Annotated in this window: 368 protein-coding genes, 13 tRNA genes, 1 other RNA gene and 4 pseudogenes; 250 read left to right on the top strand and 136 right to left on the bottom strand. The window is 67.2% G+C overall.

What is annotated here, in order from left to right; translation table 11 throughout:
• Positions 1–353 (top strand): annotated as a pseudogene (locus NQV17_RS09980) (aspartate aminotransferase family protein); the annotation flags it as partial.
• An 18-nt stretch (positions 354–371) separates the two neighbouring features.
• Here NQV17_RS09980 and cysC read toward each other — a convergent pair.
• The 3 genes from cysC to NQV17_RS09965 form a co-directional block, all read right to left on the bottom strand.
• Positions 372–911, bottom strand: coding sequence for an adenylyl-sulfate kinase (gene cysC, locus NQV17_RS09975; protein WP_257771841.1), 540 nt, complete (start codon positions 909–911; stop codon positions 372–374).
• Between the two features lie 275 nt (positions 912–1,186).
• Positions 1,187–1,261, bottom strand: a tRNA-Val gene (locus tag NQV17_RS09970).
• 83 nt (positions 1,262–1,344) lie between these two features.
• Positions 1,345–1,827, bottom strand: coding sequence for an Lrp/AsnC family transcriptional regulator (locus NQV17_RS09965; RefSeq protein WP_257771839.1), 483 nt, complete (start codon positions 1,825–1,827; stop codon positions 1,345–1,347).
• Positions 1,828–2,018: 191 nt separating this feature from the next.
• Here NQV17_RS09965 and NQV17_RS09960 point away from each other — a divergent pair, with 191 nt between their 5' ends.
• From NQV17_RS09960 to NQV17_RS09945, 4 genes are all read left to right on the top strand, one after another.
• Positions 2,019–3,233 carry an amino acid aminotransferase gene (locus NQV17_RS09960; RefSeq protein ID WP_257771837.1) on the top strand — a complete coding sequence of 405 codons (1,215 nt, stop codon included), beginning with the start codon at positions 2,019–2,021 and terminating at the stop codon, positions 3,231–3,233.
• A 30-nt stretch (positions 3,234–3,263) separates the two neighbouring features.
• Complete coding sequence (locus NQV17_RS09955; protein ID WP_257771835.1) at positions 3,264–3,650, top strand: RidA family protein; 387 nt, start codon at positions 3,264–3,266, stop codon at positions 3,648–3,650.
• Between the two features lie 94 nt (positions 3,651–3,744).
• Positions 3,745–4,815 carry a porin gene (locus tag NQV17_RS09950; RefSeq protein ID WP_374692686.1) on the top strand — a complete coding sequence of 357 codons (1,071 nt, stop codon included), beginning with the start codon at positions 3,745–3,747 and terminating at the stop codon, positions 4,813–4,815.
• 92 nt (positions 4,816–4,907) lie between these two features.
• Positions 4,908–6,326: an amino acid permease gene (locus tag NQV17_RS09945; protein WP_257771831.1), complete on the top strand. Its 1,419-nt coding sequence runs from the start codon at positions 4,908–4,910 to the stop codon at positions 6,324–6,326.
• Positions 6,327–6,362: 36 nt separating this feature from the next.
• Here NQV17_RS09945 and NQV17_RS09940 read toward each other — a convergent pair whose 3' ends face one another.
• Complete coding sequence (locus tag NQV17_RS09940) at positions 6,363–7,265, bottom strand: LysR family transcriptional regulator (RefSeq protein WP_124522172.1); 903 nt, start codon at positions 7,263–7,265, stop codon at positions 6,363–6,365.
• 173 nt (positions 7,266–7,438) lie between these two features.
• On the opposite strand from NQV17_RS09940, the gene NQV17_RS09935 reads away from it, so the two are divergent.
• From NQV17_RS09935 to NQV17_RS09925, 3 genes are all read left to right on the top strand, one after another.
• Positions 7,439–9,193: an acyl-CoA dehydrogenase family protein gene (locus NQV17_RS09935; RefSeq protein WP_257771827.1), complete on the top strand. Its 1,755-nt coding sequence runs from the start codon at positions 7,439–7,441 to the stop codon at positions 9,191–9,193.
• Positions 9,190–10,401 (top strand): CaiB/BaiF CoA-transferase family protein, encoded by a 1,212-nt coding sequence (locus NQV17_RS09930; protein ID WP_257771825.1) that lies wholly within the window; start codon positions 9,190–9,192, stop codon positions 10,399–10,401. The genes NQV17_RS09935 and NQV17_RS09930 overlap by 4 nt, the downstream gene beginning before the upstream one ends.
• A 190-nt stretch (positions 10,402–10,591) precedes the next feature.
• On the top strand, positions 10,592–12,004 hold the full coding sequence (locus NQV17_RS09925; RefSeq protein ID WP_257771823.1) for an MFS transporter: 1,413 nt from the start codon (positions 10,592–10,594) through the stop codon (positions 12,002–12,004).
• A 261-nt stretch (positions 12,005–12,265) separates the two neighbouring features.
• On the opposite strand, the gene NQV17_RS09920 is transcribed toward NQV17_RS09925, so the two are convergent.
• Together NQV17_RS09920 and argA are read right to left on the bottom strand one after the other, a co-directional pair.
• The gene (locus tag NQV17_RS09920; RefSeq protein WP_006478357.1) at positions 12,266–12,541 is read right to left on the bottom strand and encodes an oxidative damage protection protein; all 276 of its coding nucleotides are present in this window, start codon (positions 12,539–12,541) and stop codon (positions 12,266–12,268) included.
• 49 nt (positions 12,542–12,590) lie between these two features.
• Positions 12,591–13,970 carry an amino-acid N-acetyltransferase gene (gene argA / locus NQV17_RS09915; protein WP_044847668.1) on the bottom strand — a complete coding sequence of 460 codons (1,380 nt, stop codon included), beginning with the start codon at positions 13,968–13,970 and terminating at the stop codon, positions 12,591–12,593.
• 23 nt (positions 13,971–13,993) lie between these two features.
• Between argA and hrpA the strand changes: the two genes are divergently transcribed.
• The 5 genes from hrpA (at position 13,994) to NQV17_RS09890 (ending at position 22,111) form a co-directional block, all read left to right on the top strand.
• On the top strand, positions 13,994–18,199 hold the full coding sequence (gene hrpA / locus NQV17_RS09910; protein WP_257771819.1) for an ATP-dependent RNA helicase HrpA: 4,206 nt from the start codon (positions 13,994–13,996) through the stop codon (positions 18,197–18,199).
• A gap of 180 nt (positions 18,200–18,379) precedes the next feature.
• Positions 18,380–19,369 (top strand): beta-propeller fold lactonase family protein, encoded by a 990-nt coding sequence (locus tag NQV17_RS09905; RefSeq protein WP_257771817.1) that lies wholly within the window; start codon positions 18,380–18,382, stop codon positions 19,367–19,369.
• A gap of 16 nt (positions 19,370–19,385) precedes the next feature.
• On the top strand, positions 19,386–20,360 hold the full coding sequence (locus NQV17_RS09900) for a sterol desaturase family protein (RefSeq protein WP_044847671.1): 975 nt from the start codon (positions 19,386–19,388) through the stop codon (positions 20,358–20,360).
• Between the two features lie 111 nt (positions 20,361–20,471).
• Positions 20,472–21,299: an EI24 domain-containing protein gene (locus tag NQV17_RS09895; protein WP_257771814.1), complete on the top strand. Its 828-nt coding sequence runs from the start codon at positions 20,472–20,474 to the stop codon at positions 21,297–21,299.
• Positions 21,296–22,111 carry a molybdopterin-binding protein gene (locus tag NQV17_RS09890; protein ID WP_257771812.1) on the top strand — a complete coding sequence of 272 codons (816 nt, stop codon included), beginning with the start codon at positions 21,296–21,298 and terminating at the stop codon, positions 22,109–22,111. The genes NQV17_RS09895 and NQV17_RS09890 overlap by 4 nt, the downstream gene beginning before the upstream one ends.
• A gap of 147 nt (positions 22,112–22,258) precedes the next feature.
• Here the strand turns inward: NQV17_RS09890 and NQV17_RS09885 are convergent, their stop codons facing one another.
• Positions 22,259–22,723 (bottom strand): rhodanese-like domain-containing protein, encoded by a 465-nt coding sequence (locus tag NQV17_RS09885; RefSeq protein WP_044849104.1) that lies wholly within the window; start codon positions 22,721–22,723, stop codon positions 22,259–22,261.
• A 405-nt stretch (positions 22,724–23,128) separates the two neighbouring features.
• Between NQV17_RS09885 and glnA the strand changes: the two genes are divergently transcribed.
• From glnA to NQV17_RS09865, 4 genes are all read left to right on the top strand, one after another.
• Positions 23,129–24,544, top strand: coding sequence for a type I glutamate--ammonia ligase (glnA, locus tag NQV17_RS09880; RefSeq protein WP_017331833.1), 1,416 nt, complete (start codon positions 23,129–23,131; stop codon positions 24,542–24,544).
• A gap of 161 nt (positions 24,545–24,705) precedes the next feature.
• Complete coding sequence (gene glnL, locus NQV17_RS09875; protein ID WP_257771809.1) at positions 24,706–25,848, top strand: nitrogen regulation protein NR(II); 1,143 nt, start codon at positions 24,706–24,708, stop codon at positions 25,846–25,848.
• A gap of 46 nt (positions 25,849–25,894) precedes the next feature.
• The gene (ntrC, locus tag NQV17_RS09870) at positions 25,895–27,418 is read left to right on the top strand and encodes a nitrogen regulation protein NR(I) (protein WP_257771807.1); all 1,524 of its coding nucleotides are present in this window, start codon (positions 25,895–25,897) and stop codon (positions 27,416–27,418) included.
• Between the two features lie 80 nt (positions 27,419–27,498).
• A complete protein-coding gene (locus tag NQV17_RS09865; protein ID WP_257771805.1) occupies positions 27,499–29,622 on the top strand; it encodes a prolyl oligopeptidase family protein in 2,124 nt (707 codons plus the stop codon).
• 25 nt (positions 29,623–29,647) lie between these two features.
• Here NQV17_RS09865 and xth read toward each other — a convergent pair whose 3' ends face one another.
• A complete protein-coding gene (xth, locus tag NQV17_RS09860; protein ID WP_257771803.1) occupies positions 29,648–30,424 on the bottom strand; it encodes an exodeoxyribonuclease III in 777 nt (258 codons plus the stop codon).
• 186 nt (positions 30,425–30,610) lie between these two features.
• Here xth and NQV17_RS09855 point away from each other — a divergent pair.
• Positions 30,611–30,687: transfer RNA gene (locus NQV17_RS09855), tRNA-Met, on the top strand.
• An 83-nt stretch (positions 30,688–30,770) separates the two neighbouring features.
• On the opposite strand, the gene NQV17_RS09850 is transcribed toward NQV17_RS09855, so the two are convergent.
• Positions 30,771–31,463, bottom strand: a complete 693-nt coding sequence (locus NQV17_RS09850) for an aspartate/glutamate racemase family protein (RefSeq protein ID WP_044849110.1) — start codon at positions 31,461–31,463, stop codon at positions 30,771–30,773.
• Between the two features lie 216 nt (positions 31,464–31,679).
• Here NQV17_RS09850 and dinB point away from each other — a divergent pair, with 216 nt between their 5' ends.
• The gene (gene dinB, locus NQV17_RS09845) at positions 31,680–33,086 is read left to right on the top strand and encodes a DNA polymerase IV (RefSeq protein WP_257771800.1); all 1,407 of its coding nucleotides are present in this window, start codon (positions 31,680–31,682) and stop codon (positions 33,084–33,086) included.
• Between the two features lie 60 nt (positions 33,087–33,146).
• On the opposite strand, the gene NQV17_RS09840 is transcribed toward dinB, so the two are convergent.
• From NQV17_RS09840 to fixL, 4 genes are all read right to left on the bottom strand, one after another.
• A complete protein-coding gene (locus NQV17_RS09840; RefSeq protein WP_257771798.1) occupies positions 33,147–35,234 on the bottom strand; it encodes a M3 family metallopeptidase in 2,088 nt (695 codons plus the stop codon).
• A 284-nt stretch (positions 35,235–35,518) separates the two neighbouring features.
• On the bottom strand, positions 35,519–36,376 hold the full coding sequence (gene folD, locus NQV17_RS09835; protein WP_044849112.1) for a bifunctional methylenetetrahydrofolate dehydrogenase/methenyltetrahydrofolate cyclohydrolase FolD: 858 nt from the start codon (positions 36,374–36,376) through the stop codon (positions 35,519–35,521).
• 236 nt (positions 36,377–36,612) lie between these two features.
• Entirely contained in the window at positions 36,613–37,251 is a 639-nt protein-coding gene (fixJ, locus tag NQV17_RS09830) for an oxygen response regulator transcription factor FixJ (protein WP_006493245.1), read from the bottom strand.
• Positions 37,248–39,764 (bottom strand): oxygen sensor histidine kinase FixL, encoded by a 2,517-nt coding sequence (gene fixL, locus NQV17_RS09825; protein WP_044849250.1) that lies wholly within the window; start codon positions 39,762–39,764, stop codon positions 37,248–37,250. Before fixL ends, fixJ begins: the two co-directional genes overlap by 4 nt.
• A 270-nt stretch (positions 39,765–40,034) precedes the next feature.
• On the opposite strand from fixL, the gene aceE reads away from it, so the two are divergent.
• The 3 genes from aceE to lpdA all read left to right on the top strand — a co-directional run bounded on the left by aceE (position 40,035) and on the right by lpdA (position 46,502).
• Positions 40,035–42,731, top strand: a complete 2,697-nt coding sequence (aceE, locus tag NQV17_RS09820) for a pyruvate dehydrogenase (acetyl-transferring), homodimeric type (protein WP_044849249.1) — start codon at positions 40,035–40,037, stop codon at positions 42,729–42,731.
• Positions 42,732–42,801: 70 nt separating this feature from the next.
• Positions 42,802–44,457, top strand: coding sequence for a dihydrolipoyllysine-residue acetyltransferase (aceF, locus tag NQV17_RS09815; RefSeq protein WP_257771795.1), 1,656 nt, complete (start codon positions 42,802–42,804; stop codon positions 44,455–44,457).
• Between the two features lie 275 nt (positions 44,458–44,732).
• A complete protein-coding gene (lpdA, locus tag NQV17_RS09810; protein WP_257771793.1) occupies positions 44,733–46,502 on the top strand; it encodes a dihydrolipoyl dehydrogenase in 1,770 nt (589 codons plus the stop codon).
• 197 nt (positions 46,503–46,699) lie between these two features.
• Here lpdA and NQV17_RS09805 read toward each other — a convergent pair whose 3' ends face one another.
• Complete coding sequence (locus NQV17_RS09805) at positions 46,700–47,266, bottom strand: phasin family protein (protein ID WP_044848197.1); 567 nt, start codon at positions 47,264–47,266, stop codon at positions 46,700–46,702.
• Between the two features lie 655 nt (positions 47,267–47,921).
• Here NQV17_RS09805 and pbpG point away from each other — a divergent pair.
• A complete protein-coding gene (gene pbpG / locus NQV17_RS09800) occupies positions 47,922–49,073 on the top strand; it encodes a D-alanyl-D-alanine endopeptidase (protein ID WP_044848196.1) in 1,152 nt (383 codons plus the stop codon).
• A 100-nt stretch (positions 49,074–49,173) separates the two neighbouring features.
• Here the strand turns inward: pbpG and NQV17_RS09795 are convergent, their stop codons facing one another.
• Positions 49,174–49,983 (bottom strand): IclR family transcriptional regulator, encoded by an 810-nt coding sequence (locus tag NQV17_RS09795; protein WP_124488314.1) that lies wholly within the window; start codon positions 49,981–49,983, stop codon positions 49,174–49,176.
• Between the two features lie 182 nt (positions 49,984–50,165).
• Between NQV17_RS09795 and NQV17_RS09790 the strand changes: the two genes are divergently transcribed.
• The 12 genes from NQV17_RS09790 (at position 50,166) to iscX (ending at position 59,312) form a co-directional block, all read left to right on the top strand.
• Positions 50,166–50,888: a (Fe-S)-binding protein gene (locus tag NQV17_RS09790; protein ID WP_044848195.1), complete on the top strand. Its 723-nt coding sequence runs from the start codon at positions 50,166–50,168 to the stop codon at positions 50,886–50,888.
• Positions 50,889–50,923: 35 nt separating this feature from the next.
• On the top strand, positions 50,924–52,336 hold the full coding sequence (locus NQV17_RS09785) for a lactate utilization protein B (protein WP_257771788.1): 1,413 nt from the start codon (positions 50,924–50,926) through the stop codon (positions 52,334–52,336).
• 127 nt (positions 52,337–52,463) lie between these two features.
• Positions 52,464–52,691: a hypothetical protein gene (locus tag NQV17_RS09780; RefSeq protein WP_257771786.1), complete on the top strand. Its 228-nt coding sequence runs from the start codon at positions 52,464–52,466 to the stop codon at positions 52,689–52,691.
• Between the two features lie 101 nt (positions 52,692–52,792).
• A complete protein-coding gene (locus tag NQV17_RS09775; RefSeq protein WP_257771784.1) occupies positions 52,793–53,275 on the top strand; it encodes a low molecular weight protein-tyrosine-phosphatase in 483 nt (160 codons plus the stop codon).
• A 117-nt stretch (positions 53,276–53,392) separates the two neighbouring features.
• Complete coding sequence (gene iscR / locus NQV17_RS09770) at positions 53,393–53,932, top strand: Fe-S cluster assembly transcriptional regulator IscR (protein ID WP_006760276.1); 540 nt, start codon at positions 53,393–53,395, stop codon at positions 53,930–53,932.
• A gap of 63 nt (positions 53,933–53,995) precedes the next feature.
• On the top strand, positions 53,996–55,219 hold the full coding sequence (locus NQV17_RS09765) for an IscS subfamily cysteine desulfurase (protein ID WP_044848191.1): 1,224 nt from the start codon (positions 53,996–53,998) through the stop codon (positions 55,217–55,219).
• A 68-nt stretch (positions 55,220–55,287) separates the two neighbouring features.
• Complete coding sequence (gene iscU / locus NQV17_RS09760; RefSeq protein WP_009691729.1) at positions 55,288–55,695, top strand: Fe-S cluster assembly scaffold IscU; 408 nt, start codon at positions 55,288–55,290, stop codon at positions 55,693–55,695.
• 64 nt (positions 55,696–55,759) lie between these two features.
• Positions 55,760–56,083 (top strand): iron-sulfur cluster assembly protein IscA, encoded by a 324-nt coding sequence (iscA, locus tag NQV17_RS09755; RefSeq protein WP_011885413.1) that lies wholly within the window; start codon positions 55,760–55,762, stop codon positions 56,081–56,083.
• 94 nt (positions 56,084–56,177) lie between these two features.
• Positions 56,178–56,705 carry a Fe-S protein assembly co-chaperone HscB gene (gene hscB / locus NQV17_RS09750; RefSeq protein ID WP_044848201.1) on the top strand — a complete coding sequence of 176 codons (528 nt, stop codon included), beginning with the start codon at positions 56,178–56,180 and terminating at the stop codon, positions 56,703–56,705.
• Positions 56,706–56,759: 54 nt separating this feature from the next.
• Entirely contained in the window at positions 56,760–58,628 is a 1,869-nt protein-coding gene (hscA, locus tag NQV17_RS09745; RefSeq protein WP_257771778.1) for a Fe-S protein assembly chaperone HscA, read from the top strand.
• An 88-nt stretch (positions 58,629–58,716) separates the two neighbouring features.
• The gene (gene fdx / locus NQV17_RS09740; RefSeq protein WP_040144570.1) at positions 58,717–59,058 is read left to right on the top strand and encodes an ISC system 2Fe-2S type ferredoxin; all 342 of its coding nucleotides are present in this window, start codon (positions 58,717–58,719) and stop codon (positions 59,056–59,058) included.
• Positions 59,059–59,102: 44 nt separating this feature from the next.
• On the top strand, positions 59,103–59,312 hold the full coding sequence (gene iscX / locus NQV17_RS09735) for a Fe-S cluster assembly protein IscX (protein WP_040144569.1): 210 nt from the start codon (positions 59,103–59,105) through the stop codon (positions 59,310–59,312).
• A 126-nt stretch (positions 59,313–59,438) separates the two neighbouring features.
• Here the strand turns inward: iscX and NQV17_RS09730 are convergent, their stop codons facing one another.
• The 5 genes from NQV17_RS09730 to NQV17_RS09710 all read right to left on the bottom strand — a co-directional run bounded on the left by NQV17_RS09730 (position 59,439) and on the right by NQV17_RS09710 (position 66,215).
• Positions 59,439–60,194, bottom strand: coding sequence for a glycine zipper 2TM domain-containing protein (locus NQV17_RS09730; protein ID WP_257771773.1), 756 nt, complete (start codon positions 60,192–60,194; stop codon positions 59,439–59,441).
• A gap of 346 nt (positions 60,195–60,540) precedes the next feature.
• A complete protein-coding gene (lysS, locus tag NQV17_RS09725; protein WP_044848186.1) occupies positions 60,541–62,067 on the bottom strand; it encodes a lysine--tRNA ligase in 1,527 nt (508 codons plus the stop codon).
• Positions 62,068–62,142: 75 nt separating this feature from the next.
• Positions 62,143–63,247, bottom strand: a protein-coding gene (gene prfB, locus NQV17_RS09720) for a peptide chain release factor 2 (RefSeq protein ID WP_124488306.1) whose coding sequence is annotated in 2 segments (ribosomal slippage) — positions 62,143–63,165 and positions 63,167–63,247 — 1,104 coding nt in all. Because the reading frame shifts where the segments join, the coding sequence is not laid out codon by codon here.
• Positions 63,248–63,430: 183 nt separating this feature from the next.
• Positions 63,431–65,128, bottom strand: a complete 1,698-nt coding sequence (gene recJ / locus NQV17_RS09715) for a single-stranded-DNA-specific exonuclease RecJ (protein ID WP_257771770.1) — start codon at positions 65,126–65,128, stop codon at positions 63,431–63,433.
• A 10-nt stretch (positions 65,129–65,138) separates the two neighbouring features.
• Positions 65,139–66,215: a regulator gene (locus NQV17_RS09710; protein ID WP_257771768.1), complete on the bottom strand. Its 1,077-nt coding sequence runs from the start codon at positions 66,213–66,215 to the stop codon at positions 65,139–65,141.
• A gap of 1,053 nt (positions 66,216–67,268) precedes the next feature.
• Here NQV17_RS09710 and NQV17_RS09705 point away from each other — a divergent pair.
• From NQV17_RS09705 to NQV17_RS09680, 6 genes are all read left to right on the top strand, one after another.
• Complete coding sequence (locus NQV17_RS09705; RefSeq protein WP_257771766.1) at positions 67,269–68,375, top strand: hypothetical protein; 1,107 nt, start codon at positions 67,269–67,271, stop codon at positions 68,373–68,375.
• 58 nt (positions 68,376–68,433) lie between these two features.
• Positions 68,434–68,907, top strand: coding sequence for a hypothetical protein (locus tag NQV17_RS09700; protein ID WP_257771764.1), 474 nt, complete (start codon positions 68,434–68,436; stop codon positions 68,905–68,907).
• Positions 68,908–69,216: 309 nt separating this feature from the next.
• On the top strand, positions 69,217–69,381 hold the full coding sequence (locus tag NQV17_RS09695) for a hypothetical protein (protein WP_257771762.1): 165 nt from the start codon (positions 69,217–69,219) through the stop codon (positions 69,379–69,381).
• Positions 69,382–69,743: 362 nt separating this feature from the next.
• Positions 69,744–69,959, top strand: a complete 216-nt coding sequence (locus NQV17_RS09690) for a hypothetical protein (protein ID WP_257771760.1) — start codon at positions 69,744–69,746, stop codon at positions 69,957–69,959.
• A 1,552-nt stretch (positions 69,960–71,511) separates the two neighbouring features.
• Positions 71,512–74,283, top strand: a complete 2,772-nt coding sequence (locus NQV17_RS09685) for a phage tail tape measure C-terminal domain-containing protein (protein ID WP_257771758.1) — start codon at positions 71,512–71,514, stop codon at positions 74,281–74,283.
• Between the two features lie 105 nt (positions 74,284–74,388).
• Positions 74,389–75,138 carry a hypothetical protein gene (locus tag NQV17_RS09680; RefSeq protein ID WP_257771756.1) on the top strand — a complete coding sequence of 250 codons (750 nt, stop codon included), beginning with the start codon at positions 74,389–74,391 and terminating at the stop codon, positions 75,136–75,138.
• Positions 75,139–75,192: 54 nt separating this feature from the next.
• Here the strand turns inward: NQV17_RS09680 and NQV17_RS09675 are convergent, their stop codons facing one another.
• Positions 75,193–75,642, bottom strand: a complete 450-nt coding sequence (locus tag NQV17_RS09675) for a hypothetical protein (RefSeq protein WP_257771755.1) — start codon at positions 75,640–75,642, stop codon at positions 75,193–75,195.
• 136 nt (positions 75,643–75,778) lie between these two features.
• Positions 75,779–77,203 carry a site-specific integrase gene (locus NQV17_RS09670; RefSeq protein WP_257771753.1) on the bottom strand — a complete coding sequence of 475 codons (1,425 nt, stop codon included), beginning with the start codon at positions 77,201–77,203 and terminating at the stop codon, positions 75,779–75,781.
• A gap of 247 nt (positions 77,204–77,450) precedes the next feature.
• Here NQV17_RS09670 and NQV17_RS09665 point away from each other — a divergent pair, with 247 nt between their 5' ends.
• From NQV17_RS09665 to ftsB, 9 genes are all read left to right on the top strand, one after another.
• Entirely contained in the window at positions 77,451–78,704 is a 1,254-nt protein-coding gene (locus NQV17_RS09665) for a lipoprotein-releasing ABC transporter permease subunit (protein ID WP_044848183.1), read from the top strand.
• On the top strand, positions 78,697–79,455 hold the full coding sequence (gene lolD / locus NQV17_RS09660) for a lipoprotein-releasing ABC transporter ATP-binding protein LolD (protein WP_374692685.1): 759 nt from the start codon (positions 78,697–78,699) through the stop codon (positions 79,453–79,455). Before NQV17_RS09665 ends, lolD begins: the two co-directional genes overlap by 8 nt.
• A 64-nt stretch (positions 79,456–79,519) precedes the next feature.
• Positions 79,520–80,308 carry a TatD family hydrolase gene (locus NQV17_RS09655; RefSeq protein ID WP_257771748.1) on the top strand — a complete coding sequence of 263 codons (789 nt, stop codon included), beginning with the start codon at positions 79,520–79,522 and terminating at the stop codon, positions 80,306–80,308.
• Positions 80,309–80,365: 57 nt separating this feature from the next.
• The gene (locus NQV17_RS09650; RefSeq protein ID WP_257771746.1) at positions 80,366–82,873 is read left to right on the top strand and encodes a DNA internalization-related competence protein ComEC/Rec2; all 2,508 of its coding nucleotides are present in this window, start codon (positions 80,366–80,368) and stop codon (positions 82,871–82,873) included.
• Positions 82,874–83,105: 232 nt separating this feature from the next.
• Entirely contained in the window at positions 83,106–83,951 is an 846-nt protein-coding gene (locus NQV17_RS09645) for an alpha/beta fold hydrolase (protein WP_044848179.1), read from the top strand.
• Between the two features lie 175 nt (positions 83,952–84,126).
• Positions 84,127–85,785, top strand: coding sequence for a CTP synthase (locus NQV17_RS09640; protein ID WP_257771743.1), 1,659 nt, complete (start codon positions 84,127–84,129; stop codon positions 85,783–85,785).
• On the top strand, positions 85,782–86,636 hold the full coding sequence (kdsA, locus tag NQV17_RS09635; protein WP_257771741.1) for a 3-deoxy-8-phosphooctulonate synthase: 855 nt from the start codon (positions 85,782–85,784) through the stop codon (positions 86,634–86,636). The genes NQV17_RS09640 and kdsA overlap by 4 nt, the downstream gene beginning before the upstream one ends.
• A 106-nt stretch (positions 86,637–86,742) precedes the next feature.
• Positions 86,743–88,026, top strand: a complete 1,284-nt coding sequence (gene eno, locus NQV17_RS09630) for a phosphopyruvate hydratase (RefSeq protein WP_011885396.1) — start codon at positions 86,743–86,745, stop codon at positions 88,024–88,026.
• Between the two features lie 82 nt (positions 88,027–88,108).
• Entirely contained in the window at positions 88,109–88,534 is a 426-nt protein-coding gene (gene ftsB / locus NQV17_RS09625) for a cell division protein FtsB (protein WP_044848176.1), read from the top strand.
• Between the two features lie 94 nt (positions 88,535–88,628).
• Here ftsB and NQV17_RS09620 read toward each other — a convergent pair whose 3' ends face one another.
• The 3 genes from NQV17_RS09620 to NQV17_RS09610 form a co-directional block, all read right to left on the bottom strand.
• Positions 88,629–88,988 carry a hypothetical protein gene (locus NQV17_RS09620; RefSeq protein ID WP_257771736.1) on the bottom strand — a complete coding sequence of 120 codons (360 nt, stop codon included), beginning with the start codon at positions 88,986–88,988 and terminating at the stop codon, positions 88,629–88,631.
• 136 nt (positions 88,989–89,124) lie between these two features.
• Positions 89,125–90,075: an Hsp33 family molecular chaperone HslO gene (gene hslO, locus NQV17_RS09615; RefSeq protein WP_257771734.1), complete on the bottom strand. Its 951-nt coding sequence runs from the start codon at positions 90,073–90,075 to the stop codon at positions 89,125–89,127.
• A gap of 25 nt (positions 90,076–90,100) precedes the next feature.
• Positions 90,101–90,625 carry a gamma carbonic anhydrase family protein gene (locus tag NQV17_RS09610; protein WP_057925213.1) on the bottom strand — a complete coding sequence of 175 codons (525 nt, stop codon included), beginning with the start codon at positions 90,623–90,625 and terminating at the stop codon, positions 90,101–90,103.
• Positions 90,626–90,769: 144 nt separating this feature from the next.
• Here NQV17_RS09610 and NQV17_RS09605 point away from each other — a divergent pair, with 144 nt between their 5' ends.
• The 11 genes from NQV17_RS09605 (at position 90,770) to NQV17_RS09555 (ending at position 100,180) form a co-directional block, all read left to right on the top strand.
• Positions 90,770–91,627, top strand: coding sequence for a ferritin-like domain-containing protein (locus NQV17_RS09605; RefSeq protein ID WP_257771730.1), 858 nt, complete (start codon positions 90,770–90,772; stop codon positions 91,625–91,627).
• 210 nt (positions 91,628–91,837) lie between these two features.
• On the top strand, positions 91,838–92,728 hold the full coding sequence (locus NQV17_RS09600; protein ID WP_257771728.1) for an alpha/beta fold hydrolase: 891 nt from the start codon (positions 91,838–91,840) through the stop codon (positions 92,726–92,728).
• Positions 92,729–92,810: 82 nt separating this feature from the next.
• Positions 92,811–93,641, top strand: coding sequence for a 3',5'-nucleoside bisphosphate phosphatase (locus tag NQV17_RS09595; RefSeq protein WP_124488296.1), 831 nt, complete (start codon positions 92,811–92,813; stop codon positions 93,639–93,641).
• Positions 93,642–93,720: 79 nt separating this feature from the next.
• Positions 93,721–94,353, top strand: coding sequence for an L-threonylcarbamoyladenylate synthase (locus NQV17_RS09590; protein WP_257771725.1), 633 nt, complete (start codon positions 93,721–93,723; stop codon positions 94,351–94,353).
• Between the two features lie 45 nt (positions 94,354–94,398).
• Entirely contained in the window at positions 94,399–95,061 is a 663-nt protein-coding gene (locus NQV17_RS09585; RefSeq protein ID WP_257771723.1) for a site-2 protease family protein, read from the top strand.
• Between the two features lie 8 nt (positions 95,062–95,069).
• Positions 95,070–96,272, top strand: a complete 1,203-nt coding sequence (locus tag NQV17_RS09580) for a tryptophan--tRNA ligase (RefSeq protein ID WP_257771721.1) — start codon at positions 95,070–95,072, stop codon at positions 96,270–96,272.
• Between the two features lie 9 nt (positions 96,273–96,281).
• On the top strand, positions 96,282–96,884 hold the full coding sequence (locus tag NQV17_RS09575; RefSeq protein WP_257771719.1) for a bifunctional 2-polyprenyl-6-hydroxyphenol methylase/3-demethylubiquinol 3-O-methyltransferase UbiG: 603 nt from the start codon (positions 96,282–96,284) through the stop codon (positions 96,882–96,884).
• A 47-nt stretch (positions 96,885–96,931) separates the two neighbouring features.
• Entirely contained in the window at positions 96,932–97,837 is a 906-nt protein-coding gene (gene dapA, locus NQV17_RS09570; RefSeq protein WP_044847991.1) for a 4-hydroxy-tetrahydrodipicolinate synthase, read from the top strand.
• Positions 97,838–97,948: 111 nt separating this feature from the next.
• On the top strand, positions 97,949–99,094 hold the full coding sequence (bamC, locus tag NQV17_RS09565; protein ID WP_044847990.1) for an outer membrane protein assembly factor BamC: 1,146 nt from the start codon (positions 97,949–97,951) through the stop codon (positions 99,092–99,094).
• A 4-nt stretch (positions 99,095–99,098) separates the two neighbouring features.
• Positions 99,099–99,875, top strand: a complete 777-nt coding sequence (locus tag NQV17_RS09560; protein ID WP_124488293.1) for an MBL fold metallo-hydrolase — start codon at positions 99,099–99,101, stop codon at positions 99,873–99,875.
• 122 nt (positions 99,876–99,997) lie between these two features.
• Positions 99,998–100,180 carry a hypothetical protein gene (locus NQV17_RS09555; RefSeq protein WP_185500420.1) on the top strand — a complete coding sequence of 61 codons (183 nt, stop codon included), beginning with the start codon at positions 99,998–100,000 and terminating at the stop codon, positions 100,178–100,180.
• A 20-nt stretch (positions 100,181–100,200) separates the two neighbouring features.
• On the opposite strand, the gene NQV17_RS38030 is transcribed toward NQV17_RS09555, so the two are convergent.
• Positions 100,201–100,446, bottom strand: a complete 246-nt coding sequence (locus tag NQV17_RS38030) for a hypothetical protein (RefSeq protein WP_011657350.1) — start codon at positions 100,444–100,446, stop codon at positions 100,201–100,203.
• Between the two features lie 54 nt (positions 100,447–100,500).
• Positions 100,501–101,721 (bottom strand): cupin domain-containing protein, encoded by a 1,221-nt coding sequence (locus tag NQV17_RS09550; RefSeq protein WP_257771714.1) that lies wholly within the window; start codon positions 101,719–101,721, stop codon positions 100,501–100,503.
• A 32-nt stretch (positions 101,722–101,753) separates the two neighbouring features.
• Here NQV17_RS09550 and NQV17_RS09545 point away from each other — a divergent pair, with 32 nt between their 5' ends.
• Entirely contained in the window at positions 101,754–102,296 is a 543-nt protein-coding gene (locus NQV17_RS09545) for a peptidylprolyl isomerase (RefSeq protein WP_044847987.1), read from the top strand.
• On the opposite strand, the gene NQV17_RS09540 is transcribed toward NQV17_RS09545, so the two are convergent.
• From NQV17_RS09540 to NQV17_RS09520, 5 genes are all read right to left on the bottom strand, one after another.
• A complete protein-coding gene (locus tag NQV17_RS09540) occupies positions 102,276–103,550 on the bottom strand; it encodes a hypothetical protein (RefSeq protein WP_257771711.1) in 1,275 nt (424 codons plus the stop codon). The genes NQV17_RS09545 and NQV17_RS09540 overlap by 21 nt on opposite strands.
• Positions 103,531–106,188 (bottom strand): DNA mismatch repair protein MutS, encoded by a 2,658-nt coding sequence (gene mutS, locus NQV17_RS09535; RefSeq protein WP_257771709.1) that lies wholly within the window; start codon positions 106,186–106,188, stop codon positions 103,531–103,533. The genes NQV17_RS09540 and mutS overlap by 20 nt, the downstream gene beginning before the upstream one ends.
• A gap of 335 nt (positions 106,189–106,523) precedes the next feature.
• Complete coding sequence (locus NQV17_RS09530) at positions 106,524–107,429, bottom strand: AraC family transcriptional regulator (RefSeq protein WP_257771707.1); 906 nt, start codon at positions 107,427–107,429, stop codon at positions 106,524–106,526.
• 211 nt (positions 107,430–107,640) lie between these two features.
• Positions 107,641–109,263, bottom strand: coding sequence for an NAD(P)/FAD-dependent oxidoreductase (locus NQV17_RS09525; RefSeq protein WP_257771705.1), 1,623 nt, complete (start codon positions 109,261–109,263; stop codon positions 107,641–107,643).
• A 66-nt stretch (positions 109,264–109,329) separates the two neighbouring features.
• Positions 109,330–110,133, bottom strand: coding sequence for an inositol monophosphatase family protein (locus tag NQV17_RS09520; RefSeq protein WP_257771703.1), 804 nt, complete (start codon positions 110,131–110,133; stop codon positions 109,330–109,332).
• Between NQV17_RS09520 and NQV17_RS09515 the strand changes: the two genes are divergently transcribed.
• The 3 genes from NQV17_RS09515 (at position 110,132) to cysE (ending at position 112,336) form a co-directional block, all read left to right on the top strand.
• Positions 110,132–110,395 carry a hypothetical protein gene (locus NQV17_RS09515; protein WP_257771701.1) on the top strand — a complete coding sequence of 88 codons (264 nt, stop codon included), beginning with the start codon at positions 110,132–110,134 and terminating at the stop codon, positions 110,393–110,395. The genes NQV17_RS09520 and NQV17_RS09515 overlap by 2 nt on opposite strands.
• Before the next feature lie 18 nt (positions 110,396–110,413).
• A complete protein-coding gene (locus tag NQV17_RS09510) occupies positions 110,414–111,238 on the top strand; it encodes an RNA methyltransferase (protein WP_257771699.1) in 825 nt (274 codons plus the stop codon).
• 324 nt (positions 111,239–111,562) lie between these two features.
• Positions 111,563–112,336 carry a serine O-acetyltransferase gene (gene cysE, locus NQV17_RS09505; RefSeq protein ID WP_044847978.1) on the top strand — a complete coding sequence of 258 codons (774 nt, stop codon included), beginning with the start codon at positions 111,563–111,565 and terminating at the stop codon, positions 112,334–112,336.
• A 48-nt stretch (positions 112,337–112,384) separates the two neighbouring features.
• On the opposite strand, the gene NQV17_RS09500 is transcribed toward cysE, so the two are convergent.
• The 4 genes from NQV17_RS09500 to NQV17_RS09485 all read right to left on the bottom strand — a co-directional run bounded on the left by NQV17_RS09500 (position 112,385) and on the right by NQV17_RS09485 (position 115,129).
• Entirely contained in the window at positions 112,385–113,185 is an 801-nt protein-coding gene (locus tag NQV17_RS09500; protein ID WP_257771696.1) for a UDP-2,3-diacylglucosamine diphosphatase, read from the bottom strand.
• A gap of 26 nt (positions 113,186–113,211) precedes the next feature.
• Positions 113,212–113,703 carry a peptidylprolyl isomerase gene (locus NQV17_RS09495; protein ID WP_006483987.1) on the bottom strand — a complete coding sequence of 164 codons (492 nt, stop codon included), beginning with the start codon at positions 113,701–113,703 and terminating at the stop codon, positions 113,212–113,214.
• Between the two features lie 88 nt (positions 113,704–113,791).
• Positions 113,792–114,367: a peptidylprolyl isomerase gene (locus NQV17_RS09490; protein ID WP_012364186.1), complete on the bottom strand. Its 576-nt coding sequence runs from the start codon at positions 114,365–114,367 to the stop codon at positions 113,792–113,794.
• Between the two features lie 39 nt (positions 114,368–114,406).
• The gene (locus NQV17_RS09485; protein ID WP_257771693.1) at positions 114,407–115,129 is read right to left on the bottom strand and encodes a tetratricopeptide repeat protein; all 723 of its coding nucleotides are present in this window, start codon (positions 115,127–115,129) and stop codon (positions 114,407–114,409) included.
• Between the two features lie 234 nt (positions 115,130–115,363).
• Between NQV17_RS09485 and cysS the strand changes: the two genes are divergently transcribed.
• The 18 genes from cysS (at position 115,364) to NQV17_RS09395 (ending at position 137,163) form a co-directional block, all read left to right on the top strand.
• Complete coding sequence (gene cysS / locus NQV17_RS09480) at positions 115,364–116,761, top strand: cysteine--tRNA ligase (RefSeq protein WP_257771691.1); 1,398 nt, start codon at positions 115,364–115,366, stop codon at positions 116,759–116,761.
• A gap of 43 nt (positions 116,762–116,804) precedes the next feature.
• Positions 116,805–117,674: a DNA-3-methyladenine glycosylase gene (locus tag NQV17_RS09475; protein WP_257771689.1), complete on the top strand. Its 870-nt coding sequence runs from the start codon at positions 116,805–116,807 to the stop codon at positions 117,672–117,674.
• A gap of 99 nt (positions 117,675–117,773) precedes the next feature.
• Positions 117,774–118,745 carry an acetyl-CoA carboxylase carboxyltransferase subunit alpha gene (locus NQV17_RS09470; protein ID WP_006478433.1) on the top strand — a complete coding sequence of 324 codons (972 nt, stop codon included), beginning with the start codon at positions 117,774–117,776 and terminating at the stop codon, positions 118,743–118,745.
• A gap of 43 nt (positions 118,746–118,788) precedes the next feature.
• The gene (gene tilS / locus NQV17_RS09465; protein WP_257771686.1) at positions 118,789–120,195 is read left to right on the top strand and encodes a tRNA lysidine(34) synthetase TilS; all 1,407 of its coding nucleotides are present in this window, start codon (positions 118,789–118,791) and stop codon (positions 120,193–120,195) included.
• 342 nt (positions 120,196–120,537) lie between these two features.
• A complete protein-coding gene (locus NQV17_RS09460) occupies positions 120,538–121,791 on the top strand; it encodes an aspartate kinase (RefSeq protein ID WP_257771683.1) in 1,254 nt (417 codons plus the stop codon).
• Between the two features lie 111 nt (positions 121,792–121,902).
• Positions 121,903–121,996: transfer RNA gene (locus NQV17_RS09455), tRNA-Ser, on the top strand.
• Positions 121,997–122,181: 185 nt separating this feature from the next.
• Positions 122,182–123,555: a hypothetical protein gene (locus tag NQV17_RS09450; protein WP_257771681.1), complete on the top strand. Its 1,374-nt coding sequence runs from the start codon at positions 122,182–122,184 to the stop codon at positions 123,553–123,555.
• A gap of 449 nt (positions 123,556–124,004) precedes the next feature.
• Entirely contained in the window at positions 124,005–125,531 is a 1,527-nt protein-coding gene (locus NQV17_RS09445; protein WP_257771679.1) for an NADH-quinone oxidoreductase subunit M, read from the top strand.
• Between the two features lie 323 nt (positions 125,532–125,854).
• Positions 125,855–126,742: a ubiquinol oxidase subunit II gene (cyoA, locus tag NQV17_RS09440; RefSeq protein ID WP_044847970.1), complete on the top strand. Its 888-nt coding sequence runs from the start codon at positions 125,855–125,857 to the stop codon at positions 126,740–126,742.
• A gap of 3 nt (positions 126,743–126,745) precedes the next feature.
• Entirely contained in the window at positions 126,746–128,752 is a 2,007-nt protein-coding gene (gene cyoB / locus NQV17_RS09435; protein ID WP_257771676.1) for a cytochrome o ubiquinol oxidase subunit I, read from the top strand.
• Entirely contained in the window at positions 128,752–129,360 is a 609-nt protein-coding gene (gene cyoC / locus NQV17_RS09430) for a cytochrome o ubiquinol oxidase subunit III (RefSeq protein ID WP_044847968.1), read from the top strand. Before cyoB ends, cyoC begins: the two co-directional genes overlap by 1 nt.
• Positions 129,361–129,693 carry a cytochrome o ubiquinol oxidase subunit IV gene (cyoD, locus tag NQV17_RS09425; RefSeq protein WP_011352504.1) on the top strand — a complete coding sequence of 111 codons (333 nt, stop codon included), beginning with the start codon at positions 129,361–129,363 and terminating at the stop codon, positions 129,691–129,693.
• Positions 129,694–130,016: 323 nt separating this feature from the next.
• A complete protein-coding gene (locus NQV17_RS09420) occupies positions 130,017–130,373 on the top strand; it encodes a hypothetical protein (protein ID WP_257771852.1) in 357 nt (118 codons plus the stop codon).
• A gap of 215 nt (positions 130,374–130,588) precedes the next feature.
• Complete coding sequence (locus NQV17_RS09415; RefSeq protein ID WP_257771672.1) at positions 130,589–132,472, top strand: extracellular solute-binding protein; 1,884 nt, start codon at positions 130,589–130,591, stop codon at positions 132,470–132,472.
• A gap of 52 nt (positions 132,473–132,524) precedes the next feature.
• Positions 132,525–133,568, top strand: a complete 1,044-nt coding sequence (locus NQV17_RS09410; protein ID WP_124488275.1) for a microcin C ABC transporter permease YejB — start codon at positions 132,525–132,527, stop codon at positions 133,566–133,568.
• A 75-nt stretch (positions 133,569–133,643) separates the two neighbouring features.
• Complete coding sequence (locus NQV17_RS09405) at positions 133,644–134,741, top strand: ABC transporter permease (protein ID WP_257771669.1); 1,098 nt, start codon at positions 133,644–133,646, stop codon at positions 134,739–134,741.
• Positions 134,738–136,360, top strand: coding sequence for an ABC transporter ATP-binding protein (locus tag NQV17_RS09400; protein ID WP_257771667.1), 1,623 nt, complete (start codon positions 134,738–134,740; stop codon positions 136,358–136,360). Before NQV17_RS09405 ends, NQV17_RS09400 begins: the two co-directional genes overlap by 4 nt.
• Before the next feature lie 128 nt (positions 136,361–136,488).
• Positions 136,489–137,163: a C40 family peptidase gene (locus NQV17_RS09395; protein WP_257771665.1), complete on the top strand. Its 675-nt coding sequence runs from the start codon at positions 136,489–136,491 to the stop codon at positions 137,161–137,163.
• A gap of 171 nt (positions 137,164–137,334) precedes the next feature.
• Here NQV17_RS09395 and NQV17_RS09390 read toward each other — a convergent pair whose 3' ends face one another.
• Positions 137,335–138,261 (bottom strand): patatin-like phospholipase family protein, encoded by a 927-nt coding sequence (locus NQV17_RS09390; protein WP_257771663.1) that lies wholly within the window; start codon positions 138,259–138,261, stop codon positions 137,335–137,337.
• A 280-nt stretch (positions 138,262–138,541) separates the two neighbouring features.
• Here NQV17_RS09390 and gltX point away from each other — a divergent pair, with 280 nt between their 5' ends.
• From gltX to NQV17_RS09345, 9 genes are all read left to right on the top strand, one after another.
• Entirely contained in the window at positions 138,542–139,951 is a 1,410-nt protein-coding gene (gene gltX, locus NQV17_RS09385; RefSeq protein ID WP_124488272.1) for a glutamate--tRNA ligase, read from the top strand.
• A 129-nt stretch (positions 139,952–140,080) separates the two neighbouring features.
• Positions 140,081–140,156 (top strand) — tRNA-Ala (locus NQV17_RS09380).
• 141 nt (positions 140,157–140,297) lie between these two features.
• Positions 140,298–140,373: transfer RNA gene (locus NQV17_RS09375), tRNA-Glu, on the top strand.
• Positions 140,374–140,453: 80 nt separating this feature from the next.
• Positions 140,454–140,530 (top strand) — tRNA-Asp (locus NQV17_RS09370).
• Positions 140,531–140,593: 63 nt separating this feature from the next.
• Positions 140,594–140,669, top strand: a tRNA-Glu gene (locus tag NQV17_RS09365).
• Positions 140,670–140,752: 83 nt separating this feature from the next.
• Positions 140,753–140,829, top strand: a tRNA-Asp gene (locus NQV17_RS09360).
• A gap of 65 nt (positions 140,830–140,894) precedes the next feature.
• Positions 140,895–140,970: transfer RNA gene (locus tag NQV17_RS09355), tRNA-Glu, on the top strand.
• A gap of 73 nt (positions 140,971–141,043) precedes the next feature.
• Positions 141,044–141,120, top strand: a tRNA-Asp gene (locus NQV17_RS09350).
• Between the two features lie 315 nt (positions 141,121–141,435).
• Complete coding sequence (locus NQV17_RS09345) at positions 141,436–141,900, top strand: GNAT family N-acetyltransferase (protein ID WP_014896698.1); 465 nt, start codon at positions 141,436–141,438, stop codon at positions 141,898–141,900.
• Positions 141,901–141,940: 40 nt separating this feature from the next.
• On the opposite strand, the gene NQV17_RS09340 is transcribed toward NQV17_RS09345, so the two are convergent.
• A complete protein-coding gene (locus tag NQV17_RS09340) occupies positions 141,941–142,828 on the bottom strand; it encodes a helix-turn-helix domain-containing protein (protein WP_257771660.1) in 888 nt (295 codons plus the stop codon).
• 302 nt (positions 142,829–143,130) lie between these two features.
• Between NQV17_RS09340 and NQV17_RS09335 the strand changes: the two genes are divergently transcribed.
• A complete protein-coding gene (locus tag NQV17_RS09335) occupies positions 143,131–143,556 on the top strand; it encodes a gamma-glutamylcyclotransferase (RefSeq protein ID WP_257771658.1) in 426 nt (141 codons plus the stop codon).
• 106 nt (positions 143,557–143,662) lie between these two features.
• Here the strand turns inward: NQV17_RS09335 and aceB are convergent, their stop codons facing one another.
• Positions 143,663–145,255, bottom strand: a complete 1,593-nt coding sequence (aceB, locus tag NQV17_RS09330) for a malate synthase A (RefSeq protein ID WP_257771656.1) — start codon at positions 145,253–145,255, stop codon at positions 143,663–143,665.
• Between the two features lie 67 nt (positions 145,256–145,322).
• Positions 145,323–146,084 carry a haloacid dehalogenase type II gene (locus tag NQV17_RS09325; RefSeq protein ID WP_044847958.1) on the bottom strand — a complete coding sequence of 254 codons (762 nt, stop codon included), beginning with the start codon at positions 146,082–146,084 and terminating at the stop codon, positions 145,323–145,325.
• Positions 146,085–146,238: 154 nt separating this feature from the next.
• Between NQV17_RS09325 and NQV17_RS09320 the strand changes: the two genes are divergently transcribed.
• Complete coding sequence (locus NQV17_RS09320; RefSeq protein WP_257771653.1) at positions 146,239–147,144, top strand: LysR family transcriptional regulator; 906 nt, start codon at positions 146,239–146,241, stop codon at positions 147,142–147,144.
• Positions 147,145–147,318: 174 nt separating this feature from the next.
• Positions 147,319–147,753 (top strand): universal stress protein, encoded by a 435-nt coding sequence (locus NQV17_RS09315; RefSeq protein ID WP_059459679.1) that lies wholly within the window; start codon positions 147,319–147,321, stop codon positions 147,751–147,753.
• A gap of 229 nt (positions 147,754–147,982) precedes the next feature.
• Here NQV17_RS09315 and aceA read toward each other — a convergent pair whose 3' ends face one another.
• From aceA to NQV17_RS09300, 3 genes are all read right to left on the bottom strand, one after another.
• Positions 147,983–149,290 carry an isocitrate lyase gene (gene aceA / locus NQV17_RS09310; RefSeq protein ID WP_257771649.1) on the bottom strand — a complete coding sequence of 436 codons (1,308 nt, stop codon included), beginning with the start codon at positions 149,288–149,290 and terminating at the stop codon, positions 147,983–147,985.
• A gap of 380 nt (positions 149,291–149,670) precedes the next feature.
• Positions 149,671–151,212 (bottom strand): DEAD/DEAH box helicase, encoded by a 1,542-nt coding sequence (locus NQV17_RS09305; protein ID WP_044847955.1) that lies wholly within the window; start codon positions 151,210–151,212, stop codon positions 149,671–149,673.
• A 357-nt stretch (positions 151,213–151,569) separates the two neighbouring features.
• Positions 151,570–151,839 carry an acyl-CoA-binding protein gene (locus NQV17_RS09300; protein ID WP_044847954.1) on the bottom strand — a complete coding sequence of 90 codons (270 nt, stop codon included), beginning with the start codon at positions 151,837–151,839 and terminating at the stop codon, positions 151,570–151,572.
• A 147-nt stretch (positions 151,840–151,986) separates the two neighbouring features.
• On the opposite strand from NQV17_RS09300, the gene tsaB reads away from it, so the two are divergent.
• From tsaB to NQV17_RS09280, 4 genes are read left to right on the top strand one after another with little or no spacing between them, the layout of a single operon-like run.
• Positions 151,987–152,754, top strand: coding sequence for a tRNA (adenosine(37)-N6)-threonylcarbamoyltransferase complex dimerization subunit type 1 TsaB (gene tsaB, locus NQV17_RS09295; RefSeq protein WP_257771645.1), 768 nt, complete (start codon positions 151,987–151,989; stop codon positions 152,752–152,754).
• Positions 152,751–153,251 carry a ribosomal protein S18-alanine N-acetyltransferase gene (rimI, locus tag NQV17_RS09290; protein ID WP_044847952.1) on the top strand — a complete coding sequence of 167 codons (501 nt, stop codon included), beginning with the start codon at positions 152,751–152,753 and terminating at the stop codon, positions 153,249–153,251. The genes tsaB and rimI overlap by 4 nt, the downstream gene beginning before the upstream one ends.
• Positions 153,238–154,314, top strand: coding sequence for a uracil-DNA glycosylase family protein (locus tag NQV17_RS09285; protein ID WP_257771642.1), 1,077 nt, complete (start codon positions 153,238–153,240; stop codon positions 154,312–154,314). Before rimI ends, NQV17_RS09285 begins: the two co-directional genes overlap by 14 nt.
• Positions 154,311–155,273 carry a DUF1853 family protein gene (locus NQV17_RS09280; RefSeq protein WP_257771640.1) on the top strand — a complete coding sequence of 321 codons (963 nt, stop codon included), beginning with the start codon at positions 154,311–154,313 and terminating at the stop codon, positions 155,271–155,273. Before NQV17_RS09285 ends, NQV17_RS09280 begins: the two co-directional genes overlap by 4 nt.
• Before the next feature lie 18 nt (positions 155,274–155,291).
• Here the strand turns inward: NQV17_RS09280 and thiD are convergent, their stop codons facing one another.
• Together thiD and lplT are read right to left on the bottom strand one after the other, a co-directional pair.
• Positions 155,292–156,101, bottom strand: a complete 810-nt coding sequence (gene thiD, locus NQV17_RS09275; protein ID WP_257771638.1) for a bifunctional hydroxymethylpyrimidine kinase/phosphomethylpyrimidine kinase — start codon at positions 156,099–156,101, stop codon at positions 155,292–155,294.
• Between the two features lie 58 nt (positions 156,102–156,159).
• Positions 156,160–157,467 (bottom strand): lysophospholipid transporter LplT, encoded by a 1,308-nt coding sequence (gene lplT / locus NQV17_RS09270; protein WP_044847948.1) that lies wholly within the window; start codon positions 157,465–157,467, stop codon positions 156,160–156,162.
• 218 nt (positions 157,468–157,685) lie between these two features.
• On the opposite strand from lplT, the gene alr reads away from it, so the two are divergent.
• The 3 genes from alr to NQV17_RS09255 all read left to right on the top strand — a co-directional run bounded on the left by alr (position 157,686) and on the right by NQV17_RS09255 (position 160,560).
• Positions 157,686–158,756, top strand: coding sequence for an alanine racemase (alr, locus tag NQV17_RS09265; RefSeq protein ID WP_044847947.1), 1,071 nt, complete (start codon positions 157,686–157,688; stop codon positions 158,754–158,756).
• Between the two features lie 11 nt (positions 158,757–158,767).
• The gene (gene radA / locus NQV17_RS09260) at positions 158,768–160,144 is read left to right on the top strand and encodes a DNA repair protein RadA (RefSeq protein WP_044847946.1); all 1,377 of its coding nucleotides are present in this window, start codon (positions 158,768–158,770) and stop codon (positions 160,142–160,144) included.
• A gap of 149 nt (positions 160,145–160,293) precedes the next feature.
• A complete protein-coding gene (locus NQV17_RS09255; RefSeq protein ID WP_044847945.1) occupies positions 160,294–160,560 on the top strand; it encodes a DUF2866 domain-containing protein in 267 nt (88 codons plus the stop codon).
• 203 nt (positions 160,561–160,763) lie between these two features.
• Here NQV17_RS09255 and NQV17_RS09250 read toward each other — a convergent pair whose 3' ends face one another.
• Positions 160,764–162,695 (bottom strand): ATP-binding cassette domain-containing protein, encoded by a 1,932-nt coding sequence (locus NQV17_RS09250; RefSeq protein ID WP_257771632.1) that lies wholly within the window; start codon positions 162,693–162,695, stop codon positions 160,764–160,766.
• A 136-nt stretch (positions 162,696–162,831) separates the two neighbouring features.
• Between NQV17_RS09250 and NQV17_RS09245 the strand changes: the two genes are divergently transcribed.
• Positions 162,832–163,311 carry a glutathione peroxidase gene (locus NQV17_RS09245; protein WP_257771630.1) on the top strand — a complete coding sequence of 160 codons (480 nt, stop codon included), beginning with the start codon at positions 162,832–162,834 and terminating at the stop codon, positions 163,309–163,311.
• 106 nt (positions 163,312–163,417) lie between these two features.
• Here the strand turns inward: NQV17_RS09245 and cls are convergent, their stop codons facing one another.
• The 6 genes from cls to dapC all read right to left on the bottom strand — a co-directional run bounded on the left by cls (position 163,418) and on the right by dapC (position 169,591).
• Entirely contained in the window at positions 163,418–164,857 is a 1,440-nt protein-coding gene (cls, locus tag NQV17_RS09240; RefSeq protein ID WP_257771628.1) for a cardiolipin synthase, read from the bottom strand.
• Positions 164,858–164,970: 113 nt separating this feature from the next.
• Entirely contained in the window at positions 164,971–165,879 is a 909-nt protein-coding gene (gene prmB / locus NQV17_RS09235) for a 50S ribosomal protein L3 N(5)-glutamine methyltransferase (RefSeq protein ID WP_124519992.1), read from the bottom strand.
• A gap of 11 nt (positions 165,880–165,890) precedes the next feature.
• Entirely contained in the window at positions 165,891–167,030 is a 1,140-nt protein-coding gene (dapE, locus tag NQV17_RS09230) for a succinyl-diaminopimelate desuccinylase (RefSeq protein ID WP_044847940.1), read from the bottom strand.
• An 87-nt stretch (positions 167,031–167,117) separates the two neighbouring features.
• A complete protein-coding gene (locus NQV17_RS09225) occupies positions 167,118–167,486 on the bottom strand; it encodes an ArsC family reductase (RefSeq protein WP_121859337.1) in 369 nt (122 codons plus the stop codon).
• Positions 167,486–168,313, bottom strand: coding sequence for a 2,3,4,5-tetrahydropyridine-2,6-dicarboxylate N-succinyltransferase (gene dapD / locus NQV17_RS09220; RefSeq protein WP_006478479.1), 828 nt, complete (start codon positions 168,311–168,313; stop codon positions 167,486–167,488). Before dapD ends, NQV17_RS09225 begins: the two co-directional genes overlap by 1 nt.
• A 45-nt stretch (positions 168,314–168,358) precedes the next feature.
• Positions 168,359–169,591 carry a succinyldiaminopimelate transaminase gene (dapC, locus tag NQV17_RS09215; RefSeq protein WP_257771621.1) on the bottom strand — a complete coding sequence of 411 codons (1,233 nt, stop codon included), beginning with the start codon at positions 169,589–169,591 and terminating at the stop codon, positions 168,359–168,361.
• A gap of 167 nt (positions 169,592–169,758) precedes the next feature.
• Here dapC and NQV17_RS09210 point away from each other — a divergent pair, with 167 nt between their 5' ends.
• The 5 genes from NQV17_RS09210 to def all read left to right on the top strand — a co-directional run bounded on the left by NQV17_RS09210 (position 169,759) and on the right by def (position 178,516).
• Positions 169,759–170,700, top strand: coding sequence for a DMT family transporter (locus tag NQV17_RS09210; RefSeq protein WP_044847937.1), 942 nt, complete (start codon positions 169,759–169,761; stop codon positions 170,698–170,700).
• Between the two features lie 141 nt (positions 170,701–170,841).
• Complete coding sequence (gene smc, locus NQV17_RS09205) at positions 170,842–174,354, top strand: chromosome segregation protein SMC (RefSeq protein WP_044847936.1); 3,513 nt, start codon at positions 170,842–170,844, stop codon at positions 174,352–174,354.
• Positions 174,355–174,439: 85 nt separating this feature from the next.
• Positions 174,440–175,735 (top strand): cell division protein ZipA C-terminal FtsZ-binding domain-containing protein, encoded by a 1,296-nt coding sequence (locus NQV17_RS09200; RefSeq protein ID WP_257771617.1) that lies wholly within the window; start codon positions 174,440–174,442, stop codon positions 175,733–175,735.
• Positions 175,736–175,910: 175 nt separating this feature from the next.
• Entirely contained in the window at positions 175,911–177,986 is a 2,076-nt protein-coding gene (gene ligA / locus NQV17_RS09195; RefSeq protein ID WP_257771615.1) for an NAD-dependent DNA ligase LigA, read from the top strand.
• Positions 177,983–178,516: a peptide deformylase gene (def, locus tag NQV17_RS09190; RefSeq protein WP_257771613.1), complete on the top strand. Its 534-nt coding sequence runs from the start codon at positions 177,983–177,985 to the stop codon at positions 178,514–178,516. The genes ligA and def overlap by 4 nt, the downstream gene beginning before the upstream one ends.
• A gap of 108 nt (positions 178,517–178,624) precedes the next feature.
• Here def and NQV17_RS09185 read toward each other — a convergent pair whose 3' ends face one another.
• From NQV17_RS09185 to map, 3 genes are read right to left on the bottom strand one after another with little or no spacing between them, the layout of a single operon-like run.
• Complete coding sequence (locus NQV17_RS09185) at positions 178,625–180,487, bottom strand: pseudouridine synthase (protein WP_257771611.1); 1,863 nt, start codon at positions 180,485–180,487, stop codon at positions 178,625–178,627.
• Between the two features lie 16 nt (positions 180,488–180,503).
• The gene (locus NQV17_RS09180) at positions 180,504–183,080 is read right to left on the bottom strand and encodes a [protein-PII] uridylyltransferase (protein ID WP_257771609.1); all 2,577 of its coding nucleotides are present in this window, start codon (positions 183,078–183,080) and stop codon (positions 180,504–180,506) included.
• A 54-nt stretch (positions 183,081–183,134) separates the two neighbouring features.
• Positions 183,135–183,950: a type I methionyl aminopeptidase gene (gene map, locus NQV17_RS09175; RefSeq protein WP_021159103.1), complete on the bottom strand. Its 816-nt coding sequence runs from the start codon at positions 183,948–183,950 to the stop codon at positions 183,135–183,137.
• Between the two features lie 368 nt (positions 183,951–184,318).
• On the opposite strand from map, the gene rpsB reads away from it, so the two are divergent.
• From rpsB to NQV17_RS09095, 16 genes are all read left to right on the top strand, one after another.
• Entirely contained in the window at positions 184,319–185,059 is a 741-nt protein-coding gene (gene rpsB / locus NQV17_RS09170) for a 30S ribosomal protein S2 (RefSeq protein WP_006483818.1), read from the top strand.
• A 162-nt stretch (positions 185,060–185,221) separates the two neighbouring features.
• Positions 185,222–186,103: a translation elongation factor Ts gene (gene tsf, locus NQV17_RS09165; RefSeq protein WP_034188848.1), complete on the top strand. Its 882-nt coding sequence runs from the start codon at positions 185,222–185,224 to the stop codon at positions 186,101–186,103.
• Positions 186,104–186,259: 156 nt separating this feature from the next.
• Positions 186,260–186,973 carry a UMP kinase gene (pyrH, locus tag NQV17_RS09160; protein ID WP_011885142.1) on the top strand — a complete coding sequence of 238 codons (714 nt, stop codon included), beginning with the start codon at positions 186,260–186,262 and terminating at the stop codon, positions 186,971–186,973.
• Positions 186,974–187,075: 102 nt separating this feature from the next.
• Positions 187,076–187,636 (top strand): ribosome recycling factor, encoded by a 561-nt coding sequence (gene frr, locus NQV17_RS09155; protein ID WP_006752152.1) that lies wholly within the window; start codon positions 187,076–187,078, stop codon positions 187,634–187,636.
• Between the two features lie 49 nt (positions 187,637–187,685).
• Positions 187,686–188,468, top strand: a complete 783-nt coding sequence (gene uppS / locus NQV17_RS09150) for a polyprenyl diphosphate synthase (RefSeq protein WP_044843774.1) — start codon at positions 187,686–187,688, stop codon at positions 188,466–188,468.
• The gene (locus NQV17_RS09145; protein WP_257771597.1) at positions 188,462–189,283 is read left to right on the top strand and encodes a phosphatidate cytidylyltransferase; all 822 of its coding nucleotides are present in this window, start codon (positions 188,462–188,464) and stop codon (positions 189,281–189,283) included. Before uppS ends, NQV17_RS09145 begins: the two co-directional genes overlap by 7 nt.
• A gap of 15 nt (positions 189,284–189,298) precedes the next feature.
• Positions 189,299–190,495 (top strand): 1-deoxy-D-xylulose-5-phosphate reductoisomerase, encoded by a 1,197-nt coding sequence (locus tag NQV17_RS09140; RefSeq protein ID WP_257771595.1) that lies wholly within the window; start codon positions 189,299–189,301, stop codon positions 190,493–190,495.
• 11 nt (positions 190,496–190,506) lie between these two features.
• Positions 190,507–191,880, top strand: coding sequence for an RIP metalloprotease RseP (gene rseP / locus NQV17_RS09135; protein WP_257771593.1), 1,374 nt, complete (start codon positions 190,507–190,509; stop codon positions 191,878–191,880).
• Positions 191,881–191,944: 64 nt separating this feature from the next.
• Positions 191,945–194,251: an outer membrane protein assembly factor BamA gene (bamA, locus tag NQV17_RS09130; RefSeq protein ID WP_044843770.1), complete on the top strand. Its 2,307-nt coding sequence runs from the start codon at positions 191,945–191,947 to the stop codon at positions 194,249–194,251.
• Positions 194,252–194,315: 64 nt separating this feature from the next.
• Positions 194,316–194,813: an OmpH family outer membrane protein gene (locus tag NQV17_RS09125; RefSeq protein ID WP_040144479.1), complete on the top strand. Its 498-nt coding sequence runs from the start codon at positions 194,316–194,318 to the stop codon at positions 194,811–194,813.
• 16 nt (positions 194,814–194,829) lie between these two features.
• Complete coding sequence (lpxD, locus tag NQV17_RS09120) at positions 194,830–195,909, top strand: UDP-3-O-(3-hydroxymyristoyl)glucosamine N-acyltransferase (RefSeq protein WP_257771588.1); 1,080 nt, start codon at positions 194,830–194,832, stop codon at positions 195,907–195,909.
• A gap of 130 nt (positions 195,910–196,039) precedes the next feature.
• On the top strand, positions 196,040–196,507 hold the full coding sequence (gene fabZ, locus NQV17_RS09115; protein WP_006402657.1) for a 3-hydroxyacyl-ACP dehydratase FabZ: 468 nt from the start codon (positions 196,040–196,042) through the stop codon (positions 196,505–196,507).
• A gap of 67 nt (positions 196,508–196,574) precedes the next feature.
• Positions 196,575–197,363 carry an acyl-ACP--UDP-N-acetylglucosamine O-acyltransferase gene (gene lpxA / locus NQV17_RS09110; protein ID WP_044843768.1) on the top strand — a complete coding sequence of 263 codons (789 nt, stop codon included), beginning with the start codon at positions 196,575–196,577 and terminating at the stop codon, positions 197,361–197,363.
• 3 nt (positions 197,364–197,366) lie between these two features.
• Positions 197,367–198,536: a lipid-A-disaccharide synthase gene (lpxB, locus tag NQV17_RS09105; protein ID WP_124486191.1), complete on the top strand. Its 1,170-nt coding sequence runs from the start codon at positions 197,367–197,369 to the stop codon at positions 198,534–198,536.
• Entirely contained in the window at positions 198,533–199,177 is a 645-nt protein-coding gene (gene rnhB, locus NQV17_RS09100; RefSeq protein ID WP_257771580.1) for a ribonuclease HII, read from the top strand. The genes lpxB and rnhB overlap by 4 nt, the downstream gene beginning before the upstream one ends.
• Positions 199,174–199,956, top strand: coding sequence for an RNA methyltransferase (locus NQV17_RS09095; RefSeq protein ID WP_257771578.1), 783 nt, complete (start codon positions 199,174–199,176; stop codon positions 199,954–199,956). The genes rnhB and NQV17_RS09095 overlap by 4 nt, the downstream gene beginning before the upstream one ends.
• A gap of 121 nt (positions 199,957–200,077) precedes the next feature.
• On the opposite strand, the gene NQV17_RS09090 is transcribed toward NQV17_RS09095, so the two are convergent.
• Positions 200,078–200,893 (bottom strand): pyruvate, water dikinase regulatory protein, encoded by an 816-nt coding sequence (locus NQV17_RS09090; RefSeq protein ID WP_044843764.1) that lies wholly within the window; start codon positions 200,891–200,893, stop codon positions 200,078–200,080.
• Between the two features lie 374 nt (positions 200,894–201,267).
• Between NQV17_RS09090 and ppsA the strand changes: the two genes are divergently transcribed.
• The 3 genes from ppsA (at position 201,268) to NQV17_RS09075 (ending at position 205,279) form a co-directional block, all read left to right on the top strand.
• On the top strand, positions 201,268–203,667 hold the full coding sequence (gene ppsA, locus NQV17_RS09085) for a phosphoenolpyruvate synthase (RefSeq protein WP_044843763.1): 2,400 nt from the start codon (positions 201,268–201,270) through the stop codon (positions 203,665–203,667).
• 208 nt (positions 203,668–203,875) lie between these two features.
• The gene (locus NQV17_RS09080; RefSeq protein ID WP_257771573.1) at positions 203,876–204,310 is read left to right on the top strand and encodes an NfeD family protein; all 435 of its coding nucleotides are present in this window, start codon (positions 203,876–203,878) and stop codon (positions 204,308–204,310) included.
• A gap of 33 nt (positions 204,311–204,343) precedes the next feature.
• Complete coding sequence (locus NQV17_RS09075; RefSeq protein ID WP_257771571.1) at positions 204,344–205,279, top strand: SPFH domain-containing protein; 936 nt, start codon at positions 204,344–204,346, stop codon at positions 205,277–205,279.
• A gap of 314 nt (positions 205,280–205,593) precedes the next feature.
• On the opposite strand, the gene smpB is transcribed toward NQV17_RS09075, so the two are convergent.
• Positions 205,594–206,040 carry an SsrA-binding protein SmpB gene (gene smpB / locus NQV17_RS09070; protein ID WP_050012888.1) on the bottom strand — a complete coding sequence of 149 codons (447 nt, stop codon included), beginning with the start codon at positions 206,038–206,040 and terminating at the stop codon, positions 205,594–205,596.
• Positions 206,041–206,138: 98 nt separating this feature from the next.
• Here smpB and NQV17_RS09065 point away from each other — a divergent pair, with 98 nt between their 5' ends.
• Both NQV17_RS09065 and NQV17_RS09060 read left to right on the top strand, forming a co-directional pair.
• Positions 206,139–206,576 (top strand): type II toxin-antitoxin system RatA family toxin, encoded by a 438-nt coding sequence (locus tag NQV17_RS09065; protein ID WP_044843759.1) that lies wholly within the window; start codon positions 206,139–206,141, stop codon positions 206,574–206,576.
• A 4-nt stretch (positions 206,577–206,580) separates the two neighbouring features.
• Complete coding sequence (locus NQV17_RS09060; RefSeq protein WP_257771568.1) at positions 206,581–206,904, top strand: RnfH family protein; 324 nt, start codon at positions 206,581–206,583, stop codon at positions 206,902–206,904.
• Positions 206,905–206,967: 63 nt separating this feature from the next.
• Here the strand turns inward: NQV17_RS09060 and NQV17_RS09055 are convergent, their stop codons facing one another.
• The 3 genes from NQV17_RS09055 to NQV17_RS09045 form a co-directional block, all read right to left on the bottom strand.
• Entirely contained in the window at positions 206,968–207,951 is a 984-nt protein-coding gene (locus tag NQV17_RS09055) for a DMT family transporter (protein ID WP_257771566.1), read from the bottom strand.
• 187 nt (positions 207,952–208,138) lie between these two features.
• Positions 208,139–208,822 carry a glutaminyl-peptide cyclotransferase gene (locus NQV17_RS09050; RefSeq protein ID WP_257771564.1) on the bottom strand — a complete coding sequence of 228 codons (684 nt, stop codon included), beginning with the start codon at positions 208,820–208,822 and terminating at the stop codon, positions 208,139–208,141.
• A gap of 30 nt (positions 208,823–208,852) precedes the next feature.
• Positions 208,853–210,073 carry a helix-turn-helix domain-containing protein gene (locus NQV17_RS09045; protein WP_257771562.1) on the bottom strand — a complete coding sequence of 407 codons (1,221 nt, stop codon included), beginning with the start codon at positions 210,071–210,073 and terminating at the stop codon, positions 208,853–208,855.
• 113 nt (positions 210,074–210,186) lie between these two features.
• On the opposite strand from NQV17_RS09045, the gene NQV17_RS09040 reads away from it, so the two are divergent.
• The 5 genes from NQV17_RS09040 (at position 210,187) to guaA (ending at position 215,897) form a co-directional block, all read left to right on the top strand.
• The gene (locus tag NQV17_RS09040) at positions 210,187–210,951 is read left to right on the top strand and encodes a DUF899 domain-containing protein (protein WP_257771560.1); all 765 of its coding nucleotides are present in this window, start codon (positions 210,187–210,189) and stop codon (positions 210,949–210,951) included.
• 30 nt (positions 210,952–210,981) lie between these two features.
• The gene (locus NQV17_RS09035; RefSeq protein WP_257771558.1) at positions 210,982–211,809 is read left to right on the top strand and encodes a DUF2182 domain-containing protein; all 828 of its coding nucleotides are present in this window, start codon (positions 210,982–210,984) and stop codon (positions 211,807–211,809) included.
• Positions 211,810–212,085: 276 nt separating this feature from the next.
• Positions 212,086–213,546, top strand: a complete 1,461-nt coding sequence (gene guaB, locus NQV17_RS09030; RefSeq protein ID WP_059464274.1) for an IMP dehydrogenase — start codon at positions 212,086–212,088, stop codon at positions 213,544–213,546.
• Positions 213,547–213,552: 6 nt separating this feature from the next.
• Positions 213,553–214,170, top strand: a complete 618-nt coding sequence (locus tag NQV17_RS09025; RefSeq protein WP_257771555.1) for a hypothetical protein — start codon at positions 213,553–213,555, stop codon at positions 214,168–214,170.
• 107 nt (positions 214,171–214,277) lie between these two features.
• A complete protein-coding gene (gene guaA, locus NQV17_RS09020) occupies positions 214,278–215,897 on the top strand; it encodes a glutamine-hydrolyzing GMP synthase (RefSeq protein WP_257771553.1) in 1,620 nt (539 codons plus the stop codon).
• Between the two features lie 226 nt (positions 215,898–216,123).
• Here guaA and NQV17_RS09015 read toward each other — a convergent pair whose 3' ends face one another.
• The gene (locus NQV17_RS09015; RefSeq protein WP_257771550.1) at positions 216,124–216,789 is read right to left on the bottom strand and encodes a DJ-1/PfpI family protein; all 666 of its coding nucleotides are present in this window, start codon (positions 216,787–216,789) and stop codon (positions 216,124–216,126) included.
• Between the two features lie 96 nt (positions 216,790–216,885).
• Between NQV17_RS09015 and NQV17_RS09010 the strand changes: the two genes are divergently transcribed.
• Positions 216,886–217,440, top strand: a complete 555-nt coding sequence (locus NQV17_RS09010) for a TetR/AcrR family transcriptional regulator (RefSeq protein ID WP_257771548.1) — start codon at positions 216,886–216,888, stop codon at positions 217,438–217,440.
• A gap of 136 nt (positions 217,441–217,576) precedes the next feature.
• Here NQV17_RS09010 and NQV17_RS09005 read toward each other — a convergent pair.
• The 6 genes and pseudogenes from NQV17_RS09005 to NQV17_RS08980 form a co-directional block, all read right to left on the bottom strand.
• Positions 217,577–217,887: pseudogene (locus NQV17_RS09005) on the bottom strand (acetyltransferase); the annotation flags it as partial.
• Positions 217,888–218,229, bottom strand: coding sequence for a gamma-butyrobetaine hydroxylase-like domain-containing protein (locus tag NQV17_RS09000; protein ID WP_257771546.1), 342 nt, complete (start codon positions 218,227–218,229; stop codon positions 217,888–217,890).
• Positions 218,226–219,188, bottom strand: coding sequence for a HEAT repeat domain-containing protein (locus tag NQV17_RS08995; protein ID WP_257771544.1), 963 nt, complete (start codon positions 219,186–219,188; stop codon positions 218,226–218,228). Before NQV17_RS08995 ends, NQV17_RS09000 begins: the two co-directional genes overlap by 4 nt.
• 38 nt (positions 219,189–219,226) lie before the next feature.
• Positions 219,227–219,472 carry a ferredoxin family protein gene (locus NQV17_RS08990; RefSeq protein WP_006755644.1) on the bottom strand — a complete coding sequence of 82 codons (246 nt, stop codon included), beginning with the start codon at positions 219,470–219,472 and terminating at the stop codon, positions 219,227–219,229.
• A gap of 17 nt (positions 219,473–219,489) precedes the next feature.
• Complete coding sequence (locus NQV17_RS08985; protein WP_257771541.1) at positions 219,490–221,229, bottom strand: fumarate reductase/succinate dehydrogenase flavoprotein subunit; 1,740 nt, start codon at positions 221,227–221,229, stop codon at positions 219,490–219,492.
• A complete protein-coding gene (locus NQV17_RS08980) occupies positions 221,226–221,996 on the bottom strand; it encodes a GntR family transcriptional regulator (protein ID WP_257771539.1) in 771 nt (256 codons plus the stop codon). The genes NQV17_RS08985 and NQV17_RS08980 overlap by 4 nt, the downstream gene beginning before the upstream one ends.
• A 334-nt stretch (positions 221,997–222,330) precedes the next feature.
• Between NQV17_RS08980 and NQV17_RS08975 the strand changes: the two genes are divergently transcribed.
• From NQV17_RS08975 to NQV17_RS08925, 11 genes are all read left to right on the top strand, one after another.
• A complete protein-coding gene (locus NQV17_RS08975) occupies positions 222,331–222,732 on the top strand; it encodes a DnaJ family domain-containing protein (RefSeq protein WP_044843744.1) in 402 nt (133 codons plus the stop codon).
• On the top strand, positions 222,729–223,310 hold the full coding sequence (gene tadA, locus NQV17_RS08970; RefSeq protein WP_052664610.1) for a tRNA adenosine(34) deaminase TadA: 582 nt from the start codon (positions 222,729–222,731) through the stop codon (positions 223,308–223,310). The genes NQV17_RS08975 and tadA overlap by 4 nt, the downstream gene beginning before the upstream one ends.
• Before the next feature lie 107 nt (positions 223,311–223,417).
• A complete protein-coding gene (ldcA, locus tag NQV17_RS08965; protein WP_044843743.1) occupies positions 223,418–224,356 on the top strand; it encodes a muramoyltetrapeptide carboxypeptidase in 939 nt (312 codons plus the stop codon).
• Between the two features lie 308 nt (positions 224,357–224,664).
• The gene (locus NQV17_RS08960) at positions 224,665–225,369 is read left to right on the top strand and encodes a GntR family transcriptional regulator (protein WP_044843742.1); all 705 of its coding nucleotides are present in this window, start codon (positions 224,665–224,667) and stop codon (positions 225,367–225,369) included.
• Positions 225,370–225,518: 149 nt separating this feature from the next.
• Entirely contained in the window at positions 225,519–227,003 is a 1,485-nt protein-coding gene (locus NQV17_RS08955) for an NCS1 family nucleobase:cation symporter-1 (protein WP_257771533.1), read from the top strand.
• Between the two features lie 10 nt (positions 227,004–227,013).
• Positions 227,014–227,850, top strand: a complete 837-nt coding sequence (locus tag NQV17_RS08950; RefSeq protein WP_257771530.1) for an aspartate/glutamate racemase family protein — start codon at positions 227,014–227,016, stop codon at positions 227,848–227,850.
• 150 nt (positions 227,851–228,000) lie between these two features.
• Positions 228,001–228,954 (top strand): allantoinase PuuE, encoded by a 954-nt coding sequence (gene puuE / locus NQV17_RS08945; RefSeq protein ID WP_257771528.1) that lies wholly within the window; start codon positions 228,001–228,003, stop codon positions 228,952–228,954.
• The gene (gene uraD, locus NQV17_RS08940; RefSeq protein WP_044843738.1) at positions 228,951–229,472 is read left to right on the top strand and encodes a 2-oxo-4-hydroxy-4-carboxy-5-ureidoimidazoline decarboxylase; all 522 of its coding nucleotides are present in this window, start codon (positions 228,951–228,953) and stop codon (positions 229,470–229,472) included. The genes puuE and uraD overlap by 4 nt, the downstream gene beginning before the upstream one ends.
• A 62-nt stretch (positions 229,473–229,534) precedes the next feature.
• Positions 229,535–230,548, top strand: coding sequence for an allantoicase (gene alc / locus NQV17_RS08935; protein WP_257771526.1), 1,014 nt, complete (start codon positions 229,535–229,537; stop codon positions 230,546–230,548).
• Positions 230,545–231,057: an ureidoglycolate lyase gene (locus NQV17_RS08930; protein WP_257771524.1), complete on the top strand. Its 513-nt coding sequence runs from the start codon at positions 230,545–230,547 to the stop codon at positions 231,055–231,057. The genes alc and NQV17_RS08930 overlap by 4 nt, the downstream gene beginning before the upstream one ends.
• 316 nt (positions 231,058–231,373) lie before the next feature.
• Entirely contained in the window at positions 231,374–231,784 is a 411-nt protein-coding gene (locus NQV17_RS08925) for an ACT domain-containing protein (protein ID WP_257771522.1), read from the top strand.
• 97 nt (positions 231,785–231,881) lie between these two features.
• Here the strand turns inward: NQV17_RS08925 and NQV17_RS08920 are convergent, their stop codons facing one another.
• Both NQV17_RS08920 and uraH read right to left on the bottom strand, forming a co-directional pair.
• Entirely contained in the window at positions 231,882–233,075 is a 1,194-nt protein-coding gene (locus NQV17_RS08920; protein ID WP_257771520.1) for a urate hydroxylase PuuD, read from the bottom strand.
• Positions 233,076–233,128: 53 nt separating this feature from the next.
• Positions 233,129–233,482 (bottom strand): hydroxyisourate hydrolase, encoded by a 354-nt coding sequence (gene uraH, locus NQV17_RS08915; protein WP_011657188.1) that lies wholly within the window; start codon positions 233,480–233,482, stop codon positions 233,129–233,131.
• Between the two features lie 493 nt (positions 233,483–233,975).
• Here uraH and NQV17_RS08910 point away from each other — a divergent pair, with 493 nt between their 5' ends.
• Positions 233,976–235,394, top strand: a complete 1,419-nt coding sequence (locus NQV17_RS08910) for an 8-oxoguanine deaminase (protein ID WP_044843733.1) — start codon at positions 233,976–233,978, stop codon at positions 235,392–235,394.
• Between the two features lie 157 nt (positions 235,395–235,551).
• Here the strand turns inward: NQV17_RS08910 and NQV17_RS08905 are convergent, their stop codons facing one another.
• Both NQV17_RS08905 and NQV17_RS08900 read right to left on the bottom strand, forming a co-directional pair.
• Entirely contained in the window at positions 235,552–236,481 is a 930-nt protein-coding gene (locus NQV17_RS08905; protein ID WP_006762467.1) for a LysR substrate-binding domain-containing protein, read from the bottom strand.
• 254 nt (positions 236,482–236,735) lie between these two features.
• Entirely contained in the window at positions 236,736–236,945 is a 210-nt protein-coding gene (locus NQV17_RS08900) for a dodecin (RefSeq protein ID WP_006755984.1), read from the bottom strand.
• A 135-nt stretch (positions 236,946–237,080) separates the two neighbouring features.
• Here NQV17_RS08900 and NQV17_RS08895 point away from each other — a divergent pair, with 135 nt between their 5' ends.
• Complete coding sequence (locus NQV17_RS08895; protein WP_257771849.1) at positions 237,081–237,974, top strand: NAD(P)-dependent oxidoreductase; 894 nt, start codon at positions 237,081–237,083, stop codon at positions 237,972–237,974.
• A 76-nt stretch (positions 237,975–238,050) separates the two neighbouring features.
• On the opposite strand, the gene NQV17_RS08890 is transcribed toward NQV17_RS08895, so the two are convergent.
• The 4 genes from NQV17_RS08890 to NQV17_RS08875 all read right to left on the bottom strand — a co-directional run bounded on the left by NQV17_RS08890 (position 238,051) and on the right by NQV17_RS08875 (position 241,478).
• A complete protein-coding gene (locus NQV17_RS08890; protein WP_185500383.1) occupies positions 238,051–238,497 on the bottom strand; it encodes a hypothetical protein in 447 nt (148 codons plus the stop codon).
• Positions 238,498–238,857: 360 nt separating this feature from the next.
• Entirely contained in the window at positions 238,858–239,289 is a 432-nt protein-coding gene (gene mscL / locus NQV17_RS08885) for a large conductance mechanosensitive channel protein MscL (protein WP_257771513.1), read from the bottom strand.
• 226 nt (positions 239,290–239,515) lie between these two features.
• A complete protein-coding gene (locus NQV17_RS08880) occupies positions 239,516–240,715 on the bottom strand; it encodes a lipopolysaccharide assembly protein LapB (RefSeq protein ID WP_257771511.1) in 1,200 nt (399 codons plus the stop codon).
• An 82-nt stretch (positions 240,716–240,797) separates the two neighbouring features.
• Positions 240,798–241,478, bottom strand: a complete 681-nt coding sequence (locus tag NQV17_RS08875; protein WP_044843730.1) for a PspA/IM30 family protein — start codon at positions 241,476–241,478, stop codon at positions 240,798–240,800.
• A 437-nt stretch (positions 241,479–241,915) separates the two neighbouring features.
• Between NQV17_RS08875 and NQV17_RS08870 the strand changes: the two genes are divergently transcribed.
• Complete coding sequence (locus tag NQV17_RS08870; protein ID WP_257771507.1) at positions 241,916–244,435, top strand: penicillin-binding protein 1A; 2,520 nt, start codon at positions 241,916–241,918, stop codon at positions 244,433–244,435.
• 92 nt (positions 244,436–244,527) lie between these two features.
• Here NQV17_RS08870 and NQV17_RS08865 read toward each other — a convergent pair whose 3' ends face one another.
• From NQV17_RS08865 to mfd, 4 genes are all read right to left on the bottom strand, one after another.
• Positions 244,528–245,055 (bottom strand): DUF3574 domain-containing protein, encoded by a 528-nt coding sequence (locus NQV17_RS08865; RefSeq protein WP_257771847.1) that lies wholly within the window; start codon positions 245,053–245,055, stop codon positions 244,528–244,530.
• Between the two features lie 76 nt (positions 245,056–245,131).
• The gene (locus tag NQV17_RS08860; RefSeq protein WP_257771505.1) at positions 245,132–246,151 is read right to left on the bottom strand and encodes a threonine/serine dehydratase; all 1,020 of its coding nucleotides are present in this window, start codon (positions 246,149–246,151) and stop codon (positions 245,132–245,134) included.
• A gap of 59 nt (positions 246,152–246,210) precedes the next feature.
• Positions 246,211–247,431 (bottom strand): acetylornithine deacetylase, encoded by a 1,221-nt coding sequence (argE, locus tag NQV17_RS08855; RefSeq protein ID WP_257771503.1) that lies wholly within the window; start codon positions 247,429–247,431, stop codon positions 246,211–246,213.
• A 96-nt stretch (positions 247,432–247,527) separates the two neighbouring features.
• Complete coding sequence (gene mfd / locus NQV17_RS08850) at positions 247,528–250,998, bottom strand: transcription-repair coupling factor (RefSeq protein ID WP_257771501.1); 3,471 nt, start codon at positions 250,996–250,998, stop codon at positions 247,528–247,530.
• Positions 250,999–251,106: 108 nt separating this feature from the next.
• Between mfd and ispD the strand changes: the two genes are divergently transcribed.
• Together ispD and ispF are read left to right on the top strand one after the other, a co-directional pair.
• Positions 251,107–251,817 (top strand): 2-C-methyl-D-erythritol 4-phosphate cytidylyltransferase, encoded by a 711-nt coding sequence (ispD, locus tag NQV17_RS08845; protein ID WP_044843724.1) that lies wholly within the window; start codon positions 251,107–251,109, stop codon positions 251,815–251,817.
• A gap of 29 nt (positions 251,818–251,846) precedes the next feature.
• A complete protein-coding gene (ispF, locus tag NQV17_RS08840) occupies positions 251,847–252,332 on the top strand; it encodes a 2-C-methyl-D-erythritol 2,4-cyclodiphosphate synthase (RefSeq protein WP_044843723.1) in 486 nt (161 codons plus the stop codon).
• Between the two features lie 126 nt (positions 252,333–252,458).
• Here the strand turns inward: ispF and NQV17_RS08835 are convergent, their stop codons facing one another.
• The 4 genes from NQV17_RS08835 to ompR form a co-directional block, all read right to left on the bottom strand.
• On the bottom strand, positions 252,459–252,986 hold the full coding sequence (locus NQV17_RS08835; protein WP_044843722.1) for a carboxymuconolactone decarboxylase family protein: 528 nt from the start codon (positions 252,984–252,986) through the stop codon (positions 252,459–252,461).
• Between the two features lie 76 nt (positions 252,987–253,062).
• Entirely contained in the window at positions 253,063–253,611 is a 549-nt protein-coding gene (locus NQV17_RS08830) for a peroxiredoxin (protein WP_006478563.1), read from the bottom strand.
• 189 nt (positions 253,612–253,800) lie between these two features.
• Positions 253,801–255,162, bottom strand: coding sequence for an ATP-binding protein (locus tag NQV17_RS08825; RefSeq protein WP_044843721.1), 1,362 nt, complete (start codon positions 255,160–255,162; stop codon positions 253,801–253,803).
• Positions 255,163–255,202: 40 nt separating this feature from the next.
• Entirely contained in the window at positions 255,203–255,937 is a 735-nt protein-coding gene (gene ompR, locus NQV17_RS08820) for a two-component system response regulator OmpR (protein ID WP_004192636.1), read from the bottom strand.
• Between the two features lie 258 nt (positions 255,938–256,195).
• On the opposite strand from ompR, the gene NQV17_RS08815 reads away from it, so the two are divergent.
• The 3 genes from NQV17_RS08815 (at position 256,196) to NQV17_RS08805 (ending at position 259,385) form a co-directional block, all read left to right on the top strand.
• Complete coding sequence (locus NQV17_RS08815; protein ID WP_124666474.1) at positions 256,196–256,474, top strand: hypothetical protein; 279 nt, start codon at positions 256,196–256,198, stop codon at positions 256,472–256,474.
• 120 nt (positions 256,475–256,594) lie between these two features.
• Complete coding sequence (locus NQV17_RS08810; protein ID WP_257771496.1) at positions 256,595–258,097, top strand: DUF1800 family protein; 1,503 nt, start codon at positions 256,595–256,597, stop codon at positions 258,095–258,097.
• 67 nt (positions 258,098–258,164) lie between these two features.
• Complete coding sequence (locus tag NQV17_RS08805; protein WP_257771494.1) at positions 258,165–259,385, top strand: DUF1501 domain-containing protein; 1,221 nt, start codon at positions 258,165–258,167, stop codon at positions 259,383–259,385.
• Positions 259,386–259,409: 24 nt separating this feature from the next.
• Here NQV17_RS08805 and hpnD read toward each other — a convergent pair whose 3' ends face one another.
• Positions 259,410–260,243 carry a presqualene diphosphate synthase HpnD gene (gene hpnD / locus NQV17_RS08800; protein WP_257771492.1) on the bottom strand — a complete coding sequence of 278 codons (834 nt, stop codon included), beginning with the start codon at positions 260,241–260,243 and terminating at the stop codon, positions 259,410–259,412.
• A gap of 244 nt (positions 260,244–260,487) precedes the next feature.
• Here hpnD and NQV17_RS08795 point away from each other — a divergent pair.
• A tRNA-Leu gene (locus tag NQV17_RS08795) sits at positions 260,488–260,574 on the top strand.
• Positions 260,575–260,660: 86 nt separating this feature from the next.
• On the opposite strand, the gene NQV17_RS08790 is transcribed toward NQV17_RS08795, so the two are convergent.
• The 4 genes from NQV17_RS08790 to NQV17_RS08775 form a co-directional block, all read right to left on the bottom strand.
• Positions 260,661–260,891 (bottom strand): hypothetical protein, encoded by a 231-nt coding sequence (locus NQV17_RS08790; RefSeq protein ID WP_044843684.1) that lies wholly within the window; start codon positions 260,889–260,891, stop codon positions 260,661–260,663.
• A gap of 97 nt (positions 260,892–260,988) precedes the next feature.
• The gene (locus NQV17_RS08785) at positions 260,989–262,098 is read right to left on the bottom strand and encodes a class II histone deacetylase (protein WP_257771489.1); all 1,110 of its coding nucleotides are present in this window, start codon (positions 262,096–262,098) and stop codon (positions 260,989–260,991) included.
• 16 nt (positions 262,099–262,114) lie between these two features.
• Positions 262,115–263,335, bottom strand: coding sequence for an MFS transporter (locus NQV17_RS08780; RefSeq protein WP_257771487.1), 1,221 nt, complete (start codon positions 263,333–263,335; stop codon positions 262,115–262,117).
• 22 nt (positions 263,336–263,357) lie between these two features.
• Positions 263,358–264,404 (bottom strand): porin, encoded by a 1,047-nt coding sequence (locus NQV17_RS08775; protein ID WP_257771485.1) that lies wholly within the window; start codon positions 264,402–264,404, stop codon positions 263,358–263,360.
• A 302-nt stretch (positions 264,405–264,706) separates the two neighbouring features.
• Between NQV17_RS08775 and NQV17_RS08770 the strand changes: the two genes are divergently transcribed.
• The gene (locus NQV17_RS08770; protein ID WP_257771483.1) at positions 264,707–265,852 is read left to right on the top strand and encodes a helix-turn-helix transcriptional regulator; all 1,146 of its coding nucleotides are present in this window, start codon (positions 264,707–264,709) and stop codon (positions 265,850–265,852) included.
• 101 nt (positions 265,853–265,953) lie between these two features.
• Positions 265,954–266,952 (top strand): 2-dehydropantoate 2-reductase, encoded by a 999-nt coding sequence (locus NQV17_RS08765; RefSeq protein ID WP_257771481.1) that lies wholly within the window; start codon positions 265,954–265,956, stop codon positions 266,950–266,952.
• A gap of 229 nt (positions 266,953–267,181) precedes the next feature.
• On the opposite strand, the gene NQV17_RS08760 is transcribed toward NQV17_RS08765, so the two are convergent.
• On the bottom strand, positions 267,182–267,631 hold the full coding sequence (locus NQV17_RS08760; protein ID WP_044843678.1) for a MarR family winged helix-turn-helix transcriptional regulator: 450 nt from the start codon (positions 267,629–267,631) through the stop codon (positions 267,182–267,184).
• A gap of 62 nt (positions 267,632–267,693) precedes the next feature.
• Positions 267,694–268,839, bottom strand: a complete 1,146-nt coding sequence (locus NQV17_RS08755) for a glycerate kinase (RefSeq protein ID WP_124570165.1) — start codon at positions 268,837–268,839, stop codon at positions 267,694–267,696.
• A 387-nt stretch (positions 268,840–269,226) separates the two neighbouring features.
• Here NQV17_RS08755 and tig point away from each other — a divergent pair, with 387 nt between their 5' ends.
• From tig to NQV17_RS08720, 7 genes are all read left to right on the top strand, one after another.
• Positions 269,227–270,573 carry a trigger factor gene (tig, locus tag NQV17_RS08750; protein ID WP_044843676.1) on the top strand — a complete coding sequence of 449 codons (1,347 nt, stop codon included), beginning with the start codon at positions 269,227–269,229 and terminating at the stop codon, positions 270,571–270,573.
• Between the two features lie 140 nt (positions 270,574–270,713).
• On the top strand, positions 270,714–271,367 hold the full coding sequence (gene clpP, locus NQV17_RS08745; protein ID WP_006496351.1) for an ATP-dependent Clp endopeptidase proteolytic subunit ClpP: 654 nt from the start codon (positions 270,714–270,716) through the stop codon (positions 271,365–271,367).
• Positions 271,368–271,531: 164 nt separating this feature from the next.
• Complete coding sequence (gene clpX / locus NQV17_RS08740) at positions 271,532–272,803, top strand: ATP-dependent Clp protease ATP-binding subunit ClpX (RefSeq protein WP_006754177.1); 1,272 nt, start codon at positions 271,532–271,534, stop codon at positions 272,801–272,803.
• Between the two features lie 197 nt (positions 272,804–273,000).
• On the top strand, positions 273,001–275,424 hold the full coding sequence (gene lon, locus NQV17_RS08735; protein WP_044843675.1) for an endopeptidase La: 2,424 nt from the start codon (positions 273,001–273,003) through the stop codon (positions 275,422–275,424).
• A gap of 205 nt (positions 275,425–275,629) precedes the next feature.
• Positions 275,630–275,705 (top strand) — tRNA-Val (locus tag NQV17_RS08730).
• Between the two features lie 23 nt (positions 275,706–275,728).
• Positions 275,729–275,805: transfer RNA gene (locus NQV17_RS08725), tRNA-Asp, on the top strand.
• A 137-nt stretch (positions 275,806–275,942) separates the two neighbouring features.
• On the top strand, positions 275,943–277,877 hold the full coding sequence (locus tag NQV17_RS08720) for a SurA N-terminal domain-containing protein (RefSeq protein ID WP_257771473.1): 1,935 nt from the start codon (positions 275,943–275,945) through the stop codon (positions 277,875–277,877).
• 112 nt (positions 277,878–277,989) lie between these two features.
• Here NQV17_RS08720 and NQV17_RS08715 read toward each other — a convergent pair whose 3' ends face one another.
• Positions 277,990–278,664 carry an arylesterase gene (locus NQV17_RS08715; protein ID WP_257771471.1) on the bottom strand — a complete coding sequence of 225 codons (675 nt, stop codon included), beginning with the start codon at positions 278,662–278,664 and terminating at the stop codon, positions 277,990–277,992.
• Here NQV17_RS08715 and NQV17_RS08710 point away from each other — a divergent pair.
• Complete coding sequence (locus tag NQV17_RS08710; protein WP_257771469.1) at positions 278,663–279,364, top strand: ABC transporter ATP-binding protein; 702 nt, start codon at positions 278,663–278,665, stop codon at positions 279,362–279,364. The genes NQV17_RS08715 and NQV17_RS08710 overlap by 2 nt on opposite strands.
• Positions 279,365–279,445: 81 nt before the next feature.
• Here the strand turns inward: NQV17_RS08710 and pgi are convergent, their stop codons facing one another.
• From pgi to NQV17_RS08695, 3 genes are all read right to left on the bottom strand, one after another.
• Positions 279,446–281,068 (bottom strand): glucose-6-phosphate isomerase, encoded by a 1,623-nt coding sequence (pgi, locus tag NQV17_RS08705; RefSeq protein ID WP_257771467.1) that lies wholly within the window; start codon positions 281,066–281,068, stop codon positions 279,446–279,448.
• A 112-nt stretch (positions 281,069–281,180) separates the two neighbouring features.
• Positions 281,181–282,725, bottom strand: coding sequence for an NAD(P)H-hydrate dehydratase (locus NQV17_RS08700; protein ID WP_257771465.1), 1,545 nt, complete (start codon positions 282,723–282,725; stop codon positions 281,181–281,183).
• Between the two features lie 50 nt (positions 282,726–282,775).
• Positions 282,776–284,077, bottom strand: a complete 1,302-nt coding sequence (locus NQV17_RS08695) for an FAD-dependent oxidoreductase (protein WP_257771463.1) — start codon at positions 284,075–284,077, stop codon at positions 282,776–282,778.
• A 342-nt stretch (positions 284,078–284,419) separates the two neighbouring features.
• Here NQV17_RS08695 and purL point away from each other — a divergent pair, with 342 nt between their 5' ends.
• Both purL and NQV17_RS08685 read left to right on the top strand, forming a co-directional pair.
• Positions 284,420–288,484: a phosphoribosylformylglycinamidine synthase gene (purL, locus tag NQV17_RS08690; RefSeq protein WP_257771461.1), complete on the top strand. Its 4,065-nt coding sequence runs from the start codon at positions 284,420–284,422 to the stop codon at positions 288,482–288,484.
• Complete coding sequence (locus NQV17_RS08685; protein WP_257771458.1) at positions 288,484–289,026, top strand: GNAT family N-acetyltransferase; 543 nt, start codon at positions 288,484–288,486, stop codon at positions 289,024–289,026. Before purL ends, NQV17_RS08685 begins: the two co-directional genes overlap by 1 nt.
• Positions 289,027–289,254: 228 nt before the next feature.
• Here NQV17_RS08685 and NQV17_RS08680 read toward each other — a convergent pair whose 3' ends face one another.
• The 5 genes from NQV17_RS08680 to NQV17_RS08660 form a co-directional block, all read right to left on the bottom strand.
• Positions 289,255–290,037: a peptidylprolyl isomerase gene (locus NQV17_RS08680; RefSeq protein WP_044843666.1), complete on the bottom strand. Its 783-nt coding sequence runs from the start codon at positions 290,035–290,037 to the stop codon at positions 289,255–289,257.
• An 18-nt stretch (positions 290,038–290,055) separates the two neighbouring features.
• On the bottom strand, positions 290,056–290,364 hold the full coding sequence (locus tag NQV17_RS08675) for a BolA family transcriptional regulator (RefSeq protein ID WP_257771455.1): 309 nt from the start codon (positions 290,362–290,364) through the stop codon (positions 290,056–290,058).
• A 1-nt stretch (position 290,365) separates the two neighbouring features.
• Complete coding sequence (locus tag NQV17_RS08670) at positions 290,366–290,896, bottom strand: septation protein A (protein ID WP_257771453.1); 531 nt, start codon at positions 290,894–290,896, stop codon at positions 290,366–290,368.
• A gap of 124 nt (positions 290,897–291,020) precedes the next feature.
• On the bottom strand, positions 291,021–291,452 hold the full coding sequence (gene msrB / locus NQV17_RS08665) for a peptide-methionine (R)-S-oxide reductase MsrB (RefSeq protein WP_059529717.1): 432 nt from the start codon (positions 291,450–291,452) through the stop codon (positions 291,021–291,023).
• A gap of 38 nt (positions 291,453–291,490) precedes the next feature.
• On the bottom strand, positions 291,491–293,059 hold the full coding sequence (locus tag NQV17_RS08660; RefSeq protein WP_257771449.1) for a YdiU family protein: 1,569 nt from the start codon (positions 293,057–293,059) through the stop codon (positions 291,491–291,493).
• A 164-nt stretch (positions 293,060–293,223) separates the two neighbouring features.
• Here NQV17_RS08660 and NQV17_RS08655 point away from each other — a divergent pair, with 164 nt between their 5' ends.
• The 5 genes from NQV17_RS08655 to NQV17_RS08635 all read left to right on the top strand — a co-directional run bounded on the left by NQV17_RS08655 (position 293,224) and on the right by NQV17_RS08635 (position 300,761).
• Positions 293,224–294,867: a 3-(methylthio)propionyl-CoA ligase gene (locus NQV17_RS08655; protein WP_257771447.1), complete on the top strand. Its 1,644-nt coding sequence runs from the start codon at positions 293,224–293,226 to the stop codon at positions 294,865–294,867.
• Positions 294,868–295,050: 183 nt separating this feature from the next.
• On the top strand, positions 295,051–297,135 hold the full coding sequence (locus NQV17_RS08650) for a 3-hydroxyacyl-CoA dehydrogenase NAD-binding domain-containing protein (RefSeq protein ID WP_257771445.1): 2,085 nt from the start codon (positions 295,051–295,053) through the stop codon (positions 297,133–297,135).
• A 43-nt stretch (positions 297,136–297,178) separates the two neighbouring features.
• Positions 297,179–297,811 carry a bifunctional nicotinamidase/pyrazinamidase gene (gene pncA / locus NQV17_RS08645; RefSeq protein ID WP_257771444.1) on the top strand — a complete coding sequence of 211 codons (633 nt, stop codon included), beginning with the start codon at positions 297,179–297,181 and terminating at the stop codon, positions 297,809–297,811.
• A gap of 52 nt (positions 297,812–297,863) precedes the next feature.
• On the top strand, positions 297,864–299,042 hold the full coding sequence (locus tag NQV17_RS08640) for an acetyl-CoA C-acyltransferase (protein WP_257771443.1): 1,179 nt from the start codon (positions 297,864–297,866) through the stop codon (positions 299,040–299,042).
• A 318-nt stretch (positions 299,043–299,360) separates the two neighbouring features.
• Entirely contained in the window at positions 299,361–300,761 is a 1,401-nt protein-coding gene (locus NQV17_RS08635; protein WP_257771441.1) for a sensor domain-containing diguanylate cyclase, read from the top strand.
• A gap of 133 nt (positions 300,762–300,894) precedes the next feature.
• Here NQV17_RS08635 and NQV17_RS08630 read toward each other — a convergent pair.
• Positions 300,895–303,004, bottom strand: a pseudogene (locus NQV17_RS08630) (hypothetical protein).
• Here NQV17_RS08630 and NQV17_RS08625 point away from each other — a divergent pair.
• The 6 genes from NQV17_RS08625 (at position 302,928) to NQV17_RS08600 (ending at position 307,932) form a co-directional block, all read left to right on the top strand.
• Positions 302,928–303,167, top strand: a complete 240-nt coding sequence (locus NQV17_RS08625; RefSeq protein WP_257771854.1) for a hypothetical protein — start codon at positions 302,928–302,930, stop codon at positions 303,165–303,167. The pseudogene NQV17_RS08630 and the gene NQV17_RS08625 sit on opposite strands and share 77 nt — an antisense overlap.
• A gap of 892 nt (positions 303,168–304,059) precedes the next feature.
• Positions 304,060–305,181 carry a sensor histidine kinase gene (locus tag NQV17_RS08620; protein WP_257771439.1) on the top strand — a complete coding sequence of 374 codons (1,122 nt, stop codon included), beginning with the start codon at positions 304,060–304,062 and terminating at the stop codon, positions 305,179–305,181.
• A gap of 400 nt (positions 305,182–305,581) precedes the next feature.
• Positions 305,582–305,896 (top strand): Dabb family protein, encoded by a 315-nt coding sequence (locus tag NQV17_RS08615; RefSeq protein ID WP_121858954.1) that lies wholly within the window; start codon positions 305,582–305,584, stop codon positions 305,894–305,896.
• Positions 305,893–306,372 (top strand): PaaI family thioesterase, encoded by a 480-nt coding sequence (locus NQV17_RS08610; RefSeq protein ID WP_124570151.1) that lies wholly within the window; start codon positions 305,893–305,895, stop codon positions 306,370–306,372. The genes NQV17_RS08615 and NQV17_RS08610 overlap by 4 nt, the downstream gene beginning before the upstream one ends.
• Positions 306,373–306,497: 125 nt before the next feature.
• Positions 306,498–307,457 (top strand): alpha/beta hydrolase, encoded by a 960-nt coding sequence (locus tag NQV17_RS08605; protein WP_257771434.1) that lies wholly within the window; start codon positions 306,498–306,500, stop codon positions 307,455–307,457.
• A gap of 34 nt (positions 307,458–307,491) precedes the next feature.
• Positions 307,492–307,932, top strand: a complete 441-nt coding sequence (locus NQV17_RS08600; protein ID WP_044843655.1) for a GNAT family N-acetyltransferase — start codon at positions 307,492–307,494, stop codon at positions 307,930–307,932.
• A 28-nt stretch (positions 307,933–307,960) separates the two neighbouring features.
• On the opposite strand, the gene NQV17_RS08595 is transcribed toward NQV17_RS08600, so the two are convergent.
• Both NQV17_RS08595 and NQV17_RS08590 read right to left on the bottom strand, forming a co-directional pair.
• A complete protein-coding gene (locus NQV17_RS08595; RefSeq protein ID WP_124520189.1) occupies positions 307,961–308,806 on the bottom strand; it encodes an NRDE family protein in 846 nt (281 codons plus the stop codon).
• A 76-nt stretch (positions 308,807–308,882) separates the two neighbouring features.
• On the bottom strand, positions 308,883–309,917 hold the full coding sequence (locus tag NQV17_RS08590; RefSeq protein WP_044843653.1) for a folate-binding protein YgfZ: 1,035 nt from the start codon (positions 309,915–309,917) through the stop codon (positions 308,883–308,885).
• 77 nt (positions 309,918–309,994) lie between these two features.
• On the opposite strand from NQV17_RS08590, the gene mltG reads away from it, so the two are divergent.
• The 9 genes from mltG (at position 309,995) to NQV17_RS08545 (ending at position 318,600) form a co-directional block, all read left to right on the top strand.
• The gene (gene mltG / locus NQV17_RS08585) at positions 309,995–311,014 is read left to right on the top strand and encodes an endolytic transglycosylase MltG (RefSeq protein WP_257771429.1); all 1,020 of its coding nucleotides are present in this window, start codon (positions 309,995–309,997) and stop codon (positions 311,012–311,014) included.
• On the top strand, positions 311,014–311,634 hold the full coding sequence (tmk, locus tag NQV17_RS08580; RefSeq protein ID WP_044843651.1) for a dTMP kinase: 621 nt from the start codon (positions 311,014–311,016) through the stop codon (positions 311,632–311,634). Before mltG ends, tmk begins: the two co-directional genes overlap by 1 nt.
• Positions 311,635–311,653: 19 nt before the next feature.
• Positions 311,654–312,682 carry a DNA polymerase III subunit delta' gene (locus tag NQV17_RS08575; protein WP_044843650.1) on the top strand — a complete coding sequence of 343 codons (1,029 nt, stop codon included), beginning with the start codon at positions 311,654–311,656 and terminating at the stop codon, positions 312,680–312,682.
• 79 nt (positions 312,683–312,761) lie between these two features.
• Positions 312,762–313,541, top strand: a complete 780-nt coding sequence (locus NQV17_RS08570) for a TatD family hydrolase (protein ID WP_044843649.1) — start codon at positions 312,762–312,764, stop codon at positions 313,539–313,541.
• 43 nt (positions 313,542–313,584) lie between these two features.
• On the top strand, positions 313,585–314,295 hold the full coding sequence (locus tag NQV17_RS08565; RefSeq protein ID WP_257771426.1) for an ankyrin repeat domain-containing protein: 711 nt from the start codon (positions 313,585–313,587) through the stop codon (positions 314,293–314,295).
• 119 nt (positions 314,296–314,414) lie between these two features.
• Positions 314,415–314,771, top strand: coding sequence for a Rap1a/Tai family immunity protein (locus NQV17_RS08560; protein ID WP_044843647.1), 357 nt, complete (start codon positions 314,415–314,417; stop codon positions 314,769–314,771).
• A 94-nt stretch (positions 314,772–314,865) separates the two neighbouring features.
• Positions 314,866–316,038: a mechanosensitive ion channel family protein gene (locus NQV17_RS08555; protein WP_044843646.1), complete on the top strand. Its 1,173-nt coding sequence runs from the start codon at positions 314,866–314,868 to the stop codon at positions 316,036–316,038.
• Between the two features lie 31 nt (positions 316,039–316,069).
• On the top strand, positions 316,070–317,248 hold the full coding sequence (locus NQV17_RS08550) for an AAA family ATPase (protein WP_257771423.1): 1,179 nt from the start codon (positions 316,070–316,072) through the stop codon (positions 317,246–317,248).
• A 287-nt stretch (positions 317,249–317,535) separates the two neighbouring features.
• Complete coding sequence (locus NQV17_RS08545) at positions 317,536–318,600, top strand: glycosyltransferase family 4 protein (protein WP_257771421.1); 1,065 nt, start codon at positions 317,536–317,538, stop codon at positions 318,598–318,600.
• Between the two features lie 101 nt (positions 318,601–318,701).
• Here the strand turns inward: NQV17_RS08545 and NQV17_RS08540 are convergent, their stop codons facing one another.
• The 3 genes from NQV17_RS08540 to NQV17_RS08530 all read right to left on the bottom strand — a co-directional run bounded on the left by NQV17_RS08540 (position 318,702) and on the right by NQV17_RS08530 (position 320,594).
• Positions 318,702–319,289: a YSC84-related protein gene (locus NQV17_RS08540; protein WP_257771419.1), complete on the bottom strand. Its 588-nt coding sequence runs from the start codon at positions 319,287–319,289 to the stop codon at positions 318,702–318,704.
• A gap of 234 nt (positions 319,290–319,523) precedes the next feature.
• Positions 319,524–319,982, bottom strand: a complete 459-nt coding sequence (locus NQV17_RS08535; protein WP_257771417.1) for a hypothetical protein — start codon at positions 319,980–319,982, stop codon at positions 319,524–319,526.
• A 321-nt stretch (positions 319,983–320,303) separates the two neighbouring features.
• Positions 320,304–320,594, bottom strand: coding sequence for a PsiF family protein (locus NQV17_RS08530; RefSeq protein ID WP_044843641.1), 291 nt, complete (start codon positions 320,592–320,594; stop codon positions 320,304–320,306).
• Between the two features lie 263 nt (positions 320,595–320,857).
• Here NQV17_RS08530 and NQV17_RS08525 point away from each other — a divergent pair, with 263 nt between their 5' ends.
• A complete protein-coding gene (locus NQV17_RS08525; RefSeq protein WP_257771414.1) occupies positions 320,858–321,880 on the top strand; it encodes an asparaginase in 1,023 nt (340 codons plus the stop codon).
• Positions 321,881–321,998: 118 nt separating this feature from the next.
• Here NQV17_RS08525 and lysM read toward each other — a convergent pair whose 3' ends face one another.
• The 4 genes from lysM to gcl form a co-directional block, all read right to left on the bottom strand.
• The gene (lysM, locus tag NQV17_RS08520; RefSeq protein ID WP_124570146.1) at positions 321,999–322,469 is read right to left on the bottom strand and encodes a peptidoglycan-binding protein LysM; all 471 of its coding nucleotides are present in this window, start codon (positions 322,467–322,469) and stop codon (positions 321,999–322,001) included.
• Between the two features lie 460 nt (positions 322,470–322,929).
• A complete protein-coding gene (locus tag NQV17_RS08515) occupies positions 322,930–323,823 on the bottom strand; it encodes a 2-hydroxy-3-oxopropionate reductase (RefSeq protein ID WP_124486267.1) in 894 nt (297 codons plus the stop codon).
• Between the two features lie 39 nt (positions 323,824–323,862).
• Positions 323,863–324,672 (bottom strand): hydroxypyruvate isomerase, encoded by an 810-nt coding sequence (hyi, locus tag NQV17_RS08510; protein WP_257771409.1) that lies wholly within the window; start codon positions 324,670–324,672, stop codon positions 323,863–323,865.
• A gap of 44 nt (positions 324,673–324,716) precedes the next feature.
• Positions 324,717–326,492 carry a glyoxylate carboligase gene (gcl, locus tag NQV17_RS08505; RefSeq protein ID WP_044843636.1) on the bottom strand — a complete coding sequence of 592 codons (1,776 nt, stop codon included), beginning with the start codon at positions 326,490–326,492 and terminating at the stop codon, positions 324,717–324,719.
• A gap of 171 nt (positions 326,493–326,663) precedes the next feature.
• Between gcl and NQV17_RS08500 the strand changes: the two genes are divergently transcribed.
• From NQV17_RS08500 to NQV17_RS08455, 10 genes are all read left to right on the top strand, one after another.
• Entirely contained in the window at positions 326,664–327,575 is a 912-nt protein-coding gene (locus NQV17_RS08500) for a LysR family transcriptional regulator (protein WP_124520202.1), read from the top strand.
• A 161-nt stretch (positions 327,576–327,736) separates the two neighbouring features.
• Positions 327,737–328,378, top strand: coding sequence for an RNA polymerase sigma factor (locus tag NQV17_RS08495; protein ID WP_044843634.1), 642 nt, complete (start codon positions 327,737–327,739; stop codon positions 328,376–328,378).
• Positions 328,368–329,276, top strand: coding sequence for an anti-sigma factor (locus NQV17_RS08490; RefSeq protein ID WP_257771403.1), 909 nt, complete (start codon positions 328,368–328,370; stop codon positions 329,274–329,276). The genes NQV17_RS08495 and NQV17_RS08490 overlap by 11 nt, the downstream gene beginning before the upstream one ends.
• Before the next feature lie 241 nt (positions 329,277–329,517).
• Positions 329,518–329,892, top strand: a complete 375-nt coding sequence (gene rpsF, locus NQV17_RS08485; protein WP_006755436.1) for a 30S ribosomal protein S6 — start codon at positions 329,518–329,520, stop codon at positions 329,890–329,892.
• A gap of 40 nt (positions 329,893–329,932) precedes the next feature.
• Entirely contained in the window at positions 329,933–330,232 is a 300-nt protein-coding gene (gene priB / locus NQV17_RS08480; RefSeq protein WP_006486250.1) for a primosomal replication protein N, read from the top strand.
• A gap of 4 nt (positions 330,233–330,236) precedes the next feature.
• Entirely contained in the window at positions 330,237–330,512 is a 276-nt protein-coding gene (gene rpsR, locus NQV17_RS08475; protein WP_004193360.1) for a 30S ribosomal protein S18, read from the top strand.
• A 27-nt stretch (positions 330,513–330,539) separates the two neighbouring features.
• Positions 330,540–330,992: a 50S ribosomal protein L9 gene (gene rplI / locus NQV17_RS08470; protein ID WP_059449913.1), complete on the top strand. Its 453-nt coding sequence runs from the start codon at positions 330,540–330,542 to the stop codon at positions 330,990–330,992.
• A 135-nt stretch (positions 330,993–331,127) separates the two neighbouring features.
• On the top strand, positions 331,128–332,510 hold the full coding sequence (locus tag NQV17_RS08465) for a replicative DNA helicase (RefSeq protein ID WP_044847233.1): 1,383 nt from the start codon (positions 331,128–331,130) through the stop codon (positions 332,508–332,510).
• Between the two features lie 146 nt (positions 332,511–332,656).
• Positions 332,657–333,283: a DUF47 domain-containing protein gene (locus NQV17_RS08460; protein WP_044847234.1), complete on the top strand. Its 627-nt coding sequence runs from the start codon at positions 332,657–332,659 to the stop codon at positions 333,281–333,283.
• Between the two features lie 10 nt (positions 333,284–333,293).
• The gene (locus NQV17_RS08455) at positions 333,294–334,304 is read left to right on the top strand and encodes an inorganic phosphate transporter (protein ID WP_044847235.1); all 1,011 of its coding nucleotides are present in this window, start codon (positions 333,294–333,296) and stop codon (positions 334,302–334,304) included.
• Positions 334,305–334,425: 121 nt separating this feature from the next.
• On the opposite strand, the gene NQV17_RS08450 is transcribed toward NQV17_RS08455, so the two are convergent.
• Both NQV17_RS08450 and NQV17_RS08445 read right to left on the bottom strand, forming a co-directional pair.
• Positions 334,426–335,481, bottom strand: a complete 1,056-nt coding sequence (locus NQV17_RS08450) for a C40 family peptidase (protein WP_257771393.1) — start codon at positions 335,479–335,481, stop codon at positions 334,426–334,428.
• A 238-nt stretch (positions 335,482–335,719) separates the two neighbouring features.
• Positions 335,720–337,531 (bottom strand): PhoH family protein, encoded by a 1,812-nt coding sequence (locus NQV17_RS08445; protein WP_257771391.1) that lies wholly within the window; start codon positions 337,529–337,531, stop codon positions 335,720–335,722.
• Here NQV17_RS08445 and NQV17_RS37925 point away from each other — a divergent pair.
• A pseudogene (locus tag NQV17_RS37925) lies at positions 337,481–337,674 on the top strand (hypothetical protein). The gene NQV17_RS08445 and the pseudogene NQV17_RS37925 overlap by 51 nt on opposite strands.
• Positions 337,675–337,866: 192 nt before the next feature.
• On the opposite strand, the gene NQV17_RS08440 reads toward NQV17_RS37925, so the two are convergent.
• From NQV17_RS08440 to NQV17_RS08400, 9 genes are all read right to left on the bottom strand, one after another.
• Positions 337,867–338,328, bottom strand: a complete 462-nt coding sequence (locus NQV17_RS08440; protein ID WP_174930911.1) for a peroxiredoxin — start codon at positions 338,326–338,328, stop codon at positions 337,867–337,869.
• A gap of 108 nt (positions 338,329–338,436) precedes the next feature.
• Entirely contained in the window at positions 338,437–339,333 is an 897-nt protein-coding gene (locus NQV17_RS08435; protein ID WP_124486273.1) for a polysaccharide deacetylase family protein, read from the bottom strand.
• 12 nt (positions 339,334–339,345) lie between these two features.
• Positions 339,346–340,401, bottom strand: a complete 1,056-nt coding sequence (locus NQV17_RS08430; protein WP_052664794.1) for a bifunctional UDP-4-keto-pentose/UDP-xylose synthase — start codon at positions 340,399–340,401, stop codon at positions 339,346–339,348.
• Positions 340,398–341,345, bottom strand: a complete 948-nt coding sequence (locus NQV17_RS08425) for a formyltransferase (protein WP_257771382.1) — start codon at positions 341,343–341,345, stop codon at positions 340,398–340,400. The genes NQV17_RS08430 and NQV17_RS08425 overlap by 4 nt, the downstream gene beginning before the upstream one ends.
• On the bottom strand, positions 341,342–342,379 hold the full coding sequence (locus NQV17_RS08420) for a glycosyltransferase (protein ID WP_257771380.1): 1,038 nt from the start codon (positions 342,377–342,379) through the stop codon (positions 341,342–341,344). Before NQV17_RS08420 ends, NQV17_RS08425 begins: the two co-directional genes overlap by 4 nt.
• A gap of 6 nt (positions 342,380–342,385) precedes the next feature.
• Complete coding sequence (locus NQV17_RS08415) at positions 342,386–343,537, bottom strand: DegT/DnrJ/EryC1/StrS aminotransferase family protein (protein WP_044847241.1); 1,152 nt, start codon at positions 343,535–343,537, stop codon at positions 342,386–342,388.
• Between the two features lie 139 nt (positions 343,538–343,676).
• Positions 343,677–344,048, bottom strand: a complete 372-nt coding sequence (locus NQV17_RS08410; RefSeq protein ID WP_044847242.1) for an EamA family transporter — start codon at positions 344,046–344,048, stop codon at positions 343,677–343,679.
• Positions 344,049–344,061: 13 nt separating this feature from the next.
• A complete protein-coding gene (locus NQV17_RS08405; RefSeq protein ID WP_257771377.1) occupies positions 344,062–345,738 on the bottom strand; it encodes a glycosyltransferase family 39 protein in 1,677 nt (558 codons plus the stop codon).
• 135 nt (positions 345,739–345,873) lie between these two features.
• On the bottom strand, positions 345,874–346,248 hold the full coding sequence (locus NQV17_RS08400) for an Mth938-like domain-containing protein (RefSeq protein WP_006754746.1): 375 nt from the start codon (positions 346,246–346,248) through the stop codon (positions 345,874–345,876).
• Between the two features lie 315 nt (positions 346,249–346,563).
• Between NQV17_RS08400 and NQV17_RS08395 the strand changes: the two genes are divergently transcribed.
• The 6 genes from NQV17_RS08395 to NQV17_RS08370 all read left to right on the top strand — a co-directional run bounded on the left by NQV17_RS08395 (position 346,564) and on the right by NQV17_RS08370 (position 353,001).
• The gene (locus tag NQV17_RS08395) at positions 346,564–347,802 is read left to right on the top strand and encodes a pyridoxal phosphate-dependent aminotransferase (RefSeq protein ID WP_257771374.1); all 1,239 of its coding nucleotides are present in this window, start codon (positions 346,564–346,566) and stop codon (positions 347,800–347,802) included.
• Positions 347,803–347,856: 54 nt separating this feature from the next.
• Complete coding sequence (locus NQV17_RS08390) at positions 347,857–349,185, top strand: homoserine dehydrogenase (protein ID WP_257771372.1); 1,329 nt, start codon at positions 347,857–347,859, stop codon at positions 349,183–349,185.
• A 14-nt stretch (positions 349,186–349,199) separates the two neighbouring features.
• On the top strand, positions 349,200–350,651 hold the full coding sequence (gene thrC, locus NQV17_RS08385; protein WP_257771370.1) for a threonine synthase: 1,452 nt from the start codon (positions 349,200–349,202) through the stop codon (positions 350,649–350,651).
• 289 nt (positions 350,652–350,940) lie between these two features.
• Positions 350,941–352,188, top strand: a complete 1,248-nt coding sequence (gene glp, locus NQV17_RS08380) for a gephyrin-like molybdotransferase Glp (RefSeq protein WP_257771368.1) — start codon at positions 350,941–350,943, stop codon at positions 352,186–352,188.
• 19 nt (positions 352,189–352,207) lie between these two features.
• On the top strand, positions 352,208–352,465 hold the full coding sequence (gene moaD, locus NQV17_RS08375; protein WP_006758354.1) for a molybdopterin converting factor subunit 1: 258 nt from the start codon (positions 352,208–352,210) through the stop codon (positions 352,463–352,465).
• A 59-nt stretch (positions 352,466–352,524) separates the two neighbouring features.
• Positions 352,525–353,001: a molybdenum cofactor biosynthesis protein MoaE gene (locus NQV17_RS08370; protein WP_124486280.1), complete on the top strand. Its 477-nt coding sequence runs from the start codon at positions 352,525–352,527 to the stop codon at positions 352,999–353,001.
• 69 nt (positions 353,002–353,070) lie between these two features.
• Here the strand turns inward: NQV17_RS08370 and NQV17_RS08365 are convergent, their stop codons facing one another.
• Complete coding sequence (locus NQV17_RS08365; RefSeq protein ID WP_257771364.1) at positions 353,071–353,631, bottom strand: group III truncated hemoglobin; 561 nt, start codon at positions 353,629–353,631, stop codon at positions 353,071–353,073.
• Between the two features lie 265 nt (positions 353,632–353,896).
• On the opposite strand from NQV17_RS08365, the gene NQV17_RS08360 reads away from it, so the two are divergent.
• Positions 353,897–354,415: an Rrf2 family transcriptional regulator gene (locus tag NQV17_RS08360; protein WP_257771362.1), complete on the top strand. Its 519-nt coding sequence runs from the start codon at positions 353,897–353,899 to the stop codon at positions 354,413–354,415.
• Positions 354,416–354,571: 156 nt separating this feature from the next.
• Complete coding sequence (gene clpB, locus NQV17_RS08355) at positions 354,572–357,169, top strand: ATP-dependent chaperone ClpB (protein ID WP_257771360.1); 2,598 nt, start codon at positions 354,572–354,574, stop codon at positions 357,167–357,169.
• A 121-nt stretch (positions 357,170–357,290) separates the two neighbouring features.
• Here the strand turns inward: clpB and NQV17_RS08350 are convergent, their stop codons facing one another.
• Both NQV17_RS08350 and NQV17_RS08345 read right to left on the bottom strand, forming a co-directional pair.
• Complete coding sequence (locus NQV17_RS08350) at positions 357,291–357,722, bottom strand: YidB family protein (protein ID WP_124486282.1); 432 nt, start codon at positions 357,720–357,722, stop codon at positions 357,291–357,293.
• 88 nt (positions 357,723–357,810) lie between these two features.
• Positions 357,811–358,434 carry a helix-hairpin-helix domain-containing protein gene (locus NQV17_RS08345; protein WP_257771357.1) on the bottom strand — a complete coding sequence of 208 codons (624 nt, stop codon included), beginning with the start codon at positions 358,432–358,434 and terminating at the stop codon, positions 357,811–357,813.
• 286 nt (positions 358,435–358,720) lie between these two features.
• On the opposite strand from NQV17_RS08345, the gene NQV17_RS08340 reads away from it, so the two are divergent.
• Both NQV17_RS08340 and NQV17_RS08335 read left to right on the top strand, forming a co-directional pair.
• Entirely contained in the window at positions 358,721–359,182 is a 462-nt protein-coding gene (locus NQV17_RS08340; protein ID WP_257771354.1) for a MerR family transcriptional regulator, read from the top strand.
• On the top strand, positions 359,166–359,600 hold the full coding sequence (locus NQV17_RS08335; protein WP_257771351.1) for a carboxymuconolactone decarboxylase family protein: 435 nt from the start codon (positions 359,166–359,168) through the stop codon (positions 359,598–359,600). The genes NQV17_RS08340 and NQV17_RS08335 overlap by 17 nt, the downstream gene beginning before the upstream one ends.
• 46 nt (positions 359,601–359,646) lie before the next feature.
• Here the strand turns inward: NQV17_RS08335 and NQV17_RS08330 are convergent, their stop codons facing one another.
• Entirely contained in the window at positions 359,647–361,578 is a 1,932-nt protein-coding gene (locus NQV17_RS08330; protein ID WP_257771349.1) for a sigma-54-dependent Fis family transcriptional regulator, read from the bottom strand.
• Positions 361,579–362,101: 523 nt separating this feature from the next.
• Here NQV17_RS08330 and NQV17_RS08325 point away from each other — a divergent pair.
• The 6 genes from NQV17_RS08325 (at position 362,102) to lipA (ending at position 367,528) form a co-directional block, all read left to right on the top strand.
• A complete protein-coding gene (locus NQV17_RS08325) occupies positions 362,102–363,160 on the top strand; it encodes an ATP-NAD kinase family protein (RefSeq protein WP_257771347.1) in 1,059 nt (352 codons plus the stop codon).
• On the top strand, positions 363,148–363,300 hold the full coding sequence (locus NQV17_RS08320) for a hypothetical protein (RefSeq protein WP_257771345.1): 153 nt from the start codon (positions 363,148–363,150) through the stop codon (positions 363,298–363,300). The genes NQV17_RS08325 and NQV17_RS08320 overlap by 13 nt, the downstream gene beginning before the upstream one ends.
• Positions 363,301–363,381: 81 nt before the next feature.
• Positions 363,382–364,365 carry a thiamine pyrophosphate-dependent dehydrogenase E1 component subunit alpha gene (locus NQV17_RS08315; protein ID WP_044847260.1) on the top strand — a complete coding sequence of 328 codons (984 nt, stop codon included), beginning with the start codon at positions 363,382–363,384 and terminating at the stop codon, positions 364,363–364,365.
• 70 nt (positions 364,366–364,435) lie between these two features.
• Entirely contained in the window at positions 364,436–365,440 is a 1,005-nt protein-coding gene (locus tag NQV17_RS08310) for an alpha-ketoacid dehydrogenase subunit beta (protein ID WP_044847261.1), read from the top strand.
• A gap of 4 nt (positions 365,441–365,444) precedes the next feature.
• Positions 365,445–366,560 (top strand): acetoin dehydrogenase dihydrolipoyllysine-residue acetyltransferase subunit, encoded by a 1,116-nt coding sequence (locus NQV17_RS08305; protein WP_257771342.1) that lies wholly within the window; start codon positions 365,445–365,447, stop codon positions 366,558–366,560.
• A gap of 2 nt (positions 366,561–366,562) precedes the next feature.
• Positions 366,563–367,528 (top strand): lipoyl synthase, encoded by a 966-nt coding sequence (gene lipA / locus NQV17_RS08300; RefSeq protein WP_257771338.1) that lies wholly within the window; start codon positions 366,563–366,565, stop codon positions 367,526–367,528.
• Here lipA and NQV17_RS08295 read toward each other — a convergent pair.
• From NQV17_RS08295 to trxA, 8 genes are all read right to left on the bottom strand, one after another.
• The gene (locus NQV17_RS08295) at positions 367,525–368,898 is read right to left on the bottom strand and encodes an MATE family efflux transporter (RefSeq protein WP_257771336.1); all 1,374 of its coding nucleotides are present in this window, start codon (positions 368,896–368,898) and stop codon (positions 367,525–367,527) included. The two genes, lipA and NQV17_RS08295, sit on opposite strands and share 4 nt — an antisense overlap.
• A gap of 2 nt (positions 368,899–368,900) precedes the next feature.
• Positions 368,901–370,658 (bottom strand): glycosyltransferase family 39 protein, encoded by a 1,758-nt coding sequence (locus tag NQV17_RS08290; RefSeq protein WP_257771334.1) that lies wholly within the window; start codon positions 370,656–370,658, stop codon positions 368,901–368,903.
• A 224-nt stretch (positions 370,659–370,882) separates the two neighbouring features.
• Positions 370,883–371,146: a type B 50S ribosomal protein L31 gene (locus NQV17_RS08285; RefSeq protein ID WP_040144297.1), complete on the bottom strand. Its 264-nt coding sequence runs from the start codon at positions 371,144–371,146 to the stop codon at positions 370,883–370,885.
• Between the two features lie 160 nt (positions 371,147–371,306).
• Positions 371,307–372,137 (bottom strand): zinc-dependent peptidase, encoded by an 831-nt coding sequence (locus tag NQV17_RS08280; protein ID WP_257771330.1) that lies wholly within the window; start codon positions 372,135–372,137, stop codon positions 371,307–371,309.
• A gap of 38 nt (positions 372,138–372,175) precedes the next feature.
• Positions 372,176–373,732 carry an MFS transporter gene (locus NQV17_RS08275; RefSeq protein WP_257771328.1) on the bottom strand — a complete coding sequence of 519 codons (1,557 nt, stop codon included), beginning with the start codon at positions 373,730–373,732 and terminating at the stop codon, positions 372,176–372,178.
• Positions 373,729–374,229: a MerR family transcriptional regulator gene (locus NQV17_RS08270; RefSeq protein WP_257771326.1), complete on the bottom strand. Its 501-nt coding sequence runs from the start codon at positions 374,227–374,229 to the stop codon at positions 373,729–373,731. Before NQV17_RS08270 ends, NQV17_RS08275 begins: the two co-directional genes overlap by 4 nt.
• 133 nt (positions 374,230–374,362) lie before the next feature.
• Complete coding sequence (rho, locus tag NQV17_RS08265) at positions 374,363–375,625, bottom strand: transcription termination factor Rho (protein ID WP_006478662.1); 1,263 nt, start codon at positions 375,623–375,625, stop codon at positions 374,363–374,365.
• A gap of 195 nt (positions 375,626–375,820) precedes the next feature.
• Complete coding sequence (gene trxA, locus NQV17_RS08260; RefSeq protein ID WP_006402348.1) at positions 375,821–376,147, bottom strand: thioredoxin TrxA; 327 nt, start codon at positions 376,145–376,147, stop codon at positions 375,821–375,823.
• A gap of 425 nt (positions 376,148–376,572) precedes the next feature.
• Between trxA and ffs the strand changes: the two genes are divergently transcribed.
• The 10 genes from ffs (at position 376,573) to NQV17_RS08210 (ending at position 386,146) form a co-directional block, all read left to right on the top strand.
• Positions 376,573–376,671, top strand: an RNA gene (gene ffs / locus NQV17_RS08255) — signal recognition particle sRNA small type.
• 127 nt (positions 376,672–376,798) lie between these two features.
• A complete protein-coding gene (locus NQV17_RS08250) occupies positions 376,799–379,174 on the top strand; it encodes a DNA polymerase III subunit gamma/tau (RefSeq protein ID WP_257771322.1) in 2,376 nt (791 codons plus the stop codon).
• 94 nt (positions 379,175–379,268) lie between these two features.
• A complete protein-coding gene (locus NQV17_RS08245; protein ID WP_006755698.1) occupies positions 379,269–379,595 on the top strand; it encodes a YbaB/EbfC family nucleoid-associated protein in 327 nt (108 codons plus the stop codon).
• 31 nt (positions 379,596–379,626) lie between these two features.
• Positions 379,627–380,223 carry a recombination mediator RecR gene (gene recR / locus NQV17_RS08240; protein WP_044847271.1) on the top strand — a complete coding sequence of 199 codons (597 nt, stop codon included), beginning with the start codon at positions 379,627–379,629 and terminating at the stop codon, positions 380,221–380,223.
• Between the two features lie 48 nt (positions 380,224–380,271).
• On the top strand, positions 380,272–381,477 hold the full coding sequence (locus NQV17_RS08235; RefSeq protein ID WP_257771317.1) for a CaiB/BaiF CoA-transferase family protein: 1,206 nt from the start codon (positions 380,272–380,274) through the stop codon (positions 381,475–381,477).
• Between the two features lie 217 nt (positions 381,478–381,694).
• Complete coding sequence (gene surE / locus NQV17_RS08230) at positions 381,695–382,456, top strand: 5'/3'-nucleotidase SurE (protein WP_124486298.1); 762 nt, start codon at positions 381,695–381,697, stop codon at positions 382,454–382,456.
• A complete protein-coding gene (locus NQV17_RS08225) occupies positions 382,453–383,382 on the top strand; it encodes a protein-L-isoaspartate(D-aspartate) O-methyltransferase (RefSeq protein ID WP_257771313.1) in 930 nt (309 codons plus the stop codon). Before surE ends, NQV17_RS08225 begins: the two co-directional genes overlap by 4 nt.
• Before the next feature lie 5 nt (positions 383,383–383,387).
• On the top strand, positions 383,388–384,269 hold the full coding sequence (locus tag NQV17_RS08220; RefSeq protein WP_044848976.1) for a peptidoglycan DD-metalloendopeptidase family protein: 882 nt from the start codon (positions 383,388–383,390) through the stop codon (positions 384,267–384,269).
• Positions 384,270–384,280: 11 nt separating this feature from the next.
• Positions 384,281–385,366, top strand: coding sequence for an RNA polymerase sigma factor RpoS (rpoS, locus tag NQV17_RS08215; protein ID WP_257771311.1), 1,086 nt, complete (start codon positions 384,281–384,283; stop codon positions 385,364–385,366).
• Between the two features lie 3 nt (positions 385,367–385,369).
• Positions 385,370–386,146 carry a 3'-5' exonuclease gene (locus NQV17_RS08210; protein ID WP_044848977.1) on the top strand — a complete coding sequence of 259 codons (777 nt, stop codon included), beginning with the start codon at positions 385,370–385,372 and terminating at the stop codon, positions 386,144–386,146.
• Positions 386,147–386,173: 27 nt separating this feature from the next.
• Here NQV17_RS08210 and NQV17_RS08205 read toward each other — a convergent pair whose 3' ends face one another.
• Positions 386,174–387,034: an endonuclease/exonuclease/phosphatase family protein gene (locus NQV17_RS08205; RefSeq protein ID WP_257771308.1), complete on the bottom strand. Its 861-nt coding sequence runs from the start codon at positions 387,032–387,034 to the stop codon at positions 386,174–386,176.
• A 228-nt stretch (positions 387,035–387,262) separates the two neighbouring features.
• Between NQV17_RS08205 and rlmD the strand changes: the two genes are divergently transcribed.
• Positions 387,263–388,660, top strand: a complete 1,398-nt coding sequence (rlmD, locus tag NQV17_RS08200; protein WP_257771306.1) for a 23S rRNA (uracil(1939)-C(5))-methyltransferase RlmD — start codon at positions 387,263–387,265, stop codon at positions 388,658–388,660.
• A gap of 63 nt (positions 388,661–388,723) precedes the next feature.
• Here the strand turns inward: rlmD and NQV17_RS08195 are convergent, their stop codons facing one another.
• Positions 388,724–389,422, bottom strand: a complete 699-nt coding sequence (locus NQV17_RS08195) for a Bax inhibitor-1/YccA family protein (protein WP_006761414.1) — start codon at positions 389,420–389,422, stop codon at positions 388,724–388,726.
• A gap of 251 nt (positions 389,423–389,673) precedes the next feature.
• Between NQV17_RS08195 and ndk the strand changes: the two genes are divergently transcribed.
• From ndk to NQV17_RS08110, 17 genes are all read left to right on the top strand, one after another.
• On the top strand, positions 389,674–390,099 hold the full coding sequence (gene ndk / locus NQV17_RS08190) for a nucleoside-diphosphate kinase (RefSeq protein ID WP_011352265.1): 426 nt from the start codon (positions 389,674–389,676) through the stop codon (positions 390,097–390,099).
• Between the two features lie 55 nt (positions 390,100–390,154).
• Entirely contained in the window at positions 390,155–391,294 is a 1,140-nt protein-coding gene (gene rlmN, locus NQV17_RS08185; RefSeq protein WP_044848980.1) for a 23S rRNA (adenine(2503)-C(2))-methyltransferase RlmN, read from the top strand.
• A 163-nt stretch (positions 391,295–391,457) separates the two neighbouring features.
• Complete coding sequence (locus NQV17_RS08180; RefSeq protein WP_257771301.1) at positions 391,458–392,477, top strand: helix-turn-helix domain-containing protein; 1,020 nt, start codon at positions 391,458–391,460, stop codon at positions 392,475–392,477.
• Between the two features lie 106 nt (positions 392,478–392,583).
• Complete coding sequence (ispG, locus tag NQV17_RS08175; protein ID WP_006483314.1) at positions 392,584–393,888, top strand: flavodoxin-dependent (E)-4-hydroxy-3-methylbut-2-enyl-diphosphate synthase; 1,305 nt, start codon at positions 392,584–392,586, stop codon at positions 393,886–393,888.
• A 21-nt stretch (positions 393,889–393,909) separates the two neighbouring features.
• Positions 393,910–395,250, top strand: coding sequence for a histidine--tRNA ligase (hisS, locus tag NQV17_RS08170; RefSeq protein WP_044848982.1), 1,341 nt, complete (start codon positions 393,910–393,912; stop codon positions 395,248–395,250).
• A gap of 55 nt (positions 395,251–395,305) precedes the next feature.
• Positions 395,306–395,935 carry a tetratricopeptide repeat protein gene (locus NQV17_RS08165; RefSeq protein WP_257771298.1) on the top strand — a complete coding sequence of 210 codons (630 nt, stop codon included), beginning with the start codon at positions 395,306–395,308 and terminating at the stop codon, positions 395,933–395,935.
• Positions 395,936–395,975: 40 nt separating this feature from the next.
• Positions 395,976–397,121 carry an outer membrane protein assembly factor BamB gene (bamB, locus tag NQV17_RS08160; protein ID WP_257771296.1) on the top strand — a complete coding sequence of 382 codons (1,146 nt, stop codon included), beginning with the start codon at positions 395,976–395,978 and terminating at the stop codon, positions 397,119–397,121.
• Between the two features lie 247 nt (positions 397,122–397,368).
• A complete protein-coding gene (gene der, locus NQV17_RS08155; RefSeq protein WP_044848985.1) occupies positions 397,369–398,706 on the top strand; it encodes a ribosome biogenesis GTPase Der in 1,338 nt (445 codons plus the stop codon).
• A gap of 141 nt (positions 398,707–398,847) precedes the next feature.
• Positions 398,848–399,087, top strand: a complete 240-nt coding sequence (gene hfq / locus NQV17_RS08150; protein ID WP_006399927.1) for an RNA chaperone Hfq — start codon at positions 398,848–398,850, stop codon at positions 399,085–399,087.
• A 72-nt stretch (positions 399,088–399,159) separates the two neighbouring features.
• Positions 399,160–400,335: a GTPase HflX gene (hflX, locus tag NQV17_RS08145; RefSeq protein ID WP_257771843.1), complete on the top strand. Its 1,176-nt coding sequence runs from the start codon at positions 399,160–399,162 to the stop codon at positions 400,333–400,335.
• Positions 400,336–400,382: 47 nt separating this feature from the next.
• On the top strand, positions 400,383–401,741 hold the full coding sequence (gene hflK / locus NQV17_RS08140) for an FtsH protease activity modulator HflK (RefSeq protein ID WP_257771292.1): 1,359 nt from the start codon (positions 400,383–400,385) through the stop codon (positions 401,739–401,741).
• Positions 401,742–401,756: 15 nt separating this feature from the next.
• Positions 401,757–402,656: a protease modulator HflC gene (gene hflC / locus NQV17_RS08135; protein WP_257771290.1), complete on the top strand. Its 900-nt coding sequence runs from the start codon at positions 401,757–401,759 to the stop codon at positions 402,654–402,656.
• Between the two features lie 36 nt (positions 402,657–402,692).
• Positions 402,693–402,884: a DUF2065 domain-containing protein gene (locus NQV17_RS08130; RefSeq protein ID WP_009687995.1), complete on the top strand. Its 192-nt coding sequence runs from the start codon at positions 402,693–402,695 to the stop codon at positions 402,882–402,884.
• A 101-nt stretch (positions 402,885–402,985) separates the two neighbouring features.
• Positions 402,986–404,134: an ATP phosphoribosyltransferase regulatory subunit gene (locus NQV17_RS08125; protein WP_257771287.1), complete on the top strand. Its 1,149-nt coding sequence runs from the start codon at positions 402,986–402,988 to the stop codon at positions 404,132–404,134.
• 113 nt (positions 404,135–404,247) lie between these two features.
• A complete protein-coding gene (locus NQV17_RS08120; protein WP_257771285.1) occupies positions 404,248–405,594 on the top strand; it encodes an adenylosuccinate synthase in 1,347 nt (448 codons plus the stop codon).
• Positions 405,595–405,602: 8 nt separating this feature from the next.
• Entirely contained in the window at positions 405,603–406,199 is a 597-nt protein-coding gene (locus NQV17_RS08115) for a phosphoribosyltransferase (protein WP_257771283.1), read from the top strand.
• A 272-nt stretch (positions 406,200–406,471) separates the two neighbouring features.
• The gene (locus tag NQV17_RS08110) at positions 406,472–408,385 is read left to right on the top strand and encodes a potassium transporter Kup (RefSeq protein ID WP_257771281.1); all 1,914 of its coding nucleotides are present in this window, start codon (positions 406,472–406,474) and stop codon (positions 408,383–408,385) included.
• A gap of 116 nt (positions 408,386–408,501) precedes the next feature.
• Here NQV17_RS08110 and NQV17_RS08105 read toward each other — a convergent pair whose 3' ends face one another.
• Positions 408,502–410,829, bottom strand: a complete 2,328-nt coding sequence (locus tag NQV17_RS08105) for a Tex family protein (RefSeq protein WP_257771279.1) — start codon at positions 410,827–410,829, stop codon at positions 408,502–408,504.
• A gap of 158 nt (positions 410,830–410,987) precedes the next feature.
• On the opposite strand from NQV17_RS08105, the gene NQV17_RS08100 reads away from it, so the two are divergent.
• The 3 genes from NQV17_RS08100 (at position 410,988) to NQV17_RS08090 (ending at position 414,332) form a co-directional block, all read left to right on the top strand.
• Entirely contained in the window at positions 410,988–411,740 is a 753-nt protein-coding gene (locus tag NQV17_RS08100) for a hypothetical protein (protein ID WP_257771277.1), read from the top strand.
• Between the two features lie 77 nt (positions 411,741–411,817).
• A complete protein-coding gene (locus NQV17_RS08095) occupies positions 411,818–412,033 on the top strand; it encodes a YdcH family protein (RefSeq protein WP_006755091.1) in 216 nt (71 codons plus the stop codon).
• A 55-nt stretch (positions 412,034–412,088) separates the two neighbouring features.
• Positions 412,089–414,332, top strand: coding sequence for an ATP-dependent DNA helicase (locus NQV17_RS08090; RefSeq protein ID WP_257771275.1), 2,244 nt, complete (start codon positions 412,089–412,091; stop codon positions 414,330–414,332).
• Between the two features lie 81 nt (positions 414,333–414,413).
• Here NQV17_RS08090 and NQV17_RS08085 read toward each other — a convergent pair whose 3' ends face one another.
• Positions 414,414–415,238 carry an outer membrane protein assembly factor BamD gene (locus tag NQV17_RS08085; RefSeq protein ID WP_044848889.1) on the bottom strand — a complete coding sequence of 275 codons (825 nt, stop codon included), beginning with the start codon at positions 415,236–415,238 and terminating at the stop codon, positions 414,414–414,416.
• A 41-nt stretch (positions 415,239–415,279) separates the two neighbouring features.
• On the opposite strand from NQV17_RS08085, the gene NQV17_RS08080 reads away from it, so the two are divergent.
• The 4 genes from NQV17_RS08080 to phaC all read left to right on the top strand — a co-directional run bounded on the left by NQV17_RS08080 (position 415,280) and on the right by phaC (position 419,605).
• On the top strand, positions 415,280–416,500 hold the full coding sequence (locus NQV17_RS08080; protein ID WP_124486310.1) for an RluA family pseudouridine synthase: 1,221 nt from the start codon (positions 415,280–415,282) through the stop codon (positions 416,498–416,500).
• Positions 416,501–416,506: 6 nt separating this feature from the next.
• On the top strand, positions 416,507–417,346 hold the full coding sequence (gene pgeF, locus NQV17_RS08075) for a peptidoglycan editing factor PgeF (protein WP_044848891.1): 840 nt from the start codon (positions 416,507–416,509) through the stop codon (positions 417,344–417,346).
• Between the two features lie 3 nt (positions 417,347–417,349).
• The gene (locus tag NQV17_RS08070) at positions 417,350–417,598 is read left to right on the top strand and encodes a hypothetical protein (RefSeq protein ID WP_257771261.1); all 249 of its coding nucleotides are present in this window, start codon (positions 417,350–417,352) and stop codon (positions 417,596–417,598) included.
• 132 nt (positions 417,599–417,730) lie between these two features.
• Positions 417,731–419,605, top strand: coding sequence for a class I poly(R)-hydroxyalkanoic acid synthase (gene phaC, locus NQV17_RS08065; RefSeq protein WP_257771259.1), 1,875 nt, complete (start codon positions 417,731–417,733; stop codon positions 419,603–419,605).
• The last annotated feature ends 98 nt before the right edge of the window (positions 419,606–419,703 follow it).

Raw genomic sequence — 419,703 nt, 5'->3', positions numbered from 1 at the left:
CCGAGGGAATCGTCGAGCGCGTGAAGCACGACATCGGGCCGTACTTCCAGCATCGGCTGCGCGAAGCGCTCGGCGATCATCCGATCGTCGGCGAGATCGCGGGGGCGGGGCTGGTCGCGGGCGTACAGCTCGCGCGCGATCGCGCGGGGCGCGAGCGGTTCGATGGGAGTGTCGATATCGGCACGATCTGCCGCGACTTCTGCTTCAACGGCAACCTGATCATGCGCGCAACCGGCGACCGGATGCTGCTGTCGCCGCCGCTCGTGATCCGGGAGGCCGAGGTCGACGAGATCGTCGACAAGGCGAAGCGCGCGTTCGACGCGACGGCGGAACGGGTCGGGCGGGTGAGGTGAGCGAACGCGGCGCTTCGGTCAGGCGTAGGCGAAGCGCTGTTGATCGAACTCGATGATGCGCGCGACACACGCGGAGACGGACATCGTTCCGGTCTCGACAACGAGATCGGGCGCGACGGGTGCCTCATAGGGATCGGAGATGCCGGTGAACTGGCGCGTCTGGCCGGTCATGGCCTTCGCGTACAGGCATTTCGGATCGCGCGCGGAGCAGGTCTCGATATCGGTCTTCAAATAGATTTCGACGAAGCGCTCGTCACCGATGGTCTCCCGGGCCAGTTGCCGGTCGGCTGCATACGGGGAAATCAGCGCGACGATCACCATGATCCCCTGATTGTTCATCAGCTTCGCGATTTCGGCGGTACGTCGGCAGTTTTCGGCCCGGTCGTCGCGCCGGAATCCGAGATCGTGCGAGACGCCCGAGCGCAGTTCGTCGCCGTCGAGAATGCAGACCGGAATGTCGTGCGTGCGCAGGTATGCGGCGATCTCGCGTGAGAGCGTGGACTTGCCGGCGCCACTCAGGCCGGTCAACCACAGGGTATGTGAATTCGGCAATGTCATGATGTGTCGCGACGGCGTGAACCAGCCGCAATGCGCGTGCCGGATTCCGTTCGTCTTCTTGATGGTGGGAAGCCGGTGCCGCTCGGCCGGCTGTCATGGTGGTCGATTCTAGTCAGCCGCTATTCGTACACCGTTACCAATTCGTTACCGATTATTACGTACTGGCCGATGGCGCGCGTCGGTATCACGCGATTATCTCTTGGACGTGTGCATTACGAGTGCGGCGCGCAAAACGAAAAGGGCCTGCGTCGTGAGACGCAGGCCCTTGAATTCTTTGGTGGGCGGTACTGGGATCGAACCAGTGACCCCTGCCGTGTGAAGGCAGTGCTCTACCGCTGAGCTAACCGCCCAAAGAAGCTGAAATTATGTCAGAGCTTTTCGGGTTCGTAAAGCACTTTCTTCAAATATTTTTCAGGCCGGTGCAAAAGGTGCGTCAGCCGGCCGTCGACGGCTCGACGAGATCGAGAATCGAGCCGTCGCGCTTGAGCGTCGCGAGCACGATGCTCGAATTGATCGACATCACGCCCGTCGCGCGATGCAGCCGGTTGATCACGAAGTCCGAGTAGTGGTCGAGGTCGCGCGCCCGCACCGTCAGCACGTAGTTCGAGCCGCCCGTCACGATCTGCGCGGCGATGACTTCCGGCCACTGCTGGATCGCCTCCACGAAGCGGTCGTGCCATTCGGGCTCGTCCGGTCGCATCGACACGTGCACGAGCGCCTCGAATGCGACGCCGACCTTCTTCGGCTCGATCGTGCAGCGGTAGCCGGAAATGGCGCCGCGTTCCTCGAGCAGCTTCACGCGCCGCAGGCACGCCGACGGCGACAGCGCGACCGCGTTCGCGAGGTCCTGATTGCTGATGCGTCCGTCCCGCTCGAGGTGCCGGAGGATCCGCATGTCGGTTCGATCCAGGTGCATTTCGCAGAATTCCGTCAATTTTTAGATGGTAGGCGCAGACTCTACTGCAATCGGCGAGATTCGTCATCGAAAAGTGAAGCTCATTCTATTTCGTCCTCGATAACATGCGCCCCATGCCTCGACCGCACGGCCTGACATGCCGTCACGCCGCCGGCCGTATCGCCGCCTTCAACCCCGACCGTCATTCCGCCATGTACGAACACATTCCCGCCTATCCGGGCGATCCGATCCTGTCGCTGTTCCAGGCGTTCCAGCAGGATGCCCATCCGCACAAGGTCAACCTCAGCATCGGCCTCTATTACGACGACGCGGGCCGCATCCCCGTGCTGGAGAGCACGCGTCTCGCGGCCGAGCGCCTGCGCGAAGCCGGCGCGCCGCATACGTATCTGCCGATGGAAGGGCTCGCCGCGTATCGGGAGGGCGTGCAGCGCCTCGTGTTCGGCGCCGGCTGCACGGCGCTCGCGCAAGGACGCATCGCGACGCTGCAGACGCTCGGCGGCTCGGGCGCGCTGCGGCTCGGCGCGGAATTCGTGAAGCGCTATTTCCCCGACAGCGCGATCTGGATCAGCGATCCGACGTGGGACAACCATCGCGTGATCTTCGCGGCGGCCGGCCTCGACGTGCACACGTATCCGTACTACGACGCAGCGCGCAACGATCTGCGCGTCGACGCGATGCTCGCGGCGCTCGACGCGCTGCCCGCGCGCAGCATCGTGCTGCTGCAGCCGTGCTGCCACAACCCGACGGGCCTCGACCTCGACCGCGACGCATGGCGCGCGGTGATCGACGTGCTCGCGCGCCGCGGGCTGATTCCGTTCCTCGACATGGCGTACCAGGGCTTCGGCGACGGTCTCGACGACGACGCATGGGCCGTGCGCGCGATCGTCGAAGCCGGGCTGCCGGCGATCGTCAGCAACTCGTTCTCGAAGAATTTCTCGCTGTATGGCGAGCGCGTCGGCGGCCTGTCGATCGTCTGCGCGAGCGCGGGCGAAGCGGCGACGGTGCTGAGCCAGCTGCAGGCCGGCGTGCGCCGCACCTACTCGAGCCCGCCGCTGTTCGGCGCGCAACTCGTGTCGGCGGTGCTGAACGACGACGTCCTGCGTGCGTGCTGGGAAGACGAGGTGGCCCAGGTGCGCACGCGCATCAAGCGCATGCGCGGCGCGCTGAAGGCGCGGCTCGACGCGCGCTTGGCCGGGCCCGCGTTCGACGCGCTCGTCACGCAGCGCGGCATGTTCAGCTATACGGGCATCGCCGCGGCCGACGTGGACCGGCTGCGCGCGTCGCACGGCGTCTACCTGCTGCGTTCGGGCCGCATGTGCATCGCGGGCCTGAACGACGCGAACGTCGAGCACGTCGCGTACGCGATCGCCGACGTGCTCGGCGGTACGTCGCGCCAGGCTGCCTGAGCGGCCGATCCCGAACCGAAGGAGGATACGATGGCAGACACGATCCCGGTCGACTTGCCGCAACTCTCGCAGCCATTCTCGTGGGCGACCCGCGCGGGCGGGCTGATGTTTACCGGCCACGGCCCGGTCGATGCGTCCGGCGCGATCGCAGGCGACACGATGACGGGGCAGGCGCGCCTCACGCTCGGCAATCTCGCGAAGGCCGTCGCGGCGGCCGGCGCGACGATGGACGACGTCGCGCAGGTGCTCGTCTACCTGTCCGACGTGAAGGCGATGCCCGAATTCGACGCCGAATACCGGCGCCACTTTCGCGAACCGTACCCGAACCGCACGTGCGTGGGCGTGCAGGGCTTCGCGCACCCGGACATGCGCGTCGAACTCGTCGCGTACGTCGCGTTGCCGGCGGCACGCGGCTAGAAAGCACGCAACTCGGCGCGGATTGCAGTACCCACGATTACCGACATACCCCAACCAGCACACATCGATAATTCAGACAAGGATGGAGACGAAGATGAGGAGCATCAATCGATTCGCACTACCGACGATCGCCGGCCTGCTCGCCGCGAGCGGCGCGATGGCGCAGAGCAGCGTGACGCTGTACGGCATCGTCGACCAGAGCATTCGCTACACGACGCATGCGAATGCGTCGAACGACGCGAGCGTGCAGATGACCAACGGTGCGATCACCAACAGCCGCTGGGGCCTGAAGGGCAGCGAAGCGCTCGGCGGCGGGCTGACGGCGATCTTCCGGCTCGAGAGCGGCTTCGAGCCGCAGAACGGGCAGCTCGACGGCGCGCTGTTCGGCCGCTACGCGTATGTCGGCCTGGCGAGCGACTGGGGTACCGTGAAGCTCGGCCGGCAGGCGACCGAGGCATTCAACCTGTTCGGCGATCTCGATCCGCTCACGGTCGGCAACTACACGGCCAACATGTGGCCGTACTTCCTCACGCAGGGCCGCGCGAGCAACGTGGTCAGCTACGACGGCACGTTCGGCGGGCTGAACGTCGGCGCGAGCTACGGCTTCGGCGGCGTCGCGGGCAGCCTCGGCGCGAATGCGTACTGGGGCACGCGCGTGTCGTACACGCTCGGCGGGCTGATGGTCGGCGCGACCTACCAGCAGGTGCGCGACCTGACGAGCCGCGCGCAGCAGGCGTGGGGCGCGGGCGCACGCTACGCGTTCGGCGCGGCGACGCTGTACGCGGGCTATCTCGGCGGCATCGACCGCACCGGCATGCTCGACCGGCAATTGCTGAACGCGCCGGGCCGCGACGTGACCTACGGTGCGTTCGCCGACAATCCGCGCCGCGACGCGATCTTCTATACCGGCGCGAGCGTGCAGGTCACGCCGGCAGTATCGGTGACGGGCGTCGCGTACTACGACGACATCCGCAACGTCAACGGCATCGCCGGTAACGGTGGAAAACGCTACACGGGCGTGCTCGAGGCCGAGTACGCGCTGTCGAAGGCGACGCAGGTCTACGCGACGGTCGACTACAACCGGGTGACCGGCGGCGCGTTCACCGAAATGCCCGGACGCGGCAACCAGACGGGTATCGCAGCCGGCTTGCGCCACCTGTTCTGAGCATGCGGCGCGCGGTGGCCGGTGCGGTCCGGCACCGGTCCGTGCGCCGTCGACGTTTCGGCCGGACACACGCTTTCGAACGAGGTCATTCGATGCAACCTGAAGGGCAATTCCAGCACATCGCGGCGCGCGAGCAGGGTCTGCGCCGCACACTTTCCGCACGGCAGATGGCGATGATCGCGATCGGCGGTGCGATCGGCACCGGTCTCTTTCTCGGCAGCGGGTTCGCGATCGGCTTCGCGGGCCCGAGCGTGCTCGTCAGCTACGCGATCGGCGCGTTCATCTCGCTGTTGCTGATGGGCTGTCTTGCGGAGATGACGGTCGCGCATCCGACCTCCGGGTCGTTCGGCGCATACGCCGAACATTACGTGAGCCCGTGGGCCGGGTTCCTCGTGCGCTATGCGTACTGGGCGTGCATCGTGCTCGCGGTGGGCACCGAAGTCACCGCGATCGCGCTGTACATGAAGTACTGGTTCCCGGGCGTGCCGGGCTGGCTGTGGATCGTCGGCTTCTCGGCGCTGCTCGTGTTCGTCAACGCGCGCAGCGTCGACGTGTTCGGCGCGGTCGAATACGGCTTCTCGGTCGTGAAGATCGCGGCGATCGTCGGCTTCATCGTGCTCGGCGCGTACGTCGTGTTCGGCAATCCGGCACTGGTCGGCGACGGTGCGGCCCGCGCGGGCTTCCACCATTACACCGGGCACGGCGGCTTTTTCCCGAAGGGCATGTGGGGGATGTGGGTCGCGGTGATCGTGTCGATCTTCAGCTACCTGAGCATCGAGATGATCGCGGTCGCGGCGGGCGAGGCGGAAGATCCCGAGCGCGCGGTGACGCGCGCGTTCCGCTCGACGATCGTGCGGCTCGTGCTGTTCTACCTCGTCACGCTCGCGCTGATGCTCGCGATCGTGCCGTGGACGGCGGCGGGGCGCGACGAGAGCCCGTTCGTGAAGGTGATGGAGGCGATCCACCTGCCGGGCGCGGCCGGGCTGATCAACTTCGTCGTGCTGATCGCCGCGCTGTCCGCGATGAACAGCCAGCTCTACATCACGACGCGGATGATGTTCAGCCTGTCGCGCGCGGGTTATGCGCCGAAGGCGCTCGGCGAGGTCGACGCGCGCGGCGTGCCGTTCGGCGCGCTGCTGCTGTCGACGCTCGGCATCGCGCTCGCGACGGTCCTGAGCGTGCTGTACCCGGACGCGTCGTTCACGATCATGATGGCGGTGTCGATGTTCGGCGCGTTGTTCACGTGGATGATGATCTTCGTCACGCATTATTGCTTCCGGCGGCGTCGCGCGGCGCTCGGCCTGCCGGCGCCCGCGTTCCGGATGCACGGCTTTCCGCTGCTGACGCTGCTCGGCGCGGCGCTGATGCTCGCGGTGATGGTGACGACCTACTTCACGGCCGAATTCCACATGACGCTGATCTTCGGCATTCCGTTCCTGATCGCGCTGTCCGTCGTGTACGCGGTGTGGTACCGGCGCGCGCAGCCGGTGCTGCAGCCGGAAGCGAAGTAACGGGGCAGTGCCGGCGCGAAATGCCGGCGCGCCGGCTCAGCCCGCGAGCGCGGGCAGCGCGTCGATCGATGCGCGCACGTAGTCGGCGAAGCGCAGCGCGACCGGTTCGGCGGTGCCGCTGCGCTTCAGTTCGAGCGTGCGCGATTCGAGCGACGCATCCTTCAGCGGCCGGAACGCGAGCCGGTCGCTCTTCACCTGCTGCAGCACGCGCGGCACCAGCGCGATGCCCATTCCGAACTCGATCATCGACAGGATCGTCTGCCACAGCCGCGCCTCGTGACGGATCAGCGGGCTGAATCCCGCGTTCACGCATTGCGCGATGATCAGGTCGTGATAGTGCGGCGCCGCGTCGCGCGGAAACAGGATGAACGGTTCCTCGGCCAGCGTGGCGAGCGCGACCTGACGGCGCCGCGCGAGCGGATGCGCGGCCGGCAGGCAGCAGACGAACGGTTCCGCGTAGACGGGCGCCGATTCGACCTCGGGCGGGCAGTGGCCCCAGTGCGCGTAGCCGAGATCGATCTGGCCGCGCTGGATCGCCTGCACCTGCGCCTGCGTGTTCATCTCGCTCAGCACGATCTCGACGCCCGGGTAATCGGCCTCGAAGCGCCGCACCGCATCGGGCAGCCCGCGATAAAGCATCGAATGGACGAAGCCGATCCGCAGCCGGCCCGCGAGGCCGGACGCCGAGCGTACCGTGAGCCGCTCGGCCTCGGCCGCCTGCAGCAGCAGCCGGCGCGCTTCGCCGAGCAGCACCGCGCCCGCGTTGGTCAGCGCGACCGTCTTGTTGGTGCGCGAAAAGAGCTGCACGCCGAGCGCGTCCTCGAACTTGCGGATGTCGAAGCTCAAGGCCGGCTGCGAGATGAACAGGCGCTTCGCCGCGCGCCCGAAATGCAGTTCCTCGGCGACCGCCACGAAGTAGCGCAACTGCCTCAGTTCCATGCTGTCTCCTTCCCGCATCGGCATCGATAAGCACTGTCTATCGTACCGGATAAATCCTGTATTGGACGCTTATCGATCGCGCGCCTAGGCTCTGTTGAACGCCGGGCACCAGCCGGCCGCGCCGCCGCGGCGCGGGCACCGGCCGGTAGCCGGGCCATCCTGGAGACGCATGCATGAACGACACCGCTCGCACGCCGGACACCGGCGCGGCCAACAACATCCCCGATAGCCGGGGCATCAATTTCTTCACGGCCGATCCCGATCTCGGCGCGTTGCTGAAACTGCATCTCGGTGACGCGCGCTACGCGGAACTCGAACCGCAGCTGCACGCGCTCGGCGCGCGCGTGTCGGGCGAGCTCGACGCATGGGCGTCGCGCGCGGACAAGCATCCGCCCGTGCTCGAACACCGCAACCGGCGCGGCGAAGCCGTGCAGCGGATCGACAAGGATCCCGCGTACGTCGCGCTCGAACGCGTCGCGTATGCGGAACTCGGGCTCGCGTCGCTGAGCCACCAGCCCGACGCGGTCGCGCCGCTCGTCAAGTACGCGTTGACGTTCCTGTTCGTGCAGGCCGAATTCGGGCTGTGCTGCCCGGTCAGCATGACCGATTCGCTGACGCGCACGCTGCGTCGCTTCGGCGACCCGGCACTCGTCGAGCGCTATCTGCCGATGCTCGCATCGCGCGATTTCGACACGCTGTTCCAGGGCGCGATGTTCATGACCGAGCAGGCGGCCGGCTCCGACGTCGCGCGCATCGCGACGCGCGCGGTGCGCGAAGCCGACGCGCAGGGCGAGGCGGTGTGGCGCCTCTTCGGCGACAAGTGGTTCTGCTCGAACGCGGACGCAGACCTGGCGATGGTGCTCGCGCGGCCCGACGGCGCGCCGGACGGCATCAAGGGGCTCGCCTTGTTCCTGCTGCCGAAGACGCTGCCGGACGGCACGCGCAACCGCTACCGGATCGTGCGGCTGAAGGACAAGCTCGGCAGCCGTTCGATGGCGAGCGGCGAGATCGCGCTCGAAGGCGCGCAGGCATACCTGATCGGCGAGATCGGCCGCGGCTTTCACCAGATGGCCGACATGATCAACATGTCGCGGCTGTCGAACGGCGTGCGCGCGGCGGGCCTGATGCGGCGTGCGCTGAACGAGTCGCTGCACGTGGCCGCCCACCGCGCCGCATTCGGCCGCAAGCTGATCGAGATGCCGCTGATGCAGCGCCAGCTGATGAAGATGCTGCTGCCCGCCGAGGCCGCGCGCGCGATGTTCATGCAGATCGCGCTGCTGCTGCCGCAGGCGGATGCGGGCGACGAGCAGGCCGCGCGCTGCGTGCGCATCCTGACGCCGCTGATCAAGTTCCGCGCGTGCCGCGACGCACGCCGTGTGACGGGCGACGCGATGGAGGTGCGCGGCGGCACCGGCTACATCGAGGAATGGAGCGATGCGCGCCTCGTGCGCGATGCGCATCTCGGCTCGATCTGGGAAGGCACCAGCAACATCGTCGCGCTCGACGTCGCGCGCGCCGCGCAGCGCGAGCAGGCGCTCGATGCGCTGCGCACGTTCCTCGCCGACCGGCTCGGCGCGGCGCCGCTGCCCGACGCGAGCCGCGCGGCACTGCGGCGCATTCTCGCGCGCGCGTGCGATGCGCTCGCCCGGGTCGCGGCGGAAGGCGACGACGCGCGCGTGCGGCAGGCCGCGTCGGCGCTGTACTACGCGAGCGCGGCCGTGCTGATGGCATGCGAGGGCGCGCGGCTCGCGCCCGATTACCGGCGCCTCGCGCTCGCGCACCTGATCGTGCGTCACAAGCTGTTGCCGGTCGATCCGCTCGCGTCGGCGTCGCGCGACGACGAGGTAGCGGCGTTCGATGCGTTGCTGCGCGGCACGCCGGTACCGCTCGACATGGCGCTCGACCTGCTGCCGGAGGTCGAACGATGAGCACGACGAAAGCGACCCGCGGCGCACTTGACGGCCTGAAGGTCGTCGACCTGAGCCGCGTGCTCGGCGGCCCGTACTGCACGCAGGCACTCGCCGACCACGGCGCGACGGTGATCAAGATCGAGCCGCCCGACGGCGACGAGACGCGCGGCTGGGGCCCGCCGTTCCTCGGCGACACCGCGTGGTACTTCATGGGCGTGAACCGCAACAAGGAGGGCGTCGCGCTCGACCTGTCCCGCGACGAAGGGCGCGCGATCCTGTGGCGCCTGCTCGAGAGCGCCGACGTGCTCGTCGAGAACTTCAAGCCCGGCACGCTCGCGCGCTGGGGCATGGACTACGCGCGCGACCTGCAGCCGCGTTTCCCGCGCCTGATCCACTGCGCGGTGACGGGCTTCGGCGACGACGGCCCGCTCGGCGGGCTGCCCGGCTACGACGCGGTGATCCAGGCGATGGCCGGGCTGATGAGCGTGAACGGCGAGCGCGACGGCGACGCGACGCGCATCGGGCTGCCGATCGTCGACATGGTCACCGGACTCAACGCGCTGACCGGCATCCTGCTCGCGCTCGCGGAGCGCGAGCAGAGCGGGCAGGGCCAGTCGATCGACATCGCGCTGTACGACTGCGGCGTGTCGCTGCTGCATCCGCACCTGCCGAACTTCTTCGGCTCGGGGCGCGTGCCCGAGCGCAGCGGCAACGCGCACCCGAACATCGCGCCGTACGACAGCTATCGCACGGCCACCGTGCCGATCTTCCTCGCGGTCGGCAACGACCGGCAGTTCGCGCGGCTCGTCGCGCATCTCGGCGCGCCGGCGCTGGCCGGCGATCCGCGCTTCGTCGACAACCGCAGCCGCTGCGCGCACCGGCCCGAACTGAAGGCCGAACTCGAGGCACGGCTCACCGCGCATCCGTGCGAGCCGCTCGCGCGCGACCTGATGGCGGCGGGCGTGCCGTGCGGGCCGGTGCGCACGGTCGCCGACGTTGCGCGCGATCCGCATGCGCTGCATCGCGAGTTGTTCGTCGAGATCGGCGCGTATCGCGGCACCGCATCGCCGGTGAAGCTGTCGCGCACGCCGGCGACCTATCGTTCGCCGCCGCCCGCGCTCGGCCGCGACACGCGCGCGGTGCTCGACCGCCTCGGCGTCGATCCCGCGCTCCAGCAGCAGCTGCTCGACGCGGGCGTGCTGAAGGTCGCGCCGGACCCGACGTGACCGGACGAGTGGCCCTGCAGGTGCGCGACCTGGACCGACAGATCGCGACGTAAAGCGACATAGGGCGGCGTAAAGCAGCCCCGCGTCGAGCAATCGCTCGTAACGCAACCCCGCCAGCCGGCGGCGCAAGGCCGGCCATTCGGCAACGCGCGCGACAGTCGCGCCGCCGATCACAAACATGGAGACATCGATGAGCCGTCCGCAATCCCCGTCCGCCGCGCAGCCGCGGCCCGGCCGTGCCGCCCTCGCGGCGTTCGTCGGCACCACGATCGAGTGGTACGACTTCTACATCTACGGCACCGCCGCCGCGCTCGTGTTCGGCAAGGTGTTCTTTTCGAGCACGATGAATCCCGGCGTCGCGACGCTGCTCGCGTTCGTCACGTTCTGGGCCGGCTTCGCCGCGCGGCCGCTCGGCGGCATCGTGTTCGGGCATCTCGGCGATCGCGTCGGCCGCAAGACCGCGCTCGTGATCACGCTGGTGATGATGGGGCTTGCCACGACCGGCATCGGCCTGTTGCCCGGCTATGCGTCGATCGGCGTGTGGGCGCCCGCGGGCCTCGTCGTGCTGCGCGTGCTGCAGGGCATCGCGGTAGGCGGCGAGTGGGGCGGCGCGGTGCTGATCGCGAGCGAGAACGCGCCGAAGCATCGCAGCATCCTGTATGCGGCGTTCGCGCAGCAGGGTTCGCCCACCGGCAACCTGCTCGCCACCGCTGCCTTCTTCGCGCTGAGCGCGCTGCCGACGCTGTCGTTCCTGATGTGGGGCTGGCGCATTCCGTTCCTGCTGTCGGCGGTGCTCGTGATCATCGGGATGGTGATCCGGCTGCGGCTCGAGGAATCGATCGACATGCAGCGCGTGCTCGCGCGCAAGCGCACGGTGAAGCTGCCGTTGCGCGACGTCGTGCGCGACCACTGGCCGGTCGTGCTGCTCGCGGCCGGCACGCTGCCGGTGATCAACGTCACGTATTTCCGCAGCACGTTCGCGCTGTCGTGGGCGACCAAGGAGCTCGGTTATGCGCAGGGCACGTTCCTCGGCATCCTGTCGATCTCGCTCGTCGTGCAGTTCCTGATGCAGCCGGTCGGCGCGTGGTTCGTGTCGAAGGTCGACATGCGGCGCGCGATGTGCTGGATCCTGATTCCGGAGATCGTGCTGATGCCGGTGATGTTCCATGCGCTCGCGACGCGTTCGTACTGGGTCGCCGTCGCGGGCATGTGCATCTCGACGATTCCGTCGGCGATGTTCTACGGTGCGGTCGGCGGCGTGCTCGCGCGCGTGTTTCCGGCCAACATCCGCTATACGGGCCTGTCGCTCGCGTACCAGCTGAGCGCGCTCGTCGTCGGCGGCGGCACGCCGGTGCTCGCGCAGGCGATCCTGAACGCGACCGGCAGCATCGTCGGCGTCGCGATCGCGTCGGGGTTGTACGCGCTCGTGTCGCTCGCGTGCATGCTCGCGCTGCTGAATCGCACCGGCTACCGCGCGGACGAGCTGTCGACGGCCGAGCGCAGCGACGCGGCCGAGTGGGGCGCCGAAAGTGCGAGCGCTGAAAGTCCGGCCGGCGAGACCGCCCAGCCAGGCGAGCGCGGCGCGTTGAAACCGGCGGGGTGAGACGGGGAGGCCGGCGTGATTCGGCACGCTGGCGATTCGGTAATTCGGTAACTCGGTGAGGCGGTAATGCGGTGACGCGATAATTCGCCGCTCCGGCGGCATCGCGCGCCGGACGGATCGCGCGCCGCACGGCCTCGACTCACGCCAAAAATCTCGCGTCCCAAAAGCAAACGGCACCGTGCGATCCACGGTGCCGTTTGCCTGGCGGTTGCTTCACGTCGCGACGAGGCCGGCACGGCCGGCCATCGCGCTGCGCGGTGCTTAGCCTTCCGTCGGCGGCACGTAGCCGGACGCCTGGTCGGCGCCGTCGCCGAAGAAATACTTCTCGGTCTGCTTCATCAGGTACTGGCGCGCGCGCGGGTCGGCCATGTTCAGGCGGTTCTCGTTGATCAGCATCGTCTGCTGCTTGAGCCAGCCTTGCCACGCTTCCTTCGACACGCTTTCGTAGATGCGCTTGCCGAGTTCGCCCGGCAGCGGCGGGAAATCGAGACCCTCGGCTTCCTTGCCGAGCTTCGCGCATTGGATCATTCGAGCCATCGTGTACTTCTCCTGTAATCGGTCTGGGGGAGGGCAGTCGTGCCTGTGCTCAGAGCTGCTTCATCAGCACGAGCGACTTGCGCTGCCAGTTGTAGAGTTTGCGGCGGTCTTCCGGCAGGTCGTCGACGCTGACCTTGACGAAGCCGCGCTTGAGGAACCAGTGCTCGGTGCGCGTCGTGAGCACGAAGATGTGCGTGAGGCCGCGCGCCCGGGCGCGCTGCTCGATGCGCTTGAGCAGGCGTTCGCCGTCGCCCGAGCCCTGCGCTTCCGGCGCGACCGTCAGGCACGCCATCTCGCCGATCTTTTCCTGCTGGTACGGATACAGCGCCGCGCAGCCGAACAGCACGCCATCGTGCTCGATCACCGAGAAGTGGTCGATGTCGCGTTCGATCTGGTGGCGGCCGCGCCGCACCAGCGTGCCGTCCGACTCGAGCGGCTCGATCAGCGACAGGATGCCGCCGACGTCGTCCGGCGTCGCTTCGCGCAGGCTCTCGAGGTTCTCGTACGAGATCATCGTGCCGACGCCGTCGTGCAGGAACAGTTCGAGCAGCATGCTGCCGTCGAGCGACTGCGGAATCAGGTGGGCCCGGGTCACGCCGCCGCGGCACGCGCGGATCGAGTGCTTCAGGAAGAACGCGTCGTCGCCCTGGATGTTGCCCGAATCGAGCAGCTCGGCGGCCGCGTCGAGCGACATTTCGCGGATCAGCCCGCCTTCGTCGTCGACGATGCCGGGCGCTTCGGTCAGGAAGATGATCTTGTCGGCGCGCAGCGCGATCGCGGCGGCCGATGCGACGTCTTCCATCGACAGGTTGAACGCCTCGCCGGTCGGCGAGAAGCCGAGCGGCGACAGCAGCACGAGCTTGCGGCTCGCGAGCGAATGACGGATCGATTCGGCGTCGATCTTGCGCACGATGCCCGTGTGCGCGAAATCGACCCCGTCGAGAATCCCCACCGGCCGCGCGGTCACGAAGTTGCCGGACACGACGCTGATGTGCGCGTGCGCCATCGGCGAGTTCGGCAGACCCTGGCTGATCGCGGCCTCGATGTCGAGACGCACTTCGCCGGCCGCTTCCTTCGCGGATTCGAGCGCGCGCGCATCGGTGATGCGCAGCCCGTGCGAAAACTCGGATTCGACACCATGCAGGCTCAGCTGCTCCTCGACCTGCGGCCGCGAGCCGTGCACCAGCACGATCTGGATGCCCATCGCCTGCAGGAGCGCGATGTCGGACACGAGCGCGTTCAGCAGGCCCTGCTGTACCACCTCGCCGCCGAACCCCACGACGAACGTGCTGTTGCGGAACTTGTGGATATAGGGCGCGACGGAACGCATCCAGTCGACGAACTGCGCGTGGCTGGCGGCCGAATCGTCGGCGGCCGGCGGCGTCGCGGCGCCGGTCTGGGCGGGAGGGAGGTCGGTTTGGGAATTCATGGGCGGGATTATAATGCGCCCCCATGTCGAATGTACCTAAAAGTCCCGCGCCGACGCGGGCCAAAGCGCCGTCGGCGACGCACCCGGATGGTGCGGCCGATGCGCGTCAGCAGCAGGGCCAGCCGCCGCGCCAGCAGCAGGAAAAGCCGGCGGGCAAGCCGGCCCACGCGCCGCGCGGCGACGAACGGCGTGGCGATACGCGCCAGCCGTCCGCGAAGGGCGCACCGCAGGCCGCCGGCGAGCGCGCTCCGCGCCGTGAGCGTGCGCCGCGCGCCACCGTCGCGCCGAATCCCGTTCCGCCGATCACTTACCCCGAAAGCCTGCCGGTGTCGGGCAAGCGCGACGAAATCGCGCGCGCGATCGCCGGTCATCAGGTTGTCATCGTCTGCGGCGAGACGGGTTCGGGCAAGACCACGCAGCTGCCGAAGATCTGCCTCGATCTCGGCCGCGGCCTCGGCGCCGGCGGCACGGGCCTGATCGGCCATACGCAGCCGCGGCGCCTGGCCGCATCGTCGACCGGCCGCCGGATCGCCGAGGAACTCGGCACGCCGTTCGGCGAGGTGGTCGGCTACAAGGTGCGCTTCACCGACAATCTCGCGCCGGGCGCGTCCGTCAAGCTGATGACGGACGGCATCCTGCTCGCCGAGACGCAGACCGATCCGCTGCTGAAGGCGTACGACACGCTGATCATCGACGAGGCGCACGAGCGCAGCCTGAACATCGACTTCCTGCTCGGCTACCTGAAGGAAATCCTGCCGCGGCGGCCCGACCTGAAGCTGATCGTCACGTCCGCGACGATCGACGCCGATCGCTTCGCGCGCCATTTCGGCACCGACGAGCGCCCGGCGCCCGTGATCGAGGTGAGCGGGCGGCTGTACCCGGTCGAGATGCGCTACCGGCCGGTGGCCGAGGACCGCCCGGCGGTCAAGAATGCCGAAGGCACCGGCGGGCGCGACCGCGTGAAGACCGCGCGCGAGGCCGAGCGCGACCTGATGGACGCGATCGTCGACGCGGTCGACGAGCTGTGCCGCGAAGGCCCCGGCGACGTGCTGGTGTTCCTGCCCGGCGAGCGCGAGATCCGCGAGGCGGCCGAGGCGCTGCGCAAGCACCATCCGCCGCACACCGAGATCCTGCCGCTGTTCGCGCGGCTGTCGGCGTCCGACCAGGACAAGGTGTTCAAGGCGTCGAACGCGCGCCGCATCGTGCTCGCGACCAACGTGGCCGAAACCTCGCTGACGGTGCCGGGCATCCGCTACGTCGTCGACACCGGGCTCGCGCGCGTGAAGCGCTATTCGTACCGGAACAAGGTCGAGCAGCTGCAGGTCGAGTCGATCTCGCAGGCCGCGGCGAACCAGCGCGCGGGCCGCTGCGGCCGGGTGGCCGACGGCGTCTGCATCCGCTTGTACGAGGAAAGCGACTACCAGGCGCGCGCGCGCTTCACCGATCCGGAAATCCTGCGCTCGTCGCTCGCGTCGGTGATCCTGCGGATGAAATCGCTGCACCTGACGGCGATCGAATCGTTCCCGTTCCTCGAGCCGCCGCCCGGCCGCGCGATCGCGGATGGCTACCAGTTGCTCAATGAACTCGGCGCGGTCGACGACGACAACGCGCTGACGCCGCTCGGCCGCGAACTCGCGCGGCTGCCGCTCGATCCGCGCGTCGGCCGGATGATTCTCGCCGCGCGCGACCAGCAGTCGCTGCGCGAGGTGCTGATCATCGCGAGCGCGCTGTCCGTGCAGGACCCGCGCGACCGGCCGATCGAAGCGCAGGAGCAGGCCGACCAGGCGCACCGCCGGTTCGCCGACGAGCGTTCCGAATTCCTGCAGTGGCTGAAGATCTGGGCGTGGTTCGAAGAGGCCGTCGCACACAAGAAGTCGAACCGCCAGCTGATCGACGCGTGCCGGCAGAATTTCCTGTCGCACCTGCGGCTGCGCGAATGGCGCGACGTCCATTCGCAGCTGCTGACGGTCGTGCGCGAACACGGCTGGCGCCTCAACGAGGTCGAGGCGACCTACGAGCAGGTGCATCTGGCCCTGTTGACGGGCCTGCTCGGCAACCTCGGCATGAAGGCCGACGACGATCCGCACTACCTCGGCGCGCGCGGCATCAAGTTCTATCTGTGGCCGGGCTCCGCGCTCGCGAAGAAGGCCGGCCGCTGGGTGATGGCGGCCGAACTCGTCGAGACGAGCCGGCTGTACGCGCGCTGCCTGGCGAAGATCGAGCCGGAGTGGGTCGAGAAGATCGGCGCGCACCTGCTGAAGAAATCGCTGTCGGAGCCGCATTGGGAAAAGCGTCCCGCGCAGGTCAGCGCGTTCGAGCGCGCGACGCTGTACGGGCTGCCGATCTACCACCGCCGGCGCGTCGCGTTCGGCAAGCAGGACCCGGCGCGGGCGCGCGAGCTGTTCATCCGCGGCGCGCTGGTCGAAGGCGAATTCGACACGAAGCTGCCGTTCTTCGCGCACAACCGCAAGCTGCTCGCCGACATCGAGCAGCTCGAGCACAAGTCGCGCCGCCAGGACGTGCTGGTCGACGACGAGCTGATCTACGCGTACTACGACCAGGCGATCCCGGAAGGAATTCACACGGGCGTCGCGTTCGAGCGCTGGTATCGGGACGAAGTGAAGAAGGGCGGCCAGGCGGAGGACAAGCAGCGCCTGCTGTACCTGTCGCGCGACGACCTGATGCGCCACGAGGCGGCCGGCGTCACGACCGAGCTGTTTCCGAAGCGCGCGACGATGGCCGGCGTCGAGATGGCGCTGACCTACCACTTCGAGCCCGGCACGCCGCGCGACGGCGTGACGCTCGCGGTGCCGCTCTATGCGCTGAACCAGGTCGACGCGCGCCGCTGCGAATGGCTCGTGCCGGGGATGCTGAAGGAAAAGGTGCAGCTGCTGCTGAAGTCGCTGCCGCAGAAGCTGCGCCGGCATTGCGTGCCGCTGCCCGAGTACGCGGCCGGCTTCGTCGAGCGCACGGGCCGCGAGCGCTTCGGCGCGGGCGGCCTCGTCGAGGCGCTGATCGCCGACGTGCGCGGCGAGACGCAGGTCGCGATGAAGACGGCCGACTTCAAGCTCGAGACGCTGCCCGCGCACCTGTTCATGAACTTCAAGGTGATCGACGAGCACGGCCGCCAGCTCGCGATGGGGCGCAATCTCGCGCAACTGCGCCAGGAACTCGGCGCGCAGGCGCAGCAGCAGTTCCAGAAGATCGCGGCGGCGTCGACGATCGCGCCCGGCGGCGAAGCCGGCGCGGACGACGCGGGCGCCACGCCGGCGCCGGCCGCCACGGCGGGTTCCGCAGCTTCGGCGGCGAAGGGCGGCAAGCCGGGCAAGGGCGTCGCACCGAACACGGCCGCCCCGGCGGAAGCCGGCGCGACCGCGCTGTACGAGAACCTGACGACGTGGAACTTCGGCAAGCTCCCCGAGCTGCTGGAGATCCGCCGGCGCGGCCAGACGCTGTACGGCTATCCGGCGCTCGTCGATCGCGGCACGCATTGCGACGTCGAGGTGTTCGACTCGCCGGAGGAGGCCGCGCGGATCCACCGGGCCGGCTTGCGGCGGCTGTTCGCGCTGCAGCTGAAGGAGCCGATCAAGTTCCTCGAAAAGAACTTGCCGGGGCTGCGCGAGATGGCGATGCAGTACATGTCGCTCGGCACGCAGGACGAGCTGCGCGACCAGCTGATCGACACGGCGCTCGACCGCGCGTGCCTGCAGGATCCGCTGCCCGACGACGACGCGAGCTTCCACGCGCGCCGCGACGAAGGCCGCAGCCGACTGAACCTGCTCGCGCAGGAGATCGCGCGGCTCGTCGGGCAGATCCTCGCCGAGTACGCGGGGCTCGCGAAGAAGCTCGCGCAGGCGAAGCCGTTCGCGCAGGCCCACGCGGATCTGCAGCAGCAGCTCGCCGCGCTGGTCGGCAAGCGCTTCGTGATCGACACGCCTTACGTGCAGCTTGCACACTTCCCGCGCTACCTGAAAGGCATCGCGCTGCGGATCGACAAGCTGAAGGCCGACCCGGCGCGCGACGCGAAGCAGTCCGGCGAGCTGCTGCCGCTCGTCCAGCAGTACCAGCGCGCGGTGTCGCAGCGCGGCGGCGTCGCCGACCCGCGGCTCGCGGAATTCCGCTGGCTGCTGGAGGAACTGCGCATTTCGCTGTTCGCGCAGGAACTGCGCACGCCGATGCCTGTCTCTGTCAAGCGTCTGCACAAGGTCTGGGAGTCGATGCAGCGCTAGCGCAACGGCGGTTTTCCGGGCCCGCACCGGCGGCCGGCCCGGCCGGCCGCGCGGCGCCTGCCGCGGCGGGCCGCACGGCGGCCGCGGCCGTGCGTCGAAGTGGCGCAGAGCCGACTCTCGTCAACCGGCAGGGCCGGTCGAGCGTTTTACAATGACTGCTGTTCCACGACGTGAGTCTTCATGCGCACTTTCCTTTCCTTCGGCCGCACGCTTGCGCTGGCCGCCGCCGTGCTGGCGCCCGCCGCGCACGCGAATGACGTGATCATCCTCAATTCGGCCGAAGCGACGCTTTCCCTGATCGATCAGCAGACTCGCCAGGTCGTCGGCACGATGCCGACCGGCAAGGAGCCGCACCACCTGATGGCGACGCCGGACAATTCGTCGCTGATCGTCGCGAATTCAGTCTCGAACAGCCTGATGTTCGTCGATCCGAAGACGGGCAAGCTGCAGCGCACGGTCGAAGGCATCGAGGATCCGTACCAGCTCGGCTTCTCGCCCGACAACAAGTGGTTCGTGTCGACCGGGCTGCGCCTCGACCGACTCGACATCTACAGCTACGACGGCCGCGACCTGCATCTCGTCAAGCGCTTGCCGCTCGCGGTGATGCCGAGCCACATCGCGTTCACGAAGGACAGCAAGACCGTGCTCGTGTCGCTGCAGGTGTCCGGCGAGATCGCGGCGGTCGACCTCGCGACGCAGACGGTCAAGTGGAAGATGCCGGTCGGCAACGTGCCGGCGGGCCTGTGGATGACGCCGGACGACAAATACCTGCTGGTCGGCATGACGGGCGCCGATTACGTCGCGGTCGTCGACTGGCGCAATCAGAAGGTCGTGAAGACCATCCAGACCGGCAAGGGCGCGCACAACTTCCGCTCGCTCGCCGACGGCACGCACGTCGCGATCACGAACCGGGTCGCGAACACGATCAGCATCATCGACGAGAACACGCTCACCAAGGTCGGCGACATCACCGGCCTGCTGCCGGGCCCGGACGACATGGAGCTGTCCGCCGACAAGAAGACGCTGTGGGTGACGTTCCGCTTCGCGAAGAAGGTCGGGATCATCGACCTGGCGTCGCGCAAGCTGGTGCAGACGATCTCCGTCGGCCGTTCGCCGCACGGCATCTACTTCTACGACCGCGCGCCGTGGAAGGCTGCGAACGGCGCGTGACGGGCGGAGGCGGACGATGCTGCACCTGATCGATGCGTTCGTGTCGGACATCCAGACCTGGCTGTACGTCGACGTCGTGCAGCCGCTCCTCTTCAAGTTCAACCTGATGGACTATGACGAGGACACCTACGACGCGCTGTACTGGGTGATCATCGGCGCGCTCCAGATGGTGCTGATGTTCGCGCTGCTGCGCCCGCTCGAGGCGCTCGCGCCCGTCGAGCGCTGGAAGAACCGCCGCGCGGTGCGGGTCGACGTGATCTATACCGCGATCTCGAAGCTCGGCATCTACACGCTGTTCTTCTTCTTCGCGCTGCAGCCGGTGTTCGACCGCTTCCAGGCGTGGCTGCGCCTGCACGGCGTTGCGAACGTCAATCTCGACTATCTGTGGCCGGGCGTGACCTCGCGGCCGATCGTCGCGTTCGCGATCTACCTCGTCGTGCTCGACTTCGCCGGCTACTGGTATCACCGCTGGCAGCACAAGTTCGGCATCTGGTGGGAGCTGCACGCGGTGCATCACAGCCAGCGGCAGATGTCGTTGTGGTGCGACGACCGCAACCACCTGCTCGACAACGTGCTGCAATCGTGTTTCTTCGCGGCGATCGCGCTCGTGATCGGCGTGACGCCGTCACAGTTCGTCGTGCTGACCGCGGTCACGAACTTCGTGCAGAGCATCCAGCATACGAATGCGCGGCTGTCGTTCGGCTGGCTCGGCGAGCGTCTGCTCGTGAGCCCGACCTTCCACCGGCGCCACCACGCGGTCGGCTACGGCCACGAAGGCACCAAGTACGGCTGCAACTTCGGCGTGCTGTTCCCGTGGTGGGACATGATGTTCGGCACGGCGTCGTGGAACCGCACGGTCGAGCCGACCGGCATCCGCGAGCAGGTCGAAGGCGTGTCCTACGGCGAAGGCTTCTGGGCGCAGCACGGCCTCGCGTTCGTGCGGATCTTCCGGCGCCTCGTTCCCGCGAAGCGCGGCGCGGCGTCGGCCTGAGCGCGTCACTTCCCCGTTGAACGGCTTTCCCGCACGGCCCGCATGCGCTTTGGCGCATGCGGGCCGTGTGGTTTATCCTTTTCCCGTTTTTCATCGTCGATACAGGTTCGCATGAACGACTTGCTGCGCTCCTTCGTCCGGGCGTTCGCCAGCGCGCTGCACCCGCGCATGCTGTGGCTCACCCTGATGCCGTTCGTCGTCTCCGCGCTGCTGTGGGGCGTCGTGCTGTGGTTCTCGTGGCAGACGCTGATCGACGCCACGCGCGGCGCGCTCGACGGCTTCATGCTGACCGCCGCGCTGTACCGCGCGTTCGACGCGCTCGGGATGTCGCAGCTGCATGCGGTCGTCGCGCCGTTCGTCGTCGTGTCGCTCGCGATTCCGCTGATCGTGCTGACCGTGCTGCTGCTGATCGCGACGATCTCGATGCCGGTCGTGATCAGGCACCTGTCGAACCGGCAGTTCGCCGCGCTGGAGGCGAAGCGGGGCGGCACGTTCTTCGGCAGCGTGTTCAATTCGCTCGGCGCGGCGATCGTGGGCGTCGTGCTGCTCGTCGTCACGATTCCGCTGTGGCTGATCCCGCCGTTCTTCGCGCTGTTGCCACCGGTGATCTGGGGCTGGCTCACGTACCGCGTGATGACCTACGACGCGCTCGCGCAGCACGCGAGCCGCGACGAACGCCGCGCGCTCGTGCGCCAGCATCGCTGGCCGCTGATCGGCATCGGCGTCGCGACCGGGCTGCTCGGCACCGTGCCGACCTTCGTGTGGGTGTCGTCGGTCTGGATGATGGTGCTGTTTCCGTTCGTGGCGGCGGCCATGATCTGGGTTTACGCTTTCATCCTCGTCTTCTCGGCGCTGTGGTTCGGGCACTATTGCCTGCGCGCGCTGGACGACCTGCGTGCGAGTTCGCGCGCCACCGCAATCGACATGGGGCAGGCATGAGCATCGGCATCATCATCATCGGCGACGAAATCCTTTCGGGCCGCCGGCAGGACAAGCATCTGGCGAAGGTCATCGAACTGCTCGGCGCGCGCGGCCTCGCGCTCGACTGGGCCGAATACGTCGGCGACGATCCGGCGCGGATCACCGCGACGCTCGCGCGCGCGATCGCGTCGGGCGACATCGTGTTCTCCACGGGCGGGATCGGCGCGACGCCGGACGACCACACGCGCCAGTGCGCGGCCGCCGCGCTCGGCGTGCCGCTCGCGCTGCATCCGGAAGCGAAGGCGCTGATCTCGGAGCGCATTCGCGAGACGCACACCGATGCGGCCACGCCGGTCGACTTCGAATCGCCGGAAAACCAGCATCGCTTCAACATGGGCGTGTTCCCGGCGGGCGCGACGATCATCCCGAATGGCTATAACCGGATTCCCGGTTTCTCGGTCGGCGATCTCCATTTCGTGCCGGGCTTCCCGGTGATGGCGTGGCCGATGATCGAATGGGTGCTCGACACGAAATACGAGCATCTGCATCACGCGACGCCGCACGCGGAGCGCTCGCTGTACGTGTTCGAACTGCCGGAGTCGACGCTCACGCCGCTGATGGAGAAGATCGAGCGCGATTTCCCGAGCGTGCGCGTGTTCAGCCTGCCGAGCGTCGGCGATGCCGAGCGCGGCGGGATCTACGCGCGCCGGCATATCGACCTCGGCGTGAAGGGCGAGCCGGAGGCGGTCGCGGCCGCGTTCGTGAAGCTGCGCGAAGGCGTGCACCTGCTCGGCGGCGACGTGGTCGAACCGGAGGCGCCGCGCGCCTGAAGGCCTGAAGGCCGCGCGCGTCGATCGCGCATGCGGGCCGTTGAACGGCCCCGCAAAAACCACGGGCCGCGCAACGCGGCCCGTCATCGGGATGTCATCGCCCGGCTCGACGATGTGGCAGTCGGGCGCGCCTGGGCTGATGCGCCGTCAGGCGCCGATCCACGGCAGTTTCCGGAAGCACCAGCCGTCGACCGTCTTGCGGTGGCCTTCGGCATCCTTGCCGCCCTCGAAGCCTTCGAGCAGGTCGAAGGCCTTCGTGAAGCCGGCCTGCGTCGACGCGACCGCGGCGAGCTTCGAGCGCGCGGCGCTGCGGCACAGGAACAGGATCGGCGTATCGGCCGGGAGGGCCGCTTTCAGTTGATCGATGAATTCGGCGTTCGGCACGCCGCCCGGATAGCGCGTCCATTCGAGGTGCAGGTACTGGCCGTCGCCGACGAGCGGGCGGCCGATCCAGTCGAGCTCGGCGCGGGTGCGCACGTCGACGAGGCGTGCCGACGGGTCGAGCTGCAGCAGCTCGAACGCCTCGGCCGGCAGCAGGGCGCCGGCATAGTTGAGCGCGCCTTGGGCGCGGCGTTCTTCGGCCTTCGCGTAAAGCTGGTCGAGCGTACTCATGGCAGGAGGTCTCCGTATCGGTCAAACGAACATTCTAGCGCGGCGGCGCCGCGCGGATGTCCGCGTGCCCGGTGGCGCATGCACCGCCCACGCGCTCACCAAAAGAGTGCAGAATGGCATGAATGCACCAGAATGATTCAGTGTCGCCGTCGCTTCATCAAGATTGCACCGTTGCGGTGCGGATGCGCCGCCGCCGGTGCGGCGCTCGGCCCCGGAATCGCGCAGCCGGGCCCCGCTACGGCGCGGGTCGGCGTGATTCGCGTCGGTTTTGCGATGGTTGGCACGGAAGCTGCTATATAGAATTCGGTCGACCCGGGGCACGCTGCGCCAAAGCCAGACTCCGGGCAGCTCGATAAACGAGGCGGTTCCCAGTCCGCCGGAATTGTTCAATCAGGAGAAGAGGTTATGAGTAAAACCGTCGCCGACGTCATGCAGCTCGTGAAGGACGAGGACGTCAAGTTTGTCGATTTCCGCTTCACGGATACGCGCGGCAAGGAACAGCACGTGTCGGTGCCGGTTTCGGCGTTTGACGAAGACAAGTTCGAAAGCGGCCATGCATTCGACGGCTCGTCGATCGCCGGCTGGAAGGGCATCGAGGCGTCGGACATGCTGCTCATGCCGGACCCGAGTGCCGCATTCGTCGACCCGTTCTATGAAGAGTCGACCCTCGTGCTGACCTGCGACGTGGTCGAGCCGGCCGACGGCAAGGGCTACGAGCGCGATCCGCGTTCGCTCGCGAAGCGCGGCGAAGCGTACCTGAAGAGCACGGGCATCGGCGACACCGCGTACTTCGGTCCGGAACCGGAATTCTTCATTTTCGACTCGGTCCAGTGGAACACGGACATGTCGGGCTGCTTCGTGAAGATCAACTCGGAAGAAGCACCGTGGTCGGCTGGCAAGGAATTCGAAGGCGGCAACACGGGCCACCGTCCGGGCACGAAGGGCGGCTACTTCCCGGTCGCACCGGTCGACACGTTCCAGGACATGCGTTCGGAAATGTGCCTGCTGCTCGAACAGCTCGGCATCCCGGTCGAAGTGCACCACCACGAAGTGGCGGGCCAGGGCCAGAACGAAATCGGCACGAAGTTCTCGACGCTCGTGCAGCGCGCCGACTGGACGCAATGGTCGAAGTACATCATCCACAACGTCGCGCACTCGTACGGCAAGACGGCGACCTTCATGCCGAAGCCGGTGGTCGGCGACAACGGTTCGGGCATGCACGTTCACCAGTCGATCTGGAAGGACGGCCAGAACCTGTTCGCGGGTAACGGCTACGCGGGCCTGTCGGAACTGGCGCTGTTCTACATCGGCGGCATCATCAAGCACGCCCGTGCGCTGAACGCGATCACGAACCCGACGACGAACTCGTACAAGCGTCTGGTCCCGCACTTCGAGGCACCGGTCAAGCTCGCGTACTCGGCACGCAACCGTTCGGCATCGATCCGCATTCCGCACGTGTCGAACCCGAAGGGCCGCCGTATCGAAACGCGCTTCCCGGATCCGATGGCGAACCCGTACCTGTGCTTCACGGCGCTGATGATGGCCGGCCTCGACGGGATCCAGAACAAGATCCATCCGGGCGAAGCCGCGGACAAGAACCTGTACGACCTGCCGCCGGAAGAGGACGCAAAGATCCCGACCGTCTGCGCAGGCCTCGACCAGGCACTGGAAGCGCTCGACAAGGATCGCGAGTTCCTGACGCGCGGTGGCGTGTTCACCGACGGCATGATCGATGCGTACCTCGCGCTGAAGGAGCAGGAGCTGGCGAAGTTCCGCATGACGACGCATCCGATCGAGTTCGAGATGTACTACTCGCTGTAATCGGCGATGGCGCTTCGATTCAGCGCCGTCATGCCGGTTCGTTCCCGTCGCGCGGCCTGCGGCGGGAACCGCGGAGTCTGAAGGGGGACGGCGTCCAGCCGTCCCTTTTTTGTTCCGAAAATTTCCAATTTCCGACCCGGTAACGCGCGACGACACGCACGATGGCTCTGAAGAATCTCATCAAGGCGAAGACGGGGCAGCCCGAGCGACTGACGGAAGACGAGCGGCTCGCGCGCTCGGGCCTGCTTGCGGGGCTGGAAGCGCTGCCGACGGCCGTGATCGTGCTCGACCGCAAGACGCTGCGGGTCGCGTTCGCGAATCCGTCCGCGGAGGCGATGCTCGACATCTCGCGCCGGCAGCTCGCACAGCGGCCGTGGGGCGAGATTTTCCCGAATGCGAACGAACTCGCGTCGACGATCACCGCGATCGGCCAGGAGCGCTTTCACGCGACGCATCTCGATACCGTGCTCGACCGGCCCGGCCGCGAGCCGCTGCACGTGCATGCGATCGTCGGCTTCCTCGAGACCGTGCCCGATTTCGTGCTCGTCGAGCTGTTCGAGAACGAACGGCAGTCGCGCACCGATCGCGAGGAGCGCATCCACGACCTGACCGCGGTCAACAAGCAACTGATCCGCAACCTCGCGCACGAGATCAAGAACCCGCTCGGCGGCATTCGCGGCGCAGCCCAGCTGCTCGAATTCGAACTGAGCGAGCGCGAGCGCGGCGAGTTGCGCGAATACACGCAGGTGATCATCAAGGAGTCCGACCGCCTGCAGACGCTCGTCGACCGGTTGCTGGAGCCGCACCGGCATCCGCACATCGTCGGCGACGTGAACATTCATGAAGTGTGCGAACGCGTGCGCGCGGTGATGCTCGCGGAATTTCCGCGCGGGCTCACCATCGAGCGCGACTACGACGTGAGCGTGCCGGACTTGCGCGGCGACAAGGAGCAGCTGATCCAGGCGCTGCTGAACATCGTGCGCAACGCGGCGCAGGCGCTGCGCGAGCGGATCGCGCAGGGCGACGCGAAGATCGAGCTGCGCACGCGCATCGCGCGCAAGGTGACGATCGCGAAGCGCCTGTACAGGCTGGCACTGGACTTGCACGTGGTCGACAACGGGCCCGGCATTCCGGAGGAGATCCGCGACCGGATCTTCTACCCGCTCGTGTCCGGGCGCGACGACGGCAGCGGCCTCGGCCTCACGCTCGCGCAGACGTTCGTGCAGCAGCACGACGGGATGATCGAGGTCGAGAGCCGGCCCGGTCGTACCGAATTTCAGATCCTGCTGCCGCTCGATCATTGAGCGGCAGCATGGCGATTCACCGGATTCACCCATACCTGACCGACCTATGAAGCCGATCTGGATAGTAGACGACGATCAATCGATCCGCTGGGTGCTCGAAAAGGCACTCGCCCGGGACAGCTTCGCGACGAAGAGCTTCGCGAACGTGCGCGACGCGCTGGCCGCGCTCGACCACGAGACGCCGCAGGTGCTCGTGTCCGACATCCGGATGCCGGGCGGCTCCGGCCTCGAGCTGTTGCAGGCGATGCACGAGCGCCTGCCGGGCCTGCCCGTCATCATCATGACGGCGTTCTCCGATCTCGACAGCGCCGTCGCGGCGTTTCAGGGCGGCGCGTTCGAATATCTCGCGAAGCCGTTCGACGTCGACAAGGCGGTCGAGCTGATCCGCCGCGCGGTCGAGGAGAGCCTGCGCGGCGGCGCGCCGCAGGACGAGCGTGTGGCCGAAGCGCCCGAGATGCTCGGCCAGGCACCCGCGATGCAGGACATGTTCCGCGCGATCGGCCGCCTGTCGCACTCGGCCGCGACCGTGCTGATCACCGGCGAGTCGGGCACCGGCAAGGAGCTCGTCGCGCGGGCGCTGCACCGTCATAGCCCGCGTGCCAACGGGCCGTTCATCGCGCTGAACACCGCGGCGATTCCGAAGGACCTGCTCGAATCCGAACTGTTCGGCCATGAGCGCGGCGCGTTCACCGGCGCGCAGACGACGCGCCAGGGCCGCTTCGAGCAGGCCGAGAACGGCACGCTGTTCCTCGACGAAATCGGCGACATGCCGTTCGACCTGCAGACGCGCCTGTTGCGCGTGCTGTCGGACGGCCAGTTCTATCGGGTCGGCGGCCACAACCCGCTGCGCGCGAACGTGCGCGTGATCGCCGCGACGCACCAGAATCTCGAGTCGCGCGTGCGGCAGGGGCTGTTCCGCGAGGACCTTTACCACCGGCTCAACGTGATCCGGCTGCGGCTGCCGCCGCTGCGCGAACGCAGCGAGGACATCGCGCTGCTCACGCGCCACTTCCTGCAGAAGAGCGCGCGCGATCTCGGCGTCGAGCCGAAGCGCGTGTCCGACGAAGCGCTCGCGTATCTGACGTCGCTCACGTTTCCCGGCAACGTGCGTCAGCTCGAGAACCTCGCAAACTGGCTGACCGTGATGGCGCCCGCGCAGACGGTCGAGATCAAGGACCTGCCGCCCGACCTCGTGCCGGCAGGCGCGCCGGTGACGGCGACGGCCGACGGCGCGGATGCGCACGCCGGCACCGGCGTGGGCGGTGGCGACATCGCGCGCGTGCAGCCGGCAGTGGGTGCGCCGTTGGCGGCTGCGCCCGTCGCGGCCGCGCCGAACGGCGCACCGGCCGGCTATCCGATGTGGGAAAGCGGGCTGCGCACGGAAGTCGCGCGGCTGTTGCGCGAGAATTCGGCCGACGTGATGGACGAGCTCGCGCGCCGCTTCGAGGCGGCCGTGATCCGCGAGGCGCTCGATTTCACGCGCGGCCGCAAGGTCGAGGCGGCGGAGCGGCTCGGCATCGGCCGCAACACGATCACCCGCAAGATCCAGGAACTGCACCTGGAGCCGTAAGCCTCTGTCGCGGCATGCGCGTGCGTCGCGCATGCCGCGATCGGACATAATCGCGGTTTGCCGTCACGTGCGCTCCCGTCATGTCCGATTCCTTCCGCTGGCCCGCCGGGGCCGATCCCTTCCGTTTTCTCGAAGCGCTCGACAGCAAGCGTGCCCGTGCGTGGGTCGACGAGCAGAACGCGCGCACGCGGGTCGCGCTGCGCGACGACGACGCGTATCGCGCGCTGACCGCGCGGCTCGCGCAGGCGTATCTGCCGCGCGAACGCCCGGTGATTCCGACCCGCTGGCGCGACTGGGCGTACGACCTGTGGCAGGACGATCTCCATCCGAAGGGACTGTGGCGCCGCGCGCGCTGGGACGACTGGCGCGCGGGCCGGCCCGAGTGGGAAGCGCTGCTCGACGTCGACGCGCTCGGCGCGCAAGAGGGCGAGTCGTGGGTGTTCGAGCAGGACGCGATCCTGTACCCGGACGGCGACCGCGCGCTGCTGTCGTTGTCGCCGGGCGGCGCCGACGCGGTCGTCGTGCGCGAATTCGACCTCGTGCAGCGCCGTTTCGTCGACGGCGGCTTCACGATCGACGTGCCCGGGAATCACACGATCGGCTGGATCGACCGCGATACCGTCTACGTGAGCTGGGATCGCGGCGAGGCGCATGCGACCGCCGCCGGCTATCCGTACGAAGCGCGCCGCTGGGTGCGCGGCACGCCGCTCGCCGATGCGCCGGTGGTGTTCCGCGGCGAACCCGACGACATCAGCGCGGGCGCGGGGTTCGATCCGATCGACGGCCGCCACGTCGCGTGGCGCAGCGTCGATTTCTTCGACGCGCATGCATACCGGCTGACCGACGCGGGCGAGTGGGCGCGCTACGACGTGCCGACGCACGTCGAGGTCGGTTTCTGGGAAGGCTGGCTGATGCTGGAGCCGCGGCTCGACTGGGACTGCGGCGGCGTGCGCCACGCAGGCGGCTCGCTGCTCGCGATCCGCGAGCAGGCGTTCCTCGCCGGGTCGCGCGAACTCACGACGCTGTTCGAGCCGCGACCGACGACGTCCGCGTGCACGTGGACGCACACGCGCACGATGCTGATCGCGAGCTGGCTCGACGACGTGCACAACCGCACGATGCTGTGGCAGCCGCGCCAGGGCGAGGACGGCGCGTGGACGTGGCACGCGCGGCCGTTCGAATGGCCGGGCGATGCGCAGATCGACGTCGAGCCGGTCGAGTCGACGCTGAACGACGATGTGTACGTGGACGTCGATACCTATCTCGATCCGCCCGAATGCTGGCTTGCCGATCTGGCCGATCGCGCGGCCGATGCGCCGTCGCACCGCGTGCTGCTCGACCGCCCGCCGGTGCGGTTCGATGCGGCCGGGCTCGTCGTGCGTCGGGCGAATGCCCGCTCGCGCGACGGCACGGTCGTGCCGTACACGCTGATCGGGCCGCGTGATGCGCTCGATGGCCTGGCGCATCCCGACGGCAGCGCCCGCGTCGCGCGGCCGTGCCTGCTGTCAGGCTATGGCGGCTTCGCGATTCCGAACCTGCCGGGCTACAGCGATGCACTCGGCATCGCATGGCTCGAACGCGGCGGCGTCGCGGCGTTCGCGCACATCCGCGGCGGCGGCGAATTCGGACCGGGCTGGCACGTCGACGCGCAACGCGAGCATCGGCAGCGCTCGTTCGACGACTTCATCGCAGTGGCCGAGGACCTGATCCGCACCGGCGTGACGACGGCCGCGCAACTCGGCATCGAGGGCGGCAGCAACGGCGGGCTGCTGGTCGGCGCATGCATGGTGCAGCGCCCGGAACTGTTCGGCGCGGTGCTGTGCCGCGTGCCGTTGCTCGACATGCGGCGCTATCCGAAGCTGCACGCGGGCGCCGCGTGGCTCGACGAGTACGGCGATCCGGACGATGCGCGCGAGGGCGCGGCGCTCGCCGCCTACTCGCCGTATCACCGCGTGCGCGAAGGCGTTGCGTATCCGCCGCTGCTGCTGACGACGTCGACGCGCGACGACCGCGTGCATCCCGCGCATGCGCGCAAGATGGCCGCGCGCATGCATGCGCTCGGACACGAACGGGTGTGGTACTGGGAGAACACCGACGGCGGCCACGGCAGCGCCGACGATCTTGAGCGTGCCGAATCCGATGCGGCGGAATTCGGCTTCCTGTGGGCGCATCTCGGGCCCGCGCCCGCGCCCGCGCGCGGTTGAGCGCAGGCGCGAGCGGGCAGGGCGTTCAGCTGACGACCGCGATCACGGGCGTGTGGTCGGACGGCTGTTCCCACGTGCGCGGCACGCGATCGACCTCGCACGACGTGCAGGTTTCGGCGAGCGCCGGCGACAGCAGGATGTGGTCGATGCGCAGCCCCGCGTTGCGGCGGAACGCGAACATCCGGTAGTCCCACCACGTGAAGGTCTTCTCGGGCTGCTCGAAGCGGCGGAACGCATCGACGAAGCCGAGTTCGATCAGTTTCGCGAAATGCGCGCGCTCCTGCGGCGACACGAGGTTCTGGCCTTCCCATTTCGCCGGGTCGTGCACGTCGCGGTCTTCCGGCGCGATGTTGTAGTCGCCGAGCAGCGCGAGCTTCGGGTAGCGCTGCAGCTCGGTGCCCAGCCACGCGTGCAGCGCGTCGAGCCACTGCATCTTGTAGACGAACTTGTCGGAGTCGGGTGCCTGGCCGTTCGGGAAATATGCGGACACGATGCGCACGCCTTCGACCGTCACGGCGACCACGCGCTGCTGCGCGTCGTCGAAGCCGGGGATGTTGCGCACGACGTCCGATTCGTCGACGGCGAGCGTGTCGCGCGCGAGGATCGCGACGCCGTTGTAGGTCTTCTGGCCCGCGAACCAGCTGCGGTAGCCGATCGCTTCGAGATCGGCGCGCGGATATTTCTCGTCCGGCAGCTTCAGTTCCTGCAGGCACAGCACGTCGGCTCCGCTTTGCGCGAGCCAGTCGAGCACGTGCTGCTTGCGGACGTTGAGCGAGTTGACGTTCCAGGTGGCGATTTTCATGAACGGGAATGCGTGCGGGGTAAATGCGAAGGCCGCCATCTTACCGCGAGCACGGGGCGCGAACGCGCGCGACACACGACGTGAAGCCGGTGCCGTGTCGTGCATCGCGATATCGACGGCCTGCGAAGAATTTGTGACAAAAGTATTGACGTGAGTGCTTCATCACCCTATAATTTATTTCTCTGACGCGGGGTGGAGCAGTCTGGCAGCTCGTCGGGCTCATAACCCGAAGGTCGTAGGTTCAAATCCTACCCCCGCAACCAAGCACACCAGACGATGTGCAGCGCAAGTGACCGATGCGACGCTTCGTCGACAGGAACCCGGCCCCGTGCCGGGTTTTTTGTTTTCAGCCCGCCGCCCACTCGACCGCCGCCTTCGCATGCAGCGCGGTCGTATCGAATACCGGCAGCGGCACATCGTCCGCGCCGATCAGCAGCGTGATTTCCGTACAGCCGAGTATCACCGCCTGCGCGCCACGTTTCGCCAGTTCCCCGATGATCGACACGTAGGTCGCGCGCGACCCGGCATCGATCACGCCATGACACAGCTCGTCGTAGATGATCCGGTGCACGTCGTTGCGCGCGGATTCGTCCGGCACCAGCACGTCGAGGCCGAACTTGTCGCGCAGGCGCTCCGCATAGAACGGCAGCTCCATCGTGTAGCGCGTGCCGAGCAGCGCGACGCGCTCGACGCCCGCGGCGCGCAGCGCGGCGCCGGTCGGGTCGGCGATGTGCAGGAACGGCAGCGATACGGCAGCCTCGATCGCGCCGTGCACGCGGTGCATCGTGTTGGTCGTCAGCACGACGAGATCGGCGCCGGCCGCTTCGAGCCGACGCGCGGCATCGGCCATCCGTTCGCCGAGCGCGGCCCAGTCCTGCGCGCGCTGCAGCGCTTCGATCTCCGCGAAATCCACCGTGACCAGCACGCTCTTCGCGTTGTGATGGCCGCCGTGCAGCGCCTTCGAATGGCGATTGATCATCCGGTAGTACTCGGCCGACGATTCCCAGCTCATCCCGCCGATGAGTCCGATCGTTTTCATCCGTCACCTGTGCGTTTCATATGTCGTGGCAGACGAGTATAGGGGGCGGCCAGTGCGCGCGGCGGTACGATCCGTGTGAAGCGGACCGGTACGGCATTGCCGGTCGGGGGTGGCCGGCGAGCGGGTGGAGGCGATCCGAGGCGGTCCGGCTGCGCCGGGCGTCGGCCGTCGGCCGTCGGCCGAACGCGGCAGCACGCGACAGTTGAAACGGCCACTGTGTTTTTGTACAGTATCGGCACCGTGAATCCGACCATCATCCCGCCTGCCGATCCGCGCGGGTCGCCGCCCGGCGACGCGCCGTCGCGCGTGCGCAAGATCATCCACTGCGACTGCGACTGCTTTTACGCGTCGGTCGAGATGCGCGACGACCCGTCGCTGCGCAACCGGCCGCTCGCCGTCGGCGGCCGGCCCGACCAGCGCGGCGTGATCGCGACCTGCAACTACGAGGCGCGGCGCTACGGCGTGCATTCCGCGATGTCGTCGGCGCTCGCGATGCGCAAGTGTCCGGACCTGCTGATCCTGCCGTCCGCGATGGACAAGTACCGTGCGGCGTCGCGGCAGATCATGGCGATCTATCGCGACTACACGCACGACGTCGAGCCGCTGTCGCTCGACGAGGCGTACCTCGACGTCAGCGGTTCGCAACTGTGCCAGGGCAGCGCCACGCTGATTGCGCGGGAGATTCGCCAGCGCGTGTACGACACGGTCGGCGTGACGGTGTCGGCGGGTGTCGCGCCGAACAAGTTCATCGCGAAGATCGCGTCCGACTGGAACAAGCCCGACGGCCTGTTCGTCGTGCGCCCGCATGAGGTCGATGCGTTCGTCGCGGCGCTGCCGGTGCGCAAGCTGCACGGCGTCGGTCAGGTGACGGCCGCGCAGCTCGACCGGCTCGGCATCCAGACTTGCGCGCAGTTGCGCGGCTGGTCGCTGATCGACCTGCATCGCGAGTTCGGCGCGTTCGGCCGGCGGCTGTACCAGCTGGCGCGCGGAATCGACGAGCGGCCGGTGCGCGCCGACCAGGAGCGCAAGTCGGTCAGCGTCGAGACGACCTACGTGACCGACCTGACGACGCTCGAGCAATGCGCGGACGAGATCCGCCGCCTCGTCGTGCAGCTCGATGCGCGGATCGCGCGCGCGGGGGCGGCCCGCACGATCCGCAAGCTCTACGTGAAGATCCGCTTTGTCGATTTCCAGCGTACGACGGTCGAGTGCGTGGCCGACGCGACGAATGCGCAGACGGCCGTCACGCTGCTCGCGAAGGGGCTGCAACGCCGCGCGCAGGCCGTGCGGCTGCTCGGCGTCGGCGTGCGCATCGACGAGGACACGGCCGAGCGTCACGGGCAGTTTTCGCTGTTCGATGACGATGCGGACGAGGGGGCTGATACTGACGCCGCTGCCGCTGCCGCTGCCGCTGCCGCTGCCGCTGCCGCTGCCGCTGCCGCTGCCGCTGCCGCTGCCGCTGCCGCTGCCGCTGCCAACGCCAACGCCAACGCCAACGCCAACGCGGCAACCGACGCAACCGACCCGAACGACGTGAACGGCGCGAACGAGGCGAACGAGGCGAACGAGGCGAACGAGGCGAACGAGGCGAACACCGCCAACGACAAACCCCCCGCGCCATGAAAAAAAGCACCGCCGCAGCGGTGCCTGTCGACGCAACCGGACAAGCCGGACAGCGCGCGCTCAGTGCGCGGGCGAGGCCATCCCGTTGTGACGCAGCAGCGCGTCGATTTCCGGCTCGCGGCCGCGGAACGCCTTGAACGAATCCATCGCCGGCCGGCTGCCGCCGACTTCGAGGATTTCGCGGCGATAGCGCGTGCCGGTCGCCGCGTCGAGCACGCTGCCGCCGGCGGCGGCCGCTTCCTCGAACGCCGCATACGCGTCGGCCGACAGCACTTCGGCCCACTTGTAGCTGTAGTAGCCGGCCGCATAGCCGCCCGCGAAGATGTGGCTGAACGTGTTCGGCCAGCGCGAGAACGCGGCCTGCGGGATCACGTGGTAGCGCTCGTTGATCTCACGTGCGAACGCATTCACGCCGGTCGTGCCGGCCGGGTCGAAGTCGACGTGCAGCAGCATGTCGAACATCGAGAACACGATCTGGCGCAGCGTGCCGAGGCCGCTCTGGAAGTTCTTCGCGGCGATCATCTTGTCGAACAGCTCGCGCGGCAGCGCGGCGCCCGTATCGACGTGCGACGACATCGACGACAGCACGTCCCATTCCCAGCAGAAGTTTTCCATGAACTGCGACGGCAGCTCGACCGCATCCCATTCGACGCCGTTGATGCCCGACACGCCGAGCTCGTCGACGCGCGTGAGCATGTGATGCAGCCCGTGGCCGAATTCATGGAACAGCGTGATGACCTCGTCGTGCGTGAAGCAGGCGGGCTTGCCGCCGACGGGTGCCGAGAAGTTGCAGGTCAGGTACGCGACCGGCGTCTGCACGGTGTCGCCGCGCTTGGCGCGCGCACGCGCATCGTCCATCCACGCGCCGCCGCGCTTGCCTTCGCGTGCGTACAGGTCGAGATAGAACTGCGCGACGAGCGAGCCGTCGCGGTTCTCCACGCGGAAGAAGCGCACGTCCTTGTGCCACACCGGTGCGTCGTCCGGCTTGATCCGCACGCCGAACAGCGTTTCGGTGACGTTGAACAGGCCCTTCAGCACGGCCGGTTCCGGGAAGTACTGCTTGACCTCGTTTTCCGAGAACGCGTAGCGCTGCTGACGCAGCCGCTCGGCCGCGAACGCGACGTCCCACGGGGCGAGCTCGGTCAGGCCGAGTTCCTTCGCGGCGAACGCGCGCAGTTCGTTCCAGTCCTTGTCCGCGTGCGGACGCGCGCGCGTCGCGAGATCCTCGAGGAACGCGATCACCTGCTGCGGCGATTCGGCCATCTTCGGCGCGAGCGATACTTCGGCGAAGTTGCGGTAGCCGAGCATCTGCGCCTCTTCGCGGCGCAGCTTAAGCTCGTCCGCGACGATCGCCGTGTTGTCCCACTCGGCCTTGCCGCCGCCGTATTGCGGCCCGAGTTCGGACGCGCGCGTCGCATACGCGCGGTACAGCGTCTCGCGCATCGCACGGTTCTCGGCGTACTGCAGCACCGGGAAGTAGGACGGGAAGTGCAGCGTGAACTTCCAGCCTTCCTTGCCTTCCTTCTGCGCGGCCTCGCGGGCCGCTTCGATCGCATCGCCCGGCAGGCCGGCCAGCTCGGCCTCGTCCTGCGCGAAATACGCATACGCGTTGGTCGCGTCGAGCACGTGGTCGGAGAATGCCTTCGACAGCGCGGCCTGCTGCTCCTGCAATTCCGCGAAACGCGGCTTCCGATCCTCGGGCAGCTCGGCGCCCGACAGGCGGAAATCGCGCAGGGCGTTGTCGAGGATCTTCTTGCGCTCGGCGGACAGCGTCGCGTATTCGGCGCTCGCGGCAATCGCCTTGTACTTCTCGTACAGCGCGAGGTTCTGGCCGACGCTCGACCAGAATTCGGTCACGCGCGGCAGGTTTTCGCCGTAGGCGGCGCGCAGTTCCGGCGTATCGGCGACCGCGTTCAGGTGGCCGACGACGCCCCATGCGCGCCCGAGCGGCTCCGTCGCCTGCTCGACCGTCTCGACGATCGCGGCCCAGGTCGCCGGCGTCGCGGGTGCGCTCGCCGTGTCGACCGCGCGGTTGGCGGCATCGAGCAGCGTGTCGAGCGCGGGCGTCACGTGTTCCGGACGAATCTCGCCGAAGCGGGGCAGGCCGGAGAAATCGAGGAGCGGATTGGTATTGGCGCTGGCGGACATTAAGACTCCCTGTCTGTTGCCGGATGAACCGGGGTGAAAAGGGTGAGGCGCGATGCGGCGGCGCCCGATATCGACATTATTGGGGCGCATCGCGCGCTTTCCAATCGTTAGTTTCTAACGAGGCGATTGACGGAGCGCGACGCAGAGCCGGAAAGGGTCGAAAGGGGCGGAATGAAGCGGAGCGCGGCAGTATGGCAGGGCGCTGACGCGGCCGCGACGGGCGGCCGGCGGGGCGCCGGCGCACGCATGCGCGCCGGCTGGACGGGCGAGAGGGGCGAAGGCGCTCAGGCGGCCGCGGCGGCGCGCTCGGCGGCTTCGATCGTGTTGATCAGCAGCATCGTGATGGTCATCGGGCCGACGCCGCCCGGCACCGGCGTGATGTGGCCGGCGACTTCCTTCACGCCGGCGAAGTCGACGTCGCCGCACAGCTTGCCCGCATCGTCGCGGTTCATGCCGACGTCGATCACCGTCGCACCCGGCTTGACCATGTCGGCCGTCAGGATGTTGCGCTTGCCGACCGCGGCGACCACGACGTCGGCCTGGCGCGTGTGCGCGGCGAGGTCGCGCGTCTTGCTGTGGCAGATCGTCACGGTCGCGCCGGCTTCGAGCAGCAGCATCGCCATCGGCTTGCCGACGATGTTCGAGCGGCCGATCACGACGGCGTTCGCGCCTTGCAGCGGGATGCCGTGCGCTTCGAACATCTTCATCACACCGTACGGCGTGCACGGGCGGAACAGCGGCTTGCCCGTCATCAGTGCGCCGGCGTTCGCGACGTGGAAACCGTCGACGTCCTTCTCCGGCGCGATCGCCTCGATCACCTTGTGGCTGTCGATGTGCGCGGGCAGCGGCAGCTGGACCAAGATGCCGTGGATCTTCGGGTCGCGGTTCAGTTCGTCGATGCGCGCGAGCAGGTCGGCTTCCGACAGCGTGTCCGGGTACGCATCCTTCTGCGAGAAGAAGCCGTTGTCCTCGCACGCCTTGATCTTGTTGCGCACGTAGACTTCGCTCGCCGGGTTGGCGCCGACGAGGATCACCGCGAGGCCGGGCTGGTGGCCGCGTGCGGTCAGGGCGGCGGCGCGTTCGGCGGCCTGCGCGCGCAAGGTCTTCGAGAGGGCGTTGCCGTCGATGAGGAGGGCTGTCATGGTGGTGGTCCTGCCGGGAAGTTGGAATGCGGGCGTGCGGCGCGCGAAACGCCGCAGCAAAACACGCAATTATACCGGTCGCCTGCCGTCGTCCGACAGCGAATACAAGGAAAGCGTCATGGCGGCGGTGCCGGCGCCCCGGGAGGCGGCGCCGGACCGTGCCGCGCGAGTGGGCCGCATCGCGCGGCGCGGCGGTGCGGCCGGCCGGGCAGGCGCCCGGCGGCCGCGCGCAACGTTCAGGCCTGCTTCTTCGACAGCGCGAGGCGCAGCAGATCGGCGACCGTGTTGACGTTGAGCTTTTCCATGATGTTCGCGCGGTGCGCTTCGACCGTCTTGATGCTGATCCCGAGATCGTCGGCGATCTGCTTGTTCAGGCGGCCGGCGATGATCCGCTCGAGCACCTGCTGCTCGCGCGCGGTCAGCTTCGACAGGCGCTCGCTCGCGGCGCGCTGTTCCTGGACGCTCTTGCTTTCGCTTCGGGCCTTGTCGAGCATCCGCTCGACGAGCTTGCGCAGCTCGGCCTCGTCGAACGGTTTCTCGATAAAGTCCATCGCACCCTTTTTCATCGTCGACACGGCCATCGGCACGTCGCCGTGGCCCGTGACGAAGATGATCGGCAGCGCGGCGTTGTCGGCGATCAGGCGCTCCTGCAGCTCGAGGCCGCTCATGCCCGACATCCGCACGTCGAGGATCAGGCAGGCGATCTGGCCGGCCTGCTGCGCCGGCTGGTACGCATCGAGGAACTGCTCGGCGCTCGAGAAACATTGCACGCGATAGCCGTTCGCCTCCAGCAGCCAGCGCAGCGAGTCCCGTACGGCCTCGTCGTCGTCGACGACGAAGACAGTTTCCTGAGTGGTGGTGACAGGGCTATTCATAGTTCTCCCGTAACGGTATGTGATGCCGATGCCTCGCGCCCCCCTTGGCCGAGATCAGCGGGTTCCCCAATGGGCAGGCTGCAGTGGAATGTCGCGCCGGAAATGCGGCCGTCCGGTTCGACATTGTTGACCACCCACAGACGCCCCCGATGCGATTCGATGATCGAACGGCAGATGTTCAGCCCCATGCCCATGCCGTCGGACTTGGTGCTGTAAAACGGTTCGAACAGGCGTTCGGCGGTCGCTTCGTCGACGCCCGGACCCTGGTCGATCACGCGGATATCGACGAAACCCGCGTCGATGTCGGCGACGACGCGGATCACGCCGTCCGCCGACGCCGGCTTCACGTCGGCCATCGCCTCGGCCGCGTTCTTCATCAGGTTCACGAGCACCTGCTCGATCAGCACGGGGTCGACATAAATAATAGGCATTCTTGCGAGGATTTCCGTGACGATCCGGATCCTGCGCTTCCTGGCCTCGATTTCGGCGAGCCCGACTGCGTCGGCGACGATGTCCGCGACCCGCGCCGGCTGGCGCTTCGGCTCGCTGCGCTTCACGAATTCGCGGATCCGCTTGACGATCATCCCCGCGCGCAGCGCCTGCTGCGCGGTCTTTTCCAGTGCGGGCTGCAGCGTCTCGGGCGTGCCGCGGCCGCTCTTCACGAGCGCGAGCGTGCCCGAGCAATAGTTGTTGATCGCGGCGAGCGGCTGATTCAATTCGTGTGCAATCGACGACGCCATTTCACCCATCGTCATCAATCGGCTCGTGAACTGCAGCTTCTCTTCCTGCTGGTGCGCGAGTTCCTGCGCCTTCTTGCGGGTCGTGATGTCGGTCGCGATCTGCATCTGCGCGAGGTGGCCGTCCACCCACTGGATGTACTGGCGGCGCACCTCGAACCACTTCTGGATGCTCTCGACGTACACCTCCTGCGCGTCTGCCGTGCTGCTCGTCAGCGCGGCGGCCGGCAGGCCCGCGAACGCATCGACCATGTCGATCGAGTCGGATGACGCCTGCGCGCGGTCGAAGCCGCCGCCCGACAGCTCGAGGTGGCCGTCCGGGCGGATCCCGAACAGGTGGCGGTAGTAGCGGTTCGCGAACAGCAGCTCGGCTTCGTCGGCGGCCAGCACCGATACCGCGGCGTCGAGGCTTTCGAGCACCGTCGTGAAGCGCTCGTGCGCGGCCGCGAGTTCCTCGCGCGCGCGCTTCGGCTCGGTGATGTCGGTCATCGACGACATCCAGCCGGTCTGGCGGCCGGAGCTGTCGATCAGCGGCGAAACGTAGAGGCGCGCATGGAACAGCGTGCCGTTCTTGCGCCGCACGCGTAGCTCGAAGCCCGAGCTCGGTGCCTTGCCGCGCAGCGTCATGTCGAGCTGGCGCTGCATTTCGGGATACGAGTCGCGCGGCCAGTAGGGGAACGGTGCGACCTTGCCGACGAGGTCGGTTTCGTCCCAGCCCGTCATCCGGCAGAACGCGGGGTTCACGTGCGTGATGCGGCCGTGCATGTCGAGCACGCGCATGCCGATCAGCACCGAATTCTCCATCGCGCGGCGGAAGAACGCCTCCGCATACAGCGCCTGCTGTGCCTCGAAGCGTTGGCGCGTGTGCTTCCACAGGCTCCAGAGGCTCCACAGCACGAAGCACGACAGGCCGGCCACGAGCCACACGAGCGTGTTGTTGGTCAGGTTCGTGAGCTGCGGGAATGCGTACACGCGCACGGTCAGCCCCTGGCCGGGCGGGTCGAGCGGCAGGTCGTAGTGGGAGTCGCGCGGCAGGCGCGGGCGCGTCGACGTGGACGACAGCTCGCGGTTGTTCGAGTCGGTGATCGAGATCTTGTACTTCGACGACAGCTCCTGCGGGATGTCGTGCTTCAGGATCCCTTCGACCGAGAACACCGCGGCGAGCGCGCCGAGATATTCGCGGTCGCCGCGCATCACGGGCGTCTGCAGCGTGATGAAGCCGTTGCCGAAGTCGTCGTAGATCAGCGGCGAATAGGCCTGGCGGCGCGTGCTGCGCGCTTCGTCGTACGCGCCGCGCACGGCATCCTGCATCTGCGCGTCGCCGGGCTTCGCGAGCCGCTGGCCGAGCAGCGGCGGATGCACGGTCGGCCAGCGCTGCACGCCGGGCGCGGTGTACCAGTTCAGATAGAGGATTTCCGGATGCGTCTGCATCACGTCCGCGACGGCCATCTGGAATGCGTTCTGGTCGAGGCGGCCGGACGCGAGATCGCGCGACAGCGCCTGCAGCTGCTCCTGCGCGCCCGTCATCGACAGGCGGATCTGCTGCTGCGCCCACGCGACGTTACGGAACAGGGTGTCTTCCTGCTGTTGCTGTTCGCGGCGATTGAGGCTCCATAGAATGAGGCTCATTACCACGAGGAACACGAGGATCGACAGCAGCGGCGTCAGCAAATAGGAATTGGACCACCACGGTCCGTGGTGCCAGCGGGACGGCTGCGACTCCGCCGGCGGGCCCGACGGTCGCGCCGAGCGTGCGAAAAGCCGATCGGTCAACATGGCAGGATTGTAGCGCAGCGCAATACATGGAAAACCGATACCGGATATGTTGAACGGAAACGGATTTATGCCCGCGGCGCGTGCCGGAGAGGCCCGCCGCAAGGGTGCAGCGCAGCAATATTCCGCATTACGAGAAAAGATCTCATAATTCGAAAATTCTGTTGCGCGGGGCCGGCCACGCTCATTACAATCCGTCGGAGCTTGCCCGCAGGCCGCGCCGCGTCGTCTGCACGAGAGCGATCCTCACATTCCAGGACCCAGGAGACGAGAATGTCCGCTGTACCGAACGAAGTGATGAAATATGTCGCCGCCGAACGTGACGACGACCCGCAAGAAACCGTTGAATGGCTCGAGTCGCTCGACGGCGTGATCTCCTCGGTGGGCACCGGCCGCGCGCATTACCTGATCGAAAAGCAGATCGAGTTCGCCCGCATGCACGGCGAACACCTGCCGTTCTCCGCCAACACCCCGTACATCAACACGATCCCGGTCGAAGCCCAGGCGAAGATTCCGGGCGACCAGGACCTCGAGCACCGCATCCGTTCGTACACGCGCTGGAACGCGCTGGCGATGGTGCTGCGCGCAGGCAAGGACACGAACGTCGGCGGCCACATCGCGTCGTTCGCATCGGCCGCGACGCTCTATGACGTCGGCTACAACCACTTCTGGCACGCGGCGTCCGACCAGCACGGCGGCGATCTCGTGTTCGTGCAGGGCCATTCGTCGCCGGGCGTGTACTCGCGAGCGTTCCTGCTCGGCCGCCTGTCGGAAGAGCAGCTCGACAACTTCCGCCAGGAAGTCGACGGCAAGGGCATCTCGTCGTACCCGCACCCGTGGCTGATGCCGGACTTCTGGCAGTTCCCGACGGTGTCGATGGGTCTCGGCCCGATCATGGCGATCTACCAGGCACGCTTCATGAAGTACCTGGAATCGCGCGGCATCGCGAAGACCGCCGGCCGCAAGGTCTGGGCGTTCCTCGGCGACGGCGAGACGGACGAGCCGGAATCGCTCGGCGCGATCGGCATGGCGAGCCGCGAGAAGCTCGACAACCTCGTGTTCGTGATCAACTGCAACCTGCAGCGTCTCGACGGCCCGGTGCGCGGCAACGGCAAGATCATCCAGGAACTGGAATCGGAATTCCGCGGCGCCGGCTGGAACGTGATCAAGGTCATCTGGGGCAGCCGCTGGGATGCGCTGTTCGCACGCGACAAGACGGGCGCGCTGATGCGCCGCATGATGGAAGTCGTCGACGGCGAATACCAGACGTACAAGTCGGAGTCGGGCGCGTTCGTACGCGAGCACTTCTTCAACACGCCTGAACTGAAGGCGCTCGTCGCCGACTGGTCGGACGACGACATCTGGGCGCTGAACCGCGGCGGCCACGATCCGCACAAGATTTACGCGGCGTTCCACGAAGCGACCAACACGAAGGGCGCGCCGACCGTCATCCTCGCGAAGACCATCAAGGGCTACGGGATGGGCGAGTCGGGCCAGGCGATGAACATCACGCACCAGCAGAAGAAGCTGCCGGTCGAGCAACTGAAGAAGTTCCGTGACCAGTTCCGCCTGCCGATCACCGACGAGCAGATCGCCGACGTGCCGTACCTGAAGTTCGAGGAAGGCTCGAAGGAACTCGAATACATGCGCCAGAAGCGCATGGACCTCGGCGGCTACCTGCCGCATCGCCGCGAGAAGGCGACGTCGCTGCCGGTGCCGGCACTCGACGCATTCGAGCCGCTGCTGAAGGGTACGGGCGAAGGCCGCGAGATCTCGACGACGATGGCGTTCGTGCGGATCCTGAACATCCTGCTGAAGGACAAGGCGCTCGGCAAGCGCGTCGTGCCGATCGTCCCGGACGAATCGCGCACGTTCGGCATGGAAGGCCTGTTCCGCCAGATCGGTATCTGGAACCAGGAAGGCCAGAAGTACGTGCCGGAAGATTCCGACCAGCTGATGTTCTACAAGGAATCGGAAACCGGCCAGATCCTGCAGGAAGGCATCAACGAAGCGGGCGGCATGTGCGACTGGATCGCGGCGGCGACGTCGTATTCGACGCACGGCGAGATCATGGTGCCGTTCTACATCTTCTATTCGATGTTCGGCTTCCAGCGGATCGGCGACCTGGCATGGGCGGCGGGCGACATGCGCTCGCGCGGCTTCCTGCTCGGCGGCACCGCGGGCCGCACGACGCTGAACGGCGAAGGCCTGCAGCACGAAGACGGTCACTCGCTCCTGTGGGCCGCATCGGTGCCGAACTGCATCAGCTACGACCCGACGTTCGGCTACGAACTCGCGGTGATCGTCCAGGACGGCCTGCGCCGCATGGTGCAGGAGCAGGAAGACGTGTACTACTACATCACGGTGATGAACGAGAACTACGAGCACCCGGCGATTCCGCAGGGCGAGCACGTGGCGGCCGACATCATCAAGGGCATGTACGCGTTCAAGAAGGCCGACGCGGACGCGAAGGCGCCGCGCGTGCAACTGCTCGGCGCGGGCACGATCTTCAACGAAGTGATCGCTGCCGCCGACCTGCTGAAGAACGACTGGGGCGTCGCGGCCGACCTGTGGAGCGTGCCGAGCTTCACCGAACTCGCGCGTGAAGGCCACGAGATCGAGCGCTGGAACCTGCTCCATCCGACCGAGGAGCGTCGCCTGTCGCACGTGCAGAAGTGCCTGAAGGACACGCAGGGTCCGGTCATCGCATCGACCGACTACGTGCGCGCGCTGGTCGACCAGATCCGCGGCCAGATCGATCGCCGCTTCGTCGTGCTGGGCACGGACGGCTTCGGTCGTTCGGACACCCGCGAGAAGCTGCGTCACTTCTTCGAAGTCGACCGTCACTGGGTCACCGTCGCCGCGCTGAACGCGCTGGCCGACGAAGGCACGATCGAGCGCAAGGTGGTCGCGGACGCGATTGCCAAGTACAACCTCGATCCGTCCAAGCCCAACCCGATGACCGTTTAACGCACACGCGCCGTGTGATGCCGCGCGCCGCTTCCGGGAGGGGCGCGCGCGGCCATGGAGACACAAAAAGATGAGTCAAGCGATCGAAGTGAAGGTGCCGGATATCGGCGATTACAAGGACGTGCCCGTCATCGAGGTGCTCGTGAAGGTGGGTGACACGGTCGAGCCCGAGCAGTCGCTCGTCACGCTCGAGTCGGACAAGGCGACGATGGACGTCCCGAGCCCGGCAGCCGGCACGGTCAAGGAAGTGAAGATCAAGGTGGGCGATTCCGTGTCGGAAGGCTCGCTGATCGTCCTGCTCGAAGGCGGCGCCGCGGCGCAGGTGAACGGTGCGGCCGCGCCGGCAGCAGCCCCGGCTCCGGCGGCAGCGCCCGCACCGGCACCGGCTGCTGCCGCGCCGGCTGCCGCGCCGGCAGCGTCGGGCGGCACGCTCGAGGTGAAGGTGCCCGACATCGGCGACTACAAGGACGTCCCGGTGATCGAGATCGGCGTGAAGGTCGGCGACACGGTCGAGAAGGAGCAGTCGCTCGTCACGCTCGAGTCCGACAAGGCGACGATGGACGTGCCGAGCCCGGCCGCCGGCGTCGTGAAGGAAATCAAGGTCAAGGTGGGCGATTCGGTGTCCGAAGGCACGCTGATCGTGCTGCTCGACGCCGCTGGCGGCGCGCCTGCCGCCGCGCCGCAGGCGAGCGCACCGGCTCCGGCCGCTGCCGCGCCGGCACCCGCCGCCGCACCGGCACCCGCGAAGGCTGCACCGGCTCCGGCTGCTGCTGCCGCGCCGGCCGCCGCAGCGTCGGGCGAGTACCGCGCGAGCCACGCATCGCCGTCCGTGCGCAAGTTCGCGCGCGAGCTCGGCGTGGAAGTCGCACGCGTGCAGGGTACCGGTCCGAAGGGCCGCATCACGAAGGACGACATCACCGGCTTCGTGAAGGGCGTGATGACGGGCCAGCGCGCGGCACCGGCCGCGGCAGCCGCGCCCGCAGGCGGCGGCGAGCTGAACCTGCTGCCGTGGCCGAAGGTCGACTTCTCGAAGTTCGGCCCGTTCGAGGCGAAGCCGCTGTCGCGCATCAAGAAGATCTCGGGCGCGAACCTGCATCGCAACTGGGTGATGATCCCGCACGTCACGAACAACGACGAAGCGGACATCACCGAGCTCGAAGCGCTGCGCGTGCAGCTGAACAAGGAGCACGAGAAGGCGGGCGTGAAGTTCACGATGCTCGCGTTCGTGATCAAGGCGGTCGTCGCCGCGCTGAAGAAGTTCCCGACCTTCAACGCGAGCCTCGACGGCGACAACCTGGTGTTCAAGCAGTACTACCACGTCGGTTTTGCGGCTGACACGCCGAACGGCCTCGTCGTGCCGGTGATCCGCGACGCGGACAAGAAGGGCCTCGTCGACATCGCGAAGGAAATGGCCGAGCTGTCGAAGGCCGCGCGCGACGGCAAGCTGAAGCCGGACCAGATGCAGGGCGGCTGCTTCTCGATCTCGTCGCTCGGCGGGATCGGCGGCACCAACTTCACGCCGATCATCAACGCGCCGGAAGTCGCGATCCTCGGGTTGTCGCGCGGGCAGATGAAGCCGGTTTGGGACGGCAAGCAGTTCGTGCCTCGGCTCACGCTGCCGCTGTCGCTGTCGTATGACCATCGCGTCATCGATGGCGCGGAAGCCGCGCGGTTCAATGCGTATCTCGGCGCGTTGCTGGCCGATTTCCGTCGCATCATTCTTTGATGAGCGTGGGAGTGGCTCGCGGGGGCGTGGGTTTTGTGTCGGTCATCCATGCCTTGTCGTTGAACCTGTTTCGCTAACGGTCTATTAGCGTCGCCCCTGCGCGGGGCGGCGGTTACTTTTCTTTGTCTTCCAAAGAAAAGTAACCAAAAGAAAGGCGCGTCCTTGGGCGGACGGCAAAGGTGGTCCTGCCCAGGTTCGCGTTCTTTTGTCAGGCCGTAGTCGGTTCTTGCGGGTTTCTCCCCCTCTGTCTGCAGCTAATCAAGAAGGGGACAGTAATGAGTCTCATCGAAGTCAAGGTTCCGGATATCGGCGATTTCAGCGGCGTCGATGTCATCGAAGTCAACGTGAAGCCGGGCGACGTGATCGAAAAAGAGCAGACGCTCATCACGCTCGAATCGGACAAAGCCTCCATGGAAGTGCCCAGCGACGTCGCCGGCACGGTCAAGGAAGTCAAGGTCAAGGCCGGCGAGAAAGTCTCGCAAGGCACCGTGATCGCCATCGTCGAAGCAGCGGCAGGCGCAGCCGCGCCCGCGAAAGCAGCCGAACCCGCAAAGGCCGCAGCACCGGCTCCGGCCGCCGCGCCCGCCGCCGCCCCGGCCGTCGCTCCGCAAGCCGGCAGCTACAGCGGCTCCGCCGACATCGAATGCGACATGCTCGTGCTCGGCGCCGGCCCCGGCGGCTATTCGGCCGCGTTCCGCTCAGCCGACCTCGGCATGAAGACGGTGCTCGTCGAACGCTACTCGACGCTCGGCGGCGTCTGCCTGAACGTCGGCTGCATCCCGTCGAAGGCGCTGCTGCACACGGCGCTCGTCATCGACGAAGCCGCGGCGCTCGCGTCGCACGGCATCTCGTTCGGCAAGCCGGAAGTCGATCTCGACAAGCTGCGCGACTTCAAGGGCGGCGTCGTCAAGAAGCTGACGACAGGCCTCGCCGGCATGGCGAAGGCGCGCAAGGTCGAAGTGGTCACCGGCGTCGGCGCGTTCGTCGATCCGTATCACATGGAAGTGCAGGGCGAAAACGGCAAGAAGGTCGTCAAGTTCAAGCAGGCGATCATCGCCGCGGGCTCGCAGGCCGTGAAGCTGCCGTTCATGCCGGAAGACCCGCGCGTCGTCGATTCGACGGGCGCACTCGAACTGCGCCAGTTGCCGAAGCGGATGCTCGTGATCGGTGGCGGCATCATCGGCCTCGAAATGGCGACGGTGTACGCGACGCTCGGCGCCGAGATCGACGTCGTCGAAATGATGGACGGCCTGATGATGGGCGCGGACCGCGATCTCGTGAAGGTCTGGGAAAAGTACAACGCGAAGCGCTTCGGCAACGTGATGCTGAAGACCAAGACGGTCGGCGCGGAAGCGAAGGAAGACGGCATCTACGTGAAGTTCGAGGGCGAGAAGGCGCCGGCGGAAGCGCAGCGCTACGACCTCGTGCTGGTGGCGGTGGGCCGCAGCCCGAACGGCAAGAAGATCGGTGCCGACAAGGCAGGCGTCGCGGTCACCGACCGCGGCTTCATCGACGTCGACAAGCAGATGCGCACGAACGTCCCGCACATCTTCGCGATCGGCGATGTCGTCGGCCAGCCGATGCTCGCGCACAAGGCCGTGCATGAAGGCCACGTCGCAGCGGAAGCCGCGCACGGCGAAAAGGCGTACTTCGACGCGCTGCAGATCCCGTCGGTGGCGTACACCGATCCGGAAGTGGCGTGGGCCGGCAAGACGGAAGATCAGTGCAAGGCCGAAGGCATCAAGTACGGCAAGGCCGTGTTCCCGTGGGCCGCATCGGGCCGCGCGATCGCGAACGGCCGCGACGAAGGCTTCACGAAGCTGATCTTCGACGAGGAAACCCATCGCGTGATCGGCGGCGGGATCGTCGGCCTGAACGCGGGCGACCTGATCAGCGAAGTGTGTCTCGCCGTCGAGATGGGCGCGGACGCGGAAGACATCGGCAAGACGATCCATCCGCACCCGACGCTCGGCGAATCGATCGGCATGGCCGCGGAACTGTACGAAGGCGTCTGTACGGACCTGCCGCCGCAACGCAAGAAGTAACGCAATCGGCACGGCCGGCCTCGCGCCGGCCACGAAAAACGCCGCCGCCCGGGATACCCGGACGGCGGCGTTTTCTTTTGCCCGCGGCCGACGGCAGTGCCCGGTCCGTGCCGCGCCACCGCCCGGATGCCCGGATGTTCCGTCGCCGGAAACAAAAAAGCCGCGCAGTGCGCGGCTTTGTCAGGAGCAGGGGACGCTTACGCGGCCGGCTTGCTCGAACGGCGCGATGCAGCAGCGCTCGCAGCCTTCGTCGCGACAGCGGCAGCCGCGTTGAAGTTCGTTTCGGCGATCTCGACGGCTTGCTTGGCAGCCTTCTGGACCGTTTCGTACGTCGTGTTCGCAGCGTTCAGTGCCGACTTCAGTGCGGCGACAGCCGTTTCCGAACCGGCCGGAGCGTTCTTCGCGACGTTGTCGACGAGTGCCTGGACCTTCTTGTTCTGCTCTTCGAATTGCGCTTCGGCAACCTTCGCGAACTCGGCTTGCGTCGACGACGCGATTTCATACAGGTGACGGCTGTACGACAGCACCTTTTCCGCGACCGGCTGCGACAGGCTCGCTTGCAGCGCGATCAGTTCCTGTGCGTCCTTCACCGACAGCAGGCGCTGCGCGTTTTCCTGGCTTTCGGTCAGCGTCGACTTCACGACCTGCAGGTTGAGTTCGATCAGCTTTTCGACGCCTTCGAACGCCTTGGTCGTCAGACCGAACAGGCTTTCGAGGTTGGCTTTCTGTGCGGCGGCGATTTGCTCGGGGGTCAGCAAGGACATGTCAAGCTCCTGAAAAGCGATCACGTCGATCGCAGGGATAAAGGGCACTACGATGGGGAACCTCGGCGCCGCGTGCTTTGTGCAACGCAGCAATGAGTCATATTTTAGGGCAGAGAAAAGTCTTGTCAAGCACTTTTTGTGCATTGCACAATCACGACAAATTATCGATAAAACAACGGGTTATCGCGGCCCGTTCGGAATCGGTTTCAGACGTGTTCCCACATGGTGCGCACTTGGCCGGGGCAGGCGCGCCGCACCCTGATCATGCACAGGTAAACCTGACAGGCATGTGGAACGTTATGCTTCTGTTCCTGTCGAAAAGCGCGCCGTTTCGCGATGCGCATGCCGTGGCGACGTGCCGCCGCCGCGGTCAAGACCGGTGCCTGGTACACCGAACGCCGGATACGTACTTTCCCCGCTTTAATTCGTTGCCAAAGTGACGTTATCTCAATTAACCGCGTGGTAATTCGGGAGACGGGTACTGTCGGGCGGCGCATCCCATGAATTTTTTCGATGGGAGCGCGAGGGTTGATCGAGTCATCATTGGTCGACCCTTACATTCCGGTTTAACGACGATCGGTAAGTGCCTAATATTGCTCTTTTTTTCAGCTTTAACTACACTTGCGGAAACCCCGCCCGCTTTGTCCAGACCCCAATGAAAGCCGAATCGTTTTCACCGCGCAGATTGTTGCAGAGCATGACGCTCGGCACGGCTGTGTCGGTCGCCGTCGCCTTGTTGGCGACCGCCGCGTCCGTCGCGCCCGCTGACGCCTTTGCCGCCACTGCGAAGACCCACCAGGCCGCCAAGAAAGCCGCTTCCACTTCTTCGGAAAAGAAGCGGACGGTGAAGGCCGCCTCCGCGAAATCCGCCAACGTCGCGTCGGCCGATGCGCCGAAGGCATCGCGCAAGCGCGCGACGCTCGCGTCGAACGTGCACGGCCACCGCGGCGCGGTGCGCAAGGTCGCGTTCCAGCCGCGTCGCCCGACGGTCGGCCAGGCATTCGGCCTGCACGACACGCCGGACGCGCTCGCGCTGCGCTCGAGCGTCGCGTACGTCGTCGACCAGAACACCGGCGAGCCGCTGTTCGACAAGAATTCGCTCGCCGTCGTGCCGATCGCATCGATCTCGAAGCTGATGACGGCGATGGTCGTGCTCGACTCGAAGTCGCCGATGACCGACCAGATCGAAGTCACCGACGAAGACCGCGACTACGAGAAGGGCACGGGTTCGCGCCTGTCGGTCGGCTCGGTGCTGTCGCGCGAGGACATGCTGCACATCGCGCTGATGGCGTCGGAAAACCGCGCGGCCGCCGCGCTGTCGCGCTACTACCCGGGCGGCCGTCCGGCGTTCATCGCCGCGATGAACGCGAAGGCGAAGTCGCTGGGCATGAACGACACCCACTTCGAGAATTCGACGGGCCTGTCGAGCTCGAATGTGTCGAGCGCACGCGACCTCGTGAAGATGGTCAACGCGGCGTACCAGTACCCGATGATCCGGCAGTTCTCGACCGACCGCACGTACGACGTCAATACGGGCAAGCGCAACCTGGTCTACAACAGCACGAACGCGCTGATCCGCGGCAACGGCTCGTGGGACATCGGTCTGCAGAAGACGGGCTTCATCAACGAGGCGGGCGAATGCCTCGTGATGCAGGCGACGATCCATGGCCGGCCGATGGTGATGGTGCTGCTGGATTCGTTCGGCAAGTATTCGCGCTTCGCCGACGCGGCACGCCTGCGCAACTGGCTCGACGCCGGCGGCGGCGAGCGCCTGACGGCCGCCAATACGGCGAACGGCGGCACCTGAGCGTGCCACGGCGGTTCGCCGCCGTGCCGATCGCCGCAAAGAAAAAGCCCCGCGATGCGGGGCTTTTTTTCGTCCGGCGCCATGCGGCGGGCGGCGCGGCTCACGCGTGCCGTTGCAGCCCTTCGGCATCCTTCGTGGGCGCGGGCCGGTAGCCGAGCGATTCCGAGATGGTCAGCGCGGTGCGGCTCAACTGGCCGAGCCACGCGTCCTGCAGGCGGTCGGCCGGGGCCGACAGCGACAGGCCCGCGACGAGCTTGCCCGAGTCGTCGTAGATGCCGGCCGCGATGCAGCGCACGCCCAGCTCCAGTTCCTCGTTGTCCCGCGCGCACGATTGCTGGCGCACGAGTGTCAGCTCGCGCTCGAGCTTCGCGATGTCGGTGATGCTGTTCTGCGTATGGCCGGACAGCCCGGTGCGCGTCGCATAGGCGCGCACGCGCGAGGTTTCGTCGACCGCGAGAAACAGCTTGCCGACCGACGTCAGGTGCAGCGGCGCGCGGCCGCCGATCGCGCGGACGACCTGCATCCCCGAGCGCTCGGAATACGCGCGCTCGATATAGACGATTTCGTCGCCCTGGCGCACCGACAGGTTCACGGTCTGGCCGGTCAGGCGATGCAATTCGCGCATCGGCATCAGCGCAGCGTCGCGTACCGACAGGCGCGCCTTCACGAGGTTGCCGAGCTCGAGCAGCCGCATGCCGAGCCGGTAGGTGCCGGGATCGGAGCGGTCGACGAGGCGGCAGGTCACCATGTCGTTGAGGATGCGGTGTGCGGTCGACGGATGCAGTTCCGTGCGCTGCGCAAGCTCTTTCAGGCTGACGGGGTCGCTGTGCGCGGCGAGCGCGTCCAGCAGCCGCATCATGCGTTCGATCACCTGGATCGACGTTTTGGAATCCGGGGTGGGTTGGCTCATGTCGGGGGAGAATCGGTTGACGCGTCAAGCGGTGTTGCGTCGATTGTATCTCGTATCGTGAAAAAAGCGAACGCCGTTCGAGGAAGTCCTCGTTTCCGGCATCGCGTACTTGCGCGCGTGCCGGCGTTGGTCTTGCCGGCCAAACGGCGGATAATGAGAGCCGTTTTCTCGAAGGAGCGCGTATGCGAGTCGGTTTGTTCGTGACCTGCCTGGTCGACCTGATGCGTCCGGAAATCGGCTTTTCCGCGCTGAAACTGATTCGCGAAGCCGGCTACGAGGTGTTCGTGCCGCCCGCACAAACCTGCTGCGGCCAGCCGGCCTACAACTCGGGCGACCGCGCGCTCGCCCGGGATCTCGCCGAAAAGACGCTGCGCGAGTTCGAGCAGTTCGACTACGTCGTCGCGCCGTCGGGCTCGTGCGGCGGCATGATCCGCGCGCACTACGGCGACCTGTTCCGCGACGACCCCGAACTGATGGGGCGCTATGCGCGATTCCAGCAGAAAGTCTACGAACTGACCGATTTCCTCGCGAACGTCGCGAAGGTGACGCTCGCCCCCGGCGAATTCACGGGGCCCGTCACCTATCACGACTCATGCTCGGGCCTGCGCGAGCTCGGTGTGAAAGCGCAGCCGCGCGCGCTGCTCGCGCAGCGCGGCGTGGCCGTCACCGAGATGAAGGACTGCGAGCACTGCTGCGGCTTCGGCGGCACGTTCGCGGTCAAGTACGGCGACATTTCGGCGGCCATCGCGGACGAAAAGTGCGCGAACGTGCGCGCGTCCGGTGCGGGCGCCGTCGTGCTCGGCGATCTCGGCTGCATGCTGAACATCGAAGGGCGGTTGCGCCGCACGGGCGACCGCGACACCCGCGTGCTGCACGTTGCGCAGGTACTGGCGGGCGACGTCTGACGCCCGGTTCCCGCTTACTTTTCCTCGATACCGCGATGCAAGTTCAATCGATGCATTTCAAGGCGCGCGCCGGCCAGAAGCTGGCCGACCAGCGCCTGCAGCAGAACCTGAAGAAGCTGTCGACGAAGTTCGTGTCCGCGCGCGCCGATGCGATGACCGCGATCGACTTCCAGGCGACGCGCGCCGCGCTGAAGGCGCGCCGCAACCGTGCGCTGGAGAACCTCGACGTGTGGCTCGAGGCGTTCGAGCGCGAGGCGACGCGGCGCGGCACGACGGTGCTGTTCGCGGAAACGACCGCGGACGCCGCGCGGCTCGTCGCCGACATCGCACGGCGTCACGACGTGAAGAAGGTCATCAAGACGAAGTCGATGGTGTCCGAGGAAATGCGCCTGAACGCGGTGCTCGCCGAGATGGGCGTGCAGTCGATCGAGACGGACCTCGGTGAATACATCCTGCAGATCAACGACAACGAGCCGCCGAGCCACATCATCGCGCCCGTCGTGCACAAGGACAAGGACGAGATCGCCGATCTGTTCGCGCGCACGCACCACCGCGAGCGGCTGACCGAGATTCCGGACATGACGCGCGAGGCGCGCGAGGTGCTGCGCCCGCATTTCCTGTCGGCCGACATGGGCGTGACGGGCGGCAACTTCGTGATCGCCGAGACGGGGTCGGTTGCGCTCGTCACGAACGAAGGCAACGAAGGGATGTGCACGGTGATGCCGCGCGTGCACGTCGCGGTGACGGGCATCGAGAAGGTGCTGCCGACGCTCGAGGATCTCGCGACCGCGATGCGTCTGCTGCCGCGCTCGGCGACCGGGCAGAAGACCTCGAACTACTTCTCGCTGCTCACCGGGCCGCGCGGCCCCGGCGACGAGGACGGCCCGGAACACAACTACGTGGTGCTCGTCGACGGCGGCCGCACGGGCCTGATCGGCGGCGAATTCCAGGAGATGCTGCGCTGCATCCGCTGCGGCGCGTGCATGAACCATTGTCCGGTGTACCAGAAGGTCGGCGGGCACGCGTACGGATGGGTCTATCCGGGCCCGATGGGGTCGGTATTGACGCCGAGCTACGTCGGGATCGACCGTGCGCTCGACCTGCCGCAGGCCGCGACGCTGTGCGGCGAATGCGACAGCGTGTGCCCGGCCGGGATCCCGCTGTCGCACCTGCTGCGCACGCTGCGCGAGAAACAGGTCGAGCGGCACCTGCGGCCGTGGCGCGAGCGCGCCGCGCTCGCCGCGTGGGGCTTCGTCGCGCGCCGGCCGCTCCTTTACGCGCTGACGACCAAGCTCGCGGTACGGATCCTCGAGCGGCTGGGCGGCAACGGCGGCTCGCTGCGGCGCCTGCCGATGATGGGCGGCTGGATGGACACGCGCGACATGCCGACGCCGACCGGCCGCACGTTCCGCGAACTGTACGCGGCCTCGCAAAGCCACCTGGGCTGACGACTGTTCATCGGGTGGCAACAGTGCGTTCGCTATTCATGTATTTATCTTGATAGGTGCGGTCTATAGAATCCTGCCTGTAGTCCCCGGAATCGGGTTTCGGGGCATGAGGTCAAGGAGCCGCATCATGAAAAAGACAATATCGATGTACTGGCCGCTGGCAATCGTCGTTCCGCTCGCCGCGGCCGCTTATCTGCACGCGATGGCCGACGCGCCGGCGCGTGGACCGATCGCCGTTCATCAGGCATCGGCGGAACTCGCGCGCGCGGTGTCGTTCGGTCTGGTCGACGACGCAGCGACACCGTTGCCGGCCGCATCCGGCGACGTCGTGCTCGCCGCACCCAAGGCGCTGTGAGGCACGCCGCCGTCGCTTCGCGCGGCGGCGCGATTCCGGGCGCCTTTGTATAATGGCGCGTTCTTCTCCCGCGCGGCTCGCCGCGGCTTTCCGATAGTGCGATGACCCGCGTTGCGATCTGTTTCGTCTGTCTCGGCAATATCTGCCGTTCGCCCACCGCAGAAGGCGTGATGCGCCACCAGGTGGACGCGGCCGGGCTGGCCGACCGGATCGAGGTCGATTCGGCCGGTACCGGCGACTGGCACGTCGGCGAGCCGCCCGACACGCGCGCGCAGGCGGCGGCCCGCACCCGCGGCTACGACCTGTCGGCGCTGCGGGCGCGGCAGGTGAGCGCGGCGGATTTCGAGCGGTTCGACCTGCTGCTGGCGATGGACGAAGCCAATCTCGCGGAATTGCGGCGGCGCTGCCCGCCCGGGCAGCGCGACAAGGTGCGCCTCCTGATGGAATTCGCGCCGGGCGCGGCCGAGACCGAAGTGGCCGATCCTTATTTCGGCGGCGCGCAGGGCTTCGAACAGGTGCTCGATCAGGTCGAGCGCGCGTGCGCGGGCCTGCTGGACACCCTCCGGGGCGGCACCGCACGCTGATCGCGGCGGGGTATTCAGCGGTCTGCGAATACCCTGTCGAAGACATGGATACTTGACTAAAAACGTCAAATATTTATACTTGACCAAAATCGTCAAGATTGCAGTCCCCTAGACACCATGAGACTCACCACCAAAGGCCGTTTCGCCGTCACGGCGATGATTGACTTGGCACTGCGCCAGGAGCAGGGCCCGGTGACGCTTGCAGGCATCAGCCAGCGCCAGCGGATTTCGCTCTCGTATCTCGAACAGCTGTTCGGCAAGCTGCGCAGGCATGAAATCGTCGAATCCGTGCGCGGCCCGGGCGGCGGCTACAACCTCGCGCGTCGCGCGCAGGACGTCACCGTCGCCGACATCATCATCGCGGTCGATGAACCGCTCGACGCCACGCAGTGCGGCGGCAAAGGCACGTGCGACGGCTCGAAGCAGCCCGACGGCCATTGCATGACGCACGAGCTGTGGTCGACCCTGAACCAGAAAATGGTCGAATACCTCGATTCGGTATCGCTGCAGGATCTCGTCGATCAGCAGCGCGCACGCGAGGGCGCGCCCGCGGTGCTGCGCGACCGGCGCGCGCCGGAGCCCGCCGCGGCGCCGGCCGAACCGGTGCGCACGATGCCGCTCGGTCCCAATTCGGTGTTCAACATCGCGAGTTCGTGAGCGCGAACGCGCCGCACACCCCATAACGCACATAGTCCCTGCACAGAATACCCGGAGCGACAGATGACCCAAGAGACTCTCCACCTGCCCATCTACATGGATTACAGCGCGACGACGCCGGTCGACCCGCGCGTGGTCGACAAGATGGTGCCGTACCTGCGCGAGCAGTTCGGCAACCCGGCATCGCGCAGCCACGCGTACGGCTGGGATGCGGAACGCGCGGTCGAGGAAGCGCGCGAACAGGTGGCTGCGCTCGTGAACGCGGATCCGCGCGAGATCATCTGGACGTCCGGCGCAACGGAATCGGACAACCTCGCGATCAAGGGTGCCGCGAACTTCTACAAGGGCAAGGGCAAGCACATCGTCACGGTGAAGACCGAGCACAAGGCCGTGCTCGACACCTGCCGCGAGCTCGAGCGCGACGGCTTCGAAGTCACCTATCTCGACGTGAAGGAAGACGGCCTGATCGACCTCGACGTGTTCAAGGCCGCGCTGCGCCCGGACACGATCCTCGTATCCGTGATGCACGTGAACAACGAGATCGGCGTGATCCAGGACATCGAGACGATCGGCGAGATCTGCCGCGAGAAGGGCATCGTGTTCCACGTGGACGCCGCACAGTCGACCGGCAAGGTCGAGATCGACCTCGCGAAGCTGAAGGTCGACCTGATGTCGTTCTCGGCGCACAAGACCTACGGCCCGAAGGGCATCGGCGCGCTGTACGTGCGTCGCAAGCCGCGCGTGCGCATCGAAGCGCAGATGCACGGCGGCGGCCACGAGCGCGGGATGCGTTCGGGCACGCTGGCGACGCACCAGATCGTCGGCATGGGCGAAGCGTTCCGCATCGCGCGTGAAGAAATGGCGACCGAGAACGAGCGCATCCGCATGCTGCGCGACAAGCTGCTGCGCGGCCTGTCGCAGATCGAGGAAACGTACGTGAACGGCGACATGGAGCACCGTGTCCCGCACAACCTGAACATCAGCTTCAACTTCGTCGAAGGCGAGTCGCTGATCATGGCGATCAAGGACGTCGCGGTGTCGTCGGGCTCGGCTTGCACGTCGGCGTCGCTGGAGCCGTCGTACGTGCTGCGTGCACTCGGCCGCAACGACGAACTCGCGCACAGCTCGATCCGCTTCACGGTCGGCCGCTTCACGACGGAGCAGGACGTCGACTTCGTGATCAACCTGCTGAACAGCAAGATCGCAAAGCTGCGCGAACTGTCGCCGCTCTGGGAAATGCACCAGGAAGGCATCGATCTGTCGACGATCGAATGGGCCGCACACTGAACACCGCATTGAATACATTCGCGGGCGGATTTGCGCACGCAGACGTAACGAGTCAAGGAGTTTGAGTCATGTCATACAGCAACAAGGTTCTGGATCACTACGAAAACCCGCGTAACGTCGGTTCGTTCGCGAAAGACGACGACGCGGTCGGCACGGGCATGGTCGGCGCGCCGGCATGCGGCGACGTGATGAAGCTGCAGATCCGCGTCGGCGCGGACGGCGTGATCGAAGACGCGAAGTTCAAGACGTACGGCTGCGGCTCGGCCATCGCGTCGAGCTCGCTCGTGACCGAGTGGGTGAAGGGCAAGACCCTCGACGAAGCACTGTCGATCAAGAACACGCAGATCGCCGAAGAGCTGGCCCTGCCGCCGGTGAAGATTCACTGCTCGATTCTCGCGGAAGACGCGATCAAGGCAGCCGTGGCCGACTACAAGAAGCGCCACGACACCAAGGAAGGCGATCAGGCAGCAGCCTGAGCGGCATCGAGCGGCTTGTGAAGGATCGCGGCGGGCCCGGGTGGCGCGCCGCGGCAAGGACATCATGGCAATTACACTGACCGAAAAAGCAGCACAGCACGTCCAGAAATACCTCGTCCGTCGCGGCAAGGGTGTGGGCCTGCGGCTCGGCGTTCGCACGACCGGGTGCTCGGGGCTCGCGTACAAGCTCGAGTATGTCGACGAGCTGGCTCCCGAGGATCAGGTGTTCGAGAGCCATGGCGTGAAGGTCGTCGTCGACCCGAAGAGCCTCGCGTACATCGACGGCACCGAGCTCGACTTCGCACGCGAAGGCCTGAACGAGGGGTTCAAGTTCAACAACCCGAACGTGAAGGACGAGTGCGGCTGCGGCGAATCGTTCCGCGTGTGACGCGGGTTTCCGCGCGATGCGGGCAAGAGGCGGCACGGGCCGCCTTTTTAATGTGCGGCGTTTGCCGCGCGACGAACCGGAATTGAACGCGACGATGGTTTCGCTGAAAGACAGCCACTTCGATCTGTTTCACCTGCCGGCGCAATTCGCGCTCGACGAGACGGCGCTCGACAGCGCCTATCGCACGGTGCAGACGCAGGTGCACCCGGACCGCTTCGCGGCGGCCGGCGACGCGCAAAAGCGCATCGCGATGCAATGGGCGACCCGTGCGAACGAAGCCTACCGCACGCTGCGCGATCCGCTGAAGCGCGCGACCTATCTGCTGTCGCTGCGCGGCGTCGACATCGGTGCCGAAAACAACACCGCGATGGAGCCCGCGTTCCTGATGCAGCAGATGGAGTGGCGCGAAGGCATCGAGGATGCCGCGGCTGCCCGCAACGTCGACGCGCTCGATGCGCTGCTCGCCGAGCTGCGCGACGAAAAGCGCGTGCGCCTCGAGCGCCTCGGCACGCTGCTCGACAGCGCGGCCGACCAGGCCGCCGCCGAGGCCGTGCGCCAGCTGATGTTCATCGAACGGGTCGCGTCGGAAGTGGGCGCGCAGATCGAGCGCCTCGAAACTTAACCGCGTGCCTCGCGGCACGCGCAGCAAACGGGCCGAGCGCCCGAACGAACCAAGATGGCTTTACTGCAAATTTCCGAACCGGGCATGGCGCCGGCGCCGCACCAGCGGCGACTCGCCGTCGGGATCGATCTCGGCACGACGAACTCGCTCGTCGCGGCCGTGCGCAACAGCGTGCCCGAAGTGCTGCCGGACGAGGCGGGCCGCGCGCTGCTGCCGTCGGTGGTCCGTTATCTGGAGAAGGGCGGCCGCCGCATCGGTCACGAAGCGAAGGAACAGGCCGCGACCGATCCGCGCAACACGATCGTGTCGGTCAAGCGCTTCATGGGCCGCGGCAAGGCCGAGGTCGAAGGCGCGGCGAACGCGCCGTACGAATTCGTCGATGCACCCGGCATGGTGCAGATTCGCACCATCGACGGCGTGAAGAGCCCGGTCGAAGTGTCGGCCGAGATTCTCGCGACGCTGCGTTACCGTGCGGAAGACACGCTCGGCGACGACCTGGTCGGCGCGGTGATCACGGTGCCCGCGTACTTCGACGACGCGCAGCGCCAGGCGACGAAGGACGCCGCGCGCCTCGCGGGCCTCAACGTGCTGCGCCTGCTGAACGAACCGACCGCGGCCGCGATCGCCTACGGTCTCGACAACGCGGCCGAAGGCCTCTACGCGGTGTACGACCTCGGCGGCGGCACGTTCGACCTGTCAATCCTGAAGCTGACGAAGGGCGTGTTCGAAGTGCTGGCCGCGGGCGGCGATTCCGCACTCGGCGGCGACGATTTCGACCACGCGCTGTTCGCTCACGTACTTGCGCAGGCCGGCATCGACGCGACGGCGCTCGCGCCCGAGGACGTGCGCCTGCTGCTCGATCGCGTGCGCGTGCTGAAGGAAGCGCTGTCGTCCGCGCCGCAGGCGTCGCTCGACGTGACGCTGTCGACCGGTGCACACCTCGTGCAGACGATCTCGCACGACACGTTCGCCGCGCTCGTCGAGCCGCTCGTGCAGCGTACGCTGACGCCGACCCGCAAGGCCCTGCGCGATGCGCAGGTGAGCCCGGCCGACATCAAGGGCGTCGTGCTGGTCGGCGGCGCGACGCGCATGCCGGTGATCCGCGAGGCGGTCGCGAAGTATTTCGGCCAGCCGCCGCTCGTCAACCTCGATCCGGACCAGGTCGTCGCGCTCGGCGCGGCGATCCAGGCCGACCTGCTCGCCGGCAATCGCGGCAGCGGCGACGACTGGCTGCTGCTCGACGTGATTCCGCTGTCGCTCGGCGTCGAGACGATGGGCGGTCTCGTCGAGAAGATCATTCCGCGCAATTCGACGATTCCGATCGCGCGTGCGCAGGAATTCACGACCTTCAAGGACGGCCAGACCGCGATGGCGATCCACGTCGTGCAGGGCGAGCGCGAGCTCGTCGCCGACTGCCGCTCGCTCGCGCGCTTCGAGCTGCGCGGCATCCCGCCGATGACGGCCGGTGCGGCGCGCATCCGCGTGACCTACCAGGTCGATGCGGACGGGCTGCTGTCGGTGTTCGCGCGCGAGCAGCATTCGGGCGTCGAGGCGTCGGTCGTCGTGAAGCCGTCGTACGGCCTCGCCGACGACGACATCGCGAAGATGCTCGAGGACAGCTTCAAGACCGCCGAGATCGACATGCGCGCACGCGCGCTGCGCGAAGCGCAGGTCGAGGCCGAGCGGATGATCGAGGCGACGCAGGCGGCGCTGGCGGCCGACGGCGAATTGCTCGACGATGCCGAACGCACGCAGGTCGACGCGCTCGTCGCGGCGCTGCGCACGATCGCGCAGGGCGACGACACGGACGCGATCGAGACCGCGACCAAGACGCTGGCCGACGGCACCGACGAATTCGCGGCGCGCCGGATGGACAAGAGCATCAAGCGCGCACTGTCGGGCCGCCGCCTCGACGAGATCTGAACGAACGAACTGCACGCGGGCCGGCGACGGCCCGCGCGATATTGAACCGTGCGGCGCCAGCCGCCGCACCCTGACTGACGGAACGGACATGCCTCAACTGGTGGTGCTGCCTCACGTCGAACTGTGCCCGGACGGCGCAGTGATCGACGCGACGCCCGGCAAGAGTATTTGCGACAACCTGCTCGACAACGGCATCGAGATCGAGCATGCGTGCGAGAAGTCGTGCGCGTGCACGACCTGCCACGTGGTGATCCGCGAGGGCTTCAACGATCTCGAGCCGTCCGAGGAGGACGAAGACGACCTGCTCGACAAGGCATGGGGCCTCGAGCCGACATCGCGCCTGTCGTGCCAGGCGATCGTGAAGGAAGATTCGGACCTGGTGGTCGAGATCCCGAAGTACTCGATCAACCACGCGAAGGAAAATCACTGACGGATCGGCGGGGCGGACTCGCCACGTATACGGGAGAGCAGGCCATGAAATGGACCGATTCGCGCGAAATCGCCATCGCGCTGGCAGACAAGCATCCGGACGTCGATCCGCAGCGGATCAATTTCGTCGACCTGCGCCAATGGGTCATCGAGCTGGACGGCTTCACCGACGACCCGGCGCACTCGGGCGAGAAGATCCTCGAAGCGATCCAGGCTCACTGGATCGACGAATCGGACTTCGACGACGAAGACTGAGGTTCGCGCCGACGCCCGCACTGCGTGGGGCAGGCAACGCTCCCGCAAAAGGAAAAGGCTCGTGACGCGTCACGAGCCTTTTTCATTTCCGCGCGGCGCAAGAGCCGCGCGGCGATTCGTCATGCATTACGAGCCGACCAGCGTGCCGTTCTCGATCCGCACGCGCTGGCCCTGGCCGAACGGCGGCGGGTTGTGGTACGTGAACGTGCGCGTCGCGCCGCTTTCCATCTGGACCTGCACCTGGTAGTCGGTTTCCGCGCGCACCTGCTTCTCGACCTGGTTGCCGGCGAGACCGCCGCCGAGCGCGCCGATGATCGTCATCGCGGTGCGGCCGTTGCCGTGGCCGAACTGGTTGCCGAGCAGGCCGCCGGCCGCTGCGCCGCCGACCGCGCCGATCCCCGAGCTCTGGCCCGGCGTGCGCGTCTGCGTGATCGCGACGACCGTGCCGCAGGTCTGGCAATAGGCCGGCTGCGCGGGCGCGGACGGCTGTTGCGCGTATTGCGGCGGTTGCGGTGCCGGCGTATGGCGGCGGTGCGTGGCTGCCGGACGCGGCGCGGGCCGCGGTTCGGCTTGTGCCGCGGCCGCTTTCTCCGCAGCCGCCTTCTCGGCCGCAGCCTTCTGCGCGGCCTGTTCGGCTGCCTGCTGCTGCGCTTGCGCGGCGAGCGCGGCGCTGGCAGCTGCCGCCGTATCGACGGCCGGCTGCGACGCGATCAGCGCGGCCTGGGTCTGGCCGCTCTGCGCGTTGTTGCTGCTGGCCTTCGGGAAGATGCCCGTGATCGCGGCGGTGGCGGCGAGGCTGGCAACGATGACGGCGCCTGCCGCGGTCGCGATGAGCGGGTGCAGGCGTTGCTTTTGCGGCGTGGTTTGATTCTGGTTGTCCATTTTCTTCTCCGGTGTCGACCCGGTTTCGCACGTTGGCGCTGGCCGGATCCCACGCTCGGGAGCGAGCAGACTTGGCGTTCCGGCGCCTCGTTCTGGTCCCGTGGTCATGCGTGGTGACGCAACAGGAGTGTCGTCCACGGGCGAGCGGCGCACCGTATCAAGGTGTAACGAATTGCAGCGCGGGATCGGCGTTTGCTACAGGGAAAACCCGCAGAAGGCCGTCGCGACGAGGGAATAAAACGGGGGAGGATCGGAAACCGGCGAACGCCGGCAGGCGGGATTTACGCGTGGTTACAAAGCTGACGCGTGCGCGCCGCGAGGGGCGGCGCACACGCGGGCACGGCCGTCAGTCTTCGCGGCGCAGGTGCGGGAACAGCAGCACGTCGCGGATCGTCGGGCTATCGGTCAGCAGCATCACGAGACGGTCGATACCGATCCCGCAACCGCCCGTCGGCGGCATCCCGTGTTCGAGCGCGCGGATGTAGTCGGCGTCGAAGAACATCGCTTCCTCGTCGCCCGCGTCCTTCTGCTCGACCTGCTTCTTGAAGCGCGCGGCCTGGTCTTCCGGATCGTTCAGCTCCGAGAAGCCGTTCGCGATCTCGCGGCCGGTCATGAACAGCTCGAAACGCTCGGTGATGCCCGGCACCGTATCCGATGCGCGTGCGAGCGGCGACACTTCGACCGGGTAGTCGATGATGTAGGTCGGCTCCCACAGCTGCGATTCGGCGGTTTCCTCGAACAGCGCGAGCTGCAGCGCGCCGATGCCGGCGTTCAGGAAGGCCGGCTGCGACACGTCGACGCCGAGGCGCTTCAGCTCGGAACGCAGGAACGCGTCGTCCGACAGCTGGCCGTCGGTGTACTGCGGCGCGTACTTCTGGATCGCCTGCGTGATCGTCAGGCGGTGGAACGGCTTCGCGAGATCGAGCTCGCGGCCCTGGTACTGGATCGTCGCGGTGCCGAGCGCATCGATCGCCGCCTGGCGGATCAGCTGCTCGGTGAAGTCCATCAGCCAGCGGTAGTCGGTGTACGCGGCGTAGAACTCCATCATCGTGAATTCCGGGTTGTGGCGCGGCGACACGCCTTCATTCCGGAAGTTGCGGTTGATCTCGAACACGCGTTCGAAACCGCCGACGATCAGGCGCTTCAGGTACAGCTCCGGCGCGATGCGCAGGAACATCTGCATGTCGAGCGCGTTGTGGTGCGTGACGAACGGCTTGGCCGCGGCGCCGCCCGGGATCGGGTGCAGCATCGGCGTCTCGACTTCCATGAACTCGGCGTTGTCCATGAACTTGCGGATCGACGCGATGGTCTTGGTGCGCGCGCGGAACGTATCGCGCGTTTCCGGCGTGACGATCAGGTCGACATAGCGCTGGCGATAGCGCATTTCCTGGTCGGCGAGGCCGTGGAACTTGTCCGGCAGCGGGCGCAGCGCCTTCGACAGCAGGCGCAGTTCCTTGCACTGGACCGACAGCTCGCCCTTGTTGGTGCGGAACAGCACGCCGCGTGCGGCGACGATGTCGCCCAGATCCCACTTCTTGAATGCGTCGTAGGTTTCCGCGCCGACGTCGTTCGGCGTCACGAAGAACTGGATCTGGCCCGAACCGTCCTGCACCGTCGCGAAGCTCGCCTTGCCCATCACGCGCTTGAGCATCATGCGGCCGGCGACCGACACCTCGACCGGGTTCGCTTCGAGCGCGGCCTTGTCCGAGTCGGCGAATTTCACCTGGAGATCGGCGGCGTGATGCGTCGGCCGGAAATCGTTCGGATAGGCGACGCCTTGCTCGCGCAGTGCGCGCAGCTTCTCGCGGCGCTCGGCGATGATCTGGTTTTCGTCCGCCGCGACGGCGGGCTGCGTTTGGGTCGGTTCGGTCATGATGGTCGGAATTCGGAATGGGTGCGGCAACGCAACGGGAAGGGCGGCGCGACCGGAGGGGCCGCGCCGCGGCGCTTACACGCCCTGTTTGAGGCTCGCGCTGATGAAGTCGTCGAGATCGCCGTCGAGGACGGCTCTCGTGTTGCTCATTTCGACGTTCGTGCGCAGGTCCTTCACGCGGCTCTGGTCGAGCACGTACGAACGGATCTGGTGGCCCCAGCCCACATCGGTCTTGCTCGATTCGAGCTTGTCCTGTTCGGCCTGGCGCTTGCGCATTTCGACTTCGTACAGGCGCGATTTCAGCATCGCCATTGCTTCGGCGCGGTTGCGGTGCTGCGAGCGGTCGTTCTGGCACTGCACGACGATACCGGTCGGCATGTGCGTGATCCGCACCGCGGAGTCGGTCTTGTTGATGTGCTGGCCGCCCGCGCCCGAGGCGCGGTACGTGTCGATGCGCAGGTCGGCCGGGTTGATCTCGACTTCGATCGAATCGTCGATTTCCGGATAGACGAACACCGACGAGAACGACGTGTGACGGCCGCCCGACGAGTCGAACGGCGACTTGCGCACGAGGCGGTGGATGCCCGTTTCGGTGCGCAGGAAGCCGTATGCGTATTCGCCCGTGACCTTGACCGTCGCGTTCTTGATGCCGGCGACGTCGCCGTCGGACTCTTCGAGCACCTCGGCCTTGAAGCCCTTGCGTTCGCAGTAGCGCAGGTACTGGCGCAGCAGCATCGATGCCCAGTCGCACGCCTCGGTGCCGCCGGCGCCGGCCTGGATGTCGATGAAGCAGTTGTTCGGGTCGGCCGGGTTCGAGAACATCCGGCGGAACTCGATGTCGCCGACGCGTGCTTCGAGCTTCTTCGCGTCGTCTTCCGATGCGACGAGGGTGTCTTCGTCGCCTTCCTCGCGTGCGAGTTCGAACAGGTCGAGCGCATCGCGCAGGTCGCTATCGAGCGCCGTCAGCGTCGTGACGACGCCTTCGAGCAGCTTCTTCTCGCGGCCGAGTGCCTGGGCGTTCTTCGAATCGTTCCAGACGTTCGGGTCCTCGAGTTCCTTGTTGACTTCGGTCAGACGCGCAGCTTTGGCGTCGTAGTCAAAGATACCCCCGAAGCTCGCCCGCGCGGTTGCGCAGGTCGAGCAGGGAGCTTTCGATCGCGTTGAGACGTTCCGCTTCCATGATCGTTCGCTGTTCTTGCTTCGTAAAAAAGCGGAATTATAGCCGATCGGCAGGGTTTCCCGGTGACGCGGAGTGTGCTTGCGCGCGCGCCGCGGCCCCGTCCGGCGCGGCGCGCATGTGGTCCGCATGGGGTTCGCACATGGCCCGCGGGTGCCGCGGGCCGGGTGGCCGGCCGGTCGGCGCTCAGCCGGCCGCGTGCTCGACGATCAGCTGGACGCGCGTCACGCCGTTCCACGTGTCGGCCACGAGGCGGTACGCGATCAGCGCGCTCGCCGGCAGCGGCTCGGTGTGGTTGAACCAGATCGCGTTGAAGCGCTGGCGGCCGCGCGCCAGTTGCAGCTTCAGGTGCTTTTCCTTCACGAGCGACTGCGACACGACGTCGAATTCGCCGGAGAAAAGCGGGGCCGGAAAGCCCTGGCCCCAGACGGCTTCGTCGAGCAGCCCGACGAACTGCGGCGTGAAATACGCTTCCTCGAGTTCGCCGTCGGTCTCGATCACGCGCGCCAGCGCGTCGTCGGACAGCCACTCGCGCGCGACGGCCTCGAACGCGGCCGCGAAGCGCGGCACGTTGTCGGTGTCGAGCGTGAGGCCGGCCGCCATCGCGTGGCCGCCGAACGCGACGATCAGGTCGGGTTCGCGCTTCGACACGAGGTCGAGCGCATCGCGCAGGTGGAAGCCGGGAATCGAGCGGCCCGAACCCTTGACCCGCGTGCCGGCCTCGTCCGCATGCGCGAACGTGAACGACGGGCGGTGGAATTTCTCCTTGAGCCGTCCGGCGACGATGCCGATCACGCCCTGGTGCCATTCGGGATTGAACAGCGTGATCGTGCACGCGTCGGCCGGATCGACGTCGGCGAGATCGGCGAGCGCCTGCTGCTGCATGCCGGCCTCGATCTCGCGGCGCTCGCGGTTCATCACGTCGAGCTGCTGCGCAAGGTCCCACGCGCGGCCGATGTCGTCGGTGATCAGGCACTCGATGCCGAGCGACATGTCCGAGAGCCGCCCGGCGGCGTTCAGGCGCGGGCCGAGGCCGAAGCCGAGGTCGAAGCCCGATGCGGTGCGCGCCTCGCGGCCGGCGGCGCGGAACAGCGCGGCGATGCCCGGCTGCATGCGGCCGTTGCGGATGCGCTGCAGCCCCTGTGCGACGAGCACGCGATTGTTGCCGTCGAGCCGCACGACGTCGGCGACGGTGCCGAGCGCGACGAGGTCGAGCAGCCCGTCGAGGCGCGGTTCGGCCTCCTTGCTCGCGAATGCGCCGCGGCGGCGCAGCTCGGCACGCAGCGCGAGCAGCACGTAGAACATCACGCCGACGCCGGCGAGGTGCTTGCTCGGGAACGCGCAGCCGGGCTGGTTCGGGTTGACGATCGCGCGCGCGGCGGGCAGCGCGTCGCCGGGCAGGTGGTGGTCGGTCACGAGCACGTCGATGCCGCGTGCGTTCGCGGCCTCGACGCCCGCGACGCTCGCGATCCCGTTGTCGACGGTGATCAGCAGGTCGGGCTTGCGCGCGGCCGCGAGTTCGACGATCTCGGGCGTGAGCCCGTAGCCGTATTCGAAGCGGTTCGGCACCAGGTAGTCGATCTGCGCGCCGAACATCCGCAGGCCGCGCACCGCGACCGCGCAGGCGGTCGCGCCGTCGCAGTCGTAGTCGGCGACGACCAGCAGGCGCCGCTGGTCGGCGATCGCGTCGGCGAGCAGCGCCGCGGCGTCCGCGCAGCCTTTCAGTTCGGTGGGCGGCACGAGCCGCGCGAGCGCGGTTTCGATGTCGGTCGGGGACTGCACGCCGCGCGACGCATACAGGCGCGCGAGGACGGGATGCAGGCCGTGGCGCGCGAGCGCTTCGGCGTCGGCGGGCGCGACGGGGCGGGTAACGATCCGGGTCATACAGGTCGGGTTATTCGAACAGGGATGCCAGCGCGCGGCGGCGCCAGAACTTGCGCAGGTCGCCGCGCGTCGCGTGCAGCGTCACGGAGCTGGTGTCGCCGCACAGCGTGAAGTCGACGCCGGCCAGCTCGCCGTTCTGCAGCGCGGCGAGGGCGGGCGCGAACCAGTCGCGCTCGAGCGCGGCGAGCGCGTCGTGCCAGCGTGCCCAGTCCTGTTCGATGAACGGGGCGGACAGCGTGGGTAGCTCGACGAGCGTCGCGCCGGCGGCGGCGGGCAATGTGCCGAATGCGGCCGGCACGGCGCCGGCCTCGGCCTGCGCCGCGCGCGCGAGGCCGAGCGCGGCGGGCGACACGGACAGCACGCGCGCGAACGGCTTGCCGACCGGCTTCAGCGTGCCCTGCGCGTGGAACCAGATCGAATTGACGGCGGGCAACCCGCGCGCTTCGCGCGCTTCGTTGACCGGATGCTGGAACCACGCCATCTGCACTTCGTTCTGCAGCTTCATCCACATCCGCGAGCGTTCGCCGGTGTGCGCCTCGTGCGGCAACCAGATCTCGATGTTGCGGCCGCTGGCGCGCAGCGGCGCGGCGCCGGCGAGGCGGGCGAGCTGCTCGCTGGACAGGTACCAGCGCGCCGGATGCGGCGCTTCCAGTCGCACGCCGAGCTCCTCGATCAGCGGGCGCGCGACCGCCAGCAACGCGGCGGCGTCGCCGTCGTCGAGCGCGAGGCTCGCCGGGTCGACGAGCACGAGGTGATCGTGCGCGATTTCGACGTGGACCGGCTCGACGCACGCCCAGGCCTGGGTGCCCGGCTCGCCGCCGTCCGCCAGCAGCATGTAGGGCGCGAGCGGCGCCTCGTCGGCGGCGTTGCCCTGGGTCGCGCCGAACCGTCGGGCCAGCCAGCGCTCGTGCGGCAGCGTGCGCTGGAAGTCCTCGCCGGCCACGCGCTCGACGAGGCTCGCGCGGGCGAGCAACTTTTCGAGCGCGGGGCTGTCCAGCGTGTGCAGGGACGAGGCCGCATCGGCCGCCGACGGCAGCGCGAACGGAACGAGAAAATGGAGGCGTCGGTCGTGCATGATGGTGCGCATTGTATGGCAAACCTACGCACCCTTAGAAATCAAGGACTTATAAGCGGGGCTGTAGCGGCCGGTACAGGTTGGTGTTACAGCGGAATACAGGTGCAGATGGTAGCACGCTAGGCGCGCAGGCGATCTGGTCTAGCTCGGCCCCGTACTAGAGGAGTCCTAGTCCACCTAGCTCCGACCCTGTACTAGAGGGAGAGCACGCCTGAGTTATCCACAGGCAACTCTAGTTGTGGCAGGGTACTAGAGGGAAGCTCTAGCCTCCCCCCGTACTAGAGGGAGCACGCCCTACAGCGGCCTCGGCTGGGTCTAGCCCCGGACAGTACTAGAGGGAGCACGCCGCTCTAGTTCCCCGGGAGTACTAGGGGAGGCGGGCAAAGTTATCCGCAGGCCGCTCTAGTTCCGGTGACGTACTAGAGGGACTAGGGCTGCTCTAGTTCCCGGACAGTACTAGAGGGTTAGGAAAGTTATCCACAGGGAAGTTCTAGCTCGGTGCCGTACTAGAGGGAGCACGCCCCTATGGTGTGCGCCTTTCCTACAGGGTGCAGGCTGTAGCGGCTTCCATTCTTATTTGTAAACAAATGATAGGAGTACAAATGACAAAGGTGCAAAAGAGCGCCAAGGCTCGGCCGTACGAGCAGGAGGGTACACGGGTAATCTCGCTCCGTGTGACTCCCGAAACGCTGCGTAGCTTGCGGCTCCTTGCGGTAGAGCAGGACCGGTCGGTTTGCGACCTCATGCGCGAGCAAGCGGAGCGACTTGTAGGGACGGCGTGAGGAAACTGCTATCCCGCATCCTCGGCAGATCACCGGAGCCAGCGCCTACGAAGGAATACCGCGTATCCCTAGGCGATGGACAGATTGCCGTCCTGCACTTCAAGGACGATTCCAACATGCCTCCGTTTGATCCGGGCGCGCCGATTGTCTTTATCACGGACCCCGAGCCGCGCAAGGACTAACAAGATTGAACGTAGGCGGCCCGCCTTAACTCGGTCTACGGGCTGGCCGGTAAGAATAAGGCCGGACTTTTCAACTTACATAAACTAAGGAATACAAATTAATGAATCATTCGACTCTCTCGCACCTGACTGCCGAAGAACAGATCAAGCTGGCTATTCTCATGGGCGTTCCGGGTAACGCTGAGTTTGCCAAGAAGTATCCAGAAATGATGGCACTTAGCCGCGTCGCGGCGAACGACGGAGCGACAAAGGCGAAGATCGCCCGTGCGCGAATCGATGGGAATATCGCCAAGGCCATCACGAGCGCGCGGGGTATGGGTATGCCTAATGAAAGCGTAGAAGCAATCGTAATGGATAAAGCTTTGACGCCCGAAGCAGCAGCGATCAAGCTGGGCGAGGTCACGAAGTCAGCAGTTGCGCCGCTCGGCAACACAACACCGAACCTCGTCTATCCGCGCCAAGCACAGGGCGTTACGCCGCTCGTTCCGGTCGTAACGAAACCGCTCGTAACGATGCTGGCCGAACTCGGTGCGCCGCAGTTGCCCCCGGAAGTACGTGTGTTGACTCAGGCTGCGTTGCTGGCTGCGTCGGAAGTCGCAGAGGGGCAACCGTACCCGGCCGCCGCACCGGGTACCGATTTTGCGCTCAATGGTACTCGCAAGTTTGGCTTGATTCTCGCCTTTTCCAACGTGCTGCTTAACGCGGACAACGATGGGAATGTGGTTTCCTTTGTGCAAACCAACCTTGAAAACGCCGCAAATAATGCCATCGACGCTGCAATGGTTGCGAGCCTGACGGCGGCGGCGGGAGCGGCACAAACAACGATCAACGCCGCCCTTGAGGCGTTTCACGGCGATCTGCGTACCGCGTGCTGGGTGGGGAACCCGCAAACCCTTGCAAAGCTCCGCAGCCCGCAGGAGCAAAACATCGGGCCGCGCGGCGGTACGTTCTACGACCTGCCGGCGCTCGCTGTACTGGCGATGCCTGATGGGCTGCTGTTCCTCGTGGATGCGCAACGAACGGCCGTGTTTGACGGGCCGCAGATTATCGAGCGAAGCAACGAGGCGGATATTGTGATGGATACCGCGCCGAACGGTAGCAATGCCACGATAACGCGCCTGTTCCAGACCAATCAAACGGCTTTCAAGATTACGCGGTACGCCGACTACAAGCTTATGGTCAATCCGGTTGCTGTAACCGTCGCCTAACGTTAGAGGAGAGGGCGTGTCGCCTGATCCAATTTAATAAGTAATCCATATGGGTTTTATGAGCAAAATTTTCACTCCGAAGCCGCCGCGCAGCGTGGCGGACCATATTAAAAGCGGCGGGTCCGTTCAGTACCACTTTGCGCATTCCGACTATATGCGTTGCCCGGATGGCAGCGTCAAGTATGTTGGATCTAACCCGCCGCCGACGCTTGAGGCCGCTGTAGCACGAATTCAGGCGGAAATTGCGGAGCTTCGAGAGAAGTCAGTGTGTAATGCTCGAAGCGAGCGCAAGTTGCGCAGTCTCATCGCGCAGCAGCAGGAGTTGACCAGCAAAGCTAATGCGCATCTAGAGCGCCTTGCAAACCAAGCGCGTGCCGGAGTCATTGACGCCGCAGAGGTCGACGGGCCGTACCGCGACGCGCATGCTAAACGGGAGGTTGCGCACGAGCTTAACCGGGAGCTTTCTGAGCGATTGAGGGCTGACGAAGCAGCGGCGCGACTCGACGCGCTTGTTAAGGAGCTGCGCGCGTGAAACCGGCGAGGCGCTATAGGTTCGCTTTATCGCGGCAAGCGGTGAAGCGACTCCGCCAGTTGCGGGAGGAGACAGGATATACCGCAGCCAACGAGTTTAGACGTTTGGTCTACTGCCTCATTGACGACACGGGGCCGAAATTCGAGGTGTCCGGCCGTAGGACGAGCTATACCTACAGTGTGACGATGACCGCTGAGCAGTACGCCGGGTTGGTTATCGTGGCCGCCCGCTACGGCGTGCCGAAAGAATGTATCGGGGAGATGGTGCTTAGCTATTACCCCAAGGATTACTAAACTAAAAGGATTGACTATGCAGGAAATGAACAAGAACGTTACCGAGTTGCAGGCAGAGCTTGAACGCGAACGCGAGCTTTTCCGGACCGCAGTGGCTGCGGGTACGGACGGTAGTGCGCATGCCCGCCGTTACGAAGAAATCCAGCGCGAGCTTACCGTGCGCCCATTGGAGGGTGCGTGAGAACGAATCCGCTGTTGATCGAGCTGGCCCACGCTGTAGGCATTGCAACCCACCGACGCGGCGCACGTCGGCCAGTGCAGCTTACGAGCACGGAGCTACGTCTCGCTATCGCTAACCGCTGCCTGGGTCTGACCTCTGGCCCCGTGCCGATTAAGCGGATGGACAGGGCCGCCGATGTAGATAACTGGCTCGCTGCCGCTGTAGTGGCGAACTATCGGGGCCGGCTCGGTTGGTTGCACCAGCAAGCGCAAACCGCACTCCGTAAAGCTAACGAGGCCCGGGTGGCTGCATCCGCTACGTGGGAGCAGGCCCGCAAAGCACGGACTCCCGGGAGAAACCGTAGCGCGGCACGCCGTAAGGCTATGGATGCTATCGAGCAAACACAGCGCGAGTGGCGGGAGTGGCTGGAGATTGTCCGCGTGTCCCTCGACATGATCGAGCTTGAACGCGATATGACCGCAGCAGGCTATGACCTTAGCGAAGTAGAGCGGGGTAGTCGGGCCGATACCCGTAAGGCGCTACAGGACGAAATGGATAGACGTAAGGCTGCTCAGGCCGCACTTTTCGGAGCTAAATAATCGTGGCACGAGTTACTAGAAAGCCAAGAGGTGTGGCTGCGCATCTCAACGCCATTAACGCGCAGCGTATGGAGTGGACCGAGGCGGATAGGCTTTTGGCGGAGCAGCTTGCAGACCTACGCGCGCAGCTCAACACCGCCCGTGCGGAGGCTAGGAAGGCTCCGCTAACCGTCCCGACCGGATCGGGTAGTACGAAACCGAACCCTGTCCACGCTGCTGTAGATCGATTGGCGAGGCAAGAGGCGGCCCTCACTCGACGGCTGGGGCTTGGCCTCAAGAGAACAGCCGGAGGGCAGTACGAGACCCGTAGCAGCCCGCTAGAAGCCCGCCAGAAGCTTTGGGAAAAATGGGGCGGCGTATGCGCCGGGAGCCTCATGCCGGGGGTATGGCTGCACGTTGTACGTGAGGCCGGTGTGGAGATACCTGAGGACAGTCTCGGGTGGCCCTCGAACCCGGCCGAATTGCCCGTATCTGGTGTGCACTAAAAGAACAAGTCGTATTGCGGCGGTTTCCTTCAGGGATAAGGGTTTGCGGGCTGTTCCCTGCTGAAAAAGTACAACTTTTGCTTTTCTCGTTATTTCGACTGGGACCGGTCGGTGTCACGCCTTTTAGCCCTCCGCAATTTCACCCACCGCCCCTCTCTATAGAGGCTCCCTCAAGCCCGGTCCGTGCTGAGACCTACCAATCAGTAACTACCATCGACCAGGAGAATAGACACATGAAACGTAAGTAATCCGTAATTATTGCGGGTAGGTGGTGTTCGAAACTTGGAACATGTCACGGAATCGCGCCCGCAAACCCTTATAAGACCGTAGTCCGGTCGTGCATTGATACCCCCTTGAAAAACATGGAACCTATGGAACCTCATACGCTTTGACTACACAGGATGCAGTAGTAGCGACAGCAGTACGGCTCAATATGCGGACCAAAGCCGCAGAGCAGGAGCTATCCGCAGCAAGTATCGGCGTTGCTGTAACAGTCGAAACCACGGTACACACTGACAATGACTCGAAGAACTATGCAACCGTTTTAGCTACGACGCTATGCGATAGACCAGAGCTAGCGAGCGGTACACGGGAGGATATGGGGCAGCTAATCACAATAGCTATGGCACTAAGCAGACCATTTAACCCTGCTCGACTGAGCCGAGCACTTAGCGTTCGCGCTAAGAAACTGGTTGCCGGAATCCTAAGCCGCTACGGGTACAACCCATCGAGCCTAACAAGGGGGCTGGACATTCGGGACATAGTTAGAGCAGGGGCCAATGCGGCCCCAAGCGACGAACATATCGTGCGAACCCGGTTCGAGGTGGACGGGGTGTTTCTCGGATCAACATGGTATCCGTACGGCCGGTGCAGAACGTACGAGACTGACTTCCCTTGGTATTACCTAGGCATTCGTTTTGCTGGGGACTTCATACCCCTGCGTACGGTGCTTGCGATGCGGGACATAGGGATAAGTCAGTTTATCGAGCTGGACAAAGCCGCACACATCAGGGCTACGGACGAGCGGATGAGAAGTAGGCAATCTATTGATAAGGATATTTGAATAATTGGCAGATAGATCACTTAACGTCAAGGTAACCGCTGACGCATCCGGTTTTAGTGCCGCAATGGACAGCGCGCGCGACCGAATTACGAAGTACGCGGAACAGACGGGCCGCACAAAGCAAGTGCTGGAGACCTTCCAGCAGGCTCTAGATGAATCGGGAGCATCTACCGCCAAGCAAGTCCAGCAGATCGCCAAGGCGGCAATGCAGCTTGATCGTATGGCGCAGACGGCGGGTAAGACCCAGGCGGAGCTTGCCGCGCTTCGTGCGGAGCAGCTCGGGGCCGGCGAAGCGTTCAGCGCGTACACGCAGAAAATCGCAGAGGCAACTAGCCACACGCACGAGTTCTCGGCCGCAATGCTGAAGAACAAGGGCGTGCAGCGAGAAATGCTTGTGCTCATGCACGAGCTTTCGCAGGGTAACTTTAAGGCGTTCGGCGGTTCAATGCTCGTCATGGGCGAGCGTACCGGATTCGACCTTACCAAGCTCTTTAGCGGTACTGCTCTCGCGGCCACGGCCGCTACTGCGGTTATCGCCGGCACAATCTCCGTAGTGCATCACGCACAGACTGAGCTTGAGAACTACGGCAAAGAGTACGTAACCCTGTCGCAGCAGACCGGCATTAGCATGCAGAACTTGCAGCAATGGGCGTATGTCACCGAATCAGCCGGCCTCAAGACCACGGAAGCGGCTAAGAGCCTGGAGGCATTCGAGCAGGCACAGAATAAGGCCGCCCACGGCAACAAGCAGGCTGAAGCGGCGTTTAGCGCGCTCGGTATCTCCATGCAGCAGGTTAAGGCCCTGTCCCCTCACGACGCCTTGCTTGCGGTTGCTGACGCGTTCTCTAAGTCGCAAGACGGTGCAGCAAAGGCTGCGATTGCACAGGAATTGTTCGGCCAGTCCGGCGAGCAGCTTATTCCCACGCTCAACCAGGGTGCAGAGGGTATCCGCAATCTGGAGAATGAGGCGTCACGCCTGGGCGGGGTTCTCTCCGATGACGTGAATAAGCGTCTCGCGGCGCTTAAGGAGCACACGGAACAGGCACACGCTCGATGGGAGGCCATGTCGCGGGGTGCTAAGGCTCAGCTCGTACCGGCTCTCGAAGCCGTTACCGGTGCTTTGTCTGACAACGCGAGTATGAAGCCTCTTATTGAGGACTTTTACCATAGTGTTACGGACGTGTTCCGTCTCGTTGTGTCCAGTGCGTATGGAGTCTATACCGCGTTCAGCCAAGTTGGTGACGGTATCAACATGCTGTCCACCGCTGCTAATCACCTCGGAGCGGGGAACTTCGGTGCAGTGGTTGACGACTTCAAAAACGGATTCCACACGATGGAGGCCGACGGCAACCGGTTCGTCAACTTTTACCAGAAAGTCTGGAAGGACATAGAGGCCACCAATAGCGCAGCCGAAAAATTAGCACCTAAGAATCAGCTTAGCTACGCGAAGGTCCACCAAGGTTCCGGCCGGGGCAACGAGAACGCGCTAAACGGTCAGCTCGCGCAGTACGAAACGCAGCTCAAGCAGATCGACCAAGCCCGACAGGAAGCGTTGCAAACGGCCAAGGCGGACTTTGATACGGGTGCTCTCACGTACCAGGACTACTACGCCAAGGTAGTCCAGATTAATACGGATGCCTACGGGAAAGAGGAGGAGCTACAGCGGAAGCGTATTGAACTTGCACAGCAGAAGCGGAGCCTAGCGGCGGCCCAGTCCGCGCAGCAAGAGCTAGACCGTATTGAGCACGAGCACGTCAAAGCGGTTGCAAATGCGACTACCGCAATTGCGAAGGAATACGAGAAGCGGGAAAAAGCGTTTGCTCGTTTCCAGACGCAGCAGGCTAACATTGTCTCGCGTATGCGTAATGCAGACGACCTTGCTAACCGCGCGCAGTTCATGAGCAAGGACGACGCGAAAGTGACTGCCGACAAGCTCAAGCTGTACGAGAAGTACGAGCAGGACAAGCAGGCTATCCGGGACCAATACCCGGACGAGGCAGACGCGAAGGAACGCGACCGACGTTTGCAGGTTGTCCAGCAGACGTACACGGATCAGCTCGCAGAGTACGAGGCGTACGAGCGACAGCGCAACCAAATCCGCAATTCGTTTAGCGATCAAGCGGGTATTGCTATCAAGGACTTCGCTGATACCGGCAAGACCAACGCGGAAGCTTTCGCGGGCGGCTTTACCCAGGCGTTCGGGCAGGTACAGAGCGCAATGGATAAGTTCGTTACCACTGGCAAGCTCAACATGGCCGACCTCACTAGCTCGATTCTGGCGGACTTCGCCAAGATCGCGGCTAATCAGGCGTTCTCCTCTCTTGTGAGTATCGGCATGGGCGCTCTCGGTATCGGTGCCTCGGCCGGCGCCGGCGCAACTAGCTTTGCGGGCGCGTTCCACCTCGCGGACGGCGGCCACGTTACCGGTGCGGGTACGAGTACGAGTGACAGTATCCCGGCCATGCTTTCAAACGGCGAGTACGTCGTTAACGCAGCCAGCACCGCAAAGTATCGCGGCCTTTTGGAGTCCATCAATAGCGGGCAAATGTCGCACTTCGCAACCGGCGGTTACGTGGGTGGCGGAGGCTCTAGCGGCGGTAGCTCGTCCGACGGCGGCGGCGCTGTACACCTACACGTATCGGGCGGCGGTGGTTGGTCTCCTGAGGACCTTAAGGCGATGCAGGCTCACATGCAGGCGTTCGTCGATCGTCGTATGTCGCAGAACTTCAGAGGCCAAGGGGGCTATGCCTATCAAATGAAGTACGGCCAGATTTAAGCGGATATTGCGGGTACATTAATGCTGTCAATCATTTAGGAAAGCTATTGAAGTACGCAACCTCGTTTAGTATGGAGCTTTGGCGCTAACCAACGGCGAGGTTGTATGGATGAGAAGGAGTTGATAAGGCGGATTCTATTGGCTTCTCAGAAAGGACCGGACATGACGAGGCCGCAGCCGGACAGCAGTGGTTACACGCCCCCAGCTCTCGGGACGGCTCACGCCCGCTTGATGGGCTACTACGAGATGGGTAAGCACCCGGGCAAGTACAAGGGCCAGCCGCGTGTTAATGACGAGGTGTGGCTCGCTTTCGAACTGAGCGGCCCAAATCATCCTCCGCGTGAGCTTGACGACGGTACTCGTGTTCCGCAGCGAATCATGGTCAAGGAGCGTTTTGACCTTACCGCTACTGCGCACTTCTTCAAGCTGTTTGGCATGATGAATTACGCGGGCAAAGCTACGCACATGGCTCAACTGCTGGGCGAGGCGTACCTCGTTGAGGTGTTCCACCGCAAGAGCACGGATGGTATGTGTAAGTACGCTTATATTCGCGACTCGAACGGTTATACAGTGCGAGGGCCGAGCTACCAAGACCCGATCAACGGCAAGACGGTTGCCGTTGAAGTCGCTCCTCCGCTTACCGAACCGCGCGCGTTCATTTGGGATATCGCGGACCTGGAAATGTGGAACAGCATTTTCGTAGAGGGTGAGTACGAAGCCAAGAAGGACGACAAGGGCAACGTCACCCAGGCCGCGCGCTCGAAGAACGTCCTTCAGAACTACATCAAAGAGGCGCTTAACTGGAAGGAGCACCCGCTCGCGCAGATTATCGAGGCGGGCGGTGCGGAGACTTGACCATAAATAAGGCCCGCGTAAGCGGGCCTAGATGCAACGGGGACGGTTCGGAATTCATGCGATTTGATACGGCTCGCTCCAAACGTTCGGGGCGATAGGGAGGACCTTGGCTAGCTCTCGAAGCACCTCGGCCATGTTGCCGGCGCAATATCGCACAACAGCAGTAATTACACCGCCTCGTTTGGTTTGTCGCAGGATACGAAAACCGTAATACACCAGCGTATCGAGCACGCGCTTACAGGCGGTGCGCGTGCGGTCCTTCAGCGTGATATGTAGCGCATGCGCTAAGCTGTGCGGGGCGGTCCGTGCTTCACGCGTGCCTCCCGCCAGTCTGAGCACTTCAGCCGACCAGCCGAGCAGCTTACTTGCCGGAATATCAAAGGGGTGATTTGCTGCGGGCGTCTGATGTTTCAGCGTGACATGCAGCGCGTCAATGGGAGTACGAATTCCCGCATATTTTGCAGCATTTGCGATGCTACTGATTTCTTGCGTGCTGTTATTCATGGTCTCTATCTCTTAACGTGTGGTCGGGACAGCAGACGCAAGTTTACGGGCGGCAGTAAACCCAAAGCAAGATTTATTGAGGGGTGCAAATCTAATGTCAAGGGTTTTGTATATACGCTTGCGTGTGATACGTACCCTATAGGTTAGGCATTCCCGAAACCACAAAGCGTGCGATAGCCTCCACGAGAGGGCGCAGAGGGTAGAACTCTCCACCGTATCCGCTGGATGCGGAGCCGTCGCTATGTCCCTGTAGCGCGTCCGCAACCTCTCGGCTAATTCCATGCGTGCGGCATATGTCTTTGAACAGGTGACGGAAGCTATGGAAGGTCATACGCTTGTCCGTTACTTGGCACACGCGGCGGAGGTAGTCCCCGAACCACTTACCCCAGGTTGGCGATACACGCCCGTGCCGGTCTGGGACTAGATCGAATAGGCGACCCTGACTGCGGCGCGTGGTGACGTACTCAAGGAAGCCGAGCCGGATGAGTTCCGAGTGCAACGGGATACGGCGAACGCTCCCGACGTTCTTAACGCGCTGGCCCTCGGCTTCATCATTTACGAATCGGATACACCAGTGTCCGGATTCTTCGAATATGTCGGATGGGGTGAGCTGGCACAGCTCCTCAATACGCGCCCCCGTATACAGTCCGAGCAGCGGTACCCAATACGCGGCTTCTCCCGCGCCTCGGACTGGCCGCAAACCATCGGCATAGACCGGGCTTGCGAAGATCGCACCGATAGCTGCCTCATTGAACGATACGCGGGACTTGTCGGTACGCTTTACGACGACGGTCACACGCGGAATGGGGGCCGGAATGAGCATGCTATCGGCCGCATAGTTCATTAGCGTGAAGAACTGGCCCACGTACCTATTCACGCTCGACGCGGCTAGGCCCGACTCCTGGAGCTTCTCTTTGAACGAGACGACGTGCTGACGCGTAACGGACGGGACGGGAATACGCCCGACGTGCTCGTAGAACCGGCCTACAACGAGATTCATTTGTTCGACCGTCCCGCCCGTAGGCTGGCGCTCCTTGGCCCACCGCTCAACGAGCGCGGCAAGCGACAGCGCAGAGGCCACGGGGGCGGCTGCTGGGGCCGGTGTATGGAGTTGTGAGGGGAGCGGTTCCCGGGCCGCTCCGACGCGGCGCAATGCCTCCGTATATGCGGCTACCTGCCTCTCGTGCATTTCCTGCCGGCGCACCTCCCGGGCTACCAACCGGTCGTGTTCCTCGTACTGCTCCTCTAGCGGCTGGGCGAATTCGTCCGCAGCCTCGTACATTGCGGTTTCCAGCTCGTCGGCTTGCTGCCGCGTTATCGTTACGTACTGCGGGTGGGGCGTGGGTTTTCGGGGAGGGGTGCCGAGTAGGGCCGCACGCGCGGCGTCAAACTCCTGGTCAATCTTTACGCTAGCCTCGCGGACTATGCGCCGGGCCTCGGCCGGGTCAGACGTACCGAGCGCGCGTACTATCTCGCGGCGGCCAAGGTGTTCAACGAGGTCGGCGGGAACTTTGCGGCGGACATAGTATCTAGAGCCTCGGCGCAGCAAATGATTGGTCATGGTGTCACCCTCGGTGGATGTAACACCGGCGCCAATGCCCCGTAAGTCCTTGTCGGACAAGGTTTTCCCCGAAAATCAAAGGGTTAAGTGTAGCACGTCGGTTTATGGCAAACTGCGCGCGTGATCGGGCCGGCTGACGGTCCGATTGGGCCCGATTGCGTCCGGCGACCGCTTTTTTCGACCGCGCCCCGGGCGGCGCTCCGGCCTCGGGCCGCCATCCCCGCCGTAACCAGCAGAAAGGATTCGCTTGAAACTTCCGTACGAATGGCAGATCGGCTGGCGCTACACGCGCGCCGGCAAACGCACGACCGGCAACGGCTTCATTTCCTTCATCGCGCTCGTGTCGATGCTCGGGATCGCGCTCGGCGTCGCGGCGCTGATCGTCGTGCTGTCCGTGATGAACGGCTTCCAGAAGGAAGTGCGCGACCGCATGCTGTCGGTGCTCGCGCACGTCGAGGTGTTCTCGCCGACCGGCTCGATGCCCGACTGGCAACTGACCGCGCAGGAAGCGCGCCGCAATCCGTCGGTGACGGGCGCGGCGCCGTACGTCGACGCGCAGGCGCTGCTCACGCGCCAGGACGCGGTGAGCGGCGTGATGCTGCGCGGCGTCGAGCCGTCGCTCGAACCGCAGGTGTCGGACATCGGCAAGGACATGAAGGCAGGCCAGCTCGCCGCGCTCGTGCCCGGCCAGTTCGGCATCGTGCTCGGCGACGCGCTCGCCGGCAACCTCGGCGTGACGGTCGGCGACAAGGTCACGCTCGTCGCCCCCGAAGGCACGATCACGCCGGCAGGGATGATGCCGCGGCTCAAGCAGTTCACGGTCGTCGGCGTGTTCGAGTCGGGCCACTACGAGTACGACAGCACGCTCGCGATGATCAACATCCGCGACGCGGAGGCGCTGTTCCGGATGGCCGCGCCGACCGGCGTGCGGCTGCGGCTCACCGACATGCAGAAGGCGCCGCAGGTCGCGGTCGAGCTGTCGCATACGCTGTCGGGCAGCCTGTACATCCGCGACTGGACCCAGCAGAACAAGACCTGGTTCTCGGCCGTGCAGATCGAGAAGCGGATGATGTTCATCATCCTCACGCTGATCATCGCGGTGGCCGCGTTCAACCTCGTGTCGTCGCTCGTGATGACGGTGACCAACAAGCAGGCCGACATCGCGATCCTGCGCACGCTCGGCGCGCAGCCGGGCTCGATCATGAAGATCTTCGTCGTGCAGGGCGTGACGATCGGCTTCGTCGGCACCGCGTCGGGCGTCGCGCTCGGCTGCCTGATCGCGTGGAGCATTCCGTGGCTGATCCCGATGATCGAGCATCTGTTCGGCGTGCAGTTCCTGCCGCCGTCGGTGTACTTCATCAGCGAGCTGCCGTCCGAGCTCGTCGCGGGCGACGTCATCAAGATCGGCCTGATCGCGTTCGTGCTGTCGGCCGTCGCGACGCTCTATCCGAGCTGGCGCGGCGCGAAGGTGAAGCCGGCGGAGGCGCTGCGCTATGAATGATCGCGCGACCGCATTCGCGGATTCACGACAACCCATCAGACAGGATTCGGCAGGTATGCAGGAATACGTGCTTCAGGCGCGCGGGATCACGAAGGCGTTCGTGCAGGGCGGCTTCAACGTGCAGGTGCTCAACAACACCGAGCTGACGGTGCGGTGCGGCGAGAAGCTGGCGGTCGTCGGCGCGTCGGGCTCCGGCAAGAGCACGCTGCTGCACGTGCTGGGCGGCCTCGACGAACCGAGCGCGGGCGAAGTATCGCTGCTCGGCAAGCCGTTTACGCAGCTCGCCGAGCGCGAGCGCAACGAGCTGCGCAACCGCGCGCTCGGCTTCGTCTACCAGTTCCATCACCTGCTGCCGGAGTTCACCGCGCTCGACAACGTCGCGATGCCGCTGCGCATCCGCCGGATGACGACCGAGGACGCGCGCGCGCAGGCACAGGCGATGCTCGAACGTGTCGGTCTCGGCCCGCGTGCGAAGCACCGGCCGGGCGAATTGTCGGGCGGCGAGCGGCAGCGCGTCGCGATCGCGCGCGCGCTGGTGACGAAGCCGGCCTGCGTGCTCGCCGACGAGCCGACCGGCAACCTCGACGGCACGACGGCCGATACCGTGTTCAACCTGATGCTCGAATTGTCCGAGACGCTCGAAACGAGCTTCGTGATCGTCACGCACGATCCCGAGCTCGCCGCGCGCTGCGACCGCATCATGCGCCTGCGCGACGGCGTGCTGCACGAGGAGCCGGCGCTGCCGGTGTGAACGAACGCCTCCGCCGTGCCGCCGGGCGAGTCCCGGCGTTGCGGCGGGGCGCAGGAAAGCCGCCATGTGGATCGATACGCATTGCCATCTCGATGCCGCCGAATTCGACGCCGACCGCGACGCGGTCACGCAGGCGGCGCGTACGGCCGGCGTGTCGCGCATTGTGATTCCGAGCATCGGGCGCGACAATTTCACGACCGTGCGCGAACTGGCGCAGCGCACGCCGGGCGCGGTCTATGCGCTCGGCATCCACCCGATGTATACGCCGCACGCACGCGACGAGGATCTCGACCGGCTGCGCATGGAGATCGAGGCGAGCCTCGACGATCCGCGCTTCGTCGCGATCGGCGAGATCGGGCTCGACTACTTCGTGCCGGGGCTCGACGAAGCGCGGCAGCAATTCTTCTATCAGGGGCAGCTCAAGCTCGCGCGCGAATTCGACCTGCCGGTGCTGTGCCACGTGCGCAAGTCGCAGGACCGCGTGCTCGCCGGGCTGCGCCGCTTCGGCGTGCGGCGCGGCATCGCGCATGCGTTCAACGGCAGTTTCCAGCAGGCCGACGCGTATCTCGCACAGGGGCTGCATCTCGGTTTCGGCGGCAACGTGACGTTCGGACGCGCGTTGCAGATCCGCCGGCTCGCCGCGCAGTTGCCGCTCGACGCGATCGTCGTCGAGACCGACGCGCCCGACATCGCGCCCGAATGGGCGTACAAGTCCCGCAACGCGCCCGACCAGGTGCCGCGCATCGGTGCCGTGCTCGCCGAGCTGCGCGGGATCGACGCGCACGCGCTGTCCCTATCCACAACGGCTAACGCGCTCGCCGCGCTGCCGCGCCTCGCCCTTTCGTCCGCATAATCGTTGCTGGAAGGCGCCGTGTCGACAGCGGCGGCGCCCGTTCGACGAGGAGGCGCGATGCGCGTGTGGTGGATCGCGTTCGCGCTCGGCGTCGTCGTGCTGCAGCGGCAGGCGGCGTTGCCGGGTGCGGGCGGCTGGGCAGGCGGGGCGGCGGTGCTGGCCGGTTGCGGCGCGCTGCTCGCATGGTGTGCGCGGCGCCGTCGAACCCGCGCGATCGTCGCGCTCCGGTGGGTGCTGTGCGCGTGCGCCGCCGGTGCGATTGGATTCGGCTATGCGGCCGCGCGCGCCGAATGGCGGCTGCGTGACAGCCTGCCCGTCGAGCGGGAAGGGCGCAACATCGTCGTCACGGGCGTGATCCGCGGGTTGCCGGTGATCGACGACACCGGCGCGCGACTGCTGCTTGCCGTCGAATCGAACGATGCGGCGCTGGCCCGGTTTCCTCCCGTGATCCGGTTGTCATGGCGCACGTACGGCGCGCCCCCGGCACGCGACGCGATGCCCGATTTGCGCGCCGCGCAGCGCTGGCGCCTCGTCGTGCGCCTGAAGCGTCCGCATGCCGAGGCGAATCCCGGCGTGCGCGACAGCGAGGCGGCATGGCTCGCCGCGGGCATTCGCGCGATCGGCTATGTGGTCGCGCCCGAGCGGGCGGAACTGCTCGACGCGCGTGCGTCGGGATGGCGCGCGTCGATCGATCGGCTGCGCGACGCGCTGCGTGCCGGTATCGCCGATGCGCTCGGCAGCGGCGCGCGCCATCGCGGCATCGTGACCGCGCTCGCGGTCGGCGATCAATCCGGCATCGGCGACGACGAGTGGCGCGTGCTGCGCAATACGGGCACGAGTCATCTGGTCGCGATCTCCGGGCTGCACGTCGGGCTCGTCGGCGCGCTCGCCGGCGGGATCGCATCGATCGTCTGGCGGCGTCTGCGCTGGCGAGGACGTGCGGCGGCGCTGATGATTCCCGCGCCTTATGTGGCTTCCGTTGCCGCGCTGACGGCCGCCGCCGGCTACGCGGCGCTCGCCGGCTTCAACGTGCCGGCGCAGCGCGCATGGTGGATGATCGCGGCCGGTGCGGCCGCCTATCTGGCCGGACGCAGCGTGCCGACGTCCGCGGTGCTGTGCGCGGCGCTCGGCGGCGTGCTGCTCGCCGATCCGTGGGCCGTGTTGTCCGCCGGTTTCTGGCTGTCGTTCGGCGCGGTCGCGGTGATCCTGATGGCGGTCGCGGGCTGGCGCGCGGTGCGCGAATTCGACGGGAGCGACAGGCACGACAGCGGCGACGGTGCGGGGGATGGCACCGCCGCGGTCGACCGCTGGAGGTGGCTGCGAGCAGGGTGCGCGCGTGCCGGGCGCCGAATCGCGGAGGCCACGCGCGTGCAGTACGCGGTGACGATCGGCCTCGCGCCGCTGACGGCCGCGTGGTTCGCGCAGATCTCGGTATCGGGGCCGTTCGGCAATGCATTTGCGATCCCGTGGGTCAGCGCCGTCGTGACGCCGGTCGTGCTCGTCGGTATCGGATTGCCCGCGCCGTTGGACGGCTATGCGTTCCGGCTCGCGCATGCGGCGCTCGAACCGATGATGGCGCTGCTGGGGCATCTCGCCGACTGGCCGGCCGGCGTATTCTGGCTGCGCATGCCCGACTGGCCGGTGTTGATGCTGGCGTGCATCGGCGTCGCATGGGTGTTGATGCCGCGCGGCTGGCCGCTGCGCTGGGCCGCGCCGATCACGTGGCTGCCGCTGCTTGCGCCGGCGCCGGATAAACCGCCGCCGGGCGGCTTCCGGCTGACCGTGCTCGACGTCGGGCAGGGCGCGGCGGTGCTGGTCGAGACCGCACGCCGGACCTTGCTGTTCGATGCGGGGCCGGGGCCGGAGTCGACCCATGCCGGCCAGCGGATCGTTGCGCCGTCGTTGCGGTCGCGCGGAATCCGGACCATCGATACGCTCGTGCTCAGTCATGCGGACGCCGATCATGCGGGCGGCGCGGCGGCCGTCTATGCGACCGCCGAGGTCCGCCAGCTGGTCGCCGGCATCGCGCCACGGCACCGGCTGTGGCGCGACGCGCAGGCGGCCGGCGTGACCGATCGGTTGCCTTGCGCGGCCGGGCAGCGGTGGAGCTGGGACGGCGTCGTCTTCACGATGCTGTGGCCGCCGCGCGTGGCGGCTGCAGGCTCGTCGAACGAACAGTCGTGCGTGCTGCGCATCGACGCGGGCGGCACGTCGGCATTGTTGACGGGCGACATCGAGGCACGCGCCGAGCGCCGCCTGGTGGCCGACGCGCGCGACGCGCTGGCCGCGCAGATCCTCGTCGTGCCGCACCATGGCAGCCGCACGTCGTCGGTCGAGCCTTTCCTCGATTCGGTCGGGCCGCGCGTCGCGGTATTTCCTGTAGGCTATCGCAATCGCTTCGGGCATCCGCACCGGACGGTCCTCGCGCGCTACGAGGCGCGCGGGATTCCGCTGCCGCGCACCGATCGCGACGGGGCCGTGCGGTTCGACGTCGCGCCGGCTAACGGCGGTTTTGCGTTCGAGCGTTATCGCGATGCGCAGCGACGGTACTGGATGGACCGGTGAGTTGGTGTGATGGCGCGCAGCAGGAACGAAGAGACCGGACAGGTGCTGGAGCAGCGGAGCCCGCCGATCGCGAAGCATGGGGCGGGAGTAAGTGCTAAAGCACCAACTCCGGTCGACCGCGAAGCATGGGACAGGAGTAGGCGCTGAAGCGCCAACTCCGGTCGACCGCGAAGCATGGGATCGGAGTAAGCGCTGAAGCGCTAACTCCGATCGACAAAGGAGACATTGGCGTTTGAAGGACATCCTCCACTTCTCGCATGCGAACGGTTTTCCGGCCTCGACGTACCGGACGATCTTCGCCGAGCTGGCAGACGACTACGACCTGCGTTACATCGAGCGCATCGGTCACGACCGCCGCTACCCGGTGACGCGCGACTGGCCGCATCTCGTCGAGCAGCTGCTCGACGACATCGGCAGCCGCTACGAGCGCCCGGTCTGGCTCGTCGGCCATTCGCTCGGCGGCTACCTGTCGCTGATGGCCGCGCTGAAAAAACCGCACTGGGTGCGCGGCGTGGTGATGATCGATTCACCGATCATCGCGGGATGGCGCGCCGGCGCGCTGCGCGCGAGCCAGTGGGCCGGGCTCGACGAGCGGCTGTCGCCGGCGGCCGCGACGCGCAACCGGCGCACGCGCTGGGCGAGCCGCGACGAAGCCTGGCGGCACTTTCACGAGAAACCCGCGTTCGCGCGCTGGGACGAGCGGATGCTGTCGGACTACATCGACCACGGCATCCCGCAGGCGGGCGCCGACGGCGAACGCGCGCTCGCATTCGACCGGCAGGTCGAATACCTGATCTACCGGACGCTGCCGCACACGCTCGGCCCGCGGCTCGCGCACGGCGCGCCGGTGCCGCTCGGCTTTCTCGCCGGCACGCGCTCGCGCGAGGTGCGGCAGGTCGGGCTCGAGGCGACGCGCCGCGCGGCGCGCGGGCGCATCGAATGGATCGAGGGCAGCCACCTGTTCCCGATGGAGCGACCGATCGAGACGGCCCGCGCATTGCAGCGGATGCTGAATTCGCTGAAAACGGCGGAGGGCGGCGTGCCGCGCGACAGCGCTGCGCTCGCGAACAGCGCCTGACGCATCGGTCCGGTGCTCCGCGTCCGGCGTGCGCGGTTGCATTGTCCGGCCGGCCGGTTCGCCCCGGCGCGCACGGCTGGCGCGGCACAGCGCGAAAGGGCGGGATCATCGCGTCAATTGCTGAGAGAAGGGCGGGCTTTACGGTATAATCCGTTTTTCCCGCGAGCATCCAGCGATGACCAAATATGTTTTCGTCACCGGCGGCGTAGTTTCTTCCCTCGGCAAGGGTATTGCCGCCGCCTCCCTCGCCGCGATCCTCGAATCGCGCGGTCTGAAAGTCACCCTCCTCAAACTCGATCCCTACATCAACGTCGACCCCGGCACGATGAGCCCGTTCCAGCACGGCGAAGTGTTCGTGACGGAAGACGGAGCGGAGACCGACCTCGACCTCGGCCACTACGAGCGCTTCATCAGCACGAAGATGCGCAAGGCCAACAACTTCACGACCGGCCAGATCTACGAATCGGTGATCCGCAAGGAACGCCGCGGCGACTATCTCGGCAAGACCGTGCAGGTGATTCCGCACATCACGAACGAAATCCAGGCGTTCATCGAGCGCGGGGCGGCATCGGCCACCTGCGGCGAACCGGACGTCGCGATCGTCGAGATCGGCGGCACGGTCGGCGACATCGAGTCGCTGCCGTTCCTCGAGGCCGCGCGCCAGATGAGCCTGCGCCTCGGCCGCAACAGCGCGTGCTTCGTGCACCTGACGCTCGTGCCGTACGTCGCGACGGCCGGCGAGCTGAAGACGAAGCCGACCCAGCACAGCGTGCAGAAGCTGCGCGAGATCGGCATCCTGCCGCACGTGCTGCTGTGCCGTGCGGACCGCCGCATCCCGGACGACGAATCGAAGAAGATCTCGATGTTCTCGAACGTGCCGGAAGACGCCGTGATCTCGGTGTGGGACGCCGACAGCATCTACAAGATTCCGCAGATGCTGCACGACCAGGGCCTCGACCGGATCATCTGCGAAGAGCTGAAGCTGTCGCCGAAGGACGCCGACCTGAGCATGTGGTCGGAGCTCGTCGAGAAGCTGGAAAATCCGAAGCACGAAGTGACGATCGGCATGGTCGGCAAGTACGTCGATCTGACCGAGTCTTACAAGTCGCTGATCGAGGCGCTGCGCCATGCATCGCTGCACACGTCGACCAAGGTCAACATCGAGTACATCGACTCGGAAGAGATCGAGACGAACGGTGTCGACAGCCTGAAGCATCTCGACGCCGTGCTGGTGCCGGGCGGTTTTGGCCGTCGCGGCACGGAAGGCAAGATCGCGGCGATCCGCTATGCGCGCGAGGCGAAGGTGCCGTACCTCGGCATCTGTCTCGGCATGCAGCTCGCGGTGATCGAATTCGCGCGCGACGTCGTCGGCCTGAAGCAGGCGAACAGCACGGAATTCGATCCGGAAACGCCGGAACGCGTGGTCGCGCTGATCACCGAGTGGCACGACCGCGAAGGCAAGGTCGAGACGCGCACCGAGGAATCCGATCTCGGCGGCACGATGCGCCTCGGCTCGCAACGCTGCCCGATCAAGCCCGGCACGATGGCCGAAGAGATCTATGGCAAGGACGTGAACGAGCGCCATCGCCACCGTTATGAAGTCAATAACCGCTTCGTGCCCCAGCTCGAAGCCGGCGGCCTTATCATCAGCGCCCGTACCCCGAGCGAGGATCTGCCGGAAATGATGGAGCTGCCGCGCTCGATGCACCCGTGGTTCGTCGGCGTCCAGTTCCACCCGGAGTTCACGTCCACGCCGCGTGACGGTCATCCCCTGTTCAAGTCGTTCGTCGAAGCCGCGCTCGGCAACAAGCAAGCGCGTGGAGTGCAAGCATGAAGCTGTGCGATTTCGAGGTCGGTCTCGACCAGCCTTTCTTCCTGATCGCGGGTACCTGCGTCGTCGAATCGGAGCAAATGACGATCGACACGGCGGGCCGCCTGAAGGAGATCTGCGAAAAGCTGAACGTCCCGTTCATCTACAAGTCGTCCTACGACAAGGCGAATCGCAGCTCGGGCAAGTCGTTTCGCGGCCTCGGAATGGACGAGGGCCTGCGGATCCTCGGCGAGGTGAAGCGCCAGCTCGGCCTGCCGGTGCTGACCGACGTGCATTCGATCGAGGAGATCGAGCAGGTCGCGTCGGTCGTCGACGTGCTGCAGACCCCCGCGTTCCTGTGCCGCCAGACCGACTTCATCCACGCGTGCGCACGCTCGGGCAAGCCCGTCAACATCAAGAAGGGCCAGTTCCTCGCGCCGCACGACATGAAGAACGTGATCGACAAGGCGCGCGACGCGGCGCGTGAAGCCGGGCTGTCGGAGGACCGCTTCATGGCGTGCGAGCGCGGCGTCTCGTTCGGCTACAACAATCTCGTGTCGGACATGCGCTCGCTCGCGATCATGCGCGAGACGCACGCGCCGGTCGTGTTCGATGCGACCCACTCGGTGCAGTTGCCGGGCGGGCAGGGCACGAGCTCGGGCGGCCAGCGCGAATTCGTGCCGGTGCTCGCGCGTGCTGCCGTCGCGACGGGTGTTGCGGGCCTGTTCATGGAAACGCACCCGAATCCGGCCGAAGCGAAGTCGGACGGCCCGAACGCGGTGCCGCTGAACCGGATGGACGCGCTGCTGGAGACCCTCGTCACGCTCGACCAGGCGGTGAAGCGCAATCCGTTCCTGGAAAACGATTTCAACTAAAGATCGAATGAACCATGCGACGGCTTCGCGCGTCAGTAGCGTAAGCAGTGTCGGCGCGCATGCCGTCGCAGTTTGAAGAATCCATCGTCATTCTCAGAGGAAACCCATGAGTGCAATCGTAGATATCATCGGCCGCGAGATTCTGGATTCGCGCGGCAACCCCACCGTCGAATGCGACGTGCTGCTCGAATCGGGCACGATGGGCCGCGCGGCGGTGCCGTCGGGCGCGTCCACCGGCTCGCGTGAAGCGATCGAACTGCGCGACGGCGAAGCCGGCCGCTACAACGGCAAGGGCGTGCTGAAAGCGGTCGAGCACATCAACACCGAAATCTCCGAAGCCATCATGGGCCTCGACGCGTCGGAACAGGCGTTCCTCGACAAGACGCTGCTCGAGCTGGACGGCACCGACAACAAGTCGCGCCTCGGCGCGAACGCGATGCTGGCCGTGTCGATGGCCGTCGCGAAGGCAGCGGCTGAAGAAGCCGGCCTGCCGCTGTACCGCTACTTCGGCGGCTCGGGCGCGATGCAGCTGCCGGTCCCGATGATGAACATCGTCAACGGCGGCGCGCACGCGAACAACAGCCTCGACATCCAGGAATTCATGATCGTCCCGGTGAGCCAGCCGACGTTCCGTGAAGCCCTGCGTTGCGGCGCGGAAGTGTTCCACGCACTGAAGAAGATCCTGAGCGACCGCGGCATGAGCACGGCAGTCGGCGACGAAGGCGGCTTCGCGCCGAACTTCGGCAGCAACGACGAGTGCCTGTCGACGATCCTGCAGGCGATCGAGAAGGCCGGCTACCGTGCGGGCGAAGACGTGCTGCTCGCGCTCGACTGCGCGGCATCCGAGTTCTACCACGACGGCAAGTACCAGCTCGCGGGCGAAGGCCTGCAACTGTCGTCGGCCGAATTCACCGACTACCTCGCGACGCTCGCCGACAAGTTCCCGATCGTGTCGATCGAGGACGGCATGCACGAAGGCGACTGGGACGGCTGGAAGCTGCTGACCGAGCGCCTCGGCAAGAAGGTGCAGCTCGTCGGCGACGACCTGTTCGTCACGAACACGCGCATCCTGAAGGAAGGCATCGAGAAGGGCATCGCGAACTCGATCCTCATCAAGATCAACCAGATCGGTACGCTGACCGAAACGTTCGCGGCAATCGAAATGGCGAAACGTGCGGGCTACACGGCCGTGATCTCGCACCGCTCGGGCGAAACGGAAGATTCGACGATCGCGGACATCGCGGTCGGCCTGAACGCCGGTCAGATCAAGACGGGTTCGCTGTCGCGCAGCGACCGCATCTCGAAGTACAACCAGCTGCTGCGCATCGAGGAAGATCTCGGCGACATCGCGAGCTACCCGGGCAAATCGGCTTTCTATAACCTGCGCTAACGCGCTACTATCGGGTTCGTCATCTCGACGCCGCTCTGTGCATGTCGCGCGGAGCGGCGCTTCTTATATCTGCGTCTCTTACATGCGGCTTGTCACTGTCGTCCTGATTGCCTTGCTGGCGCTCATTCAGTACCCCCTATGGTGGGGACACGGCGGCTGGTTGCGGGTGCACGAATTGCGCCAGCAGCTCGGCGATCAGCTGCAGAAGAATGCGGACGAGAAGCTGCGCAATGAACGGATCGCGGGCGAAGTGCAGGATCTGCAGGGCGGTACCGCGGCCATCGAGGAGCGCGCGCGCTACGAGATGGGCATGGTGAAGGATGGCGAAGTGTTCGTGCAGTTCGTATCGCCGAACGCGCCGGCCAGCCCGCTGAACAACACGCCGTCGAGCACGTCGACGCGCGGTACCGTGTCCGCGGCACCCGTGCGTGTCGTGCCGAACCCGCAGTCGATCGCGAAACCGTCGCGGCATCACGGCGGCGAGAAGGGCAAGGCCGCGCATCACTGAGCGCGGGAGTCCGAATCATTGAAAAAGCGCGGGAAATGCCGCGCTTTTTTATTTCCTGTCAGTCGTCAATCGGGTCGGTCGACGCGATGTCGCGTCACCACCACCAGCCCGGGTAACCGTAGCCATAGCCGATGCCGGTGCCCCACCGGTTGCCCCAACCGCCGCCGTAATAGCCGCCGTAGACGGTCACGGGCGGCGGCGAGTAATACGACCACGCGCGCGCGGCGGCCTCGGCCGCCATCGCGTCGTTCTGCTCGCGCAGCACCTGCCGGTCGATCTCGTCGTAGCGTTTGCGCTCCGCGCTCGACAGGGCGGGCGGCCGGCCGCCCGACGCGCCCGGCTCGGGCAGGCGGCTCAGGATCGTCGACGAAGGCGGCTGCACCGCGCAGCCGGCGAGGGCCAGCGTGCCGGCTGCGACACTGGCCAGGACGAGGGTGCGGAACGGGCGATTCATGTGTTTCTCCAGCAGCGCGCCGCAGTGCAAAGCGGTTTGCGCCGAAGGCGGGACCTGCGGCGCGTGAGCCGTAAGGCGACGCTCGTGCGTCATTATGCGCCCGCGCCCGCATCGCGGGCACGGACGCGCGGCGCGCTCAGTGACGCTGCTCGGTCGCGGGCGTGATGCCGGTCGCGAGTTCCGGCGCGGCGAACAACTGCGCGACGTCGACGGGATCGAATTCGTAGCGCTGGTTGCAGAACTCGCAGTGGATCTCGACGTGACCGCGCTCGACGATCACGCTGTCGACTTCGTCGCGGCCGAGCATGCGCAGCATCGCGCCGACCTTCTCGCGGGAGCACGAGCACTGGAAACGCGTCCCGGCCGGGTCGAAGTGCTGCACGTTTTCCTGCCAGAACAGCCGGCGGAACACGACTTCCGGTTCGACCTCGAGCAACTCCTTGGCGGACAGCGTGCCGCCGAGCGTGCAGACGCGCTCCCAGGTGTCGGCGTCGGTCTCGGCGTTGCGCGGCACGATGCCGCCGTCGCCCGGCAGCTTCTGCAGCAGCATGCCGACCGCGCGGTCGCGATCGGCCGCGAGCCACAGCCGCGTGTCGAGCTGCTCCGAGTGGTGCATGTAGTGCTCGAGCACCTGCGACACCGATTCGAGCGGGCCGTCGACGCCGTTCAGCGGCACGATGCCCTGGTACGGCTGCTGGCCCGGCAGCTTCTCGGCCGGGTCGAGCGTGATCACGCACCGGCCGTGGCCGCTCGCGTTGACGAGCGACGCGAACGGCATGTCGTCGCCGATCGTCTGCGCCGCGTCGCCGGCGAACTTGGCCGTGGCGCGCATCGTCAGGTCCGAGCCGCACTGGACGACCAGCATCTGGACCGGCCCGTCGCCGAAGATCTGCATGATCAGGGTGCCGTGAAATTTCAGGTTCGCCGACAGCAGCGCACACGCGGCCATCATCTCGCCGAGCACCGTGCGCACCGGGGCAGGGTAGTCACGGCGGGAAAGCACCTCTTGCCACGTGTTGCGCAGCGATACGATCTCGCCGCGCACGGGTGCCGAATTGAACATGAATTTCTGTAACTGGTCGCTCACTCTTCTTCCTTGAAATCCGCGCGAATCAGCCGATCCGCACGAGTTGCTCCTTGAAATGCGCACGCCGCTCGACGTACGTCTTCGCATTTGCGCGCAGCCGCGCGATGTCGTCTGCCGACAGCTCGCGCACGACTTTCGCCGGGGCGCCGAGAATCAGCGAATTGTCCGGGAACGTCTTGCCTTCCGTCACGACCGCGCCGGCACCGACCAGACAGTTGCGGCCGATCACCGCTCCATTCAAGACCACCGCCTGAATCCCGATCAGCGAACCCTCGCCGATCGTGCACCCGTGCAGCATCGCCTGGTGCCCGATCGTCACGTTTTCGGCAATCGTCAGCGGAAAGCCGGGGTCCGTATGCAGGACCGCGCCTTCCTGGACGTTGCTGCCGGTGCCGACCGTGATCGTCTCGTTGTCGCCGCGAATCGTCGCGCCGAACCAGACGCTCGCGTTTTCCTCCAGCACGACCTTGCCGATGATGGCCGCCGTATCGGCGACGAATACGCTTTCGTGGATCGTCGGGGCCGTCTCGCCCAGTTTGTAGATCGTCACGGAGTCTCCTGGTCTCTTCGATGATGGGCGCCGGTAGAATGGCGCGTCTGGCGTGCCGGGCGCGTTGCGTGACGGCACAAACGCTTATTGTAAACCGTCGCGTGCGTGCGCTCCCGCGATGCGCACGAATGGTGTCCCCGTTTGATGAGCATGCAGCCTTCTTCCCTTACCGCGGCGCCGCGTTGCGTGCGCCGCGCCGCACTCGACGCGCTGCGGATCGCCGAGCCGGCCGCGAAGGCCGCGCAGGTCCGTGCGCTGTATGACGCGCTGCTCGCCGGACAGGCCGCGATCGCGCCGGCGCTCGGCCTGGACGAGCCGGCCGACCTGCCCGGCCGTCCGGCGCGCCCGCCGCTCGTCGAGCCGCGCCAGCTCGAGCGCCGCAGCATGCGCTCGCCCGCGGGGCGCGCGGTGTTGCTGCACGCGCTCGCGCATATCGAATTCAACGCGATCAACCTCGCGCTCGACGCCGTGTGGCGCTTCTCCGGCATGCCCGACGCGTTCTATGCGGACTGGCTGAAGGTCGCGGCCGAGGAGGCCTATCACTTCACGCTGCTGTCCGACCGGCTGGCCGGGTTCGGGCATGCGTACGGCGATTTCCCCGCGCACAACGGGCTGTGGGAGATGTGCGAGCGGACCAAGGCCGATGTGCTCGCGCGGATGGCGCTCGTGCCGCGCACCCTCGAGGCGCGCGGGCTCGACGCGTCGCCGCCGATCCGTGCGCGGCTCGTGCAGGCGGGCGACGACGCGTCCGCGGCGATCCTCGACGTGATCCTGCGCGACGAAATCGGCCATGTCGCGATCGGGAACCGCTGGTTCCGGCACTTGTGCGACGCCGCCGGCCGCGATCCGGTTCCCACCTACCGCGAGCTTGCCGAGCAGTACCATGCGCCGCGGCTGCGCGGTCCGTTCAATTTCGACGCGCGCCGCACCGCGGGATTCGAGCAGGCGGAGCTGGACGAACTCGCCGCGCAGGACGCCGTGGACGGCACGGCGGCGGGTTAGGACGACCGGGCGCTGGCGGCTCCAGACGGGCGGGCGAACGCTGCCGCCGGCTGGCCACACGGGCCGCTCGGCGGCATTTCCGCGGCGGCCGATGCGCCGGATCCACATAACGTCGGCTCCCCGTCGCTAGAGCGCGGCCTCGACTGCCGGCCGCCGGAACGGAAGTGCCATCGCTATAATCGAACGATCATTCTTTTTTTGGCGGCTGCAATGAATGCCTCGAGTTCTGTTTCCGATTTCGTCACCGTCCGCGGCGTCAAGCTGCATGTGCGGCGCTGGGGCAGGCCCGATGCGCCGACGCTGTTCATGCTGCACGGCTGGATGGACGTCGCGGCATCGTTCCAGTTCGTCGTCGACGCGCTCGCGGGCGACTGGCAGGTGATCGCGCCCGATGCGCGCGGCTTCGGCCTGTCCGACTGGCCGGTCGCGCGGCAGGGCGGCGGTCATTACTGGTTCCACGAGTACCTGGGCGATCTCGACGCGCTGGTCGATCACTATGCGCCGACCGGCGAAGTCAACCTGGTCGGGCACAGCATGGGGGCGAACGTCGTGTGCCTGTACGCGGGCGCGCGGCCGGAGCGCGTGCGGCGCGTGGTCGACCTCGAAGGGTTCGGGCTCGCCCCCGCGCGGGCCGAGCAGGCGCCGCGCCGGCTGCGCGGCTGGCTCGACGAGCTGCGCGAGCCGCCGGTGCTGCGCCCGTACGCGTCGCTCGACGACGTGGCGGCCCGGCTGACCAAGACCAATCCGCGGCTCGATCCGCGCCGCGCGGCGTTCCTCGCCGCGCACTGGTCGAAGCGGGGCGACGACGGCCTGTATCACCTGCTGGCGGACCCCGCGCACAAGATGGCGGGCCCGCAGCTGTACCGGCTCGACGAGGTGATGGCCGTCTGGAAGCAGGTGCGCGCGAAGGTGCTGCACGTCGAGGCCGTCAATTCGCCGACGCTCGCCTACATCGCGGGCGACATCCCGCTGCCGGAGTTCAAGGCGCGCTTCGGCGCGTTCCCCGACTGGCGCGAAAAGCTCGTCGAGGATGCCGGCCACATGGTCCATCACGACCAGCCGGAGCAGGTCGCGGCGCTGATCGAGGCGTTCTGCGCATAGGCCGGCGGCGGCAGCGGCGGGGCAGGCGGGCGGCGCAATTGCCGCATTGCAGTAGAATGAAGCTTCACCTGCCATACCGACAATGAACGCTGATCTCCACTGCCATTCGAATGTTTCCGACGGGTTGCTGTCGCCTGCCGACGTCGCGCGCCGCGCCCATGCCGGCGGCGTGACCCTGTGGGCGCTGACCGACCACGACGAGATCGGCGGCCAGGCGGCGGCGCGCAGCGAGGCGGAAGCGCTCGGCATGCGCTACCTGAGCGGCGTCGAGATTTCGGTCACGTGGGCGTCGCGCACCGTGCACATCGTCGGGCTGCACATCGATCCGTCGAACCCGGCGCTCGTCGACGGCCTGTACCGCACGCGCCACGGCCGTGCGGCCCGTGCGCGGGCGATCGCCGCGCAGCTCGAGACGCTCGGCATCCCCGGCGCGTACGAAGGCGCGCTGAAGTACGTATCGAATCCCGACCTGATCTCGCGCACCCACTTCGCGCGTTTCCTGGTCGAGAACGGCCATGCCGCATCGACGTCCGACGTGTTCGACCGCCTGCTCGGCGACGGCAAGCCGGGGTTCGTTCCGCACCGCTGGGCGACGCTGTCCGACGCCGTCGCATGGATTCGCGCGGCGGGCGGTGAGGCCGTGGTCGCACACCCGGGCCGCTACCGCTATACGCCGGTCGAATTCGACGCATTCTTCGGCGAATTCATCGATCTCGGCGGCCGCGCGATCGAGGTCATCACGGGCAGCCACACGCCCGACCAGTACCGCGAATACGCGGACGTCGCGCGCCGCTTCGGCTTCGAGGTGTCGCGCGGTTCGGATTTCCATGCGCCGGGCGAGGGCCGCGTCGAACTCGGCAGCCTGCCGCCGTTGCCGCCCGACCTGAAACCGGTCTGGGAGCGCTGGCTCTGACGCGTCGCGGCCGCTTGCCGTTCGCCGTTCGCGCTGCCGGCGAGGCGCGCATCCGACTTCTCCCTCTTTACGTGTCCCCATGTCCCAGTTCTTCAGGATTCATCCGGATAATCCGCAGCCGCGCCTGATCAAGCAGGCCGCGGACATCGTCAGCAAGGGCGGCGTGATCGCAATGCCGACCGATTCGAGCTACGCGCTCGCGTGCCACCTCGACGACAAGGACGCGGTCGAGCGCGTGCGCCGCATCCGCGGCCTCGACGAGAAGCAGCACCTGTCGCTGCTCGTGCGCGACCTGTCGGAACTGGCCAACTTCGCGATGGTGGACAATCGTCAGTACCGGCAGATCAAGTCGGTGACGCCGGGCCCGTACGTGTTCATCCTGCAGGCAACCAAGGAAGTGCCGCGCCGGCTGTCGCATCCGTCGCGCAAGACGATCGGGCTGCGCGTGCCCGATCACGCGATCACGCTCGCGCTGCTCGAGTCGCTCGGCCAGCCGCTGCTCGGCACGACGCTGATCCTGCCGCCGGACGACGAGCCGCTGAACGATCCCGACGACATCCGCGCGCGGCTCGAGAAGCAGGTCGATCTCGTGATCGACGGCGGCGCGTGTCCGCGCGAGCCGTCGACGGTGATCGACCTGACGGGCGACGTGCCGCAGCTCGTGCGCGCGGGGCGCGGCGCGCTCGAACCGTTCGGGCTGGCGGCCGCGTAAGCGCCATTCATTTTTGCGCGAGTGCGCTTGTTACAATAACGCGATATGGACGCTTCCCTGATTCAGACCATCGCCGTCTACGCGCTGCCCGTGATCTTCGCGATCACGCTGCACGAGGCTGCGCACGGCTATGCCGCGCGCCTGCTCGGCGACAACACCGCCTACATGATGGGGCGCGTGTCGTTCAACCCGATGCGCCACATCGATCCGCTCGGCACGATCGCGATTCCGCTCGCGATGTATTTCCTGACCGGCGGCGCTTTCCTGTTCGGCTATGCGAAGCCGGTGCCGGTATCGTTCGGCAACCTGCGCGATCCGCGCTGGGGCAGCCTGTGGGTGGCGCTCGCGGGCCCGGCCTGCAACTTCGTGCAGGCGCTGGTCTGGGGCGTGCTGACCATCGTGCTGCCCGCGGCCGGCATCGACGAGCCGTTCTTCACGCGGATGGCCTATGCGGGCGTCAGCGCGAACCTGGTGCTCGGCGTGCTGAACCTGTTTCCGCTGCCGCCGCTCGACGGCGGCCGCATCCTGGCGGCCCTGCTGCCGCCGAAGCAATCGATCGCGCTGTCGCGCATCGAGCCGTACGGTTTCATCATCGTCCTCGTGCTGGTCACGACGGGCGTGCTGACGAATTTCTGGCTGCGCCCGCTCGTGAACGCCGCGGCCGGCGTGCTGAGCGCCATCCTGTCTCCCTTCGCCTCGCTTTTCTAACGACAATCATGTTCCCAGATCGTATTTTCTCCGGCATGCGACCCACCGGGTCGCTGCACCTCGGCCACTACCACGGCGTGCTGAAAAACTGGGTGAAGCTGCAGTCCGAGTACCCGTGCTTCTTCTGCGTGGTCGACTGGCATGCGCTGACGACGCACTACGAAACGCCCGAGGTGATCGAGAAGAACGTGTGGGACGTGCTGATCGACTGGCTCGCGTCCGGCATCGATCCGGCGCAGGCGACGCTGTTCATCCAGAGCAAGGTGCCCGAGCATGCGGAGCTCGCGCTGCTGCTCGGCATGAGCACGCCGCTCGGCTGGCTCGAACGCGTGCCGACCTACAAGGAGCAGATGGAGAAGCTGAAGGACAAGGACCTGTCGACCTACGGCTTCCTCGGCTACCCGGTGCTGATGGCGGCCGACATCCTGCTGTATCGCGGCTCGCTCGTGCCGGTCGGTGAAGACCAGGTGCCACACGTCGAGATGACGCGCGAGATCGCGCGCCGCTTCAACTACCTGTACGGCCGCGAGCCGGGCTTCGAGGAGAAGGCGCTCGAGGCCGCGAAGAAGCTCGGCGGCAAGCGCGCGAAGCTCTATCACGAACTGCGCAATGCGTACCAGCAGGAGGGCGACGACGAGGCGCTCGAACAGGCGCGCGCGATGCTGCAGGAATCGCAAAGCCTGTCGATGAGCGACCGCGAGCGCCTGTTCGGCTATCTCGAAGGCGCGCGCAAGATCATCCTGGTCGAGCCGCAGGCGCTTTTGACCGAAGCGTCGCGGATGCCGGGCCTCGATGGCCAGAAGATGTCGAAGTCGTACGGCAACACGATCGGCCTGCGCGAGGACGCGGAGACGATCACGAAGAAGGTCCGCACGATGCCGACCGATCCGGCGCGCGTGCGCCGCACCGATCCGGGCGATCCCGACAAGTGCCCGGTGTGGCAGCTGCATCAGGTCTATACGGACGAAGCGACGCACCAGTGGGTGCAGAGCGGCTGCCGCTCGGCGGGCATCGGCTGCCTCGACTGCAAGCAGCCGGTCGTCGAAGGGATCCTGCGCGAACAGCAGCCGATGCTCGAGCGCGCACAGAAGTACATGGACGATCCGTCGCTGCTGCGCGCGATCGTCGCGGACGGCTGCGACAAGGCGCGCAAGCACGCGGTCGAGACGATGCGCGACGTGCGCGACGCGATGGGCCTGTCGTACACCTGACCTGACGGCATGCACGAACCCGTCATTGCCGCCGCGGGCGGCCACGTCGCCCAGACCGAGCCGTCGCGCTGGGTCGCCCGGTGGTCGCGGCTCGTCCCGGCGGGCGGCGCGGTGCTCGACGTCGCCGCGGGCGGCGGCCGCCATGCGCGCTGGTTTGCGTCGCACGGGCATCCGGTCGTCGCGCTCGATCGCGATCCGGTCGCGCTGGCCGCATTGCGCGCGATTCCCGGCGTCGACGCGCGCGACGCCGATCTCGAGGGCGCGCCCTGGCCGCTGCCGGCCGGCGCGTCGTTCGCGGCGGTGATCGTCACCCATTATTTGCATCGTCCGCTCTGGCCCCATCTGCTCGATGCGGTGGCGCCGGGCGGCGTGCTGATCTACGAAACCTTCGCGCAAGGAAACGAAACGGTCGGCAAACCGTCCAACCCCGCGTTCCTGCTCGCCCCGGGCGAGTTGCTGGACGCGGTGCGCGGCCGCCTGCGGGTGGTCGCGTACGAGGACGGATTCGTCGCCGCGCCGCGCGAGGCGTTCGTGCAGCGCATCTGCGCGGTACGCGAGGGCGCGACCCCGACGGCGGGGGCGGGAATTCCACGTTACGAACTGCCCGGCTAATCCGCTACAATCTCAACGTTTACCGGTACATCAATCAATCGCGTTTCATGGCTAACGGCACCCAAGACGGCATTCAAATCCGCGGCAGCATCCCCGCGATCGTCACCCCGATGCTCGAAGACGGCAGTCTCGACCTGCCGGCGTTTCGCAAACTGATCGACTGGCACATCGCGGAAGGCACCGACGCACTCGTCGTGGTCGGCACGAGCGGCGAGTCGGCAACGCTCAACGTCGAAGAGCACATCCTGATGATCCGCACGGCGGTCGAGCATGCGGCGAAGCGCATCCCGATCATCGCGGGCGCAGGCGGCAATTCGACCGCCGAGGCGATCGAACTGACGAAGCACGCGAAGGCCGTCGGCGCCGACGCGACGCTGCAGGTCGTGCCGTACTACAACAAGCCCACGCAGGAAGGGATGTACCGCCACTTCAAGGCGATCGCCGAAGCGGTCGACCTGCCGGTGATCCTGTACAACGTGCCGGGCCGCACCGTCGCGGACATGGCGCACGAGACGACGCTGCGCCTCGCGCAGGTGCCGGGCATCATCGGCGTGAAGGAAGCGACCGGCAACATCGATCGCGCCGCGCACCTGATCAAGGCCGCGCCGAAGCATTTCGCGATCTACAGCGGCGACGATCCGACCGCGATCGCGCTGATGCTGCTCGGCGGCCACGGCAACATCTCGGTGACGGCGAACGTCGCGCCGCGCGCGATGAGCGACCTGTGCCGTGCGGCGCTGGCCGGCGACGTCGCAACGGCGCGCGAGCTGCACATGAAGCTGCTGTCGCTGCACAAGAACCTGTTCATCGAGGCAAACCCGATTCCGGTGAAGTGGGCGCTGCAGGCGATGGGCAAGATGCAGGGCGGCATCCGCCTGCCGCTTACGCCGCTCGACGAGCGCTGCCACGATGTCGTACGTTCGGCCCTCGTCGAGGCCGGCGTCCTCGCCTGAGGCTCAGGCGGCCGCGTCCTGCGGCCGCCGGCTCGACCCCTCATCAACCCGCACCGGCCGGCTCCGTCCGGCGCCGCTCCTGACGAGCGTTCTAGCAAGACGAAGGATTTCATGAAACGTTTCGCCTTTTCCTCTCGCGCCATCCAGGTTTCGGTGGTGGCGCTGGCGCTGGGCGCGCTCGCCGGCTGCGATACGCTGAACGATTATCTGGCTCCTGACCGGGTCAACTACAAGAACACGGGTTCGGCGCCGCCGCTCGCGGTGCCGAGCGACCTGAAGCCGGTGCCGACGACCCAGCAGTTCGTCGCACCGCCGAGCAACGCCGGTCTCGGCACGCTGCCGCCGCGGGCGACGACGGCCTCCGGCAACGCGACCGACGGTGTCCCGAGCGCGCAGGATCCGCTCGGCATGCATATCGAGCGCGACGGCGATCGCCGCTGGCTCGTCGTGGACGGGCGCACGCCCGAGCAGCTGTGGCCGATCCTGAAGGAGTTCTGGCAGGAGAACGGCTTCTCGCTGAAGACCGACGCACCGTCGACCGGCATCATGGCCACCGACTGGGCCGAGAACCGCGCGAACATTCCTGACGACTGGTTCCGCCGCACGATCGGCAAGGTCATCGACTTCGCGTACTCGTCGGGCACGCGCGACCGTTTCCGCACGCTCGTGAACCGCACGCCGGATGGCAACACCGACATCTCGATCACGCATAGCGCGATGGAGGAAATGATGGTCGGTCCGCAGGGCGGCACGTCGTCGCGCTGGGAAGAGCGTCCGCGCAACCCGGTGCTCGAGGCCGTGTTCCTGTCGAAGCTGATGCAGAAGTTCGGCCTGAGCGACGCGCAGGCGAAGCAGCTGCTGACCGATGCGCGTCCCGCGACGGCGCCGGCGAAGGTCGCTGACACGAGCGGCGGCGCCGCGACGCTGCAGCTGGCGGAATCGTTCGACCGCGCGTGGCTGCGCGTCGGTCTCGCGCTCGACCGTACCAACTTCGCGGTCGACAATCGCGACCGCGAGAAGGGCCTGTACACCGTCCGCTACGCGAACACGATGGAAGAGCTCAAGCGCGACGGGCTGTTCGGCAAGCTGTTCTACGGCGGCCCGTCGGCGGCCAAGCCGGGCAAGGAATACCTGGTCAACGTGCGCGCGCAGGGCAATGGCGGCACGCAGGTCGCGGTGGTCGACGCGAACGGCCAGGTCGACAACTCGTCGGACGCGCAGCGGCTCATTTCGCTGCTGCAGGCCCAGCTGAACTGACCGCGTGCGCTTCGCCAGCCTTGGTAGCGGCAGCGAAGGCAACGCGCTGGTCGTCGAGGTCTCGAGCGGCACGACGACCACCCGCGTGCTGCTCGACTGCGGTTTTTCTGCGAAGGAGGTCGAGCGCCGCCTCGGCCGCCTGAATCTCGGCATCGACGATCTCGATGCGATCCTCATCACCCACGAACACAGCGACCACGTCGGCAGCGCGCTGACGCTCGCGCGGCGCGGATCGCTGCCGCTCTACATGAGCTGGGGCACGGCGCGCGCAGTGGGCGCGGACGAGGCCGATGTCGATCTCCACGTGTTGTGGGGCGACGAGACGGCCGCGATACGCGATCTGGCCGTGATGCCCTATACGGTGCCCCACGACGCGCGGGAACCGCTTCAGTTCGTCTTCATGGACGGCTGTCGCCGGCTCGGCGTGCTGACCGACGTCGGCATGGCCACGCCGCACATCACGACCGTCCTGAGCGGCTGTGACGCGCTGGTGCTCGAATCCAACCACGATACCGCGATGCTCGCCGGGAGCCGCTATCCGCAGTCGCTGAAGGCGCGGATCGGCGGCAATCATGGCCACCTGAGCAACGATGCCGCCGCCGGCATCCTCGCATCGCTCGAACGCAGTCGCCTCCAGCATCTGGTCGCGGCGCACCTGAGCCAGCAGAACAACCGGCCCGAGCTGGCCCGCCAGGCGTTTGCCGGCGTGCTGGGAACGGACGGGGAGGACGTGGTCGTGGCCACGCAGGACGCGGGCTTCGACTGGCTGACGCTCGGTTGAGCGGGCGCAGAGCGGCGCGGGAAGGGGCGGGCGGCGGCTTGGCCTGCTTGCCTGCCGGGTGCGATGCGCGGAACCGACAGACGTAAAAAAACCGGCCCGAAGGGCCGGTTTTTTTTCAGCTGATGCTGAGGCTTACTGGCTTGCGCCCGAAGCCGGAGCAGCCGTCGCTGCCGAAGCAGCCGACGCCACAGCAGCAGCTGCGTCGCTCGCAGCAGCCGTTGCCGACGAAGCAGCAGCCGAAGCGTCGCTCGCAGCACCAGCAACTGCCGAAGCAGCCGACGAAGCAGCAGCCGATGCGTCGCTAGCAGCCGACGAAGCAGCTTGATCAGCGCTCTTGTTGCAAGCAGCCAGTGCAACAGCAGCCAACAGGGAAGCTACGAGGAGGGATTTCTTCATGATCACGTCCTTTTATGGTTAAAGGTAAGCAACAGCGCGAAACAATACCGGTAATGTGCTCCAACACCGACCTGGGCCGCTGGTGGAGACGCACTTCTAGAGCGTGAATCTTCCCTACGGCTTGGGCGGAAATTATATGCACTTTCCTATCGACCGTCGACAAATGCGGGGTCAATACGTTGTCTTTCCCATACAGAATTTGATCTGCACGGGCATACGGGGCGGCCCACTAAATCCGGTATCCGACCCGCAGCCAGCCCGCACAATACCATTCGTGCAGCAAGGCTGTCATCGAGGGAGCCCGGGATAGTGTTACAAACCGTTTCGCCTCCATATGGCGGAGATTGGCCAGTTCGGGCAGCCATTCGCCGGCTTGCTCGAGCGGTTGTTCCTCGCCATTAATGAAGTACGATCGCGCGTTATACATCAATGCGGCGCGTCTGTCGAGATGCACGCCCCGGCGCGACGCCTGCGCGACGAACGCGGCCTCGGACAGCGGCCGCGCCGGCGGCTCGAATACGACGTTCGATTTGGGCTCGCTCAGGTAGCAGCCGAGGAATTCGGCGACGTCGCGCTTGCGCCAGCGGATCGCCTCGACGATCTCGGCGACGCGCTCGACCATCGCCGGCGGCAGTTGCGCGGGGGTGTCGACCGCCGGCTGCTTGGGGTCGCGGTAGAGCGCGTCGCCGCGCTCGTCGCGCAGGCCGCCGCGTTCCGCGAGGTAGTACAGGAATTGCGCGCCCAACTCCCCGGCGGAGGGCGCCCGGAAGCCGATCGAGCAGGTCATGCATTCGCCTTCGGCCACGCCGTCGTGCGCGATGTGCGGCGGCAGGTACAGCATGTCGCCCGGCTCGAGCACCCATTCGTCGCTCGGCTCGAAATGCTCGAGGATCTTCAGCGGCACGTCCGGCTGCAGCGACAGGTCCTTCTGCGCACCGATGCGCCAGCGGCGCCGGCCTTCGACCTGCAGCAGGAATACGTCGTACGAGTCGAAGTGCGGGCCGACGCCGCCGCCGTCCGTCGCGTACGAAATCATCAGGTCGTCGAGGCGCGCGTCCGGGATGAAGCGGAAGCGGTCGAGCAGCGCGCGCGCCGCGTCGACGTGCAGGTCGAGCCCCTGCACGAGCAGGGACCAGGATTTGCGCGAGATGGCCGGCAGCGCGCCCGGCTCGAACGGGCCGTGTGCAAGTTGCCACTTGTTACGAAAATGGGTGATCAGGCGCGATTCGGCGTCATAGTCGGCTGCCAGCTCGAACAATGCGTCGCGCGTGACAGGCGGCTTCACGCCGGGGATCGCCTGGCGGATCAGCAGCGGCTTTTTCTGCCAGTAGCGGCGCATGAATTGCGCCGGCGTGAGGCCGCCGAGCAGCGGCGTGGGAAGATCGGAAGGCGGCGCGCCGAGCGGGGCGGCAGCGGCATCCCGCGGTTCGGCTTGAGACCGGTTGCGCATCGTATAATGAGACTTGTATTTGGGAGAATTGGATGAAAATCGCAAAAAACACCGTCGTGTCGGTCGCTTACAAGCTGTCGGATGCGCAAGGCAATCTGATCGAGGAAAGCGACGAGCCGATGGTTTATCTGCACGGCGGCTATGATGGCACGTTCCCCAAGATCGAGGAACAGCTCGACGGCCAGGAGCCCGGTTACCAGGCGCAGGTTCAGCTCGAGCCGCAGGACGCGTTCGGCGACTACGATCCCGAACTCGTGAAGATCGAGCCGCGCGATCGTTTTCCCGAGCCGATCGAAGTGGGCATGCAGTTCGAAGGCACGCCGGAAGACGGCGACGAGGAAGTGGATTCGCTGATCTACACGGTCACCGACATCGCCGAAGACAAGGTCGTGCTCGACGGCAACCACCCGCTCGCGGGCATGGCGCTGCGTTTCGCGCTCACGGTCAAGGACGTTCGCGAAGCGACCGAGGACGAGATCGAGCATGAGCACGCGCACGGCGCGGAAGGCCTCGAAATCGTCGACGAGGACGAAGACGAGGACGGCGACGCACCGTCAGGGCGCACCCTGCACTGAACTGGCGGGCAGGCCGGGCGCCGGCCCCGAGGCAGGGGGCGGCGCGGGCCACGAGGCACCCCCCGGCGTCGTGCCGTCGCCCTGCAGCGGCGGCGCGACCGACGACGAGTCGGGCAGGGCCGGCAAGGCCGGGATCTCCGGCATCTGCGGCAGCGGCACCTCGTCGCGCGGCACGACCGGCAGCGTGGGCGGGGTCGGCAGATTCTTCGGCACGTCCTGCAGGCTCACGTTGAAGATCGTCTGCCGTGCCGGCGACACGTTGACCTTCACCCACTGATTCGCCGGCTGACGCGGTCCGATCGCGACACGCGTCACATTTCCCACCAGCACACCGTCGTCCGCATGCAGCGGGCGATCGATCAGGAAACCATTCGCAAGCGGCTCGCTGCTCGCGTGCATTACCAGGATCGGGCCGCGGAATGTCGCCGCCGCCTTCACCAGCGTTCGTTTCAGTTCACGGAAGCCGTCGCGCACGCGCGGCCGGTTGAAACGCAACCACGCAAAGCGTTCGGTCCGCTCGTAGCGATCGAACTGCGGATCGCCTTCGAACATCACCACCATGGCGCGCGCTTCGCGCCGCTTCGCGTATTCGGCCGCGTGGTCGATCCAGAAGCCGTTCGCGACGATGCGGTCCTCGAATTCGCCGTTGCGGCCGCCGGCCGTCAGATAGTGGTTGTTCGGCGCCGGTGCGTTCAGCGCGACGTAGACGACGTCGTCATGCATCCAGCGCGCGTTTTCGCGATACGGCCGGAACCGCGCGACTTCACTTTCACGGGTGATCTGCAGCGCGCCGGCGTCGGGCCGCGCGGCGTCCGCCAGCAGCGTCTGGCGCAGGAAGTCCAGGCGTTCGACCGGATCGTAGCTGCCGCCGGCCGCCGTGTTGCACGTTACCCAGTCATCGTGGCCGGGAATGAACACGAGCGGCACGCGCGATGCGTCCAGGATCGCGCCGCGCTGCGTGTACAGCGCGTCGCGGCACGCTTCCTTCGCACCCTTGAGGTCGCCCGCATAGACGACGAAGGCCAGATTGCGCTCGCGCGCGATCGATTCGAACAGCCGCTGCGCGGCCGGCTCGTCGGCCGGCGCGTTGATGACGCCCGACACGATCGCGAACGAGTAGGGAGCGGCGGCACGCTTGGGCGGTGCCGCGAGCGCGCTCGCCTGGGCGAGCGCGAGCATCGCCGTGACCAGTGCGGCTGTGGCGGCGCGGGCCGGCCGGCCCGACGGGAGGCGTTTACGCGTGCCCGTCGGCATCGTGCGAGCGGACGAGCGTGCGCAGTTCGTACAGCAGGTCGAGCGCCTCGCGGGGCTTGAGGTCGTCGGGATCGATGTCGCGCAGCTTTTCGAGTGCCGGATGCGGGAGGTCGGCCGGCGCCGGCGCATCCGCGCACGCGAGCTCGTCGGCCGCGGCGGGCGGCGCGCTGAACAGGTCGAGCTGCGGCGTGTGCTGCGCGGCCGACTGCTGTTCGAGATACGCGAGATGCTTGCGCGCGGCGCGGATCACCGGCGCCGGCACGCCCGCGAGTTGCGCGACCTGCAGCCCGTAGCTCTGGTTCGCCGGGCCTTCGTTGACCGCGTGCAGGAACACGATGCCGTGGCCGTGCTCGACGGCCGACAGGTGGACGTTGGCCGCTTGCGGGAATTCGGCCGGCAGCTGCGTCAGCTCGAAGTAGTGCGTCGCGAACAGCGTGTAGCAGCCGTTCTGCGCGAGCAGGTGACGCGCGATGGCCCATGCGAGCGCGAGGCCGTCGAACGTCGACGTGCCGCGGCCGATTTCGTCCATCAGCACGAGGCTCTGCGGTGTCGCGTCGTTCAGGATCGCCGCGGCTTCGGTCATCTCGACCATGAAGGTGGAGCGCCCGCCGGCGAGGTCGTCGGCCGCGCCGATCCGCGTGAAGATCCGGTCGATCGGGCCGAAGCAGGCCGATTTCGCGGGCACGTAGCTGCCGACGTACGCCATCAGCGCGATCAGCGCCGTCTGCCGCATGAAGGTCGACTTACCGCCCATGTTCGGGCCTGTGATCAGCAGCAGCTTGCGCTCGGCGTCGAATCGGCAGTCGTTCGCGATGAACTGCTCGACCTGCGCTTCGACGACCGGATGGCGACCCTGTTCGATCTCGATGCCGATTTCGTCGGTGAACGCGGGCGCGACCCAGTCGAGCGTGCGGGCGCGCTCGGCGAACGCGGCGAGCACGTCGAGCTCCGCGAGCGCCGACGCGACGCGCTGGCACTCCGGAATGAACGGCAGCAGCGCCTGCAGCACGCCGTCGTACAGCGCGCGCTCGCGGGCCAGCGCGCGTTCCTGCGCGGACAGCGCCTTGTCCTCGAAGGTCTTCAGTTCGGGTGTGATGTAGCGCTCGGCGTTCTTCAGCGTCTGGCGGCGGCGATAGTCGTCGGGCACCTTGTCGGTCTGGCCGCGCGTGACCTCGATGTAGAAGCCGTGCACCTTGTTGTATTCGACGCGAAGGTTCGCGATGCCCGTGCGGGTGCGCTCGCGCGCCTCGAGATCGATCAGGAACTGCCCGCAGTTCTCGGAGATGTCGCGCAGTTCGTCGAGCTCCGCGTCGTAGCCGCGCGCGATCACGCCGCCGTCGCGCACCATCGCGGCCGGCTCGGGGGCGATCGCGCTCGTCAGCAGGTCGAGGCATTCGGCGGGCGGCGCGAGCGCCGCGTCGACGCGGGCGAGCGCATCCGCGTTCGCGACGATCGCGCCGATGCGCTCGCGCAGCGCGGGCAGCGCGGCGAACGTGTCGCGCAGGCTCGACAGGTCGCGCGGCCGCGCGGACAGCAGCGCGAGCCGCCCGGTGATCCGTTCGACGTCGGCGATCTGGCGCAGCGCGCTGCGCAGTGCGTCGAGGCTCGCGTTCGCGGGCGCGTCGAGCAGTGCGCCGATTGCTTGCTGGCGCGACTGCGCGGCGACCGACGCGCGCGGCGGATGATGCAGCCAGTGACGCAGCAGGCGGCTGCCCATCGTCGTGCAGCAGGTGTCGAGCAGCGAGTACAGCGTCGGCGATTCGGTGCCGCGCAGCGTTTCGGTCAGCTCGAGGTTGCGGCGCGTCGCCGGATCGAGCCCGATGTATTCGGTTTCGTTCTCGACCTTCAGGCTGCGCACGTGACGCAATTGCTGACCCTGTGTGGCGGCCGCGTACAGCAGCAGTGCGCCGGCGGCTCCGCATGCGCTCGTCAGCGAATGCGCGCCGAAGCCGTCGAGGCCCGCGACGTCGAGCTGGTCGCACAGGCGCTGCGTGCCCGATGCGATATCGAAGTGCCATGCCGGCACGCGCTTGATCGCGCCGGCGCCCGCGGGCACGGCGTCGGTCGCGCCGTCCGCCGTCAGGATTTCGGCCGGCCGGATGCGTTCGAGCGCGGCGCCGAGCTGGTCGGGTTCGATCTCGGCGAGCCGCAGCGCGCCGCTCGCGAGGTTCAGCCACGCGAGGCCGATGTTGACCGCGACGCCGCGCTTGTTGTGGCCCGTGCACATCGCGAGCAGGTAGACGTCGTTCTTGTCGGACAGCAGCGCCGCGTCGGTCAGCGTGCCCGGCGTGACGACGCGCACGACCTTGCGCTCGACCGGCCCCTTCGACGTGGCGGGGTCGCCGATCTGCTCGCAGATCGCGACCGATTCGCCCATCTTCACGAGCTTCGCCAGATATTGTTCGACCGCATGATGCGGGACGCCGGCCATCTTGATCGGCGTGCCGGCCGAGGCGCCGCGTTGCGTGAGGGTCAGGTCGAGCAGGCGTGCGGCTTTCTCCGCATCCTCGAAGAACAGCTCGTAGAAGTCGCCCATCCGGTAGAAGACGAGCGTGTCGGGGTGATCGGCCTTGATGCGCAGGTACTGCTGCATCATCGGAGTATGGCCGGCGAAGGCTTCGGGCGACAGCGTGGTCATAGGTCAGGCAGGAAGTTGTTGCTTTGGTTGCCCGAGTTTACCAGTCGCTTCCATGTGCACGCGCGAAGTTCGCCGTTTGGCTAGTTGCCGGCGACGAGGGGTGGTAGTTCCGCGCAGGCAATTTCCGCTTCTCGGCGTCGGCATCGAGATTGCGGATCATCTCAATACGGGGCCGTTGACCGTAAGCGGGACGTCGGTCGTCCATGCACCGACCGGATTGATGGCCGATATCGGTCATTCGATCTCGTGCGGTGCAGCTGACTGCCGTGACTTTGCAGGTGCGGCCGTCGGTCGGATGCTCATGTGACTCGCAAGAGCCGCATTGGCTGCGCTCCTCAAACGTTGTCCATGCGCCAACGACGCGGCGTAACGCCGGTCACGCGCGTAAATGTTCTCGTGAAGTGGCTCTGGTCGGCGAAGCCACACGCATCCGAGATCATTTGCAGCGGCATGGACGATGTGCGCATGTACATCATTGCGCGTTCGATGCGCTGATTGATCAGCCAGCGATGGGGCGGTAACCCGGTGGTCTGATGAAAGGCCTTGACGAAGTGGCCACGAGACAGGCCGCACGCTTTCGCCACATCGGCGATCGAGATGTTGCCGGTAAGGTGTTCGAGCAGAAAGCCTTTCGCCACGCGCTCCTGCCACGCCGTGAGTGTGCCGGTCGACTTCTCCCGCCGCTCGCCGATGCCGCCGTACAGACGCGCGACATGCGTCTGGAAGGCGAGCGCGACGTGGTCGATAAACAGCTGGGATGCGTGTTCGGGCCGCGCCAGGGCGGGGAGCAGGGCTAGGCCCAGGCGATGGATGACCGGATCCGTTGCACTCAAATGCGGCGGCAAGTAAAGCTGGGGCCGCTGCCTGCCACCGATTTCATCGACTGTCTCCTCCAGCGTTCGGCGCGGGAGGTGAAAATGGATGCAGTCGAACGCCCCCTTCAGGTCGGAAACCCAGCTGCGATCGAGGTCGTGAATCGTGACGGTCCCTGCGTCGTAGGGGACGAAACGAGCAACACGTCCGTCAAGCCACAATTCCTGTTCGCCGAACGCGCGCAATTGCAACACGATGAGATCGGCGTCTTCAAGTTCGTATGGCGCGGTTCGGCCAATATTTCTACGAGATGTCTGCAGTCGGCTGATGCCGACCTGCGCGTGCGGCAGCGTCTGCGTGACCACGCTTTGCCTGAGGTCGGCCGGCATGAAATCAGATGACGCGTTGTCCGACTGTGCGGCGGTCATGGATTCGTGGAAACGTGGAGAATTCGGCCGCGGAGTATACCAAAGCGAAATTTGGCCTGGCATCGGTCGCGTTCGGCACATTGACCACTAATGGCCGCGGCGCATCGCAAAGAGGAGGTAGCTTCGCGTGGCGAACCTTGTCAGGCAGGGTGCAGATACTGCTGGATCACCCGGCGCACGGACCTTCGTGCGCCGGGCCTGACGGGCAATATCAGGACGCGTGCGCCGACATCAGATCGAGCGCCACCGCCTGCGCGACCTCGATACCGTCGATGGCTGCCGAATAGATGCCGCCGGCATACCCGGCGCCTTCGCCGGCCGGATACAACCCTTCGACGTTCACGCTCTGGTAATTGTCCTTGCGCCGGATCCGGATCGGCGACGACGTGCGCGTTTCCACGCCGGTGAGCACCGCGTCGTGCATCGCGAAGCCGGCGATCTTCCTGTCGATCTGCGGCAGCGCTTCACGAATGGCTTCGATCACGTAGTCGGGCAGCGCGGTGCTGAGGTCGGTCGGGCGCACGCCCGGCTTGTACGACGGCACCACGGAACCGAGCGACGTCGACGGCCGTCCTGCGATGAAATCGCCGACCAGCTGGCCCGGCGCGCTGTAATCGCCGCCGCCGAGTTCGAACGCGCGTTCTTCCCACTTGCGCTGGAACGCGATGCCCGCGAGCGGGCCGCCCGGATAGTCCTCCGGCGTGATGCCGACGACGATGCCCGCGTTCGCGTTGCGCTCGGCGCGCGAATACTGGCTCATGCCGTTGGTGACCACGCGGCCCGGCTCGGAGGTCGCCGCGACCACCGTGCCGCCGGGGCACATGCAGAAGCTGTAGACCGCGCGTCCGTTGCTGCAGTGATGAACCACCTTGTAGTCGGCCGCGCCGAGCTGCTTGTGGCCCGCGAACTTGCCGAAGCGGCTGCGATCGATCAGCCCCTGCGGATGTTCGATCCGGAAACCCAGCGAGAACGGCTTCGCTTCGACATACACACCGCGATCGTGCAGCATCTGGAACGTGTCGCGTGCGCTGTGGCCCACGGCCAGCACCACGTGATCGCACCGGAGCGTTTCGCCGTTCGACAGCGTCAGCGAGCGCACCTTGCCCTGATCGATCTCGATGTCCTCGACCCGGGTTTCGAAGCGCACTTCACCGCCCAGTTCGTGGATGGTCGCGCGCATCTTTTCCACCATGCTGACGAGGCGGAACGTGCCGATGTGCGGCCGGCTCAGATAGAGGATGTCCTCCGGCGCGCCGGCCTTGACGAATTCGTCGAGCACCTTGCGGCCGTAGTGATGGGGATCCTTGATCTGGCTGTACAGCTTGCCGTCGGAAAACGTCCCGGCCCCGCCTTCGCCGAACTGCACGTTGGACTCGGGATTGAGGACGCTCTTGCGCCACAGGCCGAAGGTGTCCTTGGTGCGCTCGCGCACGGCCTTGCCGCGTTCGAGGATGATGGGGCGGAAACCCATCTGCGCGAGGATCAGCCCCGCAAACAGGCCGCACGGCCCCATGCCGATGACGACCGGGCGCAGGAAGTTGCCGTGCTCGGGCGCCTTCGTGACGAAGTGGTACGCCATGTCGGGCGTCACGCCGCAATGCGGCGTGCCGGCGAGTCGCGGAAGCACGGCCGCTTCGTCCTTGACCTCGACATCGACGATATACGTGAGCTTGATGTCGGAGCGCTTGCGCGCATCGTGCGCACGGCGGAACACCGTGTAACGGAGGAGCCCGTCTGCCGCCACGCCAAGCTCCGCGAGGCGCGCGCGAATCGCGGCTTCGAGGGCGCTCTCGGGGTGGTCGAGCGGGAGTTTAAGTTCGCTTAGCCGTAACATGAATATTCGGATACGGTCGCCACGAAGTCGTGGCGGTGTTGAGACGGGCGCGGGCGCGGCGCGGATTTACTCCGCTGCCGGATGCATGTAGCTGTAGCGGTTCAGGATCGGGATCATCTGCGCGTAGATCTTCGGATTCGCCGCGACGATCTCATGACGATGCAGGAAATCGGCGTCGCCCGTGTAGTTGCCGACGAGGCCGCCGGCTTCGGTGATCAGCAGGCTGCCCGCCGCCATGTCCCACACGTTGATGCCTTGCTCGAAGAATGCGTCGAGACGGCCGGCCGCGACGTTCGCGAGGTCGAGTGCGGCCGCGCCCGGACGGCGCAGGCCCGTGCAGGCCTGCGTCATTTCGGTGAACAGGCGCGCATAGGCGTCGAGGCCGTCCTTCTCGCGGAACGGGAAGCCCGTGCCGACCAGCGCGTCCGCCAGGCGGTCGCGGCGGCCGACGCGGATGCGGCGGTCGTTCAGGTACGCGCCGCGGCCGCGGGTGGCCGTAAACAGGTCGTTCTTGTTCGGATCGTAGACGACGGCCTGCGTGACGACGCCCCGGTGCTCGAGCGCGATCGACACGCAGTAGTAAGGGAAGCCGTGGATGAAGTTGGTCGTGCCGTCGAGCGGATCGATGATCCACTTGAATTCGGATTCGTTCTCCGATTCGCCCGATTCTTCCGCGAGGATCGCGTGGTCGGGGTAGGCGGTCTTCAGCGTCTCGATGATCGCCTCTTCGGCGGCCTTGTCCACTTCGGTGACGAAGTCGTTCTGCTGCTTCTTGCGGATCTCGATCAGGTCGAGATCGAGGGACGCACGGTTGATGATCTGTCCGGCGCGGCGCGCAGCCTTGACAGCAATGTTGAGCATGGGATGCATGAGCCTGGATCCTGTAGCCGGCGGCACGGGCCGCCACGAAGTGGAACACACCGCCCGGAACGGCGCAAAACGTGCCGGGCGAGATGAGACGCGAATTGACAAAGAGCAGGGTACGACCCGCGTCGCACAGGGTGCGGCGCGTAAACACATGATTTTACCCGATTTTCGGGAGTTTCAGGTGACCGCGATGCGGGGAAACCCCACTGGCCGTCCGGACGAGTGGGTTTGCCGGGGCGATGGCGATACCATACTGCCATTCTGATGAACCGAGTCGTATGTAGTGGAAACCCCGCAGAACCCCGCCGTGCCGTCCGAATCGGGCGCGGCTTCGTCCCCGCCGCCGTCCGGCGGCTTCACCTCCACCCGTTTCGTGCTCGTCGAGCCGAGCCATCCCGGCAATGTCGGGGCGGCCGCCCGCGCGCTGAAGACGATGGGTTTCTCCAGGCTCGTCCTGGTCGCGCCGCGCGTGCCGCACGTGCAGAGCGACCCCGAGGCGATCGCGATGGCGAGCGGCGCGGACGACGTCCTCGCGTCCGCGCACGTCGTGCCCACGCTCGGCGATGCGCTGTCCGGCGTCCACTGGTCGATCGCGCTGACCGCGCGCACGCGCGAATACGGGCCGCCGCGCCTTGCGCCGCGCGCGGCCGCCGAACAGGCGCACACGCAGGTCGGCACCGGCGACATCGCGCTCGTGTTCGGCAACGAGCGCACGGGCCTCGCGAACGAGCACGTCGAGCAGTGCAGCGCGCTCGCGCATATCCCGGCGAATCCGGCCTACAGTTCGCTGAACCTCGCGCAGGCCGTGCAGGTGCTCGCGTATGAACTGCGTGTCGCGTTCCTGGAGCAGGGAAGCCAGGCGTCGCGCGACGTGCAGGCCGAAATCGGCACGCTCGCGCAGAGCGACGAGATCGAGCGGATGTACGCGCACCTCGAGAATGCGCTGGTCGCGCTCGATTTTCTCGACCCGCGCAACCCGAAGAAGCTGATGCCGCGGCTGCGGCGCCTGTTCGCGCGTACCGGCCTCGAGCGCGAGGAGGTCAACATCCTGCGCGGCATCGCGAAGCACATCCTGCTGAAGTCCGGCACGCCCGAAGGCGACGCGTAAGCGGCCAAGGTACGCCGCGGCCGGGCGCTCATGCGTTCGACGGATGCGCTCCGGCCTGCGGCCGGCGTGTCGCATCGGCCGCCGCGTGGCGCCCGGTCCGTGCCCGGCCACCGGATCACCGCATGACCGCATGACCACGTTACCCGGCCACGACGGGCGTCCCGCACGAATACCCGTGCCGCCGACGGGGTGAACGCGCGACGCTGTGCGGCCGCGCGCGAGTGGCCCTACAATCGCCGGACATCATAAGCAAATTACCCGGTGCGATAACGACCGGCCGTTGCCGGCGGGCGCGCCGGCCTTTTCCCCAGCCCAGACCCGACCATGTTCACTAGACTGCGCGAAGACGTTGCGACGATTCGCGAGCGGGATCCCGCCGCTCGCAGTGCCTGGGAAGTGCTGACCTGTTATCCGGGGCTGCACGCGCTCGTGCTGCATCGCTTCGCGCATGCGTGCTGGCGCGCGAAGCGCTACTGGCTCGCACGCTTCGCGTCGCAGGCCGGGCGCTTCCTGACGGGTATCGAGATCCACCCGGGCGCGACGATCGGCCGGCGCGTGTTCATCGATCACGGGATGGGTGTTGTGATCGGCGAAACCGCGATCGTCGGCGACGACTGCACGATCTATCAGGGCGTGACGCTCGGCGGCACGTCGCTCACGCGCGGCGCGAAGCGCCATCCGACGCTCGAGGCCGGCGTGATCGTCGGCGCGGGCGCGAAGGTGCTCGGCGGTTTCACCGTCGGCGCGGGCGCGAAGATCGGTTCGAACGCGGTCGTCGTGAAGCCGGTGCCGGCAGGCGGCACCGCGGTCGGTAATCCGGCGCGCATCGTGATGCCGGCGCAACCGAAGCCGCAGCCTGAGCGCGCCGCGTTCTGCGCGTACGGGATTACGCCGAACGCGGACGACCCGATGTCGCTCGCGATTCACGGCCTGATCGACCACGCGGCGAAGGAAAGCCGGCGCGTCGACGAGATCGTCGCGGCGCTCGAGCAGCTCGGCACGCATCTGGAAACGCTGCAGGGCGCGGACGCGGCGCGTCTCGATCTGCGCAGGCTGTCGGCGGTGCTGGAAGGCAAGGCGGTCGAGCGCCAGGCGTAACGCGGCGCATGCCGGCGGCCGCCGGCAACTGCGGTCGCGTCGCTCGCGTCAGTCGAGCGGCATCGCGTGGATGCCTTCTGCGTCGACGCGCAGATAGCCGCCGCGCGGCATGCCGTGGTCGAGATCCCAGTCGGGCAGTACCCAGCGAATCCCGCCCGGTTCGACGTGGCGCGCGGGGCGATGCGTGTGGCCGTGAATGATCACGCTCGCACGGCTTTTCCGGAACAGCGCGGCGATGCCTTCACGCGTGACATCGTAGATCGCCGAGGCGGGGCGCATCCGGCCCGCTTCGCTGTTCGAGCGCATCCGTTGCGCGAGCGCGCGGCGCCAGCGGAACGGCCACGCGAGAAACAGCGCCTGCGCGACGCCATTGCGGGCAAACCGCCGAAATATCTGATAGCCGCGATCGGCCGTGCATTGCGCGTCGCCGTGGGTGAGCACGATGCGCTGGCCGAACGACGTGATCAGCGCCGGGTCGCGCAGCAGCATCGCGCCGGCCGCCTTCATGAAGCGCCGGCCGAGCAGGAAATCGCGGTTGCCGTGCATCACGTAGAGCGCGATCCCGCGCTCCGAGAACGTATGCATCAGCGCGGCCATGCGCGCCGCGAACGGATCGTGGTCGAGCACGTCGTCGCCGATCCAGTATTCGAACAGGTCGCCGAGGATGAACACCGAGTCGGCGCTGTCGGCCGTGTATTTCACGAAATGCTCGAACGCGGCGACCGTCTTCGGAATCGCCTCGCTCAGGTGCAGATCGGAGAGAAACAGGAACGGGCGTGCGGCTTGCGCGTATTCGCGCTCGCCCGGCACGCCCGCGGAGACGCTTCGCGGCGGACTCTCCTGCAACATCGAAGTGCCTCCGTAACGGCTGTGGGTCAGACCACCACGGCCTTTTCGATCACGACGTCGTCGGTCGGGACGTCCTGGTGGAAGCCCGCGTTGCCCGTCTTGACGCCCTTGATCTTGTCGACCACGTCCTGGCCTTCGACGACCTTGCCGAACACAGCGTAACCCCAGCCCTGCGGCGTCGGCGACGAGTGGTTCAGGAAATCGTTGTCGTTCACGTTGATGAAGAACTGGGCGGTCGCCGAGTGCGGATCGTTCGTGCGCGCCATCGCGATCGTGTAGTTGTCGTTCTTCAGGCCGTTGTTCGCTTCGTTGTCGATCGGCGCGTCGGTCGGCTTCTGCTTCAGGCCCGGCTCGAAGCCGCCGCCTTGAATCATGAAGCCGTTGATCACGCGGTGGAACACCGTGCCGTCATAGTGGCCCTTCTTCACGTAGTTGAGGAAGTTTTCGACCGTCTTCGGTGCCTTCGCGGCGTCCAGCTCGAGCTTGATCACGCCGTGGTTCGTGTGCAGTTCAACCATGATGAATTCCTTCGGTGAGGCGGTTTAAATGGCACGCGGCCGGTCGTGCGACGCGGCCGCGTGTGGCGCCGGACGTGCCGGCAGGTGCTTATTTCGAAACGATGCTGGCCGATTCGATCAGGACCGGCTGGGCCGGCACGTCCTGCATCGGGCCGCGCGAGGTCGTCGCCACGCCTTCGATCTTCTTCACGACGTCGAGGCCCGACACGACCTTGCCGAACACCGCATAGCCGTTGCCGTCCGGGTTCGGGTAGTCGAGGCCGCTGTTGTCGACCGTGTTGATGAAGAACTGCGCGGTGGCCGAGTTCGGATCGCTGGTACGCGCCATCGCGATCGTGCCCGTCAGGTTCTTCAGACCATTGCGGCTTTCCAGCGGGATCGGCGCGCGGGTCGGCTTCTCCTCGAAGTTGGTCTTGTAGCCGCCGCCCTGGATCATGAAGCCCTTGATCACGCGATGGAAGATCGTGCCGTTGTACTGGCCGGCCTTCACGTAGTCGAGGAAGTTGGCGACCGTCTTCGGCGCCTTCTCCGGGTAGAGCTCGACACGGATGTCGCCCTGCGAGGTCTTCAGCTGCACGACGGGGTGCGCGGTGGCCGATTGCGCGAACGCGGGCGCGGTCGCGAGAAGGGCGGCGCCGCCAAGCGCCAGCAACAGACGTTTCATTGCGATCCTCAGGTTGGGAGGGAGGGAAGGTTGCGCCGCTTACTGCGACGGCGCGACGTACGGCGCTGCCAGCGCACCGGACGGACCGTTGAACTGGAACGTCGGCGACATCGGCAGCGTAGTGGTGCTCACGTTTGCGGCGGCGCGATCGGTGTATGCGCGCGTGGCCGGCGTGACGCCGCGCGCGTTGGCTGCCGGCTTCGGCGGCGACACGATCTTCTGCAGGTCGGCGAGGCGCTGGGCGGTCGCGCCGCTCGTGCGGCCGAGCGCTTGCGCGCGCTTGTACGATTCGGCCGCGAGGCGCAGATAGAGGTCGCCGAGGTTCTCGTACGCGAGCGAGTAGCCCGGGTTCGATTGCGTCGCGGTGACGAGCGCGCTGCGCGCTTCGTCGTAGCGGCCGTGCTTCGCGTAGAGCGCCGCGAGGTTGTTGTACGGTTCGGGCAGTTCGGGGTAGGCCTGCGTGATCGCGACGAACTGCTGGATCGCGTCGTCGTCGCGGTTCAGGCGGGCGAGCACGGTGCCGCGCTTGAACTGCGCCTGCACGTCGTGCGGATTCGCCGCGATGCGCGCGTCGAGTTGCGCGAGCGCCTGTTTCCATTGCTTGCCGGAGATCGACGCGTCGATTTCGGGCGTGCCGTCGGCGGTGGCCGGGGCCTTCTGCGCATGCGCCGCGGGGGCCGCGAACAGCGTCAGTGCGACGCCCATGACGGCGGTCGCAACGAGGGTCGCAGCGCTCGGCGCGCGGCCGCGATGAGGTTTCATAGGCGTAAATCGGAATGTTATACTCCGAGCCATTCTAACAAAACGTCTGCGCGTTCCGGCGAGCGGCAGACAGTCTTTCTTTGCCTCTCGTGGCCGTCACCGCTGTGCTTGCAGCCTGACCGCCCCATGTGATATCGAGGACGCGCGGCGGCGAGCCGCGGCAGGTGGTCCGTCCGTTTCGCATGCTGGGCGAGCTTCGCCAGGGCGGTTTCCTTCGGCTCACGGTTCATCTCTATGGAATCACTGCGCATCTACAACACGCTCGCGCGTGACAAGCAAGTTTTCGTGCCGCGCCAGTCAGGCGAAGTGCGGATGTACGTATGCGGGATCACCGTCTACGACTATTGTCACGTGGGCCACGCGCGCATGCTGGTCGTGTTCGACCTCGTCCAGCGCTGGCTGCGTGCGATCGGCTACCGGGTCACGTACGTGCGCAACATCACCGACATCGACGACAAGATCATCCGCCGCGCGGTCGAGAACGGCGAGACGATCAAGTCGCTGACCGACCGGTTCATCGGCGCGATGCACGAGGATGAGGCGGCGCTCGGCATCCAGCGTCCGGACATCGAGCCGCGCGCGACGCAGTTCATTCCGCAGATGCTCGGGATGATCGAGCAGCTCGAGACGAACGGCTACGCGTACCAGGCGAGCGACGGCGACGTCAATTATTCGGTGCGCAAGTTCGCGAACTACGGAAAGCTGTCGGGCAAGTCGCTCGACGACCTGCGCGCGGGCGAACGCGTCGCCGCGAACGATGCCAAGGAAGATCCGCTCGATTTCGTGCTGTGGAAGCGCGCGAAGGCGGACGATCCGGAAGGCGCATCGTGGTCGTCGAAGTACGGAATGGGCCGGCCGGGCTGGCACATCGAGTGCTCGGCGATGGGCTGCACGCTGCTCGGCGAGCATTTCGACATCCACGGCGGCGGGCAGGATCTGCAATTCCCGCACCACGAGAACGAGATCGCGCAGAGCGAGGGCGCGACCGGCCAGACGTTCGTCAATTACTGGATGCACAACGGTTTCGTGCAGGTCGACAACGAGAAGATGTCGAAATCGCTCGGCAACTTCTTCACGATCCGCGAAGTGCTCGAGCGGTACGACGCCGAGGTCATGCGCTTCTTCATCGTGCGCACGCACTACCGGTCGCCGCTCAACTACAGCGACGTGCATCTCGACGACGCGCGCGCGTCGCTCACGCGCCTGTACACGGCGCTGAAGGACGTCGAGCCCGACACGCTCGCGCTCGACTGGAACGAGCCGCACGCGCAGCGTTTCGCGGCCGCGATGAACGACGACATCAACACGCCGGTCGCGGTGGCGACGCTGTTCGAACTGGCGGGTGAAGTCAATCGCACGCGCGATGCATCGCTCGCGCGGCAACTGAAACAACTGGCGGGCCTCCTGGGCCTGCTCGGCCGCGAACCGCGCGCGTTCCTGCAGCAGGGCACCGGTGCCGCGCAGGCGGGCGGGCTCGCAGCCGACGAAATCGAAGCGAAGATCGCCGCGCGTGTCGCGGCGAAGCAAGCGAAGGACTATGCCGAAGCGGACCGGATTCGGGCGGAACTGCTCGACGCCGGCATCGCACTTGAAGACAAACCGGGCGGATCGACCGAATGGCGTCGCGTATGAGCGCGGTGCGTTCCACTGACCGATCCGTCAGGTAGGAGGCAGGATGGCAACGGCCAGAAAAGCGCCGGTCAGGCGTGCGACTCCGCTCGCCGCGCGTCCGGCAGCCAAGCGCGCGCCAGCGGCGAAGGCGGACGCGACGCGCGCCGTGCCGAACGGCGCGCTCAACGGTCATGCAAAGCCCGCGCGTGCGAAGGGCGTGGACGCGGCGCAGCCGGAGGTCGCGATGGCGGCCGCCGATGCGGCCCGCAAGGTGCGGGCAGCCGATGCGGCAGTCGACGGCGCCGATGGCGTCGTGCGTCCCGCGTACTGGGATAAAGCGTGCGCCGATCTCGTCAAGCGCGACCGCATCCTGAAGAAGCTGATCCCGAAGTTCGGCCCCGCGCATCTCGTGAAGCGCGGCGACCCGTTCGTCACGCTCGCGCGTTCGGTCGTCGGCCAGCAGATCTCGGTGCCGTCCGCTCAGGCGCTGTGGGCGCGCATCGGGGATGCGTGTCCGAAACTCGCGCCGCAGCCGGTCATCCGGCTCGGCGCGGACAAGCTGATCGCGTGCGGGCTGTCGAAGCGCAAGACGGAATATATTCTCGATCTCGCGCAACACTTCGTGTCCGGCGCGCTGCACGTCGACAAATGGACGTCGATGGACGACGAGGACGTGATCGCGGAACTCACGCAGATCCGCGGCATCAGCCGCTGGACGGCCGAGATGTTCCTGATCTTCAACCTGTCGCGGCCGGACGTGCTGCCGCTCGACGATCCGGGCCTGATCCGCGCGATCAGCGTCAATTACTTCAGCGGGGAGCCCGTTACGCGCAGCGAGGCGCGTGAAGTGGCCGCCAACTGGGAGCCGTGGCGTACCGTCGCGACCTGGTACATGTGGCGCAGCCTCGACGCACCGGACGCCGACGCCGATTGACGGCTATCGGGTTTTAAACATCAATAGTTGAGAGCCGGTTTTGCACGTCGCCCGCGCGGGTAGAATACGCGCTGCCGCAAGACCCAAGGATTCGAACACATGAAGACCACGTTTCTGGATTTCGAACAGCCGATCGCCGAACTCGAGGCCAAGATCGAAGAGCTGCGATTCGTGCAGGACGACTCGGCTGTCGATATTTCGGAAGAAATCGAGCGGCTGTCGAAGAAAAGCCAGCAACTGACGAAGGACCTCTACGCGAACCTGTCGCCGTGGCAGGTCTCGCAGATCGCGCGGCATCCGCAGCGTCCGTACACGCTCGATTACGTTGCGGAACTGTTTACCGATTTTCACGAGCTGCATGGCGACCGCGCGTTCGCGGACGATCTCTCGATCGTCGGCGGCCTCGCGCGCTTCGGCGGCCATCCGTGCATGGTGATCGGCCACCAGAAGGGCCGCGACACGAAGGAGCGCGCCGCGCGCAACTTCGGGATGCCGCGCCCGGAAGGCTATCGCAAGGCCGAACGGCTGATGCGTCTCGCCGAGAAATTCGGGCTGCCGATCTTCACGTTCGTCGACACGCCGGGCGCGTACCCGGGCATCGGCGCGGAAGAGCGCGGCCAGTCGGAGGCGATCGGCCGCAACCTGTACGTGATGGCCGAACTGAAGACGCCGATCATCACGACCGTGATCGGCGAGGGCGGTTCGGGCGGCGCGCTCGCGATCGCGGTGGCCGACACCGTGATGATGCTGCAGTTCTCGACCTACTCGGTGATCTCGCCGGAAGGCTGCGCGTCGATCCTGTGGAAGAGCGCCGCGAAGGCGCCCGAGGCCGCGGAAGCGCTGGGCCTGACCGCGCATCGCCTGAAGGCGCTTGGCCTGATCGACAAGATCATCAACGAGCCGCTCGGCGGCGCGCACCGCGATCCGAAGGGCATGGCCGCGCTGCTGCGCCGTGCGCTCGCCGATTCGCTGCGCCAGTTCCAGGGCATGAGCATCGATGCGCTGCGCGAGCGCCGCTTCGAGCGCCTGATGGCCTACGGCAAGTTCAAGGAAACCACGCCCGGCGCATGACCGGCGTGTTCGCATCGCGCGCCGTCCGGCGCGCGTCTCGCTCGTGATCCCCCCGACCGAATTCTCCGCCGACCGCGTCGTCCTCGACGCGGTCGGCGTTGCGCTTGCCGATCTGCCGGCCGATGCGCGCATCGCGATCGCGTACAGCGGCGGCCTCGACTCGACGGTGCTGCTCGACGCGGCCGTGCGCGTGGCGGGCGCCGCGCGTTGCGTCGCGCTGCACGTACACCACGGCCTGAGCGCGAACGCCGACGCATGGGTCGCGCATGCGCAGGCGACGGCCGGGCAACTCGGCGTCGCGTTCGAGTCCGAGCGTGTCGATGTGCCGCGCGACAGCGGCCTCGGCATCGAGGCGAGCGCGCGCGAGCGCCGTTATGCGGCGCTCGACGCGATGTGCGAGCGCCACGGCGTGGCCGCGCTCTGGGTCGCGCAGCATGCGGACGACCAGGCGGAGACCGTGCTGCTCCAGCTGTTGCGCGGCGCGGGGATCGCGGGCCTGGCCGCGATGGCACCGCGTTATCGGCCTGACGGCGCAAGCGTCGAGCGCGTGCGCCCGCTGTTGCGATTGTTGCGCGCGCAACTGGAGCGCTATGCGGCGCAGCGCGCGCTGACGTGGATCGACGACGAATCGAACGGCGACACGCGCTACGCGCGCAATGCGCTGCGCATCGACGTGCTGCCGGCGCTCGCCGTGCATTTCCCGGGTTTTCGCGATGCGCTGGGCCGCGCGGCCCAGCATGCGGCCGCCGCGCAGCGGCTGCTCGACGATCTCGCCGAACTGGATTTCGCCGGCGCAGCGCGCGACGACGGCCGCGCGCTGTCGCGCGATGCGCTGGTCGCGTTCGACGATACGCGCGGCGCGAACCTGCTGCGTTTCTGGATGCGCCGGCTCGGGCTGCCCGGTGCGTCGGCGGGGCGCCTGGCGAACATGATGCGGCAGCTGCGCGCCGCGCACGACGCGCATGCGCTGCGGGTCGATCACGCGGGGCAGTGCCTGCGGCTCTATCGCGACACCGTGTACTGGGAGGCGGGCGACAGCGCCGAGCCGGCCGACGACGGCACCGGAACGCCGCATCCCGAATCCTCGCTCGCGTGGGACGGCCAGGAAGTCTGGCGTGTGCCGGCATGGCGCGGCACGTTCGTGTTCGCGCCGGCCGAGGCCGGCAGCGACGGCGCCGTACCGGAGGCGCTGCTGCGCGGCGCGACGCTCGCCGCGCGCGCCCGCGCGGGCGGCGAGCGGCTGCGTACGTCGCCCGGCGGCCCGGGCCGCACGCTGAAGAACCTGTTCCAGGAGCGCGGCGTGCCGGCCTGGCAGCGCGACGTGCCGCTGTTGTTTGCGGGAGACCGGCTCGTCTACGTGCCGCGGCTCGGCGTGAATCACGGCGACGGGCTGGCCGGCGACGGCGGATGGCGCCGGATCGAGTGGCGTCCCGACCTGCTGATCGCATAGCGGCGGCCTGCTTCCGGCCGAGCGATCGCGCGCCGGTTTTCACCATTTGGTAAACAGCGCCGGAACGCTTGCCGAACCGGCGAGCGGCTTGTCAAGCGGGCCTCTATCGGGTACGCTCGGACGTTTGCTCGGCTCGATTTTTGAGCGATTTGTGCAGGTTTTCCGCGTGACGTACCCGGTTTGCGCGGCCTGATCGGCCTTCCGGGCAAAATCCGTCACGCTTGCGTGTTGCGTCCCAGCCGTTCCCCTCGTCGTCCGTCCACAGCCACAAGCCGCGTGACCGAACGGCAACGCGGCCTGCCCAGCGCGCCCGTGCGGCTTCTCCTCCAGTTCAGAACGACAATGGCACTCATCGTACACAAATACGGCGGCACTTCGATGGGCTCGGTCGAGCGCATCAAGAACGTCGCGAAACGCGTCGCAAAATGGCATCAGGCCGGGCACCAGCTGGTGGTCGTGCCGTCCGCGATGTCCGGCGAAACCAACCGTCTGCTCGGTCTCGCGAAAGAGATTTCGAGCCAGCCGAGCCCGCGTGAGCTCGACATGATCGCGTCGACCGGCGAGCAGGTCAGCGTCGGCCTGCTGTCGATCGCGCTGCAGGAAATCGGCGTCGAGGCCGTGAGCTATGCCGGCTGGCAAGTGCCGATCAAGACGGACAGCGCGTTCACGAAGGCGCGCATCCACTCGATCGACGACGAGCGCGTGAAGGCCGATCTGAACGCCGGCAAGGTCGTGATCATCACGGGCTTCCAGGGCGTCGATCCGGACGGCCACATCACGACGCTGGGCCGCGGCGGCTCGGACACGTCGGCGGTGGCGGTCGCGGCCGCGCTGGATGCCGAAGAGTGCCTGATCTATACGGACGTCGACGGCGTCTACACGACCGACCCGCGCGTGGTCGAAGAGGCGCGACGCCTCGATCGCGTGACGTTCGAGGAAATGCTGGAAATGGCCAGCTTGGGCTCGAAGGTCCTGCAGATCCGCTCGGTCGAATTCGCCGGCAAATACCAGGTGAAGACGCGCGTGCTGTCGAGCCTGACCGATCCGCTGATTGCGCTCGACGAAGAAATGCGCTCGGGCACCCTGATTACTTTTGAAGAAGACGAGACCATGGAAAAGGCAGTCATTTCCGGCATCGCGTTCCAGCGCGACGAAGCACGCATTGCGGTGATGGGCGTGCCCGACAAGCCGGGCATCGCGTATCAGATCCTCGGCCCGGTCGCCGACGCGAACGTCGACGTCGACATGATCATCCAGAACCAGAGCGTCGAAGGGAAGACGGACTTCACGTTCACGGTCGGCCGCGGCGACTACCAGAAGGCCATGGACATCCTCACCAACCAGGTGCAGGGCCATGTGAGCGCCGAGCGCGTGCAGGGCGACCCGAAGGTGTCGAAGGTGTCGGTCGTCGGCGTGGGCATGCGTTCGCACGTGGGCGTCGCGAGCAAGATGTTCCGCACGCTGTCGGAAGAAGGCATCAACATCCAGATGATCTCGACGTCCGAAATCAAGATTTCGGTGCTGATCGACGAGAAATACATGGAGCTGGCCGTCCGCGCGCTGCACAAGGCATTCGAACTCGACCAGCCCGCGTGAATTTTTTCGTGATGCATTGAAGAAAATGCATCACGGAAATTGACGCACGGTTCGAAACCCTATATTATCTCGTTCTCGTCGCACTGCCTCCCTGGTGCGAGCGAAAGTTTGGGAGACGTGGCCGAGAGGTCGAAGGCACTCCCCTGCTAAGGGAGCATCTGGGCCAAAACCTGGATCGAGGGTTCGAATCCCTCCGTCTCCGCCAAAAGCGGTGACAAAGCCCCGCAAGTTCTCGGACTTGCGGGGCTTTTTCTTTTCCAGCGTCGTTTCCGCGCGCGCCGCTCGGCGCCACGCTTCGTCCGGACAGCCAATCAATGCTCGACTCGAGCGGCGCTCATGCGCTAAATAGGCGTATCGCCTCGCGCGGCTCAATCGGGAGTTCCGGCACGCATGCATTCCGTACTGACCATCCTTTCGCACCGTCCCGTCGACGGGCTCGTCGACAATCACGAACGTTACGCGCGAGCCCACGGCTACAGGCACGCGATCGTCGACGGCACGCACGTGTACGGCGAGCGCCAGCAGGTGCTGCACAAGTACCACGCGATCATCGCGCAGCTCGTCGCGATGGAGCAGGGCGCGTTGCTGCTCGTGCTCGATCCGTTCTCGGTCGTGTTCGGCCAGCATGCGTTGCCGGCCGTCGCGGACGGTTATGACGCGATCGTCACGACGCAGACCTCGAAGTCGTCGTTGCCCGCCGCGAGCGGCATGATCTTTCGCAACGTGCCCGACGTGCGCGAGTGCTTGCGCAAGCTGGTGGTCGAGCTCGGCAAGTGGGCGATGCGCCTGCCCGAGCGGCAACACGCATGCGAGGCGACGCTGCTTGCCGAGCACTTCCCGCCGCTGCCGTTCGATCAGCCGCTCGCGACCGGCCATTTCGCGTCGGCCCAGACGGTATGGCGCGACGGGCTAGCGATCGACGCGGTCGTCGGCGCGCATCCGCTCGTGGCGCACCAGGCGCCCGAATGGCAGCAGATCGATGGCGTATGGGCGCCGACGCCCGACTACGACTTTCGCTACGTGCTCGCGCTCGTCGACGACGCGGCGCGTGTCCAGCGGGGCGAGCAGCCGAGCGCGATGGACGACTGGCGCACCGCGCAGCAACGGCCGCGCGAGCCGGTGCGGCACCTGAACCCGCACGCAAGCATTGCGTTCGTGAGCCTGCACACGTCGCACATCGCCGGTTACGGCGATCTTCACGAAGAGAACTTCGTTCGCTACTGCACGCGACACGGCTATGCGTACCACGCGTATCGCGAATCGCCCGCGTTCCTGCCGGCCGGCGTCGATGCGAACTGGGCGAAGCTGCACCTGATTCGCGAACATCTGCCGGATCACGCGTTCGTGTTCTGGGTCGACGCCGACATCCTCGCGATCGACCAGCGCCAGACGGTCGACGGCGTGATCGACGGCCGCGATTTCGTGATCGGCACCGATCATACTGCCTGGGCGATCAACTCGTGCATGATCGGCGTGCGCAACGTCGCGCCGATGCGCGAACTGGTCGAACGCATCTGCGCGCGCATCGAGCGCATCGGCGATCGGTCGTCGGTCTATGCGAGCGGCGGCGACCAGCAGGCGATCTATGTCGAACTGCTGGAGGCGGGCATGATCGACGCGCGCTACATCGTCGATGCGATGTCGCTCGCGTCATCGCCGGTCTATGCGACGCGCGACAGCCGCTTCGTCCATTTCCCCGCGCAACACAACCACTATCGCGCGGTGACGATGCGCGTATGGGACAGGCTGAGCCATCAACGCTGACGGAATGCGCCGCGATTTCCGGTATTCCGGATCGCGGCGATCGGCGGCTGCTGAAATAAAAATGAAAGTATCCGTGTAAGGATCGAATCGTCTCATTCATCCGTCCCCGCATTCCACGCTTGCGCCCCGAAGAATCGGTCTTCCGGCCAAAAATGCGGCATCGCACCGATTCGTGCGATCGGCGCCGCATCACAATACGAAAAATTACGCATAAAAATCAGCGATCTATCCGGGCGTCGTGAAAAGCTCCTCTGCTGCGATGCAAAAAATAATCATTCGCCTTATGCTGGTTAACCCGATTGCGCTTGAGCGGCGTCAAGTTTTGCCCTGATTCCGCTTTACATTTTGCCAACATTGGCGGTCCGCGAAATCTATCTGTCGATTTGATTTCGTTTCCTTCGTCACGCCTGTTTCCGATGCAGCGCGCGACCCTCTCAAGGCCTGTTGACATGCATGATTTCCCCTTTCTGAGCCTGGCGATCTGGGTTCCGATCCTGTTCGGCGCGTGCCTGCTGCGCGCCGGTTCCGACCGTCATCCGCATCGCACGAGGCTGATCGCGCTGGTCGGCGCACTCGCGGGGCTGGCCGCCGTCGTGCCGCTCGTCACCGGTTTCGATTCGCACTCGGCCGCGATGCAGTTCGCCGAAACCCGCAACTGGCTGGCGGCCTTCAACGCCGGCTGGCGTGTCGGGATCGACGGCGCGTCGCTGTGGCTCGTGGTGCTGACCGCCTTCACGACGCTCGTCGTCGTGATCGCGTCGTGGGAAGCGGTGACGGTGCGGGTCGCGCAGTACTACGCGTCGTTCCTGATCCTGTCGGGGCTGATGGTCGGCGTGTTCGTCGCGCAGGACGGGCTGCTGTTCTTCATCTTCTTCGAGGCGACGCTGATTCCGCTGTACCTGCTGATCGGCACGTGGGGCAGGGAGCATCGCGTCTACGCGGCCGTGAAGTTCTTCTTCATCTCGTTCGCGGGTTCGCTGCTGCTGCTGATGGCGATGCTGTACCTGTACGCGAAGTCGCATACGTTCGACATGAACGCATGGCGCACGCTGCAGCTCGGCTTCGCGCCGCAGCTGCTGGTGTTCCTCGGCTTCTTCGCCGCGTTCGCGGTCAAGGTGCCGATGTGGCCGGTTCATACGTGGCTGCGCGACGTCTACACGGACGGCCCGACGGGTGCCGCGCTGATGCTCGCGATGCTCAAGCTCGGCGGCTACGGCTTCCTGCGCTTCGCGCTGCCGATCACGCCGGACGCGAGCCACTTCTTCGCGCCGGCCGTGATCGCGCTGTCGCTGTTCGCGATCGTCTACGCGAGCCTGATCGCGCTCGCCCAGACCGATCTCGGCAAGCTGCTCGCGTATTCGACGGTCGCGCACATGGGGATCGTCACGCTCGGGCTGTTCCTGTTCAACCAGATCGGCGTCGAAGGCGCGATCGTGCAGCTCGTGTCGTACGGCTTCGTCGCGGGCGCGATGCTGCTGTGCGTGAGCGTGCTGGTCGATCGCACGAAGCAGCGCGAGATCGCCGCGTACGGCGGCGTGGCGGGCGTGATGCCGCGCTTCGCGACGTTCGCGCTGCTGTTCGCGATGGCCAACGTCGGCCTGCCGGGCACGTCGGGCTTCGTCGGCGAGTTCATGGTCATCATGGGCGCGATCCGCGTCAACTTCTGGATCGGCGCGATCGCGGCGCTCACGCTGATCCTCAGCGCGTCGTACACGCTGTGGATGGTCAAGCGCGTCGTGTTCGGCAAGATCGCGGGTCCGCGCATCGCGAAGCTCGCCGACCTGAGCTGCCGCGAGATCGTGATGTTCGCGTCGCTCGCGCTGATCGTGCTGATGGTGGGCGTAGATCCGAAGCCGTTCACCGACGCGATCGATCCGACCGTCGCACGGCTGATCGAGGAAGCGAGCCGTTCGAAGCTGCCGGCCGGGGACGGCGGCGCACCGGCGCAGGCGTACATGGCCGCGGTGCACGGCTGAGCGCGTGACGCCGCGCACGATGTCCGCATCGCGTGCCGATGCGGGCATCGTTGCGCGCGCATTCATCGGGGCAGGGCGGACACGAGCCCGCGGTTTCCGTCGATTTCGGCCGGCTCAAGGCCCGCGAGACCGAAGGCCCGCGGCCGTCTCCCGGCTGCGTGAAATTGCCCCGCGACAATCTGTCTCACTGCGGATTCTGCAATGATGATTTGTCGCACCCACCGGTTTTTCACCGCGCCCGCGCGACGTATGATTCGGCCACTTTCGTGGATCGAATGCGCATCGGGCAAACGCAACGGATTCAATGACCCTCGGGCTGTGTGATGAAAAGAAGAGCTTCAAAAGGCTGGACGGCGCTGATATCGATCGGCGCGGCGCTGAGCCTGTCAGGCTGTAATTTAGATGTACTAAATCCGAAAGGAAGCGTCGGGGCCGCCGAAAAGGCGCTGATCGCGACCTCGACATGGGCGATGCTGATCGTCGTCGTGCCGGTGATCCTGCTCACGCTGTGGTTCGCGTGGCGTTACCGCGCATCGAACCGCAACGCCGCCTATGCGCCGAACTGGTCGCACTCGACCGCGATCGAGGTCGTGATCTGGACGGTGCCGACGCTGATCATCCTGTTCCTCGGCGTGCTCACGTGGAAAACCACGCACGAGCTCGATCCGTACAAGCCGCTCGAGTCGTCGGTGAAGCCGATCGACGTCGAGGTCGTCGCGCTCGACTGGAAGTGGCTGTTCATCTATCCGGAACTCGGCATCGCGTCGGTGAACCAGCTCGCGATTCCGGTCGGCACGCCGGTGAATTTCCGCATCACGTCGGATTCGGTGATGAACTCGTTCTTCATTCCGCAGCTCGGCGGCCAGGTCTACGCGATGGCCGGCATGCAGACGCGCCTGCACCTGATCGCCGACGAAGCCGGCGACTACGCGGGCACGTCCGCCAACTTCAGCGGCCGCGGCTTCTCCGACATGAAGTTCCGCACGCTCGCCGAGCCGCGCGAGCAGTTCGACGCGTGGGTGCAGAAGGTCAAGGCGTCGCCCGACCGGCTCGACGCGACCGTGTACGGCACCGTCGCGCAGCCGAGCGAGAAGGCGCCCGTGCGCTACTTCTCGTCGGTCGATCCGCGGCTCTTCCACAACATCATCGCGAAATACAACGATGGCCACGTCCTCGATCTGAAGGACGCCGCCTGCGGCACGAAGGGGTAACGCATGTTCGGCAAACTCACACTGGCGGCGATCCCGTTCGATCAGCCCATCATCATGGTGGCAGGCGCCTTCATGGGGCTGGTCGTGCTGGGCATTCTCGCCGCACTGACGATCACCGGCCGCTGGAAGTGGCTGTGGACGGAATGGCTGACGACGGTCGACCACAAGAAACTCGGCGTGATGTACATCATCGTCGCGCTGATCATGCTGCTGCGCGGCTTCGCCGACGCGATCATGATGCGCATGCAGCTTGCGCTCGCGTACAACGCGCCCGGCTACCTGCCGCCGCACCACTATGACCAGATCTTCACGGCACACGGCGTGATCATGATCTTCTTCATGGCGATGGTGTTCATGGTCGGCCTGATGAACCTCGTCGTGCCGCTGCAGATCGGCGCGCGCGACGTCGCGTTCCCGTTCATCAACTCGCTGTCGTTCTGGATGACGGCCGTCAGCGCGATCCTGATCAACATCTCGCTCGTGATCGGCGAGTTCGCGCAGACCGGCTGGCTCGCGTATCCGCCGCTGTCGGAGCTGCAGTTCAGCCCGGGCGTAGGGGTCGACTATTACCTGTGGGCGCTGCAGATCTCGGGTGTCGGCACGCTGCTGACCGGCGTGAACTTCTTCGTGACGATCATCAAGATGCGCGCGCCCGGCATGACGCTGATGAAGATGCCGGTGTTCACGTGGACTGCTCTCTGCACGAACGTGCTGATCATGGCGTCGTTCCCGATCCTGACCGCGACGCTCGCGCTGCTCGGCCTCGACCGCTACCTCGGCATGCACTTCTTCACGAACGAAGCCGGCGGCAACGCGATGCTGTACCTGAACCTGATCTGGGCGTGGGGTCATCCGGAGGTGTACATCCTGATCCTGCCGGCGTTCGGCATCTTCTCGGAAGTCATCGCGACGTTCTCGAAGAAGCCGCTGTTCGGCTACAAGACGATGGTGTATGCGACCTGCGCGATCATGGTGCTGTCGTTCCTCGTGTGGCTGCATCACTTCTTCACGATGGGCTCCGGTGCGAACGTGAATGCGTTCTTCGGCATCATGACGATGATCATCGCGATCCCGACCGGCGTGAAGGTGTTCAACTGGCTGTTTACGATGTACCGCGGCCGGATCGAATTCACGACGCCGGTGCTGTGGACGATCGGCTTCATGGTCACGTTCACGCTCGGCGGCATGACCGGCGTGATGATGGCGATCCCGGGTGCGGATTTCGTGCTGCACAACAGCCTGTTCCTGATCGCGCACTTCCACAACGTGATCATCGGCGGCGTGCTGTTCGGCTATCTCGCGGGCTTCAACTACTGGTTCCCGAAGGCGTTCGGCTTCAAGCTGAACGAGAAGCTCGGCAAGGCCGCGTTCTGGTTCTGGCAGGTCGGCTTCTACGTCGCGTTCGTGCCGCTCTACGTGCTGGGCTTCATGGGCATGACGCGCCGCCTGAACCACTACGACAATCCGGCGTGGCATCCGTGGCTGCTGGTCGCCGCGTTCGGCGCCGTGCTGATCGCGATCGGCATCGCATGCCAGCTGCTGCAGCTGGTGGTCAGCATCCGCAACCGCAACCTGCCGGCATATCGCGACACCACGGGCGACCCGTGGGGCGGCCGCACGCTGGAATGGGCAACCTCGTCGCCGCCGGCCGAGTACAACTTCGCGGTGATCCCGCAGGTGCGCACGCTCGACGCGTACGCCGACATGAAGGCACGCGGCGACGGCCGGCCGAACCCGACGGCGATCCGCGACATCCACATGCCGTCGAATACGTGCGCGGGTCTCGTGGTCGCGGTCTTTAGCCTGGTATTGGGCTTCGCGCTGGTGTGGCACATCTGGTGGATGGCGATCGGCGGCCTGGTCGGCATCGTCGCGACGCTCGTGGTCTACAGCTCGCGTGACAACGACGGCTACTACATCCCGGCGTCGAAGGTGCGCAGGATCGAAGAGAAGCAACCGGCGGTGCGCGTGGCCACGCGTGTCGACGACGTGGAACTGGAGGCCAACTGATGTTGCAGAAAACCCTGAGCGCAACCCTGCTCGAGCACGACGACCATCCGCCGTCGCACTCGGTGTTCGGCTTCTGGCTGTACCTGATGACCGACTGCGTGATCTTCGCGGCGCTGTTCGCGACGTTCGCGGTGCTCGGCAACCAGTACGCGGGCGGTCCGACCGCGAAGGACCTGTTCGACATTCCGGGCGTCGCGGTGGAAACCGCCGCGCTGCTGCTGTCGAGCATCACCTACGGCTTCGCGATGCTGGCCGCCTACAAGCAGCGGCGCGGCGCGCTGCTCGCGTGGCTCGCTGTGACGTTCGTGCTCGGCGCGGCGTTCCTCGCGATGGAGCTGCGCGAGTTCTCGCACCTGATCGCGGAAGGCGCGGGCCCGCAGCGCAGCGCGTTCCTGTCGGCGTTCTTCACGCTGGTCGGCACGCACGGGCTGCACGTGACGGCCGGCCTCGTGTGGATGATCGTGCTCGCCGGGCAGATCGTGCTGCGCGGCGGCGACCTGACCGATCGCGACCTGCGGCGCCTGACGTGCCTGAGCCTCTTCTGGCACTTCCTCGACATCGTGTGGATCTGCGTGTTTTCCTTTGTCTATCTCGCGAGCGTGATCTAAATGGCCCATTCTCATTCGTCGCAACTCGAGGAAGGGCACGGCAGCGTCGGCGGCTATGTCGCCGGTTTCATCCTGTCGGTGCTGCTCACGGCCGCGTCGTTCGGCCTCGTGATGGGCGGCGTGCTGTCGCCGCACGCATCGCTGATCGCGCTCGCCGTGCTCGCATTCGTGCAGATCGTCGTGCACCTCGTGTACTTCCTGCACATGAACGGTTCGTCCGGCCAGCGCTGGAACGTGATGGCGTTCAGCTACACCGTGCTGACGGCGGCGATCCTGATCGTCGGCACGCTGTGGGTGATGCACAACGTCAGCATGAACATGATGTCGCGCTGAGCCCGTGAGCGGCTGAGCGGCATCGCGGCGCAGCGGACGATCTCCATGCGCATTCATGCATCAAAGGCGGCACGCGAGTGCCGCCTTTGTCATTGTGGTCGCGCGGTGTGCGTGGCGTCGCTCGACGCCGGACGCGGGCCAGGATGAAAGATGTTTCAGGAAGCGGCGGAACGGACGTCGCGGCAGCGCGTCAATTGTTACAAGACGTTAGCGGACGCTTCCACGTGCGATGCAGCGCATCAGTTCTTACAAACTTGAAATATGCGGAGACTGTGCGTGCCGTTATAGTCGAATCACACATGAAACAACTCGAAGAGGAATCCATGAAGACTTTGCGTGTTGCCTCGCTCTTGACCGGTATGACGGCCGTGCTCGTGTCGGGCGCAGCAATGGCGGGAGTCAATGTCGGGATCAACGTCGGCGTGCCGGCTCCGGTCTACGTCGCACCCGCGCCCGTGTATGCGCCGCCGCCTCCGCCGGTCGTCTACCAGCCGGCGCCCGTGTATGCGCCGGCGCCCGTCTACGCGCCGGCCCCGGCGATCGTGATCGGCTGGCACGGCGATCGCTACTGGGACGGCCGCCGCTACTGGGGCCGCGACGAGTGGTATCGCCATCATGGCCGCGGCTGGCACGGCGATCGCGGTCACTGGGACAACGGCCGTCACAACGGCTGGCGCTGATCGATCTGCGGCGCACGCGCGATGCGTGCGCGCCCTCGAAGGAAAACCGCCCGTGTGAACTGAACACCGGGCGGTTTTTCTTTGCCGGTGCGAGTCGCACGCGGCAGCCGCAACGCGCCGGTGCCGTGCGCGAAAACCCGCAAGTTGGCTCGACGTCGAATTGAATGGGTAGAATCGACCCACGTTCCATCCCTCAATCGACCGACAGGGCCTCTATGACGAAGGGTTCGCCCCGGACCGCCGCCACCCGCATCCGCTTCGGCGCCGCGCATGCGGTACGGGCCGCCGGCCGCACGGCGGCAGCATGGGCACTCCAGGCGGTACTGGCTGCAACCGCCGCGCACGCGGCCTATGCGATCGCGCAGTACGGCGAGCCGAAATATCCGCCGGGCTTCAGGCATTTCGACTACGTGAACCCCGACGCGCCGAAGGGCGGCACGCTCGTGCTCGCGAACCCGAGCCGGCTCACGTCGTTCGACAAGTTCAATCCGTTCACGATGCGCGGCAACCCCGCGCCGGGCATCGACCTGCTGTTCGAGAGCCTCGCGACCGGCAGCATGGACGAACCGGCATCCGCCTACGGGCTGCTCGCCGACGACATCGCGATCGCGCCGGACCGCCGCTCGGTCACGTTTCACCTGAACCCGCGCGCGCGCTTTTCGAACGGCGATCCGGTCACGGCCGACGACGTCAGGTTTTCGTTCGACACGCTGAAGAGCAAGCAGGCCGCACCGCAGTTCGGCGCGTATTTCGCGGAGATCGCGAAGGCGGTGGTGGTCGATCCCGCGACCGTGCGTTTCGAGTTCCGCAGCACGAACCGCGAGCTGCCGCTGATCGCCGGCGGCGTGCCGGTGTTCTCGCGCAAGTGGGGGCTGCGCGCGGACGGTTCGCGGATTCCGTTCGACCAGCTCGCGTTCGAGCAGCCGATCGGCAGCGGCCCGTACCTGATCGAGCGCTACGACAACGGCCGCACGATTACCTATCGGCGCAATCCCGCGTACTGGGGCGCCGACCTTCCGGTGCGGGTCGGCACCGACAACTTCGAGCGGATCGTCTACAAGCTCTACGGCGACGGCGTCGCGCGGCTCGAGGCGTTCAAGGCCGGCGAGTACGACGTGCTGGTCGAATACATCGCGCGCAACTGGACGCGGCGCGACGTCGGCAAGCGCTTCGACAGCGGCGAGCTCGTCAAGCGCGAGTTCCGCCAGCACAACGGCGCGGGCATGCAGGGCTTCTTCATGAACCTGCGCCGGCCGCTGTTTCGCGACGTGCGCGTGCGCCAGGCGCTCGATCTCGCGTTCGACTTCGAATGGCTGAACCGCCAGTTGTTCTATAGCGCGTACACGCGCCTCGACAGCTATTTCGCCGATACCGACCTGCAGGCGACCGGTACGCCGGGCCCGGGCGAACTGAAGCTGCTGGAGCCGTTGCGCACGCAACTCGACCCGGCCGTGTTCGGCCCGATGGTCACGCAGCCGAACACGAACCCGCCGGGCTCGCTGCGCGCGAACCTGCTGAAGGCGCGCGCGCTGCTCGCGCAGGCCGGCTGGACCTACCGCGACGGCGCGTTGCGCAACGCGCAGGGCGAGCCGTTCACGTTCGAGATCCTCGACGATTCGGGCGCGGCGATGGAAGGCGTCGTGACCGCCTACCAGCGCAATCTCGCGAAGCTCGGCATCGACGCGCGTTTTCGCACGGCCGATTACGCGCTGCTGCAGAAGCGCCTCGACGCGTTCGACTACGACATGACGACGGTTCGCCTGCCGGGTGTGCAGGTGCCGGGCGCCGAGCAGTTCTCGCGCTACGGCAGCAAGTTCGCGGACGAACCGGGCTCCGACAACATCATCGGCCTGAAGTCGCCGGCCGTCGACGCGCTGCTGCATGCGCTCGGCGCCGCGCAGACGCGCGAGGACCTGCTCGACGCGACGCATGCGCTCGACCGCGTGCTGATGCACGGCTATTACGCGGTTCCGCAGTGGTACAGCACCACGCACCGGATCGCATACAAGCGCACGCTCGGCTATCCGCAAACGCTGCCGCTGTACTATTCGGCCGAGGGCTGGGTCGTATCGACCTGGTGGGCCAAGCCCGATCACTGAAGCCTGCCGGCCCTTCGTTCAACCCAGCCTATCGATCGCGAGTCGACGCCCTATGTGGAGCTACATCCTCAAACGCCTGCTGCTGATGATCCCGACGCTCGTCGGCGTGCTCACGCTCACGTTCGCGGTGATCCAGTTCGTGCCGGGCGGCCCGGTCGAACAGGCCGTGCAGGAACTGCGCAAGGGCGCGACGGAGCAGGGCGCGGCGCCGTTCGGAATGCGTGCGCACACCGGCGTCGACGCGCAGCAGCTCGCGCAGCTCAAGGCGCTGTACGGCTTCGACAAGCCGCCGCTCGAGCGTTACTGGCTGATGCTGAAGCGTTTCGCGCGCTTCGATCTCGGCGACAGCTACTTCCGCCACCAGAGCGTGTGGTCGCTGGTCGTGCAGAAGCTGCCGGTGTCGATCAGCATCGGGCTGTGGACGTTCTTCGTCACCTACCTGATCTCCGTGCCGCTCGGCATCGCGAAGGCCGTGCGCAACGGCTCGCCGTTCGATGTCGCGACGAGCCTCGTCGTGCTGGTCGGCTATGCGATTCCGGGCTTCGTGCTCGGCGTGCTGCTGCTCGTGCTGTTCGGCGGCGGCTCGTTCTGGCAGCTGTTCCCGCTGCGCGGGCTCACGTCGGACAACTTTTCCCAGCTGTCGCTCGCCGGCAAGGTGCTCGATTATCTGTGGCACATCGCGCTGCCGATCACGGCATCGGTCGTCGGCAGCTTCGCGGTCATCACGATGCTCACGAAGAACGCGTTCCTCGACGAAATCCGCAAGCAGTACGTGCTGACCGCGCGCGCGAAAGGGCTCGCCGAGCGCACCGTGCTGTGGAAGCACGTGTTCCGCAACGCGATGCTGCCGCTGATCGTCGGGTTTCCGGCCGCGTTCATCGGCGCGTTCTTCACGGGCAGCCTGCTGATCGAGACGCTGTTCTCGCTCGACGGCCTCGGGCTGCTGTCGTACGAGTCGGTCGTGCGGCGCGACTATCCGGTCGTGCTCGGCACGCTGTACCTGTTCACGCTGATCGGGCTCGCGACCAAGCTGATCTCGGACCTCTGCTATGTGTGGGTCGACCCGCGTATTCAATTCGACAACCTGGAGCGCTGACATGAAACCGTCCGCCAGCACGCCGCTCGCCGGCGCGCCCGTCCGCCTGCCCGCGCTCGCCGGGCGAGGTGCGCGATGAACCGGGCCGTCGTGTCGTCCCGCCTCGACGCGGCCCGTGCGCGCGTGTCGCCGTCGCCCGCGCGCCGCGTCTGGCAGCGCTTTCGCCAGCAGCGCCTCGGCTACTGGAGCTTCGTGATCTTCGTCGTCGCGTTCGCCGCGAGCCTCGCGGCGCCGCTGTGGTCGAACGACAAGCCGCTCGTCGTGCGCTACGACGGCCAGACCTATTTCCCGATGTTCCATGCGTATCCGGAGACGACCTTCGGCGGCGACTTCCCGACGCCGGCCGACTATCTCGATCCGTACGTCCGCAAGCGGCTCGAGGCGCCGGGCAATTTCGTCGTGTATCCGCCGAACCGCTATTACTACGACACGCTGAATTACTTCTCGAGCGTGCCGAATCCGGCGCCGCCGTCGCGTGCGAACTGGCTCGGCACCGACGCGCACGGGCGCGACCTGCTCGCGCGGCTCGTGTACGGGTTCCGCGTGTCGGTCGAGTTCGGGCTGGTCCTGACCGCGATCGGCACGCTGCTCGGGATCGCCGCGGGCGCCGTGCAGGGCTTCTTCGGCGGGCGCATCGACATCGTCGGGCAGCGGCTGATCGAGATCTGGAGTTCGCTGCCGGAGCTGTACCTGCTGATCATCTTCGCGTCGATCTTCGAGCCGAGCTTCCTGCTGCTGATCGTGCTGCTGTCGCTGTTCGGCTGGATCGGCCTGGCCGACTACGTGCGCGCCGAGTTCCTGCGCAACCGCATGCAGGACTACGTGCGCGCGGCCCGCGCGATGGGGCTCACGAACTGGCAGATCATCTGGCGCCACGTGCTGCCGAACAGCATGACGCCCGTGATCACGTTCCTGCCGTTCCGGATGAGCGGCGCGATCCTCGCGCTCACGAGCCTCGACTTCCTCGGGCTCGGCGTGCCGCCGCCGACGCCGAGCCTCGGCGAGCTGCTCGCGCAGGGCAAGGGCAACCTCGATGCGTGGTGGATCTCGCTGTCGACGTTCGGCGTGCTGGTCGCGACGCTGCTGCTGCTGACCTTCATGGGCGACGCGCTGCGCAACGCGCTCGACACGCGGATCGCCGATTCGGTGCGCGCGGCAGGAGGCCAGCGATGAGCGACACGGCCGTATCGAACGCGGGCGAGCCGCTGCTGTCGCTCGACCATCTGCAGGTGCGCTTCGGCGACACGGTGGCCGTCGACGACGTGACGCTCGCGATCGGCCGCGGCGAGCGCGTCGCGCTCGTCGGCGAGTCGGGTTCGGGCAAGAGCGTGACCGCGCTGTCGATCCTGCGGCTGCTGCGCGACGCCGACGTGAGCGGCACGATCCGCTTCGCCGGCCATGACCTCGCCGGCAAGAGCGAACGCGAGATGCGCGGGCTACGCGGCTCGGACATCGCGATGATCTTCCAGGAGCCGATGACGGCGCTCAACCCGCTGTACACGATCGGCACGCAGATCGGCGAGACGATCGTGCTGCACGACGGCGTGACGGCGGTGGAGGCGCGCAAGCGCGCGATCGCGCTGCTTGCGCGCACCGGCATCGCGGAGCCGGAGCGGCGCGTCGACAGTTACCCGCACCAGTTGTCGGGCGGCCAGCGGCAGCGCGCGATGATCGCGATGGCGCTCGCCTGCCGGCCGCGCCTCCTGCTCGCGGACGAACCGACCACGGCGCTCGACGTGACGATCCGTGCGCAGATCGTCGAGCTGCTGCTCGAGCTGCAGCGCGAGGAGGCGGAAAAGCGCGGGATGGCGATCCTGCTGATCACGCACGACCTGAACCTCGTACGGCACTTCGCCGAGCGGGTCGCGGTGATGGAGCGCGGCAAGCTGGTCGAAAGCGGGCCGGTCGAGCGGATCTTCGCGGAGCCGGAGCATCCGTATACGCAGCGGCTGCTGAACAGCCGGCCGCAGCGCGCGGTCGCGCCGGTGATGCCGATCGCGCCCGTCGTGCTCGATGCGCGCCACGTCAGCGTGCAGTTCGCGCGCAAGCGGCCGGGCTTCGCAGGCTGGTTCGGCACGACGCCCGTGACGGCGGTCGCGGACGTGTCCGTGTCGGTGCGGCAGGGCGAGACGCTCGGGATCGTCGGCGAATCCGGCTCCGGGAAGTCGACGCTCGCGATGGCGCTGCTCGGGCTGCAAAGGACGGCCCACGGCGAGATCGAATTCCAGGGGCGCGCGCTGTCGACCTATCGCGGCCGCGAACAGACCGCGCTGCGCTCGAACATGCAGGTCGTCTTTCAGGATCCCTTCAGTTCACTGTCGCCGCGTCACACGATCGAGCGGATCGTCGGCGAGGGGCTCGAACTGCATCGCCCGGAACTCACGCCGGACGCGCGCCGCGCGAAGTCGCTGGCCGTGCTGCGCGAAGTCGGCCTCGACCGCACGGTGCTGCATCGCTATCCGCACGAATTCTCGGGCGGGCAGCGCCAGCGGATCGCGATCGCGCGCGCGCTGGTGCTGGAGCCGCGCATCCTGATCCTCGACGAACCGACGTCCGCGCTCGACGTGTCGATCCAGCAGCAGGTGCTGAAGCTGCTCGCGAATTTGCAACAGAAATACAACCTCGGCTATGTATTCATCAGCCACGACCTGGAGGTGATCGGCGCGATGGCGCACCGGGTCGCGGTGATGCAGGGCGGGGCGATCGTCGAGTCCGGCGACGTGGCCGATATCTTCACGAAACCGTCACATCCTTACACACAAAAGCTGTTGAAAGCGGTCTGGAAAGCGTGATAGGCGTCCAATGGTCTGACTATCTCGATTGTATTTTTTAATTTGTTTTGACAAACGATTACGCGCTGGCTAGTATCGACCGAAATTTTCCGCCAATCAGCTGATTTTTAAGCACATTCCATCGACCAATGCAGCATCGATCCCTGACCCAGGCATGCGCGCGCACCCTCGCCGGGCTGTTCATCGGCGCCCTGTTCGCAGCAGCTCCCGGCGCGTTCGCCGACGAAGTCAGCAGTTTTAACCAGAATGTCACGAATTCGACTCAAATCGGGTCGAGCTCCTCCCCCCAGCAGGCCAGCGCCCAGTCGTCGAGCGGCGGCGCGAAGTCGTTTCTTGCCGGCATGGCGGGCAAGGCCGGCGACGTCGTCGTCGGTGCGCTGAACATGATCGGCGTGCGTTACCGCTGGGGCGGCAACTCGCCGGATTCCGGCCTCGACTGCAGCGGGTTCGTGCGCTACGTGTTCCAGGACACGCTCGGCATGTCGCTGCCGCGTCGCGCCGAAGAGATGAGCCGCGTCGGCGAGAAGGTCAGCATGAGCAACCTGAAGCCGGGCGACCTCGTGTTCTTCAACACGATGCGCCGTACGTTCTCGCACGTCGGCATCTATATCGGCGACAACAAGTTCGTGCATTCGCCGTCGACGGGCAGCACGATTCGCGTCGACGATCTCGACAGCGGCTACTGGGAAAAGCGTTTCACCGGTGCGCGCCGGCTCGAGTCGGAGTTCCCGATGAAGGCCGACGACCTGCGCCAGCGCGTGCGTGCCACGATCGGCGACGACGCGGCGAACGGCAGCAACTGACCGACGCTCGCCGGCGAACCGCCGGATCCAAAAAACCCTGTCACCGGAAGGCGGCAGGGTTTTTTGTTTTGGGGCGTGCGCAAGCGGCTGGTGGCGGTGCCATCGTCGGTGGCGCGCTCGCGCTCGCTGTCGCGTCCCGCGTCCCGCGTCCCGCGTCCCGCGATGCGCCGCTTATGCCGCCGCGACGCCGCGGGCCGCCGCGAGCTTGCGCTGCAGCTCGGGCATGACGCGCGCGACGGCTTCCTCGCCCGCGAGGATCGCCGCATTGCGCTGGTTGAAGTCGCTGCCGCCCATCGCCGCGAGGTTCGGGCGGATCACGACGTCCGCGTATTTGTCGAGCTCGTAGGTCTTGATCGTCTGGCCCATGATCGTGAAGGTCTGCAGCAGCATATCGATCGGGTTGTTGGTCGCCGCGCCGTCCGGCCGCGACGAGATGTCGACCGCGATCACGAAGCTCGCGCCCATCTTGCGCGCGAACGACGCGGGCACCGGGCTCACGAGACCGCCGTCGACGTATTCGCGGTTGCCGATCTTCACGGGCTCGAACACCGACGGCACGCTGCACGACGCGCGCACCGCGAGCCCCGTATTGCCCTGCTGGAACAGGATCGGCTGGCCGTTCTGCAGGTCCGTCGCGACGATGCCGAGCGGCTTCGCCATCTTTTCGATCGGCCGGTTGTTGAGCGTCTTGTTCAGGAAGTTCTGCAGCGCCACGCCTTGCAGCAGCCCGCGCGAGCGGAACGGCAGCGCCCAGTCGCTGATCGCCGCCTGATCCATGTCGAGTGCGATCTTGTTGATCTGCAGCCCGCTCATCCCGGCGGCATAGAGCGCCCCGACCACCGAGCCCGCGCTCGTGCCCGCGACGATCTCGACCGGGATGCCGCGCGCCTCGAGCGCCTTCAGCACGCCGATGTGCGAGAAGCCGCGGGCGGCGCCGCCGCCGAGCGCGATGCCGATCTTCACGGGTTTCTCGCGCGACTGCGCGGGATTCGCGGCGTTGTCGGGGCGGGACTTGTCGCCGAACGACGTGCAGGCGGCGAGGCTGGCGGATGCGCAGGCGATCGTGAAGTGGCGGCGCGACAGGCGAGGGGACGACATCGAATGGTTCTCCGGCGGCTTGGCGGCGGGCCGTGCGGCCCGCGGCGGCGATAGGTTCCGAGCGGCCGCGCGGCACAAACCGCGCGGCCGGCGCGGCGCCGGCTGGCGGCCGCGGCGCGCACATCATAAAGCAAGCGGCGCGCTTGGCGCGAAGGGCGGCGCGAGTATAATTCCGGCTTCTTTCCCGTTCCGGGCGCGGCCGGCCCCAGTGCTGTCCGGGCTGTCGCCGTCGATCCCGCGTCGAATCATTCATGCGCCCCAGGCGTTCGAGTTACCGTTTATGACCCGTCCTGTCCGTACCCGCTTCGCGCCGAGTCCCACCGGCTTCATCCACCTCGGCAACATCCGCTCCGCGCTCTATCCGTGGGCGTTCGCGCGCAAGATGAAAGGCACGTTCGTGCTGCGTATCGAGGATACCGACGTCGAGCGTTCGTCGCAGGAAGCCGTCGACGCGATCCTCGAGGGGATGCAGTGGCTCGGCCTGGATTTCGACGAAGGCCCGATCTACCAGATGCAGCGGATGGACCGCTACCGCGCGGTGCTCGCGCAGATGCTCGAGCAGGGCCTCGCGTACCCGTGCTACATGTCGGCCGAGGAGCTCGACGCGCTGCGCGAACGCCAGCGCGAGGCCGGCCTCAAGCCGCGCTACGACGGCACGTGGCGTCCGGAGCCGGGCAAGGTGCTGCCCGAGCCGCCGGCCGGCGTGAAGCCGGTGCTGCGGTTCCGCAACCCGCTGACCGGCACGGTCGTGTGGGACGACGCGGTGAAGGGGCGTGTCGAGATCTCGAACGAGGAACTCGACGACCTCGTGATCGCGCGCCCGGACGGCACGCCGATCTACAACTTCTGCGTGGTCGTGGACGACATGGACATGAACATCACGCACGTGATCCGTGGCGACGACCACGTGAACAACACGCCGCGCCAGATCAACATCCTGCGCGCGCTCGGCGGCGAGCCGCCCGTCTACGCGCACCTGCCGACCGTGCTGAACGAGCAGGGCGAGAAGATGAGCAAGCGGCATGGCGCGATGAGCGTGATGGCGTACCGCGACGCCGGCTTCCTGCCGGAGGCCGTCGTCAACTACCTCGCGCGCCTCGGCTGGTCGCACGGCGACGCGGAAATCTTCTCGCGCGAGCAGTTCGTCGAATGGTTCGACCTCGAGCATCTCGGCAAGTCGCCCGCGCAGTACGACCACAGCAAGCTGAGCTGGCTGAACGCCCATTACATCAAGGAAGCGGACAACGCGCGCCTCGCCGCGCTGGCGAAGCCGTTCCTCGACGCGCTCGGCATCGACGACGCGGCGATCGCGACGGGCCCCGCGCTCGACGCGGTGGTCGGCCTGATGAAGGACCGCGCGACGACGGTCAAGGAGATCGCCGAAGGCGCCGCGATGTTCTACCGCGTGCCGGCGCCGGATGCCGACGCGCTCGCGCAGCACGTGACCGATGCGGTGCGCCCGGCACTGGCCGACCTCGTCGCCGCGCTGAAGGCGGCCGACTGGACGAAGGAAGCGGTGTCCGCCGCGCTGAAGGCGACGCTCGGCGCGCACAAGCTGAAGATGCCGCAGCTCGCGATGCCGGTGCGCCTGCTGGTGGCGGGCACGACGCATACGCCGTCGATCGACGCGGTGCTCGTGCTGTTCGGCCGTGACGTCGTGGTGTCGCGTATCGAGGCCGCGCTGGCCTGAGGTTGGAGCGGATGCGAAGCCGCTCGCGCAGGGTGTCACGGCGGCTTCGCAAAAAATTTCGCTCGAATCGCAAAAAGGGTATTTACAAGTTCAAATTCGGTCCATATAATCTCATTTCTGTTCTGCAAGGGGGGTATAGCTCAGCTGGGAGAGCGCTTGCATGGCATGCAAGAGGTCAGCGGTTCGATCCCGCTTACCTCCACCATCAGAGCAGAACGAATTGATTTGCGAAGCAGCGGTAGTAAGTAATAAATGCTTCACAAAATGATTTAAAGCAGTTAGAATTTCGGCCTTCGCTGTTGATGATGAATGAATAGCGAAAGCCAGACAGATCTGAAAAGATCATGTCCCCTTCGTCTAGAGGCCTAGGACATCACCCTTTCACGGTGAGTACAGGGGTTCGAATCCCCTAGGGGACGCCAGATTCAGCGGCGTTTCGTAGAAGTGTCGCTAGGCTTGCAGGAACGTAACCGACGTCCTGCAGGTAACGGTGCAGAAAGTTGGAGCGGTAGTTCAGTCGGTTAGAATACCGGCCTGTCACGCCGGGGGTCGCGGGTTCGAGTCCCGTCCGCTCCGCCAGAACGAAGCCCGTTCAAGACGTTTTTGAGCGGGCTTTTGTATTAAAGATGTAAGCAGTACGTTGTCCCCTTCGTCTAGAGGCCTAGGACATCACCCTTTCACGGTGAGTACAGGGGTTCGAATCCCCTAGGGGACGCCAGGATTCAGCGGCGTTTCGTAGTAGAAGTGTCGCAACGCTTGCAGGACGTGAACGAGGTCCTGCAGGTGAGAGTGAAGAAAGCTGGAGCGGTAGTTCAGTTGGTTAGAATACCGGCCTGTCACGCCGGGGGTCGCGGGTTCGAGCCCCGTCCGCTCCGCCAGAACAAAGCCCGTTCAAATGAACGTTTTGAGCGGGCTTTTGCGTTAAAGATGTAAGCAGTACGTTGTCCCCTTCGTCTAGAGGCCTAGGACATCACCCTTTCACGGTGAGTACAGGGGTTCGAATCCCCTAGGGGACGCCAGATTTCGGCGTCGTTCGAACAAACGATGCGCCGGCAGGAAGTAACCGACGCCTGCCAGGCAAGAAGCAAGACTGGAGCGGTAGTTCAGTCGGTTAGAATACCGGCCTGTCACGCCGGGGGTCGCGGGTTCGAGTCCCGTCCGCTCCGCCAGAAAATGAAAAGGCCCGCCTCGTGCGGGCTTTTTCATTTGCATCGTCGGTTGCGCTCGCTTGCGAGCGCGTGACTGCGGAGCGGAGGAAGCCGCCTGCGCGGCTTCCGGCGGGACGCGAAGGGCTGCGCGTGTACGCGCAGCCGCGGCCTGCAGGATGTAGGCGAGTCCCGTCCGCTCCGCCAGAAAATGAAAAAGCCCGCCTCGTGCGGGCTTTTTCATCTGCGTCGCCGATCCGGCGCCACTACGAGAAATTCGCGATTGCATCCGCCCGCGACTGCGCTATCGTGGCGGAATGCGTTTTTGACCCCTGCGCGATGCTCGATCCGACCGACCTGCGATTGCTGTATCAGCTCCGGCCCGCGGAGCCTGGCGATTTTCCGTTTGCCGAGGCGCTGACGCACGGCAACATGGGCGGCTATTACAAGCGCCATGGGCTCGTCTGGCGCAGCGACCTGTTCTATGCGAGCTGGCGCGAATCCGAAAACTTCATCCTGGAAGCCGACGGCGAACGTATCGGCGTGCTGCGCGTGACCGAGGAGGGCGATTCGCTGCACATCCGCGACGTGCAGATCGCGGCCGGCCATCGCGGACAGGGCGCCGGCACCTACATGCTCGACATGTCGCATCGCTGGGCGCGCGCCCGCGGGCTGCACGAACTGCAGTTGCGTGTGTTCGTCGACAATCCGGCCGCGCGCCTCTACCTGCGCATGGGCTACCGCGTCACCGGGCCGAGGCTGGCCCAGCTCGGCTCGATTCGCCACATGGTGCGTCCGGTTTGAGCGCGTAACGGGTACCCACGCGGGGGGCACGCAGCGACGGTCAGCGGGCAGTGTCGATCGAGTCGATCGCGTCGTCGTCGGGGGCGTCGTCGGTTGCGATGCCGTCTTCCGCGCCGCGATGCTCGTAGCCGCGCAGCATGAACGCGCGGGGGCTTTCGCCGAACGCGCGCCGGAACATCGCCGAAAACGCGCTCTGGCTCTGGTAGCCGAGTTCGCGTGCGATATGCGACAGCGGGCGCCCCTGGTTCAACAGCGGGATCGCGCGCGCGAGCAGCGCCTGCTGCCGCCACTGCGAAAAACTCACGCCCAGTTCCTGCCTGAACAGCCGCGAGATCGTGCGCGTGCTCGCGCCGACCTCGCTCGCCCAGTGTTCGAGCGATTCCGCATGCGCCGGTTGCGCGAGCACCGCCTCGCACAGCATGCGCAGCCGCTTCTCGTCGGGCATCGGCACCGCGAGCGGCAGCGGTTCGGCGCGGCTCAGCTCGTCGAGCACGAGCCCGCACAGCAGCCGTTCGCGGGTGCCGCTCAGGTCGCGCGCGTCGAGCGCGACGATCAGTTCGCGCAGCAAGCCCGTCACCTCGACCACCCGGCATGCGTCGAGCCCATCCGGCACGACCGACTCGTCGATGTACAGCGTGCGCAAGTACGCTTCCTCGACGATCACGACCTCGTGCGTGACGTGCGGCGGCACCCAGATCGCGCGGGAAGGCGGCACCATCCACGTCGTCCCGGTCGTCGCGACGCGCAGCACGCCGCGCGATGCATACGCAAGTTGCGCCCACGCGTGCGTGTGCAGCGGGATCCGGCGGCCGGCGTCCACCTGCCGCGCCCGGACCCGCATCGGATGGACGCGGGTCGGCGCGAACTCGGGCGGGATGTCGATGACGTCGTACGGGTTCGATGCGTCGGCTTGGGCTGGCGGGTTCATGGACGATTCGGTCGGCGCGGCGGCGATGCCGTCATTTTAGAAGGCGCCGCGCAGGCGCATGCGGCGGTTTTTCGGCCGATAATGCACGGTTCAAATGAACTTTGTATGGGGCAGCACGTGTTCCGGCCGGCGCAAGCCCGGGCCAGCGTGATGCGTCGCGCCGAAAAGAACCATCGTGCCGCCGGCGTGGTCTATCGATGCGGGCGCGTTTTCGCACAAGCAGCGCCCCGAAGGCGCCGGCACCCGCGGCACGGCCGCGACGGCCCGGCACGGCAACACCTGAATCGAAGAGGAGGACCACGATGCGCCATGTATTCGTCTACGGCACGTTGAGAGCGGGAGAAGCCAACGACATCGGCCAGGCGGCCGCGCGGCACGGGATCGCCGCGCCGACGCTGCTCGGGGCGGCCGCACTGCCGGGCGAACTGTACGATTTCGGCACGTATCCGGGCATGGTGCCCGGGCCGGCCGGCCGGTCGCTCGTGTGGGGCGACGTCTACGAGATCGACGAGCGACTGGTGCCCGTGCTCGACGAGATCGAGCGCGTCTATCCGGGCGTCGACACGCTGTTCCGGCAGGAGCCGGTGACCGTCGAACTCGGCGGTCGTGCCTATGCGTGCGTCTACTATCCGGTCGCCGCGCATGCGGCAGCCGACCGTCCGCGCATCGCATCGGGCGACTGGGTTCAGCACCGGCGCGAGCGGGAAGCCGCCGCCGCATCCGCATAGCGAACCCGCTGCGCAGCAAAGGAAAAGCGCCCCGCGGGGCGCTTTTTTCATGCCGCCGAGTCGAGCGACCGGCGGCGGGCAGGACCGGGCGACCCGGCCCGCGTCGTCAGATTTCCTCGTACAGCGGCAGCGTCAGGAATTCGGTGAAGCCTTCCGACGTCGACATCTGCTCGAAGATCGCCGCGGCGCGCTCGTACGGCTGCGTGTTGCCGCCGACCGAACGCTTCACGTTGTCGAGCTCGGCCTTCGTGAACTCGCGCACGAGCTCGGCGGTGACCTTGCGGCCGTCGTCGAGCACGCCCTTCGGCGAGCGGATCCACTGCCACACCTGCGAGCGGGAGATCTCGGCGGTCGCCGCGTCTTCCATCAGGTTGTGGATCGGCACGCAGCCGTTGCCGTCGAGCCAGGCGCCGAGATAGTGGATGCCGACGTTGATGTTGTTGCGCAGGCCGGCTTCGGTGATCGGCGCTTCAGGCTGGAAGTCGAGCAGGTTCTTGCCTTCGATCTGCACGTCGTCGCGTTGCTTCGCGATCTGGTTGGGCTTGTCGCCGAGCACCTTGACGAATTCCTCCATCGCGATCGGCACGAGGCCCGGGTGCGCGACCCAGCCGCCGTCGTAGCCGTCGGTCGCGTCGCGCTGCTTGTCCGCGCGCACGCCGCCCATCGCCTTGTCGTTCGCTTCCGGATCGTTCTTGATCGGGATCAGCGCGCTCATTCCGCCGATCGCCGGCGCATTGCGCTTGTGACAGGTCTTCAGCAGCAGCAGCGCGTACGCGCGCATGAACGGCACCGTCATCGTGATCTTCGAGCGGTCGGCCAGGCAGAAGTCGCGGTCGTTCTTGAACTTCTTGATCGCCGAGAAGATGTAGTCCCAGCGGCCGGCGTTCAGGCCCGAGCTGTGTTCGCGCAGTTCGTACAGGATCTCGTCCATCTCGAACGCGGCGAGGATCGTCTCGATCAGCACCGTCGCGCGGATCGTGCCGCGCGGCACGCCGACGGCCTCCTGTGCCGCGACGAAGATGTCGTTCCACAGGCGCGCTTCGAGATGGCTTTCCATCTTCGGCAGGTAGAAGTACGGGCCCGAGCCGCGCGCGATCAGTTCCTTCGCGTTGTGGAACAGGAACAGCGCGAAATCGAAGATGCCACCGGACACGCGCTGGCCGTCGACCGTCACGTGCTTCTCGTCGAGATGCCAGCCGCGCGGGCGCACGATCAGCGTCGCGACCTTGTCGTTCAGCCGGTACGACTTGCCGTTCTGTTCGAGCGAGATCGTGCGGCGCACCGCGTCCTTCAGGTTGATCTGGCCGTCGATCTGGTTCGTCCAGCTCGGCGCGTTCGAATCCTCGAAGTCCGTCATGTACGAATCGGCGCCCGAGTTCAGCGCGTTGATGATCATCTTGCGCTCGACGGGGCCGGTGATCTCGACGCGGCGGCATTGCAGGTCGGCCGGCAGCGGCGCGACCTTCCAGTCGCCCTCGCGGATCGCCTTCGTGTCGGCCAGGAAATCGGGGCGCTCGCCGGCGTCGAGGCGCTTGGTGCGTTCGACGCGGGCCTGCAGCAGTGCCCGGCGGCGCGGCTCGAACGTGCGGTGCAGCGCCGCGACGAGCGCGAGTGCTTCAGGCGTCAGGATCGCTTCGTAACCCGGCTTGATTTCGCCGGTGATCGCCATGCCTTGCGGCAGCGTGATCGGGGTGCTCATGAGTCTCATCTCCTTGGTCGGTCAGTTGCGGTTTCGGTGAAGGGGGAAGGCGGCAGCGCAGCGAACGTCATGCGCCCGGGCCGGGGCGCGCGCGGTTCGCGGGTCTGCCGGACGGAGCCGGGGTGGCGAGGAATGCGAGCAGGTCGGCCATGCCGCTGCCGGTGCCGTCGGGCGGCGCGCCGAGTTCCTCGGCGGGCGCACCCGTGCGGTTGAGCCAGAACGTCGTGTAGCCGAACCAGGCGGCCCCCGCGACGTCCCAGGCGTTCGACGACACGAACACGATGTCGCGCGGGTTCGCGCCGAACGCGGCGGTGCCGAGTGCGTACGCGACCGGGCTCGGCTTGTACGCGCGTACCGCGTCGGCCGACAGCACGCGATCGAACAGGCCGGTCATGCCAGCGCTCTTGATCGCGATGTCGAGCATCTCCGGGTTGCCGTTCGACAGGATCGCGAGCGGCGGGCGCGGGTCGAGCGCGCGCAGCTTGCGCAGCGCGGGCACCGTGTCGGGATAAGTGGACAGGCACGCGTATTCGTCCATCAGCCGCTTCTCGGCCGCGCTGTTCAGCGCGAGCCCGAGCCTGCGCGCGGCGAACCGCAGCGCGTCGAGCGTGATGTCGCGGAACGGGCGATAGCGGGCGCCGGACGGATCGGCGAGCGTGCGCAACTGCGAGTATTCGATTTGCTTGCGTCGCCACAGCCGCGACAACCGGTCCCCGTGACCGGGAAACATCTGCTCTGCCGCGGCCACGACCGCATGCACGTCGAACAACGTGCCGAATGCATCGAAGAGGATTGCGTCGGGAGAGGAGAGTGTCGTTGTGGCCGACATAGCCTTGCGCTCCAGTTTCAGAGGTCGGAAACGATTTTATTCGTGCTCGTCAGTGCTAAAAAAGACGCTAAACATCACTTGATCTTTTACTTTCATATACATAATCTTGACGGCTCAAGCTATTTGAAGGGCGGGAGCGCCGCCCTTGCGAGTCATGGACCGGTTCAAACAGATCGAAACGTTCGCCGCGGTCGCGGCGAAGGGCAGCCTGTCGGCGGCCGCGCACGCGGAAGGCGTCGCGCCGGCGATCATCGGCCGCCGCCTCGACGCGCTCGAGGAGCGGCTCGGCGTCAAGCTGCTGGTGCGGACCACGCGCAAGCTCACGCTGACCTTCGAGGGTTCGGCCTTCCTCGAGGATTGCCAGCGGATCATCAACGACATGCAGAACGCGGAGGCGAGCGTGTCCGCCGGCGGCGTGAAGGCGAGCGGCCACCTGCGCATTTCCGCGCCGGCCGGCTTCGGGCGGCGCCACGTCGCGCCGCTCGTGCCCGAATTCAGCGGCGCGCATCCGGACGTGTCGGTCACGCTCGACCTGTCCGACCGGATGGTCGACCTCGTCAACGAAGGGTTCGATTGCGCGGTGCGGCTCGGCGAGCTGCCCGATTCGTCGCTGGTGTCGCTGAAGCTCGGCGAGAACCGGCGCGTGTGCGTCGCGTCCCCCGCGTATCTCGCGCGGCGCGGCACGCCGGCCACGCTTGCGGAACTCGCGCGCCACAACTGCCTCGCGCTTGCCGCGAATGCGAACCAGCAGCGCGGCTGGGCGTTCCAGGAGGACGACAAGGTGGTGTCGATCCGCGTGAACGGCACGATGGAATGCTCGGACGGCGCGGTGCTGCACGAGTGGTGCCTCGCCGGCTACGGCCTGGCATGGCGATCGTGGTGGGAGGTCGGCGACGACATCGCGGCCGGCCGCCTCGTCACCGTGCTCGACGCGTTCGCGGCGCCGCCGATCGGCATCCACGCGGTGTTTCCGCAGCGCCGTCACCTGCCGCTGCGCGTGCGGCTGTTTCTCGATTACCTGAAACATACGTACGAACGGCCCGGGTATTGGGGCGAGTAGGGCGGGGGCGAGCAGGGCGCACCGGCCCGCGCGTTTCCGATATGAGGGCGAACCCGCTGCCGGCGCCGGTCGCCCGGTTTCGCGCACTACAATCGAAACTGGCATGCGCGACGCGCCGGAGCCGGCCCGCATGGGTTCGCGGCGCGCGCGGTGCGTCTGACGCAGGAGGGCGCGATGTTCCGGCACATCCTCGTTCCAACCGACGGTTCCGAACTGTCGCAGAAGGCGATCGACGGCGCGATCGACCTGGCGCGCGCGGTCGGCGCGCGGGTCACGGCCTATGCGTGCCTGCCGCAGTATCCGTACTCGCCGTTTTCCGAAGTGATCATCGAGCCGCCCGCCGATTTCCGCGCGCGCAGCGAGCGCGAGGCACGCGCGCACCTGGACGACGTGCAGGCGGCCGCGAAGGCGGCCGGCGTCGTTTGCGACAGCTGGACGAGCGTGCATCCGTCGCCGTACCTCGGCATCATCGAGGCGGCCGAACGTGGCGGCTGCGACGTGATCTTCATGGCGTCCCACGGACGCCGCGGGCTCGGCAGCCTGCTGATCGGCAGCGAAACGCAGCGCGTGCTGACCCATACGAAAATTCCGGTGATCGTCTATCGGTAGACGCGGCGCCCGTCGTTCGTAGCCGCGCGGGCGACAGCACGGCGGCGCCGCTGAAAAAAGGGCGCGCCGGACGAGGCCGGCGCGCGTCGTTGCTGGCGGCCACTGGCCGCGCGCGACCGGTCGCGCGACGTCGATCGCGCGCCAGCCGTCTCCTCCCTGATTGTTGTCCGGTGCCGCCGATGCCGCGCCGTCGCGTGACGGGCCGGCATCGGCGTGACGCTTGCGCGCGTTACGCGACCTTCTTGCCGTCGAAGAACTGTTCGTCTTCGGTCGAGCCGTGCAGCGCGGTCGTCGAGGCTTCGCGCTCGACCGTCTGCGTGACCGCGTCGAAGTAGCCGGTGCCGACTTCGCGCTGGTGCTTGACGGCCGTGAAGCCCTTGTCGGCCGCCGCGAACTCGGCCTGCTGCAGTTCGACGAACGCGCTCATCTGCGTGCGGGCATAGCCGTGCGCGAGGTTGAACATCGAGTAGTTCAGCGCATGGAAGCCGGCCAGCGTGATGAACTGGAACTTGTAGCCCATCGCGCCGAGCTCCTTCTGGAACTTCGCGATCGTCGCGTCGTCGAGGTTCTTCTTCCAGTTGAACGACGGCGAGCAGTTGTACGACAGCATCTTGCCGGGGAACTGCTTGTGGATCGCTTCCGCGAATTTCTTCGCGTACTCGAGATCCGGCTTGCCCGTCTCGCACCAGACGAGATCGGCGTACGGCGCATACGCGAGGCCGCGCGAGATCGCCTGCCCGATGCCCGGCTTCGTGCGGAAGAAGCCTTCGACCGTGCGCTCGCCCGTCAGGAACGGCTTGTCGTTGTCGTCGATGTCGGACGTGATCAGGTCCGCCGCTTCCGCGTCGGTCCGCGCGACCAGCAGGGTCGGCGTGCCCATCACGTCGGCTGCGAGACGCGCGGCCGACAGCTTCGCGACCGCTTCGCGGGTCGGCACCAGCACTTTGCCGCCCATGTGGCCGCACTTCTTCACCGACGCGAGCTGATCCTCGAAGTGCACGCCCGAGGCGCCGGCCTCGATCATCGCTTTCATCAGTTCGAACGCATTCAGCACGCCGCCGAAGCCGGCTTCCGCGTCCGCGACGATCGGCGCGAAGAAATCGACGTAGCCTTCGTCGCCCGGATTCTTGCCTTCCGACCACTGGATCTGGTCGGCGCGCGTCAGCGTGTTGTTGATGCGCTTGACGACGAGCGGCACCGAGTTCGCCGGGTACAGCGACTGGTCCGGGTACATTTCGCCCGCGACGTTCGCGTCGCCGGCCACTTGCCAGCCCGACAGGTAGATCGCCTTCAGGCCGGCCTTCACCTGCTGCATCGCCTGGTTGCCGGTCAGCGCGCCGAGTGCGTTGACGAACGGCTCTTCGTTGATGAGGCGCCACAGCTTTTCCGCGCCGCGCTTGGCCAGCGTGTGCTCGACGACGATCGAGCCGCGCAGGCGCACCACATCCTCAGCCGTGTAGCTGCGCTTGATGCCCTTCCAGCGCGGATCGGTTTCCCATTGCTTTTGCAGTTCCTGTGCCTGTTGCTGTCGCGACATGATGAGCTCCTTGATGCGGTGTGTTGCCAGATCGGTCGAATTGGACGGTGCTGATGCTGTTCCCGAAGCGGGGCGCGGTGCGTGCCGCTTCGAGAAGTCTTGTATAAGAGTCTAGGCAAACCGATCGAGGTGAAACAGGGGCTATACCAGGAAGTTTGAAACTTTTTAGTCGTTATTAATCAACTGCTTGCGATTTGTGTTTCGCAATGAGAAACGATTTTTCCCATCTCGCAATTGTAAGGTTGTGCCGCGCAGCATGATTTTTTACGACGCAAAAAAATTTTCCGCATGGTGAAATTTGGTGCGGGACGAAAAAAAACCGGCGCGGGTGCGCCGGTTTGCCGGATGGGCGGGCGGCCGCGGGGGCCGCCGGGGCGTGCTTACGACGCCGAATTGCTGCGACGCGGGCCGCCGCTGCGCTGGCCGTCGCGACGCGGGCCGCCGTCACGGCTGCCGCCCGGCTTGCCGCTCCAGCCGCCGCCGTTGCCGCCGCCGTAGCTGCGGCCGTTGCCGCCATGACCGCCGCCCGGCTTGCCGCCGAAACGACGACCGCCGTTACCGCCGCCCGGACGGCCGCGGCCGCCGGTGCCGCGATCGTTGCGCGGGGGTGCCTTGCGGGGCTCGAAGCCTTCGATCACGTTGACCGGCAGCGGCGAGCGCACGAAGCGCTCGATGCGCTTGAGCGCGCCTTGCTCGGCGTGGTGCACGAGGCTCACCGCGGTGCCCGAACGGCCGGCACGGCCCGTACGGCCGATACGGTGCACGTAGTCTTCCGCGAACTTCGGCAGGTCGTAGTTGAACACGTGCGTGATGCCCGGGATGTCGATGCCGCGGGCTGCGACGTCGGTCGCGACCAGCACGCGCACGCGGCGCTCGCGCAGCGCACGGATCGTGCGGTTGCGTGCGCCCTGCGGCAGGTCACCGTGCAGCGCGGCCGATTCGAAGCCGGCGTCGGCGAGACGGCCGGCGAGCTGGTCGGCATCGATCTTGGTCGCCGTGAAGATGATCGCCTGGTCGAGCGCGTCGTCGCGCAGCAGATGATCGAGCAGGCGGTCCTTGTGGTCGCGGTCGTCGACGTAGTGCACGGTCTGCGCGATGTTCGCGCGCGATTCGAGGCGCTGCTGGATCTCGATGCGCTCCGGATCCTTCAGCAGGCGGCTCGTCAGCGAACCGATCTTGCCGTCGAGCGTGGCCGAGAACAGCATCGTCTGGCGCGACTCGGGCGTGGCGGCGACGATCGTCTCGATGTCTTCGATGAAGCCCATGTCCAGCATGCGGTCGGCTTCGTCGAGCACGAGCATCTTCAGTTCGGACAGGTCGATGCGGCCGCGCTCGAGGTGGTCGAGCAGACGGCCCGGCGTGGCGACCAGGATCTCGGGGTTCTTCGCGAGCAGCATCAGCTGCTGGCCGTAGGCGACGCCGCCGAGGATGCTGACCGTGCGCAGGCGCTTCAGGTGCTTGCCGTAGGTCGACGCGGCCGTGGTGACCTGCATCGCGAGTTCACGGGTCGGCGTCAGCACGAGCAGGCCCGGGCGGGCGACGGGCTGCGGGCGGCGCGCACGGCGGTCGCCCTGGTTCGGTTCGCGCGGCGCGCGCGGTTGCTGCGCCTGCGCCTTCTGGAGCTGCGCGAAACGTTCGATCGCGGGCAGCATGAATGCGGCCGTCTTGCCCGAACCGGTCGGGCTCGACACCAGCAGGTCCCGACCGGCGATGCCGGCCGGAATCGCGCGCTGCTGGACCGGCGTCGGCTTGGCGTAGCCGGCGGCCTGCAGCGCGGAGACGATCTCCGGCGACAACCCGAGCGACGCGAAAGTCGGCTCGTCCGACGCCGGTTCGACCGCGGCCGGTGCGGCGGCGTTCTCGAGACCGAGCGCCTGGTCGGCGATCGCGTTGAGCGGGCTGGAGTTGATGCTCGAAGTCATAACAATCCTTGAAACACAGTGGGTGAAACGTCGGCGCCAATCGCGCATACCCAAGTCGTCGGATTCAGCGAGCAAATCGGGAAACGGGTGCAATCCGCCGAACCGTCGGCGGATGAGGCATTAGAAGCTGTTTTGGGTGCGGCGCGCTTCTGGAGCGGGGGCCGCCAGCCTAGTTGACGACCGCGAGGGTCGAAGCAGGAGGGGACAGGTTCTAAACCGGATTGGAGCTTAACGCTACGAGGCGTCGGGCCGGAACGGCTTGCGAGCCGAGCGCGGGAGGTGACGCAGCCAGCATTATAGAGATATTTGCTGCGCTGCGCCACTGATTTGATTGCCTATTGCGGCAGGCGGGACAGATCAGGACGCCGTGCCGTTCTTCAGCGATTCGACGAGCTCGATGTATTGCTGCTTCGCCGCGTCCTGGGTCGTGCCTTTCAGCGCTTCCCACGCGTCGTACTTGTACTTGCCGACGATGTCGGTGAAGCCCGGCTTGTCGCCGTGCGCGTCGCCGTCGGTCGCCTGCTTGAAGAGCGCATACAGGCGCAGCAGCGTCAGGTTGCCCGGTCGCTCGGTCAGTTGCTTGACGTCGACCTGGGCCTGGTCGAATTGGGCGGTGAGTTCGCTCATCGTGTGTCTCCGTAAGGGTTTCAGGTCGGGCGATCTTAACAAGCGCCGCGCCGCGCGGGGTCGAGCGATCCTTCCAAACCGCCGGCCGCACGGCGCGCGCATCGCGATCGGTTCCGATCGCCCGTGGGAGCGGGGCGCCGCATTACAATGTCGGCCATGACGCAAACAGTGCTCCTCGCCATCGATACGTCGACCGAATACTGCTCGGTCGCGCTGCTGCGCTCGGTTTTCGCCGATGACGCCGTTTCCACCCCGCAAACCTGGGTCCGCCACGAGCTGACGGGCGCCGTGTCGAGCACGCGCGTGCTGCCGGCCATCCAGGAACTCTTCGCCGAATCGGGCCTCACGTTCGCCGACTGCGACGCGATCGCGTTCGGCGCGGGCCCAGGCTCGTTCACCGGGCTGCGCACCGCGACCGGCATTACGCAGGGGCTCGCGTTCGGGCGCGGGCTGCCGGTCGTGCCGGTCAGCACGCTGCTCGCGTGCGCCGAGCACGCGCGGCTGCGCGCACCCGGCACGACGCGCGTGCTGGCCGCGCTCGATGCGCGGATGGACGAAGCGTACTGGGCCGACTTCGCATGGGACGAGCAGGCGGGCGACTGGCGCACGCTGCATCCGGCGTCGCTCGATGCACCGGGCGCCGTCGGCGTGCCCGACGCGCCGTTCACGCTCGCGGGCAACGCGGCCGCCGCGTTCGGCGCGCAACTGCCGGCCGCGGCGGCCGCGGCCGTGATCGACGGCGATGCGCTGCCGCATGCGCTGGCGGTCGCGCATGCCGCGCTGCGGGCGTTCCGCGCCGGCCGGACGGTGCCGGCCGACCAGGCCGCACCCGAATACGTGCGCGACAAGGTCGCGCAGACCACCGCCGAGCGCATGGCCGCGCGTGCCGCGCAGACGGACGGAGCAAAAGGATGACGGGCGTCCTGTTGAGCGACCGCTATCTGTCGCCGATGACCGACACCGATCTCGACGAGGTCGTCGCGATCGAGCAGGTCGCGTACGAATTCCCGTGGAGCCGCGGCAATTTCCAGGATTCGTTGCGCAACGGCTATTTCGGCGTGTGCCTGCGGCACGTGACGGGCGCGCTCGTCGGCTATTGCGTGCTGATGCCGGTGATCGACGAAATGCACCTGCTGAACCTGTGCGTCGCGCCGGCTGCCCAGCAGTCGGGCGCGGGCCTCGCGCTGCTGCGCGAAGCCGTGCGCATCTCGCGCGCGGAGGGGCTCGACGGCGTGCTGCTCGAGGTGCGGCCGTCCAATCCGCGGGCGATCCATCTGTACGAGCGCTTCGGTTTCGTGACGATCGGCCGGCGCAAGAACTACTATCCGGCGCGGCATCGCAGCCGGGAGGACGCGATCGTGATGCGTCTGACGCTGAACAAGGACGAAGGGGACGCGCATGGCGTGGGCTGAAGCAGCGCTCGAGGAAATGGGGCTCGCGCAGATCTGGGTGCGGCGCGGGTCGCGCGCGGAAGGCGCCGAAGCGGGTGGCGCGGGGGCAGGGCCGGTCGACGTGCCGGGCGCGGCGGACGATGCGTCCGCCGTTGCGGTGGCAACCGTCGTGCCCGCGTCGCGGCCGACGTCGGAGCAGCCGCGTGACACGCAGGCGCCTGCACGCGTGTTCCCGCGCGGCGATATGCCGCTGGCGGATACGCCGCCCGCTGGCGGCGCCGCGCGCTCCGCGGCACCGGCTGCGGAAACGGGCAGCGGCGCGCGTGCCGCGATCGATGACGATCGCGCGTCCGCCGGGCCGGCATCGTCCCCGGCCGCCGCCGCCGCGGACGACCTGCCGCCGCTCACCGAAGACGATTTCGCGTGGTTCGACGCGGCGCCGCCCGGCGATCCGCTGCCGCCGGCCGAAGCGCGTCCTGCTGCAACGCAGGTCGCGATGCTCGACTGGGATGCGCTCGCCGCACGCGTCGCCGGCTGCACGAGCTGCCGCCTGTGCGAGAAGCGCACGAATACCGTGTTCGGTGTCGGCGATCGGGAAGCGGACTGGATGCTGATCGGCGAAGCGCCGGGCGAGAACGAGGACAGGCAGGGCGAGCCGTTCGTCGGCCAGGCCGGCAAGCTGCTCGACAACATGCTGCAGTCGCTCGCGCTCAAGCGCGGCGACAACGTCTACATCGCCAACGTGATCAAGTGCCGCCCGCCCGGCAACCGCAATCCGGAACCGGACGAGGTCGCGCGCTGCGAGCCGTACCTGCAGCGCCAGGTCGCGCTCGTGAAGCCGAAGCTGATCGTCGCGCTCGGCCGCTTCGCCGCGCAGACGCTGCTGAAGACGGACGCGAGCATCGCATCGCTGCGCGGCCGCGTGCACACGTACGAAGGCGTGCCGGTGATCGTCACCTACCACCCGGCGTACCTGCTGCGCAGCCTGCAGGACAAGTCGAAGGCGTGGGCCGACCTGTGCCTGGCGCGCGATACGTTCCAGCGGGCGGAGGGCGCCGCCGCGCACGGGCCGGCCGGACAATGACGCGCGGCGCGGCGTTCGCGTTCGTCGATACGCTGCACGATGCCGCGGTCCGCGATCTGGGCTGGCTCCTCGCGAGCCCGAGCCTGCTCACTGCCGCGCCCGGCGCGCCGCTCGCGCATCCGTGGTCGGATGCGGTCGAACGCGTGGCCGTCGAAGCGTGGCTCGTCGCGCTCGATGCCGCGCCCGAGCCGCTGCACCGCGCGCTCGACGGGCTGCGGCCCGTGCGACTCGGCCGCTATGCCGAATGCCTGCTCGAGTATTTCCTCACGCACGGGCCGTCGCTGCGGCTCGTCGCCGCCAACCTGCCGCTGCGCAGCAACGGCAAGACGCTCGGCGAGGTCGATTTCCTCGTCGATGCGCCGGGCGGGCTGCGCCTGCACTGGGAACTCGCGGTCAAGTGCTATCTATGCGCGCCGGTACACGGCGACGCGTCGCTCGCGGATTTCGTCGGGCCGAATCTCGTCGACCGCCTCGACCGTAAGCGCAGCCGGCTGCTCGAGCATCAGCTGCGGCTGAGCGATCGCCACGGGTTCGCGCTGCTGGGCTACGGCGCGCCGTCCGATGCGCAGATGTTCATCAAGGGCTGGCTGTTCTATCCGCACGGCGTGCCGCTGCCGCCGGTGGCCGCGGAAATCGCGGCCGATCATCCGCGCGGGTTCTGGCTCACGCACGCGCAGTGGCCGGCGTGGGCATCCGCGCAGCCCGACGGTGCGGCGTGGAACGTGCTGCCGCGGCTCGCATGGCTCGCGCCGCGGCGGGTGGCGGCGGCCGACGCCGCGCCCGAACCGCTGGTGCGTTCGCTCGAGTTGCCGGCCGCATTGACAGCGCGCCAGGCGCCCGCGCTGATCGGCGTCCATCGACAGGACGGCAACGGCGTATGGCGGGAGACGGCGCGCGGCTTCATCGTGCCGGACGACTGGCCCGCGCGTGCGCAGGCGTTCGCCGCCCAGGAGCACTGACGCCGCGTCAGCCGGTGCTTACCACCAGCGATGGAAGTGATGGACGGGGCCGACGCCGTGGCCGACGTCGAGCTGGCCGCTCGCGGCGATCGCGCCGGTCAGGTAGACCTTCGCTTCGCGCACCGCGCTGTCGAGATCGGGCCGCTGCGGCAGCAGCGCGGCGATCGCCGACGACAGCGTGCAGCCCGTGCCGTGCGTGTTGCTGACCGGCACGCGCGTGCCGTCGAACCGCACCGCATGCGCCGCATCGACGAGCCAGTCGGGGCTCGCGGCCGCGTCGGGCAGGTGGCCGCCCTTCATCAGCACGGCGCGCGCGCCGGTCTTGAGCAGCGCTTGGCCTTGCCGGATCATGTCGTCTTCGGTCATCGCGGGCGTGTCGCCGAGCAGGGCGGCCGCTTCGGGCAGGTTCGGCGTGACGACGGTTGCGAGCGGCAGCAACGCGTCGCGCAACGCGTCGACCGCATCGGGCGCGAGCAGCGCGTGCGAACTCTTCGAAATCATCACCGTATCGAGCACGACGAAGCGCGGCGCGTAACGCCGCAGCGCGTCGGCAACCGCGTGCACGATCGCCGCGTTCGCGAGCATGCCGATCTTGACCGCGTCGATGCGGATGTCGTCGAACACCGCGTCGAGCTGCGCGGTCACGAACGCGGCGTCCGGCGCGTTCACGCCGGTCACGCCGCGCGTGTTCTGCGCGGTCAGCGCGGTGATCACGCTCGCGCCGTACGCGCCGAGCGCGGAGAAGGTCTTGAGGTCGGCCTGGATGCCCGCGCCGCCGCCCGAGTCGGAGCCGGCGATCGTCAGGACATTGGGTATCGGGTGCGTCATGATGGCAAGGCGCCGGTTCGAAGACCGGCGCCGACGGACGGAAACAGGAAGTGTAGCGTCAGTGCCGCGATTCGCCGATCAGCGCGACCGAGTCGAACTGACGCTGGTTCGCCTGGTGGCGGCGCATCACGAGCCACATCGTCAGGCACACGAACGTGCCGAACAGCACGATCACGACGCCGACCGGCACGTCGAGCCAGACCAGCACCGCGTACAGGCACAGCATCACGAGCACCGACAGGTTCTCGTTGAAGTTCTGCACCGCGATCGAATGGCCGGCCGACAGCAGCACGTGGCCGCGATGCTGCAGCAGCGCGTTCATCGGAACCACGAAGTAGCCGGACAGCGCACCGACGCAGATCAGGAAGATGTACGCGACGATCAGGTACACGGGCAGGCGCAGGTGGCCGAAATGCACGGCCCAGTGCGCGGGGAACAGGTCGCGCGTATAGAACGCCATCAGCATGACCGCGATGCCCATGATGATGCCGACCGGCAGCACGCTGAGCGACTTCTTCAGCGGGATCCGCGCGGCGGCGGCGATCGCACCGCCCGCGACGCCGACCGCGACCACCGCCTGCAGGATCGCGCCTTCGGACAGCGACATGTTGAGCGACACTTCGGCCCACTTCAGCACGATGAACTGCAGCGTCGCGCCCGCGCCCCAGAACAGCGTCGTGACCGCGAGCGAGATCTGGCCGAGCTTGTCGCGCCAGAGCACCATGAAACAGTCGGCGAAGTCGGTGAGGAGCTTGACCGGGCCGCGCTCCTGCTTCGGGTAGCGCGCGCCGGTATCGGGGATCCGCAGATTGAAGATGGCGGCGATCACGTAGATCGCCATGATGATCACCATCGCCGCTTCGGCGGGCGTGGCGATCCAGGCTGGCGTGTGCGCGATCACGTGCGACGCGATGTGCGGGCTGATCAGCGCGCCGCCGAGCACGGTGCCGAGGATGATCGAGCTGACGGTCGTGCCTTCGATCCAGCCGTTCGCGGCGACGAGCCGGTCGGCCGGCAGCAGCTCGGTCAGAATGCCGTACTTCGCGGGCGAGTAGGCCGCGGCGCCGAACCCGACGATGCCGTATGCGATCAGCGGATGGGCGCCGAGCAGCATGATCAGGCAGCCGACCACCTTGATCGAATTGGTGATGAACATCACGCGCCCCTTCGGACGCGAATCGGCGAACGCACCGACATAGGCCGCCAGCACCACATACGACAACACGAAGAACAGCTTGAGCAGCGGTGTCATCCAGTTGGGGGCGTGGAGGTCTTTCAGCAGGGCGATGGCGGCGATGAGAAGCGCATTGTCGGCCAGCGACGAGAAAAACTGCGCGGCCATGATGGTGTAAAAACCTTTTTTCATCTGATGCGATGCTTTCGTCGCTGCGGCAGGGCCGCGTAGGCCGCCTGGTATGCGATCGGCTTATTCCGTTCGAAATGGGTTGTGCGCACGGCTTTATAACACGAAAATACGGCAATTCGGACTAGCAAGATTCCCCGATCGTTCCGCAAATTGTCGGCTTCGGTGCTCAAAAGGCGCGGTAAGCTGATGATTCGCAAGCGTCTTTACGTAAATTTCCCATGCCGCGCCCGATCTCCGCCACCATCCACACCGCCGCCCTCGCGAACAATCTCTCCGTCGTCCGCCGCTTTGCCGGCCCGTCCAAGGTCTGGGCGGTCGTCAAGGCCAACGCGTACGGCCACGGTCTCGCGCGCGTGTTTCCCGGCCTGCGCGGCACCGACGGCTTCGGCCTGCTCGACCTCGACGAGGCCGTGAAGCTGCGCGAGCTCGGCTGGGCCGGCCCCATCCTGCTGCTCGAAGGGTTCTTCCGCTCGACCGACATCGACGTGATCGACCGCTACAGCCTCACGACCACCGTCCACAACGACGAGCAGATGCGGATGCTGGAGACGGCGCGGCTGTCGAAGCCCGTCAACGTGCAGCTCAAGATGAACAGCGGGATGAACCGGCTCGGCTACGTGCCGGAGAAGTACCGCGCCGCGTGGGAGCGCGCCCGTGCGTGCCCCGGCATCGGCCAGATCACGTTGATGACCCATTTTTCGGACGCCGACAACGAGCGCGGCGTCGCCGAGCAGCTCGCAACGTTCGAGCGCGGCGCGGCAAGCATCGCGGGCGCGCGCAGCCTCGCGAATTCGGCGGCCGTGCTGTGGCATCCGGATACGCACTTCGACTGGGTGCGGCCGGGGATCGTGCTGTACGGCGCATCGCCGTCGGGGCTGTCGTCCGATATCGCCGACACGGGCCTGAAGCCCGCGATGACGCTCGCCTCCGAGCTGATCGCCGTGCAGACGATCGCGAAGGGGCAGGCGATCGGCTATGGCTCGACGTTCTCCGCGCAAGCGCAGATGCGCATCGGCGTCGTCGCGTGCGGCTATGCGGACGGCTATCCGCGCGTCGCACCCGAAGGCACGCCCGTGATCGTCGACGGCATCCGCACGCGGATCGTCGGCCGCGTGTCGATGGACATGATCACCGTCGACCTGACGCCGTGCCCGCAGGCCGGCGTCGGCGCGCGGGTCGAGCTGTGGGGCAACGCGCTGCCGATCGACGACGTCGCGCGCCATTGCGGGACCATCGGCTATGAACTGATGTGCGCGGTCGCCGCCCGCGTACCGGTGCGCGCGGAATAAGGGCAGCACGCGTGGCCAAACAGAAAACCGTCTACGTCTGCAGCGAGTGCGGCGGACAAACCCCGAAGTGGCAGGGGCAATGCCCGTCGTGCCAGGCCTGGAACACGCTCGTCGAATCGGTCGCCGAGTCGCCGGCCGCCCATCGCTTCCAGTCGCTCGCGAAACGCGCGCCCGTGCAGCGCCTCGTCGACATCGAAGCGGCCGACGTGCCGCGCTTCTCCACCGGCATCGGCGAATTCGATCGCGTGCTGGGTGGCGGGCTGGTCCCGGGCGGCGTCGTGCTGATCGGCGGCGATCCCGGCATCGGCAAGTCGACGCTGTTGCTGCAGTCGCTCGCGGACATCGCGAGCGAGCGGCGCGCACTCTATATCAGCGGCGAGGAATCGGCCGCGCAGATCGCGTTGCGCGCGCAACGGCTCGCACTGCTCGACGGCGGCGCGCCGGCGGCCGAGCTGAAGCTGCTCGCCGAGATCCAGCTCGAGAAGATCCAGGCTGCGATCGACGCGGAACGGCCGGACGTCGCCGTCATCGACTCGATCCAGACCGTCTATTCCGAAGCGCTGACATCGGCGCCCGGCTCGGTCGCGCAGGTGCGCGAGTGCGCGGCGCAGCTCACGCGCATCGCGAAGCAGTCCGGCACCGCGATCATCATGGTCGGGCACGTGACGAAGGAGGGCAACCTCGCGGGCCCGCGCGTGCTCGAGCACATCGTCGACACGGTGCTGTACTTCGAGGGCGACACCCATTCGTCGTTCCGGCTCGTGCGCGCGTTCAAGAACCGCTTCGGCGCGGTCAACGAGCTCGGCGTGTTCGCGATGACCGAGCGCGGGCTGCGCGGCGTCGCGAACCCGTCCGCGCTGTTCCTGTCGCAGCACGAGCAGGTCGTGCCGGGTTCCTGCGTGCTCGTCACGCAGGAGGGCACGCGCCCGCTGCTCGTCGAGATCCAGGCGCTCGTCGATACGGCCCACGTGCCGAACCCGCGCCGGCTCGCGGTCGGCCTCGAGCAGAACCGGCTCGCGATGCTGCTCGCGGTGCTGCACCGGCACGCGGGCATCGCGTGTTTCGACCAGGACGTGTTCCTGAACGCGGTGGGCGGCGTGAAGATCACCGAGCCGGCCGCCGACCTCGCGGTGCTGCTCGCGATCCATTCGTCGATGCGCAACAAGGCGCTGCCGAAGGGCCTGATCGTGTTCGGCGAAGTGGGGCTGGCCGGCGAGATCCGGCCGTCGCCGCGCGGCCAGGAACGGCTGCGCGAGGCGGCGAAGCTCGGTTTCACCGCGGCGCTGATCCCGAAGGCGAATGCGCCGAAACAGCCGATCGAAGGACTGAACGTGATGGCCGTCGAGCGGATCGAGCAGGCGATCGACCGTGTGCGCGATCTCGAATAGCCGTGGCTGGCCAGCGCCGCCGTGCGTTGGCTCGCGGTGATCTGTCGCGTAATTGGCCGTAATGAATATGTAGGCTGATGTAACCCGCCGGACATCGCTTTTCCCTATCCTTTGCCGGATTGTCGAACCGCGCAATGCGAAGGGAACCTATGTTTAAACAGTATGGGGAAGCGCCGAGCGGACGCAGTTACAACCTGCGCGGCTGCCGTGTGTCGGAGCCGATCGTTCAGCCGTGGGGCGGCGGATGCCGCATCGTCGAATGGATCGACGACGAAGGGCGCCTGGCGCGCCGGGTCGTGTCCGAGGACGTGACGGAAGCGGAGGTCGCCGCGGCGATCCGCCGGCCGACCGAAGGGCGGCGTCACCTGATGGGCGATGACGAGCAGATGCCGCGCGATACGTTGCCGCGGCGTTGAGCGGATGGCGCGGCCGGCGGACGGCCGACGCGATCACGTCGAACGCCAACGATGACAAAGAGGCCGGGCCGGGGCGCCCGGCCTTGTCGTTTCCGCGCCCGGTGCGGCCGGGCGGGTTCGTCGATCGTGGATCGTGGATTGTGGATCGTGCCGAGGCGTCCGGCCGCCGCTGAAACGACCGGCCGACGGCGCCCGGCGCGCGTTCAGCCGATCTGCTCGAGCTCTTCCTGCACGGCGAGCCAGTCCGCCTCGACCGTTTCGAGCCGGGTAGTGACCTCGCCCAGCTTGCGGATCGCTTCGGTCAGTTCCGTCTTGCGTGCGGCTTCGTAGCTCGCCGGATCGGCGACGAACGCGTCGAGGCGCGCCTTCTCCGCGTGCAGCGTTTCCATTTCCCTTTCGAGCTTCGTGATGCGGTTCTGCAGCGGTTTCTTCAGCTGCGACAACCGCTGGCGCTCCTCGGCCGCCTGACGCTTCTGATCCTTGCGGTTGACGCCCGGATCCGCGCCCGCTGCCGCCGCGCTGTCGGCCTTCGCGGCCGCGCGTTGCTCGGCCGCATGCTGCAGAAGCCAGTCGCGGTAGTCGTCGAGGTCGCCGTCGAACGGCTGCAGCCGGTGCTTCGCGACGAGCATGAACTGGTCGGTGGTCGCGCGCAGCAGGTGGCGGTCGTGCGAGACGAGGATCAGCGTGCCTTCGAACTGCGCGAGCGCCATCGTCAGCGCGTGACGCGTCTCGAGGTCGAGGTGGTTGGTCGGTTCGTCGAGCAGCAGCAGGTTCGGTTTCTGCCAGATGATCAGCGCAAGCGCGAGCCGCGCCTTCTCGCCGCCCGAGAACGGGCCGACCGGGCTCGTCGCCATGTCGCCGGAGAAATTGAAGCCGCCGAGGAAGTCGCGCAGTTCCTGCTCGCGCGTGTCGGGGGCGAGCCGTGCGAGATGCGCGAGCGGCGAATCGTCCTCGCGCAGGGTTTCGAGCTGGTGCTGCGCGAAATAGCCGATCGTCAGCCCCTTGCCGTCGCGCACGTAGCCCGACAGCGGCGCGAGCGTGCCGGCCAGCGTCTTGATCAGCGTCGACTTGCCCTGGCCGTTCGCGCCGAGCAGGCCGATGCGCTGGCCGTTCTGGATCGACAGCGCCACGCGTTCGACGATCGGGATGTCGGTGCCGTCCTCGGCGTGGTAGCCGCAGCGGACGTCTTCCATCACCATCATCGGGTTCGGCGCGGCGTCGGGCGTGCGGAATTCGAACGTGAACGGCGACGCGATGTGCGCGGGCGCGATCAGCTCCATCTTCTCGAGCGCCTTCATCCGGCTTTGCGCCTGCTTGGCCTTGGTCGCCTTGGCCTTGAAGCGGTCGACGAAGCTCTGCAGGTGCTCGATCGTCTTCTGCTGCTTTTCGTACGCGCTTTGCTGCAGCGCCAGCTGCTGCGCACGCAGCACTTCGAACTGCGAGTAATTGCCGCCGTAGCGCTTCACCTGGCGATTTTCCAGATGCAGCGTGACGTTGCAGATCGAGTCGAGGAATTCGCGGTCGTGCGAGATCACGACGAGCGTGCCGGCGTAGCGGTGCAGCCAGTCTTCGAGCCAGACGATCGCGTCGAGGTCGAGGTGGTTGGTCGGTTCGTCGAGCAGCAGCAGGTCGGAGCGGCACATCAGCGCCTGCGCGAGGTTCAGCCGCATGCGCCAGCCGCCGGAGAAGCTGGCGACCGATTCGCGCGTCTGCGCGAGCGTGAAGCCGAGGCCGAGCAGCAGCGCTTCGGCGCGCGCGGGGGCCGTATAGCCGTCGGCGTCGGCGAACGCCGCGTGCGCGTCGGCTTCGGCCGCGCCGTCGTGCGCGGCCGAGGCGGCGGCGATACGCGCCTCGATCTCGCGCAGCGCGGTGTCGCCGTCGAGCGTGTAGTCGAGCGCGGAGCGGTCGACGGCGGGCGTTTCCTGCGACACGTGGGCGATCCGCCACGACGGCGGCATCGCGAAATCGCCGCCGTCGGAATGCAGCTCGCCGCGCAGGACCGAGAACAGCGTCGATTTGCCGGCGCCGTTCGCGCCGATCAGGCCGGCTTTCTCGCCGGGATTGAGCACGAACGAGGCCGACTCGAACAGCGGCTTGGTGCCGCGCGCAAGGCTGAACTGATTGAAACGGATCACGGCGGGAATGACTGACCAAAACCGCTATTCTAGACTGCGCGCGCGTCGCCCCGGATATCGGCCGTTCGGCAGGTGCCGCAACGGCGCGATTTCGCCTAGACTCCACGTCGATACGGTTTCGTAAAAGGAGTGCCCGATGTCCACCCTGTATTCGTTCAGCGCAGAGACGCTCGCCGGTGCGCCTGCGTCGCTCGACGCGTATCGCGGCAAGGTGCTGCTGATCGTCAATACCGCGAGCGAGTGCGGTTTCACGCCGCAGTACGCGGGCCTGCAGAAGCTGTATGAGCAGTACGCGGCCCGCGGTTTCTTCGTGCTCGGCTTCCCGTGCAACCAGTTCGGCAAGCAGGAGCCGGGCGACGCCACGCAGATCGGCGCGTTCTGCGAGCGCAACTACGGCGTCACGTTCCCGATGTTCGCGAAGATCGACGTGAAGGGCGAGCACGCGCATCCGCTGTACCGCTACCTGACCGACGAGGCGCCCGGCATCCTCGGCCTCAAGGCGATCAAGTGGAATTTCACGAAATTCCTGATCGACCGCGACGGGCGCATCGTCAAGCGCTACGCGCCGTCGACGAAGCCCGAGGAAATCGCCGCGGATATCGACAAGCTGCTTTGACGGTCCGGCGCGGCGAGCGGGCGGTTCGGATCGAGCCTGCCTGGGTCGCGCCGTGCGAAAGCATGCGCCGCCGGGCGGCGGCGCGGGGCCGGCGCTCGCGCAACCGCTACAGGATCGGCGCGAACAGGCGCGCGACATGCATGGCGATACGCCGCCACGCGGGCGAGTGCCGATACTCGCTCGCATCGACTTCGTAGGCCAGCGCGAAATCGGCGTCGAGCATCGCTTCGACTTCGGCGGCGAACGCGCGGTCGACGGTCAGCACCATGATTTCGAAGTTCAGCCGGAACGAGCGGTTGTCGAGATTCGCGCTGCCGACGGCGGCCGCGACGCGGTCGATCAGCAGCACTTTCTGATGCAGGAAGCCGGGCCGGTAGCGAAACACCTTGACGCCCGCGTCGACCAGATCGCGCGCATAGAGCTTCGACGCCTCGAACACCACGTAGTGATCGCGCCGGCTCGGAATCAGGATGCGCACGTCGACGCCGCGCATCACCGCGAGCTTCAGCGCGGCGATCACCGCTTCGTCGGGCACGAGATACGGCGTCGTGATCCAGACCCGTTCGCGCGCGGCGTTGATCGCCTCGACGAAGAACAGCGAGCCGGTTTCCTGCTTGTCGGCCGGCCCCATCGGCACCGCGAGGCAATGCATCGCGTCGTCGGGCAGCGCCTCCGGCGGCGCGGCGAGCGGCGGCAGCGTCTGCGTGGCCCAGTGCCAGTCTTCGGCGAACACGTACTGGATGCTGGCCACGACCGGGCCGCGAATCTCGATATGGGTGTCGCGCCACGGCGACAGGCGCCGGTTCGCACCGAGATATTCGACGCCGATGTTGAGGCCGCCGACGAACGCGCGATTGCCGTCGACGACGACGATCTTGCGATGGTTGCGGAAGTTGAGCTGGAAGCGGTTGACGAACTTGCGGTGGGTCGCGAACGGATGAACCTCGACGCCGCCGCGGCGCAGCGTGTCGACGTAGCCGCGCGGCAGGTCGAAGCTGCCGATGCTGTCGTACAGCAGGTAGCAGCGCACGCCGGCCGCCGTGCGGGCGAGCAGCGCGTCGCGCAGCATCTGGCCGAGCGCGTCGTCGCGCACGATGAAGAACTGGACGATCACGTAGTCGCGCGCGGTGTCGATCGCCGACAGGATCGCCGAGAAGGTCGCGTCGCCGTTCACGAGCGTGCGCACCGCATTGCCGCCGACGAACGGCATTCCGCCCAGCCGCGTGAGCGCGAGCACGGCGGCCCGGCCGATCGCGTCGGCGGCCTGCCCGTCGGTTGCGTCCGCAGCGAGCCATGGCGCGCGCGGTGCGTGCGTGCGCAGCGCTTCCATCTCGTGGCGCCGCGCGTCGACATAGCCGGAGAACTTGCTGCGGCCGAGGAACAGGTACGGGATGAGCGTCAGGTACGGCATCGCCGCGAGCGACACGGCCCATGCGATCGCGCCTTGCGACGTGCGGGTATTCATGAGCGCATGACACGCCGCGATGATCCCGAGCACATGGATGGCCAGGACCAGGGTGCCGAGATGTAGCCAGTCGAGGGTCATGGGCGCGTGACGGACTCCTGAAGTCGTGCGGCGCGACGGCCGCTTACGCGCATCTTACCCAACCGTGCGGGACAGCGGTGTGCCGTACCGCACGGTTCGGTCGCGGCGCGCCGTCAGGCCTTGCGCGGCAGGTCCGACGCCTGGATCAGGAACACGGCGTCGTCGCCCGCGCTGGTGGGCAGCCACGTGAGCTCGAGGCCGCCGAACGCGGCTTCGACGTGCTCGCGCTCGTTGCCGATCTCGACGACGAGCACGCCGTCGTCGTGCAGCCAGTTGTGCGCTTGCCCGATGATGCGCCGCACGATGTCCATCCCGTCGTCGCCGCCCGCGAGCGCCATTTCCGGCTCGTGCCGGTACTCGGGCGGGAGGGCCGCCATCGACGTCGCGTTCACGTACGGCGGGTTCGTCAGGATCACGTCGTAGCGCGTGTCGGGCTCGGCGCGGAACGCGGGCAGCGGCGTGTAGAGGTCGCCGCGATGCAGCGTGATGCGATCGTCGAGGCCGTAGTCGCGCACGTTGATCTCGGCGACTTCGAGTGCTTTCTCGGACAGGTCGACCGCGTCGATCTCGGCATTCGGGAACGCGCTGGCCGCGAGGATCGCCAAGCAGCCGGAGCCGGTGCACAGCTCGAGCACCGCGCCGACCTGCTCGGGATCGGCGACATACGGCTGCAGCCCGTCGTCGAGCAGTTCGCCGATGAACGAGCGCGGCACGATCACGCGCTCGTCGACGTAGAAGCGGTGGCCGTGCATCCACGCTTCATGCGTGAGATACGCGGCCGGCACGCGGTCGGTCGCGCGTCGCTCGATTACCGCGAGCACGGCCGCGATTTCGTCGGGCAGCAGGCGGGCATCGAGGAACGGCTCGAGCGTGTCGAGCGGCAGGTCGAGCGTGTGAAGTACGAGGTAGGCGGCTTCGTCGTACGCGTTGTCCGAGCCGTGGCCGAACGCGAGCTTCGCCTTCGAGAAGCGCGTGACCGCATAGCGCAGCAGGTCGCGAACAGTTGCAAAAGGTGTCGTCATGCGAGGCTCCATCAGGCGATCAGTTGTTCGAGCACGCGGCGGTACACGTTCTTCAGCGGGTCGACGAAGCGCACGTCGATGTGCTCGTCGATCTTGTGGATGCTGCCGTTCGGCGGACCGAACTCGATCACCTGCGGGCAGATGCGCGCGATGAAGCGCCCGTCGGACGTGCCGCCCGTCGTCGACAGCTCGGTCGTGAGGCCGGTCTCGGCGCGAATCGCGTTCTCCAGCGCGTTCGACAGGTCGCCGCGCGGCGTGAGGAACGGCAGGCCGCTCACCGACCACTTCAGCGTGTATTCGAGGCCGTGCTTGTCGAGGATCGCATGCACGCGCGCCTGCAGGCCCTCGACGGTGCTCGCCGTCGAAAAGCGGAAGTTGAACATCAGGTCCGCGTGGCCGGGGATCACGTTGGTCGCACCGGTGCCGGCATGCAGGTTTGACACCTGCCAGGTGGTCGGCGGGAAGTATTCGTTGCCTTCGTCCCACTGTTCGGCGGCGAGCTCGGCGAGCGCCGGCGCGAGCAGGTGGATCGGGTTCTTCGCGAGGTGCGGGTAGGCGATGTGGCCCTGCACGCCCTTGACGATCAATTCGCCCGACATCGAGCCGCGGCGGCCGTTCTTCACGACGTCGCCGAGTTCGGCGGTCGACGTCGGCTCGCCGACGATGCAGTAGTCGAGACGTTCGCCGCGCGCTTCGAGCAGCTCGACGACTTTCACGGTGCCGTCGGTGGCCGGGCCTTCCTCGTCGCTCGTGATCAGGAACGCGATCGCGCCGCGGTGGCCGGGGTGGGCCGCGACGAATTCCTCGGAGGCGACGACGAACGCCGCGAGCGACGTCTTCATGTCGGCCGCGCCGCGGCCGTACAGCTTGCCGTCGCGATGCGCGGGAATGAACGGCGGCGAGGTCCACTGCTCGAGCGGGCCGGTCGGCACGACGTCGGTGTGGCCCGCGAACGCGAGCAGCTTGCCGTCGCGGCCGTCGGCGCCGCGCTTGACGGCCCACAGGTTGGTCACGCCGTGCGACGCGATGGTCTCGCATTCGAAGCCGAGCGCGGCGAGGCGCTCGGTCATGATCTGCTGGCAATGCTGGTCGTCGGGCGTGACGGACGCGCGGGCGATCAGCTGTTCGGTAAGGGCTAGGGTGGCGGACATGGTTCGGACCACTTTCGATAAAAAATGCCGGCGCGGTGGCCGGCAGCGATGAGGCGTCGTGTGCAGCGCGGGCGCCGCGCGGGCCGCCTAGGCGGCAAACAGCGCCGCGTACTGATCGGCCACGAAGCCGAGCGATTTCACGCGGCCGTTGACGACGAGCACGGGGCGCTTGATGACCGACGGCTTGTGGATCATCAGCGCAACCGCGCCGGACTTCGTTTCCGCGGCCGCCTTCATGGCGTCGTCCAGGCCGCGCCACGTCGTGCCGCGCTTGTTCACGAGCGCGTCGAGCGATACGTCCTTCAGCCAGTCTTCGACCAGCGGTGCGCTGACGCCGAGCTTCTTGAAGTCGTGGAACTCGAACTCGACGCCGTGATCGTCGAGCCACACGCGGGCCTTCTTCACGGTGTCGCAATTCGGAATGCCGTAGACGACCACGGTGTGCGGCTTCGCCATCAGTCGCCTCGCAGCAGCTCGTTCAGGCCGACCTTCGCGCGGGTCTTCGCGTCGACCTTCTTCACGATCACCGCGCAGTACAGGCTGTGCGAGCCGTCCTTCGACGGCAGGTTGCCGGCGACGACGACCGAGCCGGCCGGGATGCGGCCGTAGCTGACTTCGCCCGTCTCGCGATCGTAGATCTTGGTGCTCTGGCCGAGGTACACGCCCATCGAGATCACCGAGTTCTCCTCGACGATCACGCCTTCGACGACTTCCGAGCGCGCGCCGATGAAGCAGTTGTCTTCGATGATGACCGGGTTGGCCTGCAGCGGCTCGAGCACGCCGCCGATGCCGACGCCGCCCGACAGGTGCACGTTCTTGCCGATCTGCGCGCACGAACCGACCGTCGCCCACGTATCGACCATCGTGCCTTCGTCGACGTATGCGCCGATGTTGGTGTACGACGGCATCAGCACGACGTTCTTCGCGATGAACGAGCCGCGGCGCGCGATGGCCGGCGGCACGACGCGGAAGCCGCCCGCGGCGAAGTCTTCGGCCGTGTAGTTCGCGAACTTCGACGGCACCTTGTCGTAGAACTGCGAGTAGCCGCCAGCCGGCATCGGTGCGTTGTCCTCCAGGCGGAACGACAGCAGCACGGCCTTCTTCAGCCACTGATGCACGGTCCAGTTGCCGTCGATCTTCTCGGCGACGCGCAGTGCACCCTTGTCGAGCTGCTCGATCGCATGAGCGACGGCTTCGCGGACGTCGGCGGGCGCGGCCTTCGGCGACAGCTCGGCGCGGTTTTCCCAGGCGGTATCGATGATTTGCTGAAGTTGTTGCGACATGTTCGTTTTCGCAGGAGATGAATGGAATTGATCGGGATGGACGTCTTACCGCGCAAGCGAGCGGCGGAAATCGACGATGCGTTGCGCGCCCTCGACGCATTCGGGGGTGCCCGCGACGAGCGCGATCCGGATGAAATCGCGGCCCGGATTCGTGCCGTGCGCATCGCGCGCGAGGTACGAGCCGGGCAGAACCGTCACATTATAGTCGGCGTACAGGCGGCGGGCGAACTCGGTGTCCGACAGGCCGGTGCGCGCGACGTTGGCCCACAGGTAGAACGCGGCGTCGGGCAGCTTCACGTCGATCACGTCGGCGAGCATCGGCGTGACCGTGCTGAACTTCTGCAGGTACAGCGCGCGGTTCTCGCGCACATGCGCCTCGTCGTTCCACGCGGCGATGCTCGCGTGCTGCCAGACCGGCGACAGCGCGGCGCCGTGGTACGTGCGGTACAGCAGGAATTTTTTCAGCAGCGCGGCGTCGCCGGCGACGAAGCCCGAGCGCATGCCCGGCACGTTCGAGCGCTTCGACAGGCTCGACAGCATCACGAGCCGCTCGAAGCCGCGGCCGAGGCGGTGCGCGGCCTCGAGGCCGCCGAGCGGCGGCGCCGCTTCGTCGAAATAGATCTCCGAATAGCACTCGTCGGACGCGATCACGAAACCGTGGCGGTCGGACAGCGCGAACAGCTCGCGCCAGTCGTCGAGCGTCAGCACGGCGCCCGTCGGGTTACCCGGCGAGCACACGTACAGCAGCTGGGTGCGCGCCCAGACTTCATCGGGCACGGCCGCATAGTCGCACGCGAAGTTGCGGGCCGGGTCGCTGTTCGCGAAATAGGGTTCGGCACCGGCCAGCAGCGCCGCGCCTTCGTAAATTTGATAGAACGGATTCGGACAGAGTACGATCGCCTTCTTGCCGTCCGCGCGCGGGCGCGCGTCGATCACCGTCTGCGCGAGCGAGAACAGCGCCTCGCGCGACCCCGACACCGGCAGCACCTGCGTGGCCGGGTCGATTGCCGGCAGCCCGTAGCGGCGCTCGAGCCAGTGTGCGATCGACGTGCGCAGCGCGTCCGAGCCGGCCGTGGCCGGGTACGACGCGAGACCGTCGAGCGCGGCCACCACGGCGTCGCGGATCAGCGCCGGCGTCGGGTGCTTGGGCTCGCCGATGCCGAAGCTGATCGGTTTCAGGTCGCCGGAAGGCGTCACGTCCTTGAACAGGGCGCGCAGCTTTTCGAAGGGATAGGGCTGGAGCGAGTCGAGTCGAGGGTTCACGGGCGAAGCGGCCATCGCGGCCGGTTGGAGCGAAAGGGCGAAAGGGGCGGCGCGGGTGCCGCACGGCTGCGGGCGGGCGCCGACGGCGCGCGGCTCGCAGCGGACGATTATAACGTGACGCAATGCGGTCGCGGCCCGCCGGAACGGCGGCCGGGCCGCTCGAATAAAGGGTAGCGAATCAAATGAATAACGCGGTACGCGGCAGCCTGCCGACGCTGGCCATCCTGATTGGCGCGTCGGTATGGGGCCTGATCTGGTATCCGCTGCGGATTCTCGCGTCGCTCGGGCTCACCGGCACGCTGGCGAGCGCGCTGACGAGCGTGGTCGCGTTCCTGTTCGTGGTCGTCGTGCGGCACCGCACGATCGCCACGCTGCGCTGGCACTGGGTGCTGCCGGGCATCGCGATCACGGCGGGCGTGACCAACCTCGGTTTCGTGTGGGGCACGATCCACGGCGAAGTGCTGCGCGTGATGCTGCTGTTCTACCTGACCCCGGCATGGACCGCGATCTACGCGCATTTCCTGCTGCGCGAGCGGCTGACCTGGGCCGGCGCGGCGCTCGCGGCGCTGTCGATCGGCGGCGCGATGCTGATGCTGTGGTCGCCGCAGCTCGGCGTGCCGCTGCCGGCCAACCCGGCCGAATGGGCGGGGCTCGCGGCCGGCCTGAGTTTCGCGATGAGCAACGTGCTCGTGATCAAGGCGAGCCGCGAGCTGCCGGAGATGCGCGCCGAGATGCGTACGGCGACGCTGTTCGGCGGCGCGGCGGTGTTCGGCGCGGTCGCGTCGCTGTTCGAGGGGCTGCCGGCCGCGCCGGCGGGAAGCCAGCTCGGCGTCGCGGCAGCGATCATCGCCGCGATCGGCGTGACGATGGCCGCCAACAACCTGCTCGTGCAATACGGGCTCGCGCGCGTGCCGGCGAACCGCGCGTCGATCATCATGCTGTTCGAGATCGTGATCACCGCGCTGTCGGCGTGGGTGTTCGCGAGCGAACTGCCGAGCGCGCGCGAGTGGGCGGGCGGCGCGTGCATCGTGCTGGCGACGCTGCTGTCGAGCCGGGTCCATCGTGCCGCGCCGGCATCGGGCAAACCCGGCGACGGGCGGGACGGCGCACGCGCGATGGTATGATGGAAGCCGTTTGCGGGGCCCAACGCTTGAGATGCGCGCGGCCCCGCTTTTGAATTCCGGGGCGCATCGCGCACACGGGCCGTCCGGCCCCGCGCGTCGCGGCCCCGTCCGTTTCACCTCTTCTTCACATCCGATACCGCCGTGCGTCTGAGCTCGATCAAACTCGCTGGCTTCAAATCCTTTGTCGATCCCACGCATTTCCAGGTTCCGGGCCAGCTTGTCGGCGTGGTGGGCCCGAACGGGTGCGGCAAGTCCAACATCATCGATGCCGTGCGCTGGGTGCTCGGCGAGTCGCGCGCGTCCGAGCTGCGCGGCGAGTCGATGCAGGACGTGATCTTCAACGGCTCGACCGCCCGCAAGCCCGGCAGCCGGGCCAGCGTCGAACTGATCTTCGACAACTCCGACGGCCGCGCGGCCGGGCAGTGGGGCCAGTACGGCGAGATCGCCGTGAAGCGCGTGCTGACGCGCGACGGCACGTCGAGCTACTACATCAACAACCTGCCGGCGCGCCGCCGCGACATCCAGGACATCTTCCTCGGCACGGGCCTCGGGCCCCGCGCGTACGCGATCATCGGGCAGGGCATGATCGCGCGGATCATCGAGGCGAAGCCGGAAGAGCTGCGCGTGTTCCTCGAGGAAGCCGCGGGCGTGTCGAAGTACAAGGAACGCCGCCGCGAGACCGAGAACCGCCTGCACGACACGCGCGAGAACCTGACGCGCGTCGAGGACATCGTCCGCGAGCTCGGCGCGAACCTCGAGAAGCTCGAGGCGCAGGCCGTCGTCGCGACCAAGTACAAGGAACTCGTCGCCGACGGCGAGGAGAAGCAGCGCCTGTTGTGGCTGCTGCGCAAGAACGAGGCCGCGGGCGAGCAGCAGAAGCAGCAGCGCGCGATCGAGCAGGCGCAGATCGACCTCGAGGCGCAGACGGCGAAACTGCGCGAGGTCGAATCGCAGCTCGAGACGCTGCGGGTCGCGCATTACTCGGCGAGCGACGCGATGCAGGGCGCGCAGGGCGCGCTCTACGAGGCCAACGCCGAAGTGAGCCGCCTCGAGGCCGAGATCAAGTTCATCGTCGAATCGCGCAACCGCGTGCAGGCGCAGATCGCCGCGCTGAACGCGCAGCGCGAGCAATGGCGCGCGCAGGCCGAGAAGGCGCAGGACGAGCTCGAGGAAGCCGAAGAGGCGCGCGCGATGGCCGACGAGAAGGCCGCGCTCGCCGAAGACAACGCGGCCGCGAAACACGACGCGCTGCCGGCGCTCGAGGCGAAATGGCGCGATGCGCAGGCACAGCTCAACGACGAGCGCGCGCGGATCGCGCAGACCGAACAGTCGCTGAAGCTCGAGGCCGCGCACCAGCGCAATGCCGACCAGCAGCTCCAGCAGCTTCAGCAGCGCCACGAGCGCCTGAAGTCCGAGGCGGGCGGGCTCGACGCGCCCGACGAAGCGCAGCTCGAGGAACTGCGCATGCAGCTCGCCGAGCAGGAAGAAATCCTCGCCGAAGCCCAGGCGCGCCTCGCCGATGCGCAGGAAACGGTACCGCGCCTCGACGGCGAGCGCCGCGCGGCCCAGGAGCGCGTGCAGGCCGAAAGCGCGCAGATCCACCAGCTCGAGGCGCGGCTCGCCGCGCTCAAGCAGCTGCAGGAGAACGTGCAGACCGAAGGCAAGATCCAGCCGTGGCTGGACAAGCACGAGCTCGGCGCGCTGCCGCGTCTCTGGAAGAAGCTGCACGTCGAGGCCGGCTGGGAAGCGGCGCTCGAGGCCGTGCTGCGCGAGCGCCTGGCCGCGCTCGAAGTGTCGAATCTCGACTGGGTGAAGGCGTTCGCGACCGATGCGCCGCCCGCGAAGCTCGCGTTCTACGCGCCGCCCGTGGCCGGCGAGCCGCCGGCCGCCGCGGCCGGGCTGCGCCCGGTGCTGTCGCTCGTGCGCATCGACGATGCGGGCATCCGCGCGGTGCTGAACGACTGGCTCGGCAACGTGTACGTCGCCGACGACGTCGCGCAGGCGCTCGCGACGCGCGCGCAACTGCCGGCCGGCGGCGCGTTCGTCGTGAAGGCCGGCCACATCGTCACGCGTGTCGGCGTGCAGCTGTACGCGGCCGATTCGGAGCAGGCCGGGATGCTGGCCCGCCAGCAGGAGATCGAAAACCTGACGCGCCAGGTGCGTGCGCAGGCGCTGCTCGCCGACGAGGCCCGCACGGCGGCGGTGCGCGCGGAAGCCGCACACACGCAGGCCACGCAGGCGCTCGGCGACGTGCGCGCGCAGGCCGAACGCGCGACCCAGCGCGTGCATGCATTGCAGATGGACGTGCTGAAGCTCGCCCAGGCGCATGAACGCTACACGCAGCGCAGCACGCAGATCCGCGAGGAACTCGAGGAGATCGGCGCGCAGATCGACGAGCAGCGCGCATTGCGCGCGGAATCGGAAGCGAACTTCGAGCGCTTCGACGGCGAACTCGCGGAACTGCAGGCGCGCTTCGAGGACAACCAGCTCGCGTTCGAGGCGCTCGACGAATCGCTGACGCAGGCGCGCCAGGAAGCGCGCGACCTCGAGCGCGGCGCGAACGACGCGCGTTTCGCCGCGCGCAACGCGGTCACGCGCATCGACGAACTGAAGCGCAGCATCCAGGTCGCGCACGAGCAGAGCGAGCGCGTCGCCGCGTCGCTGGAAGACGCGCGCGCCGAACTCGAAACGATCAACGAGCAGACCGCGCACACGGGCCTGCAGGACGCGCTCGAAATTCGCGCGGTGAAGGAAGAGGCGCTGCAGGCGGCACGGATCGAACTCGACGACCTGACCGCGAAGCTGCGCGCGTCGGACGAGCAGCGTCTCGTCGCCGAGCGTTCGCTGCAGCCGCTGCGCGACCGCATCACCGAACTGCAGCTGAAGGAGCAGGCCGCGCGCCTGTCCGTCGAGCAGTTCGCCGAGCAGCTCGCGGCGGCCGAGGTCGACGAGGAAGCGCTGCGCGAGAAGCTGACGCCGGACCTGAAACCGTCGTACCTGCAGGGCGAGGTCACGCGCCTGAACAACGCGATCAACGCGCTGGGTCCGGTCAACATGGCCGCGCTCGACGAGCTGAAGGCCGCGAGCGAGCGCAAGGTGTTCCTCGATGCGCAGTCGGCCGACCTGACCGACGCGATCACGACGCTCGAGGATGCGATCCACAAGATCGACCAGGAAACCCGCACGCTGCTGCAGGGTACCTTCGACGAGGTCAACCGCCACTTCAGCGACCTGTTCCCGCGCCTGTTCGGCGGCGGCCAGGCGAAGCTGATCATGACGGGCGACGAAATCCTCGATGCGGGCGTGCAGGTGATGGCGCAGCCGCCGGGCAAGAAGAACGCGACCATCCACCTGCTGTCGGGCGGCGAAAAGGCGCTGACCGCCACCGCACTGGTGTTCGCGATGTTCCAGCTGAACCCGGCACCGTTCTGTCTGCTCGACGAGGTCGACGCGCCGCTCGACGACGCGAACACCGAGCGTTTCGCGAATCTCGTGCGCGCGATGTCCGACAAGACGCAGTTCCTCTTCATCTCGCACAACAAGATCGCGATGGAGATGGCGCAGCAACTGATCGGCGTGACGATGCAGGAGCAGGGCGTGTCGCGGATCGTCGCGGTGGACATGGAAACCGCCGCGGGTTTTGCCCAGAATTGACATTTGAAGAAACCGGACCGCGTTCGCGCGGCGCATGGGCGCCCGTTCGCGGTTCCGACGAACAAGAATTGCTGATGGAGCGTGCATGGACGAGTTGACACTCGGTTTGATCGGCGCGGGCGCCGTCGTGGTGGGCGGCGTCGTGGTCTACAACGCGTGGCAGGGCGCGAAGGTGCGGCGCAGGATGCCGCGCCCGATGCCGGAAGAGGCGGTCGAGGCGATGAATCGCCCCGAGCGCGACGAAGAGCTGCCGTTCATCGAGCCGGTGCGCCAGCCCGTGCGCCGCGAGCCCGCGGCGCCGGCACCGGCCGCCGCCGCCGCGAGCGCGCCGGTCGAAGCCGCGCGCGTCGAGCCGACCTTCGGCGGCGTGGCGCCTGCCGACACGCCGGCCGACCTGCAGGCCGAGGCCACCGGGGTCGACACGCCGTCGGGGGCGACCGAGCCGGCCGAGCAGGCCGTCGACGAAGGGGCAGTTGCCGCCGCGCAGGAAGCGCCGGCCGCCGCCGCATCGCAGGAACCGGTCGAACCCGTGCTGCCGGCCGCCACGACGATTTCGTCGGCGCCGCCCGCGATCGTCGACCGCCGGATCGACTGCATCGTGCCGATTCGCCTCGGCGCGCCGCTGCCGGGCGACAAGATCCTGCCGATCGCGCAGCGGCTGCGCCGCGCGGGCAGCAAGCCCGTGCATATCGAAGGCAAGCCGGAAGGCGGCCAGTGGGAGCTGCTGCAGAATGGCGTGCGCTATGAAGAGCTGCGCGCGGCCGCGCAGCTCGCGAACCGCAGCGGCGCGCTGAACGAGCTCGAATTCTCCGAGTTCGTGACGGGCGTCCAGCAGTTCGCCGACGCGATCGACGGCGCACCGGAATTCCCCGACATGATGGAGACGGTCGCGATGGCGCGCGAGCTCGACGGCTTTGCCGCGCAGTGCGACGCGCAGTTGTCGATCAACGTGATGTCGGACGGCGCGCCGTGGTCGGCGAACTACGTGCAGGCCGTCGCTTCCCAGGACGGGCTGCTGCTGTCGCGCGACGGCACGCGGTTCGTGAAGCTCGACGCGAAGCAGAACCCCGTGTTCATGCTGCAGTTCGGCGACACGAACTTCCTGCGCGACGACCTGACCTACAAGGGCGGCAACATGATCACGCTGGTGCTCGACGTGCCGGTCGCCGAAGAGGACATCCTGCCGTTCCGGCTGATGTGCGATTACGCGAAGTCGCTGTCCGAGCGGATCGGCGCGCGGGTCGTCGACGATTCGCGCCGGCCGCTGCCGGAATCGACGCTCGTCGCGATCGACCAGCAACTGATGAAGCTGTACGCGAAGCTCGAGGAAGCGGGCATCCCGGCCGGTTCGCCGGTCACGCGCCGTCTCTTCAGCCAGTAACGCGTTGCACGGGCGGCGGCCTGACGTGCCGTCGCCCGTCGGTCGCTGCTGCAGTGCACACACACCGCCTGGGTGCGCCGCAGCGGGCCTGCGCGGCATGCATCGCGCGCCCCCCTTGCGGCGTCAAACTGAGATAATCGAACATCCGATTTTTCAGAACGAATCTGCCGCCAGCATGGCCCGAACCCAAGCCGAACCGCCAGCCAGCCAGCCCGACGCGCGTGCCGCGTGGCTGCGCGACCAACTCGAGCGGGCGAATTACGCCTATTACGTGCTCGACCAGCCGGACCTGCCCGACGCCGAATACGATCGGCTGTTCGGCGAGCTGCAGCAACTCGAAACCGATCATCCCGAACTCGTGACGCCCGATTCGCCGACGCAGCGCGTCGGCGGCGAAGTGGCGGGCGGATTCACGCCGGTCGTCCACGACGCGCCGATGCTGTCGCTGAACAACGGCTTCGCCGACGAGGACATCGCCGCATTCGACAAGCGCGTCGCCGATGCGCTCGACAAGACGACCGATCTCGCCGGCTCGGTGACGGACCCGGTCGAATACGCGTGCGAGCTGAAGTTCGACGGGCTCGCGATCTCGCTGCGCTACGAGCAGGGCGTGTTCGTGCAGGCGTCGACGCGTGGCGACGGCACGACCGGCGAGGACGTGACCGAGAACGTGCGCACGATCCGCTCGATCCCGCTGAAGCTGAAGGGCAAGCATGTGCCGGCCCTGCTCGACGTGCGCGGCGAGGTGCTGATGTTCAAGCGCGATTTCGCACGCCTGAACGAACGCCAGCGCGCGGCCGAGCAGCGCGAATTCGCCAACCCGCGCAACGCGGCGGCCGGCAGCCTGCGCCAGCTCGATCCGAAGATCACCGCGCAGCGTCCGCTGTCCTTCTTCGCGTACGGGGTCGGCAGGCTCGACGGGATGCCGATGCCGGACACGCACAGCGCGCTGCTCGACTGGTACGAAACGCTCGGCCTGCCGGTGAACCGCGAACGCGCGGTCGTGCACGGCGCCGACGGCCTGCTCGGCTTCTTCCGCAAGGTCGGCGAAAAGCGCGAGTCGCTGCCGTACGACATCGACGGCGTCGTCTACAAGGTGAACCGGCGCGACGAGCAGGACCGCCTCGGCTTCGTGTCGCGCGCGCCGCGCTTCGCGCTCGCGCACAAGTTCCCCGCGCAGGAAGCGCTGACGAAGCTCGTCGCGATCGACGTGCAGGTCGGCCGCACGGGCGCGATCACGCCGGTCGCGCGGCTCGAACCCGTGTTCGTTGGCGGCGCGACGGTGACCAACGCGACGCTGCACAACGAGGACGAAGTGCGCCGCAAGGACATCCGGATCGGCGATACCGTGATCGTGCGGCGTGCGGGCGACGTGATCCCCGAGGTCGTCGGTGCGTTGCTCGACCGGCGGCCGGCGGACGCGGCCGAGTTCGTGATGCCGACCGAGTGCCCGGTGTGCGGCTCGAAGATCGAGCGCCTGCCGGACGAGGCGATCGCGCGCTGCACGGGCGGGCTGTTCTGCCCGGCGCAGCGCAAGCAGGCGCTGTGGCACTTCGCGCAGCGCCGCGCGCTCGACATCGACGGGCTCGGCGAGAAGATCATCGATCAGCTCGTCGAACTGAATCTCGTGCGCACGCCGGCCGACCTGTTCAATCTCGGTTTCGCGACGCTCGCTGAACTCGACCGGTTCGCCGAGAAGTCCGCGCAGAATCTGCTCGACTCGCTCGAGAAGGCGAAGCACACGACGCTCGCGCGCTTCATCTACGGGCTCGGGATCCGCCATGTCGGCGAATCGACCGCGAAGGATCTCGCGAAGCATTTCGGGTCGCTGACGCCGATCATGGACGCGTCGATCGAGGAACTGCTCGAAGTGAACGACGTCGGGCCGATCGTGGCCGAGTCGATTCACCAGTTCTTCGCGGAAGAGCACAACCGCACGGTGATCGAGCAATTGCGCGCGCCCGGCAAGGTCACGTGGCCCGAAGGCCCGCCCGCGCCGAAGGCGCCGCAGGGCGTGCTCGCCGGCAAGACGGTCGTGCTGACGGGCACGCTGCCGAACCTCACGCGCGACGCGGCGAAGGAGATGCTCGAAGCGGCCGGCGCGAAAGTCGCGGGCTCGGTATCGAAGAAGACGGATTACGTGGTCGCGGGCGCCGACGCCGGCAGCAAGCTCGCGAAGGCCGAGGAACTCGGCATCCCCGTGCTGGACGAAGACGGACTGCACCAACTCCTGGAGGGCAACACGCCATGATTCGCGAGATCCTGAAGATGGGCGATCCGCGCCTGCTCGAAGTCGCCAAGCCGGTCGAGCGGTTCGACACCCCCGAGCTGCACGAGATCGTCGCGGACATGTTCGAGACGATGCATCACGCGAACGGCGCGGGGCTCGCCGCGCCGCAGATCGGCGTCGGGCTGCAGATCATCATCTTCGGCTTCGGCAGCAACAACCGTTATCCGGAGGCGCCGCCGGTGCCCGAGACCGTGCTGATCAACCCGAAGCTCGAGTACATGCCGCCGGACATGGAAGAGGGCTGGGAAGGCTGCCTGTCGGTGCCGGGCATGCGCGGCGTCGTCAGCCGCTACGCGAAGGTGCGCTACAGCGGCTTCGACCAGTTCGGCGCGAAGCTCGACCGTGTCGCCGAAGGCTTCCATGCGCGGGTCGTCCAGCACGAATACGATCACCTGATCGGCAAGCTGTATCCGATGCGGATCACCGACTTCACGCGCTTCGGCTTCACCGAGGTGCTGTTCCCGGGGCTCGATCCGGCCGACGACGACTGACCTTGATGCGGCTGCGCGCACCGCGTTGCGCGTGGTCTCGTACCGGACATGAAAAAGCCCGCTCGCGCGGGCTTGTTTCATGGTGCGGCACGCAGCGCGTGCCCGTTGTCAGAACGACTCGTCGGCCGACAGGTAGCGCCATTGCCCCTGCGGCAGCGCGCCGAGCATCACGCGGCCCATCCGCACGCGTTTCAGGCCGATCACTTCGAGACCGACCAGTTCGCACATGCGGCGGATCTGGCGCTTCTTGCCTTCACGCAGCACGAAGCGCAGCTGTTCGCCGTTCTGCCAGCTGACCATCGCCGGCTTCAGCGGGACGCCGTCGAGTTCGAGACCGTGGCGCAGCTTCGCGAGCGATTCCGCGGGGAAGTGCTGGTCGATGTCGATCAGCCGGTCGCCGAAGCGCACGCGCACCAGATACTCCTTGTCGATGTCCGACTGCTCGCCGATCAGCTGCTTCGCGATCACGCCATTCTGCGTCAGTACGAGCAGGCCGGTGGAGTCGATGTCGAGCCGGCCGGCCGGCGCGAGCGCGTGCAGGTGCTGCGGCGAGAAGCGCAGCGGCGAGCGGTCGCCGCTCCACTGGTTGGCGCGCGTGATCAGCACCGATGCCGGCTCATAGCCGTCTTCCGCCTGACCCGACACGTAGCCGACCGGCTTGTGCAGCAGGATCGTCACCTGCGCGGCCTGCGCGGCGCTCGCGCGCTCGTCGATCTCGATCTTCTGGTCCGGGCGGACCTTGGTGCCGAGCGTGTCGATGCGTTCGCCGTCGACGAGCACCCAGCCCTTTTCGATCCATTCGTCGGCTTCGCGGCGCGAGCACAGGCCGAGTTCGGACATGCGCTTCGACAGGCGCATCAGGCCGGTTTCGTCGCCGTGGTCGGCGTCGGCCGCCGCGCGCTTGACCGGTTGCGCGGTCTTGACCGCACCGAACGAGCGGCGTTCGCCGTCGCGTGCGGGGCGTGCCGGGCGGTCGCCGAAGCTGCGCTTCGCGCCTTCGCCGGATGCCTTGTCGCGATAGGACGGGCGTTTGCCTTCGTCGGCGCCTGCGCGGCGCGGGCGGGCGTCGTCATCACGACGCGGCGGGCGATCGGACGACGTGCGGCGGTCGCCGAAGCTGCGCTTTGCGCCTTCGCCGGATGCGTTGTCGCGATAGGGCGCACGCGGGCCGCCTTCGCCACCCGCACGACGCGGACGTGCATCGTCATCACGACGCGGCGGGCGATCGGACGACGTGCGACGGTCGCCGAAGCTGCGCTTTGCGCCTTCGCCGGATGCGTTGTCGCGATAGGGCGCACGCGGGCCGCCTTCGCCACCCGCGCGACGCGGACGTGCGTCGTCATCACGACGCGGCGGACGATCCGACGACGTGCGACGGTCGCCGAAACTGCGTTTTGCGCCTTCGCCGGATGCGTTGTCGCGATAGGGCGCACGCGGGCCGCCTTCGCCACCCGCGCGACGCGGACGTGCATCGTCATCGCGACGCGGTGGGCGATCGGACGACGTGCGACGGTCGCCGAAACTGCGTTTTGCGCCTTCGCCGGATGCGTTGTCGCGATACGGCGCACGCGGGCCGCCTTCGCCACCCGCGCGACGCGGACGTGCATCGTCATCACGACGCGGCGGGCGATCCGACGACGTGCGACGGTCGCCGAAACTGCGCTTCGCGCCTTCGCCGGCTGCGTTGTCGCGATACGGCGCGCGCGTGCCGCGTTCGGCACCGCCCTCACGCGGCGCACGCTTGGCCGGTGCGCGATCCGCGCCCGGGCGCTCGGCGCCTGCCGCGCCGCGCGGCTTGAACGAGCGTTCGCCGGCGGCGGCCGGCGCGGCCTTCTTCGGGCGCGCGGGCTTGTCGCCTGCGGGCGGCGCGGCGGGGCGCACCGCCTTGCGGGCGACGAGGCTGCCGGAGCGGACAGGGGCGCGGGTCGGCGACGCCGGCTTCGGATTCTTGACGGTTAATTTGGTGCGCATAAACGCTGGGATTCATTCAGACTGCGATCGCGCGCAGCAATTCGGTTTCGAGCTGGATCTGCAGGCGGTTGTCGGACAGGCCGGCACCGTCGAGCAGGAAGATGTCCTCGACGCGTTCGCCGAGCGTATTGATCCGCGCCGCGTGGACGCCGACCTGATGCTCGGCCAGGACGCGCGCGATCGAATAGAGAAGGCCCGGCCGGTCGTTGGCGGACACGGACAGGATGTAGTACTGGCCGCGCTCGTCGGCCCGGAGGTCGACGCGCGGCGTGATCGGAAACGTCCGGGACAACCGCGACAGGCGGCCCTTGGACGGCTCCGGCAGCGACGCGGTTTCGGCAAGGCGCGCCGCGAGTTGCTGTTCGACGAGATTCGCGATGTCGCGGTAGCGCACGTCGCGTTCGGTCTGCGTGACGATGAAGTTGTCGAGCGCATAGCCGTGCCGCGTCGTGCTGACGCGTGCATCGAGCACCGACAGCCCGTTGCGGTCGAAGTACGCGCAGATGCCCGCGAACAGGTCGGGGCGGTCCTTCACGTACACGAGCACCTGCAGCGCGTCGCCGATCGGCGACGGCCGCGCGCGCACGATCGCGGTCTCGGCGTTCACGTGCCGGTACAGCACGCGCGTCTGCCATGCGATGTCGGCCGCGTCGTGACGCAGGAAGAAGCCGATGTCGAGCTGATCCCACAGCGCGCGATGCGCTTCGTCGGGCACGGTCTCGAGGCGCAGCAGCGCGAGCGCCTGCTCCTGCCGCGACTTCAGTTCCGAATGCGCGTCGGGGTTCGCTCCGCCGAGCACCGCGAGCGTGATGCGGTACAGGTCCTCGAGCAGCTTGCCCTTCCACGTGTTCCATACCTTCGGGCTCGTGCCGCGGATGTCGGCGACGGTCAGCAGGTAGAGCGCGGTGAGGTAGCGCTCGTTGCCGACGACTTCGGCGAAGCGCTTGATGACTTCCGGGTCGCTCGTGTCCTGCTTCTGCGCGACCTGGCTCATCGTCAGGTGATGCTGGACGAGCCACACGATCAGCGACGCGTCGTCGCCGGTGATCCCGTGCTCGCGGCAGAAGCGCCGCGCGTCGGCCATCCCGAGCGTCGAGTGGTCGCCGCCGCGGCCTTTCGCGATGTCGTGGAACAGCGCCGCGACGTACAGCACCCACGGGCGCTCGAAGTTGCCGATCAGCTGGCTGCAGAACGGGTACTCGTGCGCATGCTCGGCCACCGCGAAGCGGCGGATGTTGCGCAACACCATCAGGATGTGCTGGTCGACCGTGTACACGTGGTACAGGTCGTGCTGCATCTGGCCGACGATGCGGCGGAAATTCAGCAGGTAGCGGCCGAGCACGCTCGTCTGGTTCATCAGCCGGAACGCATGCGTGATGCCTTCGGGCTGCTGCAGGATCTGCATGAACGTGCGGCGGTTCTGCGGATCGCGCCGCCACGTGTGGTTCATGATCTCGCGCGAGTTGTAGAGCGCGCGCAGCGTGCGGGCGGACAGGCCCTTCACGCCGCGGGTCGCCGCGTACAGCAGGAACGCTTCGAGGATCGCGTCGGGATGGCGTTCGAACACGCCGTCGTCGACGATCTCGAGCATGCCCTGCTTCTCGACGAAGCGATCGGGCGACAGCACGCGCGTGATGCCGCTCGTCGCGGGGAACAGCTGCGCCTCGATGTTCTGGATCAGGATCGTCGCCAGCTGCGTGACCGCTTTCGCGGCCCAGTAGTAGCGGCGCATCAGCTGCTCGCTCGCGCGCTTGGCCTGCGTCGGCCGGTAGCCGAAGCTCTCGGCGGCCTGCGTCTGCAGGTCGAACACGAGCATGTCCTGACGGCGTTTGGCGATCACGTGCAGCCGCGCGCGCAGCGTCTTCAGGAATCCTTCGTTGCGGCGCAGCTCACGCGCCTCGCGATCGGTGATGAGGCCGCGCGTGTCGAGCTCGCGCCAGCTGCTGCCGAAGCCGGCCGCGCGCGCGATCCACAGGATCGTCTGCAGGTCGCGCAGCCCGCCGGGGCTCTCCTTCACGTTCGGCTCGAGGCTGTACGGCGTGTCCTGGCACTTCGCGTGGCGCTGGCGCATCTCGAGCACCTTCGCGGTGAAGAAGGCGCGCGCGTCGAGCGCCTCGTGATACTGCACGGTGAAGCGCTCGAACAGCGCGGTGCCGCCGACGATGCGGCGCGCCTCGAGCAGCGAGGTCTGCACGGTGACGTCCTGCGACGCCTCCTCGATGCATTGCTCGACCGTGCGCACGCTGCTGCCGATCTCGAGGCCGAGATCCCACGCCATGCCGATGAAGCGCTCGATCCGCGCGTCGAGCGCCGGGTCGTGCGCATCGGGCAGCAGCACCAGGATGTCGACGTCGGAGTGGGGCGCGAGCTCGCCGCGCCCGTAACCGCCGACGGCGACGAGCGCGAGCGTCGCGGGCAGCCCGCAGTCGTCCCACACGCGCTTGAGCGCATCGTCGGTGAGTCTCGACAGCGCGTGCATCAGCGATGTGACGTTCGTCGCGCTGCGAAAGCGCTCGAGCAGGTCGGCCTTGGCGGCCTTGAATTCGGCGCGCCGCGACAGCGCTGCGGGCGAGGGGGCGGCGTGAGCGCTCATGGGCGGCCGTTCAGGTCAGCAGGTGAGAGGTGGGCGGGGCGGGCGCGACGGCGCTCAGACCGCGGCGGCCGGTTGCGCGAACACCGGGCGTGCCGGCGTGCCGGCGGACACGGTCAGCACCTCGTAACCCGTTTCGGTGACGAGCACCGTGTGCTCCCATTGCGCGGACAGGCTGCGATCGCGCGTCTTGACCGTCCACTGGTCGGGCATCGTGCGGATGTCGCGCTTGCCGGCGTTGATCATCGGCTCGATCGTGAAGATCATCCCGGCCTTCAGCTCGATGCCGGTGCCCGGGCGGCCGTAGTGGACGACCTGCGGATCCTCGTGGAACACCGTGCCGATGCCGTGGCCGCAGTATTCGCGCACGACGCTGTAGCCCTGCGCTTCGGCGTGCTTCTGGATCGCGTAGCCGATGTCGCCGAGGTGCGCGCCGGGCTTGACCTGGTCGATGCCGAGCCACATGCACTCGTAGGTGGTCTGCACGAGGCGCTTCGCGAGGATCGAGCCTTCGCCGACGATGAACATCCGGCTGGTGTCGCCGAAGTAGCCGTTCTTGATCACGGTGATGTCGATGTTCAGCGCGTCGCCGTTCTTGATCACCTTCTCGCCGGGAATGCCGTGGCAGATCACGTCGTTGACCGAGATGCAGGTGGCCTTCGGGTACGGCGGATAGCCGGGCGGCTGGTAGTTCAGCGGCGCGGGGATCGTGCCCTGCTCGTTGAGCATGAATTCGTGACAGAGCCGGTCGAGTTCGGCGGTCGTGATGCCCGCGACGACGTGCGGCGTGATGAAGTCGAGCACTTCGCTCGCGAGACGGCAGGCGACGCGCATCTCGGCGATGTCGTGTTCGTTTTTGAGCGTAATAGCCATCGAGGTATGCCTGGAATGCGGTGAATTGACGGATTATCGCACCTTATGGCGGGCCTCGCAGCCCCTGCCGGCGGTGCCGGTGCGGGTTTTCGCGGATTGTCCGGCCGGCTGCCGCGCGGCAAGCGAAAGTGGCGGGCGACTTGAGAGCCGACAAATCGGCGTGCTATACTCTTTGGCTAAGTCGACATCCAAATGCCGAACATGCCCCGATGTGGGGCGGTATCACGGCGGCATCAGGATGAAAGGCTTGCGGCACGGGCAGTTTCGCACGTGCCGAATCGCAAGCCGGCGCAACCAGGGTGCCGGCCGCGCGGAACGCGCGGCGGTACGGCAGCCGGCTTAAGACCCAACCCTCGTGGAGAATTTACATGGCAGTCACGATGCGCCAAATGCTGGAAGCGGGTGTCCACTTCGGTCACCAGACGCGCTTCTGGAACCCGAAGATGGCTCCGTTCATTTTCGGTCACCGCAACAAGATTCACATCATCAACCTCGAAAAGACGCTGCCGATGTTCACGGACGCACAGAAGTACGTGCGCCAGCTGGCAGCGAACCGCGGCACGATCCTGTTCGTCGGCACGAAGCGCCAGTCGCGTGACACGATCGCCCAGGAAGCGCAACGTGCGGGCATGCCGTACGTCAACGCACGCTGGCTCGGCGGCATGATGACCAACTTCAAGACGCTGAAGGTATCGATCAAGCGCCTGAAGGACATGGAAGCGGCAGTCGAGGCAGGCGAGCTCGAGAAGATGAGCAAGAAGGAAGCGCTGCTGTTCGAACGCGAAATCGCCAAGCTGCAGAAGTCGATCGGCGGCGTGAAGGACATGGGCGGCATTCCGGACGCAATCTTCGTCGTCGACGTCGGCTACCACAAGATCGCCGTCACGGAAGCGAACAAGCTGGGCGTGCCGGTCATCGCCGTGGTCGACACGAACCACTCGCCGGAAGGTGTGGACTACGTGATCCCGGGCAACGACGACTCGAGCAAGGCAGTCGCGCTGTACGCTGAAGGCGTGGCCGACGCGATCCTGGAAGGCCGTGCGAACGCGGTCAACGAAGTGGTCCAGGCAGCGCGTGGCGACGACGAGTACGTCGAGGAAAACGCGTAACTGGCCCCGAGCCGGCGCAAAAAGGGGGCTCTCAACAGGCCCCCTTTTTTTAAGCTTGTGCGCCGGACCTGATCGCGCCGAATCGGCGCGGGTCCGGAAACGATTTTCGGCCGTCCGCGTCCAAGCGGGCGGCGTTGTGAATACAGACTCAAGGAGCGAATGATGGCGGCAATTACCGCAAGCATGGTGGCAGAACTGCGCGCAAAGACCGACGCACCGATGATGGAGTGCAAGAAGGCGCTGACGGAAGCCGACGGCGACCTGGCCAAGGCTGAAGAGCTGCTGCGCGTCAAGCTCGGCAACAAGGCGAGCAAGGCGGCATCGCGCGTGACGGCTGAAGGCGTCGTCGCATCGTTCGTCGGCGGCAACGCAGGCGCGCTGGTCGAGCTGAACTGCGAAACCGACTTCGTCGCGAAGAACGACGACTTCCTCGCATTCTCGAAGACGGTCGCAGAACTCGTCGCGACGCAAAACCCGGCCGACGTGGCAGCGCTGTCGGCACTGCCGCTCGACGGCTCGACGGTCGACGCAGTCCGCCTGGCCCTGATCGGCAAGATCGGCGAGAACGTCTCGATCCGCCGTTTCGTCCGTTTCGAAACCGCGAACAAGATCGCAACGTACCTGCACGGCGCGCGTATCGGCGTGATCGTCGAGTACACGGGTGCGGAAGAGCAGGTCGGCAAGGACGTCGCGATGCACATCGCCGCGATGAAGCCGGTCGCACTGTCGTCGGCCGACGTGCCGGCGGAACTGATCGAGACGGAACGCCGCGTCGCCGAGCAGAAGGCTGCCGAATCGGGCAAGCCGGCTGAAATCGTCGCGAAGATGGTCGACGGCAGCGTCCAGAAGTACCTGAAGGAAGTGTCGCTGCTGAACCAGACGTTCGTGAAGAACGACAAGCAGACGATCGAGCAGATGCTGAAGGCAGCGAACGCGGCCGTGCAGAAGTTCGCGCTGTTCGTCGTCGGCGAAGGCATCGAGAAGCGCCAGGACGACTTCGCCGCCGAAGTGGCCGCGCAAGTCGCAGCAGCAAAGCAGCAGTAAGCAGTCAGGCAGTATCCGCGGCGGGCGTCCGCTCCGCCGCGGCCGGCGGCGCCGCCGGCCGGCCGGGAAACCCGGTCCGGTCGCCGGCGCTTGCCCGAATCAGTATTTCGCCCCTACAGTTCGTGGTTGTCATCCTCTCGTCGCTCGGAAGCCCCTATGTCCAATGCCTATAAACGCGTCCTCCTCAAACTCTCCGGCGAAGCGCTGATGGGCGACGATGCCTTCGGCATCAATCGCGCGACGATCGAACGGATGGTGGCGGATATCGCCGAAGTCGTGGGTCTCGGTACGCAACTCGCGGTCGTGATCGGCGGCGGTAACATTTTCCGCGGTGTCGCGGGCGGTGCGGCCGGCATGGACCGCGCGACGGCCGACTACATGGGGATGCTGGCGACGATGATGAACGCGCTGGCGCTGCAGGACGCGATGCGCCACGCCGGCATCGTCGCGCGCGTGCAGTCCGCGCTGCGCATGGATCAGGTCGTCGAGCCGTACATCCGGCCGCGCGCGATCCGCCAGCTCGAGGAAGGCAAGGTCGTGATCTTCGCGGCCGGCACGGGCAACCCGTTCTTCACGACGGACACGGCCGCCGCGCTGCGCGGTTCGGAAGTGGGCGCCGAGGTCGTTTTGAAGGCGACCAAGGTCGATGGCGTATATTCTGCCGATCCGAAGAAGGATCCGTCGGCCACGCGCTACACGACGATCAGCTTCGACGAGGCGATCAGCCGCAATCTGCAGGTGATGGACGCGACGGCCTTCGCGCTGTGCCGCGACCAGAAGCTGCCGATCCGCGTGTTTTCGATCAACAAGCCGGGCGCGCTCAAGCGCATCGTGCTGGGCGAGGACGAAGGTACGCTCGTCCACGTGTAAACTCCCGCGGATGCGGGCAAGCGGCGCGGGTCGCCGGCCGTGGTGCGTGGCGCACCGGGCGGGGCCCGCGTTCATTGAAGGTTGGAAGGTTCGGAGGTTGAAATGAGTGTCGCTGATGTCAAGAAGGGCGTAGAGCAGAAGATGCAGCGCTCGATCGAAGCGTTCAAGAACGATCTGGCGAAGATCCGTACGGGCCGTGCGCATACCGGTCTGCTCGATCACGTGCAGGTCGACTACTACGGTTCGATGGTGCCGATCTCGCAGGTTGCGAACCTGACGCTCGTCGACGCACGCACGATCGGCGTGCAGCCGTGGGAAAAGAACATGGTCGCGAAGGTCGAGAAGGCCATCCGCGAAGCCGATCTGGGCCTGAACCCGGCCACGGCCGGCGACCTGATCCGCGTGCCGATGCCCGCGCTGACGGAAGAGCGCCGCCGCGAGCTGACCAAGGTGGTCAAGAGCGAAGGCGAAACGGCCAAGGTCGCGATCCGCAACCTGCGCCGCGACGCGAACGAAGCGCTCAAGAAGCTCGTGAAGGACAAGGAAATCTCGGAAGACGACGAGCGCCGTGCGAGCGACGACGTGCAGAAGCTGACCGACAAGCACGTCGCCGAAGTCGACAAGCTCGTGCAGAGCAAGGAAGCCGAGATCATGACGGTCTGACGACCGTCCTCGCGCGCCGCCTTCTTCCCGCATTACTGTCTCAACGGCCATGACCTATACCAGCTCTACCGTTCGCGTGCCTGACGTCGGCGCCGTGCCGCGTCATATCGCGATCATCATGGACGGCAACGGCCGTTGGGCGACCGAACGCCGCTTGCCGCGCGTCGCGGGGCACACCCGCGGCGTCGACGCCGTGCGGTCGGTGGTCGAAGGCTGCGCGCGCGCCGGCGTCGAATACCTGACGCTGTTCGCGTTCAGTTCGGAAAACTGGCGCCGGCCGAACGACGAAGTGTCGTTCCTGATGCGGCTGTTCATCACCGCGCTCGAGCGCGAGATCGGCAAGCTGCATGCGAACGGGATCCGCCTGCGCGTCGTGGGCGATCTCGAGCGTTTCGAGCCGCGCATCCGCGAACTGATCCGCCGCGCCGAAACCAAGACGGCGCGCAACACCCGCCTGACCCTGACGATCGCCGCGAACTACGGCGGCCGCTGGGACATCCTGCAGGCGACGAAGAAACTCGTCGAGCAGGCCGTGCGCGAGGGCCGCGAGGTCGAGGTGACCGAAGACGCGTTCGCGCCGCACCTGGCGATGGCCTATGCGCCGGAGCCCGATCTCTTCATCCGCACCGGCGGCGAGCAGCGCGTCAGCAATTTCCTGCTGTGGCAGCTCGCGTACGCCGAATTCTATTTCACCGACAAATACTGGCCGGATTTCGACGGCGCGGCGCTGGCCGACGCGATCGCGTCGTATACCGAGCGCGAGCGCCGTTTCGGGCGCACCAGCGCGCAGCTCGAACCGCAATCGCAGAACGCCGATTCCCTTTCATGCTGAAGACCCGTGTGATCACGGCGGTCGTGATGCTGGCCGTGTTGCTGCCGGTGACGCTGTTCGCGCCGCTCGCGGCCTTCGGCGCGCTGATCGGCGTCGTGCTCGTGTTCGCCGCGTGGGAATGGGCGCGCCTGCTGAAGCTCGGCGCGGCCGGTTCGGTCGTCTATGCGATCGTCGCGGCGCTGGCGCTCGCGGCGACCGCGCCGCTCGGCGTCGAGGCCGCTTCGTCCCGTCCCCTTTTCATGGCAGCCGGCGTGTTCTGGCTGCTGGTCGGCCCGTTCTCGCTGCGGCGCAAGCCCGAACTCGCGGCCGGCGTGTGGCGGCCGTTCCTGCTCGCGGCCGGGCTCGTGGTGTTCGCGGCCTGCTGGCACGCGGTCGTCGCGGCGCGTGCGCAGGGCGTTCCGTTCGTGCTCTCGCTGCTGCTGGTCGTGTGGCTGGCCGATATCGGTGCATATTTCGCGGGCAAGGCCTTCGGAAAGCGTAAACTGGCCGTGACGATCAGCCCCGGGAAGAGCTGGGAAGGCGCGATCGGCGGCTGGCTCGCCGTGATGGTCGTCGCGGGAGCCGCGATGGCCGCGCACTGGTTCGAGCCGACCCTGTTTTCCGCATTCGCGACGCGCTACGGCATGCCCGGCGCGTGGGCCGCGCTGACGCTGCTGGTTGCGTACAGCGTGATCGGCGACCTGTTCGAGTCGCTGCTCAAGCGTCAGGCGGGCGTGAAGGATTCGAGCGGCCTGCTGCCCGGTCACGGCGGCGTGCTCGACCGCGTCGACGCGCTGCTGCCGGTGCTGCCGCTCGCAATGCTGCTGCTTGGTTAAACCACTATTTCTGTTATGCAAAAACGTCTGACACTGCTCGGTTCCACGGGCTCGATCGGAGACAGCACGCTCGACGTGGTCGCCCGCCATCCCGAGCGTTTCTCGGTCTATGCGTTGACCGCGCACCGCAATGGCGACAAGCTCGTCGAGCAGTGCCTGCGCTTCGCACCCGAAGTCGCGGTGGTCGGCGATGCGAACACGGCGGCGCACGTCGAGGCGAAGCTGCGCGCGGCGGGCAGCAAGACCACGGTGCTGTACGGGCCGCAGGCGCTCGTCGACGTGTCGAACAGCGACGGCTGCGACACGGTCGTCGCGGCGATCGTCGGCGCGGCCGGCCTCGCGCCGAGCCTGGCGGCCGCGCGCGCCGGCAAGCGCATCCTGCTCGCGAACAAGGAATCGCTCGTGATGTCGGGCGCGATCTTCATGGACGCCGTGCGCGACCACGGCGCGATCCTGCTGCCGGTCGACAGCGAACACAACGCGATCTTCCAGTGCATGCCGCGCGACGCGAACGAGCACGGCGGGATCTCGAAGATCATCCTGACCGCGTCGGGCGGCCCGTTCCGCACGCGCGAGCCGGCCACGCTCGTCGACGTGACGCCGGACGAGGCCTGCAAGCACCCGAACTGGGTGATGGGCCGCAAGATTTCCGTCGATTCCGCGACGATGATGAACAAGGGCCTCGAAGTGATCGAGGCGCACTGGATCTTCGCCCTGCCGGGCGACCGGATCGACGTGCTGATCCACCCGCAGAGCGTGATCCATTCGCTTGTGTCGTACCGCGACGGCTCGGTGCTCGCGCAGCTCGGCAACCCCGACATGCGTACGCCGATCGCGCACGCGCTGGCGTTCCCGGAGCGCGTCGACGCCGGCGTCGAGCAGCTCGACCTCGCGCAGATCGCCCAGCTGTCGTTCGAGAAGCCCGACTACACGCGCTTCCCGTGCCTCGCGCTCGCGCTGAAGGCGCTCGAGGAGGGCGGCATCGCGAGCGCCGCGTTGAACGCGGCGAACGAAATCGCGGTCGAAGCGTTTCTCGAGCGCCGGATCGGCTTCATGGCGATCGCGGCGACGGTCGACGCGGTGCTCAACGCACTGCCGAACCGCAACCCGAACGGGCTCGACGACGTCCTTGCGGCGGATGCCGAGGCACGCCGCCTCGCCGCCGAGATCATTGCGAAAGCGCCTGCGCCACGCGTGGAGCGCACTGTCTGAATGAGGTGCTCATGAACGTGCTGGTCGAACTGATCGCGTTTGCGGTGGCGATCGGGGTGCTGGTCGTCGTGCATGAGTACGGACATTATCGCGTCGCGCGCTGGTGCGGCGTGAAGGTGCTGCGTTTCTCGATCGGCTTCGGCCAGCCCGTCGCGCGCTGGGTCAGCCGCAGGACGGGCACCGAATGGACGCTCTCCGCGCTGCCGCTCGGCGGCTACGTGAAGATGCTCGACGAGCGCGAGCCGGGGGCGGGCGTCAAACCCGAGGAGCTCGGCCAGGCGTTCAACCGGCAATCGGTGTTCAAGCGCATCGCGATCGTCGCCGCCGGCCCGATCGCGAACTTCCTGTTGGCAATCGTCCTGTTTTCCGCCGTATTCGCGACCGGCGTGACCGAGCCGGCCGCGGTGCTCGCGCCGCCGGCCGCCGGCACGGCGGCGGCCCGCGCGGGCTTCGACGGCAGCGAGACGATCGTGTCCATTCGCGACGCACAGGGCGGAGACGCCGTGCCGGTGCGCTCGTGGTCGGACCTGCGCTGGAAGCTGCTGGCCGCCGCGTTCGATCATCGCGAGGTCGTGCTCGGCGCGCGCGACGGAGGCGCGGCGACGTTCGACTTTCGCGTCGACCTGCGCAATGTTCCCGAAAGCGCGCTCGACGACGATTTCATGCTGCACCTGGGCTTCGAGACCGGCGGCGGCGCGCTGTCGGTGGCGTCGGTGCAGCCCGGCAGCGCGGCCGAGCAGGCGGGTCTGAAGGCCGGCGACAAGCTGCTCGCGCTCGACGGCAAGCCCATCGGCGGTGCCACGCGCTTCATCGACGCGGTGAAGCACCATGCGGGCCAGGCGGTCGAACTGCAGATCGAGCGCGGCGGTGCGTCCCGGACGGTGTCGATCGTGCCGCAGGCGCAGCGCGACGACGAAACGGGGCAGCAGGTCGGCCGCATCGGCGCGGCGCTGTCGATGCACACGCCGTCGGTGGACGTGCGCTACGGGCCGATCGAGAGCCTGCGGCTCGGCGCGCACCGCACGTGGGACATCGCCGTGTATTCGCTGAGGATGTTCGGGCGGATGATCACGGGCGATGCGTCGCTGAAGAACCTGTCCGGCCCGGTGACGATTGCGGACTACGCGGGCAAGAGCGCGCGGCTCGGTCCGTCGGCCTTCCTGTCGTTCCTCGCCCTTGTCAGCATTAGCCTCGGGGTGCTGAACTTGCTGCCGATTCCCGTTTTGGACGGGGGGCATCTGTTATATTATCTGGTTGAAGCCGCGACCGGGAAAGCCGTATCGGAGCGCTGGCAGCTGATTCTGCAAAGAGCCGGGTTGATCTGCATCGTCGCGTTGTCGGCGATCGCGCTGTTCAACGACCTGGCTCGGTTAATCCATTTCTGAAGCGTCAGGCGGCGGCCAGTCGGCCGCCGCCTGATTTGATGCAGCTAAATATTGGGGATGCACGTTGTTCAAACCTCATCGCTTTGTACCTAAGACAGTTGCAGCGGCCGCGCTCGCCGCGCACGGCCTCGCGGCGCATGCAGCGGCACCGTTCGTGGTGCAAGACATCAAGATCGAGGGGTTGCAGCGCGTCGAAGCCGGTTCGGTGTTCGCCTACCTGCCGATCAAGCAGGGCGATACCTTCACCGACGACAAGGCATCCGAAGCAATCCGCGCGCTGTACGCGACGGGCTTCTTCAACGACGTGCGCATCGCCACTCAGGGCAACGTCGTGATCGTGCAGGTGCAGGAGCGTCCGGCCATCGCGTCGATCGACTTCACCGGCACGAAGGAATTCGACAAGGACAACCTGACGAAGGCGCTGCGCGCGGTGGGTCTGGCCGATGGCCGCTACTACGACAAGGCGCTCGTCGACAAGGCGGAGCAGGAGCTCAAGCGTCAGTACCTGACGCGCGGCTTCTATGCGGCCGAGGTCAAGACGACGATCACGCCGGTCGACGCGAACCGCGTGTCGATCCTGTTCGCGGTCGCCGAAGGCCCGAGCGCGAAGATCCGCCAGATCAACTTCATTGGCAACAAGGCGTTCAGCACCAGCACGCTGCGCGACGAAATGCAGCTGTCGACGCCGAACTGGTTCTCCTGGTACACGAAGAACGACCTGTACTCGAAGGAAAAGCTCACGGGCGACCTCGAGGCCGTGCGCTCGTACTACCTGAACCGCGGCTACCTCGAGTTCAACATCGAATCGACGCAGGTGTCGATCTCGCCCGACAAGAAGGACATGTACCTGACGGTCACGCTGCACGAAGGCGAGCCGTACACGGTGTCGGGCATCAAGCTGTCGGGCAACCTGCTCGATCGCGAAGCCGAACTGAACAAGCTGATCAAGATCAAGCCGGGCGATCGCTTCTCGGCCGAAAAGCTGCAGCAAACGACGAAGTCGATCGTCGACAAACTCGGCGAATACGGCTACGCATTCGCGACCGTCAACGCGCAGCCGGACATCGACCAGGCGAACCACAAGGTGAACCTGAACCTCGTCGTCGATCCGAGCCGCCGCGTGTACGTGCGCCGCATCAACGTGGTCGGCAACACGCGCACGCGCGACGAAGTCGTGCGCCGCGAAATGCGCCAGCTCGAAAGCTCGTGGTTCGATTCGAACCGCCTCGCGCTGTCGAAGGACCGCGTGAACCGTCTCGGCTACTTCACCAACGTCGACGTCACGACGGTGCCGGTCGAAGGCACGAACGACCAGGTCGACGTGAACGTGAAGGTCGACGAAAAGCCGACCGGCGCGATCACGCTGGGCGCGGGCTTCTCGTCGACGGACAAGGTGGTGCTGTCGGCCGGCGTGTCGCAGGACAACGTGTTCGGCTCGGGCACGAGCCTGTCGGTGAACGTCAACACCGCGAAGAGCTACCGCACGCTGACCGTCACGCAGGTCGACCCGTACTTCACGGTCGACGGCATCAAGCGGATCACGGACGTCTACTACCGCACGTACCAGCCGCTCTACTATTCGACCAGCTCGAGCTTCCGGATCATCAGCGCGGGCGGCAACCTGAAGTTCGGCATCCCGTTCTCGGAAGTCGACACCGTCTACTTCGGCGCGGGCTTCGAGCAGAACCGTCTCGACGTCGACTCGAACACGCCGCAGAGCTACCAGGATTACGTGAACGAGTTCGGCCGCGTGTCGAACACGGTGCCGCTGACGGTGGCATGGTCGCGCGACGCACGTGACAGCGCGCTGATCCCGAGCCGCGGCTACTTCACGCAGGCGAACGTCGAATACGGCGTACCGGTCGGCAAGATCCAGTACTACAAGGCCGACCTGCAGGCGCAGTACTACTATTCGTTCTCGCGCGGTTTCATCCTGGGCCTGAACCTGCAAGGCGGCTACGGTAACGGCATCGGCAACCCGTACCCGATCTTCAAGAACTACTACGCGGGCGGTATCGGCTCCGTGCGTGGCTACGAGCCGAGCTCGCTGGGCCCGCGCGACACGAAGACGAACGACCCGATCGGCGGTTCGAAGATGGTGGTCGGCAACATCGAGCTGACGTTCCCGCTGCCGGGCACCGGCTACGACCGCACGCTGCGCGTGTTCACGTTCCTCGACGGCGGTAACGTATGGGGCAACGCGCCGGGCGGCACGAGTACCGGCGCGAACGGCCTGCGTTACGGCTACGGTGTGGGTCTCGCGTGGATCTCGCCGATCGGCCCGCTGAAGCTGAGCCTCGGCTTCCCGCTGCAGAAGCACGAAGGCGACCAGTACCAGAAATTCCAGTTCCAGATCGGGACGGCGTTCTGATCGAACGCATGACAACAGTAACGAGAGGGTAATTTTGCTAACCGGTAAGTTTTCGAAACGAGTGATGTGTGCGCTGACCGTTGCGCTGGCCTTGGGCGCGGCGACGGCGCATGCTCAGGACGTCGCCCGCATCGCGGCGGTCAATTCGGATCGGATCCTGCGCGAGTCGGCGCCCGCCAAGGCGGCGCAGACGAAGCTCGAAGCCGAGTTCGCGAAGCGCGACAAGGATCTGCAGGACCTCGCGGCGCGCCTGAAGTCGATGTCCGATTCGCTGGACAAGAACGGTGCGTCGCTGTCGGCGGCCGATCGCGCGCAGAAGCAGCGCGATCTCGCGCAGCTCGATACCGACTTCCAGCGCAAGCAGCGCGAGTTTCGCGAAGACCTGAACCAGCGCCGCAACGAGGAGCTCGCGGCCGTGCTGGAGCGCGCGAACAAGGTCATCAAGCAGATCGCCGAGCAGCAGAATTACGACCTGATCGTGCAGGAAGCCGTGTACGTCAGCCCGCGCATCGACATCACCGACAAGGTGCTCAAGGCGCTCGCGTCCGGCTCGACGAACTGAACGGAGCAGACGACGAATGGCATTGACGCTTGAGGCACTCGTAACGCGGTTCGGCGGCGAGATCGCCGGCGACGCCCAGTGCAAGGTGGGCGGCCTCGCGCCGCTCGACCAGGCAGGCCCTCAGCAACTCGCGTTTCTCGCGAACCCGAAGTACCTGTCGCAGGTCGAGACGACCCGCGCCGGCGCGGTGCTGATCGCGCCGAAGGATCTCGAAAAGCTGGGCGCGGCCGCGAGCGGCCGCAATTTCATCGTGACGCCGAATCCGTACGCGTACTTCGCGCGCGTCGCGCAGATGTTCATCGATCTCGCCACGCCGCCGCGCGCGGCCGGCGTGCATCCGAGCGCGACGATCGATCCGGCCGCGCAGGTCGCCGCGAGTGCGGTGATCGGCCCGCACGTGACGGTCGAGGCCGGCGCGGTGATCGAAGACGACGTGCAGCTCGACGCGAACGTGTTCGTCGGCCGCGGCACGACGATCGGCGCCGGCTCGCACCTGTATCCGAACGCCTCGGTGTACCACGGCTGCAAGATCGGCCCGCGCGCGATCATCCACGCGGGCGCCGTGATCGGCTCCGACGGCTTCGGCTTCGCGCCGGATTTCGTCGGCGATGGCGACGCGCGCACCGGCAGCTGGGTCAAGATTCCGCAGGTCGGCGGCGTGTCGATCGGCCCGGACGTCGAGATCGGCGCGAACACGACGATCGACCGCGGCGCGATGGCGGACACCGTCATCGAGGAATGCGTGAAGATCGACAACCAGGTGCAGATCGCGCACAACTGCCGGATCGGCGCCTACACGGTGATCGCCGGCAAGGCGGGTATCGCGGGCAGCACGACGATTGGCCGTCACTGCATGATCGGCGGCGCGGCGGGGATCGCCGGCCACGTGACGCTCGGCGACTATGTCATCATCACGGCGAATTCGGGCGTGTCGAAGTCGCTGCCGAAGGCCGGCATCTACACGAGCGCGTTCCCGGCCGTCGACCACGGCGAATGGAACCGGAGCGCCGCGCTCGTGCGCAACCTCGACAAGCTGCGCGACCGCATCAAGGCGCTCGAAACCGCGCTGGCCGCCCAGGGCGGCACGGACGCCTGACCGACACCATGCGAGACCACGAACCGGGCACGGCCAGCGCATCCGGCCCGGTTTGCCAGACTGGGCCGCACGGCGGCCCGCTTCAGCCTTTGCATCACCACCGCGCAGCCTCTGCGTGAGACGAACCATCATGAGCACTGAAAAAATCAATCTCGACATCCACAAGATCCTCACGCTGCTGCCGCATCGCTATCCGATTCTGCTCGTCGATCGCGTGCTCGAACTCGAGCCGCACAAGGGGATCAAAGCGCTGAAGAACGTGTCGATCAACGAGCCGTTCTTCCAGGGACACTTCCCGAAGCGGCCGGTGATGCCGGGTGTGCTGATCCTCGAGGCGCTCGCTCAGGCGGCCGCGCTGCTGACGTTCTCGGAAGAGCAGCCGAAGGATCCGGAAAACACGCTGTACTACTTCGTCGGGATCGACGGCGCGCGCTTCAAGCGCGTGGTCGAACCGGGCGACCAGCTGATTCTGAACGTGACGTTCGAACGTTACATCCGCGGCATCTGGAAGTTCAAGGCGGTGGCGGAAGTGGACGGCAAAGTGGCGGCGGAAGCCGAACTGATGTGCACGGTCAAGACGGCCGACGCGGCGCCCTGAGCGACGCGGCACGCATGGGTAACGTAACGCGGGCAACGCGACACATCACATCGAGAGGCAACGGCGCATGACCAGGATTCATCCTACCGCGATCGTCGAACCGGGCGCACAGATCGACGAGTCCGTCGAGATCGGGCCGTACGCGATCGTCGGGCCGCACGTCACGATCGGCGCGCGCACGACCATCGGCTCGCACAGCGTGATCGAAGGTCACACGACGCTCGGCGAGGACAACCGCATCGGCCATTACGCGTCGGTGGGCGGCCGTCCGCAGGACATGAAGTACAAGGACGAGCCGACGAAGCTCGTGATCGGCAACCGCAACACGATCCGCGAATTCACGACGATCCACACCGGCACCGTGCAGGACGTCGGCGTGACGACGCTCGGCGACGACAACTGGATCATGGCCTATGTGCACATCGGCCATGACTGCCGCGTCGGCAACAACGTGATCCTGTCGAGCAACGCGCAGATGGCCGGTCACGTCGAGATCGGCGACTTCGCGATCGTCGGCGGGATGTCGGGCGTGCACCAGTTCGTGCGCATCGGCGCGCACTCGATGCTGGGCGGCGCCTCGGCGCTCGTGCAGGACGTGCCGCCGTTCGTGATCGCGGCCGGCAACAAGGCCGAGCCGCACGGCATCAACGTCGAAGGCCTGCGCCGGCGCGGTTTCTCGCCCGACGCGATCTCGGCGCTGCGCAGCGCGTACCGCCTGCTGTACAAGAACGGCCTGTCGCTCGAGGAAGCGAAGGTGCAGTTGCGCGAGCTGGCGGCCGCGGGCGGCGAGGGCGACGCAGCGGTCACCGCGCTCGTCGAGTTCATCGACGCGTCCCAACGCGGCATCATCCGCTAAGCGATGTCGCTCCCGACCAATCAGCTCCGGCTCGCGATGGTGGCCGGCGAGCCGTCGGGCGACCTGCTCGCGGCGTCGCTGCTCGGCGGGCTTCAGGCGCGGCTGCCCGCATCGACCCGCTACTACGGGATCGGCGGGCAGCGGATGCTCGCGCACGGCTTCGACTCGCACTGGCAGATGGACAAGCTGACGGTGCGCGGCTACGTCGAGGCGCTGGGCCAGATTCCCGAGATCCTGCGGATTCGCGGCGAGCTGAAGCGCCAGCTCCTCGCGGAGCGGCCCGACGCCTTCATCGGCGTCGACGCACCCGATTTCAACTTCAGCGTGGAGCAGGCCGCGCGCGACGCGGGCATCCCGTCGATCCACTTCGTGTGCCCGTCGATCTGGGCGTGGCGCGGCGGGCGGATCAAGAAGATCGCGAAGTCCGTCGACCACATGCTGTGCCTGTTCCCGTTCGAGCCGGCGATCCTCGACAAGGCGGGCGTCGCGTCGACGTATGTCGGCCACCCGCTGGCCGACGAGATTCCGCTCGAGCCCGACACGCACGGCGCGCGCATCGCGCTCGGCCTGCCGGCCGAAGGCCCCGTGATCGCGGTGCTGCCGGGCAGCCGGCGCTCGGAGATCGGGCTGATCGGCCCGACGTTCTTCGCCGCGATGGCGCTGATGCAGCAGCGCGAGCCCGGCGTGCGGTTCGTGATGCCGGCGGCGACGCCCGCGCTGCGCGAACTGCTGCAGCCGCTCGTCGACGCCCATCCGCAACTCGCGCTGACGATCACCGACGGCCGCTCGCAGGTCGCGATGACGGCCGCCGACGCGATCCTCGTGAAGAGCGGCACCGTCACGCTGGAAGCCGCGCTGCTGAAGAAGCCGATGGTGATCTCGTACAAGGTGCCCTGGCTGACCGGACAGATCATGCGCCGGCAGGGCTATCTGCCGTACGTCGGCTTGCCGAACATCCTGGCGGGGCGCTTCGTCGTGCCCGAGCTGCTGCAGCATTTCGCGACGCCCGAGGCGCTCGCCGATGCGACGCTCACGCAGCTGCGCGACGACGCGAACCGCCGCACGCTGACCGAAGTGTTTACTGAAATGCATCTCTCGCTGCGGCAGAACACGGCCGCGAAGGCGGCCGAAGCGGTCGTGCGCGTACTCGAGCAACGCAAGGGGCGCGCATGACGGCCGCCCGTGCACCACGCCGCAGCGCGTCGATCGACGTGCAGGGCGGTTTCGACTTCAGCCGGCCCGACGAGATCGTCTGCGGCGTCGACGAAGCGGGCCGCGGCCCGCTCGCGGGGCCGGTGGTCGCCGCAGCTGTGATCCTCGATCCCGCGCAGCCGATCGACGGGCTCGACGATTCGAAGGCGCTGTCCGCGAAAAAGCGCGACGCGCTGTACGACCTGATCGTCGCGCGCTCGCGCGCGTATTGCGTCGCGTCGGCCAGCGTCGACGAGATCGACACGCTCAACATCCTGCACGCGACGATGCTCGCGATGAAGCGGGCCGTCGAAGGCCTGTCGGTGCTGCCGACGCTCGCGCAGATCGACGGCAACCGCTGCCCGACGCTGATGGTGCGTGCCGAGGCGATCGTCAGCGGCGACGCGCTCGTGCCGAGCATCTCGGCCGCGTCGATCCTCGCGAAGGTCGCGCGTGACCGCATGCTCGTCGAGCTGCACGAACGCTTCCCGGTGTACGGGTTCAACGAGCATGCGGGCTACGGCACCGAGAAACATCTTGCCGCGCTGCGCGAGCACGGCCCGTGCGAAGCGCATCGGCGCTCGTTCGCACCCGTGCGCGCGGCACTCGACCTGATTCGATGAAAAGCATTACTTCCCGCGACAACCCGCTGTACAAGCGCCTGAAGGCGCTTGCGGGTTCGACGTCCCAGCAGCGCCGCGGCGGCCAGGCGCTGCTCGAAGGTTTTCACCTCGCCAGCGCGTATCTCGATACGGGCGCGATACCCGAGCTGTGCGTCGCCACCGAAGGCGCGCTCGCGCACGACGAAGCGCAGGCGATCATCGCGCGCGTCGACGCGCAGCGGGTCGTCACGCTGCCCGATGCGCTGTTCGGACAACTGTCGAACGTGGTGAGCGGCGTCGGTTTCCTGCTGCTCGTCGAGCGTCCCGCGCAGCCGCTGCCGGAGCGTGTCACGCACACGTCGGTCGTGCTCGACGGCGTGCAGGACGCCGGCAACGTCGGCTCGATCCTGCGCAGCGCGGCCGCGGCCGGTGTGCGGCACGTGTTCTGCGCGCCGGGCACCGCCTATGCGTGGTCGTCGAAGGTGCTGCGCTCGGGAATGGGCGCGCACTTCCTGCTGTCGATCCACGAGGATGTCGAGGCCGGCGCGCTCGCGGAACGCCTCGACGTGCCGGTCGCGCTGACCGATTCGCACGGCGCGCAGGCGATCTACGACTGCGACCTGGCCGGGCCCGTCGCATGGGTGTTCGGCAACGAGGGCGCCGGCGTGTCGGCGTTCTGGCGCAATGCGGCCACGCATCGCGTGACGATCCCGCAACCGGGCGGCATGGAGTCGCTGAATGTGGCGGCAGCGGCGGCGGTGTGCCTGTTCGAGCAGGTGCGGCAGCAGCGGTGCGCGTGACATGACGACGTGACGCGCGGCGTTGCCCGCGCGGTATCCCGCACCACGAAACAAGGCCGCGTTCGACGCGGCCTTGTTGCTTCTGGCGACGGCGGCCCGAAGGCCACCCGTGCGCCGGTCGTCAGTACGACTGCCGGTCGAGGCGGATTTCCTGCAGGATCGTCGTCGCGATCTCCTCGATCGACTTGTGCGTCGACGACAGCCACTTGATCCCTTCGCGGCGCATCATCGCCTCGGCCTCGTTGATCTCGTAGCGGCAATTCTCGGGCGCCGCGTACTTGCTGCCGGGGCGGCGCTCGTTGCGGATCTCCGACAGGCGCTGCGGATCGATCGATAGCCCGAACAGCTTGTCGCGATGCGGCGACAGCGCCGACGGCAGCTTGCCGCGCTCGAAGTCTTCCGGAATCAGCGGATAGTTGGCGGCCTTCACGCCGTACTGCATCGCGAGATACAGGCTCGTCGGCGTCTTGCCGCTGCGCGACACGCCGACCAGGATCACGTCGGCTTCCGACAGGTTGCGGTTCGACTGGCCGTCGTCGTGCGCGAGCGAGAAGTTGATCGCCTCGATCCGCGTCTTGTATTCCTCGGTATCGGCGTTCTGGTGGCCGCGGCCCATCGCGTGGCTCGACTTCAGCTCCAGTTCCTGCTCGAGCGGCTCGACGAAGCGCTGGAACATGTCCAGCACGAGCGCGTTCGAGCGCTTGACGATGTCGTTCGACTCGCTGTCGACGAGCGTCGTGAACACGATCGCGCGGCGGCCGTCGTGCACCGCGGCTTCGTTGATCTTCTCGACGGTCGAAAAGGCCTTGTCGAGCGAGTCGACGAACGGCACGCGCACGAGGCGGAATTTCTGGTCGAACTGGGAGAGGATCGAGTGCGCGAAGGTTTCGGCAGTGATCCCGGTGCCGTCGGAGACGATGAAAACGGTAGGCAGCATGAATCTGGGCGTCGAGCGTGAAGGGCGGTTGCGCGGGCGGCTGGAGGTCCGCCTCCAGGCACAGTGACAAGGTCGCGCCACATCCGGCAGCCGGCACGGTAGAATAGCGGCAACCTGTTGGATAAGCAATTGCGGGGGCGGGGTGCGAACGGCACGCCAGGCTTGCCGCGAGCGTTCCAGAACTCCCGGCAAGTTCGGCGATTCGTCTGAATATATCGCCCTTCTGCCGGGATTTTTGCAAATCGGGTCGGAAGATTTCCCGCCTGCGATTGTTTCTCCAACAGGTTGCGCAAGACGCGCCGCGCCTTTTTGCAAGCGCCCGCGTCCGAGCCCACTTGCGCAATCGAGCATTTTTTTCACACTTAGGGGCTTGTATGACTAACGCAGCAAACGTCGCAAAGGACCAGGCGTATGTAATCCCGTTCGAGCAGTTGCGGATGACCGATGTGGAGATCGTGGGCGGCAAGAATGCGTCGCTCGGCGAGATGATCAGCCAGCTTTCCGAAGCAGGCGTTCGCGTACCCACCGGTTTCGCCACGACCGCGCTCGCATTCCGCGATTTCCTCAAGCACAACGATCTGACCGATCGCATCGCCAAGCGTCTCGAGTCGCTCGACATCGACGACGTGAAGGCGCTCGCCGAAGCCGGTGCCGAAATCCGCAAGTGGATCGTCGACGCGCCGCTGCAGGCACGTCTCGAGGAGGAAATCCGCGCACAGTTCGAAATCCTGAAGAACGGCTCGCCGGGCGAGCTGTCGTTCGCCGTGCGTTCGTCCGCGACCGCGGAAGACCTGCCCGACGCGTCGTTCGCCGGCCAGCAGGAGTCGTACCTGAACGTCGTCGGCATCGACGACGTGCTCGACCGCATGAAGCACGTGTTCGCGTCGCTGTACAACGACCGCGCGATCTCGTATCGCGTGCACAAGGGTTTCACGCACGCTGAAGTCGCGCTGTCGGCCGGTGTGCAGCGCATGGTCCGCTCGGACGTCGGCGCGGCCGGCGTGATGTTCACGATCGACACCGAATCGGGTTTCAAGGACGCCGTGTTCATCACGTCGAGCTACGGCCTGGGCGAAACCGTCGTGCAGGGCGCCGTGAACCCGGACGAGTTCTACGTGTTCAAGACGACGCTCGCACAGGACAAGTACCCGATCATCCGCCGCTCGATCGGCTCGAAGCTGATCAAGATGGAATTCACGCAGCCGGGCGAGCCGGGCCGCGTGAAGACGGTCGACGTGCCGCACGAGCAGCGCAACCGCTACTCGATCACCGACGAAGACGTGATCGAGCTCGCGAAGTACGCGGTCATCATCGAGAAGCACTACCAGCGTCCGATGGACATCGAGTGGGGCAAGGACGGCCGCGACGGCAAGATCTTCATCCTGCAGGCGCGTCCGGAAACGGTGAAGAGCCAGGCGAGCGGCAAGGCCGAGCAGCGCTTCAAGCTGAAGGGCCAGTCGCAGGTGCTGGCAACGGGCCGCGCGATCGGCCAGAAGATCGGCGCGGGCCCCGTGCGCGTGATCCAGGACCCGTCGGAAATGGAACGCGTGCAGCCGGGCGACGTGCTGGTCGCGGACATGACCGACCCGAACTGGGAGCCGGTGATGAAGCGTGCGGCCGCGATCGTCACGAACCGTGGCGGCCGGACCTGCCACGCGGCGATCATCGCGCGCGAGCTCGGCGTGCCGGCAGTCGTCGGCTGCGGCGACGCAACCGACATCCTGAAGGACGGCGCGCTCGTCACGGTGTCGTGCGCGGAAGGCGACGAAGGCAAGATCTACGACGGGCTGCTCGAGACGGAAGTCACGGAAGTGCAGCGCGGCGAACTGCCGGAAATCCCGGTCAAGATCATGATGAACGTCGGCAACCCGCAGCTCGCGTTCGACTTCTCGCAACTGCCGAACGGTGGTGTTGGCCTCGCGCGTCTCGAGTTCATCATCAACAACAATATCGGCGTGCACCCGAAGGCGATCCTCGAGTACCCGAACATCGACCAGGACCTGAAGAAGGCGGTCGAGAGCGTCGCGCGCGGTCACGCGTCGCCGCGCCAGTTCTACGTCGACAAGCTGACGGAAGGCGTCGCGACGATCGCCGCGGCGTTCTATCCGAAGCCCGTGATCGTGCGTCTGTCCGACTTCAAGTCGAACGAGTACAAGAAGCTGATCGGCGGTTCGCGCTACGAGCCGGACGAGGAAAACCCGATGCTGGGCTTCCGCGGCGCGTCGCGCTACATCGCCGAGGACTTCGCGCAGGCGTTCGAGATGGAATGCCGTGCACTGAAGCGCGTGCGCGACGAGATGGGCCTGACCAACGTCGAGATCATGGTGCCGTTCGTGCGTACCGTGAAGCAGGCGGAGCGTGTCGTCGGCCTGCTCGAGAAGTTCGGCCTGAAGCGCGGCGAGAACGGCCTGCGCCTCGTGATGATGTGCGAAGTCCCGACCAACGCGATCCTCGCCGAAGAGTTCCTCGAGCACTTCGACGGTTTCTCGATCGGTTCGAACGACCTCACGCAGCTCACGCTCGGCCTCGACCGCGACTCGGGCATGGAACTGCTGGCCGTCGACTTCGACGAACGCGACCCGGCCGTCAAGTTCCTGCTCAAGCGCGCGATCGATACCTGCCGCAAGATGGGCAAGTACGTCGGCATCTGCGGCCAGGGCCCGTCCGATCACCCGGACTTCGCGCAATGGCTGACCGACGAAGGCATCGTGTCGATCTCGCTGAACCCGGACACGATCATCGATACGTGGCAAGCGCTCGCCAACCGGAAGTAACGGTCGGTAACGCTTATTCGGCGCAAGCGCGGTACGCCGCGCTTGTGTTGAAGGCAAAATGCAAGGTTCGTGTTATAAACACCCCGGTAAGCGCCGGGGTGTTTTTTTTCGTCGGTACGCGCCGCGTTGCGTCATGCGTGTCGACCGCGACCCACGGGCGCGCGCAGCGAATATAGTGAGCAGCGGGGACGTTTTTCGGGAGACCACAATGATGTCGGGGCATCTGTTCTGGTGGGTCGGAGTCGGCGTGCTGGTCGTCGCCGAATTGCTGACCGGCACGTTCTATCTGCTGATGATCGCGCTCGGCTTTCTCGCGGGCGCGCTGCTGCAGCTCGCCGGTTTCGCGCCGCACGTGCAGTTCGGTGCGGCCGCCGTGGTCGCGATCGTCGCGATGATCGTGCTGCGCCGCTCGGGGCTCGGGCGCAAGCAGAAACGCGACACGTCGACGAATCCGGACGTCAATCTCGATATCGGCGCGACCGTCACGGTCGATGCGTGGCATGACGGCCGCGCGCGCGTGCAGTATCGCGGCGCCGACTGGGACGTCGAACTCGCGGCCGGCGAACGCGACGATGCACGCGTGTATCAGGTGCGTGCCGTGCGCGGCAACAGTCTCGTCGTCGTCGCGAAACCCGCGGGCTGATCGTCCACTGATACAACAAGGAGGGAATATTTCATGGATTCGCTGATCATCTGGGTCGTCCTGCTCGTCATCGCCATCGTGATCGTGTCGAAGACGGTGAAGATCGTGCCGCAGCAGCATGCGTGGGTGCTCGAACGCTTCGGGCGCTATCACGCGACGCTGTCGCCCGGTCTCAATATCGTGCTGCCGTTCGTCGACCGGATCGCCTACCGGCACGTGCTGAAGGAAATTCCGCTCGACGTGCCGAGCCAGGTCTGCATCACGCGCGACAACACGCAGCTGCAGGTCGACGGCGTGCTGTACTTCCAGGTGACCGATCCGATGAAGGCGTCGTACGGGTCGAGCAACTTCGTGCTCGCGATCACGCAGCTCGCGCAGACGACGCTGCGCTCGGTGGTCGGCAAGCTCGAACTCGACAAGACCTTCGAGGAGCGCGACTTCATCAACCACAACATCGTGTCGGCGCTCGACCAGGCCGCCGCGAACTGGGGGGTGAAGGTGCTGCGCTACGAGATCAAGGACCTGACGCCGCCGAAGGAGATCCTCCATGCGATGCAGGCGCAGATCACCGCCGAGCGGGAAAAGCGCGCGCTGATCGCTGCTTCCGAAGGCCGCAAGCAGGAGCAGATCAACCTTGCGTCGGGCGCGCGCGAGGCGGCGATCCAGAAGTCGGAAGGCGAGCGGCAGGCCGCGATCAACCAGGCGCAGGGCGAGGCGGCCGCGATTCTCGCGGTGGCCGAGGCGAACGCGCAGGCCATCCAGAAGATCGCGAACGCGATCCAGTCGCAGGGCGGGATGGATGCGGTGAACCTGAAGGTCGCCGAGCAGTACGTCGGCGCGTTCTCGAACCTCGCGAAACAGGGCAATACGCTGATCGTTCCGGCGAACCTGTCGGATCTCGGCACCGCGATCGCGTCGGCGCTGACGATCGTCAAGAACGCGGCACCGGCGGCGAGCGCGCGGGGCTGAGCGGCAAGCGCGGGTTACGCGTGCCGGCGATCGCCGCGAGCGTCGCCGGGTGCGCGCCGCTCGTGCGCCCGTCCTGTGCCCGGCATGCGCCCGGTATGTGCCGGTCATGTGCTCGTTATGTGCCCGGCATGCGGCGAATCGTCGCGCGACCTCGGGCGCGATCGCGCCCGCATGTCAGTAGCGCAGGCTGCGCAGCGGTTCGTCCCGGAACGCGAGCGGCGGTCCGGCCGCCGCTCATGTGCTTCGCATCGCACACAGCAACACGGCCCGCTTCGAGCGGGCCGTGTCGTTTGCGAGGCTGGCTTTCCTGAGCGTCAGGTGCCGGCGCGCATGATGCGCGCCTTTTCGCGTTCCCAGTCGCGCTTCTTCTCGGTTTCGCGCTTGTCGTGCAGCTTCTTGCCCTTCGCGAGCGCGATGTCGCATTTCACGCGACCGCCCTTGTAGTGGAAGTTCAGCGGCACGAGCGTGTAGCCACGCTGCTCGACCTTGCCGATCAGTTTCTTGATTTCGTCACGGTGCAGCAGCAGCTTGCGCGTGCGGACCGGATCGGGCTTGATGTGCGTCGAGGCTTCGGGCAGCGGGCTGATGTGGGTGCCGATCAGGAAGATCTCGGCGTTCTTCACCACGACGTAGCCTTCCTTGATCTGGCCGCGCCCGGCGCGCAGCGCCTTGACTTCCCAGCCCTCGAGCACGAGCCCCGCCTCGTAGCGTTCCTCGATGTGATAATCGAAGTGCGCTTTCCTGTTGTCGATGATGCTCATGAAAGGATCGGGCCAACTCGTTTAAAATCACGATTTTAGCAAAGCAGGGCGGGAATCGCCCGGCTTGCGTTCTCACCTCGAGCGATGCCGCGCGATTTATGGCAGATGTCCAGAAAACCGTATTGATCCGTCATTCGGCGGAACAGATGTTCGACCTCGTCACCGACGTGGCCGATTACCCCAATTTCCTGCCCTGGTGCGGCGGCGTCGAGATCCGCCGTCAGGACGACAGCGGGATGGAAGCGCGCATCGACATCAACTTCAAGGGCATCAAGCAGCATTTCGCGACGCGCAACACGCAGCAGCGCCCGACGCGGATCGACATGGAGTTCGCGGACGGCCCGTTCCGGAAGTTCACGGGCTCGTGGCGCTTCATCCCGCTGCGCGCCGATGCATGCAAGATCGAATTCGCGCTGCACTACGAGTTCTCGAGCATCCTGCTCGAGAAGATCATCGGGCCGGTGTTCAGCCATATCGCGAACACGTTCGTCGATTCGTTCGTCAAGCGCGCCGACCAGCGCTACGGGAAGGGGTGACGCGATGCTGTCGATCGAAGTCTGCTACGCGCTGCCGGATCGCCAGACGCTGATTCCGGTGTCGCTACCCGAAGGCGCGACCGTGCGCGCGGCGATCGACGCGAGCGGCGTGCTCGCGCTGCACCCGGAAATCGACCTCGTGCACGCGAAGACCGGCATATTCGGCAAGCTCGCGCCGCTCGACGCACCGCTCGCCGACCACGACCGCGTCGAGATCTACCGCCCGTTGATCGTCGATCCGAAGCTCGCGCGTCAGCGGCGCGTCGACAAGACCCGCCGCGAGGGCTCCGTCGAGGGCCGCAAGTGGATGCACAAGGACGCGCGCTGACGCGTCGCGTCGGCGTCGCTGCATCTTCTCCGTTCCGATTCGTCAGACCAGGCGCGGCGGCGCTCAGTGCGCCGTGACGTTCGCGTTCACGGTCGCGTCGCCGGGCGTGTTGCCGCCCGCATGCGTGTCGTTGTGCCGGCGCACCGACCCGTAGACGCCCGCCAGCAGCAGCGCGAGCGCCGCGATCTCGAGTACGCGCGGCATCCGCTGGTCGTAGACGAACGCATAGAGCATCGCGAACACGGTTTCGAACACGATCAGCTGGCCGGACAGCGTGAGCGGCAGCCGCTTCGACGCCGCGTTCCACAGTCCGTTGCCGAGCCACGACGCGCCGATCGCAAGCACGAGGTTCAGCAGCCAGAATAGTTGCCAGCGCGATGCCGAAACGGCGGCCTGCACCGTGCCGGCCGGCAGCGCGAGGATCGCGAGCCAGCAGAGGCCGCCGATCAGGCCCGTCACGACACCCCACAGCACCGACCACTCGTTGCCGCCGAAATGAGAGTGGCGCTGCAGGTAGCGCGTGTTCGCGACCGCGTACCAGGTCCAGCTCGCGAGCGCGCCGCTTGCGCACGCGATGCCCGCGAGCTTCTGGCCGAGCGTCGTCGCCTGCGCAGCTTCCGACGTGAAGAGGTCGACGTTGATGCAGACGATGCCGGCGATCACCAGCGCGAGCGGGGCGGCGAGGCGCCGCAGCGGCACCGCGCCGTGGTCGCCGAGGCCCGCGAGCGTGACGGTCACGGGCAGCACGCCGACGATCAGCGAGCTGGGTGCGATGCCGATCAGGTGTACGGCCCCGGACAGCAGCATGTAGTACGCAACGTTGCCGATCAGCGCGAGCTTCGCGAGCGCGACGAGATCCTCGCGGGTCAGCCGGGCGAGCAGCGAGCGGGCGGCCGGCAGGGCCGCCGCCAGCGACACGAGGCCGTACATCGCATAGCGGCCCGCGCTCAGCAGCAGCGGCGAGAAGTCGGTCATCAGCCGCGGCACGAGAAAGACCATGCCCCACAACGCGCCCGCGAGGACGCCATACACCACACCGCGCTGCATCGACTGCTCCGAACGAAAGACTGACGAGCGCGCATGTTAACGACGGGGGCGCGAACGCGTCTTGTTCATTCCTGCACTGCACTCGGGAGCGGGGTGAGGCAGGGCTCGGCTGTAGGCGCCGCCGCGCCCCGGTCCTGTTTACCTACCGGGGTGCGGCAGGTCGGGTTGTCCTTCTACGATCAACCGATCAGCGCTCGACCGGCTCGGCCGCCGCCGCACCGTCGCCCGCCGCGCGTGCCCGCGCGGGGCGGCGCACGGCGCGCAGCTTGCCGCTGCTGCCACCGCCGCAGTAGAAGAGGTCGCGGCCGTCGGACTCCAGCCCCGACACGCCGACGCCGGGCGGCATGTCGACCTGTTCGAGCACTTGCCCGCTGCGCGGGTCGATCCGCCGCAACGCGCTCTCGTCCGCTTCCCAGGTGCCGTGCCACAGCTCGCCGTCGACCCACGTCACGCCGGTGACGAAGCGGTTCGATTCGATCGTGCGCAGCACGGCGCCCGATTGCGGATCCACCTGGTGAATCTTGCGTTCGCGGTACTGGCCGACCCACAGCGTGCCTTCCGCCCAGGCCAGCCCCGAATCGGCGCCACCGCCGGGCGCGGGGATCGTCGCGAGCACGCGGCCGGAGTCGGGATCGATCTTCTCGATGCGGTCCTCGACGATCTGGAACAGGTGGCGCCCGTCGAACGCGGTGCCTGCGTGCGCGGCGACGTCGAGTGCGCGCACGGTCGTGCCGCGTTCCGGGTCGAGCGCGTTCAGCTTGTCGCCGGACGCGAACCACACGTGCCGCCCGTCGAACGTGACGCCGTGTACGCCGTCGACGCCCGGAAACGGGCCGTATTCGCGGAGGATGTCTGCGGTGGAGCGCTTCATGTTTGTCACCTCGTCGTTGGTGTCCCCATCCTAGTCGCCCGGCAGCGGCGCGGGGAGTAACAAGGTCGTCGCGAATCCGGGCAGCGGCGGCGTCATCCAGCGGCGCGCGCGGCCGCGGCCGACCGCCTGCACCTTGTCCGCTTCGGCGAGCGCATCGAGCGCGCGCTGCACGGTGCGCTGGTTCACGCCGAGTGCGAGCGCCAGCGCGGAGCTCGACCACGCCTCGCCGTCCGCGAGCAGCGCGAGCACGGCCGCGTGGCGGTCGTCGACCGGACGCGCGAGCACGACGGCCTCGCGCGGGCCGAGCGGTTCGAGCGCGAAGCCGCGCGGCGTCGCAGTGATGTTCGCGAGCGGCCGCAGCACCGCGCGCAAGCGGCCGATCTCGACGCGCAGGCGGGCGCGATGCGATTCGTCCGCGTGTCTCGCGCGAAACGCCGCGGCGACGAGCGCATTTCTCGACACGTCGCCGGGCCATGCCTCGCCCAGTGCGCGGGCGAGCACGAACAGCACCGGGCGGCGTGCGAGCGACACGGTCGTGCGCGCGTCGCGCACCGCGTGGCGGCATGCATCGACGACCAGCGCGTTCGATGCCAGCAGCGCCTCGACCTCGTCGAGCAGCACGAGCCGCGACGCACCGCGCGCGATGAGTCGCGCGGCCGGCGTATCGAGCATGCGGGCAGCCGTGTCGACTTCGGCCGTCAGCGCGGCGATGCCGGCGTCTTGTGCGGCCGCGCGCGCACGGGCGAGCGCCATGCGCGCCGCGTGCGGGCGGATGCGGCGCATCGCGATGCCGGCCGCGATCAGTTCATGAGCCGCGCGCGATGCGGCGGGCAGCGGTGCGGGATCGAGGCTCGCGAGCCGCTGTTCGGCATCCCCGACGTGCCCGATCAGCAGCAGCCGGCGCACGCCGAGATAGCGCGCATGCGCGGCGTTGGTGCGGTCGCCGTGTGCGTCGAGCGTCGCGCAGGCGGCGTCGAGGGCGCGCGACGGCCAGCCGAGGTCGCGTGACGCCAGCGCGATCTCGGCCTCCGCGACGACGCAGCGCGCGCGCGCGACGGCTTCCTTCGCGCCGAATGCGCGGGCCGCGCCGCGCACGAGCGCGCGTGCGCGCTCGAAATCGCCGAGCTGGGCCATCGCGATCCCGCGCAACGCGAGCGCCGGCGCGTCGTCGCGCAACGCGACGCGGTTCAGCGCGCCGAGCGGGTCGCCCGCCGCGAGCGCCCGCGCGGCGGCCGTGATCAGCGAATCCATCCGAATCCCGACACAGTTGTCACTCCCTCCGGTTCGACGCCCGGTCCTAATCTAGCACCACGCACACGGCAGATGCGCCGTGCCCGGATATCCATCGAAAGGAGGAACCCGTAATGACGAACCATCTCACCGGAACGCGTGCCGAATGGCTGGCTGCGCGCCGCGCGCTGCTCGATGCGGAAAAGGCGCTGACCCGGCAGAGCGACGAGCTCGCGAGGCGGCGCCAGGCGCTGCCGTGGGTGCGCGTCGACAAGGCCTACCGGTTCGACACCGAACGCGGCCCGGCGACGCTCGACGATCTGTTCGACGGCCGCTCGCAACTGCTCGTCTATCACTTCATGTTCGGGCCCGACTACAAGGCCGGCTGCCCGTCGTGCTCGGCGCTCGCCGACGGCTTCGACGGTTTCGCGGTCCACCTCGCGAACCACGACGTGACGCTCGCGGCGGTGTCGCGCGCGCCGCTCGCGAAGCTGCTGGCATACCGGCAGCGGATGGGCTGGCACTTTCCGTGGGCGTCGTCGGACGGCGGCGAGTTCAACTTCGACTTCAACGTGTCGTTCACCGAAGCGCAGCAGCGCGCCGGCGATGTCGAATACAACTATGCGCGGGCCGGCCACGCGATGGACATGGACCCGCCGCCCGCCGCGGTCGCCCAGTTCGCGGCGACGTGCGGCACCGACGCCGCCACGTACGCGCGCGACCGGCCGGGGATGAGCGCGTTCGTGCGCGAGGACGGCATCGTCTATCACACGTATTCGACGTACGCGCGCGGGCTCGACGGGCTGTGGGGGATGTACCAGTGGCTCGATCGCGCGCCGCTCGGGCGCAACGAGACGGGCGTGTGGTGGCGCCGTCATGACGAGTACGCACGCGGTTGAGCGCGGGCCGGCGCGCCGCGGGAGCGGGCGATGAGCACGGCGACGAAACGGGCTGCGGCCGCTGCCGCGGGCGGCGGCCGGCGGGTGTTCGGCGCCGCGCTCGTCGCGGTATGGGCCGCCGCGATTTGGGCGACGCTCGCGCAGCACGCATCGATGGACGCGATGGGCGGCATGCCGATGGCCGGCGGCTGGACGCTGTCGGCCGGGTGGCTCAGGCCGTGCGGATGGCAGGCAGGGCGCGCGTTCGCCGCATTCGCCGGGATGTGGGGCGCGATGACGGTGACGATGATGCTGCCGGTGCTGGCGCCGGTGCTCTGGCGATATCGGCAGAGCACCGGCGCGGTGGGCGACGCGCGGGCGGCATGGTTCGTCGCGGTCGCGGGCAGCGGGTATTTCTCCGTGTGGATGGCGCTCGGCGCGCTGGTGTTTCCGGTCGGCACTGCATGGGCGGCGGCCGCCGCGCGGCTGCCCGCGCTCGCCGCCACGGTGCCGTTCGCGGCTGGCGCGATCGTGCTCGGCGCGGGCGTGCTGCAGTTTTCCGGCTGGAAGGCGCGCCGGCTCGCTTGCTGCCGGCATGCGCCGGACGACGCATGCGCGCCGCGGGCGGCAGCCCGGGCCGCGGTCGCGTGGCGGTACGGCGTGCGTACGGCGCTACGGTGCGGCGCCTGCTGCGGGAACCTGATGGCCGTCGCACTGACGGCCGGCATGATGGACCTGCGCGTGATGGCCGTCGTGACCGTGGCGATCGCCGCCGAGCGGCTGGCGCCGGCTGGCGTTCGCGTCGCGCGGCTCGTCGGCGGTGTCGCGATCGGCGCCGGCGCGGCGATGATCGCGTGGGCCGCGGCCGCGCTGGCCTAGCGGCGCCCGGGGCTGCCGGCGCGCGTCGAACGGGGCCGGCGCAGGCACCGCCGGCAGGCCCGGCGTCGTACGGCAACGGCGGGCGATCGGCCCGATTCCGGCCGGCTGCGCGAATCGGCCGATGCGGGGGTGAAACGAAAGGCGATCGAAAACGAACCGAACGGCGATCCGAACGATTCGGCCCCCGAACGCCGGGAAACGGCTAACCCGTTGTTCGTGTTGTGAAAATTCGCAGCGCTTCGCGTATAATTCGCTTTTGCGCCCATAGGATTTGCCATGCGTCTGATCCAAAAAGCACTCACTTTCGATGATGTGCTCCTCGTTCCCGCCTTTTCCGACGTTCTCCCGCGCGACACCAGCCTGAAGACCAAGCTGACCCGCAACATCTCCCTGAACATGCCGCTCGTGTCCGCCGCGATGGACACGGTCACCGAAGGTCGCCTCGCGATCGCGATGGCGCAGCAGGGTGGTGTGGGCATCGTCCACAAGAACCTCACGCCGGCCGAGCAGGCTCGCGAAGTCGCGAAGGTCAAGCGTTTCGAATCGGGCGTCGTGCGCGACCCGATCACGGTTCCGCCGCAGATGAAGGTGCGCGACGTGATCGCGCTGTCGCGTCAGCATGGCATCTCGGGCTTCCCGGTCGTCGAAGGCCCGCAGCTCGTCGGCATCGTCACGAACCGCGACCTGCGTTTCGAATCGCGCCTCGACGAACCGGTCAAGTCGATCATGACGCCGCGCGAGCGTCTCGTCACCGTCAAGGAAGGCACGCCGCTCGCCGAAGCGAAGGCGCTGATGCACAGCCACCGCCTCGAGCGCGTGCTGGTCGTCAACGACGCGTTCGAACTGCGCGGCCTGATGACCGTCAAGGACATCACGAAGCAGACCGAACACCCGGATGCGTGCAAGGACGAACACGGCAAGCTGCGCGCAGGCGCGGCGGTCGGCGTCGGCCCGGACAACGAAGAGCGCGTCGAGCTGCTGGTGCAGGCCGGCGTCGACGTGATCGTCGTCGATACCGCGCACGGCCACAGCAAGGGCGTGCTCGAGCGCGTGCGCTGGGTCAAGCAGAACTTCCCGCACGTCGAGGTGATTGGCGGCAACATCGCGACGGCAGCCGCCGCGAAGGCGCTCGTCGAATACGGCGCGGACGCGGTCAAGGTCGGTATCGGCCCGGGCTCGATCTGCACGACGCGGATCGTCGCGGGCGTCGGCGTGCCGCAGATCAGCGCGATCGCGAACGTCGCGGAAGCGCTGAAGGGCACCGGCGTGCCGTGCATCGCCGACGGCGGCGTGCGTTTCTCGGGCGACGTGTCGAAGGCCCTCGCGGCCGGCGCGAACGCGGTGATGATGGGCAGCATGTTCGCGGGCACCGAAGAGGCGCCGGGCGACGTGTTCCTGTACCAGGGCCGCCAGTACAAGTCGTACCGCGGCATGGGTTCGGTCGGCGCGATGAAGGACGGCGCGGCGGATCGCTACTTCCAGGACAACTCGGCGAACATCGACAAGCTCGTGCCGGAAGGCATCGAGGGCCGCGTCGCGTACAAGGGTTCGGTCAACGCGATCCTGTTCCAGCTGGTTGGCGGCGTGCGCGCGAGCATGGGCTACTGCGGCTGCCGCACGATCGACGAGCTGCACGACAAGGCCGAATTCGTCCAGATCACCGCGGCGGGCATGCGCGAGTCGCACGTGCACGACGTGCAGATCACGAAGGAAGCACCGAACTACCACGTGGACTGATCGCCGATGAAACCGCTGCTGCGAGCCGTGCTGATCGTCGATGCCGTGCTGCTGCTGGCGTTCGGCGTGCTGTTCGTGCTGACGCCCTGGCAGGCGCTGTTCAACGCGCTGCAGCTGGCGAACATCCAGCCGGCGATGCTCGGCCAGGCGTTCGGCATCGCGCTGCTCGGCCTCGCGTGGCTCGCGTTTCATGCGGCGGTCAATGGTGATCTCACGGCGCCCGTCGCACGTGCGGTCGGCCATGTGAACTGGCTGATCGGCGTGCTGGCGGTCGTGTGGTCGTTCGGCACCGGCAACGGTCCCGCGCTCGCGGCCGCCGGCCGCGTGCTGTCGGCGATGGCCGGTGTCGCGCTGATCGTGCTCGGCCTCGGCGGCGTACGGCTCGCATCGACCGTGCGGCGGCGCGAGAAGGCGGAAAGGGTGGAACGGGCGCAGGCGCCCGACGCCCGGGACGCGAAGCGCCCGGCCGAACCGGCGGTGGCCTCTGCGCCGCGGCAGCGGGTCGAACCGGTCGTCAGCCGTCCGGCGGCGCCCTCGGCGCCGGCCGCGGCCACCACGTCGGCCGCATCCGACCGCGCGTCAGGCAGCGTCGCATTCGACGCCCGCCCGCCGTTGCAGGATTGACCGGCGATGCGTCGCGCGAGCCGCCTGCCGCCCGACGCCGCTGTCCATGCTTTTGACGCAGCGCTTCGTGCGCTGCTTTTCTTATTCTCTTCATCCTGTCCGCAGCCATGCACGACAAAATCCTGATTCTCGACTTCGGTTCGCAAGTCACCCAACTGATCGCGCGCCGCGTGCGCGAAGCGCACGTCTACTGCGAAATCCACCCGAACGACGTGTCCGACGACTTCGTCCGCGAGTTCGCGCCGAAGGCGGTGATCCTGTCGGGCAGCCACGCGAGCACCTACGAAGACCACCAGCTGCGCGCGCCGCAGGCCGTGTGGGATCTCGGCGTGCCGGTGCTCGGCATCTGCTACGGGATGCAGACGATGGCCGTGCAGCTCGGCGGCAAGGTCGAGTGGAGCGACCATCGCGAATTCGGCTATGCGGAAATGCGCGCGCACGGCCATACGCGCCTGCTCGACGGCATCGAGGATTTCAAGACGGACGAAGGCCACGGGATGCTGAAGGTCTGGATGAGCCACGGCGACAAGGTTGCCGAGCTGCCGCCGGGCTTCGCGCTGATGGCGTCGACGCCGAGCTGCCCGATCGCCGGCATGGCCGACGAGGCGCGCGGCTACTACGCGGTGCAGTTCCACCCGGAAGTCACGCATACGGTGAAGGGCCGCCAGATCATCGAACGCTTCGTGCTGCAGATCGCCGGCGCGAAGCCCGACTGGATCATGAAGAACCACATCGAGGAAGCCGTCGCGAAGATTCGCGAGCAGGTCGGTGACGAGGAAGTGATTCTTGGCCTGTCGGGCGGCGTCGATTCGAGCGTCGCGGCCGCGCTGATCCACCGCGCGATCGGCGACCAGCTGACCTGCGTGTTCGTCGACCACGGCCTGCTGCGCCTGAACGAAGGCCAGATGGTGCTCGACATGTTCGAGGGCCGCCTGCATGCGAAGGTCGTGCACGTCGACGCATCCGAGCAGTTCCTCGGCCACCTGGCCGGCGTGACCGATCCGGAAGCGAAGCGAAAGATCATCGGCCGCGAGTTCGTCGAGGTGTTCCAGGCCGAGGCGAAGAAGCTGTCGAAGGCGAAGTGGCTCGCGCAGGGCACGATCTATCCGGACGTGGTCGAATCGGGCGGCACGAAGACGAAGAAGGCGACGACGATCAAGAGCCACCACAACGTCGGCGGCCTGCCGGAAACGCTCGGCCTGAAACTGCTCGAGCCGCTGCGCGACCTGTTCAAGGACGAAGTGCGCGAACTCGGCGTCGCGCTCGGCCTGCCGCCGGAGATGGTGTACCGCCATCCGTTCCCGGGCCCGGGCCTCGGCGTGCGGATTCTCGGCGAAGTGAAGCGCGAATATGCGGACCTGCTGCGTCGCGCGGATGCGATCTTCATCGAGGAGTTGCGCGGCACGACCGCCACCGCGCAGGACGCGGCAGCGGGCCTGTGCGGCGAGGCCGACGTCGGCAAGAGCTGGTACGACCTGACGAGCCAGGCGTTCGCGGTGTTCCTGCCGGTGAAGTCGGTCGGCGTGATGGGCGATGGCCGCACGTACGACTACGTGACGTCGCTGCGCGCGGTGCAGACCACCGACTTCATGACCGCGCACTGGGCTCACCTGCCGTACGCGCTGCTCGGCCGCGCGTCGAACCGGATCATCAACGAGGTGCGCGGGATCAACCGCGTGGTGTACGACATCTCGGGCAAGCCGCCGGCGACGATCGAGTGGGAGTGAGCGTCGGCGTCGAGGCGTGCCTCGATGACCCTCGATGACCGATAGCGGCATCGGATGATGCGCAACGCCCGGCAGGGGAACCTGCCGGGCGTTGTCGTTTGTGCGGTTGGCGGCCGTGATTCGATGGTTGCCGGCGCGCAGTGTTTTCCTTGCCTGCATGTCGGGTCCGGGCGCGGAGGTGCGGGACAGCCCGGCCGCTACAAGCGACGCGTCTGCAGGTCGCGCGCTAGGGCAGCCGACGACCGCCGGCATCGATCATCCTGATCGAGCCCGAAGTCTGCCCCTGTCCTTGTCGAATGCTGAATTCGATGATGTCCTCGTAGAGTTCCCGTTGTCCGGCGGGCAGGACCGGCAGCAACGTCTCGCGCCGCTTGTCCGCATCGAACATCGATTCCACGAGCCATCCCGTCAGATAGAGCGCCGCCACGCATCCGCCCGCCGTCGCAACGTTGCCGTGGCACACGAGCGGCTGGTCCGGCACCTGCAGCCCGCGATCCGTCAGCCCGTGTCGCGCGTCGGGGTGCGTCGTTGCGCGACGGTCCGGCAAAAGCCCGAGCCGCTCCAGGACGAAGGCGCCCGCGCAGATCGATCCGATGTATTGGCGCGCCGGATCGAGATCGAACGACGGCAGGAAATCCGGGCTCGCGAGCGCGGCCGGGATGCCCAGCCTGCCGCTCGAGAACAGCACGGCGTCGGCGCGATTGGCGTCCTCGAGCGGGCCGTGCACGGGGATGGCCAGACCATGCGCGGAACGCAACAGCGGCTGCGCGCCGAGAATCCGGACACGCCAGTCTGCGGTGTTGCGGCCGAGGATGTCCCACATCAGGAACAGGTCGATATCGGTGAACTGGTCGAATGCGACGAGAGCGATGTCTTTCAACGTGAATTCCATGAGTCGTGGCGCGTTGCCGGAAGCGGTGGCGGCCGTGATAGAGTTCGCAGCCTATCTGCCCATGCCGCGCCATACACAGCCTGTATGGCGATACCGATGCGCACACTGACTCGAAACGACTGGATCGCCGCGGGCTTCGATGTCCTCGACGGGGAAGGGTATGCGGGGATTTCGGCCGAGCGTCTCGCACGACGGCTGAACGTGACCCGCGGCTCGTTCTATCACCACTTCCGGAATCGGGAGGACTTCGTCAGGACGTTGCTGACCGCGTGGGAGGACGACTACACGGCACGCATGCTCGCCTACGCGGCGGACGGCCGCGGCGCGGGCGACACGCTGACGCGCTACCTGCGCATCGCGGCGGAGAAGCGACCGGGGCGCGAAGTGGCGATCCGCGCCTGGGCATTGCAGGACGCGCTGGTCGCGGAATTCCAGCAGCGCGTCGATGCCACGCGTCTCGCATTCGCGCTCGAGACGTCCCGTCGGTGGGTTCGCATGCCGGGCGAAGCCGAGATCGTCGGGCAGATCGCGCACCTGTGCCTGATCGGCGGCCAGCAGGCCGGATTGCGGCGCGATGCCGAGCGGTTCAACCACTTCATGCAGCGTGTGTTCGCGGTGGCCGAGCGCATGCTGCCACGCCGACGCGCGTAGCGGTGCGATGCCCGTGCTGCACGGATGGCTCGCGTATCGCAGAGCAGAAGGCGGGCGGGTGCTCCGTTGTAGCGTCGGTGGAAAGCGCGGCTTTCAATGCAGCGCAAGGCGACGTCACGCGCTGTCCCGATCCTGCTCAGTCTTGCCCGCCACTACGATAACGAAGATGAATCAGCGGATAAGGCCGCCCTTGTCCGTGCGCGCCGATCGTCCGCAGCGCTCGAATCCGAACCGTTCGTAGAATCCCGCCGCCGCTTCGTTCTGCTCGTTGACGTCGGTCGATGGGTCGCGATGGCGTCGGAGGGCCGCTTCGACCAGCCTCCGCCCGACACCCGCACCATGGTGAGCGGGATCGACGAACAGCGCTTCCATGTGACTGCCGTCGAGCAGCATGAAGCCCACCGGACGATCGTGCTCGTCGACGGCCAGATCGAGCTTCGCCGACGGTCAGTTCGCGGGATGGCCGGATACGGGCACGCCGGGCGCTGCGGCGCCCGCATCCGTCTCGTATGCGCCGAGTTCCGCCAGAAACGGCCACGGATAGATGCCGCGCGCGTGACCGTCGCCGAACAGCAGGCGGATGCCGTAACCGGCCGCTTCCACGCCGTCCAGCGTCAGGTCGGGTGGCGCGTCGACCTGCCCGCCATCGAGTCGGATCTTCCGGCATGCGGCGCACGGGCAAGCGCTGCGCAAGCGCGCATAGCCGATGCGCTGCGTGTCGCCGTCCGGCCAGCACAGCGTCAATGCGCGGGCCGCATGATCGAGCAGGATCTCGGTCGGCGGCGTCATCGTGCATCTTCCCCGATCTGCGCGATCGCGATCCGCACGGCCTTGCGTACTTCGGGATCGCGATCGTCGAGCGCGTCGTGCAGCGCGGGCAGCGTCGCGGGATCGCGCAGTTCGCCGAGCGCGAGCGCGGCCTCCTTGCGCAGGTTGCTGATCGCATGCGACAGCAGCGCGACGACGGCCTGCGCCGCGGCGGCGTCGCGCAATTGCCCGAGTGCGCGCACCGCACGCAAGCGCACCTGCCAGTAATCGTCGCCGAGCGCGGCGACGAGCGGTGCGCGAGCGGCCGCGACACGCAGCTTGCCGAGCGTCGCGGCCGCTTCCTCGCGTACCTGCCATTCGGCGTCGCGCAGCGCCGCCAGCAAGGCGGTGACGACGGCCGTGTCGGCGGACGCCGCGAATCCGACCGCGCCGACCGCGATACGCCGTACGTCCGCATGCGTGTCGGTCGTGGCGATGCGTGCGAGCGGCGCCAGCGCGCGGGCGTCCTTGAGCCAGCCGAGCACGGCGACGGCCTCGGCGCGCACGGCCGACGCCGGCGCGTCGAGCGCGCGCAGCGCCGGCGCGAACGCGTCGGGGTCGCGCAGTTCACGCAGCGCGCGCAGCACGGCGCCGCGCACGAACGGTTCGGCGTGCTCGACCCAGCGGCACAGCGCGGCGCCGGATGCGACGTCCTTCAGTTCGGACAGGCTGTGTGCGGCGGTCGCGCGCACGTCGTCGTCCGGATCGAGCAGCGCGCGGCACAGCGCGTCGACGACGTTGGGCTGCTCCCAGGCGGCGAGCACACGCGCGGCCTCGCCGCGCACGTCGGCGGACGGATCGTCGCGCAGCGCCGCAACGAAGATCGGCACGAGATCGGGATCCTCGAGATCGGCGAGTTCGAGCAGCGCGATCCGGCGCACCGATGCATCGGGTGCGGCAACGCGCGCGACGAGCGGGGCATGGTCGGAAGCAGGGTTCATGTGTCGTGAGTCCGGTAGTGGGGAAGCGGTGTGCCAGGTCAGCGCAACAGGTACGGGATGTCGACCTTGACCGCGCCGGTCGGGCAGTCGCGTTCGCACGGCATGCAGTACCAGCATTCGTCGAACTGCATGTAGGCCTTGCCCTTGGTCACGTCGATCGCGAGCAGGTCGAGCGGGCACACGTCGACGCAGACGGTGCAGCCCTTGTCGGCGATGCAGCGGTCCTCGTCGATCGTCACGGGCGCGCTGCTGCGCAGGAAGATGTCGTGCGGGGTATGGGGCACGGTAAGGCTCCTCGGAGTCAGAGGGCGGCCGCGTGTGCGGCCGGTTCGCGGATGCGCAGGTGCGCGTAGGCGCTGCGTTCGTCGTCGGCGAGCGGCACGACGTAGGGTTCGACCGGTCGTTTCTCGCTGCGCATCGTGCCGTCGGCACCCTTGCGCAGCCACGTGTGGCAGAACCACTCGGCATCGTTGCGATGCGGAAAGTCGACGCGATGGTGGTACAGCCCCCAGCGGCTCTCGGTGCGGAACAGCGACGCGCGCGCGGCCATTTCGGCGCAGTCGCGGATCGCGCGCACTTCGGCCGCGCGCATCAGCTCATGCGGATGGCTCGCCTTGATTTCTTCGATATCCTCAGTAATGGCGTCAAAACGTTGCAGCCCGATTTCCATCTTGCGCGTCACCTTCGGCGGTTGCAGGTAATCGTTCACCATGCGGCGCAGCTTGTATTCGACCTGCGCTGGCGCGAGGCCGCGCTCGCGCGTGAGCGGCGCAAGCACGCGGGCGCGTTCGGCGGCGACCTGTTCGTCGTCCACCGGCGCGTGAGCGCGGCCGGCCACGTAGTCGGCCGCGTTCTGTCCGGCGAACCAGCCGTAGGTGAATGCGCCGAGCATGTAGTTGTGCGGGACCGCCGCCATGTCGCCGGCCGCGTAGAGCCCCGGCACGGTCGTTTCCGCGTGGGCGTTCACGTATACGCCGGATGCGCTGTGGCCGCTGCAGAAGCCGATCTCGGAGATGTGCATCTCGACCATCTGGCGCCGGTAGTCGGTGCCGCGCCCCGCGTGAAAGCGGCCGCGGCTCGGCCGCTCGTTGGTGTGCAGGATCTGCTCGATGGTCTGGATCGTTTCCTCCGCGAGATGGTCGAGCTTCAGGAACACCGGGCCGTTGCCGCTTTGCAGTTCCTGGTAGAACTCCCACATCATCTGGCCGCTCCAGTAGTCGCACTCGATGAATCGCTCGCCCTTGCCGTTCGCGGTGAAGCCGCCGAGCGGGCCCGTCACGTATGCGCAGGCCGGGCCGTTGTAGTCCTTGATCAGCGGATTGATCTGGAAGCACTCGAGGTTCGCGAGCGCCGCGCCCGCGTGGTACGCCATCGCGTAGCCGTCACCCGCATTGGTCGGGTTCTCGTACGTGCCCATCAGGTAACCAGACGCCGGCAGCCCGAGCCGGCCGGCCGCGCCGCAGCACAGGATCACGGCCTTCGCGCGGATCACGTGGAACTCGGCCGTGCGGCAGTCGAAGCCGAGCACGCCGCTCGCGCGGCCCTGCGCGTCGGTCAGCACGCGCGTCGCGACGATCCGGTTCGTGATCGCGATGCGCGCGCGCTTCAGCTGCCGGTACAGCACCTTCTTGATGTCGTGGCCCTCCGGCATCGGCAGCACGTACGAACCCATGTGGTGGACCTTCTTCACCGCGTAGTCACCGGTGCCGTCCTTCTCGAACTTCACGCCCCAGCGGTCGAGCTGCTCGATCGTCGCGAAGCTGTGCGTCGCATACGCGTACACGGCTTCCTGGTCGACGATCCCGTCGTTGGCGATCGTGATCTCGCGCGTGTACTGCTCGGGCGTCGCGTGGCCAGGAATCACCGCGTTGTTCAGCCCGTCCATCCCCATCGAGATCGCGCCGCTGCGCTTCACGTTGGCCTTCTCCAGCAGCAGCACGCGCAGCGACGGGTCGCGTTCCTTCGCCTTGATCGCCGCCATCGGGCCGGCCGTGCCGCCGCCGACCACGACGATGTCGTATTCGAGTACATGGGTATTCATTGAGAATTCCTTGCAGGTTGGCGGATCTTCTGCCGGTCGATGCGCAGCCGGTACTGGAAGGCGTCGCCGCGGAAGTACAGGTGTTCGTAGTCGATCGGCGTGCCCGACGCGTCGTGCGTCAGGCGCTCGATCCGCAGCACGGGGCTGCTTTCCTCGACGCGCAGCGCGTCGACGATTTCATCGTCGGCGAGGATCGCGTCGATCGACACGTCGGCGTGGCCGAGCGGCACGCCGCAGTCGTTCTCGAGGATCAGGAAGATGTCGCGGGTCGCGAGATCGGCGCCGGCGAGCCGCTTGCCGAGCGCCTCGGGCACCCACGTCTGTTCGAGCGACACCGGCTCGCGGTTCAGCAGCCGCACGCGGTGGATCTCGATGAGCGGCGCGCCTTCCGGCACGTTCAGCTTCGTCGCGAGGTGGCGGTCGGCCTTCACGGTGCGAAAGCTGCGCAGCTGGTTGACGATCTCGTAGCCCATCGACGACATCGCCTCGGCGAAGCCCTGCAGCGACGTCACGTTCTGGAACGCCTTCGGCTTCGACACGAACGTGCCCTTGCCGTGCAGCTTGAACAGCAGGCCTTCCTTCTGAAGGTCGCCGAGTGCCTGGCGCACCGTGATGCGGCTCACGTCGAACATCGCGCAGAGTTCGTGCTCGGACGGCATCCGGCTGTGTGGTGCATAGGTGCCGTCGAGGATGCGCGTGCGCAGCGTGTCCTTGATCTGCACGTAGAGCGGCGCCGCCGACAGCGGCACGACGTTGGGTGGGGTCATCGTTCAACTTGTTATGACAAGACGGCTCGAGTGTAGTGAGCGCGCTCACGCGCCCCAACCAACTATTTCTGATTTCGACTTTCCGATTCCGGAAAAGCGGGGCGGCGGCGACCCGCGCGAAAATAAAAAAACGGGGCCCGGCATGACCCGCGCAAACGGCGCCGAATCCGCGCGGAGCCTGCTGCGGCGCAGCACAGCGGCAAGTCGCGGCGATCGGCACGCATGCGCGCCGATTCGGCCCCTAAAAACACAATATCGAGCATGCGTTCGAAGGGCCTGTCATACGCACGTCACCCTGCTAGAATTCGGCTGCCGCATTTGTTCCGATTGACTGATGAGATTGCTTGACGCACTGGTCGAACAACGCATTGCCGCCGCCGCCGCGCGGGGCGAGTTCGACGATTTGCCGGGTACCGGCGCGCCGCAGGCGCTGGATGACGACCTGCTCGTACCCGAGGAGGTGCGGGTGGCCAACCGTATCCTGAAGAATGCGGGCTTCGTGCCGCCGGCCGTCGAGCAACTGCGCGCGCTGCGCAACCTGCAGGACGAACTGCAGGCGGTCAGCGACCGCGCCGCGCGCTGCCGGCTGCAGGCGAAGATCCTCGCCCTCGACATGGCGCTCGAATCGCTGCGCGGCGGCCCGATGGTGATGCCGCGCGACTATTGCCGGCGCATCGCGGAACGTCTGTGCGAGCGCGGGCTCGACGACGCGCCCGCCGAAGCGGGGCCGATGTGAGCGCCGACGCGTTGCCCGACGCGGCAGCCGGACCGGCTGTCGTTCCCGATGCTCCCGTTCCCGAGGCCGCGCCGGTGTCGGCGCGCGACCTGCATTTCATGCGGCTCGCGCAGGCTGCCGCCGAAGAGGCGCGCGCGGCCGGCGAAGTACCGGTCGGCGCGGTGCTCGTGCGCGGCGACGAAGTGATCGCACGCGGCTTCAACCATCCGATCGGCGGGCACGATCCGTCGGCCCACGCGGAAATGGCCGCGCTGCGCATGGCCGCGCAGCATCTGCAGAATTACCGGATGCCCGGCTGCGAGCTGTACGTGACGCTCGAGCCGTGCCTGATGTGCGCGGGCGCGATCATGCACGCGCGCATCGCGCGGGTCGTCTACGGCGCCGCCGACCCGAAGACGGGCGCGTGCGGCAGCGTGATCGACGCGTTCGCGAATCCGCAGCTCAATCACCATACCGACGTGACCGGCGGCGTGCTCGCCGACGAGTGCGGCGCCGCGCTGAAGTCGTTCTTCGCGGAGCGCCGTCGCGCGCTGCGGGAAGCACGGCTCGCCCGCGACGCCGCATCCGGCGCGTCATAGCGCGCCCGCCGTGCCCGTCGCCCGGAGCGGGGCGGGCCGCGCGGTTCCGTGAACCGGAGACGGTTCGGACCCTCTAAGCAGGTTTGACGATCCCGATATCTTTCGCCATGTCCTTCCAGCCCGCCGCGTCCTACACCATCCGCCTGCTGGCGCCGTCCGGTTACCCGCACGACCCCGATGCGATCAACCGCGCGCTCGAGCGCTTGAGCGGCGCGCAGCAGCGCATCGAGAACATCGAGGCGACGCAGCGTCGCTTTCAGCGCTTCGGCGGCACCGACGGCGAGCGGGCCGGCGACCTGAATCGTCTCGCGGATCCGGAGCGCGCGCTGCCGGATATCGCGCTCGCGGTGCGCGGCGGCTACGGCGCCGCGCGCATCCTGCACGGGCTCGACTATCGCGGGCTCGAGCGTCGGCTGCGCGACCAGCCGATCGCGCTCGTCGGCCACAGCGACTTCACCGCGATCCAGCTCGCGCTGTACGCGAAGGCGCGCATCAAGACCTTCGGCGGCCCGATGCTGTCGGCCGACTTCGGCGCGGAAACGCCGAGCGATTTCACGATGCAGCACTTCTGGCGGACGCTGTCGCAGCCGACCACGACGATCGTCACCGAGGCGCCGCAAGTGCAGACCGTGAACGTGACGGGCACGCTGTGGGGCGGCAACCTCGCGATCCTCACGTCGCTCGTCGGCACGCCGTACATGCCCGACATCGAGGGCGGCATCCTGTTCATCGAGGACGTGAACGAGCAGCCGTTCCGGATCGAACGGATGATCTACCAGCTGCACCTGTCGGGGCTGCTCGCGCGCCAACAGGCGCTCGTGCTCGGCCAGTTCACGGGCGCGCGGCCGTTCGAGTACGACAACGGCTACGACATGCAGGCGATGATCGACCAGGTGCGCTCGGTGGTCGGCATTCCGGTCGTCACGGGGCTGCAGTTCGGTCACGTGCCCGACCTGCTGACGCTGCCGTTCGGCGCGCAGGCGCAGCTCGTCGCGAATGCGCACGGTTTCCGGCTCACGCTGTCGGACTATCCGCATCTCGGCTGAGGCCGGCAGGGACCATCGAAAGGCGGGGCTTCCCGCCTTTTTCTTCAAGTAAATGCGCAACTAACGGTCGGAAATTTTCATCGCCGCCGATCGGGTCGGTATCGTCGCGCGCACCATTTTTGTCAACAAAACACCCGGGAGGGTATACACCGTGAGCCGCCATGGACAAGCGCGGGAGGCTTGTCGTGCCTGGATATCGGGCGCTACGCACCGCTCTGGCACAGGCTGATGCACACGGATTGTGCGCATTTCCAGAAAAGAATTGTTGACAATCTTTATGTCCGTCCTAGGATGAGGACCATCACACGATGCAGAACATGAACGACTCCGCTACCCATCCGTCCGGCGCCGCCGGTCCCGAAGCGATCGCCGAGCGGATTCGCACCGCGATCCTCGAGCATCGGCTCGCGCCCGGCGCGAAGCTGACGGAGGCGCAGCTCTGCGACGTGTTCGGCGTGAAGCGCGGGACGATCCGCCAGGCACTTTCGCAGCTCGCGGCCGACAAGCTGGTGGATCTCGAGCCGAACCGCGGTGCGTTCGTCGCGAGTCCGACGCTGCAGGACGTGCACGAGGTGTTCGAGATGCGCCGGATCATCGAGCTGGCCGTCGTCGAGCGGCTCGCGACGGGGCCGGGCGCGAAGCGGTTGAAGGGCGTCGCCGCGCTGATCGACAAGGAACGCAAGGCGTTCGAGCGGCACGACTTCGCGGCGTGGATCCGCCTGTCGGGCGAATTCCATACGGCGCTCGCGGCGCTGACGGGCAACGCGACGCTCTGCGAGTGCCTCGACGGGCTCGTCGCACGCTCGACGCTGATGTCGGCGCTGTACGAATCGCACGGGCGCAGCCCGTGCTCGTGCGACGACCATGACGAGATCCTGACCGCGCTGGAAGCGGGCGATTCGAAGCGGGCGGTGACGCTGATGGCGCACCACCTGCAGCATGTCGAACTGAAGATGCTGGACCGGCCCGCGCAAGGGCAGGTCGATTTGCGCGAAGTGTTCGGCGGCGCCTGAGCGGCGACGCGAACCCGGCCGCGCGCCACACGACGAGAGCAATGCAGGCCGGCGGTTCGCGCCGCCGGCCGCCAGTCCGACTCCGGACGACGATCCGGAGCGATATCGATGACGGTGGAGCGGCTGCCAGGCCGCGTCAAGGAGAAGTCATGGCTCAGTTCAGTGTGGCGCACGACAGTGCGTATCCGGCGGAAGAAGGCGGCGAGGGCGGCGGCCCCGTGTTGCCGGACGGCTACAGCGAACGTTTGTACAACGAAGATTTGGCACCACTAAAGAATCAGACGTGGGGCTCGTACAATATCTTCGCGTTCTGGATGTCGGACGTGCACAGCGTCGGCGGCTACGTGTTCGCGGGCAGCCTGTTCGCGCTCGGGCTGACGAGCTGGCAGGTGCTGATCGCGCTGATCGTCGGCATCACGATCGTGAACCGGCTGTGCAACCTGATCGCGCGGCCGAGCCAGCAGATCGGCGTGCCGTATCCGGTCGCGTGCCGCGCGACCTTCGGCGTGCTCGGCGCGAACGTGCCGGCCGTGATCCGCGGGCTGATCGCCATCGCGTGGTACGGCATCCAGACCTATCTCGCGTCGAGCGCGCTCGTGATCGTCGTGCTGAAGTTCTTTCCGCAATGGCTGCCGTACGCGGACGTCCATCGCTACGGCTTCCTCGGGCTGTCGGCGGTCGGCTGGGCCGGCTTCATGCTGCTGTGGGTGCTGCAGGCGCTCGTGTTCTGGAACGGGATGGAGACGATCAAGAAGTTCATCGACTTCGCGGGCCCGGCCGTCTACGTCGTGATGTTCATCCTGGCCGGCTACATGGTGTGGCGCGCGGGCTGGCGCAACATCGGCCTCAACCTCGGCGGCGTCAAGTATCACGGCGCGGAAGTGATTCCGGTGATGATCACGGCCGTGTCGCTCGTCGTGTCGTACTTCTCCGGTCCGATGCTCAATTTCGGCGACTTCTCGCGCTATTGCCGCTCGTTCGGCGACGTGAAGCGCGGCAACTTCTGGGGGCTGCCGGTCAACTTCCTCGCGTTCTCGCTCGTCACGGTGATCACCACCGCCGCGACGCTGCCGGTGTTCGGTGAACTGATCACCGATCCCGTCGAGACGGTCGGCCGCATCGACCATCCGACCGCGGTGATCCTCGGCGCGCTGACCTTCACGATCGCGACGATCGGCATCAACATCGTCGCGAACTTCGTGTCGCCCGCGTTCGACTTCTCGAACGTCGCGCCGCGGCTGATCAGCTGGCGCGCGGGCGGGATGCTCGCGGCCGTCGCGTCGATCTTCATCACGCCGTGGAACCTGTTCAACAACCCGGCCGTGATCCACTACACGCTCGACGTGCTCGGCGCGTTCATCGGCCCGCTGTACGGTGTGCTGATCGCCGACTTCTACCTCGTCAAGCGCGGCCGGCTCGTGCGCGACGACCTGTACACGATGTCGGAGCGCGGCACCTACTGGTACACCGGCGGCGTGAACCGCCGCGCGCTCGCCGCGCTGCTGCCGGCCGCGGTGATCGCCATCGTCTGCGTGATGGTGCCGGGCTGGCAGGCCGCCGCGAACTTCTCGTGGTTCATCGGCGCGGGGCTCGGCTTCGTGTTCTACCGGCTGCTCGCGAGCACGAAGGCCTGAGGAGCGCGCGATGAAGATCAAGCTGATCAATCCGAACACGACGCAGCGGATGACCGACGCGATGGGCCGCTGCGCGCGCGAAGTCGCGGCGGCAGGCACCGAGATCGTCGCGGTGAGCCCGCCGATGGGGCCGCCGTCGATCGAAGGCTATTACGACGAAGCGCTCGCGACGCCCGGGCTGCTCGCCGAGATCGCGCAGGGCGAGCGTGACGGCTGCGATGCGTATGTGATCGCGTGTTTCGGCGACCCGGGCCTGTATGCGGCGCGCGAACTCGCGCGCGGGCCGGTGATCGGGATCGCCGAGGCGGCGATGCACGCGGCGAGCGTGCTCGCGCCGGGCTTCTCGGTCGTCACGACGCTCGCGCGCACCTGCGGGATGGCATGGCATCTCGCCGAGCGCTACGGGATGAAGCGCTTCTGCCGCAACGTGCGGGCGACCGACGTCGCGGTGCTCGAGCTCGACCGGCCCGGTTCGGCCGCGCGGCGGATCATCGTCGACGAATGCCGGCGCGCGCTCGACGAGGACGGTGCCGACGCGATCGTCCTCGGCTGTGCCGGGATGGCCGAATTCGCGCTCGAGATCGAGCACCAGATCGGCGCGCCGGTCGTGGAAGGTGTCACGGCAGCCGTCAAATGGGCCGAGGCGCTCGTCGCGCTGCGCCTCGCGACCGCGAAACGCGGCGACTACGCGCGGCCGCTGCCGAAGCGCTACGACGGCGAATTCGCCCATTTCAGCCCGCCGGGGGATGCGTCGTCGGCCGCGCCGGCCGCCGCCACGGCGCGCAGCGGGAGCGCCGCACCGGAACCGGTCCCGGCTTTGCCGCAACCGCACATACACGCCGTCTGACCTGCACTATCTGCGCCGCTGTATGGGCGCGTATGAACCTTTTCGCTACACTGGGCCGTCATCGCATCGGCCCGTGCGGCCGGCCTCCGGCACCCGCGCGGGTCGATGCGAACCCATTATTTCAGCACGCTTTCGCGGCACTTCGAACCCATGTCACTCGATCCCAACTATCCTCGCGACCTGATCGGCTACGGCCGCCATCCCGTGCAGGCGAACTGGCCCGGGCGCGCCCGCGTCGCCGTGCAATTCGTCCTGAACTACGAGGAGGGCGGCGAGAATTGCGTGCTGCACGGCGATCCGGGCTCCGAGCAGTTCCTGTCCGAAATCGTCGGCGCGGCCGCCTATCCGGACCGCCACATGAGCATGGAGTCGATCTACGAGTACGGTTCGCGTGCGGGCGTGTGGCGCATCCTGCGCGAATTCGAGAAGCGCGGGCTGCCGCTCACGGTGTTCGGTGTCGGCATGGCGATCGAGCGTCATCCGGAACTCGCGCGTGCCTTCGTCGAGCTCGGCCATGAGATCGCGTGCCACGGCTGGCGCTGGATCCACTACCAGAGCATGACGCCCGAGCTCGAGGCCGAGCACATGCGCCTCGGGATGGAAGCGATCGAGCGCGTGACGGGCGAGCGTCCGCTCGGCTGGTACACCGGCCGCGACAGCCCGAACACGCACCGCCTCGTCGCGGAATACGGCGGCTTCCTGTACGACTCCGACAACTACGGCGACGACCTGCCGTTCTGGATGGATGTCGAGGTGTCGGGCGGCGGCACGTCGCCGCAGCTGATCGTTCCGTACACGCTCGATACGAACGACATGCGCTTCGCGACGCCGCAGGGCTTCAACACCGGCGACCACTTCTTCGCGTACCTGCGCGACGCGTTCGACGTGCTGTACGCGGAGGGCGACGACGCGCCGAAGATGCTGTCGATCGGCATGCACTGCAGGCTGCTCGGCCGGCCGGGGCGTTTCCGCGGGCTGCAGCGTTTTCTCGATCACATCGAGAAGCACGATCGCGTATGGGTGACGCGGCGTGTCGATATCGCGCGTCATTGGCGCGAACATCATCCGTACCAGCCCAGTCATCGAAACGAAGGGAAAGCATGAAGGCGATGCGTTACACGTTGGAGCAACTGAACACGATGGCGCCGAGCGCATTCGTCGCGGCGCTGTCGGGGATCTTCGAACATTCGCCGTGGGTGGCCGAGGTCGCCGCGGGCAAGCGGCCGTTCGCGAGCATCGACGCGCTGCACGAGACGATGTCGAACGCGGTGGAGACGGGCGGCGAAGTCCGCCAGCTCGCACTGATCAATGCCCACCCGGAACTGGCCGGCAAGGCTGCCGTGCGCGGCGAGCTGACGGCCGAGTCGACGCGCGAGCAGAGCGGCGCGGGTCTCGACCAGTGCACGCAGGAAGAGTTCGACAAGCTGCTGACGCTGAACCGCACGTATCGCGAGAAGTTCGGTTTCCCGTTCATCCTCGCGGTGCGCGGCTATGACCGGCACGGCATCATCGCGAACTTCGAGTCGCGCGTGAATCATTCGCGCACCGAGGAACTGCGCGCGAGCCTCGACCAGATCTACCGGATCGCGCGCTTTCGCCTCGACGACCTGATCGACGCCTGACACCTCACGACGGCCTGCTGCGTCGCAGCGGCCTGATCGCATCACTGAAACAAGGAAACCTCATGGCTGTTCCGCTTCTCGATCCCGACGCACCCGACTTCACCCGGCGCTACGTGAACCTCGCCGACCCGCGTCTCGGTGCGCAGGCGCTCGAGGCCAGCGACGACTTCTTCGCGCCGAAGGAGCGGATGCTGAACCCCGAGCCGGCCGTTTTCATTCCCGGCAAGTACGACGACCACGGCAAGTGGATGGACGGCTGGGAGACGCGCCGCAAGCGCACGACGGGCTACGACTGGTGCATCGTCAAGCTCGCGCGTCCGGGCGTGATCAAGGGCTTCGACATCGACACGAGCCACTTCACCGGCAACTTCCCGCCGGCCGCGTCGATCGAGGCCGCGTACGTGGCCGACGGCGCGCCGACGCACGCGACCGAATGGGTCGAGATCGTGCCGTCGACGACGCTGCAAGGCAACAGCCATCACTACGTCGCGGCGAGCGACACCCGCGCGTTCACGCACCTGCGCGTGAACATCTATCCGGATGGCGGCATCGCGCGCCTGCGCGTGTACGGCCAGCCGCAGCTCGACTGGGCCGGCGCCAGCGCGACCGAGCAGTTCGACCTCGCGGCGATGGAGAACGGCGGCTACGTGGTGGCGGCGAACAACCAGCACTTCGGCGTCGCGTCGAACCTGCTGCTGCCGGGCCGCGGCGTGAACATGGGCGACGGCTGGGAAACCCGCCGTCGCCGCGAGCCGGGCAACGACTGGGCGATCATCGCGCTCGCGCAGCCGGGCGTGATCCGCAAGATCGAAGTCGATACCGCGTTCTTCAAGGGCAACTATCCGGACCGCTGCTCGATCCAGGCCGCATACGTGTCGGGCGGCACCGACAGCTCGCTGATCACGCAGTCGATGTTCTGGCCGGTGCTGCTCGGCGAACAGAAGCTGCAGATGGACAAGCAGCACTATTTCGAACCCGAGATCGCATCGCTGGGCCCGGTGACCCACGTGCGCCTGAACATCATTCCGGACGGCGGCGTATCGCGCCTGCGTCTGTGGGGGACGCTCGACAAATGAAGACGCTCGCAATCGAACCGCTGACCAAGGAAGCCTTCGCGGCGTTCGGCGACGTGATCGAAACCGAAGGCGCGAAGCAGATTCCGATCAATCTCGGCACGACGATCCGCTTTCACGATCTCGCGAAGATCGACGTGAACGACGAGGACGGCCGCACGCTCGTCAACCTGTTCCGTGGCCAGCCGCGCACGCTGCCGTTCGAGGTGAAGATGCTCGAGCGCCATCCGCTCGGCAGCCAGGCGTTCGTGCCGCTGAACGACCAACCGTATCTCGTCGTCGTCGCGCCGGCCGGCGATCTCGATCCGTCGAAGATCCGCGCGTTCGTGACGAGCGGGTGGCAGGGCGTCAATTATGCGAAGGGCGTGTGGCATCACCCGCTGATCGCGCTGGGCGGCGTCAGCGACTTCATCGTCGTCGACCGCGGCGGCGACGGGCTGAACCTGAACGAGCAGGACCTGCTGGAATCGCTGTGGCTCACCGAGGACGCGCTGGACGCAGTGACGGCCTGAGCGGCAGTTCGGCCCCGCCTGTCGAAGCAACCCGCGCGACCTGCGCGGGTTTTTTTATGCGCGGCGCGCGCGTCATGGCGCGACGAGCCGTGCGTGCTCGTACGCACGATGCGGCAGCGCGACGAACGGCGTCGCATCGGGCAGTGTCGCCGAGCCGAGCCGAGCCGTGCCGTGCATCGTCGCGTCGCGCGGCCGGCTCGCGGACGACGTTGCGCTGACGCGGACATGACGTTGCGGGGGCGTCGAGACGGCCGGTCGCGTGCTATCGTGCCCGCATCGCCACCGCCCGACGTCCGGTTCCGGACGCGTTCCCCCGATGAGCCACCCTGAAAACGACCTCACGATACTGCTGCGCACGATGCAGCCCGAACTGCATCGCGGTGCGTTCGCATTCGTCGCACTGCCGGCCGATACGGAAATATCGTTATCCGAAACGATCGCGATCTTTCGCGAAGCGGAAGGCGTGACGGTCGTGGTCGACGAGGCGACGGCCGCGCGTCGCGGCTGGCCCGTGCTGTTCCGCGCCGCGTGGATCACGCTGACCGTGCATTCGGATCTCGCCGCGGTCGGCCTGACGGCCGCGTTCGCGCGGGCATTGGGTGAGGCCGGCATCAGCTGCAACGTGATGGCTGCCGCGTATCACGATCACATCTTCGTGCCGTTCGACGACGGCCCGCGCGCGCTCGATGCGCTCGTCGCGCTGCAGCGCGATGCGCGGCGCGGCTGACGCGCGACACGTTCCGCGCACGCAAAAAAACGGGCCCGTTTCCGGGCCCGCGAACGGAGAGGATTGCGCCGGCAATTGATAGCCGGCGCACGGCGGCTTACCTGGCCGCGCCACCCTCGAACCAGGCGGCGAGCTTCACGCGCTCGTCGTCGGTCATGTGCGTGACGTTGCCGATCGGCATCGCCTTCAGGCGCACGGCCTGTTCGTAGATGCGCTGCGCGTTCTTCGACACTTCGTCCGGCGTGTCGAACATCACGCCGGCGGGCGCGCTGCCCATCAGCGTCGGCTTCGCCGAGTGGCACTCGACGCAGCGCTGCTGCAGGATCGGCATGATGTCGTTGATCACGATCTTCGGTGCGTTCGCAGCCTGTGCTTCCGGTGCGACCGGCTTCGGCATCGTCCACACCAGCGCGCCGGACAGCAGTGCGACGCCGCCGATCGGCAGGTACCACAGCTGCTTGCCGCGGTGACGCATCACGAAGAACTGACGGATCAGCGCGCCGGCCAGCATGATCAGCACGAGCACGATCCAGTTGAACTTGTTCGTGTACGTCATCGCATAGTGGTTCGACAGCATCGCGAACACGACCGGCAGCGTGAAGTACGTGTTGTGCACCGAGCGCTGCTTGCCGCGCTTGCCGTAGATCGGGTTCGGCTCCTCGCCCTTGAGCATCTTGTCGACCATCTTGCGCTGGCCGGGGATGATCACGAAGAACACGTTCGCCGACATGATCGTCGCGAGCATCGCGCCGACGATCAGGTAGGCGGCACGGCCCGAGAAGATGTGGCACGCGAGGTACGCGGCGACGACGACGTAGAGGCCGACGCAGATGCCCAGCACGCGATCGTTGGTGCCGAGGATGCGGCACAGCGTGTCGTAGACGATCCAGCCGGCCGCGAGGAAGCCGAGCGCGGACGCGACGGCGACCACCGGGCCCATGTCGAGCACGCTCTTGTCGATCAGGTAGGTGTTCGGCGCGAGCAGGTACAGCACGAAGAACAGCGAGAAGCCCGACAGCCAGGTCGTGTACGACGGCCACTTCGACCAGTGCAGGTCATCCGGCATTTCCGGCGGGGCGACCGTGTACTTCTGCATGTTGTAGAAACCGCCGCCGTGGACGTGCCACAGTTCGCCGAACACGCCGCGCTTGCGCTGGTTCGCGTCGGTCGGCGGTTTCAGGCTGTTGTCGAGCGCGACGAAATAGAAGGACTCGCCGATCCACGCAATGGCGACGATGACGTGCAGCCATCGCAGCGCGAGGTTCAGCCAGTCGGTGATGAAGCCTTCCATGAAACTCCTCCAGACTCAGATCGTTGTCTTTGATGCGGGCGCCGATGCGTGTGTCAGCTGCCGCGATAGGTGCTGTACGACCACGGCGACACGAGCAGCGGCACGTGGTAGTGCGATGCGGTGTCGGCGATGCCGAAGCGCAGCACGACGCGGTCGACGAAGCGCGGCTCGGGCACCTTCACGCCGAGCGACGCGAAGTAGTCGCCGGCATGGAACACGAGTTCGTATTCGCCGGCGGCGAGCGCGGCACCTTCGAGCAGGGGTTCGTCGCAGCGGCCGTCGCTATTGGTCAGCACGGTCTTGATCGCGCGGCGCGATTCACCGTCCAGCGCGTAGAGGTCCACCTTGATGGCGGCGCCGGGGCGGCCGTGCGCCGTATCGAGTACGTGGGTAGTGAGCTTTCCCATTCGCAATTGTCCTTGTGTGAATGCGAGGTTCGGCGGCGACTCGATCCATGACTGTGCGGCGGATCGAGGCTCCACGTCACGTGGCTACATACCCGTCGGCGAGATTGAAGCGAGCGCCGTGCAGGCATTGTAAAAAGGTTCCCCGCGCAAATACGGGCGCGATATCAAAGATAATGCGCCGCGCATGAACCGCTGTCGACGGCGGGAAAAAACCCGCCGCGCCGCGCTCGGCGGGCCGCTGCACGGCCCGCGCGCGTACCATATCGAAACCGTGAAGCGCAGTATTCGGCGTCGCGCATTGTGCGGCGCGCGCGCATCGGCGATCCTCCCGCCGTGCGCGTCGGCCCGAGGCCGGGGCGCACCCCGAAGACGGCGAGCACGCCGGGTAACCGGGCCAGGGCGTTCGAACGGACGCAGGCACCGGGGCGTGCCGCGAATCAGCGTTCGAACGGCTTTGCGACCGCCCGAAAGGGCTGACCGACGCGGAGAACGCATGAATCCCGAGCAGCACTCCGGCGCGCACGCACGCGCGCCGCACCCATCCTCATCCCGCCCGAAAACCCTGCTGGTCAAGCACGCCGACGTGCTCGTGACCATGGACGACACGCGCCGCGAACTGCGCGACGCGGGGCTCTATATCGAAGACAACCGGATCGTCGCGGTCGGCCCGAGCGCCGAGCTGCCCGATACTGCCGACGAAGTGCTCGACCTGCGCGGCCACCTCGTGATCCCGGGGCTCGTGAACACGCACCATCACATGTACCAGAGCCTCACGCGCGCGGTGCCGGCCGCGCAGAACGCCGAGCTGTTCGGCTGGCTCACGAACCTGTACCGGATCTGGGCGCACCTGACGCCCGAGATGATCGAGGTGTCGACGCTGACCGCGATGGCCGAGCTGCTGCAGTCGGGCTGCACGACGTCGAGCGACCACCTGTACATCTATCCGAACGGCAGCCGGCTCGACGACAGCATCGGCGCCGCGCAGCGGATCGGCATGCGCTTTCACGCGAGCCGCGGCGCGATGAGCGTCGGCCAGCGCGACGGCGGGCTGCCGCCCGATTCGGTCGTCGAGCGCGAGCCCGACATCCTGCGCGACGCACAGCGCCTGATCGAGACCTATCACGACGAAGGCCGCTACGCGATGCTGCGGGTGGTCGTCGCGCCGTGCTCGCCGTTCTCGGTGAGCCGCGGCCTGATGCGCGACGCGGCCGTGCTGGCGCGCGACTACGGCGTGTCGCTCCACACGCACCTGGCCGAGAACGTCAACGACATCGCGTACAGCCGCGAGAAGTTCGGGATGACGCCCGCCGAATACGCGGAAGATCTCGGCTGGGTCGGTCACGACGTGTGGCACGCGCACTGCGTGCAGCTCGACGATGCGGGCATCGGCCTGTTCGCGCGCACCGGCACCGGCGTCGCGCACTGTCCGTGTTCGAACATGCGGCTCGCGTCGGGCATCGCGCCGGTGAGGAAGATGCGTCTCGCGGGCGTGCCGGTCGGCCTCGGCGTCGACGGTTCCGCGTCGAACGACGGCGCGCAGATGGTCGCGGAAGTGCGGCAGGCGCTGCTGCTGCAGCGGGTCGGTTTCGGGCCCGATGCGATGACCGCGCGCGAAGCGCTCGAGATCGCGACGCTCGGCGGCGCGAAGGTGCTGAACCGCGACGACATCGGCGCGCTGAAGCCCGGCATGGCCGCGGACTTCGCCGCGTTCGACCTGCGCCAGCCGCTGTTCGCGGGCGCGCTGCACGATCCGGTCGCGGCGCTCGTGTTCTGCGCGCCGTCGCAGACGGCGTACACGGTGGTGAACGGGAAGGTGGTGGTGCGGGAAGGGCGGCTCGCGACGCTCGACCTGCCGCCGGTCATCGAGCGCCACAACGCGCTGGCGCAGGCACTCGTGGAGGCGTCGCGCTGACCGCGTCGACGTGAGGTGAAGGCCGCGCCCGCACGCCGCGGATCGGGCGCGCGGCCGTGGCTACGGCTGAGGTTGGGGTTGAAGCTGAAGCCACCAGCGCCGCGCGTCACACCGGCCCACCCCGCAACGGCGTGGCCGGCGCGCGCGTCGTGCGCGCTTACGCCTCGATCAGCGTGCGGGTCGCTTCGGCGACGAGGCTGCGCAGCCAGCGCACTTCGTCGGAGTAGTGGCAGCGTTCGTGCCACAGCTGGTAATACTGCATCGGCGGGAAGTCGAGCGGTGCCGGCACGACCGACAGCGGCAGGAACTTCGCGTAATGATCGGCGAACAGGCGCGTCGTCGTGAAGATCAGGTCGGACTTCACCAGCACGTACGGCGCGAGGTTGAAGTACGGCAGCGTGACGACCACGTGACGCTTGAGCCGTTCGCGCGCGAGATGCACGTCGATCGCGCCGCGCTGGCCGACCGAGTACGGCGTCGGCGCGAGATGCGGCGCGTTCAGGTACTGGTCGAGCGTGAGCCCGCCACGCTTCGCGAACGGATGCGTGTTGCTCATCAGGCAGACGATTTCGTCGACGAACAGGTTCGACAGATGCAGCTGCTCGGGCGGCTCGGGCCAGTTGCCGACGACGATGTCGAGCTTGCCGTCTTCCAGCGCGAGCTCGTAATCGAACGCGGGGCCGAGCGAATGGAACTCGAGCGTCGCGTTCGGCGCCGCCTGGCGGAAGCGTTCGACGACGGTCGGCACGAACAGCACGTTCAGGTAGTCGGGGCAGCCGATCCGGTAGCAGCGGATCGACGTGGCCGGGTCGAAATTGTGCTGCTGGAACTTGATGCGCTCGATTTCGCGCAGTGCGTTCTGCACCGGCTCGAGCAGGCGCAGCCCGTATTCGGTCGGGACCATGCCGGACTTGCCGCGCACCAGCAGCGGGTCGCCGGTGATGTCGCGCAGGCGCCGCAGCGCGGCGCTGATCGCCGGTTGCGACTGGTTCAGTTTGACGGCCGCGCGCGTGACGCTGCGCTCCATCAACAAGGTGTGCAAGACGCGCAAGAGGTACGTGTCGATCGCCTCGCGTTGCTGACTCATGATTTCTCCGGTTTATATGGCTGGGCTGATCGATGGGGGAGGTGGGTATATGGTTTTTAATATGAACGAAAGTCAGCGTCAAGAGATGGATACCCGCAGACACCCGTCGCCGGGCCTCGCCAAGCGGGCTGAAGCGGGCTGAAAAGGGCCGAAGCGGGAACGGGTGAAGGGGCGGAATGCGGGCGTGCGCGGTACCGCGCGGATGCGCATTGCACGCATCCGGTGGTCAGGGCACCGCGCGTGACACGCGTGCGTCAGTCGTCGATGCGCATGCCGACTTTCAGCGTGACCTGCCAGTGGATGACCTGGTCGCCTTCGATGTGGCCGCGCGTTTCGGTCACCTGGAACCAGTGCAGGTTGTGCAGCGTCTTGCCGGCTTTCGAGATCGCGTTGCGGATGGCGTCGTCGCACGATTGCCGCGACGAACCGGTCAGTTCGATCAGCTTGTAGACGTGGTCGCTCATGATGCGCTCCCTGGGATGTCGGTGTGTGCGGCCGGCGCAAGCGGCGGGCCCGAAGCGGCGCCGCGCGTGTCCGGCTTCTTGAGTGATAGGTATGATGGGCGGCAAGTGCAACCTCAATTGGAGACGAGGAAGATCGTGGAAGTCGGATTTTGCGGACCGGGATTGATGGGCGCGCCGATGATTCGGCATTTGCTGGCGGCGGGCCACCGGGTCAGCGTATGGAACCGCACGCGCGGCAAGGCCGAGGCGCTTGAAAAGGACGGTGCGCAGGTGGTCGACACGCCGCGCGAACTGGCCGAGCGCGTCGACACGGTGTTCATGTGCGTACTCGACGGCCGTGCGGTAGGCGACGTCGCGTTCGGCGAGCACGGGCTGTTTGCCGGCGATGCGCATGCACGCCGCCTGAAGCGCATCGTCGATCACTCGAGCATTCCGCCTGCCGCGACGCGCGATTACGCGGCGCGTGCCGCCGCGCTCGGCGTCGGCTGGATCGATGCGCCGGTGTCGGGCGGCGTGCCCGGCGCGCAGGCCGGCACGCTTGCGGTGATGGCGGGCGGCGGCGCGGCCGACCTCGCTGCGGTGCGACCGCTGATCGACACCTACGCGTCGCGCGTCACGCACATGGGCGACGCTGGCGCGGGCCAGACCGCGAAGCTGTGCAACCAGGCGATCGTCACCGCGACGGTGACCGCGATCGCGGAAGCCGTCGGCCTCGCCCAGGCGAGCGGCATCGACGCCGCGCGTCTGGCCGACGCGCTGGCGGGCGGCTGGGCCGATTCGGTGCTGCTGCAGACCTTCGTGCCGCGCATGACGTCAGGCGGTCACGCGCCGATCGGCGCGCTCAGTACGTTCCAGAAGGATGTCGATGCGATCGCCGACGCCGCGCGCGACACGGGTGCGGTGATGCCCGTATCGGCCACGGTGCAGCAGGTGCTGCGCCTGGGCGCCGCGCAGGGGCTTGCCGGTGCCGATTTCGCCGCGTTCATCGACATCGTCCGGCCCGGCAACGGGCGCGGGACGGCGCAGTGAGCGCGCCGCGACGCTGAAGCGGGAAGCTGAATGGCCGATGGGCCGCCCGGAGGCGGCCCATCGTGTCGGTGTCGGTTCAGCCGAGGGAGCGCGGTGTCGTGTCGCCGGCGTTCTGGCGTCCGAGCCCGCCGCGCAGGCTCGCTTTCGTGCCTGCACCAAATTCGGGCAGGATGCGCGCGCGGGCGCGGCTCGCGAACACGAGGAAGCCGAAGCCGTTCGCCTCGTACCAGTACCCGCCGTTCTCGAGGCCGTCGAGCGGCTGTTCGAGTGCGTTGGCGATCGATTCGAGGCAGCGCTTGCGCAGTTCGGCGATGGCCGGATAGGGCGGCTGTGCGCCGCGCACGCTGCACAGAAGCACGTCGAGGCCGGGTAGCACGTGCGCATAGAGGACGGGTTCGTCCTGCGCACGGGCGCGGGCAATCTTGGTGTCGAGCTGCGCGAACGGTTTCGAATGGCGCAATACCGCGAGGAAGGACTCCTGGCCATCCTGTTGCGCACGTCGACGTTTTTTCGGGAAGGACATAAACACTCGCCTGAAAAACAATTGCAAGAAATGCGGCACTTTCATGCGACCCACTCCCGGCTATGTACGCCGCATGTCGATCCTTTATAGCACACGAAAATGCTGCACTCCGCACTCGTGCGGTACGACGATCAATGTCTCCCGTCGACCCGCATGCCACGATGATCGACACAGCCAGCGTCTTGGCGCCCGTACTGTCGTTTAGTCTCCATCATAGACCTGCTTTTCCCGCGCGTGCATTCGCGCGTCACAAAAAAATGAGATAGGCGCTCGCACGACGGTGCACGGACGGTGCACGATGCGTGCCCATGAAAAAGGCCCGCACATGGCGGGCCCGGCAGTCGCAGCGTGGCGCGGTGCTCAGCGTTGCTTCAGCGAATCGCGGATCTCGCGCAGCAGCAGCACGTCTTCCGGCGTCGCGGCAGGCGGAGCTGCTTCCGGCTTGCGCAGCTTGTTGATGAATTTCACCATCAGGAAGATGATGAACGCGAGGATCACGAAGTTGATCGCCACGGTGATGAACGAGCCGTAGCCGAATGCGGCGACGCCCGCGGCCTGCAGATCCTTGAACGAATCGGGATTACCCTTGAACGTCGGGGGGATGGTGCCGAGCAGAACGAACTTGTTCGAGAAATCCAGACCGCCCGTCAGCACGCCGATGACCGGCATGATGAGGTCTTTCACGACCGAGTCGACGATCTTCGAGAACGCGCCGCCGATGATCACGCCGACGGCGAGATCCATCACGTTGCCTTTGACGGCGAACTCCTTGAATTCCTTGATTATGCTCATGAGCGGCTTTCTCCTGGTTGGGCGAGAGGAGGCGTGCCGCGACGCGCAGGGCTGCGAAGCGTCTGATGGGTCGGATCGGGGGCACGCCGATGGCCGCATGATAGCGAACGTGCCCCATTGCCGGTAGCCCATCTTGAAATGATTAACAAATCACCGGGCCGGCGCGAGTGTAAATGAAAGAAAGCGCGGGCGCGGCGCGATGCGTCGACGCCCGCGCGAGCCATGCTCAGGTGTTGTCGTCGGTCCAGCCGTCGTCGTTGCTGCCGAGATCGACGCCGCCGCCGCCATTGCCGTCGCTCCAGTTCGAATCGTCGCCGCGGCCGAGGTCGAAGCCCGGATCGTTGTTCTCCTGGCGCCGGCGCGGGTCGTCGACGATCACGTCGCGTTCGACCACGCGTTCGCGGCCGCCGGACATCGCTTCGCCGAGCAGCACGCCGGTCAGCAGCCCGCCCATTCCGCTGCCGAAACCGCCGCCTTGCTGAACCACGACGGGCGGCTGCTGTTGCGGATACGGTTGCGGCGGATATGGCTGCTGCGGGTACGGTTGCTGCTGATACGGCTGGCCTTGCATGCCGGTCACGCGATCGGCTTCCTGCGCATACACGGAGCCGCTGCCGTTCGCGGGCGTCGCGGGCGGCGTGCTCGGATCGGGGCGGCCTTCGACGCGCGCCTTCACGCTCGCATGCCGCTGTTCGAGTTCGTCGATGCGATACGGCGGCACCGGGTTCTTGCCGTTCGACAGCGCTTCGACGAGCGCGCGTGCATCGGTCTCGATGCCTTCGAGTTCACTGGTGAGCGCCGCGGCACCGGGCGCCGTCGACAGTTTCGCGTCGAGTTTCAGCGGACGGATGTCGTTCAGCACGTCGGTCGCGCGTTTCAACTGCGCGCGGCGTTCGTCGCCGGCACGGCTGTCGTCGGCCGAGCGTGCGCGCCGCAACGTCCAGCGCAGCACCAGCGCGATGACCGCGACGAGCAGCCCGAGGCCGATCCACATGCCGGTCGACGGACCGTGTTTCGCAACCGGCGCGGCAGGCGCGAGCGACGACTGCAACGAGCCGGCCTGCGTGGCCGACGGTGCGTTGCCGCTCGCGCCGCTCACGCGCGCGGCGTCGGCGCGAATGCGCGATTCGGTCTGCGCGAAATGCGACGCGTCGGTGAAGCGCAGTTGCGGATCGAGCGACTTCGCCCGCTGCAGTTGCGCGAGCGCGTCGGACGCGCGGCCTTCGCGGTCCAGCACCTGTGCGTACAGATAGCGCGCATGCGCATTGTTCGGATGGGCGTCGATGACTTGCGACAGCTGCGTGTCGGCGCGCTGCCAGTCACGTTGCGCGATCGACTGCTCGACTTGCTGCAGCGACGGGACCGCAAAGGCGGCGGACGACAGCAGCATCAGCGAGAAGCCGAGTGCGGCGAGAGATTTCTTCATGGTCGAACCGGGCGCGGGCGCCCGTCTCCTGACTATCGGTGCGCGCCGCGCGCCCGGCGGGCCGCGGCGCGGTTGCCTGCCGTTACTGCGCGGGCGTGTCGAGCTGCTTCTTCAGCGCGGCGAGGCGGTCCTCGACCGACGGGCCCTTGTTCAGCGCGGCGAGCTTGTCGTCGAGCGCCTTGCCGCTCGACGTGTCGGCCGAATTCAGACGGGCGTCCGAACGCGCATTCTGCAGCGCGACCTTGTCCTCGAGCTTCTGGAAGTCCTCGGACAGGTTCTTGCCGCCGATGCCGCCCAGCGCGCTTGCCGCGACATCCTTCGCCTGCGCGATTTCCTGCTTGGCCTGCAGGATGTTCGAGCGTGCGTTCAGGTCGTTGCGGCGCTGACGCATGTCGGCGATCTGCCCCTTCAGCTTGTCGACCGACGGCTCGAGCGTCGTCAGCTCCGCCGCGAGCGCATCGCGCTCGGCTTCGGCGTTCGACTGCGCGGCGAGCGCCTCGCGTGCGAGCGCTTCGTCGCCCGCCTGCAGCGCGCGCTTCGCGCCGTCCTCGTACTTCTTCACCTTGTCGTCGGCCGCATCGCGCTTGCTGCGCTGGGTCGCGACTTGTGCCTCGATCTCGATCAGCGAATTCTCGGCACGGCCGATGCTGTCGTCGAGCTCCCGCACGATCTGCCGTGCGTCGCGCGACGGATCCTGTACCGAGTCGGCCGCATCGTTCAGCAGGCCTTTGATCGTGCGCGAAACAGAGTCGAAAAGCGACATGAAATCCTCCGTGGTTGAAAGGTGCCGCGTCGGCGGCAATGCCCGTCGCGAATCGGTTCCGACCCGCGTGAGCCGGCGGATATTACACCGCCGGCCCCTTAAATACGGCTTAAGCGCCGGAGTTCAAGCGCCGTGCGTGTGCAGGTTTCCACCTTTCGCATCTGAAAGAAACGCCGCGGCACGCACCGGGTCGCGAGTCCATGATAGGCGGAGCATGGCGCCAATACGTTCCGCAATTCATGCTTGTGCGGGAATTTTTACAAAAAATCGCGAAGCCGATCGGTCGATTTCATTAAAATGCGCTGTCACGTCGCGGGAACGGATCGCCGCGCGGCGGGGTCTGTCGACGTGACAGTTGCCACGATGCACCCACTCTGATTCATCCGCTTGCATTTTCCGCATGCGTCCGAGGGCGCCACGCCGCCCGCCATTCCGACATGCCAATCATTAAACGACCGTCTTCTCCTTCCGACCGGAACGAACCTCACTACACGTTGCGCCGTTCGCCGTCGGGGGCCTATTACCCCGATGACGACGACCGCGGCGACGACCGGCGCGCGCAGCGCAACGGCGGCGGGGGCGGTGCTCGCCGCTCGTTCGGCTCGCGCGTCGCGCTGTGGTTCGTCGGCCTGATCGCGACGCTCGCGATCGTCGGCGCGCTGATCGTCGGCTACGCGCTCGTCGTGATGGCGCCGCAGCTGCCGTCGCTCGACGCGCTGACCAACTACCAGCCGAAGGTGCCGCTGCGCGTGTTCAGCGCCGATCACGTGCTGATCGGCGAGTTCGGCGAGGAGCGCCGCAGCCTCGTGCGCTTCCAGGACATTCCCGACGTGATGAAGAAGGCGGTGCTCGCGATCGAGGACTACCGCTTCTACGAACACGGCGGCGTGGACTTCCTCGGCATCCTGCGCGCTGGCGTGGCCGACCTGATGCACGGTGGCGCGCGCCAGGGCGCGAGCACGATCACGATGCAGGTCGCGCGCAACTTCTTCCTGTCGAGCGAGAAGACGTATACGCGCAAGATCTACGAGATGCTGCTCGCGTACAAGATCGAGAAGGCGCTGACGAAGGACCAGATCCTCGAGCTGTACATGAACCAGATCTACCTGGGCCAGCGCTCGTACGGTTTCGCGGCCGCCGCGCGCGTGTATTTCGGCAAGGACCTGAAGGACATCACGCTCGCGGAAGCGGCGATGCTCGCGGGGCTGCCGAAGGCGCCGTCCGCGTACAACCCGGTCGTCAATCCGAAGCGCGCGAAGGTGCGCCAGGAGTACATCCTGAAGCGCATGCTCGAGATCGGCTACATCACGCAGCCGCAGTACGACCAGGCGGTGAAGGAAGAGATCCGCGTGCGCACGCCGGGCAACCAGTACGCGGTGCACGGCGAATACGTCGCCGAGATGGTGCGGCAGATGATGTACCAGCAGTACAAGGACGAAACCTACACGCGCGGGCTGACCGTCACGACGACGATCAACTCGGCCGACCAGGAAGCCGCGTACCAGGCCGTGCGCCGCGGCATTCTCGATTACGAGCGTCGCCACGGCTATCGCGGGCCGGAAGGCTCGATCAACCTGCCGGCGGCCGGCGACGAGCGCGACGAGGCGATCGACGACGCGCTCGCCGATCACCCGGACAACGGCGACCTGCAGTCGGCGGTGGTGCTGTCGGCGTCGCCGAACGCGGTCGAGGTGCAGTTCGTCGGCGGCGCCACGACGACGATCGGCCCGGCCGGGCTGCGCTTCGTGTCGGCCGCGCTGAGCCCGCGCGCGAACGCGACGCTGCACATCAAGCCGGGCTCGATCGTGCGCGTGCTGAAGGACGGCAAGACGGGCTGGCAGATCGTGCAGTTGCCGCAGGTCGAAGGCGCGCTCGTCGCGATCGCGCCGCAGGACGGTGCGATCCGTTCGCTCGTCGGCGGCTTCGACTTCAACAAGAGCAAGTTCAACCACGTCACGCAGGCGTGGCGCCAGCCGGGTTCGTCGTTCAAGCCGTTCATTTATTCGGCGTCGCTCGACAAGGGCCTCGGGCCGGCGACGATCATCAACGATGCGCCGCTGTACTTCCCGCCGAGCGTGCCGGGCGGCACCGCGTGGGAACCGAAGGACGACGACCAGCCCGACGGCCCGATGTCGATGCGCACCGGCCTGCAGCGTTCGAAGAACCTCGTGTCGATCCGGATCCTCGCGTCGATCGGCACGCAGTACGCGCAGGAGTATGTGACGCAGCGCTTCGGCTTCGATCCGGCGAAGACGCCGCCGTACCTGCCGATGGCGCTCGGCGCCGGCCTCGTGACGCCGCTGCAGCTCGCGACCGGCTATGCGGTGTTCGCGAACGGCGGCTACAAGGTCGATCCGTACCTGATCGCCGAAGTCGACGACGCGCGCGGCCAGCCGCTGCAGAAATCGCAGCCGGTGATCGCCGGCGGCACCGCGCCGCGCACGATCGAAGGCCGCAACGCATACGTGATGAACAGCCTGCTGCACACGGTCGCGACGGCCGGCACGGGCGCGGGCACCAACGCGCTCGGCCGCAGCGACCTGCAGGGCAAGACGGGCACGACGAACGATGCGAAGGACGGCTGGTTCGCCGGCTACCAGCAGTCGCTCGTCGCGGTCGCGTGGATGGGCTTCGACCAGCCGAAGAGCCTCGGCAGCCGCGAATTCGGCGCGCAGCTCGCGTTGCCGATCTGGGTGAACTACATGCGCACCGCGCTGAACGGCGTGCCCGAGCAGCAGATGCCGATGCCGGACGGCCTGACCTCGATCGACGGCGAGCTGTACTACGCCGATCGCACGCCGGGCAACGGCTTCGTCGGCAGCGTGGACATCAACCCGGCTGCGAACGCGATCAGCGCGAACGACGCGCTCGGCTCGGCCGGCTCGGAGGGGCTCGCACCGCCGCCCGTCACGCAGCAGGAGAAGCAGCAGATCATGGACATGTTCGAGAACAAGTAAGCGATACGCGGATGTGTCGCATGCGGCGGGCGCCTTCGGGCGCCCGTTTTCTTATGTGTCGTCGCGTTCGCGCGTCAGCCGGTGAGGACGAATCAGAACGACGCGCAGGCCGGTACGAGCGTGATGCCAACCGAGTCCTGCCGGAAGCGCTCGCGGTACGCGTGCCGGATCGCCGCGAGCCGCGCGTGCGTATCGGCAGTATCGTCGGCGACGATACGGACCACGAAACTCGCTTCGCCGATGATCCGGCCGGTGGCGCGGTCGCGCCATTGGCCGCGGGTGTCCCAGACCGTGAAACCGTCCGGAAAGCGCGGCGTGACGACGTCGGCGAGGAAGGCCGCGCGTTCCGCTTCGGTGACGGGGCCGCGTCCCGCGATATCGCGTCCGAACAGCAGGTCGGCCTGCAGCATCCGGTGCGTGTCCGGCTGCAGGCAGCCAACGGAAGCGTCGACGACGGGCGAGGGCGGGGCCGCGCAACCGGCAAGCAGCGCGACGGCTGCAGCACCGATCACCTGCCGCGTACGACGTGGCCACGCCGCGGGCCAAGCGTTCGGCGGCGCTATTTGCCTATTTCGCGTCCGGCGCGCTTCGCGCGCGTAAAACGCTGCGCGCTCAACCACTTGCGTGCTTGTCCGGCGGGTTATCAACAGGGCTGTCAACATAAACTGGGGATAACCCTGAGTATCGTGCGCGGGTTCAGTGCTGCAGTTTTGCGTGCGCGAGATGCATGCCGAGCGTCGCGGGATCGGTGTTCGTGCCCGACAGCAGCACGCCGACCCGCTTGCCCTGCAGCGTTTCGCGCAGCGGGCCGAGCAGCGCCGCGAGCGCTGCCGCGCACGCCGGTTCGACCGACAGCTTCAGTTGCGAGAACAGGAACAGCATCGCCGCGCGCAGCGCGTCGTCGGACACCGTGACGATGCGGTCGACGTGGCGCCGGCACAGCTGGTAGCTGTATTCCTCGGTATGCGGCGCCATCAGCGAGTCGGCGATGGTCTGCATCGCGCTCATCTGGATCGTGTGATTCGCCGCGAAGCTGCGGCTCATCGCGTCGGCGCCTTCCGGCTCGACGCCGTACACGTGCACGCGCGGATTCGCGAGCCGCAGCGCGGTCGCCATGCCGGCCGCGAGCCCGCCGCCGCCGATCGGCACGATCACCGCGTCGAGATCGGGCGTCTGCGTCGCCCATTCGTAGCCGAGCGTCGCGGTGCCGAGGATCGTGTGATAGCCATTGAACGGATGGATGAAGAAGCGGCCTTCCTCGGCCTCGATCCGCCGCACGAGGTCGAATGCCTGCGACGCGCTGCCGGCGAGCACGACTTCCGCGCGGTACTGCTTGCACTGCGCGATGCGCGCCGGGCTCGCGGTATGGAACATCACGACCTTCGCGCTGCTGCCGAGCCGCATCGCCGCATACGCGACGGCCGCCGCGTGATTGCCGGCCGACACGCACGTGACGCCGGCGTTCTTGCGCGCTTCGTCGAGGGCCAGCAGGTTCGTGAACGCGCCGCGCGCCTTGAAGCTGCCGCTCACCTGCAGCAGCTCGAACTTGAAGTTGACGTGCGTGCCCTCGAGGGACGGCAGGTCGGCGCGCTCGAACACCGGCGTGCGCGCGACCCACGGCGACAACGCGAAATGCTGCGCGGCGATTTCGTCGAGCGTCGGAATCGGTTCGCCGTCGATCGTCGTATGGGCAGTGCGCTGTTGGTCAGTCGACATGGCGTGGCGGGTGGCGGGAGGGGGCCGGCCCGCACACGCAGGCCGGCGTGGCGGGGCAGTCAGTGTGCGTCGACCGACATGCTGCGGATGAACTTGCGCAGGAACTGCTCGCAGGCGGCGAGCTGCGCGAGCTCGACATACTCGTTCGGCTTGTGCGCCTGTTCGATGTTGCCGGGCCCGCAGACGATGCTCGGGATGCCCGCGCGCTCGAACAGGCCGGCTTCCGTGCCGTAGGCGACCTTGCGCTTGTCCTGGTCGGCCGTCAGCGCGCGCACCAGCTGCGTGATCGCGGCCTGTTCGGTCGCGTCGAGCCCGGGCGCCGCGGCGATCTTCGAGAACTCGATCGCCGCGTTCGGATGCTCGCGAAGCATCTGCGGCAGCAGCGTTTCCCGCGCATACGCTTCGATGCGCGCGAAGATCTGCTCGGGATCGAGCGTCGGCAGGTTGCGGAACTCGAAGTCGAACCGGCATTCGGCCGGCACCGTGTTGATCGCGTTGCCGCCCTGGATCGTGCTCGTCTGCGCGGTCGTGAACGGCACGTCGTACAGTTCGTCGAACGGGCCTTCGGCGCGAAAGCGCTCGGCGATGTCGCGGATGTGGCAGATGAGGCGCGCCGCATATTCGATCGCGTTCAGGCCCTTCGGCGTCAGCGACGAGTGCGCCGCGTGGCCGCGCACGCAGCAGCGATACGCGTTGATGCCCTTGTGCGCGATGATCGGCCGCATGCTGGTCGGCTCACCGACGATGCAGCCGGACGGCTTCACGCCGCGCTTGACCAGATCGGCGATCAGCAGCGGGGCGCCCGCGCAGCCGATTTCCTCGTCGTAGGACAGCGCGAAATGGATCGGCTTCGCGAGCTTCGTCGCCTGCATCTCCGGCAGCAGCGCGAGCGCCGCGCCGATGAAACCTTTCATGTCGCACGTGCCGCGGCCGTACAGGCGGCCGTCGCGCAGCTCCGGCTCGAACGGGTTGCTGTCCCACTGCTGGCCGTCGACCGGCACGACGTCGGTGTGCCCCGACAGCACGATGCCGCCGTCGGTCGAGCCGTCGTGCGCGGGCACGGTCGCGAACAGGTTGGCCCAGCCTTCGCGCGGATCGTGCGTGAGCGTCGACTGGATGCCCTTCGCGGCGAGCGCGTCGCGCACCGTTTCGATCAGGCCGAGGTTCGGCACGCGGCTCGTCGTGTCCATCGACACCAGCTGCTTGATCCAGGGCAGGCTGACGAGCGAGGCGTCGCCTTGGGTTGCGGCGGACGGCGCCGGCGCGTCGAGAGTGGACATGGCAAAACTCCGTCTGAGGAATGGGAAAATCATACTCAAAAACGCGCCGGCCCGCCTTCGCCGGCCGCGGTGCGGTGCAGCATCGCGGCCGTGCCGTCAGCGTGCCGCGCTCGTCGCGTCGGCGCGCGGGGCGAGCGCGCGCAGCGTTTCCTTGATCGTCGACACGCGGATCGCGAGATCGGGCGAGCGCGTCTCGATGCGCAGCTTGTCCTGGCCCGCGAGCTTGATGTGCCGGTGCTTCTGCACCATCTCGATGATCCGCATCGGATCGATCGGCGGGTTCGGCTCGAACTGCAGCCCGATCGCGGCCTCGCTCGCGTCGATCTTGACGATGCCGAGCGGCTTCGCCGCGAGCCGCAGCCGGTGCGTCTCGACGAGCGCGTGCGCCTGCGGCGGCAGCTTGCCGAAGCGGTCGATCAGCTCTTCCTGGATGCCGTCGATCGCGTCGCCGTGCTCGCAGTTCGCGAGCCGCTTGTACAGCGACAGCCGCTCCTGCACGTCCACGCAGTAGTCGGCCGGCAGGATCGCGGGCGCATGCAGGTTGATTTCCGTCGTCGCGGCGAGCGGGGCCGTGAGGTCGGGCTCCTTGCCGTTCTTCAGCGCCTTCACTGCGTCGTTCAGCATGTCGGTATACAGCTGGAAGCCGATCTCGTGGATCTCGCCCGACTGCTTGTCGCCGAGCACCTCGCCGGTGCCGCGGATCTCGAGGTCGTGCATCGCGAGATAGAAGCCCGAACCGAGTTCCTCCATCTGCTGGATCGCCTCGAGGCGGCGCTGCGCCTGCTTGGTCAGCGACTGCGGGTCGTGGACCAGCAGGTATGCGTACGCCTGGTGGTGCGAACGGCCGACGCGGCCGCGCAGCTGGTGAAGCTGCGCGAGGCCGAACTTGTCGGCGCGATGCATGATGATCGTGTTCGCGCTCGGCACGTCGATGCCGGTCTCGATGATCGTCGTGCACAGCAGCACGTTCGCGCGCTGCGCGACGAAATCGCGCATCACGCGTTCGAGCTCGCGCTCGTGCATCTGGCCATGCGCGATCACGATGCGCGCTTCGGGCACGAGCTCCTCGAGCATCGCCTTGCGGTTCTCGATCGTCTCGACCTCGTTGTGCAGGAAATACACCTGGCCGCCGCGCTTCAGCTCGCGCAGCATCGCCTCGCGGATCACGCTTTCCTCCTCGCGGCGCACGAAGGTCTTGATCGCGAGCCGCTTTTGCGGCGCGGTCGCGATCACCGAGAAGTCGCGCAAGCCCTCGAGCGCCATCCCGAGCGTGCGCGGGATCGGCGTCGCGGTCAGCGTCAGCACGTCGACTTCCGCGCGCAACGCCTTCAGCGCTTCCTTCTGGCGCACGCCGAAGCGGTGTTCCTCGTCGATGATTACGAGGCCGAGGCGCTTGAACTGCACGTCCGACGACAGCAGCTTGTGCGTGCCGATCACGATGTCGACGCTGCCTTCGTTGATCTGCGCGATCGCCGCGTTCACTTCCTTCGCGGTCTTGAAGCGCGACAGCTCGACGATGCGCACCGGCCAGTCGGCGAAGCGGTCGGCGAAGGTCTGCGTGTGCTGCTCGGCGAGCAGCGTGGTCGGCGACAGCAGCGCGACCTGCTTGCCGCCCATCACCGCGATGAACGCGGCGCGCAGCGCGACCTCCGTCTTGCCGAAGCCGACGTCGCCGCACACGAGGCGGTCCATCGGCTTGCCGCTCGTCATGTCGCCGATCACGGCCGCGATCGCCGCGGCCTGGTCGGGCGTTTCCTCGAACCCGAAGCTTTCCGCGAACTTCACGTAGTCGCGCGGCTCGAGCGCGAACGCGTGGCCCTCGCGGGCCGCGCGGCGCGCGTACAGGTTCAGCAGCTCGGCCGCCGTATCGCGGATCTGCTGCGCGGCCTTGCGCTTCGCGCGCTCCCACTGGCCCGAACCGAGCGCGTGCAGCGGCGCGCTGTCGGGATCGGCGCCGCTGTAGCGCGAGATCACGTGCAGCTGCGCGACCGGCACGTAGAGCTTGCTGTCGCCCGCGTATTCGAGATGCAGGAACTCGGTCTCGCCTTCGCCGAGATCCATCGACACGAGGCCCATGTAGCGGCCGATGCCGTGCTGCGCATGCACGACCGGATCGCCGACCTTCAGCTCCGACAGGTCGCGCACCATCGCGTCGACGTTGCTCGCCTGTTCCTGGCGACGGCGCCCGGCGCGGCGGCCGAGCGCGCCGTACAGCTCGGTCTCGGTGACGATCGCGTAGCCTTCGCCCGGCACCGCGAAGCCGCTCGCGAGCGGCGCGACGCCGAGCGCGAAGGGCGCGTCGCTTTCGAGCCAGCCCGCGAAGTGGTCGTTCGACGCCGGACGCAGGCGATGCTCGGCGAGCAGTTGCAGGATCGTCTCGCGGCGGCCGGCCGATTCGACCGTCAGCAGCACGCGCTTGCCCGACGCTTCGACGAAGGTGCGCAGCGCGGCGAGCGGATCGTCCGCGTGGCGGTCGACGGTGAGCTCGGGCAAGGCCGTCGCCCAGCCGCCGGCCGGCTGCGCGGGCAGCACGACGCGCGCGAACGGCTTCGCGAACGCGAAGAAATCCTCGTCGGACAGGAACAGCCGCTGCGGCTCGAGGATCGGCCGCTCGCGGTCGTGCGCGAGGAACGCGTGACGCTGCTTCGTATCGGCCGTGAAGCGGCGGATCGACGCTTCGAGGTCGCCGGCGAACACGAGGTGCGCATCCTGCGGCAGGTAGTGAAACAGCGTGGCCGTCTCGTCGAAGAACAGCGGCAGGTAGTACTCGATGCCGGCCGACGGCACGCCGTTGCCGATGTCCTTGTAGATAGGCGCGCGGCTCGGGTCGCCTTCGAAGGTCTCGCGCCAGCGGCTGCGGAAGGCCGTGCGCGCCGCTTCGTCGAACGGAAACTCGCGGCCGGGCAGCAGGCGCACGTCGCGCACCGGATAGAGGCTGCGCTGCGTATCGGGATCGAACGCGCGGATCGAGTCGACCTGGTCGTCGAACAGGTCGATCCGGTACGGCAGCGGCGAGCCCATCGGGTACAGGTCGATCAGCGAGCCGCGCACGCAGTATTCGCCGGGCCGCACGACCTGGCTCACGTGCTCGTAGCCGGCCAGCGTGAGCTGCGCCTTCAGCTTCGCCTCGTCGAGCCGCTCGCCCTGCGCGAACGCGAACGTGTACGCGGCCATGAACGACGCGGGCGGCATCCGGTACAGCGCGGTGGTCGCGGGCACCAGCAGGATGTCGCAGCGGCCCTCGCCGAGGTCGTGCAGCGTCGCGAGCCGCTCGGAGACGAGATCCTGGTGCGGCGAGAACGTGTCGTACGGCAGCGTCTCCCAGTCCGGCAGCAGGCGCACGCGCGCCTCCGGCGAGAAGTAGCGGAGTTCCTGCGACAGTCGCTGCGCGTCGACCGCGTTCGCGCAGATCACCGCAAGGAGCGGGACCGCGTCGCGGTTGTCGGCGAGATAGCGGGCGATGGCGAGTGCGTCGGCGGAGCCGTGCGCGCCGTCGAAGGCGAACCGCTGGCCCGGCTTGACGCGGGCGACGGGCGAGGCGAACGGGGTGGAAGCGTTGTCTGGCATAGGGACGGCAGGGGTGGCGGGCACGGGCGCGGCGCGGCGCGCCGGTCGAGACGAAAGACCTATTATAAAATCCGCTTCTCGATTTCATCTTTCCGGCGTTTCCCCTTCGTGACTCCCCGACTTTTCGCCCTGATTCCTTGCGCCGGCACGGGCAGCCGTTCCGGTTCGGCCGTGCCGAAGCAATACCGCACGCTGGCCGGCCGCGCGCTCCTGCATTACACGCTCGCCGCGTTCGACGCGTGCAGCGAATTCGCGCAGACGCTCGTCGTCCTCGCGCCCGACGACACGCACTTCGACGCGCGCCGCTTCGCGGGCCTGCGCTTCGCGGTGCGCCGCTGCGGCGGCGGCTCGCGGCAGGCGTCGGTGCTCAACGGGCTGCTCGAGCTGGCCGAATTCGGCGCGACCGAGCAGGACTGGGTGCTCGTGCACGACGCCGCGCGCCCGGGCATCACGCCGGAACTGATCCGCACGCTGGTCGCGACGCTGAAGGACGACCCGGTCGGCGGCATCGTCGCGCTGCCGGTGGCCGATACGCTCAAGCGCGTGCCGGCCGGCGGCGACGCGATCGCGCGCACCGAGTCGCGCGACGCGCTGTGGCAGGCGCAGACGCCGCAGATGTTCCGCATCGGCATGCTGCGCGACGCGATCCTGCGCGCGCAGCGCGAAGGGCACGACCTGACCGACGAGGCCAGCGCGATCGAATGGGCCGGCCATACGCCGCGCGTCGTGCAGGGCAGCCTGCGCAACTTCAAGGTCACGTACCCGGAAGATTTCGCGCTCGCGGAAGCGATCCTCGCGCGCCCCGCGAACGCTTCCTGACTTTCACCTCATCTCAAACCGGATTACGCATGGACTTCAGAATCGGACAAGGCTACGACGTGCACCAGCTCGTCCCGGGGCGCCCCCTCATCATCGGCGGCGTGACGATTCCGTACGAGCGCGGCCTGCTCGGCCATTCGGACGCGGACGTGCTGCTGCACGCGATCACCGACGCGCTGTTCGGCGCGGCGGCGCTCGGCGACATCGGCCGCCATTTCTCCGACACCGACGCGGCGTTCAAGGGCGCGGACAGCCGCGTGCTGCTGCGCGAATGCGTCGCCCGCGTGAAGGCGGCCGGCTTCACGATCCAGAACGTCGACAGCACGGTGATCGCGCAGGCGCCGAAGCTCGCGCCGCACATCGACGGGATGCGCGCGAACCTCGCGGCCGATCTCGGGCTGCCGCTCGAGCGCGTGAACGTGAAGGCGAAGACCAACGAGAAGCTCGGCTATCTCGGCCGCGGCGAGGGCATCGAGGCGCAGGCCGCCGCGCTGCTGGTGAAGCAGGGCGCGTGAGCGCCTGACGCCGGTCCGAAGCGGCGCGCAGGTTGCGCCGCCGGAATGAAAAATGCCACGCGCTTGCGTGGCATTTTCGTTTTGCGGCGCGATCCGGCGCGCTTGGCCGCCGCATCGCGCGGCCGCTTATTCGCCTTCGGCGGCGATCACCTGCGCGGCGGCGTTGATCACCGACGCGATGCGGCCGACGTCGCGCAGCTGCGTCGTCGTCATGCCTTGCTCGTTCTTCAGCAGCGCGTAGTGCGACTTCACGCAGAAGTGGCACTTGCCGACGATCGACGCGGCGAGCGCGTACATCTCGAAGCGGCGCTTGTCGACGCCGCCGTGCGACGCATACGCGCCCATCCGCAGCTCGGCGCGCTGCGTCTTCAGGTCGGCATCGTCGGCCATCTCGACATACGGATACCAGGTGTTGTTCATCCCCATCAGCGCGGCCGCCGTCAGCACGGCGTTCGTCTCTTCGGGCGACAGCACGCCGGCTTCGCGGATCGTCTTCACGAGCACGGTGCTCTTCGCCGCGACCGCCGCCGCCAGCGCGACGCCGACTGCATCGGTGCCTTCGAGCGACGAGCGCGAGATCGTGCCGTCGAGGTTCAGGCGAATGTCCTTCGCGTAGTCGGGGATACGTGCCTTAATCGAATCGATGAATTCCATTGATATCTCCTATGGGTTGGCCGTTAAAAAAGCCCGCAGGCAGGACGTGCGCCGCGGGCTTCGTGCATCGATGCGCTTACAGCGTTGCGCCGCCGACTGCACGGTTGCACGGGCACAGTTCGTCCGTTTGCAGGCCGTCCAGAATGCGCAGGACTTCTTCCGGGCTACGGCCGACGTTCAGGTTGTTCACCGAAACGTGCTGGATCGTGTTGTCCGGATCGACGATGAACGTTGCACGCAGGGCCACGCCGGCTTCCTTGTCGCGCACGCCGAGCTGGTCGATCAGCTCGCCCTTGACGTCGCCGAACGAGTAGTGGTTCAGCTTGTCGAGGTCCTTGTGCTCACGGCGCCATGCGAGCTTCACGAATTCGTTGTCCGAGCTGCCGCCGAGCAGGACGGCGTCGCGCTCTTCGAACTGCTTCGTCAGCTTCGCGAACTCGACGATTTCCGTCGGGCACACGAACGTGAAATCCTTCGGATAGAAGTAGATGATCTTCCACTTGCCCGGGAACGACGCTTCGGTGACGGTCTCGAACGCCGACTGGCCGTTTTCCTCGTGATTGTTGAAGCCCGGCTTCGCGGCTACGACGGTGAATGCTTCGAGTTTATCGCCCACGGTTTTCATGCGGATACTCCTGTGTGAGTTGGGAAGAAGACTGAGTCAAGCTACCTCGGTGCTGCAACGTTGATGTGACAGCATAGGCACGACTATAACACTATTAATAAGCCGTTTCAATAGTTTTTGACTAACGATTTCCATAGTTTTTTTCAACCGCGCCGATAGTGTGACGCGCAAGAAGCGTGCGCGAACGCGTCACGCCGTCGCACGCGCCTTGCCGGCGCCGGGGAATTCGAGCGTGACTTCGAGGCCCGCTTCGGGGCTGCGGTTGCGCAGGCGCAGCGCGCCGCGATAGCGGCCGACGAGGCGCAGCACGATCGCCATGCCGAGCCCCGTGCCGTCCGCCTTGGTGCGCGCCGTGTCGACGCGGTAGAACGGCCGCATCACGAGCGGCAGCTGGTCCTCGGGGATGCCGGGGCCCTCGTCGCTCACCGACAGCTCGACGCGCGCGTGCGTCACGCGCGTCTCGAGCGTGATGCGCGATACGCCGTCGTCGCGGCTCTGGCCGTATTTGCGCGCGTTCTCGACGAGGTTGCCGATCACGCGGCGCATGTCGGTCTCGTCGGCTTCGATCACGGCGGTCGGCGCGAGCCGCGTGCGGATCTCGACGCCATCCTCGCCCGACACGCGCGCGGCGACTTCGTGCGCGATCGACGACAGGTCGACCGGCTCCGGCTTGCGCTGGGTCGGGCGCGCGTAGTCGATGAAGGCCGCGATGATGCGGTCCATCTGCTCGATGTCGTCGACCATCGCGTCCTTGGTCGCCTGGTCGGACGGGCTCATCTCGGTCTCGAGCCGCAGCCGCGCGAGCGGCGTGCGCAGGTCGTGCGAGATGCCCGCGAGCATCAGCGCGCGGTCGGCCTCGAGCTGTTCGAGATCGCGCACCATCTGGTTGAAGCTGCGGTTGGTGTCGGCCGCGACGCCCATCCCGCGCTCGGGCAGCAACTCGGGCGTCTGGCCCGAGCCGATCTGCCGCGCGGCGAGCGCGAGCCGCGAGAACGGCCGGTTCACGAGGCTCGTGATGAACGCCGAGCCGAACAGCGACAGCGCGAGCGCGAACAGGCCCCAGCCGGCCCACTGCAGGCCCGTGACGCTGTCGAGCTGGTCGCGGTCGAGCGCGACCCAGTAATCGTCGTCGTCGATCTTGAAACTGATCCACACGCCCGGGATGTCATTGACCGACTGCGCGATCACGGTATCGTCGCCGAGCCGACTGCGGATGTCGTGTTCGATCAGGCGGTTCAGCGATTCGTCGGGCTGCAGCTTGAATTTGTCGGTTTTTTCGCGCGGGTACACGCGCACGCCCTCGTTGCTCTCGAGATCCTGCAGCAGCGCGCGCCGCAGATCGGGATCGGAATAGAGCAGGGCGGTGCGCGTGAGCTTCACGATCGCGACGAGCTGGAGCGCGACGCGCTGCGCGCGCGGCTCGCGCTCGATCACGCGAAAGCTCTGGAACCACGCGGCGAGACTGACCGAGATCAGCAGCGCGATCAGCAGGAAGGTGCGCCAGAACAGCCCGCCGAACGCGAGCTGCAGGAGGCGCCGGTCGATACGCATGGGACGGGCCGTGGACGGGCGAAACCGGAAAGAGAAAAGATCAGGCGGCGCCGTCCGGAATGAACACGTAGCCGAGGCCCCAGACGGTCTGGATGAAACGCGGGCTGCCCGGATCCGGTTCGATCAGCTTGCGCAGACGCGAGATCTGCACGTCGAGGCTGCGGTCGAACACTTCGTATTCACGGCCGCGCGCGAGCTCCATCAGCTTTTCGCGCGACAGCGGCTGGCGCGGGTGGCGCGCGAATACCTTCAGCACCGAGAATTCGCCGGTCGTCAGCGGAATTTCCTGGCCCGACTTCGTCAGCGTGCGCGTCGCGAGGTTCAGCGAGAACTCGCCGAACTCGAACACCTCGGTGGTTTCCGACGGTGCGCCCGGCAGTTCGGCCGGCGCCTGGCGGCGCAGCACCGCATGAATGCGCGCGACGAGTTCGCGCGGGTTGAACGGCTTCGGCAGATAGTCGTCGGCGCCCATCTCGAGGCCGACGATGCGGTCGACGTCCTCGCCCTTCGCGGTGAGCATGATGATCGGCGTGCGGTCGTTGCTGCCGCGCAGGCGGCGGCAGATCGACAGGCCGTCTTCACCCGGCAGCATCAGGTCGAGCACCAGCAGGTCGAAGCGCTCGCGCACCCAGAGCTTGTTCATCGCGGTCGCGTTCTCCGCGACGTACACGTTGAAACCCTGCTCGCCGAGATAGCGGCGCAGCAGATCGCGCAGGCGCGGGTCGTCGTCGACGACGAGAATCTTGGAGGGGTTTTTCGTTTCCATGAGCGGCATCTTATCGCGAATGGGAAATCACGCACGGTCGCGTATTTTCGCGCGTTACAGTCCGTTACAAAATTTACCCGTAGTGTCGCGCGGAGTAAAGGCAGGCTATAGAGATTCCTTTACTCGAAGCTGAAATTCGGTAGATACTCCCCTGCACTCCATCTTTCATCTTTGTACACCCGAATTCCGCAGGGTTTTTCAAGTACCAGAGGTAACCGGTTGCCGCGTGACGAAGGGAACAAATCGACCAAAGAAGCGAGGACGGTCATGCGATCTGCCCGGATTGCACTGATGCTGACGATCGCACTTGCCGGTCCATATGCGTCGAACTTCGCGTATGCGCAGCGCCCCGAGCAGGGCGCCTCGTCGCGCAAGCTGCCGCGCGGCAAAGCGCCGCAGCCCGACCGCGCCGCCGACATGGCGGTCCGTTCCGCCGTGCCTCCCGATCTCGATCAGCACCGTCGCGACGGGCACATGACGCCCGAGGAGCGCCACCTGCTGCGCCAGCACATCGAGGACGCCGTTCGCGAGCTGTACAAGCGCTGACACGCACGCGCGTTCGCACGGCGCGGAAAGATTCCGTAGCAATTTTTCGGTCAACTTTCGGATGCGTGCCGCCGTTGAACCCGCATCCGCACCGCCGGTGCGCTCCGGGAGTCCACGACGATGAAAGCGAACGCTGCCGCCCCGGCCTCGCCCGCGATGCAGGCGCCGCTCGACGCCGACGATGCGCTGTTCTTCCTGAGCCGTACCGGCTTTTCTCCCGCCCCGGCCGAGGTCGCCCGCATCGTCGGGATGACGCGCGCGCAAGTGGTGGCCGAGACGCTCGGCAACGTGCGCCGCGAGCCCGTGACGGCCTGGCCCGACTGGCTCGCCGAGCTGCCGCCGACCCGCGCGCAACGCCAGGCGATGACGCCCGACATGCGCCGCGACGAGCAGCGCGAGCGCAATCGCCGCTACGATGCGCTGCGCGCCGCGTGGGTCGACGAGATGGTCGCGACGCCGTCGCCGCTCACCGAGCGCATGACGCTGTTCTGGCACGGGCACTTCACGTCCGGGCAGGACAAGGTCCCGTATCCGCAGACGATGGCCGCGCAGAATGCGCTGCTTCGGCGCGAGGCGCTCGGCAACTTCGGCGCGCTGCTGCATGCGGTCGCGAAGGATCCGGCGATGCTCCAGTATCTCGACGGCGCGAGCAACCGCAAGGGCCGCCCGAACGAGAATTTCGCGCGCGAGGTGATGGAGCTGTTCACGCTCGGCGAAGGGCATTACTCGCAGCGCGACGTGACCGAGGCCGCGCGCGCGATGACCGGCTGGAGCGTCGATCCCGATACGCTGCGCTTCGAGGTGCGGCCCGAATGGCACGACGCGGGCGACAAGACGATCCTCGGCGAGACCGGCGCGTTCGACGGCGACGGGTTTCTCGACATCCTGTTGAAGCGGCCCGAGACGGCAAGCTTCATCGCCGGCAAGCTGTGGCGCGAATTCGTGTCCGATACGCCCGACGCCGGCGCGCTCGAGGTCGTGGCCGAGCGGTTTCGCGCCAGCGGCTACGACATACGCGCGGCGCTCGCCGCGCTCTGGTCGACCGACGCATTCTGGGATCCGCGCAATCGCGGCGTGCTCGTGAAGTCGCCGGCCGAGTTCGTCGTCGGGTCGGTGCGGCTGTTCGACGTCGCGTACGGCGATCCGCAGATGCTCGCGAACACCGTGCGCACGCTCGGGCAGAACCTGTTCTATCCGCCGAACGTGAAGGGCTGGCCGGGCGGCGCAATGTGGATCAACAGCACCACGCTGCTGGCGCGCAAGCAGTTCGTCGAGCAGTTGTTCCGCGCGACCGAGACGGCCGGCATGCGCTCGCCCGCGCACGCGATGGCGCCGCCGTTACCGAATGCGCGGGCGCAAGCGATACCGGTTGCGGACGCGGCGTCGGTTGCCGGGATGCGCGGCGCGCCGGTCAAACCCGCGCGCGGCGGCCTGCGATTCGACCTCGAACGCTGGCTCGCGCAGTATCGCGCGCGGCCGCAGGCGATTGCGGGATTGTCGACCGAGCTCCAGCTGCAGCACGCGGTGCTGCCGGTGTCGCCGGTCGCGGCGATCGATACGGACTCGACCGGCAGCGCGTATCTCGAGGCGCTCCTGATGGATCCGGCCTATCAACTGAAATGACTGAAACGACGACGAACAGGCACGCTGCCGCGGTGGCCATACCGCACGGCGAGCCGAAGGATGCACGATGAACCGACGTGATTTTCTGACGCTGACGGGCGCCGCGGCCGCGGCGGGCGTGTCGTTGTGGCAGCCGCCCGCGCAGGCGGCATCGTTGGTCGCGGCCGGGCGCCAGCCGGCGGCCGGTTATGCGAACGTGCTGATCCTCGTCGAGCTGAAGGGCGGCAACGACGGCCTCAACACGGTGGTGCCGTATGCGGATCCGCTCTACTACCAGTTCCGCCGCAGCATCGGCATCAAGCGCGACCAGGTGCTGCAGCTCGACGCGCAGACGGGGCTGCACCCGTCGCTCGCGCCGTTGATGCCGCTGTGGCGCGACGGACAGGTCGCGATCGTGCAGGGCGTCGGCTATCCGCAACCGAACCTGTCGCATTTCCGCTCGATCGAGATCTGGGACACCGCGTCGCGCTCGGACCAGTACCTGCACGAAGGCTGGCTCACGCGCACGTTCGCGCAGGCGCCGGTGCCGCCCGGCTTCGCGGCGGACGGCGTCGTGCTCGGCAGTGCGGAGATGGGACCGCTCGCGAACGGCGCGCGCGCGATCGCGCTCGTCAATCCCGCGCAGTTCATCCGTGCGGCGCGGTTGGCCGAACCGTCGTCGCTGCGCGAACGAAACCCAGCGCTCGCGCACATCATCGAGGTCGAGAACGACATCGTGAAGGCCGCCGACCGGTTGCGCCCGCGCGGCGGGATGCGCGAGTTCAGGACGGCCTTTCCGGCCGGTACGTTCGGGACCTCGGTGAAGACCGCGATGCAGGTGCTCGCGGCATGCGAGGCATCGGGGCCCGGCGCGCAGGACGGCGTCGCGGTGCTGCGGCTCACGCTCAACGGTTTCGATACGCACCAGAACCAGCCGGGGCAGCAGGCGGCGCTGCTCAGGCAGTTCGCGGAAGGGATGAGTGCGATGCGCGGCGCGCTGGTCGAGCTCGGGCGCTGGAACCAGACGCTCGTGATGACGTATGCGGAATTCGGGCGGCGCGTGCGCGAGAACCAGAGCAACGGCACCGATCACGGTACCGCCGCGCCGCATTTCGTGATGGGCGGCCGCGTGGCCGGCGGGCTGTACGGCGCGGCGCCGGCACTCGGGCATCTCGACGGCAACGGCAACCTGCCGGTCGCGGTCGATTTCCGCCAGCTCTATGCGACCGTGCTCGGACCGTGGTGGGGGCTCGATGCAACGCACGTGCTGCAGCAGCGCTTCGAGACGCTGCCGCTGCTGAAGGTGTGAGGCGGTCGTGCGTGACGGGGCGGATCAGCGGCGGCGTGCGGCGCGCCACGCGATCCACAGCTTGCGGATCGGCGTCAGCGCGATACGCTGGTGCAGCACCTGGTAGCCGTCGCGCTCGATTTCGTCGAGCAGCGCGCCGGCCAGTGCGATCTGCGCACGCAGCGTGCGTTGCGCGCGGCGTTCGGACGCGGGGATCGCCGCGTCGGCGGCGGCGAGCGCTTCGCGCGCGCGGGCCGTCTGAAACTGCAGCAGCTCGCTGAAGGCCGGGCTGTAGCGGCGATTCAGCAGGTCGGCCGCGGTTACGTTGTAGCGTTGCAGTTCGTCGATCGGCAGATAGATGCGGCCGTGGCGTGCATCGTTGCCGAGTTCCTGCACGAATTGCGCGAGCATCAGCGCGTGGCCGGCCTGCGCGGCCCACGGTTGCGGTTCGGCCGGATTCGCGGCGCTTGCGCGCGCGACCAACGACGCGAAGGTGCCGCCGACCTGCGCGATGTAGCGCTGCAGGTTCGCGAAATCCAGGTAACGCGCCTGTTCCAGATCCATTCCGTAACCGTTGACGAGCGTGCGCAGCGCGTCGGTTTCTGCGCCGATCGCCGGGTGATGCTGCGCGAGCGCCTTCGTGACCGGGTGCGACGGTTCGCCGGCGGCGAGCGCCGCGAGTTCCTTGTGCCACCACGCGAGTTTCGTGTGTCCGACGGTCGGATCGCTGGTTTCCTTGACGGTTTCCTCGAGTTCGCGGCGCAGCGCGAACAGGGCCGTCAGGCGCGGTGCGGCGGCGAGCGGCGCCTGGCGCAGCGCATAGTAGACGCTGGAGCCCGCGGGGGCGGCCTTTTGCTGACAGTAGTCGTCGAAGTTCACGGGTGGGGTCGTGGCGGAGGCGGGTTCGGGGACGCGCGCCGGCGCGTGGCCGGCACGTCGAGCGCGGCATTCTAGCACCGCTGTCCGATGGGCGCCGGCGGGGCGAGACAATGCTGCGCAGATCGGGTAGAATCTCGCGCTCGCCTGATCGGGCGTGCCGGTTTTCGGGTTTTTCGGGCCGGCATGACGCCCGGGCGCGTGGAGCACGCTTCTTGCGTGCCGCGCGGTCAGGCGACAGGAATGCGCGTGAGTGGCGAAATTGGTAGACGCACCAGGTTTAGGTCCTGACGCCCGCAAGGGTGTGCCGGTTCGAGTCCGGCCTCACGCACCACGAAGTCGAACGGGCTCCGCCCAAGGGCCGTTCAAAAAAAGCGCCGCGCGTCGACCGACCGCGGCGCTTTGTCGTTCTGCGCGCGCCTAGTCCCAGAAACTCCGCACCGCGACCGCCACGATCACCGGCACCGAAAACACCAGCGGAATCGCGAAATACTGCGCTTCGCGATCGACGATCCAGCTATAGATCAACCACGCCACGCCGATCGCGAACGTGACGAGGCCGACCAGCACCGCGGCGATATTCAGGGCGAGCTTCGAAGGCTGGCGGCGCGCTTTGTCGTTGGTGTCGGGTTCGCGCGGAGACGATTTCATCTGAAGAGGGGCCCGGGCCCGGCAGGTGTAAAAGCACAGGAAACCCCATCCGCACCGATCGCGCAAGGGCCGGCCCCATCTCGTTGGTGAGCGCGCGTTACAACCCGAACGACACGGCCAGTTCGTCGAGCAGCTCGCGCTGGAACGTGACGAACCGCTCGCCCGGCTGCTGCGCGATCGCGAGGTCGAGCATCGGATCGGCGACCTCGGTGCGGATACCGGCCAGTTCCTCGACGATCGCGAGTCCGCAGAACGGCACGTAAGCCTCCGAATAGCCGCCTTCGTGCACGATCACGAGCCGTCCGTCGCAGTGGCGCCGTGCCGCCTCCTTCACCGCCCGCGTCATGTACCGGTAACTGTCGGTATGCAACTGCATGCGCGCGAGCGGGTCGACCGCGCTTGCATCGAGACCGCTCGCGACGACGATCAGCTCCGGCCGGAACCGTTCCAGCGCCGGCAGCACGATCCGCTCGAACGCATGGCGATACGCGTCGTCGCCGCTGCCCGCGAGCAGCGGCACGTTCAGGTTCGCGCCGACGCCCGCGCCTTCGCCGCGCTCGTCGCCGCCGCTGTAGCCGGGCGGAAAGCAGCGGTCCTGGTGCAGCGAGATCGTCAGCGTGTCCGGATCGTCGTAGTAGATCGACTGCGTGCCGTTGCCGTGATGCACGTCCCAGTCGATCACCGCGACGCGCTCGATCGCATGCTTCGCGCGCGCGGCCTCGATCGCGATCGGGATGTTCGCGAGCAGGCAGAAGCCCATCGGGCGATCGCGCAGGCAGTGATGGCCGGGCGGGCGCGACAGCGAGAACGCGGTGGCCGCATGCCCGCCGACGACCGTGTCGAGCGCCGCGATCGCGAGGCCGGCGGACAGCGCGGCGATCTCGTAGCTCCCTTTGCCGAACGGCGCGAGATCGCCGAGGTCGCCGCCGTTCGCATCGCTGAGCGCGCGGAACGCGTCGAGATAGCTCGCCGGATGAATCCGCAGCAGATCGCCGGTGGTGGCCGGCGCGGCACCGCGCAGGTCGAGGTGAGCGGCAAGGCCCGACGCCTGCACGAGCGACAGGAAGCGCCGCTTCGAATCGGGCGATTCCGCGTAGCCGGCGCTCGATGGCGGCTGGACCCAGCCGCCGACCGGGAAGAACAGCGCGTGCGTGCCGCCGGTGTGCCAGAACGTGCGTTCGTCGGTGAAGAAGGCAGTGCGATTCATGGATGTGCTTGACCTGTCACGGTTGGGAGGAAATGGCAGCCGCGGCAATCCGCGCGCGGCGATCGATATGGCGCAGCGCGGCGAACGACGCGATCGCGACGGCAGTGGCGGCCGCGAACAGCGCGTGCATCGTGCCGCCGGCATCGAGCAACAGCCCGGCGAGCAGCGGGCCGGCCGCGAGGCCCGCACCGATCACGAAATTGAGCGTCGCGACGAGGCGCCCGGACGTATCGATCTGTGCGACGGTCGCGAGAATGAACGGCAGTACGAACGTCCACGCGAACTTGAACGCGAAGATTGCGGCGCTGTAGCCGTGCGCATGCGGCAACGCGGCGAGTGCGACGAGCGACGCCGCGAGCAGCGCGTAGCCGGCGGCCAGCATCGTGCGCCGCGCAAGCCGGCCGCCCGCGCAGGATGCGAGCGCCGCGCCGGCAATCCCCATCACGCTCGCGATCGCGAGCACGTTGCCGGTCGCTTGCGGATCGAGTCCGGCTTCCGCCGCCGCGCGGCTCGCGAAGGTCCACACGCTGCCGATCGCGAGATAGAAGGTCAGCACCGCACCGATCGCGAGCGCGACGAAGCGCTGCGGCGTATTCGTCGCGGCGCCGCGCGCTGCCCGCGCCGACGCGCGCCGCGCACCGAGCGTCGCCGGAAAGCCGCGCGACAGCGGCGCGGCAAGCAGCGCGAGCACGGCCAGCGCGACGTACAGCGCGCGCAGCCCGAACCCGGCGAACACGTGCGGCAGCACGAACAGGCCGATCGCGCCGGCGATCAACTGGCCGACGACCCAGAGGCCGTACACGCGATCGCTGTTCTCGCTCGTGGCCGCACTGGTCATGCAGAGCACCATCAGCGAGCCGCCGCCGAGCGCGGTGACGGCACGCAGCGCGAGCAGCGTGACGAAGCCGGGCATCCACAGCGCGGTCAGGAGATTGCCCGCGCCGAACAGCGCGATCGCGCAGGCGGCAACGCGGCGCGCGTCGACCCGGCCGAGCCACAGGTACGACGGCACGGTCGCGAGGCTGAACGCACCGAGTTCGACGAAGAAGTAGGTGCCGATCTGCGACGCGGACAGCCCGAGTTGCGTCGCCAACTGACCGGCGACGGCCGGCGCGACGAGCAGCAGCAGTGGCGTGATGGCCGCGAACACGACGAGGGCGACGAGCGTCGAGCGCGCGAACGGCGACGCGCGGCCGTCGGACGGCAGTGCGGCATCGGTGGAGCAAAGGGTTTTCATGGCGGGATCTCGCTGGACGGAATCAGAACAGGTGGTACATGCCGACCATCGCGCCGAACTGCGATGCGCCGGCGAGCGGCGTCGGGTCGTATTCGTAGACGGTCTGCGAACTCTGGCCGCTGTTGCGCGCATAACCGACGTTCAGGTAGGCGACGGTGCGTTTCGACAGCGCGTAGGTGGTGCTCGCGATGAACAGCGTCGGGTGGCCGATCGCCGGCGTATGCGAATCGGTGTGGTAGACGCCCGCGTTCAGCCCGATTCCGCCCGACGTCAGGTAGCGCGCGCCGCCCCACACGATCGTGCGCGCCGCATCGAGGTCGCCGGTCAGGCGTTCGACGCCCGCGTAGACGGTGAGCGGCAGCGTCGCGAACGCATAACGGGCGGCGAGCGTGCCGAGCTCGCGGCGGCGCGCGGACGCGTCGTCAGCCGCCGACGCGTCGCCGTGCGCCTGATGCAGCACCGCGCTGACCGACAGCCCGTTGCTCGTGTACTGGCCGCCGAGTTCGAGCACGCGCCCGGCGCGCGTATTGCCCGCGACGCCGGCCGTCGCGGCGAGGGCCTCGACATCGAAGCCGGCGAACGCCGGCGACTGGTACTTGATCGAGTGGTCGATGAAGTTCGCGTTCATCGGCACGAGCACGCCCTGGCCGCTGTACGACGCGTACCACAGCGGGTCGTAGAAAAGCGTCTTGTCGAACAGCACGCTGAACTGCCGGCCGAGCGTGACGGTGCCGACGGGCCCCGCGATGCCGACGTACGCGCCGCGGAAGAACGCGTAGCCGGGGACGGTCGCGGTGCCGTCGTTGAGGTTGAGACCCTGTTCGAGCTTGAACAGCGCGCGCCAGCCGCCGCCGAGATCCTCGGTGCCCTTGAGCCCGACCTGCGACGGCAGGATGCCGTAGTTCTGCAACTGCACGGCCGCGTGCCGTCCGTCGGCATGCGTCAGGTACTGCACGCCGGCGTCGAGCGCGCCGTACAGCGTGAGGGTCGATTGCGCGTGTGCGGCGAGGCTGCACGCGGCGAGCGCAACGGCGGCCGTCGCCGTGCGGATGAAGCGGGGTGTCATCACGTGGGGTTCTCCATACCGTCCTGCATCGTTTGTCGTTGGTGTTGTCGCGACGCAGTGTCCGCAGCGGGAAAACCGGCGAACAGTCGTGCAGATGAACGGTATGGAAAACCCGCGGTGCACGGCATGGACGCGCCGCGACGCCGCGGCGCGGCGTGCTGCGCGGCAACAACGGGCGGCGTCCCGTTCAAATGGATGGGGCTGCCGCGTGCTCCGGCGGCCACGCCCGCCAAAAATGCCGGTCGCTATAATCGGCCGGTCTGCGTTGCGCGCATCAGCGGCCCGATCGGGCAGGGGAGCGGAAGGTGAGGATCACGACGGATATCGGGCAGGATCTCGACGCGTTGCGCGACGTGCCGGCCGCGATCGTGCTCGACGTATCCGCCTGGCCGCCGCTGCCACCGCGCCGCGCCGATTTCGACGGCGTGACGCGCGGCGACGCGGCGCGGCGCGAACTCGGCCTGATGCTGCTCGATCTGTACGCGCTCGCCGCGCAGTCGGGCATCGGCGAATTCGAGTGCCGCTTCTTTTCGCTGCTGCAGGGGCTCATCCCGTTCGACGCCGCGTGGACCGGCGTCGCGACGCACGTGCCGACCGGCCCCGTGATGCACAACAGTTTCCTGTACCGTCTTCCGCACGCGTTCTTCAGCGACTGGAAACGCGTGCGCGACTGCGATCCGCTCGCGCAGCGCACGCTGCTCGGCGCGCACGGTCGCGCGGTACGATTGTCGGTCGTCGAGCCCGGGTTCGACGCGCGGTTTCGCGACTGGTGCGTGAAGTACGGGCTCGCGCAACTGATGTGCGTGTGTACGCTCGACCGCCGCTTCGGGCTGACGACGTTCATGTCGATCTACCGCCAGGGCCTGAACCGTCCGTTCAGCGACGACGACGCGAGCCGCTTCGAGGAAGTGATTCCGCATCTGGCGGCCGCGCTGACGATCAATCGCGCGGCGCAGCTCACGCGCGAGCGCGGCGACGCGGTGGCGCCGGCGGCGCGCGCGCTGTGCGACAACTTCGGCGTGCTGCATCACGCCGATCACGGCTTCGACCACGTGCTGCGCACCGAATGGCCGGCGTGGACGGGCCCGCGCGTGCCGGAGCCGCTGGTCGCGCACGTGCGGCGCCAGTCGGGCCAGCCGTTCATCGGCGATGCGTTGCGCATCCAGTGCGTGCCCGTCGCGGGACTGTTCCAGATCGAGGCGCGGCCGCGCTCGCTGCTCGACCGGCTGAGTCCGCGCGAGCTGGCGGCGATCCGCTATTACGGTGCCGGCCGTTCGCACAAGGAGGTCGCGCAGCAGATGGCGATTTCGCCGACGACCGTGCGTCACTACCTGCGCTGCGCGTACCGCAAGCTCGGCATGCACGACAAGAGCCAGATCGCCGGCGTGCTCGGCGCGACGGGCGGCCCGACCGACGACGAGCCGGTGGAGGCGGGTGGCGCGGCGCGCTGAATCGCTCGTTCCGGCACAGGCATGCGGGTGCCGGCGCGAATGGTTGTATCCGCAACCATTGAGCGTTATGCTCGTCAGCTCCCGGTAGACGGATTTCCATCATGAACGACACGAATTCAGGGTCGGTGCGCGCGGCGGTGGTCGGTGTCGGCGCGATCGGCGGGTTGCTCGCGGCCGCGCTGTCGCGGGCCGGCATGACGGTGAGCGCATTCGCGCGCGGTGCGACGCTCGATGCACTGGACACGCACGGCGTGCGCGTGATCGACGAGGCGGGCGTCATGTCGTCGGTCCCGGTGCGCGCGAGCGACGACGCGGCCGTGCTCGGCGTGCAGGACTACGTGGTGATCGCGCTGAAGGCTCAGGCGCTGCCGGCACTGGCCGCGCGCATCGCGCCGCTGGTCGGGCCCGGCACGGTGATCGTCGCCGCGATGAACGGGCTGCCGTGGTGGTTCACGCACGGGCTCGCGGGCCCGCTCGACGGCGTGCCGCTCGACGCGATCGACCCGGCGGGTGCGGTCTCGGCGGCGTTGCCGCCCGCACAGGCGATCGGCTGTGTCGTGCACCTGTCGTCGAGCACCGATGCGCCGGGGGTCGTGCGCCGCGGCCGCGGCAACCGCCTGATCGTCGGCTCGCCCGATCACCGGCTCGCCGCGCCGACCGCGCGGTTCGCGGCGGCGCTCGCCGCGGGCGGCTTCGACGTCGAGTCGACGCCGGCGATCCGCACCGAGATCTGGGCGAAGCTGTGGGGCAACATGAACATGAATCCGTTGAGCGCGCTGACGGGTTCGACGGCCGAGCAGCTGCTCGACGATCCGTTCACGCGGGATCTCGCGTTGCGGATGATGGAGGAGGCGGCCGCGATCGGCGCGCAGCTCGGCCTCGATGCGGGGATGAGCGGGCCGGAGCGGATTGCCGTGACGCGCAAGCTCGGCGCGTTCAAGACATCGATGCTGCAGGATTTCGAGGCCGGGCGACCGCTGGAAATCGGGCCGATCCTCGGTGTGTTTCCGGAACTGGGGCGCAAGCTCGGCGTGCCGACGCCGTATTGCGACGCGGTACTGGGGTTGCTGCGTCAGCGTGCGGCGAACAGCGGGCTGTAGCGGAGGGAGAGCGCGGCGGCGATGGCCGGCATGCAGGGAAGAATGACGAAACGGCGAGCGGTCGCCCGGTCCGCCGCCCACGCTTGCGCGACTCGGGCGGCCCGCGGGATTCATCCGAGAAAATCCGGGTAAAGCGGCAAGTGCGGGAGCGCGCCTGAAACATGTAGCGATTGCAGCCCATGCCGCACCTTCGCGATAGGGGCGGCGCCGACTACGCCCGCCAAACGGTTCAGTCGTCGCGTTCGATCGCGTTCGCGACCACCTTGTCGAGCAGCCGCTCGAACGTCTGGCGCTCGCTGTCGGACAGGCACGCGAGCAAGCCTTCATTCCACTTGCGCACGATCGGCATGATCTTGCGATGCAGCGCGCGGCCGTCGGTGGTCAGCGCGATCAGCACGATCCGGCCATCCTCCTCGCTCGCGCTGCGCTCGAGCAGCCCCTGGCGCAGCAGCGCTTCCGCCGCGCGGCTCGCCTGGCTCTTGTCGAGATTGGTGTGGCGCGCGAGATCCATGATCGAAAACGGACCGAAGGCGCCGACGGCGGCGATCACGCGCGCCTCGGGCAGCGAGATGTCCAGCTTGTGCCGGTACACGTCGGCGATCCCGCGGTCGGATCGCTTCGCGAGCGCATGGAGGCGATAGGTCAGAAACTGGTCGAGCCCGGCTTGTCGGCCTTTCATGTCGAATCCTGAAGAAAAAGGGCGGGCCCGATTGTTCCTGTATCGCGCGCTCGGGTCAACGGTCAGTGTGCGCCGTACTTCAGCCGTGTCAACTGTTCCGCTTCGTTCGCGAGCAGGTTCGCCGCGTCGCGGATCGCGACGTCGAGCGTGATCGGGCCGGGCGCCGGCGAGAAGCAGCCGGAAAAGTGTTCGGACAGGCGCGGCAGCGCGGCCGGGTCGACCGCGCCCGACAGCAGCGACGCGGGCACGCCCGCGACCCGCGCATGGCGGCACGCGATGAACGGCGCCTTGCCGTGCAGCGTCTGCACGTCGGAGCGGCCTTCGCCGGTGATCAGCCAGTCGGCGCCGGCCAGTGCCGCATCGAGCCCGACCTGCCGCGCGACGACTTCCGCGCCGGCTTCGAACTGCGCGCCGAGCATGTGCAGCGCGAAGCCGAGGCCGCCCGCGGCGCCGGCACCGGCCAGGTCGCGGCAGCGCCGGTCGAGCGCGGTCTCGAGCAGGTCGGCGAAATGGCCGAGCGCGGCGTCGAGGGTCGCGACCTGCGCGGGCGTCACGCCCTTTTGCGGACCGAATACCGCGGTCGCGCCATGCGCGCCCGTCAGCGGGTTGTCGACGTCGGACATGCCGATGAATTCCGCGTCCTGCAGGCGCGGATCGAGCCCCGCCGCGTCGATCCGCGCGATGTCGGCGAGTCGTGCCGGGACGGGTTCGACCGGCTGGCCGGCCGCGTCGAAGCATTGCAGGCCGAGGCCCGCGAGCAACCCTGCGCCCGCGTCGTTGGTGCTGCTGCCGCCGAGCGCGACGAAGAAGCGGCGCACACCCTCGTCGAGCAGCGTGCGGATCGCTTCGCCCATGCCGCGCGTGCTGCGTGCGTCGACCGGCACGCTCATGCCGACCGCATCGGTAATGCCGACGATCTCGGCCGTCTCGACGATCGCGGTGCGCGCGTCGATCACGCCGACCGCCGCATCGCGTGCGGCGAGCGACGCGCCGGCCACCTGCAGCGTGCGCCGCGTGCCGCCGCCCGCCAGCATCGCGTCGAGCGTGCCTTCGCCGCCGTCGGCCATCGGGCAGCAGCGCACGACCGCGTCGGGCCGGGCGCGGCGGATGCCGGTGGCGATCGCGTCCGCGACCTGCTCGGCGGAAAGCGAGCCTTTGAACGAATCGGGCGCGATGACGACGACAGGCGCGGACGGGTGTTGCGGCATGGTGTCTCCGGAAGGCGTGATTGGTGTGAAGAATGGCGGCCGCGGCCGCGGCGCACCTTCAATCGGAGCTTACAGGATGGCGGGCCCGCGGTGGATACGGCGTTCGGCATAGCGGCGATCCGCGCGCATTGCCGCGCGCGGGAGCGGGCGGCAATGCGGGTGCGCACGGTTGTCGTGCCGATCTGGCGGTATGAGGAAGATTGTTTGCTAGAATAGTCGATTCTTCCGGCCAAAGCCGTGCTCCGAGCCGCTTGCGCTAGCCATCCGGCGCGTGCAGGGATGGCGTGGCGCTCCGGCGCGGCGTGTGCGTGAGACGCACCTCACGCCGCAGGCAGGCACGGCAAGGAAAACCCGATTCGCTCGAATAATTTTAGGACGATTGAAGCCATGGCTAACGTTGTTGAGAACCTCGGCAAGCTTGAACGCCGCGTGACGATTTCCCTGCCGAAGGACACCGTGCAGAAGGAAATCGACGCCCGTATCCAGAAACTCGCGAAGAACGTTCGCATGCCGGGTTTCCGCCCGGGCAAGGTGCCGCTGAAGATGGTCGCCCAGCAATACTCGGGTCAGGTCGAGGCGGAAGTGCTGAGCGACAAGATCGGCCAGGAATTCTTCACGATCAGCCGCGCGGAAAACCTGCGCGTCGCCGGCCAGCCGAGCTTCGAGCCGAAGCAGGAGCAGGCTGAAGATGCGTACGCGTTCGACGCGACGTTCGAGGTCTACCCGGAAGTGAAGATCGGCGATCTGGCGACGGCTGAAGTCGAGCGCTCGACGACGTCGATCGGCGACGCCGAAATCGACCGCACGCTGGACATCCTGCGCAAGCAGCGCGTGCACTACCACGCTCGCGGCGAAGCCGGCGAGCACGGCGACGGCGGTGAGGACACCGCAGCGAAGAACGGCGACCGCGTGACGGTCGACTTCGTCGGCAAGATCGACGACGTCGCGTTCCAGGGCGGCACGGCCGAAGACTTCCCGTTCGTGCTCGGCGAAGGCCGCATGCTGCCGGAATTCGAAACGGCGGCGCTCGGCCTGAAGGCCGGCGAACAGCGCACGTTCGAGCTGAAGTTCCCGGACGACTACCACGGCAAGGACGTGGCGGGCAAGACGGCGCAATTCACGGTCACGATGAAGAAGATCGAATGGCCGCACCTGCCGGAAATCGACGCCGAATTCGCGAAGTCGCTCGGCATCGAAGACGGCGACCTGACGAAGATGCGCGCCGAAATCAAGGAAAACCTCGAGCGCGAAGCGAAGCGTCGCACGCAAGCCATCGTCAAGAACCAGGTGATGGACGCGCTGCTGAAGATTTCCGAACTCGACGTGCCGAAGGCGCTGATCGAACAAGACCAGCAACGTCTCGTCGAAATGGCTCGCCAGGATCTGGCGCAGCGCGGCGTGCCGAACGCGAAGGACGCACCGATCCCGGCCGAGATGTTCGCCGAGCAGGCGGAGCGTCGCGTGAAGCTGGGCCTCGTGCTGGCGGAGCTCGTGAAGTCGAACGGCCTCGAAGCGAAGCCGGAACAGATCCGCGCGGAAGTCGACGAGTTCGCGAAGAGCTACGAAGACCCGAAGGAAGTGGTCCGCTGGTATTATTCGAACCAGCAGCGCCTCGCCGAGATGGAAGCGTTCGTCGTTGAAAGCAACGTCGTCGACTTCGTGCTGGGCAAGGCAAAGGTGACGGACAAGGAAGTGAGCTTCGAGGCACTCGCGAGCGCATCGGCGCAAGCGTAAGTGTTGCTCTAGCGGCGTGCCGGCTGTCGGAGCGACGGCCCGCACGCCGTTTTTACGTCAAGCGCACGGTTGCCATTAATATGGCGATTGAGCGGGCGGCTTCCCTCCGTTCAATTTTCCATTCGAACAAGGTTCATTGAATGATCACTCGCGCTGAATTGCTGGACATGCTTGCTTCGAACGCGCCGCAGGGTTTCGAGGCGCAAGCGCTGGGGCTGGTGCCGATCGTCGTCGAAACGAGCGGCCGCGGCGAGCGTTCGTACGATATCTATTCGCGTCTCCTGAAGGAGCGCCTGGTGTTCATGGTCGGCGAAGTGAACGACCAGACCGCCAACCTCGTGGTCGCGCAGTTGCTGTTCCTCGAGAGCGAGAATCCCGACAAGGACATCAGCCTCTACATCAACAGCCCGGGCGGCTCGGTGTCGGCCGGCATGGCGATCTACGACACGATGCAGTTCATCAAGCCGGACGTGTCGACGCTGTGCATGGGTCTCGCGGCCAGCATGGGCGCGTTCCTGCTCGCGTCGGGCGCGAAGGGCAAGCGCTTCGCGCTGCCGAACTCGCGCGTGATGATTCACCAGCCGCTCGGCGGCGCACGCGGCCAGGCGTCCGACATCGAGATCCAGGCACGCGAGATCCTCTACCTGAAGGAACGGCTGAACAACCTGCTCGCGCAGCATACGGGCCAGGACGTGGAGCGCATCGCGCGCGACACCGACCGTGATAACTTCATGTCGAGCGAGGACGCGAAGGCATACGGGCTGATCGATCAGGTGCTGCTGAAGCGCCCGTGAGCTTAAGTGGGGTGCCGCCCCGATTTGCGCGGCGCCCCTGCAACGTCCCGAGTGCCCTGAGCATCTGCGGCAAGCGCATCCAGCCGACTCCGGTCGCGCCCTAGGCGCGGCGTTCGGAGCATTCGGCGTATCATGTCATCTACCTGTCCGGAGGCTCTACATTCATGGCGGACAAAAAAGGTTCGAACAGCGAGAAGCTGTTGTATTGCTCGTTTTGCGGGAAGAGCCAGCATGAGGTGAAGAAACTCATCGCGGGCCCGTCGGTATTCATCTGCGATGAGTGCATCGACCTCTGCAACGAGATCATTCGCGACGAGGCGGCTGCCGCCGGCGTCGAGGCCAGCCTGTCCCGGTCGGATCTGCCGAGCCCGCAGGAAATTCGCGACATCCTCGATCAGTACGTGATCGGCCAGGAGCGTGCGAAGAAGATCCTCGCGGTGGCCGTGTACAACCACTACAAGCGCCTGAAGCATCTCGACAAGAAGGACGACGTCGAGCTGTCGAAGAGCAACATCCTGCTGATCGGCCCGACGGGCTCCGGCAAGACGCTGCTCGCGCAGACGCTCGCGCGGTTGCTGAACGTGCCGTTCGTGATCGCCGACGCGACGACGCTGACCGAAGCCGGCTACGTCGGCGAGGACGTCGAGAACATCATCCAGAAGCTGTTGCAGAACTGCAACTACGAGGTCGACAAGGCCCAGCGCGGGATCGTCTACATCGACGAAATCGACAAGATCAGCCGCAAGTCGGACAACCCGTCGATCACGCGCGACGTGTCGGGCGAGGGCGTCCAGCAGGCGCTGCTGAAGCTCGTCGAGGGCACGATGGCGTCGGTGCCGCCGCAGGGCGGCCGCAAGCATCCGAACCAGGATTTCATCCAGGTCGACACGACCAACATCCTGTTCATCTGCGGCGGCGCGTTCGACGGCCTCGAGAAGGTGATCACCGATCGCACCGAAAAGACGGGCATCGGCTTCGGCGCGACGGTCAAGAGCAAGCAGGAACGCGACGCGGGCGAAGTGCTGCGCGAAACGGAGCCGGAAGACCTGATCAAATTCGGTCTGATCCCCGAATTGATCGGCCGCCTGCCGGTGGTCGCGACGCTCGGCAAGCTCGATGAAGCCGCGCTGATGAAGATCCTGGTCGAGCCGAAGAACGCGCTCGTCAAGCAGTATCACAAGCTGTTCGCGATGGAGCGCGTCGAGCTGGAAATCCGGCCGGGCGCGCTGCAGGCAGTCGCCCGCAAGGCGATCCGCCGCAAGACCGGCGCGCGCGGCTTGCGTTCGATCATCGAACAGGCATTGCTCGACGTGATGTACGAGCTGCCGGCGATGAAAGGGGTCAGCAAGGTCATCATCGACGAGAACGTGATCGATGGCGACGGCAAACCCCTGCTGATCTATGAGGACACGCCGAAGGTGGCGGGTTCGAACTGACCGGCTTGCCGACGATGTTCTGCGAAAAAGGCCGTTCATGAGACCGTGGGCGGCTTTTTTTCGTTTATCTTGTGGGTAACTCTGACTCGACACGCGGTGGTTACTTTCTTACCGAATATTTCCCGCACTTGAAGGCTTGCAATTCGTTGTGGCGGCCTCAATTACCGAACAATTGATTCCACTCATGGGGAAATGAAATGTCAGGCACCCAACTTCTCCCGCCGGAACGCATCACGCTCCCGCTGCTGCCGCTGCGGGACGTCGTCGTTTTCCCGCACATGGTCATTCCGCTCTTCGTGGGCCGGCCGAAATCGATCAAGGCCCTCGAAGCAGCGATGGAAGGCGGCAAGCACATCATGCTCGTCGCCCAGAAAACCGCGGCCAAGGACGAACCGACCGAAAAGGACATGTACGAGGTCGGCTGTATCGCCAACATCCTGCAGATGCTGAAGCTGCCGGACGGCACCGTGAAGGTGCTCGTCGAGGGCCTGCAGCGCGCGAAGGCGTTGTCGATCGAAGAACAGGAGACGCAGTTCTCCTGCGAAGTGATGCCGCTCGAGCCCGATCACGCCGACAGCGCTGAAACGGAAGCGCTGCGCCGCGCGATCGTGTCGCAGTTCGACCAGTACGTGAAGCTGAACAAGAAGATCCCGCCGGAGATTCTCACGTCGCTGTCGGGCATCGATGAAGCCGGCCGTCTCGCGGACATGATCGCCGAGCGTCTGCCGCTGAAGCTCGACCAGAAGCAGCACATCCTCGAGATGTTCCCGGTCATCGAGCGCCTCGAGCACCTGCTCGCGCAGCTCGAAGCCGAGATCGACATCCTGCAGGTCGAGAAGCGCATCCGCGGGCGCGTGAAGCGCCAGATGGAAAAGAGCCAGCGCGAGTACTACCTGAACGAACAGGTCAAGGCGATCCAGAAGGAACTGGGCGAAGGCGAAGAGGGCGCGGATCTCGAGGAACTCGAGAAGCGCATCAACGCCGCGCGCATGCCGAAGGAAGCGAAGAAGAAGGCCGACGCCGAGCTCAAGAAGCTGAAGCTGATGTCGCCGATGTCGGCGGAAGCGACCGTCGTGCGCAACTACATCGACACGCTGATCGGCCTGCCGTGGCGCAAGAAGAGCAAGGTCAACAACGATCTGTCGAACGCCGAGCAGGTGCTCGACGAGGATCACTTCGGCCTCGAGAAGGTGAAGGAACGCATTCTCGAGTACCTCGCGGTGCAACAGCGCGTGGACAAGGTCAAGGCGCCGATCCTGTGCCTCGTCGGGCCTCCGGGCGTCGGCAAGACCTCGCTCGGCCAGTCGATCGCTCGCGCGACGAACCGCAAGTTCGTCCGGATGGCGCTCGGCGGCGTGCGTGACGAAGCCGAGATCCGCGGTCACCGCCGCACGTACATCGGCTCGATGCCGGGCAAGATCCTGCAGAGCCTCGCGAAGGTCGGCGTGCGCAATCCGCTCTTCCTGCTCGACGAAGTCGACAAGATGGGCATGGATTTCCGCGGCGATCCGTCGTCGGCGCTGCTCGAAGTGCTCGATCCGGAACAGAACCACACGTTCGCCGACCACTACATCGAGGTCGACTTCGACCTGTCGGACGTGATGTTCGTCGCGACGTCGAACTCGCTGAACATCCCGCCGCCGCTGCTCGACCGGATGGAAGTGATTCGTCTGTCGGGCTACACGGAAGACGAGAAGGTCAGCATCGCGCAGCGTTACCTGCTGCCGAAGCAGAAGAAGAACAACGGTCTGAAGGACGGCGAGATCGAGGTCACCGAGCAGGCGATCCGCGACATCATCCGCTACTACACGCGCGAAGCCGGTGTGCGTTCGCTCGAGCGGGAAGTGTCGAAGATCTGCCGCAAGGTCGTGAAGATGCTGCTGCTGAAGAAGGCATCGGGCGCGATCAAGGTCGACGGCGAGAACCTCGATACGTTCCTCGGCGTGCGCAAGTACGACTTCGGCCTCGCGGCGAAGGAAAACCAGGTCGGTCAGGTGACGGGCCTCGCGTGGACGGAAGTCGGCGGCGACCTGCTGACGATCGAAGCCGCGGTGATGCCGGGCAAGGGCAACGTGATTCGCACGGGCTCGCTCGGCGACGTGATGAAGGAGTCGGTCGAGGCCGCACGTTCGGTCGTGCGCTCGCGTTCGCGGCGTCTGGGCATCAAGGACGAAGCGTTCGAGAAGCAGGACATCCACATCCACGTGCCGGAAGGCGCGACGCCGAAGGACGGTCCGTCCGCCGGCGGTGCGATGACGACCGCGCTGGTGTCGGTGCTGACGGGCATTCCCGTACGTGCCGATGTCGCGATGACGGGCGAGATCACGCTGCGTGGCGAAGTGCTGCCGATCGGCGGGCTGAAGGAAAAGCTGCTGGCTGCGCATCGCGGCGGCATCAAGCTCGTGCTGATCCCGGAAGAGAACGTGAAGGATCTCGCGGACATTCCGGACAACGTGAAGAACGCGATCGAGATCGTGCCGGTCCGCTGGATCGACAAGGTGCTCGAACTCGCGCTCGAACGTACGCCGACCCCGCTGCCGCCGGAAGAAGAGGCGAAGGCTGCGGCACCGGTCGGCGAGGCGGCGAAGGATGCCGGCTCGACGGAAGTCGTGAAGCACTGAGAACCTGAACGCCGTCGCTGACGGTGGTTCACGAAACCCGCGGCGAGTCCGCGGGTTTTTTTATGCGCGTCGGGATCGTGTGTAGCGCCGCGCGTTAAAATTTTTTGCGCATGGGCTTGGCAAAATGATCGGGGATGAATTAAACTTGCGGGCTCGCTGGTTGTTGATGCCGAAACGCAGATCGCAGCCAGAACGAATCGGAAACGGGTGCTTAGCTCAGCTGGTAGAGCGGCGCCCTTACAAGGCGTAGGTCGGGGGTTCGAACCCCTCAGCACCCACCAGTTTCACGATTCAGCCAGACCAAGGAGCGGTAGTTCAGTCGGTTAGAATACCGGCCTGTCACGCCGGGGGTCGCGGGTTCGAGTCCCGTCCGCTCCGCCAGAAAATGAAGAAGCCCGCCTCGTGCGGGCTTTTTCATTTGCATCGTCGCTCACGCCCGCGCGTTGCGCACCTGCTTTTCTCCCGTGCCACCCCGTATGTTGTAATATCGGACGTTTTGTCCAATTTTCCCGTCACGCATGCTCGATTTCTTCCGTAATCACCAGCGCCTGATGATGGCGCTCCTGCTCCTGATCGTGTTGCCAGGGCTGGGTTTCGTCGGGATCCAAGGTTTCCGCGGCTTCTTCGACGACAGCGCGAACGTCGCGGCGATCAACGGGCACAAGATCACGCGGGTCGAATTCGACGGCGCGTTCCGTCAGCAGGTCGACCAGGCGCGCCAGGCGCTCGGCGGGCAGTTCGACATCAAGGCGTTCGACACGCCCGAACATCGCAAGCAAGTACTCGACGGCCTGATCCAGCAACGCGTGCTGGCCGACGAGACGCAACGCCTGCACCTGACCGCATCCGACAACGCCGTGCGCGATGCGCTGATGAGCGACCCGATGATCGCGTCGCTGAAAAAGCCCGACGGTTCGATCGACGTCGAACGCTACGCTCAGCTGCTGTCGTTCCAGGGGATGACGCCCGAGCAGTATCAGGAGCGCGTGCGCTACAGCCTCGCGCTGCAGCAGATCCCGGCGAGCATCATCGCGAGCGCGTTCACGCCGAAGGGCCCGGCGCAACGCCTGTCGGAGCTGGCCGCGCAGCAGCGCGAAGTGCAGGCGCTGGTGCTGAAGACGAGCGACTACGCGGCGAAGGTACAGCCGACCGACGCACAGCTCGCCGCGTACTACGACGCGCACAAGCAAAGCTTCGCGACGCCGGAAACCGCGACGATCCAGTATCTCGTCTATTCGCCGGCCGCCGCTGCCGCGAGCGCGCAGCCGACCGAGGCGGACATCAAGAAGTTCTATGACGACAACCCGACGCACTTCCGCTCGGAAGCGCAGGTGCGCGTGAGCCACATCTTCATCGCCGCGGCGAGCAGCGCGGGCGCGGCCGACAAGGCAGCCGCGAAGGCGAAGGCCGAGCAGTTGCTGGCGGACGTGAAGGCGCATCCGGACCAGTTCGCGCAGATCGCGCAGAAGAGCTCGCAGGATGCCCCGTCGGCCGCGAAGGGCGGCGATCTCGGCTTCATCACGCGCGGCTCGACGGCGGGCGGCAAGGCGTTCGACGATGCGGCGTTCGCGCTGAAGCAGGGCGACGTGAGTGGTGTCGTGCAATCGGATCTCGGTTTCCACATCCTGAAGGCGACGGAAGTGAAGCCGTCGGTGGTCAAGCCGTTCGCGGACGTGAAGGACCAGATCGCAATCGACCTGAAGCAGCAGTACGCAGCGAAGGCATTCACGGACAACGCGGAAGGCTTCACGTCGACCGTGTATGAAAAGGCGAAGACACTGCAGCCGGCCGCCGACAAGTACAAGCTGACGATCCAGACGGCCACCGTCACGCCGACGCCGAATCCGCAACTGCCGCCGACGAGCCCGCTGAACAATCCGAAGTTCCTCGCTGCCGTGTTCGCGAACGATTCGGTGAAGAGCCAGAACAACACGCAGGCGATCGACGTGGGCAACAACACGCTGATCTCGGCGCGCGTGACCGACTACAAGCCGGCTGCCGTGCCGGCGCTCGACACGATCAAGGACGCGGTGCGTCGGAAGGTGGTCGCCGAGCAGGCTGCGGAACTCGCGAAGAAGGACGGTGCGGCGAAGCTGGCCGAGCTGCAGAAGTCGAAGTCGGCCGACGGCTTCGCGGCCGCGCAGAAGGTGTCGCGCACGCAGTCGCAGGGCCTGACGCCGGCCGCGCTGAGCGCCGTCTACAAGGTCGATGCGAAGACGCTGCCGGCCTATGTCGGTGTCGACCTCGGTGCGGACGGCTATGCGATCTATCGCGTGAACACGGTGATCGCGGGTACGGCCGTCGATCCGCAGCAGCTCGCGGCCGCGCAGCAGCAGATGGCGCAGGTCGAAGCGCAAAGCGAAGGCGAAGCATATCTCGCCGCGCTGCGCGACCGCTCGAAGGTGAAGGTGTACGGCACCACGCAGAGCCAGTCGCAGGACGGCGGCAACTAAGCCACGACCCGGCGCCAACCAAGCGAAGCGCCGTTCACGGGTTCGCATGCAGCAACAGAAAGCCCCGCTTCGAGCGGGGCTTTTTGCTTTCCGGTGGTGGCGAGTCGCGAGGTCAGCCGCGCGGCTTGCCGAGCAGCGGTTTCAACGCCGGCCAGACGTTGTCGAGCAGGATGCCCTGCGCCTGCTGCGCAGGATGCATCTGGTCCGGCTGGAACATCTCGGGCTTGTTCTCGATGCCGGCCAGCAGGAACGGCACGAGCGGTACGCCGAGTTCCTTCGACAGGCGCGTATAGACCGCATGGAACTTCTGTGTGTAGTCGGGCCCGTAGTTGGGCGGCACGTACATGCCGACCAGCACGACCATCGCGCGCGCCTGCCGCGCATCGGCGATGATGTCGCGCAGGTTCTGCTCGGTCGTCGCGAGCGGCACGCCGCGCAGCGCATCGTTCGAGCCGAGCTCGACGACCACGATCGACGGTTTGAGCCGTTGCAGCACCGCGGGCAGTCGTGCGCGGCCGCCGCTCGTGGTGTCGCCGCTGACGCTTGCATTCGCGACGCTATAATCGATTCGCTCGGTCGCAAGCCGCTGCCGCAGCAGCGCAACCCAGCCGGTGTCGCGCGGCAGACCGTATTCGGCCGACAGGCTGTCGCCGAGCACGACGAGCGCGGGCTGGCCCGAGGTCGGGGCCGCCGCCGTCGCGGCGCGTGCGGGCATGGTTGTTGCGGCCAGGGTCCCCAGCAGTGCGGCGAGTGCCGCGCGCCTTTTCCAGCGGAATGTCGTGTCCATGTTCAAGATTACCGATCCGATCATCGAAGTCCATGACGTGTGCAAGCGGGTTGCCGATGCAACGGGCGAGCTGACGATCCTCGACGGCATCACGCTCGCCGTGCGGCCCGGCAGCAGCCTCGCGATCGTCGGCGCATCGGGGTCGGGCAAATCGACGCTGCTCGGCCTGCTTGCCGGGTTGGACAGCGCGACGAGCGGCACGGTTCGCCTGCTTGGCCGCGCGCTCGACCAGCTCGACGAGGACGAGCGTGCCGCGCTGCGCAACGGCGCGGTCGGGTTCGTGTTCCAGTCGTTCCAGTTGATGCCGCACCTGACGGCGCTCGAGAACGTGATGCTGCCGCTCGAACTGCAGGGCGGCATCAGTGCGTGCGACGCGGCCGATCGTGCCCGCGCGCTGCTCGTGCAGGTCGGTCTCGGCGAGCGTACCGCGCATTATCCGAAACTGCTGTCGGGCGGCGAGCAGCAGCGCGTCGCGCTCGCGCGCGCGTTCGTCACGCATCCGGCGATCCTGTTCGCCGACGAACCGACCGGCAGCCTCGATGCGGCGACGGGCCACGCGGTCATCGACCTGATGTTCGAGCTGAATCGCACGCACGGTGCGACGCTCGTGCTCGTCACGCACGATCCCGAGCTCGCGCGGCGCTGCGCGACGATGGTCACCATCGACGCCGGACGCATCGTCGCACCGCACGCGGCATAGCGCGGGACTGGATTTTTGCCGGCCGCGCCAGGTGCCAGGTGGATCGCCCGATGCGGCCGGCATGCGTTCGACGCCGTCGCGTCAGCGCTCGAGCGCTGCCCGCGCGCGCTCGATCAGCGCGGTCGTCGACGAATCGTGCTTCGCCGGATCGACCGACTCGGCCGACAGGTCGGCTTCGACGACCTTGCCGAGAATCTTGCCGAGCTCCACGCCCCACTGGTCGAACGGATTGATGTCCCACACCGTCGCCTGCACCAGCACCTTGTGCTCGTAGAGCGCGATCAGCGCGCCGAGCGTGCGCGGCGTCAGCGCGTCCACCAGCAGCGTCGTCGTCGGGCGGTTGCCGGGGAACGTCAGGTGCGGCGCGAGCGCTTCCTTGCCGGGGCCGGCGACCTTGCGCGCTTCGTCGAGCGTGCGGCCGAGCATCAGTGCTTCACTTTGCGCGAAGCAGTTCGCGAGCAGCTTCGGATGATGGCTCGCGAGCGGATGCTCGGGCGTCAGCACCGCGATGAAGTCGATCGGCACGATCGTCGGGCCCTGGTGCAGCATCTGGAAAAACGCGTGCTGGCCGTTGGTGCCCGGCTCGCCCCACGTGACGGCCGACGTCGGGTAATCGACGAACGTGCCGTCGAGACGCGCGGACTTGCCGTTGCTTTCCATCTCGAGCTGCTGGAGATATGACGGCAGGTAGTGCAGCGCTTCCGAATACGGTGCGACGAGGTAGCTCTGCGAGCCGAAGAAGTTGCGATACCAGATGCCGATCAGGCCGAGCAGCACCGGCAGGTTGCGCTCGAGCGGCGCTTCGCGGAAATGGCGATCCATGTCGTTCGCGCCGGCGAGCAGTTCGTCGAACTGCTCGGGCCCGACCGCGATCATGATCGACAGGCCGACCGCCGACCACAGCGAATAGCGGCCGCCGACCCAGTCCCACATTTCGAACACGTTGTCCGCGGCGATGCCGAACTTCACGACTTCGGCCGGGTTCGCCGACACGCCGACGAAGTGCTTCGCGAGCGCGTCCTCGGGGCAGCCGCGTGCGACGAACCAGTCGCGCAGCGAGCGAGCGTTCGTCATCGTCTCGAGCGTCGTGAAGGTCTTCGACACGATGATCGCGAGCGTTTCTTCCGGGTCGACCTGTTCGAGCACGCGCGCGAGATCGGCGCCGTCGACGTTCGACACGAAGTGCGTCGAGATGTCGGGCGTCGCGACATGGTGCAGCGCGTGCACGACCATCTTCGGCCCGAGATCCGAGCCGCCGATGCCGATGTTGATCACGTGGCGGATGCGCTTGCCGGTATAGCCGGTCCACGCGCCGCTGCGCACGGCGCGCGCGAAGGTCGCCATCTTCGCGCGCTCGGCGCTGACCTGCGCATGGAACGGCGCGTGCGGGTCCGTCGCGCGCAGTGCGGTGTGCAATGCGGCGCGGCCTTCGGTCGGGTTGACGATCTCGCCGGCGAACATCGCGTCGCGGCGCGCTTCGACGCCCGCTTCGCGGGCCAGCTGCACGAGCAGGCGCAGCGTGTCGTCGTTGATGCGGTTCTTCGAGAAGTCGGCCGCAAGGCCGCCGCCCGGGACCGTGAAGCGTTCGGCGCGGGTCGGCGCGCGGTCGTTTTCCGGCGCGAACCAGTCGCGCAGCCGTGCATGGCGGATTTGTTCGAAGTGGGATTGAAGGGCAGTCCAGGCGGGGAGCGAATTCAGCGTCATGGCGGTTCGAGTGAAGCGTGAATCGGGAGGAATGCCGCGCCGGCGCCTCGGGATCGGAAGGCCGGCGGACGAGCGGGCCCGCCGTGCGGCGGGGGCACTCAGTATAGCGGCGTTACATGTCGGCGCGCGGCGACGGGTAAAAAAGGCGATTGATCAGCGTGCGCACCATCGGCGCGAGTTCACCCGCGGTGAGGCCGGCCGGCCCGGTGCCGTGCGCGGTCAGCGTATCGGCCGCGAGGCCGTGCAGGTAGACGCCCGCGAGCGCGGCTTCATACGGCGCGACGCGTTGCGCGAGCAACGCGCCGATCAGGCCGCCGAGCACGTCGCCGGTGCCGCCGGTGGCGAGCGCCGCATTGCCGGTCGGGTTGATCGTCAGGCGGCCGTCGGGCGCGGCGATCACCGTGCCCGAACCCTTCAGGACGACGACGCTCGCGTAGCGCGTGGCGAGCGCCTGGGCCGCGGCCAGTCGGTCGTGCTGCACCGACGCCGTGTCGCTGCCGAGCAGCCGCGCTGCCTCGAGCGGATGCGGCGTCAGCACGCACGCGTTGCCGCGTGCGCAGCGGGCGGCAACCGCCGCCGCGAGGTCCGCATGCGTCGCGACGAGGTTCAGCGCGTCGGCGTCGAGCAGCGTCACCGCATCGTGCGCGAGCACGTCGCGCACGAGCGTGGCTGCGGCCTTGCGCGTGCCGAGGCCGCAGCCTGCCGCGATCGCGGACATCGCGTCGAGGTCGAGGCCGTCCGCGGGATGCAGCATCAGTTCGGGAAACGGCGGGTCGTACGGCGGCGCGCCGGCGCCGAGAAAACCGACATGCACCTTGCCGGCGCCCGCGAACAGCGCGGCGCGCGCGGCGAGGATCGGCGCGCCGCACATGCCCGTGTCGCCGCCGAGCACCGCGAGGCTGCCGAACGTGCCCTTGTGCGACGCGAACGCGCGGGCGGGCAATGCGGCGGCGAATCGTGCCGGCGCATTCAGCACGATGGCCGGCGCGGCGGGTGGGGCGACGTCGAGCGACGCGATGTCGATCTGGCCGGCGAGGTCGCGGCCGTCTCCCGTATAAAGGCCCGGCTTCGCGCCGATGAAGGTGAGCGTGTGGGTCGCGGCGACGGCGACGCCCGCGCCGACGATCCGGCCCGTGTCGCTGTCCAGTCCGCTCGGCACGTCGAGCGCGAGCACGCGGCCGCCACTTCGGGCATGCGCGGCGATGCGCGCGGCCTGGGTGGCGAACGGACCGTCGAGCGCGCGACCGAGGCCGATGCCGAACAGTCCGTCGACGACCCATGCGTAAGCGTCGAGCGAGGCGGGCGGTTCGGTCGACAGCGGCACGCCGGCCGCGCGCGCGAGGCCGAGTGCCCATTGCGCATCGTCCGGCTTGACCGGCACGGGCATCCAGGCCTGCGTCGCGACCCCGAGCTGCTGCAGCTGCGCGGCGGCCACCAGTGCGTCGCCGCCGTTGTTGCCGGGGCCGACCGCGAACCAGACCGGGCGGTCGTCGCCGGCGACCCGTTCGGACAGCCAGCGCGCGGCGGCGGCGCCCGCGCGGCCCATCAGCGTGTGCGGCGGCAGTTCGGCGGTCGCGGCGGCCTCGGCCGCGCGCAGGTCGGCGACGCGCAGCAGCGCGAGCGGGACGGAGTCGGGAAGCGGGCGGGTATTCGTCATCGCGGGGTCATGGCGGCGGGAGGAAGCGCCCCGGGACGGGCCCGCGGCGGTCAGGTCGTGAAGCGCGCGGCGCTCAGCGCGGCGAGCGTGTCGGCCGGCCACTGCTGCGTGTCGCCGGCCAGACAGTCTGTCACCACTTTAGCAGACCCGCACGCGAGGCCCCAACCGGCCGGGCCGTGACCGAAATTGACGAACACGCGCGGATGCGGGGTCGGACCGACGACCGGCAGGCCGTCCGGTGACAGCAGTTGCGTGCCTTGCCACGACAGCGCGGCGGAAATCTTCGCGGCGCCCGGCACCCAGTCGTGGACGGCCTGGCCGAGCAGCGCGAGCGCGGCTTCGGACAGCGGCTCGGGGAGCGGCTTCGCGGTGTCGGCGAGGCTTTGCAGCACGGCGCCGCCGCCGATGCGCAGCCGCTGGTGGGTGCGCGTGATCGAGATCCGCTTGATCGAATCGACGACGCTCAGGTGCGGCGCATGTTCTTCGTACGCGACCGGCGCGGTCAGCGTATGCGCGCGGACCGGATGCAGCGGCAGCCGCCAGCCGAGCCGCTCCAGCAGCGGCAGGCTGCCGGCGCCGGCGGCGACCACGATCGCGTCGGCCGCCATCACGTCGACCTCGTGCGTCTTCCTCGCGTGCCGGCCGCCGGCCGGTGCGAGCTCGATCGCGGCGCGGCCGGAGTCGACGCGGATCGCCGCGACGTCCGCGCCGAAGCGGAACTGCACGCCGTGCTCGTCGAGCGTCTGCTTGACCAGTTTCGCGAACAGCGGGCAGTTTCCGGTGCGCTCGCTCTCGAGCAGCACGCCGCCGGCGAAGCCGGGCTCGGCCGGCACCGACGGTTCGAGCGCCGCGCATTCGTCGGCGGTGAGCACGCGGTACGGTTGGTCGAGCGCGCGCAGCAGGTCGAGCGCCGGCTGCAGCGCTTCCCAGTCGCGCGGGTCGCGCACGACGTGCAGGATCCCGGGTTTCTGCTCGAATTCGAGCTGGAAGCGCGCCTCGATGTCGGCGAGCGACTCGCGCGACGCGTCGATCAGCGGGCGCAGCCGTGCATACTGCGCGGTGAATGCATCGGGTTCGCGCAGCGCGGCGAGCTGCTTGACGAAGCGGCGCACGCCGCCGTTGAAGCCCGGCTTGTAGACGATGCCGGTGTCGCGCGGCTGGCGCTGGCGCATGAAGGTCGGGCCGAACCAGACGTCGAGCGGGCTCGGCAGCAGCGTGCCGCCGTCGCCGTAGGTCGCGCCCTGCGCGACGGTCGCGTGGCGTTCGACCACGCACACGCGATGGCCGGCCGCGCGCAGCTGGTAGGCGGTGGCGACGCCGCTGATTCCGCCGCCGATGACGATGACATCCATGGATTGCTTCGATGACGGGCGGCGCGCACACCGCCCGGTGAGAATTCGCTGACGGGCCCCCGGCCCGGTGAACCGGGAATGATAGCGCCAAAATCACGCGAACCGGTGCCACGCAACCCCATCCGATTCCGCCGTCTTGCGCTCACCGGCCACCGCGGCCGCGCACGCCGGCCCGGCAGGCGGCCGGGCGCGGCGGATGCCGGTGCACCGTTGCGGTGCGTGACGGGTGCCGATCAGGGTGCCGATCAGCCGGTCTGGGATGACCGACTTCCGGGTATAATTACGGCCTTCCTTTCGCCCCACGTCGCCACCTCGCGCGACTCATCGACGTCAGTCCAGCCCATGGCTCACTTCTCGTGTTTTCCCGGCGCTTCGGCCCTCTCCGATTTCCGTCAAACCCGTCTGCTCGACACGCTCAGGCAAATCGACGCCAACATCGTCGCGGTACGCGGCCAGTTCCTGCACTTCGTCAATGCGGCCGAGCCGCTGTCGGCCGACGACAGCGCCCGCATCGACGCGCTGATGCACTACGGCGCGCCGTTCGAGCCGGCGGCCGAGAAGGGCACGACCGAGACCTTCGTCGTGCTGCCGCGCTTCGGCACCGTTTCGCCGTGGGCGAGCAAGGCGACCGACATCGCGCAGCACTGCGGCCTCACGCAGGTGCGCCGCATCGAGCGCGGCGTCGAATTCACGGTCACGCTGAAGTCGGGCCTGCTCGGCGGCAAGAAGGCGCTGTCCGACGACGCGCGCGCCGCGGTGGCAGCCGCGCTGCATGACCGGATGACCGAAAGCGTGGTCGCCGCGCGCGACGACGCGAAGCACCTGTTCGACGAGCTGCCGGCCAAGCCGCTCGCGACCGTCGACGTGCTGGGCGTCGGCCGCGCCGCGCTCGAGCGCGCGAACGTCGAGCTGGGCCTCGCGCTCGCCGACGACGAGATCGACTACCTGGTCGATGCGTTCCGCAAGCTCGAACGCAACCCGACCGACGTCGAGCTGATGATGTTCGCGCAGGCGAACAGCGAGCATTGCCGCCACAAGATCTTCAACGCGAACTGGACGATCGACGGCGAAGCGCAGGACATGTCGCTGTTCGCGATGATCCGCAACACCGAGAAGCTGAGCCCGCAAGGCACGATCGTCGCGTATTCGGACAACTCGTCGATCATGGTCGGCGCCGAAGCCGAGCGCTGGTTCCCGCGCAACGCGGGCGCGGCCGGCGAGCCGGGCGAGCGCTACGGGCGCCACACCGAGCTCACGCACACGCTGATGAAGGTCGAGACGCACAACCACCCGACGGCGATCTCGCCGTTCCCGGGCGCGGCGACCGGCGCGGGCGGCGAGATCCGCGACGAAGGCGCGACGGGCCGCGGTGCGCGTCCGAAGGCCGGCCTGACCGGCTTCACGGTGTCGAACCTCGACCTGCCGGACGCACGCCAGTCGTGGGAGAACGCACGCGACGCGGCGCAGCCGGTCGCCGAGCGCAACCCGAACGAGCAGCACGGCCCGTATGGCCGTCCGGACCGCATCGCGTCGCCGCTGCAGATCATGATCGACGGCCCGCTCGGCGGCGCCGCGTTCAACAACGAATTCGGCCGGCCGAACCTCGGCGGCTATTTCCGCGTATACGAGCAGAACGTCGGCGGGAAGGTGCACGGCTATCACAAGCCGATCATGATCGCGGGCGGCCTCGGCAACATCGCGGATCAGCACACGCACAAGCACGACGTGCCGGCCGGCTCGCTGCTGATCCAGATCGGCGGCCCCGGCATGCGGATCGGCATGGGCGGCGGCGCGGCGAGCTCGATGGCGACCGGCGCGAACACGGCCGAACTCGACTTCGACTCGGTGCAGCGCGGCAACCCGGAAATCGAGCGGCGCGCGCAGGAAGTGATCAACGGCTGCTGGCAGCTCGGCGCGGAAAACCCGATCCTGAGCATCCACGACGTCGGCGCGGGCGGCCTGTCGAACGCGTTCCCGGAAATCGTCGACGGCGCGGGCAAGGGCGCACGCTTCGAGCTGCGCAAGGTCGCGCTCGAGGAATCGGGCCTGTCGCCGCGCGAGATCTGGTCGAACGAGGCGCAGGAGCGCTACGTGCTGGCGATCGCGCCGGCCGACCTGCCGCGCTTCGAGGCGATCTGCGCACGCGAGCGCTGCCCGTTCGCGGTGGTCGGTGTCGCGACCGACGAGCGCCAGCTGAAGCTCGTCGACGACGAAGCGAAGGGCGTCGAGGAATACCCGGTCGACATGCCGATGGAAGTGCTGCTCGGCAAGCCGCCGCGCATGCACCGCGACGTCACGCGTGTCGCGACCGAGCGCGCGCCGGTCGACGTGACGGGCGTCGCGCTGTCGGAAATCGCGGTCGACGTGCTGAAGCACCCGACGGTCGGCAGCAAGTCGTTCCTGATCACGATCGGCGACCGTTCGGTCGGCGGCACGTCGGTGCGCGACCAGATGGTCGGCCCGTGGCAGGTGCCGGTGGCCGACTGCGCGGTGACCGCGCTCGACTACGCGGGCTTCAAGGGCGAGGCGATGACGATGGCCGAGCGCACGCCGCTCGCGGTGATCGACGCGCCGGCGTCGGGCCGCATGGCCGTCGGCGAGGCGATCACGAACATCGCGAGCGCGCCGATCGCGTCGCTCGACAAGCTGAAGTTGTCGGCGAACTGGATGGCCGCGTGCGGCACGGCCGGCGAGGACGCCGCGCTGTTCGACACGGTCAAGGCGATCGGCATGGAGCTGTGCCCGGCGCTCGGGATCGGCATCCCGGTCGGCAAGGACTCGCTGTCGATGAAGACCAAGTGGGACGAGCAGGGCGTCGCGAAGGAAGTCGTGTCGCCGGTATCGCTGATCATCTCCGCGTTCGCGCCGGTCGAAGACGTGCGCCGTCACCTGACGCCGCAACTGCGCCGCATCGCCGACGCAGGCGACAGCGTGCTGATCGCGATCGATCTCGGCCGCGGCAAGAACCGCATGGGCGGCAGCATCTTCGCGCAGGTCACGCAGCAGGTCGGTGATGCGACGCCGGACGTCGACGATCCGGAAGACCTGAAGCGCTTCTTCAACGCGATCCAGTCGCTCAACGCACAAGGCAAGCTGCTCGCGTACCACGACCGCTCGGACGGCGGCCTGTGGGCGAGCGTGTGCGAAATGGCGTTCGCGGGTCACGCGGGCGTGTCGCTGAACGTCGACATGCTGACGCTCGACCCGAATCACGAATCCGACTACGGCGACGCGAAGGACTGGGCGAAGCAGACGAGCGGCCGTCGCGAGGATCGCACGCTGCGCGCGCTGTTCTCGGAAGAACTCGGCGCCGTCGTGCAGGTGCGCGCGGCCGATCGCGACGCGGTGCTCGGCGCGCTGCGCGAGTTCGGCCTGTCGGCGTGCTCGCACGTGATCGGCACGGTCAACGATCGTGACGTGATCGAGGTGTACCGCGACGCGAAGAAGGTGTTCGACGCGCCGCGCGCGGAACTCCATCGCGCATGGGGCGAAGTGAGCTGGCGCATCGCGCGCCTGCGCGACAACCCCGCCTGCGCGGACGCCGAATACGACGCGCTGCTCGATGCGGCGGACCCGGGCATCTCGCCGGTGCTCACGTTCGATCCGGCCGACGACATCGCAGCACCCTTCATCGCGACGGGCGCACGCCCGCGCGTCGCGATCCTGCGCGAGCAGGGCGTGAACTCGCACCTCGAAACGGCATACGCGTTCGACCGCGCGGGCTTCGATGCGCACGACGTGCACATGAGCGACCTGCTGGCGGGCCGCGCGACGCTCGCCGATTTCGCGGGCGCGGTCGCCTGCGGCGGCTTCTCGTACGGCGACGTGCTGGGTGCGGGCGAAGGCTGGGCGAAGACGATCCGCTTCAACGCGAATCTCGCCGACATGTTCTCGGCCTTCTTCGCGCGCCCCGACACGTTCGCGCTCGGCATCTGCAATGGCTGCCAGATGCTGTCGAGCCTCGCATCGATGATCCCGGGCGCCGAAGCATGGCCGAAGTTCACGCGCAACAAGTCCGAGCAGTTCGAGGCGCGCTTCTCGTTCGTCGAAGTGGAGAAGTCGCCGTCGATCTTCTTCGCGGGGATGGAAGGCTCGCGGATTCCGGTGGCGGTCGCGCACGGCGAAGGCTATGCGGATTTCTCGCAGCAGGGCGACATCGACCGCGTCGCGGTCGCGATGCGCTACGTCGACCACCGCGGCGAAGCGACCGAGCGCTATCCGTTCAACCCGAACGGGTCGCCGGCCGGCATCACGTCGGTCACGACGGCCGACGGCCGCTTCTCGGTGCTGATGCCGCACATGGAGCGCGTGCACCGCACGGTCACGATGAGCTGGCATCCGGAAGGCTGGGGCGAAGCGAGCCCGTGGATGCGCGTGTTCCGTAACGCACGCCGCTGGATCGGCTGATGTTCGATCCGCACGCGTCGGTCGAGATCGTCACGCTGCGCGATGAGCGCGCAAGCGACGTCGAGGCGATCGGTCGCGTGATCGTGGCCGCGTTCGCGGACGCGCCGCAGCACGGCGCGTTCGAGCGGCGGATCGTCGACGCGTTGCGCGCGGATGGCGCGCTCGGCGTGTCGCTCGTCGCGGAGCGCGACGAGCGCGTGATCGGCCATGTCGCGTTCTCGCCGGTCTCGATCGGCGGCGAGCCGCCAGGCAGCCAGCAGTGGTACGGGCTCGCGCCGCTCGCGGTACTGCCCGAATGCCGGCGCCAGAGCATCGGCGCGGGGCTCGTGCGTGCGGGGCTCGACGCGTTGCGCCGGCTCGGCGCGCGCGGCTGCGTCGTGCTCGGTGATCCCGGGTACTACGCGCGTTTCGGTTTCGTGCCGTCCGGCGATCTCGTGTTCGCGGATGCGCCGCCCGGGTATTTCCTCGCCTTGGCATTCGACGACACCGCGCCGCGGCCATCGGGCGACGTCCGCTATCACGACGTGTTCCATCCGGTGTAACGGTTCGGTGCGCCGGCCGTGCGCGATCCCGCCGGGTTCCATCGAATGAACTGAAAAGCCGCTTCGACGCGGCTTTTTTGTTTGGTGTGACCCGTCCTGCTCGTCGTGGCGCCGTTGCGGCGGCGCTCAAGCACGGCGCGGGGGCAGCAGGTCGGCGCGCGCACCGCAAGCGCACATGAAAAAGGCCGCTCCAGGGAGCGGCCTTCGCGTGGGCGATCGTCGCCGACGTTACTGGATTTTCGCCTGCTGGCGCAGGCCTTCCTCGAACGCCTGCAGCTTCTGCTGCACGAGCTGCTGCGCGATCTGCGCCTTCACCTGGTCGAACGGCGGCGGGGCGATGTCGCGGACGTCGTCGACACGGATGATGTGCCAGCCGAACTGCGTCTTCACCGGCGCGTCGGTCATCTGGCCTTTCTGCAGCTTCTGCGCCGCGGCCGCGAATTCCGGCACGTACGCCTTCGGGTCGGACCAGTCGAGGTCGCCGCCGTTCTTGCCCGAGCCCGGATCCTTCGAGTATTGCTTCGCCAGGTCCTCGAACTTCGCGCCGCCCTTGATCTTCGCGATCAGGTCCTTCGCCTGCTGCTCGCTGTCGACGAGGATGTGGTGCAGGTGATACTCGCGGTTGCCGCCGGCACCCTTCACGAGGTCGTCATAGCGCGCCTTCACTTCCGCGTCAGTCGGCTGGTTCTTCTTCAGGAAGCTCTCGATCATCGAGCGCAGCACGACCGTCTGCTGCGCGACGGCAACCTGCGCCTTCACGTCCGGGCGGTTCGGGATGCCTTCGCGGATCGCTTCCTGCATCAGGATTTCGCGGTTCACGAGTTCCTGGCGCACGGCCTGCTGCAGTTGCGGGCTGTCGGTCTGGCCTTGCTGGACGAGCTGCGCGACCATCGCATCGGCGCGCGACTTCGGAATCGGCGTGCCGTTGACGACGGCGATGTTCTGGGCGAATGCCGGTGCCGCTGCAAAAGCAGCCGCCGCGACCCACAGGCGGGGGGATTTCAGGATCATCGGGAATTCCTGTTGAGACTAGATTGAAGATTCGTTGAATTCTTCGGGCGTGTAAGCCACGATCGCGAGCGCGTGAATGCCGCGCTGCATCGCATCAGCGAGCGCATCATACACCAGCCGGTGCCGCGCGACGCGCGGCTTGCCCGCGAACGCGGCCGACACGATCGTGACCGTGTAGTGGCCGCCGGCAGCGGCGCCGGCGTGGCCCGCGTGCTGCGCGCTGTCGTCGCGCACCGCGAGCGACAGCGGCGCGAGCGCGGCGGTGAGGCGCGCTTCGATCAGCGCGATGCGTTCGTCGGGCGAGGCGTCGAGGAAAGCGTCGGTCATGTCATTCGTCCTTCAGGTACTTCGTGAGCCACAGGCTCTGCAGGATGATGAACACGACCATTGCGCCCGTCGTGCCGAACAGCTTGAAGTTCACCCACTGCGATTCGGTGTAGTTGTGCACCACGTACAGGTTCGCGACGCCGAGCACCGCGAAGAACAGCGCCCATGCGACGTTCAGCTTGTCCCACACGGGGTGCGGCAGCGTGAGCTGCTTGCCCATCATCTTCTCGATCAGGTTGTTGCCGAACGCATAGCGCGCGGCGAACAGCCCGACCGCAAACAGCCAATACAGCACAGTCGGTTTCCATTGAATGAATTTCTCGTCATGCAGGACGAGGGTAGCGCCGCCGAACACGACGATCACGCCGAGGCTGACCCACAGCATCGTGTCGACCTTCCGGTGCCGGAAGGCGACCCACGCGACCTGGGCCAGCGTCGCGACGATCGCGACGGCGGTGGCGGTGAAGATGCCCCAGACCTTGAAGGCGGCGAAAAACAGGATGATCGGAAACAGATCGAACAGGAATTTCATGGCGCTCGCAGCTGCGTGAAAGGCCGCATCGCGCGGCCTTTCACCGTTGTGGGGACCCGCCGGGCGCCACCGTCCGGGATCGGGGCAGCCGGGCAGGCTGTCCGACCGATCCGTCCGGTGCCGCTCATTCGTTTTCGGGTCGGGACTCGAAGTTTAACGCAGCCGAATTGATGCAGTACCGCAAACCGGTCTTGTCGCGCGGGCCGTCCTCGAACACGTGGCCGAGATGCGCGCCGCAATGGTTGCAGCGAACCTCGACGCGCACCATTCCGTGCGAGCGGTCGATCTTCTCGTCGATCACCTCGCCGTTGAGCGGCTTGAAGTAGCTGGGCCAGCCGCAGCCCGAATGGAACTTGGCGCCGGATTCGAACAGCGGCGTGCTGCAGACGACGCACTTGTAGATGCCCGCGTCCTCGGTGTCGGTGTATTCGCCGGTGAAGGCGCGCTCGGTTGCCGCATGCTGCGTGACCTCGTACTGCATCGGCGTGAGCCGGCGGCGCAATTCGGCGTCGTCCTTCTGGTACGGGAAGGTCTTGTCGTCGGAATCGTGTGACATGGGGGAGTTCTCCTGATCGGTCGGTCGGGTCGGTCGGGTCACGACGAGCAGCTCACTTCGAGCGACCCGGCCCAGTCGGGCGGCAATGCCGCATACGTTTCATGTTCCGGTTGTTCGTCGAACGGGCGGCGCAGCACCTGCGCGAGTCGTTCGACTTCGGAAAAATCCTTTTCCTTCGCGCGCCGGATCGCGACTTCGGCCAGATGGTTGCGCAGCACGTATTTCGGGTTCACGCGATTCATCGCGGCCGCGCGGGCCGCGTCGTCGCGCGTTTCCTCGGACAGCCGCGCGCGGTAGAGGTTCGCCCACGCGTCGAACGCGTCGCGATCGATGAACAGGTCGCGCACCGGCGCGTCGCGGCTCGCGTCGTGCTTCGAGATCTGCGCGAGGCGGCGGAACGTCAGCGTGAAGTCCGCATGGCTCGCGTGCATCGTTTCGAGCAGCTTGTTCGCGAGCTCGGCGTCGTTCTCGCGTTCGAGCTCGAGGCCGAGCTTCGCGCGCATCGCGCGCTCGAGCGCGGGGCCGAAGCGTTCCGGAAACTTCGCGAGCACGGCCTGCGCGTCGTCGACCGCGCGCTCGGCGCGCGCATCGTCGTCGGCGATGCCGTGCTGCAGCCCGATCAGCGGCAGCAGCGCCTGCGCGAGGCAGTAGCAGTTCCAGTGCGCGATGCGCGGCTGCATCCGGTACGCGTAGCGGCCGCTCGTGTCGGAGTGGTTGCAGATGTGGTTCGCGTCGAACGCGTCGACGAAGCCGAACGGGCCGTAGTCGATCGTCACGCCGAGGATCGACATGTTGTCGGTGTTCATCACGCCGTGGCAGAAGCCGACCGCCTGCCACTGCGCGACGAGGTCGGCCGTGCGCAGCGTCGCGGCTTCGAGCAGCGCGAGGTACGGATCGTCGGCGTCGCGGCATGCGGGATAGAAGCGCTCGATCACGTGATCGGCGAGCTGGCGCAGCAGGTCCGGGCGATCGTTCGAGAAGAAGTGCTCGAAGTGGCCGAAGCGCACGAAGCTCTCCGACACGCGCGTGACGACGGCCGACGTCTCGATCTCCTCGCGCACCACCGGCTGGTCGGAGCCGATCACCGTGAGCGCGCGGGTGGTCGGAATGCCGAGGTGATGCATCGCTTCCGAACACAGGAATTCGCGGATCGACGAACGCAGCACCGCGCGGCCGTCGCCCATCCGCGAATACGGCGTGCGGCCGCCGCCCTTGATCTGCAGTTCGTAGCGCTGGCCGTCGGTGCCGGCGAGTTCGCCGATCGTCAGCGCGCGGCCGTCGCCGAGCTGGCCGGCCCACACGCCGAACTGGTGGCCGGAATACACCGACGCGTACGGCATCGCGCTCGCGGGCCAGTCGCGCGTCGGGTTGCCGGCGAACAGCTCGGCGAATCCGGGTTGGGCGGCGAGCGACGCCGGCAGGCCGAGCAGGCGCGCGACTTCGTCGGAAAAGCCGACGACGTACGGCGCGGGCAGCGGTGCTGCCGGCAGCCGCGTATGAAACGCGTCGCCGAGTGCGACGAACGCGCCGACGGCGGGCGCGCCGAGCGTGGCGGCGAGGTCGGGGAGAGTGTCAGCCGTAGCGGCTGCGCTTCGGGAAAACGACATGTTGAGCGCCTCTGGGTAAGCCGATATTGTAAGGCGGCGCCGCGCCGCCCGCATGGCGGCCCGCGCGCCTTGCGCCAGGCCGGTCCGGGCCGTGGACGGGTTGCAGGCTGGCGCATCGCTTCGAGGCTGGTCACCGATTCGCGTCCTTCCGGGAGAACAAGACGATGGGTAAGCCGTTGCTGGGCCAGATGATGGACATGCCGTTGCTGGTGTCGTCGCTGATCGCGCATGCCGCGCGTTATGCGGGCGACACGGAGATCGTGTCGCGGCGCGTGGAAGGCGACCTGCATCGCTACACGTATCGCGACTGCGAGCAGCGCGCGAAGCGCCTCGCGCAGGCGCTCGCACGGCTTGGCGTCGATGCGGGCGAGCGCGTCGGCACGCTGGCCTGGAACGGCTACCGGCATCTGGAGGCGTACTACGGAATCGGCGGGATGGGCGCCGTGTGCCACACGATCAACCCGCGGCTCTTTCCCGAGCAGATCGCCTACATCGTCAATCACGCGGAAGACCGCTACGTCTTCTTCGACATCAATTTCGCGCCGCTCGTCGACGCACTCGCGCCGCAGTGCCCGCACGTGAAGGGCTGGATCGCGATGACGGATGCCGCGCACCTGCCGTCCGGCGCGACGCCGTACCTGTGCTACGAAACGCTCGTCGACGCCGAGGACGGCCGCTACGACTGGCCGCGCCTCGACGAACTGCAGGCGTCGGGCCTGTGCTACACGTCGGGCACGACCGGCAATCCGAAGGGCGTGCTGTATTCACATCGCTCGACGGTGCTGCACGCCTACGGCGCCGCGCTGCCCGACGCGATGAACCTGTCCGCGCTGGACGCGGTGTTGCCCGTCGTGCCGATGTTCCATGTGAACGCGTGGGGGCTGCCGTACGCGGTGCCGCTCACCGGCGGCAAGCTCGTGCTGCCCGGCAAGGACCTCGACGGCAAGTCGCTGTACGAACTGATGGAGGCCGAACGCGTGACGTTCTCCGCGGGCGTGCCGACCGTGTGGCTCGGGCTGCTGAACTACATGCGCGAGGCCGGCGTGCGCTTCTCGACGCTGAACCGCACGGTGATCGGCGGTTCGGCGTGCCCGCCCGCGATGCTGCGCACGTTCGAGGACGAATACGGCGTGCGCGTGATCCACGCGTGGGGAATGACCGAGCTGTCGCCGCTCGGCACGCTCGCGAAGCTCAACTGGGCACAGTCGCAGCGGCCGCTCGACGCGCAGCGCCGGTTGCTGGAGAAGCAGGGGCGCGTGATCTGCGGTGTCGACATGCGGATCGTCGGCGACGACGGCCGCGAACTGCCGTGGGACGGCGTCGCGTTCGGCGAGCTGCAGGTGCGCGGGCCCTGGGTGATCGATCACTACTTCAAGGGCGATACGTCGCCGCTGTCGGACGGCTGGTTCCCGACCGGCGACGTCGCGACGATCGACCCCGACGGCTTCCTGCAGATCACCGACCGCAGCAAGGACGTGATCAAGTCCGGCGGCGAGTGGATCAGCTCGATCGACATCGAGAACGTCGCGATCGCGCACCCGGGCGTCGCCGAAGCCGCGTGCATCGCGTGCGCGCACCCGAAATGGACCGAGCGTCCGCTGCTCGTCGTGGTGCCACGGGAGGGGGCGAACCTGACCCGCGACGCGCTGCTCGCGTTCTACGAAGGCAAGGTCGCGAAGTGGTGGGTGCCCGACGACGTCGTGTTCGTCGAATCGCTGCCGCACACCGCGACCGGCAAGCTGCAGAAGCTGAAGCTGCGCGAGACGTTCCGCGACTACGTGCTGCCGACGGCGCGCTGCGCACCGTAAGCCGCGGCCGCCGACGGCCCACCGCGCGGTCGCCCGATCCGGCCCCCGGATCGGGAACAAATTCAAATTGAACGACCGTGCTTTTTCGTTGTATGCTGCCTCCGTTCGATCCGGACATGCGGCCGTTCGACCGCGCACAATGAAGCGCAGCCACCCCGGCGCGCGATGCATGGAGGCAGGCAGATGGCAGTGGATTACTCGACTCGCGACGGCATGGCCGTCATCACGCTCAACAATCCGCCCGTCAACGGGCTCGGCCTGTCGACGCGCCAGGGCGTCATGGACGCGCTCGATCGTGCCGCGCAGGATCCGTCGGTCACGGCGATCGTGCTGACCGGCGCGGGCCGCGCGTTCTCGGGCGGCGCCGACATCACCGAATTCAATACCCCGAAGGCCCTGCAGGAGCCGACGCTGCACACCGTGATCCGCGCGGTGGAGGCGAGCGCGAAGCCGGTCGTCGCGGCGCTGCACAGCGTCGTGATGGGCGGCGGCCTGGAGCTCGCGCTCGGCGCGCACTATCGCGTCGCGGCGCCCGGTGCGCAGGTCGCGCTGCCCGAAGTGAAGCTCGGCCTGTTGCCGGGTGCGGGCGGCACGCAGCGCCTGCCGCGTGCGGTGGGCCTCGAAACCGCGCTGAACATGATCGTGTCGGGCGCGCCGGTGCCGTCGGAGCAACTCGCGAACAGCGGGCTGTTCGACGAGATGGCCGACGGCGACCTGCTCGATGCGGCCGTCGCGTTCGCGCGCAAGGTCGGCGCGCAGCAGGGGCCGCATCCGCGCGTGCGCGATCGCAGGATCGTCCACGACAATGCCGCGGGCTTCATCCAGTTCGCGCGCAATTCCGCGCGGGCCGCCGCGCCGAATTTCCCCGCGCCGCACAAGTGCATCGACGCGATCGAGGCCGGCGTGCTGAACGGCTTCGACACGGGCAGCGTCGCCGAACGCGACGGTTTCGTCGCGCTGATGATGACGCCCGAAAGCCGCGCGCTGCGGCACGCGTTCTTCGGCGAGCGCGCGGCGAGCAAGATTCCCGACGTGCCGGCCGATACGCCGGTGCGCGAAATCCGCAGTGTCGGCGTGATCGGCGCGGGCACGATGGGCGGCGGGATCGCGATGAACTTCATCAACGCGGGCCTGCCCGTCACGCTGCTCGAGACGAAGCAGGACGCGCTCGACCGCGGCCTCGCCACGATCCGCAAGAACTATGACGCGCAGGTGAAGAAGGGCAAGCTCACGCAGCAGAAGCTCGACGCGCGCATGGCGCTGATCACGCCGACGCTGTCCTACGACGACCTGAAGGACGCGGACCTGATCGTCGAGGCCGTATTCGAGGAGCTCGGCGTGAAGGAGCAGGTGTTCGGCCGGCTCGATGCGGTGGCGAAGCCAGGCGCGATCCTTGCGTCGAACACGTCGACGCTCGATGTCGACAAGATCGCCGCGTTCACGAAGCGCCCGCAGGACGTGGTCGGCATGCACTTCTTCAGCCCGGCGAACGTGATGAAGCTGCTCGAGGTCGTGCGCGGCGCGCAGACCGCGAAGGACGTGCTCGCGACCGTGATGGCGGTCGCCAAGAAGATCCGCAAGACGGCCGTCGTGTCGGGCGTGTGCGACGGCTTCATCGGCAACCGGATGATCGAGCAGTACATCCGCCAGGCGCTCTTCATGCTCGAGGAAGGCGCGCTGCCCGCGCAGGTCGATCGCGCGATCGAGAAGTTCGGTTTCGCGATGGGCCCGTTCCGGATGAGCGACCTCGCCGGCAACGACATCGGCTGGGCGATCCGCAAGCGCCGCTATGTCGAGCAGCCCGATCTGCACTACTCGAAGATCGCCGACCGCCTGTGCGAGCAGGGCCGCTTCGGCCAGAAGACGGGCGGCGGCTGGTACGACTACGTGCCGGGCGAGCGCAAGGCGAAGCCATCGGCGCTCGTCGACGAGATGGTCGTCGCGTATTCGAAGGAGCGCGGCGTCGAGCGGCGCAAGATCGGCGACGACGAGATCGTCGAGCGGCTCGTGTTCGCGCTCGTCAACGAAGGCGCGAAGATCCTCGAGGAGAGGATCGCGTCGAAAGCGTCCGACATCGACATGGTCTATCTGACCGGTTACGGGTTCCCGCTGTGGCGGGGCGGCCCGATGCTGTATGCGGACATGGTCGGCCTCTACAACGTCGAGCGCGCGATCCGCCGCTATGCGGCCGCGCCGAACGGCGACGCGTGGCAGCTCGCGCCGTCGATCGTCGAGCTCGCCAGGGCCGGGCGCGGGTTCAACGGCTGACGGCCCGCGTGACCGCGCGGCCAGGCTTGCAAGGAGAAACGCAATGAAACGCACTGACGACGTGTTGCTCGTGATCGACGTGCAGTACGACTTCATGCCGGGCGGCGCACTCGCGGTGCCGGACGGCGACGCGGTCGTGCCGGTGATCAACGCGCTCGCGCAACGTTTCGACCAGGTCGTGCTGACGCAGGACTGGCATCCGCGCGATCACGTGTCGTTCGCGGCGAACCACCCGGGGCGCGAGCCGTTCTCGACGCTCGCGCTGCCGTACGGCGAGCAGGTGCTGTGGCCCGTGCACTGCGTGCAGGACACCGAGGGCGCGGCGCTGCATCGCGACCTCGACATTCCGCACGCGCGGCTCGTGATCCGCAAGGGCGGCGACGCGCAGGTCGACAGCTATTCCGCGTTCGTCGAAGCCGATCGCACGACGCGCACGGGGCTCGCCGGCTACCTGCGCGAGCTCGGCGCGAAGCGCGTGTGGTGCTGCGGGCTCGCGACCGACTATTGCGTCGCGTGGTCCGCGCTCGATGCGCGCGCGGCCGGCTTCGAGGCGGCCGTGATCAACGATGCGTGCCGTGCGATCGACCTGAACGGGTCGCTCGCGCACGCATGGCAACAGATGCAGGCGGCGGGCGTCGCACACGTGACGTCCGCGGGCGCGCGCCCGACGGCGTAGCGCATTCCCCCCATCCGATTCAGGACATGAAGCAGGACCGAAGGAGACTCGCATGACCGAAGCCGTAATCGTATCGACCGCACGCACGCCGCTCGCGAAATCGTGGCGTGGCGCATTCAACATGACGCACGGCGCGACGCTCGGCGGCCACGTGGTCGCGGCCGCGCTCGAACGCGCGAAGCTGGACCCCGCGCGCATCGAGGACGTGATCATGGGCTGCGCGAACCCCGAAGGCGCGACCGGCGCGAACATCGCGCGACAGATCGCGCTGCGCGCCGGGCTGCCGGTGAGCGTGCCGGGGATGACGGTGAACCGTTTCTGCTCGTCCGGGCTGCAGACCATCGCGCTCGCCGCGCAGCGGATCATCGCGGGCGAGGGCGACGTGTATGTCGCGGGCGGCGTCGAATCGATCTCGTGCGTGCAGAACGAGATGAACCGGCACATGATCCAGGAGGGCTGGCTCGTCGAGCACAAGCCGGAGATCTACTGGAACATGCTCCAGACGGCCGAGAACGTCGCAAAGCGCTACGGGATCGCGAAGGAGCGGCAGGACGAGTACGGCGTGCGCTCGCAACTGCGCGCCGCGGCCGCGCAGGAAGCCGGGCGCTTCAACGACGAGATCGTGCCGATCACCGTGCGGGCAGGCATCGCCGACAAGGCGACGGGCCGGCTGTTCACGCAGGACGTGACGGTGTCGGCCGACGAGGGCATCCGGCCCGACACGACGCTCGAGGGCGTCGCGAAGATCCGTTCGGCCGTGCCGGGCGGCGTGATCACCGCGGGCAACGCGAGCCAGTTCTCGGACGGCGCGTCGGCGTGCGTGGTGATGAACGCGGATGTCGCGCAGCGCGAAGGGCTGCAGCCGCTCGGCGTGTTCCGCGGTTTCGCGGTCGCCGGTTGCGAGCCGGACGAGATGGGCATCGGCCCGGTGTTCGCGGTGCCGAAGCTGCTGAAGCAGGCGGGGCTGAAGGTCGACGACATCGGCCTGTGGGAACTCAACGAAGCGTTCGCGGTGCAGGTGCTGTACTGCCGCGACACGCTCGGGATTCCTGACGACCGCCTGAACGTGAACGGCGGCGCGATCGCGGTCGGCCATCCGTACGGCGTGTCGGGTGCGCGCCTGACCGGCCATGCGCTGATCGAAGGCAAGCGGCGCGGCGTGAAATACGCGGTCGTCACGATGTGCATCGGCGGCGGGCAGGGGGCTGCCGGCCTGTTCGAAATCGTCTGATATTTGTGCGCAGGAGGGGCGGCCGCGGCTTTTGGGGGACCAAAGCCGCGGCCGCAATGCGAATCGGCGAAAACCGTGGGCGATTCGTAAGGGACAGGAAGCAAACGCCGTGCATTCGATGCTGCCGTTTCCCCTTACTTGTCAAACGATTTGCCGCACCTATACTTGCTCTGACATTTGCCTTTCGGCGGGATGGGCCAGCGCGTGCGTCGTACCGGTGCACGTGACGCGTTTCCGGTAGCCGGCGAAGACGATGCATCGCGCGTTTCCGGCACCGTGGGCGTTCGAACCACGCAGCAGACCGAAACGGGGACCAAATTGAGCACGACCTATGCAGCCGGGGAACCGCCGCGCGTCGTCAGCGCGGCCGCGAAGCTCTACGCAAAATGCCTGTTGGTCGGTTTTGCATTGCTGCCGGCCTATCTGATTGCCTATCTGTGGTTCTTCAGCGATCCGCACGTCGTGTTCGAGAACCACGCGTTCCATGAAATCGCGATCGCGGCCGCGACCCTCGAAGGCGCGTTCGTCACCTACGTGACGTGGGTGTGCTACCGATCGTCCGGCGAGCCGCTGCTGCGCTGGCTGACGCTCGGCTTTCTCGGCTTCGCGATGATCTATGCGCTGCACGGTGTGTTCACCGGGATGGCGCACCACAACATCTGGCTGTTCCTGCTGTACGGGCCCGCCTCGCGCCTCGTGATGTCGATCCTACTGCTCACGGGCCTGCTGTCGTATTCGCAGCCGCCCGATCGGGTGGAGAAGCGTGCGCGCGCACGCACGTGGCTGCCGTGGGTCATGTTGTTCGTGACCGTCAACGTGGCGGTTGCGTACATCGCCTATTCGCCGGTCGCCGGCGCGCCGGGTACGCGGCTGTCGATGGAAGGCGGCGCGCTGGTGTTTTCGCTGCTGAACGTCGGCGTGCTGCTCGCGCGGCGCATCCGCTCGCCGCTGATGGTGATCTACGGCGTGTCGATCATGGCGTTCGCGCTGTCGTCGCTCGCGTTCATCCTCGGCAAGCCGTGGAATCACATGTGGTGGCTCGCGCATGCGATCTTCGCGGGCGGGTTCTTCCTGCTCAGCTACGGCGTCGTGCAGGCGCTGCAGACGACGCGCTCGTTCTCGGCGATCTACAGCCAGGAAGACCTGATGAGCCGGCTGTCGGAATCGATGGCGCGCACCGAGAGTGCGTTGCAGGAACTGCGCCGCACGAACCAGAAGCTCGAATACATGGCCGCGACCGATCCGATGACGGGCGCGTCCAACCGCCGCCAGTTCATCGCGCAGGTCGAGCGCGAGATCGTGCGCGCGGAACGCGACGGCACGCCGTTTTGCCTGCTTGCGCTCGATCTCGACAACTTCAAGAACATCAACGATGCATACGGGCACCAGATCGGCGACGAGGTGCTGCGCGGCGTCGTGCGCCAGTGTCTCGAGGCGATACGCCCGGCCGGTGCGCTCGCGCGAGTCGGCGGCGAGGAGTTCATGGCGCTGTTGCCCGAGATGCCGCTCGAGGGCGCGCGCATGACGGCCGAGCGCGTGCGTTCGTCGATCGCGAGTTCGCCGTTCGGGCTGGATTTCAAGCGCGTGCAGGTGACGGTCAGTGTCGGCGTCGCGCAGTATGGGGTCGACGGGAGCACGGTCGATGCGTTGCTGCGGGCGGTCGATGAACGCTTGTATCAGGCGAAGCGGGACGGGCGCAATCGCGTGGTCGCGCACTGACGGACGAGCGTCGCGCATCCGGCGACGTGGTGTGCGCGGATGCAGCGCAACGGCGGCGCGATGCGATGTCCGCGCGGTTCGAGTCCGGCCTGAATGAAGCCCCGTACGCGATTATGCGTGCGGGGCTTTCGTTTCATTGGTGCATCGTCTGGCGCGCCGCAATGGCCGCCGCCTGCTGTGGCTGCGCATCCCGCATCCGCTCCGCCGCCTGCCACCAGTACTTGCCGGTCCGCAGTTGCGGATCGCGAATCGCGAGATACGTCGTACTCCACAGCTGCGCCGCATTGGCCTCGGTTGCGTCAGCGCTGCGCGTGCCGAACGCGTCGGTCTGATACCGGCCGTTCGCGTACGACCACGTCCACATCTCCGACGTGCGCATGTCGCGCCCGTTCGAGATCGCTTGCCAGATCGTCTGCCGTGCCTGCGCCAGCAGCGCGCGCGTCGTGTCCGACAGATCCTGGCGCGCGAGTTGCCGATCGAGCCCGGCGACCCACATCGCCTGCTGCCACGACCAGATCACGGTGCCGTGATACGCGGAACTCGTGAACTTCGGCCACAGTGCCTGGCTCGCATACGCGGGGTTCGCGATCACCATCCCGACCTCGGTGACGAGCCCGGTCGGGAAGGGCCGCGTGACGTCGGCGACGATGCGCTGGAGTTCGTCGTCCGGCGGCGCGCCGAACAGCAGCGCGAAGCCGCCGTCGGAATTCATTATCGGAACCGGCGTGCCCTGCTGGTCGAGCGACAACGCGTAGAACGTGAGCGGCGCGCCCGGCGCGGTGCCGGCCGGTACGCCGGCCGACGGCGCATACGCCGACACGTCGGTCGTCGCCTGTGCGGCCGGCACGCTCACCTGGAACAGCGGCGGCGCCTGCCGTTCCCACGTGGCCGCTTCGGCCGCCGTGTTCGCGAGTGCCGCGCGTTGCCCGGCGTCCAGGTACGGATCGAGCAGGCCGCGCGTGAGGAACGCGTTCGCCGCGCGCAGCGCGGCCGGCACGAGCACCGCGTTCACGTCGTACGGATAGACGCCGCCGCCGAGCCCGTCGGTGCTGTCGCGCCAGTTGCCGACGATCTCGCCGGGCCGCAGGTGGATCAGGTTCGCAACCGACGGCTGCTGCGCGAACGGCTGCGCGGTCGCCGCGACGTGCAGCAGGTTGACGACGAGCCGGCTGCCATTGGTCTGACCGTCGCCGCCGCGTTGCGCGAGATAGGCGGTCGCGCGCGCCTGGCCGCGCGTGTCGTCGATCAGCCACGCCGCCGCGATCGGCGCGAGCAGGTAGTCGCTGTCGATCATCTTGTAGTCGTAGGTCGGCGTCGCATCGTTCGGCCGGCCGTGCTTCGCGTTGTCGACCAGTGCGAATTCGCCGATGCCTTCCTCGTGCGCGACCTTGCCGTCGTTCGACAGGCGGCTCAGTACCGACGTCAGGCCGGCCTCGATCGCCGCCGGTTCGAGCACCGGCATCAGCATGCGCACCGAAATCAGCGTGTCGCGGCCGAAATAGGTGTCGTACTGCCACGAGCCGGCCAGCAGCTTGTCGTGGAAGCTCAGGAATTCGAGCACGTTCTGGCTGACCGGGTCCGGGTTCGCGGACGGCGCGAGCAGGTCGGCGCGCGTGATCGGCGACATCGGCGTCTCGCCCGACAGCGCGTCGACATGCAGCTTCAGCGTGCGCGTACCGGCCGCCGCGCGCAGCACCAGCTTGCCGTCCGCGGCCGTCGCGATGCTGCCGCCGTCCCGCAGCGTGATGCGCAGTGCGTAGCCGGGGGCGCCGTCGAGCCGGTCGCGCTGCCATTGCGCGGCGCTGCCCTGGATCGTCGGGGGCGGTGACGATCTCCGGCGGAATCGTCGCGCCGCCGTTGAAGTCGCGCAGGAAGCGCACGTTGCTGAGCACGCCCTGGCGGATCGTCAGCGTGTCTGTGTCGACCGACACGTCGGCGCCGATGCCGTACAGCGGGCGGCCGTGCGGGTCGGGTGCCGACAGTGCGGACGGCGGCGTGTCGAGGCTCCAGTTCACCGGCTGCGCGGTGTCGTCGAACCACAGCCCGGTGCCGCTGTTGCCGGCCGGAAACACGACAAGCAGGCGCGGCTTCGTCGACGAGCGCACCAGCAGATGGGCCGCGACCTTGTCCTGCCGGTAGAACGCGTTGATCTGCCCGCCGGCGTCCATGCGGAACGACAGCGCGGCGCTGGAAGAGGGTGGCGGGTCGTTTGAACGGACGTCGTCGTCGTTGCAGGCGGCCAGCAGGCCGGCGCAGACGAATCCCAGACACAGCGATTTCGTGAAGCGATGCACGTTCATGACGACCCTCCTGACGACCGCGATTTTTTTATCGAAATGCCGGATGAGCGGGCGGCTCGATCCGCTTCGTTCTGTGTCGCAGGCATTCGGAAAATGCCCGGATTAATCGTGGTGTGATGCTTGCGGGGCGGATTGAACCGCTTTTTTAATCGGGGGAGCGATAAAGGCTGAGTATGGAAAACGATAGCCCACACCACCCGTCACGAAACGGGTGAGGTCGATGGAGACCACGTTCGGTGGGCGAAGGACGAGACGCTGCCGGTGCTGGAAAAATCAGATGAAAGATGTTGTAGGGGATTCTAGATTTTCATGAAAGCCAAAGTCAATCGTGTTCGATCGATTTCGATGTGTTTTATTTGATTTTCGTAATTATTACCCGGCGAGCCGGTAAAAGATGCGATTCCATCGAAATTAATAACCAATCCGGATAACGAGAGGTCGATTGATCCGAAATCGCGCTTCAAATCGGAGATTAATCGGTAATGCATGAAACGCATAGCGATCGCGTGTATGACGCGATACGATTCGGCCGAGCAATGGGCATTCCTGTGAATTCACCGGGAAACGGAGACCATCGCGGCCGCTGGACGCGCGATTCGCCGCGCGCGCACCGGCGATTGCCCCAATGAGAGCCGTCAAATTTGGCAGGCAGTGTCGTCCGCCATGACCGTTGCGCGGAGGGATCGGTGACGGGCGCGGCAGTGGCCGATTCGAAAAACGCGAAGCGCAGGTCGTGAAAGTTGCTTTGATAGCCAGGCGTAGCCGCGCCTTCGACGGGTAACCACGAAGTTCGCAATACCACGAGTTGTTGCATATTTGCAGTTGCGGCTTCGCGCGGTGGCCCGTCTTGGGGCCGAGCAAATCACCATACGATAGAGGGCACCTGACGACGGCTTTACGCGCGGCTTGCCATGTAAGCGTCTTCGATCGTTGGTATTCGCGTGATCTCGTGCGGTATCACAGGAGCATCCACCGTTCATTTCGTTATGTGGGGCGACATGCGACTAGCTGATTTCATCGTGCGGAACATGGAGTCGATCCTGGTGCAGTGGGAAGCGTTTGCCGCCACGCTGTTACCGGCCGCGAGGAGCATGGACTCGTTCGCGCTACGCGACCATGCGCGTGGGATCCTGGAGGCCGTGGCCAAGGACATCGGCACCCCGCAAACGCGGGACGAGCAACACGAAAAATCGCTCGGGCGCGCGCCCGAGCCGGTGAACGCCACGGAAACCGCCGCGCAGACGCATGCCGTGCTGCGCGCCCGACGAGGTTTCAACATCAATCAACTGGCGGCCGAGTATCGGGCGCTGCGTGCCAGCGTGTTGCGCCTGTGGATCGACGAGTGCCAGCCGGGGTTGCCTCACATGGACGACATGATTCGTTTCAACGAGGCGATCGATCAGGCGCTCGCGGAATCAGTCGCTTTCTTTACCGAGCAGGTCGAGCAGGCTCGCAACTTGTTGTTGGGCATGCTGGGTCACGACATGCGCACGCCGCTCCAGACCATTCAGATCACGGCGACTTATCTGGCGGCGCTCAATGCGGGAGAAGAGGTATCGGAGGCCGCCGCCCGGCTGATCAGAAGCGGGGGGCGCATGCAAGGCCTCCTTGACGATCTCTGCGATTTCAATCGAACCCAGCTCGGGCTGGGCATCAACGTTGTTCCGCGCAATGTCGATCTCGCACGTGTGCTCGCCAATGTGGTCGACGAACTGCGGGCGGCTCATCCGGATCGGGAAATTGAGGTCGACGTAAGCGGCGACCTCCGGGGGGACTGGGACGATCAGCGCATGCAGCAATTGCTGAGTAATTTGGTGAGCAACGCGATCAAGTATGGCGCGTCCAAAACGCCGGTGCGGGTGACGGCGGTATCGGCTGACAAGGAAGTGCTCATCGAGGTTGGGAATAGAGGGCCGGCGATGGACCGACTCACGCTGGAGCGCATTTTCGACCCCCTTCAGCGCGGAGCCGACCAATCGGCAAGTGCGAGTGACGATGTCGGGTTGGGGCTCGGCTTGTACATCGCCAGCGAAATCGCAAAGGCACATCACGGCCGTATTGACGCGCGGTCCGATCCGACGGAAACAGTATTCGAGGTGCGCCTGCCGAGAGGCGCGTGAGCCGTGGTTCGCGATGGCGGCCAGCCATGCGGGGCTTACAACCGGAATGCGGAGGGCGATTCGCCGATCGCGAATACGATTTCCTTTCCGGCAATCCCGTATCGATACCGTCAGCGCTTCTAGCCAGATGGGCGCATCTCAAGATGCCGTCCATTCGCGCCGGCAAGTTTGGTACGCTTGTCGGCTGCTTTCGCCAGCCGAATCGTGACGTCCGCAAGTGGCACGGTGAAAAAGCGGGTATCGTGGTTGGAGTCTTGAACTTGTACCGGCTTGGATACCCGCTTTTTCCCGGCAGGGCGCGATTTCGACGAACGTGAGCGAACGATGAACAGGCTGTGTGATACCCGGCTGACAAGGTTCTGGGCGAACCGCCGAACCAACACGAACAGGAGCAACGGAAGTGATTAGACACATCGTCATGTGGAAGCTGAAGGAATCGGCCGAAGGCGGCACGCGCGCGCAGAACGCGCTGAAGCTGAAGGAAAAGCTCGAAGGCTGCCGTGACCTCGTGCCGGGCATCCTGCAACTCGACGTCGGCATCGCGACGCCGGGCCTCGAAGCGACGTCCGACGTCGTGCTCGTGTCCGATTTCACGGACCAGGCCGCGCTCGATGCGTATCAGGTGCACCCGGTTCACCAGGAAGTGAAGAAGTTCATCGTGGCGGTGGCCGAATCGCGCCAGTGCGTCGACTACCTGTCCGACAGCGCACGATGAGCGACGCGACATCCCCGGCGGCCGGCCCGTCGATCGAAAGCCCGTTCGTCGACCTGCTCGGCGTGCGGCTCGTGTCCGCGAAGGACGGTGCGAGCGAGATCGTGCTGCCGCTCGACGAGCGGCACATGAACACGTGGAGCATCGCGCACGGCGGCGTGACGATGACGCTGTCGGACATCGCGCTCGCGATGGCCGCGCGCAGCCTGACCGACGACGGCGTCGGCGTCGTCACGGTCGAGATGAAGGTGAACTTCATGCAGCCCGGGCGCGGCGAGTTGCGCGCATACGGACGCGTGATGCATCGTTCGACGACGATGGCGTATTGCGAAGGCGAAGTGCGCGACAGCGACGGCAACTTCGTCGCGAAGGCGCTCGGCACGTTCAAGTACATGCGGCGGCTCGCGGTGGGCCGCGACATCAAGCGGCAACGCACCCGCACCGCGCCGGATGCGCAGCCCGGCCCGAGCGACGCGTAAGCGCCCTCGACGAACGGCCCTGCCTTTTCACCGGCAGGGCCGTTTTGCGCGGCGGCCCGGCACCGCGCGGCGTGGCATCATGTGACGCTTGTCCGTTCACGGCGCCGTTCGCGCCGTCCTCACCGATGCCGCTGAATCCGAAGATTGCCCAGGTGCTCGACATGGTCGAGCGCGCGAAACGTCCGTCCTATCACCACCAGACGGCGCAGCAGGCGCGCGCCGCGTACGAGAAGAGCGCGCCGATCCTCGACGTCGCGCCGGCGCCGATGCATTCGGTCGAGGCCTGCGTCGTGCCGACACGCGACGGCCGCTCGATCGGCGCGCGGCTGTACCTTCCGGTCGAGCCGAGCCTCGCCGAACCGCTGCCGGCGCTCGTCTATTACCACGGCGGTGGCTTCACGGTCGGCAGCGTCGATACGCACGACGCGCTGTGCCGGATGTTTGCACGCGACGCGCAATGCGCGGTGCTGTCGGTCGGCTACCGGCTTGCGCCCGAACACCGGTTCCCGACCGCGGTGAACGACGCCGACGATGCATTGCGCTGGCTGCATCGCGAGGCCGCCGCATTCGGCATCGATGCGACGCGGCTCGCGGTCGGCGGCGACAGCGCGGGCGGCACGCTCGCGACGGTCTGCGCGGTGCTCGCGCGCGACGCGGGCATCGGGCTTGCGCTGCAACTGCTGATCTATCCGGGCGTGACGGGTCACCAGGACACCGAATCCCACGGACGGCTCGCGAACGGCTACCTGCTGACGCAGGACACGATCCAGTGGTTCTTCACGCAATACTTGCGCGATCGGTCCGACCGCGACGACTGGCGCTTCGCGCCGCTCGACGGCACGCGCGACGCGCCGTCGTTCGCCGGTGTCGCGCCGGCCTGGATCGCGACGGCCGAATACGATCCGCTGAGCGACGAGGGCGCCGCGTACGCGGACAAGCTGCGCGCGGCAGGCAATACGGTTACGCTGGTCTGCTATCCGGGGATGATCCACGAGTTCTTCAAGATGGGCGGCTACGTGCCGGAGGTGCGGGCCGCGCATGCCGACGCGGTGGCGGCGCTCAGGGCCGCATTCGACGACGTTTGACGGGGGCGGCGCCCGGCGCCGCGCGGAGGAAGCGATGACCGACGGCTGGGTGGAAACGGGCGACTGGGCCGTGCTGGGCGGCGATGCCGCACGGATTCGCGATGCGGTGTTCGTGCGCGAGCAGCGGATCCCGCCGGAATGGGAACTGGACGACGAGGATCCGCTGTCGTTGCACGCGGTTGCCTACCGGGTCGATGCGGCGACCGGCGCACGCCGCGCGGTCGCGACGGGACGGCTGCTGCGCACCGGCACGATCGGCCGCGTCGCGGTGCTGGCCGACGCGCGCGGGCAGGGCGCCGGATCGGCCGTGCTGCATGCGCTGCTGGATGCGGCGCGGCATCGCGGCGAGCCGGTCGTGCGGCTTTACGCGCAGGATGCCGCGGTGTCGTTCTACGTGCGGCACGGCTTCGCGGCAATCGGCGAGCCGTTCGTCGAAATCGGCGTGCCGCACGTCGAGATGGCGCGCGCGCCGTAGCGCCGCCCGCGCCGCTCCCGCCGCAGGCTCAGCGCGGCGGCGTCGCGTCGATGTCGAACGTGAACGCACGCTCGAAACTGCCCGGGCGAACGGTGCGGTGCGAGCCGTCGTCGTCGCAGCGTTCCTTGATGTCGACCGTCAGGCGCACGCCTTCCTTCATCGTCACGCGCAGCGCGGTCGTGCCGCGCGTGCCGTATTCGGGTGTCTCGATGAACGCGGCCGACAGCGCACGCTCACGCTCGATCGGAATGCCGGTGTGCGGCAGCGCGTCGTCGTCCGCGACATGCGGATCGCGCATCAGCTCGATCAGCTCGTCGAGCGACGGGGCCGGGTTGTCGGTCAGCAGCGTGCCGAGTTCCGCGCGCTTGCGCACGACTTTGGGCCAGGGCGTATCGAGCCGGGCATTCGACAGCGCATGCACGCCGGCGGCGATCGCGACCGGCGCGGCGACGCGGGTTTCGCCTTCGGCCGCGCGGTTGCAGAACCACGCGAGCTCGCGCCGCTTCCAGTCGCCGACCAGCAGGTTGAAGCCGTTGTACACGGCCGCGTGCTCGGCCAGCTCGCCGAGATAGTCGAGCGGCGCGACGGACGGGCCGCGGAGGAAATCGGACACGAGCTTGCCGCGGGTCGGCGCGCCCGCGCGAATGTCGAACGGCGCGCGGTAATTGGTCAGCGCCGCGAAGCGGCCGTCGCGCGATACGCCGAGCCACGTGCCGCCCGCTTCGAGATCGCGGCCGGCCAGCACGCCCGGCACATCCTCCCACCACGAAAGCGGCGCACTCGTACGGCGAAAGAACTCATCGCGGTTGGCGGTCAGGGTAAAGACGGGACCGGCGGCGGCATCGGGCTGCCAGTCGAAGGCAATCAGACACATCGGGCGAATCTCTCGCAGGAAACATCGGGCGCCGGCTGCATCGTGCGAGCCGGCGTGCGACCGGGTTGTCAGTGCGTCACGCTTCCGTCGGCCACGGGTACGGCAGCGCGTCGAACGCGAGTGCCGGACCGTCGGCCGAACCGAGGTGCACGGTGCCGCTGTCGAGCGCGGCCAGCTTGATCTCGACCAGCGCGTCGACGCCGCCCGCGGGCGCGGCCGCCGCGTTGACGATCATCCCGCACGGCTGGCCCGGGTCGTCGCTGTGGAACAGCTCGACGCCGGCATGCACGGTGTCGGTCTCGCCGGCGACGTGCGCGAGCGCGGTACGGCGCTTGATCGTGCCGCGGTACTGGCTGCGCGCGACGATTTCCTGGCCCGGGTAGCACCCCTTCCTGAAGTTAACGGCGCCGATCACGTCGAAGTTGACCATTTGCGGCACGAACTGTTCGACGGCCGGCTGCGTGATGCGCGGCTCGCCCGCGCGCACGTCGAGCCAGTCCCATACGGCCGGCGACACGACCGGCAGCGTGCCGGCGAGCGCGGCGAGACGCGCGTCGACTTCCGCGCGCGGCCCGATCCACAGGTAGCGCTTGCGGCCGGCCGCGTCCGGGACGCGGATCAGCGCCCCGGCCGGGCCGTCGACCTTCACGTGCACGCCGTCCGGCAGCGCGTCGAAGATGCCCGACAGCGCTTCGCGCACGTCGCCCGCGAAGCCGACCACCGCGAGCGTGTCGCTCGCGTCCGTCAGTTTCGCCTTCGCGCGCAGCACGAACATCGACAGCCGTTTCTGCACGGCGGCCTGAACGTCCTTCGAGACGAGCAGGCGCACGCCGTGACCCGCGCGCCAGGCGAGGAACGACGCGAGCAGGCGGCCCTTCGGCGAGCAATAGCCGGACAGGCGCGCGCTCGCGGCATCGAGATGCTCGATGTCGTTGGTGAGCTGGGTATGCAGGAACGTCGCGGCGTCGTCGCCGGCCACGTCGATCACGCCGAACTGCGCAAGCGGCATGCAGGCGCCCGGCGCGTCGAAATCGGCGGCGGACGGGCGGGGGAAAACGGGGAGCGAGACGGGTGCGGGCTGGGCAGCCGGTGAAGCGAATGGTGTGCTCATGGAATGAGGGAACAGTCAACCCTGACTTTGACGGAGGCGAGCAAGTATTATATGGGTCTTACCTGAGTCTCGTTTCCATGTCCCTACTGAAGAAATGCGCCGCGACGGTCGTGGCGCTGGCCGTCGTTGTGGCCGCTGCCGGCGCGGGCGGCGGGTATTACTGGGCGACCCGGCCGCTGCTGCTGGGCGCCGCAACGCTCGACGTCACGATCAAGCCGCGCAGCAGTGTGAAGAGCGTCGCGCTGCAGCTCAAGCACGGCGGCGTGCCGGTCGAGCCGTTCGGCTTCGTCGCGATGACGCGCCTGCTCGGGCTGTCGAGCCGGCTGAAGTCCGGCAACTACGAATTCAAGACCGGCATCACGCCGTACGACGTGCTGCAGAAGATCGCGCGCGGCGACGTGAACGAGTACGTCGCGACGGTGATCGAGGGCTGGACCTTCAAACGGATGCGCGCGGAACTCGACGGCAATCCCGATCTCGCGCACGCGACGGCCGGCATGAGCGACGCCGAGCTGCTGCGCGCGATCGGCGCCCCCGACAACGCGATCCAGCGCGGCAGCGGCGAAGGGCTGTTCTTCCCCGACACCTACCTGTTCGACAAGGGCGCGAGCGACCTGAACATCTACCGGCGTGCCTACCACCTGATGCAGACGCGCCTCGACGAAGCATGGGCCGCGCGCGCGCCGGGGCTGCCGTACAAGACGCCTTACGAAGCGCTGACGATCGCGTCGATCGTCGAAAAGGAAACGGGCCATGCGGCCGATCGCGCGTTCGTCGCGGCGGTGTTCGCGAACCGGCTGCGCATCGGGATGCCGCTGCAGACCGATCCATCGGTGATCTACGGCCTCGGCGACGCGTACGACGGCCGCCTGCGCAAGCGCGACCTGCAGGCCGACACTCCTTACAATACCTATACGCGCCGCGGCCTGCCGCCGACACCGATCGCGCTGCCGGGCGTCGCCTCGCTGCAGGCGGCGATCAATCCGGCGCCGACGAGCGCGCTCTATTTCGTCGCGAAGGGCGATGGCACGAGCGTGTTCTCGGACACGCTCGGCGATCACAACAAGGCCGTGGACAAGTACATACGAGGTCAATAATGCCGAGCGGTAAATTCATCACCTTCGAAGGCATCGACGGGGCGGGGAAGACCACCCACCTGCAATGGTTCTGCGAACGCCTCCAGGCGAGGCTGGCCGCGAGCGGCCGGCAGGTCGTCGTCACCCGCGAGCCGGGCGGCACGCAGCTCGGCGAGAAGCTGCGCGAGATCCTGCTGAACCAGCCGATGGATCTCGAGACGGAGGCGCTGCTGATGTTCGCCGCGCGTCGCGAGCATCTCGCGCTCGTGATCGAGCCGGCGCTCGCGCGCGGCGACTGGGTCGTGTCCGACCGCTTCACCGACGCGACCTTCGCCTACCAGGGCGGCGGCCGCGGGCTGCCGCGCGACAAGCTCGAGACGCTCGAGCGCTGGGTGCAGGGCGGTTTCCAGCCCGACCTGACGGTGCTGTTCGACGTCGCGCCGCAGGTGGCGAGCGAGCGCCGCGGCGCCGCGCGCATGCCCGACAAGTTCGAAAGCGAATCGGACGCGTTTTTCTCGCGTACCCGCGGCGAATACCTGCGGCGCGCGGAAGAGGCGCCGCACCGCTTCGCGATCGTCGACGCGACGCAGACGATTCCCGAGATCCGCCAGCAGCTCGAACGCGTGCTCGCCGCGCTGTAACCCGCAAGGAACGCACCACATGATCTATCCGTGGCAGACCGACGACTGGAACCGCTTGCAGCAACTGCGCGCGCAGTGGCCGCATGCGCTGCTGCTGCACGGCCAGGCCGGGATCGGCAAGCTGCAGTTCGCGCAGCATCTCGCGCAGGGCTTCCTGTGCGAGGCGCCGCAGCCGAACGGCGAGCCGTGCGGCACCTGCGCGGCCTGCACGTGGTTCGCGCAGGGCAACCATCCGGACTACCGGATCGTGCTGCCCGAGGCGCTCGCGGGCGAAGCGCCGGGCGCCGCCGACGACGCGAAGCCGGCCGACGCGGACGACGGCGGCAAGAAGACGCGCGCGCCGAGCAAGGAAATCAAGATCGAGCAGGTGCGTGCGCTGCTCGACTTCTGCGGGGTCGGTTCGCACCGCGGCGGCGCGCGCGTCGTCGTGCTGTACCCGGCCGAGGCGCTGAACGTCGCCGCGTCGAACGCGCTGCTGAAGACGCTGGAGGAGCCGCCGTCGGGCGTCGTGTTCCTGCTGGTGTCGGCGCGCATCGACCGGCTGCTGCCGACCATCATCAGCCGCTGCCGCCAGTGGCCGATGACCGTGCCGGCGCCCGACGCGGCCGCGGCGTGGCTGGCGGCGCAGGGCGTCGACGATGCGCGCGCGCTGCTCGCCGAAGCCGGCGGCGCGCCGCTCGCCGCGCTGGCGCTCGCGAGCGACGAGAACCGCCCGCTGCGCGATTTCACGCTCGGCCAGCTCGCCGCCGGCGCCGCGTGCGATCCGTTCGCGTGCGGCGAGACGCTGCAGAAGCTGCCGGTGCCGCTGGTGCTCGGCTGGCTGCAGCGCTGGCTGTACGATCTGCTCGCGCAGCGGATGGCGGGCGCGCCGCGCTACTTCCCGATGCAGGCGGCCGCGCTCGCGCGTTGCGCGGAAGCCGTCGACGCGAATGCGTTCGCGCGCTTCATGAAGGCCGTGACGCGCCAGCGGACGGTCGAGAACCATCCGCTCAACGCCCGGCTCGTCTTCGAGGAACTGTTTCTCGGTTATCGGGAAATGTTCGCGTGAGCGCGTATTGTTTCCTTGAAGAGGGGAAACGGCTGCCGGCGAGCGCATGAGCGCCCGCCTTACGTATTCAGGAAACACGATGTTCGTCGATTCTCACTGCCACATCAATTTCAAGGGTCTCGCCGACCGCCTGCCGGCCGTGCTGGAGAACATGCGCGAGCACGACGTCACGCATGCGCTGTGCGTGTCGGTCGACTTCGAGACGCTGCCCGACGTACTCGCGATCGCGCAGGCGCACGACAACGTGTACGCGTCGGTCGGCGTGCATCCGGATCACGAGGACGCACGCGAGCCGACGCTCGCGGAGCTGGTCGAGCTGGCCGCGCACCCGAAAGTCGTCGCGATCGGCGAGACGGGCCTCGACTACTACCGCCTCGAAGGCCGCTCGATCGCCGACATGGAATGGCAGCGCGAACGCTTTCGCACGCATATCCGCGCGGCGACCGCGACGATGAAGCCGCTGATCATCCATACGCGCTCGTCGTCGGAAGACACGCTGCGGATCATGGCCGAGGAACGCGCGGACGTGCCGGGCGGCGTGATGCACTGCTTCACCGAGCCGTGGCCCGTCGCCGAGCAGGCGCTCGCGCAGAACTTCCACATCTCGCTGTCGGGAATCGTTACGTTCAAGAACGCGACCGACGTGCAGGACGTCGCGCGGCGGGTGCCGCTCGAGCGGCTGCTGATCGAGACCGACTCGCCGTACCTCGCGCCGGTGCCGTATCGCGGCAAGCCGAATGAACCTGCGTACGTCAGCCATGTCGGACGCTTTATCGCATCCGAGCGCGGCATCCCCGTCGAGGCGCTGGCCGATGCGACGACCCAGAACTTTTTCCGGCTGTTCAAGATCGCCCGCTAACGACGCGCGCCCAGCCGACAACCCAGGGAAGGAGCCCACAACAATGACGAAGCCGACCACATACCAGCCCAAGCGCGCCCTCGTCGCCGCCGCGCTCGTCGCGAGCGGCCTGTTTGCCGCCGCCGGCGCGCATGCCGAGTCGCTCGACGCGGTCGTCAAGGCGGTCAAGTTCGACGACATCGCCGACATCGGCAAGCAGCTCAAGAGCGGCAAGCTCGATCCGAACACGATCGCGCCGAACGGCGACCCGCTGATCGTGATCGCCGCGCGCGAGAAGTCCGACAAGGTCGCCGCGGCGCTCGCCACGACACCGAACATCGACCTCGAGAAGGAAGACAAGGCTGGCGAGAACGCGCTGATGCTCGCGTCGCTGAACGGCGACGTCGGGCTCGTCAAGCTGCTGATCGACAAGGGCGCGGAAGTCAGCAAGAAGGGCTGGGCGCCGCTGCACTACGCGGCCACCAACGGCCAGGACGAGGTCGTCAAGGTCCTGCTCGACCACGACGCGTATATCGACACCGCGTCGCCGAACGGCACGACGCCGCTGATGATGGCCGCGCGCGGCAACCACGCGTCGACGGTCAACCTGCTGCTCGACCAGGGCGCCGATCCGCAGGTGAAGAACCAGCTCGGCATCACCGCGCTCGAGTTCGCGCAGCACTACAAGGCGCCGGATGCGATCGACATCCTGAGCAAGCGGACGGTGCGTGTCGGTGCATCGGCGCCGGCAGATGCGCAAAAGAGTGCAAAATGACGGTTTCGGCGCGGTGGCGCAGCGCCCGGCCGGCCGCAACCCGGCCGGCAGCGGGCGTCCGGCCGCCGCGCCGGTCAGCGCAGCAAGCGGCCCGAGGCCGCATTGACATAAGGAACACCATGTTGCGGGCTATGTTTTGTGCCGCGGCGTTTGCCGTGCCGTTGTCGGCGGCGGCTTTCACGGGCGCGGATCTCGACCGGCTGTGCGCGAAGACGGACGTCAAGTCGCGGGCGTCGTGCGCGGCCTACATCGAAGGCGCTGCCGATGGCGTCTACAACACGATCGACGCGATCGGCGGCACCACCGGGCCGCGCGTCGGGCAGTATTTCTGCCTGCCGCCCGACATCCGGGCGCAGCAGATGACCGACGCGGTGCGCAAGTACATCGCGGAGAACCCGAAGCTGGCCGACTACAACGCGAGCACCGCGGTGTCGCTCGGTCTCGGCAAGGCATTCCCCTGCAAGGGCGGCAGTTGATCTGACACCGGGTCCGGGCGCGCGCTGCCCGGACGTCGCCGACGCATCCAGGACGAGGCCGCCGCGCCTCATAACCGAAGCATCCCGGGCGCCGATGAATTCAATCGAGGAATTGCAGCGCATCGCCGATGCGCCGTTGCATTCGTGGTCCGGCACGCTGATCGTGTCGGTCATGGTCGTGCTGGTCGTCGTGATCGTGCACCGTCTCGGCGCACGCATCGTCAAGCGCATCGCGCAGCCGTATCCGCTGATGAGCGTGATCCTGCGCTACATCGACAAACCTTCGCTCGTCACGCTCGCGCTGCTTGCGCTCGAATTCCTGTGGATCCAGACGGACGAAGGCATGTCGTTCGTGGGCGGGATGCGCGCCGCGGCCGCAGTCGGCTCCATCGTATCGCTGACCTGGCTGCTGGTGCGGCTCGCGGCCGGCGTCGGCGACGCGATCATCCAGGCCCATCCGATGGATGCGGCCGACAACCTCCACGCGCGGCGCGTCCACACGCAGGCCAAGGTGCTCGTGCGGACCGTCATGGTGCTGATCGTGGTCATCGGCACGGGCGCCGCGCTGATGACGTTCCCGAACGTGCGCCAGGTCGGCGCGAGCCTGCTGGCGTCGGCCGGCGTCGCCGGCCTCGTCGCCGGTATCGCCGCGCGGCCGGTGCTCGGCAACCTGATCGCCGGGCTGCAGATCGCGCTCACGCAGCCGATCCGGCTCGACGACGTCGTCGTGATCCAGGGCGAGTGGGGCCGCATCGAGGAAATCACCGGCTCGTTCGTGTCGGTGCGGCTGTGGGACCAGCGCAGGCTGGTCGTCCCGTTGCAGTGGATCATCGAAAACCCGTTCACGAACTGGACGCGCCACAGCTCGGAGATCATCGGCACGGTCTACCTGTCGGTCGACTACCGCACGCCGCTCGCGCCGCTGCGCGAGGAACTCGCGCGGCTCGTCCATGCGGCGCCCGAGTGGGACGGCCGCGTGCAGGTGCTGCAGGTGACCGATGCCACCGAGCGCACGATGCAGTTGCGCGCGCTCGTCAGTGCGGCCGACTCGTCGGCGTGCTGGGATCTGCGTTGCCGCGTGCGCGAGGGCTTGATCGCGTACCTGCAGGCGCGTTTCCCGCAATGCCTGCCGCGCAGCCGGATGGAACTGTATCCGCACGATTCGGCGCCGGGCGAGCCGAGCCCCGAACGGCCGCACGCGCGGCCGCCCGCCGCCAGCACGGCGGCCAACACCGCGGCCGATCCGAAGGCCACCGAAGGCCGCTGAACGCGCGCCGGTACCTGCTGCCATCACCTCCATGACCGCGCTGAAGACGCTTGCCATCGCCAACTACCGCTCGCTGCGCGAGCTGATCGTGCCGCTCGCGGCGCTGACCGTCGTGACCGGGCCGAACGGCAGCGGCAAGTCGAGCGTGTACCGCGCGCTGCGGCTGCTTGCCGACACCGCGCAGGGCCGCGTGATTCCGTCGCTCGCGCGCGAAGGCGGGCTGCCGTCGACGCTGTGGGCCGGCCCCGAGCGCTTTTCGCGCGCGATGCTGAGCGGCGACACGCCGGTGACCGGCACGGTGCGCAACGGACCGGTGAGCCTCAAGCTCGGTTTCGCCGGCGACGATTTCGGGTACGCGATCGATCTCGGCCTGCCGGTGAAGAACGATGCGTCGATGTTTCGTCTCGATCCGGTCGTGAAGCGCGAATGCATCTGGGGCGGCGCGCTGCTGCGGCCGTCGACGCTGCTGGTCGACCGCCAGGGCGCGCAGATTCGTGCGCGCAGCGAGTCGGGCGACTGGCACACGGTGCCGCAGCCGGTCGCGAGCTTCGACAGCATGATGACCGAGTTCGCCGATCCGGTCGGCGCGCCGGAGATGATCGCGGTGCGCGAGCGGATCCGGTCGTGGCGCTTCTACGATCATTTCCGGACCGATGCGCAGGCGCCGGCCCGGCAGTCGCAGATCGGCACCCACACGCCGGTGCTGGCGGACGACGGCGCCGACCTGGCCGCCGCGCTGCAGACGATCCGCGAAATCGGGGATGCCGCCGCGCTCGATGCGGCGATCGACGACGCGTTCCCCGGCGCATCGATCGATATCGACAATCCGGGCGGGCGCGGCCGCTTCGACGTGCTGATGCGCCAGCCGGGGCTGCTGCGGCCGCTGTCGGCCGCCGAGCTGTCGGACGGCACGCTGCGCTACCTGCTGCTCGCGGCCGCGCTGCTGACGCCGCGCCCGCCCGCGCTGATGGTGCTGAACGAACCGGAGACGAGCCTGCACCCCGATCTGCTGCCGGCGCTCGGCCGCCTGATCGCGCAGGCCGCGCAGCGTTCGCAGGTGCTGGTCGTGTCGCACGCGGCGCGGCTCATCGCGACGCTCGAACGCGAGGCCGGCTGCGAGTCCCTGGTGCTCGACAAGCAGCTCGGCGCGACCGTGCTCGTCGATGCGGACACGCGCGACCTGCCGCCATGGAAGTGGCCGTCGCGCTGACGGGCAAAGCGGTGCGCGCGCGGCCGCGTCGGCGGCATGCCACCGGCAGCCCACCGTCGGGCCCGCGGCGCCGGTCCGGCCGCGCCGATGCCGGACCGGCGGCCGTGGGCGCGAATGTATCCTGTCTGTAACAACACCCATAAAATGAAAGCCCGGTGCTTTCCGGGCATCGGGATCGCGAATAATAATGAGATATCCGGCCGGCGCGATGCCGGCCGTGCGCTGCACGGAGGGGAGTATGTGCCAGCCCCCGTGCCGGCCGACCGAGGACACAGGAGACGTGGACCATGAGAATTGCCCAGATCGCCCCGCTGACCGAATCCGTGCCGCCGAAGCTGTACGGCGGCACGGAGCGCGTCGTGTCCTACATCACCGAGGCGCTCGTCGACCTCGGTCATGACGTGACGCTGTTCGCCAGCGGCGATTCGACGACCCGGGCCAGGCTCGAACCGGTATGGCCGCGCGCGCTGCGGCTCGATGCGTCGATCCGCGACCGCGTCGCACCGCACATGCTGCTGATGGAGACGGTCGCGCGCCGCGCGAAGGACTTCGACGTGCTCCATTTCCACATGGACTACTACTCGTTTTCGGTCTTCAACCGGCAGGACACGCCGTTCGTGACGACGCTGCACGGCCGGCTCGACCTGCCCGAGCAGCAGCCGGTGTTCGACACGTTCAACACCGCGCCGGTGATCTCGATCTCGAATTCGCAGCGCCAGCCGCTGCCGCAGGCGAAATGGCAGACGACCGTGTACCACGGGCTGCCCGACACGCTGTACCTGCCGCAACCCGTCGAGCCGCGCTATCTCGCGTTCCTCGGCCGCATCTCGCCGGAGAAGCGGGTCGACACCGCGATCCGCATCGCGCGCCAGTGCGGGCTGCCGATCAGGATCGCCGCGAAGATCGACGCGGCGGACCAGGAGTACTTCGAGCGGGAGATCAAGCCGCTGTTCGCGCTGCCGCACGTCGAATACATCGGCGAGATCGCCGACCACGAGAAGGCAGAATTCCTGTCGGGCGCGCATGCGCTGCTGTTTCCGATCGACTGGCCGGAGCCGTTCGGGCTGGTGATGATCGAGGCGATGTCGTGCGGCACGCCGGTGATCGCGTTCAATCGCGGCGCGGTGCCGGAGGTAGTGGACGAGGGCGTGTCGGGCTTCATCGTCGAGGACGAGATCAGCGCGGTGGCCGCCGTGAACCGGCTGCACCTGCTGCCGCGCGCACGCGTGCGGCGGCGCTTCGAGGAGCGCTTCACGTCGCGGCGGATGGCGCAGCAGTACGTCGACGTGTACCAGTCGCTGATTCGTGCGCAAAAGCGCTCGCGCTTCAAGGTGATCGATTCGACGACCTGACGCGCGGCGCGTGTGCGGATAAAAGAACGGCGATGTCCGCAAGGACATCGCCGTTTGCACATCGCCCGCGCGCGGCGCGCACGGACGAGGATGCCGCAGCGTCAGATCTTCAGCTTCGTGACCTTCGTGCCGTTGATCGACACGTCGCCCATCAGGCCGGCGTTGGTCAGCACGATGACCTGGACCGGCGCGGTGGCCGTGTTGGAGTCGACCGCGCCGTTCGCGCCCATCTTCACGAGCGCGACCGATGCGCCGGCGCCGGCTGCCCAGCCGTCCGAGCCGCGGAATTCGTCGAGCGCTTCCTGCGTCATGAACAGGAACACGATCGCCTTCGACTGCGCACCGGCCTGCAGGCCGACCGACAGCGACGACGTGTTGTAGTAGCCGACCGTGCTGCCGCCGACGCGCAGCGCGCCGTTGCCCGACTGGCCGCCGACGATGAAGCCGGCCTGCAGCACGTCCGGGAACACGAGCACGCCGCGCGACTTCGCGACGAGTTCACGCGAGCCCTTGACCGTGGAATACATGCGCGACAGCGTGGCGTCGACGCTCGAATCGATCGCCTGACGCTTCGACGCGTTGGTCGCGGCATTGTCGGGCTTGTCGGGGGTAGTGGTGCAACCGGTGAGCGCAAGGCTGCCGACGACGAGCGCAGCGGCGACTTTCAGCACAAGGTTCCGTTTTTGCATCGTTCTTCTCCATCGGATGACGTTCGGAGTGAGTCTCGCTCACGGAGCGGATCACGTCGGCAGTTATATCACAACGGATTACAACCCCATTTCGTGCGCGCATGAAAAGGCGCCAAATCGTTTTGCGGTGTCGCGGCGCGCCAACGGACGGACCGGCGCGCGGACGGCGCTACGTCGCTACGTCGCGCGACGGCCGGGGCAGGCGGGAACGGCGGGGCGGGCAGGTGCTGCGCGTCAGTGCGTGACGGGCGGCGCTGGCGGCGCCGGCGGCTTGATCGGCGGGCGCCGCAACGCGCGGCGGATCAGCGCGATCACGACCCCGCACGCGAACAGGAATGCGGCCGGCACGACCCAGTAGCCGACGAACGCGTGCCACAGAGAGCCGGCGAGCGTGTTGCGGCGCACGACGTATTCGTCGCGGGCTGCCTGCTGGCGTGGCGCGTTGGCGGCCAGCACGTCGGCCGGGCAGCCGGCCGCGCGCGCCGCGTCAGGATCGCCGTGGCACTTCGCGGCGGCGCCGGCCGCCTGCTGCGCATCGGTGAGCTGCCAGGTGGTCAGCGCGAGTTGCAGGTCGGCCTTGTTGTACGCCATTTCCTCGCGGATCTCGCGCACGGCGACGATCGCGACGGGCACGGCCCAGAACACGATCACGATCAGCCAGCGGCGGAACCAGCGGTGTTGTCTCCATGCCATCCATGCCTCCGTTTGACGCGGTGTGCGCGTCCGTCTCGAGGGCGGCCCGATGGCGCTTCTTGTACTTGGGTGGGCCGCGTTGCAGCCATCATAGAAGAAATCGCGGCGAATTGCCGCACCATGTGGCGGCATTTGTACGGCGTGCCGGGGAAGCGGGGCGGGCAGGACGGCGGAGCAGGTCGCGACGACGGCAGCGACGGTGCCGCCGGCCGGTGCAGCGACGCCTCCGGCGTCACCGGGCGCGTCGATGCGCGTGCAACGAAAACAAAAATGCCGCGCCCGCCGAAGCGGTGCGCGGCATTCGCGCGGGAGCGCCGGAACTCAGGCGGCCGGCTGGCTGCTCAGGCAGCTCTTCATGAACGCCTTGCGGTCGTCGCCCTTCTTGTCGGCGGCCTGCGTGTTGCACGCCTTCATCTTTTCCTGCTGCGACATCTTCTTCGCGGGCTTGGCCGACAGGCAGTCCTTCATGAACGCCTTGCGTTCATCGCCCGTCTTGCCGGCGGCCTGGGTGTTACAGGCCTTCATCTTGTCCTGCTGGCTGTTCGCCGCGAAAGCGGGGGAAGCCAGCATGCCGCCGAGAAGCACTGCGGCTACGAGCGATTGGATTTTCATTTCGACACTCCCATGGGGTGAATTGCGTTTTATATCGACGCCGTCACGAAGCCCGGCGCAACGGGAACAGGGCCACATCACGCCGCGCGCTCCGATTATGGCAAATCAATGTGAAAACACCAAAACGGCATTCCTATAACGCGGCGGGCGACGTGGCCGTTGACGGCGTGCGTCCCGCGGCGATCGGGACTAACCATGATGCGCAGCGTCCGGCGCCGGCCGTATCTACCGGATGCCGGCCGCGAGCCATTACAATCGCGGCCATGAATACTCCGAACCCCGCATCCCCTTCGTCCGCGCCGGCCCTGCCGCGCATCGCCGTACTCGCCACCGGCGGCACGATCGCCGGCGCCGCGCCCGACGCCGCCAGCACGGCCGGCTATCAGGCCGGCGCGCTCGGCGTCAATTTCCTGCTCGACGCGGTGCCGGCGCTCGCGTCGGTCGCGCGCATCGATGCCGAGCAGGTCGCCAGCATCGACAGCAAGGATCTCGCGCTGCCGCTGTGGAATACGCTCGCCGCGCGCATCGACGCGCTGATGGCCGATCCGGCGATCGACGGCATCGTGATCACCCACGGCACCGACACGCTCGAGGAAACCGCCTACGCGCTGCATCTGGTCGTGACCGGCGACAAGCCGGTCGTGCTGACGGCCGCGATGCGGCCGGCCACCGCGCTGTCGTCCGACGGCCCGCTGAACCTGCTGAACGCGGTGACCGTCGCCGCTCACCCGGCCGCGCGCGGGCAGGGCGTGCTCGTCGCGTTCAACAACCGGATCCACGGCGCGCGCGACGTCGTGAAGACGAGCACCTACGCGGTCGACGCGTTCCAGTCGCCGGAACTGGGTGCGCTCGGCTGGGTGCAGGACGGCCGCGTCGAATTCGCGCGCCGCGTGACGCGCTCGCGCGATGCGCGACTGGCGATCGCCGCGGCGTGGCCGCCGGTCGAAGTCGTCGCGAGCTATGCGGGCGTGACGCGCACGGCCGTCGATGCGCTCGTCGCGGCCGGCGTGCGCGGCCTCGTCGTTGCGGGCACCGGCAACGGTTCGATCCATGCGACGCTGCAGGCGGCGCTCGCCGATGCGGTGAAGGCGGGCGTCGCCGTGGTGCGTGCGTCGCGCGTCGGCTCGGGGCACGTGATGCGCAACGGTGCCGCGAACGACGACGCGCTCGGGTTCGTGAGCGCCGGGTCGCTGAGCCCGTTCAAGGCACGCGTGCTGCTGATGCTCGCGCTCGCGAACGGGATTCACGGGCGCGACGCGCTGCAACGCGCATTCGACACGCTGTGACCGCTGGCCGCCGATCGATTCCAGAAAGACGAAACCCCACGCTCCGAAAAACGTGGGGTTCGTCAGCAATCCGGGCAGGCCGTTGGCCTGCCTTTTTGCGTCAGTGCCGCGCGAATGCTCAGGACTGCGGAGGAATCACGAGCTTCTGGCCCGGATAGATCCGGTCCGGGCTCGACAGCATCGGCTTGTTCGCCTCGAAGATCGCCGGGTACTTGTTCGCGTCGCCGTACACTTCCTTGGCGATCGCCGACAGCGTGTCGCCCGGCTTCACGTCGTGGTACTGAACTTCCTGATCGTCCGGCTGCAGGTCGTCGTCGTTGACGCCCGCGACGCCTTGCACGTTGCCGGCCGCGACCTTGACCTTCGCCTTCGTGTCGAGATCGGCGACGCTGCCCGACAGCGTGACGGTGCGCGACGCGCCGTCGAACGCGACGCTCAGGTTCGACGTGTCGAGACCTTGCGTGCTGATGTAGTTCTTGATCGCGTCGGCCGCGGTCTGGTTCGCGGCATTCGGATCTTCCGCTGCTTGCGCATCGGCGTGACCCAGCAGTTTTTCACCCGCCTCTTTGATAAACGAAAGAAGACCCATCGCTGCACTCCCTAGGTGGTTGAAAAGAAAACGCGCCGTGAAGTGGCGAAAAAAACACCGCGCTGGGCGCGCTCACCGGAGGTGAACGCAAGCGCGGCGGTTTTCTCGAAAGGCGTGGCGAAAGTGTAGGCGTTCAGCGCGACGATTGCATGAAAAATCGCACGCTTGAACGTAAAGAAATGTAATACGCGAAATCCGACAGGCGGACACCCGACGACGACGTCTGACCGACCAAGGCTTCCCCGGCGCCGCCGGGTGCCGCTGCGGACCCCACCACGCCGCTCTCAGCCCAGAGCGGCGTTTTTCGCCCCGTCGCGCACGCGTTTCGGCGATACGCGGCGGGGCGCCCCACCGTGATGCGCGCATCGTCGCGCATCAATGCGACCGGCCGTGACCGGATCGCTTGTATTCGTCGCGCGCGTTCCGCCGTTGCAGCGAAACGCGCGTCGTTGCGTCCGCGTTACGCGGCCGGCGTCTGGCCGATCTCGAAGTTCGACATGATCTCGAGCGCACGCACGAGTGCCGAGTGATCCCATGCCTTGCCGCCGTGCGATGCGCACACGCTGAACAGCTGCTGCGCGCTCGCCGTATGCGGCAGCGCGAGGCCGAGCTTGCGTGCGCCGTCGAGCGCGAGGTTCAGGTCCTTCTGGTGCAGCTCGATGCGAAAGCCCGGATCGAACGTGCGCTTGGTCATGCGCGCGCCGTGTACTTCAAGAATGCGCGACGCGGCGAAGCCGCCCATCAGCGCTTGGCGCACGCGCTCCGGATCGGCGCCCGAGCGTGCGGCGAACAGCAGCGCTTCGCCGACCGCCTCGATGTTCAGCGCGACGATGATCTGGTTCGCGACCTTGCAGGTCTGGCCCGCGCCGTTCTCGCCGACGAGCGTGATGTTCTTGCCCATCTTCTCGAACAGCGGCTTCGCACGCTCGAACGCCTTCTCCGGGCCGCCGACCATGATCGTCAGCGTCGCTTCGCGCGCGCCGACTTCGCCGCCGGACACCGGCGCGTCGAGGTAGTCGCAGCCGAGCGCGTTGATCTGCTTCGCGAATTCCTGCGTGTCGAGCGGCGAGATCGAGCTCATATCGATCACGAGCTTGCCGGCGCTCAGGCCCTTCGCGACGCCGTCGTCGGCGAACAGCACGTTACGCACGTCGGGCGTGTCCGGCACCATCGAGATGATGATGTCGGCGTGCTGCGCGACTTCGGTCGAGTTCGCGACGACCTTCGCGCTCGCGCGCAGGTCGTCGGGAATCGGGAACGCACCGTTCACGACGAGCTGATGATCGCCCTTGAGCAGGTTGCGCGCCATGTGCGCGCCCATGATGCCGAGGCCGATGAAACCGATGGTTGCCATGTGAAAGTCTCCTATAGGGGCGAAAGGGAAGAGCGGATCTCAGGCGGCGCGACGCGCCGAGCCCGGTGCGCAGCCGGCGACGCTTTGCAGCCAGCCGAGCCCTTCCGTCGTGGTGGTGCGTGGCTTGTATTCGCAGCCGACGTAGCCGGCATAGCCGAGCCGGTCGAGCAGCGCGAACAGGAACGCGTAGTTGATCTCGCCCGTACCCGGCTCGTTGCGGCCCGGGTTGTCCGCGAGCTGGACGTGGCCGATCGAGGCGAGGTTGCGTTCGATCGTCGCGGCCAGTTCGCCTTCCATGCGCTGCATGTGATAAATGTCGTACTGCAGGAACAGGTTGTCCGAGCCGACCGCGCGGATCACGTCGAGTCCTTCCGACGAGCGGTTCAGCGCGAAGCCCGGGATGTCGAAGCTGTTGCACGGCTCGACCAGCAGGCGGATGCCTTCGCGCTTCAGCGCATCGGCGGCGAAGCGCAGGTTGTCGACGATCGTGACGAAGGTCTTGTCACGCGCGGTGCTCGCCGACGGGATGCCGACGAGGCAGTTCAGTTGCGGCACCTTGAGCGCCTTCGCGTACTCGATCGCACGGCCGACACCTTCCTGGAATTCGCCGACAAGATCGGGCAGGCACGCGATGCCGCGCTCGCCCTGGTCCCAGTTGCCGGCCGGCAGGTTGTGCAGCACGAGGCGCAGGCGGTGCGTCTCGAGCCGCTCGGCGAGTTCCTCTTTCGCGTACGGGTACGGGAACAGGAACTCGACGGCGTCGAAGCCCGCGTCCGCGGCCGCCTTGAAGCGGTCGAGGAACGGCACTTCGTTGAACAGCATGGTCAGGTTTGCAGCAAACTTCGGCATGAGCTAAGCCTCTTCGGTCGGTCAGTCAAAAAATGGCGTGCGGATCAGTCGAGCATCGAGATCGCGGTCGGCGCATGCTCGGCCTTCTCGGCGAGTTCCTCGAACTCGTTGATCGCGTCGATTTCGGTGCCCATCGAGATGTTCGTCACGCGCTCGAGGATCACTTCGACGACGACCGGCACGCTGAATTCTTCCGCGAGCGTTTGCGCCTGGCGCAGCGCCGGCTCGATCTCTTCCGGCTTGAATACGCGCAGCGCCTTGCAGCCGAGGCCTTCGGCCACCGCCACGTGATCGACGCCATAGCCGTTCAGTTCCGGTGCGTTGACGTTGTCGAACGCGAGCTGTACGCAGTAGTCCATGTCGAACGCGCGCTGGGCCTGGCGGATCAGGCCGAGGTACGAGTTGTTCACGACGACGTGCACGTACGGCAGCTTGAATTGCGCGCCGGCGGCCAGTTCCTCGATCATGAACTGGAAGTCGTAGTCGCCCGACAGCGCGACGATCGGACGGCGCGGGTCGGCCGCACGCACGCCGAGCGCGGCGGGGATCGTCCAGCCGAGCGGGCCGGCCTGGCCGCAGTTGATCCAGTTGCGTGCCTTGAACACGTGCAGGAACTGCGCGGCGGCGATCTGCGACAGGCCGATCGTGCTGACGTAGCAGGTATCGCGGCCGAACACCTTGTTCATCTCTTCGTACACGCGCTGCGGCTTGACCGGCACGTTGTCGAAATGGGTCTTGCGCTGCAGCGTCCGCTTGCGTTCCTGGCACTCGGACACCCACGCGCTGCGGTCCTTCAGCTTGCCGGCGGCCTTCCATTCCTGCGCGACCGCGACGAACAGCTCGAGTGCGGCCTTCGCGTCGGACACGATGCCGAGATCCGGGCCGAACACGCGGCCGATCTGCGTCGGTTCGATGTCGACGTGCACGAACTTGCGGCCCTTCGTATAGACCTCGACGCTGCCCGTGTGGCGGTTCGCCCAGCGGTTGCCGATGCCGAGCACGAAGTCGGACGCGAGCATCGTCGCGTTGCCGTAGCGATGCGACGTCTGCAGGCCGACCATGCCGGCCATCAGCGGGTGGTCGTCCGGAATCGCGCCCCACGACATCAGCGTCGGGATCACCGGCACGCCGATCGTTTCGGCGAATTGCACGAGCAGGTCTTCGGCCGCTGCGTTGAGCACGCCGCCGCCCGACACGATCAGCGGCTTGTCCGCGTCGTTGAGCATCGCGAGCGCCTTCTCGATCTGCGCGCGGGTCGCTGCGGGCTTGTAGACCGGCAGCGGTTCGTACGTGTCGATGTCGAACTCGATTTCGGCGAGCTGCACGTCGATCGGCAGGTCGACCAGCACCGGGCCCGGACGGCCCGAGCGCATCAGGTGGAACGCCTGCTGGAACACGCGCGGCACGAGCGCCGGCTCGCGCACGGTGACGGCCCACTTGGTGACGGGCTTCGCGATCGACTCGATGTCGACGGCCTGGAAGTCTTCCTTGTACAGGCGCGCACGCGGTGCCTGGCCCGTGATCGCGAGGATCGGAATCGAGTCGGCCGACGCGGAGTAGAGGCCGGTGATCATGTCGGTGCCGGCGGGGCCCGACGTGCCGATGCACACGCCGATGTTGCCCGGCGCGGCACGCGTGAAGCCTTCGGCCATGTGCGATGCGCCTTCGACGTGGCGCGCCAGCACGTGGCTGATGCCGCCCGACTTGCGCATCGCGGAATAGAACGGGTTGATTGCTGCGCCCGGCACGCCGAACGCGGTCTGGATGCCTTCCTTCTCGAGCACGAGTACGGCTGCGTCGACGGCTCTCATCTTGGCCATGAATGTCTCCTTGAATGTGCGGATCTTGCGAATCGGTCTGTTGGGAACACTTTAGGGACGCAAGAAAGGTTTGATAAGATCAGCCGAAGTCGCTTATTTCGAAACTAAAAGTATGGAATGACGGCCGGACGGGGCTTCCCGCCGGTGTCGGAGCCGGGACGGAGACGGGAAATGGATCGTTTCAAGCAGATCGAGACGTTCGTGCGGGTCGCGGACGCGGGCAGCCTCGCGGCGGCGGCGCTCGAGGAGGGCGTGTCGCCGGTGGTGCTCGGGCGGCGCATCGACGCGCTCGAGAAGCGCCTCGGCGTGAAGCTGATGTACCGCTCGACGCGCCGGCTGGTGGTCAGCGAGGAGGGCGCCGCGTTCCTCGAGCGCTGCCGCGGGCTGCTGTCCGAATGGGACCAGGCCGAGAACGAGCTGGCCGCCGGCCGGCGCGCGGTCAGCGGGCACCTGATCGTGTCCGCGCCGGCCGCGTTCGGCCGCAAGCACGTCGCGCCGCACGCGCCCGGTTTCCTCGTCGACAAGCCGGAAATGCAGCTGTCGTTCAACCTGACCGACCGCGTCGTGGATCTCGTGCGCGAAGGCTACGACCTGTCGATCCGGATCGGCGGCTCGGTCGATCCGAATTTCGTCGCGGTGAAGCTCGCGTCGAACCGGCGCGTCGTGTGCGGCACGCCCGCGTATTTCCGCAAGCACGGCCGGCCGAAGTCGCTCGACGACCTGCTGAAGCACAACTGTCTCGCGTTCAACCTGCAGGGCGGCCAGAACCGCGGCTGGTATTTCCAGCGCCACGGCAAGATCGTGACGATGCGGGTGGCCGGCAATCTCGACTGCAACGACGGCGAGCTGCTGCATCGCTGGGTCGCGGAAAGCCTCGGGCTCGGCTGGCGCTCGACCTGGGAAATCGCCGCGCAGCTCGAAACGGGCGAACTCGAAACCGTGCTCGACGAATACGCGCTGCCGGACTACGACATCCTCGCGGTCTATCCGCAGCAGCGCTACGTGCCCGCGCGCGTGCGCTACTTCATCGACTACCTGCGCGAAGCGTATGCGCGCCCCGGCTACTGGAACAGCACGCCGTAACGGGCGCGGCGGTTTCCGGCATTTTTTGCGCATCATCGGCTTCGTGCGGGAATAAACTCGACGCAGCGGCGGTAAGGTCATCGAGAGCGCCCGCTGCCGGTCTGTCCGGGCACCGGACGCGGAACGGGCGCGGCTTCGGCCGCCGGGACCAGGGAGGTCATGTGGGGCAAGCCGGACAGGCGGTCGACGAACGGGCGGAGGACGACGCGGTCGCGCGCGGCGAACGGTTTCGCGTGCTCGTGCTGCCGCATCTCGACGCCGCGTACAACCTCGCGCGCTGGCTGAGCGGCAATGCGGGCGACGCGGACGATGTCGTCCAGGACGCGTGCATGCGCGCGCTGCGTTTCGTCGACTCGTGCCGCGGCGACAACGCGCGGCCGTGGCTGCTGACGATCGTGCGCCACACCTGGTACACCGAGTGGCGCCGCCGCGCCCACGCGCACGAGGTCGCGCTGCCCGACACGCTCGACGACACGGAAGTGCCCGACGACTGGCAGCCGGCGACGGAGGATCCGCTCACGCACCTGTTGCGCGGCGAGAACGTGCGGCTGGTGAACGCGGCGCTCGCGAAGCTGCCGCCCGAGTACCGCGAGGTGCTGGTGCTGCGCGAGATGGAGGACCTGAGCTATCGCGAGATCGCGGCGATCGCCGACGTACCGGTCGGCACCGTGATGTCGCGACTCGCGCGCGGCCGGCGTCGGCTCGCCGCGCTGCTGGCCGGCACGCAGGCGCCGGCACCCGAACCCGCGCCGGGACGTGCGTCGGCAAGCGGAACCGCATCGGAGGCGATCGATGGACTGTAACGAAGCGCGCGCATTGCTGGACGCGGACGTCGACCGCGAGCTGTCGGCGCCCGATGCGTTGCGCGTCCAGCGGCATGTCGAAGGCTGCGACGCGTGCCGCCGCGAACGCGAGCGGATCGTCGCGCTCGGGCGCGCCGTGCGGCAGGCCGATTATCACCGCGCGCCGGAGGCGCTGCGCATGAGCATCCTCACGAGGCTGCCGACGGCGGCCGGCACGAACGCGCGCGGCCAGGCCCGCGCGGAACCGGCGCCGGACGACGCGGCGGCGCAGCCGCGGGCCCGGCCTCGGCCGACCGGTCGCCGCTGGTTCGCGTGGCTGGGCGGGCGCGGCGCGGCGGTTCGCCCGGCGTCGACCGGACCGGGGGCGGGCGTCGCCGCGCTGCCCGGGCTCGGCTGGGGCGTCGCGCTGCTGGTCGCGCTCGCGGCGGCGGCCGGGATGGCGCTGTCCGCCCGCCACGCCGCAACCGACCAGACGGTCGACGAACTGGTCGCGAGCCACGTGCGCGCCGGCCTGTCGGCGCGCGACATCGACGTGATCTCGACCGACCGGCATACGGTCAAGCCGTGGTTCAACGGCCGGCTCGACTATGCGCCGCCGGTCGAGGACCTGTCGGCGAGCGGCTTCCCGCTCGCGGGCGGCCGGCTCGACTACGTCGGGCGGCGCCGCGTCGCGGTGCTCGTGTACCGCTATCGTCAGCACGTGATCGACGTGTACGTGCAGCCGGCAGGCGTCGGGCGGGAGGCCGCGCCGTACGCGACCGTGTCGCAGGGCTACGCGCTCGACCGCTGGCAGGCGGTCGGGATGACGTGGTGGGCCGTGACCGACGCCGAGCCGTCGGCGCTGGTCGCGTTCAGGACGGCGCTCGACGCGCGGCTGGGCGGGGCGCGCGGCGAGTGACGGCGGCCCGCGTCGCCGGCCCGCAAGCGCGCGCCCGACACTCCGCCCCCATTTCCGAACGGTCGCGCCGACGGCTGCTTCAGCTGCCCGCGCCATTCAAGTCGTTGAAAACATGGCCGAATCCGGTCGGGAATCGTCGATCGGTGTTGCATGCGCCCCGTATCCGGGTTAGAATCTTCGGCTTCTCACTTGCCACACCGGTTCAGACGCCCGGGTGGCTTTAATCCACAAGGAGTGTGTAATGCGTCATTACGAAATCGTATTCATCGTGCACCCCGATCAGAGCGAGCAAGTGCCCGCGATGATCGAGCGTTACAAGACCACGATCACGACGCACGGCGGCCAGATCCACCGTGTCGAAGACTGGGGCCGTCGCCAGCTGGCCTACATGATCGAGAAACTCGCGAAGGCTCACTACGTCTGCATGAACATCGAGTGCGACCAGACGACGCTCGACGAACTCGAACACGCGTTCAAGTTCAACGACGCCGTGCTGCGCCACCTCATCGTCAAGATGAAGAAGGCCGAGACCGGCCCGTCGCCGATGATGAAGGAAGTTCAGCGCGAAGAAGCCAAGAAGGCGGCTGCAGCTCAGCCGACCGAAGCGCAGGCTTAAGTTCGTCACTCATTAAGCCATCAAGGAGCGCGTCACTCACGTGAACAGGTTGCAATTGACGGCGAGCGTCGTCGAACGCGCACCGGTGCGATATACGCCGGCGGGTGTTCCGATCGCAAGCGCCACGTTGCATCACCGCACGGAAGTCGTCGAAGCAGGCATTCCCCGTCAGGTCGAAATGACGATCGAGGCGGTGGCGGCCGGTGAGGCGAGCGGCAAGCTGGAAAGTCGTGAAATGGGCGTCGAAACGCTGTTCACGGGCTTCCTGGCAAAGAAGAGCCGCAACGCGAGAACCTTGGTGTTTCACATCACTGCATTGCAGGACATAGGAAAGGACTGAAATCATGGCCCGCCCGACTGGTAAGAAATTCGACAAGCGTCGTCAGCAACAAAACCCGCTCTTCAAGCGCAAGAAGTTCTGCCGTTTCACGGCTGCCGGCGTCGAGCAGATCGACTACAAGGACACGGAAACGCTGAAGGACTTCATCGGCGAAAACGGCAAGATCACGCCGGCTCGTCTGACGGGTACGAAGGCGCACTATCAGCGTCAGCTCGACACGGCAATCAAGCGTGCGCGTTTCCTCGCGCTGCTGCCGTACACCGATCAGCACAAGGCGTAACTCGGCGACGCCATAAGGAGAATTCGAATGCAAATCATTCTGTTGGAAAAAGTCGCCAATCTGGGCAACCTCGGCGATATCGTCAAGGTCAAGGACGGTTACGCTCGCAACTTCCTGATCCCGAACCGCAAGGCTCGCCGTGCAACGAAGGAAGCGATCGCCGAATTCGAAGTTCGCCGCGCTGAACTCGAAAAGATCGCTGCTGAAAAGCTGGCGGCATCGCAGGCAGTCGGCGAGAAGCTGAACGGCCAGTCGTTCGAAATCACGCAGAAGTCGGGCGTCGACGGCCGTCTGTTCGGCTCGGTCACGAACGGCGACGTCGCGGAACTGCTGAAGAAGGCAGGTTTCGAAGTCGAGAAGCTGCAAGTTCGCATGCCGGAAGGCCCGCTGAAGATGATCGGCGAGCACGTCGTTCAGATCGCGCTGCACACGGACGTCGTCGTCGACGTCACGATCAACGTGATCGGCGACCACGCGTAAGCGTATGCAAGCATTCCGGGCGGCTTCCGTCGTCCGGACAAGGGCAGGCGCCCGGGCAACCGGGGCCTGCCTTTTTTATTGCCCGATCGCCGGAGCGGTAGCGCTGCTGCGATCTATTCGCGATAATCCCAACCCATGAACGCGCCGCAAGATCCTCAAATCGAATCGCTGAAAGTCCCGCCGCATTCGGTCGAAGCCGAGCAGTCGGTGCTCGGCGGCCTGTTGCTCGACAACGCGGCATGGGACCGGATTGCCGACTTCCTGTCGCAGGGCGACTTCTATCGCTACGACCACCGGATCATCTACGAGCACATCGGCCGGCTGATCGCGTCGACGCGCCCGGCCGACGTCGTGACCGTGTACGAAGCGCTGACCACGTCCGGCAAGGCCGACGACGTCGGCGGCCTCGCGTACCTGAACGCCCTCGCGCAGAACACGCCGAGCGCCGCGAACATCCGCCGCTACGCGGAAATCGTGCGCGACCGTGCGGTGCTGCGCCGGCTCGTGTCGGTCGCCGACGAAATCTCGGCCGACGCGTTCAATCCGCAGGGCAAGGAAGTTCGCCAGCTGCTCGACGAGGCCGAGTCGAAGGTGTTCTCGATCGCCGAAGAGGGCGCGCGCGGCAACCAGGGCTTCCTCGAGATCGGGCCGCTGCTCACGCAGGTCGTCGAGCGCATCGACACGCTGTATCACACCGCGAACCCGAGTGACGTCACGGGCACGCCGACGGGCTTCGTCGATCTCGACCGGATGACGTCCGGGATGCACGGCGGCGAACTGATCATCGTTGCCGGAAGACCGTCAATGGGAAAAACGGCCTTTTCCATGAACATCGGCGAATACGTCGCTGTCGAGTACGGGCTGCCGGTCGCGGTGTTCTCGATGGAAATGCCGGGCACCCAGCTCGTGATGCGTATGCTCGGCTCGATCGGTCGGCTCGACCAGCACCGGATGCGTACCGGCCGGCTGACCGACGAGGACTGGCCGAAGCTGACGCACGCGGTGCAGAAGATGAGCGAGGCGCAGCTCTTCATCGACGAGACGGGCGGCCTGAACCCGATGGAATTGCGCTCGCGCGCGCGGCGTCTCGCACGTCAGTGCGGCAAGCTCGGCCTGATCATCGTCGACTACCTGCAGCTGATGTCGGGTTCGTCGCAGGGCGAGAACCGTGCGACCGAAATTTCCGAAATCTCGCGATCGCTGAAGAGCCTGGCAAAGGAGCTGGACGTGCCGGTGATCGCGCTGTCGCAGCTGAACCGCGGGCTGGAGCAGCGTCCGAACAAGCGTCCGGTGATGTCGGACTTGCGTGAATCGGGCGCAATCGAACAGGACGCGGACGTGATCCTGTTCATCTACCGTGACGAGGTCTACAACCCGGACAGCCCGGACAAGGGCACGGCCGAAATCATCATCGGCAAGCAGCGTAACGGCCCGATCGGGCCCGTTCGGCTCACGTTTCTGGGTCAATACACGAAGTTCGACAATTTTGCGGGGGCGCAGAACTTCTACGGCGAGTAACACTTCTACGCCGGTTGTAAACCCTTATTTCGCCAAGCGTTGTATCCAATCCCGGCGCGCGCATATGCGCGCGTCGCGGCGCAACCGAAAACGGTACAATATCGCCCGTTTTCGTGACAGTCGTTTGACAATCTCTCAGGAATCCCATGTTCGGTCGATTCATGCCCACCGAGGGCAAGTTCTTTGAACTCTTCAACGCGCACGCGAAGCACATCGTTTCCGGTGGCCGCGAGCTCGAACTGCTGATCGACAATCTCGCCGACGCCGAGATTCACAAGCAAAACGTGCAGACCGCCGAGAAGGCCGCTGACAAGCTGACGCATGAAGCGATCGATCTGCTGCACAAGACCTTCATCACGCCGCTCGATCGCGACGAGATCCACAAGCTGATCACGACGATGGACGACATCCTCGACCTGATGGAAGACGTCGCGACGGCCGTGTCGCTGTATGACGTGCAGTCCGTCACGTCCGAGGCGAGCCAGCTCGCGCACATCGTCACGCAGTCGGCGCAGCACGTGCAGCAGGCCGTCGGATTGCTGTCCGACATGAAGCAGTCGGCACAGATCCTCAAGCAGTGCGAGGAGATCGACCGCTGGGAGTCGGAGGCCGATCGCGTGCTGCGCGCGGCGATGTCGAAGCTGTTCCGCGAGGAAGACGACGTGAAGACGCTCATCAAGCTGAAGGCGATCTACGAACTGCTCGAAGAGATCACCGACAAGTGCGAGGACGTCGCGAACATCATCGAAGGCATCGTGCTGGAAAACGCCTGAGCGGACCACGATGCATTCGATACAACTCGCCCTATGGATGGTCGCGACGCTGGTGCTCGTCGCGCTCGTATTCGACTTCATGAACGGCTTCCACGACGCGGCGAACTCGATCGCCACCGTCGTGTCGACCGGGGTGCTGAAGCCCCAGCAAGCCGTGGTGTTCGCGGCCGCGTTCAACGTGATCGCGTATTTCATCTTCCACCTGAAAGTCGCGCAGACGGTCGGTAAAGGCACGATCGATCCCGAGATCGTCGACCACTATGTCGTGTTCGGCGCGCTGGTCGGCGCGATCGGCTGGAACGTGATCACGTGGTACTACGGGATTCCGTCGAGCTCGTCGCACGCGCTGATCGGCGGCCTCGTCGGCGCGGCGCTCGCGAAGTCGGGCTGGAGCTCGCTGAACATCGACGGTCTGCTGAAGACGATTGCGTTCATCTTCATTTCGCCGCTGCTCGGCTTCATCCTCGGCTCGCTGTTCATGCTCGGCGTGTCGTGGCTGTACTTCCGCACCGCACCCAGCAAGGTCGACCGGCGCTTCCGGCGGCTCCAGCTGCTGTCGGCCGGCCTGTACAGCCTGGGCCACGGCGGCAACGACGCACAGAAGACGATCGGCATCATCTGGATGCTGCTGATCGCGTCGGGCTATGCGTCGGCGACGTCCGATGCGCCGCCCGCGTGGGTGATCGGCGCGTGCTACCTGTCGATGGGGCTCGGCACGCTGTTCGGCGGCTGGCGCATCGTGCGCACGATGGGCCAGAAGATCACGAAGCTCAAGCCGGTCGGCGGTTTCTGTGCCGAAAGCGGCGGGGCGATCACGCTGTTCATCGCGTCGTTCCTCGGCATTCCGGTGTCGACCACGCACACGATCACCGGTGCGATCGTCGGCGTCGGCGCCACGCAGAAGCTGTCGGCCGTCCGCTGGGGCGTCGCCGGCAACATCGTCTGGGCGTGGGTGCTGACGCTGCCGGCGGCCGCGCTGTTCGCGGCCGGCGGATGGTGGCTCGGGCACCAGATCTTCTGATATCGACGCTGTCGGGTCGACACGCGCAATGCGCCGCACACCGAAAGGTTGCGGCGCATTTTCTTTGCGCGGTCGGGAAAGGGGCGGCGCACGGCGGGGCCGCCGCCGGGGATGCGCCGGATCAGTAACTGCCGTTCGCGAAGCGGGCGATCGGATCGTCCGCGGTGCCGGTGCGCGGGCTGACCGGCGCGGATTGCGTCGAAGCGCGCAACACTTGCACGGGCTCGGTGTCGCGCAGCGACGGCGCGGCGGCCGCGGGCGGCGGTTCCGCGTCGAACGCGGCAGCCTGGGCGGCCGTCAGCGCGGTGGTCGGAATCTGCGTGCCGGTCTCGGTGGGGCCAGTCGGCCGCGGATTCGCCGTCGTGGCGGTCATGTCGCCATTCACGGAGGTTGCCTGCTGCTGCGCGGTCAGCACGCGCGGCGGCGGTTCGTACGGATCGGCGGCGGGGGCGGTTGCCGCGGCCGTCGGAGCAACTGCCGCGGTCGAGACGACCGGCGCGGGCGAAGGCGCGACGCCCGCCTGAGACGCGGCATACGCAGAGGCTGGCCGCCGCGACGCGGCTGCCGCGACGACCGGTGCCGCCGCCGGCGCATCGCGCCGAGCCTCGTAGGTCGGCGCATCGAACGGCCCGGGCGCACCGCGCGGCGGCGCGACGCGGCGAATGCCGTCGAAGCGCTTGGCCCAGTACGGGTTCGTCAGGTAGTCGAGCCGCACGGTGCCGCCGGTCGACGGCGCGTTGACGAAACGCAGCTTGCCGACATAGATGCCGACGTGCGAATGCGGGCGTCCGGTCGTATTGAAGAAGATCAGGTCGCCCGGCGCGACCTGGTCGGGGTCGATCGACACGCCGCGGCTGCTCATGTCGGCGGTCGTGCGCGGCAGGTCCACGTCGGCCGCGCGGCCGATCACGTAGCGCACCAGGCCGCTGCAGTCGAAGCCGCTCGTCGGCGTGTTGCCACCCCAGCGGTACGGCACGCCGACCAGGCTCATCGCCTGGATCGAGATCTCTTCCTGGCCGACGCTGTGGTCGACGAATTTCGGGAAATTGGCGGGTGCCGGGAAGGCGCGCGGCGTCGTGATCTTCATGCCGGAGGTGCGCGAGGCCGACTGCGGCGGCACGCTGGAGCAGGCCGCGAGCAGTGAAACGACGGCGACGGGAACCCAGATTCGAAGCATGACAAGGCGGACGAGCGCGGCGCGCTCGCGAATCGTATGACAACAGACAGACCCGATGGTAGACGTTCCGGCGGGGCTTAGGCAACCATTCCTGAGAATTTACTTGAAGTTTCGCGTGTAAGTGAGGTTGTTGCGTAACGAAGCATGACCAACGTTTCAGACCCCAAAAATGAAAACGGCGCTCCGGAAACCGGAGCGCCGCGTGGCGTCGGAGGCCGGCGGCAGCCGGCGTATCGCGTTACAGGATGTCCGACGCGTAGTCGGCGAGCCGCGAGCGTTCGCCGCGCGCGAGCGTCACGTGGCCGCTGTGGCCCCAGCCCTTGAAGCGGTCGACGACGTAGGTCAGGCCCGAGCTGCCTTCGGTCAGGTAAGGCGTGTCGATCTGCGCGATGTTGCCGAGGCACACGATCTTCGTGCCCGGGCCCGCGCGCGTCACGAGCGTCTTCATCTGTTTCGGCGTCAGGTTCTGCGCTTCGTCGATGATCAGGTACTTGTCGACGAACGTGCGGCCGCGCATGAAGTTCATGCTCTTCACCTTCAGGCGCGAACGGATCAGCTCCTGCGTCGCCGCACGGCCCCATTCGCCGGCTGCGTCGTCGGTTTTCTGCAGCACTTCGAGGTTGTCGTCGAATGCACCCATCCACGGCTGCATCTTCTCTTCCTCGGTGCCGGGCAGGAAACCGATGTCCTCGCCGACGGGCACGGTCGCGCGCGTCACGATGATCTCGTTGTAGCGCTTGTCGTCGAGCACCTGCGCGAGGCCGGCCGCGAGCGCGACGAGCGTCTTGCCGGTGCCGGCCTGGCCGAGCAGCGTGACGAAGTCGATCTCGGGGTTCATCAGCAGGTTCAGCGCGAAGTTCTGCTCGCGGTTGCGCGCGGTGATGCCCCACACGTTGTTCTTGTGATGGCTGTAGTCGCGCAGCGTCTGCAGCAGCGCCGTCTTGCCGTTCAGCTCGCGCACGATCGCGTGGAACGTCGGCTCGCCGTTCTGCGGCTCGAGATAGACGAACTCGTTGACGAGCATCGACCCGCAGAGCGGGCCCGTCACGCGGTAGTACGTGGTGCCCGTCTTCGTGTCCTGCCAGCTCTCCATCCCCTTCGCGTGTTTCGTCCAGAAGTCCTGCGGCAATTCGCGCACGCCGCTATAGAGGAGATCCTTGTCCTCGAGGACCTGGTCGTTGAAGTAGTCTTCCGCGGGCAGGCCGAGCGCATGCGCCTTGATCCGCATGTTGATGTCTTTCGACACCAGCACGACCTGGCGGTCCGGCCGGTCGCGCTGCAGCGCGCGCACGACGCCGAGGATCTGGTTGTCGGCCTTGCCTGCGGGCAGGCCTTCGACCGGCGCGATGTCCGCGAGCCTGGTCTGGAAGTAGAGGCGGCCGAGCGCCTCGCGGCTGCCGAGACGCGACAGCGGAATGCCGTCGGAGATCGGGCCGCCGTCGGCGACCAGCGCGTCGAGCGTGCGGCTCACCTGGCGCGCGTTGCGCGCGACTTCGGACATCCCCTTCTTGTGGTTGTCGAGTTCCTCGAGCGTCATCATCGGCAGATAGACGTCGTGTTCCTCGAAGCGGAAGAGGCTGCTCGGGTCGTGCATCAGCACGTTGGTGTCGAGCACGAACAGCTTCTGCAATTCGGCTTCGGCCGGCTTGCGGCTGCGCGACTTCGTCGCGGCGCCGGCATCGCGTGCGCTCGCGGTGGTCGGCTTGCCGGCCGCGGGCTTGTCGTTGCGTGCGACGACCGGCGCGGCGGGGGCCGCCGGTTCGACCGGTGCCGGCATCGGCTGCAGCAGCGCGGCCGTCTGTCTGGTCTTGCGACCGCGGGCGGGCGTGCCCGCGGCTTCTTGCGTCGACGCCGCGACGGCGCGCAGCGGCGCGGCCGTGTTCGCGGCTTCGGTCATCGGTTGGGCCACGCTGGCCGGGCCATATTCTCCGGCTGTGGAGGCGTCCCCTTCGGCGGATTTCTTCGCGGCTTTCGCGGGCCGCGCTTTCGCCTTGTATTCATCGGGCGGCAGCAGGCTGCCGAGCTTGCTGGGGGCAGTAGGCAAAGGCATGGTGTCCCTCGGGAGGAATCGTGTCGCATGGCGTGCGCCGCTGATCGCATCCTGCGTGACGTGGAAGGTGCATGCAGTTTGCGCGCGGTGGCGCACAGGAATTTCGTCTAGCCGGTTCGCCTAAGTGTCGATCAGCTCCTTGACGGGGTGAGGGGCCGGACCGAGAGCCGGCGCGCAGTCCATAAAAAAAGCCGCTGCCCCGTGGACCGGGACATGCGGCTGGCTGATACCGTCGTGATGCGCGTCAGGTGCCGGAAAGCATCGCAACGGGCACCGGCGCAGCTACGAGAAATATGGAGCGAACTGGCATTCATTGCGGCCCAATATAACGCGCCTCAAAGCGCTTGTACAGCACTTAGCACGTCGTCCACGTGACCGGGTACCTTGATGCCGCGCCATGCCTGGCGAAGCACACCGTCGGCGTCGATCAGGAACGTCGAACGCTCGATTCCGCGCACTTCCTTGCCATACATTTTCTTCATCTTGATGACATCGAACAGCGCGCACAGCGCCTCGTCGGCATCGGAAATCAGCGGGAACGGCAGTTCGAGCTTCGCCTTGAAATTGTCATGCGAGCGCAAGCTGTCGCGCGACACGCCGATGATTTCGGCACCGGCCTTCTTGAACTTCGGATAGAGATCGCGGAACTGCAGGCCTTCGGTCGTGCAGCCCGGCGTGTTGTCCTTCGGATAGAAATACAGGACGAGCTTCTTGCCCTTGAGGTCGGACAGCGAAATGTCGCCGCCCGTCGCCGGTGCGGTGAAATCGGGAACTTGACGGTCAACTTCGACGGACACGTGTTTCTCCTGTTGTTATGGAAAGGCGCCGCTCGGGCGGCGCGGTTCGGCGGGGCGTCGCGGCGGCACGCCGCAAGGGCAGGGCAGGCGGCGCGGGCGCGCGCGAACTCAGTCGGGCTGGACGATCAACTCGCCGGAGCGGCCGGGAATCTCGCCCCACGTGACAGGGTACGATGGCAGCGAGTCGCGGTCCAGCGTCGCGTGGTAGTCGCCCATCGTCGCAAACGTATGGCCCTGTGCGCGCCAGCCGGCGAGCAGCTGCTCGAATACCGGCGCGAGCTTCTGGCCTTCCAGTTCCGCATGCAGCGTGAACACCTGGTCGTGCGGATTGGTTTCCGTGAACTTCAGGATGTGCGCGGCGACGTTGTGCGTGTCGATGCCGTCGATGCCGAGCACTTCGTCGAGGGTCGGCAGCGTGGTCGGCATCTGCACGTGCGACAGCGTGCGGCCGCCGACCACGGGCAGATACGGCGAATGGCCGCGGCCGTCGGATGCGTAGCGCATCCCCCACGCGTCGATCTGCTCGAACGCCGCGTCGTTCATCTGCCAGCCGGCCGCGCCGTGCGTTGCGGGCGGCGCGCCGAAGACGTCGACGAAGCGCGCGTGGCTCTTCTGCATTTCACGCGCGGTCCAGTCGCGATCGCGCACGCGCACGTTGTCCTGCCAGTACACGTGATCCCACGTATGGATCCCGCATTCGAAGCCGGCCTCGTGGATCGCGCGCATGTCGGCGATCGCGCGGCGGCCGATGTCGGGGCCCGGCAGCAGCACGCCGTACATCAGCTGCTTCACGCCGTAGTGCTCGACCACCGACGTGCGCGACACCTTCTTCAGGAAGCCGGGGCGGAACACGCGCCGCAGCGCCCAGCCCGTGTGATCGGGCCCGAGGCTGAAGAGGAAGGTCGCGCGTGCGCTGAAGCGGTCGAAGATGCGCGCGAGGTTCGGCACGCCTTCGCGCGTGCCGCGCAGCGTGTCGACGTCGATCTTGAGGACGATACGAGCCAAGCGAGCGTCCCGTCAGTTCTGCTGCTCGACCAGCGCGCGCGCATCGGCGACATGGCCGCGATACGCTTCGAAGATCTTGCGCAGTGCGTCGTCGAACGTCGATTGCGGCGCCCAGGCGAGCTCCTGCATCGTGTTGTCGATCTTCGGCACGCGGTTCTGCACGTCCTGGTAGCCATTGCCGTAGTAGGCGCCCGACGTCGTTTCGACGAGTTGCACCTGCTTCGCGGAGCTGGCGTATTCCGGGTATTCGGCGGCCAGTTCGAGCATCTTGTGCGCGAGTTCGCGAACCGAGAAATTATTCTTCGGATTCCCGATGTTGTAGATCTTGCCCGACGCGACGCCGTTCTTGTTGTCGATGATCTTCATCAGTGCGCTGATGCCGTCGTCGATGTCGGTGAACGCGCGCTTCTGCGAGCCGCCGTCGACGAGGCTGATGTTCTCGCCGCGCACGATGTGGCCGAGGAACTGCGTGACGACGCGCGAGCTGCCTTCCTTCGGCGTGTAGATCGAGTCGAGGCCCGGGCCGATCCAGTTGAACGGACGGAACAGCGTGAAGTTCAGGCCTTCCATCCCGTAGCCCCAGATCACGCGGTCCATCAGCTGCTTCGAGCAGGCGTAGATCCAGCGCGGCTTGTTGATCGGGCCGTAGGTGAGCGCCGATGCATCCGGGTCGAACTGCTCGTCCGAGCACATGCCGTAGACCTCGGAGGTCGACGGGAACACGAGGTGCTTGCCGTACTTGACGGCCGAACGCACGATCGGCAGGTTCGCCTCGAAGTCGAGCTCGAACACGCGCAGCGGCTGCTGGACGTAGGTCGCGGGCGTCGCGATCGCGACGAGCGGCAGGATCACGTCGCACTTCTTCACGTGATACTCGACCCACTCCTTGTTGATCGTGATGTCGCCTTCGAAGAAGTGCATCCGCTCGTGGTTGACGAGGTCGCCCAGCCGATCGGTCTGCATGTCCATGCCGAACACTTCCCAATCGGTGGTTTCAAGAATGCGCTTCGACAGGTGATGGCCGATGAAGCCGTTCACACCCAGGATCAGGACTTTTTTTGCTTTCATGAATGACGGGAAGAATGAATGAACTGCGCGAATTCCGCGGGCGTCACGACGGTTTCGCTGCCGTCGCGCTGCTGCCACAGCTCGAGAATGGATAGGGCGCGGCTGTCGCCGCAGATGCCGAATAGCGCATTATCGCTTACGTGCAGGCCGGGCGGCAAATCCGCTGCGGCCGCGGCGGCGGCGCTGCCGGGCGCCGCGAGGCGCGCGCGGGCGATCACGAAACGCATGCCGGCGACGTCGGTGAACGCGCCCGGATACGGGGGCGCGACCGCGCGTACCAGGTTGTAGACCTGCGCGGCCGGCTTCGACCAGTCGACGCGGCCGTCCTCCGGCTTGCGCCCGCCGTAGTAGCTGCCGTTCGCGAGATCGTTCGGCAGGTGCGGCGCCTCGCCCGCGAGCAGCGCGGGCAGCACGCGCCAGAGCGTCTGCTCGGCGGCGACCGTCACCTTGTCGAACACCTGCGCGGCCGTGTCGTCCGGCAGGATCGGCACCGCGGTCTGGCCGATGATCGCACCCGCATCGGGCTTCGCGGCCATCTCGTGCAGCGTTGCGCCGGTTTCCGTTTCGCCGTTCAGCACGGCCCAGTTGGTCGGAACCCGACCCCGGTATTTCGGCAGCAGCGAACCATGCATGTTGTACGCGCCGCGCGGCGCGATCGCGAGCAGGTCCACCGGCAGCATGTGGCGGTAGTAGAACGAGAAGATGAACTCGGGCCGCGCGTCGGATACCGCGCGGCGCAGTGCCGGATCGGCGGGATCGGCCGGCGTGACGACCGGGATCCCGTGCTCGGCGGCCACCGATGCGACGCTGCCGAACCAGATGTTCTCGTTCGGGTTGTCCTCGTGGGTGACGACGAGCGCGACGTCGACGCCGCGTGCCAGCAGCACCTGCAGGCAGCGCACGCCGACGTTGTGATACGCGAAGACGACGGCGCGCGGCTTCATTGCGACGTCCCCGTGCGGCTCGCGGGGGCCGGCACCGCCGGCATGCCGTCGTGCTGTTCGAGCACGGCCTGGATCAGGTAGCGCGGCCGTGCACGCACTTGCTGGTAGATGCGGCCGACGTATTCGCCGAGCAGGCCGAGCGCGAAGATGATCACGCCGAGCAGGAAGAACGTGATCGCGAACAGCGTGAACACGCCTTGCACTTCCGCGCCGACGATGAAGCGGCGCACGAGCAGCAGCACGAACAGCGCGGCGGAGCCGAGCGACAGGATCACGCCGATGAACGACAGCCACTGCAGCGGCACGACCGAGAAGCCCGTCACGAGGTCGAAGTTCAGCCGGATCAGGCTGTACAGCGAGTACTTCGACTCGCCCGCGAAGCGTTCCTCGTGCGCGACCTCGATTTCGGTCGGTTTCTGCGCGAACGTGTAGGCCAGCGCGGGGATGAACGTGTTGACTTCGCCGCACACGTTGATCGTGTCGATGATGCGGCGGCTGTACGCGCGCAGCATGCAGCCCTGGTCGGTCATCTTGATCCGGGTGATGCGCTCGCGCAGCCGGTTCATCATCTGCGACGCCTTGCGGCGCCACAGGCTGTCCTGACGCTGCTTGCGGATCGAGCCGACGTAGTCGTAGCCTTCGCGCATCTTCGCGATCAGCTTGCCGATTTCCTCGGGCGGGTTCTGCAGGTCGGCGTCGAGCGTGATGACGATCTCGCCGCGCGACTGCGCGAAGCCGGCGAGGATCGCCATGTGCTGGCCGTAGTTGCCGTTGAGCAGCACGACACGCGTCGTGTCGGGGCGCACGTGGAACTGGTCCGCCAGCATCGCGGCCGAGCGGTCGCGGCTGCCGTCGTTGATCAGGATCACTTCGTACGACGTGCCGAGTGCGTCGAGTGCCGGGTAGAGCCGCGCGAACAGCGCGGCCAGGCCGTCTTCCTCGTTGTACACGGGGATGATGACCGATACCTCCGGGTTCGCGGCGCCCGGATGGCCGGTCCCCGGATGCCCGGCGCGTGCTTCAAGGTGATTCATGTACGCTTATTTTCCGTATTGTTCGCAAATCTGGTTGATGGCGTCGGCCACGCGACGCACGTCGTCTTCCGTCATCTGCGTGAAGAGCGGCAGCGTGACGGTCGATGCACCGTATCGTTCGGCGTGGGGGAACATGCCCTCCTTGAAGCCGCGCGCACGATACAGCGTGAAAAGATGGATGGCCGGATAGTGGACGCCCGTGCCGATCCCGCGCTCCTTCATCTGCGCCATGAAATCGGCGCGCGAGATCGACAGCCGGTCGAGCGGCAGCGTGACCTGGAACATGTGCCAGTTGCTGTTCTCGAAATCGGCGACGGGCAGGCCGAGCCCGAGCTGCACGGCCGCACCGCCGTCGAGCGCGGCGAAATACGCGCGCGCGAGTGCGCGGCGCTGCGCGGTGAAGCGCTCGAGGTGCGGCAGCTGGCCGAGGCCGACGCGCGCGGCGACATCGGTCAGGTTGTACTTGCCGCCGAGCACGTCGCAGTCCATCCCGTCGAAGCCGGTGCGCGTGATGCCCTGCAGCCGGTACTTCTGCGCGAGCGTCGCCTCGTCCTCGTTGTTCAGCACGAGCGCGCCGCCTTCGATCGTCGTCAGGTTCTTGTTCGCATGGAAGCTGAACGACACGATGTCGCCGATCGCGCCGATGCGCTTGCCTTGCCACGTCGAGCCGAGCGCCTGCGCGGCGTCCTCGATCACGCGCAGGTTGTGTGCGCGCGCAATCGCGTACAGGCGGTCCATGTCGACCGGCAGGCCGGCCAGGTAGACCGGGATGAGCGCCTTCGTGCGCGGCGTGATCGCCTGCTCGAGCTTGTCGAGGTCGATGTTGCGCGTGACGGGGTCGATGTCGGCGAACACGGGCGTCGCGCCCGTCTCGAGGATCACGTTGCTGGTCGACACCCACGACGCCGGCGTCGTGATCACCTCGTCGCCGGGGCCGACGCCCGCGATGCGCAGGCCGATCTCGAGCGTGCAGGTGCCCGAATTGAACGCGCGGACCGGACGGCCGCCGCAGTACTCGGACAGCGCGGCTTCGAACTTCTGGCTCTGCGGGCCGGTGGTGATCCAGCCCGAGCGCAGCACGTCGACGACGCCCTGGATGGTTTCCTCGTCGATCTCGGGGCGGGTGAACGGCAGGAACGGAGCGGTAGTCTGGCTCATGAACACTTTGCCTGTAATGGCGTGTAATAAAGGGGTCGGGCGATCCGGCCCGAAACCGGCATTAAACACCGGTTGCCGGATTCGTACCGTGATTTTTTGTAGGCGGACGCTTAATGCCCGCCGGGCCGGCCGGGCGCGCTCAACTGCGCGCGAGCACGAGCACGCCGATCAGGATGATGCCGATGCCGACCAGCCGCTGGACCGACAGCACCTCGCCGAACAGGTACCAGGCGGCGAACGCGTTGACCACGTAGCCGAGCGACAGCATCGGGTAGGCGATCGAAACGTCGACCCGCGACAGCCCGACAATCCAGACGACGACGCTCAGCACGTAGCAGCCGAGGCCGCCGATGATCGGCAGCTGGGTCGCGATCTTCAGGCCGACCGGCAGGATGTTCGCACGGCTGAATTCGAAGTGTCCAACGGCGTTGACGCCGGCTTTCAGCAGAAGTTGCGCACAGGCGTTGAGCATCACGCCGGTGATGATGCAGACGAATGAAACGGGATTCATGCGGCGGGCGTCCTTACGATTGCGGTTTCTCGACGATCACGCGGCGGTTGTCGCGCGCGATCACGCGCATCGGCACGCCTTGCCTGACCAGCGTGTCGTACTGGCCGGGCGGCATGATCGCGAGCGCACGGGTGTCCTGCTTCCAGCGTTCGATCCATTGGTCGACGGTCGGGACCCACTTGTCCGGCTCGACCGAGATGCCGAATGCGAGCTCGTCCTGGCGCTGGACCATGATCGTCGTGTGGCCCATATAGAACGGGAACGTGTGATCGAGCATCTCGATCGAGTAGAACGGCGTGTCGGGCGGCAGCTTCGCCAGTTCGGCGCGCACGGCGGGCGCGAGCAGCGCGCCCGAGCTGTAGCGGCCGAATTCGTCGTGACCGGTGCCGCCGATCGTGCCGAACGCGAGCCACGCGGCGCCGAACGCGGTGATCGCGGCCGCGACGCCCACGCGGCGGTTCAGCCAGGCGGCCGCGAGCGTCAGCGCGCCCGCGACCGCGAGGCCCGCGTACAGCCACACCTGGAATGCACGATACAGCGCGTTCGGCGTGCGGGCGTCGCCCTGATACGCGAGGAAGATGATCCCGAACGCCGCGACGACGAAGAACACGAGGTAGCCGAGCAGGTGGCGGCGGAACCGGTCGGCGCTCATCAGCGGCAGGTACGCGCCGATGATCAGCGCGAGCGCCGGCGCGACCGGCAGCACGTACGAGATCAGCTTCGAGTGCGACGTGCTGAAGAACAGGAAGATGAACGCGCTCCAGATCAGCAGCACGAGCATCGGCGAGAAGCCGTTCGGCTGGCGCGGCATCCGCAGCGCATGGCGGATGCTCTGCCACGCGACCGACAGCCACGGCAGGAAGCCGACCAGCAGCACCGGCACGAAATAGTAGAACGGGCCCGGGCGGTTCTGTTCCGGGGTCAGGTAACGGCGGAACTGCTGGACGATGAAGAAGAAGTTGAAGAACTCGGGGTTGCGCTGCTGGACGAGCACGAACCACGGCGTGACGATCGCGAAGAAGATCACGAGGCCGCTGACCAGGTAGAGCCGCTTCCACAGTGCCCAGTCGCGGGCGATCAGCGTATAGAGCACCAGTACGGCGCCGGGCAGGATCAGGCCGACGAGGCCCTTGGACAGCACGGCGAACGCCATCGCGGCCCAGCACGCCCACATCCAGCCGCGCACCGCGCCCGCCGGCAGCCCGGGCCGCTGCGCGAGCAGCAGCGAGCAGAGCGACAGCGCCATCCAGAACGCGAGCCCCATGTCGAGCGCGTTGAAGTGGCCCATCAGGTTCCAGTACGGCGAGCACGCGAGCACGACGGCCGCGAGCAAGCCGGACAGCGGGTTGAACAGGCGCGCGCCCGTGAAGCCGACCAGCAGCACGCCGGCGAAGCTGGCGAGGCCCGTGTACAGGCGCGCCTGCCATTCGCCGATGCCGAACCAGGCGAACGTCAGCGCGTTCAGCCAGGTCTGCAGCGGCGGCTTCTCGAAATACTTGTAGCCGTTGTAGCGCGGCGTGATCCAGTCGCCGGTGACGAACATTTCCCGCGCCATTTCCGCGTAGCGGCCTTCGTCGCTCGGGATCAGGTGGCGCAGCCCGAGCGGCGCGAACCAGACGATCGCGAGCGCGACGAGCAGGAGGACGAGCGTGATGCGATTGAGCGGTAGCCTCGACGGCGTATCGTTCATGAATTTTCAGCCTGTTGGTTGTTGTAAGCGCCGCCGGCGGGTCGCGCCGGCGGCGGCCGGCTTGCCGGTTGCCGATCCGCGTGATGATCCGGGGATCGACCCGGTGTGCCGGCCCGAGTTTTACCGCATCGGGGATTAACGTTCAATTAAGAGCGCGGCGGCCACTTTGCGGCCCTCGGCCATCAGGATGTTGTAGGTCCGGCAGGCGGCCTGGAAATCCATCGTCTCGACGCCGATCCGCTTGGCCGTCAGCGCGGCCACGAGGCGCGGGTGCGGGAAGCGCAGCCGCGCGCCGCTGCCGAAGATCACGAGTTCGGGGGCCGGGTCGAGCAGCATCGCGAAATGCTCGGGCGCGAGCGCGTCGAACGACGACACGGGCCAGTCCCGCACCGGTGCGCCGGGCAGCACGATGACGCTCCCTTCGTGGCGTTGGAGGTTGACGTCGACATAATCGGGGCCGTAGCCGGTGACGGTGTTGAGCGCGCCGCTCGTGTCCTGGTGCAGTTTCAAATCGGTATTCCGCGGTTCCGTGGAGGGAAGGTCTGGCAAGGGCCGCACGGGCCCGGGCGGCCGTTTCGCGACCGCCGCACGCGGGACGCCTGACGGCGCGGGCCCGGAGCGGCCATGGTGCATTGCGAAAGTTGGCCAAAATCCGCTAAATTATAACTTTTTGGTCGCCCCCGGGCGCCACTTGCATCGTGCGTCGCCACAAGCCGCGTCCGACTGCCCGCATTTTCCCCAGTCTAGACAGCGCGCATAGACCAGCCGCTCTCCAGTTTTGATCCCGTCCCCCGGCCGCAAGGCCAACCCAGGAACCGTGTCGTCGTGAAACCGATTCAGAAGTCGAACAAGCTGCTCAACGTCTGCTACGACATCCGTGGCCCGGTGCTCGAGCACGCGAAGCGCCTCGAGGAAGAAGGCCACCGCATCATCAAGCTGAACATCGGCAACCTCGCGCCGTTCGGTTTCGACGCGCCGGACGAAATCATCCAGGACATGATCCGCAACCTGCCGGCGTCGTCCGGCTATTCGGATTCGAAGGGCGTGTTCTCGGCGCGCAAGGCCGTGATGCACTACACGCAGGAAAAGGGCGTCGTGGGCGTCGGCCTCGACGACATCTACATCGGCAACGGCGCGTCCGAACTGATCGTGATGGCGACCCAGGCGCTGCTGAACGACGGCGACGAAGTGCTGCTGCCGGCGCCCGACTACCCGCTGTGGACGGCCGCCGTGAGCCTGTCGGGCGGCACGCCCGTGCACTACGTGTGCGACGAGCAGAACGCGTGGATGCCCGACCTCGACGACATCCGCCGCAAGATCACGCCGAATACCAAGGCGATCGTCGTGATCAACCCGAACAACCCGACCGGCGCGCTTTATTCCGACGAATTGCTGCTCGAGCTGCTTGAGATCGCGCGTCAGCACGGGCTGATCGTGTTCGCCGACGAGGTCTACGACAAGATCGTCTACGACGGGCTCGAGCACACGGCGCTGGGCTCGCTGTCGGAAGACGTGATCACCGTCACGTTCAACAGCCTGTCGAAAAGCTATCGCTCGTGCGGCTACCGCGCGGGCTGGATGGCCGTGTCGGGCCTCGGCGGCGACAACCGCCGGCGCGCGAAGGATTACCTGGAAGGCCTCGGGATCCTGTCGTCGATGCGCCTGTGCGCGAACGTGCCCGGGCAGTTCGCGATCCAGACCGCGCTCGGCGGCTACCAGAGCATCAACGAGCTGATCGTGCCGAGCGGCCGCCTCTTCAAGCAGCGCGAACTCGCATACGACATGCTCACGTCGATTCCCGGCGTGACCTGCGTGAAGCCGCAGGCCGCGCTGTACATGTTCCCGCGCCTCGATCCGAAGCTTTATCCGATCCAGAACGACCAGCAGTTCATCCTCGACCTGTTGCTCGAGGAACGCGTGCTGCTCGTGCAGGGGACGGGCTTCAACTGGGGCGCGCCGGATCACTTCCGCGTGGTCTTCCTGCCGAACCTCGACGACCTGACCGATTCGATCAACCGGATCGCGCGCTTCCTCGACGGCTACCGCAAGCGTCATTCGGTCTGAGCGGACAGCGTCCCCGGGCATTCATTCAATTCTTACTCATCGATCACACGCAGCATGGAACCGATCAAAGTTGGCCTGTTGGGCTTCGGCACCGTCGGCAGCGGCACCTTCACGGTGCTGCACCGCAACCAGGAAGAAATCAAGCGACGCGCGGGGCGCGGCATCGAGATCGCGCGCATCGCGGTGCGCAATCCGGCCAAGGCGCAGGCCGCACTCGGCGGTAACGCCGGCGCCGCGCAGATCACCGACGATTTCAACTCGGTCGTCGACGATCCGTCGATCTCGATCATCGCCGAGATGATCGGCGGCACGGGCATCGCACGCGAGCTCGTGCTGCGCGCGATCGCGAACGGCAAGCACGTCGTGACGGCGAACAAGGCGCTGCTCGCGGTGCACGGCACCGAGATCTTCGAGGCCGCGCGCGAGAAGGGCGTGATGGTCGCGTTCGAGGCGGCCGTCGCCGGCGGCATCCCGATCATCAAGGCGCTGCGCGAAGGCCTGACCGCGAACCGCATCCAGTACATCGCCGGCATCATCAACGGCACGACGAACTACATCCTGTCGGAAATGCGCGACCGCGGCCTCGACTTCGCGACCGCGCTGAAGGCCGCGCAGGAGCTCGGCTATGCGGAAGCCGATCCGACCTTCGACATCGAAGGCGTCGACGCCGCGCACAAGGCGACCATCATGAGCGCGATCGCGTTCGGCGTGCCGGTCCAGTTCGACCGTGCCTACGTCGAAGGCATCAGCAAGCTCGACGCGACCGACATCCGCTACGCGGAAGAGCTCGGCTACCGGATCAAGCTGCTCGGCATCGCGCGCCGCGCCGAAAACGGCATCGAGCTGCGCGTGCACCCGACGCTGATTCCGGAGAAGCGCCTGCTCGCGAACGTCGAGGGCGCGATGAACGCGGTCGTCGTGCACGGCGACGCGGTCGGCACGACGCTGTACTACGGCAAGGGCGCGGGCGCGGAACCGACCGCGTCGGCGGTTGTCGCGGATCTCGTCGACGTCACGCGCCTGCACACGGCCGACCCCGAGCATCGCGTGCCGCATCTCGCGTTCCAGCCGGACAGCCTGTCGAACACGCCGATCCTGCCGATCGAGGAAGTGACGAGCGGCTACTACCTGCGCCTGCGCGTGGCCGACCAGACCGGCGTGCTCGCGGACATCACGCGCATCCTCGCCGCCACGGGCATCTCGATCGACGCGCTGCTGCAGAAGGAATCGGAGCAGGTCGACGACGCGAACGGCGAAACCGACATCATCCTGATCACGCACGAGACGCTCGAGAAGCACGTGAACGCGGCGATCGCGCAGATCGAGAGCCTCGCGACGGTGGTCTCGAAGGTGACGAAGCTGCGTATGGAAGCGCTGAACTGAGGACCAGGAACGACATGAACTACATCTCCACGCGCGGCGCCGGCATCGGCGAGCGCCACACGTTCTCCGACATCCTGCTCGGCGGCCTTGCGAAGGACGGCGGGCTGTACCTGCCGGCCGAGTACCCGCAGGTGTCGGCCGACGAACTCGCGCGCTGGCGCACGCTGCCGTACGCGGATCTCGCGTTCGAGATCCTGTCGAAGTTCTGCGACGACGTGCCGGCCGACGACCTGCGCGCGATCACGCGCCGCACCTATACGGCCGCCGTATACAGCAACACGCGCCACGGCGAGAACGCGTCCGACATCACGCCGCTGAAGACGCTCGGCACCGAGAACGGCGCGGCGCTGTCGCTGCTCGAACTGTCGAACGGCCCGACGCTCGCGTTCAAGGACATGGCGATGCAGCTGCTCGGCAACCTGTTCGAGTACACGCTTGCGAAGCACGGCGAAGCGCTGAACATCCTCGGCGCGACGTCGGGCGACACCGGCAGCGCGGCCGAGTACGCGATGCGCGGCAAGGCCGGCGTGCGCGTGTTCATGCTGTCGCCGCACAAGAAGATGAGCGCGTTCCAGACCGCCCAGATGTTCAGCCTGCAGGATCCGAACATCTTCAACCTCGCGGTCGAAGGCGTGTTCGACGACTGCCAGGACATCGTGAAGGCCGTCTCGAACGATCACGCGTTCAAGGCGCAGCAGAAGATCGGCACGGTCAACTCGATCAACTGGGCGCGCGTCGTCGCGCAGGTCGTGTACTACTTCAAGGGCTATTTCGCGGCGACGACGTCGAACGACGAGCGCGTGTCGTTTACGGTGCCGTCGGGCAACTTCGGCAACGTCTGCGCGGGCCACATCGCGCGGATGATGGGCCTGCCGATCGCGAAGCTCGTGGTCGCGACCAACGAGAACGACGTGCTCGACGAGTTCTTCCGCACCGGCGCATACCGCGTGCGCAGCGCGGAAAACACCTATCACACGAGCAGCCCGAGCATGGACATCTCGAAGGCGTCGAACTTCGAGCGCTTCGTGTTCGACCTGCTCGGCCGCGATCCGGCCCGCGTGATGCAGCTGTTCCGCGACGTCGAGGAGAAGGGTGGTTTCGATCTCGCGGCGAGCGGCGATTTCGCGCGCGTCGCCGAGTTCGGCTTCGTGTCGGGCCGCAGCAGCCACACGGACCGGATCGCGACGATCCGCGACGTGTTCGCGCGCTACGACACGATGATCGATACGCACACGGCCGACGGCGTGAAGGTCGCGCGCGAGCATCTCGACGCGGGCGTGCCGATGGTCGTGCTCGAGACGGCCCAGCCGATCAAGTTCGGCGAGACGATCCGCGAAGCGCTCGATCGCGAGGCCGAGCGGCCGGCCGCATTCGACGGGCTCGAGGCGCTGCCGCAGCGTTTCGAGGTCGTGAAGGCCGACGCGCAGCAGGTGAAGGACTTCATCGTCGCGCATACGGGCGCATGACGTAGCACCGGGGTAGCGTGCCGCGGGGTCGCAAGCCCGGCGGCGCAGCACGGCCGGAATGCCGATTCGTCGCACGGATCGGGGTTCCGGCCGTTTTCTTTGGGTTGGGCGGCGGCCGCGCACGGGCGCGCCGTCCGACGGCGCGCGAATCGAAACAAGTAAATCGAAACAAGTGCCAGTGCCGCGTGTTCGCGCCGATCACAGTTGCCGCATGTCCGGCATATCGCGCGTGGGCGCGACGGCGTCGCTACAATGACGTATTGACTCCAACGTTTCCCCGATTCCATCGATGTCGAACCCGAATCCCGCGGCGCCGCGCGCGCCGATGCTGTCGACCGCCGAAGCGCTCGCCGCGCTGCTCGAAGCCGCGAAGCCGTTACCCGGCGCCGAAACCGTCGCCACGCTCGACGCGCTCGGCCGCGTGCTGGCGGCCGACGTGAGTTCGCCGCTCGACGTGCCGCCGATGCATACGAGCGCGATGGACGGCTACGCGGTGCGCGTCGCCGACCTGCTGCACGGCGAGCGGCGCCTGCCGGTGTCGCAGCGGATTCCGGCCGGCCATCCGGCCGCGCCGCTCGCGGCGGGCACGGCCGCGCGGATCTTCACCGGCGCGACGGTGCCGGCCGGCGCCGACGCCGTCGTGATGCAGGAACAGACGTCGGCCGACGGCGACGCGGTCGAGATCCTGCACACGCCGAAAGCCGGTGAATGGATCACCGCGCAGGGCGCGGACATCCGCCAGGGTTCGGTGATCCTGCCGGCCGGCACGCGGCTCACGCCACAGGCGCTCGGGCTGGCCGCGTCGGTCGGCTGCGCACAGCTGTCGGTCGCGCGGCGGATTCGCGTCGCGGTGTTCTTCACCGGCGACGAACTGACGATGCCGGGCGAGCCGCTGAAGCCCGGCGCGATCTACAACTCGAACCGCTTCACGCTGCGCGGGCTGCTCGAGCGGCTCGGCTGCCACGTGACCGACTACGGGATCGTGCCCGACTCGCTCGCCGCGACCCGCGACACGCTGCGCGAGGCCGCGCGCGATCACGACGTGATCCTGACGAGCGGCGGCGTATCGGTCGGCGACGAGGATCACGTGAAGCCGGCCGTCGAGGCCGAAGGGCGGCTGGCGCTGTGGCAGATCGCGATGAAGCCGGGCAAGCCGCTCGCGTTCGGCGCGGTGCGCCGCGGCGACGCGCGTCCCGACGCGCATTTCATCGGGCTGCCGGGCAACCCCGTGTCGAGCTTCGTCACGTTCCTGCTGTTCGTGCGGCCGTTCCTGCTGCGCCTGTCCGGCGTGCGCGACGTCACGCCGCGCGCGCTGTCGCTGCGCGCGGACTTCTCGCAAGGCAAGGGCGACCGGCGCAACGAATTCCTGCGCGCGCGCGTCAACGCGGCCGGCGGCCTCGACCTGTTCCCGAACCAGAGCTCGGCGGTGCTGACGTCGACGGTCTGGGGCGACGGACTGATCGACAATCCGCCGCAGCACGCGATCAGCGCGGGCGAGACCGTGCGTTTCATTCCGTTTTCCGAACTGCTGTCGTAATACGACGGCTTCCCGACCTATGAAGATTCAGCTGAAATTCTTTGCCAGCGTGCGCGAGGCGCTGGGCGTGTCCGACGAGCAGGCCGACGTGCCGGACGGCGTGACGACTGTCGGCGACGTGCGCGCGTGGCTGCGCCTGCGCGGCGGCGCGTGGGCCGAAACGCTCGCCGAAGGGCGCGCGTTGCGCATGGCATGCAATCACGAGATGACCGATCCCGATACGCGGCTCACCGACGGTTGCGAGGTCGCGTTCTTTCCGCCGGTGACGGGCGGTTGAGCTTTGGAAGGGAGCAGAGTAAGCGCTGAAGCGCTAACTCTGCTCGACAGAGGCAGATGATGGCAACGATACGAATCCAGACCGACGACTTCGACCTGAACACCGAAGTCGCGGCACTGCGCGCGCGCAACCCGAAGATCGGCGCGGTCGCGTGCTTCGTCGGCACCGTGCGCGACCTGAACGAAGGCGATTCGGTCGCCGCGATGGAGCTCGAGCACTATCCGGGGATGACCGAGAAGGCGCTCGAGAAGATCGCCGCCGAGGCCGGCCGGCGCTGGCCCGGGATCGACGTCGCGATCGTGCATCGCGTCGGCCGGCTGCTGCCGCTCGACCAGATCGTGATGGTCGCGACGGTCGCGTCGCATCGCGGCGACGCGTTCGCGTCGTGCGAATTCGTGATGGACTACCTGAAGACCGAGGCGCCGTTCTGGAAGAAGGAAACGACGCCGGACGGCGAGCGCTGGGTCGATGCCCGCAGTACCGACGATGCGGCGCTCGCGCGCTGGGGCGTCGAATCGGGCAACACGCCGCGTTGAGCGCGGCGTTCGCGTCGTGCGGCGATGTGCCGCAGGCGCTCGAGGGTTCGAGCGCTGCGAATCGTCGTGTCAGGCGTCCGGATCCGTGCCGCGTCCGATGATCCTCGTCGGAAACGGCTCGCCGCGGGCGCGTGACGGCAGCGCATGCGGATCGTCGCCCGTGTCGCGGCGGCGCGGCGCGATCGCATCGAGCAGCGCCTGCTGCTCGGGCGGAATCGGGTAATCCCAGCCGAAGCGGCTCAGCTGCAGGCTCTGCGCGATCCGCAGCGCGGGCTCCATGAAGCGGATGGCCGCGGGCGGCGTGTAGCGCCCCTCGACGGTCTTCAGGAACAGCGACAGCCAGCGGCTGAAATGCGCGGGCTCGATCCCGTCGAGCGGCTGGTGCGCCTGCTGCACGTTGCCGCGATAGCCCTTGGTGCCGAGCACGAGGCTCGACCAGAAGCTCACCATCTTCGGCAGATGGTCGTCCCAGCGGCCGTCCAGCTTCGCGTCGAACACGGGGCCGAGCAGCGGATCGGCGCGCACGCGGTCGTAGAACGCGTACACGAGGTCGCGGATGTTGTCTTCGGTCGGTTCGGCGTCGCGCAGGCGGGCCGGAGCGGTATCGGGCGTGGCGGGCAGGGCGGTCATGGCAAAAAAGGGCCGGGAAGTTCAGGGCATCGGTGACGTGTCGGCGGAACGGCGGCGTGGGCAACGCGCAGGACGCCGACGGAATTTTGACGCAAAATAGCGTCCACCCCTGCCTGAAAAATGCGCAGATGTCATGCATCTTATTGCGCGCAGGCCGTCCCGGCAACCCGGCGTCGTCAGTGGCCTCGACAGCCGCCCCGGCGCGCGTTCCGATCGACCCGCTTCGCCCGAGCGGGGCACGATCGACGATTTTCCGTACCTGCTCATGAGACTCACCGACTACACCGACTACTCGCTGCGCGTCATGCTGTATCTCGCCGTGCGCGGCGAGGGGCTCGCGACGATCCAGGAGATCTCGGACGCCTACGGCATCTCGAAGAACCATCTGATGAAAGTCGTGCAGCAGCTCGGCGAGCTCGGCTGGGTCGATACCGTGCGCGGCCGCAACGGCGGGCTGCGGCTGTTCCCCGAATCGCTGAAGCTGACGGTCGGCCAGGTGGTGCGCGCGACCGAGAACGATTTCGCGCTGGTCGGCTGCTTCGTGCCCGACGGCGACGAGGCGCGCGGCTGCGTGATCGAGCCGCAGTGCCGCCTGAAGGGTGTGCTGGCGGCCGCGCGCGACGCATTCTTCGCCGAGCTCGACCGCCACACGCTCGGCGAGCTGAGCGTGCCCGCGTCGCCGCTCGCCGCGCTGCTGGGCATTCGTCCGATCGCGCTGGTGCGCGCCGAACCGTCCGGGGATGACGCGCCGGCGGCCGCCGAATCGTCGTCGAGGGGCGACTGACACGCCGGCGCCGTCCCCGCCGTCCGCGCTGCGGCCCGCCCGCAGGCCGCCGCGTCGCCGCCCGACGATTTTTGCGTTGAATCAACCCGAATTTCGCTTGAAACCCGTATAACCATCCTCATCTTGGTGTTAATCGAAAATTGGAGGTCTCACCAAATGAGAATCGACAAGCTCACCACCAAGTTCCAGGAAGCACTCTCTGACGCGCAAAGCCTCGCGGCAGGCCGCGACAATCAATACATCGAACCCGTTCACGTGCTGGCGGCGCTGGTCGCGCAGCAGGACGGCTCCGCCCGCTCGCTGATGTCGCGCGCGGGCGTTCACGTGCAGGCGCTGCAAGGCGCGCTGAACGAAGCCATTTCGCGCCTGCCGCAAGTGACGGGCACGGGCGGCGACATACAGATCGGCCGGGAGCTGGCCGGGCTGCTGAACCAGGCCGACAAGGAAGCGCAGAAGCTCAACGACACGTTCATCGCGAGCGAGATGTTCCTGCTCGCCGTGTCCGATGACAAGGGCGAAGCCGGCAAGCTGGCCCGGCAGCACGGCCTCACGCGCAAGGCGCTCGAAGCCGCGATCGCCGCGGTGCGTGGCGGCTCGCAGGTGCACAGCCAGGACGCGGAAAGCCAGCGCGAGGCGCTGAAGAAATACACGGTCGACCTGACCGAGCGCGCCCGCGCGGGCAAGCTCGACCCGGTGATCGGCCGCGACGACGAAATCCGCCGTTCGATCCAGATCCTGCAGCGCCGCACCAAGAACAACCCGGTGCTGATCGGCGAGCCGGGCGTCGGCAAGACCGCGATCGTCGAAGGGCTCGCGCAGCGGATCGTCAACGGCGAAGTGCCCGAGACGCTGAAGGGCAAGCGCGTGCTGTCGCTCGACATGGCCGCACTGCTCGCCGGCGCGAAGTATCGCGGCGAGTTCGAGGAGCGCCTGAAGGCCGTGCTCAACGACATCGCGAAGGACGAAGGCCAGACGATCGTGTTCATCGACGAGATCCACACGATGGTCGGTGCCGGCAAGGCCGAGGGTGCGATGGACGCGGGCAACATGCTGAAGCCGGCGCTGTCGCGCGGCGAGCTGCACTGCATCGGCGCGACCACGCTCGACGAATACCGCAAGTACATCGAGAAGGATGCCGCGCTCGAGCGTCGCTTCCAGAAGGTGCTCGTCGACGAGCCGAGCGTCGAGGCGACGATCGCGATCCTGCGCGGGCTGCAGGAGAAGTACGAGCTGCACCACGGCGTCGACATCACCGACCCGGCGATCGTCGCCGCGGCCGAGCTGTCGCACCGCTACATCACCGATCGTTTCCTGCCGGACAAGGCAATCGACCTGATCGACGAGGCTGCATCGAAGATCAAGATGGAAATCGATTCGAAGCCCGAAGAGATGGACAAGCTCGATCGTCGTCTGATCCAGCTGAAGATCGAGCGCGAGGCCGTGAAGAAGGAGCAGGACGAAGCGTCGCAGAAGCGCCTGCAGCTGATCGAGGAAGAGATCGAGCGCCTTGGTCGCGAATATGCTGACCTGGAAGAGATCTGGACCGCCGAGAAGGCCGCGGTGCAAGGCAGCGCGCAGCTCAAGGAAGAGATCGAGAAGGTGCGCGCCGACATCGCGCGTCTGCAGCGGGAAGGCAAGCTGGAGAAGGTCGCCGAGCTGCAGTACGGCAGGCTGCCGCAACTCGAGTCGCGACTGAAGCAGGTCACGCAGGCCGAAGAGCAGGAGCAGCACAACCCGACGCGTCCGCGGCTGCTGCGCACGCAGGTCGGCGCCGAAGAAATCGCGGAAGTCGTGTCGCGCGCAACCGGGATTCCGGTGTCGCGGATGATGCAGGGCGAACGCGAGAAGCTGCTGCACATCGAGGAGAAGCTGCACGAGCGCGTGGTCGGCCAGGACGAGGCGATCAGCGCGGTCGCGGATGCGATCCGTCGTTCGCGCGCGGGTCTCGCCGATCCGAACCGTCCGTACGGCTCGTTCCTGTTCCTCGGCCCGACGGGGGTCGGCAAGACCGAGCTGTGCAAGGCGCTGGCGTCGTTCCTGTTCGATTCCGAAGAGCACCTGATCCGCATCGACATGAGCGAGTTCATGGAGAAGCACAGCGTCGCGCGGCTGATCGGCGCGCCGCCGGGCTACGTCGGCTACGAGGAAGGCGGCTACCTGACGGAAGCCGTGCGCCGCAAGCCGTACAGCGTGATCCTGCTCGACGAGATCGAGAAGGCGCATCCGGACGTGTTCAACGTGCTGCTGCAGGTGCTCGACGACGGCCGCATGACCGACGGGCAGGGGCGCACGGTCGACTTCAAGAACACGGTGATCGTGATGACGTCGAACCTCGGCTCGCAGGTGATCCAGGCGATGACGGGTTCGCCGCAGGAAGAGATCAAGGACGCCGTGTGGCTCGAAGTGAAGCAGCACTTCCGTCCGGAGTTCGTGAACCGGATCGACGACGTCGTCGTGTTCCACGCGCTCGATCGCAGCAACATCGAGTCGATCGCGAAGATCCAGCTCGCGCGCCTGCACGACCGGCTCGCGAAGCTCGACATGGCGCTCGACGTGTCGCCGGCGGCGCTCGAACAGATCGCGAAGGTCGGCTACGATCCGGTGTTCGGCGCGCGGCCGCTGAAGCGCGCGATCCAGCAGGAGATCGAGAACCCGGTCGCGAAGCTGATCCTCGCGGGCCGCTTCGGTCCGAAGGACGTGATCCCGGTCGACGTCAACGACGGCCAGTTCGTGTTCGACCGCGTCGTGCACTGATCGCCGGCCATCGGCCGCGTGCCCGGTTCGCGCCGGGCACGCAAAAACAAACACCCCGCTCAGGCGGGGTGTTTGCATATGGGCGGCCGAAACCGCCGCCGAGGCCGTCAGCCGGCGCGGCTCAAGCCTGCTTGTTGCCGCCGAACATGCCGGCGAGCTGCGTGAGCGTACCGAGCACGTTCGACGTGTCGATCTGGCCGCCGGCCGGCACTTCGCCGTTCGGCGTCGCGCTGTTGACGACGTGCGGCAGCACCTGCGCGAGGATCGACGAGGCCTGGCCCGGATCGATGCCGATCTTGCTGGCGAGCGAACCGACGACGTCCGAGCCGAGCACGTTCTGCAGCGTGTCGGGCGAGATCGGCTGGTTTTCGCCGGTGCCGACCCACGAGCCGATCACGTCGCCGGCGCCGCCTTTCTGGAACTTCTCGATCAGGCCGTTCAGCCCGCCCGGCTGGTTGTTGATGAATTCGAGCGCGGTCGCGATCAGCGCGCTTTGCGAGTTGCCGCCGGCCTGGCCGCCGAGCAGACCGCCAACGATATCGAGGAGACCCATGGTTCTTTACCTTTACTGAAAAGGGCGCCGTGACGACGGCGCCCGTTGATCGAATGCCGCGCGCACGCCATCGCGCACGCGGCGCACATCAGGCGCCCGACGCCGCGGCGGCGGAGGCTGCCTTGTCCTTCTTGCTCTTCTTCTTCGAACCCTTCGTCGCCTTCGTGGACGACGCTGCGGCCGGCGCGCTCGCGCCCGCGTCGGCGGAGGCCGCCGCGGCTGCGGCCGCCTTCTCCTTCTTCGATGCACGCTTGCTCTTGGCCGGCTTGGTCGCCGCTTCCGGCGCGCTCGCGGCCGGTGCAGGTGCCGTCGCCGTCGTGCCGGCCGTCGCGGTCGTCGACGTCGGAGCGGTGCCTGCCGGCGTCGTGGCCGGCGTGGTCGACGGGGTCGTCGCCGGCGTCGTCGCGGCCGGCTTCGACAGCTTCACGCCCTTCGGCGGCGTCGACGAGCCGCCGATCGTCAGGCCGTTTTCCTCGAGATGCCCGACCGACTTCGTGCCGAGACCCTTCACGCGGTTCGCGAGATCGTCCGCGTCCTTGAACGGGCCGTTCTTGGTGCGTTCGTCGATGATCGCCTTCGACTTCACGGGGCCGAGGCCCTTCACCGATTCGAGCGCGGCCTGGTCGGCCGTGTTGACTTCGACGGCCGCGGCGAGGCCGGCGGCAAGCGACAGCGATAGCGCGACGAACAGCATCAGCAGCTTTTTCAGCATGGCAAAGGCTCCCTGGTTCTGACGGATGAATGGCTGTTGCAACGGACGGCGGGGCGAGGCCTGGCCGGGCGTCGCCGTTAAGCATAGGACAAATGCGTGCCCTTTTTGAGACAGGCTGACCGAATCTTGCTGAAGGCCTGCGTCGCTGTAAAGACCGAAAGCCGCGCCGGGCGGCGGTTTTGACCATTCTTTACGGTGTCCGCGGCGGTGATTCCAAATTGTCGTACTTGGCCGTTCGACAACGCTTGACTTAGAGTGAACTCTAACTCCTAACCTTGTTCCTGCCATGTCGAAAACCGTATCCAGACCTTCCGCCGCCGGTCCGCTCACGATCGGGCAAGTCGCCGAACTGACCGGCGTGTCGACGCATACGCTGCGGTATTACGAGCAGGCCGGCCTGCTGCGCGCGATTTCGCGCACGGCGGCCGGGCACCGGCTCTACGCGCCGGCCGACCTTGACTGGCTTGCTTTCGTGATGCGCCTGAAGGCGACCGGCATGCCGATCGCGCAGATGCAGCAGTTCGCGGCGCTGCGTGCGCAGGGCGAATCGACGTTCGGTGCGCGGCGGCGCTTGCTGGCCGCGCATCGCGACGCGGTGCGCGCGCATATCGCGGAACTGCAGGCGAGCCTCGACGCGATCGGCGACAAGATCACGTACTACGAGACGCAGGAACGCGAGACGGAACGACGGGCGAACCCTTCTCACTCTTTATCGGAACAGGACGGACCCCATGGAACAACGCGTTGACGACCGCTATGCGCGGGGCTGGGACAAGCTGAAGGAAATCGACGGCGAAGCGGGCGAGCGCGTGATCGCCGCGCTCGCGTCGATCGCGCCGGATTTCGGCCGGATGTTGATCGAATTTCCGTTCGGCGACATCTACAGCCGGCCGCAGCTCGACCTGAAAGCGCGCGAGATCGCGACGATCGCCGCGCTGGCCGCGCTCGGCAACGCGCAGCCGCAGCTGAAGGTGCATATCGAGGCTGCGCTGAACGTCGGCTGCACCCGCGACGAGATCGTCGAGGTGTTCATGCAGATGGCCGTCTACGCGGGCTTTCCGGCCGCGCTCAATGCGTTGTTCGCCGCGCACGAGGTGTTCACGCGGCGCGACGAAGCGGCCGGCCGGGACGGCGGCACGACCGAAGCGGTCGCGCACGCCGCGTGATGCGACGCGTGCCGGTGCGTCGGATGAACCGGATGCATCAGATGCATCAGATGCGGTGCGGTGCGACGATCCGGTGTTTCGCGATCCGCCGGTACAGCGTCGCGCGCGAGATGCCGAGCGCCTGCGCGGCCGCGTCCGGCCGCCAGCGATGCGCGGTGAGCGCCGCGACGATGCGGCCGCGTTCGTCGTCCGGCAGCGCGCCGGCCGGACCGGCGCCGAGCTGCGCGGCGAGATCGGCCGGCAGGTCGCGCCGTGTCACGCGTGCGGCGTCGCACACCGCGCACGCATAGCGCAGCACGTTGCGCAGCTGCCGCACGTTGCCGGGCCACGGATACGCGGCGAGCTGCTCGGCGAGCGTCGCGTCGAGCGTGAGCACGTGGCCGGTCGCCTGCGCTTCCTCGGCGAACACCGCGGCGATCACGTCGCGCACGTCTGCGCGCTCGCGCAGCGGCGGCAGGTCGAACGTCGCGCCGCTCAGCCGGTAATACAGATCCTCGCGGAACGTGCCGTCGGCCACCATCCGCGCGAGATCGCGGTGCGTCGCGCAGATCACGTCGAGATCGACGCGCACGGACGTATCGCTGCCGAGCGGCACGACCTCGCCGTCGGCGAGCACGCGCAGCAGGCGTGTCTGCAGCGTGAGCGGCATGTCGCCGATTTCGTCGAGGAACAGCGTGCCGCCGTCGGCGAGCGCGATCTTGCCGCGCGCGCCGTGCTTGCGCGCACCGGTGAACGCACCGGCCGCATAGCCGAACAGCTCGCTTTCGATCAGCGCCTCGGGCAGCGCGCCGCAGTTGACCGCGACGAACGGCCGTGCGCGTCGCGCACCGGCGTCGTGGATCGCGCGGGCGAACACTTCCTTGCCCGCGCCGGTTTCACCGAGCACGAGAATCGGCAACCGCTTGCTCGCGACACGCAGCGCGAGTTCGGCCTGCTGTGCGACGCGCGCGTCGCTGCTGTGCAGGAACGGCGTCAGCGCGCCGACGTGGCGCTGCGCGGTGCCGGGGCGGCGCGATGCCGGGGCGGCCCGTGCCGTGCCGGTTTCGCGGCCGGCGCGCCGTAGCGGCGCGCGCAGCCGTGCATAGAGCGGGGCGCCGGTCGCGCGCAGCCGCAGCGCGACGATCGCGTCGAGCCGCGCGGCATCGCGCAGCGGCATCTCGGTCGCATCGAAGATCTCGTCGATATGGCGCGGTTCGCGCAGCGCCGGCAGCGCGTCGCGCGCCGTCCGGTTCGCGGCGACGATATTGCCGCATTCGTCGAACGCGATCAGCCATTCGGGCTGCGCCTCGACGTAGTGACGATTCGGATGCCCGAACAATATCCAGTGCTGCGCGGTGCTGTGCACGAAGTAGCCATCCTCGATCAGCGCCGCGCTCTGCCGCACGAGCTGGTACACGAGACGCTGGCTGTCGCGGCCGTCCGGCGACTGGACGGCCGACGCATCGAGCACGCCGATCAGTTCGCCGCCCGGCGCGAAGATCGGGGCCGCGCTGCAGGTGAGCGTGGTGAACGCCGCGCGGAAGTGGTCGGTCTTGTGCACGGTGATCGGCGCGAGATCGGTCAGCACGCTCGCGACGCCGCAGGTGCCTTCTTCGCTTTCCGACCAGCACGAGCCGATGTGCAGCCCCGCATGACGGAAGTCGTTGCGGCGTTCGCGGTCGATCCGGTAGTCGATCGTCACGCCGTGCGCGTCGGTCAGCATCACGCAGTAGTCCGCGACGCGAATCATGTCGTGCAGGCGCGTCAGGCACTGGCCCGATGCGCGCAGGAAGGCCTCCTCCTTGTCGCGCACCTCGCGCAGCTCGGCCGCGGTCAGCACGCGCGGGCCGATCGACGACGCCGGGTCGAGCGCGTAGCGCTCGAGCGAGCGCTGCCACGACGACACGAGACGCGCGGAATCGGCCGGCGCGGGCAGGCGTCCGGCGAGCGCGCCGAGCACACGGTCGGCGTGCTGGGCCTGGGGGACTGCGTAGGGCATGATCGGCTCCGGTTCCGTACGGCGGGGAATTCGATGTTCTTGTAGCACATCCGCTTGCGCGGATCACATTGCATCGCAGCACGCGCGCGGCGTGAGACGTTCGTCTCAGCGGTATCTCAGCCGGTCTCGCGCGGCTGAGACGCGCGCTCAGGCCGCACGCGCCGGTGGGCCGGCGCACGGCGGTGCGCGCCGCGCCGCGATCCGCGTGGCTTGCCGGCGAAATCGCGGCCCGGATGAAGGCGCCGAAATCGGCGCGCCCGGAGATCGACCGCGTGAGACGCACGGACGGTTTCGCGGAGCGTCGGGCGCTCGCGGCAGCAGACGCCGATGCCAGGCGTACCCGCCGAGCCAGTCCGCACGCGGGTTTCGCGGTCATTGCACACACGGTGGCACGCCGCTTGCAGATGTCACGGGCAAGCCGGCGCAAGCGCGTCGGCGACGACGATCCGCTGCCCTCGATGACGGCGGACGACACATGCAAGGCCGGCGCGCGAGCGCCGGTCCACTGGATGGAGACAAGCCCGTGACGACGCCCGTGACCGTCGGCGTGATCGCGAACCCCGCATCGGGGCGCGACATTCGCCGCCTGACGACGCATGCATCCGTATTCCCGACGGCGGAAAAGGCCAACATGGTCGTGCGCCTGCTCGCCGGCCTCGGTGCGATGGGCGTCGAGCGCGTGCTGACCTTGCGCGACAAGACGGGCATCGCGACGCTGCTGATGCGTGCGCTCGATACGCATCGCGCGGTCGCGCCGCACGAGCGCTGGCCGGACGTCGAATTCGTCGACCTGCCGATCTCGGACACCGTCGCCGACACGCAGGCCGGTGCCGCCTACATGCGCCGGATGGAAGTCGCGCTGATCGTCGTGCTCGGCGGCGACGGCACGCATCGCGCGGTCGCCGCGCATTGCGGCGCGACGCCGCTCGTCGCGCTGTCCACCGGCACCAACAATGCGTTTCCCGAACATCGCGAAGCGACCGTCGCGGGCGTCGCGGCAGGACTCGCCGCGACCGGCGCCGTGCCGGCGGAGGTCGCGTTCACGCGCAACAAGCGGCTCGTCGTGCGCTGCGCGGCGGGCGCGAACGCGGGGCGCGAGGAGATCGCGCTCGTCGACGTGTGCGCGGCCCGCCAGCGCTTCATCGGTGCGCGCGCGATCTCGGGGCCCGACGACATCGACACGCTCTACCTGACGTTTGCGGAGCCGGACGGCATCGGCCTGTCCGCGCTCGGCGGCGCGTGGGCACCGCTCGAGCGCAGCGCGCCGCACGGGCTCGCGATGCGCTTCGCCGCCGACGGCAAGACCGCCGGCACGCCGCTCGTCGCGCCGATCGCGCCCGGCCGCGTCGATCGCGTCGTGATGCGCAGCTGCGAGCGGCTCGAGCCGAATGCGTGGCAGACGATCCCGTTCGAGCACGGCACGCTCGCGTTCGACGGCGAGCGCGAGATCGAGGTCGCACGCGGCGAGCGCTACGAGATCGCGCTCGACTGGCGCGGGCCGCTGACGGTCGACGTCGGCCGCACGCTGCGTTACGCGTCGTCGCGGCAGCTGTTGCGCGATGCCGGCGCGTGGCGCTTCTGATCGCGGCGTCGCGACGACATTTCGACCGGATTCCGAACCTTCTACAAGGAGACTTCGCCATGACAGCCCGTTTCGACGAACCGGTCGTCATCGCGCGCATGCGGGCCGCGCGCGTCGACGGGCGCTTCACGTTTCACTGACGGCCGCAGGGCCGCCATGCAATCCGTCGCCGCAGCATTGCCGCGGCGGCATTCGCAGTCAGACCTATCCAGGAGACACACATGACCGTTTCGACACAGCTCAGCAGGGACACGCTGCTGGACGCCTACCGGCTGATGCGCACGATCCGCGAATTCGAGGAGCGCCTGCACGTCGAGTTCGCGACCGGCGAAATCCCCGGCTTCGTTCACCTGTACGCGGGCGAGGAGGCCTCCGCGGTCGGCACGATGCTGCATCTCGGACTTGCGGACTACGTCGCCACCACGCACCGCGGGCACGGCCACTGCATCGCGAAAGGCGTCGACGTGCACGGGATGATGGCCGAGATCTACGGCAAGAAGACGGGCGTCTGCCACGGCAAGGGCGGCTCGATGCACATCGCCGACCTCGCGATGGGGATGCTCGGCGCGAACGGGATCGTCGGCGCGGGCGGCCCGCTCGTGTGCGGCGCTGCGCTCGCGGCCAAGCACAAGAAGACCGGCGGCGTCGGCGTGTGCTTCTTCGGCGACGGCGCGTCGAACCAGGGCGTGATCTTCGAATCGATGAACCTCGCGTCGGTGTGGCGCCTGCCGGCGATCTTCGTGGCCGAGAACAACGGCTATGCGGAAGCGACGTCGTCGAGCTGGTCGGTCGCGACCGACAACATCGCCGACCGCGCGAACGGCTTCGGGATGCCGGGCGTGATCGTCGACGGCTTCGACTTCTTCGCGGTGCACGAGGCGCTCGGCGAAGCCGTCGCGCGCGCGCGCAACGGCGGCGGCCCGACGCTCGTCGAGGTGAAGTTCACGCGCTACTTCGGCCATTTCGAAGGCGATGCGCAGACCTACCGCGCGCCGGGCGAAGTGCAGAAGCTGCGCGACGAGAAGGACTGCCTGAAGCATTTCGAAGCGCGCGTCGTGCGTGCCGAGGTGCTGACGACCGACGATCTGCGCGCGGTCGATGCGCAGGTGAAGGCGCTGATCGACGATGCGGTCGCGCAGGCGAAGGCCGCGCCGCTGCCCGACGCGGCCGACCTGCTGACCGACGTGTACGTGTCGTATCCGTGAGCGCGATCTGACACAGCCGCCAGCGGCCGGCGCGGCCGGCACGGCGAACCGAATATCCCAGGAGACAGACATGGCAAGGAAGATCACTTATTCGCAGGCGATCAACGAGGCGCTCGCGCAGGAAATGGCGCGCGACGACAGCGTGATCGTGATGGGCGAGGACAACGCGGGCGGCGCGGGTGCGCCGGGCGAGGACGACGCATGGGGCGGCGTGCTCGGCGTGACGAAGGGGCTGTTTCACAAGTTTCCGGGCCGCGTGCTCGATACGCCGCTGTCGGAAGGCGGCTACATCGGCGCGGCGGTCGGCGCGGCCGCGTGCGGGATGCGGCCCGTCGCGGAGCTGATGTTCATCGATTTCATGGGCGTGTGCTTCGACCAGATCTTCAACCAGGCCGCGAAATTCCGCTACATGTTCGGCGGCAAGGCCGTGACGCCGGTCGTGATCCGCGCGATGTACGGCGCGGGCCTGCGCGCGGCCGCGCAGCATTCGCAGATGCTCACGTCGCTGTTTACGCACATTCCGGGGCTGAAGGTCGTGTGCCCGTCGACGCCTTACGACGCGAAGGGGCTGCTGATCCAGTCGATCCGCGACAACGATCCGGTGATCTTCCTCGAACACAAGCTGCTCTACACGCGCGAAGGCGACGTACCTGAGGAATCCTATGCGATTCCGTTCGGCGAGGCGAACGTCGTGCGCGAAGGCGACGACGCGACGATCGTCACGTACGGGCGGATGGTGCATCTCGCGACCGACGCGGCCGCGAAGCTCGCGAAGGACGGCATTCACGTCGACGTGATCGACCTGCGTACGACGTCGCCGCTCGACGAGGAAACGATCCTCGAAAGCGCGGCGCGCACCGGGCGGGTGGTGGTGGTCGATGAAGCGAACCCGCGCTGCTCGATCGCGACCGACATCGCCGCGCTCGTCGCACAGCGCGCGTTCCGGACGCTCAAGGCGCCGATCGAGCTCGTCACCGCGCCGCATACGCCCGCGCCGTTCGCCGGCGTGCTGGAAGACCTTTACATCCCGTCCGCCGACGCGATCGCGCAGGCGGTACTCAAGACCAGGAGCTGACACGATGTCGATTCACATGATCACGATGCCCAAGTGGGGGCTGTCGATGGAGCAGGGGCAGGTCAACGGCTGGCTGAAGGCGATCGGCGAGCGCGTGACGAAGGGCGACGAAGTGCTCGACGTCGAGACCGACAAGATCTCGTCGGGCGTCGAGTGCGCGTTCGACGGCACGCTGCGCCGGCAGGTCGCGCAAGAGGGCGAGACGCTGCCGGTCGGTGCGCTGCTCGGCGTGGTGGCCGCGGCCGAGGCGAGCGATGCCGACATCGACGCGGCGATCGCCGAATTCCAGCGCGATTTCGTGCCGGCCGCGGCCGCCGACGACGCGGCCGGCCCGCAGCCCGAGAAGGCGCAGATCGGCGGACGCACGGTCCGGTTCCTGAAGCTCGGCGACGGTTCGGGCACGCCCGCCGTGCTGATCCACGGCTTCGGCGGCGACCTCAACAACTGGCTGTTCAACCACGCGGAGCTCGCCGCGCACCGGCCCGTCTGGGCGCTCGATCTGCCGGGGCACGGCGAGTCGGGCAAGGCAGTCGACACCGGCAGCCTCGACGAACTGGCCGATGCGGTGCTCGCGCTGCTCGATGCGCAGCACATCGAGCGCGCGCACTTGATCGGCCATTCGATGGGCGGCGCGGTGGCGATGACGTTGGCCGACAGCGCGCCGGAGCGCGTCGCATCGCTGACGCTGATCGCGAGCGCGGGGCTCGGCGCCGACATCAACCGCGATTACATCGACGGCTTCGTCGCCGGCAACAGCCGCAACACGCTGAAGTCGCACCTCGGCGCGCTGTTCGCGGACCACGCGCTCGTCACGCGGCAACTGGTCGAGGACCTCGTCAAGTACAAGCGGCTCGAAGGCGTGCAGGCCGCGCTGGAGAAGATCGCGAGCGCCGCGTTCGACGGCGCGGCCCAGCGGCGCGTGTTCCGCGACCGCGTCGGGTCGCTCGCGCCGCGCACGCTCGTGATCTGGGGCGAGCGCGACCAGGTGATTCCGGCGCGGCACGCGCAGGGCTTGCCGGACGGCGTGCGGGCCGAGGTGATCGCCGGCAGCGGCCACATGGTGCAGATGGAGGCGGCTGCCGACGTGAACCGCCTGATCGTCGCATTTCTCGGAGACTGACGATGACCGCCGCGCTCGAACGACCCAGCCTCACCGCGCTCGGCCAGCCGGGCGCGCGCAGCCGCGACAAGCTCGCGCGCATTCCGGTGCGCGTCGAGCCCGCCGGCGGCGCGGCGCTGCCTAAGCCGCCGTGGCTGCGGGCGCGGCCGATGATGAGCGGGGCGGTCGCCGACATGGCGGCCGTGCTGCGCGAGCATCGGCTGCATTCCGTCTGCGAGGAGGCGATGTGCCCGAACATCGGCGAATGCTTCGCGCAGCGCACCGCGACCTTCATGATCATGGGCGGGCTGTGCACGCGGCGCTGCCCGTTCTGCGACGTCGCGCACGGCCGTCCCGAGCCGCTCGATCCCGACGAGCCCGCGCGGCTCGCGGCCGCGGTCGCGGCGCTCGGGCTGCGCTACGTCGTGATCACGTCGGTCGATCGCGACGACCTGCGCGACGGCGGCGCCGCGCATTTCGCCGCCTGCATCGCGGCGGTGCGCGCGAGCGTGCCGGGCATCGGCGTCGAGGTGCTGACGCCCGATTTCCGCGGTCGCGTCGCGCGTGCGCTCGATGCGTTGTCGTCGGCGTGGCCGGACGTGTTCAATCACAACATCGAGACGGTGCCTTCGCTGTATCGGGCGGCGCGGCCGGGCGCCGACTATCGCGGCTCGCTCGAACTGCTCGCGCACGCGAAGGCCGCGCGGCCGACGCTCGTGACGAAATCGGGCTTGATGCTCGGGCTCGGCGAGTGCGACGACGAGGTGGGCGACACGCTGCGCGACCTGCGCGCGCACGAGGTCGACGTGCTGACGCTCGGCCAGTATCTCGCGCCGTCCGCGCACCATCTGCCGGTGCGACGCTACGTGAGCCCCGAGGCGTTCGCCGCGTGGCGCGACGAGGGGCTGGCGCTCGGTTTCAGGGAAGTCGTCGCGGGGCCGCTCGTGCGGTCGTCGTATCACGCGGCCGACGTGCTGGAGGACGCTTAGACCGCAGGCCGCGGGTCTGCACTGACGGACAGCTGCGCGCGGCTGACGCGGCGCAGGTAGAGCGCGAGGCCCGCGCCCGCCAGCATCAGGCTGACCGTGTTCGCGAACCAGAAGCCGCGCGCGCCGGTCAGCCAGGCGGGGGCGAGGCCGCCGACGTCGAAGCCGAGCACGTAGCCGCCGCCGAGTCCGACGCCCCACAGCGCGACCGCATAGATCACGGTCGGCACGACCGCGACCTTGTACGCGCGCAGCACGAAGGCGGACGTGATCTGCAGCGCGTCGAAGAAGTGGTAGCAGGTGACGATCGCGACCAGCGGCAGCGCGGCGGCGGCCACGGCCGGATTCGGCGTGTAGCCGCTGACGATCAGCGGACGCAGCGTGAACACGAGCACGCCGTACGCGGCCGCGATCCCGCACGCGAGCATCACGCTGTGCCGGCCGAGCAGCCGCGCCTCGTCCGGGCGGCCGGCGCCGAGCGCGCGGGCCACCAGCGTCGACGCCGCGACCCCGATCGACAGTGGCGTCATGTACAGCACCGCGCCGATGTTGCCGGCGATCTGGTGGCCGGCGAGCGTCGTCGTGCCGAACTGCGCGATGAAGAGCGCCATGCACGTGTACGACGTGACCTCGATCAGGTACGACAGGCCCATCGGCACGCCGAGCTTCAGGATCGCCTTCTGGCGCGCCCAGACGGGCCAGCAAAAGCGCGAGAAGATCGAAAGCGGCGAGAACACGTCGAGCTTCGCGAGCAGCGTGAAGCCGATCAGCGCGAGCGCCCAGTTGATCAGCGTACTGGCGAGCCCGCAACCGGGGCCGCCGAGCGCAGGCACGCCGAGCCCGCCGAAGATGAACCACACGTTGAGCGGAAACTTGAGCAGCAGCGCGCCGACCTGCAGGATCATCGCGAGGCGCGGCTTGCCGGCCGCGTTGGTCAGCGCGTTGTAGATCCGGAACACGAGGCTCGCCGGCAGGCCGTACGACAGGATTCGCAGGTAATCGACCGTGCGGTCGTGCAACGCGGGCGGCGCGTGGGCGATGTGCAGCAGCGGTTCGGGAAAATGCAGCAGCAGGAAGCCGGGCACCGCGAGCATCAGCGCGAGCCACAGCGCCTGGCGGACTTCCTCGCCGATCTCGGCGTAGCGCCGCGCGCCGTACAGCTGCCCGGTGATCGGCTGCAGCGCGGACAGGATGCCCGTCAACCCGATGTAGACCGACACGTAGATCGACGAACCGAGCCCGAGTGCGGCCAGGTCGATGGCCGAGTAGCGGCCGACCATCGCCGTGTCGATCACGCCGAACGCGATGATCGCGAGCTGGCCGACGAGCACCGGCCACGCCAGGCCGACGATCCGGCGGATGTCGGCGAACATCGTCAATCGACCGCCCGGTGGCGCGGGCCACGGCGCTTGACGGGCGCCGCCGGCCGCTCGATGCGCTCGTACAGGCGGAAGCGCTCGTCGCGGTCGGCCACGCGGCGGCCTTCCCATACGAGACGCCACACGTATTGCGACATCGCGCTCGGCTCGCCGAAGTCGGAGCGGTCCTGGCGCAGGATCACGTCGCAGTCGCCCGAGAATTCGAAGTGCATGTCGCCGAAGTACGCGAAGGTCGCGATCTGCGCATCGCCGAGCCGCACGGGCGCGATGCACTCATAGTCTTTCGGCAGGTGCGACGCGATCTGTTGCGCGACGTCGCGGTAGGTCCGGCCGTAGTTGACGATCGGCAGCCACAGCGTCATCAGCAGCACCCACATCAGCGTGGTGCCCGCACCCGACAGCACGACGCTGCGCCACAGCACCTTCGGCTGGCGCGAGACGCGCCAGCGCGCGAGCAGGCACCAGCACACGGTGACGATCACCGCGCAGACGAACGACAGGATCTTGAAGTGCGGTTCGTAGCCCGGCACCAGGCGCGCGAGGTTGCGCGCGAGCGGATGCGGGAAGCCGGTGAGCGACGCGAGCCACACGAGCCACACGAAGGTGCCGAGGATCGTGAAGCTCAGCACCGCGAACCAGTCGAACGCGTTGATCGCGCCGCGCTTGAGGGTCGGCAGCGCGAAGGTGGCAAGCACCGCGAGCGGCGGCAGCAACAGCATGTACATGCGGTTCGACTGCTGGCTCTGCAGGATCACGAGCGCGACGAGCGGCACCACGACCGACAGTGGAATCGCGATGTGCGCGCGGCGGCGCATGCCTGCCCAGCTCCACCAGGCCCAGATCGCGAGCGGCCACGCGGGCCACGTAAACAGCGGCAGGTTCTTCGCCGCATAGGCGAGCACCGCGGTCGGCGGGCCCGAGAAGCGCATCAGGCTGCCGTGGATCCACTGGTTGAAGAACCACGCGGCGTCGTCAGGCGCCCCCTGGAAGGCGGCGAGCGGCCACAGCGCGAAGATCGCGGCCGCGAGCGGCAGGCCGATCAGCGGCAGGCGCAGGTTGCGCATCTCCGGCGTGACGAGCCACAGCGCGGCCGTGCCGGCGAGCAGCGCGACGACCAGCACCGGGTTGCCGGACAGCGCGACGAGGCCGATCGCGACGCCCCACCACAGCGCGCCCTGCAGCGGCTTGTCGATGCCGCGCACGATGCCGTACACGAACATCGCGATCCACGCGAACTGCGCGAGCTGCGGCGTCGTTTCGTGGCCGCGCTCCGCGAGCCCGAAGCACGCGACGAGGACCAGCAGCGCGCCGTCGGCGAGCGTGCGGCCGTAGTCGCGCGGTTCCGGCTCGCCGCCGAATGCGTACTTGAACGGCTGGACCTCGGCACGCCGGCCGAGCAGGTAGGCCGCGTACCAGACGAACGCGCACGCGACGCAGAACAGCACGCCCGTGTCGACGCGCGACGCGTTGCTCGCATCGACCCACGGCGCCAGCGCACGGATCGACAGCGCGCCGAGCCAGTAGCCGAGCGGCCCGTCGGTCGTGATGAACTTGCCGACGAGATTCGGCAGCAGCCAGTCGTGCCAGCCGCCGGTGGCCATCGTCCACATCACGCCGAAGCCCGCCGCGTCCTCGTTCTTCCACGGGTCGCGGCCGAACAGGCCGAACGCCGCGTAGACGAGGCAGAGCGTGAGCAGCAGCCAGCGCGGCAGCGCGCGCGTGGCGGAGGCGGTGAGGCGAACGACAGGCTTCATGCAGATGAGCGATTTGTTATGGGCGGGCGGCCGGTGCGGTCATGTGCCGACGGCGCGGATTCGAGCATCCGGCATTGTAGACGCGCCGGCCGTTGCGCGTCAGACGATTGCCCGGCCGCGGCCGTCGTGCGGTGTTGTCCCGGCGAGCGGCGACAAAAAAGGGCAGCCTGGGCTGCCCTTTCGTGCGGTACCGGTGCACTGCAGCCACCGGATCGGTGCGAAGCTTACTTCGCGACCTTGCCGCTGGCGCGTGCGCCGAACTTGTTCTTGAACTTCTCGACACGGCCTGCCGTGTCCATGATCTTTTGCTGGCCCGTGTAGAACGAGTGCGATTCCGACGACACTTCGATCTTGGCGAGCGGGTAGGTCTTGCCTTCGTGTTCGATGGTTTCACGCGTCTGGATCGTCGAGCGCGTGATGAACTTGAAGCCGTTCGACATGTCTTGGAAGACGACTTCGCGGTAGTCCGGGTGAATGCCAGGTTTCATGATGTTCCTTGGTGAGAGCGGTAGCCAACCCGCCGCTTGCCGTGCCGGACCGCGCGCATTTGCGCGATTCGGCCGCCGTCAAGCCCGGCGCGAGCCACTTGCCTAAGGTCGAAAAACGGGGATTATGCCAGAAAATCAGACGGTTGACGAATAATTTTCATCACGCGTCGAGGGCGCCGGTACGGGCCGGATCCTGCCGATAGTAGCGGGCGAGCAGCCGGTAGAGCTCCGGAAATTCGGACTCGAACGCGCGCGGCCGCACGAACAGCGCCTCGCTGCACACCGCGAAGAACTCCGACGGGTGATCGGCCGCATAGGGATCGATCAGCGAGTCGCGCTCGAAGCGCGCCCACGCGCGATCCGGCACCGCATCGACGCGCGCGCAGAACTGGTCGTACGCGTGCTCGAACACGTCGGCCCACGCCTGCGCGTCGAGGTGCGGCGCGTGCCAGCGACGAAAGAGGGGCGGATACCCGTCGGCTTCGCCGTTGACCATGTCGATCTTGTGCGCGAACTCGTGGATCACGACATTGTACGCGTCGCGGCCGTCCGTCATCTGCGCGTCTTCCCACGACAGGATCACCGGCCCGCCTTCCCACGCTTCGCCGCTCGCGTCCTGCTCGACTTCATGGACGACGCCGTCCTCGTCCTGCACGGTCTTGCGGATCACGAATTCGCCCGGATACACGACGACGCCGACCCAGCCGTCGTACAGCGACAGATCGAGATTCAGCACGGGCAGGCACGCCTGCGCGGCGATCGCAACGATCATCTCGTCGGTCAGCTCGAGCCCGTGCGCGGTCGAAAAAGATTTCTTCGCGATGAACAGGCTCGTCAGCTCGCGCAGGCGGCCCAGGTCGCCGGGCGTCAGCGCAGCGAGGAACGGCAGGCGTGCGACGGTGTCCTGCCACAGCGCATCGGGAATCGGATGGCTGCGCAGCGCGCGGTCGCGGCGGCGGTCGTCGAACCAGCGGGTCAGTTTCGAGAGCATGGAAGCAGCGCGAGGAAATCCAAAGCCTGTCTTTTAACTCAATCGATCTCTTTTTGCCATGCCGCGAACAGGCCGCCGACCAGCGCGACACCCGCGAGGAAATAGAAACCGTCGAGCGACGCGAGGAACGACGCCTGTTGCGCGACCATCCGCGCGATCGATGCGATCGCGAGCGCGTGCGCGTCGTTCAGTGCATGGCCGGCGGCCGCATAACCGCGCGTGAGGGCGTCGACGGTCTGCTGGAACAGCGGATCGAACACGTTCGCGCGCTCGACGAGCCGCGTCTGGTGCAGGGCCAGCCGGTGTTGCTCGACGATGATCACCGACGACGTCGCGAACGAGATCGTCAATTGCCGCACGATGTTCTTCAGCCGGTAGCCGTGCGTGTACTCGTCGATCGCGAAGATGCGGAACGTCAGGTTCGCGACCGGCAGCACGATGAACAGCAGCAACAGCCCCCGCAGCAGCAGCGGGACGATCAGCGCGGCCTCGCCGACCTGGGGCGTCATCCGCGTCATCCACAGCGCGGCGGTGGCAGCGATCGCGAACCCCGGCACGACGAACCATTTCTTGTGCGTGACGCGCTTCGCATGGCGCAGGTACGCGAACAGCGCGGTGGCCGAGATCAGCGACATCGTGCCGACCAGGCGCCCGGCGTTCTCGACCGGATAGCCGAGCCCGCCTTCGAGCAGGCGCGAGGTCAGGTAGCTGAAGCCGGTCGTCTCGTAGTAATAGAACATGTACAGCAGCAGCCCGATCTGGAACGTGCGTTCGCGAAACGCGTGCAGCCGCACGAGCGGCGTCGGATGGTTCCACTGGTGATGGGCGAACCACGCGAGCGCGCCGAGGCCGGCGATCGTCAGCAGGATCAGCATCGGCGAGCCGCTGTAGAGCTGGTAGTGCACCTGCTGCAGCACGATCTGCAGCGCGCCTTGCGCGAGCGCGAACACGACGTATGGCCAGAAATGCCCGGAGCCGCGTTCGTCGTCGGGTGTCCTGCCGGAATCGGGGAGCGTGAGCAGCGCGAGGATCGCGAACGCGATGCCCGCGGGCGCGGTGCAGGCGAACAGCGCGCGCCATGTCGAATGCGCGACGAGCAGCCCGCCGACGATCGGCGCGAGCGCGCTGCCGAGCAGGATCATGATCAGGAACGCGCGTGTGGCGGGCGGCCGCTCCTGCGGCTTGAAGCTGACCTGGATCAGGATCCGGCAGGCGCCCATCATCGGGCCGATGAAATAGCCCTGGAAGCCGCGCGCGAACGCGAGTTCGAGCGACGTGTCGGCGAGCGCGGCCGCGATCGCGCCGAACGAGAACAACAGCATGCAGCCGGCGACGTAGCGGCGATGCCCGAGGCGGTCGACCCACCATTGCTGCTGCAGGATGCCGAGCACGGCCGTGACCGCATACGCGCTCGACGACCACACGAGTTCGTCGGGCGATGCGTTGACGCCACCCGCGATGTAGCTCGCGAAGAACGAGAAGGCCGCGTTGTCGAAATAGTCGATGCCGGTGACGAGCGCGAGCGCCCACGGGAACAGGTCCGCGCGCAGGTTCGCGCGGCTCCAGAGCGGCGAGCGACCCGGCGCGACGTTCATTCGCGGTCCTTGCGCGTACGCCGCGCGCCGGCTTCGGCCCGCCGTTGCGCGATCAGCGCGTCGGGGTTTTCGCCGGCGAGGCGCCGTTCGACGTAGTCGATGTCGTGCTGCAGTTCCTTGCGCAGCGCGACCGCTTCCTTCAGTTCGCGCTGGACGGCCGCGATCCGCTGGTCGAGCGTGTCGATCTGTTCGGCGAGCCCCGCGCGGATCTCGCGCAACGATGCGTCCGAATAGCGGCGCCGGCCATCGCCCGTTTCTTCCAGCGGGCGCTTGAGCATCTCGGTGATGCCGTGCAACGAAAAGCCGAGCGCGCGCAGCCGCAGGATGCGGGCGAAGCGTTCGAGATCGGCTTCGTCGTACAGGCGATAGCGGCCGCCGCTGCGCGACGGCGTGACGAGTCCGCGCTCTTCGTAGTACTTCAGCGTGCGCGGCGTGACGCCGAGCCGCGACGCGGCGTCGCTCACGGTCAGCAGCGAGGGGGAGGCGTCGTTCGGCATCGGGATGGCAGGGGCTTCGGTCGGGACGATGGCGCGATTATAGATCAACCTGTACGTTCACGTACAGGTTGGCGCGAAAAAACGGCCGCCGGGCGAAACGCGCGGGCGGCCGTTCGGTGCGGGGCGAGGGCGATCAGCCGCCGCGGCGCATCAGGTCGAAGAACTCGGAATTGCTCTTCGTCTGGCGGATCTTGTCGAGCAGGAACTCCATCGCCTCGACTTCGTCCATGTCGTGGATGAACTTGCGCAGCACCCAGATCTTTTGCAGGATCTCGGGCTTGATCAGCATTTCTTCGCGGCGCGTGCCCGACTTGTTCAGGTTGATCGACGGATAGACGCGCTTTTCCGCGAGACGGCGCTCGAGGTGCACTTCCATGTTGCCGGTGCCCTTGAACTCTTCGTAGATCACGTCGTCCATGCGGCTGCCGGTCTCGATCAGCGCGGTGCCGATGATCGTCAGCGAGCCGCCTTCCTCGATGTTGCGCGCGGCGCCGAAGAAGCGCTTCGGACGCTGCAGCGCGTTCGCGTCGACACCGCCCGTCAGCACCTTGCCCGACGCCGGGATCACGGTGTTGTAGGCGCGGGCGAGACGCGTGATCGAGTCGAGCAGGATCACGACGTCGTGCTTCATTTCGACGAGGCGCTTGGCCTTCTCGATCACCATTTCGGCGACCTGCACGTGACGCGTGGCCGGTTCGTCGAAGGTCGATGCGATCACTTCGCCGGCGACCGAGCGCTGCATTTCGGTCACTTCTTCGGGGCGCTCGTCGATCAGCAGCACGAACAGGATCACGTCCGGATGGTTCTGCTTGATCGCGTGTGCGATGTGCTGGAGCATCACGGTCTTGCCCGACTTCGGCGACGCCACCAGCAGGCCGCGCTGGCCCTTGCCGATCGGCGCGATCATGTCGATGATGCGGCCCGTGACGTTTTCTTCGCCGCGCATTTCGCGTTCGAGCGACAGCGGCTTGTTCGGGTGCAGCGGCGTGAGGTTCTCGAACATGATCTTGTGTTTCGAGGCCTCGGGCGGCTGCCCGTTGACTTTGTCGACCTTCACCAGCGCGAAGTAGCGCTCGCCGTCCTTCGGCGTGCGGACTTCACCTTCGATGGTGTCGCCGGTGTGCAGGTTGAAGCGGCGGATCTGCGACGGGCTGATGTAGATGTCGTCGGTGCTCGCGAGGTACGACATTTCCGGCGAGCGCAGGAAGCCGAAGCCGTCCGGCAGCACTTCGAGCGTACCGTCGCCGAAGATCGTCTCTCCCGTCTTGGCGCGCTTTTTGAGAATGGCGAACATCAGCTCCTGCTTGCGCAGGCGGTTCGCGTTTTCGATCTCCAGGCCATTGGCCATTTCGATCAGTTCGGACACGTGCAGAGACTTGAGCTCGGATAAATGCATACGGAGAACCCGCCAGGGAGGAGAAGCGACGAAAAGAAATAAGGGAGGAGGGGCGAGCGGAGGCGCTCTGAGACTTAATGCGTCTTGTAGACGTTTTTTGATTCTAGCATACGCCGATTCGCGCCTGAGCGGCCGAGCGGCGGCTTGACGGCGGACGTGTTGTCGGTTGACAACACGTCCGCGCAACGGCCGGTATTACAGGTGGCTGTCCAGGAATGCGGTGAGTTGCGACTTCGACAGCGCACCGACCTTCTGTGCGGCGGCCGCGCCGTTCTTGAACAGGATCAGCGTCGGGATGCCGCGCACGCCGAACTTCGCGGGCGTTGCCTGGTTGTCGTCGACGTTGATCTTCGCGATCTGCAGCTTGTCGCCGTAGTCCTTCGCGACTTCGTCGAGGATCGGGGCGATCATCTTGCACGGGCCGCACCATTCGGCCCAGAAGTCGACGAGCACGGGCTTGTCGGATTTGACGACGTCCTGTTCGAACGATGCGTCGCTGATGTGTTTGATCTGTTCGCTCATTGGGTCAATACCTCTTACGGTTCGGGGACTGCCTGCTTGGCGCGTTGCGGCGCTCCGGCGGCCTGTCGGCTGCCGGCCGCTGCGGCAGGTCACTCCGCTCTCCGGAAGGAGGGGCGTAAGCGCTGCTTGGCGCGGCTCGCGGGTCGTTCGGGCGTCATATTAGCCTAAATTGCTATCTGCTGCGGGCGGCGATAGTAGCCGCTACGCGAGTAGGGGTACGACGCGCCGTTCGACCGTTGCGATCCGAACGTGGAGGCCGGCTCGCAAAATACAAGAGCCACGGAATCTATCCCGGAATCTGTCCGCCCGTTCGCGCCCGTTCGCGCCGGATGGACAAGCCCGTACGCGCGCCGGTTTGCTCGATCGTGCGCATTGTTGCGAACAAACGGTCGCATTTGGCCGGAAGCGGTGATAGAATATGCCGTGACGGGCCTCCTCGCATGGTGGGGCGGTGAACCTGGTCAGGTCGGGAACGAAGCAGCCACAATCGTTTTCTGCCAGTGCCGAGGGTCGGGCTCGTCACCTTTCCTCTCGCCCCGTTCGCCGGGCGTTTTTTATTTCTGCGTCATTCTCCGTTTTACCTGCGTCTTGCCCGTTTTCCGCACCGTTTCGCGTGTCGGCGCGACGCAGCGTTACTGATACAATTTCCCGATGACCTATCAAGTTCTCGCACGCAAGTGGCGTCCGAAGGATTTCGCTTCGCTCGTCGGCCAGGAGCACGTCGTCAGGGCGCTCACGCACGCGCTCGACGGCGGGCGTCTCCATCACGCCTATCTGTTTACCGGAACCCGCGGCGTCGGCAAGACGACGCTGTCGCGGATCTTCGCGAAGGCGCTCAACTGTGAAACCGGCGTCACGTCGCAGCCGTGCGGCGTGTGCCGCGCGTGCCGCGAGATCGACGAAGGCCGCTTCGTCGACTACGTCGAAATGGATGCCGCGAGCAACCGCGGCGTCGACGAAATGGCCGCGCTGCTCGAGCGCGCGGTGTACGCGCCCGTCGATGCGCGCTTCAAGGTCTACATGATCGACGAAGTGCACATGCTGACGAACCACGCGTTCAACGCGATGCTGAAGACGCTCGAGGAGCCGCCGCCGCACGTCAAGTTCATCCTCGCGACCACCGATCCGCAAAAGATTCCCGTCACCGTGCTGTCGCGCTGCCTGCAGTTCAACCTGAAGCAGATGCCGGCCGGGCACATCGTGTCGCACCTCGAGCGGATCCTCGGCGAAGAGCGGATCTCGTTCGAGCAGCAGGCGCTGCGTCTGCTCGCGCGCGCCGCGCAGGGCAGCATGCGCGATGCGCTGTCGCTGACCGACCAGGCGATCGCGTACTCGGCGAACGAAGTGACCGAATCGGCGGTGTCGGGCATGCTCGGCGCGCTCGACCAGACTTACATGGTGCGCCTGCTCGATGCGCTCGCGGCCGGCAACGGTCCGGAGATCCTCGCGATCGCCGACGAGATGTCGCTGCGCAGCCTGTCCTTTTCCACCGCGCTGCAGGATCTCGCGAGCCTGCTGCACCGGATCGCCTGGGCGCAGTTCGCGCCGGGCTCGGTGCTCGACGAATGGCCGGAAGCGGCCGATCTGCGCCGCTTCGCGGAGACGCTGAGCCCCGAGCAGGTGCAGCTGTTCTATCAGATCGCGACGGTCGGGCGCGCGGAGCTCGGCCTTGCGCCGGACGAATACGCCGGCTTCACCATGACGTTGCTGCGGATGCTCGCGTTCGAGCCGGCCGTCGGTGCCGGCAGTGCGCCGGGAGGTCAGCCGGCCGTGCCGCGTGCCGTGCCTGCACCAGCATCCGCGCCGCGTGCGGCCGCTGCCGTTGCGTCGGCTGCGGCACCCAGGTCGTCGGCGCCGCAGCCGGCAGCCGTGGCGGCCGCACGTCCGCAAGCGGCTGCGCCCGCTGCGCGTCCGGCAGCGGTCCAGACCGACGATGCGGCGATTGCGCCGGCAGTGAAGGCTGTTTCGACACCGGCATCTGAATCTGTATCCGCGGCAACATCGGCTGCGACCGCAGCGCCGGCCGCACCGCAGCCGCAAGCGATCCCGGCACCTCAGGCGGTACCGCCGAGCGATGCACCGCCGGCCGTCCGCAACGAACCTGAACCGCCGGTTGCCGCCGCCAAGCGCAACGACGAACCTGTGCCGCCTGCCGAACCGGCGCCGCGTGCTGCGCCGGCCGAACCCGCCGCGCGCCCGTCTGCCCGCGGCGGTGCGGCTGCCGCACTCGACGTGCTGCGCAACGCCGGCATGCGCGTGTCGTCCGACCGCGCGCGTGCGGGCGCCGCGCCCAAGCCGGCGGCGGCCCAGCCGGCCGTCGAAAAGCCGGCGGCATCACGTCCTGCCGTGCAGGTACCGACGCCGCGCGCGGCGGCCCGCGCGCCGCAGGCTGCCGACACGCGCCAGGCCCCGCCGCCGTGGGAAGACATTCCGCCGGACGAATACGTGCCGCTCAGCGCCGACGAGATGTTCGGCGGTGCGGCGGACGACGGCTTCGTGCCGGTGTTCGACAGCGGCCCCGACGACGTGCGCATTGCGCCGAAGGCAGTGGAGTCCCGTCCGTCCGCGCCGGTCGACACGCGCCCGCTGCCGCCCGCGATCGCGCTCGACCCGGTCGGCTTCGACGGCGAATGGCCGGCGCTGGCCGCGCGGTTGCCGCTGAAGGGCGTCGCGTATCAGCTCGCGTTCAACAGCGAGCTGACGGCCGTCGACGCGACGACGTTGAAACTGTCCGTGCCGGTGCCGCAGTATGCGGACGTCGCCCAGGTCGCGAAACTGAAGGCGGCCCTGGCCGATGCGCTCGGCAAGGCCGTCGAGGTCGCGGTCGAGGTCGGGCCCGCGCGGCGCACCGCGGCGGCACTCGATGCGGCTGCACGTGCGGCACGCCAGCGCGAGGCAGAGCAGGACATCCATGGCGATCCGTTCGTCCAGCAGCTCGTGCGTGACTTCGGCGCGCGTATCGTCGAAGGCTCGGTACGGCCGCTCGCCGATCCGGCGCCGGACGGCACGCCGCCGACACTGCATTGAACGAATCGCATCGCGACAGGCACAATCACGCCCGCACACATCGACCGGCACGCGCCGCGTGCCGGTTTTCACACGATCAAGAAGGAGTATTCCCATGTTGAAAGGCAACCTCGCCGGACTGATGAAGCAAGCGCAGCAAATGCAGGAAAACATGAAGAAGATGCAGGAGCAGCTTGCGCAGATCGAAGTCGAAGGGCAGTCGGGTGCCGGCCTCGTCAAGGTGACGATGACCTGCCGCAACGAAGTGCGTCGCGTGGCGATCGACCCGAGCCTGCTCGCGGACGACAAGGACATGCTCGAGGATCTGGTCGCGGCCGCGTTCAACGACGCGGTGCGCAAGGCCGAAGCGACGTCGCAGGAAAAGATGAGCGGCATGACGTCGGGCCTGCCGCTGCCCCCGGGTTTCAAGCTGCCGTTCTGAGCGCAGCCTCCGTTCAGCTTTCAGCCGCCGTATGAAACAGCCGTCCGCCCTGTCCGCGCTCGTCGAAGCGTTGCGCGTATTGCCCGGCGTCGGGCCGAAATCCGCGCAACGCATGGCGTACCACCTGATGCAGCACGATCGGGAGGGCGCGGAACGGCTCGGCCGGTCGCTGCTGTTCGCGACCGAGCACCTGCAGCACTGCGAGAAGTGCAATACCTTCACGGAAGCGCAGATCTGCGAGGTGTGCAGCGACGAGGAGCGTGATCCGACGCTGCTGTGCGTCGTCGAGACGCCGGCCGACCAGATCATGCTCGAGCAGACGATGACGTACCGCGGGCTGTATTTCGTGCTGATGGGGCGGCTGAGCCCGCTCGACGGGATCGGCCCGAAGGAAATCCATTTCGACCGCCTCGTGCGGCGCGCGTCCGACGGTGTCGTCAAGGAGGTCGTGCTCGCGACCAACTTCACGAACGAGGGCGAAGCCACCGCGCACTACCTCGGCCAGACGCTGAAGGCGCGCGGGCTCGCGGTCACGCGCCTCGCGCGCGGCGTGCCGGTGGGCGGCGAACTCGAATACGTCGACGCGGGCACCATCGCCCGCGCGATGCTCGACCGCCGCACGATGTAAGCCGGGCGCCGCCGGCCGGCGGCGCCGTTCCTCATGCCAGGGAGACACATGAGCACCAGCCAGGGCCCGCTCGCGGGCGTCAAAGTGCTCGAATTCGGGACGCTGATCGCGGGGCCGTTCGCGTCGCGCCTCTTTGCCGAATTCGGCGCGGAAGTGATCAAGATCGAGGATCCGAACGGCGGCGACCCGCTGCGCAAGTGGCGCAAGCTGCATCCGGAGCAGGGCGGCACGTCGCTGTGGTGGTCGGTCCAGGCGCGCAACAAGAAGTCGGTCACCCTCAACCTGAAATCCGATGCCGGCAAGACGATCGCGCGGCAACTCGCGCGCGAGGCCGATATCGTGATCGAAAACTTCCGCCCGGGCCTGCTCGAGAAGCTCGGGCTCGGCTACGACGTGCTGTCGGCCGACAACCCCGGGCTCGTGATGGTGCGCCTGTCCGGTTACGGGCAGACCGGCCCGTACCGCGACCGGCCCGGCTTCGGCGCGATCGCCGAATCGATGGGCGGCTTGCGCCACATCACCGGCTATCCCGATTTGCCGCCGCCGCGCATCGGCATCTCGATCGGCGACTCGATCGCCGCGCTGCACGGCGTGATCGGCGCGATGATGGCGCTCCACCACCGCAACGTGAACGGCGGCGCGGGGCAGGTGGTCGACGTTGCGCTGTACGAAGCGGTGTTCAACATGATGGAAAGCGTGGTGCCCGAGTACGGCGTGTACGGGATGGTGCGCGAGCGCACCGGTGCGTCGCTGCCGGGCATCGTGCCGTCGAACACCTACGCGTGCCGCGACGGCAGCATCGTGATCGGCGGCAACAGCGACCCGATCTTCAAGCGGCTGATGAAGGCAATCGAACGCGACGACCTCGCCGACGATCCCGCGCTCGCTCGCAACGACGGACGCGTGCCGCGCACGCAGGAGATCGACGACGCGATCGCCGCTTGGCTCGCGCCGCGCACGATCGACGACGCGCTGGCCGTGCTCAACGCGGCCGACGTGCCGGCCGGGCGCATCTACAGCGCCGCCGACATGTTCACCGATCCGCAGTTCATCGCGCGGCAGATGATCCAGCGTTTCAAGCTGGCCGACGGCACCGACATTCCGCTGCCGAACATCACGCCGAAGCTGTCCGGCACGCCGGGCGAAACACGCTGGCTCGGGCCGGAACTCGGCGAGCATACGGACGAGGTGCTGCGCGGTCTCGGCTACGACGCGCAGGCGATCGCCGCGCTGCGCGAGGCCGGCGCGATCTGAGCGCCGCGCGCTCGACGCTGCGCGTCAGGTCTGCCGGCGGGGTATCTCGTCACGGCGGCCGTTGAGGGGGAAAACCCGGGCGGCACCGCGTTTTCCCGCACCTGCAAACACCGCCTAGCGATGCGGCGGCGCACCGCGCGCGCGTCGTGGGTGCGGGCCTGTCCGCACCCGCCGGACTGTCGCTCTCGCGCCATCTTTCCTCGGTTACAATCGCCGGATGCGAATCCTACTCAGCAACGACGACGGCTATCTCGCCCCCGGTCTCGCCGCGCTCAGCGACGCGCTGCAGCCGCTTGCCGACCTCACGGTGATCGCGCCCGAGCAGAATTGCAGCGGCGCGTCGAATTCCCTGACGCTGTCGCGGCCGCTGTCGGTGCAGCGCGCGACGAATACGGGTTTCTTCTACGTGAACGGCACACCGACCGATTCGGTGCACGTCGCGCTGACCGGGATGGCCGACGCGCGGCCCGACCTCGTCGTGTCCGGGATCAACAACGGCCAGAACATGGGCGAAGACACGCTCTATTCAGGGACAGTTGCGGCCGCCACCGAAGGCATCATGTTCGGCGTGCCGGCCATCGCGTTTTCGCTGGCCGACAAGGGCTGGGCGCATCTGGCGGATGCAGCGCGCGTCGCCGCGGAAATCGTCGAGCACTTTCTCGCGCATCCGCTGCCCGGTCAGCCGCTGCTGAACGTCAATATTCCGAATCTGCCGTACGACGAACTGAAAGGCTGGCAGGTCACGCGCCTCGGCAAGCGTCACCCGTCCCAGCCGGTGATTCGCCAGACCGACCCGCGCGGCGAGCCGGTCTACTGGATCGGCGCTGCGGGTGCGGCGCTGGACGCGAGCGAAGGCACCGATTTCCACGCCGTCGCAAACGGTTTCGTCTCGATCACGCCGCTGCAGCTCGATCTCACGCATACGCAAATGCTGCCTGCAACGCGCGAATGGGCGCGCGCAGGAGGGCGGGCTTCATGAGCGGCGAGCGCGCGAAGCGGTTCCCGCTCGCGCTCGAAGATCTCAAGCGAGCGCCACGCAAATCGGAGAGCCGGGCCGGTGAACGCCATGCGGCGAGCGCGGTGCCGAAGGCCGTCGACAAGCCCGCTGCCGTGCTGAAGCCGGTGGCGGCGAAGGCGGGCGTCGCACGCACGGTGCCCGGCACGGCCACCGCGAAGCCGGCGAGTGCACCGAAGCCGACCGTGCTGAAGCCCGCGATGCCGAAGCCGGCGGCGCCGAGCGTCGCGCCGGCCGGTGCATTCGCGCTGACGTCGGAACGTGTGCGCGAGCGCATGGTCGAACGCCTGCGCGCGAACGGCGTGACCGACGCGCGCGTGCTGGATGCGATGGCCGCGGTGCCGCGCCACCTGTTCGTGGATGCCGGGCTCGCGACGCAGGCGTACGAGGATGCCGCGTTGCCGATCGGCCACCAGCAAACGATTTCAAAGCCGTCGGTCGTCGCGCGCATGATCGAGCTCGCGATGGCCGGCCGCACGCTCGAGCGCGTCCTCGAGATCGGCACCGGTTGCGGCTACCAGGCCGCGGTGCTGAGTCACGTGGCACGCGACGTGTATTCGATTGAACGCATCAAGCCGCTCTACGAGCGCGCGAAGCTGAACCTGCGGCCGCTGCGCGTGCCGAACATCCGTCTGCATTACGGCGACGGGCGTGTCGGCCTGCCGTCCGCGGGCCCGTTCGACGCGATCGTGATCGCGGCGGCAGGCCTCGACGTGCCGCAGGCGCTGCTCGAGCAGCTCGCGATCGGCGGGCGGCTCGTCGCGCCGGTCGGCGCGCAGAGCGGGCAGCCCCAGGTGCTCACGCTCGTCGAGCGCGTCGCGCACGCGCAATGGCGGGAGTCCCGGCTTGATCGCGTTTTCTTTGTCCCTTTAAAATCCGGAGTGATTTGAAACCGATGAGTATGTTGCGCGCGATGCAAAACAACCGAACCAGGGAACCGCTCACGTTCGCCCAGCGCGCGATCTGTGTGGCTGCGTTCTCCACGCTGCTGGCCGCCTGTGCGACGCGGCTCGACAACGCGCCCGTCGTCGACCGCTCCGGATCGCTCGGCACGACCGCCGCCGCGCAGCCGGCAGTGCCGCTCGGCCCGCCGCCGCCCGGCTTCTACCGGGTGAAACCGGGCGATACGCTGTACCGGATCGCGCTCGAGAACGGGCAGAACTATCGCGACATCGCCACCTGGAACAACCTGGCGAACCCGAATCAGATCGAAGTCGACCAGCTGCTGCGTGTCGCGCCGCCGGGCGGTGCCGCGCTTGCCGGCTCGCCGGCTGCCGCGCCGATCACCGGCGCCGCCGTCGCGACCGCGCCGCTCAGCAGCGGTCCCGCGACGCCGGCCGCGGGCTCGTCGTCCGCGAGCACGCCGCCGGCTGCCGCCGCATCGAGCGATACGGCAGCCGCGCCGAGCGGCCCCGTGACGTTCGCATGGCCCGTGCGCGGTCCGGTGCTGAACGGTTTCGACGACGCGAAGAACAAGGGCGTCAATATCGGCGGCACGTCCGGCGAGGCCGTGAAAGCGGCGGCCGACGGCCGCGTCGTCTACTCGGGCAACGGCCTGCGTGGCTATGGCAACCTCATTATCATCAAACACGATGCAACTTACCTCACGGCGTATGCACACAATCGCGCTTTGATGGTAAAAGAGGGGGACGCGGTAACGAAGGGGCAGAAGATCGCCGAGATGGGTAACAGCGATGCCGACCGCGTGATGCTGCATTTCGAGGTTCGCCGGCAGGGTAAACCTGTCGATCCGCTGAAGTATTTGCCGCCTCAATAACCGAGACGACCATGCCGAAATCGAAGCGCCACGAGCCGCAAGCCGAGTCTGAGAAGATCAGTCGTGCCACGCAAGCATCGGTGGAGCGAGCTGGCGCTTCGACGGACGACGAAGACGACGTCGCGGAAAACGAACGTGATCTCGAGGCACGCGACGCCGAAGCGGATGGCGACGACGAGCACGAAGGCCGGGCGGAAGCCGCGCCCGACGTCGACGATTTCCGCGCATTGCTGCAGGCCGAACTCACGGCCGACACGATCCAGCATTACCTGAACCGTATCAGCGTGAAGCCGCTCCTGACCGTCGAGGAGGAGCAGCGCTATTCGCGTCTTGCGAAGGCCGGCGAATTCGAGGCGCGGCAGGTGATGATCGAGCGCAACCTGCGTCTCGTCGTCAGTATCGCGAAGGGTTACCTGAACCGCGGCGTGCCGCTGCTCGACCTGATCGAGGAGGGCAACCTCGGCCTGATGCACGCGATCGAGAAATTCGATCCGACGCGTGGCTTTCGGTTCTCGACCTACGCGACGTGGTGGATCCGGCAGAGCATCGAGCGGGCGATCATGAACCAGGCTCGCACCGTGCGTCTGCCTGTGCACGTGATCCGCGAACTGAACCAGGTGCTGCGCGCGAAGCGCCACCTCGAAAAGAATTCGATGTCGACGGGCGAGGCGGCCGAGCGCCGTGAAGCCAGCATCGACGACATCGCCTATCTCACCGGCAAGACCGCCGAGGAAGTCACCGACATCCTCGCGCTCAACGAGCACACCGCATCGCTCGACGCGCCGCTCGATCTCGATCCCGCGAGCAGCCTGCTCGACCTGCTGCCCGACGACCAGAGCCGGTCGCCCGACGCGGAGGTGCAGCACCGCGAACTCGAGACGCTCACGCGCGCATGGCTGTCGCGGCTGTCCGACAAGCATCGGCACGTGATCGAGCGCCGCTTCGGCCTGAACCACATCGAACCGGCCACGCTCGAGGAGCTGGCCGACGAGATGGGGCTCACGCGCGAGCGCGTGCGGCAGATCCAGCAGGAAGCGCTGGTGCGCCTCAAGCGGTTCTTTGCCTCCAATGGCGTGCGCAAGGACGCCGTTCTGTAACTGATGACACCGATTCTCGTTTTTGACATCGAGACCATTCCCGATGTCGACGGCATTCGCCGTCTTGAAGACCTGCCCGCGACGCTGGACGATGCCGCGGTGGCCGAACATGCGTTCGCCGCGCGCCGCGAGAAGACCGGCAGCGATTTCCTGCCGCATCACCTGCAGCGCATCGCGGCGATCTCCTGCGTGTTCCGCGACAACAACGGTTTCCGCGTTCGGTCGCTGGGCACACCCCAGGACAATGAGGCGACGCTGGTCCAGTCGTTCTATCGCGTGATCGAGAAATACACGCCGCAGCTCGTGTCGTGGAACGGCGGCGGCTTCGATCTGCCGGTGCTCCATTACCGTGCGCTCGTACACGGGATCCCCGCGACGCGCTACTGGGATCTGGGCGAGGACGACCGCGAGTTCAAGTGGAACAACTACATCTCGCGTTATCACTCGCGGCACACCGATCTGATGGACGTGCTCGCGATGTATCAGGCGCGCGCGAATGCGCCGCTCGACGCGCTCGCGAAGCTGTGCGGCTTCCCGGGCAAGCTCGGAATGGACGGCAGCCAGGTGTGGCCGGCGTTCCAGGATGGCCGGATCGAGGAAATCCGCAACTATTGCGAAACGGACGTCGTCAATACCTACCTGCTGTATTGCCGGTTCCAGCTGATGCGCGGCGGCCTGACGCCGAGCGAATATGCGGACGAGATCCTGCTCGTGAAGAATTCGCTCGCGCAGGAGCCCGCGTCGCACTGGGCCGAATACCTGGCTGGTTTCGACGCGTGACGCGGGCGGCCCGCGTTGCGGCCGCGATCAATCTCGATCGAGTTCGAGCACGACCGGCTGGTGATCCGATTCGCGCGCGTCGCCGTCGATTTCGCAGCGCGTGACGCGTGCCAGCAGCGTATCGGTCACGAACACGAAGTCGCATGCGAGCGGCCCGTCGGACCATTGCGCCGTGTCGTAGACGCCGGCGGTCGGCGGCGGCGTGTGGCCCGGGTGCCGGGCGATCCACGCATCGACGAACGACGGTGCGTCGGCGATCGGCTCGAGCATGCGCCGGTACGCGTCGCTGCCGAACGCGCTGTTGAAGTCGCCGCAGAGGATGGCATCACGCGGCTGGCCGGTCTCGCTGAACGGCCCCGTGGCATTTTCGGCCGGCGCAGGCTGGTCCGCATGCGCACACGCTTCGCGGTGCCGGGCGTGCAATGCGTCGACCTGCGCGAGTCGCTGGCGCGCTGAATAGAATTCCAGATGCGTCGTGACGACCCGCAGCCGACCCGACGGCAACACCAGTTCGACGTCGAGCGCGACGCGCGGCATGGAAGGCGCGTCGGCGTCGGCCGGCCACGGCAGCAATTGGCGCAGCACGCGCCCGATCGGCAGCCGGGTCGCGATCGCATTGCCGAACTGGCGGCGCGGTGCGCCGGCCTCGAGCGGCGGCAGGTCGGCGCCGACCGCTTCGACGATCGTATAGCCGGGCAGCAACGCCGCCAGTTCGGCGAACTGGTCGGGGCCGGGCTGGCCGGGCAGTGCGCCGAAACCGCGTGTGACTTCCTGCAGGCACAGCACGTCGAAGTCGCCGAGCCGGCGGGCGGCTGCGATCGTGCGCGGGAGGTCGACGACGCCGTCGGCGTCCCGACCCCATTGGATGTTCCAGTCGATCAGTCGCATGGTCGATTCTCCCGAGTCTCCTGAGTCTGTTGCGAGCAGAACGTGTGCCGCCGGCTGACCTCGCGAGACGCCGCGCATGCGGGCCGGCGGCGGATGGCCTGCAGGCCGTTCCTGCATGACGCGGCGCGGCAGACGCGTCAGTATCGACGCTTGCGCCACGAAAGCGGGCGACGCGGGCTGTCGTCGTCTACAATCTCGCCTTCTTCAACGTTTTGTCAGGAAAAGCTGGTGTCCGAAGCCGTCCCCACTTCTGCGCGCAAATCGAAAAATGCGCCCGTCGCGCCCGGGCCTGCCCCGGTTCTCGAGATCGAATCGCTCGACATGGAAGCGCGCGGTGTCGGCCGCACGGCGACCGAGGACGGCACGCCGGGCAAGGTGATCTTCGTCGAGGGTGCGCTGCCCGGCGAGCGCGTGACCTATTCGAGCTACCGTCGCAAGCCGAGCTACGAGCAGGCGACCGTCGTCGACATTCTGCGCCCGAGCGTGCTGCGCACGGAGCCGAAATGCAAATTCTTCGGCACCTGCGGCGGCTGCTCGATGCAGCACCTCGACATGCGCGCGCAGGTCGCGATCAAGCAGCGCGTGCTCGAGGACAACCTGTGGCACCTGTCGAAGCTGCGCGCCGAGACGATGTTCACGCCGATCCACGGCCCGTCGTGGGGCTACCGGTACCGTGCGCGCCTGACCGTGCGCAACGTCGCGAAGAAGGGCGGCGTGCTGGTCGGGTTCCATGAAAAGAAGAGCAGCTATGTCGCCGACATGACGAGCTGCGAAGTGCTGCCGCCGCACGTATCGGCGATGCTTGTGCCGCTGCGGCGGCTGGTCGAGGGGCTGTCGATCCGTGACCGGATGCCGCAGATCGAGCTCGCGGTCGGTTCGCAAGTCACGGCACTGGTGCTGCGCGTGCTGGAGCCGATCAATGCGGACGACGAAGCGCTGCTGCGCGCGTTCGCCGACGAGCACAAGGTGCAGTTCTGGCTGCAGCCGAAGGGCCCGGACACGGTGACGCCGTTCTATCCGCTCGACGTGCCGCTCGACTATACGCTGCCGGAGTTCGGCATCCGCATGCCGTTCAAGCCGACCGACTTCACGCAGGTCAACCATCAGATCAACCGCGTGCTGGTGGGGCGCGCGCTGCGCCTGCTCGCGCCGTCACGCGACGATCGCGTGCTCGACCTGTTCTGCGGGATCGGCAACTTCACGCTGCCGCTCGCGCGGCTGTCGCGCGAGGTGATGGGCATCGAAGGCAGCGAGACGCTGACGACCCGCGCGCTCGCAAATGCGCGCGAGAACGGCGTCGACGGCCATACGACGTTCGCGTGCCGGAACCTGTTCGAGGTGACGGGCGACGACCTGCGTGCGCTCGGCGCCTTCGACAAGTTCCTGATCGACCCGCCGCGCGAAGGCGCGCTCGCGGTGTCGAAGGCGCTGGCCGAAATCGCGCAGAGCGGCGCAGGCCCGCTGCCGAAGCGCATCGTCTACGTGTCGTGCAACCCGTCGACGCTCGCGCGCGACGCAGGCCTGCTCGTGCACGAGGCCGGCTACCGGCTGAAGGGCGCCGGCGTCGTGAACATGTTCCCGAACACGTCGCACGTCGAATCGATCGCGCTGTTCGAGCGCGACTGAGCCGGGCGGCGGACGTAAAAAAACCGGCCCGAGGGCCGGTTTTTTCATCGGGTACGGCGAACGTCAGTTGCGGTTGCCGCCGAAGATGCCGAGCAGCGCGAGCAGGTTCGTGAACACGTTGTAGAGGTCGAGGTAGATCGCGAGCGTGGCCGAGATGTAGTTCGTCTCGCCGCCGTTCACGACGCGCTGGACGTCGAACAGCATGTAGGCCGAGAAGATCGCGATCGCGAGCACCGACACGGTGAGCATCAGCGCCGGCAGTTGCAGGAAGATGTTCGCGACCGAGGCCAGCAGGATCACGATCACGCCCATGAACAGCCATTTGCCGAGCCCGGAGAAGTCGCGCTTGCTGACCGTGGCGATCGTCGCCATCGCGGCGAAGATGATGCCGGTGCCGCCGAACGCGAGCATGATCAGCGACGGTCCGTTCGAGAAGCCGAGGATGAAGCTCAGCAGGCGCGACAGCATCAGGCCCATGAAGAACGTGAAGCCGAGCAGCACGAACACGCCGGCTGCGCTGTTTTTCGTCCGCTCGATCGCGAACATGAAGCCGAACGCGATTGCGAAGAACGCGAGCAGGCTCATCATCGGGCTCGTGGCCGCGAACAGCGAGAAGCCCGTCGCGACGCCGACCCATGCCCCGAGCACCGTCGGCACCATCGACAGCGCGAGCAGCCAGTACGTGTTCCGCAGCACGCGATTGCGAACCTCCGCGGTGCTGACGGAGCCGCCGCGGCCGAAATTGTACGGATAGTCGTTCATGGTTTCTCCTAACATTGAACGCGTGGGCGTCCGGGGCCGGTTCGGCGCGCGCGGTGTGCGGCGCAGCAAACCGGAGCAGCTATGGCTAAGATACGTTCCGTGCCGCGAGGTTTCAATGGCCGGGCGGCGCAAAAAACATATGGATTTGGAACCTTTCACTCGTGTAAGGGTTCAATCGCAATGATACACGGGATCGTGCTACAATAGCGGATTCATTTGAACCTGTAACTTCTTAATTTCTTGGAGTTTTTATGGCAATCGAGCGCACCCTGTCGATCATCAAGCCGGATGCGGTGGCAAAGAACGTGATCGGCCAGATCTACAGCCGTTTCGAAGGCGCCGGCCTGAAGATCGTCGCATCGCGCATGGCACACCTGTCGCGTGCGGACGCAGAGAAGTTCTACGCAGTTCACGCAGCACGTCCGTTCTTCAAGGACCTCGTCGATTTCATGATCTCGGGCCCGGTGATGATCCAGGTTCTGGAAGGTGAAGGCGCGATCCTGAAGAACCGCGACCTGATGGGCGCGACGGATCCGAAGAAGGCGGAAAAGGGCACGATCCGCGCCGACTTCGCCGACAGCATCGACGCGAACGCCGTGCACGGCTCGGACGCTGCCGAAACGGCCGCGGTCGAAGTTGCATTCTTCTTCCCGGAAATGAACGTCTACTCGCGCTAAGCCCTGGCTGGCAACAAGTAGGCAGGATTCAGCGCACGCGGCAAGGCAGCACATCATGACGAGCGAAACTTCCGTCAATCTTCTCGACTTCGATGCCGAGGGTCTTGTCGCGTACTGCGGCAGCCTCGGCGAGAAGCCGTTCCGCGCCAAGCAGTTGCAGCGCTGGATCCATCAGTACAACGCCGGCGATTTCGACGGCATGACCGATCTCGCGAAGTCCCTGAGAGAAAAGCTCAAGGGCCGCGCGTCGATCGTGATGCCCGATATCGTCAGCGATCACGTTTCCACCGACGGCACGCGCAAGTGGCTGATCGACGTCGGAAACGGCAATGCGGTCGAAACCGTTTTCATCCCGGAAGAGACGCGCGGCACGCTGTGCGTGTCGTCGCAGGCCGGGTGTGCGGTCAACTGCCGCTTCTGCTCGACGGGCAAGCAGGGCTTCTCCCGCAACCTGTCGACAGCCGAAATCATCGGCCAGCTCCGGATGGCCGAGTTTGCGCTGCGTGCGTCGCTGGGTCGCGCGCCCGGTCCGAACGGCAAGGCCGAACGGGTCGTCACCAACGTGGTGATGATGGGCATGGGCGAGCCGCTGCTGAACTACAGCGCGGTCGTGCCCGCGATGCGGCTGATGCTCGACGACAACGCGTACGGCCTGTCGCGCCGCCGCGTCACGTTGTCGACGTCCGGCGTGGTACCGATGATGGACCGCCTCGGCGCCGAATTGCCGGTCGCGCTCGCCGTCTCGCTGCACGCGCCGAACGATGCGCTGCGCGACGAACTGGTGCCGCTCAACAAGAAGCATCCGCTTCGCGAGCTGATGGCCGCGTGCCAGCGCTATCTGAAGGTCGCACCGCGCGACTTCATTACTTTCGAATACTGCATGCTCGACGGCGTCAACGACACCGAAGCGCATGCGCGCGAACTGCTGGCCGTCACGCGTGACGTGCCCTGCAAGTTCAACCTGATCCCGTTCAATCCGTTTCCGGAATCGGGCCTCATCCGCTCGAAGCCGGAGCAGATCAAGCGCTTTGCACAGGTCCTCATCGACGCGGGTGTCGTCACGACCGTGCGCAAGACGCGCGGCGACGACATCGACGCCGCGTGCGGCCAGCTGGCCGGCGCCGTGAAGGACCGCACGCGCCTGGCGGAGCGAACGGGCGCAGCAGCAAAAATCATCGAAGTTCGGGCGATCTGACGGGGACGCCTGGTCGGGGCCGCGTGGGTGCGGATGCCTGGACTTCTTGCGGTACAACACGCGAATAGCGATCGGTCGCGGCGCCTCGGCGCCGCGCATGATGTGGACAGTTGCGGGAGCCGGCGGCGCCCGCCAGTGAAGAAGAATCGACGCGAGGACAAGGATGAGTGAGCCGCAGCCGACCAACGGCGCAGAGACGAATGCCGCGAAGCCGGCACCGGCGGGGCTTGAAACGCTGGCGGCCGTCGGCAGCCGGCTGGCGCAGCTCCGGGAGGCGAAGGGTTGGACGGTCGACGACGTGTCGGCGCGGCTCAAGGTCGCTCCGCCGAAGCTGCGTGCGCTGGAGGCCGGCGATATCAGCCATTTGCCCGGCGTGACGTTCGCGCTCGGCGTCGTGCGCAGCTACGCGAAGATGCTCGGCGTCGATCCGGAGCCGTTCGCCCACGCATTGCGCCGCGAGCGTGGCGTGCAGGAAGTCGATCTGTCGATGCCCGCGTCGTCGGGGACGGATCTGCCGCGCGGCCGCGTGTCGATTCCGCTTGGCGGGTCGTCGCACCATCATCCGTGGCTGTGGGGGACGGCGATCGTCGTCGTCGCGGTGATCGCGGTACTCATGTGGCACACTGGCGGCGATTCGTCGAGCTGGCTCGCGCGCTTCAAGGGCGGCGGCGCCGAACACGCGTCGGCGGCCAGCGGGCCGGCGGCGTCTTCCGTCGAAGCGGCAGCCGCGGGCGGCGCGTCGGCGGCAGCCGTCAACGAAGCCCCGGCGCAGGTTGCGGCATCCGCCGTGGCGCCGCAGGCCGTTGCGTCGGCTGCTCCGGCTCCGGCTCCGGCCCCGACGGCCGCCGTGGCCGCGTCGCAACCGGTCGTCGAGCCGGCCGCGGCGAGCAGCGCGGCCGTGCCGGCCCAGCCCGCGAGCGTCGTGGTCGCGGCAGGCCAGTCGATGGTCGAACTGAAGGTCAAGCAGGATTGCTGGTTCAGCGTGCGCGACAAGAGCGGCAAGGAACTGTTCTCGGCGCTGGTGCGGGCCGGCGAGACGAAGCAGGTCGCCGGCGACGGTCCGTTCAAGGTCACGATCGGCAACAAGGCAGGCCTTGATACGGTCGCGTTCGACGGAAAGCCGGTCGATCCGGCAAAATATTCGGCAGCGCGGGGTAACGTGGCGCGGTTCACGCTGCCCTGACGTCAAGCGCCGTGGCGCAGGCCTGTCCCGGACAGGCCGCGAGGGCACGGCGCTTTTTCAATTCATGCGCCGCCTCGCGGCGCATTCCGCGTAAATGGATCTATCGATGCAATCCGAAGCTCAATCCCCACGCAGCAGTCAGATTTGTTCAACCGAGCCGGTGTTCGGCGGGCATCAGCCGCGTCGCGTGTCGCATGCGGTGGATGTTCGTTGGGGCGGGCAGCTCGTGACGATCGGCGGTGATGCGCCGGTGCGCGTGCAGTCGATGACGAATACCGACACGGCCGATGCGATCGGCACGGCGATCCAGATCAAGGAACTCGCGAACGCGGGCTCCGAACTGGTGCGCATCACGGTCAATACGCCGGAGGCCGCGGCCGCCGTGCCGGCGATCCGCGAGCAACTCGACCGGATGGGCGTGACCGTCCCGCTCGTCGGCGATTTCCACTACAACGGCCACCTGCTGCTGCGCGACTACCCGGGCTGCGCGGAGTCGCTGTCGAAGTACCGGATCAACCCGGGCAACGTCGGCCAGGGCGCGAAGCGCGACACGCAGTTCGCGCAGATGATCGAAGCCGCGGCGAAGTACGACAAGCCAGTGCGGATCGGCGTGAACTGGGGCAGCCTCGACCAGGACCTGCTCGCGCGCATGATGGACGAGAACGGTGCGCGCGCGCAGCCGTGGGATGCGCAGAGCGTGATGTACGAAGCGCTGATTCAGTCGGCGATCGGCTCGGCCGAGCGCGCGGTCGAGCTGGGCCTCGGCCGCGATCGCATCGTGCTGTCGTGCAAGGTCAGCGGCGTGCAGGACCTGATCGCCGTGTACCGCGAACTCGGCCGCCGCTGCGGCTTCGCGCTGCATCTCGGGCTGACCGAGGCCGGCATGGGCTCGAAGGGTATCGTCGCGTCGACGGCCGCGCTCGGCGTGCTGCTGCAGGAAGGGATCGGCGACACGATCCGCATTTCGCTGACGCCGGAACCGGGTGCGTCGCGCACGGGCGAAGTGATCGTCGGCCAGGAAATCCTGCAGACGATGGGCCTGCGCTCGTTCGCGCCGATGGTGATCGCGTGCCCGGGTTGCGGACGCACCACGAGCACGCTGTTCCAGGAACTCGCGATGCAGATCCAGACCTACCTGCGCGAGCAGATGCCGGTCTGGCGCAAGGAGTATCCGGGCGTCGAGAAGATGAACGTCGCGGTGATGGGCTGCATCGTCAACGGCCCGGGCGAGTCGAAGCACGCGAACATCGGCATCAGCCTGCCGGGTTCGGGCGAGAACCCGGCCGCGCCCGTCTTCATCGACGGCGAGAAGGTCAAGACGCTGCGCGGCGAGCGGATCGCCGAGGAATTCCAGCAGATCGTCAGCGACTACGTCGCACGCAATTACGGCCGTACCGAGGCCCTGAACTAAATTCGTCCACACACACGAACGATGACTGAACAGAAACGCAAGATCGAGAAGCTCACCGGCGTCAAGGGCATGAACGACATCCTCCCGCAGGATGCCGGCCTCTGGGAGTTCTTCGAAGCTACCGTGAAATCGCTGCTGCGCGCATACGGCTACCAGAACATCCGCACGCCGATCGTCGAACACACGCAGCTCTTCACGCGCGGCATCGGCGAAGTCACGGACATCGTCGAGAAGGAGATGTACAGCTTCACCGATGCGCTGAACGGCGAGAACCTGACGATGCGCCCGGAGAACACCGCGGCGGTCGTGCGCGCGTCGATCGAGCACAACATGCTGTACGACGGCCCGAAGCGCCTGTGGTACATCGGGCCGATGTTCCGTCACGAGCGTCCGCAGCGCGGCCGCTACCGCCAGTTCCACCAGGTCGGCGTCGAGGCGCTCGGCTTCGCGGGCCCGGATGCGGATGCCGAGATCATCATGATGTGCCAGCGCCTGTGGGACGACCTCGGCCTGACCGGCATCAAGCTCGAGATCAACTCGCTCGGCCTCGCCGAAGAGCGTGCCGCGCACCGCGTCGAACTGATCAAGTATCTCGAGCAGTTCGCCGACGTGCTGGATGAGGACGCGAAGCGTCGCCTGTATACGAACCCGCTGCGCGTGCTCGACACGAAGAATCCGGCGCTGCAGGAAATCGCGCAGAACGCGCCGAAGCTGATCGACTTCCTCGGCGACGAGTCGCGTGCCCACTTCGAAGGGCTGCAGCGCCTGCTGCTCGCGAACAACATCCCGTTCAAGATCAACCCGCGTCTCGTGCGCGGCCTCGACTACTACAACCTGACCGTGTTCGAGTGGGTGACCGACAAGCTCGGCGCGCAGGGCACGGTCGCGGCCGGCGGCCGCTACGATCCGCTGATCGAGCAGCTCGGCGGCAAGCCGACCGCCGCGTGCGGCTGGGCGATGGGCATCGAGCGCATTCTCGAGCTGCTGAAGGAAGAGGATCTCGCGCCCGAGCAGGAAGGTGTCGACGTGTACGTGGTGCACCAGGGCGAGACGGCGCGCGAACAGGCGTTCATCGCGGCCGAGCGCCTGCGCGATACGGGCCTCGACGTGATTTTCCACTGCAGCGCCGACGGCGGCCCGGCAAGCTTCAAGTCGCAGATGAAGCGGGCCGACGCGAGCGGCGCCGCGTTCGCGGTGATCTTCGGCGAAGAAGAGGTCGCGAACGGCACGGTGGGCGTGAAAGCGCTGCGCGGTGCGGGCGAGGACGGGGAAAAGAACGTTCAGCAGACCGTACCGGTCGAAAGCTTGACCGAATTCCTAATCAATGCGATGGTTGCATCCGCCGAAGACGGCGACGACTGATCGCGCTGGCATTCGCTCGACAAGAAAAGCCTGAAATGGAAGGAATCGCTCGCCGATGAGTTATCACGACGAACAAGAATCGATTGAAAGTCTCAAGGCGTGGTGGGCCCGCTGGGGCAACCTCACGACGTGGATCGTGCTCGCGGCGCTGGTCGTCGCGGCCGGTTTCAATGGCTGGAATTACTGGCAGCGCCGTCAGGCCGCCGAGGCTTCCGGGTTGTACGAGCAGGTGCAGAAGGCCGCTGCCGCGAACGACAAGGCGACGATGGCCCGTGCGGCCGCCGACATGGAAGACAAGTTCGGCAGCACGCCGTATGCGCAGATGACCGCGCTCACGGCTGCGAAGACGTTGTACGCGGCTGGCGACGCCGCCGGCGCGAAGGCGCAGCTGCAATGGGCCGCCGATCACGCCAGGGACGACGAGTACAAGCAGATCGCGAAGCTGCGTCTCGCGTCGCTACTGCTCGACGAGAAGGCGTACGACGCGGGCCTCGCGCTGCTGTCCGGCACGCCGGTGGATGCATTCAAGGGCCTCGTGGCCGATCGCCGCGGCGATCTGCTCGCGGCGCAAGGCAAGACCGACGATGCGCGCGCAGCGTACAAGCTCGCGCTCGCCGGCCTGTCGCAGGACGACCAGTCCGCGCGCCAGCTCGTGCAGTTCAAGCTCGATGCGCTCGGCGGCTGATCGCGGCCCCCTCAACCTCTTAACTCTGCTTCGCTAACCGATGAATTTGCTGAAACGTTACGCTGTGCCCGTAGCCTGCGCGGCGGCTGTCCTGGCATTGGCGGCCTGCTCGTCGTCGAAGGACGCGCGCCGCGTGCCGACGCCGCTCACCGAGTTCAAGCCCGTCATGGACGTGCAACAGGTCTGGAAGGCGAGCGTCGGCAAGGGCGGGCGCTACCTGTTCTCGCCGGTGGCCGTGGGCGACGCCGTCTACGCGGCGGGCGAGAACGGTTCGGTCGAGAAGATCGACGCGAAGACGGGCCAGACGCTGTGGCGCTCGAAGGTCGGTTCGGACCTGTCGGCCGGGGTCGGCAGCGACGGCAACCTGACCGCCGTCGGCGCGCTCAAGGGCGGTGTGTTCGTACTCGGCCCCGACGGCAAGCAGCTGTGGAAGACGAGCGTGCAGGGCGAGATCTTCTCGCCGCCGCTGGTCGGCAACGGCCTCGTGATCGTGCGCACGATCGACGGTCAGGTGATCGCGTTCAACGGGCAGACGGGCGAGCAGAAGTGGAACTACGGCAACCGCGCGGTGCCGCTGAACCTGCGCGTGTCGGCCGGCATGACGTTCGCGGGCGATGCGGCCGTGCTGGCGGGCTTCCCCGGCGGCGGTCTGGTCGCGATCAACCTGCAGACGGGCGAGCCGTTCTGGCAGACGCCCGTGTCGTTCCCGAAGGGCGTGACCGAAGTGGAGCGCATCAACGACGTCAGCGGTCCGCCGACGCTCGTGGGTGCCCAAGCGTGCGCGGTCACGTTCCAGGGGCAGCTCGGCTGCTTCGACGCGAACTCGGGCCGCCCGCTGTGGGAAAAGGCGTTCTCGAGCCGCAGCGGTCTCGCGCAGGACGATTCGGTCGTCGCCGGCGGCGACGACTGGTCGGTCGTGACGGCCTACGACGCGGCGAGCGGCAACCCGCTCTGGCGCAACGACAAGCTGAAGAGCCGCGACGTCGGCGTGCCGTACCTGCTCGGCCATGCGGTCGTGATGGGCGACTACAAGGGCTTCGTGCACTTCCTGTCGCGCGAGGACGGCAGCTTCATCGCCCGGATGAAGACGGACGGCAGCGCGATCACCGCGGCGCCGGTCCTGGCGGGCAATACGCTCGTCGTGCAGACCAAGGACGGCGGCCTGTACGGATTCCGTCCGCGCTGACGCGCACGCAACAAGCGCAATCGCGGCGTGGCGGGCCTGTCCCGCGCGCCACGGTCGCGCGACATGAAGGCGGCCGGTGTCCCCGGCCGCTCGGTATTTGAAAGGCAGTTCGAAACGAAAGACGACGGCGCGCACCGCGCGCCCGGCGCGCGCATCCGGCGCGGCGCGAATTCGTGATATTTTCATTCAGCGCAGCCGCCCGCAGCAGCGGGCCTCCCGCTGCTGCGCATCACCGTAGAAAACACAGATGAAACCGGTCATTGCCCTCGTTGGGCGCCCCAATGTGGGGAAATCCACGCTGTTCAACCGGCTCACGCGCTCGCGCGATGCGCTGGTCGCCGACTTGCCGGGCCTGACGCGCGATCGCCATTACGGCGAAGGGCGGGTCGGCGCACGGCCGTACCTGGTCGTCGATACCGGCGGCTTCGAGCCCGTCGCGAAGGACGGCATCCTGCACGAGATGGCGCGCCAGACGCGGCAGGCCGTCGAGGAAGCCGACGTCGTCGTGTTCATCGTCGACGGTCGTAACGGGCTCGCGCCGCAGGACAAGTCGATCGCCGACTACCTGCGCAAGACCGGCCGGCCGATCTTCCTGGTCGTCAACAAGGCCGAGGGGATGAAGTACACGGCGGTCGCGACCGACTTCTACGAGCTCGGCCTCGGCGATCCGCGCGCGATCTCGGCCGCGCACGGCGACGGCGTGACCGACATGATCAACGAGGCGCTGGAAGTCGCGTACGCGGGCCAGCCCGAGGAAGCGGACGAGGACGACCCGTCGCGCGGCATCAAGATCGCGATCGTTGGCCGCCCGAACGTCGGCAAGTCGACGCTCGTGAACGCGCTGATCGGCGAGGACCGCGTGATCGCGTTCGACATGCCGGGCACGACGCGCGATTCGATCTACGTCGACTTCGAGCGTAACGGCAAGAAATACACGCTGATCGATACCGCGGGCCTGCGACGTCGCGGCAAGGTGTTCGAGGCGATCGAGAAGTTCTCGGTCGTGAAGACGCTGCAGTCGATCTCCGACGCGAACGTCGTCATTCTTCTGCTGGATGCGCAGCAGGACATTTCCGACCAGGACGCGCACATCGCCGGCTTCGTCGTCGAGCAGGGCCGCGCGCTCGTGATCGGCGTCAACAAGTGGGACGGTCTCGACGACCACGCGCGCGATCGCGCGAAAGCGGATTTGACCCGCAAGCTGAAATTCCTCGACTTCGCGAAGTCGCACTACATTTCGGCCGCGAAGAAGACCGGCATCGGCGCGCTGATGCGTTCGGTCGACGACGCGTACGCGGCGGCGATGGCGAAGCTGCCGACGCCGAAGCTCACGCGCGCGCTGATCGAGGCCGTCGAGTTCCAGCAGCCGCGTCGTCGCGGCCCGGTGCGTCCGAAGCTGCGCTACGCGCACCAGGGCGGCCAGAATCCGCCGCTGATCGTCATCCACGGCAACGCGCTCGACGCGGTGACGGAAACCTACAAGCGTTACCTCGAAAACCGATTCCGCGAAACTTTCTCACTGACCGGGACTCCATTGCGCATAGAGTTCCGTTCGTCGAACAACCCGTACGCGGACAAGGGCTGAAGCAGGTCCTGCAAGGGATAGGCCGCATGGCCTACGCCCGGGCGGGGCAGGCAAAATCAGCTATAGTGTAGCGATTGGCGCCGGATCTCTTTTTCTTCGTCGCCAATCCAGATCAACCTGCAAAAAAAGATGGAGTACGCCATGAGCAACAAAGGGCAATTGTTACAAGACCCGTTTTTGAACGCACTGCGCAAAGAGCACGTTCCCGTTTCGATCTATCTCGTCAACGGCATCAAGCTGCAAGGGAACATTGAATCGTTCGACCAGTACGTCGTGTTGCTCCGTAATACGGTGACCCAGATGGTCTACAAGCACGCCATCTCGACGGTCGTGCCGGCGCGCCCGGTGAACTTCCACCCGGACGCGGAAGCCTCGTCCTAACCCATTGCAGCGGCCGGCATCCGGTCGCCGCGAGCGACCGATGCCAGCCGCCTTATCTTGACACCCGATAATTTGATCAACGCAGCGCTCGTCGGCATCGACTTCGGCAAGACCGATTTCGAAGCCAGCCTCGAAGAACTCAGTCTTCTCGCCTCCAGTGCGGGGGCCCGTCCCGCCGTCACCCTCACAGGTCGTCGCGCCAGCCCCGATGCCAAGATGTTCATCGGCAGCGGCAAAGCCGAAGAATTGCGGCTTGCCTGCGACGCGCACGACGTCGAAATCGTCATCTTCAACCACGCACTCGCACCGGCCCAGCAACGCAATCTGGAGCAGGCGCTTAACCGGCGCGTGGTCGATCGCACGAGCCTGATCCTCGACATCTTCGCGCAGCGCGCCCGCAGCCACGAAGGCAAGCTGCAGGTCGAGCTCGCGCAGCTGCAATACCTGTCGACCCGGCTCATTCGCGCGTGGACCCACCTGGAGCGGCAAAAGGGCGGTATCGGCCTGCGCGGCCCCGGCGAAACCCAGCTCGAAACCGACCGCCGGCTGATCGGCGAGCGCATCAAGATGCTGAAGTCGCGGCTCGACCGGCTGCGCCGGCAGCACAGCACGCAGCGTCGCCAGCGCGCTCGCAGCGGCACGATGTCGGTGTCGCTCGTCGGCTATACGAACGCGGGCAAGTCGACGCTGTTCAATGCGCTGACGAAAGCGCAGGCCTATGCGGCCGACCAGCTGTTCGCCACGCTCGATACGACGTCGCGACGCGTGTACCTCGGCGACGAGGCCGGTCAGATCGTCGTGTCCGATACGGTCGGGTTCATTCGCGAACTGCCTCACCAGTTGGTTGCCGCGTTCCGCGCGACCCTCGAGGAAACGATCCATGCGGATCTGCTGCTGCACGTGGTCGATGCATCGAGCGCGGTGCGGCTCGAACAGATCGAGCAGGTGAACGGCGTGCTGCACGAGATCGGCGCGGACACGATCCGGCAGGTGCTGGTGTTCAACAAGATCGATGCGGTGCCCGAGCTGGCGGCCCGCGGCGACGCGGTCGAGCGGGACGAGTATGGTAATATTTCGCGCGTCTTTTTGAGCGCACGCACCGGTCAGGGTCTTGACGCGTTGCGTGCCGCCATCGCCGAGATCGCCTCCGCGGAACACCTTAACGGCGCGACGTTACCCAACGGCGCGCTCGACGGCGCACCCGCTGAACCACACGAAGACCACACGATTTCCGAACACGGGCGCTAACCGGTCCCGGCCGGTTCGCCGGCGTCTAATCTGGTGAACAAACTCTGGTGAACGAATACAACGAGCGGAGTACCTGGCGGCGGATGCGCGCCTTGCTGTCGATCAACGATCCCCGCTGGGGACGCGGCGAAGGCAAGGGCAACGACGGATCCCGTCCGCGTGTGAACGAATCGAAGCGTCCGCCCGGTGGCGACGGTGACGGTCCGCCCGATCTCGACGAGATGTGGCGCAACTTCAACCGGCGTCTGAGCGGCCTGTTCGGCGGCAAGGGCGGCAACGGCTTCCGGCCCGACAACGGCCGGGCCGCGCGTGTCGGCGTCGGCATCGTGATCGGCGTGCTGGTCGCGGTCTACGCGGGCAGCGGGCTGTTCGTCGTGCAGGAAGGCCAGACGGGCGTCGTGCTGCAGTTCGGCAAGCTGTCGGGCACGGTCGGCCAGGGCGTGCACTGGCGCGCGCCGTATCCGTTCGCGTCGCACGAGATCGTCGATACGTCGCAGGTCCGTTCGATCGAGATCGGCCGCAACAACGTCGTGCGTCTCGCGAACGTGAAGGAAGCGGCGATGCTGACGCGCGATGCCGACATCGTCGACGTGCGTTTCGTCGTCCAGTACCGGATCCGTTCGGCAACCGATTACCTGTTCCGCAGCGTCGATCCCGAGCGCAGCGTGTCGCAGGCCGCCCAGGCCGCGGTGCGCGCGATCGTCGGCACGCGCAGCGCAGCCGACATGCTGAATCAGGACCGCGACGCGCTGCGCGCGCAGCTGTCCGCCGCGATCCAGCGCGACCTCGATCGCTACCAGTCGGGGCTCGAGGTGACGGCCGTCACGATGCAGAGCGTCGCGGCGCCCGAGCAGACGCAGGCTGCGTACGCCGAAGTCGCGAAGGCGCGCGATGATCGCGAAGCCGCGAAGCGTGTCGCGCAGGCCTACGCGAACGATCTGCTGCCGAAGGCGCAGGGCGACGCCGCGAAACTTGCCGACGAAGCGAAGGCGTATGCCGATCGCGTGGTCACGCAGGCCGAAGGCGACGCCGACCGGTTCAAGCAGGTCTATGCACAGTATTCGAAGGCGCCCGCGGTGATCCGCGAGCGGATGTACCTCGAGACGATGCAGGAAATCTATTCGAACGCGACGAAGGTGTTCGTCGGCAACAAGGGCGGCAACAGCGTCGTGTACCTGCCGCTCGACAAGCTCGTCGAGCAGGGGCGACAAAACGCCGCGAATGCGACGAATGCCGCGACGCCCGCCGGCGCATCCGCGCCCGACGCGGCGTCGGCGCCGGCCGCCGCCGCGGCGAGCGCACCCGCGAGCGCGGCTTCGGCCGCGGCGGCGCCCGCACCGGGCAGCGACGTGCTGCGGTCGCGCGAAGCGTTCCGCAGCCGCTCGCGTGAAGACGATACGAAGTAACGGGGAGCGCAGAACATGAACCGAATCATTGCGCTCGTCGTCGCAATCGTGATCGCCGCTTTCGCGGCGTCGTCGACCGTCCTGACCGTCGATCCGCGCCATGCGGCCGTGCTGTCGGGCCGCGACGGCGCGCAACCCGAACTCGCGGGCCCCGGCATCCATTTCAAGCTGCCGCCGCCGCTGCAGACGGCGACGCTGATCGATACGCGCCTGCAATCGCTCGAGTCGTCGGATCCGCTGCAACTCGCGACCGAAGACAAGCACGACCTGCTCGTCGCGTATGCGGTCAAGTATCGGATCAGCGATCCGATGAAGTATTTCGCGGCGACGGGCGGCGACCCGGCGGCAGCCGCCGAGCGTCTGGCCGGCGCGCTGAAGAGCGCACTCGGCGACGCGTTCGGCAAGCGCGCGCTCGACGACGCGCTCGGCGGGCAGCGCGAGATCGCCAATGCGGCGCGCGACGCGGTGCGCGCGACGGCATCGGGCTTCGGCGTCGACGTGGTCGACGTGCAGTTGACGCGCGTCGACTTGCCGGCTGCGCAGACGGATGCCGTCTATCAGCGGATGATTGCCGCGCTGCGCGACCAGGCCGCACAGGTGCGCGCGGACGGCGCCGCCGAGGTCGAGCAGATCAAGGCCGACGCGGAACGCGAACAGCAGGCGGTGCTCGCGAATGCGTACAAGTCCGCGCAGACGATCAAGGGCGAGGGCGATGCGAAGGCCGCGTCGATCGCCGCCGATGCGTTCGGCCGCGATCCGCAGTTCTACCAGTTCTACGCGAGCCTGCAGGCTTACCGGAATACCTTCAAGCGCAACGACATCATCGTCGTCGACCCCGACAGCGAGTTTTTCCGTTTCATGCGCAGCCCGACGGGCGGTGCCGCACCGGCGGCACCCGCTCCCCGCAAACACTGACCTTGGGGCGCCGCGTCGAGCGGCGCCGTCGCTCGCATGGACCTGGCTGGCTCGTTGTTGCTCGCGGTAGCACTGATGCTGATCATCGAGGGGGCGTTCCCCTTCGTGTTTCCCGTCGCCTGGCGCGACACGTTTCGTAGAATAGCGGAGCGGCCGCCGCATCATATCCGGATCGGCGGGCTCATCGTGATGGCGCTCGGGCTCGTCCTGCTGCTGCTCGCCACCTGATCCGGACGGCGCACCCGCCGTTCGTTCCGCCCGATTGCCGATTTCCGATTCATTTCGCGGCGCGCATGTCGCGCCCTGTTTCCCGTCGTAGGACCGTACCGATGTCGACCTGGTTACTTCCCGAGAATATCGCCGACGTGCTGCCGTCGGAAGCGCGCAAGATCGAGGAGCTGCGCCGCAGGCTGCTCGACCGCTTCCGTTCGTACGGCTACGAAATGGTGATGCCGCCGTTGCTCGAATACCTCGAATCGCTGCTGACGAGCGGCGGCAACGACCTGCGCCTGCGCACCTTCAAGCTGGTCGACCAGCTGTCGGGCCGCACGCTCGGCCTGCGCGCGGACATCACGCCGCAAGTCGCGCGCATCGACGCGCACCTGCTGAACCGCCAGGGCGTGACGCGCCTCTGCTATGCCGGCCACGTGATGCATACGCGTCCGCGCGGGCTGCACGCGACGCGCGAACAGATCCAGATCGGCGCCGAAATCTACGGGCACGCCGGGCTGGAAGCCGATCTCGAAATCCAGCAGCTGATGCTCGACGCGCTACACCTCGCGGGGCTGTCGCGCATTCGCCTGGATCTGTGCCACGCGGGCGTGCTCGCGGCGCTGCTCGCGCGCGATGCGCAGGCTTCCGAGCGCGGCGAGGCGCTGTACGACGCGCTGTCGGGCAAGGACGTGCCGCTGCTGAACGAACTCACCGACGATCTCGGCGCCGACACGCGCGCGGCGCTGCGTGCGCTGCCGCATCTGTACGGCGACGCGAGCGTGCTCGACGAGGCGCGTGTGCGCCTGCCGGTGCTGCCCGAGATCACGCGCGCGCTCGACGATCTCGCGCAGCTTGCGGCGCAGGCGAAGGGCGTCGAGGTGGCGATCGATCTCGCCGACCTGCGCGGCTACGCGTACCACAGCGGCGCGATGTTTACGGCGTACATCGACGGCGTGCCGAACGCGATCGCGCGCGGCGGCCGGTACGACCACGTGGGCCAGGCCTATGGCCGCGCCCGCCCGGCGACGGGCTTTTCGCTCGACCTGCGCGAGCTCGCGCGGATTTCGCCGGTCGAGGCGCGCGGCACCGCGATTCTCGCGCCGTGGGCGCAGGACGACGCGCTGAGCGCGGCCGTCGCGGCACTGCGCGACGCGGGCGAGGTCGTGATCCAGGCATTGCCGGGGCACGACCACGTGCTCGACGAGTTCGCGTGCGACCGTTCGCTCGTCGAGCGTGACGGCGCATGGGTGGTCGAACCCCGTTAAACAGGCGTTCGCGGGCCGTCGTTCGGCGTGCATATCGTTGAAGCGAAACGGAAAAATTCGGAATCGCCCGCGAACATAGGTAGAATACGTTTTTAACCAGCTAACGAATCAACATGTCTGCCAGCGCAGTGAACGTGACTCCCGGGCGCAATGTCGTCGTCGTGGGAACGCAATGGGGTGATGAAGGCAAGGGCAAGATCGTCGACTGGCTGACGGACCACGCTCAGGGCGTCGTGCGTTTCCAGGGCGGCCACAACGCCGGCCACACCCTCATCATCGGCGGCAAGAAAACCATCTTGCGCCTGATTCCGTCGGGCATCATGCGTGAAGGCGTCGCCTGCTACATCGGCAACGGCGTCGTCCTGTCCCCCGAGGCACTGTTCAAGGAAATCGGCGAGCTGGAAGAGGCCGGCGTGAACGTGCGCGATCGCCTGTTCATCTCCGAAGCCACGACGCTGATCCTGCCGTACCACATCGCGATCGACCAGGCGCGCGAAGCGCGCAAGGGCGCGGGCAAGATCGGTACGACCGGCCGCGGCATCGGCCCGGCGTACGAGGACAAGGTCGGCCGCCGCGCGCTGCGGGTGCAGGACCTGTTCGACGCGAAGACCTTCGCCGACCGCCTGCGCGAAAACCTCGATTTCCACAACTTCGTGCTGACCCAGTACCTGGGTGGCGCGGCCGTCGATTTCCAGGCCACGCTCGACACGATGCTCGGCTATGCCGATCGCCTGAAGCCGATGGTGGCCGACGTGTCGCGCCGCCTGTACGACGCGAACAACGCCGGTCAGAACCTGCTGTTCGAAGGCGCGCAAGGCACGCTGCTCGACATCGACCACGGCACCTATCCGTTCGTCACGTCGAGCAACTGCGTCGCGGGTGCGGCATCGGCCGGCGCCGGCGTCGGTCCGCAGAAGCTGAACTACATCCTCGGTATCACGAAGGCGTACTGCACGCGCGTCGGCTCGGGCCCGTTCCCGAGCGAGCTGTACGATGCGGACAACCCGCAGCGCCAGGACCAGGTCGGCGTCACGCTCGCGAACGTCGGCAAGGAATTCGGCTCGGTCACCGGCCGTCCGCGCCGCACCGGCTGGCTCGATGCAGCGGCACTGCGCCGCTCGATCCAGATCAACGGCGTGTCGGGCCTGTGCATGACGAAGCTCGACGTGCTCGACGGCCTCGATGAAGTCAAGCTGTGCGTCGGCTACAAGATCGACGGCAAGGACGTGGACATTCTGCCGCGCGGTGCGGTCGACGTCGCGCGTTGCGAGCCTGTGTACGAAACGTTCGCCGGCTGGAAGGAAAGCACCGTCGGCATCAAGACGTGGGACGCGCTGCCGGCGAATGCGCAAGCCTACCTGACCCGCGTGCAGGAAGTGGCCGGCGTGCCGGTCGACATGGTTTCGACGGGGCCGGATCGCGACGAGACGATCCTGCTTCGCCATCCGTTCAAGGTGTAATTCCCAGCATGACGCAGCAAATCACGATGACGGCGGCAGACTTGATGACCGATCCGCGCAACGACGACAAGAACCTGTGGGTAGGCTGGGACGGATACCATCGTCTGATCGAGCTGCTCGCGCTCCAGGTGCATGAGTCGGGCTGGAAGTTCGACCAGATCCTGTGCCTCGCGCGCGGCGGTCTGCGCGTCGGCGACCAGCTGTCGCGCATCTACGATGTCCCGCTCGCGATCCTCGCGACGAGTTCGTACCGCGAAGCGGCCGGCACCGAGCAGGGCGAGCTCGACATCGCGCAGTACATCACGATGACGCGCGGCAGTCTCGCGGGCAACGTGCTGCTGGTCGACGATCTCGTCGATTCGGGCGTCACGCTCGCACGCGTGCAGGAGCACCTGAAGGAGCGCTATCCGTCGGTCACGGCCGTGCGTTCGGCCGTGCTCTGGTACAAGGGCTGCTCGAAGGTCAAGCCGGACTATCACGCACAGTATCTGCCGACGAATCCGTGGATTCATCAGCCGTTCGAAGAGTGGGACACGGTTCGTCCGCACAACCTCGAGGCATGGATCAAGCGCGGTCGCGCGCAGCGCGACGGTTCGGGCGCGTAAGCGGCCGGCCGATCGGAGGAAAGCCTTGTACGGCGCCGCTTGCGGCGCCGTTTTTTATTGGCGCGCGGTGCCGGCGGGCACGGCGATCGGCGCGCGTGGTAGGCAGATGGCGCGGCCCCGGCTATGATGGCAGCCCTGCCACAGCTTGCGCAGGATTGCATGCGCAGCGTGGATCACGTGGTTTAAGGGCAACAAGGCAGGACGGTTTTTCAGGGGGGCGCGAGTAGAATAGCGCTCGTTTTGTCCGACCGGACCCGATTATTACGCTTCATATGAACGACACGATCCAGGCGACCGACGCAGCCCATGCGCATTCGACGCACCAACATTCGTTGCAGGCGCTCGCGATAGCGGCCATTGGCGTGGTGTTCGGCGACATCGGCACCAGCCCGCTGTATGCGCTCAAGGAAGCGTTCAGCCCTGCTCACGGCATTCCGTTGACCCAAAGTTCGATTCTCGGTGTGATCTCGCTGCTGTTCTGGGCGATCATCCTGGTGGTCGGCATCAAGTATCTGCTGTTCGTGATGCGGGCCGACAACAACGGCGAGGGCGGCGTGCTCGCGCTGATGGCGCTGTCGCTGCGGCCGCTCGACTCGAAAACCCGCGTCGCGGGCGCGCTGATGGCGCTGGGGATCTTCGGCGCGTGCATGTTCTACGGCGATGCCGTGATCACGCCGGCGATTTCCGTGATGTCGGCGGTCGAAGGCCTCGAGATCGCGACGCCGCACCTGTCCCATCTCGTCCTGCCGATCACGATCGTGATCCTGATCGCACTGTTCTGGATTCAGCGCCACGGTACCGCGACGGTCGGCAAGCTGTTCGGGCCGATCATGGTGCTGTGGTTCGTCGTGCTCGCGGCGCTCGGCGTGTATCACATCGTGCGCGTGCCGGGCATCATCGCGGCGATCAACCCGTATTACGCGGTGTCGTTCATGGCGGACCACCTGCTGCAGGCGTACGTCGTGCTGGGTTCGGTCGTGCTGGTGCTGACCGGTGCGGAAGCGCTCTACGCGGACATGGGTCACTTCGGTGCGAAGCCGATCCGCATCGCGGCATACGGGCTCGTGATGCCGGCACTCGTGCTGAACTACTTCGGCCAGGGCGCGCTGCTGATCGAGAATCCGAAGGCGATCGAGAATCCGTTCTTCCTGATGACGCCGGACTGGGCGCTGCTGCCGTTGGTCGTGCTGTCGACGGTCGCGACCGTGATCGCTTCGCAGGCCGTGATTTCCGGCGCGTATTCGCTGACGTCGCAGGCGATCCAGCTCGGCTACGTGCCGCGCATGAAGGTGCTGCACACGTCCGAGCTGGCGATCGGCCAGATCTACGTGCCCGTCGTGAACTGGCTGCTGCTGTTCGTGATCCTCTGCATCGTGATCGGCTTCAAGAGCTCCGACAACCTCGCGGCCGCGTACGGCATCGCGGTGACGGCGACGATGGTGATCACGACCGTGCTCGCGGCCGTCGTGATGGTGAAGGTGTGGAACTGGAACCGGCTGCTCGTCGGCGCGATCATCGCCGTGTTCCTCGCGGTCGACCTGGGCTTTTTCGGCGCGAACCTGCTGAAGGTCGCGCAGGGCGGCTGGCTGCCGCTCGGCATCGGCGCGCTGCTGTTCTTCCTGCTGATGACCTGGTACAAGGGCCGCCATATCGTCAAGGAGCGCACGGCCGCCGACGGTATCCCGCTCGAGCCGTTCCTGCAGGGGCTGCTCGCGCATCCGCCGCACCGCGTGTCGGGTACCGCGATCTACCTGACCGGCAACGACAAGCTCGTGCCCGTCAGCCTGCTGCACAACCTGAAGCACAACAAGGTGCTGCACGAGCGGACCATTTTCCTGACGTTCGTCACACGCGACATTCCGTACGTGCGCGACGACAAGCGCCTGAGTTCGCGCGACGCGGGCGGCGGCCTGTACATCGTCAAGGCCCAGTACGGCTTCAACGAGACGCCGGACGTGAAGGCCGTGCTCGAGGAATTCGGCCGCACGCACGACATGACGTTCGAGCTGATGGACACGTCGTTCTTCCTCGCGCGCGAAACGGTCGTGCCGACGCATCTGCCCGGCATGTCGATCTGGCGCGAACGCGTGTTCGCATGGATGCACCAGAACGCGGCGAAGCCGACCGACTTCTTCTCGATCCCGGCGAACCGCGTCGTCGAGCTCGGTACCAAGATCGAGATCTGACCGCTGCGCGCAGCGGCCGCGCATGCGGCCCATGCCGATCTGGCTGCGCGCTCGCTGAAGCAATAAAAAACCCGCCTTTCGGCGGGTTTTTTTATACGTCAACAGCCTTCGCGTGCTCAGCGCTTCAGCTTCGCGAACGCCGCGGCCATCGCGCCGGCCGGTTCCGGTTCGCGCGAACGCTGCGGACGGGCGTTGCCGCCGCGGCCGGCGTTGCCGCGATCCTGGCCGCCGCGCGGCGCCATGCCGGGCGCGGCCGCTTCGTCGTCGAGGCGCATCGTCAGCGCAATGCGCTGACGCTTCACGTCGACGTCGAGCACCTTGACCTTGACGACCTGGCCGGCCTTCACGACTTCGTGCGGATCCTTGATGAACTTCGTCGACATCGCGGACACATGGACGAGGCCGTCCTGATGCACGCCGACATCCACGAACGCGCCGAATGCCGCGACGTTCGTCACGACCCCTTCGAGCAGCATGCCGGGCATCAGGTCGGAGACCTTCTCGACGCCGTCGCGGAACGTTGCCGTCTTGAATTCGGGGCGCGGGTCACGACCCGGTTTTTCGAGTTCGGACAGGATGTCGCGCACGGTCGGCAGGCCGAAACGTTCGTCAACAAATTCGGTCGGCGACAGGCCGGCCAGCGCGTCGCGGCTGCCGAGCACGTCGTCGATCCGCTTGCTGATCTTCGCGAGGATGCGTTCGACGACCGGGTAGGCCTCCGGGTGGACCGACGAGCGATCGAGCGGATTCTCGCCGCCGTTGATGCGCAGGAAGCCGGCTGCCTGTTCGAAGGTCTTGTCGCCGAGGCGCGGCACCTTGCGCAGGTGGTCGCGCGACGGGAACGGCCCGTTCGCGTCGCGATAGTCGACGATGTTGCGGGCGAGCGTGGCGTTCAGGCCCGAGACGCGCGCGAGCAGCGCGACCGACGCGGTGTTCGCGTCGACGCCGACCGCGTTCACGCAATCCTCGACCACCGCGTCGAGCGAGCGGGCGAGTTCGCGCTGGTTCACGTCGTGCTGGTACTGGCCGACGCCGATCGCTTTCGGCTCGATCTTCACGAGCTCGGCGAGCGGGTCCTGCAGGCGGCGGGCGATCGACACGGCGCCGCGTAGCGACACGTCGAGCTCCGGAAATTCCTTCGCGGCCAGTTCGGACGCCGAATAGACCGACGCGCCGGCTTCCGACACGACGATCTTCTGCAGCCGCAGTTCGGGGTGCTTCGAGATCAGTTCGCTCGCGAGCTTGTCGGTTTCGCGGGAGGCGGTGCCGTTGCCGATGCTGATGAGCTCGGCCTGCGTCTGCGCGGCGATGCGCGCGAGCTTCGCGAGCGAGCCGTCCCAGTCGCGGCGCGGCTCGTGCGGGTAGATCGTATCGGTCGCGAGCAGCTTGCCGGTGCGGTCGACCACGGCGACCTTCACGCCCGTGCGCAGGCCGGGGTCGAGACCGATCACGGCCTTCGGGCCGGCCGGCGCGGCCAGCAGCAGGTCCTTCAGGTTGCGGGCGAACACGCGGATCGCTTCGGCTTCCGCCGTTTCACGCAGTTGCGTGAGCAGTTCGTTCTCGATGTGCGGCTGCACCTTCACGCGCCAGCACCAGCGGCACACGTCGGACAGCCACTTGTCGGCCGGGCGGCCCTGGTTCGCGATCCCGAAATGGCGCGCGATCATCGCTTCGCCGGGATGCGGGACTTGCGCGTCGAGTTCCTCGCCGAGACCGAGCTTGACGGTCAGCACGCCGGCGTTGCGGCCGCGGAACAGCGCGAGCGCGCGGTGCGACGGCACGGTCCGGATCGTTTCCGCGTAGTCGTAGTAGTCGCGGAACTTCTCGCCTTCCTCGTTTTCCTTGCCTTCGACGACCGCCGACGACACGACGCCCTGGCTGTGCAGGTAGTCGCGCAGCTTGCCGAGCAGTTCGGCGGTTTCGCCGAATTGTTCCGACAGGATGTCGCGCGCGCCGTCGAGCGCGGCCTTCACGTCGGCGACGCCCTTGTCGGCATCGACGTAGGCGGCGGCTTCCGTCAGCGGGTCGAGCAGCGGATTTGCGAGCAGTGCCTGCGCGAGCGGCTCGAGGCCGGCTTCGCGGGCGATCTGCGCGCGCGTGCGGCGCTTCGGCTTGTACGGCAGATAAAGGTCTTCGAGCACCTGCTTGCTGTCGGCCGCGTCGATCGCGGCGCGCAGTTCGTCGGTCAGCTTGCCCTGTTCGTCGATGCTCGACAGGATCGCCGCGCGGCGATCCTCGAGTTCGCGCAGATACAGGAGGCGTTCCTCGAGCTGGCGCAGCTGCGTGTCGTCCAGGTTGCCGGTCACTTCCTTGCGGTACCGGGCAATGAACGGAACGGTCGAGCCTTCGTCGAGGAGTTGCACTGCCGCCGCGACCTGGCGCGGCTGGACGGACAGTTCGGTGGCGATGCGCTGTACGATCTTGAGTGCTACGGTTTCCGTCATGTCGTGGATGATCTGCCTGCTGAAATCGCGGCGCGGGCCGGCAGACCGCGCGGCGGGCTGCGAGACGGGCCCGCCGGACCAGATGCCGCGGGTGAGTGAAGCGGGGCATTTTGCCATAAATGGCGGAGCGTCCAGCCGGGGGTGATAGAATTTGACACATGTCCCGCAGCTTTCCTACGACGTTGCCAACTTCCCGCATTTCTCTCGTCGCGCTCGGCGCAGCGCTTGCCGCGGCTTTGTCCGCCGGGTCCACCGTCGCGTACGCACAGGCATTGGGCGCAACCGCGCCGGACGCCGCTGTCGCCGCGCCCGTTGCAGCCTCCGCCACGCAGGATTTCGACGCCCGTCAAAAAGTGCTCAATCAACGTTCCGCGGAAAACGATTATCGTTATGCCGTGGCGGAGCACGATTGCTACAGCAAGTTCTTCGTCAATCACTGTCTCGGCGTGGCGCGCGACCGGATGCGCGAGGAGCGGGCGAGCATCCGTCAGGAGCAGCTCGCGCTCGACGACGAGCAGCGCGCGGTGCGGGCGCAGCAGCGCGACCAGCAGCAGGCGTTGAAGCAGGCGCAGAATGCGGCGGAAGCGCCGCAGCGCGCGGCGAACGATGCGGCGAACGCGGCTGCGTTCCGCGACAAGCAGGAGCAGAATGCACTGAAGCGGGCGCAGCGTGGCGCGGAAGGGCCGCAGCGCGCCGCGAACAAGCAGGCATACGACCAGAAGCAGGCGGATTTCCAGCACAAGCTCGACCAGGCGCGCCAGCAGGGCGCGCAGAAGGCGCAGGAGCGGGCGGACAACGCCGCGCGCTACGAGCAGAAGCAGAAGGAAGCCGCCCAGCACAAGGCCGATGTCGAACGGCGTCAGCAGGAAGCGGCCGACAAGGCCAAGCAGCAGCAACAGCAGGGGCAGTAACGTGTTGGATTGATCCGGAGTCAGTCTCGTGCGTGCCGGCACGCCAGTCGGCGCGCTGCTTCGATGAGGAGGCGCATATGCAAAACCGTCCCACGGAACAGCAGCAGGAATTGCACAACCGTTTGGCAGCATTGCAGGAGCAGCACCAGCAGCTCGCTCGGGAGATCGAGCTGAAGGAAGGACACTCCGACATCGACGACATCACGCTGCACCGGCTGAAGAAGGAAAAGCTGGCGGCCAAGGACAAAATCATTTTGCTGCAATCGCAGCTGGAACCGGATAAGCGCGCCTGAGCGCGGCCTGGCAAGCGCCGGCGCCGCCCGGGCGCTGGACACAGGAACGCTTGCCTTGAATTCACCGCTTGAAGCCAACCCCGATGCCCGGCGTGACGCGTCGTCCGCCGGGCGCGTTCGTGCGCCCGAAGGCACCTTCGAGCTGAGCCGCAAGCGCGTCGACGAACTCGACACGATTTTCGGCGAAGGCGGACTGCTTGCGCGCGCGCTGGACGGCTATCACCCGCGCCAGTCGCAGATCGAGATGGCGCGCGCGGTCGCGTCCGCGATGGAGGCGTCCGCGCGCCGGATGCCCGAGCCGGAAATCTTCGAGACCCGCAAGCGGCCGGCGCGGCGCCTCGGCGAAGGCGGCCAGGCGGCCGAGTCCGCCGCGGACGGCGCAGCCGCCGATCCCAACGGCGACGCCGGCGACAACACGCTGATCGTCGAGGCCGGCACCGGTACCGGCAAGACCTATGCGTACCTGGTGCCCGCGATGCTGTGGGGCGGCAAGGTGATCGTGTCGACCGGCACGAAGCACCTGCAGGACCAGCTGTTCCAGCGCGACATCCCGACGGTGCGCAACGCGCTCGCGGTGCCGGTGACGGTCGCGATGCTCAAGGGCCGCTCGAACTATCTGTGCCATTACTACCTGCAGCGCACGGCCGACAACGGCCGCCTGCCGTCGCGGCAGGACACCGCGTACCTGCAGGAAATCGTCCGGTTCGCGAAGATCACGAAGAGCGGCGACAAGGCCGAGCTCGCGAGCGTGCCGGAGACGGCGCCCGTGTGGTCGATGGTCACGTCGACGCGCGACAACTGCCTCGGCCAGGAGTGCCCGCATTACAAGGAATGCTTCGTGATGCAGGCGCGGCGCGAGGCGCAGCAGGCCGACGTCGTCGTCGTCAACCATCACCTGTTCTTCGCGGACATCATGCTGCGCGACACCGGGATGGCCGAACTGCTGCCGAACGCGAACACGGTGATCTTCGACGAAGCGCACCAGCTGCCGGAGACGGCCACGCTGTTCTTCGGCGAGACGCTGTCGACCACGCAGATCCTCGAACTCGCGCGCGACACGGTCGCCGAGGGCCTGAGCCATGCGCGCGATGCGGTCGAGTGGGTGAAGCTCGGCGGCGATCTCGAACGCGCGGCGCGCGACCTGCGGCTCGCATTCGCGAACGACCAGATCGTGCGCATGTCGCTCGCGCAACTGGGCGACGATCATCCGATGTTCGGCGCGCTCGATGCGCTCGACGTGGCGCTCGAGGCGCTTGCCTCGGCGCTCGCGAGCCAGGCCGAGCGGGCGGAATCGCTCGGCGCGTGCCTGCGGCGCGCCCGCGAGCTGCAGGACCTGCTCGCGGGTTGGGTCGCGCCCGGTGCGGCGGAAGCGGCCGCGAAGGCCGACGCCGCCGCAGCAGGCGACAAGGCGGCCGCCGACGACCCGAACGAGAAGGTGCGCTGGGTCGAGGTGTTCGCACATACCGTCCAGCTGCACGAAACGCCGCTGTCGGTCGCGCCGATTTTCGCGAAGCAGCGCGCCGGCGTGCCGCGCGCGTGGGTCTTTACGTCGGCGACGTTGTCGGTGCGCGGCGACTTCACGCACTACGCGGCCCAGATGGGGCTCAGCTCGCGGCGCTCGATGACGCTCGCGAGCCCGTTCGACTATCAGACGCAGGGCCTGCTGTACGTGCCGCGCAACCTGCCGCAGCCGTCGTCGCCGGCGTTTACCGACGCCGTATTCGACGCCGCGCTGCCGGCGATCGAGGCGTCGGGCGGTGGCGTCTTCATGCTGTGCACGACGCTGCGTGCGGTCGACCGGATCGCGTCGAAGCTGCGCGACGTGATCGAGTCGCGCGGCTGGAACATGCCGCTGCTGGTGCAGGGCGACGCCAGCCGCACCGAGCTGCTCGACCGCTTCCGTTCGTACGGCAATGCGATCCTCGTCGGCAGCCAGAGCTTCTGGGAAGGCGTGGACGTGCGCGGCGACGCGCTGTCGCTCGTCGTGATCGACAAGCTGCCGTTCGCGCCGCCCGACGATCCGGTGCTGGCCGCGCGGCTCGACGCGCTGACCAAGAAGGGCTTGAGCCCGTTCGCGGTTCACCAGCTGCCGCAGGCCGTGATCACGCTGAAGCAGGGCGCGGGCCGCCTGATTCGTGCGGAGACCGATCGCGGCGTGCTGATGATCTGCGACACGCGGCTCGTCGACAAGCCTTACGGCCGCCGGATCTGGCAGAGCCTGCCGCCGTTCAAGCGCACCCGCGAGATCGCGGTCGTGCAGGACTTTTTCGACGAGCACCGCGCGGAAAAACGCGCATGACCGCACCGCCGCCTGCTACGGGCGGCGCCAATAAAAAACCCGGCTCGATGGCCGGGTTTTTTATCGATGCACGGGCGTCGCTCAGAACTGCCACCACGACTTCTTCGTGCCGGGGCGCGAGTGGCCGGTGATGTACGGGCTGTCCGGGAAAGTCCCCGCGAGCACGCGCTTCGTGTCTTCCGCGAGCTCCGGCTGGTTCAGCTTGCCGTACGACAGGATCATGATGTGCAGCGCGTCCTCGATCGCCGGCGCGCCCTTGTAGTCCTTGATCGCGAGCTGCGCGCGGTTGATCGCCGCGACATAGGCGCCGCGCCGATAGTAGTAGTCGGCCGCGTGCACTTCGTGCGACGCGAGCGCGTTGACGATGTAGCGCATCCGGGCGGCGGCGTCCGGCGCGTACTTGCTCTTCGGGTAGCGGTCGACGACGACCTTGAACGCGTCGTACGATTCGCGCAGTGCCTGCGGATCGCGCTCGCTCATGTCCTGGCCGGAGAAGCGGCCGAACAGGCCGAGATCGTCGTTGAAGTGGATCATCCCCTTCAGGTAGTACGCGTACGGGATATCCGGGTGATCCGGGTGCAGCTGGATGAAGCGGTCGACGGCCTGGTCGGCGGCTGCCGCTTCGTTGTCCTTCCAGTTGCAGTACGCGACGTTGATCTGCGCCTGTTGCGCGAAATGGCCGAACGGATCGCGGCCTTGCAGCGATTCGAAATATTTCGCGCACTTGCCCCAGTCGCCGCCGGACAGTGCGTCCTGGGCCTCTGAGTATAATTTGTTGTTCGACCAGGTAGCCGTCTCGTCCTGCTTCTGCGGCAAGCCGTGGCAGCCGGCGATGAGGGCCGCGGCCGCTACCACCGCAGCTCGGGCGGCGACGGTTTTGGCCGTACGTTTGGTCGAATTCATCATGCTCGCATGTCCTAGCTTCAAGTCTCGGTGACCCAGTCTAAATGACCCGTTCAAGTTCGCAGAATGCCCCGCGGGGCAAGTCAAATCGCGAAGATTATAGCCCAAGCGATCGGCCCGCCGACGCTGCCTCGGGGGATTCCCCCGATGACGATCTGGCTGCAGGCGCGATGCAGCCGCCTGTGGTGCCGTCCGCGGCGGCCGACGAGGCGCCGCGCGTCGTCGAAGTGCCGCTGTCGCTGGCGGGTGAACGCCTCGACAAGGCGCTCGCCCAACTGTTCCCCGAATTCTCCCGCAGCCGCCTGCAGAGCTGGATCGAGGCGCAACGCGTGCTGGTCGACGGCGCGCCGGCGAAGATCCGCCAGCCGGTGCCGCTCGGCGCCAGGATCGAGCTCGTGCCCGACCTGCTGCCGGAGCAACTGGCGTTCACGCCGGAGCCGGTGCCGCTCGACGTGATCTACGAGGACGACGCGCTCGTCGTCATCAACAAGCCGGCGGGCCTCGTCGTCCACCCGGCTGCCGGCAACTGGAGCGGCACGATCCTCAACGGCCTGCTGCACCGCTACGGCGACGCGGCGGCCGGCCTGCCGCGCGCGGGCATCGTGCACCGGCTCGACAAGGAGACGTCCGGCCTGATGGTGGTTGCACGCACACTCGCCGCGCAGACCGACCTCGTGCGCCAGCTGCAGGCGCGTACGGTGAAGCGCCGCTATTTCGCGCTCGTGTGGGGCACGATGCCCGAGGACGGCACGATCGACGCGCCGATCGGCCGCGATCCGCGCGAGCGCACGCGCATGGCCGTCGTCACCGGCGCGTCGGGCAAGCCCGCGCGCACGCATTTCCGCACGGTTGACACATGCATGTGGCAACGTCAGCCGGTGTCCGCGATCCAGTGCGACCTCGAAACCGGCCGCACGCACCAGATCCGCGTGCACTGCTCGCATGTCGGGCATCCGCTGCTCGGCGATCCGGTGTACGGGCGCGCGCGCGGCAAGCGCTCGGTCGCGCCGCTGCCGGACGGGTTCGCGCGGCAGGCGCTGCATGCATGGCGGCTCGGCCTCGTGCATCCGGTCACGGGCAAGACGATGCAGTGGCGCTGTCCGTTGCCGGACGACATGAACGCGCTCGTCGCGGCGCTGGGCTTCGGGCAGGGCGACGAGGAATTCGACGATGAAGACGGTGTCTACGACGATGACGATTTCGCCGGCGATTATCGGGATCACGACGAGGATCACGACGACGATTACGACGATGAGGAGGAGTGAGTGCCGATGACGAACCTGGCGCCGTTGACGTGGCAGGACTGCGTGCAGCCCGACTGGCAGGTGGCGCCGCGCGTGCGCGCGCTGATCACGACGCGCGACGGCGGCGTGAGCGAAGGCCCGTACGGGCGCTGGCAGGACGGCGCCGCGTTGCCGGGCGGGATGAATCTCGGCCTGCATACCGGTGACGATCCGGCCCATGTCGCGGCGAATCGCGCGCGCCTGCTCGCGCTGGCGGGGCAGTCGCGCGCGGCATGGCTCGAGCAGGTTCACGGCGCGCAGGTCGTGCGTGCGGACGAGGTGATCGAGGCCGCGCCGGCTGCCTCGGCGCCCGTGCAGGCCGACGCGAGCGTGACCGACCGCACGGGGGCGGTCTGCGTCGTGATGGTCGCGGATTGCCTGCCGGTGCTGCTGTGCGATGCGCAGGGCCGGGCGGTGGGCGCCGCGCACGCAGGCTGGCGCGGGCTCGCGGCCGGCATCGTCGAGCAGACCGCGGCGCGTGTCGCGGCGCTCGCCGGCGGTGCGACGGATGCGCTGCATGCGTACCTCGGGCCCGCGATCGGCCCGCAGGCGTTCGAAGTCGGCGCCGACGTGCGTGAGGCGTTTCTCGACACCGCTCCGCAGTCGGAGCATGATGAGACGCGGCGAGCGTTCGTCGCGATCGACGGCGCGCCCGGCAAGTACCTCGCCGATCTCCATGCGCTCGCGCGCCTGCGTCTCGCGCGCGCAGGCGTGGCGCACGTGAGCGGCCGGCGCGCGTGCACGGTCACTGAACCCGCGCGCTTCTATTCGTACCGGCGCGATCGCGTGACGGGCCGCATGGCGGCGGCGATCTGGCTGGCCGATTGACGATTGACGATTGACCGCGGCCCGCCGCGCGTGCTTGCGTGCGCGGTTTGCTGCGTTGCAAAATCGGGTTATCTTGATATTGGCGCGGCAATGCGGCGTTGCATGGACAACCGAATGAATAATCGCGAAGTCAAGTCAATCAAAATGTTTTATGTTTCGCCGGAAGCCTTGTCCCGCCTGTTGCGCGCGGATTATCTTCGAGCAGAAATGTTCGGCGGTTTGATGCAGCGCTTCACATGGGGAAAACGATAATGATAAAAATACCGCACTGCGGCAGAATCTGGAGACGCCTCTCCAGAGCATGACGGCCCGGCTCGCAACCGGCACGCCGCGCGCGAGCAGGATTTCACGATTGACGCTCACGAATCACCGGTAAGGCAGGTAATGACAGCATCGAAAAATTCGTCGACGTCCGCTCAGGCGGGCACTTCCGCAGGCAACGCCGGGTTCGGCCAGGCTGCCCAGCCGATGCAGCAGATGTTCGAGGCATGGCTGAACGCGTGGCGCGGTTTCGCCGATCCGGCGCGCGCCGCAACGGCGTCGACCAGCGCGAATCCATTCGCCGCATTCCAGTTCCCGACAGCGGTGCCGTTCCAGATGCCGTCGATGCCCGATCTGGGCGCCTTCGGCGGCCTGGCATCGCCGTTCGCGGGGCTGAAGCTGCCGGTAGCCGCGATCCCGCCCGAACGGCTCCAGAAGTTGCAGGCCGACTATGCGCGCGACTGCATGACGCTGATGCAGCAGGCCGCCGCCGCGAAGCTCGAGTCGCCTGAACTGAAGGACCGCCGCTTCAGCGGGGATGCGTGGAAGGCGTCGCCCGCGCATGCATTCGCGGCCGCGTGGTACCTGCTCAACGCGCGCTACCTGCAGGAGCTGGCCGACGCGCTCGAGACCGACCCGAAGACGCGCGAACGCATCCGTTTCTCCGTTCAGCAATGGACGGCCGCCGCGGCGCCGAGCAACTTCCTCGCGCTCAATCCCGACGCACAGAAATCGATCCTCGAGACGCAGGGCGAAAGCCTGCGGCAGGGGATGATGAACCTGCTCGGCGACCTGCAGCGCGGCAAAATTTCGCAGACCGACGAATCGCAGTTCGTGGTCGGCAAGAACCTCGGGTGTACCGAAGGCGCGGTCGTCTACGAGAACGACCTGATCCAGCTGATCCAGTACGCGCCGAAGACGGACAAGGTGTTCGAACGGCCGCTCCTGATCGTGCCGCCGTGCATCAACAAGTTCTACATCCTCGACCTGCAGCCCGAGAATTCGCTCGTTGCGCATGCGCTGTCGAGCGGCCATCAGGTGTTCCTCGTGTCGTGGCGCAATGCCGATGCGTCGGTCGCGCACAAGACGTGGGACGACTACATGAACGAAGGGCTGCTCGCGGCGATCGACGCCGTGCAGCAGGTCAGCGGCCGCGAGCAGATCAACACGCTCGGCTTCTGCGTCGGCGGCACGATGCTCGCGACCGCGCTGTCGGTGCTCGCCGCGCGCGGCGAACATCCGGCCGCGTCGATGACGCTGCTGACCGCGATGCTCGACTTCACCGACACCGGCATCCTCGACGTGTTCGTCGACGAGGCGCACGTGCAGATGCGCGAGCAGACCATCGGCGGCAAGAACGGCGCCGCGCCGGGGCTGATGCGCGGCGTCGAGTTCGCGAACACGTTCTCGTTCCTGCGGCCGAACGACCTCGTGTGGAACTACGTCGTCGACAACTACCTGAAGGGCCGCACGCCCGCCGCGTTCGACCTGCTGTACTGGAACAGCGACTCGACGAGCCTGCCGGGGCCGATGTACGCGTGGTACCTGCGCAATACCTATCTCGAGAACAAGCTCCGCGTGCCGGGTGCGCTGACGGTGTGCGGCGAATCCGTCGACCTGTCGCGCATCGACGTGCCGACATTCATCTACGGGTCGCGCGAGGATCACATCGTGCCGTGGCAGACGGCCTACGCATCGACGTCGATCCTGACGGGCCCGCTGAAGTTCGTGCTCGGCGCGTCGGGTCACATCGCGGGCGTGATCAATCCGCCGGCGAAGAAGAAGCGCAGCTACTGGGTCAACGACAGCGACCTGCCCGCATCGGCGGACGACTGGTTTGCCGGTGCGACCGAGCAGCCGGGCAGCTGGTGGACGACCTGGGTCGAGTGGCTCGACCAGTACGGCGGCCGCAAGGTCGCGCCGCCCGCCAAGCCCGGGAGCGAGCAGTTCCCGGTGATCGAGCCGGCGCCGGGTCGCTACGTATTGCAGCGCGATTGACGAAAACCGGACAGCGGCGCACGCTGTCCGATGCACCGCAGTTTTTTAACAGGGCCGGTAGCGATGCGCCGTGTCGTGCGGGCCCGGAGGAAACGGAA

Origin of the sequence: Burkholderia sp. SCN-KJ (genome assembly GCF_024656005.1) — a bacterium.
Classification (GTDB): Bacteria; Pseudomonadota; Gammaproteobacteria; order Burkholderiales; family Burkholderiaceae; genus Burkholderia.
Note: the sequence above shows the minus strand (reverse complement) of the source record. Positions and strands in the feature narration are given on the sequence as shown.

Excerpts from the sequence above, each read along its gene's own strand:
- cysC (WP_257771841.1), bottom strand. The coding sequence starts at position 911 with ATGACATTGCCGAATTCACATACCCTGTGGTTGACCGGCCTGAGTGGC.
- NQV17_RS09965 (WP_257771839.1), bottom strand. The coding sequence starts at position 1,827 with ATGCACCTGGATCGAACCGACATGCGGATCCTCCGGCACCTCGAGCGG.
- NQV17_RS09960 (WP_257771837.1), top strand. The coding sequence starts at position 2,019 with ATGTACGAACACATTCCCGCCTATCCGGGCGATCCGATCCTGTCGCTG.
- NQV17_RS09955 (WP_257771835.1), top strand. The coding sequence starts at position 3,264 with ATGGCAGACACGATCCCGGTCGACTTGCCGCAACTCTCGCAGCCATTC.
- NQV17_RS09950 (WP_374692686.1), top strand. The coding sequence starts at position 3,745 with ATGAGGAGCATCAATCGATTCGCACTACCGACGATCGCCGGCCTGCTC.
- NQV17_RS09945 (WP_257771831.1), top strand. The coding sequence starts at position 4,908 with ATGCAACCTGAAGGGCAATTCCAGCACATCGCGGCGCGCGAGCAGGGT.
- NQV17_RS09940 (WP_124522172.1), bottom strand. The coding sequence starts at position 7,265 with ATGGAACTGAGGCAGTTGCGCTACTTCGTGGCGGTCGCCGAGGAACTG.
- NQV17_RS09935 (WP_257771827.1), top strand. The coding sequence starts at position 7,439 with ATGAACGACACCGCTCGCACGCCGGACACCGGCGCGGCCAACAACATC.
- NQV17_RS09930 (WP_257771825.1), top strand. The coding sequence starts at position 9,190 with ATGAGCACGACGAAAGCGACCCGCGGCGCACTTGACGGCCTGAAGGTC.
- NQV17_RS09925 (WP_257771823.1), top strand. The coding sequence starts at position 10,592 with ATGAGCCGTCCGCAATCCCCGTCCGCCGCGCAGCCGCGGCCCGGCCGT.
- NQV17_RS09920 (WP_006478357.1), bottom strand. The coding sequence starts at position 12,541 with ATGGCTCGAATGATCCAATGCGCGAAGCTCGGCAAGGAAGCCGAGGGT.
- argA (WP_044847668.1), bottom strand. The coding sequence starts at position 13,970 with ATGAATTCCCAAACCGACCTCCCTCCCGCCCAGACCGGCGCCGCGACG.
- hrpA (WP_257771819.1), top strand. The coding sequence starts at position 13,994 with ATGTCGAATGTACCTAAAAGTCCCGCGCCGACGCGGGCCAAAGCGCCG.
- NQV17_RS09905 (WP_257771817.1), top strand. The coding sequence starts at position 18,380 with ATGCGCACTTTCCTTTCCTTCGGCCGCACGCTTGCGCTGGCCGCCGCC.
- NQV17_RS09900 (WP_044847671.1), top strand. The coding sequence starts at position 19,386 with ATGCTGCACCTGATCGATGCGTTCGTGTCGGACATCCAGACCTGGCTG.
- NQV17_RS09895 (WP_257771814.1), top strand. The coding sequence starts at position 20,472 with ATGAACGACTTGCTGCGCTCCTTCGTCCGGGCGTTCGCCAGCGCGCTG.
- NQV17_RS09890 (WP_257771812.1), top strand. The coding sequence starts at position 21,296 with ATGAGCATCGGCATCATCATCATCGGCGACGAAATCCTTTCGGGCCGC.
- NQV17_RS09885 (WP_044849104.1), bottom strand. The coding sequence starts at position 22,723 with ATGAGTACGCTCGACCAGCTTTACGCGAAGGCCGAAGAACGCCGCGCC.
- glnA (WP_017331833.1), top strand. The coding sequence starts at position 23,129 with ATGAGTAAAACCGTCGCCGACGTCATGCAGCTCGTGAAGGACGAGGAC.
- glnL (WP_257771809.1), top strand. The coding sequence starts at position 24,706 with ATGGCTCTGAAGAATCTCATCAAGGCGAAGACGGGGCAGCCCGAGCGA.
- ntrC (WP_257771807.1), top strand. The coding sequence starts at position 25,895 with ATGAAGCCGATCTGGATAGTAGACGACGATCAATCGATCCGCTGGGTG.
- NQV17_RS09865 (WP_257771805.1), top strand. The coding sequence starts at position 27,499 with ATGTCCGATTCCTTCCGCTGGCCCGCCGGGGCCGATCCCTTCCGTTTT.
- xth (WP_257771803.1), bottom strand. The coding sequence starts at position 30,424 with ATGAAAATCGCCACCTGGAACGTCAACTCGCTCAACGTCCGCAAGCAG.
- NQV17_RS09850 (WP_044849110.1), bottom strand. The coding sequence starts at position 31,463 with ATGAAAACGATCGGACTCATCGGCGGGATGAGCTGGGAATCGTCGGCC.
- NQV17_RS09840 (WP_257771798.1), bottom strand. The coding sequence starts at position 35,234 with ATGTCCGCCAGCGCCAATACCAATCCGCTCCTCGATTTCTCCGGCCTG.
- folD (WP_044849112.1), bottom strand. The coding sequence starts at position 36,376 with ATGACAGCCCTCCTCATCGACGGCAACGCCCTCTCGAAGACCTTGCGC.
- fixJ (WP_006493245.1), bottom strand. The coding sequence starts at position 37,251 with ATGAATAGCCCTGTCACCACCACTCAGGAAACTGTCTTCGTCGTCGAC.
- fixL (WP_044849250.1), bottom strand. The coding sequence starts at position 39,764 with ATGTTGACCGATCGGCTTTTCGCACGCTCGGCGCGACCGTCGGGCCCG.
- aceE (WP_044849249.1), top strand. The coding sequence starts at position 40,035 with ATGTCCGCTGTACCGAACGAAGTGATGAAATATGTCGCCGCCGAACGT.
- aceF (WP_257771795.1), top strand. The coding sequence starts at position 42,802 with ATGAGTCAAGCGATCGAAGTGAAGGTGCCGGATATCGGCGATTACAAG.
- lpdA (WP_257771793.1), top strand. The coding sequence starts at position 44,733 with ATGAGTCTCATCGAAGTCAAGGTTCCGGATATCGGCGATTTCAGCGGC.
- NQV17_RS09805 (WP_044848197.1), bottom strand. The coding sequence starts at position 47,266 with ATGTCCTTGCTGACCCCCGAGCAAATCGCCGCCGCACAGAAAGCCAAC.
- pbpG (WP_044848196.1), top strand. The coding sequence starts at position 47,922 with ATGAAAGCCGAATCGTTTTCACCGCGCAGATTGTTGCAGAGCATGACG.
- NQV17_RS09795 (WP_124488314.1), bottom strand. The coding sequence starts at position 49,983 with ATGAGCCAACCCACCCCGGATTCCAAAACGTCGATCCAGGTGATCGAA.
- NQV17_RS09790 (WP_044848195.1), top strand. The coding sequence starts at position 50,166 with ATGCGAGTCGGTTTGTTCGTGACCTGCCTGGTCGACCTGATGCGTCCG.
- NQV17_RS09785 (WP_257771788.1), top strand. The coding sequence starts at position 50,924 with ATGCAAGTTCAATCGATGCATTTCAAGGCGCGCGCCGGCCAGAAGCTG.
- NQV17_RS09780 (WP_257771786.1), top strand. The coding sequence starts at position 52,464 with ATGAAAAAGACAATATCGATGTACTGGCCGCTGGCAATCGTCGTTCCG.
- NQV17_RS09775 (WP_257771784.1), top strand. The coding sequence starts at position 52,793 with ATGACCCGCGTTGCGATCTGTTTCGTCTGTCTCGGCAATATCTGCCGT.
- iscR (WP_006760276.1), top strand. The coding sequence starts at position 53,393 with ATGAGACTCACCACCAAAGGCCGTTTCGCCGTCACGGCGATGATTGAC.
- NQV17_RS09765 (WP_044848191.1), top strand. The coding sequence starts at position 53,996 with ATGACCCAAGAGACTCTCCACCTGCCCATCTACATGGATTACAGCGCG.
- iscU (WP_009691729.1), top strand. The coding sequence starts at position 55,288 with ATGTCATACAGCAACAAGGTTCTGGATCACTACGAAAACCCGCGTAAC.
- iscA (WP_011885413.1), top strand. The coding sequence starts at position 55,760 with ATGGCAATTACACTGACCGAAAAAGCAGCACAGCACGTCCAGAAATAC.
- hscB (WP_044848201.1), top strand. The coding sequence starts at position 56,178 with ATGGTTTCGCTGAAAGACAGCCACTTCGATCTGTTTCACCTGCCGGCG.
- hscA (WP_257771778.1), top strand. The coding sequence starts at position 56,760 with ATGGCTTTACTGCAAATTTCCGAACCGGGCATGGCGCCGGCGCCGCAC.
- fdx (WP_040144570.1), top strand. The coding sequence starts at position 58,717 with ATGCCTCAACTGGTGGTGCTGCCTCACGTCGAACTGTGCCCGGACGGC.
- iscX (WP_040144569.1), top strand. The coding sequence starts at position 59,103 with ATGAAATGGACCGATTCGCGCGAAATCGCCATCGCGCTGGCAGACAAG.
- NQV17_RS09730 (WP_257771773.1), bottom strand. The coding sequence starts at position 60,194 with ATGGACAACCAGAATCAAACCACGCCGCAAAAGCAACGCCTGCACCCG.
- lysS (WP_044848186.1), bottom strand. The coding sequence starts at position 62,067 with ATGACCGAACCGACCCAAACGCAGCCCGCCGTCGCGGCGGACGAAAAC.
- recJ (WP_257771770.1), bottom strand. The coding sequence starts at position 65,128 with ATGACCCGGATCGTTACCCGCCCCGTCGCGCCCGCCGACGCCGAAGCG.
- NQV17_RS09710 (WP_257771768.1), bottom strand. The coding sequence starts at position 66,215 with ATGCGCACCATCATGCACGACCGACGCCTCCATTTTCTCGTTCCGTTC.
- NQV17_RS09705 (WP_257771766.1), top strand. The coding sequence starts at position 67,269 with ATGAATCATTCGACTCTCTCGCACCTGACTGCCGAAGAACAGATCAAG.
- NQV17_RS09700 (WP_257771764.1), top strand. The coding sequence starts at position 68,434 with ATGAGCAAAATTTTCACTCCGAAGCCGCCGCGCAGCGTGGCGGACCAT.
- NQV17_RS09695 (WP_257771762.1), top strand. The coding sequence starts at position 69,217 with ATGCAGGAAATGAACAAGAACGTTACCGAGTTGCAGGCAGAGCTTGAA.
- NQV17_RS09690 (WP_257771760.1), top strand. The coding sequence starts at position 69,744 with ATGGATGCTATCGAGCAAACACAGCGCGAGTGGCGGGAGTGGCTGGAG.
- NQV17_RS09680 (WP_257771756.1), top strand. The coding sequence starts at position 74,389 with ATGGATGAGAAGGAGTTGATAAGGCGGATTCTATTGGCTTCTCAGAAA.
- NQV17_RS09675 (WP_257771755.1), bottom strand. The coding sequence starts at position 75,642 with ATGAATAACAGCACGCAAGAAATCAGTAGCATCGCAAATGCTGCAAAA.
- NQV17_RS09670 (WP_257771753.1), bottom strand. The coding sequence starts at position 77,203 with ATGACCAATCATTTGCTGCGCCGAGGCTCTAGATACTATGTCCGCCGC.
- lolD (WP_374692685.1), top strand. The coding sequence starts at position 78,697 with ATGAATGATCGCGCGACCGCATTCGCGGATTCACGACAACCCATCAGA.
- NQV17_RS09655 (WP_257771748.1), top strand. The coding sequence starts at position 79,520 with ATGTGGATCGATACGCATTGCCATCTCGATGCCGCCGAATTCGACGCC.
- NQV17_RS09650 (WP_257771746.1), top strand. The coding sequence starts at position 80,366 with ATGCGCGTGTGGTGGATCGCGTTCGCGCTCGGCGTCGTCGTGCTGCAG.
- NQV17_RS09640 (WP_257771743.1), top strand. The coding sequence starts at position 84,127 with ATGACCAAATATGTTTTCGTCACCGGCGGCGTAGTTTCTTCCCTCGGC.
- kdsA (WP_257771741.1), top strand. The coding sequence starts at position 85,782 with ATGAAGCTGTGCGATTTCGAGGTCGGTCTCGACCAGCCTTTCTTCCTG.
- eno (WP_011885396.1), top strand. The coding sequence starts at position 86,743 with ATGAGTGCAATCGTAGATATCATCGGCCGCGAGATTCTGGATTCGCGC.
- ftsB (WP_044848176.1), top strand. The coding sequence starts at position 88,109 with ATGCGGCTTGTCACTGTCGTCCTGATTGCCTTGCTGGCGCTCATTCAG.
- NQV17_RS09620 (WP_257771736.1), bottom strand. The coding sequence starts at position 88,988 with ATGAATCGCCCGTTCCGCACCCTCGTCCTGGCCAGTGTCGCAGCCGGC.
- NQV17_RS09605 (WP_257771730.1), top strand. The coding sequence starts at position 90,770 with ATGAGCATGCAGCCTTCTTCCCTTACCGCGGCGCCGCGTTGCGTGCGC.
- NQV17_RS09600 (WP_257771728.1), top strand. The coding sequence starts at position 91,838 with ATGAATGCCTCGAGTTCTGTTTCCGATTTCGTCACCGTCCGCGGCGTC.
- NQV17_RS09595 (WP_124488296.1), top strand. The coding sequence starts at position 92,811 with ATGAACGCTGATCTCCACTGCCATTCGAATGTTTCCGACGGGTTGCTG.
- NQV17_RS09590 (WP_257771725.1), top strand. The coding sequence starts at position 93,721 with ATGTCCCAGTTCTTCAGGATTCATCCGGATAATCCGCAGCCGCGCCTG.
- NQV17_RS09585 (WP_257771723.1), top strand. The coding sequence starts at position 94,399 with ATGGACGCTTCCCTGATTCAGACCATCGCCGTCTACGCGCTGCCCGTG.
- NQV17_RS09580 (WP_257771721.1), top strand. The coding sequence starts at position 95,070 with ATGTTCCCAGATCGTATTTTCTCCGGCATGCGACCCACCGGGTCGCTG.
- NQV17_RS09575 (WP_257771719.1), top strand. The coding sequence starts at position 96,282 with ATGCACGAACCCGTCATTGCCGCCGCGGGCGGCCACGTCGCCCAGACC.
- dapA (WP_044847991.1), top strand. The coding sequence starts at position 96,932 with ATGGCTAACGGCACCCAAGACGGCATTCAAATCCGCGGCAGCATCCCC.
- bamC (WP_044847990.1), top strand. The coding sequence starts at position 97,949 with ATGAAACGTTTCGCCTTTTCCTCTCGCGCCATCCAGGTTTCGGTGGTG.
- NQV17_RS09555 (WP_185500420.1), top strand. The coding sequence starts at position 99,998 with ATGCTGAGGCTTACTGGCTTGCGCCCGAAGCCGGAGCAGCCGTCGCTG.
- NQV17_RS09550 (WP_257771714.1), bottom strand. The coding sequence starts at position 101,721 with ATGCGCAACCGGTCTCAAGCCGAACCGCGGGATGCCGCTGCCGCCCCG.
- NQV17_RS09545 (WP_044847987.1), top strand. The coding sequence starts at position 101,754 with ATGAAAATCGCAAAAAACACCGTCGTGTCGGTCGCTTACAAGCTGTCG.
- NQV17_RS09540 (WP_257771711.1), bottom strand. The coding sequence starts at position 103,550 with ATGCCGACGGGCACGCGTAAACGCCTCCCGTCGGGCCGGCCGGCCCGC.
- mutS (WP_257771709.1), bottom strand. The coding sequence starts at position 106,188 with ATGACCACGCTGTCGCCCGAAGCCTTCGCCGGCCATACTCCGATGATG.
- NQV17_RS09530 (WP_257771707.1), bottom strand. The coding sequence starts at position 107,429 with ATGACCGCCGCACAGTCGGACAACGCGTCATCTGATTTCATGCCGGCC.
- NQV17_RS09525 (WP_257771705.1), bottom strand. The coding sequence starts at position 109,263 with ATGTTACGGCTAAGCGAACTTAAACTCCCGCTCGACCACCCCGAGAGC.
- NQV17_RS09515 (WP_257771701.1), top strand. The coding sequence starts at position 110,132 with ATGAGCCTGGATCCTGTAGCCGGCGGCACGGGCCGCCACGAAGTGGAA.
- NQV17_RS09520 (WP_257771703.1), bottom strand. The coding sequence starts at position 110,133 with ATGCATCCCATGCTCAACATTGCTGTCAAGGCTGCGCGCCGCGCCGGA.
- cysE (WP_044847978.1), top strand. The coding sequence starts at position 111,563 with ATGTTCACTAGACTGCGCGAAGACGTTGCGACGATTCGCGAGCGGGAT.
- NQV17_RS09500 (WP_257771696.1), bottom strand. The coding sequence starts at position 113,185 with ATGTTGCAGGAGAGTCCGCCGCGAAGCGTCTCCGCGGGCGTGCCGGGC.
- NQV17_RS09495 (WP_006483987.1), bottom strand. The coding sequence starts at position 113,703 with ATGGTTGAACTGCACACGAACCACGGCGTGATCAAGCTCGAGCTGGAC.
- NQV17_RS09490 (WP_012364186.1), bottom strand. The coding sequence starts at position 114,367 with ATGAAACGTCTGTTGCTGGCGCTTGGCGGCGCCGCCCTTCTCGCGACC.
- NQV17_RS09485 (WP_257771693.1), bottom strand. The coding sequence starts at position 115,129 with ATGAAACCTCATCGCGGCCGCGCGCCGAGCGCTGCGACCCTCGTTGCG.
- cysS (WP_257771691.1), top strand. The coding sequence starts at position 115,364 with ATGGAATCACTGCGCATCTACAACACGCTCGCGCGTGACAAGCAAGTT.
- NQV17_RS09475 (WP_257771689.1), top strand. The coding sequence starts at position 116,805 with ATGGCAACGGCCAGAAAAGCGCCGGTCAGGCGTGCGACTCCGCTCGCC.
- NQV17_RS09470 (WP_006478433.1), top strand. The coding sequence starts at position 117,774 with ATGAAGACCACGTTTCTGGATTTCGAACAGCCGATCGCCGAACTCGAG.
- NQV17_RS09460 (WP_257771683.1), top strand. The coding sequence starts at position 120,538 with ATGGCACTCATCGTACACAAATACGGCGGCACTTCGATGGGCTCGGTC.
- NQV17_RS09450 (WP_257771681.1), top strand. The coding sequence starts at position 122,182 with ATGCATTCCGTACTGACCATCCTTTCGCACCGTCCCGTCGACGGGCTC.
- NQV17_RS09445 (WP_257771679.1), top strand. The coding sequence starts at position 124,005 with ATGCATGATTTCCCCTTTCTGAGCCTGGCGATCTGGGTTCCGATCCTG.
- cyoA (WP_044847970.1), top strand. The coding sequence starts at position 125,855 with ATGAAAAGAAGAGCTTCAAAAGGCTGGACGGCGCTGATATCGATCGGC.
- cyoB (WP_257771676.1), top strand. The coding sequence starts at position 126,746 with ATGTTCGGCAAACTCACACTGGCGGCGATCCCGTTCGATCAGCCCATC.
- cyoC (WP_044847968.1), top strand. The coding sequence starts at position 128,752 with ATGTTGCAGAAAACCCTGAGCGCAACCCTGCTCGAGCACGACGACCAT.
- cyoD (WP_011352504.1), top strand. The coding sequence starts at position 129,361 with ATGGCCCATTCTCATTCGTCGCAACTCGAGGAAGGGCACGGCAGCGTC.
- NQV17_RS09420 (WP_257771852.1), top strand. The coding sequence starts at position 130,017 with ATGAAGACTTTGCGTGTTGCCTCGCTCTTGACCGGTATGACGGCCGTG.
- NQV17_RS09415 (WP_257771672.1), top strand. The coding sequence starts at position 130,589 with ATGACGAAGGGTTCGCCCCGGACCGCCGCCACCCGCATCCGCTTCGGC.
- NQV17_RS09410 (WP_124488275.1), top strand. The coding sequence starts at position 132,525 with ATGTGGAGCTACATCCTCAAACGCCTGCTGCTGATGATCCCGACGCTC.
- NQV17_RS09405 (WP_257771669.1), top strand. The coding sequence starts at position 133,644 with ATGAACCGGGCCGTCGTGTCGTCCCGCCTCGACGCGGCCCGTGCGCGC.
- NQV17_RS09400 (WP_257771667.1), top strand. The coding sequence starts at position 134,738 with ATGAGCGACACGGCCGTATCGAACGCGGGCGAGCCGCTGCTGTCGCTC.
- NQV17_RS09395 (WP_257771665.1), top strand. The coding sequence starts at position 136,489 with ATGCAGCATCGATCCCTGACCCAGGCATGCGCGCGCACCCTCGCCGGG.
- NQV17_RS09390 (WP_257771663.1), bottom strand. The coding sequence starts at position 138,261 with ATGTCGTCCCCTCGCCTGTCGCGCCGCCACTTCACGATCGCCTGCGCA.
- gltX (WP_124488272.1), top strand. The coding sequence starts at position 138,542 with ATGACCCGTCCTGTCCGTACCCGCTTCGCGCCGAGTCCCACCGGCTTC.
- NQV17_RS09345 (WP_014896698.1), top strand. The coding sequence starts at position 141,436 with ATGCTCGATCCGACCGACCTGCGATTGCTGTATCAGCTCCGGCCCGCG.
- NQV17_RS09340 (WP_257771660.1), bottom strand. The coding sequence starts at position 142,828 with ATGAACCCGCCAGCCCAAGCCGACGCATCGAACCCGTACGACGTCATC.
- NQV17_RS09335 (WP_257771658.1), top strand. The coding sequence starts at position 143,131 with ATGCGCCATGTATTCGTCTACGGCACGTTGAGAGCGGGAGAAGCCAAC.
- aceB (WP_257771656.1), bottom strand. The coding sequence starts at position 145,255 with ATGAGCACCCCGATCACGCTGCCGCAAGGCATGGCGATCACCGGCGAA.
- NQV17_RS09325 (WP_044847958.1), bottom strand. The coding sequence starts at position 146,084 with ATGTCGGCCACAACGACACTCTCCTCTCCCGACGCAATCCTCTTCGAT.
- NQV17_RS09320 (WP_257771653.1), top strand. The coding sequence starts at position 146,239 with ATGGACCGGTTCAAACAGATCGAAACGTTCGCCGCGGTCGCGGCGAAG.
- NQV17_RS09315 (WP_059459679.1), top strand. The coding sequence starts at position 147,319 with ATGTTCCGGCACATCCTCGTTCCAACCGACGGTTCCGAACTGTCGCAG.
- aceA (WP_257771649.1), bottom strand. The coding sequence starts at position 149,290 with ATGTCGCGACAGCAACAGGCACAGGAACTGCAAAAGCAATGGGAAACC.
- NQV17_RS09305 (WP_044847955.1), bottom strand. The coding sequence starts at position 151,212 with ATGACTTCGAGCATCAACTCCAGCCCGCTCAACGCGATCGCCGACCAG.
- NQV17_RS09300 (WP_044847954.1), bottom strand. The coding sequence starts at position 151,839 with ATGAGCGAACTCACCGCCCAATTCGACCAGGCCCAGGTCGACGTCAAG.
- tsaB (WP_257771645.1), top strand. The coding sequence starts at position 151,987 with ATGTCGGCCATGACGCAAACAGTGCTCCTCGCCATCGATACGTCGACC.
- rimI (WP_044847952.1), top strand. The coding sequence starts at position 152,751 with ATGACGGGCGTCCTGTTGAGCGACCGCTATCTGTCGCCGATGACCGAC.
- NQV17_RS09285 (WP_257771642.1), top strand. The coding sequence starts at position 153,238 with ATGGCGTGGGCTGAAGCAGCGCTCGAGGAAATGGGGCTCGCGCAGATC.
- NQV17_RS09280 (WP_257771640.1), top strand. The coding sequence starts at position 154,311 with ATGACGCGCGGCGCGGCGTTCGCGTTCGTCGATACGCTGCACGATGCC.
- thiD (WP_257771638.1), bottom strand. The coding sequence starts at position 156,101 with ATGACGCACCCGATACCCAATGTCCTGACGATCGCCGGCTCCGACTCG.
- lplT (WP_044847948.1), bottom strand. The coding sequence starts at position 157,467 with ATGAAAAAAGGTTTTTACACCATCATGGCCGCGCAGTTTTTCTCGTCG.
- alr (WP_044847947.1), top strand. The coding sequence starts at position 157,686 with ATGCCGCGCCCGATCTCCGCCACCATCCACACCGCCGCCCTCGCGAAC.
- NQV17_RS09255 (WP_044847945.1), top strand. The coding sequence starts at position 160,294 with ATGTTTAAACAGTATGGGGAAGCGCCGAGCGGACGCAGTTACAACCTG.
- NQV17_RS09245 (WP_257771630.1), top strand. The coding sequence starts at position 162,832 with ATGTCCACCCTGTATTCGTTCAGCGCAGAGACGCTCGCCGGTGCGCCT.
- cls (WP_257771628.1), bottom strand. The coding sequence starts at position 164,857 with ATGACCCTCGACTGGCTACATCTCGGCACCCTGGTCCTGGCCATCCAT.
- prmB (WP_124519992.1), bottom strand. The coding sequence starts at position 165,879 with ATGACGACACCTTTTGCAACTGTTCGCGACCTGCTGCGCTATGCGGTC.
- dapE (WP_044847940.1), bottom strand. The coding sequence starts at position 167,030 with ATGTCCGCCACCCTAGCCCTTACCGAACAGCTGATCGCCCGCGCGTCC.
- NQV17_RS09225 (WP_121859337.1), bottom strand. The coding sequence starts at position 167,486 with ATGGCGAAGCCGCACACCGTGGTCGTCTACGGCATTCCGAATTGCGAC.
- dapD (WP_006478479.1), bottom strand. The coding sequence starts at position 168,313 with ATGTCGCAACAACTTCAGCAAATCATCGATACCGCCTGGGAAAACCGC.
- dapC (WP_257771621.1), bottom strand. The coding sequence starts at position 169,591 with ATGGCCGCTTCGCCCGTGAACCCTCGACTCGACTCGCTCCAGCCCTAT.
- NQV17_RS09210 (WP_044847937.1), top strand. The coding sequence starts at position 169,759 with ATGAATAACGCGGTACGCGGCAGCCTGCCGACGCTGGCCATCCTGATT.
- NQV17_RS09200 (WP_257771617.1), top strand. The coding sequence starts at position 174,440 with ATGGACGAGTTGACACTCGGTTTGATCGGCGCGGGCGCCGTCGTGGTG.
- ligA (WP_257771615.1), top strand. The coding sequence starts at position 175,911 with ATGGCCCGAACCCAAGCCGAACCGCCAGCCAGCCAGCCCGACGCGCGT.
- def (WP_257771613.1), top strand. The coding sequence starts at position 177,983 with ATGATTCGCGAGATCCTGAAGATGGGCGATCCGCGCCTGCTCGAAGTC.
- NQV17_RS09185 (WP_257771611.1), bottom strand. The coding sequence starts at position 180,487 with ATGCGCACCAAATTAACCGTCAAGAATCCGAAGCCGGCGTCGCCGACC.
- NQV17_RS09180 (WP_257771609.1), bottom strand. The coding sequence starts at position 183,080 with ATGAGCGCTCACGCCGCCCCCTCGCCCGCAGCGCTGTCGCGGCGCGCC.
- map (WP_021159103.1), bottom strand. The coding sequence starts at position 183,950 with ATGGCTATTACGCTCAAAAACGAACACGACATCGCCGAGATGCGCGTC.
- rpsB (WP_006483818.1), top strand. The coding sequence starts at position 184,319 with ATGGCAGTCACGATGCGCCAAATGCTGGAAGCGGGTGTCCACTTCGGT.
- tsf (WP_034188848.1), top strand. The coding sequence starts at position 185,222 with ATGGCGGCAATTACCGCAAGCATGGTGGCAGAACTGCGCGCAAAGACC.
- pyrH (WP_011885142.1), top strand. The coding sequence starts at position 186,260 with ATGTCCAATGCCTATAAACGCGTCCTCCTCAAACTCTCCGGCGAAGCG.
- frr (WP_006752152.1), top strand. The coding sequence starts at position 187,076 with ATGAGTGTCGCTGATGTCAAGAAGGGCGTAGAGCAGAAGATGCAGCGC.
- uppS (WP_044843774.1), top strand. The coding sequence starts at position 187,686 with ATGACCTATACCAGCTCTACCGTTCGCGTGCCTGACGTCGGCGCCGTG.
- NQV17_RS09145 (WP_257771597.1), top strand. The coding sequence starts at position 188,462 with ATGCTGAAGACCCGTGTGATCACGGCGGTCGTGATGCTGGCCGTGTTG.
- NQV17_RS09140 (WP_257771595.1), top strand. The coding sequence starts at position 189,299 with ATGCAAAAACGTCTGACACTGCTCGGTTCCACGGGCTCGATCGGAGAC.
- rseP (WP_257771593.1), top strand. The coding sequence starts at position 190,507 with ATGAACGTGCTGGTCGAACTGATCGCGTTTGCGGTGGCGATCGGGGTG.
- NQV17_RS09125 (WP_040144479.1), top strand. The coding sequence starts at position 194,316 with ATGTGTGCGCTGACCGTTGCGCTGGCCTTGGGCGCGGCGACGGCGCAT.
- lpxD (WP_257771588.1), top strand. The coding sequence starts at position 194,830 with ATGGCATTGACGCTTGAGGCACTCGTAACGCGGTTCGGCGGCGAGATC.
- fabZ (WP_006402657.1), top strand. The coding sequence starts at position 196,040 with ATGAGCACTGAAAAAATCAATCTCGACATCCACAAGATCCTCACGCTG.
- lpxA (WP_044843768.1), top strand. The coding sequence starts at position 196,575 with ATGACCAGGATTCATCCTACCGCGATCGTCGAACCGGGCGCACAGATC.
- lpxB (WP_124486191.1), top strand. The coding sequence starts at position 197,367 with ATGTCGCTCCCGACCAATCAGCTCCGGCTCGCGATGGTGGCCGGCGAG.
- rnhB (WP_257771580.1), top strand. The coding sequence starts at position 198,533 with ATGACGGCCGCCCGTGCACCACGCCGCAGCGCGTCGATCGACGTGCAG.
- NQV17_RS09095 (WP_257771578.1), top strand. The coding sequence starts at position 199,174 with ATGAAAAGCATTACTTCCCGCGACAACCCGCTGTACAAGCGCCTGAAG.
- NQV17_RS09090 (WP_044843764.1), bottom strand. The coding sequence starts at position 200,893 with ATGCTGCCTACCGTTTTCATCGTCTCCGACGGCACCGGGATCACTGCC.
- ppsA (WP_044843763.1), top strand. The coding sequence starts at position 201,268 with ATGACTAACGCAGCAAACGTCGCAAAGGACCAGGCGTATGTAATCCCG.
- NQV17_RS09080 (WP_257771573.1), top strand. The coding sequence starts at position 203,876 with ATGATGTCGGGGCATCTGTTCTGGTGGGTCGGAGTCGGCGTGCTGGTC.
- NQV17_RS09075 (WP_257771571.1), top strand. The coding sequence starts at position 204,344 with ATGGATTCGCTGATCATCTGGGTCGTCCTGCTCGTCATCGCCATCGTG.
- smpB (WP_050012888.1), bottom strand. The coding sequence starts at position 206,040 with ATGAGCATCATCGACAACAGGAAAGCGCACTTCGATTATCACATCGAG.
- NQV17_RS09065 (WP_044843759.1), top strand. The coding sequence starts at position 206,139 with ATGGCAGATGTCCAGAAAACCGTATTGATCCGTCATTCGGCGGAACAG.
- NQV17_RS09060 (WP_257771568.1), top strand. The coding sequence starts at position 206,581 with ATGCTGTCGATCGAAGTCTGCTACGCGCTGCCGGATCGCCAGACGCTG.
- NQV17_RS09055 (WP_257771566.1), bottom strand. The coding sequence starts at position 207,951 with ATGCAGCGCGGTGTGGTGTATGGCGTCCTCGCGGGCGCGTTGTGGGGC.
- NQV17_RS09050 (WP_257771564.1), bottom strand. The coding sequence starts at position 208,822 with ATGAAGCGCTCCACCGCAGACATCCTCCGCGAATACGGCCCGTTTCCG.
- NQV17_RS09045 (WP_257771562.1), bottom strand. The coding sequence starts at position 210,073 with ATGGATTCGCTGATCACGGCCGCCGCGCGGGCGCTCGCGGCGGGCGAC.
- NQV17_RS09040 (WP_257771560.1), top strand. The coding sequence starts at position 210,187 with ATGACGAACCATCTCACCGGAACGCGTGCCGAATGGCTGGCTGCGCGC.
- NQV17_RS09035 (WP_257771558.1), top strand. The coding sequence starts at position 210,982 with ATGAGCACGGCGACGAAACGGGCTGCGGCCGCTGCCGCGGGCGGCGGC.
- guaB (WP_059464274.1), top strand. The coding sequence starts at position 212,086 with ATGCGTCTGATCCAAAAAGCACTCACTTTCGATGATGTGCTCCTCGTT.
- NQV17_RS09025 (WP_257771555.1), top strand. The coding sequence starts at position 213,553 with ATGAAACCGCTGCTGCGAGCCGTGCTGATCGTCGATGCCGTGCTGCTG.
- guaA (WP_257771553.1), top strand. The coding sequence starts at position 214,278 with ATGCACGACAAAATCCTGATTCTCGACTTCGGTTCGCAAGTCACCCAA.
- NQV17_RS09015 (WP_257771550.1), bottom strand. The coding sequence starts at position 216,789 with ATGGAATTCACGTTGAAAGACATCGCTCTCGTCGCATTCGACCAGTTC.
- NQV17_RS09010 (WP_257771548.1), top strand. The coding sequence starts at position 216,886 with ATGCGCACACTGACTCGAAACGACTGGATCGCCGCGGGCTTCGATGTC.
- NQV17_RS09000 (WP_257771546.1), bottom strand. The coding sequence starts at position 218,229 with ATGACGCCGCCGACCGAGATCCTGCTCGATCATGCGGCCCGCGCATTG.
- NQV17_RS08995 (WP_257771544.1), bottom strand. The coding sequence starts at position 219,188 with ATGAACCCTGCTTCCGACCATGCCCCGCTCGTCGCGCGCGTTGCCGCA.
- NQV17_RS08985 (WP_257771541.1), bottom strand. The coding sequence starts at position 221,229 with ATGAATACCCATGTACTCGAATACGACATCGTCGTGGTCGGCGGCGGC.
- NQV17_RS08980 (WP_257771539.1), bottom strand. The coding sequence starts at position 221,996 with ATGACCCCACCCAACGTCGTGCCGCTGTCGGCGGCGCCGCTCTACGTG.
- NQV17_RS08975 (WP_044843744.1), top strand. The coding sequence starts at position 222,331 with ATGAGATTGCTTGACGCACTGGTCGAACAACGCATTGCCGCCGCCGCC.
- ldcA (WP_044843743.1), top strand. The coding sequence starts at position 223,418 with ATGTCCTTCCAGCCCGCCGCGTCCTACACCATCCGCCTGCTGGCGCCG.
- NQV17_RS08960 (WP_044843742.1), top strand. The coding sequence starts at position 224,665 with ATGCAGAACATGAACGACTCCGCTACCCATCCGTCCGGCGCCGCCGGT.
- NQV17_RS08955 (WP_257771533.1), top strand. The coding sequence starts at position 225,519 with ATGGCTCAGTTCAGTGTGGCGCACGACAGTGCGTATCCGGCGGAAGAA.
- NQV17_RS08950 (WP_257771530.1), top strand. The coding sequence starts at position 227,014 with ATGAAGATCAAGCTGATCAATCCGAACACGACGCAGCGGATGACCGAC.
- puuE (WP_257771528.1), top strand. The coding sequence starts at position 228,001 with ATGTCACTCGATCCCAACTATCCTCGCGACCTGATCGGCTACGGCCGC.
- uraD (WP_044843738.1), top strand. The coding sequence starts at position 228,951 with ATGAAGGCGATGCGTTACACGTTGGAGCAACTGAACACGATGGCGCCG.
- alc (WP_257771526.1), top strand. The coding sequence starts at position 229,535 with ATGGCTGTTCCGCTTCTCGATCCCGACGCACCCGACTTCACCCGGCGC.
- NQV17_RS08930 (WP_257771524.1), top strand. The coding sequence starts at position 230,545 with ATGAAGACGCTCGCAATCGAACCGCTGACCAAGGAAGCCTTCGCGGCG.
- NQV17_RS08925 (WP_257771522.1), top strand. The coding sequence starts at position 231,374 with ATGAGCCACCCTGAAAACGACCTCACGATACTGCTGCGCACGATGCAG.
- NQV17_RS08920 (WP_257771520.1), bottom strand. The coding sequence starts at position 233,075 with ATGGAAGGCTTCATCACCGACTGGCTGAACCTCGCGCTGCGATGGCTG.
- uraH (WP_011657188.1), bottom strand. The coding sequence starts at position 233,482 with ATGGGAAAGCTCACTACCCACGTACTCGATACGGCGCACGGCCGCCCC.
- NQV17_RS08910 (WP_044843733.1), top strand. The coding sequence starts at position 233,976 with ATGAATCCCGAGCAGCACTCCGGCGCGCACGCACGCGCGCCGCACCCA.
- NQV17_RS08905 (WP_006762467.1), bottom strand. The coding sequence starts at position 236,481 with ATGAGTCAGCAACGCGAGGCGATCGACACGTACCTCTTGCGCGTCTTG.
- NQV17_RS08900 (WP_006755984.1), bottom strand. The coding sequence starts at position 236,945 with ATGAGCGACCACGTCTACAAGCTGATCGAACTGACCGGTTCGTCGCGG.
- NQV17_RS08890 (WP_185500383.1), bottom strand. The coding sequence starts at position 238,497 with ATGTCCTTCCCGAAAAAACGTCGACGTGCGCAACAGGATGGCCAGGAG.
- mscL (WP_257771513.1), bottom strand. The coding sequence starts at position 239,289 with ATGAGCATAATCAAGGAATTCAAGGAGTTCGCCGTCAAAGGCAACGTG.
- NQV17_RS08880 (WP_257771511.1), bottom strand. The coding sequence starts at position 240,715 with ATGAAGAAATCTCTCGCCGCACTCGGCTTCTCGCTGATGCTGCTGTCG.
- NQV17_RS08875 (WP_044843730.1), bottom strand. The coding sequence starts at position 241,478 with ATGTCGCTTTTCGACTCTGTTTCGCGCACGATCAAAGGCCTGCTGAAC.
- NQV17_RS08870 (WP_257771507.1), top strand. The coding sequence starts at position 241,916 with ATGCCAATCATTAAACGACCGTCTTCTCCTTCCGACCGGAACGAACCT.
- NQV17_RS08860 (WP_257771505.1), bottom strand. The coding sequence starts at position 246,151 with ATGTCGACTGACCAACAGCGCACTGCCCATACGACGATCGACGGCGAA.
- argE (WP_257771503.1), bottom strand. The coding sequence starts at position 247,431 with ATGTCCACTCTCGACGCGCCGGCGCCGTCCGCCGCAACCCAAGGCGAC.
- mfd (WP_257771501.1), bottom strand. The coding sequence starts at position 250,998 with ATGCCAGACAACGCTTCCACCCCGTTCGCCTCGCCCGTCGCCCGCGTC.
- ispF (WP_044843723.1), top strand. The coding sequence starts at position 251,847 with ATGGACTTCAGAATCGGACAAGGCTACGACGTGCACCAGCTCGTCCCG.
- NQV17_RS08835 (WP_044843722.1), bottom strand. The coding sequence starts at position 252,986 with ATGGAATTCATCGATTCGATTAAGGCACGTATCCCCGACTACGCGAAG.
- NQV17_RS08830 (WP_006478563.1), bottom strand. The coding sequence starts at position 253,611 with ATGAAAACCGTGGGCGATAAACTCGAAGCATTCACCGTCGTAGCCGCG.
- NQV17_RS08825 (WP_044843721.1), bottom strand. The coding sequence starts at position 255,162 with ATGCGTATCGACCGGCGCCTCCTGCAGCTCGCGTTCGGCGGGCTGTTC.
- ompR (WP_004192636.1), bottom strand. The coding sequence starts at position 255,937 with ATGCCGCTCATGGAAACGAAAAACCCCTCCAAGATTCTCGTCGTCGAC.
- NQV17_RS08815 (WP_124666474.1), top strand. The coding sequence starts at position 256,196 with ATGCGATCTGCCCGGATTGCACTGATGCTGACGATCGCACTTGCCGGT.
- NQV17_RS08810 (WP_257771496.1), top strand. The coding sequence starts at position 256,595 with ATGAAAGCGAACGCTGCCGCCCCGGCCTCGCCCGCGATGCAGGCGCCG.
- NQV17_RS08805 (WP_257771494.1), top strand. The coding sequence starts at position 258,165 with ATGAACCGACGTGATTTTCTGACGCTGACGGGCGCCGCGGCCGCGGCG.
- NQV17_RS08790 (WP_044843684.1), bottom strand. The coding sequence starts at position 260,891 with ATGAAATCGTCTCCGCGCGAACCCGACACCAACGACAAAGCGCGCCGC.
- NQV17_RS08785 (WP_257771489.1), bottom strand. The coding sequence starts at position 262,098 with ATGAATCGCACTGCCTTCTTCACCGACGAACGCACGTTCTGGCACACC.
- NQV17_RS08780 (WP_257771487.1), bottom strand. The coding sequence starts at position 263,335 with ATGAAAACCCTTTGCTCCACCGATGCCGCACTGCCGTCCGACGGCCGC.
- NQV17_RS08765 (WP_257771481.1), top strand. The coding sequence starts at position 265,954 with ATGAACGACACGAATTCAGGGTCGGTGCGCGCGGCGGTGGTCGGTGTC.
- NQV17_RS08760 (WP_044843678.1), bottom strand. The coding sequence starts at position 267,631 with ATGAAAGGCCGACAAGCCGGGCTCGACCAGTTTCTGACCTATCGCCTC.
- NQV17_RS08755 (WP_124570165.1), bottom strand. The coding sequence starts at position 268,839 with ATGCCGCAACACCCGTCCGCGCCTGTCGTCGTCATCGCGCCCGATTCG.
- tig (WP_044843676.1), top strand. The coding sequence starts at position 269,227 with ATGGCTAACGTTGTTGAGAACCTCGGCAAGCTTGAACGCCGCGTGACG.
- clpP (WP_006496351.1), top strand. The coding sequence starts at position 270,714 with ATGATCACTCGCGCTGAATTGCTGGACATGCTTGCTTCGAACGCGCCG.
- clpX (WP_006754177.1), top strand. The coding sequence starts at position 271,532 with ATGGCGGACAAAAAAGGTTCGAACAGCGAGAAGCTGTTGTATTGCTCG.
- lon (WP_044843675.1), top strand. The coding sequence starts at position 273,001 with ATGTCAGGCACCCAACTTCTCCCGCCGGAACGCATCACGCTCCCGCTG.
- NQV17_RS08720 (WP_257771473.1), top strand. The coding sequence starts at position 275,943 with ATGCTCGATTTCTTCCGTAATCACCAGCGCCTGATGATGGCGCTCCTG.
- NQV17_RS08710 (WP_257771469.1), top strand. The coding sequence starts at position 278,663 with ATGTTCAAGATTACCGATCCGATCATCGAAGTCCATGACGTGTGCAAG.
- NQV17_RS08715 (WP_257771471.1), bottom strand. The coding sequence starts at position 278,664 with ATGGACACGACATTCCGCTGGAAAAGGCGCGCGGCACTCGCCGCACTG.
- pgi (WP_257771467.1), bottom strand. The coding sequence starts at position 281,068 with ATGACGCTGAATTCGCTCCCCGCCTGGACTGCCCTTCAATCCCACTTC.
- NQV17_RS08700 (WP_257771465.1), bottom strand. The coding sequence starts at position 282,725 with ATGACGAATACCCGCCCGCTTCCCGACTCCGTCCCGCTCGCGCTGCTG.
- NQV17_RS08695 (WP_257771463.1), bottom strand. The coding sequence starts at position 284,077 with ATGGATGTCATCGTCATCGGCGGCGGAATCAGCGGCGTCGCCACCGCC.
- purL (WP_257771461.1), top strand. The coding sequence starts at position 284,420 with ATGGCTCACTTCTCGTGTTTTCCCGGCGCTTCGGCCCTCTCCGATTTC.
- NQV17_RS08685 (WP_257771458.1), top strand. The coding sequence starts at position 288,484 with ATGTTCGATCCGCACGCGTCGGTCGAGATCGTCACGCTGCGCGATGAG.
- NQV17_RS08680 (WP_044843666.1), bottom strand. The coding sequence starts at position 290,037 with ATGATCCTGAAATCCCCCCGCCTGTGGGTCGCGGCGGCTGCTTTTGCA.
- NQV17_RS08675 (WP_257771455.1), bottom strand. The coding sequence starts at position 290,364 with ATGACCGACGCTTTCCTCGACGCCTCGCCCGACGAACGCATCGCGCTG.
- NQV17_RS08670 (WP_257771453.1), bottom strand. The coding sequence starts at position 290,896 with ATGAAATTCCTGTTCGATCTGTTTCCGATCATCCTGTTTTTCGCCGCC.
- msrB (WP_059529717.1), bottom strand. The coding sequence starts at position 291,452 with ATGTCACACGATTCCGACGACAAGACCTTCCCGTACCAGAAGGACGAC.
- NQV17_RS08660 (WP_257771449.1), bottom strand. The coding sequence starts at position 293,059 with ATGTCGTTTTCCCGAAGCGCAGCCGCTACGGCTGACACTCTCCCCGAC.
- NQV17_RS08655 (WP_257771447.1), top strand. The coding sequence starts at position 293,224 with ATGGGTAAGCCGTTGCTGGGCCAGATGATGGACATGCCGTTGCTGGTG.
- NQV17_RS08650 (WP_257771445.1), top strand. The coding sequence starts at position 295,051 with ATGGCAGTGGATTACTCGACTCGCGACGGCATGGCCGTCATCACGCTC.
- pncA (WP_257771444.1), top strand. The coding sequence starts at position 297,179 with ATGAAACGCACTGACGACGTGTTGCTCGTGATCGACGTGCAGTACGAC.
- NQV17_RS08640 (WP_257771443.1), top strand. The coding sequence starts at position 297,864 with ATGACCGAAGCCGTAATCGTATCGACCGCACGCACGCCGCTCGCGAAA.
- NQV17_RS08625 (WP_257771854.1), top strand. The coding sequence starts at position 302,928 with ATGCGGAACGACAGCGCGGCGCTGGAAGAGGGTGGCGGGTCGTTTGAA.
- NQV17_RS08620 (WP_257771439.1), top strand. The coding sequence starts at position 304,060 with ATGCGACTAGCTGATTTCATCGTGCGGAACATGGAGTCGATCCTGGTG.
- NQV17_RS08610 (WP_124570151.1), top strand. The coding sequence starts at position 305,893 with ATGAGCGACGCGACATCCCCGGCGGCCGGCCCGTCGATCGAAAGCCCG.
- NQV17_RS08605 (WP_257771434.1), top strand. The coding sequence starts at position 306,498 with ATGCCGCTGAATCCGAAGATTGCCCAGGTGCTCGACATGGTCGAGCGC.
- NQV17_RS08600 (WP_044843655.1), top strand. The coding sequence starts at position 307,492 with ATGACCGACGGCTGGGTGGAAACGGGCGACTGGGCCGTGCTGGGCGGC.
- NQV17_RS08595 (WP_124520189.1), bottom strand. The coding sequence starts at position 308,806 with ATGTGTCTGATTGCCTTCGACTGGCAGCCCGATGCCGCCGCCGGTCCC.
- NQV17_RS08590 (WP_044843653.1), bottom strand. The coding sequence starts at position 309,917 with ATGAGCACACCATTCGCTTCACCGGCTGCCCAGCCCGCACCCGTCTCG.
- mltG (WP_257771429.1), top strand. The coding sequence starts at position 309,995 with ATGTCCCTACTGAAGAAATGCGCCGCGACGGTCGTGGCGCTGGCCGTC.
- tmk (WP_044843651.1), top strand. The coding sequence starts at position 311,014 with ATGCCGAGCGGTAAATTCATCACCTTCGAAGGCATCGACGGGGCGGGG.
- NQV17_RS08575 (WP_044843650.1), top strand. The coding sequence starts at position 311,654 with ATGATCTATCCGTGGCAGACCGACGACTGGAACCGCTTGCAGCAACTG.
- NQV17_RS08570 (WP_044843649.1), top strand. The coding sequence starts at position 312,762 with ATGTTCGTCGATTCTCACTGCCACATCAATTTCAAGGGTCTCGCCGAC.
- NQV17_RS08565 (WP_257771426.1), top strand. The coding sequence starts at position 313,585 with ATGACGAAGCCGACCACATACCAGCCCAAGCGCGCCCTCGTCGCCGCC.
- NQV17_RS08560 (WP_044843647.1), top strand. The coding sequence starts at position 314,415 with ATGTTGCGGGCTATGTTTTGTGCCGCGGCGTTTGCCGTGCCGTTGTCG.
- NQV17_RS08555 (WP_044843646.1), top strand. The coding sequence starts at position 314,866 with ATGAATTCAATCGAGGAATTGCAGCGCATCGCCGATGCGCCGTTGCAT.
- NQV17_RS08550 (WP_257771423.1), top strand. The coding sequence starts at position 316,070 with ATGACCGCGCTGAAGACGCTTGCCATCGCCAACTACCGCTCGCTGCGC.
- NQV17_RS08545 (WP_257771421.1), top strand. The coding sequence starts at position 317,536 with ATGAGAATTGCCCAGATCGCCCCGCTGACCGAATCCGTGCCGCCGAAG.
- NQV17_RS08540 (WP_257771419.1), bottom strand. The coding sequence starts at position 319,289 with ATGCAAAAACGGAACCTTGTGCTGAAAGTCGCCGCTGCGCTCGTCGTC.
- NQV17_RS08535 (WP_257771417.1), bottom strand. The coding sequence starts at position 319,982 with ATGGCATGGAGACAACACCGCTGGTTCCGCCGCTGGCTGATCGTGATC.
- NQV17_RS08530 (WP_044843641.1), bottom strand. The coding sequence starts at position 320,594 with ATGAAAATCCAATCGCTCGTAGCCGCAGTGCTTCTCGGCGGCATGCTG.
- NQV17_RS08525 (WP_257771414.1), top strand. The coding sequence starts at position 320,858 with ATGAATACTCCGAACCCCGCATCCCCTTCGTCCGCGCCGGCCCTGCCG.
- lysM (WP_124570146.1), bottom strand. The coding sequence starts at position 322,469 with ATGGGTCTTCTTTCGTTTATCAAAGAGGCGGGTGAAAAACTGCTGGGT.
- NQV17_RS08515 (WP_124486267.1), bottom strand. The coding sequence starts at position 323,823 with ATGGCAACCATCGGTTTCATCGGCCTCGGCATCATGGGCGCGCACATG.
- hyi (WP_257771409.1), bottom strand. The coding sequence starts at position 324,672 with ATGCCGAAGTTTGCTGCAAACCTGACCATGCTGTTCAACGAAGTGCCG.
- gcl (WP_044843636.1), bottom strand. The coding sequence starts at position 326,492 with ATGGCCAAGATGAGAGCCGTCGACGCAGCCGTACTCGTGCTCGAGAAG.
- NQV17_RS08500 (WP_124520202.1), top strand. The coding sequence starts at position 326,664 with ATGGATCGTTTCAAGCAGATCGAGACGTTCGTGCGGGTCGCGGACGCG.
- NQV17_RS08490 (WP_257771403.1), top strand. The coding sequence starts at position 328,368 with ATGGACTGTAACGAAGCGCGCGCATTGCTGGACGCGGACGTCGACCGC.
- rpsF (WP_006755436.1), top strand. The coding sequence starts at position 329,518 with ATGCGTCATTACGAAATCGTATTCATCGTGCACCCCGATCAGAGCGAG.
- rpsR (WP_004193360.1), top strand. The coding sequence starts at position 330,237 with ATGGCCCGCCCGACTGGTAAGAAATTCGACAAGCGTCGTCAGCAACAA.
- rplI (WP_059449913.1), top strand. The coding sequence starts at position 330,540 with ATGCAAATCATTCTGTTGGAAAAAGTCGCCAATCTGGGCAACCTCGGC.
- NQV17_RS08465 (WP_044847233.1), top strand. The coding sequence starts at position 331,128 with ATGAACGCGCCGCAAGATCCTCAAATCGAATCGCTGAAAGTCCCGCCG.
- NQV17_RS08460 (WP_044847234.1), top strand. The coding sequence starts at position 332,657 with ATGTTCGGTCGATTCATGCCCACCGAGGGCAAGTTCTTTGAACTCTTC.
- NQV17_RS08455 (WP_044847235.1), top strand. The coding sequence starts at position 333,294 with ATGCATTCGATACAACTCGCCCTATGGATGGTCGCGACGCTGGTGCTC.
- NQV17_RS08450 (WP_257771393.1), bottom strand. The coding sequence starts at position 335,481 with ATGCTTCGAATCTGGGTTCCCGTCGCCGTCGTTTCACTGCTCGCGGCC.
- NQV17_RS08445 (WP_257771391.1), bottom strand. The coding sequence starts at position 337,531 with ATGCCTTTGCCTACTGCCCCCAGCAAGCTCGGCAGCCTGCTGCCGCCC.
- NQV17_RS08430 (WP_052664794.1), bottom strand. The coding sequence starts at position 340,401 with ATGAAAGCAAAAAAAGTCCTGATCCTGGGTGTGAACGGCTTCATCGGC.
- NQV17_RS08425 (WP_257771382.1), bottom strand. The coding sequence starts at position 341,345 with ATGAAGCCGCGCGCCGTCGTCTTCGCGTATCACAACGTCGGCGTGCGC.
- NQV17_RS08420 (WP_257771380.1), bottom strand. The coding sequence starts at position 342,379 with ATGAATCACCTTGAAGCACGCGCCGGGCATCCGGGGACCGGCCATCCG.
- NQV17_RS08415 (WP_044847241.1), bottom strand. The coding sequence starts at position 343,537 with ATGAGCCAGACTACCGCTCCGTTCCTGCCGTTCACCCGCCCCGAGATC.
- NQV17_RS08410 (WP_044847242.1), bottom strand. The coding sequence starts at position 344,048 with ATGAATCCCGTTTCATTCGTCTGCATCATCACCGGCGTGATGCTCAAC.
- NQV17_RS08405 (WP_257771377.1), bottom strand. The coding sequence starts at position 345,738 with ATGAACGATACGCCGTCGAGGCTACCGCTCAATCGCATCACGCTCGTC.
- NQV17_RS08390 (WP_257771372.1), top strand. The coding sequence starts at position 347,857 with ATGGAACCGATCAAAGTTGGCCTGTTGGGCTTCGGCACCGTCGGCAGC.
- thrC (WP_257771370.1), top strand. The coding sequence starts at position 349,200 with ATGAACTACATCTCCACGCGCGGCGCCGGCATCGGCGAGCGCCACACG.
- glp (WP_257771368.1), top strand. The coding sequence starts at position 350,941 with ATGTCGAACCCGAATCCCGCGGCGCCGCGCGCGCCGATGCTGTCGACC.
- moaD (WP_006758354.1), top strand. The coding sequence starts at position 352,208 with ATGAAGATTCAGCTGAAATTCTTTGCCAGCGTGCGCGAGGCGCTGGGC.
- NQV17_RS08370 (WP_124486280.1), top strand. The coding sequence starts at position 352,525 with ATGGCAACGATACGAATCCAGACCGACGACTTCGACCTGAACACCGAA.
- NQV17_RS08365 (WP_257771364.1), bottom strand. The coding sequence starts at position 353,631 with ATGACCGCCCTGCCCGCCACGCCCGATACCGCTCCGGCCCGCCTGCGC.
- NQV17_RS08360 (WP_257771362.1), top strand. The coding sequence starts at position 353,897 with ATGAGACTCACCGACTACACCGACTACTCGCTGCGCGTCATGCTGTAT.
- clpB (WP_257771360.1), top strand. The coding sequence starts at position 354,572 with ATGAGAATCGACAAGCTCACCACCAAGTTCCAGGAAGCACTCTCTGAC.
- NQV17_RS08350 (WP_124486282.1), bottom strand. The coding sequence starts at position 357,722 with ATGGGTCTCCTCGATATCGTTGGCGGTCTGCTCGGCGGCCAGGCCGGC.
- NQV17_RS08345 (WP_257771357.1), bottom strand. The coding sequence starts at position 358,434 with ATGCTGAAAAAGCTGCTGATGCTGTTCGTCGCGCTATCGCTGTCGCTT.
- NQV17_RS08340 (WP_257771354.1), top strand. The coding sequence starts at position 358,721 with ATGTCGAAAACCGTATCCAGACCTTCCGCCGCCGGTCCGCTCACGATC.
- NQV17_RS08335 (WP_257771351.1), top strand. The coding sequence starts at position 359,166 with ATGGAACAACGCGTTGACGACCGCTATGCGCGGGGCTGGGACAAGCTG.
- NQV17_RS08330 (WP_257771349.1), bottom strand. The coding sequence starts at position 361,578 with ATGCCCTACGCAGTCCCCCAGGCCCAGCACGCCGACCGTGTGCTCGGC.
- NQV17_RS08315 (WP_044847260.1), top strand. The coding sequence starts at position 363,382 with ATGACCGTTTCGACACAGCTCAGCAGGGACACGCTGCTGGACGCCTAC.
- NQV17_RS08310 (WP_044847261.1), top strand. The coding sequence starts at position 364,436 with ATGGCAAGGAAGATCACTTATTCGCAGGCGATCAACGAGGCGCTCGCG.
- NQV17_RS08305 (WP_257771342.1), top strand. The coding sequence starts at position 365,445 with ATGTCGATTCACATGATCACGATGCCCAAGTGGGGGCTGTCGATGGAG.
- lipA (WP_257771338.1), top strand. The coding sequence starts at position 366,563 with ATGACCGCCGCGCTCGAACGACCCAGCCTCACCGCGCTCGGCCAGCCG.
- NQV17_RS08295 (WP_257771336.1), bottom strand. The coding sequence starts at position 368,898 with ATGTTCGCCGACATCCGCCGGATCGTCGGCCTGGCGTGGCCGGTGCTC.
- NQV17_RS08290 (WP_257771334.1), bottom strand. The coding sequence starts at position 370,658 with ATGAAGCCTGTCGTTCGCCTCACCGCCTCCGCCACGCGCGCGCTGCCG.
- NQV17_RS08285 (WP_040144297.1), bottom strand. The coding sequence starts at position 371,146 with ATGAAACCTGGCATTCACCCGGACTACCGCGAAGTCGTCTTCCAAGAC.
- NQV17_RS08280 (WP_257771330.1), bottom strand. The coding sequence starts at position 372,137 with ATGCTCTCGAAACTGACCCGCTGGTTCGACGACCGCCGCCGCGACCGC.
- NQV17_RS08275 (WP_257771328.1), bottom strand. The coding sequence starts at position 373,732 with ATGAACGTCGCGCCGGGTCGCTCGCCGCTCTGGAGCCGCGCGAACCTG.
- NQV17_RS08270 (WP_257771326.1), bottom strand. The coding sequence starts at position 374,229 with ATGCCGAACGACGCCTCCCCCTCGCTGCTGACCGTGAGCGACGCCGCG.
- rho (WP_006478662.1), bottom strand. The coding sequence starts at position 375,625 with ATGCATTTATCCGAGCTCAAGTCTCTGCACGTGTCCGAACTGATCGAA.
- trxA (WP_006402348.1), bottom strand. The coding sequence starts at position 376,147 with ATGAGCGAACAGATCAAACACATCAGCGACGCATCGTTCGAACAGGAC.
- NQV17_RS08250 (WP_257771322.1), top strand. The coding sequence starts at position 376,799 with ATGACCTATCAAGTTCTCGCACGCAAGTGGCGTCCGAAGGATTTCGCT.
- NQV17_RS08245 (WP_006755698.1), top strand. The coding sequence starts at position 379,269 with ATGTTGAAAGGCAACCTCGCCGGACTGATGAAGCAAGCGCAGCAAATG.
- recR (WP_044847271.1), top strand. The coding sequence starts at position 379,627 with ATGAAACAGCCGTCCGCCCTGTCCGCGCTCGTCGAAGCGTTGCGCGTA.
- NQV17_RS08235 (WP_257771317.1), top strand. The coding sequence starts at position 380,272 with ATGAGCACCAGCCAGGGCCCGCTCGCGGGCGTCAAAGTGCTCGAATTC.
- surE (WP_124486298.1), top strand. The coding sequence starts at position 381,695 with ATGCGAATCCTACTCAGCAACGACGACGGCTATCTCGCCCCCGGTCTC.
- NQV17_RS08225 (WP_257771313.1), top strand. The coding sequence starts at position 382,453 with ATGAGCGGCGAGCGCGCGAAGCGGTTCCCGCTCGCGCTCGAAGATCTC.
- NQV17_RS08220 (WP_044848976.1), top strand. The coding sequence starts at position 383,388 with ATGAGTATGTTGCGCGCGATGCAAAACAACCGAACCAGGGAACCGCTC.
- rpoS (WP_257771311.1), top strand. The coding sequence starts at position 384,281 with ATGCCGAAATCGAAGCGCCACGAGCCGCAAGCCGAGTCTGAGAAGATC.
- NQV17_RS08210 (WP_044848977.1), top strand. The coding sequence starts at position 385,370 with ATGACACCGATTCTCGTTTTTGACATCGAGACCATTCCCGATGTCGAC.
- NQV17_RS08205 (WP_257771308.1), bottom strand. The coding sequence starts at position 387,034 with ATGCGACTGATCGACTGGAACATCCAATGGGGTCGGGACGCCGACGGC.
- NQV17_RS08195 (WP_006761414.1), bottom strand. The coding sequence starts at position 389,422 with ATGAACGACTATCCGTACAATTTCGGCCGCGGCGGCTCCGTCAGCACC.
- ndk (WP_011352265.1), top strand. The coding sequence starts at position 389,674 with ATGGCAATCGAGCGCACCCTGTCGATCATCAAGCCGGATGCGGTGGCA.
- rlmN (WP_044848980.1), top strand. The coding sequence starts at position 390,155 with ATGACGAGCGAAACTTCCGTCAATCTTCTCGACTTCGATGCCGAGGGT.
- NQV17_RS08180 (WP_257771301.1), top strand. The coding sequence starts at position 391,458 with ATGAGTGAGCCGCAGCCGACCAACGGCGCAGAGACGAATGCCGCGAAG.
- ispG (WP_006483314.1), top strand. The coding sequence starts at position 392,584 with ATGCAATCCGAAGCTCAATCCCCACGCAGCAGTCAGATTTGTTCAACC.
- hisS (WP_044848982.1), top strand. The coding sequence starts at position 393,910 with ATGACTGAACAGAAACGCAAGATCGAGAAGCTCACCGGCGTCAAGGGC.
- NQV17_RS08165 (WP_257771298.1), top strand. The coding sequence starts at position 395,306 with ATGAGTTATCACGACGAACAAGAATCGATTGAAAGTCTCAAGGCGTGG.
- bamB (WP_257771296.1), top strand. The coding sequence starts at position 395,976 with ATGAATTTGCTGAAACGTTACGCTGTGCCCGTAGCCTGCGCGGCGGCT.
- der (WP_044848985.1), top strand. The coding sequence starts at position 397,369 with ATGAAACCGGTCATTGCCCTCGTTGGGCGCCCCAATGTGGGGAAATCC.
- hfq (WP_006399927.1), top strand. The coding sequence starts at position 398,848 with ATGAGCAACAAAGGGCAATTGTTACAAGACCCGTTTTTGAACGCACTG.
- hflC (WP_257771290.1), top strand. The coding sequence starts at position 401,757 with ATGAACCGAATCATTGCGCTCGTCGTCGCAATCGTGATCGCCGCTTTC.
- NQV17_RS08130 (WP_009687995.1), top strand. The coding sequence starts at position 402,693 with ATGGACCTGGCTGGCTCGTTGTTGCTCGCGGTAGCACTGATGCTGATC.
- NQV17_RS08125 (WP_257771287.1), top strand. The coding sequence starts at position 402,986 with ATGTCGACCTGGTTACTTCCCGAGAATATCGCCGACGTGCTGCCGTCG.
- NQV17_RS08120 (WP_257771285.1), top strand. The coding sequence starts at position 404,248 with ATGTCTGCCAGCGCAGTGAACGTGACTCCCGGGCGCAATGTCGTCGTC.
- NQV17_RS08115 (WP_257771283.1), top strand. The coding sequence starts at position 405,603 with ATGACGCAGCAAATCACGATGACGGCGGCAGACTTGATGACCGATCCG.
- NQV17_RS08110 (WP_257771281.1), top strand. The coding sequence starts at position 406,472 with ATGAACGACACGATCCAGGCGACCGACGCAGCCCATGCGCATTCGACG.
- NQV17_RS08105 (WP_257771279.1), bottom strand. The coding sequence starts at position 410,829 with ATGACGGAAACCGTAGCACTCAAGATCGTACAGCGCATCGCCACCGAA.
- NQV17_RS08100 (WP_257771277.1), top strand. The coding sequence starts at position 410,988 with ATGTCCCGCAGCTTTCCTACGACGTTGCCAACTTCCCGCATTTCTCTC.
- NQV17_RS08095 (WP_006755091.1), top strand. The coding sequence starts at position 411,818 with ATGCAAAACCGTCCCACGGAACAGCAGCAGGAATTGCACAACCGTTTG.
- NQV17_RS08085 (WP_044848889.1), bottom strand. The coding sequence starts at position 415,238 with ATGATGAATTCGACCAAACGTACGGCCAAAACCGTCGCCGCCCGAGCT.
- NQV17_RS08080 (WP_124486310.1), top strand. The coding sequence starts at position 415,280 with ATGACCCGTTCAAGTTCGCAGAATGCCCCGCGGGGCAAGTCAAATCGC.
- pgeF (WP_044848891.1), top strand. The coding sequence starts at position 416,507 with ATGACGAACCTGGCGCCGTTGACGTGGCAGGACTGCGTGCAGCCCGAC.
- phaC (WP_257771259.1), top strand. The coding sequence starts at position 417,731 with ATGACAGCATCGAAAAATTCGTCGACGTCCGCTCAGGCGGGCACTTCC.